This is a genomic window from Acidovorax sp. GW458-11-26-14-TSB4, assembly GCF_059423865.1.
In genome coordinates this window covers 955,550-1,347,958 of sequence record NZ_JBWKYR010000001.1, presented here as the reverse complement: position 1 = coordinate 1,347,958, position 392,409 = coordinate 955,550, and the positions used below count along the sequence as shown (strand labels likewise).

Below are 392,409 nucleotides of genomic sequence, written 5' to 3'. Positions count from 1 at the left end.
TCGCCTTGCGGGTTCGGCTCATCGATGGGTTGAACTGTACGCCGCACGTGTTCAGAGAAAAACCAGCCAGTCGCGAACTGTCTGTTCCAGTTTTGAAAACAATCCGGGCAAGAAAAATGCCGCGCAGGAAACCCTGGGCGGCATGGAACTGGACATGGGAACCGGCTATCCCGGTGCGGGCCCCACCAGTTCGATGGGCAGGCCGTCCGGGTCGGCGATGAAGGTGAACGGGCAGCCCGTGAAGGGGTCCATGCGCACCGGCTCGGCCGCCACGCCATGGGCGGCCAGGGCCTGCAGGCAGGTCTGCAGGTCGCTCACCCGCAGCGCCAGGTGGCGCAGGCCACAGGCCTCGGGGTACGAGCGCCGGGGTGGCGCCTCGGGAAAGGAAAACAGCTCGATCTGCGTGCCGTCGGGCAGGGCCAGGTCAAGCTTGTACGACTGGCGCTCGGCGCGCCAGGTCTCGTGCACCACGGCCAGGCCCAGCACCTCGGTGTAGAAGCGCTTGGAGCGCGCATAGTCCGAGCCGATGAGGGCCACGTGGTGCACACCCGCAAGCGCCAGTGGCGGCGCACCAGCCACCATGCTCAACCGCCCGCGATGTCGAGCGCGCGCGATGCGCCGTAGAGTGCCGGGGTAGCACTCGGATCGATGATCCAGCAAGGGATGGATGCCAGGTAGGGTTGGAAACGCCCCTTGCCCTCGAAGCGCTGGCGGAAGGACGACTGGTCGAACCATTCCCCCAGGCGCGGCACCATGCCGCCGCCGATGTAGACACCGCCGCGTGCACCGAGCGTGAGCGCGAGGTTGCCCGCCACATTGCCCAGAAAGCCGCAGAACAGGTCCAGCGCCTGCAGGGCCAGCGGGTCCTTGGCCCGCAGGGCCGCCTCGGTCACCTGGGCGGCCGAGTTCACCTCGGTCCCGCCGGCTTTGGCCACGGTGCGCACCGCGTGGTAGAGGTCCACCAGGCCCGAGCCCGAGACGGCGCGCTCGGCCGAGACGTGGCCGTAGCGCTGCTGCAGCACCTGCAGCACGTCGAACTCGTGCTGGGTCTGCGCGGCCAGCGTGACGTGGCCACCCTCGCCCGACAACGGCACGCCCGCCGGCGAGTGCGGCGGGAACACCAGGCCCGAGACCCCCAGGCCGGTACCTGCGCCCACGAGGCCGATGGCCTCGCCCGGCACGGCCTGGCCGCCGCCCACTTGGCGCAGCAGGTCGGGCGTGAGCAGGGGTAGCGCGAGGGCCAGCGCCGTGAAGTCGTTGATCACCACCAGCCGAGCAAAGCCGAAGGCCTCGCGCACTGCCTTCTGCGAAAAGCTCCAGCTGTGGTTGGTCATGCGGATGGCATCGCCCGTGACCGGGTTGGCGATACCGAAGGCTGCCTCGTTCGGCGCCTGGATGCCGACCTCGTTCAGGTAGGTGCGGATGGCATCGTCCACCGTGGGGTACTGGGCGCACTGCAGCACGCGCGTGTCGTGCAGGGTGTTATCCCCCGGGTTCTGCCAGGCCAGGCGGATATTGGTGCCGCCGATGTCGGCGAGAAGGCGTGTTGCGGGCATGGGCTGCAAGGGCAATGTGTCCACTGAAAACCAGTGGCAACATCACCCGAAAATGGTGGCTGAACAAAAACGGCGAGGCCGCAGCGAAGTCCGCTTTTTAACCCAGAACGCCCCGGGGTGCCGGGTCAAAGTCCCCATGCGCCAAGGCCAAAGCGCGGGGCTGCGGCAGCAGCCCTCGCACGGGGCTCATGCAATGCGCTGTTCCGTACCGGTATCGAACCAGTGGGCGTGCGCGGGTGCCACGGCCAGGCCCACGCGGTCGCCGGGCTTCACACGGGTCTGCGCGTCGGTGCGCAGCGTCATGTGGCCGGCGGCGGTGTCCACCATCACGTAGGTGTCGGGCCCCGTGGGCTCCACTACGCTGACCTCGCCGCGCCAGGGCGAGCTGTCCTGCAGCACCAGGTGCTCGGGGCGCACGCCCAGCATCACCTCGGGCGCCGCCAGCGGGGCTGCCAGGTCTAGCGACACGCCCTGCACCGAGAACTGCCCGGCCGCCTGGGTGCCGCGCAGCAGGTTCATGGTGGGCGAGCCGATGAAGGTCGCCACATAGGTGTTGGCCGGGCGGTTGTAGATCTCGTCAGGCGTGCCCAGTTGCTGCACCACGCCGCCCTTCATGACGGCGATGCGCGAGCCCAGCGTCATGGCCTCCACCTGGTCGTGCGTCACATACACGCTGGTGATGCCGCTGGCCTGGTGCAGGCGTTTGATCTCGGCGCGCATCTCCACGCGCAGCTTGGCATCGAGGTTGGACAGCGGCTCGTCGAACAGGAACAGCTGCGGCTGGCGCGCCAGCGCTCGGCCCATGGCCACGCGCTGGCGCTGGCCGCCCGACAGCTGGCTGGGCCGGCGGTCCAGCAGGTGGCTGATCTGAAGCATGGCCGCCACTTCGTCGATGCGCTTTTGCCGCTCGGCCTTGGGCATCTTGCGCATTTCCAGCGCAAAGCCGATGTTGTCGGCCACGCTCAGCGTGGGGTACAGCGCATAGCTCTGGAACACCATGGCGATGTCGCGGTCGCGCGGGGGCATGCCCACCACGTTCTTGCCGGCGATGCGGATCTCGCCCTCGGTCGGCTCGTCGAGCCCCGCGATGATGTTGAGCAGCGTGGACTTGCCGCAGCCCGAAGGGCCCACGAGTATCAGGAACTCGCCCGGCGCCACGTGGATGTCGATCTTGCGCAGCACCTCCACGCTCTTGTCGCCCTTGCCGAAACGCTTGTTGATGCCCGCTATGTCCAATGAAGACGCCATGATTCCTTATCCCTTCACCGCGCCGGCCGTCAGCCCGCGCACGAAAAATTTACCCGCCAGCACATAGATCACCATGGTTGGTAGCCCCGCGATGATGGCGGCCGCCATGTCCACGTTGTAGGCCTTCACGCTGCTCGACGTGTTGGCCAGGTTGTTGAGCCCCACCGTCACGGGCTTGGAGTCGGTGCCCGAGAACACCACGCCGAACAGGAAGTCGTTCCAGATGTTGGTGAACTGCCAGATCAGTGTGACCATGATGATGGGCGTGGACAGCGGCAGCACGATGCGCCAGAAGATCTGGAAGAAACTCGCGCCGTCCATGCGCGCCGCGTTCACCAGCTCCTTCGGGATGGCAGCGTAGTAGTTGCGAAAGAACAGCGTGGTGCCGGCCAGGCCCGCCAGGCAGTGCACCATCACCAGGCCCGTGATCGAACTCGACAACCCGAGCCAGCCCAGCACCTGGCTCATGGGCAGCAGCACCACCTGGAAGGGCATGAACACGCCGAACAGCAGCATGCCGAACAGCGCGTCACTGCCGCGAAACTTCCACAGGCTGAGCACATAGCCATTGAGAGCCCCCCAGACAGTGGAGATCAGCACGGCCGGCACCGCCATGGCCACCGAGTTCCAGAAGAAGGGGCGCAGGCCGTTGCAATCCACCCCGGTACATGCGCTGGACCAGGCAGTGCTCCAGGAAGACAGGTTGAGCGATGCGGGCAGCGCCAGCAGTGCGCTGCTGCGGATCTCTTCGGCATCCTTGAATGAAGTGACCAGCATCGCGTACAGCGGCAGCAGAAAGAAGGCGGTGGCCAGGACCAGCACCGCATAGACCAGCAGACGGCCCACGGAAGGGAAAAGGGAGGGCTTAGCGGTCATGGGGTTTGCTGCGCAGTTCGCTGTACAGATAGGGGATCACCAGGGCGGCCACGGTGGCCAGCATCATGGTGGCGCTGGCCGCGCCCAGGCCGATCTGGCCGCGCGAGAACGACATGGTGTACATGAAGGTCGCGGGCACGTCGGTGGCATAGCCGGGCCCGCCGGCCGTGAGCGCCATCACCAAGTCGAAGCTCTTGATCGCCAGGTGCGACAGCACCATCAGCGTGGAGAAGAACACGGGCCGCAGCGCCGGCAGCACGATGCGCCAGTAGATGCGCGGCAGCGAGGCGCCGTCGACCTGGGCGGCCTTGATGATGCTGTCGTCGATGCCGCGCAGGCCGGCCAGGAACAGGGCCATGGCAAAGCCCGCGCTCTGCCAGATGCCGGCGATCACCACGCAGTAGATGGCCATCTCGGTGTCCACGAGCCAGCCGAATTCAAAGTTGGGGAAACCCCAGTCGCGAACCATCTTCTCGATGCCCAGGCCCGGGTTGAGCAGCCACTTCCAGGCCGTGCCCGTGACCACGAAGGACAGCGCCATCGGGTACAGGTAGATCGTGCGCAGCGCGCCCTCGGCGCGGATCTTCTGGTCCAGCAGCACGGCCAGCACCACGCCGATGGCCAGCGAGCCACCCACGTAGCCCACGCCGAAGATGCCCAGGTTCTTGAGGGCCACCCACCAGCGGTCCATCTCCCACAGGCGCTCGTACTGCGCGAGGCCCGCCCATTCGTAGTTGGGCAGCATGCGCGATGCGGACAGGCTGAGCACCCCGTTCCACACCATGAGGCCATAGATGAAGGCAAAGCCCAGCACGAAGGCGGGCGCGACGACCAGCTTGGGCAGCCAGGATTCAAAGGAGTTCTTGGTCGTCGTCATTGCAAAAAGGATATCGGGTGCATACGCTGCCAGCGACACTCAGGGACGGCCAGGCCATCCTTCACGTCAACAAGAAAAACACAAGGAAAAAAGGGGGGCACGCAGGGAGTGCCCCCCAATGAACAAAGTCACCTCTGACTAACTCGCTTTCTCACTCACACTCACTCCCTCTTTACCACCAGATTTCATACTGCACGCCCACCAGCGTGCGCGAAGTCTTGCCATTGGCACCGAAGGTCGCGGCGTTGGCCACGGCGGCGGCCTGGTTCCAATTGGCCTTGGTCACGTACAGACGCAACTCGGGGCGCGACCAGAAGTCCTCGTTCATGGCCAGGGCGGCGGCCAGCGTCACCTTGCTCAGGCGCTGGTCTGGGCCCGTGCCCTTGCGCGTGGTGGTCGACACTTCGGCCAGGGCCTTGAAGTTCCTCGAAAAGGCGTAGGAGCCGCGACCGCCCAGCGAGAAGTCCTTGGTCTCCACATTCGTCAGGTCGGTCTTGTTGGTCTGGTAGCCGATCAAGGCCTGGCCGCCGAAGGGACCGCTTTGCCAGTTGATGGCGTCGGCGATCCGCGTGGAACGGCGGCCAGGGCGCGTGCCGTCGATGGCTTCGAACTCGCCGTCGATGCGCGCATGGCCGCACGAGCCCTGCAGGTACAGGGTGTTGCTCACGCCGGACAGCAGGAAGTCCTTCTGGGTGTGCATCAGCGAGATGCCCGAGCCCGAGCCGCCGTTGACCTGGTTCTTGCCGCCCACCGCGGTCAGCAGCACGCGCAGCTTGCCGTTGGGGTTGGTGTTGATCTCGGACAGGTCGACGTTCAGGCGATGCGCCTTGACGTTGTCAGGCAGGTTGCCGTCGAACTTGTCGCCGCTGAACACGCCCAAGCCGAGCTTCATGCCGCCGATCGGCACGTCGGTCACGCCGGCACCGACGTTGTCGCCATAGTTCAGCAGGAAGTAGTCGACGATGTGCACGTCCTGGATACGCAGGCGGCGCTGGCCGACCCAGAACTTGGCTTCGGGCGAGAACGACAGGCCGCTCATTTCGACATAGGCCTGCTCGGTGCTGATGTCACCGCTGCCCCACTTGGCGGGCATGTAGTTGACCTTCCACTTGACGCCACCGGCCTCGAAGCTGCGGGCGAAGTTGACTTCGATGCCGTTGTCGCCTTCATTGCCCAGGCGGAACTTCTGCAGCTCGCCGCCCAGCGACAGGTTGCCCTTGACGCCGTCGGAGTGGTTGAACACCGGGCCACCCCGCGAGTAACCGTTGAACTCGAAGCCGGCAACGTCCATTGCCAGTGCATTTGTCATCGCGCATGCGGCGGCCAAAGCCACCGCCGTGAGGCGGTTTCTTTTCATCATGATGGGATCCCTCGGTGTTGGTTTACTTGGTCTTCGCGGCGGCGGCGATCTTCTTCACGGCGTCGGCAACGCTCACCTTGTCGTCATTCCAGAACTGGCTGACGGCGTCCTTGATGGCGCCTTCGGTGGCGGGCGCGATGGCCATGCCGTGGGCCACGCTGGGCAGCAGGCTGCCGCTCTTGGCGGTGTCGACGAAGTCCTTGGTCGAGGCCTTGGCACAGTCGTCGAACTTGTCCATCTTCAGGCCCGCGCGCACCGGGATGGAACCCTTGTTCAGGTTGAACACTTCCTGGAACTCCGGGCTCATGATGGAGCTGGCCAGGTCGCTCTGCGCCTTCTGGGCAGCGGCGTCCTTGAGCTTGAACAGGATGAAGGAGTCCACGTTGAAGGTGTAGGACGTGGTGGTGCCCGGTGCGGCAGCGCACATGAAGTCCTTGCCGGGCACCTTGTTGGCGGCCAGGAACTCGCCCTTTGCCCAGTCGCCCATGAGCTGGAAGCCCGCCTTGCCCTGGATCAGCATGGCCGTGGCCAGGTTCCAGTCGCGGCCGGGAGCGCCGGAGTCGGTGTACGACTTGATGCGGCGAAAGGTCTCCAGCGACTTCTTCATGGTGTCGCTGTTGATGGCCTTGTCGTCGAGCTTGACCAGGGCGTCCTGGTAGAACTTGGGACCACCGACACCGAGCACCACCGATTCGAAGGTAGTGAAATCCTGCCAGTTCTGGCCACCGTGGGCCACGGGCACCAGGCCTGCGGCCTTGAGCTTGTCGGCCGCGGCGAAGAATTCGTCCCAGGTCTTGGGCATGGCGGTCACGCCGGCCTTTTTCAAGGCCTCGGAGCTGCCCCACATCCAGTTGACGCGGTGCACATTGACCGGAGCGGCCACGTAGGCGCCCTTGTACTTCATGATGTCGGCAACCACCTTGGGCAGCAGTTCATCCCACTTCTCGGCCTTGGCCAGCGCGTCCATGTTGGCCAGCACGCCTTCGGAGGCCCACTCCTGGATGGCCGGGCCTTTGGTCTGTGCGGCCGAGGGCGGGTTGCCCGAGATCACGCGGCTCTTGAGCACGGTCATGGCGCTGTCGCCACCGCCGCCGGCCACGGCGAAATCACGCCAGGTGTGGCCCTTGCCCTGCATGATCTTCTTGAGCTCGGCCACGGACTTGGCTTCGCCACCCGAAGTCCAGTAGTGCAGAACCTCCACCTCCCCTGCACTGGCTGTTGCCGATGCCGCCACAACCGCCGCGACGGCGGCGACTTTTGTCAACTTCCACATACCCATGTCTCCTCGTTTGTGTGAGTCCGTTTGTGCGCCGGCTGACCCATGCCGGTCAGCGCAGTCGGTACTTTAATTACAATAATTAATGAACATATCAGGGCTTTCCCGGGGTGTGCGTTACACGCCAAAGGAATTCCCCTGTTATCGAATTACGGCCCCGCTCGCGCCTCGGTGCTTTCCCTGCTGTGCGCTGTGCGCGACCTCGGCGAGGGAGGCCCTTTGCTATCCTCTATCCATGGCCACCCTATTGATAGTCGAAGACGATGCCTTGCTGCTGGATGCCTTGACGGGCCAGCTCCAGCAGCTGGATTTCAGCGTGTGCACGGCCTGCAGCGTGGCCGAAGCCACGGCCGTGCTGCAGAACCAGGCGGTGGACGGCATCATCCTCGACCTGGGCCTGCCCGGTGCCGACGGCATGGAACTGCTGACCTGGGCACGCACCCACATTGCCGGCCTGCCGGTGCTGATTCTGACCGCGCGCGACGGCATCGACGACCGGATCCACGGGCTCAACGCCGGGGCCGACGACTACATCACCAAGCCCTTCAACATGCAGGAGCTGCAAGCCCGCCTGCAGGCCATGCTGCGCCGCGCGCGCCTGCCCGCGTTCACGCAGGCCAGCAGCGTAGCGGGCGGGCCCAGCACCGCCATCGGCAGCCTGCAGATCGACCATGGCCAGCGCAGCGCTGTGCTCGGCGGCGAGCCGCTGGAGCTCACGCAGCGCGAATGGGAGCTGCTGGAGCTGCTGGTCAACCGCTGTGGCGAGGTGGTCACGCGCGACGACGTGCTCGCCGCCTGGCGTGCCGGCCCGCCCGAGCCCGGCCAGGCAGCAGCCGCCCCGCTCAACTCCAATGCGCTGGAGGTGTATGTGCACCGCCTGCGCCGCAAGCTCGACACATCGAACCTGGTCATCCGCAACATCCGCGGCTTGGGCTACATGCTGGCCAAGCCGGCCGAGTAGGCCGCTTCCATGCGCCCCATTCCCGGCGTTTCCCTCCAGCGCAAGCTGCTGCTGTGGCTGCTGCTGCCGCAGCTGGTGCTGTGGCTGTCGGGCGGTTTCCTGGCCTGGCGCATCGCGCTGCAGAACGGCGAGAAGGGCATCGACCAGACGCTGACCCAGTCGGTGCGCGCGCTGGCGCGCCAGATCAAGCCCATCGGCGATGGCCTGCTGGTGGACTTTCCCAAGGCTGCGCAGGACATCCTGGAGCAGGACCCGGCCGACCGCGTCACCTACATGGTGTCTTCGCCGCCGGGCCGCTTTCTGCTGGGCAATGCGCAGTTGCCGCCGCCACCGCCCGTGAGCGTGGACGTGGGCGAACCCTTCCTGTACCACACCCGCGTGGACGACCGCCCCGTGCGCGTGGCCCTGCTTGAAGTGGACTATGGCACGCCGCAGGCACGCCAGCGCCTGCGCGTGCAGGTGGCCCAAAGCCTCACGGTGCGCGAGCGCATCGCCCAGGAGCTGCTCGAAAAGATGCTGCTGCCCATGGGCCTGATGGGCCTGGCCCTGAGCGCCGTGGTGTATGCCGGCGTGCTGCGCGGCCTGCAGCCCCTGAAGCGACTGGAAGCGCAGATCGAGAAGGCAGGTGCGCGCAAGCGCAATACGGCCGACCCCTTGCCGCCCATCGAACTGACCTCGGCCCCGCAGGAGGTGCACTCGCTGGCCAGCACCATCAACGCCCTGCTGGAAGCCGTGGCACGTGGCCAGCAGAAGGAAAAGCGTTTTCTCAACGATGCCGCGCACCAGTTGCGCACGCCACTGGCGGGCCTGATCGGCCAGACCGAACTGGCGTTGCACGAGAGCCGCGAGCCGGCCGTGCAGGAGCGGCTGCACAAGGTGCTGTCGGCAGCGCGGCGCAGCGCCCACCTGGTGCACCAGCTGCTGCAGCTGGCGCGCTCGGAGAGCAGCGTGGCCATGCAGACCCTGGACCTGGCAGCCCTCGCACGCGAGGTAGCCCGCGATTGGGCGGCGCGCGCCGTGGCCAGCGGCGTGGACCTGGGCTACGAGGGCGAGGAGCAATTGGCTGTCCAAGGCCACCCGCTGCTGCTGCGCGAGGCGCTCAACAACCTGATCGACAACGCCCTGCACTATGCGGGCCATGGCGCGACCGTGACGGTGCGGGTGGACATTGCGGGTGCCGGCATGGCCACCCTGGCGGTGGAAGACGATGGCCCCGGCGTGCAGCCCGCCCACCTGCGCGACCTGTTCGCCCGCTTCTGGCGCGGCTCGGACAAGCCTGGCGGCTGCGGTCTGGGCCTGTCCATCGTGGAAGAGGTCGCACTGCAGCATGGGGGCCAGACCTTCGCCGAGCCGGTCACGCCGCATGGCCTGCGCGTGGGTCTGAAGGTGCCGCTCAGCACCGCGACACCCCGGACCTAGAAGCGAACGAACGGTTGCGGCTTTATCCACAGCCTGGGTATGGCCCCCGCTCGGCGCAACCGGCGCGCCCCAGGCAAGAACCACCGCGCAAGGGCCGCCCCGCCGCGCTGGAGGTGTCCCCCTTCCCGAATCGCGCAGCGATTCGAGAGAAGGGGTGAAGGCGCGTCAGCGCCTCAGGGGGATGTACCGAATCACGCAGCGAGGATGAGCTTTTCCAGCTTGACGGCGTCCACAGCAAAGCCGCGGATTCCTTCGGCCAGTTTCTCGGTGGCCATGGCGTCTTCGTTGAGCGCATAGCGGAAGCCCGCTTCGTCGTAGTTCACTGCTGGCAGGTCCAGGGACTTGGCGGCCTTCGCATCGAGCGCCGGGGCCAGCGGAGCATCGCTGGCGGCGAGCTGGGCCAGCAGGTCGGGAGCGATGGTGAGCAGGTCGCAGCCGGCCAGCGCGGTGATCTGGCCGGTGTTGCGAAAGCTCGCGCCCATGACTTCGGTGGCAATGCCGAAGTGCTTGTAGTGGTTGTAGATCTGCGCCACGGACTGCACGCCGGGGTCGTTGGCGCCCGAGCGCGCGGCCTCATCCCACTGGGCGCCGGCCTGCTTCTTGTACCAGTCGTAGATGCGGCCCACGAAGGGCGAGATCAGCTGCACCTTGGCCTGGCCGCAGGCCACCGCCTGGCAGAACGAGAACAGCAGGGTGAGGTTGGTGTGGATGCCGCGCTGCTCGAGCTTCTCGGCCGCCTGGATTCCCTCCCAGGTGGCAGCAACCTTGATCAGCACGCGGTCGATGTGGACGCCCTCGGCCTGGTACAGCTCGATGATGCGCTGACCGCGCGTGATCGTGGCCTGGGTATCGAAGCTCAGGCGCGCATCGACCTCGGTGGAAACGCGTCCGGGGATCGTGGCCAGGATCTCGCAGCCGAAACGCACGATCAGGCGGTCGATGATCTCGTCCATGGGGCGGCCACGGAACCGGCTCACCGTGTCCGTGAGCAGCGGCGCGTACTCGGGCTTTTGCACCGCCTTCAGGATCAGCGACGGGTTGGTCGTCGCATCCTGGGGCTGGAACTGGGCCAGTTGCTTGAAGTCACCGGTGTCGGCCACCACGGTGGTGAACTGTTTGAGGGCGTCGAGTTGGTTCATGCCCCCATTATTCCGCATCACCGTGTCGGGGACCGGTACTACCAAGCACCAGTACACAGCGCACCATGCCTGCGCGGCAGACTCCGGGTTGAACCCAAGTTACCAAAATCGATGGAACCCAGTTACCATCAATTCCTTGCACCCGCCGATCCACATCACCACCTTGTGCCCCTGCCGGGTACGCCGCTGACATGCTCGACCGCATCACCGCCTCTCTCTCGTCGCTGGCCCCTGCCGAGCAGCGCGTGGGCAAACTGGTGCTGGCCGACCCGCGCAGCTTCGCCCGCCTGCCGGTGCGCGAGCTGGCCGAGCGCGCCCATGTGAGCAAGCCCACCGTGGTGCGGTTTTGCCGCAGCATGGGCTACGACGGCCTGGCCGACTTCAAGCTCAAGCTCGCGGGCAGCGTGAGCGAGGGTGTGCCCTTCATCCACCGCAGCGTGGACGCCGACGACAAGACCGGCGATGTGCTGGTCAAAGTGGTGGACAACGCCGTGGCCGCCTTTCTGCAGTACCGCAATGCCGCTAGCACCGTGGCGCTGGAGCGAGCGGCCGAAGCCATCGCCGCGACCTGGAAGACCGGGCGGCGCATCGAGTTCTATGGCGTGGGCAATTCGGGCATCGTGGCGCAGGATGCACAGCACAAGTTCTTCCGCCTGGGCGTGACCTCCATCGCCACCAGCGACGGACACATGCAGGTGATGAGCGCCACGCTGCTCGGCCCGGGCGACTGCCTGGTGATCGTCTCCAACTCGGGCCGCACGCGCGACCTGATGGACGCGGCCGACATTGCGCGCAAGAACGGCGCCACCACCATCGCCATCACGGCCAGCGGCTCACCGCTGGCCAGCACCTGCCAGATCCACCTGGCCGCCGACCACCCCGAAGGCTACGATCGCTACAGCCCCATGGTCTCGCGGCTCATGCACCTGCTCATCATCGACGTGCTGGCCACCTGCGTGGCCCTGCGCATCGGCAGCCCGCTGCAGCCCATCCTGCAGCAGATGAAGGAAAACCTGCGCGCCAAGCGCTATGCCTGAACGGGCACCGGTGCCCAGCGCTTGAGCACCAGCGTGGCGTTCACGCCGCCAAACCCGAAGCCATTGACCATGGCGTGCTCCAGCGCCATGGGGCGGCTGGCGCCGGCCACCATGTCCAGGCCTTCGGCCAGTTCGTCGGGATTTTCGAGGTTGCGCGTGGCCGGTACCACCTGGTCGCGCAGGGCCAGGGTGGTGAAGATGGCCGCCACCGCACCCGCCGCGCCCAGCAGGTGGCCCGTGGCCGCCTTGGTCGAGGCAACGGCCACTGATCTGGCCGTGCCGAACACGCGCCGGATGGCGGCCAGCTCGCCCCGGTCGCCCACGTAGGTGGAGGTCGAATGGGCGTTGAGGTGCTGCACCTCGCTGGCGGCCAGGCCGGCCTGGGCCAGCGCCAGTTCCATGGCCCGGCGCGCGCCGTCGCCATCCTCGGGGCCGGCGGTGATGTGGTGCGCATCCGCCGAGGTGCCGTAACCCACGACCTCGGCCAGCGGCGTGGCGCCGCGCGCCAGCGCATGGTCCAGCGATTCGATCACCAGCATGCCGGCGCCCTCGCCCATCACGAAGCCGTCGCGCGCCGCATCGAAGGGGCGCGAAGCCTGATCGGGATGGTCCGAGAAGCCTGTGGACAGTGCCTTCGCGGCGGCAAAGCCGCCCAGGCTCACCCGGTCGATGGTGGCTTCGGTGCCACCGCAGATGGCGATGTCGGCCTCGCCGCATCGGATCATGCGCGCCGCGTCGCCGATGGCCTGTACGCTGGCAGCGCAGGCCGTCACGGGAGCGCCCAGCGGCCCCTTGAAGCCGTGGCGGATCGACACATGGCCAGCGGCGAGGTTGACCAGGAAGGACGGAACGGTGAATGGCGACAGGCGCTGCGGGCCGCGCGTGTCGGTGGTGCGCACGGCCTCGGCAATCGCACCGAAGCCGCCGATGCCCGAAGCGATGACCGTGGCAGTGCGCAACTGGCCCCGCTCATCGGCAGGCGCCCAGCCGGCTTGCGCCAGTGCCTGTTGCGCCGCGCCCAGGGCGAAGGGAATGAAGCGGTCCATCTTGCGCTGGTCCTTGGCGGAAGCAACGCTGTCCGGGCTCCATCCGCCTTCGGGATCATCCTCCAGGCTGGGCACGGCTCCCCCCACCTTCGCGGCCAGGCCCTCCACCACCTCGTCCGGTAGGCGGCGCAGGCCCGATGCACCCGCCAGCAGGCGCTGCCAGGCCAGTTCCACGCCGACACCCAGTGGTGAAACCAGGCCCATGCCCGTGATGACCACGCGCGGGACGCGGGCGGCGCCGTTGTGGGGGAGTGATGGTGCGTTGCGGTTGTCCATGGGAGGGGCGCAGCACAGGCCGCGCATTTATGATGACGGGCGCCATCATAAACAAGTCAGCGCTTAATGCGTACGACCATCATCAAAAAGAGGTTTCCCCCATGAAAGTCTCGAAGGCACAGTCGGCAGAGAACCGCCAGGGCATCCTGGACGCCGCCGCGCGCCTGTACCGCGAGCACGGCCTCACAGGCGTGGGCGTGGCCGACATCACGCGCGATGCAGGCCTGACCCACGGCGGCCTGTACCGCCATTTCGAGAACAAGGACGCCCTGGTGCGCGAAGCCTGTGCGCGCGCCTTCGACTGGACGATCACGCCGCTGGACGGCATGCAGAAGGACATGGGCAGCGGCGAGGCCGGCCTGGCCGCGCGGGTGAGGAGCTACCTCTCGCCCCAGCACCGCGACCACCCCGGCGAGGGCTGCCCTGCCGCAGCGCTGGCGGTGGATGCAGCGCGCGCAGGGGGCGAGCTGTCCGAGGTGTTCGCGCAGGGCATCGAGCGCAACATCGAGCGCTTCGCACGCGTGCTCGAAGGCCTCGACCAGGGCGAACCCAGTGCCGAAGGCAGGGCCCGCGCCATGAACATCCTGGCCACCATGGTCGGCGGCCTGGCACTGGCGCGCGCCACGGCAGCCGGCCGCCCTGCCCTGTCCGACGAGATCCTCGCCACGCTGCGCGAGCATTTGATCGCGGGCTCGAAAGCTCCATGAAAATGCCGGCACAGGGCCGGCATCGGTACAGGGCTCAGGCAAGAGGGCTTGCGCCCCCCTTCCATCAGTTCGGACCCGTGAAGTTGCGGGTGCTGTAGAGCTCGGTCGGCAGGCGCTTGAGCAATGGCAGGCCGGTGGCCGCATCCTTGGGCTGCTTCTCGATGTAGCTGAAGAACACATCGGCATCGAGCACGCCGATGTCAAGGCGGCGCGCGGCGGGCACGGCGGCCAGGGTCTTGTAGCCGTCACCGCCGGTGGCGTTGAAGCTCAGCACGAAGAGCTTGTAGGTCTTGGCGTTGTCCAGCGGACCCCAGGCACCGGTGGTGGGGTTGCGCACCTCGATGTTGGTCACGCGCTGGCCGAAGGCTGCGCGCGCGTTCACGTCGTAGCGCAGGCCACCGGTGTAGGGGTATGGGCCCGACGAACCGCCGGGGCCGTACACGGCTTCAACACCGTCTTCCAGCATGCCCTTGACTTCCGTGCCGGTGATGTTGAGGCGGAACAGCATGTTGCCGAAAGGCAGCACCTGGATCACCTGGGCCGCCGTGGTACGGCCTTCCAGCGGGATACGCACGCCACCACCGCTTTGCAGCGAGATGTCGGCACCGCCGTACTTGAGGTTGGCCTCTTCCAGGTAGGCCTGGGCCACCAGTTGCTGGATGTCGCCGCCGCGCACGCTCACGCTGCCTTCGGCGTTGCAGGCCGCGCTGGAGCGGCTGTAATCCACCGAGCCCACGCCGCCGGGGACGCGGCGCGAGCACAGCTCTTGCGGCGCGAAGGCGACCTGCGTCAGGTTGAAGCCGGCGATCTTGTCCTTGTAGGGCTGCAGCACGGCCGTGGCGGCAGCGGACGGCTGTGTGATGCGCAGGAAGCCGCTGGCGGCCACGCTGGCGCGCAGGGCGGTCTTCTCGGCGTCGGTGGCGGCCTTGCCGGCGATGGTGAAGTTGTCACCGATCAGCACGTGGGGCGTGCCATTGCACTGCGTGACGTTGCCGGAGCCGTCGAAGCTCACCTTGAGCTCGCCGACGACCTGCGAGTACTCCCAGGCCTGCACGGCGCAGACGGTCTTGCCATCCTTGTCGGTCAGGCGCGTGGGGTAGGCACCGCCGGGCGTGCCCACCGCCGTGGTGGTCAGGCCATTGGGGCCGAGCAGGGTGTGCGAGTCGCCGCCCACGACCACATCCACGCCGCTGAGCTTGGGGATGATCTGCTTGTCCAGGTCATAGCCGATGTGGCTCATGACGATGATCTTGTTGATGCCCTGACCGCGCAGGACGTCGATCTCGCGCTGCGCTGCCGTGGCTTCGTCCTCGAAGGTCGTATCGGGGTCGGGGCTGGAGGAGGCCTTGGTCTTCTGGGCGATGGTCAGGCCGATGATGCCGATCTTCTGCCCGCCGCGCTCCACCACGGTGGAAGGGCTCACATAGCCGGGGGCGCGGCTGGGGTTCAGGGCCGAGTTGGCGCCGAACTTCACGTTGGCGCTGAGCACCGGCGTCTTGCAGGTGCCCTTCCTGAGCAGGTCCAGGAAACCCTTGAGGCCGGTGTCGCCCTTGTCGAATTCATGGTTGCCCAGAGTGAAGGCGTCGAAGCACACGGTGTTCATCATCGCGGCGTCGGCCTCGCCATCGGCACCGGCGCGGTTGAAGTACAGCGTGCCGGTGAGCGCATCGCCCGCATGCAGCTTGAGCACATTGGGAGACTGGCCCGCCAGTTCGGCAATCGCCGCCGTCACGCGCGGGAAGCCACCGGCATCCACGGCCACGTCCACCGGCGCAGCACCGCCAGCGGACAGCTTGAGCGTCTTGGACTTTGACTCCAGCGTGGAATGGCTGTCGTTGATATGCAGGATGGTCAGGTCCAGCGGCCCATCGCCGTCCGATCCCCCGCAGGCGGCGAGCACGCCCGCCACTGCCAGCGCCACGCCGCCCAAGCGCATCCAGCGCGCTCCACTCATCATTCCCATGTGTGCTCTCCCAGCCATTGGTCAAAAGCAGCCATGGTGGAAACGCTCCATGACAAAACCGTGAAGCAGGCACAATGGGCCTGCCATCGAAAAGGGCTCCCGAAGGAGCCCTTTCAATGGAGGCGCCGGAACATCCTATTGGATGCGCCCCTCTTCGACAGCGTGGCAGGCGATGCGGATGCCGCCAATGGAGAGCAGCTGCGGGCGCTCGCTGCGGCAGCGGTCGTTCACATGCGGGCAGCGCGGGTTGAAGGCGCAGCCGGGGGGCGGGTTGAGCGGGTTGGGCACCTCGCCCTGCACGGGGGTGCGCGCCTTGCCCGTGTCGTGCATCTTGGGGATGGCATCGAGCAGCATGCGCGTGTACGGGTGGCGCGGGTTGTCGAACAATGCGTGCTTGTCGGCCAACTCCACCAGGCGGCCCAGGTACATCACACCGACCTGGTCGCTCACGTGGCGCACCACGGCCAGGTTGTGCGAGATGAACAGGTAGGTCAGCTGGCGCTGGCGCTGCAGGTCCTTCATGATGTTGAGCACCTGGGCCTGCACCGACACGTCGAGTGCCGAGGTGGGCTCGTCGCACACCAGGAACTCCGGCTCGGTGGCCAGGGCGCGCGCGATCGAGATGCGCTGGCGCTGGCCGCCCGAGAACTGGTGCGGGTACTTGACCATGTCCAGCGGAGACAGGCCCACCGACTGCAGCAGTTCGCCCACGCGCTGCTTGAGCTCGGCCTTGTCGGTGATGAGTCCGTGCTCGCGCAGCGGCTCGCCGATGATGTCCTCGACCAGCCAGCGCGGGTTCAGGCTCGCATAGGGATCCTGGAAGATCATCTGGATGCGCCGGCGCATGGCCTGCGAATCCTTGCCCTTGAAGGCAGCGTGTGCATCCTGGTTGTCAAAGGTCAGGCCACCGCGCGTGGGGTCGTACAGGCCCACCAGCAGGCGCGCCACGGTGCTCTTGCCGCAGCCGGACTCGCCCACCAGGGCCAGGGTCTTGCCCTTTTCGATCTCGAAGCTCACGCCGTCCACCGCATGCAGCAGGGTGCGCGGCTTGCGCTCGATCATGCGGTTGAGCCAGGGGGCAGAGACGTCGAAGGTCTTGGCCAGGTCATGCGCCTGCACCAAGGGTTTGCCGGAAGTTGTTGGCACGGCGCTCATGCGGACACCTCCGCAGGGGCGGTGGCGTGCAGCCAGCAGGCTGCGCGGGTGGAACCCGCGGGCATGAGGTCGGGCCGGTCGACCATGCAGCGGTCGAAGGTCTTGGGGCAGCGCGGGTTGTAGGCGCAGCCCTTGGGGATGGCGTTGAGGCGGGGCATGGCTCCGTCGATCTGGTTCAGGCGTTCACGGTCCACCGCCATGTCGGGGATGGAGGCCATCAGGCCGCTGGTGTAGGGGTGGGAGGGCTTGTTGATGACGTCGTGCACGGGGCCGATCTCGGCCACGCGGCCGGCATACAGCACCGCCACGCGGTCGCAGGTCTCGGCGATCACGCCCATGTCGTGGGTGATCAGCATGACGGCGGCACCGCGCGATTTGCAGATGTTCTTGAGCAGCGTGATGATCTGCGCCTGGATGGAGACGTCGAGCGCCGTCGTCGGCTCGTCGGCCACGATGAGCTTGGGCTCGGCCGCCAGGGCCAGGGCGATCACCACGCGCTGGCGCATGCCGCCCGAGAACTGGTGCGGGTAATGGTCGATGCGCTCTGCCGCCGCCGGGATGCCGGTGTCCTGCAGCAGTGCGATGGCGCGCTGGCGCGCTTCGGCGGCGTTCACCGGCAAATGCGCAAGGATGGTTTCGGTGAGCTGGCGGCCCACCGTGTACAGCGGGTTCAGCGAGGTCAGCGGGTCCTGGAAAATGGCGCCGATGCGCCGCCCGCGGATGTGCCGCATCTGGTCGCTGGTGAGGTTGTCGATGCGCTGGCCCTCCAGCAGGATCTGGCCCGAGGCCACCCGGCCCGGGGGTTCGAGCAGGCCGATGATGGCCGCGCCGGTGAGCGACTTGCCCGCGCCGGACTCTCCCACCACGCCCAGGATCTCGCCGGGCGCGATGGAAAAGGAGATGTCGTCCAGGGCGCGCAGGGTACCGCGGCGGCTCGGAAATTCGACAACGAGGTTTTTGACTTCTAGAAGACTCATGGGAATATCGCTTTTCTTGTTCTTGTTCAACGCAGGCGCGGGTTCAGGGCGTCGCGCAGCCAGTCACCGAGCAGGTTCACGGACAGGGCGATCAGCACCAGCATGGCGCCGGGGAACACGGTGATCCACCATTCGCCGGAGAACAGGTAGTCGTTGCCGATGCGGATCAGCGTGCCCAGCGATGGCGAGGTGGGCGGAGCACCCACGCCCAGGAAGGACAGCGTGGCCTCGGTGATGATGGCGGTGGCAACCTGGATGGTAGCCAGCACCATCACCGGGCCCATCACGTTGGGCAGCACGTGCTTGCGCATGATGCGCAGCGAGGAGACCCCCGTGACGCGGGCGGCCTGCACGTATTCCTTGTTGCGCTCGACCAGTGTGGAGCCGCGCACGGTGCGTGCGTACTGCACCCAGCCGGTGAGCGAGATCGAGATGATGAGCACGCCGAAGGCCAGCGATTCGTGCGCATTGGGGAACAGCGCGCGGCCGACGCCTGCGATCAGCAGCGCCACCAGGATGGCGGGGAAGGACAGCATCACGTCGCACAGGCGCATGAGGACCGCGTCGATCCAGCCGCCGCGAAAGCCGGCCAGCAGGCCGAAGGCCACGCCGACCACCACGGACAGCAGCACCGAGGCGAAGCCCACCACCAGGGAGATGCGGGCGCCATAGATCAGCGCCGAGAGGATGTCGCGCCCCTGGTCATCGGTGCCAAGGGGGTATTTCATGGAGCCTTCCGCGATCCAGGCGGGCGGCAGGCGGGCGTCGCCGAGTTCCAGCGTCGCCAGGTCAAAAGGGTTGTGGGGGGCGACCCATCCTGCAAACAGGGAGCAGAACAGACAAATCAGGGCGATCACCGCCGCCACGATCGCCATGGGCGAGGTGCGGAAGCTGTAGCCAACGTCGCTGTCAAACCAGCGGGCAAGGGTTGTTTTCATTGTGGGAAACCAGTGGGCAGACAGCACGCGCGGCGCGGGTAGCAACCGGCGTGGCTGGTCTGCTGAATGTCCGTCTCTATCTATGTACTCGAAAGGCAGGTGCTTGCTTACTTGATGCTCATCCACTTGAAGGGCATGAAGTTGTCGGCCAGCTGCACCAGCGTGACCTTCTTGCTCACGCCCCAGGCCAGGGCCTGCTGGTGCAGCGGCAGCGTGCCCACGTCGGCGGCATGGATGTCGAAGGCTTCCTTGATCATGGCGTCGCGCTTGGCCTTGTCGGTCTCGGCCTGGATCTTCTTGGTCAGCTCATCCACCTTGGGGTTGCAGTACGAACCCAGGTTGAACTGGCCGGCACCCTTGTCGTCCACACAGGCCACCAGCGCATTGAGGGCGTTGTGCGAGTCGTAGGTGGCAGGCGTCCAGCCCAGCATGTAGAAGCTGGTGTCGCGGCGCAGGATCTTGGGAAAGTAGGTTCCCTTGGTCTCGGCCTGCAGGTTGATCTTGACGTTGATGCGCGAGAGGTTGGCGGCTACGGTCTGGCAGATGCGTCCGTCGTTCACGTAGCGGTCGTTGGGACAGTTCATCGATACTTCGAAGCCATTGGGGTAACCGGCTTCGGCCATCAGCTTCTTGGCGGCTTCGACGTCGTAGGGCAGGCGCTTGGCATCGGGCTGGAAGCCGTTGATGCCGGGGCCCACCAGCAGGGCCGAGGGGTTGGAGGCGCCGCGCATCACGGTGCGCTTGATGCCGTCGATGTCGATGGCCTGGTAGAAGGCCTGGCGCACGCGCTTGTCCTTGAAGGGGTTCTTGCCCTTGACGTTGGAGTACAGCAGTTCGTCGCGCTTCTGGTCCATGCCCAGGAAGATGGTGCGCAGCTCGGGGCCGGTGATGGCGCGCGTGTTGGCGCTGGTGTTGACGCGCTCGATGTCCTGCACCGGCACAGGTTCCATCACGTCCACCTCGCCCGACAGCAGGGCGGCCACGCGGGTGGCGTCGTTGCCGATGGGCGTGAAGACGACTTCGGCGGCATTGCTCTCGATCTTGCCCCAGTAGGTGCCGTTGCGCGTGAACACGGTGCGCACGTTGGGCTGGCGCTCGCGCAGGCGGAAGGGGCCCGTGCCGTTGGCCTTGAACGATGCGGCGTTCTCGATGCCCTTGCGGCGGTCCACCGGTCCCATGGCCTGGTTGGTTTCGCACCACTTCTTGCTCATCATGTACACCAGCGAGACCACGTCGGGCAGGATGGGGAACGGGGTCTTGGTCTCGATCTCGACCGTGTGGTCGTCGATCTTGCGCACTTCCTTGAAGTCGTTGGTGTAGCTCTTCATGTCCGAGCCCTCGACCTGCGTACGGCCGAAGCTGAAGACCACGTCGTCGGCCGTGAAGGGCATGCCGTCATGGAATTGCACGCCCTTGCGCAGCTCGAAGCGCCAGACGGTGGGCGAGGTCTGCTTCCAGCTGGTGGCCAGGGCCGGGGCCAGGCTCAGGTCCTTGTTGCGGCCGACCAGCGGTTCATACACGTTGCCGGTCACGCTCAGCTGCAGCGATTCGTTGAGCGAGTGCGGGTCCATGGACAGCGAATCGCCCTGGTTGGCCACGCGGATGGTCTGCGCACTGGCGACCATGCTGGACGCGGCCAGCGCGGCAAACACGGCCGTCACGGCCAATTTCTTCTGGAAGGTCATGCAGTTCTCCTGGTGGATGAAAAGTGGGTTTTAGGAGGGGTGGGTGAATGCGCCGGATGTCTGGTGCAAAAAGGTGCTCGTTGTGCGCTCAAAGCGTCGGCAGCGGCATGGCCTGCTCGATCAGGCTGGCGTGCAGCGCCGAGCCCAGGGGCAGGATGTCGTCGTTGAAGTCGTAGCGGCTGTTGTGCAGAGCGCTGCCGCTGGCACCGGTGCCCTGGCCTATGCGCAGGTAGGCGCCTGGCTTGTCCTGCAGCATGAAGGAGAAGTCCTCGGCGCCCATGCTGGGTTCCAGGTCACGCACCACATGGTCGGCACCGACCAGCGATTCGGCCACGTTGCCGGCAAAGACCGCCTCATCCTCGGAATTGATGGTGGCGGGATAGATGCGTTCATAGTGCACGGTGGCCGTGGCGCCAAAGCCCAGCGCAATCGCGCTGCACAGCTCCTTGAGGCGCTTTTCGACCATCTCCTGCACCACGGGGTTGAAAGTGCGCACGGTGCCCACCAGCGTGGCCGAGCCCGGCAGCACGCTGAAGGCGCCCAGGTCGCCGGCCTGCATGGCGCACAGGCTGACCACGGCGCCATCGAGCGGGCGCACGTTGCGCGAGACGATGGTCTGCGCCGCGGTGATGATGTGCGCAGCCACCAGCATCACGTCCACCGTCTGGTAGGCGTGCGCGCCATGGCCGCCGCGGCCCGTGATCTCGATGGTGATGCGGTCGGCCGCTGCCATCATGGCACCGGAGTTCAGGCCCACCGTGCCGGGCGCCATCGCCGGCCAGTTGTGCATGGCGAAGATGGACTGCACGGGGAAGCGCTCGAACAGTCCGTCCTCCATCATCACGCGGGCACCGGCAAAGCCCTCTTCGCCGGGCTGGAACACCAGCACCGCCGTGCCGTCGAAATTGCGCGTCTCGGCCAGGTAGCGGGCCGCCCCCACCAGCATGGCCGTGTGGCCATCGTGACCGCAGCCGTGCATCAGGCCCTGCTTGCAGGACTTCCAGGAGAAGTCGTTGTGCTCGGTGAGCGGCAGCGCATCCATGTCGGCGCGCAGGCCCACCATGGAGCCGCTGGCCGTGCTGCGCCCGCGGATCACCGCCACCAGGCCGGTGCGGCCGATGCCGTCGTGGATCTCGTCCACGCCGCACACCTTGAGCGCCTCCTTGACCCGGGCACCGGTATAGACCTCTTCGAAGCCCAGTTCAGGGTGCGCATGCAGGTCGCGGCGCAGCGCCGTGAGCTCTGGGTGGAACTGCGCGATGTGCGCGAAAGCCCGGCCGCCCGCTTTGAGTCGGCTCGCCTGCATCTCAATGCCCCCCGGCCTTGCCCACGCGCAGGCGGGGGTCGACGGCGAAGTACAAGAGGTCGACCACCAGGTTGATGACCACGAAGATCAGCGCGATCAGGCACAGGTAGGCGGCCATCACGGGGATGTCGGCGAAGGTCACGGCCTGGATGAACAAGAGGCCCATGCCCGGCCACTGGAACACGGTTTCGGTGATGATGGCGAAGGCGATCAAGCCGCCAAGCTGCAGGCCGGTGATGGTCATCACGGGCACCAGCGTGTTCTTGAGCGCATGGCCGAAGTGGATGGCGCGGTTGGACAGGCCGCGGGCACGCGCGAACTTGATGTAGTCGGTGCGCAGCACCTCCAGCATCTCGGCGCGCACCAGGCGCATGATCAGTGTGAGCTGGAAGATGGCCAGCGTCACCGCCGGCAGGATGATGTGGTGCCAGCCCTTGGCTTTGAGCAGTCCGGTGCTCCACCAGCCCAGTTGCACCACCTCGCCGCGGCCGAAGCTCGGGAACCAGCCCAGGTGCACGGCAAACACCAGGATCAGCAAAATGCCGATCAGGAAGGTGGGCAGCGAGACGCCCAGCAGCGACAGCGTCATGAACAGCTGGCTGGTGAAGGTGCCGCGCTTCAAGGCTGCATACACGCCCATGGGCACGCCCAGCACCAGGGCCAGCACGGCGGCCACCATGGCCAGCTCCAGCGTGGCAGGAAAACGTTCGGCAATCAGGCGCGAGACCTTGGCGCCCTGGCGCAGGCTCAGGCCGAATTCCCCCTGGGCCGCGTTCACAAGGAAGTGGCCGAACTGCACGAAGAAGGGTTTGTCCAGACCCAGCGCCACGCGCAGTTCACGGATCTGTTCAGGTGTTGCGTCCTGGCCGAGCAGGAAGACCACGGGATCTCCAACGTACTGGAACAGCATGAAGGAGATGAAGGCCACCGTGACCATGACGATCACGGCCTGGATCAGGCGGCGCAAAATAAAGGCAAGCATCGGAGAGTCGAGTGTGTATTCGATGGGACGCCTTGGCCACTTTTGGTGGCGCGGCGCTCATGGGGAATCGGGTCGGAAAAAACCAAGGAGAGCAAGGACCCAGAGGCCCTTGCCCTCCCTCTGCAAGGATAGATCAGTTCACCTTGACCAAACGCATGTCCACGCGGTTGTCGGCACGGTGCACCAGTTCGATGTTCTTCTTCATGGCCCAGGGGATCACCTGGTCGTACAAAGGGATGTGCGAGACGGTGTCGTTGGACAACTGCAACGCTTCGGTCAGCATGCGCGAGCGCACTGGGGCATCGGTCTCGGCCTTGATGCGGTCCACCAGATAGTCCATGCGCTGGTTGCTGTAGCGGCCCACGTTGTAGTTGCCGTCACCGCCCTGGCCCACGCTGCGCACCAGCGATTGCAGGCTGTACAGCGCATCGAAGGTCGGCACGCCCCAGCCCAGCATGTAGATGCTGGCTTCGTAGCGCTGGATCATGGGGAAGTAGGTCACCAGCGGCAGCGTGCGCAGCTTGGCCTTCACGCCGATGCGCGACCACATGGCGGTCACGGCCTGGCAGATGGCTTCGTCGTTGATGTAGCGGTTGTTGGGGCATGCGAAATCGACTTCGAAGCCATCGGGGTAGCCTGCTTCGGCCAGCAGCTTCTTGGCCGCATCCACGCTGTAGGGGAAGCGCTTGCCGACGGCTTCGGTGTAGCCGGCCACCTGGGGGGCCACGAGCGTGCCGGTGGGCTTGCCCAGGCCGCGCAGCGTGACGCGCTCCAGCGAGGCGGTATCGATGGCTTGGTACAGCGCCTTGCGCACCTTGACATCCTTGAGCGGGTTCTTGCCCTTGACGTTGGAGCCGGGCAGTTCGTCGCGGAACTGGTCCATGCCCAGGAAAATGGTCCGGTTCTCGAGACCGTCGATCACCTTCAGGTTGGAGTCCTGGCGCAGGCGGCCCAGGTCCTGTGGAGCCGGGTCGAGCACCATGTCCACCTCACCCGAGAGCAGCGCGGCAATGCGGGTCGCAGCCGACTTGATGGGGGTGTAGACGATCTCCGTCACGTTGCCGTCCATCTTGCCCCACCAGTTGGGGTTGCGCTTGAACACCATCTTCACGTCGGGCTGCCAGGAGTCCAGCGTGTAGGGGCCCGTGCCCATGGCGTTGCGGTGGGCGAAGTTCTCGTCCGTGCCCTTGATGTCCTTGGGCTCCACGGAGCGGTTCTTCTCGGCCCAGGCCTTGCTCATCATGCGCAACTCGGTCATCTGGCGCAGCAGCACGGGGTTGGGCGCCGACAGGATGACGTCGATGGTCTGGGCATCGACCTTGTTGATCTTGGTGATGCCCTGGACATAGGGCGTGAAGTTGGAGGTCTTGGCCATGGCCCGCTGCAGCGAGTACACGGCATCGTCGGCGGTGAAGGCCGAACCATCATGGAACTTGACGCCCTGGCGCAGCGTGAAACGCACCTGCGTGGGGGTCACTTCCTTCCAGGCCGTGGCAAGAACGGGCTCTACCTCGAACGTCTTGCTGTTGTAGTAGACCAGGCTTTCATACACATTGGCATGGATGCCGTTTTGCAATGCGTTGTTTTGGGAATGAATATCCCACGTGGCAATTTCGCCCTGGCTCGCCCATTTGAATGGTTTGGCATTAGCACCCGTGGCCATCAGCATGGCGGCAGCTGCGGCAATCGACAGCAGGCTGAGATTGAGTTTCATGAAACCTCTTCAACAATGTAAAAGTTTTACTATGCAGTAAATAGCGGCCATCGGCCAACGGGAAATCCCTGAATCCCGCCCTCGTGCGAGGGACTATTCCTGCCCTGGTGAGGCAGATGGACATGCAAGTAAAGTGCCAGCACCACGCCAGCCGCCTCTCCCTCGCTCCGCACGGTGGCAAGCCACGTGCAGTCTTGATTGCCCACCTGCGCACCATGGGAGTCCACAGTCCACGGTTGCCCTGCCCTGCACTCCAGCACCGATCCGAACCAATGCCACCCGCCCATGCCGGCGCCCTTCTTCTGGCAAGGATCGCACACCCATTCCTGCCGCCCATACTCCCCAGATACCCGCCGCGCGCCCCTGAAAATATCCGGCTTTTGCAACACATCCCCCCAAAAAAAGGACAAAGCGCGATAAAAATCAAATCCATGGCGAGAATAAAAAAAGCCACCCGAAGGCGGCTTTTTTTGTATTCATCCATTGATGACTGGCATATAGCCAGCCGTCAATATCAGAAGCTGTGACGGATACCCAGGTCGTAACCGCTGGAGTTGCGGTTCACGCCGGTCACCGCGTTGTTCAGAACTTGAGCAGCGCCACTCTTGTTCTTCACGGTAGCTGCTGTAGCGTACACAGCGGTGCGCTTCGACAGGTTGTGCACATAGCCCAGAGCGAACTTGTTGGTGCGTGGGTCAGCACCAGCAGTTTCGATTTCGTACGTAGAGTACGAAACGCGGATTTCGCCAGCGCCGACGGGAACCAGACCACCGATCAGCCAGCCCGTGCCTTCTGGCCCGTTCTTGACGTCATCGCGGCTCACGTGGGCCAGCAGCTTGCCGAAGCCAAAGTCGTATTGACCACCCAGGTTCCAGGACTTGATGTCGCCGGTCAGGTACTTGGTTTGCGAAGCGGCCAGAGCCACATTCACAGGACCATTGGCCCAGCCAGCGCGCAAAGCCAGGCCATTGCCATCCTTCTTGTTGGCAGCATTGCTCAGGTTTTCACCCAGGTAGTATTGCACTTGGCCATAGAAGCCGCCCAGGTTGCCTGGCAGAAAATAGCCGATGGCGTTCGAAGCACGGATGGTGGTTGGGCCACCCAGGCTGGCGTTAACGTTATTCAGCGTAGAGCCATTCAGCGTTTGGGTCGTGCCCACGCCGTTCGTGCCGAACGGATCGAACACGGTCAGGTTCCAGAATTGGGGGGTGTAGTCACGGCCCAGACGCACTTCACCGAAGCCGCCGTTCAGGCTGACCGTCGAACGACGGTTGAACACCAGGCCACCGCTATTGCTAGCGCCAGCAGCTTGGTTGTTGGTGTTGGTCGAACCGCCGCGGCCGTCGTCGTTGGTCAAGCCGGCTTCCAGCCAGAACGAAGCAGACAGGCCACCGCCCAGGTCTTCAACGCCGCGGAAACCCAGACGGCTGCTGTTGTAGCCGGAGTTCGTCAGTTGCGAGCGGTTAGCAACGCTGCCGTTGCCGTAGGCGTAGGTTGCGTCAACCACGCCGAACAGCGTCACGGACGATTGAGCCATTGCAGCGCCGGAAGCAGCCAGCACAGCCAGGGCAATCAGGGATTTTTTCATTGCGAGTTACTCCAAGGTTAAACATAGGGCGCCGGTACGGGGGGTCTAGGGATGCCTTGCACCTGCTCAGTCCCGCCGGTTCCCCGGGCCAACCTCCTGGTGGGGAAGTTGTTCTTATTGCACCAGACCCCGACCTCTTTCGCAAAGGAATTCACCCACAATCGACCCGAAAGGGAGATTTCGTTGCAGTGTTGCAACATTTCAGTGCACCCCGGCAAAATCCATCCCGCACGCACCATCGAAGTGCCTTTCGGCCACTTTCTGGCCTGCGCACACTTGTGTCTATTTGCAACACCTGTTTCCACATTCATTCTCATTCCCAGCCTGCCATGGACGCCTTCTTGACTGCTGCTGACCACGCCCTGCGCACCCTTTTTGCCACACCGCGCGCCTCGGAAGTCTCCCCCGCCACCGGTCATGCGGAGGGCTCCATGACCCCTGAGCAACGGAAATTGGCCGGCTCGCTGATGCGGGTCAACCACGTGGGCGAAGTCTGTGCGCAGGCGCTTTACACCGCCCAGGCGGCGGTCACCCGCGACGACCATCTGCGCGGCCATCTGCTGGAGGCAGCGCGCGAGGAAACCGACCACCTGGCCTGGACCCGGGAACGGCTGGACGCCCTGGGCGCCCGCCCCAGTGTGCTCAACCCCTTGTGGTTTGCCGGTGCCTTTGCCCTGGGCTTGGTGGCGGCCAAGGTCAGCGACCGGGTGAGCCTGGGCTTCGTGGCGGAGACCGAAAATCAGGTGGCGGCCCACCTAGCAGGCCATCTGGACCGACTTCCGGCCGATGACCTGGCCTCCCGCGCCGTGGTCGCGCGCATGAAGGACGACGAGGAGCGCCACGCGGCACAGGCCCTGGCCGAGGGCGCCACGCGCCTGCCGCCGCCGGTCCAGGCGCTGATGCGGGCCGCCGCCAAGGTCATGACGACCACGGCGCATAGGATTTGACTCCCCCTGAGTCGCCTTCGGCGCCATCCCCCTGAGGGAGACGCTCCCGGTGCGGCGCGGCGGCCCTTGCACGGGAGCGCTGGTGTTCGCCGCGCCAGTTTCGAAGGCAGCTGACGGTACGACGCCTGCGCGATGGCAGGGGCTCAGGCCTCGACGATCTCGAAGCCGGTGGTGATTTCGGCCGTCTTGCCCAGCATGATGCTGGCCGAGCAGTACTTTTCGTGGCTCATGGCGATCGCGCGCTCCACAGCGGCGGGGGGAATGCCCTTGCCCGTGACGGTGAATTGCATATGGATCTTGGTGAACACCTTGGGGTCTGTGTCCGCCCGCTCGGAGGTGAGCTTGACGCTGCAGCCGCGCACGTCGTGGCGCCCGCGCTTCAATATCAGCACCACGTCATAGGCGGTGCAGCCGCCCGTACCGGCCAGCACGGTCTCCATGGGCCTGGGCGCCAGATTCTGCCCTCCGTTGGCCGGGTTGGCGCTGTCGGGCGCGCCGTCCATGGTCAGGACGTGGCCGCTGCCGGTTTCTGCCACAAACCCCATTCCCGAGCGGGTTCCGGCGCCGCCGGTCCAGCTGACTGTGCATTCCATGCGTATAACTCCTCAATGTTTCATCGACAAAACGTGGCTTTTTTCACGAAATGGATGGACCACTCCAAAAAAACCGCTGAATTTTGCTGCATCGCAGCATCCTCTGCGCTAATATTCACCCATGCGTTGCCCTTTTATCGAAAAGGGACAGGTTCTGGAAACATCTCCACCACCTCCAACGCGCCGATTGTCTCCTCCATCTCCTCAAAGGATGGATTCAGCCCCGGGCTTTGCGGCCTGGGGCTTTTTTTTGCCCGGAGGAGACACCCGGCCCTGCCCCGACCGCGCGCAGGAAGACGACCCCCTATGATGTGTGCCCCCGCCTGCTCGCGAGCACGGGGGCCTTCCGTCCGTCCCCTGCCGCCATGACCCACGACCTGACCCCCGCCGATTACCTCAAGAAGATCCTCACCGCCCGTGTGTACGACGTGGCGATCGAGTCGGACCTGGAGCCTGCCCGCGACCTGAGCCGGCGCCTGAACAACCGCGTGCTGCTCAAGCGCGAAGACCAGCAGGCCGTGTTCAGCTTCAAGCTCCGGGGCGCCTACAACAAGATGGCGCATCTCACCCCCGGCCAGCTGCAGCGCGGCGTGATCTGCGCCTCGGCTGGCAACCACGCCCAGGGCGTGGCCATGAGCGCGAGCAAGCTCGGCGCCCGCGCCGTGATCGTGATGCCCACCACCACCCCCCAGGTCAAGGTGGATGCGGTGCGCACGCTGGGTGGCGAGGTGGTGCTGCACGGCGAGAGCTATTCCGACGCCTACCAGCACGCGGCTGCGCTGCAGGAAAAGGAAGGCCTGACCTTCGTCCACCCCTTCGACGACCCGGATGTGATCGCCGGCCAGGGCACGATCGCCATGGAAATCCTGCGCCAGCTGCAGCGCCTGGGCAGCAACCGGCTCGATGCCGTGTTCGTGGCCATCGGCGGTGGCGGCCTGGTCAGCGGCGTGGCCAACTACATCAAGGCCGTGCGCCCGGAGATCAAGGTCATCGGTGTGCAGATGAACGACTCGGACGCCATGGCGCAGTCCGTGCGCGCGCACCAGCGCGTGACCCTGCCCGACGTGGGCCTGTTCTCCGACGGCACGGCCGTCAAGCTGGTGGGTGAGGAGACCTTCCGCATCGCCAGCAGCCTGGTGGACGAGTTCATCACGGTGGACACCGATGCCGTGTGCGCAGCCATCAAGGACGTGTTCGTTGACACGCGCAGCATCGTCGAGCCCTCGGGCGCGCTCGCCGTGGCCGCCATCAAGCAATATGTGGAGACGCACCAGACCGAGGGCGAGACCTACGCCGCCATCCTGTGCGGCGCCAACATGAACTTCGACCGGCTGCGCTTCGTCGCCGAGCGCGCCGAAGTCGGCGAGGAACGCGAGGCCTTGCTGGCCGTGACCATCCCCGAAGAGCGCGGCAGCTTCCGTCGTTTCTGTGAGGTGGTGGGCGCCCTGCCCGGCGGCCCGCGCAACGTGACCGAATTCAACTACCGCATCAGCGACTCCGCCGAGGCCCATGTGTTCGTGGGCCTCACGGCCCAGGGCAAGGGCGAATCGCAAAAGCTCGCGCAGATCTTCACGGAGCACGGCTTCGGAGCGCTGGACCTCACGCACGACGAGATGGCCAAGGAGCACCTGCGCCACCTGGTGGGCGGGCACTCCGCGCTGGCGCAGGATGAGCGTCTGCTGCGCTTCGTGTTCCCCGAACGGCCGGGCGCGCTGCTCAAGTTCCTGAGCCTGATGCAGCCGACCTGGAACATCAGCCTGTTCCACTACCGCAACCAGGGCGCGGACTACGGCCGCATCCTGGTGGGCATGCAGGTGCCCCCCGAGGACTCGGCCACGTTCGACGCCTTCCTCTCCACGCTGGGTTATCCCCATGTGGAAGAAACGCTGAACCCGGCCTACCGCCTGTTCCTGCGCGCCAAGTAAGGCCGGCAGGCCCGCACTGCCGCCATGCAAGCCCTGCGCCACTACCTGCTGGCCGTGCAGTTCTTCACCCGCATCCCCGTCACGGGGCGGCTGGCGGACTGGGTGGGCTTCAGCCCCGCCATGCTGCGCGCCAGCGCAGCGCATCTGCCCGGTGTGGGCTGGCTTGCAGCGGCCGCGGCGGCAGGGGTGTATGCCGCCTTGTCCCTGGCCCTGGCCCCCAACCCGCTGGGCCCGGCGGTGGCCGCCGTCTTCTGCACCGTGGCCACGGTGCTGCTCACCGGGGGCTTCCATGAGGACGGACTGGCCGATGTGGCCGATGGCCTGGGCGGCAGCTACGACCGCGAACGGGCGCTGGACATCATGAAGGATTCGCGCGTCGGCGCATTCGGCGCCATGGCGCTGGTGCTGGCCCTGCTGGCCAAGGTCAGCCTGCTGGCCGCGCTCGGTGCGCACGGACTGTCCACGGCGCTGGCGGCCCTGGTGGGGGGGCATGTGCTGTCGCGCCTGTGGCCCCTGTTCATCGTGCGCCGCCTGCCGCATGTGGGCGATACCGCACGCTCCAAGAGCAAACCCCTGGCCGACCAGATCACCGGCGCGGCGCTGGCGGTGGCCGCGGCCTGGTGCGTGGTGCCGCTGGCGCTGGCCTGGTTCTGGAGCTCCACCGCCGTGGCCCTTGCGGCCTGCACGCTGAGTGCGCTGGGAGCGGCCTGGATGGCCCGCTGGTTCGCAAGGCGCCTGCAGGGCTTCACCGGCGACTGCCTGGGCGCCACGCAGCAGATCGGCGAGATCGGCTTCTACCTGGGCGCCGCGCTGGCCCTGGGGCATGGTTGAGCGCCCCGCCGCCATGGTGCAGCTCTGGCTGGTAAGGCATGCGCCGCCCCAGGTGGCGCCGGGCACCTGCTACGGCGTGTTGGACCTGCCTGCCGAAGACGCCCCCACCCTCGCCTGTGCGCAGCGCCTGGCCCAGGCTCTGCCGGGCCCGGCGCTGGTCTGGCACTCGCCACTGCAAAGGTGCGTGCAACTGGCCCGGGCCGTGCAGGCGGCCCGCCCCGACTGGCAGCCCCTGTCCGACACCCGGCTGCGCGAGATGGATTTCGGGGCTTGGGAAGGCCGCGCCTGGAGCAGCCTCGCCAAGGCCGACATCGATGCCTGGACCGCCGGCTTCGCCCACCACCGCCCGGGGGGCGGGGAGCCGCTCGCACACATGCTGGAGCGCGTGGCCCAAGCCCTGCAGGAGACGAGGACGGCGGCGCAGGCCAGCGGCCTGGCCAATGCGGTCTGGCTCACCCATGCGGGTGTGGCGCGCTGTGTGGACTGGCTGCTGCACAAGCAGGGCAAGGTTCCGCTGCAGGCCGACCAATGGCCGCTGCAGGCCCCCGCATGGGGCCGCTGGGCAACCGTGGAGCTGGACTGAAGCTCGCCCGCCATTGGCAAAATGCCAACAACCGGCAGGGTAAGGAGAAGAAAGTAGTGCAAGCGCCGGCATCCACCGGCCACCTCGCGCCGGAGTGTCAGTTCTTGCGCGGCATGTCCAGCGTCAGCATCGCCGGGCCGCCGACATCGGCACCCAGTTGCGCCTGGCGCGGGCCGAGCGCCTGCAACACCATGCCGGAATCCACGACGGTCCCCACTCGGAACGGCTTGGCCGGCTTTCCGTCCACCGCAATCAAGGCCGCACCACCGCCGCTCTGGCGCCCGGCCAGCACGCCGACCAAGGCAAACCGGCTGGCCAGCGAAGCCACCGGCGCGGCCACGGCCACCACCGCGCTGGCGGGCAAGGCACCCAGTGCACGGGCCACCGCCTGGGCGTCGGGCATCGCCGCCATGGACGCCACGGCCGGCACGGTTTGCACGACCGGCCGGTTCGACAGGCGCAGGCCCCAATAGACCACGCTGGCGCCTGCGGCAGCCCACAGCGCCAGAGTCCCCAGGCGCACGCCCCATTTGCTGTATGAATTGGTCACCATGCGGAGATTATGATTCACCTGATACGACCCTAGCGAGACCGCCTGCAGTGAACACCCTCTCTTTCCTCCAGTCTTCCCACCCAGCCCTGCACCGCGCACGCCGCAGCCTGGCACGGGGCTTCACCCTGATCGAACTGATGGTGGTGGTGGTCATCATCGGCGTGCTGGCCGCGCTGATCGTGCCCAACGTGCTCGACCGCGCCGACGACGCGCGCAGCACCGCCGCCAAGACGGACATCACCAACATCATGCAGGCGCTCAAGCTGTACCGGCTGGACAACCAGCGCTACCCCACACCCGAGCAGGGCCTGCAGGCGCTGGTGGCCAAACCCACGTCCGGGCCCATCCCCGGCAACTGGAAGCTGTACCTCGAAAAGCTCAACAATGACCCCTGGGGCCGCCCCTACCAGTACCTGAACCCCGGCATCAAGGGCGAGATCGACGTGATGTCCTTCGGTGCCGATGGTCAGTCCGGCGGCGAAGGCAAGGATGCCGATATCGGCAGCTGGCAATGACCGAAGCCCCCACGGTCGCGCACTGCGTGTCGCTCCCTGCCCCCCGAGGGGGCTGGCCTTGCTTGGGGCGGCCAGGCGCTGCGGCCAGCTGCCCTGAAGGGACACCGTGACCGTTTCAGCCACGCCCCATGGCGACCGTGGGTCGCATCGGGTCAAGTCCACAGCGAAACCGTGACGGTCCTGATCGATCCATGTGCACGATCCGCGCCACATAAGCCAATGAGACACCGTACACGTGGATTCACCATGCTCGAATTGCTGGTGGTCATCAGCATCATGGCGCTGGCGACGGCGGGGATTGCGTTGGCGCTGCGCGACAACGGGCAGACGCAGCTCGAGCGCGAGGCGGCGCGGCTGGCGGCGCTGCTGGATGCGGGGCGGGCGCAGTCGCGGGCCAGCGGGGTGCCGGTGCGCTGGCGCGGCGGGCCGCAGGGCTTCCGCTTCGAAGGGCTGCCGGCCGAGACCTTGCCGCACCAGTGGCTGGCAGAAGGCACCCAGGTGCGCGGCAATGCCATCCTGCTGCTCGGGCCCGAGCCGGTGATCGGCGCACAGCAGGTGCTGCTCACGCACCGGGACCATCCCGACCAGGCACTGCGCGTGGTGACGGACGGCCTGCGCCCGTTCACCGTGGAGTCGCTGCAATGAGGCCCTCCATGCCCAGGAGCCTGCGCGGTTTCACGCTGGTGGAGGTGCTGGTGGCCCTGAGCATCGTGGCCATTGCGCTGATGGCCGGGCTGCAGTCCACCAGTGCCCTCACGCGCAACGCCTTGCGCCAGTCCGACATCGTGCTGGCGCAGCTGTGCGCCGAGAACGAGCTGGTGCGCGTGCGCCTCTCGCGCCAGATGCCCAGCGTCGGCGACAGCACCCAGGCCTGCGAGCAGGCGGGCCGGCGCCTGGATGTGCGCCTGATCGTGCGCCCCACACCCAACCCGAGCTTTCGGCGGGTGGATGCGCAGGTGCTGGACGGCGAGAATTCCGTGCTGCGCATTTCGACCATCGTGGGGCGGTATTGAGCATGGTATCCAGGCTTGTCTCTCCCGTTCCACGCCGCGCCATGCCGCCAGGCGGTGATCGCGCGCCCCTGCCGGCGGCAGCACGCGGCTTCACGCTGATAGAGCTGCTGGTGGCGATCGCACTCATGTCCATCCTGGCCATCATGAGCTGGCGCGGCATTGATGGCATGGTGCGCGCACAGGAGCAGACGCGCCTGCGCGCCGACGGGATGCTGGTGATCCAGTCGGCCCTGTCGCAGTGGGGTGCCGACCTCGATGCCATCCTGCCGCTGGCCAACACCACGCCGATGGACTGGGACGGGCAGGTGCTGCGCATCACGCGCCGCACCACGGCCGTGCCCGATGAGGGCGCGCTGGTGGTGGCCTGGACCCGGCGCGACATGCCGGGCGTGGAGGGCGGCGGCCAGTGGGTGCGCTGGCAGTCCCCGCCGGTGCGCAACCGCAGCCAGTGGCAGGAGGCCTGGCAACTGGCCGCCCAGTGGGCCCGCACGCCCGACGAACAGGCCCGGCGCTACGAGATAGCACTGGTGCCCATCACCAATTGGCAGCTGTTCTATTTCCGCGGCGGCACCTGGTCGAATTCGCTGTCCAGTGCCGACCAGGCCACGGGCAGCCCCGCCGCCGCCATTCCCGACGGGGTGCGGCTACAGATCACGCTGCCACCAGGCCAGGCGCTGACCGGTGCCATCGTGCGCGACTGGATCAACCCGACGCTGGGCGGAGGACGCACCTGATGCACGCGCCATCCTCCATGCGGGCGCAGCGGACGCGCACCCAGCGCGGTGCAGCGCTGCTCGCAGCCATGCTCACCGTGACGCTCGTGGCCACCTTTGCAGCGGCCTCCCTGTGGCAGCAGTGGCGCGCCATCGAGGTCGAGACCGCCGAGCGCGACCGCGTGCAGGCCGCCTGGATCCTGGTGGGCGCATTGGACTGGTCGCGCCTGATCCTGCGCGAGGACGGCCGTGCCGGCGGCGCCGACCACCTGGCCGAACCCTGGGCCGTACCGCTGCAAGAGGCCCGGCTGTCCAGCTTCCTGGCCGCCGAGCGCGGCGCGGCCCAGGTGGACGATGCCAGCACCGACACCACCGATGCCTTTCTCTCGGGCCAGATCACCGATCTTCAGTCGCGCCTGAACATCACCAGCCTGGCCGAGGGCGGGCAGGTGCAAAAAGGTGCGCTGACCCAGTTCACCCGGCTCTTCGAGCGGCTGGGGCTGCCGTCCCAGGAGTTGTCCCTGCTGGTGGAGAACCTGCGCAAGGCCCAGACCCGCACGGGAACCGACGGCAGCGCCCCCCTCATGCCCCAGACGGTGTCGCAGCTGGGCTGGCTGGGGCTGTCGCCTCCGACCGTTGCGGCCCTGTTGCCGCATGTCACCATCCTGCCGGTGCGCACCCCGGTCAATCTCAACACCGCGGGCATCGATGTGGTCTGGGCCGCCATCGACGGACTGGACATGGCCGGCGCCCAGAAGCTGGTGCAGGCCCGCGAATCGAAACATTTCCGCTCCATGGCCGAAGTGGTGGAGGTGCTGGGCCGGGTTTCGTTCGACACCAACGACCTGGCCATCGCCTCGGCCTATTTCGAGGTGCGCGGCCGGCTGCGCATGGACAACACCACCGTGGACGAGCGCTCGCTGGTGCGCAAGCTCGGCCTGGAAGTGACGACGCTGTGGCGGGAACGCGGCGCCTTCGACCGGGATACTGCCGCCCCGGCGCAACAGAGCCTGCGTTGAATGCACGCAGCACAGGAGCCACCGCCTAAAATGATCCGCACTACCCGCCCATGAGCACGCTGATACTTTCCCTGCCGCCCACCCCCCCGGGGCTATCGACCCAGTACGGCTATACGCTGACGGTGGATGGGCACACCGCCCAGCGCCATGCGCTCGCCGAAGCGGCCCTGCTGCCCGAGACCGCGCGCCCGGGCGAGGTCGTGGCCGTGGTACCGATCCAGGCACTGTCCTGGCAAAAGGTACAGTTACCGCCCGGCCTGCCCCTGGGCGCCGGCCAGCAGACGCCGCGCCTGCGCTCGGTGCTCGAAGGCCTGCTCGAAGACCGGCTGCTGGACGACCCGGCCCAACTGCACTTTGCGCTGCAACCGGGCGCCCAGGCCGGCGTGCCGGTATGGGTGGCCGTGTGCGACCGGGCCTGGCTGCGCGCCCACCTGCAGGCCCTGGAAGCCGCCGGCCGGCGCGTGTCCCGCGTGGTGCCCGAGTTCGCGCCCGGCCCCACGGCCAGCGGTGGCCTCGAAGCATCGGCCCTGGGGACCGAGGACGACCCCCAGCTGATCCTGTGCGGCCTGGGTGCCGACCAGGGCATTTCGGTCCTGCCCCTGACACCCGCCACGCTGGCACTGGCCGGCCTGGCCGGCGCCGGTGGCGAGGCCCCAGCCAATCCCCTGCGTGCCGATCCGGCCGTGGCGGAACTGGCCGAACACGCACTGGGCCACCCGGTAAGCCTGCACACGGCCAGCGCCCGGGCCCTGGACGCCGCCCGCAGTGACTGGGACCTGGCCCAGTTCGAACTCTCCAGCAACAGCCGCTCGCGCGCCCTGCGCAAGGCCGGTGGCGCCCTGGGCGCGCTGCTGTACGCCCCCCAGTGGCGCGCAGCGCGCTGGGCCCTGGGCGTGCTGGTGCTGGCGCACCTGGCCGGACTGAATGTCTGGGCCTGGCAGGAGCGCCAGTCCCTGGCCGCCAAGCAGGCCGCCGTGCGCAGCACCTTCACGCAGACCTTTCCGCAGGTACAGGCCGTGGTCGCGCCGCTGGAGCAGATGGAGCGCGAGATGGCACTGCTGCGCCAGGCGTCCGGCAGCTTCTCGCCGCGCGATCTTGAACCCATGATGGCCGCGGCCGGCGGCGCATTGCCCGAGGGCCGCATCCCCACCGGCCTCGAATTCACCACCGGTGAGCTGCGCCTGCGCGGCCTGCCGCTCACCCCCCAAGAGGAACCCGTGCTCACCACCCGACTGCGGGCCGCCGGCTACACCGGCCGGCTGGACGATGGCAGCCTGGTGCTGCGTGCGGAGACCGCCCCATGAGCCGGCTCGCTCCACTGAAGGCCCAATGGCAGGGCATGGCCCCGCGCGAACAGAACTTCGTGCTGGCCGCCAGCGCACTCGTGGGCCTGGCCCTGGTGTGGTGGGTGGCCATTTCGCCGGCCCTGCAGACCTTGCGCGCAGCCCCCAAACGCCATGCCGAACTGGACACGCAGCTGCAGCGCATGCGCAGCCTGCAGGCCGAGGCCCAGCAGTTGCAGGCCATGCCGCGCAACAGCGCCGGCGACGCCACCGGAGCCTTGCGCAACGGCCTGACCCAGCGCATGGGCACGGCCGCCCAGCTCAATGTGGTCGGCGACCGTGCCACCGTGATACTCAAGGCTGCCCCCGCCGATGCCATTGCGCAGTGGCTGGCGCTGGCGCGCAGCAACGCCCGGGCCGTGCCCGTCGAAGCGCGCCTGACCCGCTCGGCAACCCCGGCCGCACCCGTGGCGGCGGCAGGCAACGCCCGCCCTGGCCCGCAAGGCCCCGCCGCGGCGCCGGCCTTGCCGGCGCCGGGTGCGGGCGCCGCGCCCTCGGGTCCACTGATGCCCCCGATTCCCGGGGCCATGCCGGCCGCGGGATCCCCTCCCGCCCTGGGCAACGCGCCCACCGGCTCCACCTCCGGCACCCCGCGCTGGGACGGCACGTTGGTGCTGGCCCTGCCTGCGCGGTGAAGCCCACGAAACGCCCCGTGTCCCCCACCCGCAGCACCCGCTCATCCCATCGCGCCACCGGCGCCGTTCCCCACTCGCCCTGGGGCTGGGCCGTGGGCGGCGCACTGGCTGGCCTGCTGCCGGCACTGCTGGTCTTTGCCCCTGCGCAATGGCTGGCTCGTGGCCTGGCCCAGGCCACGGGCGGGCAGTTGCTGCTGTCGGAAGCGCGCGGCACGGTCTGGAACGGCTCGGCCCAGCTGGTCCTGACCGGCGGCACCGCGAGCCAGGACCGCACGGCCCTGCCCGGGCGCGTGCAGTGGACCTTGCGCCCCACTTTCACCGGTGTGCAGGCACAGATGCAGGCCCCCTGCTGCACCGTGCAACCGCTGCAGGCGCGGCTGGCCCTGGGCCTTTCGCAGTTGCGCGTGACGGTGGGCGACAGCCAGAGCCGCTGGCCCGCCGCCCTGCTTTCGGGCCTGGGCACGCCGTGGAACACGCTGCAGCCGCAAGGCCAGCTGGCGCTGCAGACCCGCGGCCTGCAGGCCGCCTGGCAGGCAGGCCGCATGGTGCTGGAAGGCCAGGTGCAGCTCGATGCGCTGGACATGTCGTCGCGCCTGTCCACGCTGCGCCCCATGGGAAGCTACCGCCTGGCCGTGCAGGGCGGCGAAGTGCCCATCCTCACCTTGAGCACACTGAACGGCCACCTGCAGCTGAGTGGCACCGGCCAGTGGGTGGGCCAGCGCCTGCGCTTCGCCGGCGAGGCCAGTGCGGCGCCCGACCGCGAAGCAGCCCTGACGAATCTTCTGAACATCATCGGACGGCGCAACGGCGCGCGCTCCCTCATCAACGTGGGTTGACCCTATGACGACTTCCGCTTCCTCCTATTCGCCGCATCTGCAATTCGCCGTCACCTCGATCACCCTGGCCGCCATGCTGCTCACCAGCAGCCCTCTGGCCCTGGCGCAGACGGCGGTGGGCACGGGCACCAGCAGCGTGCGCGGCAACGAGCCCGTCACGCTGAACTTCGCCAACGCAGAGATAGAGGCCGTGGCCCGCACCATGGCGACCATCACCGGGCGCAACGTGGTGGTGGACCCGCGTGTGAAGGGCCAGCTCACGCTGATCACCGAGCGCGCCGTACCTCCTTCGGCCGCCTTCCAGCAGTTCCTTGCAGCCCTGCGCCTGCAGGGCTTCACGGTGGTGGAGTCGGCGGGCCTGTACAAGGTGGTGCCCGAGGCCGATGCCAAGCTGCAGGGCGGCAGCGTGGGGGTGAGCGAGTCGGGCTCGGCACGCGGCACGCCCGGCGGCGGGCAGATCGTGACGCAGATCTTCAAGCTCAACTACGAGAACGCGGGCAATCTGGTGCCAGTGCTGCGCCCGCTGATCAGCCCCAACAACACCATCAACGTGAACCCCGGCAACAACTCGCTGGTGATCACCGACTACGCCGACAACCTGCAGCGGCTGGGCCGCATCATCGCAGCGATGGACGTCTCCAACGCCAGCGATGTGGAGATCATCCCGCTGCGCAATGCCCTGGCGGTCGACCTTGCACCCCTGGTGGCACGCCTCATCGATGGCGGCAGCGGCGCCGCACCCGCTGCCGCCCAGGGCCAGGCAGACACCTCGTTCAAGACCACGCTGCTGGCCGAGCCGCGCAGCAATTCGCTGATCCTGCGTGCCGCCAACCCCGCGCGCGTGGCCATGGTGCGTGCGCTCGTGGACAAGCTCGACCAGCCGCCGGTGCCGGGCAGCAGCGCGTCCATGGGCAACATCCATGTGGTCTACCTCAAGAACGCCGATGCCACCAAGCTCGCCACCACCCTGCGCGCGGCCATGGCCAGCATGGGCGGCAATTCGACCGGCGGCGCCAACGCCAGCACGCCAGCGATTTCCAGCGCTCCCTCGTCGCCCTCGCTCTCGGGTGGCGGCAACAGCGGTGGCCTGAGCGGCAGCTCCGGCAGCAACAGCAGCAACAGCCTCGGCGGGCTGGGCAGCAGCTCCGGCATGGGTGCCGGCTCGGGCATGGGCAGCAGCAACAGCAACCAGCCCTCCACTGGCGGCCTGATCCAGGCCGACCCGACCACCAACTCGCTGATCATCACCGCGCCCGAACCGCTGTTCCGACAGTTGCGCGCCGTGATCGACAAGCTCGATGGCCGCCGCGCCCAGGTGCTGGTGGAGAGCCTGATCGTCGAGGTCTCTGCCAGCAAGCTCGCGGAATTCGGCATCCAGTGGCAAGGCGCCCTGGGCAAACAGGGAGACGGCACCGTCGGTGTCATCGGCACCAACTCCACCCAGGGTGGAGGCATCAACATCCTGAACGCTGCCGCCAACGTGGCCGCCGGCAACTACACCGGCCTGCTCCCCACAGGCAACGGGGGCGGTCTGAGCAACGGGCTGAACATCGCGCTGGCGCCGCGCATCAACGGCCAGTACTACCTGGGTGCCTTGGCCAACTTCCTGCAGAACAGCGGTGACGCCAATGTGCTGTCCACCCCCAACCTGATGACGCTGGACAACGAGGAGGCGCGCATCGTGATCGGCAACAACGTGCCCTTCCCGACCGGCTCATACGCGAACACCGGTGGCAGCAACACGGTGAACCCCTTCACCACCGTGGAGCGCAAGGACGTGGGCCTGATGCTCAAGGTGCGCCCGCAGATCAGCGAGAACGGCACGGTGAAGATGGCGATCTACCAGGAAGTCTCCAAGATCAATGAAAACACCCTGAGCGCCGTGAACGGTCCGACCACCAGCAAGCGCTCCATCGAGTCGAATGTGGTGGTGGACGATGGCAGCATCATCGTGCTGGGCGGCCTGCTCGAGGACAGCTATTCGCAGGGCGAGGACAAGGTGCCGGTGATGGGCGATTTGCCGGTGGTGGGCGGCCTGTTCCGCAGCGAGAAGCGCCAGCGCAACAAGACCAACCTGATGGTCTTCCTGCGCCCCGTGGTGGTGCGCGATGCGGCCACCAGCGACGCCCTGATGGTGGACCGATACGACGCGATCCGCGGCCTGCAGCAGGTCACGCAGCCCGCGTCGAGCCTGCCGTTGCGGTCGGTATCGGGCGCCCCCGTGTTGCCGGAGCTGCCCCAGCACCTCGACCCGGCCACGCGTGTGCAACCCGCCGCCACCCCTCCAAGCCCCATGCAGGACCTCACGGCCCCCGGCGCCCCTACGCCCCGCCTGACGCCTTCGGGCGTGCCCATCAGCGAAGCACCCGTGCGCGCTGGAGCCACCCCCGTTGCGGCGGCTGCAGCCGCCGCATCCACCTACTATGTGCGCGCCGGCTTGTTCGGCGACGATGCCGCCTCGCGCGCTGCACTGGACAAGCTGCGCACCTCAGCCCTGCCCATCGCCGAGCAGCCGGTGGAAACCAACCAGGGCCCGCGCACCAGCGTGCGTGTGGGCCCGTACCACAACGAGGCCTCGGCCGAAGCGGCCGCCGCCCTGGTGCGCCAACTGGCCCCGGGCGCCACGGTGACGCGCCAGACGCTCTGAGAATCCCATGCGCCACCCCCTGCCCTACGCATTTGCCCGCACCTCCCAGTTGCTGCTGGAAGACGATGGCCAGCAACTCGTGCTGTGGCACGGCCCTGCGCCCGACGTGACCGCGCTGTCGGAAGTGATGCGCAAGCACAAGGTCCGCCACCTGCAATCGCTGGAGGCGCCAGCCCTGGCCCAGCGCATCAGTGCCGCCTATGCCCAGGGCGAGTCGAGCGCGGCCACCGTGGTGAGCGAGGTCGAATCCGACGCGGACCTGTCCCGCATGATGCAGGATCTGCCCGCCGTAGAGGACCTGCTGGAAACGGCTGACGACGCGCCCATCATCCGCATGCTCAACGCCCTGCTCACGCAGGCCGCGCGCGACGGTGCGAGCGACATCCACATCGAGCCCTACGAACGGCATTCGAGCGTGCGCTTTCGCGTGGATGGCTCGCTGCGCGAAGTGGTGCAGCCCAACCGCGCCCTGCACGCTGCCCTGATCTCGCGCCTGAAGATCATGGCCGACCTCGACATCTCGGAAAAGCGCCTGCCGCAGGACGGGCGCATCAGCCTTCGCCTGGGCACGCGCGCCATCGACGTGCGCGTCTCCACCCTGCCCAGCGCCCACGGCGAGCGCGCCGTGCTGCGCCTGCTGGACAAGAGCGAGAGCAAGCTCAGCCTGGAGGCCGTGGGCATGCAGGGCGAGACGCTGCAGCGCTTCGAGGGCCTGATCGCGCAGCCGCACGGCATCATCCTCGTGACCGGCCCCACGGGCTCGGGCAAGACGACCACGCTGTACGCCGCGCTGGGCCGGCTCGATGCCACGCGCAACAACATCATGACGGTGGAAGACCCCATCGAATACGAGCTACCGGGCGTGGGCCAGACCCAGGTCAACAGCAAGATCGAGCTGACGTTTGCCAAGGCCCTGCGCGCCATCCTGCGCCAGGACCCGGACATCATCATGATCGGCGAAATCCGCGACTTCGAGACCGCGCAGATCGCCATCCAGGCCTCCCTCACCGGCCACCTGGTGCTGGCCACGCTGCACACCAACGATGCGGCCAGCGCCGTCACGCGCCTGACCGACATGGGCGTGGAGCCCTTCCTGCTGTCGTCCTCGCTGCTCGGCGTGCTGGCGCAGCGCCTGGTGCGCAAGTACTGCAGCCACTGCCATGGCGCCGGCTGCGAGCATTGCAGCCAGACCGGCTACACGGGCCGCACCGGCGTGTTCGAGCTCCTGGTGACCAACGATGCCATCCGCGCCCAGATCCACAACCAGGCCGCCGAGGCCGACATCCGTACGGCGGCCCTGGCAGGCGGCATGGCGCTGATGCGCGAGGATGGCGAGCGCCTGATCGCGGCGGGCATCACCAGCCGCGAGGAAGTGCTGCGGGTGACGCGCGACTAGGGCCCCTGGGTGCCGCAAACCAAAGGGCCGCGCAAGCGGCCCTTTTCCATGGCGCAGGCTCTCGCCCCCGATCAGCGAATCTGCAGTGCCGGCCGGTTGCCTGCCGTTACCTTCTTCACCAGGGGTGGATTCATCGGCGCAGGAATTCCGCGCTGTGGTGGCGCCGTGGTGCCCCCCATGCCGGCAGGGCCGCCAGCCGCCTGCACCGCACCCGGCTGCAGCTTGAACTGGCTCACGGCCTGGGTCAGCTGCAGGGCCTGCTCGCGCAGGGATTCTGATGCGGCGGTGGACTGCTCCACCAACGCGGCGTTCTGCTGCGTCATGTTGTCCAGCTGGCTCACCGATTGGCTGATGTGGCCCACGTTGTCGCGCTGCTCGGCCGACGACGCCGTGATCTCGCTGATGATGTCCGAGACGCGGCGCACGCTGCCCACGATCTCGTTCATGGTGGCGCCGGCCTGGCTCACCAGGCGCGAGCCGTCCTCCACGCGTTCCACCGAGGAACCGATCAGGCCCTTGATCTCCTTGGCCGCCGCGGCCGAGCGCTGGGCCAGGTTGCGCACCTCGCTGGCCACCACGGCAAAGCCCCGGCCCTGCTCGCCGGCACGGGCGGCTTCCACGGCGGCATTGAGCGCCAGGATGTTGGTCTGGAAGGCGATGCCATCGATCACGCCCGTGATGTCGGCGATCTTGCGCGAGCTGGTGGTGATCTGGTCCATGGTGGTCACCACCTGGGAGACCACCACGCCGCCGCGCCCGGCCACCTCGGCAGCCGAGGTGGCGAAATCGCTGGCCTGGCGCGAGGACTGGGCACTCTGGCCGATGGTGCTGGTGAGCAGTTCCATCGACGAGGCGGCTTCCTCCAGGTTGGCCGCAGTCTGTTCGGTGCGGTGGCTCAGGTCGTGGTTGCCCGACGCGATCTCGGTGCTGGCCGTGGAGATGTTGCCCGCCGCCTCCTGCACCTGCTGCACCAGGCCGCGCAGCGCATCCTGCATGCGCGCCATGGAGGCCACGAGCTGGCCCACTTCATCCTGCGAGGTCACCTCGACATCGCGGGACAGGTCGCCGCCGGCGATGCGTTCGGCCAGCTCGCTGGCCTGCGCGATCGAGCGGGTGATCGAGCGCACGCTGAAGAAGGTCAGCGGAATGAGCACGGCCAGCGCCAGCACCAGCACGATGCCGATCAGGCCGGACATGGTGGTGGTCAAGCTGTTGACGCCTTCGCGCGCCTCGTCCATCTTGGTGCGTGCCGTCACGGAGAGATCGGACAGCAGCTTGTCCGTGGCCTCCATGTGCTTCTTCAAGCGGTCGGCATAGGCGCCGCCCACGGCACCGTCGATCTGCGCGCGCTCGATCTGCTCGAACACGGGAGAGATGCCGGCTTCATACTCCTTGACCTCGGCCAGGGACTTGTCGATGGCCTCGACAAACGCCGCGTCGCCCGATTGCACCTGGCGCACATCGGCCATGCCCTTGTTCAAGGCAGTGAGCGATTTTTTCCAGCTCTCGCGCAGGGCCGCCACTTCGACGGAGTTGTTGAAGCTGATGATGATGTCCTTTTCGATGCGGCGCAGGTCACCCAAGGTGGTGCGCAACTCGGCCACATCGGTCAAAGTCTGCACCCGCTGGGAGAACAGCTGGTCCAGGGTGCTTCGGGTGCGCTCCAGCGCGAGGTAACCCATGGCACCGATCACGACGAGCAGAACCAGGGAGAAAATCGTGCCGAAGTACAGTCGCGCACGGATCGAAAGACGGCTGAGCAGGTTCATCGCTCTTCCTTACATTTTTTGACAACTACAGCATAGCAACTTTGGTGCCACAGAACCATAGGTACCTGTGGAGCGTGTGTGGGCGCGACTGTATTCGCCCGCACACGCTCTGCCGCAGAGGGTATGTACCGCCTCCAGGGTGGCTAGTAGCCATTCTATGGATGCAGTAGCGTCACTTATTTGACAGGGGTGAGCGGCACGTAGAGCTGCCCGCCGGTGCGCTGGAATTCCGCCGCCTTGTCCTGCATGCCGGTGGACAGCGCCTGCCCTTCCGCCAGCCCCTTGTGGGCCGCGAAGTCGCGCACTTCCTGGGTGATCTTCATGGAGCAGAACTTGGGCCCACACATGGAGCAGAAGTGCGCCACCTTGGCGCTGTCCTTGGGCAGGGTTTCGTCGTGGTATTCCTGGGCCGTCTCGGGGTCCAGGCCCAGGTTGAACTGGTCCTGCCAGCGGAAGTCGAAACGCGCCTGGCTCAGCGCGTCGTCGCGCGTGCGCGCACCCGGGTGGCCCTTGGCCACGTCGGCGGCATGCGCGGCGATCTTGTAGGCAATGATGCCCTGCTTGACGTCGTCGCGGTCAGGCAGGCCCAGGTGCTCCTTGGGCGTCACGTAGCACAGCATGGCCGTGCCCATCCAGCCGATCATGGCCGCCCCGATGGCCGAGGCGATGTGGTCGTACCCCGGCGCGATGTCGATGGTCAGCGGCCCCAGGGTGTAGAACGGCGCCTCGTGGCAGGTCTTTAGCTGCTCGGTCATGTTGGCCTGGATCATGTGCATGGGCACATGCCCGGGGCCTTCGATCATGGTCTGCACATCGTGCTTCCAGGCCACCTGGGTCAGCTCTCCCAGGGTGTGCAGTTCGGCGAACTGGGCTTCGTCGTTGGCATCCGAGGCACAGCCCGGGCGCAGGCCGTCGCCCAGGCTGAAGGACACGTCGTAGGCCTTCATGATGTCGCAGATGTCCTCGAAGTGCTCGTACAGGAAGCTTTCGCGGTGGTGCGCCATGCACCACTTGGCCATGATGGAGCCGCCGCGCGAGACGATGCCCGTTCGCCGCGCCGCAGTGAGGTGGATGTAGGCCAGGCGCACGCCAGCGTGGATGGTGAAATAGTCCACGCCCTGCTCGGCCTGCTCGACCAGCGTGTCGCGGAAGATCGCCCAGGTGAGGTCCTCGGCAACGCCGCCCACTTTCTCCAGCGCCTGGTAGATGGGCACGGTGCCGATGGGCACGGGGCTGTTGCGCACGATCCAGTCGCGCGTGGTGTGGATGTTCTTGCCGGTGGACAGGTCCATCACGTTGTCGGCCCCCCAGCGGATGGCCCAGACCAGCTTTTCAACCTCTTCCTCGATGCTGGAGGTGACGGCCGAATTGCCGATATTGGCGTTGATCTTCACGAGGAAGTTGCGCCCGATGGCCATGGGCTCCACCTCGGGATGGTTGATGTTGGCCGGGATGATGGCGCGCCCGCGCGCCACCTCGTCGCGCACGAACTCGGGCGTGATGACCCGCGGAATGCTGGCGCCCATGGGGTTGCCGGCCAGGCGGCGCTCGCGCCCCGCATCGGCCTGGTACTGCGCCATCCATTCGCGCTTGCCGTTCTCGCGCAGGGCCACGTACTCCATCTCGGGCGTGATGATGCCTTTCCTGGCGTAGTGCATCTGTGTCACGTTGCCGCCGCTGCGCGCGCGCAAGGGCTGGCGCTGCAGGGCTGCGGCCTCGGCGCGCAACTGGGCCAGGCGCACGGCGTCCCCGCTTTTCTGGCCATCGTCCAGCGCCAGGGGCGCACGGCCCTCGTAGGCTTCGGTATCCCCCCGTGCCGCGATCCAGCCGCCGCGCACGCTGGCCAGTCCGCGCCGCACGTCGATGGCAGCGTCCGGGTCGGTATAGGGGCCGGAGGTGTCGTAGACGCTGACCTGCTCGCCGTTGGTCAGCGCGATGTCGCGCACAGGCACGCGCAGTTCGGGGTACCGTTGGCCGGGCAGGTAAGCCTTGCGCGAGGCCGGAAAAGGCTCGCGGGTGGCGGCCAGCAGCTCGGCGAATTCTTCGCGGTCAAGGGGGTCGGGTGCATTCATGGGGCAGGTCTCCAGGTTCCGGTGGCAAAGGGATTTGCTCCGGAATGGACCTGGCGCCCCGCGCACGCACCAAGGCTGGCGCATGGACGGCATGCTCCGCATGGGCAAGCCCAAAAAGGCGTGCGCGCGCAGGCATGAAGGTCGGCTCTTCTTCCGCCGGTATGAACCGGATCAAGTTCGTCGGGTTCGCAGGCCGCCTGACGAATCCATCGTCAGGCCCTTTGCATCTCAGCGCTTTCGCACACCCCGGAGCAGGCGCCAGTATAGCCATGCCGGCTGGAGAAACCCTACAACCGTCCGATCAGCACCACTGCAAAGAAAAACACGGCAGCGATGACCGTCCACTTGAGCACCACCAGGCCCCAGCGCTTGTAGTGCGGCTGGCCCGTGCCCGCATAGAAGGCGAAGGACACGGCGGCTGCCAGCAGCAGCGCCATGACCACCCAGCGAAAGAGCAGCATGGGGTGGTGCGCCGCCCTACCAGGCGCGCGCAGGCTGGACAAAGCCCTGCGGAGCCTGGCGTTCGTCCTGGAAGGTGACCTCTTCCCAGGCGTCGGGCTGGGACAGCAGCTCGCGCAGCAGCAGGTTGTTCATCGCATGGCCCGAGCGGAAGGCGCTGTACGCGGCCAGCAGTGGCCGGCCGATGATGTACAGGTCGCCCATGGCGTCGAGGATCTTGTGCTTGACGAATTCGTCGTCGTAGCGCAATCCGTCGCTGTTGAGCACCTTGTAGTCGTCCATCACGATGGCGTTGTCCAGCCCGCCGCCCAGGGCCAGGCCGTTGGAGCGCATCATCTCCACGTCGCGCGTGAAGCCGAAGGTGCGCGCGCGGGCGATGTCGCGGCTGTAGTTGCCCGAGCCCAGGTCGAACTCCACGCGCTGGCCGGTGGAATCCACCGCCGGGTGGTCGAAATCGATCTCGAAGCTCAGCTTGTAGCCATGGTAGGGGACGAGGCGCGCCCACTTGGCCTGGGCACCGCTGCCCTCGCGAACTTCCACGGGCCGCTTGACGCGGATGAAGCGTTTAGGCGCGTTCTGCAGCTCGATGCCCGCGCTCTGCAGCAGGAACACGAAGGACGAGGACGAACCGTCGAGGATGGGAACCTCTTCGGCCGTGATGTCCACGTACAGGTTGTCGAGCCCCAGGCCGGCGCAGGCCGACATCAGATGCTCCACGGTATGCACCTTGGCGCTGCCGACCCCGATGGTCGAGGCCAGCCGCGTGTCGGTCACCGCATCGGCCCGGATCGGAATGTCCACCGGCTGCGGCAGGTCCACCCGGCGGAACACGATGCCGGTGTCGGGCTGGGCTGGCCGCAGGGTCAGCTCGACCCGCTGGCCACTGTGCAGCCCCACGCCGACGGCGCGGGTCAAGGTCTTGAGGGTGCGTTGCTGGAGCATTCCCACATTGTAAAAGGGCGCGCCCGTCCCTGCTCGCAGCAAGACCATCCAGCCGCCCGGACCCTGTTCATGCTCAAGGCACACGCCAAAGCTTGCCGCAAAGCCCCCGGTAGACATAGGCGCCCGAGGGCGCCTGCGGGCTGGCGTCCTTGCGCTCCAGGCTGACGGCCAGCTCCACCGCCTTGGCGAACACGGTTTCGGCCGGTGCGCCCAGTTGCAGGTGCACGAAGGGCCCCTGCGGCAGCGGTGCCACCGGGCTGGCCTGGCCCGACGCATCCAGCGACCACAGGTACAGCACCTGGTCAGCAGGGACCGGGACTGCCGCCACGCGCTTGATGTCCACCGTGCGGCCCTGCCGCAGGCTGGAAACCACCAGGCCGGGCCGCCCATCGGCCAGGCCCAGCACGCCCACATAGCTTTCTGGCAACTGGGTGGATGCCGGCGTGTCCGGCCCGCCATGCTGCGCCTGCCAGAGCGATGGCAGCATCACCCCGACCAGAAGGCCGAGCGCCAGGGCACCCGCAGGGGCCGGTTGCAGCAGCCGCCTCCACCACGCCATCGGCGCAGCCGGCGCCTGCAGCCCCAGGCGCTGCTCGATGGCGCGCCAGGTGCCGGGCGCGGGCGTCTGGGGTGGCAGGGCCAGCAGCACGGGCGCCATGCGCTCGTTCCAGCGCGCCACGGCCTCGGCCAGGTCGGGGCGGCGTGCGAGCAGCTTTTCGAAGCGCCGGCGGGCACCGCCCTGCAAGGTGCCCAGCGCGTATTCGCCGGCCAACAGGTCCACCAGCCGGGGATGGTGGTGCCACATCATGTGCACGACTCCATGCAATCGCGCAGGCGTGCCAGGCTGCGGCGCATCCAGGCCTTGACCGTGCCCAGGGGCCGGGCCAGGCGCTGGGCCAGCTCGGCATGGGTGAGCCCCTCGTAGTAGGCCAGCAGCACGGCGCTGCGCGGCTCGCTGTCGATCTCGCCGATGCAGCGGCCCAGACGCGACCCATCTTCTTCGGCCAGCAATTGCTCCAGCGGCGAAGCGCCCTCGGCGGCGGCATCATGCACCTGCTCCTGGCCATCGGCATCGCGCCAGTGCAGAGAGGTCTCGGGGCGGCGCTTGCGCAAAGTGTCGATGGCGCGGTTGCGCGTGACCACGCACAGCCATGCCAGGCTCAGGCTCTGGCCTGGCGCGCCGGTCTGCGGGCGGTTCCACAGGTGCACGAACACCTCCTGCAGCACGTCCTCGGCCAGCGCGCGGTCCTGCACCACGCGCACGGCCACCGCCAGCAGCCGGCTGGCCACCAGCTGGTACAGGCGCTGCAGGGCCGAGGCGTCGCGCAAGACCACGCGCGACAGGAGCTGCGCCACCGCCTTCGGCAGCTCGTCGGAGGGCATGGCCGCCGCGCTCATTTCGGCACCGCGAAAAGCTGCACCGGCATGCCCGAGGCCTGGGTGAAGCCGGCCCGGATCTCCTCGAAGGTTCCGACGCGGATGTCCTCGAAATCGCCCCAGCGCAGCGGTGGCGGCAGGTCGCCATAGACCTCGATGGGCGCATGCAGGCAGGCGAACTCGGCCGCCGGGTTGAGCACGAAGCGCCCGTTGCCCGGCAGGCTGCGGGCCTGCCCCGGCACCATGCGCGGGTCGCGCTCGAAGCGGTTGGGGAAGATGCGCTGGATGCGCCGCGTCGCCGGGTCCTGCGAGTAGCAGTACACATAGCCGGGCCGCTGCACCGCGAGGTCCAGGCGGGCGCTGCCCCGCTCTGGCGCAGCCAGCGCCACGGCCAGCGCAGGGATGTCGGGCGCGGGCGGCGGCGCAGCCGCAGCCGCAGCGGCGGCCGCGGCGGGGTCGGTGCCGGCAGGTGCGGCCGCCGCCACGGGCGCCAGCGCCGCGCCGGAGGCACGTGTCGCCGTGTTGCGCGGCAGCGCCTGCAACGGGCCCCGCGGCACCTTGCCCAGAACGAAGGAGCGGAAGAAGCCCTGGTCCATGGCCCCCTGGACCGGCAGGCCCAGGGCCTTGCGGTAGCTTTGCAGCGCGGCGTCGAAGGCGGCGTCGGCCTGGCCGTCGATGGCACCGTCGTAGTAGCGCCGCTCGCGCATGCGCTCCTTGTAGAAGGCGATGCGCTCGCCCTCGTCCATGGACAGGAACCAGTCGGCCAGCTCGCGCTGCACCTCGGCATCGGTATCGGCCGTGCCCAGGCATTGCCAGTACGGTGCGCGCAGCAGCTTGCCCACCAGTTCCACGGCGGCCAGCTCGACCATGTTGCGCGCGGCCTGCGAGGGACCGTCGGCGCGCGAGGTGGTGAACGAGAAGACCACGCCGATGCCGGGATTGACCAGCTGCGCCTGGCCATCGGCCGCGCTGGCATCGCGGCTGGCCAGCACGGTGGTGTTCTTCGAGGACACGCCGGGCAGCAGGGTCATGCTGTCGGTCTCGACCACGGCAGCATCGAGCCCGAGCACCGAGAATTTCGTCTCGCTGCCAAAGCGCACGCCGAACACCGACTGCGCCAGCGTGGCACCGAAGGAGCGGCCGTCCTTGAGCACCGATTCGTCAAGCTGGCTCACCGTGCCGCGGATGTTGTAGGCCGGTACCACGCTGAAGGCGCTGGTGCGCTGGGCCTGGGCCAGCGCCTGCGTGAGGTTCTGCTGGTCGCTGCCGAAGACCGACAGGCGCACGCCGCGCGAGCGCCGCGTCATGTCCGAGACGGCCGACGTGAGCATGTCGCGGGCCGACACGGGCACCTTCTGCGTGGCATCGCGGAACTCCTCCATCATCATGGTGATGTCGCGCGTACCCATGTCGAACATCATCTCGTCCATGCAGCGCAGCGCGGGCGTGAAGTTGGTGATGGTGCGCTGCGCCCGGTCCGAGGGGTTGGCCTGGGAGCGCACCGCATTGAGGGCGGCGCGGTCCGGGGCGCCGGCACAGCCGACGAGGGCCAGCACGGCGGCCACAGCGGCTGCGCGGCGGACCCGGCCGCGCACGGGAGAGTGGTTGGATGTCATGGCGATCTCGGCGAAAGGGATGAACGTGCACAGGACGGCCCGCACCGCGCCCCTGGGTGGGTGCACGGTAAGGGCCGGCTAGGGATGTCAGCGGCCGACAGGGCGCGTGTACGACACGCGCACCCAGCGGTCCTCGTTGCCTGCGGCATCGGTGTCCAGGCTCCAGTCGTTGCCGGGGCCGGCGTGCTCACCGTCGGGCTTGGTGGGGCCTTCGGTCGGGCCCTGGCAGCGGTCTTCACCCCGCTTGATTTCCAGGCGCCAGCCGACTCCGCCCACGTTCTGGCACATGGGCTTGCGCTTTTCGATCTTTTCGCAGCCCAGGCTGTCCTGGCTGCGCCCAGTCACGTCGGTGTAGCCGGCAGGGCAGCTCACGCCGTTGGCGGGGTTCTTGCCAAGGGTGTAGTGCACCGGGTAGCTGGCAGGCCACAGGTGAACCACCTTCTCGGCCACGAACTTGTCGGCGCCCGCGCCATTGACGACACGCTGGTAACGCCCTTCGTCCGGCCCCAGCAGTGCAGCCGGCCCAACAGCCGTGAGGTAGCCCATGATGTCGCCGGGCAGGCCCGACTGGCCCTTGAGCTTGGGCGGACCGGCCACCGGGTTCATGGCCGACGGCACGCTGACCACGTCACCCGTCACGGCGGGCAGGCATTTGTCGGCACCCGCCATCTGGATGGTCACGTAGTTGGGCTTGTTGGCGGGCGGGCAGATCGAGCCGCGCTCGAACACCAGGGTGACGCTGCACTTGAGCACGCCGCCGGTACGGTTGACCTCGGTGTTGGCCGGGCATTCGGCGCGCTCGGGCACATTGCCCGTGGCACGCAGCAGGGACGCCTTGTCGGCCCAGGCGGAGGTGGAGACAGCGGCACCGGCCAGGGTGAGGCAGGCGATGGCGACAGACGAGAATTTCATGATGGTGTCCTGAAGAAAGGAGTGAAGAAGAGGGTGTGAAGAAGGTGTCGGAGGCAGATCGGCCGTCAGGGCTTGGGCACCACGTGCCACACACCGCCCATGCCATCGCCCAGCCGGTCGCCGGCCTTGGCATCGCTGGCGTAGTAGTACAGGGGCTTGCCCTTGAAGCTCCACTGCCGTGCGCCGCTGGCTTCGATCAGGCCGAAGTCGCCTTCGGCCTTGGCGCCAGCCTTGGCAGTGAAAGCAGGCCAGGCAGCAAGGCAGCCACCGCTGCAGTTGCTTTTTCCGGGAGCGTCCTTGTCGAAGGTGTAGACCGTGCGGCCGCTGGCGTCGGCAAGCACGCCCTGCTGGAAGACGGGCTGGGCCTGCGCTGCCAGCGCCGTCAGGCCCAGGAGCAGTGCGGGTGCGAGGTGTCGAATGGGTTGCATGTTGGTTCCTGTCTCGGTGGTTCCGGTTGGGGGCGCCCCATGGCGTCCTGCTTGTGGAACGGGGCGTTCTGCGTTCTGGATGCGGGGTCCGTGAAAATTTTTTGCCCCCGGGGCGGCACGCGCCATGGCATCTGCGGCCCTGGGAAAATCGTAGGTTTCGGGCGCTCCACCCGCACCCCATGAACATGGGAGAGTGGGGCCGAGAACATGGGATGACGCAGGCCACGCGGACGCTAAGATGGAGCAACTCCCACCTCGCAGCCCCTACCCCGCCTTCCATGAGCACACCCCGCTGGCGCGTCGTACTGATCGAGGACGACACCGAGATGCGCAGATTCTTCGAGGGCTGCGTCACCGCCCATCCCGAGCTGGAGCTGGCCGCTTCCTTCGGCATGCTGGCGCCTGCGCGCGCCTGGCTCGACGAGCACCCGGCCGACGTGCTGCTCACCGACCTGGCACTGCCCGACGGCCATGGCCTGGCTTTGCTGCAGCATGTGGTGCGCACGCAGCCGGCCTGCGAGGTGCTGGTGGTCTCGGTCTTCGGCGACGAAGACACTGTGATCGCCTGCGTGGAGGCCGGTGCCGTGGGCTACATCCAGAAGGACTCCACGCCAGCCGATGTGGGCCGGATCATCCTGGGCGTCAAGCACGGCGAATCGCCGATCTCACCGATGATCGCGCGCAAGCTGCTGGCCCGGCTGCGCCAGCACGGTGGGCGCACGCAGCCGCAGCCTGTGGAGCCGTCGCTGCCGGCACTGGAGCTCACCCCGCGCGAGTCGGACGTGCTGGAGCTGATCGCGCGGGGTTACTCCTACGCGGAGATCGCACGCCTGCAGGACATTTCCAAGCACACGGTACAAAGCCACATCAAGAACCTGTACAGCAAGCTGGCCGTGCACTCGCGCGGTGAGGCCGTGTTCGAAGCCAGCCGCATGGGCCTGCTGGACCGCACGCGGCGCAGCCCCTGAGCCCGGGCACGGGAGCCACCGATGCTGCACCTGCTTGCACGCTGCCTCCTGCATGGCCTGCTGCTGTGCTGGCAGGTGCTGCCGGCCCATGCCCAGGGCACCGCCGTGCAGGAGGAGGCTGCGCCGGGCACTCCGGGCGTGCAGGTACTCAGCCAGGTCCAACTGGGCATACGCCTGCGCGGGGATTCCGGCCCGCCTGCGCAGGCCTTGCCTTTCACCCTGCCCCTGCATTGGGATGTGCTGCACCGGCGCAAGGCCGGCTGGGCCACGGCGCGGTTGGCGTTCGACGTTCCGGCGGCCGCCCGCCAGGAGCCCCATGCGCTGCTGATCCCCCGCTTGGGCAATGCCTACCGCGTCACGCTCAACGGCGAGGTGCTGGCCAGCGGCGGCGCGCTGCTCACGCCCAACGATGGCTGGACCGGGCGCAGGCCGCTGTGGCTGCGCCTGCCAGGGCCTTTGCTGCAGGAACACAACGAACTGGCCATCACCATCCGTGCCGACTACCTGCGGCGTGCCGGCATCTCACCCGTGCAGGTAGGGCCCGAGGCGCTGCTCCAGGAGCGCTGGCATGCGCTCGAATGGCAGCGCGTGACGCTGCCCCGGGCGATCTCCCTGTTCAGCCTGGTGGTCGGTGTCTTCTGCCTGCTGCTGTGGTGGCAGCAGCGCCAGGCCCTCTACGCCTACGCCGCACTGTGCGAACTGCTTTGGGCCTGCCGCATCACCGCGACCTGGATGGAGGACATCTTCCTGTCCTGGCCCCACTGGTTCCAGGCCGTGCAGGGCCTGTTCTGGGCCGGCTGCCTGTCGCTGTACTGGCTGGCACGCGCGGTCTGGGGGCCGCGCCCGCGCGCCGAGACCTGGGCGGCCTGGGCCATCTTCGGGCTGTGTCCGCTGGCCGTGCTGCTCGGAGCCGATGCAGTGCTGGGCTGGACCGTGGCCTTGCTGGCGTCCTGGGTGGCGCTGGTGGTGCAACTGGCCCGGCATTGCCGGCCCCCTTGCGACGGCCCCCGGCTGTGGATGCTGCTGGCACTGTGCGTGTGCTGGGTGGCCCTGGTGCGCGACATCACGGCGGCACGCCTGGCGCCCGCCCAGTACATGGACGGAGGATGGACCCTCTGGGCCGCCACACTGGCCGGCCTGGCGGTGCTGGCCATCGTGGGGCAACGCTTCCAGCAAGCGCGCCAACAACTGCTGCAGCTGACCGCATCGCTGGAGCAGCGGGTGCACGAGCGCGAGGAGAAGCTCGCCCGCCAGCACGAGGCGCTGCGCGCACTGGAGCGCACCAGTGCCAAATCGGAGGAGCGTGCACGTATCCTGCGCGACATGCACGATGGTGCTGGCGCCCACCTGATCACCGCCATGCGCCAGCTGGAGGGCGGCGTGGCATCGCAGGCCCAGGTGATGCAGACGCTGCGCGAATCGCTCGACCAGCTGCGCCTGTCGGTCGACGCCATGTCCCTGCCTGCCGGCGACGTGAATGCACTGCTGGCCAGCCTGCGCTTCCGGCTGGAGCAACGCATCCGCGATTCGGGCCTGGAGCTGGTGTGGGATGTGCAATTGCTGCCGTTGTGGTCCGGCTGCAGCGAGGAGGCCATGCGCCACCTGCAGTACATCGTCTTCGAGGCCATTTCCAACGCGCTGCAGCACGCACGCGCGCGTGAACTGCGCCTGTCCGCGCAGTCCGATGCCGACACCATCACCGTCCGGATACAGGACGACGGCGTGGGCCGGCAGGACGGTGCCAGTGGCAACGGACTGCGCACCATGCAGGAGCGTGCCCTGCTGATTGGCGCCCTGCTGACGGTGTGCCGCGGGGAGGGTGCTGGCACCACCGTGCAGGTGGCATTGCCGCTCAAGGTTGCGAGCAGCGCAGCGCCTGCGGCCCCGTCCTCCCCGGCGCCATGAAGAAAGGGGCCGCAGGCCCCTTGGGATAAACAGGCATGCCGGGCCGCAGTGCGTGCGGCCCCACCGCCATCAGTCCGCCTGCTTGCGCAGGAAAGCCGGGATTTCCAGGTCGTCCATGCCGCCCGAAGACAGCGCGTCCACGCGGGCAGCGGCCTGCGTGCGGTTGGTGCGCCAGACGCTGGGCACCGACATGCTGCCGTAGTCGGCCTGCGAGCTGCCGCCGCCGTGGCCGGTCTGGCCGGGAACCGCGCCCATGGCGTTGCCCATCACGCCCGCAGCGCCGGCCACGGGGATCTGGTAGGCCATGTTGTCGGTGCCGGTGCGCAGGCCGCCCTGCACCACCGAGATCGGCTGGCGGCGGGCATTGTGGCGCGACAGGCCGGTGGCGACCACGGTCACGCGGATTTCGTCACCCAGGGTGTCGTCGTAGGCCGCGCCGAAGATCACGTGGGCATCCTTGGAGGCATAGGCGTTGATGGTGTTCATCGCCAGGCGCGACTCGGACAGCTTCAAGCTGCCTTTGCTGGCCGTGACCAGCACCAGCACGCCCTTGGCGCCCGAAAGGTCGATGCCTTCGAGCAGCGGGCAGGCGATGGCCTGCTCGGCCGCGATGCGCGCGCGGTCCGGGCCGCTGGCAGTGGCCGTGCCCATCATGGCCTTGCCGGGCTCGCCCATCACGGTGCGCACGTCTTCGAAGTCGACGTTCACCTGGCCGTACTCGTTGATGATCTCGGCAATGCCGCCCACAGCGTTCTTGAGCACATCGTTGGCGTGCGCGAAGGCTTCGTCCTGGGTGATGTCGTCGCCCAGCACTTCCAGCAGCTTTTCGTTGAGCACGACGATCAGCGAGTCGACGTTGGCTTCGAGTTCGGCCAGGCCGTTGTCGGCGTTGGCCATGCGGCGCCCGCCTTCCCAGTCGAAAGGCTTGGTGACAACGCCCACGGTGAGGATGCCCATCTCCTTGGCGATGCGGGCGATCACGGGCGCAGCACCCGTGCCCGTGCCGCCACCCATGCCGGCGGTGATGAACAGCATGTGCGCGCCGTCGATGGCAGCGCGGATGTCCTCCACGGCGGCTTCGGCTGCATCACGGCCCTTGTCGGGCTTGCTGCCCGCGCCCAGGCCGCTGGCGCCGAGCTGGATCACGCTGTGCGCGGAGCTGCGCGTGAGCGCCTGCGCATCGGTGTTGGCACAGACGAATTCCACGCCCTGCACGCTGCGGGCAATCATGTGTTCGACGGCGTTGCTGCCGCCGCCACCCACGCCGATCACCTTGATCTGCGTGCCCTGGTTGAATGTTTCGGCTTCGATCATTTCGATGGACATGTTGGAGCTCCTGGTTCTGTCTTCGTACGCAATTGCAAAATGGGGTTCGGTGTTGTCTGGTGGCGCGGGCGGCAAGGCGGTCCTGTGCATCGCCATCGCCCGCCGGGCATTCGGGGACCTGCGCGCGCAAATCGGTGGCAGTGGTTCATGGCCATCAGAAGTTCCCCACGATGAAGTCCTTGAACCGACCGAACGCCGTCTTCATGGAGCCGCTCTTTTGCGCCACCTTGAAGCCGCGCAGGCGTGCCAGGCGCGCCTCTTCAAGCAAGCCCATGACGGTGGAGGCACGCGGCTGGGCCACCATGTCCGACAGGGCGCTCGCATACTTGGGAATGCCGCGGCGCACAGGCTTGAGGAAGATGTCTTCCCCGAGTTCGATCATGCCCGGCATGACGGCGCTGCCGCCGGTGAGCACGATGCCCGAGGACAGCACTTCTTCGTAGCCCGACTCGCGGATCACCTGCTGCACCAGCGAGAAGATCTCTTCGACGCGCGGCTCGATCACGCCGGCCAGCGCCTGCTTGCTGAGCATGCGCGGGCTGCGGTCGCCCAGGCCGGGCACTTCCACCTGGCTCTCGGGGTCGGCCAGCAGTTGCTTGGCGTAGCCGCTCTCGACCTTGATGTCTTCGGCGTCCTTCGTTGGCGTGCGCAGCGCCATGGCGATGTCGCTGGTGATAAGGTCGCCGGCGATCGGGATCACCGCCGTGTGGCGGATGGCGCCCCCGGTGAAGATGGCCACGTCGGTCGTGCCCGCGCCGATGTCCACCACCACCACACCGAGTTCGCGCTCGTCGTCGGTCAGCACGGCCTGGCTCGACGCCAGCGGATTGAGCAGCAGTTGCTCGACCTCCAGCCCACAGCGGCGCACGCACTTGATGATGTTCTCGGCCGCGCTCTGGGCACCGGTCACGATGTGGATCTTGGCCTCCAGGCGGATGCCGCTCATGCCGATGGGCTCCTTCACGTCCTGCCCGTCGATCACGAACTCCTGGGGCTCCACCAGCAGCAGGCGCTGGTCGGACGAGATGTTGATGGCCTTGGCCGTCTCCACCACGCGCGCCACATCGGCCGAGGTGACTTCCTTGTCCTTGACGGCCACCATGCCGCTGGAATTGAGGCCGCGGATGTGGCTGCCGGTGATGCCGGTGTACACGCGCTGGATCTTGCAGTCGGCCATCAGCTCAGCCTCTTTCAGAGCCTGCTGGATGCTCTGCACCGTGGCGTCGATGTTGACCACCACGCCGCGCTTCAAGCCATTGCTCGGGGCCACGCCCAGGCCGGCGAGCTTGAGCTCGCCGCCGGGCAGGACTTCGGCAACCACGGCCATGATCTTCGCCGTGCCGATGTCCAGGCCGACCACCACGTCTTTGTATTCTCTTGCCATATTCAGTCACTGCCCTTCGTTGTTCCGCCCTGCCCGCTGCGCCGTATGTACCTTGCCTGCATGCTGCTACCTCCGTGTGGCGGCCGCTGCTGCCGCCTCCGGGCCCGTAGTGGTGGTCACACCCTTGAGCCGCAATGCATAGCCTCCCGCGTGCCGCAGGTCCGCCGACTCGAGCGCATCCACCCGGCGCTTGTACTGGGCCGCCACCTGGGTCAGCGTGCGTGCAAAGCGCTTGGCACGCGCCACCACCTCCGCTGGCGTGCCGCCCCCGAGTTCCACCACCGCCCCGGTGTCCAGCGTCGCGCGCCAGCCACCCCGGCCGGTGAGCGCCAGCTCCTCCACATCCATGCCCAGCGGTTCGAACACCGGCTGCATCAGGCCGTACATCTGCAGTACTTCGCCCGAGGTCCCGCTGGGGCCCTGCAGGCGCGGCAGGCCGTCCTGCTCCACGTCGTCCACGTTCGCCTCGAAAACCTCGCCCTGCGTGTTGACCATGGCCGATCCCGACTCGGGCCCCCAGTACGCCACGGCGTCGTGCTCTTCGAGCACCACATGCAGGCTGCCCGGAAACTCGCGCCGCACTGCGGCCTTGCGCACCCAGGGCACCTGCTCGAAGGCCTCGCGCGCCTTGCGCAGGTCCACCGTGAAGAAGTTGCCCACCAGGTGCGGCGCCACATTGGCGCGCAAGGTGACGGCGTTGTTGTGCACCAGCTCGCCCTGCACCACGATGCGCGCGATCGCAAAACCCGGATAGCGCAGCACCCACCAGGCGCCCGCCGCCAGCACGAGCAGGGCGCAGCCCACGAACAGGACCGATGCGGTCATGTTCATGAGCTTGACGTCCAGCGGTGCGGGCAGCGCGTTGGTGTTCATCAGGTCCCCAGGGTGCTGCCGACAGGCGTGTCCATGGTGGCGGTGGCCAGCACCCCCACGCACAGGTCTTCGTAGCTGATGCCCGACGCGCGCGCCGACATGGGCACGAGCGAATGCCCCGTCATGCCGGGCGAGGTGTTGATCTCCAGCAGGAAGGGCTGGCGGTCGCTGGCGCGGATCATGATGTCCGCACGCGCCCAGCCGCGGCAGCCCAGCGAGCGGAAAGCCGCCACCACCAGGCGCTGGATCTCCCGCTCCTCGGCCTCGGGCAGACCGCTCGGGCAGTGGTACTGCGTGACGTCGGTGAAGTATTTGTTCTGGTAGTCGTAGTTGCCCTCGGGCGCGACGATGCGGATCACTGGGAGCGCGTAGGCGCTGGCGCCCTCGCCCAGGATGGGGCAGGTGGTTTCCTCGCCTTCGATGAACTGCTCGCAAAGCACCTCGGGGTCGTAGCGCGAGGCCAGGGCGTAGGCCTGGGCACACTGCTCGGGCGAGGTGACCTTGGTCAGGCCGATGGTGGAGCCTTCGCGCGAGGGCTTGACGATCATCGGAGCCCCCAGGGCAGCCAGCGCGTCCGTGGTCTCGGCCACGCTGCCCACCAGGCGCCAGTCCGGCGTGGGCAGGCCCTCGGCGCGCCAGATGCGCTTGGTCATGATCTTGTCCACCGCGATGCTGGAGGCCATCACGCCCGGGCCGGTGTAGGGAATGCGCAGCAGCTCCAGTGCGCCCTGCACCGTGCCGTCCTCGCCATGGCGGCCGTGCAGTGCGATGAAGCAGCGTGCATAACCATCGCGGCGCAACTCGCCCAGCTCGTTTTGCGAGGGGTCGAAGGCATGGGCATCCACGCCGCGCGAGCGCAGCGCCTGCAGCACACCGGTGCCGGACATCAGCGACACCTCGCGCTCGGCGGACGCGCCGCCCATCAGCACGGCCACTTTGCCCAGAGCCTTCACATCCACGTTGGAACCCAGTTTCTTCGTCATCGTCATGTCGCGCTCCCCGCCAGCGCCTTGCTATCGGATTGGTTGTTGTTCTGCAGCATCTCCACTACCTTGGCCGGCACGGCCCCGATGGAGCCCGCGCCCATGCACATCACCACGTCGCCATTGCGCGCGTTGTCGGCAATGGCCTGGGGCAGCTCGGCCACGTCGTCCACGAAGACCGGCTCCACGCGTCCGGCCACGCGCAGGGCGCGTGCCAGCGAGCGGCCATCGGCGGCGACCACGGGCGCCTCGCCCGCGGCATAGACCTCGGTGAGCAGCACCGCATCGGCATTGCCGATGACCTTCACGAAATCCTCGAAGCAGTCGCGCGTGCGGCTGTAGCGGTGCGGCTGGAAGGCCAGCACCAGGCGCCGCCCTGGGAAGGCGCCACGCGCCGCGGCCAGCGTGGCCGCCATCTCCACCGGGTGGTGACCGTAGTCATCGATGACGGTGAAGCGGCCACCGTCCTTCGCCGGCAGTTCGCCATAGCTCTGGAAGCGCCGGCCCACGCCCTTGAAGCCGGCCAGCGCACGCTGCACGGCCTCATCGGGGATGTTCAGTTCCACCGCCACGGCGATGGCCGACAACGCATTGAGCACGTTGTGCTCGCCCGCAAGGTTGAGCACGATCTCCAGGTCCGGCAGCGTGACGCCGTTGCGCCGCTGCACGGTGAAGCGCATCTGCCCACCCTCTGCGCGCACATTGACGGCGCGCACCTGGGCGTCTTCGGAAAAGCCATAGCTCGTGATCGGGCAGGTCACGCTCTGCAGGATGTCGCGCACGGCCGGGCTGTCCACGCACAGGATGGCGGTGCCGTAGAAGGGCATGCGGTGCAGGAAATCGACGAAGGCCCCCTTGAGCCGACCGAAGTCGTGCCCGTAGGTCTCCATGTGGTCGGCGTCGATATTCGTCACCACCGCCATCACGGGCAACAGGTTCAGGAACGAGGCGTCGGACTCGTCGGCCTCGACCACGATGTAGTCGCCGCTGCCCAGCTTGGCATTGGCGCCGGCGCTGTTCAGGCGCCCGCCGATCACAAAGGTCGGGTCCAGCCCCGCCTCGGCCAGCACGCTGGTCACCAGGCTGGTGGTGGTGGTCTTGCCGTGCGTGCCGGCAATGGCGATGCCCTGCTTCAGGCGCATCAGCTCGGCCAGCATCAGGGCACGGGGCACCACGGGGATGCGCTTGTCGCGTGCGGCCAGCACCTCGGGGTTGTCGGCCGTGACGGCGGTGGAAGTAACCACCGCATCGGCGCCATCGATGTGCGCGGCCGCATGGCCCAGGCAGGTCTTGATACCCAGGCCCTGCAGGCGGCGCAAGGTGGCGCTGTCGGCCAGGTCCGAGCCGGAAATGCGGTAGCCGAGGTTGAACAGCACCTCGGCGATGCCGCTCATGCCGGCGCCTCCGAGGCCCACGAAATGGATGTGGCGAATGGCGTGCTTCATGGTGTTGCAAGCTCCTCGCAGGCAGTCACCACTTCATGGGTGGCGTTGATTTTTTGCATCTTCTTGGCTTCTGTGGCCCGGCGCAGCAGCTCCGGGCGCTCTGTGTTGCTCAGCACCGCGGCCAGGCCCTGGGCCGTGAGCTCGCGCTGCGGCACCAGCCAGCCGCCCCCGGCGTCCACGAGGAAGCGTGCGTTGGTGGTCTGGTGGTCGTCCACCGCCGAGGGGAAAGGCACGAACAGGGCGGCAGCGCCCACGGCAGCGATTTCGGTCACGGTGCTCGCGCCCGCGCGGCAGACGATGAGGTCGGCCTGCGCAAACGCGGTGGCGGTGTCGTCGATGAAGGGGGTCAGCTCGGCTTCGACCCCGGCGGCGGCATAGTTGGCGCGCAGCGTGTCGATCTGGGTGGCTCCGCTCTGGTGCAGCACCACGGGGCGCTGGGCGGCGGGAATCAGGGCCAGGGCCTGGGGCACGATCTCGTTGAGTGCGCGTGCGCCCAGGCTGCCCCCCACCACCAGCAGGCGCAGCGGTCCGCTGCGGCCGGCAAAGCGTTCGGCCGGATCCGGCTGGCGCGTGAACGGTGCGCGCAACGGGTTGCCCACCCACTGGCCCTTCTTGAACGCGCTGGGGAAGGCGGTGAACACCCGGTCGGCCACGCCCGCCAGCACCTTGTTGGCCATGCCCGCCACCGAGTTCTGCTCATGCAGCACCAGCGGCTTGCCCCACAGCACGCCCATCATGCCGCCTGGGAAGGTGATGTAGCCGCCCAGGCCCACCACCACGTCGGGCTTGACGCGGCGCACCACCTGCAGCGCCTGCCAGAAGGCGCGCAAGAGGCGCAGCGGCAGCAGGGCCAGCGTGATCGGGCCCTTGCCACGCACGCCTGAAAAATCGATGGTCTCCAGCGCAAAGCCCTGCGGTGGCACGATGCGCGACTCCATGCTGCCGGGCGCGCCCAGCCAGTGCACGCGCCAGCCGCGTGCGCGCAGTTCCTCGGCCACGGCCAGGCCGGGGAAGATATGGCCGCCGGTGCCACCGGCCATGATGAGGGCGGTCTTAGGTGCCGTCATACCCAGCCGCGCCTCATCATCAGACGCTGCGCGTCTGGCATTGCTTGCGCAACGCAGTGCTTGTTTTGACGCAACAAACACCTCATACGCGGCCTGCGCGCATGACCGGGCGCTGCGCACCCGGCATTGCTTACGCAATGCGGTGCATTGTTTTGAATCAACAAGCACCTCATACGCGGCCTCCGCGCATGAGGTGCTTGTTTTCATAATCCACCCGCAGCACCACCGCGATCGCCACCAGGTTCATCAGGATGGCCGAGCCCCCGAAGCTCATGAGCGGCAGCGTGAGCCCCTTGGTGGGCAGGGCCCCCAGGTTCACGCCCATGTTGATGAAGGCCTGGAAGCCCAGCCAGATCGCCACGCCCTGGGCCACCAGACCCGCGAACACACGGTCGAGCGCAATCGCCTGGCGGCCTATGTGCATGATGCGGCGCGTCATCCACAGGAACAGCACGATCAGCACGAGCACGCCCATGAGGCCAAACTCCTCGCCGATCACGGCCAGCAGGAAGTCGGTGTGCGCCTCGGGCAGCCAATGGAGCTTTTCCACGCTGCCGCCCAGGCCCACGCCGAAGATCTCGCCGCGGCCGATGGCGATCAGCGAGTGCGACAGTTGGTAGCCCTTGCCCAGCGCATGCTGCTCGCTGAACGGATCGAGGTAGGCGAACACGCGCTCGCGGCGCCAGGGCGAGCTGGCGATCATCAGCGCGAAGGCGCCCACCAGCACGCCCGCGATCAGGAAGAACATGCGGGCGTTGACGCCTCCCAGGAACAGGATGCCCATGGCGATCACGGCCACCACCATGAAGGCGCCCATATCGGGCTCGGCCAGCAGCAGCACGCCGACGATGGCCACGGCAGCGCCCATGGGCAGCACGGCGCGGAAGAAGCGCTCCTTGACCTCCATCTTGCGCACCATGTAGTCGGCGGCATAGATGAGCACGGCGAACTTGGCGATTTCGGAGGGCTGAAAGCCCACCGGCCCGATGGACAGCCAGCGGCGCGCGCCATTGACCACCTTGCCCACGCCCGGGATCAGCACCGCCATCAGCAGCAGCAGCGCCGCCACGAAGAGCCAGGGCGCCGCGCGCTCCCAGAGCTTCATGGGCACCTGGAAGGCCAGCAGCGCCGCGACGAAGCCCACCACCAGGTACATCATGTGCCGAGTGAGGAAATGGGTGGGTGCGTAGTTGGCGAAGCGCGGGTTGTCCGGCATGGCGATGGAGGCCGAATACACCATCACCAGGCCCCAGGCCAGCAGGCCTACCACCACCCACAGCAGGGCCTGGTCGAAGCCCAGCACGCTGGCGGGCGTGGTGGTGGACTGGCGGTACTCGGTGCCGCCGACGCGCACCGGCAGCCCCTCGCCGGCCTTGCCGGTGAGGCGGCCGAGCCAGCCGGCCAGGCGCTGCTGCAGGCCCACGGGGGCGCTGGCGCTGGTTGCAGCCATCACATGCCCTCCAGGGATTGGCCGGCGTCCTGCGCCATGGTCAGCACGGTGTCGCAGAACACACGCGCGCGGTGTTCGTAGCCGGTGAACATGTCGAAGCTGGCGCAGGCAGGCGACATCAGCACCGCGTCGCCCGCGTGTGCACGCTCGCGCGCCTGGTGCACGGCCTCGGGCAGCGTGACCGCATCGAGCAACGCAACCCCGCTGTCCTGCAGCGCAGCGCGGATCAGCGGCGCATCGCGCCCGATCAGCACCACGGCGCGCGCATAGCGCGCCACCGGCGTGGCCAGGGGTGCAAAGTCCTGCCCCTTGCCATCGCCGCCCAGGATCAGCACGATGCGCCGGTCGGCCCCCAGGCCGTTGAGGGCGGCCACGGTGGCGCCCACGTTGGTGCCCTTGCTGTCGTCGAAATACTCCACGCCGTCGATCAAGGCCACGGGCTCCACACGGTGCGGCTCGCCCCGGTACTCGCGCAGGCCGAACAGCATGGCCGACAGCGTGCAGCCGGCCGACGACGCCAGGGCCAGTGCCGCCAGCGCGTTGGAGGCGTTGTGGCGCCCGCGGATGCGCAGCGCGTCGGCTGGCATCAGGCGCTGGATGTGCAGGTCTTCTTCATCCACCACGGCAACCGGCGCGGCCTCGCCCGTTGCTGCGGCCACCGCACGTCGACGGGTGCTGCGCTTGCGGGTTTCGTCGGCTTCGTGCGCGCGCACCAGCCAGGGAATGCTGCCCACGGTCTCGATACCGAAATCCCCGGGGCGCCGGGGCATGTCGATGCCGAAGCTCAGGTGCTCCCGCAGGGGCACTTTCACGGGCTGCTTGCTGCGCGCGCTCGGGGCGGGCTTGCCGGAGGCCAGCTGTGCCGCCTGGGCCGTGGCGGCAGAGGCCGTGCCGAGCATGTCCATGACCGTGGTGTCGTCGCGGTTGAGCACCATCAGGGCCGTGTCGCCGAAGATGCGCGCCTTGGCCGCCGCGTAGGCGCCGATGTCGCCATGCCAGTCCAGGTGGTCCTGGGTGATGTTGAGCACCGTGGCGGCCGTGGGCTCGAAGCCGGTGGCGCCATCGAGCTGGAAGCTGGAGAGCTCCAGCACCCAGACCTCGGGCAGGGTATCGGCGTCGATGTGCCCGGCCAGGGTATCGAGCAGTGTGGGGCCGATGTTGCCGGCCACGGCCACGCTCTTGCCGGCACGCTCCACCAGTTGCCCGGTGAGCGAGGTGACGGTGGTCTTGCCGTTGGTTCCGGTGATGGCCAGCACGGCTGGTGCGTAGCCGTGCGAAGCGCGAAGGTACTGCAGCGCCGCCGCGTACAGCCCGAGCTCGCCACCCGTGGCCAGGCCGATGGCTTGCGCCGCCGCCCACACCGGCGCGATGGTGGCGGGGCTCAGACCAGGGGAACGGTAGACCGCGTGCACGCCGGCACCGCCTTCGACCAGGCTGGCGTCGAACGGTCCGGACACGAAACGCACGCCGGGCAGTTCGTGCCGCAGCACCGCCAACTGGGGCGGGGCCTCGCGCGTGTCCGCCACGGTGACGGTGGCACCGCAGCGCACGCACCAGCGCGCCATGGCCAGGCCGGAGGCGCCCAGGCCCAGCACCAGGAAGTGCTTGCCTTCATAGGGCAGCATGCCCTCGCCCGGGCGGCCCTGGGGCTGCGCCGCCTCGGCCTCGCCATTCGGGTCGTCCACCGGTGCGGCCAGCAGCGGCGAGGGCTCAGGCGTATCGGGGGCGTTCACCTCGGCAAAGATCTGCGCCACGAAGTCCGCGGCGGCCTTGGCGGCAGAGATGGCAGGGGCCACATAGCCATCGGAGGGCGCAGACGGGGTTGCAGCCGTGGGCGCTCCCTGAACGGGATTCTCAAGCACAGGATCAGCCGCCGCGTCTGCCTCGGCGTTCTGTGGCGCCTGTGCAGCCGTCACGTCCCCGGCAGGGAGCTCGCTGTCCACGGGATCGAGCGCCTTGGTTTGCTGCGCCATGGGCTCTGCCGCCTCGGCATCCTCTGCGGGCGGGGTGTGCACGGCCTCGGGCACGCGCACCCTCTCCTCACCGGCCATCTCGGGCAGGTGCTCGCCGGCCAGGGGGCCGTTGGCTTGGGGATCGTGGGGCGTGGTCGTCATGATCAGCGCAGCTTGAGCGTGGACAGCCCGATCAGGCACAGCAGCATGGTGATGATCCAGAAGCGCACGACCACCTGGGTCTCCTTCCAGCCGCTCTTCTCGAAGTGGTGGTGCAAGGGGGCCATCTTGAGCAGGCGGCGGCCTTCGCCATAGCGCTTCTTGGTGTATTTGAACCAGGTCACCTGCAGCATCACCGACAGGGCTTCGACCACGAAGATGCCGCCCATGATGGCCAGCACGATCTCCTGGCGCACGATGACCGCGATGGTGCCCAGCGCAGCGCCCAAGGCCAGCGCGCCCACGTCGCCCATGAACACCTGGGCGGGATGGGCGTTGAACCACAGGAAGGCCAGGCCGGCCCCGGCCATGGCGGCGCAGAAAATCAGCAGCTCACCGGCCCCCGGGATGTTGGGGAAGAACAGGTACTTGGAATAAACCGAGCTGCCGGTGACATAGGCGAACACCCCCAGGGCCGAGCCCACCATCACCACCGGCATGATGGCCAGGCCGTCCAGGCCGTCGGTCAGGTTCACGGCGTTGCTGGACCCCACGATGACCAGGTAGGTCATGACCACGAAGCCGAGCACGCCCAGCGGGTAGCTCACTTCCTTGAAGAAAGGCAGCTGCAGGCCGGCCTTTGGCGGCAGGTCGAGCGCGAAGCCCGACTGCACCCAGGTCATGAACAGCTCGAAGACCTTGGCGTTGGAGCTCTCCGAAATGCTGAACACCAGGTAGACCGCCGCAATCAGGCCGATGACGGACTGCCAGAAGTACTTCTCGCGGGAGCGCATGCCCTCGGGGTCCTTGTTGACCACCTTGCGCCAGTCGTCGACCCAGCCGATGGCACCAAAGCCCAGCGTGACGATGAGCACGATCCACACGAAGCGGTTGGACAGGTCGAACCACAGCAGCGTGGAGATCGCGATCGACAGCAGGATCAGCACGCCGCCCATGGTCGGTGTGCCGCTCTTGGACAGGTGCGACTGCATGGCGTAGCCGCGGATGGGCTGGCCGATCTTGAGCGAGGTGAGCACGCGGATCACCTTGGGGCCGGCGAGCAGGCCGATGAGCAGCGCGGTGAGCGCCGCCATCACCGCGCGGAAGGTGAGGTACTGGAACACGCGGAAGAAGCCGAGCTCGGGCGACAGCCCCTGCAGCCATTGCGACAGGATCAGCAGCATGCGGCACCTCCTTGCAAGAGGCGCCGGCCCTGGCAGGCACTCGTCGTTTCAGTGGATTGCGTCATGGCTTCCCTCGGACTTTCCTTGTTGTTCTTGTTGTGTTGCTGCTTGCGGGGCTGTGGCGGCCGCAATGGCCTCCACCACCCGCTCCATCTTCATGAAGCGCGAACCCTTGACGAGCACGCTGCCCACAGTGGGCAGTGCGGCGCAGACTGCGGACTGCAGTTGCTCCATGCTCTCGAAATGCGTGGCGGCGCCATGGGCGCGCGCCGTGTGTGCGGACAATGTGCCCAGCGCGTACAGCATGGCGATGCCTGCGGTGCGTGCCTGGGCGCCTGCCTCGGTGTGGAACTGCGGACCCTGCTCCCCGACTTCGCCGATGTCGCCCACCACCAGCAGGTGGGGGCCAGGCAGCGCGGCCAGCACCTGGATGGCCGCCTGCAGCGAATCGGGGTTGGAGTTGTAGGTATCGTCCACCACGGTGACCTCGCGCCCGGCATGCTGCACGCTGAAGGCGCGCGAACGGCCCTTGACGGGCGTGAAGGCATCGAGCCCCCGCGCGATGGCGGCCAGCGGCGCGCCGGCAGCCAGCGCGCAGGCCGTGGCGGCCAGGGCATTCGTGACGTTGTGGCGGCCAGCGATCTGCAGGCGGCATTCCAGAGCGCCACCAGGCGTTTGCACCTGCACGGACCAGGCGCCCTGCGTCCATTGCGCCGAAGTGCATGCCACCTCGCCGCCATCGCCGAAAGTCAGGCAGCGGCGCCCGCCTGCGAGTTCGCGCCACAGGAGGGTGAAGGCATCACCGGCCGGGAACACGGCCACGCCATCGGCGGGCAGCGCCGCGAACACGGAGCCGTTCTCGCGTGCCACGGCCTCCACGGTGTGCATGAACTCCATGTGCTCGCGCTGGGCATTGTTCACCAGCGCCACCGTAGGCTGGACCATGGCGGCCAGCACGGCGATCTCGCCGGGGTGGTTCATGCCCATCTCGATCACGGCGGCGCGGTGTGGCTCGCGCAGGCGCAGCAGCATCAGCGGCACGCCGATGTCGTTGTTGAAATTGCCTTGCGTGGCAAAGGCGGCGTCGCCCTGCCAGGCGCGCAGGATCGAGGCGATCATCTGCGTCACCGTGGTCTTGCCATTGCTGCCGGTCACGCCGATCAGCGGCAGGCACAACTGTGCGCGCCAGCCTGTGGCCAGGGCACCCAGCGCGGCCAGGCTGTCGGAGACCTCGATGCCGGGCAGGCCGGTGGTCTCCAGGCCGCCATGGGCCACGGCAGCAGCCGCACCGCCAACGCGGGCCTGGTCCAGGAAGGCATTGGCATCGAAACGCTCGCCCTTGAGCGCCACGAACAGGTCGCCCGACTGCAGTGTGCGGGTATCGGTGTGCACGCGTTGCACGGCCGTATCGCCGTCGCCCACCAGGCGCGCCGCCGGGACGCGCTGCTGGATGAGGGCGTGCGCCTGGCGCAGGTTCATCATCATCGTCATGCCCATGTGCGGGCTCCTCGGGCCTGCAGCGCAGCTTGCGCGTGGGCCATGTCGGAGAACGGCAGGCGCACGCCGGCCGTCTCCTGGGTGTCTTCGTGCCCCTTGCCGGCGATCAACACCACGTCCAGCGCATCGGCCTGGCCGATGGCGGCGGCAATGGCGGCGGCGCGGTCGGGCTCGGGCTGTACCGAAGCGCCCGCAATCGTGCCTTGCAGGATCTGGTGGATGATCACGGCGGGGTCTTCGCTGCGCGGGTTGTCGCTGGTCACGAGCACGCGGTCGGCCTGCTGCTGCGCCACGGCGCCCATCAGCGGGCGTTTGCCGGCATCGCGGTCGCCGCCGCAGCCGAACACGCACCACAAGCGGCCACCGCGCTCGGCCGCCAGCGGGCGCAGGGCGCGCAGCGCCTTGTCCAGGGCATCGGGCGTGTGGGCATAGTCCACGGCCACCAGCGGCTGGCCTGGCGCCACCAGGCGCTGCATGCGGCCCGGCACGGGCTGCAGGCGGCTGCAGGCATCGACCGCATCGGCCAATAGCACGCCCAGGCTGCGCAGCGTGGCCAGCACGCCCAGCAAGTTCAGGATGTTGTACTGGCCGATCACCTGGGTTTGCAGCACGTGCTGCTCGGCGCCTTCGACCACGGTGAAGCGCAGGCCCTGTTCGCCCAGCGTAGCATCGGTGGCGCGCAGGCGCGCATCGGCATCGAGCGCAACGCTCCAAAGGTCCAGGCCCGAAGCTGCCAGCTCGCCATGCAACTGGGCGCCGGCTGGATCGTCCACATTGATGACGGCGGCCTTCAGTTCCTCCCAGCCGAACAGCTCGCGCTTGGCCAGCCAGTAGTCGGCCATGCTGCCGTGGTAGTCCAGGTGGTCCTGCGTGAAGTTGGTGAATACCGCTACACGGATGCGCGTGCCGTCCAGGCGCCGCTCGGCAATGCCGATGGAAGAGGCCTCGATGGCGCAGGCGGAAAGGCCCTCGTCCGCGAACTGTGCGAAGGCGCGCTGCAGGCGCACCGGGTCGGGCGTGGTCATGCCGGTGTAGGTGAGCGCGGGTGGGCGGCCCATGCCCAGGGTGCCGACGATGGCGCAGCCTTTACCGCTGCCTTCACCGGCCAGCAGGTTCAGGGCATCGGCCAGCCACCAGGCGGAGCTGGTCTTGCCGTTGGTGCCGGTCACGGCCAGCACGTCGAGCCGGTCCGTGGGGTGACCGAACCATTCGGCCGCAATCAGGCCCGTGGCCGCCTTGAGGCCCGGCAGCGCCGCGATGTGTTCACCTTCGAAGGCGAAAACCTCCACCCCCGCCTGCTCCACCAGGCATGCCGTGGCACCGCGCACCAGGGCGTCGGCCACATGGGCGCGCCCATCGGTGGCTGCGCCGGGCCAGGCGATGAAACCGTCGCCCGGCGCCACCTGCCGGCTGTCGGTCTGCAGCGTGCCGGTGATGCGGCTGCGCAGCCACTGCACGGCATCGCGCGGGGAGTTCAGCATCGGGGTCACAGGGACTCCTCCACCGGATTGGCCACGATCTGGGGCTTGACGGCCATGTCGGGCTGCACGCCCATCATGCGCAGGGTCTGCTGCACCACCTCGCTGAACACGGGCGCCGCCACGGCACCGCCGTAGAAAACGCCGTTGCTGGGCTCGTCGATCATCACCGCCACGATGATGCGTGGCTTGTCGATGGGCGCCATGCCGGTGAACCAGGCGCGGTACTTGCCCGATGCGTAGTTCTTGCCCACCTGCTTGCGCGCCGTGCCGGACTTGCCGCCCACCGAATAGCCCAGGGTCTGGGCCTTCTGGCCGGTGCCACCCGGGCCGGCCGCCATCTGCAGCATCTTGCGCACCTGGTCGGCCGTGCGTTCGGAGAACACGGGCACACCGATGGCGGGCTCATCGGTCTTGAACATGGTGGCCGGGATCACGCGGCCGCCATTGGCGAACACGGTGTACGAACGCGCCATCTGGAACAGGCTGGCCGACAGGCCATAGCCGTAGGACATGGTGGCCTGCTCCACCGGGCGCCAGGTCTTGTAAGGGCGAAGCTTGCCGCTGACCACACCGGGAAAGCCGATCTGCGGCTTCTGCCCGAAGCCGGCCGCCGAGAAGGTCTCCCACATCTCGCGCGCCGGCATCTGCATGGCGATCTTGGTGGTGCCCACGTTGCTCGACTTCTGGATCACGCCTTCGACCGTGAGCAGGCCGTAGTTGTGCGTGTCCGAGATCGTGGAGCCGGTGATCGTGATGCGACCGGGATTGGTGTCCACCGGTGTCTCGGGGCGCACACGCCCGCTCTCCAGCGCCAGGCCGATGGTGAAGGGCTTCATGGTCGAGCCGGGCTCGAACACGTCGGTCAGTGCGCGGTTGCGCAACTGCTCGCCGGTCAGGTTCTGGCGCTTGTCGGGCACATAGCTCGGGTAGTTGGCCAGGGCCAGCAGCTCACCGGTGTGCGCATCGAGCACCACCACGCTGCCGGCCTTGGCCTTGTGCGCCGTGACCTGGTCGCGCAGCTTCTGGTAGGCGAAGAACTGCACCTTGCTGTCGATGGACAGCTGCATGTCGCGCCCGTCCACGGGCGGCACGGTCTCTCCCACGCCTTCGACCACGCGGCCCAGGCGGTCCTTGATGACGCGACGCGAGCCCGCCTTGCCGGCCAGCTCCTTGTTGAAGGCCAGCTCCATGCCCTCCTGGCCGTGGTCTTCCACGTTGGTGAAACCCACCACGTGGGCCGCAGCCTCGCCCTCGGGGTACTGGCGCTTGTATTCCTTGCGCTGGTAGATGCCCTTGATGCCCAGGGCCGCGATCTGCTGGCCCACGTCCCAGTCGAGCTGGCGCTTGATCCAGACAAAGGTCTTGTCCTCATCGGCCAGCTTGGCGTTGAGCTCGGACAGCGGCATTTCCAGCAGCTTGGCCAGTTGCTTCATCTTGGCCTTGACCTCGGGCTGGTCCTGCTCCACGTCTTCCGGGATGGCCCAGATGCTGGCGGCCGGCACGCTGGAGGCCAGGATCAGGCCATTGCGGTCCAATATCTTGCCGCGGTTGGCCGGCATCTCCAGGGTGCGCGCAAAGCGCACCTCGCCCTGGCGCTGGAAGAACGCGTTGCCGAACACCTGCACATAGGCCGCCCGCGCGCCCAGGCCCAGAAAGCCGAGCGCGATCATGGCCACGATGAACTTGCTGCGCCAGACCGGCGTCTTGCTGGCCAGCAGCGGGCTGGAGGTGTACAGGACGCTGCGGCTCATGGCTGCGCCCCCGAGGCCGCAGCCGGTGCGGCCGAAGGCGAGGTCGCGGCCACGGCAGTCACGCCGGCCGGATCGGACACATACTGGGTGATGGCCGGGGTGGCCGTGCGCATCTGCAGCTGTGCACGCGCGAGTTTTTCCACGCGCAACGGCGTGGCCTGGGCACGCTTTTCCACCTGCAGGCGCTGGTGTTCGGTCTCGAGCCGGCGCGCCTCGGCCGTGGCCCGGTCGAGCTCGGTGAACAGGCGGCGCGACTGGTACTGGGTGTGCACCAGGAACAGCGCACTCGCCAGTACCGCCAGCAGCAGCACCAGGTTCAACCGCGTCATGCAGGCACCTCCGTGCGCTCGGCCACGCGCATGATGGCACTGCGCGCACGCGGGTTGGCGGCCACTTCAGTTGCTCCGGGCTTGATGCGGTCCAGCGCCACGAGCTTCATGGCCTTGGGCGCGGCAAAGGGCGCTCGCCGGTCGTAGACCTCCTTGGAGTGCTGGGCAATGAACTGCTTGACGATGCGGTCTTCGAGCGAATGGAAGCTGATGACCGCCAGGCGGCCACCCGGCTGCAGCACCGAGAGGCTGGCCTCTAGCGCCTGTTGCAGCTCTTCAAGCTCGGCGTTGATGAAAATCCGAAGAGCCTGAAATGTGCGCGTTGCAGGGTTCTGGCCCGGCTCGCGGGTCTTGACCGCGCCAGCCACGAGACTGGCCAGTTCACCGGTGGTTGCAAGAGGGCCCCGCTCTTGGCGCCACGCAACAATCGCCTTTGCAATGGGGCCAGCAAACCGTTCTTCACCGTAGTCACGTATCACCTCCGCAATCTGTTGAACCTCGGCAGTTGCCAACCACTGGGCCACGCTTTCGCCGCGCGTGGTGTCCATGCGCATGTCCAGCGGACCATCGAAACGGAAACTGAAACCCCGCTCGGGGCTGTCGATCTGGGGCGAGCTCACCCCGAGGTCCATCAGCACCCCCGCTGCACTGCCCGCAGGCAGTTCGCCGAGGTGGCGAAATCCTTCGTGCCGAATGGAAAAACGCGCATCGTGGATGCGCGTTGCTTCGGCGATGGCTTCGGGGTCCTTGTCGAATGCCACAAGGCGCCCCTGTGGCCCCAGCCTGAGCAGGATGCGCCGCGAATGCCCGCCGCGCCCGAAGGTGGCGTCCACGAAGGTGCCGGACGGCTCGGGGCCCGCGCCGCCCAGCAGCGCGTCCACCGCTTCTTCGAGCAGGACGGTCGTGTGTTGCAAAGCTTCGGTCACCGCGCGCCCTTAGAAAGAGAAGTCCTTGAAGACGTCCGGCATCTCGCCCTGCATGGCCTTGGCCTCCTGCTCGTCGTAGGTGGCTTTGTCCCACAGCTCGAAGTGGTTGCCCATGCCCAGCAGCATGGTCTCGCGCGAAATGCCGGCGGCTTCGCGCAGCTCGGGGGCGACCAGCACGCGGCCCGTGCCGTCCATCTCCACATCCTGGGCGTTGCCCAGGAAGATGCGCTTCCACCACTGGGCGGACATGGGCAGTTCGGCAATGCGCTCGCGGAACTTCTCCCACTCGGGACGCGGGAACACCATGAGGCAGCCGTGGGGGTGCTTGGTGATGGTGAGTTGCCCGCCTGCCGTAGCCGCCAGGACGTCACGATGCCGGGTCGGCACGGAAAGCCGACCCTTCGCATCGAGACTGAGCGACGAGGCACCTTGGAACACGGACGATTTCCCACTCGGTTGGAATCCACTCGCGCCCTGAATTCAGGCTTCGAGGGCACTTTTCACCACTTAATTGCACTTTTTTGCACTGTAGCAGGAAAAGCACACCGAGCAAGGGGGTGCACAACAAACTTTTGCAATGAAATCAAGGACTTAGGCGTGACTTCAAACAGTCCGTACAAGCAAAAGTCCTTGAGAGATAACCACTTAGCGCGGGCTATGCAAGTGATACCTCAAAGGCGCGATCCAAGGTCACAGGATGTAGCGCGAGAGGTCCTCGTTCCGGCTCAGGGATTGCAGACGCGCATCGACATAGGCTGCATCGATCACCACGGTCTGGCCCGATAGCCGTGCTGCATCGAAGCTGACCTCGTCAAGCAGCCGTTCCATCACCGTGGACAGGCGGCGCGCGCCGATGTTCTCGGTGCGCTCATTGACCTCGAAGGCGATGTGCGCCAGGCGCGTGATGCCCTCGGGCGCGAACTCCAGGGTCACCCCCTCGGTCGCCAGCAGCGCCTGGTACTGCTTGACCAGGGAGGCGTGCGTCTGCACCAGGATGGCCTCGAAATCCTGCACCGACAGCGAACCCAGTTCCACCCGGATCGGGAACCGCCCCTGCAGCTCGGGAATCAGGTCGCTGGGCTTGGCCAGGTGGAAGGCGCCCGAGGCGATGAACAGGATGTGGTCGGTCTTGACCATGCCGTACTTGGTGGACACGGTGGTGCCCTCCACCAGCGGCAGCAGGTCGCGCTGCACGCCCTGGCGCGAGATTTCGGCGCCGCCGCTTTCCTGGCGTGCCGCGACCTTGTCGATCTCGTCGATGAAGACGATGCCGTTCTGCTCGGCATTGGCGATGGCGCGGGTCTTGATCTCTTCCTCGTTGACGAGCTTCGCCGCTTCTTCCTCGATGAGCAGCTTGAGCGCCTCGGCAATCTTGAGCTTGCGCGTGCGCCGCTTGTCCTGGCCCATCTGGCTGAACATGCCGCGCAGTTGCTCGGTCATCTCCTCCATACCCGAGGGACCCATGATCTCCAGCGCCGGCCGGCTTTCGGCCACGTCGATCTCGATTTCCTTGTCGTCGAGCGCGCCCTCGCGCAGCTTCTTGCGGAACACCTGGCGCGCGGTGCTATCAGCAGCAGGGGGCTCACTGCCGGCGGCCGAGCGGGCCACAGGAATCAACACATCCAGGATGCGCTCTTCGGCCGCATCTTCGGCACGCGTACGCACCTTGCGGGTTTCGGCATCGCGCGTCTGCTTCACCGCGATCTCAGCCAGGTCGCGGATGATGGAATCCACGTCCTTGCCCACATAGCCCACCTCGGTGAACTTGGTGGCCTCGACCTTGATGAACGGGGCATCGGCAAGGCGCGCCAGGCGCCGCGCGATCTCGGTCTTGCCCACGCCCGTGGGGCCGATCATGAGGATGTTCTTGGGCGTGATCTCGTGGCGCAGCGTGCCCTGGACCTGCTGGCGGCGCCAGCGGTTGCGCAGCGCGATGGCCACGGCGCGCTTGGCGCCGGCCTGGCCGACGATGTGGTGGTCGAGTTCGGAGACGATTTCTTGGGGGGTCATGGACGACATGGGGATCCGCCTGGTAGCAAGGGAGGGACCGGCCGCCGCAGCACACTGCGGCCGGCGCCATGAAAAGGACGACCCGGAGCCGTTGCGCCGGGCCGGGCACTCAGAGTGTTTCGATGGTGTGGTGCATGTTCGTGTAGATGCACAGCTCACCCGCGATTTCGAGGGATTTCTTGACGATCTCCTGCGCCGGCAGATCGGTGTGATTGAGCAATGCCTTGGCGGCCGAGTGGGCGTAGGCTCCGCCCGAACCGATAGCCACGATGCCCTGCTCGGGCTCCAGCACGTCGCCATTGCCGGTGATGATCAGCGAGGCCTCCAGGTCGGCCACGGCCAGCATGGCTTCGAGGCGGCGCAGCACGCGGTCGGTGCGCCAGTCCTTGGTCAGCTCGATGGCTGCACGCACCAGATGGCCCTGGTGCTTGTCCAGCTTGGACTCGAAGCGCTCGAACAAGGTGAAGGCATCGGCCGTGGCCCCGGCAAAGCCGGCCAGCACCTTGCCATGGTGCAGCTTGCGCACCTTGCGGGCCGAACCCTTGACGACGATATTGCCCAGGGTGACCTGGCCATCGCCGCCGATGGCGACCTGCACGCCGGCAGGGGTCTGGCGGCGCACGCTCAGGATGGTGGTGCCGTGAAACACCGGGTTGTTTTCAGAGGAGTCCATAGCTGCCGCAGATGGGGTCGCCGAGCCTGCTTTCAAGTCAACACGGAGTCCAGGCCACCGCATACGCCCCTTGAAACTGGCGCTGTCTGAGGCCAGCGCTCCTGCGCAAGGGCCGCCCCGCCGTGCTGGGGGTGTCCCCCTCCCGAGTCGTGCAGCGAGTCGAGAGAGAGGGAAGGCGCGAAGCGACTCAGGGGGTGCTTAGTTCTTGCGGGGCAGGACCCAGGCGTGCTCGTTGATGCCGATCACGTTGAAGAAGATGGCCACCAGGCGCTGCAGGTTGTGGAAATGCACTTCGCGGCCCTGGCCCTGCTGCTCTGCCGCCCAGTTGAGGACTGAGCCGGCTGCGGCAAAGTCGACGCGGATCAGCCTGTCGCAGGACACCACGAGCGGCACCCCGGGGCGCATCAGCGCCTGCAGGGGCTCCAGCAGTGGTGTGGCATCGCCATCGATGTGGCCGCTGAGCGATGCCGCAGGTGTGGCATCGGGTGCAGCGGGAGCGGACGCGTCCAGGCCGAAATCCGAGGCCAGCATGTCGCGTTCGGCGGGCGTCGCCGCCTGGCTGCTGCTGGCCGCCGTGGCATCGTCCGAATAGCCCATCTTGGGCGCAATCCAGGAGGGTGGAGAGACTTCGTAGGTCACGCAGTAGTCGAGCGCCACCAGCTCGAACTCGTCCGGCCGGCCCATCAGGCGCAGCGCGGCCATGCGCAGGCGCCACCACTCGGGACCCGACGCCCGGTCGCCCGACTGGGTCATGATCTCCATCAGCGTGGTGAGCCGGTCCACACCCGAGAACACGAACTGGCCCGGCCGGTCGGCCCACTTGGTGAACAGATCGGCCAGCAAGGGCACTGCGGCATCGTCGATGCCCGAGATGCGTGTCCAGGCCAGGCTCCAAGGCGAGGCCGAGCGCTCGATCGAGGCCTGCAGCGCGGCCACGGAAGAGACGGTCAGGCGGGCCGGCGCGTTCCAGCTGAAGTCACGGCGGGCCGCACCCGCCTTGGGCTCCTGTTCCTGCACCAGGCCGAGCTGCTCGGGCATGGAGAACCACAGGGGGGCCGAGCGGCTGAAGCCGGCGGCAAAGTCGATGGCCAGGGTGTCGAAGCGGTCATGCTGTCCCGTAGCGCGGTACAGGTCGAACAGCGTCATCCAGATTTCCAGCTGCTGCGCCGGGTCGTCCTGCTGGTGCTGTGCGAGCACGTCGAGCAAGCCGGACTCCGCCCCTGCGTGATCGCCGTTGGCGAAGCGGATGGCGGCTTCTTCGAGGTCGGGTTCGTGCACGAATTCCTCCGGTTCGGATGCGGTTTCGGGCGTTGGTGGTGTGGTGCTCGGCTCAAACGAGGCCAGTTCGGTGGCCTGTTGCAGCGGCTCTCCCCGCATGGTCGCATCGGTGCCGCCAAACTGGCCGATCGCCATGCTGTCGTCATCAAAAAGAGGCTTGACCGCCGCCGGAGCCGCACTGATGGGCGCCGCCAGGCTGACGGGTGCCGTGGGGGCGAAGGCGCGTGCAGCGGCTTCGTCCTCGCCGCGGAAATCCGCCGGCTGGGTGGGAGCGTCGCCATTGGCCTTGCTCTTCCACCACTGCTGCGACATCTGCGCCTCGATCTCGTCGATCTTCTTGAGCGTCACGGCGCGCTCGTCGGGCGAGGCCATGCTGCTCTGGAAGAACGAAGGGCGTGCGGTGGGATCCTCGGTGCGTTGGCCTTGCAGCACTTCGCGCTGGCGCAGCTTGCGCAACTGATCGAACTCGCGGCGCCGCACGAAATCGTTGCGGCGCTTGCGCTCGATCATCTCCTTGAGCATCTGCTTGCTGTACTGGCTCTCCCGGTCGTCCTGGAGCGAGTCGAGCTCGGTCCAGTTCGTCGTCGGGTTGCGCACAAACCGCACCATCTTGGACAGCAGGCCGCCGGGCGTGGTTTCTTCCTTGCTCATGGGATAGGCGAGAGAGGGGTCGTGCGCAAAGTGCTCAGGCAAGAAGGACTTCAGTCCCCAAACATTTTCTGTTTGAGTTCGCGGCGCTGCTGCGCCTCAAGCGACAGCGTGGCCGTGGGACGGGCGATCAGGCGGCCGACACCGATGGGCTCGCCGGTCTCGTCGCAGTAGCCGTAGTCGCCTGCATCGATGCGGGCGATGGACTGCTCGATCTTCTTGAGCAGCTTGCGCTCGCGGTCGCGCGTGCGCAGCTCCAGAGCGTGCTCTTCCTCGATGGTGGCGCGGTCGGCAGGGTCCGGCACCACCACGGTGTCTTCACGCAGGTGCTCGGTGGTCTCACCGGCACTGTTGTGGATGTCCTGCTTGAGCTGGACCAGCTTCAGGCGAAAGAACGCCATCTGCTTGTCGTTCATGTATTCGCTGTCAGGCATGGCCAGGACTTCCGCGTCGGTCAGTTCCTGGGCCGTCTTGGCTTTCCAGTTGTTGGCCAGCTTGGGGTCTTTTTTGGCAGCAGTGAAAGTGGGATGCACTTGCGCGGTCGTGGGCATGGTCTGTTGGTAGCTGGCTTTGGCAGCGGTGGAAGCCGTTGCCTGTGCCATGGATGGTACGGTCAATTGGGCCAATCGGGAAGAAGGCCGGGTCGTGCGCACGGGTACATGGGATCCCGCCTGCGGGTCAGGGGCGGGGGCGACGGGCACCGGGGCGGCTGTCACCTTGGGAGCAGCCTTGGCAGGAGCCTTTGCAGCAGCTTTGGCTGCCGCTGGGACGGCAGCGCTTTTACCCGCGCTCGGAGCTGCTTTCGCAGCCGCCTTGGATTTGCTGGTTTCGGCTTTCACTTCCTGGTCTCCTCGCAGTACGGGCGGACCCAGGCTGCGCTGGCAGCCAAGGGTGGATGGCAAGCCTTCCGGGGTTTTACCGGGGCGCGATTGTATCGACCTGGGCTGACGCAAACGAAAACGTTGCGGATACGACACATCTTGCCATCCATCTCGCCGAACTTCGAGAGAAATCAGGCCCGGGACATTCTTTGACAATCCGGCCCCGGGCCCGTCAGGCCAGGCTCTGTTCCAGGCCTTGCAGGAGAATGTCCTTGGGCAGGTCGATGCCGATGAAGACCATCTTGCTCAGGCGCTCCTCCCCCTCGGCCCACTGCGGCCCCAAATCACTGCCCATGAGCTGGTGCACGCCCTGGAAGATCACCTTGCGCTCGGTGCCCTTCATGTAGAGCACCCCCTTGTAGCGCAGCATGCGCGGCCCGTAGATATTCACGATGGCGCCCAGGAAGTCTTCGAGCTTGGCCGGATCGAAGGGGCGCGTGGAACGGAAGACGAAGCTCTTGACGTCGTCGTCATGGTGATGGTGGTGGCCGTGGCCGCCATGCTGGTGCGAGGGGTGGTCGCAGTGCTCGCCATGTTCATGGTCATGGTGGTCATGGCCATGGTCGTGGTGGTCGTGCCCGCCCTCTTCCTTGAGGAAGTCGGGGTCGATGTCGAGCTTGGCATTGAGGTTGAAGCCGCGCAGGTCCAGCACCTCCTTGAGCGGCACCTCTCCGAAATGCACCGCCTTGATGGGCGCGCGCGGGTTCATGTGCTTCAAGCGGTGGATCAGCGCGTCGGTCTCCTCGGCGCTCACCAGGTCGGTCTTGGACAGGAAGATCTGGTCGGCAAAGCCCACCTGGCGTCGCGCCTCCTGGCGGTCGTTGAGCTGCTGGGGCGCGTGCTTGGCATCCACCAGCGTGACGATGGAGTCGATCAGGTAGGTCTCGGCGATCTCCTCGTCCATGAAAAAGGTCTGCGCCACGGGGCCGGGGTCGGCCAGGCCCGTGGTCTCGATCACGATGCGGTCGAAGTCGAGCAGGCCTTTGCGCTTCTTGGCAGCCAGCAATTGCAGCGTCTCGCGCAGGTCTTCGCGGATGGTGCAGCAAATGCAGCCATTGCTCATCTGCACGATCTGCTCCTTGGACTCGGTCACCAGGATGTCGTTGTCGATGTTCTCCTCGCCGAACTCGTTTTCGATCACGGCGATCTTCTGACCATGGGCTTCGCTGAGCAGGCGCTTGAGCAGGGTGGTCTTGCCCGAACCCAGGAAGCCGGTGAGGATGGTGGCAGGAATGAGGGACATGGAAGGGCCTATGGTGGGCAGAATGGAAAAACGTGGGGGAGTTTAGCGGCGAAATCAAGGCTGCGCTGTGCGCGAGAAGTGCCCATGCACCCTCCGTTTTGCGGCAGAATCATTGTCATACATGGCTTCTAAGCTATGCATTCTGCAGCATACAAAGCGGATACTGATGTAAGTCTGTTGCGTTAGGATGGCTTGCAGACCGTCCCGTTCCGAAATTGTGCCGCTCCATGGATTACCGACTGGCCGCCACCTTGCTCGACAGCCTGGGCCTCGCCATGTGCGTCTTCGATGCGGATGACCGTTCCGTGCTGTGGAACACCTCCTTCCTGCGCTTCTTCCCGGAACACGATGGCCACCTGCATGCCGGTGAGCACTATGGCGACAACCTGCGCCGCTTTTACCGCGGGCGCCTGTCCCCCGAGGACATGGTGCACATCGACCGCTACATCGCCGACGGCATCCAGCGCAACCGCAACCAGACCCGGCCCTATGTCTTCCAGCACCGGGGCCGCTGGCTGCGGGTGTCGTCGCTGGCGCAACCGGACGGGCACCGCGTGCGGGTCTGGCTCAACCTGTCAACCGCCGAGGCCTGGCAGCACGACGAGCGGCCACCGGACGCGCTGATGCGCGACCTGCAATCACCCGACGCGATGCAGATGCTGGAAGACGTGGGAGACGGCGCGGTACTTCTGGATGCCCAGGAACGCATCCTCTATGCCAACGACCGCTTCATCACCATGTACGGCTTTGCCACCAAGGCCGCAGTGGCCGGCCGGACCTTTGCCGACCTGGTCCTGGACCTGTGGGACGAATCGGGCGTGCCGCGCGCGCAGGCCCGCAGCAACCAGGACCTCAGCGCGGCGCTGTTCGATGGCTCCGTGTTCGCGGGGGCTCCGTTCGAGGTGCCCCTGCCGGGGCAGCGCTGGATGCGGGTCACCATGAACCGCACCATGGGCGGGCAGACCTACGCCTTCCACTCCGACATCAGCCCCTCCAAGCGGCAGGAACTGCGCCTGCTGCAAGCCGAGCGCCACGCCCGGGAGCGCGAGCAGGAGCTGCGCATGCTGACCGACCAGTTGCGCGACGAAACGCACCACGACGCGCTCACCGGCCTGCACAACCGCCGTGCGCTGCAGGCACAGCTGCGGGACCTGGCCAGCAACCCGGGCACGCACGGCCTGCTGTTCATCGACCTCGATGGCTTCAAGTCCGTGAACGACATGGCAGGCCACGCCGCGGGAGACGAGGTGCTGCGCCAGGTGGCAGGACTGCTGCGCGGCTCGGTACGCACGGGCGATACCGTGGTGCGCCTGGGTGGCGACGAGTTCGTGGTCATGCTCGGCCACTGCGACGCCGCGCAGGCCCATGCCGTGGGCACCAAGGTGGTCCAGGCCGTGGGGACCCAGGAATTCAACGCCCATGGGCAGGGTTTTCGCATTGGCGCCAGCGTCGGCGTGCGCATCTTCAGCGGCACGCAGGACATGGAGGGCCTGCTGCGCGACGCGGACATTGCCTGCTATGCCGCCAAGCGCAATGGCCGCGCCCGGGTGGAGATACACCACCGCCCCGCGGACGCTGCCTCATGACTTGCGCATCACCACCAGTCCCTTGAGGTATTCGCCTTCGGGAAACTCCAGCGTCATCGGGTGGTCGGGAGCCCCCGCCAGGCGCTCGACGATGTAGCCATCCACCCCCGCATCGGCACCCGCCGAGGCCACGATCTTGTGGAACAGGTCGGCGCTGATGCCGCCCGAGCACGAGAAGGTGAACAGCACGCCGCCCGGGGTGAGCAACTGCAGTGCCAGGCGGTTGATGTCCTTGTAGGCGCGCGCGGCGCGTTCGGCATGCGCCGCGGTGGGCGCAAACTTGGGCGGGTCCAGGATGATGGCGTCGAAGCGCTGGCCTTCCTTCTGGAACTGGCGCAGCGAGGCATTCACGTCCGCATCGAGAAAACGCGCGCGGTTCACGTCGAAGCCATTGAGCGCCACGTGCGCCCGGGCCCGCTCCAGTGCCGGCCCCGAGGAGTCGATGGAGATCACCTGCCCGCCGCCCGGGCCGCCCGCCGCCTCGGCCGCGCGCATGCCCGCCAGCGCGGCCACGCTGAAGCCACCGGTGTAGCAAAAGCAGTTGAGCACATGCTGGAAGCCCAGGCGGCGCGCGTAATCGGCAAAGCGCTTGCGGCTGTCGCGCTGGTCCAGGTAGAAGCCGGTCTTGTGGCCTTCGGCGATGTTCAGCGTGAGCTGCCACTGGTGCTCATGGATGGTCAGTTCCACGGGCGGCGCCTCGGCGCCGGCCACCGGCCCGCCGCGCAGCCAGCCGGTGGCCGGCTCCAGGCCCTCCAGTGCGCGCACGCTGGCATCCGAGCGCTCGTAGAGCCGGGTCAGGCCGGTCTCGCGCAGCAGGGCATCGGCGATGACGCTCTTCCAGCGCTCGGTCCCAGCGCTGGTGAACTGCGCGACCAGGGTGTCGCCATAGCGGTCCACGATCAGGCCGGGCAGGCCATCGGACTCGCCATGCACCAGGCGCACCCCGTCGCTCTGCACGTCAAAACGTGCACGGGCAATGATGGCGCGTGCGCAGGCGGCAATGAAGAAGGGCGCATCGATGCGCTGCGCCTCGTCGAAGCTCCACACCCGGGCGCGGATGCGCGAGCTCGGGCTGAATGCGGCCCAGGCCAGGAACTGGCCCTCGTGCGATTCGACGCGCACCGTCTCGCCGCTGTCGCCACCGCCCTTGGCGATGGCCGACTCGAAGATCCAGGGGTGGCGGCGCAGGAGCGAGCGCTCCTTGCCAGGGCGAAGGCGAAGGGTTTTCATGACCCCGATTGTCGCGCCGTTGGCGCCGGCCTCTGGATTACAGCTTCTGGCCGAAGCGCTCGAAGCGCGGCATGAAGTAGCGGTCGGTGTCGGCCGATACCAGCACGCCCAGCGCCCGGCCGATCAGCAGGTGGCGCGGCACCAGGCCGATGTAGCGCGAATCGGCGCTGTTGTCCCGGTTGTCGCCCAGCACCAGGTACTCGCCTTCGGGCACAGTCACGGGAGCGAAACTGCTGCGCGCCGTCACGCCATGCAGCCACTGCACCCGCCGCTCGTGGCCCTGGATCTGCTCCGTCAGCCGGGTGGCATCGACAGTGCGGCCCAGGCCCACCGCCTCCTGCAGCGCCTGCGGCGTGCCGTAGCGGGCGGCCTCGCCGTTGATGATGAGCACTTCGTCGCGCATCTCCACCGTGTCGCCGGGCACGGCCACCAGGCGCTTGATGAGGCGCGTGCCGTCGAGCGGCGAAGAGAAGGTCACCACGTCGCCACGCTGCGGCTCGCCCAATTGGGCCAGCACCACGTCGGTGAGCGGAATCTTCACGTTGTAGGCCAGGCGGTTGACGAACACCACGTCGCCCTCGACCAGGTTGGGCCGCATCGATCCCGAGGGAATGGGGTTCCAGTCCGCCACCGCCGTGCGGAACAGGCCGAAGCACATCAACAGCACCAGAAATCCCTTGTTGGCCTTGATCCAGCGTCCCATTGCTCTGCTCCTCCTGTGGTTCCGGGGTCGGGGACAGCGCCATGGCGCTGCCGCCCCTTCGGAGTCAGCCAGCAGCCAAAGGTTCCCTTCCCCTCAGGTATTACCCGTGCGCATGTGCTGCCATACCGGTGCACAATGGACTCGGCAAGAATGTGTGTTCCGCCACCCCTTGGATGTGTGATGACGCAGCCCGCCGCGCCACCGCAGGCGCCTGCGGCCGCTGCCCCCGACCAAACCGATTGCATGGCAGAACTCCGCGCCCTATCGCTGCTGCCCGCGCGCGTGCAGCAATGGCTGACCCCCTACGAGGCGGATGAACCGTTGGCTGCGAGCTTTCGCGCCCAGCAGTTGCAGGCCATGCTGCGCCTGACCCCGCTGGCCATGGCCGTCAACCTCTTCAACGGGTGCTTCATCGCCTGGCGCCTGGCGACAGTACCGTCCTGGCTCTGGGCCTGGATGCTGGCCCTGCTGTTCGTGGCCGCACAGGGGCTGCGCGCCTGGCAGCGTGCGCGCCGGCGCCCTCCGCGCCTGCTGGCGTCGAAGAAGGCCATCCGGCGCGCAGCCCGGCATGCGGGCGCTCTGGGCCTGCTGTGGGGCGCCATACCGGCGGCACTCTTCGCTGCGGCGCCAGCTCCGGACCAGATGATGATCCTGGCGATCAGCTGCGGAATGATCTGCGCGGGCGGATTCGCACTGGTGACGGTGCCCGAGGCCGCCTTGAGCTATGTGCTGCTGCTTGCAGGGGGCTCGGCTGTGGGGCTGGCACGGGCGGCGGACCAGCCAGGCACGGTGACCCTGCTGGTGCTGCTGGTGACCTATGGCCTGGTGGTGATCGCATCGGTGCGCGTGATGGCGCGATCCTACGGTTCACGCCTGGCGGCCGAGGCCGATGCCGCCCACCAGCAGCAGATCGTGGGCCTGCTGCTGCGCGACTTCGAGGAGAACACCAGCGACTTCCTCTGGGAGGTTTCCAGCGAAGGCACGCTGCGCCATTCTTCCAATCGCCTGGACCAGGCCCTGCGCTACAGCCGCCAGGACGACCCCGAGCTGGGCCTGGTGGAGCTGATCGCCCGCACCCACCAGGGCGCCACCCATGGCGTGGACCCGGCCAGCCACCTGCAGGCGCTGCAGGTGGCCCTGCAGGGAGCGCAGCCGTTCCGCGACCTGCTGGTGCCGCTGGTGATCGGCGGCCAGTTGCGCTGGTGGGCGCTCACGGCCAAGCCGATCTGGCACCTGGACCACACGCGGCAGGACTGGCGCGGCGTGGGCGTGGACATCACCCACAAGAAGCATGCCGAGGACGAGATGCACCGCCTGGCGCATTTCGACGTGCTGACCGGGCTGGCCAACCGGCGCCACTTCCAGCACCGCCTGCAGCAGCATTGCGCGCTGGACGGCGCGGGTGCCGGTGCGGCGGCCCTGCTGTGCCTGGACATGGACAACTTCAAGCGCGTGAACGACGCCTACGGCCACGGCAATGGCGACCTGCTGCTCAAGACCGTGGCGCAGCGCATGGCCCAGCAGGTGCGCAGCCGCGACCTGGTGGCCCGGCTGGGCGGCGACGAGTTCGCCATCCTGCTCGACGGCGCCAGCACGCGCGCCGAGGTGCAGCTGTTCTGCGACCGCCTGGTGGGTGCCATCGAGCAGCCCTGCGACCTCTCGGGCCTGGCCATCACACCGCACCTGAGCATCGGCGTCGCCTTCCTGCCGCACGACGGCAGCCACGTGGACGCCCTGCTGCACCATGCCGACCTGGCGCTGTACGAGGCCAAGCAGCGCGGGCGCGGGCAGGTGCAGTTCTTTTCCATCGAGATGGACCAGCGCGCCCACCGGCGCATTGCGCTTGAGGACGGCCTGCGCACCGCCCTGGCCCAGGGCGAGCTGCAACTGGCCTTCCAACCCCAGTGGCATCTGGCCTCGGGCCGCATCGCGGGGCTGGAAGCCCTGTTGCGCTGGAACAGCGCGCGCTTTGGCAGCGTGTCGCCGGTGGAGTTCATCCCGGTGGCCGAGGAAGCGGGCCTGATCCGCGACATCGGCCTGTGGGTGCTTGAGCGTGCCTGCCAGGCCGCGCGCCAGCTGCCGGGCGACCTGGTGATGTCGGTCAACCTGTCGGTGTGCCAATTCGACGATGCGCTGCTGGCCGACAAGATCCTCGCCGTGGTGGAGCGCTGCGGCCTGCCCCCGGGGCGGCTGGAGCTGGAGATCACCGAGTCGGTGTTCCTGCAGGACACCGACGACGTAGTGGCCACGCTGCACCGGCTGCGCCATGCAGGGGTGCGCATCGCGCTGGACGACTTCGGCACCGGCTATTCCTCGCTGGCCTACCTGCGCAGCTTTCCGTTCGACCGGCTCAAGATCGACCGTTCCTTCATCGCCCCCATCGAGGGCAGCCCCGAGTCGGAGGCCATCGTGCATTCGGTGATCGAGCTGGCGCAGGCGCTGCACATGGAGACCACGGCCGAAGGCATCGAGACCGCCGAGCAGGCCCAGTTGCTGCAGAGCCTGGGCTGCGTGACGGGCCAGGGCTTCTACTTTGCCCGGCCGCTGGACCTGGCGGCGGTGACGGCCTTCATCGCCGCCCAGCCGGCGGCCATCTCCTGACCCCTCGCCTCATTCGGCGCCAGGCTTGCGGCGTGCCCTGGGGTGGGCGGCGTCGTACACCTTCGCCAGGTGCTGGAAGTCCAGGCGCGTATAGACCTGGGTGGTGGTGATGTTGGCGTGGCCGAGCAGTTCCTGCACGGCGCGCAGGTCGCCACTGGACTGCAGCAGGTGGCTGGCGAACGAGTGGCGCAGCATGTGCGGATGCACCGGCGTGCTCAGCCCGGCCATCTGGCTGCGCTGGCGCAGGCGCAGCCAGATGGACTGCGCCGTGAGCCGCGCGCCGCGCTGACCGACGAACAGCGCGGCATCCAGGCGCGCCGAGCCCGCGCCACCGAACGGGCTGGCGCGCAACGCCAGCCAGGCCTTGAGCGCCTCGGTGGCGGATTGGCCCACCGGCACACTGCGCCGCTTGCTGCCCTTGCCGAAGACATGGGCCTCGCCCGCCTGCAGGTCGATCCAACCACGGCCCTGGCGCGCGGTGTCGGCACTGGCCACGGCATCGAGCCCCGCGAGTTCGCCAACACGCAGGCCGCAGCCGTAGAGCAGCTCCACCATCGCGGCGTCGCGCGCTTCCAGCCAGGGGTCGGCGCCGGTGTTGTCGAATTCGGCCAGGCGCACGGCATCGTCCACGCCCAGGGCCTTGGGCAGGGGCTTGGGCGCCTTGGGGGCACGCACGTCCTGCACCGGGTTGTGCGGCACCAGGCCCTGGCGCCCGGCCCAGGTGAAAAAGCCGCGCCAGCCGGAGAGGATGAGCGCGATGCCGCGCCCGCTGCGCCCGCCGCTGTGCATCTGCGCGACGAAACGGCGGATGTGCGCCGTCTGCAATTGCAGCAGGGGCACGCCCACGCCGGCGGCGAACTGCGCGAGCTTTTCCAGGTCCAGCGTGTAGAGCGTGAGCGTGCGCCCCGCCAGGCGCTTTTCCACGCGCACATGTTCCAGGTAGCGCTGCACCAGTGGGTCCGGCGCCGGCGTGCCGGACTCAGGGAGGTCAGATGCGGCGGTGGTCACGAGAACTCGTCCGCCGGGCGGCTCAGCGCAGGCGCACCAGCGCCGAGCTGGCCAACTCGGCAATGCGCGAGAGAAAATCGGTGCCCATGGTGGCATCGAAGCGCTGCGGGTCGTGCGAGCCCAGCACCAGCAGGCCGAAGGCCGGCGTGGCGCTGTCGATCGCGCCCTGGCGCAGCGGCAGCAGGGCCAGCGACTGGGCCTGCACGCCGTCCGGCGCATCGAGCCAGCCAGCGGGCTCGAAGCCCAGGTTGGGGCCGCAGAAGGGCATGGTCAGCGACGAGGCGAAGGCCCGCGCGTCCTCGCTTGCGCCCTGGGCGAAATCGGCATCCACATAGGGGCCTGCCACATCCCAGACGCGCACGGTGGCCTGGGGCACGTCGAACAGGGTGCGGATGCCTTCCACCACCGCCTCGGGCAGGTCGAACGGCTCCTTGACCTGCAACAGCGCGCTTGTCCACTGGTGCACCTTGGCCGCAATGCCGGTGTTCTCGCCGCTGTTGCGCACCATGTCCATCACGCGGTGCTCCAGGCCCTTGATCTTCTCGCGCAGCATCTCTGCCTGGCGCTCCTGCAGGCTCACGGCGCGGGCGCCATGGGGGCTGGTGATCTGCACGCTGGCCAGCACCTCGGCATGGCGCTCGAAAAAGCCGGGCGTATTCTCCAGGAAGCGGGCGATGTCGTCTTCGGTGATGGGCGGAATATGGGTGCTGGGGTGGGTCATGCTGCGTCCGGAATGTCGATCTGGCCTTCGAATACGGTGGTGGCCGGGCCGGTCATGAAAAGGGAATCGGTGTCCTTGCCGCTCCAGGCAATGGTCAGGCGCCCGCCGTGCATGTCCACATGCACTTCGCTGTCGAGCAGTCCCAGGCGAATGCCGGCGGCCACGGCCGCGCAGGCGCCCGAGCCGCAGGCCAGGGTCTCGCCCGTGCCGCGCTCGAACACGCGCAGGCGCACATGGCCGCGGTTGACGATCTGCATGAAGCCGGCGTTCACGCGCTCCGGAAAACGCACGTGGCTCTCGATCAGCGGGCCCCAGGACAGCACCGGAGCGGTGTCCACGTTGTCCACCAGTTGCACCGCATGCGGATTGCCCATGGAGACCACGGCCACCGGCACGGTGACGGGGATGCCCTGCACGTCGAACGACAGCGGCCAGGTGCGGCCCTGTCCTTGCGCCGTGGCGGTGAGCGCCGTGGTGTCGAAGGGCACGTGCGGCTCGTCGAGCACGGGCACGCCCATGTCCACGGTGACACGGCCATCGGCATTGAGCTTTGGCGAAAGCACGCCGCTCAGGGTCTGCACGCGGATGGTGTCCTTGTCGGTCAGGCCCTTGTCGCGCACATAGCGCGCGAAGCAGCGCGAGCCATTGCCGCACTGGCCCACCTCACCGCCATCGGCGTTGTGGATCACATATTCGAAATCGATGCCTTCGGCCGGCGAGGGCCGCACGGTGAGGATCTGGTCGGCGCCCACGCCGAAGTGGCGGTCTGCCAGGTAGCGGTACTGGCCGGCCGTGAGGTTCAGCCGCGCACGGGTCTCGTCGAGCACGACGAAGTCGTTGCCCGCCCCCTGCATTTTGGTGAAGTGGATCTTCATGCCCGGATTATCGTCGGTGGCGGGGCCGCCTTGCCAGACGCCATGGCAATGACAATACCCCCATCCGGCACGGGGCGGCCAAGCCGTTTAGGCTTGGGCCCGTTTTTCTTTTCACAGAACGAACCAGGAGAACCCATGGCCGAACTTTCCGATTTCCCCATCACCCGCAAGTGGCCCGCCCAGCACCCGGACCTCATCCAGCTGTACTCGCTGCCCACGCCCAACGGCGTGAAGGCGTCCATCGCGCTGGAGGAACTGGGCCTGCCCTATGAGCCGCACCTGGTGAGCTTCGAGACCAACGACCAGACCTCGCCCGAATTCCTGTCGCTCAACCCCAACAACAAGATCCCTGCCATCCTGGACCCCAACGGCCCGGACGGCAAGCCGTTGGCGCTGTTCGAATCCGGCGCCATCCTGGTCTACCTGGCCAGCAAGACCGGCCAGTTGATGCCAGAGGACGCGGCGGGCCGCTACGAAACCCTGCAATGGGTGATGTGGCAGATGGGCGGTGTCGGCCCTATGTTCGGCCAGCTCGGCTTCTTCCACAAGTTCGCCGGCAAGGACTATGAGGACAAGCGCCCGCGCGACCGCTATGTGGCCGAATCCAAGCGCTTGCTTGGCGTGCTGGACCAGCGCCTGGCCGGCCGCCAGTGGATCATGGGCGACACCTACACCATTGCCGACATCGCCACCCTGCCCTGGGTGCGCAACCTGGTGGGCTTCTATGGCGCGGGCGAACTGGTGGAGTTCGACCAGTTCAAGGAAGTCCAGCGTGTGCTGAAGGCCTTCGTGGCCCGCCCTGCCGTGGACAAAGGCTTGAACATCCCCGCCCGGGGCTAAGCCATCCGCTCCTGGAGAAAGTCCAGGAAGCACGCAATGCGCGCGGCCAGTTGCGTGTTGCGGTAGTAGACCGCGTTGATGGGCTGGCGCACGTCCACCGTGTCGCGCGCCAGCACCTGCACCAAGCCGCCGCTCTCACGGTCGCCAGCGGTCATGAAGTCCGACAGGCACGCCAGCCCCACGCCTTGCAGTGCCAGCTGGCGCAGCGTTTCGCCGCTGGACGCGGTGATGCCGGGCGCGATGGGCCATTCGTCCCCATGCGCGCCGCGCAGCGGCCAGCGGTTGAGCAACTCGGGCTGGTTGAAGCCCAGCAGGGTATGGCCCGCCAGGTCGGCCACGCTTTTGGGCCTGCCCGCGCGCGCCAGGTAGCCGGGGCTGGCCAGCACGCGCAGGCGGCTGGTGCACAGCGGGCGCGCATGCAGGGTCGAGTCCTGCAGCCGGCCGATGCGGATAGCCACGTCCGTGCGCTGCTCCAGCAGGTCGATGTTCATCTCGTCCGTGTTGAGCTCCAGCGTGATCCCCGGATAGGCACTGCGGAACGCGGGCACCAGCGGCACCACGGCGTGCAGCATGAACGGGGTGGCCGCATTCACGCGCAGCCGGCCCGAGGGCTGCTGGCGCCGCGCTGCCATGCTCTCCTCGGCTTCGTCGATGGATGCAAGGATGGCGCGCGTGCGCAGCAAGAAAGCCTGCCCCTCCTCGGTCAGCTCGATGCGGCGCGTGGTGCGGCGCAGCAGGGTGGTGTCGAGCTTCTTCTCCAGCCGCGAGAGGGCCCGGCTGATACCCGAGACAGTCTGAGCCAGCTGGTCGGCGGCGGCTGTGATGGAGCCGCCATCGACCACAGAGACAAAGGCCTGCAACTCTTCGAGGGTGGTTTTCACGGGCTTCTCCGTCCTTGATTATTGATTCACAGTCAATTATCTATCGAACGTAACCATCTTTTTTTGCAAGACTGGAAAGCCCACACTCCTGCCCATTCCCACAGGAGTGTTCCCATGCCCATTGCCTTGCTCGCGCTGACGCTCAGCGCATTCGCCATCGGCACGACCGAGTTCGTGATCGTCGGCCTGCTGCCCACAGTGGCGGCCGACCTGTCCATCAGCATCCCCTCGGCGGGCCTGCTGGTGAGCCTGTATGCACTGGGAGTCGCCGTCGGCGCCCCGGTGCTCACCGCCCTGACCGGCAAGCTGCCGCGCAAGGCACTGCTGCTGTCGCTGATGGCCCTGTTCACCGCCGGCAACCTGCTCGCCTGGCAGGCGCCCAGCTACGAATCGCTGGTGGCCGCACGCATCCTCACCGGCCTGGCACACGGGGTGTTCTTCTCCATCGGCTCGACCATCGCCACCGGCCTGGTGCCCAAGGAGAAGGCCGCCAGCGCCATTGCCGTCATGTTCACCGGCCTCACCGTGGCCCTGGTCACGGGCGTGCCGCTGGGCACCTTCATCGGCCAGCACTTCGGCTGGCGCGAGACCTTTTTGGCCGTCTCGGCCCTGGGGGTGATCGCCTTCATCGGCAGCGCACTCTTCGGGCCGCGCAACATCGCCCACACGCCAACGGCCTCGCTGCTGCAGCAGGCCCGGGTGCTGGCCGAGCCGCGCCTGTTGCTGGTGTATGCCAAGACGGCCATCGGCTACAGCGGCAGCTTCATCCCCTTCACCTTCCTCGCGCCCATCCTCACCGACATCTCGGGCTTCAGCGCCGGCGCAGTGGGCTGGGTGATGCTGGTCTATGGCGTGTCGGTCGCCGTGGGCAACCTCTGGGGCGGTCGGCTGGCCGACCGGCTGGGCCCGATCCCTGCGCTGCGCATCGTGTTCGCACTGCTGGCCGCCGTGCTGCTGTTGTTGCAGTTCACCGCGCCGCACCCCTGGCTGGCGCTGGCGACCGTGCTGCTCTGGGGTGCAGTGGCCTTTGGCAACGTGCCGGGCTTGCAGGTCTATGTGGTCAAGCAGGCGGAGCGCTTCACGCCCCAGGCGGTGGACGTGGCCTCGGGCCTGAACATCGCCGCCTTCAACCTGGGCATTGCCGGCGCCGCCTGGGCCGGTGGCCTGATCGTGACACACCTGGGCCTCATGCACACGCCCTGGATCGGCGCCGTGGTGGTGCTGGGCTCCCTGGCACTGGCGCACTACAGCGGCGTGCTGGACCGCCGCGCCGGCATCCCGGTGCGGGCCGCAGGCCCGGTCCCTGTGGGCCACTGACCCTTTCCCCTTTTTCTTTCCACACACACGGAGACTTTCTTCATGCATTCCTCTTCCATTCGCGCCTTCGGACTGGGCACCTTCCGCCTGCAGGACCAGGTTGCCATCGGCTCGGTGCGCAACGCGCTCGACCTGGGCTACCGCCTCATCGACACCGCCCAGATCTACGGCAACGAGGCGGCCGTCGGCCAGGCCATCGCCGACAGCGGCGTGCCGCGCAGCGAGCTGTTCATCACCACCAAGGTCTGGACCGAGAACCTGGCTGCGGACAAGCTCATCCCCAGCCTCAAGGGCAGCCTCGCCCAGCTGCGCACCGAGCAGGTGGACCTGGCGCTGATCCACTGGCCCTCTCCGGGCGGCGCCGTGCCCGTGGCCGAGTACATGGGCGCCCTGGCCGAAGCCAAGGCTCAGGGCCTGGCCGCGCAGATCGGCGTCTCCAACTTCACCGTGGCGCTGATGCAGCAGGCCATTGCCGCTGTGGGCGCAAGCGCCATCGCCACCAACCAGATCGAACTGCACCCCTACCTGCAGAACCGCACCGTGGCCGACTTTGCCCGGAGCCAGGGCATCCACATCACCTCGTACATGACACTGGCCTACGGCAAGGTGCTGGGCGACCCTGTCATCGAAGCCATCGCCCGTGCCCATGGCGCCACCCCGGCGCAGGTGGCCCTGGCCTGGGCGCTGCAGCAGGGCTACGCGGTGATCCCCTCCTCCACCCGGCGCGCGAACCTCGCCAGCAACCTGAAAGCGCAGCAGTTGCACCTCCACGACGCCGAGATGGCGCAGATCGCTGCACTGGACCGTGGAGGCCGACTGGTAGACCCTGAAGGCCTGGCTCCCGCCTGGGACTGACCGCTCACCTCAGCCGGCCACCACACGCACGAAGGCCGGCACCACGCCCAGGTGGTCGTCGCGCCGCTGCAGCGCATGCACGTCGGCCCTGGGTGCCCTGGCGCCCAGGGGCTTGAACACCACGCGGGGCCCGAACAGCGCCCCCAGGGACGATGGCACCAGCGCCACGCCCAGCCCTGCAGCCACCAGGCTCAGGAGCGCCGCCAGCTCCACCGTGGTCTGCGCCACCCGGGGCGCAAAGCCGGCCTGCACGCAGCACTGCACCATGTGCTCGGCATGGGCCGACGAGTCGCGGCGCAGCATCACGAAGGTCTCGCTGCGCAGGTCTTTCAAGGCCAGCGCCTTGCGCGCGGCCAGCGCGTGGCCCGGTGGCAGGGCCGCCACCACGGGGTCGGGCCACAGCAGGGTGCTGGCCAACTGGTCGTCGTTGACCGCCGTGCGCGAGATGCCCACGTCGATGCGCTTGTCACGCAGCGCCGCCTGCTGCAGCGAGGGCTGCATCTCGTGCAGCACCACGTCCACGCCCGCATGGCTTTGCCGGTAACGCGCCAACGCTGCGGGAAATGGCCCCAGGAAATGCGAGCCCGAGAGCCCCACCTCGATGCGCCCCGCCTGCCCCTGGCCGATGGCCGCCACGCGATGGCGCGCCGTGTCCAGCCGCTCCAGTACCGCGCGCGCGTCGACCAGATAGGCCTGGCCGGCGAGTGTGAGCTCCACGCGCCGGCTGGTGCGCACAAACAACTGGGCGCCCAGCTCCTGCTCCAGCTGAGCGATCTGCAGGCTCAGCGGCGGCTGCGAGACATGCAGGCGCTGCGCGGCGCGCGTGAAACTCAGTTCTTCGGCCAGGGTGATGAAATAACGCAGGTGCCGCAGTTCCATTGATACTTTTCAAGTCTTGATCAAGACCAACAATATATTGGACCGAAGGTTCGCTTGTTTCGACAATACCCCTGACTACAACAACCAGGTGGAGACAAACATGACGATCAAGCACAGCCTTTTGGCTGCCACGCTGGCCCTGTCGGGCATGGCCTTGGCGCAGGACAACTACCCCAGCAAGGCCATCACGCTCACCGTTCCCAACCCGCCCGGCGGGGTGGTGGACACCTCGGCCCGGCTGCTCAACGAGCCCCTGGCGCGCGTGATCGGCCAGCCCGTGGTGATCGACAACAAGGCCGGCGGCAGCGGCAACGTGGCCTATGGCGCCGTGGCCCGCGCCAAGGCCGACGGCTACAACCTGCTGATCTCGTACTCGGCCTACCATGTGGGCAACCCGGCGCTGACCCCCAGCCTGCCCTGGGAGGCCAAAGACTTCGCCCCCGTGGCCCTGCTGACCGTGGCGACCAACGTGATCGCCGCCCACCCCTCGGTGCCGGGCAACAATCTCAAGGAATTCATCGCCTACCTCAAGGCCAACCCGGGCAAGGTCAACTACGCATCGCAGGGCAATGGCTCGCTCTCGCACATCGGCACCGAGATCTTCAAGCAGCAGAGCGGCACCTTCATGACCCACATCCCCTACCGCGGTTCGGGCCCGGCCGTGGCCGACGTGCTGGCGGGGCAGGTGCAGGTGTTCATCACCACGCCGCCGTCCGTGATGCAGCATGTGGTCAGCGGCAAGCTCAAGGCTTTTGCCGTGACCGGCAGCAAGCGCCACCCCGGCCTGCCCAACGTGCCCACGGTGGCCGAGGCCGGCATGCCGGACTTCAAGCTCGAAGCCTGGGTGGGCCTGTTCGCCCCGGCCGCCACGCCGCCCGCCGTGGTCAGCAAGCTCACCGCCGACGTGAAGAAGGCGCTGGAGATGCCCGAAACCCGCCAGCGCGCCGATGCCGCCGGGATCGAACTGCGCTACCTGCCGCCCGAGGCGTTGGGTGATCTGGTGAAGACCGAGACCGCCTACTGGGCCAAGACCATCAAGTCCGCCGGCATCAAGGCCGACTGACCGAACCCTCACCATCCTGACTGCCCCGAAGCCCGGCACCGCCGTGCCGGGTGGGGCCGCGCTTTGCCCATCCATTTCTGAAAGGCCCCCGCCATGCAACGCACCTACCGCATCGGGCAGATCGTGCCCAGCTCCAACACCACCATGGAGACCGAGATCCCCGCCATGCTGCGCGCGCGCGAGCAGATCCTGGCCGAGCGCTTCAGCTTCCACGCCAGCCGCATGCGCATGCAGAAGGTCACCAAGGAAGAACTGGCCGCCATGGACCGCGATTCCGACCGCTGCGCGCTGGAGCTCTCTGATGGAAGGATGGACGTGATGGGTTATGCCTGCCTGGTGGCCATCATGAGCATGGGCCTGGGCTACCACCGCACGTCCGAGAAGCGCCTGCATGAGGTCACCGTGGCCAATGGCAAGCCCGCGCCCGTGGTGTCGAGCGCCGGCGCCCTGGTCGAAGGGCTCAAGGCCATGGGTGCGAAGAAGGTCTCGGTGCTCACGCCCTACATGAAGCCACTGACCCAACTGGTGGTGGACTACATCGAGCACGAGGGCATTGCCGTGCACGACAGCCTGTCGCTGGAAATCGCCGACAACCTGGAGGTGGGCGCGCAGGACCCGGCGGCGCCCGCGCAGTTGGTGGAACGCCTGGACACCCGCGGGGTGGATGTGGTGGTGATCTCTGCCTGCGTGCAGATGCCTTCGCTGGCCTCGGTGCAGGTGGCGCAGGACCGGCTGGGCATTCCCGTCGTTTCGGCGGCCGCGTGCACCACATGGGCCATGCTCAAGCGCCTGGGGCTGGAAACCCGCGTGCCCCAGGCCGGGGCACTGCTGTCAGGAGCCTACTGAGCGCAGCCGGCAGGCGGCGGGGCAAAACCCGATAATGGGTCCATGCCCCGCCCAAGCCAACAACTCCATCCCCACCGCGAACCCGTCCCCACGCGCCTGGCCGCCACCGTGCTGCTGCTGCGCGATGCCGAAGGCGACGGCGCGCTGGAGATCCTGATGACGCGGCGCTCGCCCAACGCAAGCTTTGCGCCGGGGGCCTATGTCTTCCCCGGTGGAGGCATTGATGCACTGGACGCCCAGTCGCACCACGTGGCAGACCGCCGCCCGGCCCAAAGCGATCTGCACCTGACGCAGGCGGTCGCCGCCATCCGCGAGAGCTTCGAGGAGCTGGGCGTGCTGCTGGCGCGCCACGCCGATGGCCGCATGGCCGATGCCGCCGACATCGCAACCCTGGACCGCAGTGCGCCCTTTGCCGCGCAGTGCGAGGCCCGCGGCCTGCGCCTGGCGGCCGACAGCGTCTACCTGCTGGCCTACTGGACGGCCGACCGCGACCTGCCGCGCCGCTTCGAAGTGCCCTTCCTGGCCGCCCGCATGCCCCAGGGCCAGACGCCGGTGGCCGACGAAGCGGAGCAGTTCGAGCCCGTGTGGGTACGACCGACCGATGCGCTGGCGCGGCACGAGGCGGGCCAGTTCTTCATGATCTTCCCGACCATCCGCACGCTGCAGCGGCTGGCCAAGTTCAAGAACACCCAGGCCGTGCTCGACGCCCTGGCCAGCGAGCAACCGCTGTGGGTGAGCTGCCCGCGCGCCGGCCTGCTGGTCGGCAAGGAGGCGCGCTACATGGAAGACGAGATGCCCTTCGGCGAGCTGGCCCTGGTCTGCCCCGACGGCCAGATCGTGCACCCGCTGGACTGGCAGACCGACCATGCCGTGCCCTTGCTCAAAAACGTGCAGCGCCTCACGGCGCCCAACTCGGGCGTGATGACCGGCCCGGGCACCAACAGCTACCTGGTGGGCGACCCGACCACGGGCTTCATCGCCATCGACCCGGGCCCGGCCGACCCCGAGCACCTGGAGAAGCTCTGGCGCACCGCCGGCGGCGACATCCGTGCCATCGTCTGCACGCATTCGCACCCTGACCACTCGCCGGGGGCCGCTCCTCTGCAGGCCCTGTGCGTGCAGGCCGGCCGGCCGGCACCGCCCATCCTGGGCCTGCCCTCGGCGCCCACGGCGCGGGTTGCCAGCGCCTTCACGCCCGAACGCGAACTCGCCCACGGTGAAAGACTCGTGCTCTCGGCCAAGGTGGCCGATGCCGCCACCAATCACACCCTGCGGGTGATCCACACGCCCGGCCATGCCGCCAACCACCTGTGCCTGCTGCTGGAAGAAGACGGCCTGCTGTTCAGCGGCGACCACATCCTGAACGGCAGCACCACGGTGGTCGACCCGCCGGATGGCAACATGGCCGACTACCTAGATTCGCTGGATGCGCTGGATGCGGCCTGCGAGAAGCAGGGCGTGGGCTTCATCCTGCCAGCCCACGGCCATGTGCTGGGCGAGGCGCGCAGCGCCATCGCCCGCCTGAAGGCCCACCGCCTGGCGCGCGAGGCCAAGGTGCTGGCTGCCATGCAGGCCCTGCCCCAGGGCAGCATGGAGGATTGGGTGCGCCATGCCTACGACGATGTGCCGCCGCGCATGTGGCCGGTGGCCCAGCGCTCGCTGCTCGCCCATGTCGAACGTATCCGCGCAATGGAACCGGGGAATGAAAACACCCCACACTGAATGACTGAAAAAAACCCTGAAGCCGGCCATGTGCGCCTGGCCAAGCGCGTGGCCGAGCAGCTCAACTGCTCGCGCAGCACGGCCGAGCAATTCATCGAGGGCGGCTTCGTGAGCGTCGATGGCGCCATCGTCGAGGCCCCCGGCGCACGCGTGGCGCCGCGCCAGAGCGTGACCGTGGACCCGAATGCCAGCCTGCTGGAGTTGACGCCCGTGACCCTGCTGCTGCACAAGCCCGCAGGTTTCGAGGCCGGCCTGGGCGCACCCGGACAGGCCGGCGCCGCACACGGCAGCCGCAGCCAGGGGGCAGCGCCCGCACTGACGCTGCTGTCGTCCGCCTCGCACCTGCCCGAAGACGCCTCGGGCATCCGCGTGCTGCAGCGCCATTTCCGCCAGCTCGAATGCTTCACCCCCTTGCCCACCGAAGCCAGTGGCCTGGTGGTCTACACCCAGGACAAGCGCATTGCGCGCAAGCTGGCCGAGGACATCGAATCGCTGGAGCAGGAGTGCATCGTGGAGGTGGCCGGCGAGATCGCGGCCAATGGCCTGCAGCGCCTGTGCCATGGCCTGTCGTTCAACGGCCGGCCGCTGCCGCCCATCAAGGTGAGCTGGCAGAACGAGACCCGGCTGCGCTTTGCGCTCAAGGGCATTCGCCCCGGGCAGATCCCGGCCATGTGCGAAGCCGTGGGCCTGCGCGTGGTGGCCATCAAGCGCATCCGCATCGGCCGCGTGCCCCTGGCCAAGGTGCCCGAGGGCCAGTGGCGCTACCTGCAGCCCTGGGAGCGATTCTGAGCAGCACTGGCCAGCTATCAAAAGGTGAGCAATCACCGTTTCGAGGGATGGCGCGCCGCCACAAGCCGCTGATACACTGCCCGCCATAACAGGAGGGAGTCCATGGACCATCAGCAAACCGGGGCCGGTGCGGCGCCCGTTTCGACCTTCGCGGCGCAGGACATCGACGCGCATCCGCTCGAGTTCACCGGCAGCGGCGGCGAATACTTCCGCGTGTGGATCGTCAACGTGCTGCTGACCATCCTCACCCTGGGCTTCTATACCCCCTGGGCGCGGCGGCGTACCGCCCAGTACTTCTACGGCCACACGGTGGTGGCCGGCAGCCCGCTCGAATTCACGGCCCAGCAGGGCCGCATGGTCAAGGGCTTCATCATCCTGGTGATGATCAGCATCGCCTACCAGATCGCCGTCAACACCGGGCAGGACACGGCCGTCGGGGTCTTCCTGCTGGCGGGCGCCCTGCTGTCGCCCTTCATCTGGGGCAGCGCCATGCGCTTTCGCCTGGGCTCCACGCGCTGGCGCGGCCTGCGCCTGCAGTTCACTGCCCCCTGGCGCGAGGTCTACAAGGCCAGTTGGCCCGTGTTCGCGATCGCCCTGGTGTGGTTCGGCGTGTTCTTCGGCATCCAGTACTTGGCGCCCGAATCGGCCAGCGCCCTGCAGGAACTGGCGGACGAAAGCAGCGACGCCGACCTGCCCACCATGACGGCCGGCATCTGGGGCCTGCTGGCCATGGGCTTGCTGCTGTCGATCATGTGCGTCATCCGGCTCGAATACAACTACAAGAGCCTGCTGGTGCTGCGCACCCAGGTGGGTGCCGAAACCGGCCGCTGGAAGCCGGTGTACATGGATTTCATCAAGGTCTGGCTGGCCACGGTCGCCGTGTTCCTGCTGTTCGCGATCGGTGTCACCGTGGTGGTGGGCGTGCTGGCCGGCGGGACTGCGGCACTGTTCATCGACGATGCCAAGAACCGCTCGTTCGCCTTGATCATGGTGGCCATCGTGGTGGGCATATTCGGCGGTATCTTCATGCTGCTGCTGACCTCGGCGCCGGCACGCGCCTACCGCGAAGCGCGCATGTTCCAGCTGATGTGGGACAACATCGGCCTGAGCCAGGTGGCGCGCTTCAAGTGCGGGTTGCGTACGCGCAGCTTCGTGCTCCTGCGCATCAAGAACCTGTTCCTGACCCTGCTCACGCTGGGCCTGTACCGCCCGTTTGCGCGCGTGAGCGAGTACCGCATGAAGGCCGAGTCGGTCACCCTGCATGTCAAGGGCGGCGTGGACCAGGTGACAGGCGCCATGGTGCGCCAGCAGCAGCAAGGCGGCATCGGTGATGCCCTGGCCGACGCCGCAGGCCTGGACCTGATCGGCTGATGGGCACGGCAGCCCCTTCCGGGGAACTGGTTCCCGGGCGCTGGTTCGATGGCTTGAGCAGCCAGGCCAAGCCGGTGCTCGTGGGCCTGCAGCCCACACCCAAGGGCCCCTCGCTGGCGCTGCACCCGGTGTCCCAGCCCGGCGCGGCCCCCACCGTGTTCTCCTGGGGCCAGGTCGGCTGGCCCGAAGCCTGGAGTGAACGCCGCCCGCAGCAGCGCGTGGTGGTGGACCTGCGCGACCACGGCAGCCTGGAAATCGATGCCGTGGCCCAATGGCAAGCGGCCTTGGCCGCCGCGGGCGCACGCCCCAGCCTGGCAGAGCGCATGCAGAACCGCTGGCCCGTGCTGCTGGGGGTGACGGCCATCGCCGTCGTCGGGCTGAGTCTGTTCTACCGCTATGGCACGCCCTGGGCTGCCACGGAACTCACGCGCTTCGTTCCCGTTTCCTGGGAAACCAGCGTGGCCAGCAATGTGCTCACGCAGATGGACAAAGGCACGCTCAAGCCCAGCAAGCTGCCCAGGGAGCGCCAGCTTGAGCTGCAGGCGCGATTCAATGAATTGGTGCAGCAGATGCCCACGGGGCTGCAGCGCTATCAGGGCTACCGGCCCACCTACACCCTGTCGTTCCGTTCAGGGATGGGCGCCAACGCCTTTGCCCTGCCCGGTGGCACGGTGGTGATGACCGACGGCCTGGCCAAGGCGGCGGAGAAGCAAGGGCTCAGCGACGACGCCCTGATCGGCGTGCTGGCCCACGAGGTCGGCCATGTAGCCCAGCGCCACACCACGCGCATGATCGTGCAGCAGGGCGTGCTGCAGATGGGCATGGGTTTGGCGCTGGGTGACGTATCGGGCATCGTATCCACCGGCGCCTCGGTGCTCACCGGCCTGGCCTATAGCCGCAACCACGAGCGTGAGGCCGACTGCTTTGCCATCGCCCTCATGGGCCACGCCAAGCTGCCCACGGCGCCCATGGGCAAGCTGCTGCTGGCCATTGCGCAGGATGAGGACGCCGAAGAGAAGGCCGACAAGAAGAACAAAGCCGCCACCTCAGCCAAGGAGGGCGCGAGTGCCCCGACGGAGACCGCCGCGGCGAAGAAGGAACCGGAGACCATGGGCCCCGTGTGGTCCCTGCTGAGCAGCCACCCCGACACCGTGGAGCGCGCCAAGGAACTGGAGCAGGGGCATGCGATGCACTGCCCCAAGCCTGCCTGAAGCACTGGGATGGCCGGAAAGACCGGCCATGGAATTAAGTGTGAAGCGCGCCGATAAGCCGGATTCTGTGCGCCGCGGTTGCCCGCGGCGTGACCGCCATTACTCTGGGCCGGGTGTCGCCACGCCGGCTCGATGCTACCTACCCGCCAGCTCTGCGGAACCACATCAACGCTGGCCTACTTGGTATTGCTGCGCGTAGAGATTGCCCGTTTCACCTCGGGCGCGGAACGCGCCCGAGGTGGCTGTGGGCTTTCCCGGCTTGCGCCGGGAACCGTCTGGCTTGCGCCATCCGCAGCCAGCTTGCGCTGGCGGCCCACAGAACACCCCTGGTGGTCCCGTGTCCGAACTCGTCTCTGTTGCTCTGATCCTCACCTCGCGGTGGGCAGCCGTTAGCTGCTACGCTGTCCTGTGCAGTCCGGACGTTCCTCCAGTGCCTGGTTTCCCAGATTGCACCAGCGGCGGTCTGGCGCGCTTCACAGAGCGATTATCGTTCACCGCGGATGACCGACTCCCAATCCAGGCCAAACCGGGCCAGGTATTTGCGCAGGCGGTCGGCATCATTGACCACCGTGCGCTGCGCGCGCGAGGCCTGGAACAACTGCCGCCCCGCATCGGACAGGGTGCGCGCCTGCCGGCACACGCGCAGCACGGCGGCCAGTTGAAGCTGGTCGAACAGGTCCATGGCCTTGATCTGTGCCTCGTCGAGAAGCGTGTTCAGATCAATGGCATCCCCAACCGCACCACCTCCATCACGTGCGGCCTTTGCCGGTTGCCACAGCCACTGCAGGCGGGCGATCTCCGCCTCCACCAAAGGCAGGCCGATACGGCCACTGTCGGCCAGCGTGGCCAGGCGCGTGGCGCTGGCGGACAGGTCGCGGAAGTTGCCGCTCCACAGCGCATCGGGCGACTGGGCATAGCGCAGGTAGGCAGTGCGCGCCTCGGCCGAGAGGCGCACCGTGCGGCCCAGCTCCGTGCCGGTGCGCGCCAGCAGGTGGTCCAGGTTGGGTTCGATGTCCTCGGGCCGCTGGGCCAGGCCGGGCAGCTGGTAGCTCCAGAGGTTGATGCGCGCGTACAGGTCTTCGCGGAAGCGCCCGGCCGCCACTTCGGTGCGCAGGTCGCGGTTGGTGCCGGCGATCAGCTCGAAATCACTGGCCACCTCGCGGTCGCTGCCCATGGGGTAAAAGCGCTTTTCCTCCACCGCCTTGAGCAGCATGGCCTGCTCGTCCAGACCCAGCTCGCCGATCTCGTCGAGGAACAGCACGCCCTTGTGCGCCGTGCGCAGCAGACCCGCCCGGTCGGCCGCGGCCCCTGTGAAAGCGCCCTTCTTGTGGCCGAACAGGGTGGATGCGGCGCCATCGCCATGCAGGGTGGCGCAGTTGACCTCGACGAACTCGCCCTCCACCTGGTGGCGGGCCTTCTTGAGTTCGTACATGCGCCGCGCCAGGTGCGACTTGCCTGCTCCGGTGGGCCCGGTGAACAGGATGGGCGCACGCGAGCGCACCGCCACGCGCTCCACCTCGTCGATCAGCGCGTTGAAGCGCGCGTTGCGCGTGGCGATGCCGCTCTTGAGGAAGTCCACCGCATCGCGCTGCTCGGCGCCGAAGCGCTGGGCGATGACGTCGTAGCGCGACAGGTCCAGGTCGATCAGCGCATAGCTGCCCGCGTCGCCCATCTGCTGGCGCCTGGGCGGCGAGGTCTGCGCCAGCACACCCGGAATGCGCCGCGACTCCACCAGCAAAAACAGGCAGATCTGCGCCACGTGCGTGCCCGTGGTGATGTGGGTCCAGTACTCCTCGCGCTCGGTGTCGAAGCGGTAGGCCTGCGTCCAGTCGAAGAGCCTGGCATAGACCTCGCCGAAGTCCCAGGGGTCGGCGATCTCCATGGGCACCAGCCGCACCGTGGTCTCGGGCGATGCGGTGGCGATGTCGGTGCGCACCTGGTGCGCCAGCTCCTGGTGGGCGGGGGTGTACAGCAGCTCCATGCGGTGCACCACCATGTCCTCGTGCTGGACCAGCGAGACGGTGGGCCGCCACTTCTCCCACCGGCCCGCGCCCTTGCCGGAGTCGAGCTGGGTACCGATGAAACCGATGACCACCCTGTTTTTGTGCATCTCTAGCTAGCTACAAAAATAGCTTTTATTCTAGCAAACAAGAAACCATCAAGAAACCCAGCACTTACTCTTTTTAAAAAACCTATTTCAAATCAAATACTTGAAAAATTTTTGCGTTTCAGCAGATGGCTGGCACGCAATTCGCAGATACCAAGGCACTCGGCGCAAGCAGCGAACGCTCACAGGCCAGGGTTGGGGCAAATGCCCGCCCTGCCGGTGCCGGGAGTCCGGGGCTTTATTGCCTTTTGGATTCCCCGCATGCCGCACGCTGCGAGCGCCGGGTGACGGCAGGGCTGTGGAAGCCAGCCCGCAAGGGACTGCCGGGTTCGACTCCCGGCCTGCACCACTGGTAGCTCAGTCTGGTAGAGCACCCCTGCAAAGGGACTGTCGCAGGTTCGACTCCTGCCCATTCTTCCGGCCTTCGGGCCGGCTGTTGAAGAAACGGTCGAAAGACCACCCGCCGGACGCGGGGTGAAGGACAGAAGGGTTGCGCCGCAGCCCGAAAGCCATTGCCCCGTCAGCGGTGGCGGTTTGTGCCAGCACCCGGCACGGCCCGCGCCCGTAGCCAGCCCAGGCGAAAGCCCCCTCGGGGCCACCGCCACGGCGCACTGCAGGGCCCGGACCGCGCCCCCTGGGACCACTGCCCCGCTGTAACGGCCCCCATGCAATTCGATGCGGCAACCGCAAGACATTGAACAAGAAAGAACGAGGGTAGACACATGCTGAAGATCCAACGCACCACCGTCAAGAAGAACGAACGCGCCCTGCTGCTGCGCAACGGCGACTTCGACCGCGTCCTGCACAGCGGCACGCACTGGCTGTTTGCCGGCCTGGACCAACTGCGCGTGGAAAGCTTCGCGCTGGAACAACCTGCCTTCACCCACGCCCTGGCTGACTACCTGATGGCGCGCGAGCCCGAAGTGGTGGCTGCGGAATTCGTGCGCGTGGAGCTGGCCGAGAACGAAGTAGGCCTGCGCAGCGAGAACGGTGTGCTGGTGGAGATCCTGCCCCCTGGCACCCGCCGCCTGTACTGGAAGGGCCAGGCGGAGGTGTCCGTGCAGGTGATCGACCTGAACGCCGGACCCGAACTGCCCGCCGCCCTGGTGGCGCGCCTGACGCAGCCCCAGCTGCGCCACCGCACGGTAACCGGCCTGGCCGGCCTGCTGCAGGTGCAGGTGCCCGAGTCGTCCTGCGCGCTGCTGACGGTGGATGGCAAGGTGGAACGCCTGCTGCCCGCTGGCGCCTACGCCTTCTGGAAGTACGGCCGCACCGTGGCGGTGGAGCTGGTGGACCTGCGCCTGCAATCGGTGGAAGTCTCGGGCCAGGACATCATGACCCGCGACAAGGTGGGCCTGCGCATCAACCTGTGCGCGACCTTCCGCTACACCGACGTGCTGCGCGCCTGGAGCCAACTGCAAAAGCCTGCAGAACACCTGTACCGCGAGCTGCAGTTCGCGCTGCGCGCCGCCGTGGGCACCCGCACGCTCGATGAGCTGCTGGAGAACAAGACGGTGATCGACGAGGTGGTGAACGCCCACATGGCCGCCAAGCTTGCGCCCTACGGCATTGCGCTGGAGAGCGCCGGCGTGAAGGACATCGTGCTGCCTGGCGACATGAAGGCCATCCTGACCCAGGTGGTGCAGGCGGAGAAGCAGGCCCAGGCCAACGTGATCCGCCGCCGCGAGGAAACGGCCGCGACGCGCTCACTGCTCAACACCGCCAAGGTGATGGAGGACAACCCTGTCGCCCTGCGCATGAAGGAGCTGGAGACGCTGGAACGCGTGGCTGAGCGCATCGACAAGATCTCGGTGGTGGGCGGCCTGGACCAAGTGCTCAACGGCCTGGTGAAGCTGCGCTGAAGAAAGAGTCAAGAGGAACACGGGCGCGCTGGCACAGAAGGGAGCGCCACTGCCAAAAATGTTGTTATTGCCGGCAGGTCGGGTAACACCGAGTGCAGCGGGAGAGTCGGTGAACGGGCAAGGTTGAGGATGCAGGTGCTGGCTCCGATGACGGGTCTGCCACTGGCGCGCGTTTCCAACCGTTCACTGGGCCAGCGGAGTAAAGCACCCTGGTCGCTGCAAAGATGCGGGTTCGAATCCCGCCGCGTCCACCAGACAGATAGAAAAGAAGAAAGAAGAAAAGAGGAACACCATGAAACAGACCGCGCGCGCAAAGCGCCTGGCAAGGCAGGCTTCGTCGCCAGTGACACCCGAGTCCCTGGGACTCGATGCCACGCTGTACGCCGACGCCATCCGCTACCTCTTCGACCGGCCCGTCCCGGGCAAGAAGGAGCGCGAATGGTACTGGGACATGGACGGGCCCTGCTTCGAAGCCACTGCGCTGCAATGGACGCATATCCAGACCGTGCTGTTCGCCAACGCGGGCACCGACCTGGCGCCCTTCAACGACGAGCAGGTGGGCATGGGCCTGAATTGCGTGATGAGCACCAACGCCGGCGACATCCCGCTGCAGGTGCTAGACCCCTCGGTGCCGCTGGCGGATGCGGTGCGCATGCTGCAGGCCTTCCCCCGGCTGTGGAGCGACTGCATCGGCCCGCGCAGGGCCCGTGTGCACGAGGCCATCGGCACCAGCAGCGGCCGGCTGGGCTTTGTCTGCTACATGTGGTTCGACGTCTGGCCGACCTTCTGGAACGCCAGGCACATCCCCGAATGGCGGGACGCGATGTGGCAGCTGTTCTGCCAGATGCTGAAGGTGCCCTGCCGCGACGTGCAGGTCTCGGCGCTGCACGGCATCGGCCATGAGGGCCGCGCCCTGCTGCGCCCCAGCGAACTGCAGGAGCGGGTGGGGCAATTCATCTGCGGCGTTCCGGCACACGATGAGGAACTGAAGAACTATGCACACGCTGCGGCCCAGGGAATGGTGCAGTAGCAGCGCGCGATGAAGGACCGAACGGCGCGCGGAGCGCCACGGAGAAGATGATGACGACGAAAGTACCTGCAACCGCCACCGACACTGCCCTGCCCCCGGCCCTGCGCACGGCGGTGGACGCTGCCTACGCCGCGTTCCAGCACCACGAGGCCCCCAAGAGCACGCTGGACGTGTGCCTGGCCTGCTGCATGGACGAGGCGCTGGAGCGCGAGATGCGCCGCATGCCCCTGCGCCAGGTGACGACGCGCCACTTCTACGAATACAACAGCTCCGCCAAGAGCAGCGAGCAGCCGCCTGAAGAACTGCTGTACTTCCTGCCCCGCATGCTGGAGCTGCTGGCCCAGGGCGAGGAACTGCACCACTCGACCGAGCTGTACCTGGACCGCCTGGGCAACTGCCCGGCCGATGCCCTGTCGCCCAAGGAGCGTGCCGCCGTGGATGCTTTCGCACTGGCCTTCTTCAACGAAGGCCTGGGGCACACCGGACCCGAACCCAGCCCGTTCAATGGCGCCAACGCCTTCGATATCCTGCTGATGTTCCACAAGGGCGGCGTGAACTTGCAACCGCTGCTGGCGCACTGGCTGGACAACGAGCGCCCGAGCGCCGTGCTGCACTACACCGAGGCGAGCTACTGGGACTTCTGGGGAAAGCACGAGATCCAGAACGCCTTCGCCGAAGACCAGCCGGAATTCCGCGAGGCAATGAAAGCCTGGCTGCTCGACGACGCCAACCGCCAGCGCTTTGCCCAGAAGATCCTGGCGCTCGATAGCAGCGCCATGGAACGACCCGCCCACTGTACCTGCGGCAACTGCATGGGCCCGCGACAGATCCTGGAAGCAGTGTTCGACCTGGTCAGCGGATGAGGCCACGCAACGATAAGAACAAGGAATGGCAAACACCATGGAAACCCAAGCCAAGAAAGACATCAAGATCAAGCAGCCTCCGGTGCTGTTCAGCAAGACGCAGGCGGTCATCGGACAGCTCACGGCGTTGCTCGGCGGCCCGGTCATCAGCTACTGGAACAGCCCGCGCGGTTCGGTGTGCCACTCCGACGTGGTGGCCCTGTACGACATCCTGGGACAACTGGGCCAGCATGAGACGATCTACCTGTTCCTGAAGTCCGATGGCGGCAGCGGCCAGGTGTCGCTGCGCCTCGTGAACCTGCTGCGCCAGCACTGTCAGCGCCTGGTGGCGCTGGTTCCGCTGGAGTGTGCGTCGGCAGCAACGATGATCGCGCTGGGCGCGGACCGCATCCTGATGGGCCCGACGGCCTACCTCACGGCGGTGGACACCTCGCTCAACCATGCGCTGTCGCCGCTGGACCGGGACAACGACCGTGTCAGCGTGAGCCTCAACGAACTGCAGCGCGTGATTCGCCTGTGGCGTGAACAGCAGGGGGACACCATGGACAACGCCTACAAATCGTTGTTCCAGTACGTTCATCCGCTGGTGATCGGCGCAGTGGACCGCGCGGAGTCGCTGTCCATCATGCTGTGCCGCGAGCTGCTGAGTTACCACATCGACCGGGAAGAAACGGCAGAGCTGATCGCCACGACGCTCAACTCCAAGTACCCCTCCCACAGCTACCCCATCCTCATGGATGAGGCGGTGAAGATCGGACTCAAGGCAGAGCGCATGCCCGACGATGTCAATCGCTTGCTGCTGCAGCTCAACGGCTGCTACAGCGAGATGGGCCAGAAGGCGACGACGGACTTCAACGAGTTCCGCGCCCATGGCAACGAGATCGTCAACATCTGGGAAACCGTGGGTGCCCAGGTGTTCTACCAGCAGGACAAGGACTGGTTCTACCGCGCCGAAGAACGGCGGTGGATCACGATGAACGACAACAGCAGTTGGCGCCGCATCGACCGCCATGGCAACAAAATTCGCAAGACGGCCCTGCACGTGGCCTGAGCCCAAAGACAGAGAGAGTGAAGAAGGAAAGTAACATGCCAAAAGACAACTACATCCTCAAGCCCGTGGAAAACGGCGTCCCCATCAAGATGTGGACCCAGGGCGTGCCCGTGGAAGACGAGGCCCAGAAGCAACTGGAGAATGCGGCGCGCCTGCCCATCGTGTTCAAGCACGTGGCGGCCATGCCCGACGTGCACTACGGCATCGGTGCGACGGTGGGCTCGGTGATCCCGACCTTCAAGGCCATCATCCCGGCCGCCGTGGGCGTGGACATCGGCTGCGGCATGATGGCGTGCAAAACCACCCTGCATGCCAACGACCTGCCCGACAACCTGGGCCCGCTGCGCAGCGCGATCGAGAAAGCCGTGCCGCACGGCAGCAACCCGCGCCGCATGGGCCGCGACAAGGGCGCGTGGGAAACCCCGCCCGACGAGACCGATGTGGCCTGGGCCGCGCTCAAGGGCGAATTCGACGCGATCTGCGAGGACTACCCGCGCTTTCGCAACACCAACAACCACAAGCACCTGGGCACGCTGGGCACCGGCAACCACTTCATCGAGGTGTGCCTGGACGAGCAGGGTGGCGTGTGGTTCATGCTGCACTCGGGTTCGCGCGGCGTGGGCAATGCCATCGGCACGCACTTCATCGAGCTGGCCAAGAAGGACGCCGAGCTGCACCAACGCAACCTGCCCGACCAGGACCTGGCCTACTTCGAGGAAGGCGCCAAGTACTTCGGCGACTACGTGCGCGCAGTGGGCTGGGCGCAGAAGTTCGCGCGCGCCAACCGCGAGGTGATGATGCAGCGCGTGATCGCGGCCGCCCGCAAGGTGATCACCAAGCCGTTCGAGGCACATGTGGAGGCGGTGAACTGCCACCACAACTACGTGAGCCGCGAAACGCACTTCGGCGAGGACGTGCTCGTCACCCGCAAGGGTGCTGTGAGCGCCAAGGCCGGCGAGCTGGGCATCATCCCGGGCAGCATGGGCGCCAAGAGCTTCATCGTGCGCGGCAAGGGCAACCCCGAGAGCTTCATGAGCTGCAGCCACGGTGCGGGCCGCAAGATGAGCCGCACCAAGGCAAAGAAGATGTACACCATCGCCGACCAGATCGCCGCCACCGAGGGCGTGGAATGCCGCAAGGACGCCGACGTGATCGACGAGATCCCGATGGCCTACAAGGACATCGACGCCGTGATGGCCGCGCAGCAGGACCTGGTGGAGGTGGTCTATACGCTCAAGCAGGTGGTCTGCGTGAAGGGATAGGCCCCTTTGCACCTCCTCGGCAACCATTGAACGGAGCCGGCGCTGGCCAGACCAGCGCCGGCATCAGCACATGCACAAAGAACAACAACTGGAAGAATTCCTGCAATCGGCCCACCCCATCGATCCCGCCATGCGCGAGAAGATCATGGAGAACCTTTGCTCCATCGAAGCACAGCACCGGGTCACCATCCTTTTCGCCTGCGAGTCGGGCAGCCGGGGCTGGGGCTTTGCCTCGCCCGACAGCGACTACGACGTGCGCTTCCTCTACGTGAACCGCCTGCCCTGGTACCTCACCGTGGCCCCGGGGCGCGACGTGATCGAGGTGCCGATCAGCGGCGACCTCGACATCAACGGCTGGGACCTGCGCAAGGCGCTGGGCCTGATGCGCGAGTCCAACCCCACGCTGCTCGAATGGCTGCGCTCACCCGTGGTCTACCGCGAGGACGGGATCACCATGGAGCGCTTTCGTGCGCTGGCCGAGACCGTGTTCTCCAACGCCAAGGGCTGGCACCACTACGCCTCCATGGCCAGGAAGAACTTCCGCGAGCACCTGCAGGCCGACGAGGTACGTTACAAGAAATACCTTTACGTGCTGCGCCCGCTGCTGGCTGCGCGCTGGATACGCGCGCGCCCTGGTGTGCCGCCCATGCGCTTTGCCGAACTGGCCCAGCACACGCTGGACCCGGTGGCCGACGCCGCGCTGGTCGCCGAGATCAACGCCCTGCTGGAGGTGAAGATGCGCGCTGGCGAAGCCGCCACCAGCCCGCGCTGGCCCGGCATCCACGCCTTCATCGAGGCCGAACTGGCGCGCAACGCCGCAGAGCCAGTGCAGCCTTTGCCCGTGCCGGGCCATGGCGCGCTCGACGCGTTTCTGCACGACACCGTGCTGCGCTTCACCACACCTTCATCGAAGGAGGCGCCATGCTGACGCTCGACGGCTCCCAGGGCGAAGGCGGCGGCCAGATCCTGCGCACCGGCCTGGCGCTGTCCATGGTGACGGGCCGGCCGCTGCGCATCGAGCGCATCCGTGCCGGCCGTGCCAAGCCCGGGTTGATGCGCCAGCACCTGGCCTGCGTGCAGGCCGCGGTGCAGGTCAGCGGCGGGCAAGCCGACGGGGCGGAGCTGGGCTCGCAGTCGCTGCAGTTCACGCCCGGTGCGGTGCGCGCGGGGGACTACACCTTCCGTATCGCCGGGGCCGGCAGTTGCCTGCTGGTGCTGCAGACCGTGCTGCCCGCATTGATGCTGGCCGATGGTGCCAGCCGGGTGCAGTTGGCCGGCGGCACGCACAACCCCATGGCACCGCCGTTCGACTTTCTGCAGCGCGCCTATGCACCGCTGCTGGCGCGCCTGGGCGTGGGGCTGGAACTGGCATTGGAGCGCCGCGGTTTCTACCCGGCCGGCGGCGGACTGCTGCATGCGCAGATCAAGCCGGCCGCGCAGGCTCCGGCTCCGTTCGATTTGATGGAGCGCGGAGCGCCGGTGGCCGCCTGGGCCGAAGCCCTGGCGCCAGGACTGGCGCGCAGCGTGGCCGCACGCGAGCTGGAAGAACTGGGCCGGCGCCTGGGCTGGACGCATGAAGCCGACCAGTTGCGCGCGCCTGGCGTGCGCCAGCACGAAGGGCCCGGCAACGTGCTGCTGGCCACGCTGGACTACGCGCAGGTGACCGAGGTGTTCTGCCAGTTCGGCGAACGCGGAGTATCCGCCGAACTTGTGGCGCGCCGGCTGGCCGAGGAGGTACAGGCCTACGAGCGCAGCACGGCGGCCACTGGCCCCTACCTGGCCGACCAGTGGATGCTGCCCCTGGCCCTGGCCGTGTGGCGCACGGGCCGGGAAGCCCGCTACACGGCCAGCGAGCTCACGGACCATGCGCGCACCAATGCTGCGGTGATCAGCGCCGGCCTGCCGGTGCAAGTGGCGACCGACACCGGGATGGACGGAAACGTCCTCGTCCATATTCGCCCGCAATAGCGAAGCGGGCTCTTGGCACAGCCCTGCCAGGATCGCCTCGGTAGTGGGACACAATGCCGATTGCTTGCATTGTCACCCACCCTTTTCTTGACCAGGAGACGCCATGAAAGTCGACAACATTCTGCAGACCATCGGCAATACGCCGCACGTGCGCATCAACCGCCTGTTCGGCAGCGCAGCCAATGTGTGGGTCAAGGCCGAGCGCGGCAACCCCGGCGGCTCCATCAAGGACCGCATCGCCCTGTCGATGGTGGAAGACGCCGAGCGTTCGGGCGCGCTGCAGCCCGGCGGCACCATCATCGAGCCCACCTCGGGCAACACCGGCATCGGCCTGGCGCTGGTGGCGGCCGTCAAGGGCTACAAGCTTGTCCTCGTGATGCCCGACAGCATGAGCATCGAGCGCCGCCGCCTGATGCTGGCCTACGGCGCCACGTTCGACCTGACCCCGCGCGAGAAGGGCATGAAGGGCGCCATCGCCCGCGCCCAGGAGTTGCTGGCCCAGACGCCCGGCGCCTGGATCCCCCAGCAGTTCGAGAACCCCGCCAACATCGACGTGCACGAGCGCACCACGGCGCAGGAGATCCTCAGGGACTTTCCCGACGGCCTCGACGTGCTCATCACCGGCGTGGGCACGGGCGGCCACATCACCGGCGTGGCGCGTGTGCTCAAGGCAAAGTTCCCGCAGCTCAAGGTGTTCGCGGTGGAGCCCTCTGCCTCGCCCGTGATCTCGGGCGGTGCGCCCGCGCCCCACCCCATTCAGGGCATTGGCGCGGGCTTCGTGCCAAAGAACCTCGACACCAGCCTGCTCGACGGCGTGATCCAGGTGGATGCCGAGCCCGCGCGCGAATATGCACGCCGCAGCGCCCGCGAAGAGGGCATGCTGGTGGGCATCTCCTCGGGCGCCACGCTGGCCGCCATCGCGCAGAAGCTGCCCGAGCTGCCTGCTGGCGCCCGCGTGCTGGGCTTCAACTACGACACCGGCGAGCGCTACCTCTCGGTCGAAGGCTTCCTGCCGGCGTGACCCGTATGGGCAGGCGCTGCACGCGCTGACGGCAAGCCGTCCTACAGAAGCCCTGGCCAGGGGCCGGAACAATCAACGAACGACCCCTGACGGCACTCGCCCGAGGGGGTGCGCACCACTGCGGTGCGGCACCCTTTTCAAATTGTTTCCATGGCGCACACACCCTCCTCCCAGCCCATTGCCTTCAAGGTGTTGACCGTGAATGTGCACAAGGGCTTCACCACCTTCAACCGGCGCTTTATGCTGCACGAGCTGCGCGATGCCGTGCGCCATGTGTCCGCAGACCTCGTGTTCCTGCAGGAGGTGCTGGGCACGCACCACCGCCACGCAGGCCGGGTGGAGAATTTTCCGCAGGAGCCCCACTACGAGTTCCTGGCCGACACCATCTGGACGCAGTTCGCCTATGGCCGCAATGCGGTGTATGACAACGGCCACCATGGCAATGCACTGCTCTCCAAGTTTCCCATCACCCACTACGAGAACCACGACATCTCGGTGAGCGGGCCGGAGCGCCGCGGCATGCTGCACTGCATCCTGCAGCCGCCCAAGCACCACAGCCCGGTGCATGCCATCTGCGTGCACCTGGGCCTGCAGGAGGCGCACCGCCAGCGCCAGCTGCGCGCCGTGTGCGACCTGGTGAACACCTTTGACCCCGAGGAGCCTGTGGTGGTGGCCGGCGACTTCAACGACTGGCGCGGTCGCGCGCACGAAATCCTGCGCGAGCGTGCTGGCCTGCACGAGGTGTTCGTGCAGTCCACGGGGCGTGCGGTGCGCACCTTCCCCGCCTCCATGCCGCTGCTCGCGCTGGACCGCATCTACGTGCGCAATGCCGCCGTGCACGCGCCGCTGCACCTGCCCAAGAAGCCCTGGGACAAGCTTTCGGACCACGCTCCCCTGGCCGCGGAGATTTCGCTGTGAGCCGCGCCGCGCAATCCTCCCGCTGGGTGCCCGGCAACCACTTTGAGCTGCTGGAGAACGGCGAGGACTTCTTTCCCCGCGTGTTCGAGGCTATCGGCGAGGCGCGCCGCGAAGTGATGCTCGAAACCTTCATCCTGTTCGACGACAAGATCGGGCAGGAACTGCATGCCGTGCTGCTGGCGGCCGCGAAACGCGGCGTGCAGGTGCATGTGCTGGTCGATGGCTTTGGCTCGCCCGACCTGTCGGATCGCTTCGTGGGCGAGCTGGTCGAGGCGGGCGTGCACTTTCGCATCTTCGACCCGGGCCGGCGCCTGCTGGGCCAGCGGCTGAACATGCTGCGGCGCATGCACCGCAAGATCGTGGTGGTCGATGGTGAGCATGGCTTCATAGGCGGCATCAACTACTCGGCCGACCATGTGGCCGACTTCGGGCCCGAAGCCAAGCAGGACTATGCCGTGGAGGTGCGTGGGCCCATCGTCGCGCAGATGCACCAGTTCACGCACGAAGCCGTGCTGAGCCCTGCCGAGCGCCGCCGCAGCCGCGCGAAGAATGCGCCTGCGCGCGGCCTGCCCTACGCGGGCACCGCCCATGCCATCTTCGTCACGCGCGACAACCACGACCACACCAACGACATCGAACGGCACTACCGCATCGCCCTGCGCTCGGCGCGCAAGCGGGTGGTGATCGCCAACGCCTATTTCTTCCCCGGCTACCGCTTCATCCGCGAAATGCGGCGCGCGGCGCGCCGTGGGGTGGACGTGCGCCTGATCCTGCAGGGCCAGCCCGACATGCCCATCGTGAAGACGGCCGCCGGCCTGCTCTACGATCACCTGCTGCGCGCCGGTGTGCGCATCTACGAGTACTGTGACAGGCCACTGCACGGCAAGGTGGCATTGGTGGACGATGAATGGTCGACCGTGGGCTCAAGCAACCTCGACCCGCTGAGCCTGTCGCTCAACCTGGAGGCCAACGTCATCATCCGCGACCGCGCCTTCAACGCCACGCTGAATGAGCGCCTGGCGCACCTCATGGAGCATTCGTGCAAGCAGGTCGAACCTACGCCAAAGGGGCGGTGGGAAGGCCTGCGCCTGGTGCGCAGCTACTGCGTTTTCCATCTGATGCGTTGGTTCCCGGCCTGGGCCGGCTGGCTGCCGCGCCACGAGCCCACGATCTCGCTGGTCAAGGCCCAGGCGCAGGCCGAAGCCCTGGCCACGGACAATCCGCAGGCGGCATCGGCCACGTAAGATCGGCTCTCCATGAACGGCAGCGCGCCCGCCACACACCCTCTGCACGGAGCGACGCGGCGCGCCGGCCGCTGGCATGCCTTGCGCTCCAGCCGCTGGTGGCCCTGGGCGGTGACCCTCGCCACGGGCGCCGTGGTGCTGCTGATCGGCGCCCTGCTGCTGCGCCAGGCCCGCAATGTGGACTGGGGCGCCGTGTGGAGCGCATTGGTCGCCATGCCCCTGCCTGTGCTGCTGGGCGCTGCGGCCCTGGCGTTTGCGAGCCATGGCATCTACAGCACCTTCGACCTGTTCGGCCGGGCCTACACAAGGCATGGCCTGCCGGTGGCGCGCACGGTGGGTACCACACTGGTCGCCTACCCCTTCACCCTGAACCTGGGCTCGCTCATCGGCGGGGTCACCGTGCGCTACCGCCTGTACTCGCGCCAGGGCGTCTCGGTGGGCGATATCGGGCAGGTGGTGGCCCTGAGCATCATCACCAACTGGCTGGGTTACTTCGTGCTGGCCGGCGCTGTCTTCTGGCTCTGGACACCGCAGCTGCCCGAGGGCTGGGACATGGCCAGCCACCAGTTGCCCTGGATCGGCAGCGCCATGGCCGCGGTCACGCTGCTGTACCTGGCCGCCTGCGTGCTGCGGCACGGCCGGCCTGTCACGGTGCGCGGGCGCAGCTTTCCCGTTCCGCACTGGCGCACCGGGTTGCTGCAGGTGGTGCTGTCTGCGACCAACTGGATGGTGATGGCCGGCGCCATCTGGCTGCTCACACAGCAGCAGGCCCCTTACGTGGCGGCTCTGGCCACGGTGCTGCTTGGTGCGGTGGCGGGGCTGATCTCGCGCATCCCCGCCGGGCTGGGCGTGCTTGAAGCCGTGGGCACGGCCGTGCTGTCGGCGTACATGCCCGCGCCCCAGGCGCTGGCAGCCATCCTGGCCTACCGCACGCTGTATTTCTTTGCGCCCCTGGCCGTGGCGGCAATTGCCTTCGGCGTGGTCGAGCTGCGCTGGCGCAACAAGGGCCAGCAGCCCTGACGATCCGGGGCAGAAGGCACAATCGATGCCTTCATGCCCTCTTCTTTCGACAATTCCCTGCTGCGCATCGCCGAGCAGCCGGGCCAGGCCCCACTCACGGCCGCGCAGCAATCCTTCAACGCACTGCTGGCCCAGATCGATGCGCAGCGCGCCATCCTGGCCGCATGGAACCAGGCCATCGACGCCTACCACCAGCGTTACGCCAAGGATGTAGCGCCCCTGCTCGACCGCTACTACGCTGCGCATGCCGATCTGGTGCATGCCTTGGTGGACGCATCCACCCGCAAGGGCCTGGGCCGCACGCTGCTGCGCAGCCTGCATGCGGTGATCGCCCGGCTTGCCCGCGATCTGGCCGACAACGTGCGCAACCCGGACACTCGTACGGCCATGCAGGCACTGCACGCCCAATTCGCCGAAGCCTCTTCCACCGAGCCAAAGGAGGAAGCCGACCCAGCCAGCGTGCCAGCAGGCGACGACCTGGAATCCCCCGAGGACATCGTGCGCCGGGTCGAAGAAGAAATGCAGGCCCGCCAGGCCCGCGCCGAGCAGGAGCGCCAGCGCCACCGCGCCAGCCGGGCCCGAAAGCCCAATGCGCGCGAGCGCGAGCAGCAGGCCGCTGCCCAGGAAGCCAGCCAGTCCGTGCGCGCCGTGTACCGCAAGCTGGCCAGCGCCCTGCACCCCGACCGAGAGCCCGACGAGGCCGAGCGCCAGCGCAAGACCGCATTGATGCAGCGCGTGAACCAGGCCTATGCCGCAGCCAGCCTGCTCGACCTGCTGCAACTGCAGCTGGAGGTAGAGCAAATCGACGCGGAACACCTGGTGGCCGTGGGAGACACCCACCTGCAGCGCTACAACCAGGTGCTCACCGATCAACTGGCCGAGCTGCAGCAGGAAGTGGCCACGCTGGAGGCCACCATGCGCGAGCAACTGGGCATCACCTCGCGGCGCAAGCTGCAGCCGGGCCAGCTCATGGCCCAACTGCGCAGCCAGATCCAGGCGCTGGAGCACGACATTCCGCTGCTGCGGCGCGAGTGCGAGGCCCTGGAGGACAACGACTACCTCAAGCAATGGCTCAAGGCGCAGCGCGACGACCTGCTGGACACGGACTGACCGCCCTGGCGAGCGTGAATGGAGCGCCTCCTTTAAAATAGCGGCCCCACGAATTGCCTTAGCCCGATCGACACGGGCCTGCAAGACCATGATCCGCCTTTCCGAACTCAAGCTGCCGCTGGCAGCCGTGCCGGCCGACGCCGCCGAGCACCCGCTGGACGCGCTGCGCGCCCAGGCTGTCCAGATCCTGGGCACCGCCCCCGCCGACATCGCCGCAGTGCACGTGCACAAGCGCAGCTTTGACGCGCGCAAGGCCGACCTGCTGGCGGTCTACATCATCGACCTCACGCTGGCCGACCCGTCGCGCGAAGCGGCCCTGCTGGCCCGGCATGCCGGCCGCCCGCACATCCAGCCCACGCCCGACATGGCCTGGCACCCGGTGGGCCAGGCGAGCGCCGACGTGCCGCTGCGCCCGGTGGTGGTGGGTTTCGGGCCCTGCGGCATCTTCGCCGCGCTGGTGCTGGCGCAGATGGGCTTCAAGCCCATCGTGCTGGAGCGCGGCAAGACCGTGCGCGAGCGCACCAAGGACACCTGGGGCCTGTGGCGCAAGCGCGAGCTGCACGCCGAGAGCAATGTGCAGTTCGGCGAGGGCGGGGCCGGCACCTTCAGCGACGGCAAGCTCTACAGCCAGATCAAGGATCCGCGCCACCTGGGCCGCAAGGTCATGGGCGAGTTCGTCAAGGCCGGCGCGCCCGAGGAAATCCTCTACGTGGCGCACCCGCACATCGGCACCTTCAAGCTGGTGAAGGTGGTGGAAAACCTGCGCGAGCAGATCATCGCCCTGGGCGGCGAGATCCGTTTCGAGCAGCGGGTGACCGACGTGGTCATCGAAGGCACGGGCGAGGGCCGCCACCTGCGCGGCCTCAAGGTGCTGAACCAGGCCACGGGCGAAACGACCGAGTTGCGCACCGACCATGTGGTGATGGCGCTGGGCCACAGCTCGCGCGACACCTTCGCCATGCTGTACGAGCGTGGCGTGGCCATGGAATCCAAGCCGTTTTCCATCGGCTTCCGGGTGGAGCATCCGCAGGGCGTGATCGACCGCGCGCGCTGGGGCCGCCATGCCGGCCACCCGCTGCTGGGCGCGGCCGACTACAAGCTGGTGCACCACGCGGCCAACGGGCGCGCGGTCTACAGTTTCTGCATGTGCCCGGGCGGCACCGTGGTGGCGGCCACCAGCGAGCCCGGCCGCGTGGTCACCAATGGCATGAGCCAGTACTCGCGCGCCGAGCGCAACGCCAACGCCGGCATGGTGGTGGGGATCGACCCCACCGACTACCCGCGCGATGCCGAGGCCTTTGCGCAGCACCTGGGCGCGACCTACGGGGTCGAAACACAGCCTGCCGGGCAGTTTCACCCGCTCGCGGGCATCGTGCTGCAGCGCCAGCTCGAATCGAATGCCTATGTGCTGGGCGGCAGCGACTACAGCGCGCCGGGCCAGTTGGTGGGCGAGTTCGTGGCCGGCCGGCCTTCGACCCAGCTCGGTGATGTGATGCCCTCGTACAAGCCCGGCGTGGCGCTGGGCGACCTGCATGCGGCCCTGCCCGGCTATGCCGTCGAGGCACTGCGCGAGGCCTTTCCCGCCTTTGGCCGCAAGATCAAGGGCTTCGACATGCACGATGCGGTGCTGACGGGCGTGGAGACGCGCACCTCGTCGCCGCTCAAGATCGGCCGCGGCGAGAACCTGCAGAGCCTGAACACCGCCGGCCTGTACCCCGCCGGCGAGGGTGCCAGCTATGCCGGGGGCATCCTGTCTGCTGGCGTGGATGGCATCAAAGTGGGCGAAGCCGTGGCCCGCGCCATGCTGGGCACGGGATGACCGCCATGCGTTTCACCATGCCCACACGCACGCAGTTCGCCGTTGCCGCGCTGGCCATGGCCGGCGTGGTGCTGGCCTCCAACATCCTGGTGCAGTTCCCGATCAACGACTGGCTCACCTGGGGCGCCATCACCTACCCGGCGGCCTTCCTGGTCAGTGAGCTGGTGAACCGCCGCCACGGACCCATCCAGGCGCGGCGCGTAGCCTGGGTGGGGTTCGCCGTGGCCGTGGCCGCATCGCTGGTGCTGGCGCCTGCGCGCATCGCCGTTGCCTCGGGCACGGCCTTCCTGCTGTCGCAGTGGCTGGACATCGGCGTGTTCGACCGCCTGCGCCATGGCAGCTGGTGGCGAGCACCGCTGGTGGCCACGCTGCTCGCCGCCATGCTGGACACAGCGGTGTTCTGGAGCATCGCATTTGCGGGCACCAGCGACCCATGGATCACCTGGGCCCTGGGCGACCTGGCCGTGAAGCTGGCGCTGGGCGTGGCCTTGCTGCTGCCGTTTCGGCTGCTCATGGGCCAGCGCCTGGCGGGCGGCACAAGCGCCTGACCCGCCTTTTCTAGCCACTTATTTACTGCGCTGCAGGAAGTCCACCGCCAGCGCGGCCAGGGTGCGGGCGCCCACGGGCAACTGGTCTTCGTCGATATCGAACAGCGGCGAGTGGTTGGACGGCGCCTTGTTGAAGTCCACGCCCTTCGGTGGCGCGCCCAGGAAGTAGAAGAAGCCCGGCGCCACCTTCTGGAACTCGGAGAAGTCCTCGGAGCCGCTGACCTTGGGGATGATCATGGCCTTGCCGCCCGATGCCAGCTTGAGTGCGGGCAGCGAAGCCTCTGTCAGCGCCGCAGGGTTGGCGGTGACCGGATAGGCCACGGGGCCGAAGCGCACCTTGGCCTTGGCACCGCTTGACGCCGCGATGGATTCGGCCGTGGTGGTGATGCGCTTGAGCGCGTCCTGGCGCATCTCTTCGTCGAAGGTGCGCAGCGTGCCCAGCAGTTCCACGTTGTCGGGAATGATGTTGTAGCGCGTGCCACCGTGGATGGAGCCGATGGTGATCACCGCGGGCTCCTTGCTGATGTTGAGCTGGCGGCTCACCACCGACTGCAGGCCCAGCACCACCTGGCTGGCCGCGACCACCGGATCCACCGCGTTCCAGGGCGACGAGCCGTGGCCCCCGCGCCCTTCGACCTGGATGCTGATGTTGTCCGAGCCGGCCATCAGCGGGCCGCTGCGGTAGCCCACCACGCCGGACGGCAGGTTGGCCGTGACGTGCAGGCCGTAGATGGCCTGCACGTCCTTGAGTGCGCCCTGCTCCACCATGGCCTTGGCACCGAAGCTGGGCACCTTGCCATTGGCGTCTGGCTCCACCGGCGCGCCTTCCTCGGCGGGCTGGAAGATGAACTTGATGGTGCCCGGCAACTGGGCCCGCATGCCGGCCAGTGCCTCGGCCGCGCCCATGAGCATGGCCACGTGGGCATCGTGCCCGCAGGCGTGCATCACCGGCACTTCCTTGCCCAGGTAGTTGGCCTTGACCTTGGAGGCGAAGGGCAGGTTGGTGTTCTCGGGAACGGGCAGCGCATCCATGTCTGCGCGCAAGGCGACCACCTTGCCCGGCAGGCCACCGCGCAGCGTGCCCACCACGCCGGTGCCGCCGACCCCGGTCTGCACCTCCATGCCCAGGCGCTTGAGGTGCTCGGCCACGAGCTTGGCGGTGCGCACTTCCTGGCCCGAGAGTTCGGGGTGCGCGTGGATATCGCGGCGCCAGCTGACCATCTTGCCGGCCACGCTGTTCACGGCGGTGTCGATGGCCTGCAGGCCGGCGGCATCGAGTGCCTGGGCATGGGCAGTGGAAACCAGGGTCAGGCTGCCGGCCACGAGGCTGGCGGCGAAGGCGACGGCTGAGATTTTTTTGTACATGGAGGGCTTGGTTCAGGGGTGAATGAAAACGAACGCCCGTTCATGCTAAGAGCAGCAAGTTGTTTCATGACAAGCGAAAATCGCCATCCACAGAGCCGATACCGCCATGCTTGCTCCCATCTTTTCTGTCGACATTTGCCTGGTGCCCGAGTCCGCCCTGGGCAACGCGCTGCAGTTCATCGACCTGCTGCGCAGCGCCAACCTGTTGGCCCGCCTGCGCCTGGGCCACCACGCGCCGCGCCTTGCCTGGCGGCTGCGCGATGCCGGGGGCCGGCCCCTGCCCGCCCTGCCCGGGCCCTGGGAGGTCTATGGCGACACGGCTGTGGACGGCCCGGCGCAGGCGACCTTCATCCCTTCGTTCCACGCAGCCGACATTCCGGCCATACGCCAGGTGGTCGCGCGTCACCCGGGGCTGGTGCGCCAGATTGGCGTGGCGGTCGACGCCGGGCAGACCGTGCTGACCGTGGGCAGCGGCGCCTGGCTGGTGGCTGCCAGCGGTCGCCTGCAGGGCCGCACGGCCAGCCTGCCCTGGTTTTATATGGCGGGCTTTGCCCGGGACTTTCCCGGCATTGGGTTGGCACCCGACCAGGACTGGACGGACGATGGCCCCTGGATGAGCTGCGCGTTACCCCACGGCCTGTCCCAATTGGCCATTGCCCTGGTGCACCGCGCCTTGGGCAAGGAGCTGGGCGACGCCTGCCACACCGTGCTGGTGCCCGACCACGCCCGCGCCCGGGCGGCCGTGCAGGCCAATGCCCAACAGCACATTCCTGCCACGCGCGACAGCACGCTGGCGCGCGCCATCGCCTGGATGGAGGAGCACCTGGACCAGCCCTATTCGCTGGAACATCTGGCCCAGGTGGCTGCGGTGAGCACGCGCACCCTGTTGCGGCATTTCCGGGCCGAGCTGGCACAGTCGCCGCTCGACTACCTGCATGCCCTGCGCTGCGCGCGCGCCAAGGTGATGCTCGAGGTGACGCTGGAGAGCGTACCCAGTATCGCCGTGGCCTGCGGCTACGCAGACCCCGCCGCGTTTCGTCGCATCTTCGTGCGCCACATGGGCATGCCGCCGGCCGAGTACCGCAAGCGCCATGCACTGCGCGCACCGCGTCGGCGCTGGCGTGTGGACATGGCAGGTGCCTGACTGCCTCAGCGCAATGCGATGCTGCTGGCTGGCAGGCGGAAGGCTTCCACCAGCTCCGCCAGTTGCTGTGCCTGCATGCGCAGGCCCTGGGCCGCGGCGGATGACTCCTCCACCAGGGCCGCGTTCTGCTGCGTCATCTGGTCGAGCTGGGAAACGGCCTCGCCCACCTGGCTCAGGCCCGTGGTCTGCTCGCGCGCGGCCGTGCTGATCTCGCCAATGATGGTGGCCACCTGCTTCACCGAATCGACGATCTCGCCCATGGTGCCGCCTGCCGCGTGCACGAGCTGCGAGCCTTCGTCCACCTGGCGCACGCTGTCGCTGATCAGGCCACCGATCTCCTTGGCGGCCGTGGCCGAGCGCTGCGCCAGGCTGCGCACCTCGCTGGCCACCACGGCAAAGCCGCGGCCCTGTTCGCCAGCGCGCGCCGCTTCCACGGCGGCATTGAGCGCCAGGATGTTGGTCTGGAAGGCAATGCCGTCGATCACGCTGGTGATGTCGGCAATGCGGCGCGAGGACTGGGCGATGCCCTCCATGGTGCCCACCACACGGTCCACCGCCTCCCGGCCGCGTTGGGCCACACCGCTGGCCCCGGTGGCCAGGCTGCTGGCCTGGGCGGCCGCATCGGCGCTGTGGCGCACGGTGGCCAGCAACTCTTCCATGCTGGCGGCGATCTCTTCGAGGTTGGAGGCCGTCTGCTCGGTGCGCGCCGACAGGTCGCTGTTGCCCGCCGCGATCTCGCCGCTGGCATCGGCCACCGAGCTGCTGGCCCCGCGCATGCCCACGACCAGCGACGCCAGGCGCGCCTGCATGCCACCGAGGCGGGCCATCAGGGCTTGCAGCTCATCGCGGTTGCCGGCATCCGCGACAGCGATGTGCGAGGTCAGGTCGCCCTCGGCGATGCGGTCGGTCACACCCGACGCGAGGGCCAGCGGCCGCAGGATGGAGCGCGACAGCAGCCAGGCACACACCAGGCTCAGCAGCAGCCCCACCGCCGAGCCCGCGGCCAGCAGCAGCTTGCCCTGCCGCTCGCTGCGCAGGGCCGCCTCGCGCGCATCGGCCACGCGCTGGCGCTGGTATTCGGCCAATTCGTCCACCGCCTTGGCGTAGGCGTCGGCGGCAGGGCGCAGGCTGCCGGCAATGGCATCCGCGGGCAGGGCCTCGCCCGCCTTGCGGCGCTTGACCAGGTCGTCGCGCACGCCGCGGAACTGGTTGCCCGCCTTGTCGATGGCATCGAAGAGGCGCTGGGATGCAGGATCTTCGGCCAGTTCGTCCAGGCGCTTGCGCACCTCGGCCGAGCGGGCCGAGGTGAGTTTGCGGTCGGCGTCGATGCGCGCGGCGTAGGCGGGGTTGTCGCCCAGTTCCAGCAAAGTCTCGGCGCGCACCGAGCTGAGCACCACGATGGCATGCAGCTCGCGCGCCAGCAAGGCGCGCTCGGAGGAATTGCCGCCCAGGTCATCGGCAATGTCCTGCAGCTCCGCCAGCCGCCAGATGCCTACGGCGGCCGACAGGGACATCACAAGGCAGACGACGCCAAAGGCCAGGGCCAGGCGGAACGCGACACGTGTCTGGGAGAGGAACATGGTGGGAGTCTGTTCGTTCAGTCAAAGATGTTCCCGGCAGCGCACAGCCAGCGACCCGGGTTTTCCCTTATATCGTCAATCCATGGCACCGACTTGAGCCCCATCTGCTCCCGACCATTCCCGTGGCTGGGGAAAAGTCCCGGATTCATCCAGCCGCCTGCTCCCTCATCACCGCCGCACCCGCCGCGGCACGCAGGTCCCTGGACAGTTCAGGGCTGCGGACTGCCCGCGCCAGCACCAGGGACCCGACCAGCTGCGACAAGGTGGACAGGGCCAGCTCCCTGCGTTTATCCGGCCCTGCGGCCTGCATCAGCGGCTCCAGCACCCGCAAGAAATTCTCGACCCCCACCTCGAAGGGGCCCTGCAGCGAAGGACCGGCACGGGCCACATCGCCGGCCAGCGCGGCCATCGCACAGCCATTGGCTAGGCGCTGGCAGTGCAGGTCAGAAAGATAGAAACCCACCAGCGCCTGCAGCGCCGCGGCTGGCGGCTTGGCAGACAGCTCTTCCCAGTAATGGTTGTTGGCCGCAAGTGCGCGCTCACATGCCAGGCTGGCCAGTTCGTCCTTGGACTCGAAATGCCCGTAAAAACCGCCGCGCGTCAGCCCTGCGGCCTGCATCAGCTCGTTCAGGCCGATGCCATCGAAACCTTTTTCGCGGAACAGCTCTCCTGCCACATCCACGATGCGTTCGCGGTTGGCTTCGGCCTGCGCCCTTGTCACTTTCATGGTTGCCTCCTGGTGCTTGACTTATTTTACATGTTGATCGACATTTATATTTATTCATGTCGATTGACATTTAACTAACGGGACTTGCCCATGAAAGCCTTGATCTCCGCTTACGCCCGCACCCCTTTCCACTTCGCTCGCAAGGGCGCGCTGGCCCAGGTGCGGCCCGATACCCTGGCCGCCGCACTCATCAAGGACCTGGTGCAACGCACCGGCATCGACCCGGCCACGCTGGACGACGTGATCGCCGGCTGCGCCTACCCCGAGGGCGCGCAGGGCAACAACATCGCGCGCATCGCATCGCTGCTGGCCGGGCTGCCGCACGAAGTCAGCGGGATGACAGTGAACCGCTTTTGCGGCTCGTCCATGTCGGCAGTGCACATCGCCGCCGCCCAGATCGAGGCCGGGCTGGGCGATGCCTACCTGTGCCTGGGCGTGGAGTCCATGACCATGGTTCCGCAGGGCGGCCTTACCTTCTCGCCCCACCCTGCGCTGTACGAAGAGACCGATGCCTATATCTCCATGGGCGACACGGCCGAGAACGTGGCCGCGCGCTACGGCGTCTCGCGCGCCGACCAGGAGCAACTGGCTTTTGAATCGCACCGCAAGGCGGCGGCCGCGCGCGAGGCCGGCCTGCTGCGCGGCGAGATCGTGCCCATCACCCTGGCGGATGGCCAAGTGGTGGCCGAAGACGGCTGCATCCGCCCCGCTACCTCGCCCGAAGCGCTGGCCGGCCTCAAGCCCGCCTTCCGCGATACAGGCACGGTCACGGCCGGAACCTCGTCGCCGCTGACCGACGGCGCCGCCGCCGTGCTCGTGACCAGCGAGGCCTATGCCGCACGCCACGGCCTCGCGCCACTGGCCCGCATCGTTGCGATGGCCACCGCGGGCGTGGACCCGGCCTTCATGGGCATCGGCCCCATCCCGGCCTCGCGCAAGGCGCTGGCACGTGCCGGCATCACTGCAGCCGACCTGGACGTGGTGGAAATCAACGAAGCCTTTGCCTCCCAGGCGCTGGCCTGCATCCGCGAGCTCGGCCTCAGGCCCGAAACCATCAACCTCGATGGCGGCGGCATGGCCATCGGCCACCCGCTGGGCGCCACCGGCGCGCGCATCACCGGCAAGGCCGCCGCCCTGCTGCAGCGCCAGGGCGGGCGCTACGCGCTGGCCACGCAGTGCATCGGCGGCGGCCAGGGCATCGCCACGGTATTGCAAGCCCTGTGACCACCAATCTCTCTCACCTGCCTTTTCCCTCAAGGACTGCTTTCATGAAACTCCAGAACTCCGTCGTCTTCATCACCGGCGCCAACCGCGGCCTGGGTCTGGCCTTTGCGCAGGCCGCACTCGCCGCGGGTGCCCGCAAGGTCTATGCTGCAGCGCGTGACCCGTCCACCGTCACCCTGCCGGGCGTGACGCCTGTGCAACTGGACGTGACCGATCCCGCCCAGATCGCCGCGGCCGTGGCGGCCTGCCCCGACGTGACCCTGCTGGTGAACAACAGCGGCATCTCGCGCGGGTCGAGCTTCCTGGGCTCGCCCGATGCGATGGCAGCCGCACGTGCCGAGTTCGAGACCAACTTCTTCGGCCCCTGGGCGGTAGCGCAGGCTTTCGCTCCGGTGCTCCAGGCCAACGGCGGCGGCGCCGTGCTCAATGTGCTGTCGGTGCTCAGCTGGCTCACCATCCCGGGCGTGGCCACCTACAGCGCCTCCAAGGCCGCCGCCTGGTCGCTGAGCAACGGCCTGCGCAATGAACTGCGCGCCCAGGGCACCCAGGTGACCAGCCTGCACGTGGCCTACATGGACACCGACATGGCGCGCGGCCTGGATGCCCCCAAGGCCGCCCCACTCGACGTGGCGCGCCTGGCACTGCAGGGCGTGGAAGCGGGCCTGGCCGAAGTGCTGGCGGACGACACCACGCGCCATGTGAAACAGTCGCTGTCCAGCGCTGCACCCGCCTACGCTGGCTGATCCCCAACAAAAAACGCCGCCGGGTTCGCACCCGGCGGCGTTTTCCTTTCTGCCCCAGCAGGCTGCATCAACCTTGGCGGTTTTGCAGCGCGGCGATGCGCTCCTCGATGGGCGGGTGGGTGCTGAACAGCTTGCCGATGCCACCGGCAATGCCCATGGCGGCCACGCTCTTGGGCAGTTCGCCCGGGTGCATGCCGCCCAGGCGGGCCAGGGCGTTGATCATGGGCTGGCGGCGGCCCATCAGCTGGGCGGCACCCGCGTCGGCGCGGAACTCGCGCTGGCGGCTGAACCAGGCCACGATCATGGCGGCCACGAAGCCCAGCACGATGTCGAGCACGATGGTGGTCACGTAGTAGCCGATGCCGGGGCCCGAGCTGTTCTCGTCGTTCTTGCGCAGGAAGCTGTCCACCGCATAGCCGACGACGCGCGAGAGGAACACCACGAAGGTATTCATCACGCCCTGGATCAGCGTCATGGTCACCATGTCGCCGTTGGCGATGTGGGCCACCTCGTGGCCGATCACGGCCTCGACCTCTTCGCGCGTCATGCCCTGCAGGAGGCCGGTGGACACGGCCACCAGCGCCGAGTTCTTGAACGCGCCCGTGGCGAAGGCATTCGGGTCGCCCTCGAAGATGCCGACTTCGGGCATGCCGATCTTCGCCTGGTCGGCGAACTTGCGCACGGTCTCGACGATCCAGCGCTCGTCGGGCGAGCCCGAGCCGTCGATCACGCGCACGCCCGAGGTCCACTTGGCCATGGGCTTGCTGATGAGCAGCGAGATGATGGCGCCGCCAAAGCCCATGATGAGCGCGAAGCCGAGCAGCGCGCCCAAGTTGAGCCCGTTGGCCGTGAGGTAGCGGTTCACGCCCAGCAGGCTGGCAACCACCCCCAGCACGACGACGACGGCCAGGTTGGTCAGTACAAACAAAATAATCCGCTTCATGTTCTGTGCTCTCCGTGGGTAGACAAGGAACTGCGGACTAGATGGGGGGTATCCGGGCGCGATTCAAGCGCCTGTCTCCCTGGGACCGCACGCCGCAGTTTCCCGTCGCGGTATGGTAGGGCGAATCGCCTGAAACGCCCTTATCACACAGTCGCTGACGGGAATTACTGCGCCTTGTCCGACACAGGGCGGTGGGGACGAAACACCTGCGGATCGGCATAGAACTGCGGAACCTCATTGGCAGGCCACCAGCCAGGAGTGCCCAGCACAGGCAGCGGTGTGAAGGGCTTGGCGGCCCAGTGCCCGGGCTCGATCTGCTGGGCCAGCCAAGCGTCGGCATCCGCTACGGAATCCATAGCACACTGAATCCGGTACACATGCGCCACGATGGGCTTGCGCGGCGCCACCAGCTTTTCCAACAGCGCATGGCCGAACAGCAGCAGCCGGGCCTCGCGCCACAGCAGGCGCAGGTCCACGAACAGCCGCATCCATTCGCGCGCTAGCAGCGCCTGCCAGATAGGTTCGGGGGCGTCGAGCAGAGCGCCGTTTTCGTCGAACACGGTGATCGCATCGCGCAGCGGTCCGCGCACCGCGCCAATCCCGTGCGCGGCGATGGCGCCGGCCTGCAGTTCGTTCAAGCGCCGCTTGGCCTGCGGGAAATGCAGCCACACCAGGCCGTTGAAGAAATCGTGCAGATTCTCGCGCGTGGGCACGCGGCGCGTGTCGAAGATGTGCTGCTCGTAGGCCGCGCCTTCGGGCAGGTCATCCTGGGCCACGAACTGCATGGGCGCAGCAGTGCATTGCAGCGCCTGGTACACGGGCGCACCCTGCTCCAGCACCTGCTGCGCCACCGCCTGCCCGGTGGCGCGGTACGGGGCCAGCCAGGCGGCGGTCCAATCAATGGCTTCTAGACCAGGCGCCACGGCAGCGCTTCACCGGCGCGCAAAGGCTTGAGCTCGGCCTCGCCGAAGGCGAAGCTGTCCGGCGGGGTCCAGGATTCGCGGCGCAGCGTGATGGTTCCGGTGTTGCGCGGCAGGCCGTAGAAGTCGGCGCCATTGAAGCTGGCGAAGGCTTCGAGCTTGTCCAAAGCATCCGCGTTGTCGAAGGCCTCGGCATACATCTCCATGGCAGCATGGGCGGTGTAGCAGCCGGCGCAGCCGCTGGCGTGTTCCTTGAGGTGCGCGGGGTGCGGCGCGCTGTCGGTGCCCAGGAAGAACTTGGCGCTGCCGCTGGTGGCGGCCTGCACCAGGGCCACGCGGTGCGTCTCACGCTTGAGCACCGGCAGGCAGTAGTAGTGCGGGCGCACACCGCCAATGAAGATGGCGTTGCGGTTGTACAGCAGATGGTGCGCCGTGATGGTGGCGGCCGTGAAGCGGTCGGATGCATTCACGTAGTCGGCCGCGTCCTTGGTGGTGATGTGCTCGAAGACGATCTTGAGTTCCGGGAAGTCGCGGCGCAGCGGGATCAGCTGCTGCTCGATGAACACTGCCTCGCGGTCGAACAGGTCGATGTCGCTGCTGGTCACTTCACCGTGCACCAGCAGCAGCATGCCGCTCTTTTGCATGGCCTCGAGGGTCTTGTAGGTCTTGCGCAGGTCGGTCACGCCGGCGTCGCTGTTGGTGGTGGCGCCAGCGGGGTAGAGCTTGGCGGCGACCACGCCGGCTTCGCGTGCACGCACGATCTCCTCGGGCGGCAGGTTGTCGGTGAGGTACAGCGTCATCAGCGGTTCGAACTGCACGCCCGCGGGAACGGCGGCCAGGATGCGCTGCTTGTAGGCCAGGGCCTGCTCGGCCGTGGTCACGGGCGGGCGCAGGTTGGGCATGATGATGGCGCGCCCGAACTGGGCGGCCGTGTGCGGCACCACGGTGAAGAGGGGCTCTCCGTCGCGCACGTGCAGGTGCCAGTCGTCGGGGCGGGTGATGGTGAGGGTGTTGGTGGGGGCGGCTGCGGTCATGGCGCTATTGTCCCATTCCCCGCCACCGCCCTCCTTCCCGGCGGGGTCACCCGGCGGTGACGCTGCCCTATTCCCGCTCGATCACCGCCAGCACCTGGCCCTGCAGATTGGCAATGCGCACCTGGTAGCCTTTGCCCGCGCGCACGGACTGCGCCATCACGGCGACCAAGGCGCGCTCCTCGAAGCCGTCGGGCTTGCGCACGCGGTTCTCGAACACCAGCAGCACCGAATCCGCGTGCGTCTCCTGCGCTTCAAAGCCCGACGCCGCGACGAACCGATCCACATCCCGCACCCCCTTGAACAGCTCCTTGGGCAGCAGGAACGGTTGCCCTTGGTGCGTGACCTGGTAGTAGTGCTCGCGCGTCTGCCAGGTGGGCTTTTCGCGCACGTGGTAGACCTTCCAGGGGTGCACGGCGCTTTCGAACAACAAGGTCTTTTCCATGGGTGCAGCCTGGGAGGAGGAGGAAAACGCAGCCATGCCTGCGCACGCGCTGCCCCATGCCAGAACGGAGCGTCGGCGCGGCATGCCGTCAGCCCTGCGGCGCCTTGCTGCGCCACACCTCGAAGCGCCGGGCGATCTTCGGGGCGATGCGGTCGAAGGCCTCCCAGCTGTCGGGCGTCATCGCCTCGTCCGGCTCACGGAAATGGTTGGACGAGCGGAACACGGCCTTCACGTCAGTGACCCAGCGCTCGGAATCTGGCGTGCCGAATCCCCGGTAGTAGTCATCCCAGAAGTCCGATGCACCGGGGGCCAGGTCGTCGGTCCAGACGATGCGCCCACAGGGGCCATGCAGCAACTGCAGCGGCGTGGCGGTGCGCTCGTGCCAGGGCGCGAGCACCGCGGCCGGGTAGCGCACCGGATCGAGCAGCCCATGCAGCGCGCACCAGGTCACGAAGAACGCGTCCTCCACATAAACCAGCGGCTTCGTCTCCTCGTACTCGGCACTGGCTTCCATGAAGTCGCGCTCCGTCGGCAGCCGGGCATCGATGCGCGCAATGCCGTTGCCCTTGGCCGCGCGCTGAAAGGCCAACTCCAGCGTGCCGTTGACCGGTTGCTCCATGAACCGGTCGCCATCCATGGGGCCCGGAAAGTGATCCCACGACATGCCTTCGGGCAGCGGCACCAGCGGCGCGGCTTTCACCGGCAGGATGATGCGCGTGACGTAGGTGTTCCAGATGCGCCCCTCTTTGCGCGGCGGCCAGAAGGCGCGGTGCTTGGGCGCCATCTCGGCGCCGACCTCGATGCCGGTGGCGCGCACCGAGACATAGGTGCGTTCATTGTGCGGCGTGGCGGGCTTGAGCGGCTTGGCGCCCACGGCGGCCAGCCACTGCTGCACCAATGGGTCGTCGATGCGCCTGCCGATGCACGACAGCATCTGGTCCCAGAGATTGCCCTCGGCAGCAGCGGCCGCGCCGGTCGGTGCCGGTGCTGCCCTCACCGGGGCGGGGCCTGGGGCCGAGGCCGAGAGCCGCCCGGCAATCGCATCCTCCATCCAGCCGTCGAAATCGGGCCAGCGCTGCTCGGCTTCGGACAGGATGTCCTCCCCTGTCTCGGGCACCGACAGGCCCTGGTCCGCCAGCCACTGCAGCAGCTCGGGCGCGACCTCGCCGTCATCCTCCGGTGGCTCATCCAGGTTGCCATACAGCGCGAACTCGTCATAGCCCACGCCAAGCAGCCGCAGGAACTGCACGGCATCGCTCGCCAGCACCCGGCCCCCGCCTTCCGAACTGAGGTAGACCACCGGCATGCCGCCCTGCGGTGCGCGCCAGACGGCGAGGGTGGAGCCATCGGGCTCCACGCCGAACACGCCCAGATGCTGCGCCGCCGCCAGTCCGCCGGCATGGCCCTCCTCGCCGAAATAGCGCGCCACGGCACTGGGGGGCTCCGAGTGGAATGCGAACGAGCCACTCACCGTGGCCGTGTGCGGACGCAACGCGGGAAACGCCCGCAGCAGGTCGCGCAGGGCGGCGGGCACCGGCAAATCTGCCGGAAATTCAAAAAGGCTGTCGCTGGCAGGTGAACGCTTGGGCATGGGGAAATCCGTCAAACGGCGGGCCAGCACCACGCAGCGGCGCATGGCCCGGGACATCGGAAATGGGATACCGCGCGAACCTAGCACGGCACATCGGCATTCTTGCCCCATGGCCCTACCCGCCGCCACGAAAAAAGGCGCCCGAAGGCGCCTTGTGTGAAATCCTGCACACCGCACTCCGTTCAGAGCGCAGTGCGCAAGTTCAGAAGGTGTGAATGGACCCGGCGTGTCCGAGCAGGCCGCCACAGCGCGCGATCCAGGCGCAAAGCACAGCCATAGCTCGGGCTACGGCGAGCATTTGCTTTCGATGTGCGCGCGTGTTTTGGCGGGATGAGCGGGCATGGCGGGTTCGTTCACACCTTTTCAGTGTTGCAGGATCTTGTTGAGGAAGTCCTTGGTGCGCGGCTGGCGGGCTTCGGGGTGGTTGAAGAAGTCGTCCTTGGAGCAGTCCTCCAGGATCTTGCCACCCACGTCCATGAAGATCACGCGGTTGCTGACCTTGCGGGCAAAGCCCATTTCGTGGGTCACGCACATCATGGTCATGCCTTCGTTGGCCAGGCCCACCATCACGTCCAGCACTTCGCCGACCATTTCGGGGTCGAGCGCCGAAGTGGGTTCGTCGAACAGCATCACGATGGGGTCCATGCTCAGGGCACGGGCAATCGCCACGCGCTGCTGCTGGCCGCCCGACAGCTGGCCGGGGAACTTGTCCTTGTGGGCGATCAGGCCCACGCGCTCGAGCATCTTCAGGCCGCGCTTCTTGGCATCGTCGGGCGTGCGGCCCAGCACCTTGACCTGGGCAATCGTCAGGTTCTCCGTCACCGACAGGTGGGGAAACAGCTCGAAGTGCTGGAACACCATGCCCACGCGGCTGCGCAGCTTGGGCAGGTTGGTGCTGGGGTCGTGCAGCTTCACGCCGTCCACCGTGATCTCGCCCTTCTGAAAGGGCTCCAGCGCGTTGATGGTCTTGATCAGCGTGGACTTGCCCGAACCCGAAGGTCCGCACACCACCACCACTTCACCCTTGTTGATGACGGCCGAGCACTCGTTGAGCACCTGCACGGGGCCATACCACTTGGATACGTTCTTGAGTTCGATCATTTCTTGTTCCTCAATCCAATCTCTTTTGCATCAGCGAATGATCGCGATCTTCTGGTGCAGGCGTTTGACCATCCAGGACAGCGCATAGCACATCACAAAGTACAGAACCGCTGCCGCCAGGTAGGCCTCGATGGGGCGGCCGAAATTCTTGCCTGCCACTTCAAAGCCCTTGAGCATGTCGTAGGCACCGATGGCGTAGACCAGCGACGTGTCCTGGAACAGGATGATGGTCTGCGTGAGCAGCACCGGCAGCATATTGCGGAACGCCTGGGGCAGCACCACCAGCTTCATGTTCTGGCCATAGGTCATCCCCAGGGCCTGGCCTGCATGGACCTGGCCGCGCGGGATGGACTGGATGCCGGCGCGCATGATTTCGCTGAAGTACGCCGCCTCGAAGGCGATGAAGGTCACCACCGCCGACACTTCCGCACCGATGGGCCGGCCGATGATGGCCGGCACCAGCAGGAAGAACCACAGGATCACCATCACCAGCGGAATGCTGCGCATGCCATTGACGTAGATGGTGGCCGGCACGTCCAGCCACTTCTTGCCCGACAGGCGCATCAGCGCCAGCACAGTCCCGAAGAGCACGCCGCCGATGGTGGCGACCACCGTGAGGATCAGGCTGAAGTACAGCCCCTTCAGCACGAAGTTGGAGATCAGGTCCCAGTTGTAAAAGCCAAAGTCGAGATTCATTTGTCAGTGCCCCCCGCCTGCACCACTGGCCACGACCATTCCGGGAATGCGCGCACGCTTCTCGATGAACGCCATGATGCGGTTGATGGCAAACGCCGAGACGATGTACAGCGCCGTCACGGCCAGGTAGATCTCGATGCCGCGCGAGGTTTCCTCCTGCGCCTGCATGGCGAACATCGTGAGTTCGGCCACCGACACGGCAAACGCCACGGAAGAGTTCTTGAAGATGTTCATCGTCTCGCTGGTCAGCGGCGGGATGATGATGCGAAACGCCATGGGCAACAGCACGTAGCGGTAGGTCTGGAAGGTGGTGAAGCCCACCGCCATACCTGCATAGCGCTGGCCGCGAGGCAGGGTGTTGATGCCCGAACGCACCTGCTCGGCAATCCGCGCCGACGTGAAGAAGCCCAGCGCCAGCACCACCAGTGCAAAGCCGGGAAAGCCCTTCAGGACCGGAAAGAGGCTGGGCAGGACGTGGTACCACAGGAAAATCTGGACCAGCAGCGGAATATTGCGGAACAGCTCCACCCAGGCATTGCCCAGGCGCACGATCATCGGCCGGTCCTGCAAGGTACGCAGCGTGCCGATCACGGAGCCCAATACGAGCGCCAGCACCAGGGCCAGCAACGAAACAGACACCGTCCAGCCCCAGGCCGACAGCATCCAGTCCAAGTAAGTGATGTCGCCGCCTTTGCCAAAGCAGCTTTGCACGACTTCCTTGTCCATGGTGTCCTGGCAGAACACCTGCCAATCCCAACTCATAGGATCACCCCTTTATTTGTCTTGGTATTGCATTGGGCGCAATCCTTTGCGGACCCAACAAAAAAGCCCCTTCAAACCGTGGCGGCCGAAGGGGCGCAAGCATCCCGAAGATTACTTCTTGGCGTAGTCTTCCATCGGCTTGTCGTTCGGAGCAGCCCAGGCAGCCTTGGTGGCGTCGGACATGGGCAGGCCGATCTTGGTGTTGGTTGGAGGCACGGGCTGCATGAACCACTTGTCGTACAGCTTGGCCAGCGAACCATCGGCGATCTGGCGCTTGATGCTGTCGTCCACGGCCTTCTTGAAGGCTGGGTCATCCTTGCGCAGCATGCAGGCGATAGGCTCCACCGACAGCACTTCGCCGACGATCTTGTAGTCGGCAGGGCTCTTGGACTTGGAGATGTTGGCAGCCAGGATCGAGCCATCCATCACGAAGGCGTCGGCACGGCCGGTTTCCAGCATCAGGAAGCTGTCGGCGTGGTCCTTGCCGAAGACTTCCTTGAAGTCGATGCCGCCAGCGCGCTCGTGCTTGCGCAGGGTCTGCACCGAGGTGGTGCCCGTGGTCGTGGCCACGGTCTTGCCGTTCAGGTCCTTGATGGAGGTGATGCCGGAGTTGGCCTTCACCACGGTGCGCACTTCTTCCACGTAGGTGGTCACGGCAAAGGCCACGTCCTTCTGGCGTGCGGCGTTGTTGGTGGTGGAGCCGCACTCCAGGTCCACCGTACCGTTGGTCACCAGGGGGATGCGGTTTTGCGAGGTCACGGGCTGGTACTTGGTTTCCAGCTTGGCCAGGCCCAGTTGCTTCTGGATGTCGGCCAGGATGATTTCACCCATTTCGGTGTGGAAACCGACGTACTTGCCATTGCCCACTGTATAGGACAGACCCGAAGACTCCCGAACACCCAGCGTCACGCTGCCCGAGGCCTTGATTTTGGCCAGGGTGTCGTTGGCTTGGGCGAATGCGCTGCCTGCAGCCAGAGCGGTCACGGCAACCGCGAGCAAATGCTTCTTCATTGGGATCTCCTTGTGTGTGAAGCGAAAAAAGGGGGGGATTTTAGAGATTTACCCGGCCGGATGTACGGGCGGGCAAAAAACCAAAAAGGGAACCACGCAACCAGCGATATTAGTCAGAACGGGACCTGGTCGGTAGGGTATTTCCAGAAGTCCCGCAACAGGTAACTGACCGGGAGGTTCAGAACCGTGTTGCTGGGGGGAATCGGTTTGGCGAACCACTTCTCATAAATGGGATAGATATCCCGGCTGTTGATGAGGCGGCGCATCTCCTCGTCCACCAGCTTCTTGAATTCGGGATCGTTCTTGGGCAGCATGATGGCCAGCGGCTCGGTGGTCATGAACCGGCCCACCACCTTGAGCGCCTTGGGGTCCGGCCGGCCCGCGGCCAGCCCGTACAGCAGCACGTCGTCCATCACGAAGGCATCGGCCTCGCCCTTCTCCACCATCTCCACGGCCTTGGCATGGTCGGGCGCCTCCAGGATGGTGATGCCCATCAGGCGCTCGCGATTGGCCTGGTCGGCCGCCTTGAGCGGCGTCGTGCCCTTGGTGGACACCAGCTTTTTGCCGTTGAGGTCTTCCACCTTGTCGATGGTGCTGCCCGATTTCACGAGCAGGCGGGCGCCGGTGATGAAATGCGGCACCGTGAAGGCCACCTTCTGGCGCCGCTCGGCATTGTTGGTGGTGGAACCGCATTCCATGTCGGCCTTGCCCTGCTCGATCACGGCAATGCGGTTGGCCGGCGTGACGGCCAGGAACTCGACCTGCATGTCCTTCTTGCCGGTCTTCTTCCTGACCACCTCGGCCAGGCGCAGGCACAGGTCCACGGCATAACCGACCGGCTTGCCGCTCTGGGTGTCGATGTAGGAAAACGGCACCGAAGACTCACGGTGCGCAATTACCAGCTTGCCACCGCCGCTGACGCGCTCGAGCACCCCTTGTGCGGACGCCGCGGATGCGCAGCACAGGGCCGCAAAGCCCCATGCCAATCCCCAATGCAGAACTTTCATGCGGTGTCTCGATAAATAGGAAGTGGAATCAGAATTGCAATCTTCGTGCCACCTCGGGCCCAAGAAGAGACTACATCGCTATCGCTGATCCAGCAATGGGGCCGACTGTACGTGTCGTTACCATAAAACTCCAATGCCGTTTGCGCGGACAACTATGCAAACTGTTTATATCCGTATTTACCCTAGGCATGAAAAACCCTGAGACTCATGCGGCCTGCGCCTGCAAGTAGGTCCACAGCGCCTGGGCCGTGCCCTTGGGCGCTTCCTTGCCCGAAGGCTTTTCGCGGTAGGCCCGCACGTCCATGGTCAGCTGCAGGCCTTCCGCATCCGAAGGAGCGGCACTGACCAGCCTGCGCGTGCGCAACTCCTTCTTGACCGCGCTGTGGGGGAGGAAGGCGACTCCATGCCCTTCGAGCGCCATGGCCTTGAGACCCTCGGCCATGTCGGTCTCGTACACCCGGTCCAGGTGGATGGGTGTGCCCGACTCCTTGAGGATCAGCTCCGTCACCCGCCCCAGGTAGGCGCCGGGCGCGTAACCCAGGTAGGGCAGGGGCTGGCCCACGCGGCCCGGCAGCCGGAACAGGGGCTGGCCATCGGCGTCGGCCTTGGAGTACGGTGACAGCACTTCCTGGCCCAGGCTCACCATCTCATAGCGATCAGCGTCGAGCTGGAAAGGCTGCGAGGGGTGGTGGTAGGCGATGAGCAGGTCGCAGCCACCCTCCACCAGGCGCATCACGGCATCGTGCACGTTCAGGGCGATCAATCGGCTCTTGAAGGGACCGAACTTGTCGTGCAGGCTCGACACCCAGGCCGGGAAAAAAGTGAACGCCAGGGTGTGCGGCACCGCGAACTCGATCATGTCCTTGCCCGCACTGGTGTGCGCACGCAACATGGCCCGGGTGTTCTGCAGCGATTGCAGCATCTCCAGCGCCTGGTCGTACAGGGTCTTGCCGGCCGGGGTCAGGCGCGTGGGATAGGAGCTGCGATCCACCAGATCGGTGCCGGCCCAGGCCTCCAGCGCCTGGATGCGCCGCGAGAAGGCAGGCTGCGTCACATGCCGCAACTGGGCAGACCGGCTGAAGCTGCGCGTTTCCGCAAGACTGACGAAATCCTCAAGCCATTTGGTTTCCATAGGAAAGCATTATCGGCGCGGCCCCTGCAGCACGCCCGCCGCCTCATGGAAAGCCTGTACAAGGGTTTATCCATAGCGCACCATTGGTGTGCACACATAGCAACGCACCGCATAATAGGGAAAGCTGCGTCCAAAGCGCGCTGCCGCGTCACGGCCCCGGGTGCACAACACCGGCGGGCAGAGCGACCGGACCCGTCCCGTTTGTTCTCCTGTACCGCCGCTCCGATGTCCTCCACCCCTCCCCAAGGGCCGGTGACCGACGCCTCCGTGCCCGTCGCCGCCCCTGACTCCGACGAACCCCGCTCCCTGCGCATCGAGGACTGGCTCACCGTCATCGTGATGGCAGCTCTGGCCCTGATCACCTTCGCCAACGTGCTGGTGCGCTATTTCACCAGTTCCTCCTTCGCCTGGACGGAGGAGATCTCCGTCTTCCTGATGATCGTGCTGGCGCTGGTGGCAGGTTCGGCCGCCGTGTCGCGCGACCGGCACATCCGCATCGAGTACTACGCCGAAGGCGGCTCGGCCGCCCGCCGCAAGCGCCTGGCGCAACTGGGTGCCATGGCCGTGGCCTTGCTGTTCGGACTCATCACCGTGCTCAGCGTGCGCGTGGTCTGGGACGACTACCGCTTTGGCGAAACCTCGCCCGGCATCGGCGTGCCGCAATGGTGGTATTCCATCTGGCTGCCCATCATCTCGGCGCTGATCGCCGCCCGGGCCGTCGGCCTGCTGTTGCGCCGCAGCCGTGAACCGGCCCAGGCGGACAACACCGCCAAGGATGCCCAGCGATGATTGCCACGCTGCTGTTCGTGGCCTTTCTGGGCCTGATGTTCGTGGGCGTGCCCATCGGCGCCGCCCTCGGCTTGGCTGGCGCTGCCGCCATCGCGCTGGCCAATGCCGACAGCCAGTGGTTCGGCCTCCTGGCCGTGCCGCAGAACTTCTATGCCGGACTGGGCAAGTACCCGCTGCTGGCGATTCCGATGTTCGTGCTGGTCGGCTCCATCTTCGACCGCTCGGGCGTGGCGCTGCGGCTGGTGAACTTCGCCGTGGCCATTGTCGGGCGCGGCCCGGGCATGCTGCCGCTGGTGGCGATTGCCGTGGCCATGTTCCTGGGCGGCATCTCGGGCTCGGGCCCGGCCAACGCCGCGGCCGTGGGCGGCGTGATGATCGCGGCCATGTCGCGCGCGGGCTACCCGCCCTCGTTCTCGGCCAGCGTGGTGGGCGCGGCTGCAGCCACCGACATCCTAATCCCGCCCTCGGTGGCCTTCATCATCTACTCGGTGCTGGTGCCCGGGGCCTCGGTGCCGGCGCTGTTCGCTGCCGGCATGATCCCCGGCATCCTGGCCGGCATTGCGCTGATCGTGCCTGCCGTGTGGATGGCCCGCAGGCACAAGATGGGCGCGCTCGAATCCACCATGCTGCGCCCGCCGTTCTGGAAGAGCCTGCGTGAAGCCCTGTGGGGCCTGGCCGCACCGGTGCTGATCCTGGGCGGCATGCGCGCCGGCTGGTTCACCCCCACCGAGGCGGCCGTGGTGGCCGTGTTCTACGGCCTGTTCGTTGGCATGGTGATTCACCGCACGATCAAGGTGCGCGATCTGTTCCCCATCCTGCGCGAATCGGGCGAGCTCTCGGCCGTGATCCTGATCGTGGTGTCGCTCGCGGGCATCTTTGCCTATTCGCTGTCCACCCTGGGCGTGATCGACCCGGTGGCCAAGGCCATCGTGAACTCGGGCCTGGGCGAATACGGCGTGCTGGCCCTGCTGATCGTGCTGCTGATCACCGTGGGCATGTTCCTCGACGGCATCTCCATCTTCCTGATCTTCGTGCCGCTGCTCCTGCCCATCATGCAGCACTACCAGTGGGACCCGGTCTGGTTCGGCGTGATCCTGACGCTCAAGGTGGCGCTGGGCCAGTTCACCCCGCCGCTGGCCGTGAACCTCATGGTCTCGTGCCGCATTGCCGGCGTGCGCATGGAATCGACCGTGCGCTGGGTCGGCTGGATGCTGTTCGCCATGTTCCTCGTGATGGTGCTGGTGATCGCCTTCCCGCCGCTGGCGCTGTGGCTGCCGGCACGCCTCGGTTACTGATGGGTAGTAACAACCACTACACCGATTTGTCTTTGAAACGCCAAAATTGATCCCAGGAGACTGACAACATGAAACTGCGCACCTTCCTCACGTCCGCCGTGGCCGCCGCCGCGGCACTGGCCTTCACCGCCCCGGACGCACTCGCCCAGACCGCCTACAAGAGCGAATACCGCATGTCCCTGGTGCTGGGCACCGCCTTCCCCTGGGGCAAGGGCGGCGAGCTGTGGGCCAACAAGGTGCGCGAGCGCACGCAGGGCCGCATCAACATCAAGCTCTACCCCGGCGTCTCATTGATCCAGGGCGACCAGACACGCGAGTTCTCGGCGCTGCGCCAGGGCGTGATCGACATGGCCGTGGGCTCCACCATCAACTGGTCGCCCCAGGTCAAGCAGCTCAACCTGTTCTCCCTGCCCTTCCTGATGCCCGACTATGCCGCCGTGGACGCTCTGACCCAGGGCGAGGTGGGCAAGAGCATCTTTGCCACGCTGGACAAGGCCGGCGTGGTGCCGCTCGCCTGGGGCGAGAACGGCTACCGCGAGATCTCCAACTCCAAGAAGGCCATCAAGACGCCCGAGGACTTGAAGGGCCTGAAGATCCGCGTGGTGGGCTCGCCCCTGTTCCTTGACACCTTCACTGCCTTGGGTGCCAACCCCACTCAGATGAGCTGGGCCGACGCCCAGCCCGCCATGGCCAGCGGTGCCGTGGACGGCCAGGAGAACCCGATTGCCGTCTACATGGCGGCCAAGCTGCACACCGTGGCGCAGAAGCACGTGACCATGTGGGGCTATATCAATGACCCGCTGATCTTCGTGGTCAACAAGGACATCTGGAACTCCTGGACGCCGGCCGACCGCGAGATCGTCAAGCAGGCCGCCATCGACGCCGGCAAGGAAGAGATCGCCATCGCGCGCAAAGGCATGGTCGAGGCCGACAAGCCCCTGCTCAAGGACATCGCCGCCAATGGCGTGACCGTGACCCAACTGTCCCCCGCCGAGCGCGAAGCGTTTGTGAAGGCCACGCGCCCTGTGTTCGAGAAGTGGAAGGGCCAGATCGGTGCCGACCTGGTGAACCAGGCCGAAAAGGCGATTGCCGCGCGCAAGCAATAAGCAAATCAGCGCATAAGCACATGCTGGCAACCGATAAGACTCTGTTTGCGCTCTCCCAGGGGTCGCGCAGCGGACTTGGCGGGCGGGGTGCAAGGCGCGGTGCGCAGTTGATATCTCGGCTATCAACAAGCGCCGCAACGCCGCAGACCGCCCGCCAAGGCCACTGCCCGAAGGGTTGGGCCGAAATCGGGCGATTGGACGCCCCGGCTGCTTGCATGGGCATGGGCCCATGCGGCACATCCGAAGCATCCACCCATCCCGATTGCGCCCCAACGCGATCCCCTGCGAGATCATAAGCAGGTTGTCAGGGCGGCCAGCGCGTGGACCCGCTGCCGCACAATCCGAGGCGCTCCCCGTGACAAGGGTGCGCCTTTTTCGTGGGCAAGGGGTGCTGGCCCGATGCTTGCAAGCGCCGCTGCGGTGCAGGGAATGTGCGTCCGCCTGACAAAGTCCCGCCAGCAGGCTCCGGTTTTGCCAACTTTATCGAGCGTTCACATATGCGCCCCACAATGCCTCCAACTCTGACTCACCGTCTCCCATGCCGTTCCTTCTGAATGCCGTCCGTCCGGCTGCCACGGGCTCGCTGACGCCGGCCGCCTCCTTCGCCCGCCCTGCCCGCCCCCTGCCCCGGCCGAGCCCGGCATGGGTGCGAACCTGCCTGGCGGTCCTGTGCATCGGCGGCCTGGTGGCCTGCTCCGGCAAGGACCAGCCCCCCCAGGCCGGTGCGGGCGGCAAGCCCGCGGGCGAGCCGACGGTGGGCGTGGTGGTGCTGGCCACCGAAAGCCAGACGCTGAGCACGGAGCTGCCGGGCCGCACGGCGGCGTTCCAGAACGCCGATATCCGCCCGCAGATCAACGGCATCATCCAGAAGCGGCTGTTCACCGAGGGCGCACTGGTCAAGGCCGGCCAGCCGCTGTACCAGGTGGACCCGGCCACCTACGAGGCCGCCCAGGCCAGCGCGCAGGCCGCGCTCGCCAAGGCTCAGGCCACGGCCCGGACCGCCCAGGTCAATGCCAAGCGCAACGCCGAGCTGGTGGAAATCGACGCCATCAGCCGCCAGGTCTTCGACGAAAGCCAGGCGGCAGTACAGCAGACCCAGGCCGACGTGGGCGTGGCGCAGGCCGCGCTGGATGCGGCGCGCATCAATATGCGCTACACGCGCATCCTGGCGCCCATTTCCGGGCGCATCGGGCTGTCGAGCGTCACCGCCGGTGCCCTGGTCACGGCGAACCAGGCCACGGCACTGGCCACCATCCAGCAGCTCGACCCGATCCAGGTGGACATCACGCAATCCAGCTCGGACCTGCTGCAGTTGCGCAGACAGTGGCAAGAGGGCAAGTTCACGCGCGTGGATTCCAACCAGGCCAAGGTGAAGCTCATTCTGGAAGACGGGTCCACCTACGAAAAGGAAGGCACCTTGCAGTTCACCGGCACCGCCGTGAACCCGACGTCGGGTGCGATCACCCTGCGGGCGACCTTCCCCAACCCTGATCACTTCCTGATGCCCGGCATGTACGTGCGCTCCCAGCTGGCCACCAGCGTCGCACCGCAGGCGCTGCTCCTGCCCCAGGAGGCCGTGATCCGCAACCCCGCCGGCGAGCCCAGCGTGCAGGTGGTGGGCGAGGACAACAAGCTCACCAAGCGCCCGGTGGAACTCGGCCAGGCCGTGGGCAACCGCTGGCTGGTGATCTCGGGCGTCAAGGCCGGGGAAAAGGTGATGGTGGACGGCTTCCAGAAAGCCCGCGTGGGCCAGACGGTCAAGCCCACGGTGGTCAAGCCACGCGACAAGACCGCACCCGCGGCGGCCACGGCCTCTTCGGCCGCAGCCAGTTCCTGAGGCGCGATGCGCGCACCGCCCCGCCCGACCTGCGACCCCACCACCCCTACGCTGATCCATGGCCCAGTTCTTCATCAACCGCCCGGTCTTCGCCTGGGTGCTGTCCATCGTCATCATGCTGGCGGGTGCGATGTCCATCTTCACGCTGCCGCTGGAGCAGTACCCTGACATCGCGCCACCGCGCGTGACCATCAACACCACCTACACGGGTGCCTCGGCGGGCACGGTCGACAACTCGGTGACCCAGGTGATAGAGCAGCAGCTCAAGGGCATCGACAGCCTGCTGTACATGGGATCGACCAGCGACTCGGCCGGCCGCTCGCGCACCACCCTGACCTTCGCCCCCGGCGCCAACATCGACGTGGCCCAGGTGCAGGTGCAGAACAAGCTGCAGGCGGCCATGAACCGCCTGCCCGAGGCCGTCAAGAGCCGCGGCGTGTTCGTGAACAAGGGCGGCCAGGACTTCCTGGTGACCTATGTGTTCACCTCGCCCGACCCGACCGTGACCCAGGTGGCCATTGGTGACTACATCTCCAGCAACGTGGTGGACGTTATCGCCCGGCTGGACGGCGTGGGCGACGTGACCGTGTTCGGCACCTCCTATGCCATGCGCATCTGGATCGACCCGGCGAAGATGGAGAAGTTCGCGCTCATGCCGTCGGACCTGATCACCGCGCTCAATGCCCAGAACGCCCAGGTCTCGGCCGGCCAGCTCGGCCAGCAGCCCGCACCGGCAGGACAGATGCTCAACGCCACGATCACTGCACGCACCAAGCTGCAGACGGTGGAGGAGTTCGAGCGCATCGTCCTGAAGTCCGGCACCGATGGCTCGGTGGTGACAATGGCCGACGTGGCACGCGTGGCGCTGGAGGCGGACAATCTCACGGTCAAGTCGCGCCTGAACGGGCAACCGGGCGCCGGTATCGGCATCGTGCTGGCCGACGGTGCCAACGCCATGGACGTGGCCGACGCCGTGGCGCGCAAGATGAAGGAGCTCGAGCCCTTCTTCCCGGACGGCATCAACGGCGTGGTCAGCTCCGACTCCACGCCCTTTGTGCGCGCCTCCATCGAGGAAGTGGTCAAGACGCTGGCCGAGGCCATGCTGCTTGTGGTGATCGTGATGTTCATCTTCCTGCAGAACTTCCGCGCGACGATGATCCCGGCGATTGCCGTGCCGGTGGTGCTGCTGGGCACCTTCGGCGTGCTCTCGGCCCTGGGCTACTCGATCAACATGCTGACCATGTTCGCCATGGTGCTGGCCATCGGCCTGCTGGTGGACGATGCCATCGTGGTGGTGGAGAACGTGGAGCGCGTGATGAGCGAGGAAGGCCTGCCGCCCAAGGAGGCCACGCGCAAGTCGATGAAGGAAATCACGCCCGCGCTGGTGGGCATCGGCCTCACGCTGTCGGCGGTGTTCATCCCCATGGCGTTCTTCACCGGATCGACCGGCGTGATCTACCGCCAGTTCTCGATCACCATCGTCTCGGCCATGGCGCTGTCGGTGTTCGTGGCGCTGACGCTCACGCCGGCATTGTGCGCAACCCTGCTCAAGCCCATCGAGAAGGGTCACCACGCGGCGCACGACGGCCCGCCGCGGCGCGGCCTGCTGGGCCTGAGCGACCGCTTCTTCGCCTGGTTCAACCGCAGCTTCGACAGCACGGCCAACCGCTACCAGCGCGCCGTGGGCGGGCTGCTCAGGCGCAGCCTGCGCATGGTGGTCATCTACCTGGTGATCCTGCTCGCCGTGGCCTTCCTGTTCAAGAAGCTGCCCACGTCCTTTTTGCCCAATGAGGACCAGGGCTTCGTCTCGGCGACCATCACGCTGCCCTCGGGTGCCACCGACGAGCGCCTGGGTGTGGTTCTCGATGAGATCAAGGACTACTTCCTGGCCAAGCCCGAAGTGTTGCGCGTGAACTCGATTGCCGGCAACAACGGCAACCAGAACTCGGGCAACATGTTCATCCGGCTCAAGCCCTGGGCGGAGCGTCCGCTGCGCAGCCAGTCCGCCGAGATCATCGCGAGCCAGGCCACCAAGGACCTTGCCAAGATCCGCGATGCCCGCATCTTCGTGACCCTGCCGCCCGCCGTGCGCGGCCTGGGGTCGAGCGCGGGCATCAACTTCATGATCAAGGACCTCAACGGGCTGGGGCAGGAAGCTCTCGTCGCCGCCAAGGACCAGCTGATCGAACTGACCCGCCAGAACCCGATCCTGACCAATGTGCGAACCACCAACTTCGACAACACCTCGGAGCTCAAGGTCACCATCGACGACCGCAAGGCCGCCGCCCAGGGGTTGACCACCGCGGACATCAACGGCGTGCTCTCCAGCGCCATGGGCGGCACCTACGTGAACGACTTCGTGCACCAGGGCCGCGTCAAGCGCGTGTATGTGCAGGGCGATGCGCCCTACCGCATGCTGCCGCAGGACATCGGCCACTGGAGCGTGCGCAACCGCAACGGCGAAATGGTGCCCTTCTCGACCTTTGCCACCACGTCGTGGACCAATGGCCCGCCGCAACTCATGCGCTACAACGGCAGCCCTGCACTTGAAATGCAGGCCGAAACGGCGCCCGGCGCGAGCTCGGGCGACGCCATGGTGGCCATCGAGGAAATCATGAAGAAGCTGCCGCCCGGCATCGGCATGGAGTGGACGGGCGCATCGCTGCAGGAGCGCCGCTCGGGCTCGCAGGCCCCCTTGCTCTACGCCGTCTCCATCCTCTTCGTGTTCCTGTGCCTGGCGGCCCTGTACGAAAGCTGGAGCGTGCCCTTCTCGGTGATGCTGGCCGTGCCGCTGGGCGTGATCGGCGCCCTGCTGGCCACCTACACGCGCGGCATGACCAACGACGTGTACTTCCAGGTGGGGCTGCTCACTACCGTGGGGCTGGCGTCCAAGAACGCCATCCTGATCGTGGAGTTCGCGGTACAACTGCAGGAACAGGGCAAGAACCTGTACGACGCCACGGTGGAGGCCGTGCGCATGCGCCTGCGGCCCATCCTCATGACCTCGCTGGCCTTCGGCTTCGGCGTGCTGCCCCTGGCCATCGGCACGGGCGCGGGTGCGGGCGGCCGCCAGGCCATCGGCACGGGCGTGCTGGGCGGCATGGTGGCGTCCACCGTCCTCGGGCTGTTCTTCGTACCCGTGTTCTTCCTGCTGGTGCGTTCGTGGTTCAGCGCGCGCAAGAAGCCGGCCCCGCACCAGCCTGCGGGCGAGGTGGCGGAGGCCCAGGCATGACGACGCCCCGCACGCCCTCTTCGCGCCCGGTTGCCCCTTTTCGCATGCCCAAAGCGCTTTTGACACCCCTGTGCGCCCTGCTGATTCTGGCAGGCTGCACCAACCTGGCCCCCAGCTACGAGCGCCCCGCTGCGCCTGTGCCCGCGGCGCTGGACAATGCCGCCACCCAGCCGGGCGCTGGCGCAGCCGCCTACGTCCCGCTGGGCTGGGATGCCGTGGTGCAGTCCGGGCAGTTGCGCGAGGTCATCACCCTGGCGCTGCAGAACAACCGCGACCTGCGCTCCGCGGCCCTGGCCATCGAGCGCGCCCAGGCACAGTATGGCGTGAGCCGTGCCGACCGCCTGCCCAGCGTGAACGGCACGGCCCAGGGCAACCGCACCCGCACTGCCGCGGACCTGACCACCGCCGGGCGCTCGCAGATCAGCGAGCAGTACAGCGCGCAACTGGGCATCACGAGCTACGAGCTCGACTTCTTCGGCCGCGTGCGCAACCTCAACGAGGCCGCACTGCAGGAGGTGCTGCGCACCACCGACAGCCAGCGCAGCGTGCAGCTGAGCCTGGTGGCCGAGGTCACCAGCGCCTGGCTCAACCTCGCCGCCGACCAGGCGCGCCTGGAGCTGGCCAAGGAAACCCTGCGCTCGCGCGAAGCCTCGTATTCCCTGACAGAGCGCACGCACCGCCTGGGCGGCACCTCGGGCCTGGTGCTGGCACAGAACCAGACCACGGTGGACAGCGCACGCGCCGACGTCGCCGCCTTCACCAGCCAGGTGGCGCGCGACCGCAATGCGCTGCAGTTGCTGGTGGGCTCGCCCGTACCGGCGGCCCTGCTGCCCGTGGTGCAACCCGTGCCCCCGGTGCCAGCCGCTGCCCAGGTACCAGACGAACGGCGCAGCGAGCGCGTGACCCAGGCCGCAGCACCCGCGCCCATGCTGCGTGAAAATGCCCTGCAGCTCCTGGCCGTGCCGGCACAGATCCCCTCGAGCGTGCTGCTGGCACGCCCCGACGTGATGGCCGCCGAGCGCAGCCTGCAGGCCACCTACGCCAATATCGGCGCTGCGCGCGCCGCCTTCTTTCCCAGCATCTCGCTCACGGCCAGCGTGGGCACGGCGAGCACCGAGCTCTCGGGCCTGTTCGGCAGCGGCAACCTGCTGTGGAGCTTCGTGCCGCAGATCCGCCTGCCGATCTTCGATGGCGGCCGCAACCAGGCCAACCTGGAGGTGGCCCAGGCCAATCAGCGCATTGCGCTCACGCAGTACGAAAAGGTCATCCAGACCGCGTTCCGCGAGGCCGCCGACGCCCTGGCCGAGCGCGCCACGCTGACGGACCGCATCACGGCGCAGACCTCGCTGCTGGCCGCCACCGAACGGGTCTATGCCCTGTCGGAAGCGCGCTTCAAGGCCGGTGCCGACAACTACCTCACGGTGCTGGACGCGCAGCGCACGCTGTATGCGGCGCAGCAGACCCTGCTGAGCCTGCAACTGGCCGAGCAGACCAACCGCATCACGCTGTACAAGGTACTCGGCGGGGGCTGACCCCCCGGCGACATGGTTAGTGCCGGCGGGGGCTGAGCCCCCAGACCATCACACGGGCGATACAGGCGCCTCACCCGCCAGGTGCCGGCGCGCGTTCTCGACGAAGCGGTCCACCGAGGCCTGCACGGCTTCGGGCGACCAACCGCCCACGTGGGGTGTGAGCACCACGCTGTCCAGGTCCAGCAATTCGGCCGGTGGCTTCGGCTCGCTCTCGTACACATCCAGTCCCGCACCGGCCAGGCGGCCCGCCCGCAAGGCGCTGGCCAGCGCGGCGGTGTCGATCACACTGCCGCGCGCGATGTTGACCACATAGCCGCGAGGCCCCAGGGCATCCAGCACCGGGGCATTGACCAGGTGCTGTGTGCCCGGGCCGCCGGGCGTGGCCACGACCAGGAAATCGGCCCACTCGGCCAGCGACTTCACATCGCCGAAGTAGCGGTAGGGCACGTCCGTGCGCTCGCTGCGGTTGTGGTAGCCCACCTGCAGGTCGAAACCCAGCGCGCGCTGGGCGATCTTCTTGCCGATGGTGCCCAGGCCGACGATGCCGATGCGCTTGTGCGAAACATTCGGTGGCAGCGGCAGTGACGTGCGCCACACGCCTGCACGGGTGGCAGCATCCAGCTTGGGAATGCCGCGCACGGCGGCGATCAGCAGGCCGAAGGCATGGTCGGCCACGCAGTCGTCGTTGGTGCCGGCGCCATTGGCCACCACGATGCCGCGCGCCTTGGCATGGGCCACCGCGATGTTCTCGTAGCCCGCGCCCAGCGCGCAGACCAGGGTGAGGGCCGGCAGCGCATCGATCTGCGCGGCGGTGAGGCCCACCGAGCCGATGGTGAGCACCACGCGCACGCGGCTGCCGTGCTCGGCGATGGCGGCCTGGTGCTGCGGGGCATCGGGCGCATACACCAGATCAAAGGTTTCCGACAATTGGGCGCAGTGTTCTTCCGACAGGAAAGACAGGGCAAGCAGGACAGGTTTCATGGCAGTGGAATCAAAGGGAAATCAAAAGCGGTTCCGATGGATGGAGGCCGACTTCATGCCGCGCCATCGCTTTGCTGCAGCGCCCACATGCTGGCGTAGCGCCCGCGCTGGGCAAGCAACTCGGCATGCGTGCCGCGTTCGACGATGCGGCCGGCGTCCATGACCAGGATCTCGTGCGCATCGACCACCGTGGACAGGCGGTGCGCGATCAGCAGCGTGGTCTTGTTCTGGGCGGCGCTCTGCAGCTCGGACTGGATGGCGCGCTCGTTGGCCGAGTCGAGCGCCGAGGTGGCCTCGTCGAAGATCAGGATGGGCGGGTTCTTGAGCAGGGTGCGTGCAATCGCCACGCGCTGCTTTTCGCCGCCCGAGAGCTTGAGCCCGCGCTCACCCACCATGGCCCCATAGCCGGCAGGTGTGCTGGCAATGAAGTCGTGGATGCGGGCCGAACGGGCGGCGGCCTCCACCTCGGCCTGGCTGGCGCCGGTGCGGCCATAGGCGATGTTGTAGGCGATGGTGTCGTTGAAGAGCACGGTGTCCTGCGGCACGATGCCGATCGCCTGGCGCACGCTGGCCTGCGTGACCGCGCGGATCTCCTGCCCGGCGATGGTGATGCGTCCCTGCTGGATGTCGTAGAAGCGGTAGAGCAGCCGCGCCAGGGTGGACTTGCCCGAACCCGAGGGCCCGACCACGGCCACCGTCTTGCCCGCCGGGATCTCGAAGCTCACACCCTGCAGGATGGGCCGGCCATTGGGAACGCCGTCGGCACTGCGCGAGGCATCGTAGGCAAAGTGCACGCTCTCGAAGCGCACCGTGGGACGGTCCAGGCCCGTGAGCGGCTGGGCTCCGGGGGCATCGGCCACCTCGCGCTCCTTGTCCATCAGCACGAACATCTTGTCCAGGTCGGTCAGGCTTTGCTTGATCTCGCGGTAGATCACGCCCAGAAAGTTGAGCGGTATGTACAGCTGGATCATGAAGGCGTTGACCATGACCAGGTCGCCCAATGTCATGCGGCCATCGACTACCCCTTGCGTGGCGCGCCAGAGCATGGCCACCAGGCCGATGGCGATGATCAGCTGCTGGCCCGCGTTGAGCATGGACAGCGTGGTCTGGCTCTTGAGGCGCGCGCGGCGCAACCGCTCCAGGCTCTCATCGTAGCGCCGGGCCTCGAAGCCTTCGTTGTTGAAGTACTTGACGGTTTCGTAGTTGAGCAGCGAGTCCACCGCCTTGGTGTGCGCGGCCGAGTCGAACTCGTTGGCCTCGCGCCGGAACTGGGTGCGCCACTCGGTCACCAGTACCGTGAACAGGATGTAGACACCCAGGGCCGCCAGCGTGATCCAGGCAAACCAGGCATCGAACTTGACGGCCAGCACAGTGAGCACCAGCACCACCTCGACCAGGGTGGCGACCACGTTGAACAGGGTGAAGGAGATCAGCGACTCGATGCCGCGCACGCCGCGCTCGATGTCGCGCGTCATGCCGCCGGTCTGCCGCTCCAGGTGGAAGCGCAGGCTCAACGCGTGCAGGTGCTCGAAGGTCTGCAGCGCGATGGAACGCGCCGCACCTTGTGTGGCCTTGGCGAACACCAGTTCGCGCAGCTCACTGAAGATGGAGGTGGACAGGCGCAGCGCGCCATAGGCCAGCAGCAGCCCCACGGGCACCACGAGCAGGGCCGCAGGCTCGCCCAGCTTGACGTCCATGGCATCGACCAGGGTCTTGAGCAGCACGGGCACGCCCACGTTGGCCATTTTGGCGCCCACCATGAAGACGATGGCCGCGACCACGCGCCATTTGTACTGCCACAGGTAGGGCAGCAGGCGGCCGATGGTGGCCCAGTCGGAAGGAGGGGGGGCAGCGGCCAAAGCCGGTGCCTGGGCGGGGCGGGGTTCGCCGACAGGGCGCATGGGGGACAATTCCGGTTGTTGTTTTTACCGACCCGGCTGGCGCCTGGGTGGTTTTTACCGGGGCCGGCTCCGGAGTCCACCCGTGGTGTCCCCCGCATCCGCGCCAGCCCCAACCGAGATTGTGCCCATGTCCGAGAATTTCAGCCCACCCGCCGCCCAATTGCCCACCGACAAGGAACTGGTGCTCAAGGTGATCCCCATGCCCGCGGACACCAATGGCAATGGCGACATCTTCGGCGGCTGGGTCATGGCGCAGGTCGATCTGGCCGGCTCCGTGCTGCCGGCACGCTACATGCAGGGCCGCATGGCCACCGTGGCGGTCAATGAATTCATCTTCAAGCAGCCGGTGCGTGTGGGCGACATCCTGTCGTTCTTCTCGTCGATCACACGCGTGGGCAACACCTCGGTCACCGTGCAGGTGGAGGTGTATGCCGAGCGCTTTGCCGACCAGGGGCGCTATGTCAAGGTGACCGAAGCGCGCCTGACCTATGTGGCCATCGATGACGAAGGCCGTCCACGACCGGTTCCGCGCCCTGCGGGTGAGAGCGCAAAGCCCGGGGCATGAGCCGGGCTCCTTGACGGACCCGCTTGTCCTGGCCTGCGGGCGATCAGGCAGCCACCGCCATTGCCGTGGGCTCGGCGCGCACGGGTTGCGCGGTGCTGCGCAAGGCAGACGACGAATGGCCCGAGCCGATGCCCGATTCGATCTCGCCAGCCAACTGGCCGCCCTCTTCCACCACCAGCTTGCCGTAGCGGATCTTGCCGTTGACCTTGCCGCTGCTGTAGATAACGAGCTTCTGGCGCACGGTGAGCGTGCCATTGAACTCGCCATGGATTTCGGCAATATCGATCTCGGCCGAGCCGCGGAAGGCTCCGTGCTCGGAAATCTGGATCACGCGCGAGTCCATGGTGGCCTCCACCGTGCCCTCGACCACCAGCGTGTCGCAATCGGTGATCTCCACGCCCTTGAGCTTGATGTTGGGCCCCACCGTGAGCTTGCTGCCCGTGGAATCCGCGGCCGCCGAAGGTTTGGCCAGGGCCGGGCTGACCGGCGCCGACGAGGGAGCGGTGGTGGCGGCGGCGGAAGAACTGGTCAGCGGGCTGTTCAGGCCGGTGGAGCTGGAAGGACTGTGGCGGGGCTGAAACGACTCGGGTTCACGCTTGCCAAAGAAGGGGTTTTGCACGGCCATCGGTACTCCTTGAAAAGAGGTTTCATCGTAGGAGTGCACCTACGCGACGGATGCGTGCATTGCGCAAGAACCGTAACCAAACGGTTCACCCGTAGCATGCGCTTGCAATGTTTGCGGGCACTCACATCCAGTGGGTTACATATTTCAAAGGCATGCCTTCTGTCTCGGCCTCGGGTCAGGACACGATGTAGGCCGCCGCCCCCGCGGACATGATCTCTCCGTTCGGCCCCTTGAACTCCATGCGTGTGGTGGCCACGCGCGAGCCCAGGCGCAGCACCTCGGCATGCAGCGTGAAGTGGCTGCCGATGCCGGGGCGCAGGTAGTCGATGCGCAGGTCGATGGTACCGAGCTTGGCAAAGCGGTGCAGGCGCTGCTCGGGCGCTTCGTCCATGTGGCGCCCGCCGATGGCGGCCATCACCGCCAGGCCACCCATGGCATCGAGCCCGGCGCTGATCACGCCGCCATGCACCCGGTTGTAGGCATAGTGGCCCACCAGCTCGGGCTTCATGTCGATGCGCCCTTCCACCCGCTCGGGGTGCAGGCCGGTGATCTTCAGGCCCAGCACCTGGTTGAAGACGATCTTTTCCTCGAAGATGGATTTCAGGCCGGCCACGAATTCGGGCTCGAATTCCTGCGGCACTGCGGTGCTGGTCTTGCTCATGGTGTTCCTGTGCGGTGTCTTCGTGCGCTCTTCAATGGATAGCAGGCCATGCCACCACGGAAAGCGTTCCCGGTCATTTTCAATCAAAACTTTCCGTGCCGCCCCTGGCCCGCGGTGAAGCGCGCTGCGCCCTGGAGCGCTTCGGCCAGGCAGGCGCGTCCGCCCTGCCATTCCTGCAGTAGCGCATCGGCCAATGGCAGGCCCTCCTGGGCGATGGCGCTGGCCCGGTCCGAACGCAATGTGGCCTGTGGAAACGCGGCGATTTCATGCGCCAGTGCCAGGGCAGCCGCCAGCGCCTGGCCGGATGGCACCACGCGGTTGCACAGGCCCATCTGCAGGGCTTCCTGCGCCTCCACCTTGCGGCCCGTGAGGATCAGGTCCAGCGCGCGCGACAGACCCACCAGGCGCGGCAGCCGCACCGTGCCGCCGTCGATCAGCGGCACGCCGAAGCGCCGGCAGTACACGCCGAAGTAGGCGTCCTCTTCCATCACGCGCAGGTCGCACCACAGGGCCAGCTCCATGCCGCCGGCCACGGCGGCACCAGTGACAGCCGCCACCACGGGTTTGGACAGCTGCAGCCGGCTCGGGCCCATGGGACCGGCAGGGTCCGGTGTAGCGGCCGCATAGTCGAGCGCCTCGGCCAAGGCCTCGGGCGACGTGCCCTCGGCCTGCAGCCGCGCGCCCGACTGCAGATCCCAGCCCGCGCAGAAGTGGCCGCCCGCGCCATGGAACACGGCCACGTCGGCCGTGTCGTCACGCTCGAACGCGAGAAAGGCCGCATGCAGCGCACGCGCCGTGGCGGCATCGACCGCGTTGCGCACTTGCGGCCGGCGCAGTGTCACCAGCGTGACACGGCCTTGCTTGTCTACCTCGATGGACATGGACTCCTCCACGCGCCGCATAGGACGCAACCCTTATTGCGCGGCCCTTGGCAAAGGGACAACATGCGCGGTGCCTTGGCGGTGCCCGCACTCAGGGTTAGCCCCGAGTGCAGCAGGGGCTGCGCGCAGGCACCATTATTTATGCAAAGCAATTGCTTTGTATAAATATTCCGGAGGGCCAGTGTGCAATTTGTGCAACTGTTGATCAGCGGAGTCGCCCAGGGGTGCATCTACGGCCTGATCGCGCTCGGCTTCGTGCTCATCTACAAGGCCACGGAAACCGTGAGCTTCGCCCAGGGCGAACTCATGATGCTGGGCGCCTTCTGCGGCCTGGCGCTGATGACGGTGCTCGGCTTTCCCTTCTGGGTGGCGGTGCTGGCCAGCATCGCGGCAATGGGCCTGTTCGGCACCGTGCTCGAACGCGTGGTGATCCGCCCCATCCTGGGACAACCCGCTTTCTCCATCGTCATGCTCACCATCGGCATCGGCTATGTGCTACGCGGCCTGGTGACCATGATCCCCGCCATCGGCACCGAAACGCACACCCTGCCCGTGCCCTACAAGGACCTGGCGTTCAAGCTCGGCGCGCTGGTGCTCAACGCCGAGCAACTGGCCGTGATCGCGGCCACCGGCGTGCTGTGCGCGCTGCTGTTCGCGCTGTTCCGCTACAGCAAGCTGGGCATTGCGATGCAGGCCTCGTCGCAGAACCAGTTGGCGGCCTACTACATGGGCATTCCCGTGCAGCGCCTGAACGGCCTGGCCTGGGGCCTGGCCGCCGCCGTGGCGGCCGTGGCCGGGCTCCTGCTGGCGCCCATCACCTTCGTGCACGCCAACATGGGGCTGATCGGGCTCAAGGCCTTTCCGGCCGCCGTGGTGGGCGGCTTCGGCAGCTTGCCGGGCGCCATCGTGGGCGGCCTGGTGATCGGCATCGTGGAATCGTTCTCGGGCTTTTACCTGCCCGACGGATTCAAGGACACCGCGGCCTACATCGTGGTGCTCATCATGCTGATGGTGCGGCCCAACGGCCTGTTCGGCGAGAAACTCAGAAAGAAAGTCTGACCCATGCGCTTTCTTTTCAAGACCTCCTACGAGCAGGATCTGCGGCTGGCCAAGCACGGCGGGCATGTGTTCTGGTACGGGCTGCTGGGCCTGGCCCTGGTGGTAGCGCCCTGGGTGGCACCCGAGTACTGGCTGGCGCAGCTGACCTTCGTGCTCATCTACGCCATCGTCGGCCTGGGGCTGATGCTGCTGGCGGGCTTCACGGGGCTGTTCTCGCTCGGGCATGCGGCCTTCCTGGGCGTCGGGGCCTACACGCAGGCGGTGCTCACGGGCATGGGCTGGCCGTTCGCGCTGTCGCTGGCCTGCGCGGCGGGCCTGTCCGCCGCGGTGGGGGTGATCGTGGGCCTGCCGGCGCTGCGCGTGAAGGGCATCTACCTGGGCATGGCCACCTTGTCGTTCGGCTTCATCGTCGAGGAAGTGTTCGCGCGCTGGGAATCGGTCACGGGCGGCAACTCGGGCAAGCACCTGGTGCCACCCGAGATCTGGGGTTTCAAGTTCGAATCCACCGAATCGTTCTACTTCCTGTGCTTGGGTGTTGCCGTGGTCAGCACCCTGGCCATCCTGAACCTGCTGCGCTCGCCCACGGGCCGGGCCTTCGTGGCCATCCGCGATTCGGAAATCTCGGCGCAGAGCATGGGCATCCACCTGGCGCGCTACAAGACGCTGTCGTTCTCGCTCTCGGCCGCGCTGGCCGGCATCGGCGGCGCGCTGTATGCACACAAGCTGCAGTTCATCTCGCCCGACCAGTTCAACATCCTGCAGTCCATCGACCTCTTGCTTATGATCGTGATCGGCGGGCTGGGTTCGGTGCACGGGGCCTTCCTGGGCGCGATCTTCCTGATCTCCATGCCGCAGCTCATCTCGCTGGGCAAGGACTGGCTTCCCGCCACCATCGGCCAGGCGCCCGGGCTGCAGGCCGTGGTCTATGGCGCCGTGCTGATCCTGTTCGTGCTGTTCGAACCCATGGGCCTGTACGGTCGCTGGCTCAAGGTGCGCACCTGGCTGCAGTTGTTCCCGTTCTACCGCAAGGGCCTGTTCAAGCGGCAGAAGTCCTTTCAGAAATCGGACAGGCTGAAATGACTGACGACATCCTGCTCAGCGCCCAGAACCTCAGCGTGCGCTTCGGCGGCGTGCTGGCGGTGAACAACGTGGGCTTCGAGGTACGCCGCGGCGAGGTGTTCACCCTGATCGGCCCCAACGGTGCGGGCAAGACAACGGTGTTCAACCTCATCAGCCGCATCTACACCCCCACCACCGGCACCATCGCCTACGCTGGGCCAAACGGCATGCTGCCGCTGACCGACCAGCCGCCGCACAAGGTGGCGGGCCTGGGCATTGCGCGCACCTTCCAGAACATCGAGCTGTTCGAACACGCCAGCGTGCTGCACAACCTCTTGATCGGCCGCCACACGCGGCGCGAGACCGGGCTGTGGGCCGACATGCTGTTCACCCGCCGCGTGCGCGATGCCGAGGTGCGGGCGCGCGAGAAGGCCGAGGAGATCATCGACTTCCTGGACCTGCAGCACTACCGCGACACGCTGGTGGCCGGCCTGCCCTACGGCGTGCGCAAGGTGGTGGAGCTGGCCCGGGCGCTGTGCACCGAACCGCGCCTGCTGCTGCTGGACGAGCCCTCCTCGGGCCTCAACGTGGAGGAGACCGACGACATGGCCTTCTGGATCCAGGACATCCAGCACGAACTGGGCATCACCGTGCTGATGGTGGAGCATGACATGTCGCTGGTGTCCAAGGTGTCCGACCGCGTGCTGGCCATGAACCAGGGCGAGGTGGTGGCCATGGGCACGCCGCGCGAGGTGCAATCGCACCCCGGCGTGATCGAGGCCTATCTGGGCACCATCGACGATGTGAGCAACCTGCGCCGCCCGGCGGGCAGCGCACCGGCAAGGGTGGCACGATGACCGTCATTCCGTTTCCCGGACAACCTGGCACTGGCACCGCAGAGGACACGCCGCTGCTGCGCCTGCAGAACGTGGAAAGCGCCTATGGCCCCATCAAGGCCATCCGCGGCGTGAGCCTGCAGGTGCAGCGTGGCGAGATCGCGGCCGTGCTGGGCAGCAATGGCGCGGGCAAGACCACCATCCTCAAGACCATCTCGGGCATCATCGACCCGCGCCGCGGCTCCATCGAGTTCCAGGGTGCCAACATCACGGCCAACGACCCGGCTGCCATCGTGCGCCGGGGCCTGGTGCACGTGCCCGAGGGGCGCGAGGTGTTCGCGCTGCTCTCGGTGCGCGACAACCTGCTCATGGGCGCCTACACGCGCAGCGATGCCGATGCCGTGGCACGCGACCTGGAGGCGGTGTACGGCTACTTCCCCATCCTCAAGGAGCGCGCGGCGCAGGACGCGGGCCTGCTCTCGGGCGGTCAGCAGCAGATGCTGGCGATCTCGCGCGCGCTCATGGCCGCCCCCGAGCTGATTCTGCTCGACGAGCCCAGCCTGGGCCTGTCGCCCAAGCTCACCAAGGAGATCTTCGAGATCGTGGTGCGCATCAACCGCGAGCGCGGCACCACCATCCTGCTGGTCGAGCAGAACGCCAACATGGCGCTCAACGCGTCCGACTACGGCTATGTGCTGGAAAACGGCCGCATCGTGATGGAGGACAGCTGCGAGCGCCTGCGCGAGAAGGACGACATCAAGGAGTTCTACCTGGGCATGAAGGACGCCGGCGTGCGCGGCGAGCGGCGCTGGAAGAAAAAGAAGAACTGGAGGTGACCGGCATGTCCAACCTATGGGATCTTTCCCACATCCAGCCGGCCGGCACCGATGTGCTCGCGGGCGACACCATGGCCGCGATGTTCTGGAACGGTGTGGCCCGGCGCGGCCCGAACGTGTGGCTGCGCCAGAAGCAGCTCGGCATCTGGAAGAGCTGGACCTGGAACCAGACCGCAGAAGCCGTGCGCGAGATCGCGGGCGGCCTCATGTCCCTGGGCTTTGCGCCCGGGGAATGCGCCTCGGTGCTGTCCAACACCAACATCGAATGGGTGCTGGCCGACCTGGCCGTGCTCAGCTGCGGCGGCGTTTCCAATGGCATCTACCCCACCGACGCGGCCAGCCAGGTGCACTACCTGAGCGAAGACTCGCGCACCACGGTGCTCTTCGTCGAGGACGACGAACAGCTGGACAAGGCGCTGGAGGTGCGCGGCCAGTTGCCGCTGCTGCGCAAGATCGTGGTCTTCGACATGGAAGGCCTGCGCGGCCTGTCCGACCCGCACATCCTGAGCCTGCAGGCCTTGCGCGAACTGGGCCGCGGCTGGAACGCACAGCACCCGGGCGAGCTGGAGCGCCGGGTGCAGGGCTGCCGCCCCGAAGACGTGGCCATCCTGGTCTACACATCGGGCACCACCGGCAAGCCCAAGGGCGCCATGCACACCCATGCCGCGCTGGCCTACACCGTGCGCGGCTACAACACGCTGATCTCGCGCACCGAGGACGACGAGGCCATGTGCTTCCTGCCGCTGTGCCATATTGCCGAGCGCATGGGGGGCGAGTACTTTTCGCTCTATACCGGCTCGCGCCTGAACTTCGTGGAGAACCCCGACACCGTGCCCGAGAACGTGCGCGAGATCGCTCCCACCGTGTTCACCGCCGTTCCGCGCGTGTGGGAGAAGTTCTATTCGGGCGTGATGATCGCGCTCAAGGAATCCACCCGGCTGCAGCAGGCGGCCTATGCCTGGTCCATCGGCGTGGGCACGCGCATTGCCGAGCAGGTGCTGGCCGGGCAGCCCGTGGGCGCCGGGCAGAAGCTGCAGTTCCGCCTGGCGCGCTGGCTGGCGCTGGACAATGTGCGCAAGCTCATCGGCATTCACCGCGCGCGCTTTTTGGTCACCGGCGCGGCGCCCATCTCGCCCGACCTGGTCAAGTGGTACCTGGCCCTGGGCGTGCCCATGCTGGAAGTGTGGGGCATGACCGAGACCTGCGGCGCTGCCACGGGCGTGCCCGCCAGCCGCATCAAGCCCGGCTCCATCGGCCCCGCCGCAGGCTACAACGAGGTGCGCGTGGACCCGGCCACGGGCGAGATCCAGGTGCGCGGCCCCAACGTCTTCAAGGGCTACCTGAACCTGCCCGAGAAGACCGCCGAGACCATCTCCCCCGATGGCTGGCTGCACACCGGCGACGTGGGCGTGATCGACGCCGACGGCTACCTGCGCATCACCGACCGCATGAAGGACATCATCATCACGGCCGGGGGCAAGAACATCACACCGAGCGAGCTGGAGAACGAGCTCAAGTTCAGCCCCTACGTGACCGATGCTGTGGTGATCGGCGACGCCCGCCCCTACCTCACGGTGATCATCATGATCGACCAGGAGAACGTGGAGAAGTACGCACAGGACCACGACGTGCCCTTCTCCAACTACGCCAGCCTGACGCGCGCCACCGAGGTGCAGGCGCTGATCCAGGCCGAGGTGGACCGCGTGAACAAGCGCTTCGCGCGCGTAGAGCAGATCAAGAAGTTCTTTCTGCTCGACACCCAGCTCTCGGCCGAGGACGAGGAGCTGACTCCGACCATGAAGCTCAAGCGCAAGCTGGTGCAGCAGAAGTACGCCGACCGCATCGAGGCCATGTACCGCTGAGCCCATGTTGCGGCGCGCCATGGACCGCTAGGGAAAGTGCTGGTGCTCCACCCGGGGCATCGTTCTATAACGGGATCCGTCCTATCCATACAAGGAGACCTGCCATGAGACTTCTTCACCTTGCCGCACTGACCACCGTGGCCATGGCCGGCGGCGCCGCGCATGCCCAGGCCACGCAGGGCGTGGCCAAGGACACCATCACGCTGGGCTCCATCCAGGACCTGTCGGGGCCGCTGGCGGGCTTCGGCAAGCAGGTGCGCCTTGGCATGATGCTGCGCGTGGACGAGGCCAACGAGCAGGGCGGCGTCAACGGCCGCAAGATCGACCTCAAGGTGGAAGACTCCGGCTACGACCCCAAGAAGGCGGTGCTGGCGGCGCAGAAGCTCGTCAACCAGGACAAGATCTTCATGATGGTGGCGCACATCGGCACCGCGCAGAACCTGGCGGCCATGCCGGTGCAGTTCAGCAAGAACGTGATCAACTTCTTCCCGGTGACGGCGGCGCGCGAGATGTACGAGCCCTTCCACAAGCTCAAGTACTCGTTCGCCGCGACCTACTACGACCAGATCCGCCTTGCTGCGCCCAAGCTCATCAAGGAAAAAGGCGCCAAGAAGATCTGCACCATCTACCAGGACGACGAGTTCGGCCTGGAGGTGATGCGCGGCGGCGAAGCGGCCCTGAAGAGCATGGGCATGGACTTCACCGAGAAGACTTCGTACAAGCGCGGTGCCACCGACTTCTCGTCCCAGGTGGCCAAGATGAAGGCGGCGGACTGCGACTTCGTGGTGCTGGGCACCATCATCCGCGAGACCATCGGCACCATCGGCGAAGCGCGCAAGACGGGCTTCAATCCCACTTTCCTCGGCTCGAGCGCGGCCTATACCGACCTGATCCACAAGCTGGGCGGCAAGCCCATGGACGGCCTGTACGCCACCATGACGGTGCAGCACCCCTACCTGGACGAGGCCTCGCAGCCCATCCGCTTCTGGGCCAACAAGTACAAGACCAAGTTCAATGAAGACCCGACCGTGTTCTCGGTCTACGGCTACGGCGCCATCGACGCCTTCATCCGCGCGGCGCAGAAGGCCGGTACCGGGCTGACCACCGAAAGCTTCATCAAGGCCATGGACACCATGGTGATCCCGCCCGACATGTTCGGCAGCGCGGAAGCGTCCTACGGCCCGCAGAAGCGCCTGGGCAGCGACCTGTCGCGCCTGTCGCAGATCCAGGACGGCAAGTGGAAGGTGGTATCGGACTACGTCAAGTAGGCGGCGTCCGCCTTCGCCTCCAGGCCGCCCCCAATGGGCGGCCTTTTTGTTGGCGCAGGTCCATGGCAGAATTTTGAAAAGCAGATGCTTTGCAAAATTACAGCGGAGATGAACACCATGATCGAACGCACCCTCTTCAACGCCGACCACCAGGCCTTTGCCGAAAGCTTCGCGCGCTTCCTCGACAAAGAGGTCGCCCCCCACCATGCAGCCTGGGAGGAACAGGGCTACGTGGACCGTGCCGTATGGGCCAAGGCCGGCGAGAACGGCTTTCTGTGCATGAGCCTGCCCGAGGAATACGGCGGTGCGGGCGCCGACCGGCTGTATTCGGTGGCCCAGATGGAGGCCATCGCGCACGCGGGTTTCACCGGCCTGGGCTTCGGGCTGCACAGCGAGATCGTGGCGCCCTACGTCCTGCACTACGGCACCGAGGACCAAAAGCGCCGCTACCTGCCGCAACTGGCCAGCGGCGCCATGGTAGGCGCCATCGCCATGAGCGAGCCGGCGGCCGGCAGCGATCTGCAGGGCATCAAGGCCACGGCCGTGAAGAGCGCCGACGGATCGCACTATGTGCTCAACGGCAGCAAGACCTTCATCACCAACGGCTGGCATGCGGACCTGGTGATCGTGGTGGCCAAGACCGACCCGGCGGCCGGTGCCAAGGGCACCAGCCTGCTGCTGGTAGAGCGCGGCATGCCGGGCTTCGAAAAGGGCCAGCGCCTCAAGAAACTGGGCATGAAGGCGCAGGACACCTCCGAGCTGTTCTTCACCGATGTGAAGGTGCCGGCCGAGAACCTGCTCGGCGGCGCGGCCATGGAAGGGCGAGGCTTCATCTGCCTGATGGAGCAACTGCCCTGGGAACGCATGCAGATCGCCATCAGCGCCGTGGCCGCCGCCCAGGCAGCCATCGACTGGACGGTGGACTACGTCAAGCAGCGCAAGGTCTTCGGCCAGCCCGTGGCCAGCTACCAGAACACCCGCTACACCCTGGCCGAGCTGCAGACCGAGGTGCAGGTGGCGCGCGTGTTCGTGGACAAGTGCTGCGAGCTGGTCGCGGCCGACCGGCTTGACACGGCCACCGCCAGCATGGCCAAGTACTGGACCACCGACCTGCAGTGCAAGGTGATGGACGAATGCCTGCAGCTGCACGGTGGCTACGGCTACATGTGGGAGTACCCCATCACCCGCGCCTATGCCGATGCCCGGGTGCAGCGCATCTACGGCGGCACCAACGAGATCATGAAGGAAGTGATCACCCGCGCCATGGGGCTGGGCAAGTAGCCCTCTCTACAACAGCCAGGTTTCGCGGATTTCTTCGGGGCTGAGCTTGCGCGGCGCAGGCGCCGCTCCGCGCACCTGCAGCCAGTCGCGCACGCCATCGCGGCCGCTGAGCCCGCGCACCAGCAGCACCCCGGCCGCGATGCCGCGCACGGCCGCTGCGCTGCGGCTGGGCGCCATCAGCGCGGACACGGCCAGCCCCGCGCCGGCGGCCAGCGCCAAGTGGTGCTCAAGGAAAAAGCCGGAGCGCGCGTCGTCGTATTCGATGGCGTCGCGTGCCAGGCGCTGCAGGGATTCGGAAAGGGTTTTTGCCATGGTCTGGATGTCGGTGAAAGCCTGTTGTTCGCAGGTTACAGGATAGCGTGCTGCGCGCGCGGTTCCCTGCAGGCCGGTTCCTACAAACACCGCTTACCAAATCCCACGTGCTGTTACAGGGCGCCCCCCTAAATTGGAAGTCAGGCGGCCTGCGCGTGCGGGCGCCAAGAACGGTGTCCTTACCCCGGGAGACTTCCATGAGACATGCACGGCGCAGCAACAGCACTTCCCACTGGCTCATTGCCGCTGTCGGCGGCGCCCTCTTCGGCGTCGTGTGCGGCATCGCGCGGGCGCAGGCCCCGGCAGATGCGCCCCTGCCCTCATCGAGGTCGTTCCTGCCCTTCACCCAGGCCGGTTACGTCGGCCTGTCGGGCGGGCGTTCCCGGTACGACCTGTATTCGGGGCCGTCCGGGCTGGCTTACGACGACAGCGACACCGCCTGGAAGCTCAGCACCGGCGGGTACTTTCACCGCAACTTCGGCGTGGAGCTGGGCTACCTGGATTTTGGCCGCTCGTACCGGCTGGACGGCAGGACCAAGGCCCAGGGCGTCAACCTGAGCCTGGTCGGTCGTGCCCCCATCGGCGATCGCCTGGAGCTGTTTGCCAAGGCCGGCACCACTTACAGCCGCACCGTGACCTCCGCCCAGCCGGTCTATGGACTGCGCACCGGCAGGGACAGCGGCATGGGCCTGTCCTTCGGCGTGGGCGCCAGCTGGGGCTTCACGCCCAATATCGCTGCCGTACTGGAGTGGGAGCGCCACCGCCTGCACTTCGCGGACGATACGGCCCCTGCCGACATGGCCACCGTGGGCGTGCGCTACCGGTTCTGAGGCACAACGAACGGCGCCGCCGGCCCCCGGCAGCGCCAGCAGCATGGTGCCGAGACAACTTCGGCAACCGTCTACCTCCCCGCCCTATTGCATGCGACCTGGCTGCTCGTAGTGCTCGTCCCAGCGCAACGCAAGGCCATGGGACGCGACGGGTTCACGCCAGACGAAATACAGCGTCGCCAGCACGATGAGGGCCGCCATACCCATGAACGGCCCCAACAGCCAGGCGACACCCAGTACCGCGAGCAGGCATACGGCGATGTAGCGGATCCCCTCCTTGTCCAAGGCCCCATACCCGGCCTGCGGCGGTTGCGGCGCGCAATGGTGGCGGGTCGGCGGATCTGCTTCGCGAGGCTGGGTGCTGCTGCTCATGGTTCACCTGGATGGAAGAGACGATGGACAAGGTGCTGGGAGATGAGTCTCGAAGTCCTGGCGCGGGACCGCCGTCAGCCAAACCATCCAGCCCCTGCCGTCCTGTTCCTACAGCCGGGGTGGAAAACGGCTCCTCTGTGTCACCATTTATACAAAGCAGATGCTCTGCATAAAGCCGTACCGCCCTATACTGCGGCGACCAACTGGAGACACGCCATGACACAAGCCTATGTGTTCGATGCCATCCGCACGCCGCGGGGCAAAGGCAAGAAGGACGGCAGCCTGCACGAAGTCAAGCCCATCAGCCTGCTCACCGGCCTGCTGGCCGAGCTGCAGCGCCGCCACCGCTTCGACACCGCCGCCGTGGACGACATCGTCATGGGCATCGTCTCGCCGGTGGGCGAGCAGGGTTCGGTGCTGCCCAAGGTGGCGGCGCTCAAGGCCGGCTGGGACTTCCGCGCCTCGGGCGTGCAGGTCAACCGCTTCTGCGCCTCGGGCCTGGAGGCGGTCAATCTGGCCGCGCAAAAGGTGCGCTCCGGCTGGGAGGATCTGGTGGTGGCCGGCGGCGTGGAGAGCATGAGCCGCGTGCCCATCGGCTCGGACGGCGGCGCCTGGGCGCAAGACCCGGACACCAACTCGGCCACCCTGTTCGTGCCCCAGGGCATCGGTGCGGACCTGATTGCCACGCTCGATGGCTTCACGCGCTCCGACGTCGACGCCTATGCCGTCGAATCGCAGCGCCGCGCCACTGCTGCGCGTGCGGCCGGGTACTTCAAGCAGTCGGTGGTGCCGGTGCAGGATTTCCTGGGCCTGCCTATCCTGGAGGAAGACGAGTTCATCAAGCCGCAGACCACGCTCGAAGGCCTGGCCGCGCTCAAGCCCTCGTTCGAGCAGCTGGGCGGCATGGGCTTCGACGCCGTGGCGCTGCAGCGCTACCCTGAGGTGGAGCGCATCCACCATGTGCACCACGCGGGCAATGCTTCGGGCATCGTCGATGGCGCGGCGGCCGTGCTGATCGGCAACGAGGCCGCCGCCGCGGCCCATGGCCTCACCCCCCGCGCGCGCATCGTGGCCACGGCGCTCAGCGGCGCCGACCCGACCATCATGCTCACCGGACCGGTGCCCGCCGCGCGCAAGGCGCTGGCCAAGGCAGGCATGGACATGGCCCAGATCGACCTGTTCGAGGTCAACGAGGCCTTTGCCGCCGTGCCCATGCGCTTCATGCGCGAGCTGGGCGTGCCGCACGAGAAGGTCAACGTCAACGGCGGCGCCATCGCCATGGGCCACCCGCTGGGCGCCACGGGCGCCATGATTTTGGGCACGTTGATCGACGAGCTGCACCGCCGGCAGCTGCGTTACGGCCTGGCGACCTTGTGCGTGGGCGGCGGCATGGGCATTGCCACCATCGTCGAACGTGTCTAGGAAGGACCCCACCATGCAGACCATCCGCTACGAACTCCTCGATGCCGCCGACGGCAAGGTGGCCCTCATCACCTTCGACGAACCCGACTCCAGCGTCAACACCATGTGCCGCCAGTGGCAGGCCGACCTGGGCGAGGCCACGGCCCGCGTCGTGGCCGACCGCGCTCAACTCAAAGGCGTGGTGCTGGCATCGGCCAAGACCAGCTTCTTCGCAGGGGCCGACCTCAAGGCCACCATGCGCCTCACACCGGCCGATGCGCCCACGGCCTTCGGCGAGATCGAGCGCATGAAGAAGCATTTCCGCACGCTGGATACCCTGGGCATCCCGGTGGTCAGCTGCCTCAATGGCGCAGCGCTGGGCGGCGGCTGGGAGGTGGCGCTGGTCGGGCATTACCGCATCGCAGTGGACAACCCGCGCATCCAGTTCGGCCTGCCCGAGGTGACCCTTGGCCTGATGCCCGGCGCCACCGGCATCACCAAGATGACGCGCCTGCTGGGGCTGATGGGCGCCCAGCCCTACCTGCTCGAAGGCCAGCTGTTCAATCCGCGCGAGGCGTTGGAACTGCAGTTGGTGCACGAACTGGTGGCCACGCCCGAGCAACTGTTGCCCGCCGCGCTGGCGCGCATCGCCACCCACCCGCACTCGGTACAGCCCTGGGACGACAAGAACCACAGGATGCCCGGCGGCACGCCCACCAACCCCAAGGTGGCCGGCGCACTGAGCGTGGCGCCCGCCATGCTCAAGAAGACCACGCGCGGCCGCTACCCTGCCCCCGAGGCGATTCTGGCCACCATGGTCGAAGGTGCCCTCGTCGATTACGACACGGCGCTGCGCATCGAAAGCCGCTACCTGGCCCGCCTGATGACCGGCCCCGTGGCGCGCAACATGATCAACACGTTCTTCTTCGACATGAATGCGATCAAGAGCGGCCAGTCGCGCCCCGGCAATGCCCCACGCTACAAGCCGCAGAAGGTCGGCATCCTGGGTGCCGGAATGATGGGCGCGGGGATTGCCTGGGCCCAGGCCAGCCGGGGCATTGCCACGGTGCTCAAGGATGTCACGCAAGAGAAAGCCGATGCCGGCAAGGCCTACAGCGCCAAGCTCTCGCAGGCGCGCGTGGACAAGGGCCGCATGGAAGCTGCTGCGCAGCAGGCGCTGCTCGACAGGATCAAGGCGACCGCCGATGCCGCCGACCTTGCTGGCTGCGACCTGGTGATCGAGGCCGTGTTCGAGAACCGCGAACTCAAGGCCAAGGTGACGCAGGAGGCTGAGCCCCAACTCGCCGAGGGGGGCTTCTTCGCCAGCAACACCTCCACCCTGCCCATCAGCGGCCTGGCCCAGGCCAGCAGCCGGCCCGCAAAATTCGTCGGCATCCACTTCTTCAGCCCGGTGGACAAGATGAAGCTGGTGGAGATCATCCGCGGCAAGGCCACGGACGACGAGACCGTGGCGCGCGCGTTTGACTATGTGCAGACCCTGGGCAAGGTGCCCATCGTGGTCAACGACTCGCGCGGCTTCTATACCAGCCGCACCTTCGGCACCTATGTCATGGAAGGCGCAGCCCTGCTCGGCGAAGGCGTGCCCGCCGCCTTGATCGAGAACGCGGCCATGCAGGCCGGCATGCCCGTGGGGCCCCTGGCCGTGCTCGACGAGACGGCGCTGACCCTGAGCGTGCATGTGCTCGACCAGACCCGCGCCGACTATGCGGCCGAGGGGCGTACGTACCTCGCCACGCCTGGCGAGCTGCTGGTGGAGCGCATGGTCAAGGAACTGAAACGCCCGGGACGGGCAGGCGGGGGCGGGTTCTACGACTACCCTGCGGGTGGCAGGAAGCACCTGTGGCCGCAGCTGTCGTCGCTGTTCGGGCGCCCTGCAGATACGTCAAGCGCCCTGAGCGTGCAGGAGATCCAGGACCGATTGCTGTACCGGCAGGCGGTGGAGACGGCGCGCTGCCTGGCGGAGGGGGTGCTCACGAGCGTGCACGATGCGAACATCGGGTCGATCTTCGGGATCGGGTTTCCGGCTTGGACTGGGGGGGCGATGCAGTTCATTTATGGAACAGGAGTGGAGGCGTTCCTTGCGCGGGCAGATGAATTGGCGCAGAGGTTTGGGACGGGGTTTGCTTTGGATGCTGCAGTGCGTGATGCGATCGCGAGATTTCAACCTCGGTATTGACGCTCAATACCCAAGCGAACAATTTGCCTGATTGGTGGGCGGGAGCCGGGATGTGCGCCCGGCGGCGCACCTTCTTTCTTTTGCGTCGCCAAAAGAAAGAAGGCAAAGAAAAGGCGACCCCGCTGCCCGTGTCCCTTCGCTTCGCTACGGGCAACCTGCGATGCTCGGTCCTGGGGTGCACCGCGGAACTCGCTGCGTTCCCCCTGCGGGTGAACTCCGCTCAAACATCCGCGGTGAGTCAGACAACGATGCGCGTGTCCTTCGGCACGCGCTCACCCCAGGCCCTGCGCTTCTCGGCACGGTCAGAAGGGGGTGGGAGCGGGCTCCACACGGGCCATTGCTTCGCTCGGCCTGTGGTCCTTCGCTGCGCTCGGCTCGCCAGGGCGGCTAAGCCGCCCGTCGGCAGCGCGCAGCGCGTAACCGACACCCGGCGCAGCTGCGAAGCAGCAGCCGTGGGGTACCCGCTCCCCACCCCTTCTGGCTGCGCCGAGAAGCGCAGGAGCTGGGGTGGGCGTGTGTGCCGCAGGACACACACGCTTCGTCGTCTGACTCGTTGATGCTGTTTGAGTGGAGTTCGAAGAACGAAGCGAGTTCATCGACGCCCACCCCAGATCCGAGCATCGCAGGTTGCCCGCAGCGAAGCGAAGGGACGCAGACTGGGGGTCGCCTTTTCTTGGCCCACCTTCTTTTGGCGACGCAAAAGAAGGTGGGTGCGCCGCCGGGCGCACATCCCGGCTCCCGCCCTTCAACAAAGAAGAGAAGCAACCACCATCAAAAATCAAACTTTGCTGAAATCAGGCTTGCGCTTCTCCATGAACGCCGAAAACGCCTCGCGCGCAGCCGGCTCCCGCAGCATGCGCCCAAAGCTCGCCCCCTCCTCGCCCATGCGCTCCAGCACCGGCTGCGTCTGCCCCTTCTTCATCAAGCGCTTGGTCTCGATCAACGCAGACAAGGGCTTCGCGGCCAGCTTCTTCGCCTGCGCCTGCGCCACGCCGTTGCACTCGGTGGGCGGCACCACGCGGTTCACCAGACCCACTTCCAAAGCGGCCTCGGCCATGAAGGGCTCGCCCAGCAGCAGGGCCTCGGCCGCGCGGTGGTAGCCCATCATCTGCGGCACCAGCAGGCTGGACGCTGCCTCGGGGCACAGGCCCAGGTTCACGAAGGGCATGGAGAACGCTGCGTTGTCGCCCGCGTAGACCAGGTCGCAATGGAACAGCATGGTCGTGCCGATGCCCACGGCCGGACCGCAGACGGACGCGATGATGGGCTTGGGAAACGCGGCGATGCCGTGCAGAAAGCGGAACACCGGCGAATCCTGCGTGGCCGGCGGTTGCTGCAGAAAATCGCCGATATCGTTGCCGGCGCTGAAGATCGCCACATCGCCCTGGAACACCACCACGCGCACGGCAGCGTCCGCCTCGGCGGCCACCAATGCATCGGCCATGGCGGCGTACATGGTGGTGGTGATGGAATTCTTCTTGTCCACCCGGTTGAAGGTGATGGTGGTGATACCGGCCTCGGTATGGACCAGGATGTCTTGGGTGGTGGCGTCGGTCATGGTGATTGGATGTGGGTGGATTGGATGGCCTGCGAATGGCAGGCAGTCAATGTCGAGGACAACGGGCGAGGATAACCAGCACCCGCGCCGCCGCAGGGTTCATTCCTTGTAGTAGACGATCTGGTGGCTCGTGGCCAGCATGGTGCCGGCCTCGTTCCACAACTGGGCGGTCTGGTCGAAAAAGCCGTTGCGGAATTCCTGGCCGCGTGCCTGGCCCAGCAGGTGGCCGATGCCGGTGGCTTTCAGTTGCTCGGCGCTGGCATGGAAGTACACGGTGATGGAGACCGTGCCGGCGGGCACGCGGCGTGCGCGACGCAACCAGACCCGTGGGTAGAACACGTCGGCAAGGGCCGCGAGCGACAGGAAATCCAGCGGCCGTGGCGGTGCATCGCGCATCCACAGCTGCGTGGTGCTGTGGTCGCCACTGCCGTCCCAGGTGTTGGGGATGGGGCCTTTCAGCGGGCGCATTTCATAGCGGTTGATCCACTCCACCCCCTGCCGGGAGATGGGCTCCAGGTCAGCGGCCGGCGTCACCTCGGGCATGGGCAGATCGCCCACGCTCCAGGTCTCGCGGCGCACCGCCGTCACCGCCGTGCCGGTGGTGGTGACCACGGGTGCGCCTTCGGCATCGGCCTGCAGGATGGACAGCGTCCAATGCTGGGTGGAGCGGTTGGTGCGCACCGGCACGGCCTGGATGGTGAACGTGCCCTCCACCAGGGCCCCCGCATAGTTGACCGTGAGCGACAGCGGGTCGCCCAGCCGGTTCGGGTGCAGCAGGATGGCCTGCAGCAGGGTGGCCGCCGTGGCACCGCCGAACGGGCCGACCATGTTCCAGTAGCCCGGGTGGGTCTTGCCCTGGTACTGGCCGGGCGCACCGGCCACGGGCTCCAGTTGCAGGGCTTCGTCCAGGGGGTGGGAAGCTGTCGCAGAAGTCTTCGTCATGGCGTGGAGTGTGCCGCGGGTCGGCCGTCTAAGCCGTCATGCCGGTGACTGTCGCAGTCCTGTCACCCTGGCCCAGCCCGGCAAGCGCCTCCACAGCCCGTGGCCACAGGCTCTGCTGGAACTGGTCCCGGAAAAAGCCGAAATGCCCGATGCGGCGCACCTGCACGTCGGCCGGGGTGATGCGCTCCACGCGGCGCTCGGTGTTGGCGTACAGGTTCACCAGGTTGTGCGTGCCGCGCAGGGTCATGAGCTCGTCGTCGCTCATCGACAGCGCCAGCACCGGAAAGCGCACCGCGCCATAGCTTTGCGCCGCCGCCGCACCCTCGGCGCCCACGCTGTAGGTGGGGGAGAGGCACCAGCGGCGCCACTGCAGGATCACACCGGCAGGCAGGTCCCCCACCTTCTTGAGCTTGCGTCCGGGAAAGTAACCGCACAGCCGTGTCGCCAGCGGCACCAGCACCCACCAGAAATACGGCACCATGCGTTTGAGCCGGGGCGCGTTGTCACGCCAGTACCCGCTGCCCGCGGCAATGCTCAGCAGCCCATCGACCTGCGCCGGATTGCGCAGGAGCCCTGGCAGTTGCGCCCCCAGGCTGTGACCCAGCAGGTACAGCGGCTGCGCCGGCAACGCGGCCTTGGCGCTCGTGATGACGGCCTCGTAGTCCCGCGCCCAGTCGAACAGATCCGCCTTCACGGCCCGCATCGGCCCCTGCAGCGAATCCCCGTGCCCGCGGTAATCGAACGTCGTGACCCGAAACCCCTGCTGCGCCAGCCAGCGCGCAAACGCCTCGTAGAACGCCTGCCGCACCCCCATGGCCCCGCCGATGACGACACTGGCGCGCGCAGCGCCAGCCCCGCCTTCGGGCTCGTACACGCGCAGCGCCAGTTGGACACCATCTACCTGCAAAGTCTGCTTATCCATGTTCGTCTCCTGTAAAAGCCGATCTGTGCCGGTTAGATGGAAAACACGTCAACTCTTTGGGCTTCAATACCCCGCCCTCAAGGGCGTAGCGAGCGGGATGAGCTGCTAGGCGGACGGAGCACAGGAACCGGAACGTACTTCCTGTACGTGAGGATTCCGAGCACCGCCCAACGACGCAGATCGCCCGCTCGATAGCCTTACACAGCCTCGAAGATGCCGGCGGCTCCCTGGCCCATGCCTACACACATCGTGACCATGCCGTACTTGAGCTTGTTGCGCTTGAGCGCATGCACCACCGTGGCAGAACGGATGGCACCCGTGGCACCCAGCGGATGCCCCAGCGCAATCGCGCCGCCCATGGGGTTGACCTTGGAAGGATCCATCCCCAGCGTGTTCATCACCGCCAGCGACTGCGCAGCAAAGGCTTCGTTCAGCTCGAACCAGTCGATGTCCTGCTGGTTCAGGCCCGCATAGCGCAGGGCCGCGGGGATCGCCTCGATGGGGCCGATGCCCATGATGTGCGGGGGCACACCCTTGGATGCATAGCTCACGAAGCGCGCCAGCGGCGTCAGGCCGAAGCGCTTGACGGCGGCCTCGCTGGCCAGGATCAGCGCGCCCGCGCCATCGCTGGTCTGCGAGCTGTTGCCGGCGGTGACGGAGCCGCGCGCGGCGAACACCGTCTTGAGCTTGGCCAGGCCTTCGAGCGTGGTGTCGGGGCGGGCGCCCTCGTCCAGGCTCACGGTGCGGCTCTTGGCGATCGATTCGCCGGTTTCCAGGTTGGCCGTGCGGTCGGTCACCTCGATGGAGGTGATCTCGTCGGCGAAGTAGCCGGCCTGCTGGGCGGCCAGGGCCTTCTGGTGCGATTGCAGGGCGAACTGGTCCTGCGCCTCACGGCTGACTTTCCACTGCTGCGCCACCTTCTCGGCGGTGAGGCCCATGCCGTAGGCAATGCCTACATCGCCTTCGCGCTCGAAGATCGAGGGCGACAGCGAGGGCGAGTTGCCCATCATGGGCACCATGCTCATGCTTTCCACGCCGGCGGCGATCATCACGTCGGCTTCGCCCACGCGGATGCGGTCGGCCGCCATCTGCACGGCCGACAGGCCCGATGCGCAGAAGCGGTTGACGGTGATACCGCCCACGCTGGTGGGCAGGCCGGCCAGCACGGCGCCGATGCGCGCCACGTTCAGGCCCTGCTGGGCTTCGGGAATCGCGCAGCCGCAGATGATGTCCTCGATGGCCTTGGGATCGAGGCCGGGCGCTGCGGCCAGCGCGGCCTTGAGCGTGGTCGCCAGCAGGTCGTCGGGCCGGGTGTTGCGGAAGAAGCCGCGGTGCGAGCGCCCGATGGGCGTGCGCGTGGCAGCAACGATGTAGGCTTCCTGGACTTGTTTGGCCATGGTGGTGAACTCCTTCAATTCTTGGCGGGGCGACTGGCTGGAACCCAGGCCCACGTAAATGCACATTCGACCGGCTCGATGCCAGCCTCATCGGTCACGCTGACGGTGACCTGAACCTCGCCCTTGTCGCTGGCCTGCATGGCCGCGCGCTGCTCGGCGCTGAGCACGGCCACGGCCTTGAGGCCGCCCGTGGCGCGCTTGCGAAAGGCCATGCTGAACTCCTTGGCCAGCGGCGTGCAGTCGTCGCGCACGTTCATGCCCACGACCATGCCGGTGGCCGTTTCGGCCAGCAGGTTCATGGCCGAGGCATGCACGCCGCCGATGTGGTTCTGCACGCGTCGCTCGTTGGCCAGGTGCACCTCGACCCGCTCGGGCGTGAGCGACACGAACTTCACACCGGCCGTGCCCGTGAAGGGCACGGCGCGGCGCAGGATGATGTTCTGCACGAAGCCGCGCATGAAGGCCGGGGCTTCGTCCAGCCGCATCAGCGAGCGCTGCAGCTTGTTCGGCGGGCGGGTGGTTTCGCTCATGGTGGACAGCAAAGGCTCTGTCAGTTGCGCACCGGCTTGCCGGTAGACAGCATGCCCAGGATGCGCTCCTGCGTCTTGGGGTGCTCGATAAGGGCGCAGAACGCCTTGCGCTCCAGCGTCATCAGGTACTCCTCGCTCACCAGGGTGCCGGCATCCACGTCACCGCCACAAACCACCTCGGCGATCAGGCCGGCGATGTGGAAGTCGTGTTGGCTGATGAAGCCGCCGTCGCGCATGTTGACCAGCGAGCCCTTGATGGTTGCGATGCCGCTGCGCCCAGCCACCGGGAACAGACGCTTGGCCGGCGCACGCCAGCCGCCCTTGGCCAGGGACTTGGCTTCGTTGATGGCCACGTAGAGCAGTTCGTCCTTGTGCGGCACGATCACGTCGCTCTCCATCACGTAGCCGAGCTTGCGCGATTCGAGTGCGCTGGTGCCCACCTTGGCCATCGCAGCCGCCGTGAAGCCTTCGGTCAGGAAGGGCAGGATGTCCTTGCCCGTGGAGGTGGCGGCGTTCTCGGCTGCGCGGCGCGCGATGTAGGTCAGGCCGCCGGCACCGGGCACCAGGCCCACGCCGACTTCCACCAGGCCGATGTAGCTTTCCATGTGCACCACGCGGCGCGCCGAGTGCACGGCCAGCTCGCAGCCGCCGCCCAGGGCCAGGCCGCGCACGGCGGCCACCACCGGCACGTTGGCGTAGCGGATGCGCAGCATGGTGTTCTGCAGTTCGGCCTCGGCCCCTTCGATGGCGCTCACGCCGGCCACCATGAAGGCGGGCAGCATGGCCTGCAGGTCGGCACCGGCGCTGAAGGGCTCGTCGCCCGACCAGATCACCATGCCCTCGTAGTCCTTCTCGGCCAGGTCCACGGCCAGCGTGAGGCCTTCGGCCACGTCGGGGCTGATGGCGTGCATCTTGGTCTTGATGCTGGCGATCACGACGCCGGAGCCGGGCGCACGGTCCGCGCCCTCCAGCGTCCATACGCGGATGGAGTCGTCCTCGTGCAGCGTGGTGCCGGCGGTGGTGAATTCGGGCAGCGACGTCTCGCCCAGCAGCTTCTCGGGGAAGTGCTGGCGCTCGTACACCGGCAGCGCGCGGCGTGCGATGAACTTCTGAGCCGATGCGCTCCATGAGCCCTGGGCGGTGTGCACGCCACCGGCCTCGGCCACGGGGCCCTTGAACACCCACTCGGGCAGCGGTGCCTTGGACAGGGCCTTGCCGGCGTCGATGTCCTCCTGGATCATCTTCGCCACGTCGAGCCAGCCGGCTTCCTGCCAGAGCTCGAAGGGGCCTTGCTTCATGCCGAAGCCCCAGCGCATGGCCTGGTCCACGTCACGCGCGTTGTCGGCAATGGTGCCCAGGTGCACGGCGGCATAGTGAAAGCTGTTGCGCAGGATGGCCCAGAGGAAGCGGCCTTGCGCGCCTTCGGCGTTGCGCAGCAGGCGCAGGCGCTCGGCGGCGGGCTTCTTGAGCATGCGGCCGTACACCTCGTCGGCCTTCTGGCCGCCGGGCACGTACTCTTCGCTCTCCAGGTCGAAGCGCAGCACTTCGCGGCCGACCTTCTTGTAGAAGCCAGCCTTGGCCTTCTGACCCAGATTGCCGAGTTCCAGCAGCTTCTTGAGCACGGCGGGCGTGCCGAAGCTGGCGTAGAACGGATCGCTCTTCTCGTCGAGGTTGTCCTGCAGCGTCTTGATGACGTGGGCCATGGTGTCGAGGCCCACCACGTCGGCGGTGCGGAAAGTGCCGCTCGATGCGCGGCCGAGCTTCTTGCCTGTGAGGTCGTCCACCACGTCGAAGGAGAGGCCGAAGTTCTCGACTTCCTTCATGGTGGCCAGCATGCCGGCAATGCCCACGCGGTTGGCCACGAAGTTGGGCGTGTCGTGCGCACGCACCACACCCTTGCCCAGGCCGCTGGTGACAAAAGCCTCGAGCTGGTCGAGCACCTCGGGCGAAGTGGTGGGCGTGTTGATCAGCTCCACCAGCACCATGTAGCGCGGCGGGTTGAAGAAGTGGATGCCGCAAAAGCGCGGCTTGATGCTCTCGGGCAGCGCCTCGGACAGCTTGGTGATCGAAAGGCCCGAGGTGTTCGACGCCACGATGGCGTGTGGTGCGACGAAGGGCGCGATCTTCTTGTACAGGTCGAGCTTCCAGTCCATGCGCTCGGCGATGGCCTCGATGATGAGGTCGCAGTCGCGCAGCTGCTCCAGGTGCTCTTCGTAGTTGGCCTGGCCGATCAGGGCGGCGTCGTCCGCCACGCCCAGGGGCGAAGGCTTGAGCTTCTTGAGGCCTTCCACGGCCTTGGTGACGATGCCGTTCTTCGGGCCTTCCTTGGCCGGCAGGTCGAACAGCACCACGGGCACCTTGACGTTGACCAGGTGCGCCGCGATCTGCGCACCCATCACGCCCGCGCCGAGAACGGCGACTTTCTTCACTTGGAATCTTGACATCGGTATTTCTCCAGAAGAACGACGGCGGCGCAGCGCCCTGCCCTCGTTGTTGCCTGCACCGGGCGTGGCCGGTGCAGGCGGTTGTCTTGTTACTGCACCCGCACCCAGGTCTGCGTGCGGCCGAAGGGGCCGATGGAGCCGCGCACCTCCAGCTTCTTGCCACCCTCGATGGGCGTCATGCGCAGGGTATAGTTGCGGCCGTTCTCAGGGTCGAGGATCTTGCCGCCTTCCCACACGTCCTTGCCTTCGGCTTTCTTGGCACCGCGGATCAGCTCCAACCCCACCAGCGGCTTGCCCTTGCGGTCATCGCTGCATTCGCCGCACACCTCGTCGGGCTTGGCGTCCTTGGCCAGGCGCTTTTCGAGCACGCCGTTCAGGGCACCGCCACCCGCATCGCGGATGCGGATCTCGGCCTTGGCTTCGCCGGTCTTGTCGTCGATGTTGCGCCACAGGCCTTCGGGCGTCATCTGCGCCCAGGCCGGTGCCGCGGCGGCGGCAAGCAAAAGAACGACTGCGGTGGTTGCTGCTTTGACCATGGTGGTGGCTGCTCCGTGGCTGAAGGTTCGGGATCCGCTGGCGGGGTGCCGATCAGGCCAGGGCCAGATCGGTGTCCATCAGCACCTTGCTGCCGGCACGGGCCGTGCGCATCAGCGTCGCCGTCTCGGGGAAGAGCTTGGCGAAGTAGAAGCGCGCGGTCTGCAGCTTGGCCTGGTAGAACGGGTCGGTGTTGCCGGCAGCAATCTCGCGCAGGGCCACCTGGGCCATGCGGGCGAACAGGTAGCCGAACACCAGGTGGCCGGCCACGCGCAGGTAGTCGACGGCGGCGGCGCCCACTTCGTCAGGGTTCTGCAGGCCCTTGAAACCGATCTCGGTGGTGAACTTGGTCATCTGGTCGGCCAGGTAGGCGACCGGGTTGATGAACTCGGCCATCTTCTCGTTCACGCCTTCTTCTTCCACCAGCTTGGCCACCAGCTTGCCGAACTTCTTGAGCGAAGCGCCGTTGTTGCCCAGGATCTTGCGGCCCAGCAGGTCCAGCGACTGCACGGTGTTCGTGCCTTCGTAGATCATGTTGATGCGGTTGTCGCGCACGTACTGCTCCATGCCCCATTCCTTGATGAAGCCATGGCCGCCGAAGACCTGCATGCACGCGTTTGTGGCGATGTGGCCGTTGTCGGTGATGAAGGCCTTGACGATGGGAGTCAGCAGGGCCACGAGTTCTTCGGAGTCCTTGCGAACCTTTTCGTCGGCGTGGCCGTGGGCCTTGTCCAGCAGCAGTGTGCAGAAGATCTGCAGCGCGCGGCCGCCTTCGGCGTAGGCCTTGGCCGTGAGCAGCATCTTGCGCACGTCGGGGTGCACGATGATGGGGTCGGCTTCCTTGTCCTTGGCCTTGGTGCCAGACAGGCTGCGCATCTGGATGCGGTCCTTGGCGTAGGCCAGGGCGTTCTGGTAGGCCACTTCGGTCAGGCCCAGGGACTGGTTGCCCACGCCCAGGCGCGCGGCGTTCATCATCACGAACATGGCGGCCAGGCCCTTGTGCGGCTGGCCCACCAGGGTGCCGACGGCGCCGTCGATGGCGATCTGCGCCGTCGCGTTGCCGTGGATGCCCATCTTGTGCTCCAGGCCCGTGCAGTAGATGGGGTTGCGCTCGCCCAGGGAGCCGTCGGCCTGGATGTTGAACTTGGGCACGACGAACAGGCTGATGCCCTTGCTGCCCTTGGGTGCGTCAGGCAGGCGTGCCAGCACCAGGTGGACGATGTTGGCCGCCATGTCGTGCTCGCCGGCCGAGATGAAGATCTTGTTGCCGGTGATCTTGTAGGTGCCGTCGCCCAGGGGCTCGGCCTTGGTGCGCAGCAGGCCCAGGTCGGTACCGCAGTGGGGTTCGGTCAGGCACATGGTGCCGGTCCACTCGCCGCTGGTGAGCTTGGGCAGGTACAGTGCCTTCTGCTCTTCGGTGCCATGCGCATGCAGGGCTTCGTAGGCACCGTGCGACAGGCCGGGGTACATGGTCCAGGCCTGGTTGGCCGAGTTCATCATCTCGTACAGGCACTGGTTGAGCACGAAGGGCAGGCCCTGGCCGCCGTAGGCGGGGTCGCAGGAGAGCGCCGCCCAGCCACCTTCGACGTACTTGGCGTAGGCGTCCTTGAAGCCCGTAGGGGTCTTCACTTCATGGGTCGCCTTGTCCAGCACGCAGCCTTCGGTGTCGCCGCTGATGTTGAGAGGGAAGGTGACCTCGGCCGCGAACTTGCCAGCCTCTTCGATCACGGCATTGATGGTGTCCACATCCACCTCGGCATGGGCCGGCAGGGCCTTGAGTTCATCGCTGACCTTGAGCACTTCGTGCATGACGAATTGCATGTCGCGCAGGGGCGGCGTATAGCTGGGCATGGGGTTACTCCTTGGGGATGGTGGTTTGGTTGGAAACTTTGCGGCGTGCAGCAGCGGGTGCGGCTGGTGCCACCGGGGTGCCTGGTGCGCTGTAGCGCGCCAGGATGTTCTGGAAGCCCGTGACGGAGCGCGCCATGGAGCCGGGGGTGCGCAGGAAGCGCGCCTCGTAGTGCAGTGCGAGGATCAGGCCGTGGATCTCGAAGAGCATCTGGTCGGCATTGGTGTCGGCCAGCAACTCGCCGCACTCCTTGCATTGCTCGATGGCGCGGCGCATGGCGGACAGCCAGGTGAGGACCGAGCTGGCCAGCGCGTCGCGCACAGGGCCGTTGCGGTCATCGAACTCGACCGCGCCGCTGATGTAGATGCAGCCCGAGTCGATTTCGATCGAGGTGCGCTTCATCCAGTTGTCGAACAGCGCGCTCAGGCGTGCCACGCCGCGCGGGGCCGCCATGGCGGGATAGAAGACCTCCTGCTCGAAGCGGGTGTGGTATTCGCGGATCACGGAGATCTGCAGTTCCTCGCGCGAGCCGAAATGGGCGAACACACCCGACTTGCTCATGCCCGTGACGTCGGCGAGGGCCCCGATGGACAGGCCTTCGAGCCCGATGTGCGTGGCCAGGCCCAGCGCCGCCTCGACGATGACCGCCTTGGTCTGCTGGCCTTTTTGCAGGGCGCGGCCGGTGCCGCTGCGCGCGCGCGGTATGCGGGTGACCGGGGTAGAGTCGGAGGTGGCGGGCATGCGTGCAAATAAAAACGAACGTTCGTACTATTCTGCAGCAAATTTGCCCTGCCACCAAAGGCCTCTCCAAAAATAGGGAGACCGTACCAAAACTTTGTTGCACGGCGGCGACCCGCGGTGCGTGGGCCCGGCCGCCCATGGCGCAAGGGAGCCGGCAGACCGGCCCTAACCCGGGGGCAAAGCCGCTCTCAGAGCATCAAGGCCAGGCTGGCGTCCAGGTGCTCGCTGGGCATGCGGCGAAAGCCCGAGCGCGCATAGCGCTGCAGGCGCCCCAGTGCAAACGCCGTGAGCACGCTGGCGGCCACCTGGGCGTCCACGGTCGGAGTGGCCGAGTCCGGGTTGGCCGGTCGCAGGCACTGGCGCAGCGTGGACTCGATGCGGTCGAAGAACTGGTTCATGCGCTGCTGCAGGCGCTCGTGCTCGAACACCAGGGCATCGCCGACCATCACGCGCACCATGCCGGGATTGCGCTCGCCGAACTGCAGCAGCACGGCGACGATGCGGGCGGCCTGGCGTCGGCCCACGTCCGCGGGCTGGTCCGGATCGGGGACCTCGCGGCCCGTGATCTGCTGCACCAGGGCGAAAACGGACTGTTCGATGAAGTCAATCAGCCCCTCGAACATCTGCGCCTTGCTGGCGAAGTGGCGGTAGAGCGCTGCCTCGCTCACCGACAGGCGCGATGCCAGGGCCGCCGTGGTGATGCGTTCGGCCCCCGGCTGCTCCAGCATCGTGGCCAGCATCTGCAGGATCTGCACCCGGCGCTCTCCGGGCTTGGGCCGCTTGCGTGCTGTGGAAGATTCCTCGGCATCGGCAGTGCTGGCTGGCTCGGTGGGCTGTGAAAGATCGGACATGCGCAAAGATGGTGTGAAGGCACGCAGGCCCCGCAAGGGCCCCGGCGCCCGGAGGCCCGTGGTTCCTGCCTCGGCGGCCGGTCTGCCGCAAACGGCAGGCCTCCGTCCAGCGGCAGGGCGTAAATCATGTGTGGAAATGATTCTCGCACAGCCCCCGGGGGTGGCTAGGCAAGCAGGTGGCGCTACAGCGGAAACACCACAGTCACCATCAGGCCGCGGCCCTGCGCTCCCGTACCCAAGGTCAACGAAGCGCGGTGCACGCGCGCGATCTCGTCGGCAATCGCCAGGCCCAGGCCCGTGCCCTCCCCCACCGTGCCCGGCACCCGGTAAAAGCGCTGCATCACCCGGGTGCGCTCGGCATCGGGCACCCCGGGGCCATCGTCTTCGACCTGCAGGAACACGCGCGGCGGCCCGCTCTTGCCCTGGCGCATACCGCAGCGGATGGTGACGATGCCCGAGGGCGGGGTGTATTTGATGGCGTTGTCCACCAGGTTGGACAACAGCTCGCGCAGCAGCCAGCCGTGGCCCGTGACGTGCACGGGCTGCACCTCGATCCCCAGATCCAGCCCTTTACCGGTCGCAGGGTCGAGAAAGGTCTCGAGCAGGGTCTCGCACAGGTCCTTGAGGTCCACGCGCTGCGGCTGCTGGGCATCGAGGCTGCGCGCATCGGCGCGCGACAGTGCGAGCAGCTGGTGCGCCAACTGCGACGTGCGGCGGGTGGCATTGCGCAGCTTCTCGATCTGGTCCACGCCCAGCACGATGGCGCCCTGCGTGCGCCCATCGGTAGACACGGGGCCCTTCTTGTCCGGGCCGGGCTGCGACTGCCGCTGCGGTGCCGCCGCCTTGGCCATCATGGCCCAGGCCTCAACCTGGGCCTGCAGGCCCGCCAGGGGCGTGCGCAGCTGGTGCGCCGCGTCGGCGACAAAGCGGCGCTGCCCTTCGGCCTGGGCGTTGACCAGGGCGAACAGGCGGTTGAGCGAATGCACCAGGGGGCGTACCTCGGAGGGTGAGGCGGCCTCGTCGATGGGGCTCAGATCGCGCGGTGAGCGGTGCTCCACGGCCTCGGCCAGGTCCACCAGCGGCTTGAAGGCCTGGCGCACGGCCCAGTGGATGGCCAGCGCGGCCGCCGCCACCAGCACCAGGTTGGGCAGCAGCACCCGCAGCAGGAGCTGTTGCGCCCACTGCTGGCGCGGATCCGATCCATCGGCCAGGGCCACCACCATCTCGCCCGCGCCCGTGCGACCCTTTTGCACCGCCACCCGGTAGGTCACGCCACCGTACTCCACACTGTGGAATTCAGGGGCTTGGGTGGTGGGCACGGCGCTGTGCACCCAGTCGTCGCCCAGCAGCAGCTTGCCCGAAGGGTCGCGCACGCTGTAGCCCGAAAAGCCGGCGTTCTGCCGCAGAAAATCCTCCAGCGGCGGCGCCAGCAGCAGCAAGGGCGGATCGTTGTCGCTGATGGCTGGGGCGAGCACCGAGTCGGACAGTGCCGGAAGCAGGCGCAGCAGGCGCTGGTCGTGCTGGCCGGCCGCCTCGTCGGCCGAGCGGTAGTCCAGCCAGACGCCGATGGTGGCCAGCACGCACAGGGGCAACACCAGCAGCAGCAGCAGCCGATTGCGCAGATCGGACGTCATGGCACGCAGTCCGGGCCGTCGCGCAGGAGGGATCCGGGGTTCCATGGTCGGGGCCGCGAGGAGGAAAATGAGGAAGGTTTCAGCCCGCCTGGAGTTCCAGCCGGTAACCAAACCCCCGGATCGAGCGCAAGGCCACGCCATGCGGCTCCAGCTTGCCGCGCAGGCGCGAGACATACACCTCGACCGCGTTGGGGGTGATCTCCTTGTCCCAGCCGGTGAGGGCCTGCAGCAGCTTGTCCTTGCTGGCGGGCTTGGGCGCGTTGATGAGCAGGTACTCGAGCACCGTCCATTCGCGCGGGCCCAGCTCGATCACCTGTTCGCTGCCGTCGGCGCGAACGCTGGCGCGCCGGCCGGCGGTATCGAGCTCCAGCGGCCCGAAGCTGAGCACGGCCGTGGTGGCGGCCTGCGAGCGGCGCAGCAGAGCGCGCAGGCGGGCCAGCAACTCGGGCAGCTCGAAGGGCTTGACCATGTAGTCGTCGGCCCCCAGGTCCAGGCCCTGCACCCGGTCGTGCAGGGCGTCGCGCGCCGTCAGGATCAGCACCGGCATCGAGGGGCTGGCCATGTCCGGGCGGCGCAGGCGCCGCGTGAGTTCGAGCCCATCCATCGCGGGCAGGCCGATGTCGATGATGGCGGCATCGAAGGATTCGACGCGAAGCACCTCTTCGGCGCGCTCGCCGCTGCCGACCCAATCGACTGCGTAGCCGGCATCGGACAGCCCCAGCTTGATGCCGCTGGCCACCATCACGTCGTCTTCGACCAGCAGCAGTCTCATTCCATCACCAGATTCAGTGGCTGCGGATCATCGTGCCGTAGGCCTGATCGGTCAGTATCTCAAGCAGCATGGCATGCGGCACGCGGCCGTCGATGATGTGCACCGCATGCACGCCGGCCTTGGCGGCGTCCAGCGCGCCGGCGATCTTGGGCAGCATGCCGCCCGAGATGGTGCCGTCGGCGAACAGCGCGTCGATCTCGCGCGCCGACAGATCGGTGAGCAGCTTGCCCTGCTTGTCCAGCACGCCGGGGGTGTTGGTCAGGAGCATCAGCTTCTCGGCCTGGAGCACGGTGGCCAGCTTGCTGGCGACCACGTCGGCATTGATGTTGTAGCTCTCGTTGTTCTCGCCGAAGCCGATGGGGCTGATGACGGGGATGAAGGCATCGTCCTGCAGCGCCTTGACCACGCTCGGGTCGATGGAAAGGATATCCCCCACCTGGCCCACGTCGTGCTCGACGCTCGGGTCCTTGGAATCCACCAGCTTGAGCTTCTGCGCCCGGATCATGCCGCCATCGCGCCCGGTCAGGCCCACGGCCTTGCCGCCGGCCTGGTTGATCAGGCCCACGATGTCCTGCTGCACTTCGCCCGCGAGCACCCACTCCACCACTTCCATGGTTTCGGCGTCGGTCACGCGCATGCCCTGCACGAACTCGCCCTTCTTGCCCAGGCGGTTCAGGGCGGTCTCGATCTGCGGGCCACCGCCGTGCACCACCACGGGGTTCATGCCCACGAGCTTGAGCAGCACCACGTCTTCGGCAAAGTCGGCCTGCAGGGCCGGGTCCGTCATGGCGTTGCCGCCGTACTTGATGACCATGGTCTTGCCATGGAACTTGCGGATATAGGGCAGCGCCTGGGCCAGAATTTCAGCCTTGTCGCGGGGCGCAATCGAGAGAAGATCGGTCATGGGGCGTGCCATCTGTTGAAAACGAGGATGCGCAAATTGTGCCGCATTCGCGGGCCGGTCCTGCAAGCAGTACCCGTGCATTCCGTTATCCATTGCACGGCCCACTGTTCACGCCCGCAAAAACTGGCGCACCCCATACCAGTGCTCCCGCGCAAGGGCCGCCCCGCCGCGCTGGGAGCGTTCCCCTCCCGACTCGCACAGCGAGTCGAGAGCGGTGGAAGGCGCGAAGCGACTCAGGGGGTGTTTACCGGCGCAGCCAGTCAGGCACCTTGAACCGCACGATGGCCAGGTAGGCCACCACGTAGCTGATGACGAACAGCCAGCAAAAGCCCATCAGCACCAGGGTGTTGTTCCAGAACAGGATGGCCGGTACCACAGTGAGCAGGGTGAAGCCCCAGAGGTAGGGCGAGGTGCGGTTGTTGCGCATGAGCACGCGGCGCGACTCATCGTCGTGGAACACGCCGCGCACGATGCGCCGGTAGATCAGTTGGTGAAAATGCAGCGCATCCGCCACCCCGGGCGAGACGCCGCGCACGGCCTTGCGGTAGATCGAGAACACGGTCTCCCAGACCGGGTAGATCAAGAGCAGCATGGGGAACCAGGGAGAGACATCGGCATTGCGCTGTACCAGGGAGATACTGGCCAGGGCAATGACGACGCCCCACACATAGGCTCCGCCATCGCCGGCAAACAGCATGCCCCTCGGGTAATTCCAGACCAGGAAGCCCCCGGTGGCCGCCGCCGTGGTCACGAGCAGGGCTGCTAGTGAGCGGTCACCCACCTGCAATGCCACGTGCGCGAGGGCCAGGCAGACGATGATGGCGACCATGCCGGCCAGGCCGTTGTAGCCATCGATGATGTTGAAGGCGTGGGGCAGGCCGGCCACGGCCAGTACCACGATGGCCAGGCCCAGCCAGGGGCAGGCCGACAACAGCATGTCGAACCAGGGCAGGCCGAAGCGGGGGATGGACAGATCCAGAAGAAAGATGGCCAGGAGCCCCGAGGCGCCGGTCAGGGCCAGGCGGTAGCGCACGGCCAGCCGCTGGGTCATGTCCTCGGCAATGCCGCCCAGCACCGCTGGCAGCAGCACCAGCAGCCAGCTGCCGACCCACCACCCCAGTTTGAGGGACCCCGGATCGCCCAGGAACGACTGCAGGATGCCCAGGCCCCAGGCACTCGCCAGGCCCAGCAGCAGAGCCGCGCCACCCAGGCGCGGTACATCCCCCATGTGAAAGCGTTGCGGCATGCCGTTTCCATAGGCGGATGCATGTCCCCGCACCCAGCGTACGACGAACCCTGCAGCCATCGCCGCCACCAGAAAACCCACCACAGACAACCAGATCATGAGGCGCCAATCGTAACTGCAGGGCCTGTGTCGGCAAGTAACCTCATGTACCCCTGCGTGCGGCTGGTCACACAAACGGCACCAATACACGCCAATGCAAATGCATCCCGATTGCATTGCCGCAGTCGGCCAGTCACCCTCTCTGCGCCAGCAGAAGCCGCTGCGGAACCGCAGAGGACGGTGGTTCGCGCCTGGCTCAAAGGGCCAGCCAGGTGTTGATCTCCGACACGCTGGCCGCGCGCTCGTCGCCCGCCAGGGACTGCAGGCGCAGGCGCGAAGCCACGTACAGGTAGCGGGCCTGGGCCAGATCGCGCAGCGCCGTGGTCTTTTGCTGCTCTGCGTTCAGCACGTCCAGCGTGGTACGGGCACCGGCCTTGAACGACATCTGGTTGGACAGCACGGCCTGCTCGGCCGAGCGTACGGCCTGTTCCAGCGCGCTGATGCGCACCACTCCCTCGGTCATGCCGCGGAACTCGCGGTGCACGCGCACGCTGAGATCCAGGCGCGCGGCCTCCAGCAGCTCACGCGCCCGCTCGGCACTAGCGACGGCCTGGCGCACTGTGGAATTGACATAGCCACCGGCGTAGATGGGAATGGTCAGTTGCAGACCGATGGACTTGTTGTCATAACGCGAATTGACGTTGGTGACGCTGTCGCTGCTGTTGCGCGACCACTGCGCGACCGCATCGAGCGTAGGCTTGTGCCCCGCTTTGGCCTTGTCGATCTCGAAATTTGCTGCCTCCAGCCGGGCGCGCAGGGCCTTGATGTCCGGGCTCGCCTGCTCGGCACGGGAAATCCAGTCGTCCAGCAGGTTGGGCATGGGTGCGCCTGGCTTGAAACGCGCCAGGTCCAGCCGCGCCAGGGTTCCCACCGGCTGCCCGGTGATGGTCTCCAGCTTGCGGCGGGTGAACTCCACGTTCTGCTGGACTTCCAGCTCCTGGGCATAGGTCATGTCCAGCCGGGCCTGCGCTTCGTCGATGTCGGTGCGTGTGCCGCTACCGGCCGAAAAGCTCTTCTTGGCGGCGTCGAGCTGGGTGGTGTAGGTGCTTTTCTGCGCGCCGATGAGCCCCAGTTGCTCCTCGGCCAACAAGGCCTCGAAGTAGGCTTCGCCCACGCGCACCACAAGGCCCTGCTCCGCGCTTTCCAGCGTGGCGTCCGCGTCCTGCACCACCGCCTCGGCCTGCTTGACCAGCGCGCCAATGAAGGGCCGGTATATCGGCTGGCGAATCGTCAGCGCCTGGTTGCCGCTGTAGTAGCGGTTGATGGTCGTGGAGGGCTCACCGAGAAAATTCTGCGTCCTGCTCGTGAGGTCGTTGTAATTGCGGCCCGCGCTGAGGGACACATTGGGCAGGCGCTGCGCCTGCGCCTGCGGCAGTTGCTCGCGGTTGGCATCGGCCGTTGCGCGCGAGGAGCGGATGGTCGCATCGTTGGCCACGGCCGCTTCATAGGCCTGGCGCAGGTCGATGGACCATGCCGGCGCTCCCACCAGCAGCCCGGCCACCGCGGCGGCCAGGCAGCCCAGGCGTGCGACCGGCCGGTGCCGGGCAGGGCCCGCAGCAGGCAGGAGGGGATGTCGTTGCGATGTCATGGCTTCACTCCTCGGTCATGGATGCCGCCAAGCGCTTGGTCAGCGGGTGCAGCAGGTAGGTCAGCATCGAGCGCTCGCCGGTCTTGAAGATCACTTCCACCGGCATGCCGGGCTGCAACTGGCGCTTGCCCAGCTTCTTGATGCCTTCGGGGGTCACCTGGATGCGTGCCAGGTAGTAGCTGACATTGGTCTGTGGCTCGGTGAGCAAGTCCCCGGAGATAGACACCACCTTCCCGTCCACCACCAGTTGGGGGGAATGGGCAAAGGAGGAGAAGCGCACGTCCACCGGCAATTCGGAGTGCACGCGATCGATAAGGTGCGGCGCCACATGCGCCTCCAGCAGCAGGGACGCATCCCTGGGCACGATGTCCATGAGCTTCTGTCCGGGAGAGATCACGCCACCCACGGTCTGGATGGCCAAGCCCACCACCTGGCCGGCTGCCGGCGCCTTGATCTCGGTGCGCCCCAGGTCGTCGGTGACGGCATGGAGCTTTTCGTTGTCCGACAGCACCTCGCGGCTCACCTCCGCCAGCTGGGTTTCCACTTCCTTGCGGTACTCCTGCTGGCGCGACAGGGCACGCTGGCGTAATTCACCGATAGCCCGGCGGCCCCGGATCGTGTTGCCCACCAGGTCGGCGATCGCGGTGCTGGAGTCGGCGACCATGCGCTCCATCTCCAACTGGCGATTGCGCGGCGCATAGCCTTCCTTGACCAGGCCACGCAGGTTACCCAGCTCTTCATTGAGCAGCGACAACTGGCTCTTGCGGCTGGCAAGCATGCCGTCATAGGCCTGCAGCAGGCCCTCCTGGCCCTGGATGCTTTCCTCGATGGATTGCAGGTCGGAGCGCAGCAGGCTGCGCCGGGTCTGGAACAGCTGCTCCTGGTTCTGCATTTGCTGGCGAATCAGCGGATCCGAGGCCGCGGCCTGGAGGTCGGCATGGAAGCTGATGCTGGGCAGATTGCCCTGCTCCGCCAGCAAACGCCCCTGCATGGCGCGCAGCCCCAGGTAGCGCTGGCGCACGGATTCATAGTTGGCACGTGCCACAGCCGAATCCAGGCGGATCAGCAACTGGCCTTCCTTGACCTCGTCGCCTTCGCGCACCAGCACTTCCTTGACGATGCCGCCGCTCAGGTGCTGCACCGCCTTGCGTTTGGTGTCGATGGCGACGATACCTGCGGCCGGAACGCCTTCGTCCAAAGGTGCGAAGGCAGCCCACAGCAAGAAGCCGCCAAAACCGATGGCCAGCGCCCACAGGCCCAGCCGGCCCGGCCGGGCCGAGCCGGCAGGCGAACGCATGGCCGCCTCGATGGCATCGAGCGAGGCTTCCGGCTTTTTATTCAAAGGAAACAATGATTTGACCATGTCAGTACCCGACAGAAAGAGGGTTCAATAAAACAGCGAGTGGCACCCGGGCGCGCACTCAGGCAGGTGTTGGTTGCAGTCCGCCCGTGGCGGCGGCAGGCGGCGGCGTTTGTGCGGCAGCCTGTGCACGCAGGGCATTCAGAATGGCATCGCGCGGCCCGTCCGCCTGGACCTCACCGTCCTGCAGAATCAGCAGGCGATCGGCAACCGCCAGAATCCCGGGCCTGTGCGTCACCAGGAACACGGTGCAGCCCCTGGCTTTGAGCTGCAGCACGCTTTGCACCAAGGCGGTTTCACCCACGTCATCCAGGTTGGCATTCGGCTCGTCCAACACCACCAGCACCGGATCGCCATAGACGGCCCGGGCCAGGCCCACACGCTGGCGCTGACCGCCTGAGAGCAGATTTCCCGCCTCGCCGATGGGCGTGTCATAGCCCTTGGGAAAACGCAGAATCATTTCGTGCAGGCCGGTGCTGCGCGCTGCGGCAATGACCTTCTCGGGATCGACCTCGCCGAAGCGGGCGATGTTCTCGGCAATCGTGCCTTCGAACAGCTCGATGTCCTGCGGCAGGTAGCCCAGATGGGGACCTAGTTCGTGGCGGTCCCAGCCATCGATGGGCAACCCGTCCAGCAGCACCTCGCCGGACACATTCGGCCAGATCCCCATGAGGCAACGTGCCAACGTGGATTTTCCCGAGCCCGAGGGGCCAAGGACCACCGTCACCGTGCCGGCCTGTACCGAAGTGCTCACACCCTTGAGGATAGGCAGGGGACGGCCCGGAGCAGTTGCAACAAGGTCGCGCACCGTGATTGCGCCCTTCGGAGCCACGCGGGACAAGGCCGGGTCGCGCTCGGGGTGGGTCTCCAGCAGCGATTCCAGGCGCCCGAAAGCCCCCCTCGCGCCGATGAAGCCGCGCCATGTTCCCACCAGCATGTCGATGGGCGCCAGCGCACGGCTCATCAGCACGTTGGCAGCAATCATGCCCCCGGGGGACAACTGGCCATCGATCACCAGCAGTGCGCCCAGGCCCAGCGCCAGAGACTGCTGACTGTAGCGGATGAATTTGCTCCAGGCGCTGATCTTGTGGGAAAGGGCCTGCGCATGGCCGTGCAGATCCAGGCCCTTGTCATGCCGCGCCTTCCAATGGGGCCGCAGGTTGTGCACCATGCCCATCGACTCCAGCACTTCAGCATTGCGCAGCTTGCTCTGCAGGTAGGTGCCCGATTCTGCAACGGCCCTGGATGCGGCCTCCGATGGCGCCACCGTGTGGCGATGGCCGAACCATGCCAGGGCACCCTGGATGGCGGCGAAGACCAGCGCCGCATAGCCCAGCACAGGGTGCAGGAAGAACAGCACGGCCAGGTAGATGGGCGCCCAGGGAATGTCGAAGAACGCCAGAATGCCATTGCCCGTGAGGAACTGGCGGATCTGGATGAGGTCGCTGAATGCGCGGGCCACCGAGGCACCGGACTGGCCCAGGCGCGACTCGAAGCTGGCATTGAACACGCGCGTGCCAAGGAGCCCGTCGAGCCGCACCCCCGCATGCACCAGCACGCGCGAACGCATCCATTCGGCAAAGGCCATCACAAGGAACAGAAACAGCGTGATCAGCGACATCGCGATCAGCGTCAGGTCACTGCGGCTGGACATCACGCGGTCGAAAATCTGCAGCATGTACATCGTAGGCGCCAGCATGAGCACGTTGGCCACCATGCTGAAGATGCCGACCACGATGAACTCCCTGCGGAAGGACCACAGGACCTCAGCCAGCTCGCTGCGGTGGAAAAAACCCGTCTTCTTCATGAATGTGAACTCGCGTGGGTATCAGGGTGCAGCCAGTGCGGATGCAGCTGGGCCGGGTTGTGGTGCCGGAGCCTGGGCCCCGGGCTGGGCCTGCTGTGCGGCCTTTTGCAGCGCTGCCAGCACTTCGTCGCGCGGGCCGAAGACCTGCTGGGTGCCATCGCGCAGCACCAGCAGCTTGTCCACCACAGCCAGTACACTCATGCGGTGGGTCATGATGACAAAGGTGGTACCGCGTGCCTTGGCCCCTTCGATCGCCAGGTTCAGAGCAGCATCGCCTTGCTCATCCAGGCTGGAGTTCGGTTCGTCGAGCACGACGAAGACCGGGTTACCATACAGCGCCCGCGCCAGCCCTACGCGCTGGCGTTGGCCACCCGACAGCCTGGCACCGTCCTGCCCGACCGGGTTGTCATACCCGTGCGGCAGGGAAAGAATGAATTCGTGCAGGCCCACGGCACGGGCAGCGGCCTCCACCTTGTCCATGTCCACATCGCCAAACCGGGCGATGTTCTCGGCCAGCGTGCCCTCGAACAGTTCCACGCCCTGGGGCAGATACCCCATGTAGGGACCCAGCTCTGCCTTGCTCCAGGCATGCACATCGGCACCGTCAAGCCGCACCTTGCCACCGGCGGCGGGCCACAGCCCGACCAGCAAGCGGGCCAGAGTGGTCTTGCCCGAAGCAGAGGGCCCCACCACGGCGAGCGCCTCTCCAGGGACCAGCGAAAAGCCAACCCCACGCAGGATGTGGCCAGGGGAGTTGGGGGCCGATGCAATCAGTTGCTCGACCTGCAGCAGGCCGCGCGGGGCGGGCAGTGCCATACCCTGCATCGGTGCCGGCAGGGCGGTCAGCAACTGGTCCAGCCGCATCCATGCATCCCGCGCGTGGACCACCGTTTGCCACTGCGCCACCACCTGCACCAGCGGGGCGAGCATGCGGCCCCCGAGAATGGAGGCAACGATCATCATCCCTGCACCGCCATTGAGCTCATTGCGCAACAGCAGCCAGCAGCCCATCCCCAGCAGCAGCGAACCCAGGACGTTCTGCACCAGCTTGGAGATGGCCTGGAAGCCGCCGGCACGCTCGGAGGCCAGGGCCTGCAACCGCAGGAATTCCTGCTGCTTGCCAAGCCAGCGCTTGTGCGTGTCACGCAGCATGCCCATGGATTCGATCACCTCGGCATTGCGCAAGGCGCCGTCGGCGTACTGCTGGGCAGCAATAGCGCTGCCATTGGCCTGCATCAACGGGGGTTTGGTAGCGCGCTCGTTGAACCACGCCACCGCCACCTGCACCACCCCGAACACCAGCGAAGTCCAGCCCAGCACGGGACTGATCATGAACAGCAGCACCATCATCACCAGTGCGATGGGCGTCTCCATCGCGGCCAGCAGGGCGGGCGAATACAGGAAGTCCCGCACGGAGCGGAAGTCATTGAGCGGCTGCTGCGAACCACCCGGCAAACGGCGCAGGCTCGCGTCAAAGATCACGCCGAAAACCCGGTTGCTCAGCGAATGGTCGAACTCGACGCTCGCAGCGCGCATCACCTCGCTTCGCGCCCACTCCAGCACCTCCATCAACACGTAGGCGCCCAGCACGATCAAGGTCAGCATCACCAAGGTCGTATGGTTGCGCGTGTTCACCACGCGGTCATACACCTCCAGCATGTAGCCCGACGGCGCCAGGATGAGAAGGCTGGAAAACACACTGAACCAGCCAGCGCGGACGAAGTAGGGCTGCAAGGACGATATGGCCTGGCGCAGTTCAGAGGGAGGGGCGTTGGGTTTCATACTGTCTCTCGGACCATGATGTATTCGGGAATTTCGCCGTCATGCGCGGGCATGTCCGGGCGCGCGTCCTTTCCCTCGGGCTCATCACCCAACAGGAACGACAACTCGTAGATGCCATCCGCACGCCTGGACAGCACAATCTCGCGCAGCTTCTTCTCATGGAAGCTCGCCTCGTCTTCTAGGCGCAGCGCGAGTTCAAAGCGCATGCGCCCATCGAGGGTGAACATGGACAGCTGCCCCGCCTTGACACTCAGCGTATGGCGGTCGAAGTACACCGGGCAGGTGTCGGCGAACTGCAGCAAGGGCAGCGGCTTGTCACCCAGGCGCGAAAGATTGAAGGGGCTGGCAGGGTGCTGAAAGACCAGGCGCCCTGTGCGGGACACGGAGTAGATGGCATTGCACACCATCTGCGAGCCCATCTCGGGAAACTGTTGCCGCAACGGCCGGTAGGTCAGGTGGTGCAGGGCCACCCTGTTCCACACCCGGGTCTGCTGCACGACGGGCGCAATGGCATTGCAGACCTTGGAAAAACCTGTCTGCAATGCGCGCAGCCGCTCCACCTGCTCGGGTGTAGCGTTCAGCGGTATGCGCAGGAAGGAATTCATATAGGAAGCGGAGTGTAGCAGTTCCTATATGAATTTTTCTATCGCAAACCAAGGCTTCCGACCCGCCGGAGTGACTTGCGTCACAGGGAACAGAAGGCGCGACCCGGATACCGGCTACGTGGCCCGGGGAAGAGCCGATGCCGAAGCACCTGGCGCCCGGCGTGGTCAGGCGTAGTCCAGCCCCCGCGAGCTCAGCCCTACGAGGTCGATATGGGCCGCATTGATGTCCAGATTGGCAACCGCCACCGTGAGCGAGGCATTGGTATAGGCACCCGACCGCACCAAACCGGCCAGCAACTGCACCGTGGCGGCATCGGCCGGCGACCCGACCACATTGCCGAACAGCAACGCCGCCACCTGCTCCGGCGTCGCCGAGGCGCCCAGCATGGCGTTCAGGCCCAGTTGCGCCAGTTGCAATTGCGATGCGCCCGAGTCGACCACGCCCAGCACCGCGCCCACCAGCTCCCGGCTGGCCAGCCCGGCCGGGCCGACCAGCGCCCCCAGCAGGCGCGCTGTCGTGCCGGCAGCCCCATCCAGGTCCAGCGCTACGGAGCGGTCCGAAAAACGCACGCGCTCGATCTGCAGCAAGGTGTCGGTACCGTCCCGTCCTGCCGTGCCATCGGCCAGTTGCCAGCCGCCGTCCTTGCGGGTCAGCGAGTAGCCGCCCCGGGCGCCATGCGCCACCAGGGTGTCCAGTCCGCCTGCGCCATTGAAGGTCTCATTGGCCTGGGTGCTGGTGAACACGTCCGGCCCGGCGGTGCCGCTGGGTTGGCTGGAGAAATTCAGCGTCGGCCCGTTCGTGGAATTCATGCCCCAGGTGCCGCCCAGTCCATCGCGCCCGTAGATCCAGTCCAGGGCCAGCAGGTCAAAGGCCTGGAAGGTGGTCTTGTAGGGGCCGGCCCGCGTGTACGACATGACGGTGTTGTTGGTATTGTCCTGCGCCGACGGAAGTGGCCGGGAGGAGTCGAACGGGTGCGCCAGTCCCAGCGCATGCCCCACTTCATGCAGCAGCACCTCGTACCCAGCACCACCCGCCGTAGGCTGGTTGTTGATGCCGGCATGCTCCACGTTGTCCAGGTACACCACCGATTCTGCATTGAGCTGGGTCAGGGTCTGGCTGCCGTTGTAGCTGTAGTTGTAGAAGGTGGAGGCCAGTCCGGCCGTCGATGCGCCCGGAATGTTCGTGGCCACGAAATGCAGATCGGCTTGGGCGGAACTGCCCACCTCGGCGAAGGTGATGCCCGTGACGGCCGCCGCATGCTGCAGTATCTGCCGCGTTGCCTGCTGCTGCGCCGCATTGAATGCCGTGATCGGACGCCCTGCATCCGAAGCCGCCACGCTTCCAGGGCTGGCATCGAAGGTGTAGTAAAGCACTTTGCGGCCATCGGGAAAGAAGTTCCACGGTGATGGCTTGTCCAGCAGGGCATCGGCCTGCGGATTACCGGAATACACGATGCGCTGGAGGTCGGAAACGGTGGCCATGGGCGGGCTTTCTAGCGAAAGGCCATATGCCGGATACCGCCCCGGCCCACCGCAAGGCAAGCCCCAAGCCGGGGAGGGACCGCGACATCTGACCGTAGGACAGGACGTCGCCTCACTCTACACCGGCGCCCCCACACGGACGATATGGAAAACCAATGGGCACCATTGCGTGGTGAGCGGCCCCTATCGCCAAAGCCTGGAACGCCACCAAGGAAAACGCCGCCGGGCCACGGTGCGGGCCGGGGCGGCGTGGGCGCAGCTTATGGAGCCTGGTTTATTGGCCTGCCGGCTTCTCGGCAGGCGCCTGACCTTGCGTCTTCGCGGCCTGGCGGAAGATGTTCTCCAGGTCGGCGCGCACTTTTTGAGGATCAAGTCCCGAGGACGGGGGCGTGGGGGTTTGGTTCGGTGTGTTGTTCATGCGCCCACGTTATCACCGCCACCCCGGCCTTGTCGCATTAACCCTGCAATGTCTCTGTTAAACAGGGGCTGCGCCCAGAAATGCTGGCCGCAAGGATTGGAGCATTTTGATCGGCCCAATGCCTTGCAGGAAGAGGCTCTCTTGCTCCCAAAACAGAAGCAAAAAGCGCTATCGCCGCCCTGCGGAACGGAACATACAGTCACCCCTTATACGATTGCGACGCAATGCGAGGCCCATTTACCCCGGCAATCCGGCCGGCCTGTCCCCTCATGGCCTACAGTGCAGGGCGGCCTCCCCCTATGGGTAACAATGGAGCGCCCTCCCCCGACCATCTCTTGGACATCCCGATTGCCTAGGCCCCTGACGCTTTCCATCGCCTCTCTCGTGTTGGCCATTGGCGCAGTGTTTGCGCTTTACGGAAACAGCCTGCAGCTGTGGTGGTGCTGTGACGATCCGGCCATCCTGCTGCATGCCCAGCGCTATGCACCGCTGGAGTACTTCACCGTGCCATCCGCGTGGAGGGCCCTGATACCCTTCAGCCTCACCCCCTGGCTCTCGCTCGCCTATGACCTGGACATGGCCCTGTTCGGCTACGAGCCCCGGGGGTTTTTCGTCCACCACCTGCTGACGCTGGCCGGATGCGCCTGGTTGCTGCACCGCATTGCCGCCCGCTGGGCGGGAGATGCCGCGGCGCTTGCAGCACCAGCCATTTTCCTGGTGGGCGTGCCAGTGGCCCAGGCGGCACAACTGCTCATGGTGCGGCAGTACCTGGAAGGCCTGCTGCTCTTCTTACTGGCCATCTGGTGGGCCGTGCGCGCCCTGGACGGCGGCCCCCGCCCGCTGCGCTGGCTGGCGGCCCTTGCCTTTGCCGCGGCCATCACGGCCAAGGAGGTTTTCGTCCCCCTGGGCTTCATTCCCTTGCTGCTGCCGATAGGCCGTTTCCGGCAGCGCCTGGCGGTGGCCTGGCCCTGGCTGCTCGCCATGGCACTGTACGTTCCCTGGCGGGGCTACATGCTGGGCACGCTGGTGGGCGGATACACGCCCGCAGCGGATTTCCCTGGAACCCTCCTCACCGATGCTGCGACGGCCTTCGCCATCGTTCCGGCCATGCTCTGGAGCGCCCCGTTGGTCGCACTTGCGGGCCTGGCGGTGCTGGCGGCGGCTGCCGCATGGCGGCATGGAAAGCCCCCGGGCGGGCTGCTTCTGTCCTGGGCCGTGTTGCTGCCGCTCTGGCTGTTTGCTCCGCTGCTGCCCCTGGTGCGCTTTCCAGGCCTGTCGGAGCGGTACTTCATCATCCCCTGGGCTGCGCTCTCCCTAGGCTGCGCCCTGGCGTTGGCGCACGCATGGCACGGCCGCCCCCGGTGGGTGCAGGCCGCGCTCCTGGCCGCCGTGCTGGCCGTGGTCGTGCCCGCCTGGCTGCAGTCCCGCCCTGTGGCTCAAGCCGCGTTGCCCGGCAACACCTTGTTCCGGGCCATTGGCAGCGCCTATCTGGAGCGTGATGCCCCCACTGCCATCTGGGGGGATCCAGCGGTGCCCGCCTGGTTTGTGCAGGGCCTGGAGCACCTGCGCCCGGCCATGGGGCGGACCGCCCCCCCTCCTTTATCGGTGGCCGACGAGTCGGACCTGGCAGCCTATGCGCAGGCCCCGTTCCCCCAGCCGGTCCTGCGCTACAACAACCAACAGCAAGGCATGGAGGACATCCACGCCGAGATCCCCGCCATGGTGCAGCGCTGGCGCGAGCGCCTGGCTCCCACGGAATTGTCCGTGGACGTTGGCTATGACGCCTACCGCCAGGCCTTGGAATGGAAGCTGGCTGCGCCGGCGGGCACCAGCTTTGCCGTGCTGTCCAATGGAACTGCGACGGCCGTGCCGGGCCAGGGCCAGCTCCGCATGGACAAGCAGCCGCATGGTTGCTTTCGCGTCCGCGTGACGCACGCGGATGGCCAGCTGTCCTACTCTCCTGTGCTGACATGGCCTGCCGCATCCGGCCCCGCGCACACTGCACCTGCACAGGGTGCTGCGGTTGCCCGCACGCGCTGGGCCGGACCTGGAGATCTTTTCAAGGACGCGCCAACAGCACCGTGCGCAGCGCTTACCGGCCGCTCCTCTCCTGCAGCCTGACGCGCCGCAGCAGCTTACTTCACCAGGTTGATGAACAACGCCGGGCTTTCCGACAGGCCCAGGCCTGAGCCTTCCACGATAGGCACCTGGCGGGCCACGCTGCCGGACGATACGCCCTGCGCCACCGCGTTGACCGGTGCCACGCTCACCGCGCCGTTGGACAGCACCGTCAGCTCATACACCGTCCAGACGTTGTTCGTGCCCGTGTAGGGACCCGCAGGAGGCGTGAAGGTGTAGGACTGGCCGTTGGACAGCTCGAGCCGCACATTGGCATTCGACGTACCCAGACTGCCCGCTCCCGCATAGTGGTGCACCGAGTAGCGGTAGACACCGGGGCGCAGCGTGGTCGCGGTAGTTCCCGTACTCGCCGTAGGCGGGCAGGTCACGGTTTCCGGGCCGTAGGACGAGGTGTCATCCACCTCCAGCGCGCACATGTCTCCACCGGTCTTGGCACCGTGGTACACATGCCAGCGTGCGGCATCGCCTGCCGAGGGGCCCGTCATGTGCGCATCCAGGTCGCGCGGATTCTCAACCCAGGTCAGGATGGTGCGGAACTGGCCAGCGGCCAGGCCGCCCAGGCCACCGCTCGCCGGCGACAGGGCCACCGCTACCTGGTTGGTGGCCGAGCAGCTGAGCAGCACGGTCTGGCTGGCAGAGGCGTAGTTGGCTGCAGTCGCGGCCACGGTGAAAAAGCCCTGCGCCAGGCCGCTGAAAGAAGCCACTCCCTGTGCGTTGGTGGTGGCCGTGCGCGTGCCCAGCGTCACCGATGCATTAGCCAGCGGCTGGTTGGCGCCGCGCAGCGCATCGAACACCGTCACCTGAGCCGCCGCGCACGGCACCGCGCCAGCCCCGCCAGTCTGCTGCAGACCTACTGGCACCAGGTGCAGGGTGACAGGGTCAAAGCGGAACAGGACGTTGTAGTTGGACTCCACCAGGGTCGTGGTGCCCGGCTGCTGCGGATTGGCCACCGGCACCTGAAGGCGCAGGTTTTCCAACAGCACATCCGTCTTGTTGACGCCCGCGCCGCGGGTGCCGGAAAAATCGATGACCTGCGCCTGCACTCCAAGCACCAGGATTGCCGACGTGGCGATGACGGCGCCGCGCGCCCAGCGGCCCATGCCGTATGTGTTCATGAAACCTGCCCCTCATTGAATGGAACGCGAAGCGTGCGGGATGCCATGGCATGCCCCAGGTGGCACCATGGCAAAACCACCTTCAGGCGCATTTTGGCAGCACGGCCGCATCCACGCGGCAGGTGCACCGGACATTCGGAACAAATTTGTATTGGCCCTCGCGCTGCAGCGGGGATGCAGCAGGCCGAGGATGCAGCGTGTTATTTTCACAAAGCAAACGCTTGCTAAAAATAAAGTGTTTTGCTATCGTGCAGCGCATGGAAACCCCTGCTGCCCGGCGCAAGCGTCCCCTCCCCGTTCCACTGGATCCTGCATCCTCTCCTGCGCCTGTCGCTGCCCGCACCCGCAAGACCCTGGTCGCCGCCTCCGAGGAGCCGCGGCGCCCCCGCGGCCGCCCGCGCAAGACGGCCGAAGAAGTCGATGACGGCAATCGCCGCCGCAAGCTCATGGATGGGGCGGCCAAACTGTTTCTGACCAAAGGCTTTGCGGCCACCACCACGCGCGACATCGCGGCGGCCGCGGGCATGCACAGCGGCTCGCCCTTCTACCATTTCGAAAGCAAGGGGGCCCTGCTCCACGCCGTCATGAACGAAGGCATGGTCATGGCCTTGCAAAGCCAGCAGCAGGCGCTGGCCGCCCTTCCCCCCACGGCCACAGCGCGGGAACAGCTGCGCGTGCTGATCCGCCACCACTTCGAAATCCTGTTGGGCCCGCGCAGCGGTTTCATCCCGGTGATGCTGTACGAATGGCGCTCGCTGACGCCCGCCCAGCGCAAGGGCATCAGCCGCGTCAAGGATGCCTACGAGGCCGCCTGGATGCCCACGCTCGAAGCCCTGGCCCGCCAGGGCGCCCTGCAGGCCGCACCGGGCGTGGCGCGACTGTTCCTCTTTGGCGCCCTCAACTGGGCTGTGCAGTGGTTTGCCCCCAAGGGAGGCAAATCGCTGGACGAGCTGACCGGTGAGGCGCTGGCACTGTTCATAAGGGAGGCCTGAGCCATGTACCAGAGCGTGTTCGCACCGGGGCTCTTTACGGGGCAGGTGGTGATCGTCACCGGCGGCGGATCGGGCATAGGCCGCTGCACGGCGCACGAACTGGCCCGGCTGGGTGCGCAGGTGGTGCTGGTCGGGCGCAAGGCCGACAAGCTGCAGGCGGTGCAGGCCGAAATCAACGCCGACGGCGGGCAAGCCTCCTGGCACGCCTGCGACATCCGCTCCGAAGAGGCCGTGGGCATCGTCGTGCAACAGGTTCTGGCCGAGCACGGCCGCATCGATGCGCTGGTGAACAATGCGGGCGGCCAGTTCATGGCACCGCTCTCCACCATCTCCGCCAAGGGCTGGGAGGCGGTGCTCAACACCAACCTGACCGGCGGCTTTTTGATGGCGCGCGAGTGCCACCGGCAGTGGATGGCATCGCACGGTGGCAGCATCGTCAACATCGTGGCCGACATGTGGGGCTCCATGCCGGGCATGGGGCACAGCGGCGCGGCGCGTGCCGGCATGGTCAGCCTCACCGAGACCGCCGCCCTGGAATGGGCAGGCAGCGGCGTGCGCGTGAATGCCGTGGCACCGGGCTACATCGCGTCGAGCGGCATGGACAACTACCCGCCCGCCGCCGCCGACATGCTGCGCGCCATGCGCCATACCGTGCCGCAGGGGCGCTTCGGGACCGAGGCCGAGGTTTCGGCGGCCATCGTCTTTCTGTTGAGCCCCGCCGCCAGCTTCGTCAACGGCAGCACCGTGCGCGTGGACGGCGCCCGCCCCCAGGCGCGCCTGGGCTGGCCCATGCAGGTGCCCGACACCGCCACGCAAAATAGGCTGGCCGTGCGGCCTTTCGAAGGCTTTCACCGTGCCCAGGTGCCACGCGTGTTTGCCGAGCAAATGCCTTCGGAGGGCGCACCTTGACGGCCTTTTCCTCGCGCTTCAACCCCTCCACACCCGACGCGCAGCGCCGCCGCAGCGCCCAGCTGGCGCGGCTCGAAGCCCTGCGCGCGCTGGAAGACCGTGCCGCCATGGCATCGGCGCGCTCACAGCCACAATTCGACAAGCGCGGCCAGTTGCTGCCGCGCCAGCGCGTGGCGCTGCTGCTCGATGCCGGCACACCCTGGCTGCCGCTGGCCACGCTGGCAGGCTACCTGCAGGACAGCAAGGACCCCGCCAAGTCCGTCCCCGGCGGCGGCATCGTGGCCGGTATCGGCGTGGTGTCGGGCGTGCGCTGCATGGTGGTGGCCAGCGACTCGGGCATCGAGGCCGGGGCCATCCAGCCCATGGGCCTCGAGAAGATCCTGCGTGTGCAGGAGATCGCGCTGCAGAATCGCCTGCCCTTCGTGCACCTGGTCGAGAGCGCGGGCGCCAACCTCATGCGCTACCGGGTGGAGGGCTTCGTGCACGGGGGCAGCCTGTTCCGCAACCTGGCGCGGCTGTCGGCCGCGGGCATCCCCGTCATCACCGTGCAACATGGCTCGGGCACGGCGGGCGGCGCCTACATGCCCGGCCTGTCAGACGTAGTCATCATGGTGCAGGGACGCTCGCGCGCCTTTTTGGCCGGGCCGCCGCTGCTCAAGGCCGCCACGGGCGAGATCGCCACCGAGGAGGAACTGGGCGGTGCCGAGATGCACACCAGCATCTCGGGCCTGGGCGAGTACCTGGCGCAAGATGACCGCGAAGCCATAGGCATGGCGCGCGCCATTGTGGCAGCCTCGGGCTGGGAGAACCCGTCCGCCCCCGCGCAAGTACCGGCTCCCGCTCTCGATTCCGAAGACCTGCTGGCCCTGATGCCCGACGACCTGCGCCAGCCCGTGGACATGCGCGAGGTGATAGCGCGCATCGCCGATGGCTCCGAGCTGCTGGAATTCAAGGCCCGCTACGGCATGGCCACCGTGTGCGCCCAGGCGCGCATCGACGGCCGCCCCGTGGGCTTCATCACCAACAACGGCCCCATCGACGTGGCCGGCGCCAACAAGGCCGCGCATTTCATCCAGTGGATGTGCCAGCTCGGCCACCCCATCGTCTACCTGCAGAACACCACCGGCTACATGGTGGGCAAGGACAGCGAGCAGGGCGGCATGATCAAGCATGGCAGCAAGATGATCCAGGCGGTATCGAACGCCACCGTGCCGCAGATCACCATCCAGTGCGGCGCGAGCTTTGGCGCGGGCAACTACGGCATGTGCGGGCGTGGCTATGCGCCGCGCTTCCTGTTCAGCTGGCCCGGCGCCAAGACGGCCGTGATGGGCGGCGAGCAGGCCGCGCGCACCATGCAGATCGTGACCGAAGCGGCGCTGGCGCGCAAAGGCATCACGCCCGACCCGGCCGAGTCGCAGGCCCAGTTCGACAAGATCGTGGCCATGTTCGAAGCGCAGGCCGACGCCTTCTATACCAGCGGCCTGCTGCTGGACGACGGCGTGATCGACCCGCGCGACACGCGCGCCGTGTTGGCACTGTGCCTGGCCACCTGCGCCGACGCACAGACGCGCAAGGTGCACCCCATGCAGTTCGGGGTGGCACGGATGTAGACAGCAGGCTATTTCTTCCTCTTGCACTGGTCCACACAAAAACCAACGGAGACACACCATGCAGTTCACGCACGAGCACCGCGAGATCCAGAAGACCCTCAAGCGCTTCATCGACGAGGAGATCAACCCCCATGTGGACGAGTGGGAGGCAGCCGAGATCTTCCCTGCGCACGAGGTCTTCAAGAAGATGGGGCAACTGGGCCTGCTGGGCCTGTGCAAGCCCGAGGAATACGGGGGCTCGGGCCTGGACTATTCCTACTCCGTGGCCATGGCCGAGACCCTGGGCCACGTGCACTGCGGCGGCGTGCCCATGGCCATCGGCGTGCAGACGGACATGTGCACGCCGGCGCTGGCGCGCCATGGCAGCGAGGAGCTCAAGCGCGACTTCCTGGCCCCGGCGATTGCGGGCGACACGGTAGGCTGCATCGGCGTGAGCGAGCCGGCGGCGGGCAGCGACGTGTCGGGCATCAAGACCACGGCGCGCAAGGACGGCGACGACTACGTGATCACCGGCCAGAAGATGTGGATCACCAACAGCCTGCAGGCCGACTGGATGTGCATGCTGGTGAACACCGGCGAAGGCCCGGTGCACCGCAACAAGAGCCTGGTGATGGTGCCCCTGCGCGACGGCCCCGGCGGCCAGCTCACCAAGGGCGTGGAGGTGGCGCAGAAGATCCGCAAGATCGGCATGCACAGCAGCGACACCGGCCTGCTCTACTTCGACGAAGTGCGCGTGCCGCAACGCTACCGCATCGGTGCCGAAGGCCAGGGCTTCATCTACCAGATGCAGCAGTTCCAGGAGGAACGGCTGTGGTGCGCCTCGAGCACCCTGGAATCGCTGACCAACTGCATCGCCTGGACCATCGAATGGGCACAGGAGCGCAAGCTCTTCGGCGGTGCGCTGGCCGACCAGCAGTGGGTGCAGTTCAAGCTGGCCGAACTGAAGACCGAGGTGGAAGCCCTGCGCGCACTGACCTACCGCGCCTGCGAGCTCTATGTGGGCGGGCAGGACGTGCTGGAGCTTGCCTCCATGGCCAAGCTCAAGGCCGGGCGCCTGAACCGCGAGGTGCCCGACACCTGCCTGCAGTTCTGGGGCGGCATGGGCTTCACGCTGGAGAACAAGGTCTCGCGCATGTTCCGCGATGGGCGCCTGGCCTCCATCGGCGGCGGGGCCGACGAGGTAATGCTGGGCATCCTCGCCAAGACCATGGGCATCGCCAAGCGGCCCACCGCCCACTGAACCAGGACACAGCATGCCCGACGCCCTGCTGATCGACCGCGCGCCGCTGGGCAGCGGACTTGTCGTAGAGACCTGGACCTTGAACGACCCGGCCAGCCGCAACGCGCTAACCGATGCCATGGTGGACGCCCTGCTGAACGCCTGCACCCGCGCGCGCAACGACGGTGCTTTGCGTGGCGTGGTGCTGCGCGGCGCAGGCGGGCACTTCTGTGCGGGCGGCAGCCTGGGCGGCTTTGCCAAGGCCATCGGCCAGCCGCTCGCTGCAGGCATGCCCGACCCGCTGGTGCCGCTGAACCGGCGCTTCGGCACGCTGCTGCAGGCGCTGTGCGGCCTGCCCCAGTGGCTGGTGATCGCGGTGGAGGGCGCGGCCATGGGCGGCGGCCTGGGCCTGGCCTGCTGCGGCGATCTGGTGCTGGCCGACGCGGGCGCCCAGTTCGGCGCACCCGAGGTCACGCTGGGCCTGGTGCCCGCACAGATCGCCCCCTTCGTGGTGCGGCGGCTCGGGCCGGCGGCGGCACGGCGCTGGCTGCTGTCGGGGGCGCGCAGCGGGGCGGCTGCAGCACACCAGGCAGGGCTGGTGGACGAGGTGGTCGATGGCGCGATGGATGAAGCCGTGCAGGCCGCCGTGCAGCGCCTGGCCCACGCTGCGCCCCAGGCCATTGCGGCCACCAAGCACCTGCTGGCGCAGGTGCAAGGCACCCTGCCGCTGCCGGCCCTGCTCGACGATGCAGCCCACCTGTTTGCCCATGCCCTGCGCGGACCAGAGGCGCCGCAGGGCCTTGCCGCCTTCACGGCCCGCAAGGCACCGCCCTGGAGTGCTTCGGCATGAAAAAGATACTGATTGCCAATCGCGGAGAGATCGCCAGGCGCATCGTGCACACGGCACACGCCATGGGCATTGCCACCGTGGCCGTGTACTCCGATCCCGACACACAGGCTCTGCATGTGCGTGAGGCCACCCAGGCGGTGGCCCTGGGCGGCAGCGCCAGTGCCGACAGCTACCTGCGCATCGACAAGCTGCTGGCGGCAGCACGCGCCGCAGGCGCCGATGCCGTGCACCCGGGCTATGGCTTCCTGAGCGAAAACGCCGATTTCGCGCAGGCCGTGGTGGATGCCGGCCTCACCTGGATCGGCCCGCCCCCTGCTGCTATTCGCACATTGGGCAGCAAGGCCGGCGCCAAGGCGCTGGCCCATGCCCAGGGCGTGCCCTGCTTGCCCGGCTATGCGGGCAGCGACCAGGGCGGTGAACGCTTTGCCAGCGAAGCGGCCCGCATCGGCTACCCGCTGATGGTGAAAGCCGTGGCTGGCGGCGGCGGGCGCGGTATGCGGTTGGTGATGGAGGCAACGCAACTGCCCGCTGCCCTGGCCAGCGCCCGGTCGGAAGCGCTGGCCGGCTTCGGCAATGGCGATCTGCTGATCGAGCGTGCCCTGCTCAGCCCGCGCCATGTGGAAGTACAGGTCTTTGCCGACGCGCATGGCCACTGCATCCACCTGGGTGAGCGCGACTGCTCCGTGCAGCGCCGGCACCAGAAGCTCATCGAGGAGTCACCCAGTCCCGCCGTCGACACCGCCTTGCGTGAGCGCATGGGCACCTGCGCTGTGGCGCTGGCCCAGGCGGCAGGGTATGTGGGCGCGGGCACGGTGGAATTCCTGCTCGACGGGGACGACGAGGGCGATTTCTACCTGATGGAGATGAACACCCGCCTGCAAGTGGAACACCCCGTGACCGAGGCGCTCACCGGTCTGGACCTGGTGGAGTGGCAGATCCGCGTGGCACGCGGCGAGCCCCTGCCCCTGAAGCAGGACCAAGTGGCCTTGCAGGGCCATGCCATCGAAGTGCGGCTGTGCGCGGAAGACGCACACTTCACTCCGCACACGGGACAGGTGCTGCACTTCAAGGCGCCACAGGCGACTGCGTTCCAGCGCGCGCCGCTGGGCGGCCTGCGCTTTGACCATGCACTCGAAGAAGGCGCGGAGGTCACGCCCCACTACGACGCCATGCTGGGCAAACTCATCGTGCATGCCGCCACGCGCGGCGAGGCCATCGATGCGCTGGTGCGCGCACTGGGGGAAACCGCGTTGCTCGGGCTGCCAAGCAACCGCGCCTTGCTGGCAGCCTGCCTGGACCACCCGCAGTTTCGCGCCGGCCAGGCGCGCGTGCCCTTTCTGGCCGCTGAAGGCGATGCCCTGCGCACGGCCCTGCGCCAGCAACAACAGGCCGCCCTGCTGCCCGGCGCCATGGCGGCCCTGTTCCCGCCCCGCGCCACCACCCTGCCCTGCAGCTTTGCGCGCCCCATGCGGCTGCGCCACCAGGGCGATGTGCTGCCGATGGCCGTGCGTGAGTTGGGCCGAGGGCATCTGCACGTGGAGCAGAGGGATGCAGGTGAGCCCACCACCCTTCAGATGACCCCTTTGCCCGATGGCCGGGTGCAATGCGCCCTCGATGGGGTGGCGCACACGGTGCGCACGGCAGCGGTGGGGCCGCAGCGCTGGCACTGGCAAGCCGGCGGGGTGGATGGCTGGGTTGAAGACGCCTCGTGGGAGCCAGCACCACGTGCCGGCACGGCCGGCGGTGCCAGCGAGCTGCGTGCTCCTTTCAACGGCCGCGTGGTGGCGGTGCCCGTGTCTGCTGGCGAGGCCTTGCAGGCAGGCGCCACGGTGGTGGTGCTCGAATCCATGAAGCTGGAACACAGCCTCGCCAGCCCTGCCGCAGCCACCGTGGCCGAACTGCTGGTGGCGCCGGGCCAGCAGGTGGCACCAGGCCAGGTGCTGGCGCGCTTTGCAACGCAGGAGGCTTGAAACCATGCTGGCCCCCTTTGATGACGACCTGCGCGCCGACCGTGCCGCGCTGACCGATACAGTCACGCGCTTTGCCCGCACCGAGATCGCACCGCATGTGGACGCCTGGGATGCCGCGGGCGAATTCCCCCGCACGCTGTACCGCCGCGCCGGCGAGCTGGGCCTGCTGGGCCTGGGCTACCCCGAGCAGTACGGCGGCACACCCGCCAGCTATGCGCTGCGCCTGCCGCTGTGGCAGGCCCTGTGCCGCCATGGCACCAGCGGTGGCGTGCTGGCCAGCCTGCTGTCGCACAACATCGGCCTGCCGCCGGTGCTGGCGCATGGCAGCGATGCGGTGCGTGACGAGGTGATCCCGCCCGTGCTGGCGGGCGAGCGCATTGCCGCCCTGGCGATCACCGAGCCCGGCGGCGGCTCCGACGTGGCGCAACTGGCCACCACCGCGCGGCGCGAGGGCGATGACTACGTGGTCAATGGCGAAAAGGTGTTCATCACCTCGGGCATGCGTGCCGACTGGATTACCTTGGCCGTGCGCACGGGCGAGGCCGGCAGCCGGGGCAGTGGCGGCATTTCCATGCTGCTGGTTCCCGGCCACAGTGCCGGCCTGTCGCGCAGCGCGTTGTCCAAGATGGGCTGGCTGTGCTCCGACACCGCGCACCTGCGCTTTGACAACGTGCGCGTGCCCGCGCGCTACCTGCTGGGGGCCGAGGGCGATGGCTTTCGCACCATCATGGCCAACTTCAATGGCGAGCGCTTTGGCTTGGCCGCCTCCGCCTTGGGCTTCGCCGAAGCCTGTTACGACGAAGCCCTGGCCTGGGCGCGCCAGCGCAAGACCTTTGGCGCGCCACTGGTGGGCCACCAGGTCATACGCCACAAGCTGGTGGACATGCAGATGCGCATGCACTCCACCGCCGCATGGCTCGAATCGGTGGCCGCGCAGGCCGATGCCGGCCACAGCGGCCCCGAATGGGTGGCCCAGGTCTGCCTGCTCAAGAACCACGCCACGCAGACCATGCAGTTCTGCGCCGACCAGGCCGTGCAGATCCTGGGCGGCATGGGCTATATGCGCGGCACCGTGAGCGAACGCATCTACCGCGAGGTCAAGGTCATGATGATCGGCGGCGGCGCCGAAGAGATCATGAAGGACCTGGCGGCGCGGCAGCTTGGCATCTAGGAGACGAGACGCAATGAGCAACAGCAACGACAAAGCCATCATCACCTGCGCCATCACCGGCGTGCTGACCGACCCCACGCAGCACCATGTGCCCGTGACGCCCGAGCAACTGGCGCGCGAGGCGCGCCGCGCGGTGGACGCCGGCACCGCCGTGGTGCACGTGCACTTTCGCCAGCAGGAGCCGGGCAAGGGCCACCTGCCCTCGTGGGACCCGCAGGTGGCGCGCGACTGCGTTCAGGCCATGCGCGAAGAATGCCCCGGCCTCATCATCAACCAGACCACCGGCGTGGTGGGCCCGCACTACCAGGGCCCGCTCGACTGCCTGCGCGCCACCCGGCCCGAGATGGCGGCCTGCAACGCCGGCTCGCTCAACTACCTCAAGGTGCGCAGCAACGGCACCTGGGCCTGGCCGCCCATGCTGTTCGACAACCAGCCCGCCAAGGTCAAGGACTTCATCGACGTGATGCTGGAAACCGGTACCCTGCCCGAGTTCGAATGCTTCGACGTGGGCATCGTGCGCTGCGTGGAGATGTATGTGCAGACGGGCATGTACACCGAGCGCCTGCCCGAATACAACTTTGTGATGGGCGTCGAATCGGGCATGCCGGCCGACCCGGACCTGCTGCCCATTTTGCTCAAGCTCAAGATCAAGGATGCACCGTGGCAGGCCACCGTGATCGGCCGCCAGGAGATCTGGCCCGTGCACCAGCGCGTGGCCGAACTGGGCGGCCACCTGCGCACCGGGCTCGAAGATACCTTCTACCTGCCCGATGGCAGCAAGGCCACATCGAATGGGCCGCTGATTGCACAGTTGGCCCAGGTCGCGCGCGACGCAGGGCGCAGCGTGGCCTCACCGCAGGAGGCGCGGGAGTTGCTGGGCTTGCAAACATACACCGCTTGATGATGGTGCTGCTGGGCGGCCAGCAGCCCGTCAGCGACAGCCTCTTCAGGCCAGCAAAGCCCCGGCGTCCACGCCCACCAACTGCACCGCTGCGCTGGCGTCGACCGGCTGGTGGTGCTCCACTGCGGAGCTCCAGCCCGCCGCACCTGCCGATGCCCCCTTGGGCGAGGGGCTGCCGTGGGCCGAGTTGGTCGAGTACACATAGGCTTCCGCGACCTCCTTGGACCATGCCTCGGCCGCTGCGTTGTAAACGGCCAGCTCACCGCCGGCCTTTTCCAGGCCCAGCAATGCGTAGCCCAATTGGAAGGCCACGATACCCACATTTTCCTTGCCCACGGCGTCCAGGTACGAGACCAGCGCGCCTTGCAGGCCAATGTCTTGCGGCAGCCCCAGGTTGGCCGTGATCTGCAACGCCAGGGCACCCGTCGTCAGGTGCTGGTAGCCAGCGCCGAACTGGAAGGCATAGGCTTCCCAGCTTTGCGGGGTAGCGCCGGCAGCCAACCTCTGCTGGTGGAAAACCGCATTCGAGGGGGACTGGTCGTTCAACGCGCGGTTCAGAATGCTGACTTCGAGGTCGGCAGAGAGGACGATGGCCACAAACACAGCTCCAATGATGGTGAAACATGCAGAGCATAGAGCCTACACGCCAGGGCTCACAAGAAAACATTGCATGGCGCGCAGCGACCGCCCGAGGGCACCATTGCCTCTTAGCGCCCCTGCCCCCGGCTCTGGCTGCCGGCCCCTCTGCTGTCGAGCCGCCCGCTATCCCGCTAATCCGCCCAGAATGGCTGCAGTGCCCACTGCCACACCACGCGTACCCGGAGGGGTGGCACTGCGCCGGTCAAACGCGGGGCCGCTGAACGACTGCGTAGACGCGAACTTTCCGGCCGTGGCCACCCGCACCACCGCGCCGGCCGCTGCGGGCTCCTGCACGATGCCCAGGATGGATGCCGCCTGAGGAATGCTCACATGCACCGTTGCAGCCCCGGTGGATGGCTGACCACACACCACGCTGGCCAGCATGCCATTGGACAGCACCTCAGTCCACGCATACGACAAGGGGTATGAGCTGGATGTACTCAAGGTGAGGGTGTTTTCAACGGCCGACAGGTCGGCGGTCCAACTGCTCAGCACGACGGTGAACCCGCTGCCTACCAAGTGCGACACCATGACCGGCCCATTGCCCGCACGGTCGATCAGCATGAACGGTGCAAACCCGGCCACCACCGACTGCCGCAGACTGGTCCCGGCATTGTCGTACTCGTACACCTGCCCTCCCACCGCCAGCCAGAAGCCGCCAAACTGGCGGGGGCAGATGCACACGGTATTGGGCATGCCTGCGGCCCCCGTGGCAGCCAGCACCGTAGTGAGAAAATTGCCTGCAGCGTCGTACAGGCGCACGGCCGCCGAGGTGCTGCTGGACGGGTCGACAAAGGCCAGGTTGCCATTGCCCAGCTCCATGGCATTGCGCTCTGCTGGGGTCGCATTGCGGTTGAAAGTCGTTACAGCCAACGTTGTCAATGCCCCTTGCAAAGCCCCCGCTGCATTGAAGCGTGCAAACTTGTAGGCAGTCGCCACCGCACTGCGGAAATAGTGCACCACAAAGCCCCCTGCAGCCAAAGGCAGCACGCCCACGCAACTGGGGTTGGCACCGGCCTCCACCAGCACCTCGCTGCCCTGCTGCACGCCCGATGCATTGAAGCGCTTGAACGCCAGGTCGTTCGACCCGCTCTTGGCATAGGTCACCACGACTTCGCCACTGGCCAGGGTCGCCACGTTCCAGCTTTGGTTGTCATTGTTGGGAAGCGTTGCCAGGGTGGATTCAGACACCACCATGGCACCCGTCGCCGCGGAATGGATCGTCAGCTTGAGGCTCACGCTTTCCACCCAGATGACGGCAATGCCGTCGCCGCCAGCCCGTGCCAGACGGGTACCCACCACTCCGCTAACGGTGGTTACAGTGATTCGCGAGGACAGCGACACGCGCATCGGACTATAGATACGCAGATTAGCGCCTATGTCAGACTGGGAGCCGTTGCCACTGTAGACCACCGCAAAACTGCCACTGTCCAACGCGAGAACCGAGCGAAAGACCTGCGCACTGAAGATATTGCGCCCCCAGGCACTCCCGCTGCTCTCCACTGCGGCTGTGGGGACCAGTGCGCTGACACCAGCCCCTGCATTCTGGAGCGCCAGGGGTACGCCATCGGCAGCTCTCCGCACCAGCCCCCCTGCTCCCAGCTTGGCATAGTCCCCCGCAGCCAGCGCCGTTTCGGCCACCGCCAATACGGCCTGGTTCTGCGCGTCCGTGCCCGGTACCAGATGACGTCCCATGGTGTGATTCCCTTTCCGGGCCCTTGCCTGCCCATTTGTCCGGGCACCTCGCCCGTGGCAGCAATGTCCGTGGGATGCGCAGAACCGGGAAGGTGCCGCATATATGCAAGCCCTGCTCCGGCCTCGGTGGGCTACTCGCCTTGCTCAGAGCCAAGAGCCGCTCGCGGGATTGCCGACCTCCTTGGTCCCGTCGCCATGGCTGGCAAAGCGGTGCCTGGACGACGCTCTCAAGAGAAAGGCTTGCCGGTATGTCCTGTGCGTGCCCCTGGAGGGCGGGGCGATGGAGTGCGGCGGGATGCCGGCCAGCCGCATGCACTGCGTGCACGGCAGGGCTCCAGTGCGCCACCGCCACGCCGCGCGGCACCTAAAGGCACGCATCGGCTGCCAGCGGAGCCGGGCGTGTCGCCCGCGTGCCGCCCGCGTGCCGCCCCCTCGGGACTCAGGCCACCATCAAGGCCTTCAGAATCGGCAATTGCTTCTGGGCAAACACGGTGGCCTGGGACAGCAGCTCCGCCAGGTTTTCCTCGGGCGTTTCAAGCGCCTTGCCGTCCTTGATGAGCTTTTGCCCTTGCGCCTGCAGCAGGGCCCAGACTGCGGGCACCCAGTCCGCAGGCTGCTTCTTGCCCTGGGCCAATGCCACCAGGAACAACTGGGGAAAGCGTGCCACCGCCACGGCGCCACCGCTCACCGGGCTGGCTAGGTAGCCCACTTCATGGCTGCCGCGCGCTTTTTGCATGAGGTGGGCGTTGAGCTTGTCCGTGTGCTTGCGCGCCTTGGCGATCAGGGCGTCGTCCTGCACGGCCATGAGGTGGCCGGCACCGCTGAGCACCAGCACAGCCTGCAGTACCTGGACAAAGGGAATCCCCTTGTCCTTGACCGCCTGCTCGATCTGCGCAAGTGTGCGCGGCTTGTGGTCGCCGAGAAAATCCAGGATGGGGGTGTAGACCACCTCGCTCATTTCAGCGGATCCCAACATGCCCGTGACCTTCAGCGATACATCGGGCCGGTGCGTGACCAACACCACCCTCTGGGCCCGCAATGCCTCGCTTTGCTCCAACGGACTGAGCTTGCGCGCCCCCTTCACCCAGTAGTCGCGCCGGAACTGCTGGTTGGCGATGAAGTCTCGCGCGGTTTCGCGGAGGGTGACATCATTCGTGCTGTTGAGGAGTGCCTGCTGCTGGGGCAGCAGGTTGAGCGGATCCACATGGTCCAGGACATGGGCCGAGCAGGCAAACTGCAATTTCGTCGGTTCCAGCCACTTCGCCAGGGTGGCAAAGTGCATGGGCTCCCAGTCGCGGTTGAAGTACTCGTGCGCCACATAGTGGCGGTTCTGCTCCTTGACCTTCTTGAAACGCTCGGGCACACCAGGGTTGGCCCGGGCATAGCCGGGGTTGGCTTCCAGCAGTTGGTCGGCGAATTCGAAGGCACCGTCGATGCGCCCCACGATGCCCTGCCCCTCGGAGCCCTGCACCTGGGCATGAAGTGTGAGCAGATGGCGCATGGGCGCAAATGCCGCCCAGCCCGGCAAGGTGTTGTAGCTGATGTACAGCACCCCCCCCACCTTGAGGCGGGTGCGGATGAACTCCACGATCAGGGCGCGGTTCTCGTCACTGATCCAGCTCCAGATACCGTGCAGGCCGATGTAGTCGAACTGCGGAAGGTCCGTGCGCGCCGAAAACTCGGCGAAGGATTCGTCGGTCAGCTGGGCACCGGCCCCCGCAGCGGCTGCCAGCTCTTGGGCAAACCCGGCCTGCGCAGGATTGAAGTCGTTGCCATGCCATTGCACCAGGGAGGCGGCGGCATGCATGTTGGCGCTCAGGCCCTGGCCAAAACCCAGTTCACAGGCGGCGCCCACCTCGGGAAAGGCCAGGCCCTGGTTCAGGAAGGCCAGGCGCAGCCGCAAGGGATTGAGTTCGGAGTAATAGCCGTAGGTGTATCCAATGTCGGCCACATAGCCGGCGGTCCATTCAGACATGCAGAGCAACTCCTTGTTTGAGGTTGCACATTTTGACATGGCGATGCCTCCGCCCGGCCCCCTTCGCGCGCTGTTGGCCGGCGTGGTCACCCGCACGATTGCGCGAGCATGCCGGCATAGGCCGCCTCCACGGCACGCGCAAAGCCCGGCTCGTCCATGAGGGGGCTTTGCTCCATCTGTGCTCGCAGGCCAGCCCGCAGGGCGGCGAGTGCCGGCAGGTCGGCCGCCAGGGCCACCGCCTTGTCCACATACTCCTCGACGCTGGTCGCCACCCATTCGGGATGGCCGGCCCCATGCAGGATGGCTGCGCCCAGGCGCCCGACGCCGGGGCGCTGGCTGAGCGTGACGTAGGGAACCCCCATGTACAGCGACTCCAGGAGGGTGGTGCCGCTGTTGTGCGGAAAGCAATCGAGTGAAATGTCCGCCTGCCTGAGCAGGTCCCAGGGCGGACTGTGGAACCCGCATTCGATGCGCTCGCAAGCCACTCCCAGCGCGGCGAATTTCGCCTGGATGCGCCCGGCAAAATCGGCATCCAGCATGTTCTTGCTGTCGAGCACCAGGCGCGCACCGGGCAAGCGGCCCAGGATGCGCGCCCAGGCCGCCAGCAGCCCGTCATTGAAACGGATGGCCCGGCTCAAGGAGACGAAGGTCACATGGCCTTTGGCGAGTGCAGGCAGGCTGCCGGCCTCGCCCATCCCGGGGGCGGGCCGGTATGCAAGGTAAGGCCGCTCCAGCCGCCAGGGCTTTTCGGCGAAGAAGGGGGCATCCTGCCGGGGCAATACCTGCGCATCGGACAGGTAGAAATCGATGGTGCTGAGCCCCGAGGTGGAGCCAAAGCCCATCCAGCTCACGGACACCGGGGCCGGCCTGAGCGCAAACACATCCAGGCGATTGCCCGCGGTGTGGCCCGACAGATCCACCAGCACATCCACCCCGGCATCGCGCACCAGGGCGGCCACCTCCGGCGCGGTCATTCCCTTGGTGAAATGCCACTGTTCCACCATGCCGCGGTAAGGCGGCCACACGGCGTCCGGGCCCGCCATGCCCGCAAACGCCGATACCTTGAAACGAGTCCGGTCGTGGTGGGCCAGCAGGGGCATCAAAAAGTGCCGGACCGCATGCGGCGTGAAGTCCGCAGAGACATAGCCGACATGGATGCGGGACCCAACAGAACCGGACCCGGCAATAGAGGCCTGCAGTACGCCCTCGTGCACGCCGGGTTGGAACCGCGCCTGGAAGGCCTGGTACTCCGCAAAAATATCCTCGGCGGTCTTGTCGGGATGGTTGTTGAGCACGAAGAACCACTTGCTCCAGATCTGCCGGTCCTGGGGTCGCAGTGCCAGCGCCTGCCGGAACAAGGCCTCGCTGGGTGCATGCGTACCCAGCGCGGCATGGGCCGAGCCCAGCTCCGCCAGCGCATCCGCGTAATGGGGGTGGCTGCGCGGGGCATTTTGCAGGGCCTGCTCTAGGCGGGCAATCGCCTCCGAGAGGGCCTGCGCTTCGCGGTATAGCACGGCCAGGCTCAGCAGCGCGCCGAAGTGGTGGCCGTCGAGCTGCAGCGCGGCCTGGAAGGCCGCCGTGGCTTCGGCGCCCCGGCCCTGCTCACGCAGCACATTGCCCAAATGGACCCATGCGTTGGCATTGCGCCCCTCTAGTGCCAGCTTGCGGCGGATCAGGGCCTCGGCCTGCGCCAGTTGCCCCAGGTTTTGGTGGGCCAGCGCCAGGTTGTTCAGCACCATGGCGTCATCGGCATCAAACTCCAGCGCCTGGGCCAGCACCTGCTGGGCCTGGCGCCATTTGCGCTGCGTGATCAGACTCACCCCCAGGGCGGACAAGGTGTCGCGCTGGCTGTGGCCCAGCTCCAACGCATGCGCCAGTGCGGGCTCGGCTTGGTCACCCTGCCCCAGGGCCAGCAGGGTGATGCCTTGGTTGAACCAGGCCTGGCCCAGGCCGGGGTGCAATGTGGTCGCGCGTGCAAAAGCCGCATGGGCCTCGGCGAAGCGTTGCAGTTGGTAGAGCACGTCGCCAAGCTTGTTGCAGAGCATGGCCAGCTGTGCCGGATGGTGCGCTGAGATACCGGGGGCGGATTCGGCCAACAGCAGCAAGGCCTGCTGAAAGGCGGCCAGCGCCCCCTCCTGGTCGGCCAGCTGCAACAGACTGTCCCCCAGGAGTACGTGCATTTGCGCATCGCCCGGATGGTGGCGGCATCCGTCCTGTGCCCACTGGCGTGCCAGCGCAGCCTGGCCCAAGGCCAGCGCACTGCGCGCGGCCCAGAACAGTGCAGCGGCGTCGCGTGGATTGCCTGCCAACCCTTGCCGGGCCATGGCCAGGCAGGCAGCAAAGTCCCGGGAGGCGTGAAGTTCGCTCAGAGCCCGGGGATTCGATGGTTCATTCGGCATAGGTAGGAAAGGCCCGGTGCAAGCCATGCAAAAACGCCGCCATGGTAAACCGAGGCCTCGGCCTTTCGTCTGCGGCCAAAGGCTCTGGTCCAAGCCCCTGCCGAACGATGCAGCGCGAGCAGCGGATATTCCGGTCAATTGCCAATGCCAAGTGCCCGGAACAGAAATCCAGACAAAAAAAGGCCGCCCGAAGGCGGCCTTTTGGGCACCGGGAAGCAAACCCCGGTAACGATGCGCTGGGATTAGGCAGCGAACGTGATCGTGGCAGGAGCCGTCACACCGGTCAGCTGGATCAGCACGTCGCCAGCGTCCAGGCCAGCAGTTGCGTTGTTCACGAAGATGTAGCTGTTGCCACCCAGCACGAAACTGACGGCCTGGTTTGCGCCGATCTGTGTAGCGATCGTCGTGGTCGTGCCAGCGCCGGCAGGCAGGGCCGTGTCGGTCAGGTCGGAGATGATGTTCAGCAGGTCGCCGGTGGCAGCCAGGTTTTCAGCAACCGTGCCGGTCAGCTTGGTCACGTTGGCAACCGTCGTGTAGTCAGCGCTCTTCAGAACCAGCGTGTCGCCAGCAGCGAAGTCGGTCACCTTGACAGCAGCAGCGATCAGCTTGGCAGCGGTCGTCAGATCGGTGGCGGTCAGGCTACCGGTCGTGGCGGCCTTCGTGCCCACGTCCAGGGTCAGCACGTCAGCGCCAGCACCCAAGGTGATGGAGTGAGCCTTGTTGGCCGTCAGGGAGATCGTGTCAGCACCGGTGCCGCCGTCGATCGTCACGGCCTTGGTAGCGCCCGTGGCAATGATGGTGTCAGCAGCCGTACCGCCCTTGATGGACAGTGCGTTCACAGCGCCGGTGGCGGTGATCGTGGCAGCAGCGGTCAGGGCCGAAGCGTCGATGGCCTTCAGCGAAGCTGCAGCTGGGCCCGAAGCGGTCAGGGTCAGGCCCTTGTCGCCGGTCACGGTCAGCGTTTCCAGGGTGTTGCCCACGATGGTCGTGGTGTTGGCCTTCACGGTGCTTTGCAGGTTCAGCGTTTCGATGGAGTCCACTTGCACGTTGCCGCCGGTGGAGCCGCTCAGAACCACGGTGGCAGCGTCAGCGGTGCCGGTGGCCTTGGCGAATTCAACGATGGTGTCGGTGGCGGTGTCCTTCACGCCGATCGTGGTGCCCAGGGCAGCGTTCTTCACGGTCAGGGCAGCGGTGGAACCTTCGTTCCAGAATTGCTGGATGCCAGTCACGTTCTTCAGGTCGAAGTTCCAGGCGGTGCCGGTCTTGATGAAGAAGTTTTCGACGTTGGTCACGGTAGGAGCGTAGCCGGTGGCGTCGATTTCAGCGCGCAGCGTGTCGGTGCCAGCGCCGCCGTCGATCACGTCGCCGCCCTTCAGGGTACCAGCGGTCGTGGCAACGATGGTGTCGTTGTTGGCCGTGGTCTTGAACTTGGCTTCAGCAGCTTGGGGCGACAGGAAGTCGTCCGAAGTCGTCAGGGCCAGGGTCACGCCGGTCACGGCGCCGTCATCGGTACCGATAGGCGAAGCGCTGGTGTTGGCGGGGTTGGCCGAGTAGGTGTACGAAGCGGTGACTTCGTTGTTCCACTTCACAGCGAATGGAGCGAAAGCAGCTTGGTCGCCGGTGGCGTTTTCCAGGCCGGACAGGATGTCAGCAAGTTGCAGAGCAACGATACCCACGTTGGCCTTGCCCACGGAAACCAGGTAGTCCTTGACGGCGGCTTGCAGGCCGGTGTTAGGCAGCACGCCCAGGTTGCCCAGGATCTTTGCAGCCAGAGCGTCTTCGGTCAGGCTGGTGAAGCCGGCGCCGAACGACAGAGCAAACGCATTGGTACCGACCGAAGTGGCTTGCGACACTTGGTTGTTGTACACAGCGTTGGCTGGGGATTGGTCGTTGAACGCGCGGTTCAGCGAGGTAACAACCGAGTCGATACCGAAAATTTGCTTAGGCATTTGAAACTTCCTATTAACAGTTGAAAAATGAAAACAAGTTGCTAAAGCAAGGCCAGCCCGTCTAGTGCACCACGCTTGTCTGCCGTGCGTGCCAGTTCAGCCCCATCTTTACAAGTTTGCTCTGGCATTATCACACGCACTTTTAAAAAAATGCCAGTGATTCAAGAGCAATGCCTAGCCAACTTGGGATGAAGTGTAGCAACCAACCCACCGGTGGGGGCGTGATGCGGATCACAAGTACCGCGCGCTTGCCGGTGATGTCTGCCTGCTGCTCCCGATGTTGCAGCAAGCCAACAGCCCACAGTGGCTTGTGGCTACCACTGGCCCCGAATGGCAATGTAAGGCCCGCTGCTGCGGATGGCGAACAAGGGCAGGTTGGCGGTCTGCCTGAAGCCTTCGAAGCCCAGCACGGCCACGGCGCCGGGTGCGAGGCCGGTCAGCGGATGCTGGTATTCGGCGCGCATGGACAGGCGGGTGGTGTTGCGCACACGCCCGTTGTCCAGAATGGCGCTGTAGGCGGTGGTGTCCCGGTTGTGGCCCAGTTCCGCGTCCAAGTACCAGCGCGGGCCGAGGTGGGCGGCGGCGCGCAGGCTGTACTGCTGCTGGCGGCCACCGGGGCGGGTGGCATCGGTGGGCATGTCCACACCGGCCCGCAGGCCGATCTGCCACTGGCTGAAGGCAAGGCCTGCGCCGTCCGCCAGCACCTGCTGGGGCTGCGCGTTGCAGCTCCACTGCCAGGCCAGGCCCGCATAGCGGCCCGAGAGCACCGGGTTGCTATAGAGATTGCGCAATTGCACTTCTGCGCCCACGCGGGTGTTGCAGATTGACGACAAGCCCTGCGTACTGGGCAGGCCGGTGCCGTTGGCGGGCATGTATTTGTCCTGCAGTTGCAGGCCCGAGCCCAGGTGCAAACTTGAGTAACGTGTGCCACCGCGTGTATGGAGGCTGGCCATGGCGGCCCCCATATAGTGCTGCAGCAGGGTGGTGTTGCCGCCGGAGCCGATTTCTCCCGCCAGGCGCGAATATTCGCCAGCGAGCTCGGCCTGGGTGGTCCCGGTCTGGGGGGCCTGGGGGGCGGAGCGGGCCAGCACGGCGGCCGCCACCTCCACGCGCTGGCCATCGGCCCACTGGCGCGCCAGGTCCATGCGCACGTCGGCCCGGGTGTAGGTACCGGGGCGGGGAAGACTGGCTTCTTCCACCGGCAAGGTGATGTTGCCGGTGGGCAGTGTCAGCGTCAGGCTGGTGATGCCGGGGGCGCCTGCGAGGTTGCTGTCGCGCCCCTGCCGCAGCCCGGCGTGGCGGCGCCATTGCCAGCCGGTATTGGCACGGCCCGCCGCAGCATAGCGCTGCTGGGCCTGGGCCAGGCTGGCGCGCAAGGTGTCGGGCAGGTCGGGGCGTGCCAGCCACTGGCCCAGCAGCTGGGTCGCACTGAGCAGGTCGCCCACGCCGGCCAGGGCCACGGCGTAGTCGAGCCCGGCCTGGATCTGGTCGGGCGCGAGCATGAGCGAACGCTCCAGGTGCTCGGCTGCTTCGTCGTAACGGCCTTCCTTGTTGAGCAAGGCCCCCAGTTGCGCCAGCCACTCAGGCACGCGCTGGCAGGTGATGACATAAGGGGTCAGGCGGTCGGCAGGGGTGCCATCGGGCACCGGGACGCACACGGCAGCCACTGCAGCCTGTGCGGCACTGGGATCGGCGCCGGCCGGTGGCACCTGGGGCACGTTGAAAGCGGAAGCGGTCTCCTGCACAGGGGCGGACAGGGGGGGCAGGCGCTTTTCAGGCTCAGTTGTGCGGGGCGCCTGGGCCTGGACGGCCGTGGCAGCGGACATGGCGATGGCAAGCGTCCACACCGTGCGGGGCCATGGGCCCGGGGGTGCGGATGCTGCGCGGGATTCGGCAGAGAAACGGTAGTGCCGCCTACGCTGTGCCATGGGTTGTGGGTTGGGCTGCCTGGCTGTCCCCCGGTGCAGGCGGGTGCTCGGCCGCCAGGGTGTCCAGGGGCACAGCATATATGTGGTGGGGTACGCGCAGGCCCTCGAGCAGGAAGGTGCCCATGGACTGCAGGTGCTGCGGCTCCACGGAGCCTGCGCCGCCTCCTGCACGCGCGCTCACGGTGAATTGCCCGCCCAGTTGCGCCGCCATGCCCTCGCCGACCAGGATGGGGTGCGCAAGGTCTACCGTCAGATCGACCAGGCGGCTGGCGATGGTGATGGTACGGCCCATGACCGTATGGGTGCGGCGGCTGGCCAGCCCGAAGGATCCCACCATGGCAGGGCCTGTCTCCAGGCCCAGGCCCAGGCTCAGGGGCTCCAGGCCGGCGGGCGCCGGGTCGGGCAGCAGCTTGAGGGATTCCGCGAGCAGATCGAGCGCAGCCGCAACGGCCTGCCGTGAGTGCACCTGTGCATGCTGGTCATCGGCCGCCGAAGGCAGGGGAACGTCATCCGCGCCATTCCACACGGCAACGACGGCGTCGCCCTGGAAAGATTCGATGACCCCGCCGTGCACCTGCACGATGCGGCTGGCGGCGGAGAAGAAGGCATGCAGCACGGCCGCGGCCTCTTCGGGCGGACGTGCCTCGCAGTAGGCGGAGAAATTGCGGATGTCCGCCAGCAGCACGCTGACCTGCCGTGTGCTGGCGCGGATGGCGCTGGAGGGTGGCTGCAGCGCCAGGGCAGCCGCCACAGGCGCCGGCAGGTAGCTGGCCAGATGCTGGTAGAGGCGGTCCCGCTCGCTGCGGCTGCGCGCGTGCTCGATGGTGCCGGCAAACACCCCGGCCAGCAGCACGAAGAGCGCTGGCAGCAGCCACCCCACCCACACGTCGACCAGCCACAGGGCCAGGGCATGGGCCAGCACCAGCGCCAGCGCATAGGCCAGGGCCGCCAGGGGCAGCAGGTACACCGGCATGCGCAACATGGGCGACGGTGAGAGCGCCTGGGCACCACGCTCGGAGCCGCCGCGCCCGCTGGCCGCAGCCCCTGCCAGCCGCACCAGCAGCCACAGCAGCAGGGCACCCAGCGCAGCGGCCGCCGCCTGCAGCGGCAACGCAGCGCGCGGGGTATAGGGCGTGTGCCCATCCACCAGGGCACTCAGGATCTGGGCATGCGCCAACAGCCCGGCGCTGGAGCCGCTGTAAGGCGTGGCAATGGTGTCGTTCATGCCAAAGGCACTGGCACCCACCAGCACCCAGGCACCGGCCATGATGTCGGTCGGAACCCGGCCGGCCAGCACGTCGGCGGCAGGAATGCTCACGAAGCTGTCGGGATGCAGGCGCCATGCGACACGCATGTTGCCGCGTTCGTCCAGCGGGAGCGCAGGCAGTGCCTGGCCGGCGCTGCCCAGGGTCCAGGGCGCATCCCACCATCCGCCGCGCTGCAGCAGCAGGCTGGTCTCGGAGGTGGCCCGCAGTAGCGAGGCAATGGCCAGCGAGGGATAGGATTTGCCCTGCCAGCAGATGATGGCAGGCTGGTGGCGCACCACGCCGTCGTCGGCGATGCGGGGGCTGATGTGGCCAGTGCGCCCGAGCGGCATGTCGCCCAGCGCTGCCAGCGCGGGAAAGTTGGACAGATGCCCCAGTGCTTCCGAAAAAGGCGCCGGGCAGCTGGCCCAGTCGAGCGCTCCCGAAGGCTGGCCCACGCGCGGGGCGGCCTGCTCGCTGAGCTGGGGCAGACCGGTGCCGGGACCCGACGCGCCCAGTGCGAAGACCTGGGCCAGGACCGGCCGGTGCTCGGTCACGGCGGCGAGCAGCGCGGCGTCGTCGTCGCGCGGGTCGGTGAAGACCACATCGAGGATCTGCTCGCGCGCGCCCAGCTGGGCGATCTGCTCGATCAGGCGCGCCTGGGTGCTGCGCGGCCAGGGCCAGGGGCCGATTTCGGCGAGTGATTTTTCATCGATGTCGACAACGAGGACGCGGCGCTCCTCGGTTTTCTGGGAGCCCAGGCGCCAGACCCAGTCACCCGCGCGCTCTTCGACCGCCTGCAGCGCAGGGCCAAAAAGCAGCGACAGCAGCAGGCTGACAATGGCAGCGGCTGCCAGACCTGCCAGCAGAGCCCGGTGTCGTCCTACCGGACGTCTGTCCGCTGGCGGCTGGCGTGGCGTCAATCAGCGCCCCCAGAGGGTTACGCCGCTGAGCGAACCTTGGGGCAGGCTTTTCTCGAACCCATAGGCGGCTTCGGTGCCGCTCGCATTCAGGCCGCCGATGACGTTGGCATTGGCTGCGGTGGGCACGAAATTCCCCGTCGCGCTCACATTGCCTGTGGCCTGGATGTTTTGCGTGCCCACGCTCTTGCTGGCCATGTACAGCGAGGTCTGGAACAGCGAGCGACCGAAGTCCACCTGCAAGGCCCCGCTCTGCACCGCCACTGCTTCGATGGCGGTCTGGGCGTCCTTGTAGAACTGTGCACTGGCGTTGGCCAGGCGGAAATTGACGACGCCTTCCTGGGGCAGCTTGCCTTGCGCATCCGGCTGTTGGAAAAGCACGTTGGAGACGTTGCCCACCACACGGTTCCAGCCCGACTTGAGCGCGGTTTCGTAGTCCACCACGAAGCTGTCGCCCTCGACACGCGCGGTCCAGGACTGGCGCGCCCACGCCAGCTGCGTCACCTGGGGCGGCTGCACAGGGATGGTGGGCTCGACCACGGCAGGCGGCGGAGCCGGCGCTGGAGGTGGGGGCGCTGGAGGCGGTGATGGTGGTGGTGGCGCCACCGTCACGGGGGGCTCAGGCGGTGGCGGCGGAGCCACCGGTGCGACCGGAGGGGTGTAGACGGCGACTTCGACCGCCTTTTGCTCACTGGTGAGCGACTTGACGGGGGTGGGCTCGGCGCGCAGATCGTCCAGCGCCGGGGCTTGCGGCTTCTCGGTGCGTGCCGCCGTGATCTCCATCGCGCGCGCATTGCGCGCCACAGTGTCGGTGGCCACCAGCAAGGGAGTGGCATCGCGCCGGCTGTACTCGAGGATCTGGCCCTTCATGTCGTCCGACAGCAGCTTTTCGTGGCCGCTGATGCAGGGGCCGACGCTGGCGCCGCAGCCATTGTTGGCCAGCGGCGTGAGCGTGATGGCACCGGTGTACACCGATGCAGCCGTGCGCTCCATATCGGAGCGTACGACAAAGTCCGTGCCCTTGACGCCGATGGCGGCCACAGGGGTGTTCAGACGGAAACGCTCGCGCGCCGCCTCGCCCCAGCTGCCGGTGATGGAGCGCACCACGCCTTCGTCCAGGCGGAACTTGATGGCGCCCAGCTGCGGCTGCTGGGCGGAATGGCTGTAGCTCTCGATGTGCAGGCGGCTGGCCGGCCGCACGCTCAGGCGCCCGCCGTCCACGAAGCGCAGGTGCACATGGCCACCGGCCTTGGTCTCGATGCGATCGCCAACGCGCACGGCGGCGCCGCGGTCGAGCGCACGGCTGCTGCCGTCTTCCTGGAGAATGGAGGCGGCACCGATGACAAACGTGGCTTCACCCACGACCGCGCCCAAAGGTTGCCCGGGCGTAGAGGCAAGCGCAATGCCCCCCATTCCCATCAAGGGGAATGCGAGGCAGGCGGCAATGGGGTGCAATCGGTGGTTCATGGTGTGCCTTTCGGACAGCAGAGAATGCCTGGCGGCGCCAAAACGGGGCGCAGGCCAGGAGATAGCTCTAGTCTCTATTTTCGCTCATGTCTGTTTCACAGTGTGTGAGCACGGTCACACACCACTTGCCGCAGCGCTGGCAATATGCTGGGAGCGTTGCCAGTGGTGTAATGCCGCAATGCGCTGCCCGGCGCAGGCCGGCAAACATTCCATGGGTGCATGGCACGGTCCGACCCCGGATCTGCATCTCCTGGCGCCCGCTGGGCGCCGTTTTCAGCGGCTTCGTATTATCGGCTCAAGCCGCGTTTTTCCCTATCTATGCCCGTTTCCGTTCAGTTGTTGAGCCAGTTTCCTTTGCTGCAGCCATTGGCGCGCGAAGCCCTGGAACCACTGTCGGCACGCATGGCGCTGCGCTCGTTTGCCCGCCGGGCCATGGTGATGGGCAAGGAAAACCCGACCCAGGAACTGGGTTTTCTGGTGGAAGGACGGCTGCAGGGGGTCGATTTCACGGTGGACGGCCGCAGTGTGGGCATGTACTTCGTGGATCCCGGGGACTATTTCGGCGAATTGGCACTGGTGGATGGCAAACCCCCTTCGGAGTTCGTCATTGCTGCCGTGAAGTCCACAGTGGCATTTCTCGATGGCGCTGCCGCGCGCGAGCTGATCCTGGGCCACCCTGCGCTGGCACAGGCGGTGATGGCGCGGCTGGCGCAAAGGGTGCGCACAGTGATGGCACAACGCACGCTGTTGAGCCTTCCCAACCCCTTCCAGCGCCTTTGCGTATTGCTTTTACAATTGCCCCAGCGCCCGGTCGACGGGGTGGTCGAAGTGGCCCAGGCCCCCACCCACCAGGAACTGGCCATCATGATCAATGCCAGCCGGGAGACCGTGACGCGCGCATTCCAGGTGTTGTTTCTGCACAAGGTCCTGGTGCGCGAGGGCAACATCCTCAAGCTGATGCAGCCCGAACTGATGCGCGATATTGCCGAAGGGCGCGCAGACCCCCCCAAAGCCTGACGTTGCCCGCAGGCTGCCCTTCCCCCTGTTTTACGGTTACTGCCTTGAGATTCCTGCTGTCGTATCTATGGCCTTGGCGCCATATGCCCCTGGTGCTGCAACTGGCGCGCCGCGAAGTGCATGCCCGCTACCGCCAGTCGTGGCTGGGCATGGTGTGGGTGGTGCTCACCCCGCTGCTGATGCTGGGGGTGTACACGCTGGTGTTTCGCCACGTCATGCGCGTGCGCTGGCATGGCGTGGATGAAGGCAACATGGCTTTTGCCCTGCGCATCTATGCAGGCCTCGCAGTCTTCGGGTTCTTCGCGGAATGCGTGAACCGCGCGCCCAATCTGGTGTTGGAACAGCCCCACCTGGTCAAGAAAGTGGTATTTCCGCTGGAGATCATGCCCTGGGTGAATGCAGCCAGCGCATCGGTGGGATTGGCGGTGTCCGCGTTGCTGCTGGTGGGCTTGGCCCTGCTCAGCGGCCACGGGCTCTCGCCCACCATGCTGGCCCTGCCGCTGGTGTGGCTACCGTTGTTGCCCCTGGTGCTGGGCCTGGGCTGGTTCCTGGCCGGAGTGGGCACCTATGTGCGCGACGTAGGACAGTTGCTGGGCATGGTGGTGGCTGCACTCATGTTCCTGAGCCCCATCTTCTTTCCGGTCGAGGCATTGCCCGAAGCCATACGCCCGTGGCTGCTGCTCAACCCGCTCGCCTGGGTGATGACCGGTACGCGCGAGGTGCTGCTTGCGGGCCGCTGGCCTGACTGGCAGGCCCTGGCGGTGCTGCTGGCGGCCTGCACCGCCGTCGCCGCAGCCGGTGCGGCGTTTTTCCACAAAGTGCGCACGGGGTTCTCCGATGTCGTTTGATACCCCTGTGGACAACCCCCATGCCCTGGCCATCGAGGCACGCGCTGTGGGCAAGCGTTTCTCGCTGTTCCAGCAGCCCAGCGACCGGCTCAAGCAATTGCTCTGGGGCCGCTACAAGCAATACAGCCGCGACTTCTGGGCGCTGCAGGATGTGAGCTTCGACATCCGCCGCGGCGAGGTGGTAGGGCTGGTGGGCCGCAACGGCGCTGGCAAGTCCACCCTGCTGCAGATGGTCTGCGGCACGCTGGCGCCCACCACGGGCACGCTGGCGGTGCGCGGGCGCGTGGCTGCCCTGCTGGAGCTGGGTGCGGGCTTCAGCCCCGATTTCAGCGGGCTCGAAAACGTCTACATGAACGCTGCCATCCTGGGCATGGGGCGCGCGCAGGTGGACGAGCGCCTGGACAGCATCCTGGCGTTCGCGGACATCGGCCAGTTCATCCACCAACCGGTCAAGACCTATTCGAGCGGCATGTTCGTGCGCTTGGCGTTTGCCGTGGCCACGAGTGTGGAGCCCGACATCCTGGTGATCGACGAGGCACTGTCCGTGGGCGATGGCGCTTTCGCGCGCAAATCGTTCGACCGCATCATGGACATGAAGGACCGGGGCGCCACCATCCTGTTCTGCTCCCACTCCATGTACCACGTGCAGGCTCTGTGCTCGCGTGCGCTGTGGCTGGAAGGCGGCCGCATGCGCATGTGGGACGAGGCGCCCAAGGTCACCGCAGCCTACGAGACCTCGCTGGTGATGGAAGATGCCCCGAGCCGCGAAGGCGCGCAAGGAGCGGCTGCCATCGCAGTGCCGGCCGCCGCGTCGGCGGCAGACGATTTCGAGGCCGATTCCATCGCGCACGGCGCCAAAGTGCGCAAGGCGCCCGACGGCACCGCCGTGATCACCGACATCAAGGCCTTGGCCGATGGCGTGGCAGGGCGTGAGCTGGCCATCCACTCCGGACGCACGACACTGGAATTGCGCATGCAGTTCGACAGCGACCCCGCCCTCCCCTGCCCCTCGATGGCCATCGGCATCGCCCATGCCAACGGCACGGTGGTGACCAGCGCCGGCAGCGCCAATGATGGCGTGGAGCTGCAAAGGGATGCAACGGGCACAGGCGTGGGCGTGCTCACCCTGACGCACCTGCCTTTATTGCAGGGGGACTACACGGTCTCGGTGATACTGGCCTGCGAGCGCGGCCTGCACCCTTATGAGATCGTGGAGCGCGCCATCACGCTGCGCGTGGTGCAGACCGGGCTGGAGCAAGGCCTGGTGAGCCTGCCCCACCACTGGGACAGCAAGGTCGGCCGGTGAGCACGCGGTCCTGGCACGCCGTTGAGCTGGGCGCCGCCCAGATGGAGGAGATCCGCGCCCTGTTCGCGCAGGTGTTCGGCCACCCCATGAGCGAGGCGCTGTGGCGCTGGAAATACGATGGCGGGCGCGGCCGCGCCACCGGGACCCGGGGCGACGATGGCAGCCTGCTGGCCCACTATGGCGGCACGGCCCGCACACTGATCTGCACGGGCGAGGCGGTGCAGGCCGTGCAACTGGGCGACGTGATGGTCAAGACCGAGGCGCGCGGCATCCTTTCACGCCAGGGGCCGTTCGCCACCGCCACCCAGGCTTTCCTGCAAGACCACATCGGCACGCCGACGGGCTTTGCGCTGGGCTTCGGATTTCCCAACGCACGCCATACGCGCCTGGGCGAGAAGCTGGGCATGTACACCCCGGTGGGAGAAATTCTCGAACTGCGCTGGAAGCTTTCCTCCTGTGCCACGCCTTTCTGGAAGCGCCCCTGGGTCACAGCCCCCATCGACTGGGGCATGGCCGGCACGGATGCGCGGCTCAATGCCCTGTGGCAGGCGCTGCGCGCCAGCGCCCGGGAGTTTGTCCTGCCCCAGCGGGATGCGCACTGGTGGCGCCACCGGTTTGCCAACCACCCCGATGGGGCTTACCGGTGCTGGTGGGTGCGCGGCCGCTATGCACGGCGCATTCTGGGGGCCGTGGTGCTGCGCCCCGCAAAGGACGCTGGCGGCGACTGGGAGCTGCTCGATTGGCTGGGCGCCATAGAGCACATGCCAGTGCTGATGGCCGCAGCCCGGGAGCTGGCCGCCCAAGGCGGCGCCAGCGTGCTGACCAGCTGGATCAGCCAGCCCCTGGTGCGCCGGCTGCAGGACCTGGCGGCCCCTGTGGACGGCATCCGCGCCACCGAGCAGACCGCCTGCCCGCACTGCGTGACGCAACGCATGTCGGCCGCCGTACCAACGGGCATCGGCGGCCAGCCGTGGTGGCTTACCGGGGGGGATACAGATTTTCGCTAAGCTTGACGTCTGGAGCCTGACCGACGGCCTGCGCCCCGCGATGGCGCTCCAGCGCTGATTTTCACGATGATGGACATGGACCCCGCAGTGGTCCGTGCCCCACCTACTTACCAAGTTTTATGCACAGCGTTCACGAAGTTTCAGATTTTTACGCCCAGAACCGCGACTACTGGATCGCCATGGGCAGCAAGGCCAGCGCACCGCCCACCGTGATGCTCAACTTCGGCTACTGGCCCCAGGGGGTGGACCATCTTTACGAGGCCCAGCAGTCGCTGGTGCAGCGCATCATTGCCTCGATTCCCAAGGACGGCGCCCAGGGTGTCGAAGTGGGCTGCGGCATCGGCGGGATCAGCATCAACGTGCTCAAGCAACTGCCGCACGCGCGCATGACCGGAGTCGACATCGCCGAGGGCCAGCTGGCGCTAGCGCAGGCCAATGCCAGGGCCCATGGGGTGCAGGACCGCTTCCAGGCACAGCAGGGCAACTCCATGGCCCTGCCCCTGCAGGACAACGCTTTCGACTTCGGGCTGTGCATCGAATCCTCGTTCCACTACGACAACAAGCCCTCGTTCTTCGGCGAGATCTTCCGCACGCTGCGGCCGGGAGGCCGCGCCGTGGTGGCAGACATCACCTGTTCGCGCGTGGAGGGCGTGCGCTTTCGCCAGGGCAACTACTTCGAGAGCGCGGCGACCTACCACGGACTCATCCGCGATGCCGGCTTTGAGCTGGTCTCGACCGAGGACATTGGCCCAGAGGTGTATGGCCCGCTGTACCAGCACGTGCATGAATTCAATGCTGGCCAACCCAACAAGCGCAGCCGCATTTCCAAGTACTGGTCGCTGGTGCTGAACAACTACCGCGAGCTCGCCCAGGACGGGGCCATGGGGTACCACATCTTCGTGTTGAAGAAGCCGGAAGCCCCGGCGCCAGGCCATTGAAGCAGTTTCCACGCTGGCTCTCGCGGGGGGTGGCACGGCTGGACTACGGCCTGGTGCTGCCCCTGCTGGCGCGGCTGCCACGCTGGCTCGCCCGCCCGCTGTGGCTGCTGCGCGGGTGCATCAACTATGCAATGGACTGGGACTGGCGCACCCTGTCGCTGGGCCACGGCTATGTGCGCGAAGCCACGCAGCACGCCATGGCGCAATTGCGCCTGCAAGCCCCGGAAGGCTCTCTGCCTCAGCGGCTGACCCTGCGGCGTTTTCTGTGCATGTCGCGCGAGGAGGTCGAGGCCGTTCGGTTGAACCGCCTGGACCGCAAGACCATCCAGGCCCGGATCACCGGCCTGGAGCCGCTGCTCAAGGCACGTGACAGCCAGCAGGGTGTGGTGCTCCTGACCGCGCATTTCGACAGTCTCTATGTGGGGCTGGCAGCGCTGGCCGAAGCGGGCCTTACCGTCAATCTCATGGCCACCCGGCTCACTGACGACGCCATGGTGCCGCCCGCCATCAGCCGGCACTTTGCCACCAAGGCCGTGGCCTTGAACCGGCTGCTGGCCCCCGGGCGGGTAATGCATTTCGAGGACAGCCTGCGTGTTTTCGTGAGTGCGCTGCGGCGCGGTGAAATCGTGGTCATCGCCTGCGATGGCCCTTCGACATCGCAGGATCGGTCGCAACCGGTGGATTTTCTGGGTGCACGCCGCCTGATGGCGTCGGGCCCGCAGTTTCTGGCCAAGGCCGGCCACGCGCCACTGGCGCTCTATACATGCCAGGAAGGGCCGAGTGGGCATTTCACGGTGGAGGTCACCGAACCCGTCACCCTCGACAATGGCGGATTGCAACAGGCCTATGCGGCGCTTGAGCGCCATCTGCTGTCCCACCCGTGGCAATGGTGGGCCGCCGACCTGTACCGCACCTATGTGCCCGCCGAGACCTCCAGTGCATGATGGCGGCCGGCTGTGCCGCTCCAAGGATGGTTGACCGTGTCTGATTTTCTGTTTGTCAGTGCCGTGAGCAGCTTCGATACCGTGCGCGAACGCTTGTTGGCATCGCCCTGCCTGGCTGCCGGCAGGCGGCCGCTGGTGCTGCGCTGGAATGCTGCGTCCGCGGCCCAGGTGTTCAACGCCGTGATGGATTCCCGGCCGGAACAGCAATGGGTGGTGTGGGTGCACCAGGACGTGGTCCTGCCCGAAGGTTGGGACACCTTGTTCGCCCAGGCCATCGCGCAGGCCGAACAGCGGCTGGGGCGCCTGGCCATCGTCGGCACTTACGGCGTGACCGGCGCAGGGGCCGCCGCGGTCCATGCGGGCCATGTGCTGGACCGGGGCCAGGTGCTGCGCGGCGCGGCACCGCTGCCTTGCCTGGTGGACAGCCTGGACGAACTGCTGGTGGCCGTGCGCAGCGACAGCGGCCTGCGCATGGACCAGGCGCTGGGCTGGGACTTCTACGCCACCGACCTGGTGCTGCAGGCCCAGGCGGCGGGTCTGCAGGCCGCCGCCGTGGATGCGTTTTGCGAGCACTGGTCCAACACCCCGCAGCAGCCCCCCCTGCCCCGACCCACGGCGCAGCGCATCGCGCGCAGCGGGGCAGCGTTCGAGGCCAAGTGGGAACAGAAATTTCCCCTGACGACGACCTGCGTTGCCATCCACCAGCGTGGGGATGTGCGCACGCTGGCGCAATCGATGCTTGCGGCCGATGCGCAGCCCCTGGACCAGGACGCGCCATGACAGCCATCGCACTGGTCATCGTTTCCACGGCATCAAGCCCGTTGTCGTCGGAAGAATTCCGCTACGGCTGGGACCAGTTGCACCGCGCGCTACCGCCACCCACCATGTGGCAGGAGACGCCCGAACCGGCCAGTCCGCAGGCCTGGCGCCAGGCCCTGGACCAGGCACTGGCCGCAGCGCCGCTGAACGGGACTGCCCGCGTGCTGCTGCTGCGCCATGGCCATGTCATGGTCGGTCCCGACGTGCTGGAGCGGCTGGGCAGGGCGCTGGACGGCGTGCCGGGAGATGCGCCTACGGCGGTGCATGCGTTCGACCCGGGCTTTCCCCCGTCCCTGGCCCCTGACTACTGCACCGTGCGCGGCATGGAGCGCTACCTGGAACAACTGGGCGCGCGCGATCTCCCCCCTCTTGCGGACAGCGGCCAGCACGCACCGCTGGTGACGCTGACCACCGTGGCCGCCGTGCGCGCCGGCACCGTGCGCAACCAGGCCCGGTGGATACCCGGTGCTTTCGTGCACGACTTCGCCAGCTACCACCAGGCGCGGCGCGAGGACATGCTGCCCCTGCTGCCTGCCGGCGTGGCCCGCGTGCTGGACGTCGGTGGCGGAGAAGGCGGCTTTCTTCAGGCGGTCAAGGAGCAGCGCGGCTGCGAGACCCACCTGGCCGAGTATTCGGAAGAAGCCTGCCGCACCGCGCGCGCCCAGGTGGACCATGTGTGGCAAGGCGACTTTCTCACCCAGCCCTTTGCCGGTTTGGCGGGCCATGGCGAGGGCGCATTCGATTGCATCAGCTTTCTGGATGTGCTGGAGCATGCCAACGACCCAGGTGCCTGGCTGGCCCGGGCCCGCAGCCTGCTGGCCCCGGGTGGCTCGGTTCTCCTCTCCATCCCCAACGTGGGCCACTGGGGCGTGTTGGCCGATCTGATCGAAGGGCGTTGGGACTACTGCCCACTGGGTATCCACTGCGTGACCCATGTGCGCTTCTTCACCTGGAAGACCCTGCAGGACCTGCTCGCCAGCGCCGGCTTCCAGGTCGAGCACCTGGAGCGCGTGCGGGTTCCAGCGCCTGAGGACTGGGCCCGGCACTGGGGGCAGAGTCCGCGCCTGAAGGCCGATGCGGCGAGTTGGGACACCTATGCATTCCTGGTCCGCGCCATTCCGCGCAAGGACGGCCCATGGGCCTGAGCTGCTGCGTGATTTTGGTGAACTACCGGGGCGCGGCCGAGATTGCGGCGGCGGTACAGTCCGTGCTGGCCGACGCGCCTGGAACCGAAGTGCGTGTGGTCGACAACAGCGATGACGATGGCGAGTGGACCCTGCTGCAGTCCTTGCTTCCGCCGGCGGTGCACTGCCACCGCGCCGAGGGCAACATCGGCTTTGGTCGGGGCTGCAACCTGGCGGTGCGGGCCTCGTCCGCCGACTGCTTCTTCCTGGTGAATCCTGATGTGCGTCTGGTCCGGGGTTGCACGACGGCATTGACCGAGGCGCTGACCAGGGATGCGTCACTGGGGGCTGCCGCCCCCCGGCAGTTCCTGGACGCGGCCCTGCAATGGCAGTTGCCACCCAGTTGGCTGCCAACGGCGGTACGCGCGTGGGCCACCGAGCGGGCCCGCAGAGAGCCAGGCATCCGGCGCCGGATCCGCCAGGCCACGGGTGCCGAAGCCCTGCGCCACTGGCAGGCCCGCCATGTGCCGCTGCGAGCGCGCGCGTTGTCCGGCGGGGCCGTCATGGTGCACCGCCGGTCCCTGGACACAAGCGGTGACCTGTTCGACCCGCGGTTCTTCATGTATTTCGAGGATTCCGACCTCTGCATGCGCTTGCGTCGCCAGGGCTGGGGCATGGCCATGATCCCCCAGGCACAGGCCGTGCATGCCTGGTGCAATGCGCCCCACAAGCAAGGCTTGATGGAAACAGGCGCTGCTGTCTATTTCGACAAGCACTATGCCGATGACCGCTGGCTCCACAAGGCCCGGCTGTTGCAACAAACCCCGCCCGGTCCGATGGGAGATCCCCATCAGGCGGGCACACGGACCCATGGCGGAATCGAACTGGCCGTGCCACAGTCGCTGCAGGCAGGCTGGGTGCTGGAGCTCAGCCCCGATCCTTTGCTGCAGATCTGTATCGGGCATCTGGGAACCGGGGCCCAGGCCCAGGCCTCCTACCAGACTCTGGCGCATTTCGGGGCGGGCACTGTGTTCGCGCGCCTGCGCAGCAGCCGCCTTGGCGAAGGTGACCACGGGAGTGAGGTGCTGGCCACCTTCGAACCGCCGCATGCCAGTTCGCAGGAGGCAAACACGGGCACAGCCGCTTGAAGGCAGAAGCCCGGGAGACAGGATGGCAGACACATCCTGTAGCGCAATGGCCTCCCGCCACTCTGCGAAAATCCTGACCATGGCAGGGAGGGGTACGCCGCAAGGCCGCCTGCTACCCCGTGGTCGCGCCCCATGCGCGCGCCCGCGGCCCGACACAAGGCGGGTTGCAGCGCCACTTTTCTTCGCCGGGCTTGCCCGGCAATTCGATTTCTTGGAGTGAGTACATGCCTACTCTTGGTTTCCTTTCCGCTTCGGCCAGCAAACAGTTGCCATCTCCGTTGGCGCTCGCACTGGCCGCAGCAGGCATCGCTCTGAGCGGGCAGGCCCTGGCACAGGCCCCCCAGGGCGCGGCACCCGCCGCACCTGGGCCCGCTGCGCGGCCTGCCACAGCGCTTCCGGCCGCTGCGCCTTCGGTGGCAGCACCAACAGCCGCCCCTGTCCACATGGGCGCAGCCAACCCCTTCGATGCCCAGCGCAAGGCGTGGCCAGACCGCGTCCCGCCCGTCCCACCGCCACCGCCGCCACCGCCGCCCGCGGTAGTCACCGACCAGGATCTGCAGTTGTACGGCGTGGTGATTGCAGGCAGCGTGAAGATGGCCAATGTGCGCCTGGGTCCGCGCTTCGCCAGCGCGGCCACGGAGGGGCGCCCGTTTTCGACCTTCCGTGAGGGGCAGGCGCTGGGCGAATTCACCTTGGCGCAGGTCCACCCCACCCACGTGGTGCTGTCGGCGCCCGGCGGACAGCAGAGCATCTACTTCACGAAGAAAACGGACAGGGCCGCGGGCCCGGGCGCTCCAGCCCCCGTGGCCCAGAGCCAGGCACCTGTGCAAGGTGCCACGCCCGTGGTGCAGGCGCCCGCCGGAGATCCGACGGCACAGACAACAGCCGCCGCGGCGGTTGCGCCGCCCGCAGGCGCCAACGTCGCGCAAGCCGCGGCCCAGCAGCAGCAAGCGGCTGCCGCTGCTGCGCCAGCCGCAAATTCACCAAACGCTGCCAACACGGTGTTCAACAGCCTGTCCGAGGCATTGAATGCAGCCCGCAACAATGCCAGCATGCAGCAGAACCAGGGTGCCAACCCGTTCCAGGTTCCGAGCGCCCCCCGGCAGTAAATGGCTGCTGCCCGCCGCAGCGAGGAGAAATGGGGAGGCGACCCCACTCCCCAGTGGGCTGGCTTGGTCACTCATCTCGTCGGAATGCAAAAAGGCCCCAAAAGGGCCTTTTTGACGTCAGCAACGCACTACTGGTGGGTACTTACCAGATCTTGCCTTTGTTGACGAAGGATCCATTGCTGTTCTTGAAACCGAAGTAGATTTCGATGCCGAAAGCACGCAGTTCTTCGGCCGTCAGATCCATCGTCGGGGTGAACTTCAGGGCTCCCGCATTGGGGATCTGGCTGGAATATGCAACGGTTTCGGGGCTGGGCAGCACCAACTGGGCCCAGGAGTCCATCTTGCGGAAGAACCACACATCGGTCGTGAAGAACAGGCCATTGGCAGGAATGCGCGCTGCGATCCACACACTGGTCCTGTCGCTGGCAGCGACGTCTGCAGTCGTTTGCGTCAGCGTGATATCCAGCTTCAGGGGCTGCCCCGCCGTGGACACCACGTTCGTGGTCACGGACCCAGGCGTCGTCGGCGTGGTAGGGGTCGTTGGCGTCGTCGGGGTCGTTGGCGTCGTGGGCGTAGTGGGAGTCGTAGGCGTGGTGGGCGTCGTCGGGGTCGTTGGCGACGCGGCATCCACAGGATCCGGGAAGGGGCTGGTGGTCCACGAAATGGTGGCATAGCCGGCCGCGTACTTGGGCATGTCCACGTCGATGGCGCCCTGGTAGTCGAACAGCGCTGCGCCGCTCAGCTGGCGCACGTAAAGCCACTTGCCCTGGTCGGTGCTGCCACGGTTGGCATCGAGCTGGCCGCCCACGAAGCGCAGGGTGCCGCCACCGTCGTGCACGACGAAATGGTCGACGTCTTCCTTGATCAGGCGCGAGAATGAGGTGTCGATGCGCTCACCGGTCTGCGCGTTCTGGTACTCGGCGCCACTCAGGGGGGCGACGCGGGTCGGCTCCTTGCCGTAGCGCAGCACGAAGGCCGACTGGGTGCCCTGGGGTGCATAGCCGGAAAACAGGAACGAGCGCGCGCCTGCTGGAATGAAGATCTTGAATTCCTGGTTCTGCATCTGGAAGCCAGTGAATTCAGGCAGGGACAGGGAGCCTCCGCCAGGGAAGGCGCAGCCGCCGGTGCCAAAACCGATAGCACAGCCCGTCACGCCGGTGGGAGCGTACTGCTCCTTGAAGCCGACCTTGGTGTCAAAGGTGTAGTTGAACGAGCCGGCTGGCGGAGGCAGCGCGATCTTGTGCGCCGTCTGGTGCATCGAAACGAAGTTCGCAGCTTGGGCGAACGTACCCATCGCAGCCAAAAAAATAACAATTAGATACCGCATTGCATCCACCCAAAAAAAAAAGGCCGCGAGCTCTCGCCGGCGGCCTTTTTTACTAAAGTCGCAACTTCTTAGTTAGAAGGAGCGTAGTGCCACGTGACTTCTGGGCCAATCGTGTTGATGTAGGTAACAACGCCAGGGCCGCCCGACTTGCCCAGGTTCACGGAAGGAGCCGTGGTCTGGCCAACGGAAACCGTTGGGTTGGCGTAACGAACGTTAGCCCAGCCAGCGGTGAACGTGCCCACGCTGATTTGGCTGCCGAAAGCCAGCCAGTCGTGTTCGAACACATCGGTCACGCCAGCAGCTGGCAGAGGCGAGATGTTGAACGTAGGACCGGTGATGGTGTTTTCGCTGTAGTCGAACACGTCAGCAGCGATAGCCACCTTGCGTTGGAAGGGGTACTGGCCGCTGATGACGTTACGGTACGTCAGCTTCGTTGGGAACGTGAAGGACACCAGCGAAGACGAGTTGGCGCTCACGGTGTAAGGCACCACGAACGAGGTCTTCCACAGTGCGTCTTCGATGTCAGCAACGGTAGCTTGCGAACGTGGAGCGCCCAGGCTGGAGTCAACACCGATGTTTTGCTTGATGCGGTTGTTGTAGTCAGCCAGTGCCAGGGTAGGCAGCGAAGCGTTTTGGCCGTTCAGCGAGTTGGAGATGGTCAGGAAACCAGCCAGCACGTTAGGCGTGTTGGTGTCGGCAACCACTGCAGGAGCTGCGTCGAAAGCGGCCTTGATGGCAGCCTTGGCCACGCCAGGACGGTTAGGAGCGATGTCGAATGCTTGCGATTCGATGATCGTGATGTAACCGATGTTGGTCAGAGGAGCACGGCCTTCGCCGCCACCGCTCACGATCACTGCTGGGGTAGCAGCGGAAGCGAACGTGTTGGAGTTAGGCAGCAGGATCGAATCGTCGCTGGAGGTCACCACCGAACGGGTCGTTTGGCCGTTAGCAGCAGCAGCTTGGCTGGCCAGGGTACCAACCCACACGTCGCCAGGCGACAGGTAGATCAAGAAGTCCAGACGTTCTTCAGAGCGCTCATTGTCGTGAATCACGACCTTGGCCACCACGGATTGCGTCAGGCTCGTGTTGATAACCTTCAACTCACTTTGCCATCCCCCACCGATGAAATAGGAGGGAGCAACCAGCAAATCACCCAGGCCAGCGTGATTCACGGTCACAGCGTTTGCAGCACCAGCAGCGAGCATGGCGCCCATTGCTACAGCAAGAAGTTTCTTCTTCATCACAGATTTCTCCATAAAAATTAAAAAAAGCACCTGAGCAAGCCCACACTCATAGCTTTACAAGTTTACACCAGATACTTCAACAATCCGCCCCGCGTACACAAACTAGACAAGCGGACTCTATGGACTGTTGATTCGCATCCTACACAATCGCCCCCCAATTTGCGCGGGGGTGCGTAGATAAAATGTGTTTGGTGTCACAAGTAGGGGGATGGATGTTGCACCCTTGCAACATCCGCCAGCCATCCTTTTTGCATGCTGAAGCGGCGGCATTGCCGGCCTGCTCTCCACGAAATTGGGCGCCGTGGGCGCATGCCGAAATCCGGGCCCCATGACGGCCAGTTGCCTGAAAGCAACGTCACCCCGGTCAGCGCGACTTGAGGATCCCATCCATGTTGATGTGCTTCCACTGCCCATCGGCGTCAAGCCAGGCATCGGTCATGCGGAAATTGTTGTCCGGCTTCTTGCCGGTGGGGTCGACCAGCGTGACCTCGATTTGAAGAAGCACATTCTTGCCGTCCTGGTCGACCTGGTGCACCTTGAGCGACGTCAGGGACCATGCCTTGGCGTAGTAGTCGCCATAGAACTGCGAATTGGTCCGCTTGGGGTCGATCCCGTGCTCCAGATCGTAGCGCAGCGCCCAGTTGCGATCCACATGGGCTTGCCAATAGCTCTTGAAATTGGTAAGCACACCGAGCTGCGCCATCTTGGCTTCCAGCGCAGGCGATTCGAAAGCCAGGTTGAGTGGCTTGGACTCCTTTGGCGCTGGGGCGGGCGCTGCAGCAGCGCTCCCTGCCGGCTGCGAGGTTGCGCAGCCAGCCAGCCAAGGCAACACCGCGACCATGGCGGCGGCGAGCGTGATCTTTTGTGCAAAATTCTTCATGTGTGTCTCGAGATAGTGTGAAGGTTCAGCGAATCACGGTGGAGCGATCCGCAGGGGATGAGGGCTCTTGCACTGTGTGAAAAAGCACCAATGGGATATGGGCAAGCTGCTGATAGTTCACATCGATGATGCCGCCCGCACCATTTCGGCGCAATGCATCGGTCATCAGCAGGACAAACGGAGCCGAGGCCGCCAAAGAACTGCCCGCCTGCGGCACCGGCGCACTCAGGCAGCGCATGGGCGGCATCACGTCATCGCGCCCCAGGGTGGCGTCATGGTCTGCCATGATGGCCTCTGTGCCAGGACGCGCCAGCGACAGGGTGAACATCTCCTCAAGGGCATTGAAGGACAAGGTGGTGCCCTCCTGCAGCATGAGCCGGTAGCGCCCGCGCCAATCCCATGCCTTTTCGTCCTTGCCCACCAGCACGACGCGCTTGTCGAGCCGGCAGAAGTCGGCCATCGCCTTGCGGACTGCGGGCGACTGGTCGGGGTGTCCCAGCAAGATCATTTCCCAGCCCGTATGGCTCTGGCGCACCAGTGAGAAAAATGCGGTGGTGAGTGCCTCTTCGTCAAACGGCTGCAGCACCACAGAGACAAAGGGCTGCTGCGCTGCGACGGCGGGCACCACGTCCGCTTCCTGGAGAGGGGCGACCTTCCGGCTTTCTTCCGCCCTTGCAGCAGCCGCAGCCCGACGGCTGCGGGCGATGCCACGCAGGAATTTCCAGACAGGCCCCGGAAGCACCGCCCGTGCGACATCCTTGGCACAGGCAACCAAGCGGACCTGGAGACTGGGTACCGGGGGTTCAGGCGCGTCCGGGTCGGGGATCTCCCGGTAATACTGCGCCATGTAGCGTGCCAGGTCGTTCGCCAGCAGCCGCTGCTCCTGCGCCGCAGCCAGTTCCTCACGCAGGTGCTCCAGATCAAGCCGCGTGGCCGAGAGCTTGCGGTCCAGATCCGTGGCCACGACAGGCGGCGCCCCCGCCACAGATGGCGTGGACACGGAGGACAGGGTCTTGGAAGGGTTGATCGCCCGGATGGACACCCCCGCGGCCAGCGTGCGCAGGTGGTGTTCGGGCAGCGCGCCGAGTGCATCCATGATGGCTGCGTCCTGCGGCATGGCGGCACCCGTCCCAGAGCGGTGCAAGGCGTCGACCACGTCGCCCAACGGCGTGGTGCGCAGCAGTGCGGCCGCGTCGGCGGGCAGGCGGTCGAGGTAGACGCCCAGGAACCAGCTCAACGACCAGCGCGGGTGCTGGTGGGGCTCCACCCCGCTCCAGCGCAGGTCGAACTCGCGAAACCACTCGCGCAGGCCGGTCTCGGTGGCGTTGTAGAAATGGTGCGGGTAGCCGTGCTCGGGTTGCAGGAACGCGGTGTCGATCTTGACCACGCCACCCGGCTTGAGCACGCGGCGAATTTCTTCGACCGCGGCCTGCGGGTACTGCAGATGCTCGAACACCGCCTGGCTGATCACCGCGCCAAAGCTGTTGTCCCGGAAGGGCAGCCGGTCCGCCGACCCTACCACATCCGTCATCGGGTAGCGGAAGATGTCGATCTGGACCACGTTGTCCCAGCGCTGCAGCTTGCCGCCTGCCCCCAGGTCCAGAACCCATTCGCCCCGGTGCTCCTCGATGATCCGGAGCGACTCCTGGCTGTAGGGGTGGCGGGAGACGGGATCGTCCACCGACGCCTCGCCCGTTCCGGCTTCCTCGATGGTTTCCGGAAGCAGCACCGGCACCCCATTGCGCAGAGGGTATGCCGTGCTGCAGTCCGCGCACACCACCTGGCTCGGGTGCGGGTTCAGTCTGGCGCCGCAACGCGGGCAGGCCAACAGCGGCAAAAGGGAGTCAAGTCGGCTCATAGGTCGGATACGGAGGAGAGGAACGGTGCATGGAGCAATGGCGGCAGCAGGTACCCATCAGGCGACGCGCGGAGGCCACGCCAGCGAGAAATCCTCGGCGAAGATGGTCAGGTTCGGGTTGTAGCAGGGATCGTTGGCCAGTAGCGCGGGCCAGCGGGTCTGCAGGATCTTCACTTCGGAGTTGAAGCGCTTTTGCTTCTCCGGCGTGTCCTCGTAGCCGCGCGAGACGGATTCGTGGTGGATCAGCTCGGCATAGGGCGTCCAGTGGTTGCGGTAGCCCGCCTCGCGCACGCGCAGGCAGAAGTCCACGTCGTTGAACGCCACGGCCAGGGTTTCATCGAGGCCGTTCACCTGTTCGTAGATCGACTTGCGCAGCAGCAGGCAGGCGGCGGTCACGGCCACGAAGTCCTGCGCCAGCACGGCCCGCCCCATGTAGCCATGCTGGCCCCGGGCCAGCAGCTTGTGCGCATGGCCGGCCACGCCGCAGACCAGCACCACGCCCGCGTGCTGGATGCGCCCGTCGGGATACCAAAGCCGGGCGCCCACGCAGCCCACGCCAGGCTCCAGGGCTGGGCCCACCATCTCGTCGAGCCACTCGGGGTGGGTAGCCTCGATGTCGTTGTTCATCAGCAGCACGAACTCGCCGCGCGTGGCTTCGTGCACCGCCCGGTTGTTGATGGCCGAGAAGTTGAACGGCCCGTCGTCGCGCAGTACGCGGATCTGGCCCGACGCCGTGCGCTCGGCCAGCAATTGCAGCGAAGCGGCCTCATCGCTGCCGTTGTCCATCACGATGACCTCGTAATTGGGGTATCGGGTCTGGACCAGGCTGTCCAGGCACTGGCGCAGGATCTTCTCGCCGTTGCGCGTGGGGATGACGATGCTCACCAGCGGCGGATTGGCGGGGATGCTCCAACGCACGCGGTACATGCCGGAGGCTTCGGGCGCCTCCAGCACCTCGCCCTGCAGGCTGCGGCGCTGCAGGTGCTCCCGCAGGGCGCGTCGGCCGGCCTCGAAGGCATAGCTCTTGTTGCCGTGGCCCGAGGCCGTGCTGCCGGTTGCGGTGCGCCAGTGGTACAGAATCTGCGGCACGTGGAGCACGGCAGCCGCGTCCACGCTGTCGACCGCTCGCAGCGCCAGGTCGTAGTCCTGGGCCCCCTCGAAGCCCACGCGCGGACCGCCGAGCTGGCGCATGAATTCGGCCTCATAGACCGCAAAGTGGCACATGTAGTTGTGCGAGCGCAGCAGGCCCAGGTTGAAGTCGGGCTTGAAGTAGGGGTCGAAGCGCCGGCCGTCCTGGTCGATCTTGTCCTCGTCGGAGTACAGCACCTTGCCCTGCGGGTTCTGCACGAAGGCCTGCATGGCCCGCAGCAGCGCGTGCGGCGTGAGCTCGTCGTCATGGTCCAGCAGCGCGATGTACTGGCCCTTGGCCAGGCCGATGGCCGTGTTGGTCGCGGCGGAGATGTGCTGGTTCTTGGTGTGGAAGGCCAGACGGATGCGCGAGTCCTCGGCGGCCGCAGCCTCCAGCAGCTCGCGCGTGCCGGCCTTGGTCGAAGCATCGTCGCAGATGCACAGCTCCCAGTGCGGGTAGACCTGGCTCTTCACCGAGGCGATGGCGCGTCCCACATCCCGCGGGTCGGGGTTGTAGACCGGCATGATGATGGACACCAGCGGCCGGCGCGGCAGCTCGCCCACCTGCGCCACCAGGCGCGAGAGCTTCACGGGGTCCATGGTGTCGTACTGCGCCACCCAGTCGGCATAGGTGCGTGCTCCGGTCCCGGGTGCCGCGTCCGGAGCGGCGGGCGCTCCAGGGTCCACGGGTTCCAGTTCATGCCCGGAGCCGTGCAGCATGCGCCGCAGGCGCTGGCGCACGCCCTGCATGCCCTCTGCGCGCAGCACCGACACCGTGCGCTTGGCCAGGTGCGACAACCCCGTCCCACGCCCCCGCGCCACCGAGTAGGCCGCGAGCACGCTGCGGGCATAGCGCGGCAGCCGCACCACCAGGCGCAGCGGCCGGGTGATCTTCCAGGAGCGCGAAGCGGTCACCAGGCGCAACTGGTGCTGCGTGGCGTCCAGCATGGTCTGCAGGTTGTGCGCATGGTTGCGCGCCAGCGCGATTTCCGCCCCCAGCGCCGCGGTCGTCGACTGCAGGGCTCCGATCTGCGTCTGTGCCTCGGTGTACAGGGCTGCTACGTTCGCACCGTGCTGGGTCGCCAGATCACGCTCGCGCACCACGGCTTCACGGTCGTGCACCACCGCATGCAGCTGGGCAACGAAGCCGTCGCGCTCCTGCTGCACCAGATCGCGCGCGGCACAGGCCAGCTCGTGCGCCTCGCCCAGATGGTGCGCATCCTGGCGTGCCTTGTCAGCCGCCTGCTGCGCATCCAGCGCGCGCTGCTGCTGCTCCACCAGTTCCTGCGTCAGGCGCGCCCGCTCGTCGGCCAGACGCGTCACGTCCTTGGCGCGCTCCGCCAGCTTGGACAGCAGGCTGCGCCGCGAGAGCGCGCGCGTCACCAGCTCCTCGAAGGTCTGCTGGGACTGCAGCACCTGCCATTTGGCATAGAGCTGGGCCGTGGCATCGGCCGCACGCTGGCGGTCGGCCTGCACGCCCTCGCCCGCCCCGGCGTGGATGCGGTAGGCGGCCGAAACACCGGGCACGAACTGGAACGGCGTGCGGCTTTCCACCTGCAGCCAGAAATCCCAGTCCTCGTACAGATCGAAGCGTTCGTCGAAAGCGGCACCGCCGGCCTGCACCAGGCTGCGGTGGAAAAGCACCGAGTGGATGGGCATGAAGTTGCCGTAGCGCAACTCGCCCGAGGCATAAGGGAACTGGAAGATCTCGCCCACGGGTTCGCTCTGGGCGTCGACACATTCCACCGCCGTGTGCACCGCCTTCACCGTGGTGCTCTGGCGCACTGCCAGCACCAGCTTGGCGATATGGTCCGGGTAGAACCAGTCGTCGTCGTCCAGGAAGATGAGGTATTCGCCCTTCGCGGCAGCCATGCCGGCATTGGCTGCGAGCGCGCGGTTGAGCTTTCGGCCCTGCGAGACCAGGCTCACGGGCACCGGGCCGCCGGCCCACTGCGTACCAGGCAGGCCGTCGCCGGCGGCATCCACCAGCACGATGTCCAGGTGTGGGTAGGTCTGCAGCGCCACGGATCCGAGGGCCTTGGCCAGCGTGGGCCGGCCCATGGTGCGCACGATCACCGTGACCAATGGCATGTCCTGCGGGAGCACGGCCACGCCGCGGCCCAGCAGGCGCTGCTTTTCGCCTTCGATCAGCAGCGGGCCGCCGGCGCGCAGCTCGGCCGATGTGTAGCTCTCGAAGGCTTCGGCATAGTCCGACGCGGGGAACAGCGTGAGCGCGCGAAAACGGTTGAGCGCCGAGATGAAGCTCGCATACGGCAGCTTCTTCTCCTGGCTGACAAAGACCTGCATGGCCTGCTGCTTGAGCGCCCACAAGGGCGTGATGTCCAGCAGCCGGTTCGGCCGGAGCGGGGCGCTCACCTCGTACAGGTGCAGGCCCACGCCCTCCAGCCGGCGCACGGCCTCGATGGCACACAGTGCCGTGGCGCGGTGGTCAGGGTGCAGTTCCCAGGGCGACGGGGCGTACACCACATCGGCACCCGTGTCGCCGATTGCCTGCATGATCCTGTCGACCAGCGCCTCGCCATAGGTGATTTCGCGGTCCGGCAGGCCCCAGCACCGGGGCGGCGGCAGGCCCAGAACGCGGGCCGCCTCGGTACTTTCGTCCAGGCGGGTGTCTGCATACCCGCCCGGGCCGGCTTCTTCTTCGCCATGCCCACCGGCGGTCAGCAGGACGGTGTGCACGCGGTGCCCCGCCTGCACATGCCCGGCGATGGCCCCGCCGCAGCCGAAGACTTCGTCGTCGGGATGGGGCGCCAGTACGAGCACGCCTCCTGGGGCGGGAGGTACGGGTGAGGCGTGGTAGGGAATGATCTCAGCCTCGCTAGGGTGCATGTTGTGCATTCAGATCAGGAAAGGAACGTGGGGACGGTCTGTGGCGCATGGAAACCGGCGTGCATCCGCAAAAAAGGTGCAGGCACGACAAAAGCCAGGCCCTCGCTGGCGACGGCCCCTCGGTGAGGCTGACCATTGCCAATGAAAAGGACCGCGGTGAATGCCAGGGCAGAGACCAGGTCTGTGGGATTTATTGCCCGAGGCCCGCCGCAGCGGCCCTCAGAGCGGGTCTGCAATTCTATATTCTGTCGTATGCAGCCAAGATCGTGCGCCTACCCAGGCAACAGCAACGGATTGTTGCACCAGGAAGGGCAGTCACATCCAAAATATTGCGCATCGGTGCGGCACCGGTCACACCAGGGCGGCATCTGTCACGCCCCGGTGTTACCCGCCCGGGCGCTGCCAGAGCCCGTGCACCCCTCCCCGGACCATGGCAAGCAGGCGCGCCCATCGCCGGTCGGGCAGCAGGGGCTGCAGCAGCAGCTTGCGCGCCAGCGGGACCAACAGCTGGCGCCGCCAGCCCCGGGGCACTTCCCGCGAGCGCAGCAGCCACAGCGTATTGCGAACCTGGAAATAGATGCGCTGGGGTGGGTGCGCCAGCACCTGGCGTCCCAGCACCGTCGCTCCCGCCTTTCCGATGGTGTGCTCAAGCACCAGCGCCCCGGTTTGCATGACCGACCAGCCCCGGTGGCGGGCCCGCCAGCACCACTCGGTATCGACCATATCCACGAACCAGTCTCCCTTGAAAGGCCCCACGGCAGACAGGGCCGCCACCGGGTACAGGCAACCGGAGGTGATGGCGTGGTCCACCTCCAGCGTCTGCCGCGCCGGCCAGGGATCCGCCGACAGCACCAGGTGCAGTTGCGGGTCCACGCGCCGGACGGGCAAGGTCCGCCCCGTGACCTCATCCCGAATGGCCGGCCCGAGCGCTGCCCAGCGGCAAACGGCATCCCCCGCGTGCGACCAGATATCCAAAAGCCCGGTCACGTACCCCGCAGGGGGCAGAGAGTCCTGGTCGAAAGTCAGCAGGAAATCGTAGGGGCCCTCCAGCGCCCGCTGGCGTGCCAGGTTCAGCGCCGCGCCCACCCCCAGGTTGCCGGGTGCCGAATACCAGTGCACGCCCGGCATGTCCGACCAGGGCGCCGCGGTGGGGTCGATCGACTGGCCGTTGTCGATGACCAGCACATCCGCCACCTCTGGCTGCAGGCGGGCAACCAGGGCCTGCAGCCGGCGGTTGTCCGGATGGTAGGCCACCACGCAGGCCAGGACGCGTGGCATCATGCAGCGCCCCCCGAGCGGCACAGGGCCTCATACGCATCGGCGATGGCGTCCCAGCGGTAGCGCTCTGCCAGCGTCGGCCGGGGAACCCATGCGTGCTCCCGCAGGCTCTGCAGTTGCGCCATGAGCGCGGGCACGTCGGCGAAATAGCCGCCTTGGTTGTCCAGCGTATGGCGGTTGAAGCTGCAATCAAAGGCCAGCAGCGGCCGCTGGTACGGCAGCATTTCCACCAGCGAGGGATTGGTTCCTCCCACGCTGTGCCCATGCAGGTAGACATGGCAGCCGGCGCGCAGGGCCGCCAGCGCCTGCGGGTCGAACAGGGAATCGATGAAGCGCACGCGCGGCTCGCCCTGGTAGCGCGCCAGCAGTTCGCGCCCGAGCGGCGTCGCGCTGAAGTTGCCCACCAGCACATACAGCGGCAGAGGCGACGCCAGGAAGGCCTGGAGCATCTCGGCGATGTGGTTCTCGGGCTCGATGCGCGCCACCGTCAACAGGTAGCCGCCGGGTGCCAGGCCAAAGCGCTCCTGAAGCAATGCACGCGCCCGGTCCGCAGGCAACTGCAGCACATGGTCGCAGCCGTAGGCGATGACGCTGCTGGCGCGGCCATACCGGGCCTGCACCATGTCGGCGATGCCCTGGTTGTCGCTGACCACCACGTGCGCATGGCGCACGGCCAGGGCCTCGCTGCGCCCGAGGAACCAGCGCTTGAAGCCGGTCCACTTGTCGCGCCGGGTTTCCAGCCCGTCCACGTTCACGATGATGCGCCGCGGGCCGGCCAGGCGGCGCAGCAGGGGCAGGAAGATGCCGCCCGACACGCCCATCATCAGCATGGCATCCACCCGGCGCCAGCAGACCAGGAAGTTGAGCAGGTCATAGGGCACCGACCACAGGCCGTTGGCGCGCAACGGCAGGTAGCGGTGGGCCAGGCGCGGCCCGTCCACCGCCCGTGCGGTGCGGCCCACCGAGGAACCGAAGACCAGCGTGGCATGCCCTCGGCGCGCCAGCCGGGGCGCGAGCTGCTCGACGCAGGTCTCGAACCCGCCATAACGTGCCGGCAAGCCGTCGGTGCCGATGACCGCGATGCGCAGCGGCCCCTGGACGGAATCGCTCATGGCCGGCTGCCCTGGGGCGCCGGGCGCAACGCCTGCAGCAGCAGGAAAAGCCCCATGGCCCGGCGCCGCGGCGTGGGTCCCGACACCACCGCATGCCAGGCCAGTTGCAGCGCCACCCGGGCCCGGCTGCGCCCGGCCCAGGGTTGCGCAAGCCAGCCGGGCACCTGGGCCGCCGGAGCGGCTGCCGGCAGTGCGCCACCCGGCTGCGCGCGCGCCCAGGCCATGGCCTGGACCAGCACGCGCTCGGCCAGCCGCATGCCGCGCCGCAACTGCTCGCCCAGCGAGCGCTGGCGCGATGCGCCCAGCAGGTTGGCGCCATGCTGGCGGTACAGCGACAGGCCTTGCGGCACATAGGCCAGGCACTGCATGCGCTGGGCCACCAGGGCCACGGCCCAGTCGTGCATCACGTAGGCCTCCTGCTCGGGCAGCCGGGCCAGTTGCGCGAGCAGGTCCCCCGAGAGCAGCAGCGTGTGCCCGACCACAGGGTTGGTCACCAGCAGGCGCCGGGGGTCGAGATCGCGTGGCACGGCGTACGGGTTGCCGGTGTAGAAGCTGGGCTGCAAGGGCGCAAGCGCTTCGTCCACCACCTGCACGTCGTGGAACAGCGCCCAGGGCCGGGTGCGGGCGGCAGCCGCCTCCAGCATGGCAGCCACCTTGCCGGGCAGCCAGACATCGTCCTGGTCCGCCAGGAAAATACCGTCCGCCGCATCGACATGCGGCGCCAGGTGGCCGATGGCACGGAAAAAGGACATCGCAGGCCCGGGGGCATCGCCCTGCCAGTGCAGCTCAAGCGGAGCGCCCGGCTGGGACGCCAGCTGCTCCAGCACGGCCCGCGTACCGTCGTGCGAGGCATGGTCGAAGACGTGGATCACATCCACGCCGGGGACCTGGCTGCGGATCGAGGCAATCTGCTCGGCAATGAAGCGTGCCCCGTTGTGGCTGCACAGGAGCACATGCAGGGTCATGCCGGGGGCCTCGGGGCGTGCACGCCAGGGCCGCCGTCAGCGGGCCGCGAAGACTTCTGCATTCTCCAGGGCCAGGCCCTGCTGGTCCTTGGCCGACAGCAAGGGGTTGGCGCCGATGTCGGGCCACGCGATGCCGATGCTCGGATCGTTCCAGATGATGCAACGCTCGTGCGCGGGAGCGTAGTAGTCGGTGGTCTTGTACAGGAACTCCGCCGTCTCGCTGAGCACCAGGAAGCCGTGCGCAAAGCCTGGCGGCACCCACAGCTGGCGGTGGTTGTCTTCGCTCAGTTCCTCGCCCACCCACTGGCCGAAGGTGGGAGAACCCTTGCGGATGTCCACCGCCACGTCGAACACGGCACCGCGCACCACGCGCACCAGCTTGCCCTGGGGCTGCTGGACCTGGTAGTGCAGGCCGCGCAGCACGCCGCGGGCGCTGCGGCTGTGGTTGTCCTGCACGAAATCGTGGTCGGTACCGGTCGCCTCGTTGAAGGCGCGCTGGTTGAAGCTTTCGAAGAAGAAGCCGCGCGCATCGCCGAACACCTTGGGTTCGATCAGCACGACATCGGGAATGGCCAGACGGGTTGCTTGCATGGGAAAACGGCGGTTCAGTAAATTTTTTCTTTGAGGATGCGCATCAGGTACTGGCCGTACCCGTTCTTGGTGAGCGGCTGGGCCAGGCGCTCCAGCTGCGCGCTGTCGATCCACTGGCAGCGCCACGCGATCTCTTCGGGGCACGCGATCTTCAGGCCCTGGCGATGCTCCAGCGTGGCGATGAACTGGCCGGCTTCGAGCAGGCTCTCGTGCGTGCCGGTGTCGAGCCAGGCATAGCCCCGGCCCATGATCTCCACATTGAGCTGGCCACGCTCCAGGTACAGGCGGTTGAGGTCGGTGATCTCGTACTCACCGCGGGCCGAGGGCTTGAGGCCCTTGGCCAGTTCCACCACCTGGTTGTCGTAGAAGTACAGGCCGGTCACCGCATAGCTCGACTTGGGGACCTTGGGCTTTTCCTCCAGCGACAGCACCTTGCCGTTGGCATCGAATTCGGCCACGCCATAGCGTTCGGGGTCGTGCACGTGGTAGGCGAACACGGTGGCGCCGTCGTTGCGCTGGGCCGCGCTGCCCAGCAGGTCGTGGAAATCGTGCCCGTGGAAGATGTTGTCACCCAGCACCAGCGCGCTCGGTGCGCCGGCCAGGAAGGATTCGCCGATCACGAAGGCCTGCGCCAGGCCATCGGGGCTGGCCTGCACCGCGTACTGCAGGTTGATGCCCCACTGGCTGCCATCACCCAGCAGCTGCTCGAAGCGCGGCGTGTCCTGCGGGGTGCTGATCACCAGGATGTCACGGATGCCCGCGAGCATCAGCGTGCTCAGCGGGTAGTAGATCATGGGCTTGTCGTACACCGGCAGCAATTGCTTGCTGATGGCCAGGGTGGCCGGGTGCAGCCGGGTGCCGGAACCTCCGGCGAGGATGATGCCTTTGCGTGCCGTCATGGGGTTGGTATTTCTCAGAGGATCTCGGTGAGCATGCGTGCCACGCCTGCCTGCCAGTGCGGCAGGGTCAGGCCGAAGGTGCTGCGCAGCTTGCTGGTGTCCAGGCGCGAATTGTGCGGGCGTACGGCCGGCGTGGGGAAGGCGCTGGTCGGTACGGGCGCGACTTCCCTGGCGACGATCTTTTCACCCACCGGGTGCTTCGCCGCCGTGGCCAGCACGAATTTCGCGTACTCGTTCCAGTTGGTTTCGCCAGCGGCAACCAGGTGGTACAGGCCCGCGTCCTCGGGGTGCTTTTGCAGGTGGCGGATGGCGTGGGCCGTCACGTCGGCCAGCAGATCGGCACCGGTCGGGGCGCCCCACTGGTCGTCGATCACCGTGAGGCGCTCGCGTTCCTGCGCCAGGCGCAGCATGGTCTTGGCGAAATTGCCGCCGCGTGCGGCATAGACCCAGCTGGTGCGCAGGATCAGGTGCTTTGCGCCGGACTGGGCAATCAATTGCTCGCCTTCGAGCTTGGTACGGCCATACACGCTCAAGGGGCCCGGCGTATCGGCCTCCACCCAGGGGCGGCTGCCGCTGCCGTCGAAGACATAGTCGGTGCTGTAGTGCACCAGCCAGGCGCCGATTTGGACGGCTTCCTGAGCAATGGCGCCAGGCGTGGTGGCGTTCAGCGTGCGTGCAAAGTCGACCTCGCTCTCGGCCTTGTCCACGGCGGTGTGGGCGGCGGCATTGACGATGACGTCGGGACGCAAGGTGCGCACCGTCTCGGCCACGCCAGCGGGGTTGGAGAAGTCACCGCAATGCTCGGTGCTGTCGAAGTCCAGCGCCGTGACCGTGCCCAGCACGGACAGGCTGCGCTGCAGCTCCCAGCCGACCTGGCCGCCTTTTCCGAAGAGCAGGATGTTCATGCGCTGGCGTCCGCAACGGCGGCGGGCTCCTGCGCGTACTGGGTCTGCACCCAGTCACGGTAGGCACCGGTCTGCACGCTGGCCACCCAGTCGGCATGCTCCAGGTACCACTGCACGGTCTTGCGGATGCCGGTGTCGAAGGTCTCGGCGGGCTTCCAGCCCAGCTCGCGCTCGATCTTGCGCGCGTCGATGGCGTAGCGGCGGTCGTGGCCGGGACGGTCCTTCACGTAGGTGATCTGCGCCTTGTAGCTCTGGCCATCGGCGCGCGGGCGCAGCTCGTCGAGCAGGCCACAGACCATGTTCACGATCTCGATGTTGGGCTTCTCGTTCCAGCCGCCCACGTTGTAGGTCTCGCCGGGAGCGCCGGCCTCCAGCACGCGGCGAATGGCACTGCAGTGGTCCTTCACATACAGCCAGTCGCGCACCTGCATGCCGTCGCCATACACCGGCAGGTTCTTGCCGGCCAGGGCGTTGACGATCATCAGCGGGATCAGCTTCTCGGGGAAGTGGTAGGGCCCGTAGTTGTTGCTGCAGTTGGTGGTGAGCACCGGCAGGCCGTAGGTGTGGTGCCAGGCGCGCACCAGGTGGTCGCTGGCCGCCTTGCTGGCGCTGTACGGGCTGTTGGGCTCGAAGCCGCGCGTCTCGGCGAAGGCCGGGTCGGTCGGGGCGAGCGAGCCATACACCTCGTCGGTGGACACGTGCAGGAAGCGGAAGGCCGCGCGCTCGCCCTCGGGCAGCGCGCTCCAGTAGGCGCGCACTGCCTCCAGCAGGCGGAACGAGCCGACGATGTTGGTCTGGATGAAATCCTCGGGACCATGGATGGAGCGGTCCACATGCGATTCGGCCGCAAAGTTGACCACCGCACGCGGCTTGTGCTCGGCCAGCAGGCGCGCGATCAGGGCGGTATCGCCGATGTCGCCCTGCACGAAGACATGGCGGGCATCGCCCTTGACGCCGTCCAGGTTGTGCAGGTTGCCCGCGTAGGTGAGCTTGTCGAGGTTGACGACGGGCTCGCTGGAGGCAGCAAGCCAGTCAAGAACGAAGTTGGCGCCGATGAAACCCGCGCCGCCGGTAACCAGAATCATAGGGTGGGCTGTGTGAAATGCCTTGTTCGGCAGAACCCGCGATTATCCCACCCCGCCCGGTTACCCGGTAACAGAGTTCAACACGGGCCCGCCGAGGCTGTTGGAAGGACCATCAGAAATGGATGCCACGCATCATCTGCTGCAGCGCCACCGCTTCGGCGGAGAGCTGGGGCTTGGCATCCTTGGCGCCCTTGGCAGCGGTGGAATCCGGGAACATGCGAAAGCTCGTGTTCATGGTGATCTGCGCCACGCGTGGCACCAGCGCGTGCAGGATCTGCCCGGTGATGCCTAGGCGGGTGGCGATGCGCACCGGTTTGAAGATGCAGGCCTGGGCGATCATGTCGGCCGCTTCCTCGGGGCTCAGGGTGGGCACGTTGTTGTAGATCTTGGTCGGCGCGATCATGGGCGTGCGCACCAGCGGCATGTTGATGGTGGTGAAGGTGATGCCCTGGTCGGCGAACTCGCTTGAGGCGCAGCGCGTCCAGGCGTCCAGGGCCGCCTTGCTGGCCACGTAGGCCGAAAAGCGCGGCGCGTTGGTCAGCACCCCGATGGAACTGATGTTCACCACATGCCCCTTGCGCTTGGCCACCATGCCGGGCAAAAAGCCCATGGTCACGCGCAGGCAGCCGAAGTAGTTGAGCTGCATGGTGCGCTCGTAGTCGTGGAAGCGGTCGTAGCTCGACTCGATGGCGCGGCGGATGGAGCGGCCCGCATTGTTGATGAGAAAGTCCACCCCGCCGTGCTTGTCGATCAGCAACTGCACGAAGCGGTCGCAGTCGGCCATGTCGGCGATGTCTGCGGCATAGGCGATGAACTCGTAGCCCTTGGCCCGGGCTTCGGCGCAGGCCTCATCGAGCTTGTCCTGGTCACGCCCGCAGATGACCGTGGTGGCCCCGGCCTCGGCGAACTTGTGTGCCGTCGCCAGGCCGATGCCCGAGGAGCCACCCGTGACCAGCACCACCTTGCCCGCCACCGTGCCCTTGAGGCTGCGGTCGATGAACAGCTCGGGGTCGAGGTTGCGCTCCCAGTAGTCCCACAGGCGCCAGGCGTAGTCCTTGAGGTTGGGGCAGGTCACGCCCGAGCCCTTGAGCGCCGCCAGGGTCTCGCGGCAATCGAAGCGCGTGGGGTAGTTCACGAAGGTCAGCATGTCCTCGGGCAGGCCCAGGTCCTTCAAGACGGCATTGCGAACGCGGCGCACGGGGGCCACGGCCATCAGGCTCTTTTTCACGCTCTTGGGGATGAAGCCCAGCAGCGCGGCGTTGATGAACAGGTTCATGCGCGGCGCGTGGGCTGCGCGGCTGAAGATGTCCAGCACGTCGCCCACGCGGTAGCCGACCGGATCCACCAGATGGAAGCATTTCTTGGCAATGGACTGCTGGTGGCTGATGACGTTGAGCGCATTGACCACGAAGTCCACCGGCACGATGTTCACGCGCCCGCCCTCCAGGCCCACGGTGGGCATCCAGGGCGGCAGCAGCTGGCGCAGGCGCTGGATCAGCTTGAAGAAATAGTAGGGGCCGTCGATCTTGTCCATCTCGCCGGTCGTGCTGTCGCCCACCACCATGGCCGGGCGGTACACCGTCCAGGGCACCTTGCAGTCCTGGCGCACGATCTTCTCGCTCTCGTGCTTGGTCTGGAAGTACGGGTGGTCCAGGCCCTCGGCCTCCTCGAACATGTCCTCGCGGAACACACCTTCGTACAGTCCGGCCGCGGCGATGGAAGAGACGTGGTGGAAGTGCCCGGCGTCGATCGCCCGGGCCAGGTCCACCGTGTTGCGCGTGCCCTCTATGTTCACGGCCACCTGGGTTTCCTCATCGGCCCCGAGGTCGTAGACCGCGGCCAGGTGGTAGAAGTGGTCGATCTGGCCTTTGAGTTTTTTCACGTCCTCGGAGGCCACGCCGAGCTTCTTGGCCGTGAGGTCGCCGAACACCGGCACCGCCCGCGCCGCCGACACACCCCAGTAGCTGCGCAGGTCGGCCACCTTGTCCGCGCTTTCCTGCCGGATCAGGAAGTGCACCACGGCCCCCTTGCGCTCCAGCAGCTTCTTCACAAGCCGCTTGCCAATGAACCCCGTAGCTCCCGTCACGAAATACTGCATGAAAAACTCCTGTGAGATTGCTTCATTCTTGCGCAAGCGCGCGGGCGGCCGATTCAGCACAAACCCGTGCAGCCTTAGACGCCGCGCTCTACGTTTTTAGGAGCGCGCGCCTACACCTGGCCTGCCACGCGGCGTACAGTTCGGCCATGCGCCAAAGCCACCCGGCACTGGCAACTCCAACCACCCACCCCATACCGGAGGCCCCATGGTCAAGAAACTGCAGAAACTCAGCGCCGACAACAAGAAGAGCAACGCCCAACTGTCGAGCACCGTGAAGGACTCGGCCCAGCAGATCTGGCTGGCGGGCCTGGGTGCCTTTTCCAAGGCCCAGGAAGAAGGCGGCAAGGTGTTCGAATCCCTGGTCAAGGAAGGCCTGTCCATCCAGCGCAAGACCCAGGCCGTGGCCGAAGAGAAGATCTCCGAAGCGACCAGCCGCGTGACCACCATGGCCAGCGACATCGGCTCCAAGGCCCAGGGCCAGTGGGACAAGCTCGAAAACATCTTCGAAGACCGCGTGGCCAAGGCCCTGTCAAAGCTGGGCGTGCCCTCGGCGCGTGACCTGGAAGCCCTGACGGCGCGTGTGGACGCCCTGACCAAGGGTACCGGCAAGACCGCCTCGGCCAGGGCACCTGCCAAGGCCGCAGCGAAGACCGCCGCCCCAGCGAAGAAGGCCGCCGCCAAGAAGGCTGCCGCCCCCCGCAAGGCCGCCGCCAAGCCTGCAGCCAAGGCCGCTCCCGCCAAGAAGGCTGCCGCCCCAGCGAAGAAGGCCAGCGCCAAGGCCGCTGCACCTGCCCCGGCACCTGCAGCTTCCAACTGATCCCCAGCCAATGGGCCGCCCCGACCGGCCCGTTGCGCCAACGGCTGACACGCCCTGTGCGTGCCAGCCGTTTTTCGTTGGGAAGCAGCTGCCGAAACACGTTCTAAGGACATGCCAATATTGATGCAATGCAGCATCTGCGGCTCGGTTAGAGTAGCCACCAGAGACATCCCAACACCGATCCCAAACGACGCGAAGAGGGCCCGCACACATGGTGAAGAAAGCGCCGCGACGCACCGCAGAACGCATTCTCGAAGTCACGCTGGACCTGTTCAACCGGTTCGGCGAGCCCAACGTCTCCACCACCCTGATTTCGGCCGAGCTGCGCATCAGCCCCGGCAACCTGTATTACCACTACCCGGCCAAGGACGAGCTGATCAATGCACTGTTCGACCGCTATGAACAGTCGCTGACCGAGCTGCTGGCCGCCGCCGATGGCGTGCGCAACGTGGAGGACGCCTGGTTCTTCATGCACACGCTGTTCGAGCTGATCTGGCAGTACCGCTTCCTGTACCGCGACCTCAACGACCTGCTGTCCAAGAACCGGCGCCTGGAGACGCATTTCCAGGCCATCCTCAAGAACAAGACGCGCGCCGTGCGTGCCATGCTCGACGGCATGGGCCGCTCCGACGCACTGCACATCGACACGCGCGAACTGGAGGCCACCGCCACCAGCATGGTGGTGGTGCTGACCTACTGGCTGAGCTTCGAGTACGTGCGCGACCCGCGCCGCGCCCTGGAGCCCGAGAGCGCCCAGGTGGCCCTGCTGCGCGGCGCTCACCATGTACTCAACCTGCTGATGCCCTACCTGGAAAGCGGCCAGCGCGCGCACCTGCTGGAACTCGTCGGCCCCTATGCCACCCCACCGGGCTGAGCCCCAGGATGCCCTCTCCCCTACACCCGACCCCAAGAACCACAGGAGACACACCATGGCCAAATGGACCCCTTTCCCCCATGCGGGTGACTACAGCTTCGATGCCACGAGCGTCAAGAAGCACTGGGCCCGGCTGCACACCGGAGACGCCGAGCCCTGCCCCAAGGACGCGGCCGTGCTGCAGGCCTGGGCGCTGTTCCACAGCGGCGATTTCGAGAAGGCCACCGCCGCCGGCCTGGCCGCGGGCGGCCCCGGCATCACGGTGGCCAACAAGGCCACGGCCATCTACGCCAACTACCTGGAGCAAAAGGAGAAGACCCGCCTGGACCTGTTCACCCAGGTGGCCGAGCGCGCCGAGGCCCAGGCCGGCGAAGACCCGAACAATGCCAACGCCTGGTACTGGCATGCCTATGCCCTGGGCCGCTACAGCCAGGGCATCAGCGTGGCCAAGGCCCTGGCCCAGGGCCTGGGCGGCAAGGTCAAGGAGTCACTGGAAAAGTCCATCGCCCTGGCCCCCAAGCATGCCGATGCACGCATTGCGCTGGGTGCTTTCCATGCCGAGGTGATCGACAAGGTGGGCTCGCTGATCGGCGGCATGACCTATGGCGCCAAGAAGGACACGGGACTCAAGCTGTTCCAGGAGGCGCTGAAGCTCAACCCCGGCTCGGCCATCGCCATGGTGGAATACGCCAATGCGCTGGTGATGCTCGAAGGCGACAAGAAGATGAAGGAAGCGACCCAGTTGTACGAAAAGGCCGCCGCCTGCGAGTCTGCCGATGCGATGGAGCGCCTGGACGTGGAGATGGCGCGCGCCGAACTGGAGGATTGATGGAGCCGCTGAGTGCCTGCCAGGCGCTCAGCCGGCAAAGCGCCGTGAGGCGATTTCCAGCAGGCCATCGAAGATCAGGTTGTCCACCAGCTCGAAGGGGCGCGTCATGCTCGGCGCCATCTTCCAGCCGGCGCCGCCGGTCATGATGCAGGCCGGCTCCTCACCGCAATGCTGGATGACGTGCTGCACCATGCGCTCCACAGCGCCTGCGATGGCGTAGGTGCCGCCGCTGGTCAGCGCATCGCTGGTGTTGGTGGGGAACATGCGCACATCGCCCGTGGGCACGTGCAGGCCCGCTGTGCCTGTTTCCAGCGCACGCAGCATGATGCCGTGGCCCGGCAGGATGAGCCCGCCCATGAAGCGGCCGTGCGCGTCGATGCACTCCACCGTGACCGCCGTGCCCACCATCACCACCACCAGCGGCCGCGCCGGGCCGTGGGCCAGCACGTGGTGGCGCGCACCGATCATGGCCACCCAACGGTCGGAGCCCAGGCGCGAGGGGTGGTCGTAGCCGTTGACCAGCCCGGCCTCCTCGCCCGAGGACACCACCCACTGCGGCGGTACGTCCCACAGCTCCATCTGCTCCTGCACGCGGCGCTTGGCGGCATCGCCCGCCACCACGCAGCCCAGCATGCGCTGCGGTATCGGCAGGTCGGCCCAGCTGCCTTCGGCGAGCTTCTCGATGTGGTCCAGGAATTCGGCGCCGTGGGCCAGCAGCGTGGCTCCGGGGCGGTGGGCGTCGTACAACGCCCATTTGAGACGGGTGTTGCCGACGTCGATGGCCAGGAAAGTCATGCGGCGGATTATCCCGAGTTTTGGCGCCGCGCACCTGCCGTGCCCCATTGCCGATGCCGCCCACCCCGTCGCACCGGGGACAGCCCCGCCACGCCAATGTGAAAAATCGTGTCGCGCGACCGTCTTACACCATGGCGTCGCACTTTGCCGCTACAGTGGCTTTTCCTGTTTTGTGCAACCTTAGGAGATACGACATGGGTCTTTTCAGTTTCATCAAGGAAGCCGGTGAAAAGCTGTTCGGCGGCAAGGACGCGCAGGCCGCCACGGCTGCTGCGCCATCGCAGGACGAGCTCAACGCCACGGCCGCCAAGGCCATCGAGACCTACATCGGCACGCAGAACCTGGGCGCGACCAACCTGCAGGTGGCCTTCGATGGCAGCCAGGGCAAGGTCACCGTCAAGGGCGACGCGCCCACGCAGGCGGCCAAGGAGAAGGTCACCCTGTGCTGCGGCAACGTGGCCAGCGTCACCAGCGTCGAGAACCTGATGAACGTGACCAACCCGGAGCCCGAGGCCCAGTACCATGACGTGGTGCGCGGCGACACGCTCTCGGCCATTGCCAAGAAGTTCTACGGTGATGCCAACAAGTACCCCCAGATCTTCGAGGCCAACAAGCCCATGCTCACCCACCCCGACAAGATCTACCCGGGCCAGAAGCTGCGCATTCCACCGCTCTGAGCGCACAGCGCTTCCCAACGAACAAGCGGGCCGCAGGGCCCGCTTTTTTCATGGCGCCGGATCAACCCTGCCGCCAAGGCAGGCCTCGGAAGCGCCAGCCGCCCTTGCGGCCCCGGTGGGCCTGGCCATCGGCGTCGCCCTCGAAGCCTTCGAGGATGTTGTAGGCCGTGATGCCCAGCTCGGTTGCACGCTTGGCCGCCGCCACCGAGCGCACGCCGCTGCGGCACAGCAGCACCACACGCCCGCCTTCGGGCACGGCCAGGCGGATCTGGGCATCGAAATCGGGGTTCATGGCCATGCCGGGCCACTGCTTCCAGGCCACGGGCACGGCGCCAGGCACCTGGCCCACCCACTCGCGCTCGGCATCGCTGCGCACGTCGACCAACACGGCCTGGCCCTCCTGCACCCACTGCCAGGCCAGCGCGGGCGATACGTCTCCGGCATAGCCTGCGGCCTCGCGCGGGGCCTGCAGCGCGGCGCCATCGGCATCCTGGCGCTGGCCCGAATGCTGGTTGGCCGGCACGGCCTCGTCCATTCGGCGCGGGCGCGGCAGGTTGAGTGACTCCATCAGCGCGACGAACTCGGTCTCGCTGCGACCGGCCACACGCACATTGCCGGCCTTTTCGGCGGCTATGCTGCTGTGGCTGCGGCCCTGGTAGTCGTGGCCGGGCCAGACGGTGGTGTCGCCCGGCAATGAGAACAGCACACCGGTGATACTGCGGTACAGCGTGGCGGCATCGCCCGACTGGAAGTCCGTGCGGCCACAGCCGTTGATGAGCAGCGCATCGCCCGTGAACACATGGTCGCGCCAGCGGTAGGACATGCTGCCCGCCGTGTGGCCGGGCGTATGCAGGGCCTCCAGCCTTTCGCCGCCAAAGTCCAGGGTGTCGCCGTGCGCGAGCTGCACGACCGCAGTGCCGATGTCGCAGTCTGCCGGTACCGCCGTCTGAGCACCCGTGTGCTCAGCCAGCCGCGCGGCACTGGTGATGTGGTCGGCGTGGGTGTGCGTCTCCACCGTCCAGCGCAGCGTGAGGCCCAGGGACTGCAGCGCGGCCAGGTCGCGGTCGAGCTGCTCGTCCACCGGGTCGATGATGACGGCCTGGCGCGTGGCCGGATCGTGCAGCACGTAGGTGTAGGTGCTGGAGGCGGGGTCGAAGAGCTGCAGGGGGATCATGGCGGGCTGGATGAGACGTTGTTGGCGCCCATTGTGCCGCGCCCGGCGCTGCGCGGCGTCAATCCCATAGAGGCGCTGGCTCGTCCCGCAAATGGTTGCGCAAGGCAGCGTAGTCAGGCACCACGGTGGCCACCGTGTCCCAGAAGCGCGGGCTGTGGTCCATCACGCGCAGGTGGGCCAGCTCGTGCGCCACCACGTAGTCGATGACCGCAGGCCGGTAGTGCAGCAGGCGCCAGTTCAGTCGGATGGAGCCGTCGGCCTTGGCGCTGCCCCAGCGCGTCTGCGCGCTCGACAGGCGCAGGCTGGTCCAGCGCACGCCCAGCAGCGGCGCAAAGTGCTCCAGGCGCTCGGTGAAATGGCGCTTGGCATCGCGCATCAGCCAGGCCTGCACGGCGTCACGGATCTGAGCGGGCCCGGCGCTGTGCGGCAGGCCGATGTGCAGGTGCTGCGCGGGCGGCGCATCCTGCCCGTCGGCGAGCGCCATCGGCTTGAGCTGGCCGCCCCGGCCGCTGAAGCCGTGCGCCGGGTCGAGCACCACGGTGATGGGCCGGCCCATGTAAGGCACCACGGCGCCGTCGGCCCAGACGATGCGCCCGCCCTCCATGCGCTGCTGGCGCTCGCGCGCCTCGCCCAGCTTGCGCAGGATCCAGTCGGACTTTTCGCGCAGTGCCGCATCGATGGCCGCCAGCGTGACCCAGCTGGGCGCACGCACCGACAGGCCATCGGGGCCCACGCTGAAGCCGATGGTGCGCCGGCGGGCACGCTGCAGGGCGTAGGCCACCACGGCCTCGCCCAGCAGCAGTTCACGTTTGGCTTCGGGGTGGCGGAACTCGGCGGGCGACAGGAGCGAGGGCAAGGCCACTGCGGGCGGCCCCGTGGGCCGGGATGGCGGTGCAGCAGGCGTCTTGGCCGCTGGCGGCGGCTCGGCCGATGCGGGACCGGGCGCGGCGCTGGACGGCGGAGCGTCGAAGAAATCCAGCGCCATTTGCACAAGTCGCTGCACCATGGGGAGGCCCTTGTCCGGTCAGCGGGCCGCAGGGTAGGCCTCGGGGTCCAGGCGGTGCATCTCGGCCTCGATCCATTCCTCGACCTCGCGCATGAGTTCCTCCGGCTCGCGCCCGGCGCTGAGAATGGGCTTGCCGATGGACACGTCCACCACGCCCGGGCGCTTGACGAAGGCCCTGCGCCCCCACACCTTGGCCGACGTCACGGCAATCGGTACCACCGGGGCCCCGGTCTCGACCGCCAGGCGCGTGCCGCCGGTCTTGTAGGTGCCTTTCTGGCCGCGCTCGATGCGGGTGCCTTCGGGGAACATGATGATCCAGATGCCCTTGGCCAGCAGCTTCTTGCCCTGTTCCACCACCTTATTGAAGGCCTGGGCGCGCTGGCTGCGGTCGATGTGGATCATGTCCAGCCGGCCGATGGCCCAGCCGAAGAAGGGCACGTAGAGCAGCTCCTTCTTGAACACGTAGGCCAGCGGGTGCGGCATGATCGTGGGCATCAGAAAGGTCTCGTAGGTCGACTGGTGCTTGACCAGCAGGATCGCCCCGGCGTTCTCGCCCTGGGGCAGGTTTTCCATGCCCGTGATCCGGGTGCGGATGTCCAGCAACACGCGCGCCCCGCTGATGCACAGCGACAGCCAGGCGGCCGCAATGCGGTACAGCGGCAGGCCGCGCACCCCAAACAGCGTGCCCAGCATGATGAGCAGCGCATAGGGCATGACGGTGGTCGCCATCCAGATCAGGTGGATGATGGAACGGATCAGGGCCATGGTGTGAGGGTCTTGCGGCGCCCACCGCAGTGCGGCGCCCGGTGGACATGGGGGTGGTGTTGCGAAGGGTCAGACCGCCATCAGGGGAGCCGCCGGCAGCAACTGCTCGACAAACGCCGCCAGGCTGGCATGCACCTGCGTGCCCGGGGGATAGCCGGGCGGCAGCGCCTGCCCCGGCACCAGGCCGGCGGCGCTGCCAGTGCATACCAGGTGCAGCTGCGCGCCCAGCGCGGCGCCCGCCTGCAGGTGCGCCTGGCAACTGCCCACCACCTGCACCTCGTGGCGCTCCACGCCGTAGCGGTCTCGGATCTGTTCGAGCAGGCCCGGGCCGGGCTTGCGGCAGGCACAGTCCTCATCGGGCGCATGGGGGCAGTAGAACACGGCGTCGATGCGCCCGCCCACGGCCGACAGCTGCTTGTGCATCTTGGTGTGGATGGCGTTGAGCGCCACCACGTCGAACAGGCCGCGCCCCAGGCCCGGCTGGTTGGTGGCCAGCGCCACGTGCCAGCCGGCGTGGTTCAGGCGTGCGATGGCTTCGAGCGCGCCCGGAACGGCCGTCCACTCCTCGGGCGAGGTGACGAAATCCTCGCCCAGCGGATTCAAGGTGCCGTCGCGGTCCAGGATGGCGAGTTTCATGGGAATCCCCTTGTGACAGCCACCAGCCTAGCAGGTCACGCGGCCAGGCGGGAGAGGTCGGCTACCCGGTTCATGGCGTCGTGCAGGCTCTTGAGCAGGCCCTGGCGGTTCAGGCGCAGGTCCATCTCCTCAGCATTCACCATCACGTCGTCGAAGAACGCATCCACCGGGGCGCGCAGCACGGCCAGGGTCTGCAGCGATGCGGTGTAGTCGCCCGCGTCGAACTGGGCATTGGCTTCGGGCACGAAGCGCTGCAGCGCGGCATACAGGTCCTGCTCGGCCTTTTCCCTGAGCAGGTCAGGGTTGACGTGGGCGTCCACTTCGCCTGCCTTCTTGAGGATGTTGGCCACGCGTTTGTTGGCAGCGGCCAGGGCCGGGCTTTCGGGCAGCGCGGCGAAGGCGCGCACGGCGGCAAGCTGTTTCTCGACCAGGGCCAGGCGCTGCGGACGCAGGGCCAGCACGGCATCGACCTCCTGGGCGCTGTAGCCCTGTTCGCGCAGGCTGCCGGCCAGGCGGTCGTAGATGAAGTCGGCCAAGGCGGCCGATGCATCGGTGATCTTGTCGGCGAAGGCGGGCACGGCGCCGGCCAGCAGGGCGTTCAGGTCCAGCGGCAGGTCCTTCTCGACCAGCATGCGGATCACGCCCAGCGCATGGCGGCGCAGCGCGAACGGGTCGCGATCACCCGTGGGCAGGTTGCCGATGCCGAACATGCCGACCAGGGTTTCGAGCTTGTCGGCCAGCGCCACCACCACGCCAGCGCTGTTGCGCGGCAGGGTGTCGCCCGCGAAGCGGGGCTTGTAGTGGTCTTCGATGGCATCGGCCACCACCTCGCCCAGGCCGTCGTTGAGCGCGTAGTAGCGGCCCATGGTGCCCTGCAGCTCGGGGAACTCGCCGACCATGTCGGTCACCAGGTCGGTCTTGGCCAGCAGTGCGGCCTGGTCGGCCTGCTGCACCAGCGTGGCGTCGCCCAGCTGCTCGGCGATGGCCTTGGCGATGGCGCGCACGCGCTCCACGCGCTCGCCCTGGGTGCCGAGCTTGTTGTGGTAAACCACCTTGGACAGGCCATCCACGCGCGAGGCCAGGGTCTTCTTGCGGTCCTGGTCGAAGAAGAACTTGGCATCGGCCAGGCGCGGGCGCACCACGCGCTCGTTGCCGCCGATCACGAAGCCCGCATCCGCCGGGCTGATGTTGCTCACCACCAGGAACTGGTGGGTCAGCTTGCCCGCAGCGTCCAGCAGCGGGAAGTACTTCTGGTTGGCCTTCATCGTGAGGATCAGGCACTCCTGCGGCACATCGAGGAATTCCTTCTCGAAGGCGCAGGTCAGCACGTTGGGGCGCTCGACCAGGGCGGTCACTTCGTCGAGCAGGGCGTCGTCCTCGATGGGGCGGGCGCCGTTGCCGACCTGGGCGGCAGCCGCGGCCAGCTGGCGCGCGATCTCGGCCTTGCGCCCCTCGAACGAGGCGATCACGGCGCCATCGCTCTGCAGCGTGGCGGCGTAGCTGTCGGCGTCCTTGAGCACCACCGGCGAGACGGCCGCCTCGAAGCGGTGGCCCTGCGTGCTGTTGCCGGCCGTGAGGCCCAGCGCCTTCACAGGCACCACGGTGCTGCCGTGCAGCGCCACCAGGCCGTGTGCGGGGCGCACGAAGTTCACGCTGGTCCAGCCGGGCAGCTCGCAGTCGGATTCGAGCTGGTAGCTCATCACCTTGGGGATTGGCAGCTTGGCCAGGGATTCCAGCAGGGCCTTCTGCAGGCCCTCTTGCAGCGTGGCGCCCGGCACCACGCTGTCATAGAACAGGGCCTCGGCCTTGCCATCGGGGGCGCGCTTGAGCGCGGCCACGGCGGCGGCGGGGTTGGACACGTCCGCGCCCAGGGCCTGCAGCTTCTTGAGCAGGGCGGGCGTGGCGTTGCCCGCGGCGTCCAGGCCCACGGTCACGGGCATGAGCTTTTGCTGCACAGCCTTGTCGGCGGCCTTGGCGGCCACGGCAGTCACATGGGCGGCCAGGCGGCGTGGCGAGGCGAAGGCGGTCACGGTGGAGGCCGGCGTGGCCAGGCCCAGGGCCTTGAGCTGCTCGGCCAGCACGCCGGCGAAGGCGTCGCCCAGCTTCTTGAGCGCCTTGGGGGGCAGCTCTTCCACGAACAGTTCGACCAGGAGGTTTTGCGTTGTCGTCGTCATTTGTCAGGGGCTCCGGCGGTGGCTCAGGCGGCTTTCTTGGGCAGTTGCTCGACCCAGGCGCGGGGCGCCATGGGGAAGCCCAGGCGCTCGCGGCTCTCGTAGTAGCTTTGCGCCACGGCACGTGCGAGGTTGCGGATGCGGCCGATGTAGGCGGCGCGCTCGGTTACGCTGATGGCGCCACGCGCATCCAGCAGGTTGAAGCTGTGGGCCGCCTTGAGCACCTGCTCGTAGGCCGGCAGGGCCAGTTGCTGCTCCATCAGGTGCTTGGCTTGCTTTTCGTGCGCGTTGAAGGCGGTGAACAGGAAGTCCGCGTCGCTGTGCTCGAAGTTGTAGGTGGATTGCTCCACCTCGTTCTGCTTGTAGACGTCGCCATAGCTCAGCTTGGAGCCGTCGGCACCCTCGGTCCAGGTCAGGTTGTAGACGTTGTCCACGCCCTGCAGGTACATGGCCAGGCGCTCCAGGCCATAGGTGATCTCGCCCGTGGCGGGCTTGCAGTCGATGCCGCCCACTTGCTGGAAGTAGGTGAACTGCGTCACCTCCATGCCGTTGAGCCAGACTTCCCAACCCAGGCCCCAGGCGCCCAGGGTGGGGTTCTCCCAATCGTCCTCGACGAAGCGGATGTCGTTCTTCTTGAGGTCGAAGCCCAGGGCTTCGAGCGAGCCCAGGTACAGCTCCAGGATGTTGGCGGGCGCAGGCTTCAGGACCACCTGGAACTGGTAGTAATGCTGCAGGCGGTTGGGGTTTTCGCCGTAGCGGCCATCCTTGGGGCGGCGGCTGGGCTGCACGTAGGCGGCCTTCCAGGGCTCGGGGCCGATGGCGCGCAGGAAGGTGGCGGTGTGCGAGGTGCCGGCACCCACTTCCATGTCGTAGGGCTGCAGGAGTGCGCAACCCTGCGCGTCCCAGTAGGACTGCAACTTCAGGATGATTTGCTGGAATGTCAACATGGCGTCTGTGGCGCTGGCGGACCAGGGCCGGGCATAAGGGGGATAGGGGGAAGAAGGCCGTTGCGCAGGGGTAGGCACCGCGAACGCGAACCGGTGATTTTACGGCGCTGCGGCACGCCCTCACCCGCAGGGCTCCAGAAGGGCTGGCCAAGGGCCCCAAACGCCCCCCGGAATGTACAAAGGCCGGGGCCCTTGTGGAGCCCCGGCCTTTCCAACCGATTGCGCAAGCTGTCTGCCGGTGCGCAGCGGTGGCCATCCCTCGGGACGGCCGGTCGGCGCACGCGTGGTGCGCCAAGTCAAAAATCAATACTCCCAGAAAATGCGCTGCAGCTCTTTGCTGTCGTTCGTCTTCGTCAGTGCGACCATGGCCAGGATGCGGGCCTTCTGCGGGCGCAGGTCATGGGCCACGACCCAGTCGTACTTGTCGTCGGGCTGTTCTGCGTTGCGCAGCACGAAGCCGTCGGGCACTCGGGCCGAGCGCACCACCTGCACGCCCTGGGCACGCAGCGCCTGCAGGGCAGGCACGGCCTGGGCAGCGACCGAGCCGTTGCCGGTTCCGGCGTGGACCAGCGCCTTGACGCCAGCCTTGCCATAGGCTTCGATGCCGGTGCTGTTCATGTTGCCGTAGCCATACACGATGTCGACCGCGGGCAGGGCCTGGATTTCGTCGATGTTGAATTCGGATGCCGTGGTGTGGCGCTTGACCGGGGCGCGGAACCAGTAGTTCTTGCCCTCCACCACCATGCCCAGCGGGCCCCATTGGCTCTTGAAGGCCTCGGTCTTGATGTTGATGGTCTTGCTCACGTCGCGGCCGCTCTGGATCTCGTCGTTCATGGTGACGAGCACGCCCTTGCCGCCCGCGTCCTTGCTGGCGGCCACGCTCACGGCGTCGTACAGGTTCAGCGCACCATCGGCCGACAGGGCCGTGCCGGGGCGCATGGAGCCCACCACCACGATGGGCTTGGCGGTGCGCACCACCAGGTTCAGGAAGTAAGCGGTCTCTTCCAGCGTGTCGGTACCGTGGGTGACGACGATGCCGTCCACGTCGGACTGTTTGGCCAGGGCCGAGACGCGCTTGCCGAGCTGGAGCAAGTGGTCGTTGGTGAAGCTTTCCGAGGCGATCTGGAAGACCTGCTCGCCCGACACGCGGGCGACGCTGGCCAGCTCGGGCAGGCCGGCCAGCAATTTGTCGACAGGCACCTTGGCCGCAGCGTACGTGGCGCTGTTGGCGGCCGAGGCGCCCGCGCCCGCAATGGTGCCGCCGGTGGCCAGCACCACGACATGGGGACGGGCGGCCTGGGCCATGGCAACGGCCGACGCGGCCGACAGCAGCAGGCCGGCAAGCCAGCGGTGCATGGGATGGGAAATGCGCATGACAGGAATCTCCAAACAGTTGTTTTGACGAGGGCTACCGCGGCTTGTGCTGTCGCCCTCACCCGCTCGTTGGCGGTGCCGGATCGTATGAGAGACTTGCGCACACTCACAGGGAATAATCAGCCCTTCCTTGTGAATTTCACTCACACCCATGAACCTGCGCCAACTCGAGGTTTTCCAGGCCGTGCTGCAGACCGGCAACATGAGCGCCGCCGCGCGACTGCTCTGCATCACGCCCTCCGCCGTGAGCAAGGCCGTCGCCCACACCGAATTGCAGCTGGGCTACCGGCTGTTCGTGCGCACGCCGGCGGGCCTCACGTCCACGCCCGAAGCACAGGTGCTCGCGGCCGAGTCCACCGGCATCCACCGCCAGCTCGACGCCCTGCGCCGCACAGCGCGCAACCTGGGCACCAGCGACACAGGCGATGTGCGCCTGGCCGCCATTCCGTCCATCACGCATGAGTTTTTGCCCTTGGTGCTGCAGGAGCACGCGCTGCACTACCCGCAGGTGGGCGTGGAGGTGCGCACCATCCACCAGGACCAGATGACGCAGGCCCTGCTCACGCGCAGCGTGGACTTCTGCCTGGGCTTCTACAAGCACCCGCACCCGCAGGTGCGCAGCGAGCTGCTGGTCAGCGGCCGCATGTACCTGGCCGTGGCGCAGTCGGTGTGGACGCGCGCCCCGCGCGCCGTGACACCGGCCGCCCGCCTGGCCCAGGTGCCGGTGATCCGGCTCGTGGGCGATGACCCCATGCGCCAGTCCATCGACGAGATCGCCCAGCGCCTGGGCACGCCCGCAGGGCCCGGCCTGCAGGTGCAGACCTCGCGCCTGGCGCTGGACCTGGTGCGCCGCGGCATGGGCTGGACGGTGGTGGACTTCCTCACCGCGACCCAGCTCGACCCAGAGGCCATGGTGGCGGTGGAGCTGCACGAACTGCCGCCCATGTCGCTGTACAGCTACCACGCACGCGCCCTGCCCCCGGGCCTGCCCGCCACGCGCATGCTGGCCATGCTGCCGGGGCTGCTGCACCGGGCCCTCTCCGCACGAACGGCATGAAAAAACCCGCCATCCCTTGCAGGATGGCGGGTTGGTCTGAAGACCGCATGGGTCAGTTATCCCAGCGGCGCAGCACCAGGCTGGCGTTGGTACCGCCGAACCCGAAGCTGTTGGACAGCGCGGTGCGGATCGGCGCGTCACGCGTCTCGCGCACCAGGGGCATGCCCTCGGCGGCGGGCTCCAGCGTCTCGATGTTGGCCGAGCCGGCGATGAAGCCCTGGCGCAGCATCAGCAGGCAGTAGATGGCTTCCTGCACGCCGGTGGCGCCCAGCGAGTGGCCGGTGAGCGACTTGGTGGACGAGAACGGTGGAATCGCGTTGCCGAAGACTTCGCGGATGGCGCGCAGTTCGGGCACGTCGCCCACGGGCGTGGAAGTGCCGTGGGTGTTGATGTAGTCGATGGGGCCGTCCACCGTGGCGATGGCCTGGCGCATGCAGGCGATGGCGCCATCGCCCGAGGGGGCGACCATGTCGGCGCCATCCGAGGTGGCGCCGAAGCCGACGATTTCGCCCAGGATGGTGGCACCGCGCGCCTGCGCATGCTCCAGGCTTTCGAGCACCACGGCGCCACCGCCGCCCGACAGGACGAAACCGTCCCGGTGGGCGTCGTAGGCGCGCGATGCCTTCTCGGGCGTGGCGTTGTAGGCGCTGGACATGGCGCCCATGGCGTCGAACAGCAGGCCCATGCCCCAGCTGACTTCCTCGCCACCGCCGGCGAACATCACGTCCTGCATGCCCCAAGCGATCTGCTGGGCGGCCGCGCCGATGCAGTGGGCCGAGGTGCTGCAGGCCGAGGTGATGGAGTAGTTGATGCCCTTGATGCCGAAGTTGGTCGACAGGCAGGCGGACACGGTGGAGCTCATGCAGCGCGTGACCTGGTAGGGCCCGACGCGGCGGATGCCCTTGCTGCGCAGGATGTCGGCCGCCTCGATCTGGTTGGCGGGCGAACCGCCGCCCGAGCCCATGATGAGGCCGGTGCGCGGATGCGAGACTTGCTCGGGCGTCAGGCCCGCTTCGGCAATGGCGTTGGCCAGGGAGATGTGCGCATAGGCCGCGGCATCGCCCATGAAGCGCAATTGCTTGCGGTCGATCCGCTCTTCGAGGTTGATCTGCGGCACGCCCGCCACCTGGCTGCGCATGCCCAGTTCGGTGAACTGCGGCATGGCGCGGATGCCGGGACGGCTTTCGCGCAGGGATTGGGTGACGGTGGCATTGTCATTGCCAATGCACGAGACGATGCCCGTGCCCGTGATGACGACGCGTTTCATGCGGCCTCCCCAGCGGCTGCGCCTGCTTCCTCGCGCTTGAACAGGCCCACGCGCAGGTCGCTGGCCACGTAGATTTCCTTGCCGTCGGCATACAGGCGGGCATCGCCGATGGCCATGACCAGCTTGCGCTTGATCACGCGCTTGATGTCGATCTCGTAGGTGACGAGCTTGACGTCCGGGCCCACCTCGCCGGTGAACTTGACTTCGCCCGCGCCCAGGGCACGGCCCTTGCCGGGCAGGCGCAGCCAGGTAAGGTAAAAGCCGATCAGCTGCCACATGGCATCGAGCCCCAGGCAGCCGGGCATGACCGGGTCGCCCTGGAAGTGGCAGGCAAAGAACCAGAGGTCGGGACGCACGTCCAGTTCGGCGCGGATCTTTCCCAGCCCGTGCTCGCCACCATCGCTGTCGATGTGCGTGATGCGGTCGAACATCAGCATGGGCGGCAGCGGCAAACGCCCGCTGTCTGCGTCGAACAGCTTGCCCTCGCCCGAGGCGATCAGTTGTTCGTAGGAAAAGGAATCTGCCATTTTCAGTCGTGCTCCAGAACAGCGGCCACACCGCTTCAAATCATCGTTGTATGCAACACAAGCCCCCGCTTGCGGGCTCTATTATCAAGCCACGCGAGGCCTGCGCCGCGCATTGGCCTGCCAGGGCACTGGGGCACCCCTGCCGCAGCTGACCAGGATCAAGCGCAGCACCGGTCAGAAACCACCGCTGGCGGAGCGCCCGCCCCGGGCCCGCCGGCCCGCCCCGAAGGCTGCCACCAGCACGATGGTGGCAGCCAGCCCGGCCAAGGGCACCAAGCCCCAACGCGACACCCACCAGGCGTAGGGCGTGATGAACCATCCCTGCTGCGCATCCACCCCACGGCCCTGCACCGAGCCAAGCAGCACCCCACGGGTGTGGCGCGCCAACTGGTGAGTGACCACGCCCCGGTGGTCGATGATTGCCGTCGCGCCGGTGTTGGTGGCGCGCACCATCGGGCGCTCGAACTCGAGCGCGCGCATGCGGCTGATGTGCAGGTGCTGGTCGATGGCCACGGTGTTGCCGAACCAGCCGATGTTGCTGAAATTGACGAACACCGTGGGAGCGCCAGCCGGGTCGGCAAAGCGCGCACCCAGCTCCTCGCCAAACAGATCCTCGTAGCAGATGTTGGGGGCGATGCGCTGCCCGGCAAAGACAAAAGGTGCCTGGTCCAGGCCACCCCGGTTGAAATCCCCCAGGGGGATGTTCATCATCTGCGTGAACCACTTGAAGAAGGGCGGGATGAACTCGCCAAACGGCACCAGGTGGTGCTTGTCATAGCGGTAGGGCGCGGTCAGGCCGGCCCGCGCACCCAGCACCGAATTGGTATAGCCCTCGCGCTCGTCCCCCATGGGAATGCCCAGCAGCACGGCTTGCGAGCCGCTGGTGTAGCGCCGGGCGATGCCTTCGAGGTAGCCCGGTATCAACTGCTGCGGCAGCAAGGGAATGGCGGTCTCCGGCGCCACGACCAGGGAGGCGCTGGCCTGCTCCAACTGCTCCCGGTACCACTGCAGCGCCAGCGGCACACCCGAGCCGGGCTGGAATTTCTCGTCCTGCGGAATATTGCCCTGCAGCAGCGCCAGTTGCAGCGGCGCGGGCACGCGCGCCGCGGGAGTGTGGCATAGCTCCACGGCACAGTGGCGGTCCACGGCGGCCAGGCCCAGCAAGGCCAGCCCCCCCGCCACCAGGGCCCATGCACGCGGGCTGCGCAGGTCGCTGGTGCGCACCTGCACCAGCAGCATGGCGATCAAGGCAGTGACAAAGCACAGGCCGTAGACGCCGACGTAGCGCGCCAGCGCTGCCAACGGGCCGTCCACATGGGCATAGCCGCCCGCCCCCCAGGGAAACCCCGTCCAGAGCCAGCCGCGCGCCATCTCGGCCAGCATCCAGAGGGCCGCGAACAGCAGCGCCGCCCCGGCGCGGTGCACCAACGCCAACCCGCAGAAGACGCCGAGCGCCAGCGCGTAGTAGCTGGCCAGAAACGCCGCCAGCCCGAGGATGGCGGCCACCGTGAGCGGTGCCGCCAGCCCGCCGTAGGTGTGCATGGAGATGTAGAGCCACCAGAACGTGCCGCACAGCCAGGCCGTGGCAAACACCAGGCCCAGCAGCGCCCCGCGGCGCCAGGTGGGGGCGCCTGCGCGCGCCTGCCAGGCCAGCACGGCCAGCGATGCGATCTGCAGCCACCACTGGGGATGCCCATTCCAGGGCAAGGCCAGCGAGGCCGCCTGCGCGAGCCCTGCCAGCACGGCAATGAACAATGCCCAGGCCAGCCCGGGGCCCCGCGTTCGGAGAGCCAGCCCCATCAATTGCCAGCCTGGCTCTCGTCGATCCGCGACACTTTGAACCAGCGCACGGCGCCGCCCTTGGTGTGCAGCACCACGAAATGCAGCCCACCCAGCTCCACCTGTTCACCCCGCTTGGGCACATGGCCCATCTCGTGGGCGATCAGGCCGCCAATGGTGTCGAATGCTTCCTCGCGGTCGCTGCCCTGCAGCGTGACTCCGAAAGACTCGTCCACACGCTCGATGGGGGTGTCGCCACTCACGCGGTAGGTTCGGTCGGCCAGGGCGAAGATGTCGCCCGCGTCCTCGGGGATGTCGAACTCGTCCTCGATCTCGCCCACGATCTGCTCGAGCACGTCTTCGATGGTGATGAGCCCCGCCACACGGCCGAATTCGTCGATCACGATGGCCAGGTGGTTGCGGTTGCCACGGAACTCGCGCAGCAGGTCATTGAGGCCCTTGCTCTCGGGCACGAACACGGCCGGCCGCAGCAGCGCGCGGATGTTGAGCTCGGGCGCCCGCTGCAGCTTGAGCAGGTCCTTGGCCATGAGGATGCCGATGATGTTCTCGCGCTCGCCGTGGTACACCGGAAAGCGCGAATGCGCCGTGTTGATGACCAAGTACAGGAGCTCGTCGAACGGCGCGTCGATGTTGACGAGGTCCATGCGGGGCGCGGCCACCATCACGTCGCCCGCCGTCATGTCGGCCATGCGGATCACACGCTCGAGCATCACGCGCGAATCGGCGCCAATGACGTCGTTGTCTTCGGCCTCGGCCAGCGTTTCGATCAGCTCTTCGGTCGAGTCCGGTCCAGGGTGGATGAACTCGGCGACTTTCTGCAGGAAGGTGCGCTTGTCTTCCTTTTCGGGCAATCGCCCGGGGTGCGGGTCAGACACTGTCTTAGAGTGCAGGACGTGCGGTAGTGAAACAGGCCCCTAGGATAGCGGATTGTTGTGACAGGGCCTGTCGTCCAGGGCGCACAAGCCCTCGGCACGCCTGCCTTACAGCAGCGCCGAGGGCCTATTCGGCCGACTGGTGGCGCGCGCGCTGCACACCGCTGCGCACTTCCTGCACGCCCGCCAGGAAGTCCCAGAACTGCTTGGCCTGGCGCTTGAGCTGGTAGTCCACCTCGGCGAACTGCTGCTCGACCAGTTCGGCCATGCGGGTGTCGAGGCTGGCCGGTGCGATCTGCAGGTAGGCCTCGGACTCCGAGCCATCGCGGCGCACCTGCGCACCGGCATTGCGGGCGATCTTGAGCATGGCGGTGTTTTCCGACAGCGCGTGGATGAACACCATGTTCACCCCTTCGTTGCGGGCATGCATCACGGCCCGCTCGAACAGGCGCGCGCCGAAGCCTCGGCCGCGGGCCTGCTTGAGTACGGACACGCCGAACTCGGCGCAATGCTTGTATTCGGGGTGCTCGGAAAAGGCCAGGTGCGCCATGGCGATGAGTTCCAGGCGGCGGTTGTAGATGCCGAAGATCTCGTCGCGGTTGAAGTCGAGCTGGTCCGCATAGCGGCGGATCTGCTCGTCGTTGGCGGCGTAGCCGAAGCGCAGGTAGCGGTCGGCAGGCTCCAGCTGCAACAGGTGGGCCGTGATGCGCTCGCGGTACGAAGGCCCGAGCGAACGGATGGGAACCATCAGTGGTGCCGACATGCTGCCCTCACTCTCATGGGGACGCCCCGTGACCGGGCGCAGCATTCCCCGGCCTGCGTCCCAGGATGCCTTGAGCCAGTCTTTGGTAGCGAACATGGCTCCAAATATAAGGGTTTTCCCTAGGAATTTCCAGTGGTTTTTGCTGCGGCGCAGCAAAATAGTGAGGCACGTCGAATTCCTTCAAGAAGTCGGTTGAAATGTTGCTCAGCCTACGTCAGACGCTCTCCATTCCATAGCAAGGCAGCGGACATACCGGGTACGCGCCAGCCGCCATGGGCCGACATCCTGGCAGCGCCACGTTATGCCTGTCGCGCACGGGATGCAAGAGCAACATCCCCTGGCCGGGCGGGGCTGCCCGCTGCCGGCCCTCCATGGTTCAAGGCACCTTGCGGATGGGCGGGCCCTCGGCCTGCGATGTGTATGCCGACAGCACGGGCACGGGCGTGGGTGCCGTGGCGGGCACGCTGCACGCCACAGGCACACCCGGGGCCGCATCCCCGGAGCTGCCGCGCGCCTTCTCCAGCACGGCTGCACGATCCACCGACAGTGCGACGGAATCGCCCAGGTGCAGCACCGCGCGCTCCAGTCCCTGGGTTTCCGACAGATCCAGCTGCCCGGCGCGTGCATCCACCCTCAGCGAGCGCATTCGGGCCGCATTCACTTCCAGCGCTGCCGTGCCCCGGCGGGTGCGTTGCGCGCACTGGGCCACATCCTCGGCAACTCCGGGCACCTTCCAGGCGCCACAGGGCCGGCACTGTGTGGACCACAGGTCGAGGTGCGTGACCGTGCCACGAACGGCGATCGCCTGCCCCACCACCTCCAGCCGCTCCACGGGGGCCTGGGCTTCGATGCGGGCCCGGGTGAGTGCCAGATGCCTGAACCGGGCAGGCAGCACGATCTCGTCCATCCACACCGAGGATTTTCCGTGCCGCCTGGGTTGCGCTGCGCCGAGCTCCCGGACTTGGGTCCAGCGCAGTACCAGCGTGTCGCCTTCGCGGGCCGCAGTGAGCCCCGGGAACTTTCCGGGCAGTGTCTCCGGCTCATCGCCATCGCCCCGGCGCAACTGCACGATGATCCGCACCTCGGGCACATCGTCGAGCACAACGCGCACCGACATCTTCGAGGCATTGTCGCCCGCCTCCTCCAGCCTCAGCCCGGTGACTCCCTCCAGCGACTGGGCCTCGACGGTGTAAGCGACGGCGGTAGGCCCGGGCCTCTGGAAACGGTCCATGCCGCTCGTGATCAACAGCGCCCAGAACAACGCCAGCGTCGCCACGAAGAGCCAGCGCCCGAGCCGGTGCGGAGCACGCCGCCGGTTGGTGGTGGAGCTCACAGCAGCTCCTTTTCCTGCAGGTGCAGGTAGGCCTGCAGCCACAGCAAGGCGGGCAGGCCGATCCACAGCAGCGCATTGAGGGCATGGATGCCCGCGTCCAGCGATGCAAAGCGGCGCGACGACCACCATGCAAACAGCACGTCCCCTTGCGCACCCGCCATGGAGGCCACCAGCGCGGTGGATACGAACAGCGCAAAGCCCAGGGCAAGGGTCTTGAGCAGGGAGGCCCGCCCGAAGTAGAGCGAACCCGCCACGGCAAAGGCCTGCAGGGTCCAGACAGCGATCAGCAAGCCTGTTTGCTGGGCGGCCGGCATGGCTTGCCGCGCGGCCATCTTCGCCAGTGGCATGAAGAGCGCATAGTCCTCGGGCTTGAAGGCCTGGGGCTCCAGCGCAGAGCGCACCGCGATGGCGGCCTGCTGCACCGGCCAGGAAATCGCCAGGAACAGCAGGCTGTAGGCCAGCGGGTAGGCGATGGCCACGACCACGACGCACAGCGCCCATTTCTCGAACACCGATGCAGGCCGCATCAGTGCCAGCAAGGCCGACTCGCGCTGCGCCATGGCGCTGAAGTAGCGACCGGCAAACACGAAGCCCGTGAGGAACAGCCCGCCAAAGTACAGCGCCGCCTGCATACTGGTCTGGAAGGCCGCAAAGCCTGACACCCCCAGCATGAACAACAGCAGCGCGATGTAGAGCAGGCTGCAGACCAGCAGGTGCCCCAGGTACGTAGACCTTTGCTCTGCCCAATGGGCCCGGGCCAGGCGCCGCCACCGCGGCCAGGAGAAGGTCGTCGATTCGGGCCCGCGTACAGAAATGAATTCCATGCTCATGCTGGTTCCTGCGCCACGGCGTCCTGCTGCCATGGCGCCAACGCCGCCAGCATGCTGTCGCGGTTGAGGCTCATTGCCTTGTAGAGCAGCTCCAGTTGCACGGTGTGCTCCACCGCGGTGGGGGCGTCACCCCCCGAACGCAGCGCCACATAGGCGATCTGTTGGCCAATGCGCTCCTGGTAGAGCAGGCCCTCCTGTGCCGGCAGGTCCGCCGCGCTGTTGGCCACACCGGTGCGCAGCACCCCGGCCAGATCGGCCATGCGCGCCGACAGCGCCAGCTGCCCCTGGTCGATGAACCAGATGTGGCTCAGCACGCTTTCAAGGTCATGTGCCTGGTGGGTGCTGATAAGCACGGCGCGCTCGGCATGCTCGGGCCGCTGCACCAGTCGGCGGAACTGGCCCCGGCCCACGATATCCAGGCCGTTCGTGGGTTCGTCCATGAGCAGCAGCGGCGTGCCCGTGGCCAGGGCGAAGGCGATCGCCGCCTTTTTCTTCTGCCCCAGGCTCATGGCCTCGAAGCGGCTGGCGGTGGGCACTTCGAGTTCGTCCAGGTACGCCCCGAACAGGGCCTTGGAAAAGCGCGGGTAGAAGACGCCCTGCGTGTCCGCCAGCTGCGCCGTCGTGAGGTTGGGCAGGTGGAACTCCTCGGGCACGATGCAGATGCTCGCCAGGAAGTCCGCCGCCCGCTGGCGCGGCACATGGCCCATCACCTGCATGCGGCCGGCCCAGGGGGTGAGCAGCCCGCAGAGGAGCTTGAGCAGGGTGGATTTGCCACTGCCGTTGCGCCCGAAGAGGCCGTAGATGCCGGGTTGGCGCACCTGGGCCGAAAAGCCCTGGTAAAGCGCGTCGCGGCCATAGCCGAAATGCAGGTCGTCGATGGCGATCATGGGTGGCAGTCCGGCCTTTCCTGCGCGCAGGCGGAGCGCCACGGCGCGCGCATTGTCACACGGGCACTGCGGTCGTCGCCTTCACGCGGTCGAGCACGAAGCTGGTCTTGCAGTCCTGCACGCTGGGGTGCTTGAGCAGGGTGTCCATGATGAAGCGGCTGTAGTGCGCCATGTCGGCAACCACCACGCGCAGGAGGTAGTCCATCTCGCCCGTGAGCGAGGCGCATTCGACCACCTCGGGCCAGGTCTGCACACTGGCGCGGAACACGTCCATGGGGTTGCGCTTGTGGCTTTCGGTGTGCTTTTCCAGGCGCACGTTGAGGTAGGCCGTGAGGCCCAGGCCCACGGCTTCGGGCGGCACCAGGGCGACATAGCGGGCGATCACGCCAGCGTCTTCCAGCCGCTTGACCCGGCGCAGCACGGCGCTGGGCGAGAGCCCCACCTGCTCGCCGATCACGTCGTAGGTCTCGCGGCCGTTTTCCTGCAACCGGCGCAGGATGGCCCGATCCAGCTTGTCAAGTGCGTTGAAAGCAGTCATTGCGCAGGATTTTACGAAAAATGAAGCCGCCGCGATGGCCCTTCATCAAACTCGGGTATGTCCCGATAGTGACACAGGGGCCTGCCAAAGAACAATGAATACCGCAAAAAAGAACGACCGTTCTTTTTTGCGTAAACCAAAAATATCCATCAACGGAGACAAGCACATGACCGGTTTCTTTGGCCGCCTTCTGCGGCGATTGGCGCTCGCCGCTACCGCTTCGACACTGCTGCTCGGGGCCAGTGCCCATGCACAGGCCGGGTACACGCAGACGCGTTACCCCATCGTGCTGGTGCACGGGCTGTTCGGGTTTGATTCAGCGCTGGGCGTGGACTATTTCTACGGCATCCCTGACGCGCTGCGCCAGGGCGGTGCCAAGGTCTACGTCGCCCAGGTCTCGGCGGCCAACAGCACCGAGGTGCGCGGCGAGCAATTGCTGACCCAGGTCAAGAACATCCTGGCCATCACGGGAGCAGCCAAGGTGAACCTGGTGGGCCACTCGCACGGCGGCCCCACGGCACGCTATGTGGCCGGGGTGGCCCCGGGCAAGGTGGCCTCGGTGACCTCGGTGGGCGGTGTGAACCGCGGCTCACGCGTGGCCGACATCATGCGCGGCGTGGCGCCCGCGGGTTCGGTCTCCGAAACCATCGCCAATGGCGCCGCCACTGCCCTGGTGGCCTTGATCAACCTGACTTCGGGCGGCACCGGCCTGCCGCAGATGCCCACGGCAGCACTCGACTCGCTCACCACCAATGGATCGGCCGCCTTCAACCGGCGCTTCCCGCAGGGGGTGCCGACCTCCGGCTGCGGCAACGGAGCGGAGCTGGTCAACGGCGTGCGCTACTACTCCTGGACCGGCACCAAGACGCTGACCAATGTGCTCGACGCCAGCGACGCCCTGCTCGGCGTGCTGGGCCTGGTGTTCGGCGAAGCCAACGACGGCCTGGTATCGGCCTGCTCCTCGCGGCTGGGCACGCACCTGGGTGACCACCGCCAGAACCACCTCGATGAGGTGAACCAGCTGGTGGGCCTGCGCGACTGGTTCTCGACCGATCCGGTCACGCTGTACCGCCAGCAGGCCAACCGACTCAAGGCCGCCGGCCTGTAATTTTTGCGATGATCGCTGCCATGGACCGCCTTCCCCGCCCTGCCGTGACTGTCGCCATCGCCCTGGTTCTGCTGGTCGCGGCCGTGCTCGGGTGGCGCGCCTGGCGGACCGCGGCGGGCCAGGGCACCGGTCCTGGCGCCAGCGCGGCTGCGCCTGCGGCAGCTGCGGCGGTGCCCGCGGGCAGTGCAGCATCGGCAACGCTCTCACCCGCGTCCGCGGCGCTTGCCGCTGCCTCGCAGGCGGCCGCAGGGGCCGACCCCCTGCTGGTGCCCGGCCTGCGCAATACGCTGGAAGCCATGCTCTTCGAGGCCGGCGAAGCCAGCGACCCCGATGCGCTCAAGCAACGCCTGGCGCAGTTGGTGGGCCAGCATTTCCCGGCCGCGCTGGCCACCCGCGCCCTGGCCCTGGCCGAGCGCTATGTGGACTACCGCGTGGCGCTGGGGGCCTTGTCGGCCCCCCGTGACCCCAGCGATCCGCGTGCCTTGCGCGACGCCATGGAGGCACGCCAGAAAGTGCGCCAGCAGTACTTCCAGGGCGAAGAGTACGACGCCCTGTTTGCGCAGGAAGCCGAACTCGACCGCTACACCCTGGCACGGCTGGAGATCGCGCGCAATCCCCAGCTCTCGCCGCAGCAGCGCAGCGATGCGCTGCGCGCTGCCGAATCCGAGCTCGCCCCCGAGCGCCGCGCCGAGCGCACAGCGGCCACAGCCCACCTGGACGCCGCGGCACAGACTGCGGCCTTCAATGCACAGGGTGTGGGCGACGTCCAGCGCCATATGGCGCGCAGCGCACAGTTCGGGGAGCAGGCGGCCCATGCACTGGCCCAGCTCGACCGCGAAGACCAGCATTGGCAGAGCCGGCTCGAGGAACTCAGCCACACCCGTGCGCAGCATGGCGAAGCGGCTGCGCAGGCCCTGCGCCAACAGCTGTTCACGACCGAAGAACTGCAGCGTGTGGACGCGGCCCTGGCGCTGCGCGCCCTGCAAGCAGGCGCTTCTGCGCGCTGAACCAGGACGGCGGCCAGGCACCCGCAGAGACGGTGGTTTGACCGTTCGGACAGTAACAAAGGGTAAACCCTGTACGGGTGCATATACTGCGCGATCCTGGAACTCTTGAGGATCCCGATGTCGCTCCGTAGCATCTTGTTCAGCGCGGCCCTGGCCAGCATGGCCACCGCCGCACTGGCCCAGACCCCTTCCGCCCCGATGACCATCGTGGTGCCCTACCCTGCGGGCGGCCCGCTGGACACCTCGGCCCGCATCATCGCGGAAGGCGCGGCTGCGCAGCTGGGTGCCATCAAGGTCGAAAACAAGCCCGGCGCCGGCGGTGGAACCGGTGCCGATCTGGTGGCCAAGTCCCCTGCCGGCAGCAACCAACTGCTGATGGGAGCCGTGGCCACCCATGCGGTGAACCCCTGGCTGTACAAGAACTTCCCGTACAACCCGATCAAGGACTTCAAGCCCATCTCGCTCGTGGCCCGCACGCCCAACGTGCTGGTCGTGAATGCCGAGCAGGCCACCAAGCTGGGCATCAAGACCACCCCGGACCTGGTGCAGTACCTCAAGAAGAACCCCGACCAGGCCAAGTACGGCTCGGGCGGCAACGGCAGCATCGGCCACATCTCGGCCGAGATGTTCAAGTCGCTCACCAATACCAGGATGGGCCACACGCCCTTCCAGGGATCCAACCCGGCCCTGGCGGCGCTGCAGTCGGGCCAGGTGCTGCTGGTGTTCGACAACCTCGCATCGGCACTGCCGCACATCCGCTCGGGCAAGCTGCACGCGCTGGGCGTAACCACCCTGAGCCGCAACGAGGCATTGCCCCAGGTGCCCAGCATCAATGATTCGGTGCAGGGCTTCAACGTGTCGACCTGGTTCGGGCTGTTCGCCCCGGTATCGCTGCCGCAGGTGGACGCCCAGCGCTATGCCGCGGCGTTCACGGCCGCCATGCAATCGCCTGCCGGCAAGGAAAAGTTCAAGCAGATGGGCATCACGCCCGAAGAACTCACGCTCGATGGCTTCGCGCAGTTCGTGCGCTCTGAGAACAGCAAGTACGAATTCCTGATCCGCGCCGCCAAGATCAAGATCGAGTAGGCACCGGTGGGCTCAGCCCCTGCCGATCTCGGCCAGGCAGGCGCTGATGACCTCGGGGAGAAGCGCCATCTCCACGTGCGCCGGGCCATCGAGGAAACGGTTGTCCGCACCCGCCAGGGTCGCGGTGCTGGCCGGGAAGACGATGTTGTCGCAGTTGGAGTACCAGCACACGAAGCGCTGGGCACGCCCCTGCGGCTCCACGCTCAGCAGCCCCTTCACCCAATCGCCCGCCAGGCTCATCTGGCGGCCGTTGACGGCACGGCTGAAGCGCCCGAGCCAGGTGCCGCCATGCGGCGTACCCAGGGTCAGGATGCGGTGCACGCGCGCATCGGCCGCATGCGCGCGCAGCCAGGCACGTGCCGCCAGGCCGCCCATGCTGTGGCAGAGCAGCACCGGCGCCATGCCGGTGGCGGCCGTCACCCGCAGCACGGCGTCTTCGATGATCGCGGCATAGTCATCGATGGAGCCCATCACCGGCTCCAAGTTCACCGCCACATGGGCATGGCCTTGAGCGCGCAGCGGCCCATGCCAGGGCAGCCACAGCCCCCGGTTGCACATGAAGCCATGCACCAGCACCACGCCGCGGCGCCCCGTGGCCTGAGCCGGCAGCCAGTCCCCCACGGCCTGGTGGCGAAACGGCTGGCGCCAGCAGAACACCACCAAGGCCACCCAGACCTCGGCCCACCAGGCGCGCACCACCTGTGCAACGCGTGCGCGGGGCGCGCCATCGCCCCGGTTGAGGTGGTGCATGAGCACGAACTCGACGGCCATCACCAGCCAGAACAGGGCCAGTGGCAGCAACGCGCCGGCCAGCGCCCGAGCGGGGGATTGCGGCCACTGCCAGACCAGCCAGGCGGTCTCGGCCAGTGCCAGAATCAAGAGGAGGATTTTTTGCCAGCGCGCAATCATGGTTTGCAGTGGAGTTGTTTCCGGTCAACGGCGGCTGTTCAAGAGCATTTTGAACAGGGTCTAATGGCATGCCTGCATTGTGCGGCCACACGAGAGGGACCTATGGACGCGGCCCAGACCATCCGCGACAGCATTGCCGATGTCAACGCCCTGCGCCTGCACCGCACGGGGGACGCGCCCCTGGGGGTCGCCGTGGCGACCATCAAGACCCTGCAGGCGCGCCGCTTTGCGGGCACCTATGCGGACCTGATGACTTCGCCCGTGTTCGGCCCCGCAGCGCGCTTTTTTCTGGAAGAACTCTACAGCGACCGCGACTACACGGCGCGCGACCAGCAGTTCGGCCGCATCGCCGGCACGCTGCAGACCATGTTCCCGCGCCCCGTGGTGGACACGGCCGTGGCCCTGGCCGTGCTGCACGCCCAGACCGAGAACCTGGACCAGGACATGGGCCGCGCCTGGCTGCAGACCGACAAGGCCGAACCCGAGGCCATGCGCTACACCAGCGCCTGGCGCGCCGTGGGCCAGCGCGCCGGGCGCCAGCAACAGCTGGCGCGCGTGCTGGCCATGGGCCGCGACCTGGCGCGCCTGACCCGGGCACCCGGCCTGCGCACCATGCTGCGCATGATGCGCGGGCCGGCCACGGCGGCCGGCATGGGCGCGCTGCAGCAATTCCTCGAAGCCGGGTTCGACACCTTCGGCCAGCTGGCACGCCAGCGCGGTGCGGTCCAAGAGTTCCTGGCCACCATCGAGCAACGCGAGCAAGCCCTGATGAGCCTGCTGTTCGACGGCGATGCTGTCACCTCGGGGACCGAACTGGCCCGCACCCTAGGACAAGCCCGGTAGCCGCCTTCCTGCCTGCACTTCCACAATCTGTGCCCATCTATCTACTGGTGAGCACAAGGAAAGCGCATGGAAAAGATCTGGCTCAAGAGCTACCCACCGGGCGTCCCGCATGACGTGAAGCCCGAGCAATACCGCTCTGTGGCCCATATGCTGGAAGAATCCTTCCGCAAGAATGCATCGAGCCCGTTCTCGGTCTGCATGGACCAGTGGATGTCGTACGGCGAGCTCGATCGCCTGTCCGGCGCCCTGGGCGCCTATCTGCAGGGCCTGGGCCTGGAGCCCGGGGCGCGCGTGGCCATCATGCTGCCCAATGTGCCCCAGTTCGGCGTGACCATGGCCGCCGTGCTGCGCGCAGGCTACACCTGTGTGAACGTGAACCCGCTGTATACGGCACGCGAACTGCAGCACCAGTTGAAAGACTCGGGCGCCACGGCCATCGTGATCCTGGAGAATTTCGCACACACGCTGGCCGAGGTGATCGACAACACGGCCGTGCAGCATGTGGTCATGGCCTCCATGGGCGACCTGCTGGGCTTCTGGTTCGGCCACTGGATCACCTTCGCCGTGCGCCACCTGGCCAAGATGGTGCCGGCCTACGAGCTGCCGCTGACCAACGGCCGCAAGGTCGTGCCGTTCAAGAAGGCACTGGCCCTGGGCGAGCGCCGCACGCTGGCCCCCAGCCAGGCCACGCTCGACTCCATTGCCTTCCTGCAGTACACGGGTGGCACCACCGGCCTGTCCAAGGGCGCGGTGCTGACGCACCGCTGCATCGTGGCCGCCACGCTGCAGGCCGAGGCCTGGTTCACGCCCGCTCTCTCCAAGGTGGGCGATCTCAGCAAGGCCAACAGCATCGCCGCCCTGCCGCTGTACCATATCTTCGCGCTCACACTGTGCCTCTTGGCCATCCGCCAGGGCTCCAGCCTCACGCTGATCCCGAACCCGCGCGACATCCCCAAGTTCGTGGCCGAGCTCAAGAAGCGCCCCTTCCACATGCTGCCGGCCGTGAACACCCTGTTCAACGCCCTGCTGCAGAACCCGCAGTTCCGAGCGCTCGACTTCTCGCACCTGTGCGTGTCGCAGGCCGGGGGCATGGCCGCCTCCGAAGGCACAGCCAAGCAATGGCAGAAGGTCACGGGCAACACCATGATCGAGGGCTGGGGCATGAGCGAGACCTGCGCCATTGGCACCAACAACCCGGTGACCAACACCGAGTTCAGCGGCACCATCGGCCTGCCTTTGCCGGGCATCGACATCGCCATCAAGGACGATGCGGGCAACAGCCTGGCCCAGGGCGAATCGGGCGAGATCTGCATCCGCGGCCCCAACGTCATGACCGGCTACTACAACCAGCCCGAAGAAAATGCCAAGGCCTTCACTGCCGATGGCTTCATGCGCACGGGCGACATCGGCATCATGGACGAGCGCGGCTACACCCGCATCATCGACCGCAAGAAGGACATGATCCTGGTCAGCGGCTTCAACGTCTTCCCCAACGAGCTGGAACAGGTCGTCTCGCTGTGCCCCGGCGTGGTGGAGTGCGCGGCCATCGGCATTCCGGACGAAAAGCAGGGCGAGGCGATCAAGATCTTCGTGATCAAGAGCGACCCGGCCCTGAGCGAGGAGGACGTGGCCCGCTTCTGCCAGGAAAACCTCACCGGCTACAAGCGCCCCAAGTACATCGAGTTCCGCGATGAACTGCCCAAGAGCAATGTGGGCAAGATTTTGCGCCGGGAGTTGCGCTCGCCCACGGCCTGAACACGGCGCGGGCCACACCACTTTCGAGGGCGCTTCGGCGCCCTTTTTTTGCGTGCCGCGGCCACACCGTACGCCATTTTCATTGACCTCAAGGGCTCTTCGACGGGAGAGCATTGCGGGTTAACACCAATTAGCAAACGTTTGCGCAAACGATTGCTAACGTTATGATCGCGCTGCGACACCGCACTGGCCGGGCACGCCGCCAGGGCTTCGCGCCGTTGCGCGCGGCTTCTCGGTGGCCGTGCCATGCCCACCATTCCAACAGGAGACACCATGCAGTTCACCCGCCGTTCCGTCCAGACCGCCGCCGCCATTGCCGTGCTCGGCGGCATGCTTGCCAGCCCCGTGTGGGCGCAGGACAAGCCCAAGATCGCCCTGGTCATGAAATCGCTGGCCAACGAGTTCTTCCGCACCATGGAAGACGGCGCCAAGGCGCACCAGAAGGCCCACGCCAGCGAATACACGCTGGTGGCCAACGGCATCAAGAACGAGACCGATACGGCGGCCCAGATCAAGATGATCGAGCAGGCCGTGGCGCAGAAGGTCAGCGCCATCGTGCTCGCGCCGGCCGACTCCAAGGCCCTGGTACCGGCCGTCAAGGCCGCCGTGGACAAGGGCATCATCGTGGTCAACATCGACAACCGCCTGGACGGCGATGCGCTGAAGGAAAAGAACCTCACCGTGCCCTTCGTCGGCCCCGACAACCGCGCCGGTGCGAAGCTGGTGGGTGACCATCTGGCCAAGTCGCTCAAGTCGGGCGACAAGGTGGGCATCATCGAGGGCGTGTCCACCACCTTCAATGCGCAGCAACGCACCCTGGGCTACAAGGATGCCATGCAGGCCGCCGGCATCAACGTGGTGGGCGTGCAGTCGGGCCAGTGGGAGATCGAGAAGGGCAACACCGTGGCTGCCGGCATGCTGCGCGAGCACCCCGACCTCACGGCCCTGCTGGCCGGCAATGACAGCATGGCGCTGGGCGTGGTGGCCGCCGTCAAGGCCGCGGGCAAGACCGGCAAGGTGCAGGTGGTGGGCTATGACAACATCGGCGCGATCAAGCCCATGCTGGCCGATGGCCGTGTGCTGGCCACCGCCGACCAGTACGCCGCCAAGCAGGCCGTGTTCGGTATCGAGCTGGCCCAGAAGGCCATTGCCGCCAAGACGCCCCAGGCCCAGTTGCCCGCCGAGGTGAAGACCGAGGTGGTGCTGATTACCAAGGGCAGCAAGTAACCTCTGCCCATGACCCGGCCGCTCTCCCCGCCCCCAGCCGCCCCGCTGCTGTCGATCGACGCAGTGGGCAAGGACTACACCGCCACCGTGCTCGAAGGCGTGACACTGGCACTCAACGCCGGTGAGGTGCTGGCGCTCACGGGGGAGAACGGGGCGGGCAAGAGCACGCTGTCCAAGATCGTCTGCGGGCTGGAGCAGGCCACGCGCGGCGGCATGCGCCTGGCCGGTGAGACCTATGCCCCCGCCTCGCGCCGCGAGGCCGAGCGCCTGGGCGTGCGCATGGTGATGCAGGAGCTGGGCCTGGTGCCCACGCTCACCGTGGCCGAGAACCTGCTCATGGGCCGGCTGCCGCACCGCGCCGGCTGGCTGCGGCGGGATGCGCTGCACACCGCCGCACGCGCGCAACTGGCCAAGATCGGCCTGGAGCACATCGACCCGGCCACCCCGGTGTCGCGCCTGGGCATCGGCCAGCAGCAGATGGTGGAGATCGCGCGCAACCTGCAGGACGACACGCGCATCCTGGTGCTCGACGAGCCCACCGCCATGCTCACGCCGCGCGAGACCAATTACCTGTTCGAGCAGATCGCGCGCCTGACGGCGCGCGGTGTGGCCATCGTCTACGTATCGCACCGCCTGGAAGAATTGCGCCGTATTGCCGACCGCGTGGCCGTGCTGCGCGACGGCCGCCTGGTGGATGCGCGCCCCATGGCCGGCCTGAGCGAGGACGACCTGGTGCAGCGCATGGTGGGCCGCTCCGTGAGCGACCTGGAGCACCGCCCGCGCCGCAAGGCCGGCCCGGTGGTGATGAGCGCCCAGGGCATGGGCCGCGGCACGGCCGTGCAGGACGTGAGCCTGGAGCTGCGCGCGGGCGAGGTGTTCGGCGTGGCAGGCCTGGTGGGCTCGGGCCGCACCGAGCTTGTGCGCCTGCTGTTCGGCGCGGACCGCGCCGACCGGGGCAGTGTCACGCTGCACTCCGGTCCAGACACCGACCCGCGCGTGCTGCCGCGCGGCTTTGCCTCACCGATGCAGGCCATCGCGGCCGGAGTGGGCCTGGTCACCGAAGACCGCAAGTCCCAGGGCCTGCTGCTGGCCCAGTCCATCCGCGTCAACGCCACGCTGTCCGACCTGTCCGCGATCTCGCGCGCGGGCTGGCTGCAGCGCGCCAAGGAAAACCGCCTGGTGCAGGGCTTCGTCCAGACGCTGGGCATCCGCTGCCGCAGCCCCGAGCAGCCCGTGGGGACGCTGTCGGGCGGCAACCAGCAGAAGGTGGTGTTCGCGCGCTGGCTGCACCGCGAAGGCCGGGTGCTGCTGCTCGACGAACCCACGCGCGGCGTGGACGTGGGCGCACGCGCCGAGCTCTACGGCGAGCTTGACCGCATGGCCGCCAACGGTCGCGCCTTGCTCATGGTGTCGTCCGACCTGCGCGAGCTGATGGCCATGGCCGACCGCATCGGCGTGATGAGCGCCGGCCGCCTGGTGGCCGTGTTCGAGCGCGGCCAGTGGTCCGAGCAGTCGCTGCTGGCAGCGGCATTTTCCGAGCCGGGCGGCCGTGACGCCCCTGGGCATTCCCCCTCTTCTTCTCCTGCCACCGCATGAACGCCCCCGCATCCCCTGCCACCGTCGTGGCGCCCCGCCCCACGCCCGCCTGGCGCAGCCAACTGGGCACCTACCTCGGGCTGCTGGCCGTGCTGGCGGGCATGGTGGCACTGTTCTCCACGCTTTCCGAGTATTTCTGGAGCGCCGAGACCTTCATCACCATCGCCAACGAGATCCCGGCGCTGGCCGTGATGGCTGTGGGCATGACCTTCGTGCTCATCATCGCAGGCATCGATCTGTCGGTGGGCTCGGTGATGGCGCTCTCCGCCGCCACCTCGGCCGCGGCCATCGTGCAGTGGAAATGGAGCGTGCCGGCCGCCGCGCTGCTGGCGCTGGCCACAGGGCTCATTTGCGGGACTGTCACCGGTGCCGTGTCGGTGGCCTGGCGGCTGCCGACCTTCATCGTCTCGCTGGGCATGCTCGAAGCCGTGCGCGGCGGCGCCTATGTGGTGACGGACTCACGCACGCAGTATGTGGGCGATGCCATCTCGTGGCTGGCCGCGCCGGTGCTCGGCGGCATCTCGGTGGCCTTTCTGATCGCGCTGGTGCTGGTGGTGGTGGCGCAGTTGGTGCTCACACGCACGGTGTTCGGCCGCAGCGTGGTGGGCATCGGCACCAACGAAGAGGCGATGCGCCTGGCGGGCGTGGACCCGCGGCCCGTGCGCGTCATCGTATTCGCCGTGACCGGCCTGCTGGCAGGCCTGGCCGGGCTGATGCAGTCGGCCCGGCTGGAGGCGGCCGACCCCAATGCCGGCACCGGCATGGAGCTGCAGGTGATCGCAGCCGTGGTGATCGGCGGCACCAGCCTGATGGGCGGTCGCGGCTCGGTGGTGAACACCGCTTTCGGTGTGCTGATCATCGCCGTGCTGGAAGCCGGCCTGGCCCAGGTGGGTGCCAGCGAGCCCAGCAAGCGCATCATCACGGGCGTAGTGATCGTCGCCGCGGTCATCGTGGACACCCTGCGCCAGCGCCGCGCAGCCGCGGCATGATCCCCTTGTATCCGAACCTTTCCTGATTTCCTGCATGGCTACCATCAAAGACGTCGCGCGGCACGCCGACGTATCGGTCACCACGGTGTCCCACGTGGTCAACGGCACGCGCCACGTGAGCGCCGAAGGCCGTGCGCGCGTGGAAAAAGCCATCCGCGAGCTGGGCTATGTGCCCAGCGCCATTGCACGCAGCTTGAAGAGCAACAACACACGCACGCTGGGCATGTTGATCCCCAACAGCTCCAACCCCTACTTCGCCGAGATCGTGCATGCGGTGGAGGACCGCTGCTTCGGCGCGGGCTACAACCTCATCCTGTGCAACACCAATGACGAGGCGCACCGCCAGGGCAGCTACCTGCAGGTGCTGGCCGAGCGGCGTATCGACGGGCTGATCGTGGTTTCCACCGGCCACGACGCCACCCTGCCCACGCAACTGGCGGGCCTGTCCATCCCCACCGTGCTGGTGGACCGCGAGATCGAGCTGGCCGAGCAGCAGCCCTGCGACCTGGTGGAAACCGCCCACATGCAGGGCGGCCTGCTGGCCACGCGCCACCTGCTGTCGCTGGGGCACCGGCGCATCGCCTGCATCGGCGGGCCGGAGGGCATTGCGCCCAGCGAGCAGCGCATCGCCGGCTGGCGCAGCGCGCTGGCCGATGCCGGCTGCGGCACAGGCGAAGGCCTGCTGTGGCATGGCCACTTCACCAGCCAGGGCGGCTATGAAGCCATGCATGCCGTGCTGCGTGCGCAGCAGCCCCCCACCGCCGTCTTCGTCTGCAACGACCTGATGGCCATGGGCGCACTGTGCGCCGCCCACGAACGCGACCTGCGCGTGCCCGAGGCGCTGTCCATCGTGGGCTTCGACGACATCGAGCTCACCGCCTTCACCAGCCCGCCGCTGACCACCGTGGCCCAGCCCAAGCAGCGCATCGGCGCGCTGGCGGTGGACATGCTGCTCGAACGCATCGATGGCAAGCGCCAGGATGCGCGCAAGGTCATGCTGCAGCCCGAACTGCGCGTACGTGCCTCCACGGCACCGGCCCTGCCATGACGGGCGCAGTGAAGCACGCCCCCCCCACCATCGCCGTGGTGGGCAGCCTCAACATGGACCTGGTGCTGCAGGTGGCCCAGGCCCCCGGGCCCGGCGAGACCGTGCTGGCCCAGGCACTGCACCTGGTGCCCGGTGGCAAGGGCGGCAACCAGGCCGTGGCCTGCGCGCGCCAGGGTGCGCAGGTGCATCTGTTCGGCCGTGTGGGCGACGATGCCTATGGCCGCACGCTGCGCGCCGGCCTCGCGCAAGACGGCATCGACCACAGCGGGGTGCAGGCCGCCCCGGCCGAAACCACGGGCGTGGCCGCCATCACCGTGGAGGCCAGCGGGCAGAACCGCATCGTCGTGGTGCCGGGTGCCAATGGCCGCTTCGCACTCGACACCCGGGCACTCGCACCTGTGCTGGCCCATGCCAGCAGCCTGGTGCTGCAGTTCGAGACCCCCCTGCCCCAAGTGCTGGCTGCCGCACAGCAGGCGTTTGCCACCGGCTGCCCGGTGCTGCTCAACCCTTCGCCCATCCAGCCCCTGCCCGCAGGCCTGTGGCCGCTGGTGCACACCCTGGTGGTCAACGAGGTGGAGGCTGCGGCCCTGGCCGGCACGGCCGTGGAGACCGTAGCGGACGCCGCCGTAGCCGCTCAGGCGCTGCGCGGCCTGGGCCCGGCCCAGGTGGTGGTGACCTTGGGCGCCGCGGGTGCCGTGGCCGCCGACACCCTGGGCAGCACGCACCACCCTGGCCTGCAGGTGAAGGTGGTTGACACCACCGCCGCAGGCGACACCTTCCTGGGCGCACTGGCCGTGGCCCTGGCCCAGGGCGAGCCCCTGAATGCCGCCGTGCGCGAAGGCATCCGCGCCGCCGCGCTGTGTGTGACGCAGGCCGGCGCGCAGCCCTCCATCCCGACCCGGGCCGCCGTGGCGGCCAGCCCCTTGCCACCCGACTGGATCCCCCTGTGAAACGCACCCCCCTGCTGCACGCCGAACTCTCCCACGCCATTGCCAGCCTGGGCCATGGCGACATGCTGGTGATCGGCGACGTGGGCCTGCCCATTCCGCCCGGCCCGCGCCGCATCGACCTGGCGCTCACACCCGGGATCCCGGCCGTGGCCGACGTGCTGCAGGCGGTGCTTGCGGAGATGCAGGTCGAGCGCGCCCTGATCGCCACCGAAGCCGTGGAGCGCGCCGCGGGCGCCCTGCCCGGCTGGTGCACCTTGCCCGTGGTGCCCGAGGCGCTGCCGCACGAAGACTTCAAGCGCCTGTGCCGTGAGGCCCGCGTGATGGTGCGAACTGGGGAGTGCACACCGTATGCGAACGTGATCCTCTGCGCCGGTGTGACGTTTTGATGGCAGTCACGTTCTGATGCACTCCAACTGCCTACGCACGGGTTTTGGATAACCCGGCGGAGGTTTGCACTGGGTTAGGCTGGCAGATCGCAGCAGCGGGGCCACCGCTGCGCCAAGCCATCTGCCAGCCCATCCCGATGTCCACGCCTGCTTCTTCCACGCCCTTTCTCCCCTCCGGAATCGCCGTGCTGGAACGCGGCTGGCTGTCGGCCAACAACATCGTGTTCGTCGGACACTACGACACTGCCGTGGTCGATACCGGCTACTGCAGCCATGCCGATCAGACGGTGGCGCTGGTGCAGGCGGCCCTGGGCGGCAGGCCCCTGGACCGTGTGCTCAACACCCATCTGCACAGCGACCACTGCGGCGGCAATGCCGCGCTGCAAAAGGCCTGGCCGCGCGTGCTCACCGCCATACCGCCCGGCCAGGCCTGCCATGTGCGCCAGTGGGATCCCTATGCCCTGAGCTACACGCCCACCGGCCAGCAGTGCCCGCCGTTCCGTGCCGATACGCTGCTGGACCCCGGCTCCTGCGTGCTGCTGGGCGACCGCACCTGGCAGGTGCATGCCGCGCCGGGGCACGACACGCATTCCATCGTGCTGTTCGAGCCGCGCGATGCCATCCTGATCTCGGCCGATGCGCTGTGGGAAAACGGCTTCGGCGTGGTCTTCCCAGAGCTGGAGGGCGAGGACGCCTTTGCCCAGGTGGGCGCCACGCTGGACCTGATCGAGCGCCTGGCGCCACGCACGGTGATCCCGGGCCACGGGCCGGTGTTCTCCGATGCCCCGCGTGCCATTGAAGGTGCGCGCCGCCGGCTCGACGGCTTTGTGCGCAACCCGCACAAGCATGCGCTGTACGCCGCCAAGGTGCTGCTCAAGTACAAGCTGCTCGAATGGCAGCAGATCAGCCTGGCCGACCTCACGGCCTGGACCCAGGCCACGCCCTACTTCGGCATGCTGCACCAGCGCCACTTTGCCGACCAGGAAGAAAGCAGCTGGCTGCAGGGCCTGATGGAGGACCTGGTGCGCTCCGGCGCTGCGGTTCGCCGGGGCGAACTGCTGCACAACGCCTGAGGGCCACGCCGCCTTTTCGGGCACCCGGATCTCTTTCGGGTGGATGGTGGATCCGCCTGTTGCCGTGATGCGACATTCCATGCGGTTTTTTGGGGCGAATCCGCTGGCATTGCAGCGAGATGCAATCGCCTTTAAATGATAGTAGTTATCATTTAACGTTCCTTGCACGCTGGGCCACCAGCCGCGAGATTCCAGCCAGCCAAACGGCAGGCACCCGCGCCTGCCGCGGCGTGCCGTGTTGTCCCAGTAGCCAGCCAAGTTCCGTTCTCTCACTCACACGGTCCTTCCATGGCGCACAACACTACATACATCAAGAGCCGCAAACACCCCGCCGCGGGCGCGCGCGTCACCCCCGTCGGCATGGCCGCTGCGGCTGCCCTCGTGGCACTGGGCATGCCGGCGCAGGCACAGACCGCCTCCAGCGGCACCCTTCCGGAGGTGAAGGTCGAATCGGCGGGCGATGCAGGCTACAAGGCCGGCACGGTCTCCTCGCCCAAGTTCACCCAGCCGCTGCTGGACACGCCCCAGACCATCTCGGTCGTCAAGGAACAGGTGCTGCGCGAGCAGGCCGCCTCGACCCTGACCGAGGCCCTGCGCAACACCCCTGGCGCCAGCACCTTCTTCCTGGGCGAGAACGGCAACACCAGCACCGGCGATGCGATCTACATGCGCGGCTTCGACAGCTCCAGCAGCATCTTCGTGGACGGCGTGCGCGACCTGGGTGCCGTCTCGCGCGACGTGTTCAACATCCAGCAGGTCGAAGTGGTCAAGGGCCCGGCCGGCACCGACAACGGCCGCACCGCCCCCACCGGCGCCATCAACCTGGTGAGCAAGCAGCCCACGCTGGAAAACAGCTTCGCCGCCTCGCTGGGCGCGGGCAGCGCCTCTTACAAGCGCGGCACGGTGGACTGGAACAAGGCCCTGGAAGCCTACCCCGGCGCCGCCTTCCGCCTGAACGTGATGACCGAGGACTCCGGCGTCGCCGGCCGCGACCTGGTCAAGAACAAGCGCTGGGGCGTGGCGCCCTCGCTGGCCCTGGGCCTGAACTCGCCCACCCGCGTGTTCCTGAACTACCTGCACGTCAAGCAGGACAACATGCCCGATGGCGGCGTGCCCACCATCGGCCTGCCCGGCTACACCTCGCCGGATGCGCTGGCCCTGGCCAACCGCCGCCCCTTCCTGAACACCGCGGCGCGTGTGAATTCGAGCAACTTCTACGGCACCACCTCGGACTATGCGGACGTGGACATGGACATGGTCACGGCGCGCATCGAGCACGACTTCGCCTCGGGCATGAAGCTGCGCAACACCACGCGCTTTGGCCGCACGCACAACGACTACCGGCTGACGGCCTTCATGGGTGGCGGCTTCCCCGCCACCGGCGCGCTCACCGCCGCGTCGGCCCTGCTGGCCACGCCCAACCCGAATGACCCGTCCACCTGGACCGTGACACGCAATCTGCCGACCAACGTCAACCAGGTCAACAAGATCGCCGTCAACCAGACCAGCCTGACCGCCACGGTGAGCACCGGCTCGGTGCAGCATGACCTGGCCGCCGGGCTGGAGCTGTCGCGCGAAGAGCAGACCAACCTGGGCTACTACGGCCAGGGCTTTGCCAGCGTGAACACCACGTACGCGCCAGCCGGTTCGCTGCCCGCAGCCAACCTGTACAACCCCAACCCGAATGTGGCGGGCTTCAACCGCATCGCCAACGGCGCCTGGTCCAAGGGCGTGACCAACACCGTGGCGGCCTACCTGTTCGACACCGCCAAGCTGACGCCGCAATGGCAGGTCACGGGCGGCCTGCGCGTGGACCGCTTCAAGACCGACTTCGACGCCGTGACGCAGGGCGCGCTGCCGGCCGGCGTGCTCACACCCTCGTCGATCAGCCTGTCGGACACCCTGATCGGCGCCAAGGTCGGCGTGGTCTACAAGCCTGCCAGCAACGGCAGCGTGTATGCGCTGTACGCCACCTCGGCACAGCCCCCGGGCGGCGCCAACAACCAGCTGAGCGCAGCGGCGAACAACGCTGCCAACCCCAAGTTCGATCCGCAGAAGGCCAAGACCATCGAAGTAGGCACCAAGTGGGACGTGCTGGGCGGCCGCCTGGCACTGGCCGGTGCGGTGTACCGCACTGATGTCTCCAACGACATCGAAACCGACCCCACCAACTCCGCCAACTTCGTACAGACCGGCAAGAAGCGCGTGCAGGGACTGGAGCTGACCGCCATCGGCGCCATCACCAACGACTGGTCGCTGAGCGCGGGCTACACCACCATGGACACCAAGGTCCTGAGCGGCACGCCCAAGACGGCCGACGGCAGTACCGCCCTGGCCTACACGCCCAAGAATGCCTTTTCGCTGTGGACCACCTACCGCCTGCCCTTCGGCGTGACGCTGGGCGGCGGTGCGCGCTACGCCGGCAAACTGCTGCGCGGCACCGATGGCGCAGTGGGCACCCCGGCCTACACCGAGGCCTACTGGGTCTTCGATGCCATGGCCTCCTACCGCATCAACAAGAACCTGGACGTCCAGCTCAACGTGTACAACCTGGCCGACAAGGACTACGTTGCCGCCATCAACAAGAGCGGCTACCGCTACACGCCGGGCATCCCCCGCTCGGCACGCCTGACGGCCAACTTCACGTTCTGATCGAGCGCAAAGTGACGGCCTGAGAACTGTCTACCATGCGAAGGCCCCGGCAAGCCCGGGGCCTTCCCGTTTCAGAAAGACCACTGCCATGATGCTGCACATCCCCAACGTCCTCACGCCCGCGCAGGTGCGCGCCATGCGCACGGCCATGGATGCCGCCGACTGGGTGGACGGCCGGGCCACCGTGGGCGCACAGGGCGCACAGGTCAAGCACAACCGGCAACTGCCCGAACATTCCCCCGTAGCGCTGGAGCAGGGGCGCACCGTGCTGCAGGCACTGGCCGCACACCCCCTGTACTTCGCCGCGGCGCTGCCGCTGCGCACCGTGCCGCCGCTGTTCAACCGCTATGCGGGCGGCGAGACCTATGGCCTGCACGTTGATGGCGCCATGCGTCCCCTGCCCCACGGGGGTGCCTTGCGCACCGATCTGTCGTGCACGCTGTTCCTGTGCGAACCAGAAGACTACGAGGGCGGGGAGCTGGTGGTGGTGGACACCTATGGCACGCACGAGGCCAAGCTGCCCGCGGGCGACCTGATCCTGTATCCCTCGACCAGCCTGCACCGTGTGGAGCCGGTCACGCGCGGCGAGCGCGTGTGCTCCTTCTTCTGGGTGCAGAGCATGGTGCGCGACGATGCGCGCCGCGCCATGCTGTTCGAGCTGGACCAGACCATCCAGAAGCTGCGCGTGCGCCTGGGCGAGACCGAGGAGACCGTGGCCCTCACGGGCCAGTACCACAATCTTTTGCGGATGTGGTCGGAGGTCTGAAGCACAACGGCCCCGATGGGGCCGTTGTGCTTTTCAGGGGAGGTCCTTGTTCACTTCGGGCGCCGAGGCGTCGCGCGGGCCGATGGTGCCCAGCCGGCCCTTGAGCGACTGGGGCTGGCCCGTGAGCATCGCCGCGTAGTTGGTGGTGTTGGCCAGTACCTTCTTCACGTAGTCTCGGGTTTCGCCGAAGGGCACGTTCTCGGCCCAGATGGCGGCGTCCAGCACCGGGCCATTGCGCCAGTTGCGGGGCCGGCCGGGGCCAGCGTTGTAGGCAGCAGCGGCCATGGGCATGGAACCGGCGAAGTCGTCGAGCGCAAGCTTGAGGTAGGCGGTACCGATGGCGATGTTGGTGTCGCGGTCGTTGATCTGGTCGGCCGTGAAGTTGTTCATGCCGATCTTCTTGGCGGTCCAGCGTGCGGTGGCGGGCATCACCTGCATCAGGCCCGAGGCACCCACGTGCGAGCGTGCGTCCATGATGAAGCGGCTTTCCTGGCGGATCAGGCCATAGACGTAAGCTGGGTCCAGCCCGATGCTGTTGGCGCGCTCGACCACTGCGTTGCGGAAGGGCGTGGGAAAGCGCTGGTTGGTCTCTATCACGCTGCGGGTGCGCTCGCTGGTGTTGATGCAGCGGTCCCAGACCTCGCGCGCGCAGGCAAAGTCGGCAGCGGCCAGCAGCTCGCGGTCAGCCATGCCGCCGGGGATGTGCAGGTTGGTGGCGTAATTCCACTCGCGCACGCCCTCGGAGCGCAGGCCCAGGAAGATGGCATACAGGCCGCGGTTCAGGCCCGGGTTGGCGCGGGCTGCGGCCTTTTCCTCAGGCGTGAGCGGTGCGGGCGCGGGCGGCATGGTGATGCGCTGGCCCAGTTCCTCCGTCGCCAGTTGTTCGTAGAAACCGCGCGTGCTGGCAATGCCTTCGAGCAGCTTGCGCGCCTCGGCACGCTCACCGTCACTGGGCTTGCCGGCCAGCAGGGCGCGGGCCTTCCAGTACACCCAGGTGCTGTCCTGGCGGCCCTCTTCGCTCATGGCGTCGATGGCCTTGCCCACCACCTTCCACTGGCCTGCACGCAAGGCGGCGCGCACCTTCCAGCCCAGAATGTCGTCGTTGAGATCGGCATCCCGGGTGATGTTGGAAAAGGCCCGGTTGGCGTCGGACGACAGTTTCTGCGCCTGTTGCTTGCCGATCACGCCCCAGACCCAGTTGCGCTCTTCGGGCGAGAGGTGCACACCCCACTTGCCCTCCAGTTGGGCGGCCGCATTGTCAGGGTCGCCCGAGGCAAGCTTGATCAGCGCCAGCGTCACCAGTTCCTGGCGCACCTGGCCCCGGGCCGTGGCACGGCTCGTCAGGTACTTGGTGGGCGCATCCATCAGCTCCTTGACCTGGGCGACGGCGTCGGGCGCCACGATCTCCACCGCATTGCGTGCCACGCGGGGCCGGTTGGCGTCCACCGCGAAGCGGGCCTTGCGCCAGACGTCCAGGGCGCTGAGCTTCTTGTTGGCGTACAGCTGGCTGGCAGCGTGGGTGCAGCCATCGTCGGCATCGCGCAGGGCGTACCAGTTGCGCTTGATGTCTTCGGCGGCGCCAGGCTGGGGACTGCCCTTGATATCGTCGATCAGCAGGGCGTAGCAGCGCACCTCGCGGTCGTCGGACATGCGGTAGCTCGGGTGCTGCTCGGCGAACTGGGCCCAGTCGCGCCGCTGGCCCAACAGCAGCAGCCAGTCGTTGCGCAGGCGGTCCTCCTGGTAGCTGCCGGCATAGCGCTGCATGAAGGACTGGATTTCCGAGGGCGAGGCCTCGGCCAGACGCAGCCTGAGCTCCCAGTAGGCGGCCCAGGGTTCCAGCACGTGGCCGCGCGCGGCGGGCAACAATTGCTCCAATTTCTTGCGGTCGCCGCGCTTGAACGCCTGCTGCATCTCCAGCAGGGTATCGTCGGCCTTGGTTTGCGCCTGGACCAGGGGCGCGGTGGTGGCCAGCACGGCACTGACCAGCAGCGGTGTCAAAATCTGAAGCAATTGCATGGGGGAATTATCTGATGGACAAAGCAGCCCTGCGGCGCGCATTGATAGAAGAACGCCTGAATCTGCCAGATCGCCTACACCGGGCCGATCTGTTACAGCAAGTGATGCGCATCTGGCTGGTGAACCGGCCCGACACGGTGATCGGCGCCTACTGGCCCATCAAGGGCGAGTTCGATCCCCTGCCGGCCCTGCACCGCTGGAAGGAAGACGGCGAACTGCTCGATGAACCGCAGCTGCGCCGCATCGGCCTGCCCGTGGTCAACAAGCAGCACAAGACCCTGACCTTCCACGCCTGGTACCCGGGCTGCCCCATGGAAGAGGACGCCTACGGCATCCCCAAGCCCAAGGACACCGAACTCATCGTACCCACACTGCTGTTCGTGCCCTGCGTGGGTTATGCAGCGGGCGGCTACCGGCTGGGCTATGGCGGCGGCTTCTACGACCGCACGCTGGCCACACTGCAGCCCAAGCCCTTCACGGTGGGATTGGGATTCACCAACGGCTTTCTGGAAGAGTTCGAGCCGGAATCCTGGGATGCGCCGCTCGACGCGATCCTGAACGACAACGGGGTGGTCTGGCCGGTATAAGAACGTGTTCACGGCCTTTCCCCCTGATTCCCCTTCGGCGCCTTCCCCCTGAGGGGGACGCCACCAGTGGCCTGGCAGAGCCAGTTCCACGGTGGCCTGGCATGGGTGCGCGCCAGTTTTCATGGCCAGTGACGAATCGGCACCCGGAAAGGCTCAGCCGGCCTGCAGCTCCGAGGCGAAGGCGTAGCAGTCACCGCCTTCGGGACGGCGCTTGCAGGCGTACATGGCGCTGTCGGCGGCGCGCAGCAGTTCGGCGAGGGTGCGGCCATCCGCAGGGTGGCAGGCGATACCCAGGCTCATGCCGACGACCAGGGAGCGGCCTTCGAAGACCAGGGGCTCGGCGGCGCTGGCGGCCATGCGCCGGGCCATGGCGGCGATCATGTCGCGCGAGGGGCTGCCCGCGATCAGCACCGCGAATTCATCCCCACCCAGGCGGGCCACCAGGTCGCCGGCGCGCAACTGGGTGCGCAGGCGGCGCACCATGGCCACCAGCACCGCGTCGCCCGCTGCGTGGCCGTAGGTGTCGTTGACGCCCTTGAAGCCGTCCAGGTCCAGCAGCAGCAGCGCGAAGGGCTGGCCGGCGCGCACGGCGGCCTCGCCATGGCTGGTGAGGCCCGCACGGTTCGCGGCCCCGGTGAGCGCATCCGTGCCCAGGGCTTCCACCAGCTCCTGGGTGCGCACGGTCAGCGCTTCCTCGGACTTGCGCAGCAGGCGCACCCGGGAGGCCATGGCCGCCGCGAAGACGATGGATTCGGCCACCAGCACGGTCTGCGTCATGTCCATCTGCTGCGGCGTCCAGGCCACCCAGCCCCAGCTGGCCACGACGATGGCGCAGATTCCCAAGAGCAGGATGGCCACCCCCAGGCTGTAGAGCACGGCCGGCCAGTAGCGCCGCCGCATGGCCATCACGGCACCGACCGTGAGCACCAGGGTGGACACCATCACGGAAGCCTGCACCAGGCGGAACAGCCACAGCGGGTGCTCACCCAGCAGCCCATAGACAGCCGCCGCCGCCAATGCAGCCACCATGGCCAGCACCACCTTGTCCACGCGCGGCGCATAGTCGGCCAGCCGCAGCAGGCTGCGCCCGAACATCAGCTTGGAGATGGCCCACAGCGGCGGAGCCATGCTGTAGAAGAAGCCCGCCGCCGCCGGCCAGTGGGCAAACGGGTAGCGCAGCGTGTGCCCGTTGAAGCCGGCCAACGCCAGCAGTGCGCCGATGCAGGACACCAGGTACCAGGCATAGATGCTCTCGCGGAACACCAGCAGCATCACGGTGCTGAAGATCGCCAGGCCCATCAACAAGCCGTAGCAGACGCCGTCGAACATGCGCTTGTCCTGTGTGCCCTGCAGGTACTCCGCCAGATCCCATACCCGGGCCGCGTAGAAGCGCGCGAAGGTCGATTCGACTCGGAAGTACACCGTGTAGACCTGGTCGTCGGGCAGGTTGAAGCGCCAGGCCATCTGTTCGGAATCCGCCGGGCGCGTGGCCCAGGGGTGGCGCATTCCGGTGACCACCGGCGGTGCCAATGCCTGGCCCTGGGCGTTGTAGGGGCCGTAAAAGCGCAATTCGTGCGTGGAAACGGTGGGCACCAGCAGCAGGAACTCGCGCAGTGCATCGGCCGGGTCGGCCAGCTGCAGGCGCACCCGGAACCAGAGCACCCGGTCCGATTCGGCGCCCTTCAAGGGATTGTCGGGGTAGGCGAAACGGGCCTCGTTCTCCGGTGTGCGCACCTGCTCGATGCCCAGCGCGCGGCCCTGGTCCTCGAACATGCCCATGAAAGGAACGATCAGCATGCCGCCCGGCTTTGCGGAAATGAGGGCGGGCACATCGCGCTCCACGGCCGTCTGGGCGGCCGCAGGCAGCATGACCATCAGTGTCAGCAGGCTCCACCAGACCCTGCAAAAGTACAGAAAGGACAACGAGCGCATCACCACAACGATCACCAGGGATCGATAGAGAAAAACTAACTACGAACAGGGGATTGTGCCGCAGCCATCCATTTCACGCTGTGCAAACCGGCTTCGATGCGCGACACGCATCAAAGCCCTGCCCATCGGTCATTGGCACAAGCTGCCAGCGGGCGTTAGCATGGAAAGTCTTGCCCGGCTATTCCACCATTCCAAGACGACGATCCATGCCAAAGCTCTATATCGGTAACAAGAATTACTCCTCGTGGTCCATGCGCCCCTGGGTGCTGCTGCGCCAGGCCGGCATCGCATTCGACGAAGTCCGTGTGCGCTTCGACAGCTTCGACGCCGACTCCGAATTCAAGCGGGCGATCGGCCCGGTAAGCCCCACAGGCAAGGTACCGGTGCTGGTGAATGGGGACCTGGTGGTCTGGGACACCCTGGCGATTGCGGAATACATCGCCGAGACCCACCCCGACAAACAGCTCTGGCCCGCAGATGCCAAGGCCCGCGCCCGAGCCCGCAGCGTCTGTGCCGAGATGCACAGCGGCTTCACCGCCCTGCGCGGCAACTGCCCCATGAACATCGAGGCCGACCTGGCCGAGACCGGCGCCCTGATCTGGCGCGACAAGGCCGGCGTGCGTGCCGACGTGCAGCGCCTGGTGGAGATGTGGAGCGCCCTGCTCGTGGAACATGGCGGCCCGTTGCTGTTCGGCCAATTCACCATTGCCGACGCGTATTTCGCCCCCGTATGCATGCGCCTGCACAGCTACGGCCTGCCCGTGCCCCCGCAGATCGCGGCCTATGTGCAGCGCGTGCGCGCCCTGCCCGGCGTGAAGGCCTGGATCGACGACGCCCTGGCGGAGAAGGATTTCCTCGACTTCGAGGAACCCTACCGCCTGCGCCACGTTTGAGGAGAAGCGCATGGCGGTCACCATCTACCTGCGCTACGTGCTCAACACATCCAAGCTCAAGGAATTCGAGCACTACGGCAAGCTGTGGATCCCCCTGGTCGAGAAATTCGGCGGCCAGCACCACGGCTATTTCATGCCCAGCGAGGGCGCGAACAACATCGCGCTGGCACTGTTCACCTTCGAGAGCCTGGCGACCTACGAGGTCTACCGCCAGCGCTCCATGGACGATGCCGAATGCCAGGCTGCTTTCCGCTATGCGGAAGAAACGGGCTGCATCCTCAGCTACGAGCGCAGCTTCTTCCGGCCGGTGTTCTCCTAACGAAACTGCTTGCGCAGCAGCGCCCGATGCCGCGCGATGTGCGCCAGCTGGGCTTCGGCGACGATGCCACCCAGGTCCTCGCCGTCCCCATTGAGCACCGCATTGGCATGGCGCATGGCGCGCGCCACCACCTCGTCTTCGCTCACCCCCTGCTGCGCCGCCAGGTCCAGCGCAACGCGCTTCATGGCGCGCTGCGACAGCATCCACATGGCGCCAAAGGAGTCCCAGGCGGCCGCCGTATCCTTGAACTTGTCTCGGTCGGCCAGGATTTCGTTGAGCGGCTTGGCCAGGATCTCCTGCAAGGACTCCAGTTGGGCCTGCATCGCCTCGAACTGCGCTTCGCGCTGCAGGGCCTCGGCCGCAGCATTGGCGGCAGCATCGGGGGCCGCAGGCACCGGCACACTGCCATCGGGGTTGAGCTGCGCGATGGTGAGGGAGGAGGAGATGGACATGGCGATGACCGTGGGCTGGTGAGGGGCGCACTATACGGCGTCTACAGCGGCGTTACCCGCAGCTCACCTACACTGCCACCATGCAAATCTACATGGTAGGGGGCGCAGTGCGCGACGCGCTGCTCGGGCGCCCCGTGAATGACCACGACTGGGTGGTGGTGGGCGCCACGCCCGAGCAGATGCTCGCGGCGGGCTACCTGGCCGTGGGCCGTGATTTCCCCGTCTTCCTGCACCCTGAGACGCGCGAAGAGTACGCGCTGGCGCGCACCGAGCGCAAGAGCGGGCGCGGCTACCGCGGCTTCGTGGTGGAGACCTCGCCCGAGGTGACGCTCGAAGAAGACCTGTCTCGGCGCGACCTGACCATCAATGCCATCGCCCGGAGCCCCCAAGCTCCGGACACCCTGGTCGACCCCTATGGCGGGCAGAAGGATCTGCAGGCGCGCGTCCTGCGCCATGTGACCGAGGCCTTCCGCGAAGACCCGGTGCGCATCCTGCGGCTGGCACGCTTTGCCGCGCGCTTCACCGACTTCACCGTGGCGCCCGAAACGATGGCGCTGATGCGCCAGATGGTGGCCGAGGGCGAGGTGGACCACCTGGTGCCCGAGCGCGTATGGCAGGAGTTGGCGCGCGGGCTGATGGAGGCCAAACCCTCGCGCATGTTCGAGGTGCTGCGCGATTGCGGGGCCTTGCAGGTATTGCTGCCCGAGGTGGCGCGCCTGTGGGGTGTGCCCCAGCGTGCCGAACACCACCCCGAGGTCGACACCGGCATCCACCTGATGATGGTGCTGGACATGGCGGCGCGCCTGGACGCCCCGCTCACCGTGCGCTTTGCCTGCCTGGCCCACGACCTGGGCAAGGGCACGACGCCGGCCGACGTGCTGCCGCGTCACATCGACCATGAACGGCGCAGCGCCGAACTGCTGCAGGGCGTGGCCGAGCGCCTGCGCGTGCCCGTGGACTGCCGCGAGATCGCCGACGTGGTGGCGCGTGAGCACGGCAACATCCACCGCAGCGGCGACCTGGCTGCAGCCCCGCTGGTGCGCCTGCTGGAGCGCTGCGACGCGCTGCGCAAGCCCGGCCGCATGCCCGATATCCTGCTGGCCTGCGAGTGCGACGCGCGTGGCCGGCTGGGCATGGAAGACAAGGCCTACCCCCAGCGCCCGCGCCTGCTGGCCGTGCTGGCGGCCGCACAGTCCGTGGTCACGCGCGAGATCGCGGCCAAGGCAGCTGCCAAGGGACTGGCCGGCCCGCAGGTCGGCGACCTGATCCACCAGGCCCGGGTTCAGGCAGTTGCCCAATGGCTCGCCGCCAACCCGTCCTGAGCGCTGGAACTACCAGCGCAGCAGGCGCGGCCCCAGCACCGCCCCCAACGCCGTGGGCAGGGCCATGCCGGCCAGGTACCACACGGCGATGAAGGGGGAGGCCATCTCGGGGCAGTGCAAGGCGTAGACCAGGGCGCCCAGCGCCCCCGACAACAGGCCGGCACCGGCGCCGGCCCAGGCCAGGCGGGTGGGGGCAGCGCCCTTCAGGGCCCAGAAGCTGGCGATGAAGGCCGGCACCGACAGCAGCGCGATGTTGAACGGGCAACTGCGCCAGGTGCTGCCCAGCACCAGCGCCATGCGCTCGGCCGGCTCCGCCTGGGACAATGCCCCCGCAGCCATGCCCCACAGCACCAGCGGCGGCACCGCCACCAGTGCTGCCATGCGGCCCACCGCCATGCCCGGGCGCGCCATGCGGCGCAGCAGTGCCACGCCTGCGGAGGCCAATGCGGCAGCAAACACCAGCTTGGTCCAGAACATCGGCAGCCCCATGGTCTGCACCAGGTCGTGGCGCACCCCGAATACCGCAGCCATGAGCACGGCCGCCCCGGCGATGCCTGCCAGCGATGCCACGGCAAAGCGGCGCTCGATGTCCCGCGCCGGTACCGGGCCGGCATCGGTGGCCAGCAGTTGGATCAATTCATCGGTTTTCATGCCATTCCCCTGATCTTGGCGGCCAGGGCCTTGAGCCCCCGGTGCACGCCGATTTTGACTGCCGACTCCGACAGCCCCGTGAGTTGCGCCGTCTCCACCACCGACAGCCCTTCGAGCTTCACATGCACGATGGGCAGGCGCTGGCGGTCCGGCAGCGTCTGCAGCAACTGGCCCAGGTCGCGCCGCGCCTGGGCTGCATCGCCATCGCTGGTCGAGAACATCTCGTTGGCATCGTCCAGCGGATCGTTGAGGCCTTCCTTCACCCGGTGCGAGCGCAGCCAGTCGATGAGCTTGTAGCGCGCAATCGCATGCGCCCATGCCGTCACCGGCATGTCGGGCCGGTAGGTATGGCGCTGGTTGTGCACCGCCAGCAGCGTCTCCTGCACCAGGTCCTCCACCTCGTCGGGCCGCTGCGCCAGCCGGCGGCGCAAAAAGGCGCGCAGGTGGGCACTCAGCTCCTTGAGGAAGCGCTGGTAGGCCGCTGCATCGGCGTCCAGCCCCAACAACAGCAAACCGCGCAGCCTTTCTTCGATGTCCATGCTCTCTCCCTGACAGGTATTCGCAACCACGGGCCGCCCGGTTACAGCGTGGCAGAAAAATTTGTTGTGCTCTTTTTTGTGGCCGGTGTAACCCGCCCGCCTGCCACCGCGAATTACAACGCAGATCGGCCGCCACGGTGCGCACCGCACAAGCACTCCGGTCTGCATGTTCGTACCAACACTTTTCTACTTTTCGGAGAACCCGCCATGACTTCACGCACCCTCAGCCTCGGCGCCCTGGCGCTTGCAGCCCTTGCATCCGGCGCAGCCATTGCACAGACCAAGCCCGCCACGGATGCCGCAGCCAAGCCTGCCATGGAGAAATGCTACGGCGTGTCCATGGCCGGCAAGAACGATTGCGCCGCGGGCGCCGGCACCACCTGTGCCGGCACCTCGAAGGTGGACTACCAGGCCAATGCCTGGAAGTTCGTGCCCGCCGGCACCTGCGCGTCGATCAAGACGCCCAAGGGCATGGGCTCGCTCACGCCCATGAAGAGCTGATCCAGCGCACTTGCCCAGCACCATGCCAACGCATCCCACCGCGGGCCTGGGGCTCAAGCCCCAGCACTACACCGAGGCTGTGCAATGCACCGACCCCGGCCTGTGGTGGGAGGTTCACCCCGAGAATTACCTGGCCGACGGCGGCCCGCGCCTGGCCTGGCTCGAAGCCATCCGTGCGCGGCATCCGGTGGCCCTGCACGGGGTGTCGCTGTCGCTGGCGGCCGATGCGCCGCCCGATGAAGGCCACCTCGCACGGCTGGCGGCACTGGCCCGGCGCATCGAGCCGGTCATCGTCTCCGAGCACCTGGCCTGGTCCACCTGGCGCGGCCACTACCTGCCCGACCTGCTGCCATTTCCGCGCACCCATGCGGCGCTGGCACGCATTGCTGCCAACATCGCGCGCACGCAGGACGTGCTGCAGCGCCCCATCGCCATCGAAAACCCCACGCACTACCTGCACATCGAGGGCCATGACTGGTCCGAGACCGATTTCCTGACCGAGCTGGTGCAGCGCACCGGCTGCCGCCTGCTGCTGGACGTGAACAATGTGCATGTGAGCGCCCACAACCTGGGCAACCACGCCGAGGACTACCTCGATGCCTTTCCCCTGCATGCCGTGGCCGAGATCCACCTGGCCGGCCACCAGGCCGACCCGTCGCTGGGCAACGCCCTGCTGATCGACAGCCACGATGCACCCGTGGCCGATGCTGTCTGGCGGCTCTACCAGCGCGTGATCGCAGCCACCGGCCCGCTGCCGACCCTGATCGAGCGCGACGACCAGTTGCCGGCGTTCGAGGTACTGCTGGCCGAGCGCAACCGCGCCCATCGGGCTCTGACCGAGGCCCTGCCATGCAATTGAGTACATTCCAGGACGGCTTGGCCGATGCGCTTTTGCCCGGCACCGGCGGCCCCATGCAGGCCGCAGCATGGCTTTCGGCCCTGCAGTCGCAACCCGGCTTCGCCGTGTACCGCAACACCGTGCGCAAGGCCTGCATCGATGCGTTGCAGGCCAACTACCCCACCGTCTGCGCGCTGGTCGGCGAAGACTGGTTCCGTGCGGCGGCAGACCGGTTTGTTCAGGAGAACCCGCCGGAAGACTCCCGGCTCATGGCCTATGGCCAGGGCCTGGCGGATTTTTTGCGCAGCTTCGGGCCGGCCGCCGGCCTGCCCTACCTGCCTGCGGTGGCCCACCTGGACCGCTGCTGGACCGAAAGCCATCTGGCGGCCGACGCGCCCGCGCTCGACGCAGCCTGGCTGGCCTCGCAGCCGCCCGAAGCCCTGGCCAGCCTTTGCCTGGCGCCGCACCCTGCCGCGCGCTGGGCCTGGAGCGAGGAACACCCGGCCAGCACACTGTGGCAGCGCCAGCGCGGCCAAGCCCCCATGGAGGCCGAGCTGGCCTGGGAGGGCGATGGCGCCCTGCTCACCCGCCCCGAGGGTGCTGTGCAATGGGCCTTGCTGTCGCGCGCGGGCGTCGCCTTTCTGGACGCCTGTACCGCCGGCCTGCCGCTGGAGCTTGCCGCAACCCAGGCGCTGCAGGCCGAGCCCGGAGCCGACCTCACCGCACTGATGGCGCAGTTGCTGCAGGCCGGCGCCCTGTGCGCCCCATCCCACCTTGCCGAGAACACACCATGAACAGCACTCCGTATCCCGAGACCACACCCACGGCGCCCGCCACCGGACCCCGGCATTGGTTGGGCCGGCTGGCCGATGGCATGGCCTGGCTCACGCCGCACAGCCTGCTGGCGCTGGTCAATCGCCTGGGCATTGCCGCCATCTTCTTCCTGTCGGCACGCACCAAGGTCGAGGGCTGGTTCACCATCTCCGACAGCGCCTACCTGCTGTTCCGCGAGGAATACAAGCTGCCCTTGCTGCCGCCCGATCTGGCCGCGCAGATGGCCACGGTGGCCGAGCATGTGTTCCCGGTGCTGCTGGTGCTGGGGTTGTGCACGCGGTTGTCGGCCCTGGCACTGCTGGGCATGACACTGGTGATCCAGGTCTTCGTCTACCCCGATGCCTGGCCGACCCACCTGTCGTGGGCCGGCCTGCTGTTGTACCTGGCTGGGCGTGGGGCGGGCAATCTGTCACTGGACCGGCTCTTCGGAATCCGCTGAGCCGAAAGCGGGGTCAGCCCACGCTGCGAACCCAGCGGGCGATGTCACTCGCGTTCATGGCACCCGAGACGCGTGCTGCCTCTTGGCCGTCCTTGAACATGATCATGGTCGGGATGCTGCGAATGCCGAAGCGGCCCGCAATCGCCTGGTGGGCCTCGGTGTCGAGCTTGGCCAGTTGCACCTGCGGCTCCAGGTCGCGCGCGGCCTGTGCGAAGGCCGGCGCCATCTGCAGGCACGGGCCGCACCAGGGGGCCCAGAAGTCCACCACCACCGGCAGGTGGCTGCGGCCCACATGCTTATCAAAGGAACTACCGTCGAGCGCCACCGGCGCGCCCGCAAACAAGGGCTGATGGCAGCTGCCGCAATCGGGGGCGCTGCCGAAGTCCGCTCGCTTGACACGGTTCGTGGTGTGGCAGTGAGGGCAGACGATGTGGGGGGATGCTTCTTCGTTCACGCAAAAAATCTCCATGGGTGTGCTGAGCGTGCGCTTTTGGCAGGGCGGTTGCCTGTAAGACAAACGCCATTTTCATCTTGTGACAATGGGGGTGGGGGGCTACCTTTGCAAGCCCCTTCACCCCTGCACCCCAGTCCTGGCGCGGGTTTTGCCGCACTGTGCCGTGTCTGCGGGGCCGGGCAGCGGCATCCGCGCGCGCTGGTGCGCCCACCGGTCGTCTGCTAAGGTGCGGACACATGCAGCTGCTCCCTTCTTTGACAACAGCCCATGCGCTCTTTCTGGATTTTGACGGCACTCTCACCGAGATGGCGCCCCGGCCCGAGGCCGTGCGCATCTCCTCGGGCCTCGTTCCCACCCTCGCGGCCTTGAGCACGCAGCTCGATGGTGCGCTCGCCATCGTGACGGGCCGGCGCGAGAGCGACATCGACCATTTCCTCGATCCCCTGCGCCTGCCGCTGGCCAGCGAGCACGGCTCGCAGTACCGGCTGGCCGACGGATCGCGCCCGGCCATCGCCCCGCCCAACCTGGAGCCCGTGCTTCAGGCGGCCACGCAACTGGCGGTGCAGTACGCCGGCCTGCTGGTGGAGCCCAAGCGCGCCAGCGTGGCCCTGCACTACCGGCTGGCGCCGCACCTGGAGGACCTGTGCCGCGACACCATGCTGGCGGCGTTGCGCAAGGTGCACGGCCTGGACCTCATGGAAGGCAAGTTCGTCTTCGAGGCCAAGCCCAAGGGCGTGGACAAGGGCCAGGCCATCACCGATTTCATGACCCAGCTGCCCTTCGCCGGCCGCACACCCGTCTTCGCGGGAGATGACGTGACCGACGAAGCCGGCTTTGCGGCCGTGCATGCGCTGGGCGGCTGGGGCATCAAAGTGGGCGAAGGCCCGACGCAGGCACACCACCGCTGCATGACGCCGGCCGCATTGCGTGGCTGGCTGTCTGCGGCAAGAACCTCCCTGGAGCGCGCACGATGACCACCACGACCGACAAGAACGACAACGCAGCCGCCGCCCCGCAGCAAGGCTCGCTCAACCTGGGCATGATCGGCAATTGCGCCATCAGCGCCCTGATCGACAGCCAGGCGCGCATGGTCTGGTGCTGCCTGCCACGCTTCGATGGCGATCCGGTCTTCAACGCCCTGCTGCAGCCGGGCGACGAGGGCAGCCATTTCGCCATCGAGATCGAGGACATGGCCTCGGCGCACCAGTGGTACGAGCCCAATACCGCGATCCTGCGCACGCAGTTGTTCGACAAGGCGGGCCATGGCGTGGAAATCACCGACTTCGCGCCCCGCTTCTTCAGCCGCTCGCGCTTTTTCCGCCCCATGACGCTGGTGCGCCGGGTGCGCCCCATCCAGGGCTCGCCGCGCGTTCGCGTGGCACTGAAGGTGAAGTACGACTGGGGCCAGAGCGAGCCGCAGGTCACGCGCGGCAGCAACCACATCCGCTATGTGGGCGGCAGCATGGCGCTGCGCCTGTCCACCGATGCGCCGGTGTCGCACGTGCTCTCGGGCCAGCCCTTCGTGCTGACACGCGAGCACAACTTCATCCTCGGCGCCGACGAAAGCCTGCTCGACGGCATTGCCGACACGGCGCGCCTGTTCGAGCAGGAGACCACCGCCTATTGGCGCGGCTGGAGCCGGGCCCTGGCCGTGCCGCTGGAGTGGCAGGACGCGGTGATCCGCGCGGCCATCACGCTCAAGTTGTCGCTGTACGAGGACACGGGCGCCATCGTCGCGGCCATGACCACCAGCATCCCCGAATCGGCCCACAGCGGGCGCAACTGGGACTACCGTTTCTGCTGGCTGCGCGACGCCTTTTTCGTGGTGCGCGCGCTCAACAGCATCTCTGAGGTGGGCACCATGGAGGACTACCTGCGCTGGCTGAGCAATGTGGTGGTGGATGCGGGCAGCGGCCACATCCAGCCGCTGTACGGCATCGGACTGGAGCGGGAACTGCCCGAATCCATGATGCCCCAGCTGGCCGGCTACCGCGGCATGGGCCCGGTGCGTGTGGGCAACCAGGCGGCCGAGCATTTCCAGCACGACGTGTACGGCAACATCGTACTGGGCGCGGCCCAGGCCTTCCACGACCACCGGCTGCTGCACCGTGCCGGGCTGGGCGAGTTCACCCGGCTCGAGCAGGTGGGCGAGAACGCGGTGCGCGTCTACGGCCAGCCCGATGCCGGCATGTGGGAACTGCGCACGCGGGCGCGGGTGCACACCTCCTCGGCCCTCATGAGCTGGGCGGCCTGCGACCGGCTGGCCAAGATCGCCACCGCCCTCGGCCTGCCCGACCGCGCCGAGTACTGGCACGGCCATGCCCGGCGCATGCAGGAGGAGATCATCGCCAAGTCGTGGAGCGAATCGCGCCAGGCCTTTGCCGAGAGCTTTGGCGGCAACGAGCTCGATGCCAGCGTGCTGCTGATGGCCGAGGTCGGCCTGATCGACCCCAAGGACCCGCGCTTCGTGAGCACGGTGGAGGCCATGGAAAAGAGCCTGTGCGATGGCCCCTACATGCGCCGCTACGAGGCGGCCGACGACTTCGGCAAGCCCGAGACGGCCTTCAACATCTGCACCTTCTGGCGCATCGACGCACTGGCACGCATCGGCCGCAAGGACGAGGCGCGCGCCATCTTCGAGACCATGCTGGCGGCGCGCAACCCGCTGGGCCTGCTGTCCGAAGACACCCACCCCGAGACCCAGGAGATGTGGGGCAACTTCCCTCAGACCTACTCGATGGTGGGCGTGATCAACGCTGCCGTGCGCTTGTCTGCGCGATGGGACAGCGTGATTTGAGCACCGGTCGCGGTCCTGTCCCACAGACTGCGCCACCATCCGCGGGGATGATGGCCGGATGAGTCGACTTGTTGTGATATCCAACCGCCTTGCCGACCCGCGCAAGGCGGCTGCAGGTGGCCTTGCGGTTGCGTTGGGCGAGGCCCTCAACCAGACCGGAGGGCTGTGGTTTGGCTGGAGTGGTACCGTGGTCGAGGGCGGCACGCCCGGCGAAGGCGAGCTGCACACCCGCCACGCCGGCCCCGTGACTCTGGCCACCGTGGACCTGTGCCGCGAAGACCATGATGCCTACTACCAGGGCTACAGCAACAGCGTGCTGTGGCCGGTGTTCCACTACCGGCTGGACCTGGCCGACTTCAACGCCAGCTACATCGCGGGCTACCGGCGGGTGAACCAGATGTTCGCGCGCAAGCTGCTGCCGCTGTTGCGCGAAGACGACATCATCTGGGTGCACGACTACCACCTGATCCCGCTGGCTGCCGAGCTGCGCGCCATGGGCTGCCGCCAGCGCATCGGCTTCTTCCTGCACATCCCCATGCCGCCGCCGCTGATCATGGCGGCCATCCCACAGCACGAATGGTTGATGCGCTCGCTGTTCGCCTACGACCTGGTAGGCCTGCAGAGCGAGGCCGACGTCTCGCACTTCACGCGCTATGTGCGCAACGAGGGCAGTGCCGAGGAAGTGGGCGCCCAGCGCCTGCGCGCCTTTGGCGGCACGGTGCAGGTGCAGGCCTTTCCCATCGGCATCGATGTGGACGAGTTCACCCGCCTCGCCCAGGCGCCCGATGCCGTGGAAACCTACGAGAACATGCGCGACGAGTATTCGCGCCGCCGGCTGCTGCTGGGCATCGACCGGCTCGACTATTCCAAAGGCATACCGCACCGCGTGCGCGCCTACCGCGAGCTGCTGGACCGCTACCCCGAGAACCGCAACAGCGCCACGATGATCATGATCGCCTCGCCCTCGCGCGACGACGTGCATGCCTACTCGGACCTGCGCCAGGAGCTCGAAGGCCTGTGCGGATCGGTCAACGGCGACTACGGCGAACTCGACTGGATGCCCGTGCGCTACATCCACCGCACGGTGGCACGCAAGCGGGTGCCCGGCCTGTGCCGCGCCGCGGCCGTGGGCCTGGTCACGCCGTTGCGCGACGGCATGAACCTGGTGGCCAAGGAATACGTGGTGGCGCAAGACCCCGAAGACCCGGGCGTGCTGGTGCTTTCGCGCTTTGCGGGCGCGGCCGAGCAGTTGAAGGAAGCGCTGCTCGTGAACCCCTACGACACCCAGGGCACGGCCGACAGCATCCAGCACGCGCTGCAGATGCCGCTGGCCGAGCGCCAGGCGCGGCACGGCAAGCTCATGGCGCGCATCCGCGAGCACGATGTGCACTGGTGGCGCAAGGCCTTCCTGCAAGCCTTGCAGGAGGCCGGGGACTGACAGCCCTCAAATAAACTTGGCGATCAGGCTGGCTACAAAGCTCAGCAGCAAGGTGGATGCGAGCGGAATGTCCCACTCGCGCCCCCTCCATCGAAAGCGCAGATCGCCCGGCAGCTTGCCGAAACCGATGCGGCGCAGCATGGGCGAGAGCCAGCTGATGAACATCAGCGCAAGAAAGACGACGAGAAACCAGCGGAGCATGCCCCGAGTGTAGGCGCCTACCTGGAAACGCCCCAGCGGCGGACGGTGAGCCTTTCGAGCGTATGGAAGCCCAGGCTCTCGACCGCCAGACCGATCAGGATAACCAGCACCAGCCCCGCGAACACCTTGTCGGTGTAGAGCTCGTTGCGGTTCTGGAAGATGTACCAGCCCAGGCCGCCCTTGCCCGACGATGCGCCGAACACCAGCTCGGCCGCGATCAGCGTGCGCCAGGCAAAGGCCCAGCCGATCTTCAGGCCCGACAGGATGGAGGGCAGCGCGGCCGGCACCAGGATCTGCAGCACGTAGCGGATACCGGTGAGGCCATAGTTTCGGCCGGCCATGCGCAACGTCTCGGGCACGGACTGGAATCCCGCGTAGGTGTTGAGCGCCAGCGGCCACAGCACCGAATGGACCAGCACGAACACCAAGCTGCCCTGCCCCAGGCCGAACCACAGCAGCGCCAGCGGCAGCAGTGCAATGGCCGGCAGCGGGTTGAACATGGAGGTCAGCGTGGACAGCAGGTCGCGCCCGAACTGCGTGGACACGGCCAGCGTGGTGAGCAGGAACGCCCCCAGGATGCCCGCGAAGTAGCCCTTGAGCAGCACCGACAGCGAGATCGCCGTCTTGGCGATCAGCTCGCCCGAGGCCAGGCCCTCCACCAGCGCCTTGGCGGTCTGCAGAAAGGTGGGCAGCAGCAGGTCGTTGTCCTGCCAGCGCGCCACCACCTCCCACAGCACGGCCAGCACCGCCAGGATCACGAGCTTGCGCATCCAGGCTTGCTGCCAGATGCGCGCCCCCAGCGGCAGCGGCTGCACGGGCGCGATGCCGCCCAGCGGCTCCAGGCTGCGCTCGAACTCGGGGCGCACGGGAGGGGTCAGCAGGGAGGGGGCGCTCATACGGAGATCTGGAAAGGCAGCGAACCTGCGGGCCGCTGGGGGAGGATGAGCGGCACACCACCCTGGCGGCCGGGCGCCAGGGTCTCGGCATCGGCCTGCACGGACCCCGGCACGGCCGCCGCACCGGGTTCATCGAACAGCAGCCGGTGGATGCGCTGGGCCGTGGCCTGGAAGTCGGCCCCGCCCAGGCTGTGCAGCCCGAACTGGTGGCTGTTGAGCTCGGCGCGCAGCCGCCCCGGGTGTGGCGAGAGGATGGCGATGCGGTTGCCCACCACCAGCGCCTCTTCAATGGAGTGGGTGACGAAGATCAGCGTGAAGCGGAACTCGTCCCACAGCGAGAGCAGTTCTTCCTGCATGCGCCGGCGTGTGAGGGCGTCGAGTGCTGCAAAAGGCTCGTCCATCAACAGCACCTGGGGCTGCATGGCCAGCGCGCGGGCAATCGCCACGCGCTGCTTCATGCCGCCCGAGAGCTGGTGCGGGTGCGCGTCGGCGAACTTGGACAGCCCCACCTTGTCGATGTAGAGCGCCGCGCGTTCGGCCGCCTCCTTGCGGCCCACGCTGCGCGAGGCCAGCAGCGGGAACATCACGTTCTCGCGCACCGTTTTCCACGGCGGCAGCTGATCGAACTCCTGGAACACCACCACCCGGTCGGGCCCGGGCCGCGTGACGGCGCGGCCGTCGAGCAGGATCTGCCCCTCGCTGGGTGCGATGAAGCCGGCAATGGACTTGAGCAGGGTGGACTTGCCGCAGCCCGAGGCGCCCAGCAGCACGAAGCGGTCGCCCGCATGCACGTCGAAGCCCACGCGGTGCGTGGCACGCACCACGCGCTCACGCGTGCGGTAGTCGATGCTCACGCCCTGCACCTGCAGCAGCGCTGCGCAAGAATTGGCGGGAACGGCCGCATTGCCCTCGGTCAGGCCTTGGACCTGCGCCTCTTGTTCCAGCGCCGCACGCTCGCTCTGCAGCGGCGGCGAGAAGGGGCCCAGCCGGATGGTGTGCTCGCTCATGCCCGCATGGCCCTTCAGTTGCCCGACGCGGTGTGCGCGTCGTCGAAGAAGTAGTCCTTGAGCGCGGTGGGCTGGTTCTTGATGGCGCCCACGCGGTGCAGGAACTGGCCCATGCCCAGCGTGTTCTCGGGGCGCACCTTGAACTGCACCTCGGGGTTCTGGATGATCTTGAGCAGCAGCGCGCGGTCGGTATTGCCGCCTGCCACCTTGAGGTAGATGTCGGCCGCTTTCTCGGGGTTGGCGGCGACGAACTTGGCCGCCTCGTCGAGCGCGTCGACGAAGGCCTTGTAGGTCTTGGGGCTCTCGTTGCGGAATTTCTCGGTGGCGTAGAGCACGGTGGCCGAGGCGGGGCCGCCCAGCACGTCGTACGAGTTGAGCACGATCTTCGCCTTGGGGTTGCCGGCCAGCTCCTGCTCCTGGAAGGGCGGGTTGCCGAAGTGGCCTGTGATCTCGGTGCCGCCCTTGATGATGGCCGCCGCCGCATCGGGGTGCGGCAGTGCCACCTGGAGCTTGTCCAGGCGGTTGAACTCCTTGTCGCCCCAGAGCTTGGCCGAAGCCATCTGCAGCACGCGCGACTGCACCGAGACCCCTACGGCCGGCAGCGCGATGCGGTCCTTGTCGGTGAAGTCGGCAATGGTCTTCACCGCCGGGTTGTTGCTCACCAGGTAGTAGGGAAAGTTGCCCAGCGACGCCACGCCCTTGACGTTCTGGCGGCCCTTGGTGCGGTCCCACAGCGTGAACAGCGGGCCCACGCCGGCACCGGCGATGTCGATATTGCCCGACAGCAGCGCGTCGTTGACGGCGGAGCCGCCCGACAGCTGCAGGAACTCCACCTTGATGTCCACACCCGCGGCCTTGCCGTGCTTTTCGATCAGCTTCTGTTCCTGCGCCACATTGAGCAGCAGGTACACGACGCCGAACTGCTGCGCAATGCGCAGCTGGCCTTCGGCCGCATGGGCCGTGGCGCTCAGCCCGCCGGCCAGCAGCCCGGCGGTGGCCAGGGCGGCGATGGTCTTGCGCACGATGCGGCGGCGGGTGGTCTGGAACATGGTCATGGGTACTGTGCAGTCAAAGATGGAAAACAAGGGATGGCGTCAGCGGCGAATCAGAAGGGCAAGTCGCCCTCGATGGTGGTCCGGTACAGCTTCCGACGCTCGCTGTCCGGCGTGCCGGCCGCCAGATGGGTCACCGAGCGGTTGTCCCAGAACACCAGGTCGTGCGGCTGCCACTGGTGGCGGTAGGTGAACTCGGGGCGCACGCTGGCGGCGAACAGTTGGGCCAGCAGGGCCTGGCTTTCGTCTTCAGGCAGACCCACGATGCGCGTGGTGAAGTGCTCGCTCACGAACAGCGCCTTGCGGCCCGTCTCGGGGTGGGTGCGCACCACGGGGTGGATGGAGGGCGCCACCTCGTCGATCTGCGCCTGGGTGAGCTTCGGGCGCCAGGGGCTGCGCGCGCGCAGTTCCTCGTACTTGGCCAGGTAGCTGTGCTCGGCCTTGAGCGACGCGATGCGGACCTTCAGATCTTCGGGCAGCGCATCGTAGGCAGCGTGCTGGTCGGCGAACAGGGTGTCGCCCCCCTCGCCCGGCAGCTCCTGCGCGTGCAGCAGCGAGCCCAGGCTGGGCTTGTCCTTGTACGACAGGTCCGAATGCCAGTAGTGGCCGGCATCGCCCAGGCCGATGGGCTGGCCGGCGGCATCCTTGACGTTGGAGACGATCAGGATCTCGGGGTGGCCCGCCAGCTGGAAATTCTTGAGCACATGGATCTGCAGCGGCCCGAAGCGGCGGCTGAAATCGACATGCTGCTGCGGCGTGATGCGCTGGTCGCGAAACACCAGCACATGGTGGTCCAGGTGCGCGCGGTGGATGCGCGCGAAATCCTCCCGGCCCAGCGGGCGCGACAGGTCCAGGCCCAGCACCTCGGCCCCCAGGGGACCGGCTGCGCCCTCGATGGAGCGGATCACCAGACCTTGCGGTGGTGCGTCGGCCTGGCTGGCGAACGAAGAGGCGGATGCAGATGAAAGAACGGCCGACATGGGGAACCTCGTGGGAATCTGGGCCTGTGTGCCCTGAAGTCAGCACTCTAGGTGCCTGGCTTTATTCTGAGAACGAATGTTTTTTCAGTTGTTAACAACCAAATCAGCTAAGACTGGATCACCTGTCCGATGGCACATCCCTTGCAATGGCATGCATCATTGCCAAAGGCCACCCCATTCACAACCGATGCCTGCGACCTACCACCACACCATCCAGGGCCACCGCTGGCAGTTCGGCGACCTGCGCGAAGTGATGGCCAAAGCCACGCCCGCGCGCTCGGGCGATGCGCTGGCCGGCATCGCGGCCGGCTCGGCGGTGGAGCGCATGGCCGCGCGCATGTGCCTGGCCGACGTGCCGCTGGCGCGTTTCCTGAACGAAGCACTGGTGCCCTACGAGAGCGACGAGGTCACCCGCCTGATCATCGACACGCACGATGCCGCAGCCTTTGCACCCATCGCGCACCTGACGGTGGGCGGGCTGCGCGACTGGCTGCTGGCGGCCGATACGGCCGCGCTCACCGCCGTGGCCCCCGGCCTCACGCCCGAGATGGTGGCCGCCGTGAGCAAGCTCATGCGCAACCAGGACCTGGTGGCCGTGGCGCGCCGGTGCCGCGTGGTCACGCGCTTTCGCAACACCATCGGCCTGCCGGGCCACCTGGCCGTGCGCCTGCAGCCCAACCACCCGACCGACGACCTGCGCGGCATCGCGGCCTCCATGGTCGACGGCCTGCTTTACGGCGCGGGCGACGCGGTGATCGGCATCAACCCGGCCACGGACAGCATTGCCGCCCTCACCGGGCTGGTGCACATGCTCGATGGCGTGGTCTCCACGCTGCAGATCCCCACGCAATCGTGCGTGCTCACGCATGTGACCAACACCGTGCAGATGATCGAACAGGGCGCGCCGGTGGACCTGGTGTTCCAGTCCATTGCCGGCACCGAGAAGGCCAATGCGGGCTTCGGCATCCACCTCGCGCTGCTGCGCGAGGCGCGCGAGGCCGCCCTGTCCCTCAAGCGCGGCACGCTGGGCGACAACGTGATGTACTTCGAGACGGGCCAGGGCAGCGCGCTGTCGGCCAACGCCCACCACGGCGTGGACCAGCAGACCTGCGAGGCGCGCGCCTACGGCGTGGCACGCGCGTTCTCGCCGCTGCTCACCAACACGGTGGTGGGCTTCATCGGGCCCGAGTACCTGTACGACGGCAAGCAGATCATCCGCGCTGGACTGGAAGACCATTTCTGCGGCAAGCTGCTCGGTGTGCCGCTGGGCTGCGACGTCTGCTACACCAACCATGCCGAGGCCGATTCGGACGACATGGACACGCTGATGACGCTGCTGGGCGTGGCGGGACTGACCTTCATCATGGGCGTGCCCGGGGCCGACGACATCATGCTCAACTACCAGAGCACCTCGTTCCACGACGCGCTCTACCTGCGCGAAGTGCTGGGCCTGCAACGCGCCCCCGAGTTCGACGCCTGGCTGCAGCGCATGCACCTGGCTGACGATGCGGGTCGGCTGCTGCCCGCCGCGCAGCAGCAGGCCGCCATTGCCCGGCTGCGGCAGATAGGCATGCGCGCATGAACCACCCCGCCCCCGCTACCGGCCCGCTGCCCGACCCCTGGGGCGACCTGCGCGCCCACACGGCCGCGCGGCTGGCACTGGGGCGCTCAGGCACGGCCATCCCCACGCGCGAACTGCTCGACTTCGGCCTGGCCCATGCCCAGGCGCGCGATGCCGTGCACCTGCCGCTCGATGCCGATGCGCTGGCCACAAAACTGGCCGCCCTGGGCTGCACCACGCTGCGCGTGGCCAGTGCCGCGCCCGACCGCGCCACCTACCTGCTGCGCCCCGACCTGGGCCGGCGCCTGGACGCAGCCGACGCGCGGCGGCTCGGCGATGCACCACAGACAGGCTGCGATCTGCTGCTGGTCGTGGCCGATGGCCTCTCGGCGCTGGCCATCGAGCGCAACGCCATGCCCCTGGTGCAGGCCATCGTGCAAGGCACCCCGCAGGGCTGGCACATGGGGCCCGTGGCCATCGCCACCCAGGCGCGCGTGGCGCTGGGCGACGAGGTGGGCGCGCTGCTGGGCGCGCGCATGGTGGCCGTGCTGATCGGCGAGCGCCCGGGCCTGAGCTCGCCCGACAGCCTGGGCATCTACCTCACCTGGCAGCCCCAGGTGGGCCGCAGCGATGCACAGCGCAACTGCATCTCCAACGTGCGCACCGAAGGCCTGGCGCCGGCGGCTGCGGCGGCGCGCCTGTGGTGGCTGTGCGAGGAAGCCAGGCGCCTGGGCCTTACCGGCATCGGCCTCAAGGACCGCAGCGATGCAGTCACTCTGGAGGCCGTTCCCTCCGGAGGCCAGTTGGCCGGTCGCTGACGCGCGCGCGCCTTCCTACCAACTTTCGCTGCTTTCGATATTGCCGAATGTTTCGGCAGCTTGGATATCGGTTTTCCTTGGTTCGCAGACTGTCGCTGCGTCCGCAGAATCCGGCGCTCCCCCCCACTGCTGGAGCCTGCCCGTGAGCGCGACCTCGTCCCCTTCCAATATCGATACCTCCTTCGGCAACCTGCGCATCCGCCGCGTGGCCGGCAGCCTGGGCGGCGAAGTCCTGGATTTCAAGCTCTCGGGTGAACTCGATGGCGCCACCGTCGCCGACCTCACCGCCGCCCTGGTGCAGCACAAGGTGCTGTTCTTCCGCGGCCAGGCGCACCTGGATGACGCCAGCCACCAGGCCTTTGGCGCCTTGCTGGGCAAGACGGTGGCCCACCCTACCGTGCCCTCGCCCACGGGCACGCGCATCTTCGAGCTCGACGCCTCCAAGGGCGGCGGGCGTGCCGATTCGTGGCACACCGACGTGACCTTTCTCGATGCCTTCCCCAAGTACGGCATCCTGCGCGGCGTGAAGATCCCGGCTTATGGCGGCGACACGGTGTGGGCCAACACGGCGGCTGCCTATGCGCGCCTGCCCGAAGACCTCAAGCGCCTGGCCGACGGCCTGTGGGCCTTGCACAGCAACGACTACGACTACGGCGCCGAACGCGTGGTGGTCGAGGAAGAGCGCCTGAACCACCACCGCAAAGTCTTCGTCTCGGCCGTGTACGAGGCCGAGCACCCTGTCGTGCATGTGCACCCGGTATCGGGTGAGCGCGCGCTGCTGCTGGGCCACTTCGTCAAGAAGATCGCAGGTTTCTCCAGCACCGAATCGGCGCGCCTCTTCGAGATTTTGCAGAACCGCGTGATCCGCCTGGAGAACACCGTCCGCTGGCAGTGGCAGCAGGACGACGTGGCCATCTGGGACAACCGCGCCACCCAGCATTTCGCGATCAACGACTACGGCAACCAGGCCCGCCTGGTGCGCCGCGTCACCGTACATGGCGACCCAGCCGTGGCCGTGGACGGCCGCAGGAGCCGCACGCGCACGCGCCCCGAAGCCACCAACGACGCACAGATCGACACACTGATCACCGCTACAGCCTGACGCCACGGAAGCAATGCCATGACCCAACGACGCCAATTGCTCCAGGCCGCATCGGCCCTGGGCGCCACAGCCCTGCTGCCCGGCTTTGCCCATGCCCAGAGCGGTGCCAAGAAATTCCAGGGCGTGACCCTGAACGTCTCGACCTTCAGCGCGGCCTACCCCAAGCTGCTGCAGCAGTACCTGCCCGAGTTCGAGGCGCTCACGGGCGCCAAGGTGAACTTTGACTCCCCGTCGTTCCCGGTCTACAACCAGCGTGCCGACCTGGAGCTGTCCACCAAGGGCTCGGCGTACGACGTGGTCAACGTGACCTTCATCTACTCGAGCCGCTGGATCAACTCGGGCTGGCTCACCCCGCTCGACGACTTCATCAAGAACCCCAACTTCACCCCCGCCGACTGGGACGTGAACGACTTCCTGCCCGGCGCCCGCGCGCCCGAGACCGGCAAGGACGGCAAGCTCTACGGCATCCCCTGGACGGCGGAGGCGCTGCTGTCCGCCTCGTCGCGCTTCGACCTGGTGCAGCAGGCGGGCCTGGCCTACCCCGACACCACGGACGACCTGGTCAAGGTGCTGCGCGCCGTGAACAAGAAGGAGCGCGTGGCGGGCTTCGTATCCGACAGCCACTACGGCTGGACCTTCGTGCCCTACCTGCACGCCTTTGGGGGCGACGTGTTCCGCAAGGCGCCCGACGACCTGTACCCCACGCTCGACACGCCCGAGGCGATTGCCGCGGCCGAGTACTACGCCAGCCTGCTGCGCGAATTCGGGCCCGATGGTGCCATCACCTATACGCCCGACCAGGTGACCCAGGCGCTCAAGCTCGGCCGCGTGAATTTCACCGATGCGGGCCAGCTGCACCTGGCACAACTCGGTGACGCAGCCACCAGCAAGACCATCAAGACGCTGAAGTTCGGCCAGGTGCCCAAGGGCCCGGCCGGGCGCTTCCCGGGCACGGCCGTGCATGGCCTTGGCATTCCGACAGGCTCGAAGAACAAGGAGGCCGCCTGGGCCTTCATCCAGTGGGCGCTGTCCAAGCAGACCACGCGCAAGGCGGTGCTGGCGGGCTACGGTTCGCCCGCGCGCCGCTCGGACATCGACTCCAAGGAGTTCCGCGCCAAGCAGGTCATCAACGGCAACGACCTGGCGCAGCTGGCGCTCGACTCGATCGAGCTGGCCTCCAAGACCGGGCACATGAAGTACCGCACCGTGTCGGTCTACCCGCAGGTGGACCAGCAGCTCAACAAGGCGATCGCGCTGATCGCGTCGGGCCAGGCCAGCGCCAAGCAGGCGCTGCAGCAGGCCCAGGCGCAGTCGATCACCGAGCTCAAGCGCGCCGGGCAGAACCTGTGAGGGGCGGCCGTGAGCACCCTGGCCACACCCACCGGCGTGGGCTGGGAGGCCGCGCGCCGGCGCGCCTTCCTCTGGGGCCTGCTGCCCTCGCTGGCGGTGCTGCTGCTCATCACGCTTGCGCCGGCCACGGCGCTGCTGGTGGCCAGCTTCACGCCGCTGAGCCTGACGGATGCGGCCGCCACCTTCCACTTCAAGGACCCGCTGTTCAACTACCGCCACCTGCTGGAGGACGAGCGCTTTTTGCGCTCCATCGCCACGCAGCTCAAGCTGTCGGCCTCCAGCGTGGTGCTGCAGCTGGCGGTGGGCCTGGGCCTGGCGCTGCTGCTCAACGGGCGCTCGAAGCTGCTGGGCGCTACGCGCACGGTGTTCCTGATCCCCATGGTGCTGCCGCCCATCGTGGTGGCGCTGATCTGGAAGATCATGTACACGCCCGACGTGAGTCCCCTGCACCGCGCGCTGGAGGCCGTGGGCCTGCCCGTGCGCTCGCTCATCGCCAACCCGGACACGGCCCTGTGGGCCATCTCCATCGCCGATACCTGGCAGTGGTTTCCGTTCACCATGCTGATGGTGCTGGCCACCTTGCAGATGGTGCCCGACGAACCGCTGGAAGCCGCCAGCCTGGACGGTGCCAACCGCTGGCAGCTGTTCATCTACATCGTGTTTCCCTACATCCGGCCGGTGCTGGTGGTGTGCGGGCTGTTCCGGCTGATCGACAGCTTCAAGGCCTTTCCGCTGATCTATGTGCTGACCGACGGCGGCCCGGGCACGGTGACCGAAGTGACCAACTACTACGGCTTCATCCAGGCCTTCAACTTTTCCTACTGGGGCTATGCCAGCGCCATCGCGATGGTGATCCTCGCGGGCGTGTTCGCGCTCAGCTGGCTGGTGGGCCGACTGGGATGGAACGACCATGACCACAAGCGCTGACGCCACCCTGCCCCTGCTGGCACCACCCACTGCTGCCGCCTTGCCGCTGCCCGCCACGCGACGCGCCAGCTGGCTGCGCCGCCATGCGCGCGGCCTGGTGGCCATCGTCCTGTTGCTGGTGGTGATGTTCCCCTTCCTGTGGCTGGTGCAACTGGCCTTCAAGCCCGGGGCGGAGATCTTCGAGGACAGCCTGCTCTTCGTGCCCACGCTGGAAGGCTTTCGCAGCCTGCTGCAGGGCAACTTCCTCAAGTCGTTCTGGAACAGCCTGGCGGTGAGCACCCTGTCCACCGGCCTGTCGCTGCTGATCGGCGTGCCCGCCGCCTATGCGCTCACGCGCTGGCAATTCAAGTGGCGGCGCCATGTGGCGCTGTGGATCCTGGTGACGCGCATGGCACCGCCCATCGCCTTCACCATCCCGTTCTTCCTGGCCTACCGCTGGCTGGGCCTGCAGGACACCATCGCTGGCCTGGCCATCGTCTACCTCACGTTCAACCTGGCCATCGTGATCTGGCTCATGCAGACCTTCTTCGAGGCCGTGCCCACGGCCCTCGAAGAGGCCGCCTACATCGACGGCTGCGGCGTGTGGCAGGCCTTTTGGCGCATCACGCTGCCGCTGGCCTCGCCCGGGCTGGCGGCCACGGCCGTGCTGTGCTTCATCTTCTCGTGGAACGATTTCTTCTACGCCCTCATCCTCACGCGCACCAACGCCGTCACCGCGCCCGTGGCCATCGTCAACTTCCTGCAGTACGAAGGCTGGGAGTGGACCAAGATCGCCGCCAGCGGCACGCTGGTGATGTTCCCCGTGGTGATCTTCACGGTGCTGGTGCGCACCTACCTCGTCCGCGGCCTGACGGCTGGCGGCGTCAAGGACTGACCAACATGGCCGCCCTCTCCCTCCACCAGATCGTCAAGCACTACGGCGCCACGCCCGTGATCCACGGCGTGGACATTGCCATCCAGGACGGCGAATTCGTCGCCCTGGTCGGCCCCTCCGGATGCGGCAAGTCCACGCTGCTGCGCGCCATCGCGGGGCTCGAAGCCATCACCAGTGGCGAGATCCGCCTGGGCGGGCGGGTGATCGACGACGTGGCGCCCAAGGACCGCAACATCGCCATGGTGTTCCAGAACTACGCGCTCTACCCGCACATGACGGTGGCACAGAACCTGGGCTTCTCGCTCAAGCTGCAGGGCGAGGACAAGGCGCAGATCCGGCGCCGGGTGGGTGAGGTGGCGGCCATCCTGGGCCTGGAACAACTGCTGGACCGCACGCCGCGCCAGCTTTCGGGCGGGCAGCGCCAGCGCGTGGCCATGGGTCGCGCCATCGTACGCCAGCCTGACGCCTTTCTGTTCGACGAGCCCCTGTCCAACCTCGACGCCAAATTGCGCGTGCAGGTGCGCACCGAGATCAAGGCCCTGCACCAGCGCCTGCGCACCACCACGGTCTACGTCACGCACGACCAGGTGGAGGCCATGACGCTGGCTGATCGCATCGTGGTGCTCAAGGAGGGCGTGGTCGAGCAGGTGGGCGCGCCACTCGAGTTGTACGACCGGCCAGCCAACGCCTTTGTGGCGGGCTTCATCGGCTCGCCGGCCATGAACTTCATTCCCGGCCGGCTGCACCTGGACGGCGCGGCGCGCGTGGTGACCGACGATGGCCTGCACCTGCCCCTGGCCCAGCCCCCGCAAGGGCGCCACGGCGACAGCGTGCTCTACGGCGCACGCCCCGAGCATTTTGCGCTGGAGACCAGTGGCGGCGGACTGGCTGCGCAGGTCAGGGTGGTAGAGCCCACCGGCTCGGAAACCCAGGTCGCCGTGCGGCTGGCGGGTGGGCATGACATCCTGGCGGCCTTTCGCGACCGCATCGATGTGCGGCCAGGCGATGCGCTGTGGCTGCAGCCCGTGGCCGCGCAAGCGCACCTTTTCGACGCCGCCAGCGGGGCCCGCCTGAACTGATCCGGCGCCTCAGAGGCGGTGCGAGCGATCGCCCTGGGCAAAGCCCATGGGCTCCCAGGCATCCCCTACGCCCAGGGCGATGACCTTGAACAGCTCGCCCATCTCGTGCTCCATGATGAGCTTGGCGGCGGTGGCGCGCGAAAGCGGCGGCAGCTCCACCAGGCGCTGGGCCAGCCCGCAGTTGATGAGGAAGTGCGCCTGCGTGGTATAGCCCAGCACGCTCATGCCCGCGTCCTGCGCGGCCAGCGCCATGGCCGTGAAATTGACGTGGGCGGTGATGTCCTTGCGGCCCACGTCCACCAGCGGGTCGCCATCGGCCAGGTGGCCCTGGTGGCACATCACCGTGCCCATGTGGCGCTGGGGGTGGTAGTACTCGCTCTCGCCAAAGCCGTAGTCCAGCAGGAACACCGCGCCGCGCGCGAGGTGCTCGGCCAGGGTGCGGACGAAGCCCTCGCCCTGCGTGTGGATCTCGGTCAGGTAGTCCTGAGGGCCCTCCACCTCCACCGGCGGGCGCAGGTCCGTGGCCTGGTCGGCCCAGGTGAAGGCGCCTTCATGCAGTGCCACACCGCGCTCGTGCCATACGCCCCCGTGCTGGCCACCATGGCGCGCCAGCAATTGCACGGGCATGGCATCGAGCACTTCGTTGCCGACCACCACGCCCTCGAAACGCTCGGGCAGCGCATCCACCCACTGCACCTTGTGCGCGTGTGGCGCCAGCAGCGCCTGCTGGCGCGCGCGCAGGCTACCCGACAGGTCGACGATGGTGTAGCGCTGCACGCGGTCGCCCAGGGCGTCGAGCAGTTGCAGCGCCAGCGCGCCGGAGCCGGCGCCGAACTCCCAGACCTCGCTGGTACCGGTTTGCTCGAACGCCTCGGCCACCTGCACGGCCAGGGTCTGGCCGAACAGGGGCGTGAGCTCGGGCGCGGTCACGAAGTCGCTGCCCGACCCGGGCAGCAGGCCGAACTTGGCCGAATCGTTGGCGTAATAGCCCAGGCCCGGCGTGTACAGGGCCAGGGCCATGAACTGGTCGAAACCGATCCAGCCGCCCGCGGCGGTGATGGCGTCGGCGATATGCGCCTGCAAGGCGGTCGTTAAACTGTCGGGTGTTTTCTTCGTCGTCACGGCCCGCATTGTCCCTCATGCCCCCTTCCCCCCGCCCCCGTACGGTGCTCGTCACCGGTGCCGCCAAGCGCCTGGGCCGCAGCATTGCGCTGGCGCTGGCGGCCGGCGGCTGGCAGGTGGCCGTGCACTACCGCAGTTCCGAAGAGGATGCCATCGCCACGGCGGCCGAGTGCGCGCGCCTGTCCTCGAACCCCAGCGCGCATTTCGATGGTGATTTCGACGACGAGGCCGCCGTGCGCGCCCTGGTGCCGCGCGTGGTGGAACGCTTCGGCACGCTCGATGCCGTGGTCAACAACGCCTCGCTGTTCGAGCACGACAACGCCGCCACACTGGGCTTTGCCAGCCTGGAAAAGCACCTGCGCAGCAACGCCGGCGCCCCGGTGCTGCTGGCCCAGGCCCTGCACGAACACCTGCAGGCGCGCGCCGCCGCGGGCGAGGCCGATGCCCAGGGCGCCGTGGTCAACCTGCTCGACCAGAAGCTCTGGAACCAAAACCCCGACTTCATGAGCTACACGCTGTCCAAGGCGGCGCTGGAAGCGGCCGGCACCATGCTGGCCCTGGCGCTGGCGCCGCGCGTACGGGTGGTGGGCGTGGCCCCGGGCCTCACGCTCACGAGCCACATGCTCAGCGACGAGAAATTTGCCCAATTGCACAGCCTGAGTCCGCTGGGCCGCTCGTCCACGCCCGAGGACGTGGCAGCCACCGTGCGCTTTGCGCTGGAGAACCGCTCCCTCACCGGCACCACGCTGATGGTGGACGGCGGCCAGCACCTGATGAAGTTCGAGCGCGATTTTTCGCTGATGTGAGCGGGCCCGCGCCCGCACAGGACAAACTCCATGACGACCACCCACGCCACCGGCACCCAGATCCTCACGCTCACCGGCCTGCGCTTCGACGCCAACCTGGGCATCCTCTCGCACGAGAAGACCGATCCCCAGCCCATCCAGGTGGACGCCGAGCTGAGCCTGGGCGCCCAGCCGCTGTCGCCGCGCGACGACGACATCCTGCACGTGCTGGACTACCGCAAGGTGCGCCAGATCATCATCGACGAATGCCGCGCCGAGCACGTGAACTTGCTCGAGAGCCTGATCGGCAAGCTCGCCAACCGCCTGATGCAGCTGCCCGGCGTGCTGGGCGTGCGCGTGAAGATTGCCAAGCTGGAGATCTTCGACGATTGTGAAGTGGCGATTCGCATAGAAACCGGGCAGTGGTGAGCGGCTACCACGGCTGAAGACAGGGGAAGAAAAAAGGGCTGTGGTAGCTGACCACGGCCCTTTCACCTCCGGCCGGAAAACCCAGGCTATCTCAATGAAGCCTGGAGCCCTTGGGCAGCCTCTTGGCCAGCCATTCGTGCACATCCGCACGCACGTTGCGCCCGTCGAGCAGGAAGGACTCGTAGCGGCTGGGCACGTAGGGCAGGTACAGCAGGCGCATGCCGGCCTCTTCGGGCAGGCGGTCGGCCTTGTAGCCATTGCAGCCGGCACACGCCGCCACCAGGTTGGTCCACGAGGTGGCACCGCCGCGCGACTGCGGAACGATGTGCTCGCACTGCAGCGCCTCTTCGCCAAACACACCGCCGCAGTAGGCGCAGGTGTGGCGGTCACGGCGCAGCAGGCGGCGCTTGGTGAGCCCCGGCACCACGTCAAAGAGGTTGATCCGGGAGACGCCGCGTAGCGCGATGATGGGCGCAATCTCCAGCACCGACTGGCGACCCGTTGCCGCATTGTGCCCGCCACGCAATGTGGCCAGGGCTTCGAGGCCGGCATCCCAGGCCACAGCGCCGCTGGCGTAGTGCACGGCGGCCTGCTCCAGCGGCATCCACGACTGCGGCGTGCCGTGCAGGTCCAGCTGCAGCACGCGCGGCGTGGGTGACTGGTGCTTTCGGGTGGAGGTTTCGGGTTCGGTGCGGGGCATGGTGCTTCCTTTCTTGCTTTCTTGGCAATGCAGGGCGCAGCCGCCCAGCCAAGCGCACGCCCCGGTTCAACAACAACCGTCAGTCAATGGCAAAAACGGGCGTTCATCGGCAATCGATGGACGCCCTGGTGAATGCAGTGGGGCAGGCTGCGGGCGCACGAGCGCGCACGCCGCTACCACTCGCCGACCTCGCGCACGCGCTGGTCGAGGTCCATGTGCTCCAGCCTGCGGGTGGCAGGAACAGCACGGACGGCCGCACGGGGCAAACGGGCACGCACGGATGCCAGGCGGGCCAGCCAGCCAGCGAGGCCGGAACGGCGCCGTGAGGCACCGGGGGAAAAGGAATGCTGGATGGCCATGGTGGTCTCCTGAAGGGTGATGGGATGGATGGAACGAAGTGGGTGGGTTGATGAAAAGGGGCAGACCGGGGAGGGATCGAACCTCCGAATGGCGGAATCAAAATCCGCTGCCTTACCACTTGGCGACCGGTCAACAAAAGGGGAAAAAGGAAAGGTGAGGGAGCCGCAGACAGGAGTCGAACCTGCAATCCCCGATCAAAAAATCAGGCGCCCCATCCGACAGGGCTGCTACGGCATGCCTGGCCATGGCCAGGAAAGAAAAAGATTGGCACGCGCGGAAGGAGTCGAACCCTCAACCGTCGGATTTGGAGGCCGGTGCTCTGCCAGTTGAGCTACACGCGTAGAAAACGAAGAACGAAATACCAGGCGCTCCTGCCGGAGCGCATCTCCATTTCGGTTGTGTCTTCACGCGACCACAGTTCCAATGAAACCGCGCATGCACGTCGCTGCACTGGGTGATCAATCCCAGCACATCCCGCCGGGCCGCGCATGCGGCCGGGTCCGGCGGTGAAAGCAAAGGCACACCCGAAATGGAGAGAGGCTTGGGGGTGCGTCGCACGCCGGCCTCTCTGCCTTCGATGGGCAGGCCAGCCATGGCTCCGGTGGAGCGTGGCCGCCTGCAGCAAACTTTTAAGGAACGGGGGTCCCCGGTGGGTCGATGCCCTGGGGGCAGCGCAAGCGCTGCGAAAAAGGTGAAAAGGAAAAAGAAGCGGCAATGAAAAAGGCCCGGAACCACTGGTTGCCGGGCCTCTGCTGGAGAGATCGGGAGGGAGAACGCTCTGGGGGCTACTGCCCTGCGTTGCAACCTCCGCCCGGTGGTGGAGCGGTATCCTCGAAACCATTGCCCAGCCACTGCGGCTGGTTGCCATTGCCCTGCAAATACGCACTGAATGCCATGCGCTGCTGCGACGCCAGTCGTTTGGCCAGGGAGGGCATGGACGCCCGATGGACATGGAACAGCGACGACCCGCGCACGGCCACGGCGCCCTGGCAGGGGCGGCGGAGGATGGCGGTGCGGGCGGCGTTCACGGTGGGCTTTCGGCGAAGAGTGGTTCGGTGGTGTGTTAGGGGTGAGGACACGGAGTCCTGATGGATGGGTAATGTAAATAGTCTTTACGACATGGTCAACACCCGGCACAATCTTCTTTCGCGTTTGTTGTTTTTTCCGTTGTGACCCAGCCTTCTCCCACCATCGTCCGCCGCACCAATGTGCTGGCGTTGCACCGTCTTTTTCTCGAACAGCAGATCGCCGCCGGCAAACCCGCCAAGGGCCTGGACCAGGCGTTTGCCGCCTCGCTCGAGATCTCGCCCAGCATGTGGAGCCAGATCAAGAGTTCCCGCCCCATCGGCAACACGCTGGCACGCCAGATCGAGCGCCACGCGCGGGTGGACACCGGCTGGCTCGACACGGAGCACGCGGCGGAGCATCCAGACCCTGCAGAAGAGCGCTTCCTGGCTCTGGCGCGGGAGGCATGGCGCGCCGCCAACGCCAAAGGCAAGCGCGAGCTGCGGCTATGGCTGGCCGAGCGGGTGGCGCCCCCGGCCGACCCGGCCGCGCCCCGGGATGCCGAGCCATCGGCCGCGGAAAACTAGCGCCTCGGCCCCACAGAAACCGGCCTGGAGAGCCCACCCCAGCCCATGGAGGGGCCGTTTCACCGACAATTGGGGGCTATCGACAGCTTTTTTGGCCCGCGCGCGCCCAATCCGGGCGCCCGGCGGGCACCGCTTTCACCAGATCCCCGAGAGTCCCCCTTCCATGAGCGCAGTGATCAACGAAACCACCCAGGCCGGCTGGACCGCCGAGCCCCCCGAACTGGCAGCCGCCGATGTGGCGGCGGCCTCGGGCCCTGCGCGCCTGAAGATCGAGCGCGAGGCCCATAAGCTCGAAAAGCGCCTGTGCCGCGAGGTGGGCAAGGCGATTGTCGACTTCAACATGATCGAAGAAGGCGACAAGGTCATGGTCTGCATGTCCGGCGGCAAGGACAGCTATGCCCTCCTGGACATCCTGATCAAGCTCAAGGCGCGCGCCCCCATCCATTTCGACCTGGTGGCCGTGAACCTGGACCAGAAGCAGCCCGGCTTTCCCGAGCATGTGCTGCCCGAATACCTGGCCAGCACCGGCGTGCCCTTCCACATCGAGAACGAGGACACCTACAGCATCGTCAAGCGCCTGATCCCCGAGGGCAAGACCACCTGCAGCCTGTGCAGCCGCCTGCGCCGGGGCATCCTGTACCGCGTGGCCGACGAGCTGGGCTGCACCAAGATCGCGCTGGGCCACCACCGCGACGACATTTTGCAGACCCTGCTGCTCAACATGTTCTTCGGCGGCAAGATGAAGAGCATGCCGCCCAAGCTGGTAAGCGACGACGGCCGCCACGTGGTGATCCGCCCCCTGGCCTACGTGGCCGAGAAGGACACCACGCGCTGGGCCGCGCAGCGCAATTTCCCCATCATCCCCTGCAACCTGTGCGGCAGCCAGGAGAGCCTGCAGCGCAAACAGGTGGGCGAGATGCTGCGCGAGTGGGAAAAGAAATTCCCCGGCCGCGTGGAGAACATGTTCAACGCGCTGCAGAACGTGGTGCCCTCGCACCTGCTCGATGGCAGCCAGTACGACTTCAAGAATGCACGCGCCACCGGCGTGGCCAATGAGGACGGCGACAAGGCCTTCGACAAGGAAGAGTTTTCGGCACCGAGCCCCTCGTTGCCCGGCGTGCAGGTGGTGCAGCTGTCGTGAACCTCGGCGCAGGATCGCACTCCAAGATGGTCACATCTAGGGAGATTGCCATGACCCGTCGCTGGATTCCTGCCCTGCTGCTCAGCGCCGCAGCGGCCACCCTGGCCGGCTGCAGCACCACCCGCGTGGTGGAAGGCCAGGTGCAGAGCTTTTCCACCCTGGCGGCCGTGCCCAGCCCGGCCACCTACCGCATCGACCGCCTGCCCTCGCAGCAGACCCCGGGCTTCGACGCCATTGCCGCACTGGCCGAACAGTCGCTGGCCCGCGCCGGGCTGCAGCGCGACGATGCAGCGCCCAAGCTGCTGGTGCAGGTGGGCGTGCAGGCGGGCACGGTGCCGCGCTATGACCCCTACTGGCCCTATGGCCCCCATGGCTTCTACGGCCCCTACCGCGGCTACGACGGCTGGGGCTATGGCGGCTGGTATGGCCGCGGCTGGGGTGTGGGTGGCCTGTGGCGCATGGGCGAGCCCACGCCGCTGCACCGCCGCGCCGTGAGCCTGGTGATGCGCGACGCCACCACGCAGGCCACGGTGTACGAGACCTCGGCCGTGCACGAGGACGTGTGGGTCGCCGATCCCGCCGTGTTCGGCATCCTGCTCGATGCGGCCCTGTCCGGCTTCCCTCAACCGCCCGCCGGCCCGCGCCAGGTGCGCATTCCCTTCGCGCCACCACCCTGATCCCACCTGAATGCAAGCCACCCGCATCATTGCCGTACGCCATGGCGAAACCGCCTGGAACGTCGACACCCGCATCCAGGGCCACCTGGACATTCCCCTGAACGAGACCGGCCAGTGGCAGGCACAGCAGTTGGCACAGGCCCTGGCGGGCGAGTCCATCGACGCCATCTACGCCAGCGACCTGCAACGCGCCTATGCCACTGCCCAGGCCGTGGCCGACGCCACGGGCGCGCCCATTACGCCCGAGACCGGCCTGCGCGAGCGCAGCTTCGGCCATTTCCAGGGCCGCACATTCGCCGAGATCGAGGCCGAGCTGCCCGAAGACGCGCGGCGCTGGCGCAAGCGTGACCCCGATTACGTACCCGAAGGCGGCGAATCGCTGGTGATGCTGCGCGAGCGCATCGAGCGCACGGTGTTCGCGCTGGCCGAAAAGCACCCCGGCGAGCAGGTGCTGATGGTGGCGCATGGCGGCGTGCTCGACGTGCTGTACCGCCTGGCCACGCGCCAGGAGATCCAGGCACCGCGCACCTGGCAGCTGTCCAACGCGGCCATCAACCGCCTGCTCTGGACGCCCGACGGCCTCACGCTGGTCGGCTGGGCCGATACCCAACACCTGGACGACGCGGCCCGCGATGAAAGCATTACCTGAAGCCTTGCGCGCCAGCATCGGCGCGCGGGTGGACTTGATCGACACCCCTGCCCTGGTGGTGGACCTGGACGCCATGGAGCGCAATATCCAGCGCATGGCCGAGTTCGCGCGCAAGCACCGGGTGCGCTGGCGCCCGCACGCCAAGATGCACAAGAGCGCCGAACTGGCCCTCTTGATGCAGCAGGCCGGCGCTCAGGGCGTATGCGTGCAGAAGGTGGCCGAGGCCGAGGCCCTGGCCGCCGGGGGCGTGAACGACATCTACATCAGCAACCAGGTGATCGCCGGTCCCAAGCTGCTGCGCACAGCGCGGCTGGCGGCCCAGTTGTCGGCCCGCGGCGGGCGCCTGGCGATTGCAGTGGACAGCCCCGAAGGCATCGAGCGCCTTGCCGAGGCCATGGCCCTGGCGGGCAGCGAGGCCGGCATCGACGTGTTCGTGGAGATCGACGTCGGCCAGGGCCGCTGCGGCGTGCCGCCGGGTGACGAGGCCGTGCCACTGGCCCAGGCCATCGTGCGCCACAGCGCCCGCCTGCGTTTCGCAGGCATCCAGGCCTACCATGGCCGCGCCCAGCACCTGCCGGGCACGGCCGAGCGGCGCGAGGCCATTGCCGGTGTGGTACGCGCGGCAGCCTACACCCGCCACCGCATAGAGGCTGCCGGCATACCCGTGCCGCTCATCACCGGCTCGGGCACGGGCACCCTGGTGCACGAGGCGGCCAGCGGGGTCTATGGCGAACTGCAGGCAGGCTCTTTCCTGTTCATGGATGCCGACTATGCGCGCAACGAACGCGAGCCGGCCCAGCCGAGCTTCGAGCACGCGCTGTTCATCAAGACGCAGGTGATCTCCGTGCGCGACGCCCATGCGGTGTGCGACGCGGGGCACAAGAGCCATGCCATCGACTCGGGCCTGCCCCTGGTGGCCATGCTGCCGCCCGAGCGCGCGCTGCGCTACGGCAACGGCGGCGACGAGCATGGGCTGCTCTACACCGAAAGCCCCAAGGCCCGCCTGCCGGCCCTGGGCCGCATGCTGTGGCTGATTCCGGGCCACTGCGATCCCACGGTGAACCTGCACGACCACCTGATCGGCGTGCGCGGAGGCCTCACGCTGGGCACGGTGGAGCGCATCATCAGGGTTGATGCCAGAGGCGCACTGACCTGATTGGGGCAAGAATCGGCGAAACATCCGCGATCGCCCTTCAATGAGCCCCAACCAGATCATCGTTCTTGCCACCCCGGTCTTCTTTGCGCTGATCGCCATAGAACTGGCGGTGGGCTACAAGCGCCAGCGCATCACCTACCGGCTGCCCGATGCCATCAGCAGCATCAGCCTGGGCATGCTGAGCCAGACCAGCGCAGTGTTCACACGGCTGCTGCGCATAGGCATCTACACGGCCGTGTTCGAGCATGTGGCCCTGTGGCGCAACGATGCCTTCTGGCTGAGTGTGCCGGGCTGGCTACTGGCCCTGGTGTTCTACGACTTCTGTTACTACTGGCTGCACCGCATGGGCCACGAGTCGGCCGTGCTCTGGGCCGCGCACGCGGTGCACCACCAGAGCCAGGATTACAACCTCTCGACCGCGCTGCGCCAGACCAGCTCGGGCGCCCTGCTGGGCTGGTTGTTCTACGTGCCCATGGCGCTGGCCGGCGTGCCGCCGCTGGTCTTCGCCATCGTGGCGCTGGTCGACCTGCTCTACCAGTTCTGGGTGCACACCGAGCAGGTGGGGCGCCTGGGGTGGTTCGACCGCTGGTTCTGCAGCCCCAGCAACCACCGCGTGCACCATGCCGTGAACGACATCTATCTGGACAAGAACTACGGCGGCATCCTGATCCTCTGGGACCGCCTGTTCGGCACCTTCAAGGACGAGGACGACCGGGAGAAATGCGTGTACGGCACGCGCGGCCTGCTCAACAGCTGGGACCCGCTGTGGGCCAATGCCCAGGTGTACGCCAGCCTGGCACACGACAGCTGGCATGCGCGCAACTGGCTCGACAAGCTCCGGGTCTGGATCAAACCGCCAGGCTGGCGCCCGGCCGACGTGGCCGAGCGCTTTCCCAAGCCGGCTTTCGACATCGGCAACATGCCGCTGTACCACCCGCCCATGTCGCGCGCACTGCAGTGGTTTGCCGGCGTGCAGTTCGCGCTGATGCTGGCGGGCGTGGCGGCCTTTCTCTGGCAGGCCGACTCCGCCCCTCTGGTCGACAACGTGGTCTGGTTCACCACCCTGCTGGCCGCACAATGGGCCCTGGGCGCGGCGGTGCAGGGGCGCATCGGCATGGGGATGGCGCTCATGATCGAATCGGCGGCCCTCGCCACAGCCACCAGCGTGCTCGGGCTGCAGGAATGGCACTGGCTGTTCAAGCCGCTGACCATGGTGGTTGCCATTGCCGTGGTCGTGGGCCACCTGCGCGAGACAGATGCGGGAAGACGCATCGGCGGCACCGAGGGCCGCTGGCTCATCGCCGCGCTGGCCGGCTCCCTGGCTGGCGATGTGTTCCTGATGTTCAGCGGCTTCTTCATCCCCGGGCTGGTGGGCTTTCTGCTCGCCCACCTCTGCTACATCGTGCTGTTCCGCCAGGGAGTGCCCTGGTTCGCGCGGCGCGGCGCACTGGTGGCCACGCTGGCCATCGGCGTGGGCATGTATGCCTTCCTTTGGCTCGGGGGGCTGCCGGCAGCCCTGCGCGGGCCTGTGGCGGCCTATGTGCTGGTGATCGCCCTCATGGCCGCCCAGGCCATTGGCCGGGCCACTGTGCTCGGTGGACGCGGCGCCTGGCTGGTGGCCATCGGCGCAGGCTTCTTCATGCTCAGCGATGCCACGCTGGCCACCAACCGCTTCGTGCAGCCCCTGCCGCTGGCCCAGCTTTGGGTGCTGGCCACCTACTACATCGCGCAGGTGCTGATCGTGGCGGGCATGCTGGACCAGGCCCCGCCCCAGCGCTTCGTGCCGGTCAGCGGGGAAGGTTCTGCTGCGAGCGCTGCAGTGCCGCCTGCGGGATATGCAACGCCCCGGCCATGACCAGGGCGCCCAGGGCCAGCAGGAACCAGGCACTCAACAGCCAGAGAAAGGTGTCGGCATTGCGCTGGCCCGGGTGCGACTGCAGGTTCAGCGCCGCCACCTCCTCGACCACTCCGGCCAGCCCGCGCCCAGCCACATAGTGGTAGGCCGCACCGCCGAGCGCCCACAGGCCGATGGCCAGCAGCGCCACGCCGATGCAGGCCAGGCCGGCACGTGGCCGCTTGCCTGCGCCGAAGAACCACAGCCCGAGCGCCACGCCCAGCGCCGCCGTGCCCAGCCACCAGGCCTGCAAGCCATCGCCCGCCACGGGCAGCACCCATGGCCAAACCCAGGGCAGCGGGGCCAGCAGCCATTCGGACCGCGGCGCCAGACCCGGCCAGATGCCCAGTGAACCCCACATGCCCGGCGTGCTCAGCAGCCACAGCAACAGGCTGATGCCGGCCAGCGCCCCCGCAGCCAGGTAGGCCCGCAGGCGCCAGCGCGCGCAGCGAAGGGGTCCCCAGGACGGCAGGTGGCGCCCGGCCAGGTAGGTAGCCCAGGCAGCAGCCAGGCACCAGACGCTGGCAGCACCCCACACGGCCACCCATCCGGGCAGGTCCTCGAAGCCCTCGAACAGGAACAGCGCAAGTTGGCCATAGACCACCCCGCCCAGGCCATGCAGCAGCATGGTGCCCACGACCAAGGCAAGGCCGCAGGAGTTGAGGAGGCGCTGCTCGGGCGCCAGGGCGTCCCACTCGGTCTTCCAGGCCGGCGACCAGTTCACGCCCGTGCCACGGCGCACGGTCCGGGCCTTGGCGCTTTCGCGCAGCTGCTTGCGGCGTTTGCTGGAGCGGGCCATGGGCGAGCAGCTCCTGTGGCTTTCAGCTCTCGAACAGGTCCTGCCCACCGGTCTTGGGCGGCGTCACCCCCAGGTGGCGGTAGGCGGCCAGCGTGGCCACGCGACCGCGTGTGGTGCGCTGCAAGAAGCCCTGCTGGATCAGGTAGGGCTCGATCACGTCCTCGATGGTGCCTGCCTCCTCGCCGATGCTCGCGGCGATGTTGTCCAGCCCCACGGGACCGCCGTCGAAGCGGTGCACCACGGCTTCGAGCAGCTTGCGGTCCATCACGTCAAAGCCCTGCGGGTCCACATCGAGCATGGCCAGGGCGCGGTTGGCGATCTCCTTGGTGATGCGGCCATCGCCCTTGACGTCGGCATAGTCGCGCACCCGGCGCAGAAGGCGGTTGGCGATGCGCGGCGTGCCGCGCGAACGGCGCGCGATCTCGAAGCCGCCCGCCTCGTCCATCGGGGCATTGAGCAGCCCGGCACTGCGCTGCACGATGCGGGCCAGCTCCTCGGCGGTGTAGAACTCCAGCCGCGCGACGATGCCGAAGCGGTCGCGCAGCGGGTTGGTGAGCATGCCAGCGCGCGTGGTGGCCCCCACCAGGGTGAAGGGCTGCAGGTCGAGCTTGATGCTGCGTGCCGCCGGGCCTTCGCCGATCATGATGTCGATCTGGTAGTCCTCGAGCGCGGGATAGAGGATTTCCTCGACCACGGGCGAGAGGCGGTGGATCTCGTCGATGAAGAGAACGTCGTTCCTCTCCAGGTTGGTCAGCAGCGCGGCCAGATCCTTGGGCTTTTCGAGCACGGGGCCGCTGGTCTGGCGCAGGTTCACCCCGAGTTCGGCCGCGATGATGTGGCTCAGCGTGGTCTTGCCCAGGCCGGGCGGGCCGAACAGCAACACGTGGTCCAGCGCCTCCTCGCGCTTGCGCGCCGCGCCGATGAAGATCTCCAGCTGCTCGCGCGCCTTGGCCTGGCCCACGTACTCCTGCAGCAGCTTGGGGCGCAGGGCGCGCTCGATGGCCTCTTCCTGCGGGGAAGCGGGCGCGGCGGACACCACGCGCTTGGGCGGCGGTACGGGGGCGAAGTCGTCGGTCTGGATGGTCACGGTGGTTCTATCGGAATCTGATTCACGCGGGAGCATGAAGATCGGAACTATATAACCCGGGAGGAACCCCAGGGTTAAAGTAAGTGCGTGCGGCGCCGATAGATGAAGAAGCCCATGAAAAAGACGATGCCTGCGCCCACCCGCCTGCCCCGGCCACTGCTGCTGCAACTGCTGGCCGCTCTGGCCGCCTGCGGCGCCACCGCTCTGACCGCGACCGCGCAGACCGCGGCGCCTGCGCCCTCGCGGGCCGCCAGCGGCACCATCCGCATCGAGAACCCGCAGGACAAGGCCACCCTGGCCACCCGGATCGACGAGGCCATCCAGCGCGCCAAGGCCAGGAATGCGGCCCCCACCCCGCCGGGCGCACGCCGGCGGGCCGAGCCCATCCCCAGCGTGGAGGTGCGCATATCCGCCGAGCGCCCGCGCCAGCCGGCCAAGGCCGCAGCCCCCCCACCGGTTCCACCCCGGCCAGCCGTGCAGGACCCCGGCGCCAGCCGCCGCTACATCCAGACACGGGCGGCCGAGCTGGCCGCCGCTGCACCGCCTGCGCCCCCGCCACCGCCCGCCGACCCGCGCACGGTGCGCTGGGACCATGGCAGCGGCGACAGGGGCCCCGGCGCCTGGGGCAGTCTGCACCCGGACTTTGCGGCCTGCAGCCGGGGCACGCGGCAATCGCCGGTCCACATCACGGCCCCGGACGTGGCGACCGGCCCGGCCGACCCCTTGCCCTTCGGCCACCAGTTCTTCGGTGGCACGGTGTGGAACACAGGGCATGGCCTGGAGCTGGAGGTGGAGGGCGCCAGCATCCTGCCGCTGCGCGGTGCCCCCTGGCGCCTGGTGCGCCTGCAGTTCCGCCACCCCGCGGAGGAGCGTGTGCACCTGCAGAACCACCCCATGGCCACCGAGCTGGTGTACCAGGGCCCGAGCGGCCAGATGGCCGTGGTGAGCGTGCCCATGCAGCTGGGCAGCCCCAATGCCTTCATCTCCCGCATCTGGATGCACATGCCGCTGGACGCGCAGGACCGCGTGCGCCTGCCGCAGCCGGAGCTCTCGCTGGGCGAGCTGCTGCCGCAGGACCGGCGCTACTACCAGTACGCGGGCTCCCTGAGCACCCCGCCCTGTACCGAGGGCGTACTGCGCATCGTGATGAAGACCCCGGTGAACGTGGGCCTGGAGCAGCTGCGCCTGCTGCAGCGTGTGTCGCAACCCAATGCGCGCCCGGTCCAGGCGATGAACGGCCGCCTGGTCCGTGAAGCCCAGTGAATCGTCTGTCTACTTGGCCAGCGACTTGAGCGCCAGCTTGATGCCATCGCTCACGCCCACTTCGGCCGGCAGTGCCTTGAGCGCGGCCGCCGCCTCCTTGTCGTTGTAGCCCAGGGCCAGCAAGGCCTGCAGGATGTCGGCCTGCGCGTCGCTGGCGGCATGGGTGCGTGCGCCGCCCACGTCGGCGCCCAGCTTGCCCTTGAGCTCCAGCAGCAGGCGCTCGGCGGTCTTCTTGCCGATGCCGGGCACCTTGACCAGGCGCCCCGCCTCCTGCAGCGTGATGGCCTGGGCCAGATCACCCACGCCCATGCCGCTCAGGATGGACAGCGCCGTGCGCGGGCCCACGCCCGAGATCTTGATCAGCTCGCGAAAGGCCTGGCGCTCCTCGGCCGTGCCAAAGCCATACAGCAGTTGCGCATCCTCGCGCACGATGAACTGCGTGAGCAGGCTCACGCGCTCCCCCACGGAGGGCAGGTTGTAGAAGGTGCTCATGGGCACATTCACCTCGTAGCCCACCCCGTGGCAGTCCAAAAGCACCTCGGGGGGATTCTTCTCCAGCAGGGTGCCGGTCAATTTGCCTATCATTGATGTCCTTTGCCGGCGCCGGCGTGACCGGCCATGCCGTCACTTCTTGCGTCTTTCCATTGCCTGACGGGAATTATCAGCGTGATCCTGCGCCATACCTTCACTCCCCACAACAACACCCGGCTCACACACCTGTGCGGGCCAGCCGATGCGCATCTGCGCACCATCGAGGTGGCGCTGCAGGTGAGCATTGCGCACCGGCACGAGCAATTCAAGGTCGACGGCCCCAAGGCCAAGGCCACCCAGGCCATGGAGCTGCTGCAGGCGCTGTACGAAATGGCCGAGCGGCCCATCCCCGAGGACCATATCCAGCTCATGCTGGCGGGCGACAGCGAACTGCTGGAGGCGCCGGACGGTGCCATCGTGCTCAATACGCGCCGGGCCGACCTGCGCGGGCGCACGCCCACGCAGAACCTGTACCTGCAGAACATCGCCACGCACGACATCACCTTCGGCATCGGCCCGGCAGGCACGGGCAAGACCTACCTGGCCGTGGCCTGCGCGGTGGACGCGCTGGAGCGCAGCACCGTGCAGCGCATTGTGCTGACCCGCCCGGCGGTGGAGGCGGGCGAGCGCCTGGGCTTTCTGCCCGGCGACCTGGCGCAGAAGGTCGACCCCTACCTGCGCCCGCTGTACGACGCGCTCTACGAGCTGATGGGCAGCGACAAAGTGCAAAAGGCCTTCGAGCGCAACGCCATCGAGATCGCGCCTCTGGCCTTCATGCGCGGGCGCACGCTCAACAACGCGTTCGTGATCCTGGACGAAGCCCAGAACACCACGCCCGAGCAGATGAAGATGTTCCTCACGCGCATCGGCTTCGGCGCGCGCGCCGTGGTCACGGGGGACGTGAGCCAGATCGACCTGCCCAAGGGCGCGATGAGCGGCCTGGTCGATGCCGAACGCGTGCTCAAGCGCGTCAAGGGCATCGCCGTGACCCACTTCACCAGCGCCGACGTGGTGCGCCACCCGCTGGTGGCGCGCATCGTCGATGCCTACGACGCCTCGACCACGCGCCGCACCGCGGCCTCCACGCGCACGCGCGGCGAGTGAGCAAAGGAAGCCCGCCATGCCATTGAACCAATTGTCCCTGTCGTTGCAGTTCGGCCGTTTCGACGGCGCCGCTGCCCACCGCGCCGTGCTGCCGCGCCACAAGGTCACGCGCTGGATACGCCACGCCCTGGCCACCGACGCCGAGATCACCGTGCGCATCGTGGACGCCGCGGAAGGCCGCCAGCTCAACAAAGACTACCGCCACAAGGACTATGCGACCAATGTGCTGACCTTCGACTACATGCAGGAGCCCGTGGTCACGGCCGACCTGGTGCTGTGCGCGCCGGTGATCGAGCGCGAGGCGAAGGAGCAGAACAAGAGCCTGGAAGAGCACTACGCCCACATGCTGGTGCACGGCGCACTGCACGCCCAGGGCTGGGACCATGAGACCAGCGCGACCGATGCCGACGAGATGGAGGCCTACGAAACGGCCATCCTGCAGGAGCTGGGCTTTGCCGACCCGTACGATGCCAAGCCGGTGGCGCCCCAGGCGGCGAAAGCACGCAAGCGCTAGGAAGCGGCCGGAACCACCTCATCGACCGGTAGCCACCACGACAGCGCACGAGGCTTGTCGCCCCACTCGACCGTGAAGTAATTGCCTCCGCCATTGGCGGGCTGGTCCCAACGCCGTGAGATCGGGTGGCCAGCCAGATGGCAGTACAGCAAGGCCCCCACGGCACCGTGCGAGACGATGGCCACATCACCGGCCGTTGCATCCGCTGCGGCAATCGACGCCACGGCATCGGCGATGCGTGCCTGGGCATCAACCGCAGTCTCCCAGCCGCGCACCGACTCTCCTGGTTGCGCGAAGAACGCATCGGCCACTGTCTCGAACTCCGCCAGCGGAAGGTAGCCCGTGGACGATCGGTCGTTCTCGCCGAGCGCGGGCACCTGCGTGAACCCCAGCCCGCAGTGCGCCGCGAGGATGGCGGCCCCATCGATGGCTTTTTGCTCGGTGCTGCTGTAGATGGAGGACAGGTTGGCCACCCAGGGCTGTGCGAGCGCTGCCGCCATGCGTGCCCTGCCGCGCGGCGACAGGGGCCAGCGCGTGATGGGGACCTGGGGGCTGATGGCCACATCGGGGTGGCTGATGAAGTACAGGATTCGCATGGTGTGCATGGCCAGAGAACCACGTTGTAACGCAAAACACCTTTGACTTGGCAGGCGTTCCACCGCAGGTCGTGCGGCCCGTTCCCACCCTAAGATGCGCGCCACGCCTGCCTCGCGGGCGCCCTCTTCCATTCCCCCCGCTTTCGCTGGTACCCATGGCCGATATTCTCCTGCTGCTTGCCGCCGCCTTCGTGGCGGGTGCCCTCAATGCCGTTGCGGGAGGGGGCAGCTTCCTGACCCTGCCGGCCCTGGTGTTCACGGGCGTGCCGCCGGTGGTGGCCAATGCCACGGGCACGGTGGCGCTGCTGCCGGGCTATCTGGCCGGGGCCTGGGGCTTTCGCGAAGACACGGCCCCGCCGCCGGGCCTGTCGATGCGGCTGCTGGTGGCGCTGTCCCTGGCCGGCGGCGCCGCCGGCGCGGCCCTGCTGCTGGTAACGCCCGAGGCCACTTTCCGCCGCGTGGTGCCCTGGCTGCTGCTGGCCGCCACCGCGCTGTTCGCCTTCGGCCCCTGGCTGCGGCAGCGCCTGGCAGGCGGCGCCCCCTCCCCCTTCAAGGCGGTCGCGGGCCTGCTGGCCGTGGCCGCCTACGGCGGCTACTTCAACGGCGGGCTGGGCATTTTGCTGCTGGCCTTGTTCGGCTTGCTGGGGCAGACGAGCCTGCATGCCATGAACGGGCTCAAGAATGGGGTCTCGGCCCTGCTCACCGCCATTGCCGTGGCCATCTACGCGGCCGGCGGCGTAGTGCAGTGGCCCCAGGCCCTGGTGATGATGCTGGCCGCCACGGCCGGGGGCTATGGCGGGGCGCGCGTGGCACGGCACATTCCCGCACAGTGGCTGCGCGGCGGCATCGTGGCGACGGGGCTGGTGATGGCAGGTGTGTTCTTCTGGCGGCAATGAACACGGGGCACCGGCAGGGCACCAGTGCCTTAAGCTCAAAGGGCTTTTCCCCACGTACCCATGCTGCTGCGCATCCTCTCCATCCTGTTCCCGCTGTTCGCCATTGCCACCCTGGGCTATGCCGTCGGGCGGCGCCTGAAACCCGATCTGACGACCGCCAACAACCTCAACCTGTCGGTGTTCGCGCCGGCCCTGGTGTTCGGCGCCATCGCCAGCAAGGATTTCCGTGTCCAGGACCACCTGGGACTTCTGGCGGCCACGCTGCTGCTGATGGTCGGCACCGGCGTGGTGGGATGGCTCGTGGCGCGTGCACTGCGTTGGGACCCGAAGACGCTGGTACCACCGATGATGTTCAACAACTGCGGCAACCTGGGCCTGCCGCTGGCGGTGCTGGCCTTTGGCCAGGACGCGCTGGCACCTGCGGTAGCGATGTTCATCGTCTCCAACGCACTGCAGTTCTCCTTCGGCATCTGGCTGCTGGACCACCAGGCACGGCTGCGCACGGTGTGGGCGTCTCCCCCCAACCTCGCGGCCATCGCGGGGCTGGTGGTGGGCCTGGCGGGCTGGGAACTGTGGCCGCCGCTGCTCACGGCCATCCGCATGGTGGGCGACATCTCCATCCCGCTGATGCTGTTTGCGCTGGGAGTACGCATGGCGGATTCGCGCATCCACTCCATCGGCTTCGGCATCTTCGGCGCGGTGCTGCGGCCCGTGGCTGGCATGGCCATCGCCTGGGCCGTGGGCTGGGGCATGGGCCTGCCAACGCGCGAGCAGGGCCTGCTGCTGGTGTTCGGCGCCCTGCCCCCGGCGGTGATCAACTTCATCCTCGCCGAACGCTACCGCCAGGAGCCTGACAAGGTGGCGTCGATGGTGCTGATCGGCAACCTCGGCGCCCTGGTGTTCCTGCCCATTGCACTGGCATTCACGCTGCAGTAACGGCAGGGTTTCAGGCACGGAACGCAGACCTGCACACGACGGGCGCTCCTTGCCCCTCAACTCTCCGGGGGCACTGTCATGAAGGCGCAACGCGCGGCGCCGACATTTGAATCAAATTGTTACATTGGTTCAGCCGCCAGTCCATCCCCATGACCGTCCGCCTGCGCATCATCCTGCTCATTGCCCTCACCTTCCTGGCGCTGTGCGCTATCGGCGGCTTTGCGCTGTACCAGTCGTCCCGCGGCGCACAGCAGGTCAAGGCGGTGACCGAAGGGGTGGTACCCAGCACCATCCAGTCGGTGGAACTGATGGGCCAGCTCAAGGACGTGCACATTGCCACCCTGGGCATGGTGTCGGCGCCCGACGAAGCCAGTGCCAAGACCATGCACGAGGCCCTGGCCTCGCGCAAGGCCGACCTGCAGAAGGCCCTGGCGGACCAGATGCGCCAGGCCGACAGCGACGCCCAGCGCGGCCTGATCAAGGAAGCCGAGATGAGCCTGGAAAACTATTTCCAGGCCATCGACGACACGGCCAAGTTCAAGCTCGCTGGCCAGCAGGAAGCCGCCGAGGCCACCATGGCCGCCACCGTGGACCAGTACCTGCGCGAGCAGGGCCAGATGATCGAGGCCGTGCAGGTGGAAAAGCGCCGCGGCAAGGACGAGGCCATTGCAGCCCTGAACGCCAACCTGACGCAGACCACGACGACGCTGACCGCGATCACCATCGTGGCGGTTCTGGTGATGGTGGGCATCGGCTTCATCCTGTACCGCCAGATCGTCAAGCCCATCGGAGAGATGGAGCACAAGATGACCGAGATCGCCACCAGCCAGGATTTCTCGCACCGGGTGCCCGTGGCGCGCATGGATGAAATCGGCCGCTCGCTCACGGCCTTCAACCTCATGGTGGAGAAGATCCAGGAGAGCACCGAGCTGGTGCGCCGCAAGACGGCCGACATCCAGGTCATGCTGCACACCATTCCCCAGGGCATCATGACGCTGCAGGCCGGCGGCACGATCCACCCCGAGTACTCGGACCATCTGGCCAGCATTGTCGGGACCCGCAACATCGCCGGTCGCAGCGTGGGCGACGTGCTGCTCAACCACACCGATCTGGGGGCCGACGCCATGTCCCAGGCCACCACCGCCATCGACGCCTGCATCGGCGAAGACGAAATGAACTTCGAGTTCAACGCCCACCTGCTGCCCGGCGAGGTGAGCGCACGCTTTGCCGACGGCAAGGCCAAGGTACTGGACCTCACCTGGTCGCCCATCGCCTCGGCCGATGGCACCATCGAGCGCCTGATGCTGTGCGTGCGTGACGTGACCGAGCTGCGCGAGCTGGCCCGCGCCGCCCAGGCGCAGAAGCAGGAGCTGGCGATGATCGGCGAGGTGCTGGCCGTGCAGCAGGAAAAATTCCACGACTTCGTGGACGGCTCGGCCTCCTTCGTGCTGCACAACCAGCGCCTGCTGGACGGCGCAGCCACCGACGCTGCGGCCCGTGCAGCGGCCGTGGCCGAGTTGTTCCGCAACATGCACACCATCAAGGGCAACGCCCGCACCTATGGCCTGCTGCAGCTGGCCGACGCGGCGCATGCGGCCGAGCAGCGCTACGACGCCCTGCGCCAGGACCTCTCCGGCTGGGACCACGCGGCCCTGCAGACCGAGCTTGAGGCCGTGCGCCAGTCGCTGGACGCCTACGTGCAGATCAACGATACCAAGCTGGGCCGCAAGGGCCCAGGACGCCGCGGCAGCGTGGAGAAGTACCTGATGGTGCCGCGCGAGCGCATCGACGAGCTGCTGCACGCGGCGGACCATGCCATCCACAGCGGCAATGCCCATGCCACGCGGGCCATGCTGGAGCAGGTGCAGCATGCCCTGCAGCTGCTGGGCACCAGCACCCTGCACGACATGCTCGACACGGTGGTGGCTTCGCTGCCCGATCTGGCGCGGGAACTGGGCAAGGAGGCGCCCCAGGTTGCCATTGAAGACGGCGGCATGGCGCTGCGCACCCAGATGGCCGACGTGCTGCGCAATACCTTCATGCACCTGCTGCGCAATTCGCTCGACCACGGCATCGAGGCCCCCCAGGAGCGCACCGCGCAGGGCAAAGCCGCGCAGGGCCGCATCGAGATCGCCATGCAGCGTGCCGGCGAGAAGATCACGCTGCGGCTGTCCGACGACGGACGCGGCCTGAACCTGGTGCGCATTCGCGACAAGGCGGTGGAATCGGGCCTGGTCGCGGCGGACAGCCGCCTGACTCCGACCGAGACCGCGCAGCTCATCTTCGCACCAGGGTTCTCCACGGCCAGCGAGGTCACGGCCATCTCGGGACGTGGCGTCGGCATGGACGCGGTGAAGGCCTTCATCGAATCCGCGGGCGGCAGCATCGCGCTGGAGCTTCAGGATTCTGCGGCCAAGCCCGCAGGCCACGCACCATTTCAGACGGTGATCCACCTGCCCGCGCAGTACGCAGTGGCGCGCCATGCCCAGCCGGCGCGCCAGGAGGAAGCAGTGCAATGATGGAAGTATTGATGTTCCTGTGCGGCGCCGCCCTGGGCGCCGGGGCCGCCTGGTGGCTGTTGCAGCGCAGGCAGCGCCGGGCCGCCATGCAGACCGGGGAAGCGGGCAAGAACGTGCACTGGGAGATGGAGGACGAGAACGCGCGGCTCCACGCGATGGTGGAGCAGCTCAGCGCTTCGCTGCGCCAGACCGAAGCCAGCATGCAGGAGGCCATCGGCCAGTGGGAAGAGGAGCAGCGCGCGATCGAGCACAGCGCCGGCCAGCAGGCGCAGGCCGTGGTGCAGGGCGCCATGGGCCACAGCCAGACGCTGGCCAAGGCCCTGGCCGAACTGCAGGGCATCAGCAAGACCTTCGAGCGCTGGCATGCCGACATGAGCAAGCTGGTGGCGCACAACAAGGACATGCACGAGAAGAACGACGAGTTCGCCCGCATCGTGCGCCAGATGGTGATCGTGGCGCTGAACGCCTCCATCGAGGCGGCGCGCGCGGGCGGTGCCGGCCGCGGCTTTGCCGTGGTGGCCAACGAGATGCGCACCTTGTCGGTCAACGCCGAGGCCCTGTCCAAGCACTACCGCGACAACCTGTACAAGAACGACCTGATAGCCACCACCACCTTCCAGGACATGCAGGCCGGCGGCAAGATGATCATCAACGCGTCGATGGGCCTGGAGCTGACCAACCGCAAGATCCAGGCGGCACTGTGCGCCTGAACCCGACCCCATGACCGTGAGCCAACGCGCCAGGGACAGCCTGGACCGCATGATGATGGAAGGCCTGCGCCAGAGCATGGGGCAGCACCAGCCAGAGATCCGCACCGTGCCGGCGGTTGCGCAGGGTTCGCTGACGCACATGGCGGTGCTGTCGATCGCCTCCTACTCGTTTCGCATCATCACGGCGCTGCACTTCGCCCCCGATGCGCGCACGCGGGAATGGATTGCATGCGTGATCGGTCAGAACGTGAGCGACCTGGGCCAGCAGCAGTTCATTGACGCCATCTGCGAGATCGGCAACATGTGCTGCGGCGCCATGAACCGCGAGCTCGGTGCCTTCTACGACTGCCTGGGCCTGTCCACCCCCCAGATCCTGGACATCCGCAGCCTGCCCCACATGGCCCAGATCGGCACCGACCACCTGCAGCACTTCGAGATCGACATGCCCGATGGCAGTCCCCTGTACGCCACCCTGTGCGCCCGCGCCTATACCCCCATGGACTTCCACTGGAAAGCGCCCGAGGTGCAGGAGGTCGCGGGCGAACTGGAATTCTTCTGACCTCTTTTTTTGCAAGGAAAACCCATGGCCAACATCCTCGTCGTCGACGACTCCAGCACCGTGCGCAACGAAGTCGGCGGCTTCCTGGGCAAGAACGGCTTTGACATCGCTTTCGCGGTGGACGGCCGCGACGGCCTGACCAAGCTGCAGCAGGATTCGCGCATCAAACTCGTGGTCTGCGACGTGAACATGCCCAACATGGACGGCCTGACCATGGCCGAGAAGGTGCGCAGCGAGCTCAAGAACAGCGGTGTCAACATCGTGATGCTGACCACGGAGAACTCGCCCGCGATGAAGGAACGCGGCAAGGCCGCCGGCATCCGCGGCTGGATCGTCAAGCCGTTCAACGGCCCGGCCGTGCTGGGCTCGTTCCAGAAACTGGTGGGAGCCTGATCCCGCCTACTGCGCTGGCGCCGCTGGCGCAATGCGCAGCGGTATGGTGATCGGCCCGTCGTTGACAAGGTGCACCTGCATCTCCGTCGCGAAACGGCCCGTGGCCACCACGGGATGCAGGGCACGTGCCTGCTGCACCACGTGGTCGAACAGGCGCCGGCCCTCGTCCGGGGCAGCCGCCTGGGTGAAGCTCGGGCGGTTGCCACCCGTGGTATCGGCGGCCAGCGTGAACTGGCTCACCAGCAGCAGGCCGCCGGCCACGTCCTGCAGGCTGCGGTTCATCTTGCCGGCGTCGTCGCCGAAGATGCGCAGCTTGAGCAGCTTGGCCAGCAACTTGTCGGCCACTGCCTCGGTATCGCCGCGCTCGGCACATACCAGCACCAGAAGGCCTTGGCCGATGGCGCCCACAGTCTGGCCTTCCACGTCCACGCGCGCCTCGCGCACGCGCTGAATCACACTGATCACTTCGTCACATCCTCGGGTTCGGGTTCATGGAAAAGGGCCTCCACGTCGTTGGGCAGCAGCTCGATGGTGGCGCGCAGGCCGGGCACGGCCGCCACCAGCGCCCGCTCCACCTGGCCGCGCAGCCGGGCGGCCTGGGCCAGGGTCCAGTTGCCAGGCACGTGCAGGTGCAGGCCGGCGAACTGGCGCTGGCCGGCGCGCCGCGTGGAAACATGGTCGAAGCGCACCGCCCCCGGCGCCTGGGCCTGGGCGAAGCGCTGCAGCGTGGCTTCGATGGCGGCCTGCACCTCGGGCTCGGCCGCCTCGTCCATCAGGCCCTGCGATGAGCGCCAGACCAGCGACACACCCTCCTTGAGGATATTGAGCGCCACGGCGATGGCCGCCATGGCATCGAGCCAGAGCCAGCCCGTGAGCGTGGCCCCCACAATACCCACGAGCACGCCGGCCGAGGTCCAGACGTCGGTGAAGAGATGGCGCGCATCGGCCTCCAGCGCAATCGACTGGTGCACGCGCGATGAACGCAGCATGAGCCAGGCCAGCACCCCGTTGAGCACCGAGCTGGCCACCGACAGCACCAGGCCCCAGCCCAGCTGCTCGATGGGCTGGGGGGCGAACAGCCGGTGCCCCGCCGCCCAGAGAATGCCCAGCGAGACCCCGACGATGAGGATGCCCTCGAAGCCCGAGGAGAAATATTCGGCCTTGTGGTGCCCGTAGGGATGGTTCTCGTCCGCAGGCAGTTGGGCGATGGTGACCATGGCCAGGGCGAACACGGCACTGGCCAGGTTGACGAAAGACTCCATGGCGTCCGACAGCAGGCCAACCGAGCCGGTCACGTACCAGGCGGCCGTCTTGAGCGCGATGGTGACCAGCGCCACGGCCACCGACGCCCACAGCAGATTGCGGGGCGTGAACCAGGGGTGGAGCGAAGGGGCTGGGGTGGGCATGGCTGACAGGATTACACCAGACCGCCAGCGTGCCAGAATCCGCCCCATGACCAAGGCATGGCGTCATCGCCTCGCAGGATTGCTGTTGTGGGCCCTCGTGGCGGCCGCCGGTGCCGGCTGGCTGGCGCATGCGCGCGTAGAACAGCTGCGCGCGGCCTTCGATACGGACGCACGCATCGTGCACCGGCTGCTCAGCCAGCGCGTGGTGCAGCACGATGCCGTGATGGCCACGCTGGCGCTGCTGCAGCCACCAGTGCCCGGTGCCGTTGCCGACACGGTGGCGGCCTCGACCCTGCCGCGCCTGCCCTCGGTCTACCCCCAGATCCTGGCTGTGCTGCAGCGCCCGGCCGGCGCTGCCTGGCCCGCAGCACAAAAGGCCGCGCTCGATGCCGCCGAGGCGTCTTCGCGCCGATCCGGCCGCGCCGAGATGGCCCTGGCCGACCTGGCGGCCGGCCGCTACCACCTGGTACTGGCGGGCACGCCGGCCAGCTATGCGCTGCAGATCGACCTGGCGGCCACCGTGCCCTTGGAGGAATGGCCCATGAACCCGGTGACCAGCCCGGTGCGCGTGGCGCTGGAACGGGCCGGCCAGTCCTTCGTGGTGCAGCCGGGGCGCCGCCTGGACCGCATGGGCTGGCACTTCAGCGTGCACAAGCTGCTGGCGTCGCCCAGCCAGCCCCTGGACGTGGTGGCCGAGCGCACCGTGACGCCGGCCGAACTGCCGTGGTGGGCCATGCTCGGTTGGTGCGCGCTCACGGCAACCCTCTGGGCCGGCGCGCTGGCCTGGTGGCGCCAGCGCGTGGCACGCCAGCGCGCCGAGGAACTGCTGCGCCTGGGCCAGGTGGCCCGGCTCAATACCCTGGGCGAGCTGGCCGCCGGCATGGCGCATGAGCTCAACCAACCCCTTACGGCCCTGCTGGCCAGCACCCAGGCCGCCAAGCGCCTGCTGGGCGAGTCGCCACCGGACCTGGACACCGCTTTCGAAGCCATGGCCCGCGCCGTGGAGCAGGCGCGCCGCGCCTCGGCCGTGGTGGGCCGGCTGCGCCGCCTGGTGGAGCGGCCCGACCTGGCCGGCCAGGTCCAGCCCCTGGCACTGCCCGTGGCGGTGGGCGACGTGCTGCGCCTGGTGGAGCCCGAGCTGCAGCAGCGCGGCGTGGTGCTGGACGTGCAGGCCGAACACGAACTTCCCGCCGTGCTGGCCGAACCGGTGGCCCTGCAGCAGATCGTGCACAACCTGGTGATGAACGCGCTGCAGGCCATGGAGCAGGTTGCGCAGGCAGAGCGCCGGCTGGAGCTGCACATGGGCAACCAGGACAGCGGCCAGGTGGCCCTGACCGTGCGCGACCATGGCCCGGGCATACCGGCCGAGGCGCGCGACCGCCTGTTCGAGCCTTTCTACACCACGCGCGAAGGCGGCCTGGGCCTGGGCCTCACACTCTGCGAAAGCCTGGCCCAGGCCATGGGTGCGCAGCTGTGGCTGGCACCCGCGGCTGGCCGCGGCGCTGCCTTCGTGCTGGTGCTGCCGGTGGCGACCCATGCGCCCGCGCCAGTGCATCCGGCCGCCCCGCTGCCCACCCCTGTGCTTCCATGACTGACCACGCCACGCCCCTGTCCCCTCTGATCCATCTGGTGGACGACGATGCCGCCGTGCGCGAGGGCCTGTCCCTGCTGATCGGCACCGTGGGCCTGCGCGTGCAGGCCTGGGCCGATCCGCTGGCCTTTGCCGCCGGCTTCGACCGCGCCAGCATCGGTGCCATCGTGCTCGATGTGCGCATGCCGGGCACCAGTGGACTGGCCCTGCTGGAGCAGTTGCTGGCGCAGGGCGTGGACCAGCCGGTGGTGATGCTGACCGGCCATGGCACGGTGGACATGTGCCGGCGCGCCTTCAAGGCCGGGGCTGCCGAGTTCCTTGAAAAGCCGGTGGACGACGAAGTGCTGCTCGAAGCGCTGCAGAACGCCGTACGCCAGCATGTGCGCTCGCGCGAGCGCCACCAGGCCGACCAGCAGGCGCGCGAGCGCCACGCCCAGCTCTCCGCACGCGAACGCGAGGTGCTGGGCCTGATCGTCGAGGGCCTGACCAACAAGGAGATCGGCCGCGCGCTCGAACTCTCGCCGCGCACGGTGGAAACCCACCGCGCCAACCTGTTCGCCAAGCTCGGCACCGAGTCGCTGGCGCAGCTGATACGGCGCTACGCCGCGCTGGTGGACAACTACGCTCCGTAGTTCTACGGAGGCGCGCGCGTAGCCGCACGAATGGTGCCGGCGGCCGGCATTTTTTACAGTTCTCCCACGGCCCGACACCCTGCCAGGCCGGCCTTACAAACCACCGGAGAACACCATGCAACGCCACATCAATACCGCCGCCATCGCCCTCGCTTTCGTCGCCACCGCTGCCAGCGCCGAAGGCGTGCGCACCGAAAAGAACATCTCGCTGGACCTGGCCACGCAGATCGCCGCCCAGACCGTGGCCACCTGCACCGCCAATGGCTACGCCGTGACCGCCACCGTGGTGGACCGCGCCGGCACCGTGCGCGCCGTTTACCGCGCCGACAACGCCGGCCCGCACACGCTGGAAGCCAGCCGCCTGAAGGCCTACACCTCGGCCTCGGCCAAGAACACGACACTGGCCATGATGGAAGGTGCCCAAAAGAACCCTGCAGCCGCCAACCTGGTCAACATCCCCGGCTACCTGCTGCTGGGCGGTGGCGTGCCCGTAAAGGTGGGCAACGAAGTCATCGGCGCCGTGGGCGTGGGTGGCGCACCTGGCGGTCACCTGGACGAGCAATGCGCCCAGGCCGGCATCGCCAAGGTGGCGGACCTGCTGAAGTAACCCGGCTCCGGAAAGGACGCACCATGGCCCGCCGCACCGCCCCTTCTCTCGCAAGCACGGCGCGTGCGCTGTGCGCCATCGCCCTGGCCTTCGCCGCGCTGCAACCGGCGCACGCCCAGGTGCCGCCCAGCCCGGGCGAGATCGCCGCCTACCAGGGCCTGCACGCCGCTGCGGCCCAGGGCGACAGTGCCACGCTGCGGCGACTGCTGGCAGGTGCGGGTGCCGCCCAGGTCAATGCCCGCGATGCCCATGGCCGCACGCCCCTGCACGTGGCGACCTTTGCGCGCCAGCGCGAGGCCGTCCGCCTGCTGGCCAAGGCCGGCGCCGGGCTGGACCTGCTGGAAAACGACCGCTACGACGCGGTGACCATTGCCGCCGTGGCCGACGACGAAGACACCCTGGCCCTGCTGCTGTCGCTCGGCGCCAGCGCCAAGCAGGTGACCAGCCGCTACGACGGCACCGCCCTGATCGCCGCAGCCCACCTGGGCCACGACGGCGTGGTGCGGCAGCTGATCGCGGCTGGCGCACCGCTGGACCATGTGAACAACCTGCACTGGACGGCGCTGATCGAGTCCATCGTGCTCGGCGATGGCGGTCCACGCCACCAGGCCACGCTCAAGGCCCTGGTCAAGGCCGGCGCCAGCAAGGCGCTGACCGACCGGCAGGGCAACACGCCGCTGCAACTGGCACGCCAGCGGGGCTACGATGCCATGGTGCAGATGCTCAGCCGCTGACTCAGTCCGTGACCAGCCGGGCCTTGACGGTCTTGCCCTTGACCCGGCCATTGTTGAGGCGGTCAGCTGCTTGCCGGGCGATGGACCGGTCCACCGCCACGTAGGTGGAAAACTCGTTGACGTTGATCTTGCCGATCTGCTCGCGGGTGTAGCCCATCTCGCCAGTGAGCGCACCCAGCACGTCGCCGGCGCGGATCTTCTCCTTGCGCCCGCCGATGATCTGGATCGTGGCCATGGGCGGCACCAGCACCCCGCTGCCCGTGGGCGTGAGTTCGGCCAGCGGGTACCAGCGCGATTCGCGGCCCTGCAGTTGCTCGATCTTGCCCACACTGCCCATCTCGTCCATGCTGGCCAGGTTGAGCGCCAGGCCCTCGGCATCGCCGCGGCCGGTGCGGCCGATGCGGTGGATGTGGACCTCGGGGTCGGGCGTCACGTCCACGTTGACCACCGCCGCCAGGTTGGCGATATCCAGGCCACGCGCGGCCACGTCGGTGGCGACGAGCACCGAGCAGCTGCGGTTGGCGAACTGCACCAGCACCTGGTCGCGCTCGCGCTGCTCGAGTTCGCCATAGAGCGCCAGGGCGCTGAAGCCCTGGGCCTGCAGCACGGCCACGAGGTCGCGGCACTGCTGCTTGGTGTTGCAAAAGGCCAGCGACGACTCGGGCCGGAAGTGGTTGAGGATCTGCGATACGGCGTGCAGGCGCTCGGAATTCTTCACCTCGTACCAGCGCTGCTCGATCTTGCCCTCGGCGTGCTGGGCCTGCACCGTGATCTGCACCGGCGCCTTCATGAACTGCTGGCTCAGCTTGGCGATGCCCTCGGGGTAGGTGGCCGAGAACAGCAGGGTCTGGCGCTCCTTGGGGCACTGGCGCGCCACGGTGGCGATGTCGTCGAAGAAGCCCATGTCCAGCATGCGGTCGGCCTCGTCGAGCACCAGGGTGTTGAGTGCCTCCACCGACAGGTTCTGGCGCGCGAGGTGGTCCATCACGCGGCCGGGGGTGCCGACGACGATGTGGGCACCGTGCTCCAGGCTCACGGTCTGCCCGCGCAGCGGCACGCCGCCGCACAGGGTCACGACCTTGATGTTCTCTTCGGCCCGCGCCAGGCGGCGGATCTCGGTCGTCACCTGGTCGGCCAGCTCGCGCGTGGGGCACAGTACCAGCGCCTGCACGGCGAAGCGGCGCGGATTGAGGTTGGCCAGCAGGGCCAGCGCAAAGGCCGCCGTCTTGCCGCTGCCGGTGCTGGCCTGGGCGATCAGGTCCTTGCCCAGCAGGGCGGGTGGCAGGCTGGCCGCCTGGATGGGGGTCATCTGCGTGTAGCCCAGCTGCTGCAGATTGGCCAGCGTGGCGGGGCTGAGGGCCAGCGCGCTGAAATCAGCGGCGGCTTGGTTTTCTTTGGAGGTCATGGCCCCGATTATCCGGGGCAGGCTACAAAAGGGCCATTTGCCGTCGGCATAGGTGCAACTACCTTACGCCACTGTCAGGTGGATCGGCTATAACGAATGCAGTGCACGAACCGGATGGGACATGCCAGAAACGATCAACGCAGCCAGCACCGCTGAGCAGGGCCGCTCCAGCGACCTGCTGCTGCGCCTGATCGCAGACTCCGTGCCCGCGCTGATGGCCTATTTCGACCTGCCCGGCCTGCGCTGCCTGTTCGCCAACCAGGGCTATGCGGCCTACAACGGCCATTCCACCGAGTCCATCCTGGGCCTCACGGTGCAGGAGGCCATTGGCGACAAGGCCTGGCAGGCCATACAGCCCCATGTGGAGCGCTCCAGCCGGGGCGAGCATGTCAAGTACGCGCGCGAGCAGATCTTGCCGAACGGCGAAGCGCGCATGATCGAAGTCAATCTCATTCCGCACTTCGATGGCGCGCAGAAGGACCGCCAGCTGGGCTCCTTCGTGCTGATCACCGACATCACCGAACGCTGGCGTGCCGAGCGCTCGGTGCGCGAGAGCGAAGAGCGCATGCGCAAGTTCACCGAGGCGACGGACGAGGCCATCGTGTTCCACCGCGACGGCCTGATCTCCGACGGCAACGAAGCGCTGTACCGGCTCACCGGCTATGCGCTGCACGAGGTGGTGGGCCTGTCCATCTTCAACTTCATCAGCCCAGAATGGCGCGCAGTGGCGCTCGACTACACGCGCAGCGGCCGCGAGGACCCCTACGAGGTCACCATACGCCACAAGGATGGCCACGCCATTCCGGTGGAGGTGGTGGGCAAGACCATGCCCTTCCACCATGCGGACTACCGCATCGTGGTGGTGCGCGACATCACGGCACGCAAGCAGGCGCAGGAGCGCGAGGCCTTCAATGCCCTGCACGACTCGCTCACGCAGCTTCCCAACCGCCGCCACCTGATGGACCAGTTGGCCCAGGCGCTGACGCGCCACCGCCAGGGACAGGTGGCGGTGCTGTTCGTGAACCTGGACCATTTCAAGACCGTGAACGACTCGCTCGGCCACCACGCCGGCGACCAGCTGCTGCGCGAAGTGGCCGACCGGCTGCGCCACTGCGTGGGAGAAGCCGACATCGTGGCCCGCCTGGGCAGCGATGAGTTCGTGCTGGTGCTCACCAGCATCCATGCGCCCGACGATGCGGCCCAGGTCGCCGACGCCGTGCTCCAGGCCATGCGCACGGTCTTCACGGTGGGCCACCTGCCGCTGACCATGTCGCCGTCCATCGGCATCAGCCTGTTCCCGAGCGACGGATCCACCGGCGACGCGCTGCTGCGCTGCGCCGACGCGGCCATGCAGCAGGCCAAGGACAGCGGCCGTGGCAACCGCCAGTTCTACCAGCCGGGCATGGACCTGCGCGCCATGGAGGTGCTGCAGCAGGAACGCCTGCTGCGCGAAGCCATTGCCGACAGCGCCTTCGTGCTGTACTACCAGCCCCAGATCTGCCTGAAGGACGGCGCGCTCAAGGGCTTCGAGGCCCTGGTGCGCTGGCGCCACCCGGTGCGCGGCCTGGTCGGGCCCAGCGAGTTCATCGCCTTTGCCGAATCACGCGGCCTCATCACACCGATCGGCCGCTGGGTGCTGCACGAGGCCTGCCGCCAGCTCAAGGCCTGGCAGGACGAGGGCCTGGCCCTGGTCCCTGTGGCCGTGAACCTGTCGCCGCTGGAGTTCCGCCAGCGCGACGTGGCCGGCGAGATCGCAGCCGCCCTCACGGCCACGGGCCTGGCGCCGCAGTACCTGGAGATCGAGCTGACCGAGTCGGTGCTGATGCACCAGACCGGCCAGGTGCTCGACACGCTGCAGGCCTTGAAGGACCTGGGCGTGGGCATCTCCATCGACGACTTCGGCACCGGCTATTCCTCGCTGGCCTACCTCAAGCGCTACCCCATCGACAAGCTCAAGATCGACCGGTCCTTCGTGATGGACACGCCGGACAGCGCCGATGACGTGGCCATCGTCACCGCCATCGTGCAGATGGGCCGCAGCCTGCAGCTCAGGACCGTGGCCGAAGGGGTGGAGACTGCCGAGCAGATGGCGTTGCTGCGCAGCCTGGACTGCGACCTGGTCCAGGGGCACCTGGTCTCCGAGCCCATGGAGGCAGCGGCCGTTCGCCAGTGGCTGCTGGGCCAAGGCGCGCAGATGGCCGCCTGAGCGCGCTGCAAGGGCCCGATGCAGGCGGTTTCCGATGATTTTCTGAGGCCCAGGCAGCGGCTGTCATCCCGCCACCCCGCCGCATGTGGACAATAGGGCCATGCCCCTGATTCCTGACTTCATCGCCCCTACCCGCCATACCGACCCTGCCGAGGCCCTGGCCCAGGTGCAGCGCATCTACCAGCAGCAGATCGGCCACCTGCGCGAGGCCATGCACCAGTTCGTGTCCGGCGATACGCCGGCAGGGCATGTGCGCGCCTTCTACCCCTTCGTGCGCATCCACACCACCACGGTCGCACGGGCGGACACCAAGCTGGCCTATGGCTTCGTGGAAGGACCCGGCCGCTACGAGACCACGCTCACCCGCCCGGACCTGTTTGCCCGGTACTACGCCGAGCAGCTCCGCCTGCTGCGCAAGAGCCACAACGTGGAACTGGAAGTGGGCACCAGCGCCCAGCCCATCCCGATCCACTTCTCGTTCGCCGAGCACGACCACATCGAGGGCACGCTGACGCAGGAGCGCCGCATGCTGATGCGCGACGTGTTCGACCTGCCCGACCTGGCCGCCATGGACGACGGCATCGCCAACGGCACCTGGGCGCCGCGCCAGGGCGAGGCCCAGCCGCTGTCGCTGTTTACCGCGCCGCGCGTGGACTACTCGCTGCACCGGCTGCGCCATTACACGGGCACGGCGCCCGAGTGGTTCCAGAACTTCGTGCTGTTCACCAACTACCAGTTCTACATCGACGAGTTCGTGCGCCTGGGCCATGCCGAGATGGCCAAGCCCGACAGCGAATACGTGGCCTTCATCGAACCCGGCAACGTGATCACGCGCCGCACCGGGCTGCCGGCCGCCGAGGCCGATGCCCTGGGCGTGGCCCCGCCGCGCCTGCCGCAGATGCCGGCCTACCACCTGGTGCGCCAGGACCGCAGCGGCATCACCATGGTCAACATCGGCGTGGGCCCGGCCAATGCCAAGACCATCACCGACCACATCGCTGTGCTGCGCCCGCACGCCTGGATGATGCTGGGCCACTGCGCCGGCCTGCGCAACAGCCAGCAGCTGGGCGACTACGTGCTGGCCCACGCCTATGTGCGCGAAGACCACGTGCTCGACGAGGAACTGCCGCTGTGGGTACCCATCCCGGCGCTGGCCGAGATCCAGGTGGCGCTGGAGCAGGCCGTGGCCGACGTGACCCAGATCGCCGAGGCGGACCTGAAGCGCATCATGCGCACCGGCACCGTGGCCAGCACCGACAACCGCAACTGGGAGCTGCTGCCCGACAACATGCCCCAGCGCCGCTTCAGCCAGAGCCGCGCCGTGGCGCTGGACATGGAAAGCGCCACCATCGCGGCCAACGGGTTTCGCTTCCGCGTGCCCTATGGCACCCTGCTGTGCGTGAGCGACAAACCCTTGCACGGCGAGATCAAGCTGCCCGGCATGGCCAACCACTTCTACCGCGAGCGCGTGGACCAGCACCTGCGCATCGGCATGCGCGCCATCGAGATCCTGCGCGAAGGGGGCATCCACCGCCTGCACAGCCGCAAGCTGCGCAGCTTTGCCGAGGTGGCGTTCCAGTAAATCCCGCCCCTGCCGCGGGCTGCGCCCCTCCATGCCACTGGACTTTCTGACACTGATGGCGGTGATGGCCGCCAACCTGTTCATGATCTCGGCCGCCCTGCCGCTGATCATGGGCCCCGGCGTGAGCCCGGCTGCCCGCTACGTACAGGCCAGCATGCTGCTGCAGGCCACGGCCTGGGCCGCCATCATCGCGGCCGGTTCCTGGTGGGACCAGGCCCTGTCCACCGTGTCGGTGGCCTGCAATGCGCTGGCGCAGTGGATGCTGTACCGTGCCCTGCGCGAATGGCTGGGCGAACGACCTTTGAGGCGCTTGCTGCTGGTGCTGGTGGTGATCACCCCGCTGGGCTACACGCTCGCATTTGGCGACTATGCCTGGCGCGTGGGCTGGGCCAACCTGCTGATGGCCGCCATCCTGCTCATCGTGGCACGCGCCACGCTCTATCCTGCGCACTATGCGGACCCGCGCTGGCGGCGCCTGCTGATGGCCTGCCTGGTCACATCGGCCGCCTTCACGCTGGCGCGCGGCCTGCTCGGCGCCTTCACGGACCAGTATCCCAGCTTTCGCACACCCCACCCTGTCAACCTGGCCGCTGCCGTGGCCACCAACGCGAGCCTGGTGCTGGGCACCGTGGCCGTGCTGGTGGCCTGGCGCGCCGAAGCCGAGCAGAAGCTGCGCGCGCTGGCCATGACGGACGGGCTCACGGGCGTGCTCAACCGGCGCGGCTTCAACAGGCAGGCCGAGAGCATGCTTGCCCACGCCTGGCGCCACCACCTGCCGCTCACGGCGCTGGTGCTGGACCTGGACTACTTCAAGCAGATCAACGACACCCATGGCCACGAGACCGGCGACCGCGCCCTGAAGCTGTTTGCCCGCCTGCTCGAGGAAACCTGCCGCACCGGGGACCTGGTCGGGCGCCTGGGGGGCGAGGAATTCGGTGTGCTGCTGCTGCACAACAGCGCGCCGGCGGGCATTGCCTTCGACCGCCGCCTGCGCACGCGCCTGCGGGATGCCAGCGCCGCCGAACTGGGCTTCGCGCTCGACTACAGCGCCGGCATGGCCGTGCTGCTGCCGGCGGAAACCCACCTGCCCGACCTGATGGCGCGGGCCGATGCCGCGCTCTACCTTGCCAAGGCCCAGGGAAGGGGCCGCATGGTCGAGGCCTGAGCGCACCCCGGATCCCGGTATCGCACACAATCGGTGCATGAGCGATCTATTCGAAGTGCGCGAGCTGCGCAAAAGCTATGGCGACGCCACGGTGGTCAACGACGTCTCGTTCACCATTGCCCCGGGCGAATGCCTGGGCGTGATCGGCCCCAATGGCGCGGGCAAGACCACCACCATCCGCATGTGCCTGGGCCTGACCAGCCCCGACGGCGGCAGCGTGCGCTTTTACCCCAGCGCTGGCGCCGCGCCCCTGCACATGCCGCACGACGCCCTGGCCATCAAGGAGCAGATCGGTGTGGTCACGCAGTTCGACACGCTGGACCCGGACTTCACCTGCGCCGAGAACCTGCGCGTGTTCGGCCGCTACTTCGGCATCAAGGGTCCGGCCATGGATGAACGCGTGCCGCGCCTGCTGGAGTTCGCGGCCCTGATGCACAAGGCGGATGCCAAGCCGGGCGAGCTCTCGGGCGGCATGAAACGGCGCCTGAGCCTGGCACGCGCCCTGGTCAATGACCCGCGCCTCTTGCTGCTGGACGAACCGACCACGGGCCTGGACCCGCAGGCCCGCCACCTGATGTGGGAGCGCCTGCAACTGCTGCTGCAGCAGGGCAAGTCCATCCTGCTGACGACCCACTTCATGGACGAGGCCGAACGCCTGTGCTCGCGCCTCCTGGTGCTGGACCATGGCCGCAAGATCGCCGAAGGCCGCCCGCGCGAGCTGATCGCCCAGCACCTGGAGCCCGATGTGGTGGAAGTCTTCGGCCTGGGCGCCGTGGCCCTGGCCGAAGATGCCGCGCTGCGCACCCTGGCGGCACGCGTGGAGGTCAGTGGCGAAACCGTGTTCTTCTACACCCAGAACGCCCAGCCGCTGCTGCAGGCGCTGGGCGCGCACCCGCACCTGCGCACCCTGCACCGGCCGGCGAACCTGGAAGATCTGTTCCTCAAGCTCACCGGGCGACAGATCCGGGAGGATGGCTGAGACCGATCAGGCCTTGCGCGGCTTCACCTTGCTCGCCGCGAGCTTGGCGTTGTCGCGTGCGGTGTGCACATCCTCCGCGCGCGCCAGGGCCACGCCCATGCGGCGCTTGGTGAAGCTCTCGGGCTTGCCGAACAGGCGCAGGTCGGTGTTCGGCACGCGCAGGGCCTCGTCCACACCGTCGAAGACGATGCCCACGGCGTCCACCCCGCCGTAGATGACGGCGCTGGCGCCGGGGTTGCGCAGGCTGGTGTCCACCGGCAGGCCCAGGATGGCGCGGGCGTGCAGCTCGAACTCGCTCTGGTTCTGGGTGCACAAGGTCACCAGACCGGTGTCGTGCGGGCGTGGGCTCACCTCGCTGAACCACACGTCCTGGCCCTTGACGAACAATTCCACGCCGAAAAGGCCCTGGCCGCCCAGGTTGTCGGTCACGGCCTTGGCGATCTGGCGCGATTTTTCGAGCGCGGCCGGGTGCATGGGGTGGGGCTGCCAGCTTTCCACATAGTCGCCGCTGACCTGCACGTGGCCGATGGGGTCGCAGAAGTGGGTTTCGATCTGGCCATCGGTGCCCACGGCACGCACCGTGAGCTGGGTGATCTCGTAGTCGAAGTCGATGAAGCCCTCGACGATCACGCGGCCGTGGCTCACGCGGCCGCCGGCCATGGCGTAGTCCCAGGCCTTCTTCACGTCGTCCGGGCCGTCGATCTTGCTCTGGCCCTTGCCCGAGCTGCTCATCACCGGCTTGACGATGCAGGGGTAGCCAATGCCGGCGTCGATGGCGGCCTGCAGCTCTTCGAGCGAGTTGCAGAATTTGTAGGGGCTGGTGGGCAGGCCCAGGGTCTCGGCGGCCAGCACGCGGATGCCTTCGCGGTCCATGGTCAGGCGGGTGGCGCGGGCCGTGGGAATCACACGCACGGTGCCGGCGGCTTCCAGCTCTTCGAGCATGGGGGTGGCGATGGCCTCGATCTCGGGCACCACCAGGTGCGGCTTCTCGGCTTCGATCAGGGCCTTGAGCTGGACCGGGTCGCTCATGGTGATGGTGCGGCTGTGGTGGGCCACCTGCTGGCCGGGCGCGTTCTCGTAGCGGTCCACGGCAATGGTTTCCACGCCCAGGCGCTGCAGCGCGATCAGCACCTCCTTGCCCAGCTCGCCCGAGCCCAGGAGCATGACTTTGGTGGCATGGGGGGACAAAGGGGTTCCGAAGGTGGTCATGGGGGTGCTTTCGACAGAAGGTGAATGGGGGAGGGCCGCCGGGCGGCCCGTGGGTGCCGACTTTAATGCACCCGGAGGCTGCCCGCGTGGCGCAGAACTTGCAACACCGGGGCATGACCGCCCCGCCCGCCCCCGGCAACCCGCGCAGCCAGCCCGACTGGCACGCCCAGGAGCTGCTGCTGATGCGCGAGGTGATGCGCCTGATCGGCCGCAGCCTGGCGCCCGGCCTGGTGCTGCGCGAAATGCTGCACCTGATGAGCGAGCTGCTGGGCCTGAACCGCGGACGCATCGTGCTGGTGGACGACACCGGGGCTGGAGCGCCCCGCACGGCCTCGATCCAGCACGCCTATGGATTGACCCAGGCCGAGGTGCAGCGCGGCCGCTACGCCTGGGGCGAAGGCATCACCGGGCGGGTGCTGGCCTCGGGCCAGCCGGCCATCGTGCAGGACATCGATGCCGAGCCCCTGTTCCTGGCGCGCGCTGTGCAGCGCAGCCACTTGCCGCCCGAGACGGTGGCCTTCATCGCCCTGCCCATCGAGCTCCACCACGCGCCCATCGGGGTGCTGGCCTGCCACCGCATACGCAGCCGCCAGCGCCACCTGAACGACGACCTGGCTGTGCTGCGCGTGCTGGCCACGCTGGTGGGCCAGCTGCTGCAGCTCGAAGCCCTGGTGGCCGAGCAGACGCGCCAGCTGGAGGCTCGCAACGCCGTGCTGGCCAATGCGCTCAATACCAAGAGCGCGCGCTACGGGCTGATCGGCAATTCCCCCCCGCTGCTGCAGGCGCTGGGCGAACTGGAGCGCGTCTCGCAGACCCAGGCCACGGTGCTGTTGCTGGGTGAATCGGGCACGGGCAAGGAGCTGTTCGCGCGCGCCGTGCACCTGGCCAGCGGCCGGCGCGACCGGCCCTTCATCAAGGTCAACTGCTCGGCGATACCGGATGCGCTGTTCGAGTCGGAGCTGTTCGGTTACGAGCGCGGCGCCTTCACAGGCGCCAGCACCGCGCGCGCGGGCTGGTTCGAGCAGGCCGACAGCGGCACCATCTTCCTCGACGAGATCGGCGAGCTGCCGCTGGCCATGCAATCGAAGCTGCTGCGCACCCTGCAGGAAGGCACGCTGGTGCGCCTGGGCGGGCAGCGCGAGGTCAAGGTCAACGTGCGCCTGGTGGCCGCCACCAACCGCGACCTGGCGCGCGAGGTGGAGGCCGGGCGGTTCCGCCAGGACCTGTACTACCGGCTCAACGTGATTCCGATCCGCCTGCCCTCGCTGGCCGAGCGGCGCGAGGACATCCGCCCGCTGGCGCTGCACTTCGTGAGCCGCGCCAACCAGGCCCACCAGCGCAACGTGAACCTGGCCCCCGACGCCCTGGCGCGCCTGGAAGCCCAGCCCTGGCCCGGCAACATCCGCGAGCTGGGCAATGTGATCGAGCGTCTGGTGCTGCTGGCCGAGGACACGCTGGTGACCGGCGAGGAGCTGGACCGCTTCCTGCCCAATGTTACCGCCGCCTCCCCGCCACCAGCAGCGGCGGCGCCCCAGCCCTTGACAGAGCTGCCGCTGGTACGGGACTACGCCCCCGCCCACTCCCACAGCGCGCAGGCGTTGCAAGCCGCCCTGGCGGACCACCACGGCAACCAGTCGCGCGCAGCCCAAAGCCTGGGACTGACCCTGCGCCAGTTCAGCTACCGGCTGCGCAAGGCGGGCCTGCGCTGAAAGATACCGCTGTCGACAAATTGTCGACACAGTGTCCACAGTCGAAGAGTCGCCAGCGGCACGGCACCGGCCCAAGAGCTTGCAATTGCTATCCAATAAATAGCATCAAAACCATGCGTGGCTGTCACTTCAAACGATTCATCCAAAAATCAGCGCTCTTGGCACACCTGTTGCGGTAAGGGACACAGGCCATCCTGCCCACCACCGCACCGAAAGGTTTCCCATGAGCACCGATTCCGACGCCGTCCTGATCTCGCCCATCCAGCTGCAGGCCCTGCAGGCCGCAGAGCCCGTCGTGCTGATCGACACCCGCGACGCCGACACCTATGCCCTGGGCCACATCCCGGGCGCGGTGAACCTGCGCGAAACCTTCACCTATCTGGCCACCTCCAGCCCCGAAGGCCTGCAGGAACTCAAGGACACCTTTGCCGCGCACCTGGGGGCCATCGGCCTGTCGGGCGCCGAGACGGCCGTGTTCTATGAAGACGCACTGAACAGCGGCTATGGCCAGTCCTGCCGCGGCTACTACCTGCTGACTTGGCTGGGCTACCCCAAGGTCAAGGTGCTGAACGGCGGCTACTCGGCCTGGAAGGCGGCCGAGCTGCCCGTCTCCACCGAGGCCGTGGTGCCCACCCCCGCGATCTTCCCGACCACCCTGGCCACGGCCGACGTGATGCTGACCAAGGACGACGTGGCCGATGCCCTGGGCACCGATACCGTGCTGCTGGACGTGCGCGACGTGGACGAGTGGATCGGCGAAAGCTCCAGCCCCTACGGCCGCGACTTCGCACCGCGCAAGGGCCGCCTGCCGGGTGCCAAGTGGGTGGAGTGGTACCGCTTCATGAAGCCCTCGCCCCAGGGCCCGGTGTTCAAGTCGCCCGACGAGGTGCGCGCCGAATGCGCCACCGCCGGCATCGCGCCGAGCGACACGGTGTACCTGTACTGCTTCAAGGGCGCCCGCGCCTCCAACACCTTCCTGGCGCTCAAGCAGGCCGGCTTTGCCGACGTGCGCATGTACTTCGGCTCCTGGAACGAGTGGTCGCGCGACGACAAGCTGCCCATCGAAAGCGGCTTGCCCCTGCTGCGCGCGGCCAAAAAGCCGGCCTTGGCCCTGGCTGCCTGAGCTTTCTGCGGGGCAGGTCGCCCCGCCCACCCATTCTTTTCACCCTCTCAAGGAAAACCATGTCTACCGATCTGCTGGAACCCACCGCGCCCGTCACCACCGTCCACACCGCCCTGCGCCCCATCGACCGCGACGGCCTGATGGCCTTTGCGGAGAAGGGCCGCAACAACCCAGCCAGCCGCGGCACCAACAAGGTCCACACGGTGATGGAAGGCCAGTACCGCTCGCTGAGCACCGTGGGCAATCACACGCCCGTGGTCGTGGACGAGCCGCTGCACCTGTTCGGCCAGGACACGGCTCCCGCCCCCGGCGAGATCGTGCTTTCGGGCCTGGGCGGCTGCCTGGCCGTGGGCATCACCGCTGTGGCCACCTGGAAACAGGTCAAGCTCAGCAGGATCGAGGTCTTCATGGAAGGCGACATCGGCAACCCCGCCGCCTGGGGCGCCGGTGGCGCGCTGCAGAAGCTGCCGCCCGAGATGGGCTTCCAGGCGATCCGCGTGAAGGTGCTGGTCGAAGGCGATGCGCCGCGCGAAGTACTCGACGAGATCGTGCAGCACGCCAATTTCTACTCGCCCGTGGCCAATAGCATGCGCAACCCGATCCCCTTCGAAATCAGCCTGATGGACTGACCTCTTTCCCGCGTCGCCAAGGACTCCGCCCCATGAAACCCGCCGACCTCCCTCCCCAACTCCACCTGGAAGGCGCCCTGCAGGGCGACGCCCTGATCGCCGCCGTACGGGCCATTGCCCAGGGCCCGTTGGCCGCGCAGGCCGAGGCCATCGACCGCGTGGGCTACTACCCGCGCGCCGAGTTGCAGCAACTGGGTGCCGTGGGCGCCATGGGCGTGCACCTGGACAGCACGGCGGGCCCGGCGGACTACGGCCTGGCCATCCGCGCCATGGCCGAGGTCTCGCGCGTGTGCGGCGCCACCGGATTCATGCTGTGGTGCCAGGCAGTGTGCGGGCTGTACCTGCAGCAGTCGGGCAACCCGGCCCTGGTGGGTGAGGTGCTGCAGCGCCATGCCAGCGGCGCGGGCCTGGGCGGCACGGCCCTCTCCAACCCCATGAAGAGCTACGCCCAGATCGAGAGCCTGCTGCTCAAGGCCACGCCGGTGGAAGGCGGCTACCTGGTGAACGGCACCCTGCCCTGGGTCAGCAACCTGGGGCCGGACCACTACTGCGGCGCCGTGGCCGCCATCGCCCAACCCAAGGGGGCTGCGCCGCGCGAACTGATGTTCCTGCTGCGCTGCGACGCACCGGGTGTGGAGATGCGCGAATGCCCGAGCTTCTCGGGCATGGAGGGCACGGGCACCTATGCGCTGCGGCTCAAGGACCATTTCGTGGGCGCGGAGCACACCATCGCCGACCCGACAAAGCCCTATATCGCGCGCATCCGCGCCGCCTTCGTCATGCTGCAGTGCGGCATGGCCGTGGGCATCACCCAGGGCGCCATCGACTCGATGTGGGCGGTGGAGGCGCAGCTCGGCCACGTCAACCAGTTCCTTGAAGACCGGCCCGACGCTCTGCAGGCCGAGCTCGACGCGCTGAGCGCGCGTGTGATGCGGCTGGCCGAGACGCCCTTCGACACCCGCACCGAATTCTTCATCGACGTGCTGGACGCGCGCGCCCATGGCGCCGAACTGTGCCTGCGCGCCGCCCAGTCGGCCCTCATGCACCAGGGCGCGCGTGGCTACCTGATGAGCTCCGACGTGCAGCGCCGCGTGCGCGAATCGCACTTCGTGGCCATCGTCACACCGGCCATCAAGCATCTGCGCAAGGAGATCGCGCGCCTGTCCACCGAGGAGATGCCGGCATGAGCGCCGCCACCATCACCCACTCCACGCTGGCAGACGACCCCTGGCTGCAGTACATCTGCCACGCCTGCGGCTACATCTACGACGAGGAGCAGGGCGACCCCGATGGCGGCCTGCCGCCCGGCACCCGCTTCGCCGACATCCCCGACGGCTGGGCCTGCCCGCTGTGCGGTGTGACCAAGAACGATTTCGCGCCCTATGTACCGCCCAGCATGGAAGCGCTCCGGGCCCAGGCCAAAGCCCAGGGCAGCGCTGCGCCCGCAACGCGGCGCCAGGCCGACGCCGGCGTGCTCATCGTGGGCGCCGGCCGTGCGGGCTGGCAGATGGCCGAGGCCCTGCGCGCACTGGATGCCCAGTGCTCCATCACCCTGGTGACCGACTGCAGCGGCGACCGGTACGACAAGCCACAGCTGTCGGTCGCCATGGCAAAGCACCTGCCACCCGAGCGCCTGGTGCGCGAGACGGGCGCGGCGGCCGCCACCCGGCTGAATCTGCGGCTGCTGGCGCACACCCATGCCGTGCGCGTGGAGCCTGCAGCCACCGGCAGCGGCGGCACGCTGCGCACTACGCGCGGCCCACTGCGCTACCAGCACCTGGTGCTGGCCCACGGCGCGCGGGCCGCCCTGCCCCCCGGGTTGCCGGCAGCGCTGTGCTGGCGCATCAACCACCTGCAAGCCTACCAGCGCCTGCGCGCCGCACTGGGCCATACACCGCGCCGCGTGCTCATCGTGGGGGCTGGCCTCATCGGCTGCGAGCTGGCCAACGACCTGGCACTGGGCGGCCACGGCATCACCCTGCTGGACACCGAAGCACTGCCCCTGGCACGCTGCGCCGGTGAATCCCGGGCCCGCGAACTGCTGGCCGCGTGGGGCAAGCTCCCGATCCAGTTCGTCGGCGGTGTGAGGGTGGCATCCCTCGACACCCTGCCGGCACCCACGCCCGATGGCGCCCTGCAACTGACCACCGCAGATGGCCACCAGTTCACCGCCGACCAGGTGATCGTGGCCGCCGGCCTGCAGACGCCCACGCGCCTGGCGCACAGCGCCGGCCTTGCCTGGGACGGCGGCATCGCCGTTACGCCAGCCCAGCTGCAGACCAGCGTGCCGGGCATCCATGCCCTGGGCGACTGCATCACCATCGCCGGGCAGGCCAGCCGCTTCATCGAGCCCATCGCCCGGCAGGCATGCACCATCGCGGCGGCGATTGCGGGGACGGGCGATGTGCCGTATGAGCCCCGACCCGCCTCCATCCGGGTCAAGACCAGCTCCTGGCCCATGAGCCTCTGATCGGTGGCCCCCGGGGCAAGCAAAAAATATTTCAATTATTTTTTTCTTGCCTGCATCCAAACGGCATCTTCGTGGGTAGTACCTGCAGCAGCCCATTTTTGCTGCTGTCCATTCAACCCATTTGAAGAAGAGGAACGCCATGACGACCACCCAGCCAACGATCTCCCGCATCATCCCCCTGGCCGGCGCCATCGCCGCCGCGGCCCTGCTGACGGCCTGCGGCTCGATGATGGGCTCCGGCAGCGGGCCCATGTTTTCGCAGGACAGCCTGCCCGACGCCGTCAAGGTGCCCGGCGGCAACAAGGTCGCCATGGAAACCGTGGGCGTGGGTGAGATCACCTACGAATGCCGCGACAAGGCCAATGCCCCCGGCCAGATGGAATGGTTCTTCGTGGGCCCCAAGGCCGTGCTCAACGACCGCGGCGGCAAACAGGTGGGCACCTACTACGGCCCGCCCGCCACCTGGGAATCGAAGGACGGCTCCAAGCTGACCGCCACCCAGGTCGCCGTGGCCCCGGCCGGCGCCGGCAATATTCCCTACCAGCTGGTGAAGGCCAACCCCGCGATGGGTTCGGGCGCCATGACCGGCGTGACCTATATCCAGCGCGTGGCACTCAAGGGCGGCGCGGCACCCGCTGCCGCCTGCAGCGCCAGCAACAAGGGCGAGCGCCAGATCGTGAAGTACCAGGCCGACTACATCTTCTGGAAGGCAGCGTAAGACGCCGCCTGCCATTGCGGGCGTGTGCGCAATCCCTTGGAGCACAGGGGATTGCGCGTGGATACAGGGGCTTGTCGGCTACGATGCACCCACGCTCTGGGCCCGCGCGCTGCGCGCTGCCCAGCCACCAAACCGACCGTGCCGAGCCCCTCGCAACCTGTGCCTGACACCCCTGGCGATTTTGACTACGAAGCGGCGCTGGCCGGCTGCGCTGCCGGCGACCGCCAGGCCATGCGCCGGCTGTACGAGCACGAAGGCCCGCGCATGCTGGGCGTGGCGCTGCGCATCGTGCGCCAGCGCGCGCTGGCCGAGGACATCGTTCACGACGCCTGCGTGAACATCTGGAGCCGGGCCACGGGCTACGACGCATCGCGCGGCAGCGCGCGCGGCTGGATCTACAGCGTGGTGCGCCACCTGGCGCTCAACGCCGTGCGCAACGCCCGCCGCCATGTGGACGTCGATGAACAAACCACTGAAGCCCTGGAGGCCGACATGTCCGTGCAGGCCTTCCATGACGCCGCCAGCAGCTTCGAGCTGAACACCAACCTGGGCCGCCTGCAGCACTGCCTGGAGGCGCTGGAGCCGGCACGCCGCGACTGCGTTCTGCACGCCTATGTGGAGGGCTGCTCGCATGGCGAGATCGCCGAACGCCTGGGCGCGCCCCTGGGTACCGTGAAGGCCTGGATACGGCGCAGCCTGACTTCGCTGCGGGAGTGCATGGCATGAGCATGCCCTTTCCCGAACAGCCGCACGACGACCTGCAGGTGCTGGCCGGCGAGTACGTGCTGGGCACGCTGCCCGCAGCCGAACGCCTGGCCGTGTCGCAGCGCCTGGCCACCGAGCCCGCACTGCAACAGGCCGTGAACGACTGGGAGGAGCGCTTGCTGCCCCTGACCCAGTTGGCCGAGCCCGTGCCGCTGCCCGAGCGCCTGGTTTCACGCATCGAGGCATCGCTGCAAGGCCCGCGCCAGCAGACCAGGCCTGCGGCAGTGTCCGCGCGCCGCAGCTCCGGCGGCTGGTGGAATCACCTGGGCCTTTGGCGCGCCCTCGCGGGTTCCGGCTTCGCCATGGCCGCCGTGCTGGCGGCCGTGCTCGTCACCCGCGTGGCTCCCGTGGCCGCGCCGCCGAAGTTCATGGTGGTGCTGGTGGCCCCCCAGGACAAGGCGCCCGGCTGGGTGGTGCAGGCCAGTTCGCCGCAGCAGATCAGCCTGATACCGCTGGGCGTGGCCGAGGTGCCGGCCGACAAGGCGCTGGAGTTCTGGACCAAGGCCGACGACTGGAATGGACCCGTCTCCCTGGGCCTGGTCAAGCCTGGCCAGCCGCTGCAGGTGCAGCTCGACAAGCTGCCGCCGCTGCAGCCCAACCAGCTCTTCGAGCTGACCCTGGAGCCGCCCACGGGCTCGCCCATCGGCAAGCCCACGGGCCCCATCCAGTTCATCGGGCGGGCGGTCAAGGTGCTCTGACCTTGACCAGCAGGCTCAGGCGTTTTTCAGTACTGCTTGTAGGGCAAAAATTTGCCCGAGAGCACCACATTCACGCGGTCGCCCTTGGGATCGGCCTCGCGCGTGATGTCCATGCTGAAGTCGATGGCGCTCATGATGCCGTCGCCGAACTCCTCGTGGATCAGCTCCTTGATGGTGGTGCCGTAGACGCTGACGATCTCGTACCAGCGGTAGATCAGCGGGTCGGTGGGCACGGGCGTGGGCAGCGAGCCCTTGTAGGGCACGATCTGCAGCCACTTCTGCTCCTCGGCCGTGAGGCCGAAGATCTTGCCCAGCACCTTGGCCTGTTCGGCCGATGCGGTCATCTGGCCCAGGCACAGGGCCGTGGTCCATTCCTTGGACTGGCCGACCTTCTTGGCAATGGCATCCCATTGCAGGCCCTTGGCGACCTTGGTGCTGATGATCTTCTCGGTGACGTCGTTGCGGTTCATGGTGATGGCTCCTTCGGTTGGATGGTTTTGAAACAGCGGGACAAAGAAATTCAGGGTGCAGCCGTCCCTGCCACCCAAGGGGCGGCACGGCGGGGCTGGCGGCCGGATGCGGTCAGTGGGCTTTCGCCCGGGTGACGAGAAAGTCCACGATGTGGTTGCGCAGCGCGTAGTAGCCGTCCAGGTGGTGCAGGCTGCTGCGCGTGCGTTCGCGCGGCAGCGGGTTGACCACCACCTCGGCGATGCCACCCGGGTGGTAGCCCGCGGGCGACTCGTTGCCATTGCTCATGAGCAAGATGCGGTCGGACAGCAGGATGGCCTCGTCCACGTCGTGGGTGATCATGAACACCGTCTGCTGCGTCTGGCGCACGATGGCCATGAGCTCGTCCTGGATGGTGCCGCGCGTGAGCGCATCGAGCGCGCCGAAGGGCTCGTCGAGCAGCAGCATCTTGGGCTGGATGGAGAACGCGCGCGCAATCCCCACGCGCTGCTTCATGCCGCCCGACAGCTGCGAGGGCTTCTTGTCGATGGCGGGCATGAGGCCCACCAGGGCGACGAATTTCTCCACATGCGCATCGACCTGGGCGGCCTTCCAGTCAGGCCATCGCGACTTGACCGCGAAGGCGATGTTCTGGCGTACCGTGAGCCAGGGCATGAGCGCATGGCTCTGGAACACCACGCCCCGGTCTAGGCTCGGGCCTGCGACCTCGCGCCCGTCCATGATGACGGTGCCCGAGGTGGCGGTGTCGAGCCCCGCCAGCACGTTGAGAATGGTGGTCTTGCCGCAGCCCGAGTGGCCGATGATGCAGACGAACTCGCCCTTATCGAGCGTGAACGACACGTCGGCGAACACCGGCTTGGCGGGCACGAAGGCCTTGCTGAGTCGGTCGATCTGGAGGAAGCCGGGAGTCACGGAAGATGCCTTTCGTTGCGGAGCGTCAGGGGCTGAGGCGGCGGGGCGCTGGGCGATGTCACTCCACATAGGTCACCACCTTCTGCAACTGGCCGAAGAACAGGTCGAGCAGCATGCCGACCACGCCGATCACCAGGATGGCGAAGATCACGTTGGTGAGCGACAGGTTGTTCCACTCGTTCCACACGAAGTAGCCGATGCCCGTGCCGCCCACCAGCATCTCGGCGGCCACGATCACCAGCCAGGCGATGCCCATGCTGATGCGCATGCCCGTGAGGATGGTCGGCGCCGCCGCCGGCAGGATCACCAGGAAGGCCTTGCGCAGCGGGTTGACCTGCAGCGTGGCCGAGACATTGAGCCATTCGCGCTTGACCGAGGCCACACCGAAGGCCGTGTTCACCAGCATGGGCCAGACCGAGCAGATGAAGATCACGAAGATGCCCGAGATCGACGAGTCCTTGATGGTGTAGAGCGCCAGCGGCATCCACGCCAGCGGGCTGATCGGCTTGAGCACCTGGATGAAGGGATCGAAGGCGCGGCGCAGCAGTGGCGACATGCCGATGACGAAGCCCAGCGGAATCGCCACCAGGCAGGCCAGGCCGAAGCCCAGCGCCACGCGGCCCAGCGAATGCGCGAGCTGGATGGCGATGCCCTTGTCGTTGGGTCCGTTGTCGTAGAACGGGTTGGACACATGGCCCCAGACCGTGGTGCCCATCTCGGCCAGGGAAGGAAAGCCGCTGGCCTTGGTGCCGGCGCCCAGGTCCTTGCCCATCATCTTGGCGTACTCGATCTGCTCGGGCGTCATGCCCGCCGTGCTGTTGGCGGCCCCGGACGAAGCCGTGGCCGCATACCAGATGCCGAGCACCACCAGGAAGATCAGCACGGACAGCAGGCCCGCGCGCAGGTTGAGGTTCTTGGACGGAGACATGTCAGCCTGCCTTGCGGATGGGGAAGCTTTTCGCGTAATCGGCCGCCTTGGCGGCATCGAACTCGCGGCCCATGATGGTGAACTTGGGGTAGGCGCCCTCAGGCACCTTCTGGTCCAGGGCCTTCATCTGCTTCTTGGCGTCGGTGATGAGGAAAACCTTCTCGGCGATCTGCTTGTAGTCCACGTCGCCCTTGACGTAGCCCCAGCGCTGCATCTGCGTGAGCATCCACACGGCCATGCTCTGCCAGGGCATGGGGTCGAAGTCGGCGCGGTCGGGCACGTTCTGGATCTTGCCCAGGCCGTCGGCGAACTTGCCGGTGAGCACCTGGTTGAGCACGGCCTCGGGCTGGTTCAGGTAGGCCTGGGGCGCGATCACCTTGGCAATCAGCTCGCGGTTCTTGGGGTCGCGCGCCATCGCGGCCGAGGTGAGCACCGCGCGGTACAGCGCGGCAAAGGTGTTGGGGTTCTTCTGGATGAACTCGGTGCTGGTGCCGAAGGCGCAGCAAGGGTGGCCGTTCCACAGGTCCTTGGTGAGCAGGTGGATGAAGCCGACTTCCTCGAACACGGCACGTTGGTTGAACGGATCGGGGCCCAGGAAGCCATCGATGTTGCCCGCGCGCAGGTTGGCCACCATCTCGGCCGGGGGCACCACGCGCAGCTGCACGTCGGTGTCCGGGTTGAGCCCGGCCTCGGCCAGGTAGTAGCGCAGCAGGAAGTTGTGCATGCTGTACTCGAAGGGAATCGCGAACTTGAAGCCCTTCCAGTTCTTCGGGTCGCGGTTGTCCTTGTGCTTCAGGCTGAGCGTGATGGCCTGGCCGTTCACGTTCTGGATGGTGGCCACGTTCATCGGCGTGGCGTTGGAGCCCAGGCCCATGGAGATCGCCAGCGGCATGGGCGAGAGGAAGTGCGTGGCGTCGTACTCCTTGTTGATCATCTTGTCCCGGATCAGCGCCCAGCCGGCCGTCTTGGTCACCTCCACATTCAGGCCCTGCTTGCTGTAGAAGCCCAGCGGGTGGGCCATGATCAGCGGCGTGGCGCAGGTGATCGGGATGAAGCCGATCTTGAGATTGGTCTTCTCCAGCGCACCCTTCTCCTGCGCCATGGCCTGCATGCTGGCCACGGGCAGCACGCTCGCGATGGCCGCCATGGCCGTGCCCTTGCCCACGGCCTTGATGAAGCGGCGGCGCACGGCGTCTTGCGGGAACAGGGCCTTGACCAGGGTGGCCTCGATGAATTCGTTGCTGTAGGCCTCGAACTCGCTCGTGAGGCTGCGCTGGCGCAGGGTGGCGGCTGCGGCGTCGGCCGACACCTCGGCATGGTGGTCCGCCGCCGTGTGGTCGCGGCCGCAGCTGCACTTGAGCATCAACGGGCGGTCGGCATCGAAAGGCGAGAAGAATTCAGACATGGCACACCTCGGTGAAGTTGATGCCAGCCGCTACGCAAGGCACGGGCCAGTTGCGGGCCCAAGCGGCCTGTCGTCATGAATTCGTGGGTGCGGTGTCTACACCGTGTAGGGGCAGCACTACAAATCGGGCCTGCGAGGCCCCGAAATCACTCGGCGGGCGTGCCGCGCGCCAGCAATGCCAGCTCCACGTCGTTGCGCGCGCCGGTCTTTTCGAGGATGCGGGCGCGGTAGGTGCTCACGGTGTTGGGCGCAAGCTTGAGCTGCGCACCAATTTCGCTCACGCTCTGCCCCGCAGTGAGCAGGCGGAACACCTGGTGCTCCCGGAACGATAGCGCGTCCACCCCGGCCGGCAAGCCCTGCTGGGCTGATCGCACCACGCCGGTGCGCTCCACCGCACCGGCCAGCGCCTGGGCCGTGGCCTCCGTAAGGTAGCGGCCGCCCGCTGCCACCTTGCGCACCGCGGCCACCATGTCGTCGGGGTCGGCACTCTTGTGCAGGTAGCCGGACGCGCCCATCTGGATGCAGCGCACCGCGTACTGGCGCTCCGGGTAGGTGCTGAGCATGAGCACGGGCAGCTCGGGCCAGCGCCGACGGACCGCCTGCAGGGCCTCCAGTCCGTCGAGCCCGGGCATGGCAATGTCCAGCAGCACCACGTCCAGCCCGGCCTGCCCGCCCAGGGCTTCGGCCCGGGCCAGCACCTCGGTGCCGTCGATGGCTTCGGCCACCACGGCGATCTCTGGCTTGCCATTGGCCGGGTCGGCCAGCACCTGCTTGAGGCCTTCGCGCACGATGCGGTGGTCGTCGCCCAGCAGCACGCGGATGGGGCGGCTCATGGCACCGGCTCCCAGGGCACTTCCAGCAGCACGCAGGAGCCGGCGCCGGACGCGCTGGTGATGGCCAGGCGCCCGCCGAGCTGGCGCGCGCGTTCGCGCATGCCCATCACACCATAGGCGGTGGGCGATTCCAGCGCCTGGGGCGCCGCGCCCACGCCGTCGTCCTGCACGCGCATCTGCAGCCAGCCCTCGCGCAGGCCGATGTCCACCGCCAGAGAACCGGCGCGCGCATGCCGGCCGACGTTGCTCAGGATTTCCTGGAAGATGCGGAAAACCGCCATGGCCGCAGCCTTCGGCAGGTCGCCCGGCGGCGGCACGCAGCGCCAGTCGAGCGCGATCTCGGCCGATTGGGCGAATTCCTGCGCCTGCCATTCCAGCGCCGCCCACAGGCCCTGGTGGTCCAGGATGCTGGGGCGCAGGTCGGTGATGATGCGGCCCACGTTGTCCACCGCAGTCTCGATCAGGCGGCTCATGTTCTGGCACTTGCAGCGCATCTGCTGGCGCATGTCGCCCGCGGCCTCGGGGGTGCGCTCGCCCTGCTCGCCCAGGCGCTTGTGCAGCCAGTTGACGTCCATCTTGAGGGCCACGAGCAGGCTGCCCAGCTCGTCGTGCACCTCGCGTGCGATGCGCGTGCGCTCGTCCTCGCGCACCTGTTCGGAATAGGCGGACAGCTCGCGCAACTGCTCCAGCGCCTCGGTCAGCTCGCGCGTGCGCGCGGCCACGCGGCGCTCCAGCCCGTCATTGGCGCGCGCCAGGGCGTCGTGCGCCTGCTGCAGGTCCTCGGCGGCGCGCTTGCGACCGGTGATGTCGGCGAAGGCGATCACGGCCCCGCACACCGCGCCCTGCTCGACGATGGGGTGGCTCGAATATTCGACGGCAAAGCTGCGGCCATCGGCGCGCCAGAAGACTTCGTTGTCCAGGCGGCAGGGCATGCCGCGGCGGAAGGCGTTGAAGATCGGGCAGTCGGCTTCGGCGTATACGCTGCCGTCGGCATGCGTGTGGTGGGTCAGCGCATGCATGTTGCGCCCAAGCAACGCATCGGCCGGCAAGCCGATCATGCGGGCCCCTGCTTCGTTGATGTAGCGGCAGTTGCCCGCCAGATCGATGCCGAACACGCCCTCGTCGGTCGAATCCAGCAAAAGGCGCAGACGCTGCTCCCAGGGCACGTCGGCCCCGGGATCGGGCGGCGGCGTGGCGGCGTTGTGGCTTGTCTCCATGGCACGGCCGGGCAAGCAATGCCCATGCCTGAGCGCCGGCTCCGTTCTCGCAGAGCGCGCCGGGGTGGGCGGCTGCCTTGCTGCGCCGCCCGGGGAAATCGAGACCGGATGGGAACCGGACTGGCACACGCCTGCGGCAGCCACTAACATGCTGCCTGCCGCAACGAGGAGAACATCCTGTGACACCCGCCGAGATCGACGACCCCTTCCTGCAACGCCTGTGCGACGTGATGCAGCGCATTGCCCAGCAAGGTGACCTGCGCGCCATCGGCCCGCTCATGGACATGACCGGCGAGCGCCCCGAGGAAAGCGTGCAGGCGCGCCTGGCCGAAGCCTTCGCGCACATGGTGGTCAAGCTGGAGGCACGCGAGTTCGAGCTCGAGTGCCGCATTTCCGATCTGGACCAGACCCGCCGGGAACTGGAAGCCGCCAACCTGGACCCGCTCACCGGCCTGCCCAACCGCATGATCGCGCGCGACCGGCTGCGCCAGGCGCTCACCGACGCCAACACGCGCCACGGCCTGCTCACAGTGCTGTTCCTCGACCTGGACAAGTTCAAGCATGTCAACGACACCATGGGGCATGCCGCAGGCGACGAGCTGCTGTGCCTGGTGACGCAGCGCCTGCGCGGCTGCCTGCGCGAGGGCGACACCCTGGCCCGCCTGGGCGGTGACGAGTTCCTGTGCGTCCTGCCCGGCGCCAGCCCGGACGATGCGCAGCGTGTGGCCAACCGCATGGTGGCGGCGCTGACCGACCGCTTCCAGCTCGCCGTCGGCGGCGCGGACATCGGCACCAGCATCGGCCTGTCGCATTTCCCGGACCATGGGCGCGGCGTGGATGAGCTCATCGCCCATGCCGACGCCGGACTGTACGAAGCCAAGCGCAACGGCCGCAACCGCTGGTGCTACGCGCCGGCGGCCTGACCATGGCAAGCACGGCCCCGGGCGGCATGGCCCCGCCCACCCCCTCCCCTTGGCGCCCACCCGTGCTGTCGGCACGCTGGTGGCCGGTGTTCCTGCGCAACATGCTGGTCTGGCGCAAGCTGGCCATCCCCAGCTTGGTGGGCAACATCGCCGAGCCGCTGATGTGGCTGGTGGCGTTTGGCTACGGCATGGGCACGCTGGTGGGACAGGTGCCCGTGGCCACGGCCGATGGCGGCAGCATCCATGTGCCCTACCTCCTGTTCCTGGCCAGTGGCTCGATCTGCATGAGCGCAATGAACGCGGCGAGCTTCGAAGCGCTGTACTCGGCCTTCTCGCGCATGCATGTGCAAAAGACCTGGGACGGCATCATGAACGCCCCCGTGCGCCTTGACGATGTGGTGCTGGCCGAGATGCTCTGGGCCGCATTCAAGGCCTTGTTCACCGTGACCGCCATCCTGGGGGTGATGCTGGCGCTGGGCATCAGCCACAGCCCCAAGCTGCTGGTGGCCTGGGCGGTGCTGCTGGGCGTGGGCATCATGTTCTCGAGCATCGCGCTGATCTTCAACGCGCTGGCCAAGGGCTACGATTTCTTCACCTACTACTTCACGCTGGTGCTCACGCCCATGATGTTCCTCTCGGGCGTGTTCTTCCCGCGCGAGCAACTTCCACCCATCGTGCGCGCCATCTCCGACTGTCTGCCGCTGACCAATGCCGTCGAACTGGTGCGCCCGCTGTTCATGGACCAGTGGCCCGCCCACCCCTGGCGCCACGGCCTGGTGCTGGTGGTGACCACGGTGGTGGCGTTCTGGGTGGCCATGGCGCTAACCCGCAAGCGCTTTCGCAGCTGAAGCGGCTTCAGTAGGGTGGTGCGGTCTCGGCCGACAGGTCCAGGCTGCGCATCAGCTTGATCCACTCGTAGGGCGTGAGGTGGGGCTTGGTGCTGGCGAGCACCGCCTCGAACACCGGTGCAGGGGCATGCGCGCGCATGTCGGCCAGCAGGGCCGTGCGCTCGGGCGGGGACATGAAGGGCACGAGCCAGCGCAGGATGGCCATCATCTCCTCGGGCGGGATGGAGGCCACGAGCGCGTTGTGCACATCCACCAGTTCCTCGTCGCTGTAGTGCGCCCACAGCACGCTGTTGTGCGAGGTTTCCTCGGCATGCATGTGCTCGAAGTTGTGGGCGATGAACAGCGCCAGCTGGCGGTACAGCGCCTGGGTGGCCATGGGCCGCGCTGCGGGCGCACAGCCCAGCAGCTGCGTGACGCCAGCGGCCAGGGCCGTGATGGCGGCTTCGTGTTCGCCATGCTCGCCTTCGAGCATGCGGGCGGCACCCGGGGCGCGCGCCTCGATGGCCGTGTGCACGAAGGTGTTCTCGTGCTGCAGGTGCGAGCGGCACAGGTCCAGCAGGTCCATCACGCGCTCGCAGTGGCTGGCGAACTCTTCGTCATCCGCCACGTCCATGCGGCCAAGGGCCAGCAGGGTGTGCGCCATCACGGCGCGCAGGGCCTTGTGGATGCCGGCATACATGTCCATGCGCGGCGCGCCGGCTTGTGCCAAGGGATCGGAGTGGGCCGAGATCAGGGCCGAGATTTCGCGGGGGTCGATGTTCATCGCAGTGTTCTTCTTTCAAGTTGCCACACCGCCTCTCGCGGTGTTCGGCCAGATGCACCATGCATCTGCAGCCGACGAAAGAAGTCTAGGAAAGCGCGGCGTTTTCGCCTGTGAACAACTTCCGCTTTCAGCGCCCTGCCGCAGGCCGCGGCGTGACATTCCTCACGCTGCGGCGCGCAACATGTCCACGGCCTTCTCGGCGATCATCACCGTGGGCGCGTTGGTGTTGCCGCTCACGATGCGCGGCATGATGGACGCGTCCACCACGCGCAGGCCGGCGAGGCCGTGCACGCGCAATTGCGCATCCACCACGTCGAGCGGGCCCGGGCCCATGCGGCAGGTGCCCACCGGGTGGTAGATGGTGTCCGCGTACTGGCGGATGAACTGCTCGATCTGCGCCGGGGTCTGCGCGCCGGCCGACGCCGGCAGCTCGCGCGCACCGAAGCGCGCGAGCGCGGGCTGGGCCAGGATCTCGCGCAGGCGCTGGAAGCCGCGCACCATGCGCTGCATGTCGTCGGCATCGGCGAGGAAGCGCGGGTCCACCAGCGGCAGGGCCATGGGGTCCCTGGTGGCCAGCGACACCGAGCCCCGGCTGCGCGGCTGCAGCAGGCACACGTGGGCTGAGTAGCCATGGCCCAACACGGTCTTGCGGCCGTGGTCCACGAGCTTGCCGATCACAAAGTGCAGCTGTAGGTCGGGTGCGGCCTCGGCCGGGTCGCTCTTGATGAAGCCCCCGGCCTCGGCGAAATTGGTGGTCAGCATGCCGGTGCGGCTGCGGCGCCACTCCAGCACGCCGCGCAACTGGGCCAGCATTCCAGAAGGCGAGATGCCGAACAGGTCCTTGAGCGCCGGGGCGTTGAGCACCTGCACCACATCAGGATGGTCGTGCAGGTGCTGGCCCACGCCCGGCAGGTCATGCAGCACCGCAATGCCATGGCGCTGCAGGTGCTCGCCCGGGCCCACGCCCGACAGCATGAGCAGTTGCGGCGAGAGCAAGGCACCCGCGCTGAGCAGCACCTCGCGGCTGGCGCGCACCTCGTGCAGCGCGCCGCCCTGGCGGTACTCCACGCCCACGGCGCGCTTGCCCTCGAACAGGATGCGTGTCGCGTGTGCGCCGGTGACCACCTGCAGGTTGCTGCGCGACAGGTGCGGCGTGAGGTAGCCCTTGGCCGCGCTGTGGCGCTCGCCATTCCTGTGGGTCACCTGGTACATGCCCACGCCTTCTTGCGTGGCGCCATTGAAGTCGCTGTTGTGCGGGTGGCCGGCCTGCACGCCGGCCTCGGTGAAGAACTGGCTGAAGCGGTTGGGCGAGCGCAGGTCGGCCACGTTCAGCGGACCGCCCTGGCCATGCCAGGCGTCAGCACCGCGCTCGTTGTTTTCCGCCTTGAGGAAGTAGGGCTTGACGTCCTCCCAGCCCCAGCCGGGGTTACCCTGCGCGGCCCAATGGTCGTAGTCGGCATGCTGGCCACGGATATAGACCATGGCATTGATCGAGCTCGAACCGCCCAGCACCTTGCCGCGCGGCTGGTAGCCCTGGCGGCCGTTGAGCGCCGTCTGCGGCACGGTGTTCTGGCCCCAGCCATTGAGCTCGAACTTGGCCATCACGGCCAGGCCTGCCGGGCAGTGGATCAGAACGCTCTTGTCGGCAGGGCCTGCTTCGAGCAGGCACACGCGCACGGCGGGGTCTTCGGTGAGCCGGCCGGCCAGGACGGAACCGGCCGAACCGCCCCCGATCACGATGTAGTCGAACATGGTTTCTTGTCTCCAGGCCCGCGCGGATGCTTGGCGGCGCGGGCTGCAACGGACCATAACCGAACGGGCGTGCGATTCGGCTTACCATGGCGACCATCCGTTTCACTTTGAAGAGAGCTCTCTATATGACGATTCAAACCGTTGGCATCATCGGCGCAGGCACCATGGGCAACGGCATTGCGCAGGCCTGCGCGGTGTCGGGCATCGACGTGGTGATGGTGGACATCTCCGATGCGGCAGTGCAAAAAGGCCTGGCCACCGTGGCCGGCAGCCTGGACCGGTTGATCAAGAAGGACAAGATCACGGCGGCCGACAAGGATGCGGCCCTGGCGCGCATCAAAGCCTCCACCAGCTACGACGACCTCAAGGCGGCCCAACTGGTGATCGAGGCCGCCACCGAGAACTACGAGCTCAAGCTCAAGATCCTCAAGCAGGTGGATGCGCTGGTGGCGCCCGAGGTGCTGATCGCCTCCAACACCTCGTCGATTTCCATCACCAAGCTGGCCGCTGCCACTTCGCGCGCGGACCGCTTCATCGGCATGCACTTCTTCAACCCCGTGCCCATGATGGCGCTGGTGGAGATCATCCGCGGCCTGCAGACCAGCGATGCCACGCACGACGCCGTGAAGGCCCTGGCCGAGGCCCTGGGCAAGAGCCCCATCACCGTGAAGAACGCGCCCGGCTTCGTGGTCAACCGCATCCTGGTGCCCATGATCAATGAGGCCTTCTTCGTGCTGGCCGAAGGCCTGGCCACGCCCGAGGACATTGACGCGGGCATGAAGCTCGGGTGCAACCAGCCCATCGGCCCGCTGGCCCTGGCAGACATGATCGGACTGGACGTGTGCCTGGCCGTGATGGACGTGTACCTCACCGAGTTCGGCGACAGCAAGTACCGCCCCTGCCCGCTGCTCAAGGAAATGGTGGCCGCCGGCCGCCTGGGCCGCAAGACCGGCCAGGGCGTTTACACCTACTGACCAGCCCCGTGTGCTGTCCCTCTCGGGACGGCGCATGGATTCCATTGGGTTTTCAATCGTGGGCAAGGAGACCTCAGCGCCCATGACCAACGACATCACCCCCACCACGCCCCCGGCCGAAGGCTGCATCGACACCCAGGTGCTCGGCCATGTGCTGCTGATCGGCATCAACCGTCCGGCCAAGCGCAATGGCTGGACGCCGCCCATGTTCCGCCAGCTCGCCGAGGCCTACACCCGCCTCGACGATGACCCGGACCTGCGCGTTGGCGTGCTGCACGCCTTTGGCGACCACTTCACCGCCGGGCTGGACCTGCCGGCCGTCAGCGCCTACATGCAGCGCGGCGAGAAGGCCATTCCCGAGGGCCTGGTGGAGCCCCACGACTATGGCCTGCCCGGCTACCGGCGCCGCACCAAGCCCATGGTGGTGGCGGTCAAGGGCATCTGCTTCACGGTGGGCATCGAGTTGATGCTGGGCGCCGACATCGTGGTCGCGGCCGACGACTGCCGCTTCTCGCAGATGGAGGTGCAGCGCGGCATCATGGCCACGGGCGGTGCCACGCTGCGAATGGCCGAGCGCGCCGGCACCGGCAACGCCTTGCTGCACCTGCTCACGGCCGACGAGTTCGGCAGCGCCGAGGCGCTGCGCCTGAACTTCGTGCAGACGGTGGTGCCCGCTGCCCAGGTGCTCGGCGAGGCCCTGGCCATCGCCCAGCGCATCGAGGCCCAGGCCCCGCTGGCGGTGGTCGCTACCCGGCTCAACGTGCTCAAGGCCATCGAGCAGGGCCAGGCCGCCGCCGTGGCCGAATTCATTCCGGTGCAGAAACAACTGGCCAACAGCGAGGACGCAGCTGAGGGCGTGCGCGCCTTTGTCGAGAAGCGCCCTGCCCGCTTCACGGGCCGCTGACAGTCCCCGCCCAGCCGCCGCCACGCCACGCCCTGTTGCCAAAGGGCACTTGCACACGCACGCGCGCCGTGCGTGAATAGCATTTTCGATCCGGGCCGTCAGCGCCCCTCCACAGAACCCATAGCCGCAACAAAAGATTACACAATTCAATTGCGCACAATTTAAATACGGCGCACAATTCACCCCATGGCACGCAGCAACCCCACCACCCACACCCCCAGCCCAGCCCTGCTGCGCCTGGACAACCAGGTGTGCTTCGCGCTGTACTCCGCCTCGCTGGCGATGACCAAGCTGTACAAACCGCTGCTGGAGACCGTGGGCCTGACCTACCCCCAGTACCTGGTGATGCTGGTGCTGTGGGAGCAGGACGGCGTGACGGTGTCCGAACTCGGCGAGCGCCTGTTCCTTGACTCCGGCACCCTGACACCGTTGCTCAAGCGCCTGGAAACCTCGGGCCTGATCGCCCGCATCCGCGATGCGCAGGACGAGCGCCGCGTGCGCATCAGCCTCACGGCCCCGGGCCGGGCGTTGCGCGACAAGGCCGAGGCCATTCCGCCCTGCGTGCTCGAAGCCAGCCAGTGCACCGTGCCCGAACTGACTGCTCTGACCGGGCAGCTCAGAACCTTTCGCGACCGGATCCAGCCGCCGCGCTGAATCCATTTCTTTTCGTTCCCACCCCGTCCGCATTCAGGACATTCATTCACCCACTGCAAAGGAAGACACCATGACGCAACTCGAAAAAGTCCTCTACACCGCCAAGGCCCACGTCACCGGTGGCCGCGATGGCGCCGCCAAGACCGACGACGGCCGGCTGGATGTCAAGCTGTCCTCGCCCGGCACGTCCGGCACCGGCACCAACCCCGAGCAGTTGTTCGCCTCGGGCTACGCTGCCTGCTTCATCGGCGCCATGAAGGCCGTCGGCGGCAAGATCGGCATCCCAGTGCCACAGGACGTGTCCATCGACGCAGAAGTCGACCTGGGCCCCATCCCGAACGCCTACGGCATCGCCGCCCGCCTGAAGGTCAGCCTGCCCGGCCTGGACACCGCCACGGCCCAGAAGCTGGTGGACGCAGCCCACCAGGTCTGCCCCTACTCCAACGCCACGCGCGGCAACATCGACGTGACCATCACGCTGGCGTAAGCAATGGGCCGGCTGCTGCTACCCCGCATCGCAGTGGCCTTGGTGGCCATCGAGCACGCCTACATCCTGGTGCTGGAGATGTTCTTCTGGAACAAGCCCCTGGGCCTGAAGACCTTCAACCTGACCCAGGAGTTCGCCGATGCCACCGTGACGCTGGCCGCCAACCAGGGCCTGTACAACGGCTTCCTGTCGGCTGGGCTGTTCTTTGGCCTCATCACCAGCAACCGGCTGTTCAAGATCTTCTTTCTGGCCTGCGTGATCGTGGCCGGTGTGTACGGCGGCGCCACGGCGGTGCCCAAGATCTTCTACACCCAGGCCCTGCCCGCCATCATTGCGCTGGCCCTGGTGCTGGCACTGGACAAGCCTTCGGCCCGCAACGCCTGATCTGCCCATTGCCATTCAAAAAGCCCACTGGCGCACGCTGGTGGGCTTTTTGCTGGGCAGGTGTCGCGCAGGTGCTCCAGCGTGCTTGAGTGCCGCTGCGGATTCGTTTAGCGTGCGGCCATGAGCACAACCACCCTCCTCGTGCGCCAGGACGCCCTGGCCCATACCGCCCTGCGCACCACGCAGGATGTTCCGCTGGCCGATGGCCAGGTGCGCGTGCGCGTGGAGCGCTTTGCGCTCACGGCCAACAACATCACCTATGCGGCCATGGGCGGCATGCTGGAGTACTGGCAGTTCTTCCCGTCGGACGAGACGGGCTGGGGCATCGTGCCCGTGTGGGGTTTTGGCACGGTGGTGCAGTCCCTGCACCCCGGCGTGGCCGTGGGCGAGCGGCTCTATGGCTACTGGCCCATGTCCACCCACGCCGTGCTCACCCCCGCGCGGCTGACCGAAACCGGTTTCTACGACGGCGCGGACCACCGCGCTAAGCTGCATGCCGTGTACAACCAGTACGTGCGCACCAACACCGACCCGTTCTACACGCCGGACACCGAAGACGTGCAGGCCCTGCTGCGCCCGCTGTTCGTCACCTCGTGGCTGATCGACGATTTCCTGGCCGACCAGCAGTTTTTCGGCGCCCGGCGCCTGCTGCTGTCCAGCGCATCGAGCAAGACGGCCTACGGCACGGCCTTCCAGCTCGCGCAGCGCGACGGCCTGGAGGTGATCGGGCTGACCTCGCCCGGCAACGTGGCTTTCTGCGAAAGCCTGGGCTGCTACGACCGCGTGGTGGCCTATGACCAGCTGGAGACCATCGACGCGGCCACGCCCTGCGTCTACATCGACTTTGCGGGCAGCGTGGCAGTGCGCGAAGCCGTCCACCAGCGCTTTTCCGCCCTGGCCTATAGCTGCGCCGTGGGTGCCAGCCATGTCAACGACCTGGGTGGTGCCGGCCAGTTGCCCGGCCCGCGACCGACCATGTTCTTCGCCCCCGCGCAAATCAAGAAGCGCCGCGACGACTGGGGCGCCCAGGTGCTCAACGAGCGGTTGGTGGCTGCCTGGCAGGCCTTTGCCATAGCGGTGCAGGCGCCGCCCACGCCCTGGCTGCAGGTGCAACAGCACCAGGGACCGGATGCCGTGCAGGCGCTGTTTGCCGCCGTGCTGGCGGGCGGTGGCGATCCGCGCCAAGGCCACATGGCCGGCCTCTGATCGCTGTACAGGGGACAATCGGGGCATGAACCGACTGCCCCCGAACGACACGCCTGCCGACGCCCCCGATCAGCACCCCTATGCGCGCCTCACCCCCGACCAGGTGCTGGACGCACTGGCCAGCGTGGGTCTGTACGGCGACGGCCGGCTCATGGCCCTGTCGTCCTATGAGAACCGGGTCTACCAGGTCTCGCTGGAAGACGGCCAGCGCGTGGTGGCCAAGTTCTACCGCCCCAGCCGCTGGACCGATGCGCAGATCCTTGAGGAGCATGCCTTTGCCGCCGAGTTGATGGGGGCCGAGGTGCCCGCCGTGGGACCAATGGTGCTCCATGGCGGCACCCTGCACGCGCACGAAGGCTTTGCCTTTTCCGTGAGTCCCTGGCGCGGCGGGCGCGGGCCCGAGCTCGACGACTTCGATGTGCTCGAATGGATTGGCCGCTTTCTCGCGCGCATCCACACCGTGGGCGCAGCCCGGCCCTTTGTGCACCGGCCGGCGCTGGACCTGCAGGGCTTTGGCACGGCATCGCGCGACTGGCTGCTGGGCCACGACATGATCCCACTCGACATGCAATCGGCCTGGCAGGAGCAGTGCGACAAGGCGCTCGCCCTGGTTGCCGCCAGCGGACTGGCAGATGCCCGCCCCATCCGACTGCATGGTGACTGCCACCCCGGCAACATCCTCTGGACCCCCACCGACCTGCCCGGGGGGGGCCCGCACTTCGTGGACCTGGACGACGCGCGCATGGGCCCCGCGGTGCAGGATCTGTGGATGCTGCTGTCGGGCGATCGCAGCCAGCGCACCCTGCAACTGAGCACCCTGCTGGACGGCTACGAGCAGTTCCGCAGCTTCGACCGGCGCGAGCTGGCACTGATCGAGCCGCTGCGCACGCTGCGCCTCATCCACTACAGCGCCTGGCTGGCGCGCCGCTGGGAAGATCCGATCTTTCCGGTGAATTTCCCCTGGTTCGGCAGCAGCGACTACTGGCGTGGCCAGGTGGACATGCTGATCGAGCAGTGCGAGGCCATGCAAGAGGAACCGCTCTATGCCTGACCCGGGCAGGGACGCGGCCCAGGAGACAAGGCGCGGTCCCGCTTTGTAACCATCGGGCGCTTGGGATGGGGATTTGACTCGTATATGCTTGTCGGCATATCCGCTACCGCACCCCGGCTCTCACCATGAAAGACGTTTTCAGGAACCTGCTCAACATCCGCCAGCAGCGCCGCCCTGCGCCCGTGGGCAGTATTCCCGCCGTGGGCACGGCCATCATCCGCGGCGACATCAAGATGAATGTCACCGACCCCATCTCGCGTGACCTGTGGAACTGGATGGTGCTCTCGGGCTGGCGCAATGTGCCGGTCAAGAACGACCGGCGCCAGTACACGGAACTGCCGGACGGCCTGCTCAAGCTGCTGATCGAGGCGGAGCCGACACAACGCGATGCGGTTCACGCGCGCATCATGGCCAAGGCAAAAGACGAGTGATTGCCTGCGCGCGGTGCGCGCCGGGAAAGAACACCTGAACGCCCTGGCCGGAGGCCAGCCAGGGCGGGCTCGCTATCAGGCCAGCAGAGCGTTCACGCGCTTGACGTAGGCCGCAGGGTCGGCCGGCAGGCCCCCTTCGGCGAGCAGTGCCTGGTCGAACAGGATGTGCGCCAGGTCATGGAAGTGCACACTGCCTTCGAGCTTCTTGACTAGGGCATGCTCGGCATTCACCTCCAGCACGGGCTTGGACTCGGGCGCCGGCTGGCCGGCCTGCTTGAGCATGCGGGCCAGCTGGGTGCTCATGCCATCGTCCTGAACCACCAGGCAGGCCGGTGAATCGACCAGGCGCGTGGTCACGCGCACATCCTCGGCCTTGTCCTTGAGAGCTTCCTTGAGCTTGGCCAGCAGGGGCTTGAAGGCCTCTGCGGCCTCTTCGGCGGCCTTCTTCTCGGCCTCGTCCTGCAGCTTGCCCAGGTCCACGGCGCCCTTGGCAACGCTTTGCAGCGGCGTGCCGTCGAAGTCGTGCAGGTAGTTCAGCGCCCACTCGTCCACGCGGTCGGTCATGAGCAGCACCTCGATGCCCTTTTTCTTGAAGACTTCGAGCTGCGGGCTGTTCTTGGCGGCGGCCAGGGTATCGGCGGTGATGTAGTAGATGGCCTCCTGGCCTTCCTTCATGCGCGCCTTGTAGTCGGCAAAGCTGACCGTGGCCGTGTCGCTGGTGGTGCTGGCAAAGCGCAGCAGCTTGGCCAGGCGCTCGCGGTTGCCGAAGTCCTCGCCCAGGCCCTCCTTGAGCACCGAGCCGAACTCGGCATAGAACGCGGTGTACTTGCCTTCCTTGGCCTTGTCGTCGGCATCGACCACATCGGTCACGCCATCGTCGCCAGCGGCGGCTGCGTGCGTGTCGTGCTTGGCCAGGTCTTCCAGCATGGACAGCACGCGCTTGGTCGAGCCTTCACGGATGGAGCGCACGTCGCGGCTTTCCTGCAGCAGCTCGCGGCTCACGTTGAGCGGCAGGTCGGCCGAGTCGATCACACCCTTGACGAAGCGCAGGTAGGTGGGCATCAGCGCCTCGGCGTCGTCCATGATGAACACGCGCTTGACGTAGAGCTTCACGCCGGCCTTCTTGTCGCGGTTCCACAGGTCGAACGGCGCCTTGGCAGGGATGTACAGCAGCTGCGTGTACTCGGTGTTGCCTTCGACGCGGTTGTGCGCCCAGGTCAGCGGGGCCTCGTGGTCGTGGCTGATGGCCTTGTAGAACTCCTGGTACTGCTCTTCGCTGATGTCCTTCTTGGGACGCGTCCACAGGGCGCTGGCCTTGTTGATGGTCTCCCACTCGCCGGTCTTGGCCATGCCACCGGGCTGGCGGCCGCCGTTTTCGTCCGACGGGTTGATCAGTTCTCCGTCTTTCCACTCTTCCTTTTCCATCAGGATGGGCAGGCTGATATGGTCCGAGTACTTGGCAATGACGGACTTGAGCTTCCAGGCGTTGAGATACTCCTCGGCCTCTTCGCGCAGGTGCAGGATGATGCTGGTGCCGCGCGCTGCGCGGGTGATGGCCTCGACCTCGAAGTCGCCCGTGCCGCCGCTGGTCCAGCGCACGCCTTCTTCGGCCGGCACACCGGCACGGCGCGACTCCACGGTGATCTTGTCGGCCACGATGAAGCCGGAGTAGAAGCCCACGCCGAACTGGCCGATGAGCTGGGCATCGGCCTTCTGGTCGCCCGAGAGCTTGCCCATGAAGTCCTTGGTGCCGCTCTTGGCGATGGTGCCCAGGTGGTCGATGGCTTCCTGCGCCGTCATGCCGATGCCGTTGTCCGTGATGGTCAGCGTCTTGGCGGCCTGGTCGAAGGACACACGCACTTCGAGGTTGGGTGCGTCTTCGTACAGGGCATTGTTGTTCAGCGCCTCGAAGCGCAGCTTGTCACAGGCGTCCGAGGCATTGGAGATCAGCTCGCGCAGGAAGATTTCCTGGTTGGAGTACAGCGAATGGGTCACCAGGTGCAGAAGCTGGGCCACTTCGGCCTGGAAGGACAGGGTTTGTTTGTTGCTCATGGTCTCTGGATTGGGCTTTCGTACAGTCTGGGGAACGTTTAAAGCACGTTCGCGCGTGCTCAATTCGGGTCATGTCTTCCGATTTCAAGGGGCCCACGGCAAGTGCGTTGCTGCGGCATGCTTCGCGGCGCCCTCGGCACCGCGTGCAGCTTACCGAGCATTGTTGACAATTGGCGCGACTTTGGCGCTGGTTCGCGCCATTTTGCCGCCATAAGATCCGGCCATGGCTGCGGCGGGGCTCACCTTCGGCGGCTGCGGCAGTGCCGTGCTGGCGGCGGCTTTGCCACCAATGGCTATGGCGAACATTCCCCCGATGGCTACGGCCTGCTGACCGAGGTGGTGCTCACCGCGGTTTTCCTCATCGTGATCCTGGGCGCCACCTCGCGCCGGGCGGCCGAGGGCGCGGGCGGGCTGGCCATCGGCCTGTGCCTCACGCTGATCTACCTGGTTTCGATCCCTGTGACCAATACCTCGGTCAATCCGGCGCGCAGCACCGGCCTGGCCCTGTTGAGGCCGGAGTACGCACTCACCGAGCTGTGGGCCTTCTGGGCCGCCCCCCTGGCCGGCGCGCTGCTCGGCGGCGCTTTGTACCGGGTGCTGTTCGGCGAAGACTGAGCAGGAACTCAGCGGTCCAGCGTGATGCGCTGGATCAGCGCCTGCAGGATGGTGTCGGCCTTGTCGTTGGCCACCTGGCAAGTGCCTGCGGCGGCATGGCCGCCACCGCCGAACTCCAGCATCAGGTTGCCCACGTGGGTCTGGCTGCTGCGGTCCAGGATGGACTTGCCGGTGGCCAGCACCGTGTTCTGCTTCTGCAACCCCCACATCATGTGGATGGAGATGTTGGCCGTGGGGAACAGTGCATAGATCATGAAGCGGTTGGTCGCCCAGATGGTCTCCTCGTCGCGCAGGTCCAGCACCACCAGGTTGCCGATCTTGATGGCGCAGCGCAGCAGCTGCTCCTTGGCCTTGGGGGCGTGCTCGCGGTAGAGCGCCACGCGTTCCTGCACGTCGGGCAGCGCCAGGATCTCTTCGATGCTGTGGTCGCGGCAGTACTTGATGAGGTCCATCATCAGCGCGTAGTTGCTGATGCGGAACTCGCGGAAACGGCCCAGGCCGGTGCGCGAGTCCATGAGGTAGTTGAGCAGCACCCAGCCCTCGGGGTTGAGGATGTCCTCGCGCGAGTACTGGGCCGAGTCGGCCTGGTCCACCGCCGCCATCATCTCGTCGGTGATGCGCGGGAAGGCCGCCTTGCCGCCGTAGTGGTTGTAGACCACGCGCGCCGCCGAGGGCGCATGTGCCTCGATGATGTGGTTGCTGTCGCGCCGCCCCGAGTTGCGGATGGTTTCGGACTCGTGGTGGTCGAACACCAGGTGGGCACCGGGCACGTAGGGCAGGTTGGTGGTGATGTCCCGTTCGGTGATGGGTACCTTGCCGTCCTGCATGTCCTTGGGGTGCACGAAAGTGATCTCGTCGATCAGGTCCAGCTCGTTGAGCAGCACGGCACATACCAGGCCGTCGAAGTCGCTGCGGGTCACGAGGCGGTATTTCTTTTTGTCACTCACTGTGTTTCTCCTTGTTACATGCGGCGCCAATGGCACGATGGTAGCAATGCCCGCGCCCCGGTTGGCGTAGCGGCGCAAATAAAGGCGACAGCCGGCACCCCGGCTCAGCCTGCCGGCTCCAGCCAGCGCACCAATTGTCGGGCCACACGCGCATCGGCCAGCAGTTGCAAATGCCCGGCCCGGTGCACGACACACTGTTGGGCTCGTGCGAATTCCAGCCGCCTCGCAGGGTCATCATGCCAGCCCAGGGCACTGTGCAGCGGCACCAGGCCATCGCCGACCAGCCGTTCGGCCACCGGGCTGCGCTGCGCGGCCAGCGTTGCTGCCACGGTACAGCACAACACCCCTTGCGGCAATGGCACGTGGGTGCGCGTGTCCGGGCTCTTGCGGAAGCGGTCGCGGCCCTGCCAGTCGGCATCCAGCACATGGCCATGGCGCAGGTCGGTGATGCCGGCGCTGCGCAGCCGCGTCAGCCGGGCAAAGGGGCGCGAGTACGGGGTGCTGCCCAGCAGCCGGTCGACCCAGTGGCCGGCACGCTCCAGCGGCGCGCCATGGTGCGGCGTGCCCAGGCACACCAGGTGCCGCAGCAGGCCGCGCCAGGGCAAGCCCGCCTGCTCTGCCTGCTGGCAGGCACTGCGCGCAACCAGCCCGCCCATGCTGTGGCCCACGATGCTCAGCTGCGTGACCGGCACCGGCCAGGCCGCCACCAGTGCCTGCAGTTGCCGCGCCAGCTCGGCACCGTTGGTGGAGGTGTGCCGCCCGGTGTTGTAGCGCAGGTACACAGGCGTGCAGCCCAGCGCCTGCGCCAGATGGGCGCCATGGTCATGGCCCTCGTGCGCCCATTGCAGGTCGTTCATGCACAGGCCATGCACCAGCACCAGCAGGTGGCCCGAAGCCCTTCCCACCACACCCAGGGCCGGTGGGTCCAGCGGGCGGCCCTGCTGGTAAAAGCCCATGGCGGTGGACAGCGGGTTGCCGTCCTCGGCCAGGCGGTCGCCCATCACGCCATTGAGTGCCGCCAGCACGGCCAGGCGCTCGCGCGGTACTTCCTGTGCCGCCTCCGGCGCGGCAATGAAGGGCTCGAGCCGCAACAAGGCGGCCTGCAGGCCCGCATCGACCAGGCGCGTGATGCCCCGCACACTGCCATAGACCATGCCGGTCAGGCCGCGCGTGCGGCCCGGCGTGGCGCCGCCCGGCAGGCCCATGGTGCCCAGCACGGATTGGTGCACCCCTTCGGCCACGCGGCTGATGCTGGCCGTGGCCTGGGCGGCCAGGCGGGCCGCGCCGCGCAGGTCGGAGGGGCGCAGCTGGCGCAGGGCACGCGCGGGAGAGGGTTTGGATGGCATGGCAGGCTCCGGTCAATGAAAGGTGGCAGGAGCCGCGCATGACTCAGAGGCTGGGAATTTTTTGGCCGTGGCCGTGGGGCGCGTCAAAACGCCTCGGATCCAGGCGCAAAGCGCAGCCATGGCTCGGGCTATGGCGAGCATTTGCAACGACGAGCCGGGGTGTTTTGGCGTGCAAGGCGGGCATGGGCGAAAGGTTCTCAGCCTCTCAGAACTGTTCGTGCGGCAAAAGGTAGCGCCACTGGCCCACCGGCAGGTTGCCCAGCGTCACCCGGCCGATGCGGATGCGCTTGAGCCCCACCACCTTGAGGCCCACCAGCTCGCACATGCGGCGGATCTGGCGCTTCTTGCCCTCGGTGAGCACGAAGCGCAGCTGTTCAGGGTTCTGCCACTCCACCTTGGCGCGTTTGAGCGGCTGGCCGTCGAGCTCCAGGCCATGGCACAGGCGCGCCAGCTGCGCGGCCGGGAACGCGGCCTGTACGTCGGTGGCGATCTCGCCGTACTGCACGCGCACCAGGTACTCCTTGTCCACCGTGGAGTCCTCGCCGATCAACTGGCGCGCCACGCGCCCGTCCTGGGTGAGGACCAGCAGGCCCACCGAGTCGATATCCAGCCGGCCGGCCGGTGCCAGGCCGCGCAGTTGCGGCGGCGAAAAGCGCATGCGGCCCGGGTCGTCGCGCCAGTGGGTGCGGGGGTTGATCAGCGCCACAGCCGGCGTGTGGCCGTCCTCGGCCTGCCCGCTCACATAGCCCATGGGCTTGTGCAGCAGGATGGTGACCTGCTGCTCCTGCTGACCCTGGGCGCGATTGTCCACCTCGATGCGGTCGGTAGGCAGCACCTGCAGGCCCATGGGCGCCACCTCCCCATTGACCTTGACCCAGCCGTGGGCGATCCAGTCGTCGGCCTCGCGGCGCGAACACAGGCCGAGCTCGGCCATGCGCTTGTTCAGGCGCGCGCTGCCATCGGCCGCCGCCGGGCGCTTGACCGGCACCGGCGCGCGCGCAGGTGCAGCACCCGGGCCCGGTGGCCGGCCGCCTGCACCCTGCGCGGCGCTACGGGGAGCGGCCGGCGGCGCGGCATCCGCACGCCAGACGTTGCCGCGCGCTGGCGGCTTGGCGGGCCGTGCCGCGGGGCGGAGAGGCGGTTCGGCCTTGCCCTGCAGGGCGGCCAGGGCGCGTTGCGTGGCGGTGGAGGGGGTGGCTGGCGCCGCAGGCGCGGCCGGGCGGCGCAGCACGGCGCGCCGGGGCGGGCCCTCGGGCTCGGCGGGCGGGGCGGCAGGGGTACGGGAAGAAGGCATTGCCCGTATTTTCACCCCTGCGCAGCCACTTTGGGGGCGCAACCGCTCAACAACGGCGCGCCAGGACCCTCATGGGGCGGCTGCCGCGAGTTGGCGCGCCTGCCACGCCAGGAAATCCTCGGCACCCAGCGGCCGGCTGATGTGGTAGCCCTGCGCCTCGTCGCAGGACAGGGCCCGCAGCCGGTCCAGGACGGCCAGGGTCTCCACCCCTTCGGCCACCACCGTGAGGCCCAGGTTGTGGGCCAGGTCGATGGTGGAGCGCACGATCATCGCATCGTCCTCGCCGGACTCCATGCCCATCACGAAGGACTTGTCGATCTTGAGTTCGTCCACCGGCAGGCGCTTGAGGTAGGCCAGTGACGAGTACCCGGTGCCGAAGTCGTCGATGGACAGCTTGAAGCCCTGTTCGGACAGCCGGTTGAGCATGGCCTCGGCACGCTGGGGGTCGTCCATGATGGCGCTTTCGGTGATCTCCAGGCAGAAGGCGCTGGCCTGCACTCCATGGCGGGCCAGGATGGTGCCCAGGCGCGTGCTGAGCTCGGGGTCCAGCAGGTCGCGCGTGGACAGGTTGACCGAGATGCGCAGAGGCATGTCTGCCGTGCGCGGATCGGCCAGCAGGCGCGCCACCTCCTCGAACATCCACAGCGTGAGCTGGCGCACAAAGCCCGTCTGTTCGGCAAACGGGATGAAGTCCATGGGCGGCACCAGGCCGCGCTGGGGGTGCTGCCAACGCACCAGGGCCTCGGCAGCCAGGCCGCCCTGCCCGTGCAGCGGCACCTTGGGCTGCAGGTAAAGGCGCAACTCGTTGTGCTCCACGGCGTGGCGCAGCTCGGTCAGCAGCGACAGGGTTTGGGTGCTGGCCGAATCGAACGACGCATCGTAGCGCAGCGCGCCGCTGAGCTTGCGCTTGGCAGCGTACATGGCGATCTCGGAATGGCTGAGCAGCGTGTCGGCATCTTCTGCATCGGCGGGCCAGCAGGCGAATCCCATGCCGGCGCTCAGGTCCACGGTCTGGTCCTCGAAGGCCAGCGGCTCCTCGAAGGACTGCGCGATGCGCTGGGCCATGGCCTGGGCCCCCTTGGCGTCGGTGCGCAGCAGCAGCATGGCGAACTCGTTGCCCCCGAGCCGGGCCACCATGTCGCTGTCACCCGTCACCTGCTCCTTGAGGCGTTCGGCCACGGCCTGCAGCAGGCGGTCGCCGAAGGCATAGCCGAGCACGTCGTTCACGTGCTTGAAGCGGTCCAGGTCGAGCGTGAGCACCGTCAGGGGACGCAGGGCGTCCCCCACCTGGGCGTCGATGGCATGCACCACGGCTTCGCGAAAGCGCTCCCGGTTGGGCAGGCCGGTGAGCCGGTCCCAGTAGGCCAGGCGGCGGATCTCGGCCTGCTGGCTGCCGATATCGAGACGCATGCGGTCGAAGGAGCGGGCCAGGTTGCCGATCTCGTCCTTGCGGTCCGTGTGGCCCAGGGGAACCCCATACTCGCCGCGCGACAGGCGTTGCGTGGCCGCCAGCAGGGAGCGCAGCGGCGTGGTCAGGCGCTGGGCCACCAGACCGGTGCCGGCCGCGAACAGCAGCACGCCCGCGATGGTGATGATGGCCAGCAGCACCTGCAACCGCTGGTATGGCGCCACGACCTCGTCCACCGAGCGCAGCAGCAGCGTCTTCACCCCGATGCCGGCGTTGCCCAAGGGGACCTCGCGCACCAGCAGTGTCCCTTCGTCGGTCCTGAGTTCCGCCAGCGGCAGGCCCTGGTGGTGCAGGCGGACCAGCGCCGGTGCCGACAGCGTGGCCACGGGCACCGATACGCTGCCATCGGCCGCCAGGACCACCACGGCCACCTGCACCGACAGCAGCCGCCGCATTTCCTCGGCCAGCGGCTGGTCGATGGGAAAGCCCATCAGCACCCAGCCGATGACCAGCGGCGCGCGCATGGGCACCATCACGAACTGGTAGGGCACGCCGGCCATCACCGCAACCTGGCTGCTCTGAGGCTGGGCCGCCAGCGGCGGCACCACCTGGCGCAGCGTGGCGGGAAACTCCACCATGTCGTCCGACAGGCTGGCGGCGCGCAACTGCAGATCGGTGCCCAGCAGCGCCGTCACCGCAGCGCCGATGCGGCTGCCATGGTTCTCCAGCACTGACTGGATGGTCTCCGCGTCGTCGGAATTGATGGCTGAACGAAAGCCGTAGTCGGCCGCCAGCAGGGCAGAGCCCTGGCGCAGCTTGTCCGCGTTCTGGTCCAGCAGGCGCAGCCAGACGTTCTCGTCGGTATCGAGGGCCCGGGCGATCTGGCTGCGCGCGTTGCGCTCGATGGTGGCGCGCACCACCGCAAAGCCGGCGGCCTGCACGATGAGCAGCAAAAGCAGCGAGATGCCCACCAGCCTCAGGATCAGGCTGCGCCGCAGCAGGGACAGGTTCAAGGCTGCAGCCCCGCCATGCGCACCGAGGTACTGGCAGTGCCCGTGGCCGGCACGGTCAGGGCCTGCTCCAGGGCCGGGGCGCCCACCGGCAGCCGGTTGTGCCAGGCCCGGAGCTTATAGGTACCCGCCGGCACATTGTCGATCTGCGCCTTGCCGGTCGCGGGCGAACTGGCGTAGTAGGGCGTTTCCACCACCAGGATCCAGCCGGCCATCTGGTCATGGATGTTGCAGCCCAGCACTACCACGCCGGCCTGGTCGAAAAGCACCGGCTTGCTGGGTGTCCCAGTATAGAGCTTGAGCTCGAACTTCTTGGCCGGAGAGAAGGAATAGACATGGTGGCGCACCGTGTCGCGGTTGGGGAACAGCACCTCCGTTCCCACCGGGATCACCATGGCCACCGGCACGAACTGGCGCTTTTCCTGCGCCATCTCCACGCCCGCCTGGGGCTTGACCAGGCGCCTGGCCTCGGCCGACTCGAGAAACACCACGGCATCGGCCAGGGGCTTGCCCGCCGCGTCGGTCAGGTCCACCTGCACGGAGGCGGCCTGCGCCAAGCCCGCCATGGCTGCCATCCCGCCCGCCAGCACCAGTGCGTGCCGCAGCAGCCGTTGTGCCAGGACGGGCTGCGCGCTCATGGTTCTATGGCCATGCCCGCCAATGCCGCACCATTACCGACCACGCCCAGCAGGACGGCGCGGCCGGAGGCGAGGTCCACCTTGTACAGGCGGGAGCGCGGATCGGCGGAGGTGCGCGCGGTCAGCAAGGCCACGTTGCCCACGTCGGAGATATCGAAGGAAGCGTCTGACAGCGGCCCCAGGCCGAGGGACCCCACGGTGCGCAGTTGGCCGGTGTTGGGCGAAACCACGGGCGTGGCGCCTTCCTGCGAGCCCTGCATCACCAGCACGCCCTGGGCGCGGTCGATGGCGTAGTTGGTGGTGATCTTGCTGTCCTGCGGGTTGTAGGTGTAGCCGGCAGCCACCACGTCGGGAGCGCGGCCGGCATTCACGTCGCCCGCCACGTAGTGCAGCGCCGGATCGGGCTGCACGCCCGGCTGCGCGGCGTCGCCATCGACCAGGGCGCCCGTATCGGGATGCAGCCGCAGGTTGAGCCCGGAGGACGACACCACGCGGATACGGTCTGCCGCCGGGTTGAAGTCGAAGCCGAAGGCGGCCCCCGTGAGCGATACCGCGGCCGGCGCGGTGCCCACCGCCGTCAGGGCCCCGCTGGAAATATCCAGCGTGTACAGGCGCCCCGCCTGCGACAGGGCGTACAGCACGCCCTTGGCCACGCGGAAATCCAGACCGATCAGGCGCTCGCCAGCGGCCAGGCCCGTCACGCGCCGGCGCTCCAGGATGGTGTCGGGCCGGCGTGCGTCGAACACGATGAGCTCATGGTCTGCCGTCACGGCCACAAGGCGCTCGCGGTGCTCCGAGGCATCGGGCGTCGGGCCGCTGGCGCAAGCGGCCAGGCCCAGCAACACCAGCGTGCCCAGAATGCCGCGCAGGCGGCGGGAAGTGTTGAAGACGCTCATGGAAGACCTTTGCTGAAACTGTAACGGGTTTATACCCGATCAGGCTTTGGCATGCTGCATTAGAGTGACCATACCTCGGTGCCAATTACATCAAAAACGATAGCATCATCCCCATGCGATATATGTAACAGGAGGGGTTTCACGGCATGCCGAGGGGCATGCACCCCACGCTCCCGAGGCGTTTGTCCGCCGGACCGGAGCGCGCGCCCAATTTGTAACAACGGCATGTCTGCTGCGCATAGGGCCATCCGCAAGCCTCATAACACTTTGTGACATTTGTCCCTACACTGTGTGCGCCCACACGCGCCACGAGCGTTGCCAGGCTTATAGCCGGTCTGGGCACCGTTATTGCTTCGTGCCATTCCATCGAATTCACAACAGCCAAGGACCTCCATGCCGGCCGCCTCGTCCCTCAAATCTCTGTCGATCTCCAGCCGCCTGGGCCTGGGCTTCGGCTGCCTGCTGGTACTGCTGATGGCGGTGGCTGCGGTGGGCCAGCTCTCCGTAGGCAAGCTGCATGAACACCTGCTGCAGGTCACCGGCACCGGGACCACCAAGACCCGGCTGGTCAATGAAATGCTGGACAGCGTGAGCGCCATCGGCATCCAGAGCCGCTCTGCCGCCATGCTCAACGAGATCGATCCCAAGCAGGCGCGCGACCAGATCAAGAACGCCGAAAAATCCATGCAGGGCTATGCGCGCCAGGAGGCCAGCCTGTCAGACCTGCTCAAGGCCGACGGCACTACGGACGCCGAGCGCAAGTTGCTGGCCGAAGTGCAGGACCTGGGCCGCAAGACCCGTCCCGAGCTGGATGCTGCCATGAAGGCCGCCGACGATGGCGATACCGTCAGCGCCACGCTGAACCTCATGACCAAGGTCGCGCCGCTGGAAGCTGCCTGGCGCGGCAAGCTGGCCGAGTTGATCGAATTGCAGAACACCCTGAACAGCCAGGCCACCGCCTCGGCAGAGGTGACCCAGAGCCGCGCCCGTTGGACCGGCGGCATCCTGGTGCTGCTGGCCATCGGCCTGGGGGCTCTCATCGCCTGGCGCATCACCAACAGCATCACGGCCCCCATCGGCCGCGCGGTGGTGGTGGCCGAGCGCATTGCGCGCGGCGATCTCACCTCGCAGGTGGAAGTGCGCATCCACGACGAGACCGGCCGCCTGCTCGAAGCCATTGCCGCCATGCAGGACCGCCTGCGCAGCCTGGTGGGGGACATCGGCGGCACGGCGGAATCCATCCTCGTGGCCAGCTCCGAAGTGGCCTCGGGCAACCTCGACCTGAGCCAGCGCACCGAGCAGACCTCGCACAACCTGCAAGGCGCCGCCAATGCCCTGGCCGACCTGACGGGCACCGTGTCGCAAAGCGCCGACGCCGCGCGCCAGGCCAACCAGCTGGCCTCCTCGGCATCGGATGCGGCCACGCGCGGCGGCGAAGTGGTCTCGCAGGTGGTGCGCACCATGGACACCATCAGCGGCAGCTCGCGCAAGATCGCCGACATCACCAGCGTGATCGACGGCATCGCCTTCCAGACCAACATCCTGGCCCTCAACGCGGCGGTCGAGGCCGCCCGTGCGGGCGAGCAGGGCCGCGGCTTTGCCGTGGTGGCCAGCGAGGTGCGTGGCCTGGCCGGCCGCGCCGCCCAGGCCGCGCGCGAGATCAAGACCCTGATCAGCGCCAGCGTCGAGCATGTGCAGGAGGGAAGCACCCTCGTGAACCATGCGGGCAAGACCATCGAGGAACTGGTGACCTCCGTGCGCCGCGTCTCGGACATCATGGGCGAGATCACTGCCGCCACGCAGGAGCAGAGCCAGCGCATCGGTGAGGTCAGCCAGTCCGTGGGTGCGCTCGAAGAGATGACGCAGCAGAACGCCGCCCTGGTGGAGGAAGGCGCCGCCGCCGCCGACAGCCTCAAGGAACAGGCCGGCCGCCTCACCCAGATGGTGCACACCTTCCGCCTGCGCCGCGACCGTACCGACGACCGCGAATGGCAGGGCTCGCCCGAAGCCGTGGCGGCAGTCCCCACACCCGCCCCCATGGTGGGCCAGCGCAAGGCAGGCGTTCCCGCCCTGCCGCGCGGCTGACAGCCGCAGCTACGCAGTGTCGGCAGCGGCGGCGCGCGGCTCCGCCAGCCGCTGGAAGATGCTGGACTGCAACGCCGCAAGGTCCAGCACGCGCAGGCCGCCGTATTCCACGCGGATGGCGCCCTGCCCTTCCAGCGCCGCCAACGCCTCGTTCACGCGCTGGCGCGACAGTCCCACCAGGTAGGCCAGTTCCTGCTGCGTGATGCGCAGCACCTCGCCCACACCGGGGTAGAGCACGGGGTTGAACAGCGAGGCCAGGCTGCGCGCCACGCGCACGTCAGGGTTGTTCAGCCGGTCGATCTCGCGCGCCGCGATGAACTGGCCCAGGCGCTCGTTGAGCTGGTTCATCACGAAGCGGTTGAAGCCGATGGAATGGTCCAGCAGCCAGTGGAAGGTGTCGATCGGCAGGCCCGCAACGATGCTCTTGCGCAGCGCCTGGATGTTGTAGCGGTAGGGCTCGCGCTTCATGGCCGTGCCTTCACCGAACCAGCCGCCGGGCGGCACTCCGGTGTAGGTCATGGTCTGGCCCTGCGCGTTGTCGCTGCTCATCTTGAGCAGGCCCTCCACCACGCCGAACCAGTAGGTCACGGGCCGGCCCACGCGGCACACGTAGTCGCCAGGCGCCGCATCGCCCACCAGCAGCGCTGCCTCGGCACGCTCGCGTTCGGCCGGCTGCAATTGCGTCAGCCAGGGAATATTGGCCAGCTCGGCCTGCGTGGGCAGGCGCCGGCGCTGGTGCAGTGAGAGATCCTGGTTCATGGAACTCGACGGCGGAATGCGTGAGGGAATACCACGATCCGAATTGTCGCCGCAACGATAGATTTTCACCAATCGGCTGCCGATGATGGCCTTCCGAGGGGACCTGGGCCCCCATTCCAAGAGTACGGAGACATCACGACATGACGACAGGCGGTACCCACCCCTCCAAGCCGGCACTGCGCCGGCGCACCCTGCTGGCTGGCGCCATCGCCTTGCCCCTGGTACATGCAGGCAGCAGCCGTGCCCTGGCCCAGGACGCGCCGATCCGCATCGGCCAGTCCACGGCCCTCACCGGCCCCCTGGGTGACCTGGGTTCCGCCATGCACCAGGGCGCCAAGGCGGCCTTCGCAGGCATCAATGCCAAGGGCGGCATCCATGGCCGCAACATCGAGCTGACCACACTGGACGATGCCTACGAGGTGCCCAAGGCCCTGGCCAATGTGGACCGCTTCCTGGCCGACCCTGGCAACTTCGCCCTTTTCAACTGCATGGGCACGCCCATGATCGAGGCCATGCTGCCCAAGGTGGTGGACAGTGGCGTGCCGTTCTTCGCACCGTTCACCGGCGCCCTGCTGAGCCGCACGAAGAACGCACGCAGCGTGTTCAACATCCGCGCCAGCTACGCCGACGAGGCCGAAAAGCTGGTGCAGCACCTGTCCACCATCGGCATCCAGCGCATCGGCATCGTCTACCAGAACAACGCCTTCGGCAAAGAGGTGTTCAGCGCCGCCCAGCAGTCCATGGGCAAGCTCAAGCTGCCTGCCGCCGTCAACGTGACGGTGGAGAGCAATGCCTCGGACGCAGGCGCCGCGGCCGCCAGGCTGGCTGGCACCGACCTGGAGGCCATCGTCATCGGCCTGGCGGGCAAGCCCACGCTGGAGTTCGTGAAGGCGTTCCGCGCACTCAAGCGCGGCGTGACGCTGTACGCGCTGTCGGTCATGGGCACGCCTGCCACGGTGAAGGCGCTCGGCGCCGACGCCACGGGCATGGCCATCTCGCAGGTGGTGCCCCTGCCATCCAACGTGGTGATGCCGGTGGTGCGCGACTTCCAGACCGCCTGGAAGGCCTCCGGCGCCACGGCCGAGGCCTCGCACCTGGCGCTGGAGGGCTACCTGAACGCCCGGGTGTTTGCCGAGGCGCTGCAGCGCGCCGGCCGCAACCCCACGCGCGCGGCCTTCATCGACGCCACCTGGAATCTCAAGAAGTGGGACCTGGGCGGCTTCGAGATCAACGCCAGCACGCCGGACCGCAATGCCTCGCGTTTTGTCGAACTCACGCTGATCGGGCGTGACGGGCGCTTCCTGCGCTGAACCAAAAGCCGGCTACTGCGGCGCCACGGCGTAGCGGTAGCCGCGGAACGACCAGACCGTGCGGCCCTGCTCGATGCGTTCGAGCTTGAGCCCGGGTGCAGCCTGGTCGCCCTCCTGCAGCACCTGCCCATTGACGATGGCCATGCGGTGCGCGGGGTTGCTGGAGTAGGTGGCACCCGTGACCTGCAACACCGGCAATTGCTCGCGCACGGAAGGCGGCAGGTCGTTCTGGGCGAACACCGGGCCATTGGGCGGCGCTGCGGGAGCGGCTGCCGCTGCGGAATTGGCAGCAGCAGCGGGAGCGGCATCACGCCGCACGGGCTCCGCTTCGCGGACAGGCTTTTCGCGCGCGGGCTCGGCCACGCGCTTGGGCACCACAGGCCGCTGCTCAACGGCTGACGGGACCAGAGGCTGGCTTGGCGCCGGAGCAGGGGCTGGCACAGGCGTTGGAGCCGCCGTGACCGCAGGCGCGGGGGACGGCGCCGCCACGACCGGAGGCGCCACGGGGGCCTGTGCGGGGAGCGGCGCAGGGACCTGCGCGGGGGAAAGGGACGGCGCAACGGCAACGGTCGCGTTACCGGCAGGGGCGCCCGCCGGCCGTTGCATGGCCCACCAGGTGCCGCCTGCCGCCAGTGCGGCAACCGCCACCACCGCCGTGCCGATCAGCAGGAGATTGGCCGAGCCGGTTCGCTCTGCAGGTACCCCGGCAGCCGGCATGGCCTGGGTGTGGATGCCCGGCACGGCGCCCCGGCCCCGCTCGGCTTCAGCGCGCCGCAGCGCATCAAGGATGTAGGACATGGGAATCAGGCTCCGGTGCGCAGGCGCGGTTCTTTCACGCCAGCGGCGCGGTTGAGCAGCATGAGGGTCAGGGGGCCGGCTCGGCCATCGGGCGTCACGCCCTGGGCCAGCTGGAAGCGGTGGATGCGCGACTGCCGCAGCGCTGGCGTCATGGGCCGGCTGCTCGGTCCCAGGCCGCCAGCGGCCTTGGAGGCCAGGCGCGCATCGAGCCACGCCGCGCCCGCCGGGTTCTCGGTGATCTCGCCCTTGTCGGGCATGCCGGGCGGCGCGCGCCACAGCGTAGCCATGTCGCCGCGCCATACCTGGGCCAGGTCGGTCACCGGCACGTGCAGGGTGCGCCCCCCGCTCTCCAGGACGGCGACCTCCTCGTCCAGGCTGCGCAGCAGGGCAAAGACGGCGTTGTCACCCTCTGAGGGGAACAACGTGAGCAGCACCGGCCGGTCGATCTGGCGGATCAGGTTCAAGCCCGCGCGGCGGTTGCGGTAGCAGCGCAGCCCATCGCGCGGCAGCGTGGTGCAGGCATCGGCGCCTTCCGGCAAGGTGGCGCCCCAGGCCGACGCCAGCGCCTGCCAGCCCGAGGCATCGCTGGGCGCCTGTGCCAGCAGGAACTGCTGCAGGCCGGACACCGGGGCCGGTGCGGCAAGCGCCGGCGAGGAGGCTGCCGAAGACGCGGCGGATGCAGCCACGGCCGGTGCAGAGGCGACAACCGCTGGCGGCCTGGCAGCGGGCGCCGACGCAGCGCGCTGTGGGGCGGCCTTGGCAGGGCTGCCCGCAGCACTGCTCGCCTGCACGGCGCCTGCCTGCGGTTGCGACGGGCGCAGGCCCAGGGCCCACCCGGCCGCAGCCACCAGGGCCGCGCCCGCCAAGACCCCGGCTCCGGCCAGCGCCCAGCGGGGCAGACCCACCAGGCCGGACTTTGCCCCGGCGCCCGCAGGCACCGGGGCGCCGAATACCTCACGCGCTGCGCGCTCGACAATGGCCGTGCTCACCTCGCGCACACCAGCCGCATAGGCGCCGAGCAGTGCCCGGTCGCACAGCAGGTTGATGCGCCGCGGTATGCCGCGCGACAGCGCATGCACGCGCCTCTGGGCCCGGCGGCTGAAAGGCACGGGACCGTGCAGGCCGGCCACGGCCATGCGGTGCGCAATGTACTGTTGCGTCTCCTGCGCGCTCAGCGCATCGAGGTGAAAGCGCGCGATCACGCGTTGCGCAAGCTGCTCCAGCGAGGGCCGCGCCACCATGCTGCGCAGCTCGGGCTGGCCGATCAGGATGATCTGCAGCAGCTTGCGCTCGGCCGTCTCCAGGTTGGTCAGCAGGCGCAGTTGCTCGAGCACGTCGGCTTCGAGGTTCTGCGCTTCGTCGATGATGAGCACGTTGTTGCGGCCGCTCGCATGCGCTGCCAGCAGCGAGGCATTGAGCGGGTCGATGCAGTCCTTGACCGTCTCCAGCCCGGGTACGGCAGGCTTGTGCGGCACGCCGAACTCGTCGCAGATCGAGCGCAGCAGCTCGCCCACGGTGAGCTTGGGGTTGAAGATGTAGGCGACGTTGCAGTTCTCGGGGATCTGCTCCAGGAAGCAGCGGCACACCGTGGTCTTGCCGGCCCCCACCTCACCCGTGAGCAGCACGAAACCACCGCCCGCATCCAGCCCATAGAGCAGATGGGCCAGCGCCTCCCGGTGCCGCTCGCTCATGAACAGGTAACGAGGGTCAGGGGCGATGGAAAACGGCGGGTGCTGGAGACCGAAGAACGGGGCGTACATCCCGTGAGGATACCGCCCCACCGTGAAGCGTTCCGCAAACCCGGCGCGCGCCACCCCACGCAACCGTTTCAGGGCGGTTCAGGGTTTCACCCAAGGAGTAGTTTCCCGTAGATTGTCGTCGGCAAGACAAGACGACGTCAAAGTCAGTCCTAGCATTCATCCCGTACGCAGCCACAAGGCCGCGCTCCCGGCTGTCACCGGGCGGACACCTTTTACCTTTAGGAACCGGAATGAAGACCACCTTCCCGCAACTGCTGCTCAAGCATGCCGCCGAGCGCCCCACGGCCGCGGCCCTGCGCGAAAAGGAATATGGCATCTGGCAAGCCCACAGCTGGGCCGACCTGGCACAGTTGGTGGAGCATGTGGCGGCCGGCCTGCACCAGGCGGGTCTTACGCGCGGCGAGCACATGGTGGTGATCGGTGCCAACCGCCCTCGCCTTTACGCCACCATGCTGGCCGCGCAGTCGCTGGGCGCCATTCCGGTGCCGCTGTACCAGGACGCCGTGGGTGCCGAATGCATCTTCCCGCTCAACAACGCCGAAGTGCGCTTTTGCCTGGTGGAAGACCAGGAACAGGTGGACAAGCTGCTCGAGATCCGCGCGCAATGCCCGCTGATCGCCCGCATCTTCTTCGACGACCCGCGCGGCCTGCGCAACTACCAGGAAGAGGGCCTGTCGTCGCTGGATGCGCTGATCGAATCCGGCAAGGCCTTCGCCGCCCAGCATCCAGAGTGGTTCCGCAACGAGGTCGCCAAGGCGCAGCCCACGGACGTGGCCGCCATGTTCTTCACCTCGGGCACCACCGGCAACCCCAAGGGCGTGGTGCACACGCACAGCACCCTGCTGGACCGCGCCTCGGCCGGTGCCGAGTTCGACAAGCTCACCGGCAACGAAGAAGTGCTGGCCTACCTGCCCCCGGCCTGGATCGGCCAGAACATCTTCAGCTACTCGCAATGGCTGGCCTGCGGCTACGTGGTGAACTGCCCGGAGTCGGCCAGCACCGTGACCATCGACTTGAAGGAAGTGGGCCCGACCTACTACTTCGCGCCACCGCGCATCTTCGAAGGCCTGCTCACCAGCGTGATGATCCGCATGGAAGACGCCGGCACCTTGAAGCGCAAGATGTTCCAGGCCTGCATGGCCGTGGCCCAGCGCGTGGGCCCGGCGCTCATGGACGGCCAGCCCGTGGGCGCACTCGACCGCATCAAGTACGCCCTCGGCAACCTGCTGGTCTACGGCCCGCTGCGCAACAACCTCGGGTTCTCGCGCGTGCGGGTGGCTTACACGGCCGGCGAGGCCATCGGCCCGGATCTGTTCACCTTCTACCGCTCCATCGGCATCAATCTGAAGCAGCTCTACGGCTCCACCGAGACCGCCGTGTTCGTCTGCCTGCAGCCCGACAACCAGGCGCGCGCCGACACCGTGGGCGTGCCCATCCGCGGCGTGGAGATCAAGGTCGCCGACAACGGCGAGATCCTCGTCAAATCCGCCGGCCTGCTCAAGGAGTACTACAAGAACCCCACGGCCACGGCCGAGGTGCTCACGGCCGATGGCTGGTACCACACCAGCGACGCCGGCTTTCTCGACGCGCATGGACACCTGAAGATCATCGACCGCGTGAAGGACGTGGGCCGCATCAAGGGGGGTGCCAACGATGGCGCCATGTTCGCACCCAAGTACGTGGAGAACAAGCTCAAGTTCTTCCCGCACATCAAGGAGGTGGTCGCCCTGGGCGATGGCCGCGAGAAGGTCTGCGTGATGGTCAACATCGACTTCGACGCCGTGGGCAACTGGGCCGAGCGCCGCAACCTGCCCTATGCCGGCTACACCGATCTGGCGCAAAAGCCCGAAGTGTACGAACTGATCCGCGAGTGCGTGGAGAAGGTCAATGCCGACCTGGCCAATGACGCCCTGCTCGCAGGCAGCCAGGTCAGCCGCTTTCTCGTACTGCACAAGGAACTCGATGCCGACGACGGCGAGCTCACGCGCACCAACAAGGTCCGCCGCGGCTTCATCGCCGAGAAGTACGGCGTGCTGGTGGAGGCGCTGTATGCCGGCCGCACCGAGCAGTTCATCGAGACCCAGGTCAAGTTCGAGGACGGCCGCACCGGCAGCGTGAGCGCCACGCTCAAGCTGTCGGACACAAAGACCTTCACCCCTGTCAAGGCCGCCGCATGAAGCCCACGCTCTACCCGCCCGACAAGCAACAGCAGCCCACCATGAACCCAAAGAAGATCGGCGACGTCATCCTGGACGTCAAGAATATCAGCCTGCGGTTCGGCGGCGTGAAGGCGCTCACCGACATCTCGTTCAACGTCAAGGAGCACGAAATCCGCGCCATCATCGGACCCAACGGCGCCGGCAAGAGCTCCATGCTCAACTGCATCAACGGCGTGTACACGCCGTCCGAGGGCTCGATCACCTTCCGCGGCAAGACCTTCTCGCACATGAACTCGCGCCAGGTGGCCGAGATGGGCGTGGCACGCACCTTCCAGAACCTGGCGCTGTTCAAGGGCATGAGCGTGATCGACAACATCATGACCGGCCGCAACCTCAAGATCAAAAGCAACCTGCTGCTGCAGGCCCTGCGCATCGGCCCGGCCGAGCGCGAGGAGATCCGCCACCGCGAGTTCGTCGAGCACATCATCGACTTCCTGGAAATCCAGGCCTACCGCAAGACCCCCGTGGGCCAATTGCCCTACGGCCTGCAAAAGCGCGTGGACCTGGGCCGCGCCCTGGCCATGGAGCCGCAGGTGCTGCTGCTCGACGAGCCCATGGCCGGCATGAACGTCGAGGAAAAGCAGGACATGTGCCGCTTCGTGCTGGACGTGAACGACGAATTCGGCACCACCATCGTGCTCATCGAGCACGACATGGGCGTGGTGATGGACATCTCCGACCGCGTGGTGGTGCTCGACTACGGCAAGAAGATCGGCGACGGCACGCCCGACGAGGTGCGCAGCAACCCCGACGTGATCAGTGCCTACCTGGGCACCTCGCACTGATCGACCAGGAGAACAACAACCATGGCATTCTTTCTCGAAACACTGATCGGCGGCCTCATGGCCGGCATGCTGTACTCGCTGGTGGCACTGGGCTTCGTGCTGATCTACAAGGCCTCGGGCGTCTTCAACTTCGCTCAGGGTGCGATGGTGCTGTTCGCGGCCCTGGCCATGGCGCGCTTTGCCGAATGGATCCCCAAGTGGACCGGCATCGCGAGCCCCGTGGTGGCCACGGTGGCGGCCTTCATCATCGCTGGCACCATCATGTTCGTGGTCGCCTGGCTGATCGAGAAGATGGTGCTGCGCCACCTCGTGAACCAGGAAGGCGCCACGCTGCTCATGGCGACGCTCGGAATCACCTATTTCCTCGAAGGCCTGGGCCAGACGATCTTCGGCAGCGACATCTACAAAATCGACGTGGGCATGCCCAAGGACCCCGTGTTCCTGCTCGAATCCATGTTCCAGGGCGGCATCCTGGTCAACAAGGAGGACGTGATCGCCGCCGGCATCGCCGCCGCGCTGGTGGTGCTGCTCAGCGTGTTCTTCCAGAAGACCTCCACCGGCCGCGCCCTGCGCGCCGTGGCCGACGACCACCAGGCCGCCCAGTCCATCGGCATCCCGCTCAACCGCATCTGGGTGATCGTCTGGTGCGTGGCCGGCGTGGTCGCCCTGGTGGCCGGAATGATCTGGGGCTCCAAGCTCGGCGTGCAGTTCTCGCTGACCACCGTGGCGCTGCGTGCCCTGCCGGTGGTCATCCTGGGTGGCCTGACCTCGGTGCCCGGCGCCATCATCGGCGGGCTGATCATCGGCGTGGGCGAGAAGCTCTCCGAGGTCTACCTGGGGCCCTATGTGGGCGGAGGCATCGAGATCTGGTTTGCATACGTGCTGGCGCTGGTGTTTCTTCTGTTCAGACCGCAAGGTTTGTTCGGAGAGAAGATCATTGATCGCGTTTGACCGGCCATAACAACAACCAGCACAGGAGACCTTCATGCTCTA

General features: G+C 67.3%; 350 protein-coding genes, 3 tRNA genes, 1 other RNA gene, 3 pseudogenes and 1 riboswitch (1 of these 358 running past the window's edge). Of the genes and pseudogenes, 172 read left to right on the top strand and 185 right to left on the bottom strand.

The features are described 5' to 3' along the window. Positions 1–165 precede the first annotated feature (165 nt). The 7 genes from gloA2 to AC07X5_RS06360 form a co-directional block, all read right to left on the bottom strand. Positions 166–582 carry an SMU1112c/YaeR family gloxylase I-like metalloprotein gene (gloA2, locus tag AC07X5_RS06390; RefSeq protein WP_494769438.1) on the bottom strand — a complete coding sequence of 139 codons (417 nt, stop codon included), beginning with the start codon at positions 580–582 and terminating at the stop codon, positions 166–168. Positions 583–584: 2 nt separating this feature from the next. After that, positions 585–1,556, bottom strand: a complete 972-nt coding sequence (locus AC07X5_RS06385) for a glucokinase (RefSeq protein ID WP_494769437.1) — start codon at positions 1,554–1,556, stop codon at positions 585–587. A gap of 186 nt (positions 1,557–1,742) precedes the next feature. Continuing rightward, positions 1,743–2,804 (bottom strand): ABC transporter ATP-binding protein, encoded by a 1,062-nt coding sequence (locus AC07X5_RS06380; protein ID WP_494769436.1) that lies wholly within the window; start codon positions 2,802–2,804, stop codon positions 1,743–1,745. A 6-nt stretch (positions 2,805–2,810) separates the two neighbouring features. After that, complete coding sequence (locus tag AC07X5_RS06375) at positions 2,811–3,680, bottom strand: carbohydrate ABC transporter permease (RefSeq protein ID WP_494769435.1); 870 nt, start codon at positions 3,678–3,680, stop codon at positions 2,811–2,813. Further along, the gene (locus AC07X5_RS06370) at positions 3,670–4,557 is read right to left on the bottom strand and encodes a carbohydrate ABC transporter permease (RefSeq protein WP_409956529.1); all 888 of its coding nucleotides are present in this window, start codon (positions 4,555–4,557) and stop codon (positions 3,670–3,672) included. Before AC07X5_RS06370 ends, AC07X5_RS06375 begins: the two co-directional genes overlap by 11 nt. Before the next feature lie 172 nt (positions 4,558–4,729). Continuing rightward, positions 4,730–5,917, bottom strand: a complete 1,188-nt coding sequence (locus AC07X5_RS06365; protein WP_494769434.1) for a carbohydrate porin — start codon at positions 5,915–5,917, stop codon at positions 4,730–4,732. Between the two features lie 22 nt (positions 5,918–5,939). Beyond that, complete coding sequence (locus tag AC07X5_RS06360; protein WP_494769433.1) at positions 5,940–7,190, bottom strand: ABC transporter substrate-binding protein; 1,251 nt, start codon at positions 7,188–7,190, stop codon at positions 5,940–5,942. A gap of 238 nt (positions 7,191–7,428) precedes the next feature. Here AC07X5_RS06360 and AC07X5_RS06355 point away from each other — a divergent pair, with 238 nt between their 5' ends. Continuing rightward, positions 7,429–8,154: a response regulator transcription factor gene (locus tag AC07X5_RS06355; protein ID WP_409964275.1), complete on the top strand. Its 726-nt coding sequence runs from the start codon at positions 7,429–7,431 to the stop codon at positions 8,152–8,154. Between the two features lie 9 nt (positions 8,155–8,163). Next, positions 8,164–9,573 (top strand): sensor histidine kinase, encoded by a 1,410-nt coding sequence (locus AC07X5_RS06350; RefSeq protein WP_494769432.1) that lies wholly within the window; start codon positions 8,164–8,166, stop codon positions 9,571–9,573. A 191-nt stretch (positions 9,574–9,764) separates the two neighbouring features. Here the strand turns inward: AC07X5_RS06350 and tal are convergent, their stop codons facing one another. Further along, entirely contained in the window at positions 9,765–10,712 is a 948-nt protein-coding gene (tal, locus tag AC07X5_RS06345; protein WP_494769431.1) for a transaldolase, read from the bottom strand. Between the two features lie 191 nt (positions 10,713–10,903). Between tal and AC07X5_RS06340 the strand changes: the two genes are divergently transcribed. Next, positions 10,904–11,749 (top strand): MurR/RpiR family transcriptional regulator, encoded by an 846-nt coding sequence (locus AC07X5_RS06340; protein WP_108016385.1) that lies wholly within the window; start codon positions 10,904–10,906, stop codon positions 11,747–11,749. On the opposite strand, the gene fabF is transcribed toward AC07X5_RS06340, so the two are convergent. Beyond that, positions 11,740–13,071 carry a beta-ketoacyl-ACP synthase II gene (gene fabF / locus AC07X5_RS06335; RefSeq protein WP_494769430.1) on the bottom strand — a complete coding sequence of 444 codons (1,332 nt, stop codon included), beginning with the start codon at positions 13,069–13,071 and terminating at the stop codon, positions 11,740–11,742. The genes AC07X5_RS06340 and fabF overlap by 10 nt on opposite strands. 101 nt (positions 13,072–13,172) lie before the next feature. On the opposite strand from fabF, the gene AC07X5_RS06330 reads away from it, so the two are divergent. After that, a complete protein-coding gene (locus AC07X5_RS06330; protein WP_494769429.1) occupies positions 13,173–13,778 on the top strand; it encodes a TetR/AcrR family transcriptional regulator in 606 nt (201 codons plus the stop codon). A gap of 64 nt (positions 13,779–13,842) precedes the next feature. On the opposite strand, the gene AC07X5_RS06325 is transcribed toward AC07X5_RS06330, so the two are convergent. From AC07X5_RS06325 to AC07X5_RS06285, 9 genes are all read right to left on the bottom strand, one after another. Then, positions 13,843–15,735, bottom strand: a complete 1,893-nt coding sequence (locus tag AC07X5_RS06325; RefSeq protein ID WP_494769478.1) for a bifunctional metallophosphatase/5'-nucleotidase — start codon at positions 15,733–15,735, stop codon at positions 13,843–13,845. A 141-nt stretch (positions 15,736–15,876) separates the two neighbouring features. Further along, the gene (locus AC07X5_RS06320; RefSeq protein WP_409964270.1) at positions 15,877–16,896 is read right to left on the bottom strand and encodes an ABC transporter ATP-binding protein; all 1,020 of its coding nucleotides are present in this window, start codon (positions 16,894–16,896) and stop codon (positions 15,877–15,879) included. Continuing rightward, entirely contained in the window at positions 16,893–17,873 is a 981-nt protein-coding gene (locus AC07X5_RS06315) for an ABC transporter ATP-binding protein (RefSeq protein ID WP_494769428.1), read from the bottom strand. The genes AC07X5_RS06320 and AC07X5_RS06315 overlap by 4 nt, the downstream gene beginning before the upstream one ends. A 26-nt stretch (positions 17,874–17,899) precedes the next feature. Beyond that, positions 17,900–18,811, bottom strand: a complete 912-nt coding sequence (locus tag AC07X5_RS06310; RefSeq protein WP_007856606.1) for an ABC transporter permease — start codon at positions 18,809–18,811, stop codon at positions 17,900–17,902. Positions 18,812–18,918: 107 nt separating this feature from the next. Continuing rightward, positions 18,919–20,496, bottom strand: coding sequence for an ABC transporter substrate-binding protein (locus tag AC07X5_RS06305; RefSeq protein WP_494769427.1), 1,578 nt, complete (start codon positions 20,494–20,496; stop codon positions 18,919–18,921). Between the two features lie 88 nt (positions 20,497–20,584). Continuing rightward, the gene (locus AC07X5_RS06300) at positions 20,585–21,802 is read right to left on the bottom strand and encodes a M20 aminoacylase family protein (RefSeq protein ID WP_409961138.1); all 1,218 of its coding nucleotides are present in this window, start codon (positions 21,800–21,802) and stop codon (positions 20,585–20,587) included. A gap of 1 nt (position 21,803) precedes the next feature. After that, positions 21,804–22,784 carry an ABC transporter permease gene (locus AC07X5_RS06295; RefSeq protein WP_184859566.1) on the bottom strand — a complete coding sequence of 327 codons (981 nt, stop codon included), beginning with the start codon at positions 22,782–22,784 and terminating at the stop codon, positions 21,804–21,806. A gap of 133 nt (positions 22,785–22,917) precedes the next feature. Beyond that, the gene (locus AC07X5_RS06290; protein ID WP_409961136.1) at positions 22,918–24,498 is read right to left on the bottom strand and encodes an ABC transporter substrate-binding protein; all 1,581 of its coding nucleotides are present in this window, start codon (positions 24,496–24,498) and stop codon (positions 22,918–22,920) included. 514 nt (positions 24,499–25,012) lie between these two features. Then, positions 25,013–26,086, bottom strand: a complete 1,074-nt coding sequence (locus AC07X5_RS06285; protein WP_494769426.1) for a porin — start codon at positions 26,084–26,086, stop codon at positions 25,013–25,015. A 329-nt stretch (positions 26,087–26,415) separates the two neighbouring features. Here AC07X5_RS06285 and coq7 point away from each other — a divergent pair, with 329 nt between their 5' ends. Further along, a complete protein-coding gene (gene coq7, locus AC07X5_RS06280; protein WP_409955119.1) occupies positions 26,416–27,033 on the top strand; it encodes a 2-polyprenyl-3-methyl-6-methoxy-1,4-benzoquinone monooxygenase in 618 nt (205 codons plus the stop codon). A 143-nt stretch (positions 27,034–27,176) separates the two neighbouring features. Here the strand turns inward: coq7 and AC07X5_RS06275 are convergent, their stop codons facing one another. Then, the gene (locus AC07X5_RS06275) at positions 27,177–27,626 is read right to left on the bottom strand and encodes an OsmC family protein (RefSeq protein ID WP_409955117.1); all 450 of its coding nucleotides are present in this window, start codon (positions 27,624–27,626) and stop codon (positions 27,177–27,179) included. A 365-nt stretch (positions 27,627–27,991) separates the two neighbouring features. On the opposite strand from AC07X5_RS06275, the gene ilvA reads away from it, so the two are divergent. From ilvA to AC07X5_RS06260, 3 genes are read left to right on the top strand one after another with little or no spacing between them, the layout of a single operon-like run. Further along, positions 27,992–29,551 carry a threonine ammonia-lyase, biosynthetic gene (gene ilvA, locus AC07X5_RS06270; protein ID WP_494769425.1) on the top strand — a complete coding sequence of 520 codons (1,560 nt, stop codon included), beginning with the start codon at positions 27,992–27,994 and terminating at the stop codon, positions 29,549–29,551. A 24-nt stretch (positions 29,552–29,575) separates the two neighbouring features. After that, on the top strand, positions 29,576–30,382 hold the full coding sequence (locus tag AC07X5_RS06265) for an adenosylcobinamide-GDP ribazoletransferase (RefSeq protein WP_494769424.1): 807 nt from the start codon (positions 29,576–29,578) through the stop codon (positions 30,380–30,382). Next, positions 30,375–30,965, top strand: a complete 591-nt coding sequence (locus AC07X5_RS06260) for a histidine phosphatase family protein (protein WP_494769423.1) — start codon at positions 30,375–30,377, stop codon at positions 30,963–30,965. The genes AC07X5_RS06265 and AC07X5_RS06260 overlap by 8 nt, the downstream gene beginning before the upstream one ends. Before the next feature lie 97 nt (positions 30,966–31,062). Here AC07X5_RS06260 and AC07X5_RS06255 read toward each other — a convergent pair whose 3' ends face one another. Further along, complete coding sequence (locus AC07X5_RS06255; RefSeq protein ID WP_494769422.1) at positions 31,063–31,518, bottom strand: type II secretion system protein N; 456 nt, start codon at positions 31,516–31,518, stop codon at positions 31,063–31,065. A 137-nt stretch (positions 31,519–31,655) separates the two neighbouring features. Here AC07X5_RS06255 and gspG point away from each other — a divergent pair, with 137 nt between their 5' ends. The 10 genes from gspG to AC07X5_RS06205 all read left to right on the top strand — a co-directional run bounded on the left by gspG (position 31,656) and on the right by AC07X5_RS06205 (position 41,635). Beyond that, the gene (gene gspG / locus AC07X5_RS06250; protein ID WP_494769477.1) at positions 31,656–32,033 is read left to right on the top strand and encodes a type II secretion system major pseudopilin GspG; all 378 of its coding nucleotides are present in this window, start codon (positions 31,656–31,658) and stop codon (positions 32,031–32,033) included. Between the two features lie 219 nt (positions 32,034–32,252). Further along, positions 32,253–32,678, top strand: coding sequence for a prepilin-type N-terminal cleavage/methylation domain-containing protein (locus AC07X5_RS06245; RefSeq protein ID WP_494769421.1), 426 nt, complete (start codon positions 32,253–32,255; stop codon positions 32,676–32,678). 8 nt (positions 32,679–32,686) lie between these two features. Next, positions 32,687–33,046, top strand: coding sequence for a type II secretion system minor pseudopilin GspI (gene gspI, locus AC07X5_RS06240; protein ID WP_494769420.1), 360 nt, complete (start codon positions 32,687–32,689; stop codon positions 33,044–33,046). Between the two features lie 41 nt (positions 33,047–33,087). Next, complete coding sequence (locus AC07X5_RS06235; RefSeq protein ID WP_494769476.1) at positions 33,088–33,780, top strand: prepilin-type N-terminal cleavage/methylation domain-containing protein; 693 nt, start codon at positions 33,088–33,090, stop codon at positions 33,778–33,780. After that, on the top strand, positions 33,780–34,778 hold the full coding sequence (gspK, locus tag AC07X5_RS06230) for a type II secretion system minor pseudopilin GspK (protein WP_494769419.1): 999 nt from the start codon (positions 33,780–33,782) through the stop codon (positions 34,776–34,778). Before AC07X5_RS06235 ends, gspK begins: the two co-directional genes overlap by 1 nt. Before the next feature lie 50 nt (positions 34,779–34,828). After that, on the top strand, positions 34,829–36,082 hold the full coding sequence (gene gspL, locus AC07X5_RS06225; protein WP_494769418.1) for a type II secretion system protein GspL: 1,254 nt from the start codon (positions 34,829–34,831) through the stop codon (positions 36,080–36,082). After that, a complete protein-coding gene (locus AC07X5_RS06220; protein ID WP_409957860.1) occupies positions 36,079–36,756 on the top strand; it encodes a type II secretion system protein M in 678 nt (225 codons plus the stop codon). Before gspL ends, AC07X5_RS06220 begins: the two co-directional genes overlap by 4 nt. Before the next feature lie 17 nt (positions 36,757–36,773). Continuing rightward, entirely contained in the window at positions 36,774–37,592 is an 819-nt protein-coding gene (gene gspN / locus AC07X5_RS06215; RefSeq protein ID WP_494769417.1) for a type II secretion system protein N, read from the top strand. A gap of 4 nt (positions 37,593–37,596) precedes the next feature. Next, positions 37,597–40,239, top strand: coding sequence for a type II secretion system secretin GspD (gene gspD / locus AC07X5_RS06210; RefSeq protein WP_494769416.1), 2,643 nt, complete (start codon positions 37,597–37,599; stop codon positions 40,237–40,239). A gap of 7 nt (positions 40,240–40,246) precedes the next feature. Continuing rightward, positions 40,247–41,635 carry a GspE/PulE family protein gene (locus tag AC07X5_RS06205; protein WP_494769415.1) on the top strand — a complete coding sequence of 463 codons (1,389 nt, stop codon included), beginning with the start codon at positions 40,247–40,249 and terminating at the stop codon, positions 41,633–41,635. Between the two features lie 71 nt (positions 41,636–41,706). Here AC07X5_RS06205 and AC07X5_RS06200 read toward each other — a convergent pair whose 3' ends face one another. The 9 genes from AC07X5_RS06200 to AC07X5_RS06160 form a co-directional block, all read right to left on the bottom strand. Further along, positions 41,707–43,404 (bottom strand): methyl-accepting chemotaxis protein, encoded by a 1,698-nt coding sequence (locus AC07X5_RS06200; RefSeq protein ID WP_494769414.1) that lies wholly within the window; start codon positions 43,402–43,404, stop codon positions 41,707–41,709. Between the two features lie 176 nt (positions 43,405–43,580). Beyond that, a complete protein-coding gene (gene thiC / locus AC07X5_RS06195) occupies positions 43,581–45,476 on the bottom strand; it encodes a phosphomethylpyrimidine synthase ThiC (protein WP_494769413.1) in 1,896 nt (631 codons plus the stop codon). A gap of 131 nt (positions 45,477–45,607) precedes the next feature. After that, positions 45,608–45,735, bottom strand: a riboswitch (TPP riboswitch). A 28-nt stretch (positions 45,736–45,763) separates the two neighbouring features. Beyond that, positions 45,764–45,937 (bottom strand): hypothetical protein, encoded by a 174-nt coding sequence (locus tag AC07X5_RS06190; RefSeq protein WP_409957866.1) that lies wholly within the window; start codon positions 45,935–45,937, stop codon positions 45,764–45,766. 16 nt (positions 45,938–45,953) lie between these two features. Next, positions 45,954–46,877 carry a UDP-3-O-acyl-N-acetylglucosamine deacetylase gene (gene lpxC / locus AC07X5_RS06185; RefSeq protein ID WP_494769412.1) on the bottom strand — a complete coding sequence of 308 codons (924 nt, stop codon included), beginning with the start codon at positions 46,875–46,877 and terminating at the stop codon, positions 45,954–45,956. 73 nt (positions 46,878–46,950) lie between these two features. Then, entirely contained in the window at positions 46,951–47,685 is a 735-nt protein-coding gene (locus tag AC07X5_RS06180) for an anti-sigma factor (RefSeq protein WP_494769411.1), read from the bottom strand. Further along, positions 47,682–48,260, bottom strand: a complete 579-nt coding sequence (locus tag AC07X5_RS06175; protein ID WP_494769410.1) for a sigma-70 family RNA polymerase sigma factor — start codon at positions 48,258–48,260, stop codon at positions 47,682–47,684. The genes AC07X5_RS06180 and AC07X5_RS06175 overlap by 4 nt, the downstream gene beginning before the upstream one ends. 11 nt (positions 48,261–48,271) lie before the next feature. Beyond that, positions 48,272–49,870, bottom strand: a complete 1,599-nt coding sequence (locus AC07X5_RS06170; protein ID WP_494769409.1) for a DUF4384 domain-containing protein — start codon at positions 49,868–49,870, stop codon at positions 48,272–48,274. 87 nt (positions 49,871–49,957) lie between these two features. Then, a complete protein-coding gene (locus AC07X5_RS06165; protein WP_494769408.1) occupies positions 49,958–50,782 on the bottom strand; it encodes a hypothetical protein in 825 nt (274 codons plus the stop codon). A 65-nt stretch (positions 50,783–50,847) separates the two neighbouring features. After that, positions 50,848–51,210, bottom strand: a complete 363-nt coding sequence (locus AC07X5_RS06160) for a COG4315 family predicted lipoprotein (RefSeq protein WP_494769407.1) — start codon at positions 51,208–51,210, stop codon at positions 50,848–50,850. A gap of 278 nt (positions 51,211–51,488) precedes the next feature. Here AC07X5_RS06160 and AC07X5_RS06155 point away from each other — a divergent pair, with 278 nt between their 5' ends. Together AC07X5_RS06155 and AC07X5_RS06150 are read left to right on the top strand one after the other, a co-directional pair. After that, positions 51,489–52,178, top strand: a complete 690-nt coding sequence (locus AC07X5_RS06155) for a response regulator (RefSeq protein ID WP_409957873.1) — start codon at positions 51,489–51,491, stop codon at positions 52,176–52,178. Between the two features lie 21 nt (positions 52,179–52,199). Further along, the gene (locus AC07X5_RS06150) at positions 52,200–54,083 is read left to right on the top strand and encodes a sensor histidine kinase (protein WP_494769406.1); all 1,884 of its coding nucleotides are present in this window, start codon (positions 52,200–52,202) and stop codon (positions 54,081–54,083) included. Between the two features lie 69 nt (positions 54,084–54,152). On the opposite strand, the gene ftsZ is transcribed toward AC07X5_RS06150, so the two are convergent. From ftsZ to AC07X5_RS06050, 20 genes are all read right to left on the bottom strand, one after another. After that, positions 54,153–55,409 (bottom strand): cell division protein FtsZ, encoded by a 1,257-nt coding sequence (ftsZ, locus tag AC07X5_RS06145; RefSeq protein WP_409957875.1) that lies wholly within the window; start codon positions 55,407–55,409, stop codon positions 54,153–54,155. A gap of 154 nt (positions 55,410–55,563) precedes the next feature. Continuing rightward, positions 55,564–56,793: a cell division protein FtsA gene (gene ftsA / locus AC07X5_RS06140; RefSeq protein ID WP_184859518.1), complete on the bottom strand. Its 1,230-nt coding sequence runs from the start codon at positions 56,791–56,793 to the stop codon at positions 55,564–55,566. A gap of 66 nt (positions 56,794–56,859) precedes the next feature. After that, positions 56,860–57,666, bottom strand: coding sequence for a cell division protein FtsQ/DivIB (locus tag AC07X5_RS06135; RefSeq protein ID WP_494769405.1), 807 nt, complete (start codon positions 57,664–57,666; stop codon positions 56,860–56,862). Next, positions 57,666–58,655: a D-alanine--D-alanine ligase gene (locus AC07X5_RS06130; protein WP_494769404.1), complete on the bottom strand. Its 990-nt coding sequence runs from the start codon at positions 58,653–58,655 to the stop codon at positions 57,666–57,668. The genes AC07X5_RS06135 and AC07X5_RS06130 overlap by 1 nt, the downstream gene beginning before the upstream one ends. Beyond that, positions 58,652–60,094, bottom strand: coding sequence for a UDP-N-acetylmuramate--L-alanine ligase (gene murC / locus AC07X5_RS06125; protein ID WP_494769403.1), 1,443 nt, complete (start codon positions 60,092–60,094; stop codon positions 58,652–58,654). The genes AC07X5_RS06130 and murC overlap by 4 nt, the downstream gene beginning before the upstream one ends. Continuing rightward, entirely contained in the window at positions 60,091–61,161 is a 1,071-nt protein-coding gene (gene murG / locus AC07X5_RS06120) for an undecaprenyldiphospho-muramoylpentapeptide beta-N-acetylglucosaminyltransferase (protein WP_494769402.1), read from the bottom strand. Before murG ends, murC begins: the two co-directional genes overlap by 4 nt. A gap of 169 nt (positions 61,162–61,330) precedes the next feature. Beyond that, positions 61,331–62,611: a putative lipid II flippase FtsW gene (gene ftsW / locus AC07X5_RS06115; protein WP_494769401.1), complete on the bottom strand. Its 1,281-nt coding sequence runs from the start codon at positions 62,609–62,611 to the stop codon at positions 61,331–61,333. Further along, positions 62,611–64,584: a Mur ligase family protein gene (locus AC07X5_RS06110; RefSeq protein ID WP_494769475.1), complete on the bottom strand. Its 1,974-nt coding sequence runs from the start codon at positions 64,582–64,584 to the stop codon at positions 62,611–62,613. Before AC07X5_RS06110 ends, ftsW begins: the two co-directional genes overlap by 1 nt. A gap of 143 nt (positions 64,585–64,727) precedes the next feature. Continuing rightward, positions 64,728–65,906: a phospho-N-acetylmuramoyl-pentapeptide-transferase gene (gene mraY / locus AC07X5_RS06105; protein WP_494769400.1), complete on the bottom strand. Its 1,179-nt coding sequence runs from the start codon at positions 65,904–65,906 to the stop codon at positions 64,728–64,730. Positions 65,907–65,954: 48 nt separating this feature from the next. Further along, a complete protein-coding gene (locus AC07X5_RS06100) occupies positions 65,955–67,403 on the bottom strand; it encodes a UDP-N-acetylmuramoyl-tripeptide--D-alanyl-D-alanine ligase (protein WP_494769399.1) in 1,449 nt (482 codons plus the stop codon). Continuing rightward, the gene (locus AC07X5_RS06095) at positions 67,394–68,884 is read right to left on the bottom strand and encodes a UDP-N-acetylmuramoyl-L-alanyl-D-glutamate--2,6-diaminopimelate ligase (protein ID WP_494769474.1); all 1,491 of its coding nucleotides are present in this window, start codon (positions 68,882–68,884) and stop codon (positions 67,394–67,396) included. The genes AC07X5_RS06100 and AC07X5_RS06095 overlap by 10 nt, the downstream gene beginning before the upstream one ends. A 5-nt stretch (positions 68,885–68,889) precedes the next feature. Beyond that, positions 68,890–70,635, bottom strand: a complete 1,746-nt coding sequence (locus AC07X5_RS06090; protein WP_494769398.1) for a peptidoglycan D,D-transpeptidase FtsI family protein — start codon at positions 70,633–70,635, stop codon at positions 68,890–68,892. Beyond that, positions 70,632–70,964 (bottom strand): cell division protein FtsL, encoded by a 333-nt coding sequence (ftsL, locus tag AC07X5_RS06085; RefSeq protein WP_409958635.1) that lies wholly within the window; start codon positions 70,962–70,964, stop codon positions 70,632–70,634. Before ftsL ends, AC07X5_RS06090 begins: the two co-directional genes overlap by 4 nt. Continuing rightward, on the bottom strand, positions 70,961–71,890 hold the full coding sequence (gene rsmH / locus AC07X5_RS06080) for a 16S rRNA (cytosine(1402)-N(4))-methyltransferase RsmH (protein WP_409958633.1): 930 nt from the start codon (positions 71,888–71,890) through the stop codon (positions 70,961–70,963). The genes ftsL and rsmH overlap by 4 nt, the downstream gene beginning before the upstream one ends. A 9-nt stretch (positions 71,891–71,899) precedes the next feature. Beyond that, positions 71,900–72,328, bottom strand: coding sequence for a division/cell wall cluster transcriptional repressor MraZ (gene mraZ, locus AC07X5_RS06075; protein ID WP_409958631.1), 429 nt, complete (start codon positions 72,326–72,328; stop codon positions 71,900–71,902). A gap of 252 nt (positions 72,329–72,580) precedes the next feature. Next, the gene (gene hslU / locus AC07X5_RS06070; protein ID WP_494769397.1) at positions 72,581–73,909 is read right to left on the bottom strand and encodes an ATP-dependent protease ATPase subunit HslU; all 1,329 of its coding nucleotides are present in this window, start codon (positions 73,907–73,909) and stop codon (positions 72,581–72,583) included. Between the two features lie 100 nt (positions 73,910–74,009). Next, positions 74,010–74,573 carry an ATP-dependent protease subunit HslV gene (gene hslV / locus AC07X5_RS06065; protein ID WP_494769396.1) on the bottom strand — a complete coding sequence of 188 codons (564 nt, stop codon included), beginning with the start codon at positions 74,571–74,573 and terminating at the stop codon, positions 74,010–74,012. A gap of 198 nt (positions 74,574–74,771) precedes the next feature. After that, entirely contained in the window at positions 74,772–76,502 is a 1,731-nt protein-coding gene (locus tag AC07X5_RS06060) for an STAS domain-containing protein (protein ID WP_494769395.1), read from the bottom strand. Between the two features lie 50 nt (positions 76,503–76,552). Then, positions 76,553–77,338, bottom strand: coding sequence for an RNA polymerase-binding protein DksA (gene dksA / locus AC07X5_RS06055; protein WP_409958649.1), 786 nt, complete (start codon positions 77,336–77,338; stop codon positions 76,553–76,555). Positions 77,339–77,552: 214 nt separating this feature from the next. Beyond that, a complete protein-coding gene (locus AC07X5_RS06050; RefSeq protein ID WP_409958623.1) occupies positions 77,553–78,623 on the bottom strand; it encodes a CobW family GTP-binding protein in 1,071 nt (356 codons plus the stop codon). A gap of 227 nt (positions 78,624–78,850) precedes the next feature. Between AC07X5_RS06050 and AC07X5_RS06045 the strand changes: the two genes are divergently transcribed. Next, a complete protein-coding gene (locus AC07X5_RS06045; protein ID WP_494769394.1) occupies positions 78,851–80,209 on the top strand; it encodes a sensor domain-containing diguanylate cyclase in 1,359 nt (452 codons plus the stop codon). On the opposite strand, the gene AC07X5_RS06040 is transcribed toward AC07X5_RS06045, so the two are convergent. Together AC07X5_RS06040 and lepB are read right to left on the bottom strand one after the other, a co-directional pair. Then, positions 80,204–81,439: a class I SAM-dependent rRNA methyltransferase gene (locus AC07X5_RS06040; protein WP_494769393.1), complete on the bottom strand. Its 1,236-nt coding sequence runs from the start codon at positions 81,437–81,439 to the stop codon at positions 80,204–80,206. The two genes, AC07X5_RS06045 and AC07X5_RS06040, sit on opposite strands and share 6 nt — an antisense overlap. 37 nt (positions 81,440–81,476) lie before the next feature. Further along, a complete protein-coding gene (lepB, locus tag AC07X5_RS06035) occupies positions 81,477–82,142 on the bottom strand; it encodes a signal peptidase I (RefSeq protein ID WP_494769392.1) in 666 nt (221 codons plus the stop codon). 243 nt (positions 82,143–82,385) lie between these two features. Here lepB and AC07X5_RS06030 point away from each other — a divergent pair, with 243 nt between their 5' ends. Continuing rightward, entirely contained in the window at positions 82,386–84,743 is a 2,358-nt protein-coding gene (locus AC07X5_RS06030; RefSeq protein WP_494769391.1) for a putative bifunctional diguanylate cyclase/phosphodiesterase, read from the top strand. A gap of 9 nt (positions 84,744–84,752) precedes the next feature. Here AC07X5_RS06030 and AC07X5_RS06025 read toward each other — a convergent pair whose 3' ends face one another. From AC07X5_RS06025 to dapF, 3 genes are read right to left on the bottom strand one after another with little or no spacing between them, the layout of a single operon-like run. After that, on the bottom strand, positions 84,753–85,751 hold the full coding sequence (locus AC07X5_RS06025) for a tyrosine recombinase XerC (protein WP_494769390.1): 999 nt from the start codon (positions 85,749–85,751) through the stop codon (positions 84,753–84,755). Positions 85,752–85,773: 22 nt separating this feature from the next. Next, positions 85,774–86,472, bottom strand: a complete 699-nt coding sequence (locus AC07X5_RS06020; protein WP_494769389.1) for a DUF484 family protein — start codon at positions 86,470–86,472, stop codon at positions 85,774–85,776. Further along, the gene (gene dapF / locus AC07X5_RS06015; RefSeq protein ID WP_494769388.1) at positions 86,469–87,347 is read right to left on the bottom strand and encodes a diaminopimelate epimerase; all 879 of its coding nucleotides are present in this window, start codon (positions 87,345–87,347) and stop codon (positions 86,469–86,471) included. Before dapF ends, AC07X5_RS06020 begins: the two co-directional genes overlap by 4 nt. Positions 87,348–87,482: 135 nt before the next feature. Here dapF and AC07X5_RS06010 point away from each other — a divergent pair, with 135 nt between their 5' ends. Next, on the top strand, positions 87,483–88,187 hold the full coding sequence (locus tag AC07X5_RS06010) for a glutathione S-transferase N-terminal domain-containing protein (RefSeq protein ID WP_494769387.1): 705 nt from the start codon (positions 87,483–87,485) through the stop codon (positions 88,185–88,187). On the opposite strand, the gene AC07X5_RS06005 is transcribed toward AC07X5_RS06010, so the two are convergent. Next, entirely contained in the window at positions 88,184–89,068 is an 885-nt protein-coding gene (locus AC07X5_RS06005; protein WP_409958605.1) for a LysR substrate-binding domain-containing protein, read from the bottom strand. The two genes, AC07X5_RS06010 and AC07X5_RS06005, sit on opposite strands and share 4 nt — an antisense overlap. Positions 89,069–89,182: 114 nt before the next feature. On the opposite strand from AC07X5_RS06005, the gene AC07X5_RS06000 reads away from it, so the two are divergent. Together AC07X5_RS06000 and dkgB are read left to right on the top strand one after the other, a co-directional pair. Beyond that, the gene (locus AC07X5_RS06000) at positions 89,183–90,385 is read left to right on the top strand and encodes an MFS transporter (protein WP_494769386.1); all 1,203 of its coding nucleotides are present in this window, start codon (positions 89,183–89,185) and stop codon (positions 90,383–90,385) included. Between the two features lie 42 nt (positions 90,386–90,427). After that, complete coding sequence (gene dkgB, locus AC07X5_RS05995; protein ID WP_494769385.1) at positions 90,428–91,240, top strand: 2,5-didehydrogluconate reductase DkgB; 813 nt, start codon at positions 90,428–90,430, stop codon at positions 91,238–91,240. 9 nt (positions 91,241–91,249) lie between these two features. Here the strand turns inward: dkgB and AC07X5_RS05990 are convergent, their stop codons facing one another. Further along, positions 91,250–92,119: a LysR substrate-binding domain-containing protein gene (locus AC07X5_RS05990; RefSeq protein ID WP_494769384.1), complete on the bottom strand. Its 870-nt coding sequence runs from the start codon at positions 92,117–92,119 to the stop codon at positions 91,250–91,252. 100 nt (positions 92,120–92,219) lie between these two features. Between AC07X5_RS05990 and AC07X5_RS05985 the strand changes: the two genes are divergently transcribed. From AC07X5_RS05985 to AC07X5_RS05960, 6 genes are all read left to right on the top strand, one after another. Beyond that, a complete protein-coding gene (locus tag AC07X5_RS05985; protein WP_494769383.1) occupies positions 92,220–93,182 on the top strand; it encodes a Bug family tripartite tricarboxylate transporter substrate binding protein in 963 nt (320 codons plus the stop codon). A 93-nt stretch (positions 93,183–93,275) separates the two neighbouring features. Beyond that, on the top strand, positions 93,276–94,028 hold the full coding sequence (locus AC07X5_RS05980; protein WP_494769382.1) for a maleate cis-trans isomerase family protein: 753 nt from the start codon (positions 93,276–93,278) through the stop codon (positions 94,026–94,028). A gap of 42 nt (positions 94,029–94,070) precedes the next feature. After that, a complete protein-coding gene (locus AC07X5_RS05975; protein WP_494769381.1) occupies positions 94,071–95,750 on the top strand; it encodes an MBL fold metallo-hydrolase in 1,680 nt (559 codons plus the stop codon). After that, entirely contained in the window at positions 95,751–96,539 is a 789-nt protein-coding gene (locus AC07X5_RS05970; RefSeq protein ID WP_494769380.1) for an rRNA pseudouridine synthase, read from the top strand. Positions 96,540–96,641: 102 nt separating this feature from the next. Next, on the top strand, positions 96,642–97,910 hold the full coding sequence (locus AC07X5_RS05965) for a YjgN family protein (RefSeq protein WP_494769379.1): 1,269 nt from the start codon (positions 96,642–96,644) through the stop codon (positions 97,908–97,910). Continuing rightward, positions 97,910–99,121 (top strand): M48 family metallopeptidase, encoded by a 1,212-nt coding sequence (locus tag AC07X5_RS05960; RefSeq protein WP_494769378.1) that lies wholly within the window; start codon positions 97,910–97,912, stop codon positions 99,119–99,121. Before AC07X5_RS05965 ends, AC07X5_RS05960 begins: the two co-directional genes overlap by 1 nt. Before the next feature lie 38 nt (positions 99,122–99,159). Here AC07X5_RS05960 and rnpB read toward each other — a convergent pair. Continuing rightward, positions 99,160–99,596: RNase P RNA component class A (gene rnpB, locus AC07X5_RS05955), an RNA gene on the bottom strand. Positions 99,597–99,605: 9 nt separating this feature from the next. Beyond that, on the bottom strand, positions 99,606–101,231 hold the full coding sequence (gene rtcR / locus AC07X5_RS05950; RefSeq protein ID WP_494769377.1) for an RNA repair transcriptional activator RtcR: 1,626 nt from the start codon (positions 101,229–101,231) through the stop codon (positions 99,606–99,608). A gap of 719 nt (positions 101,232–101,950) precedes the next feature. Here rtcR and AC07X5_RS05945 point away from each other — a divergent pair. The 14 genes from AC07X5_RS05945 (at position 101,951) to AC07X5_RS05880 (ending at position 116,944) form a co-directional block, all read left to right on the top strand. Further along, positions 101,951–103,090 carry a slipin family protein gene (locus AC07X5_RS05945; RefSeq protein ID WP_494769376.1) on the top strand — a complete coding sequence of 380 codons (1,140 nt, stop codon included), beginning with the start codon at positions 101,951–101,953 and terminating at the stop codon, positions 103,088–103,090. A gap of 292 nt (positions 103,091–103,382) precedes the next feature. Further along, positions 103,383–104,120 (top strand): hypothetical protein, encoded by a 738-nt coding sequence (locus AC07X5_RS05940; RefSeq protein ID WP_494769375.1) that lies wholly within the window; start codon positions 103,383–103,385, stop codon positions 104,118–104,120. Positions 104,121–104,170: 50 nt separating this feature from the next. Continuing rightward, entirely contained in the window at positions 104,171–104,983 is an 813-nt protein-coding gene (locus AC07X5_RS05935) for a hypothetical protein (protein ID WP_494769374.1), read from the top strand. A gap of 37 nt (positions 104,984–105,020) precedes the next feature. Next, positions 105,021–106,034 (top strand): SDH family Clp fold serine proteinase, encoded by a 1,014-nt coding sequence (locus AC07X5_RS05930; protein WP_409962938.1) that lies wholly within the window; start codon positions 105,021–105,023, stop codon positions 106,032–106,034. A 35-nt stretch (positions 106,035–106,069) separates the two neighbouring features. Beyond that, the gene (locus AC07X5_RS05925) at positions 106,070–107,296 is read left to right on the top strand and encodes an RtcB family protein (RefSeq protein WP_409962936.1); all 1,227 of its coding nucleotides are present in this window, start codon (positions 106,070–106,072) and stop codon (positions 107,294–107,296) included. A 70-nt stretch (positions 107,297–107,366) separates the two neighbouring features. Beyond that, positions 107,367–108,224, top strand: a complete 858-nt coding sequence (locus AC07X5_RS05920) for a nucleotidyltransferase domain-containing protein (protein ID WP_494769373.1) — start codon at positions 107,367–107,369, stop codon at positions 108,222–108,224. Next, the gene (gene rtcA / locus AC07X5_RS05915; RefSeq protein WP_494769372.1) at positions 108,218–109,264 is read left to right on the top strand and encodes an RNA 3'-terminal phosphate cyclase; all 1,047 of its coding nucleotides are present in this window, start codon (positions 108,218–108,220) and stop codon (positions 109,262–109,264) included. Before AC07X5_RS05920 ends, rtcA begins: the two co-directional genes overlap by 7 nt. A gap of 103 nt (positions 109,265–109,367) precedes the next feature. Beyond that, entirely contained in the window at positions 109,368–110,285 is a 918-nt protein-coding gene (cysK, locus tag AC07X5_RS05910; RefSeq protein WP_494769371.1) for a cysteine synthase A, read from the top strand. Positions 110,286–110,435: 150 nt separating this feature from the next. Then, entirely contained in the window at positions 110,436–111,203 is a 768-nt protein-coding gene (locus AC07X5_RS05905) for an endonuclease/exonuclease/phosphatase family protein (RefSeq protein WP_409962929.1), read from the top strand. Beyond that, positions 111,200–112,447 (top strand): cardiolipin synthase ClsB, encoded by a 1,248-nt coding sequence (gene clsB, locus AC07X5_RS05900; RefSeq protein ID WP_494769370.1) that lies wholly within the window; start codon positions 111,200–111,202, stop codon positions 112,445–112,447. The genes AC07X5_RS05905 and clsB overlap by 4 nt, the downstream gene beginning before the upstream one ends. A gap of 12 nt (positions 112,448–112,459) precedes the next feature. Continuing rightward, positions 112,460–113,467, top strand: a complete 1,008-nt coding sequence (locus tag AC07X5_RS05895; RefSeq protein WP_494769369.1) for a lysylphosphatidylglycerol synthase transmembrane domain-containing protein — start codon at positions 112,460–112,462, stop codon at positions 113,465–113,467. 33 nt (positions 113,468–113,500) lie between these two features. Next, positions 113,501–114,577, top strand: a complete 1,077-nt coding sequence (locus AC07X5_RS05890) for a J domain-containing protein (protein WP_494769368.1) — start codon at positions 113,501–113,503, stop codon at positions 114,575–114,577. An 88-nt stretch (positions 114,578–114,665) separates the two neighbouring features. Beyond that, the gene (locus AC07X5_RS05885; protein ID WP_494769367.1) at positions 114,666–116,396 is read left to right on the top strand and encodes an NAD(P)/FAD-dependent oxidoreductase; all 1,731 of its coding nucleotides are present in this window, start codon (positions 114,666–114,668) and stop codon (positions 116,394–116,396) included. A gap of 5 nt (positions 116,397–116,401) precedes the next feature. Next, complete coding sequence (locus tag AC07X5_RS05880) at positions 116,402–116,944, top strand: VUT family protein (RefSeq protein WP_409962956.1); 543 nt, start codon at positions 116,402–116,404, stop codon at positions 116,942–116,944. An 18-nt stretch (positions 116,945–116,962) separates the two neighbouring features. Here the strand turns inward: AC07X5_RS05880 and AC07X5_RS05875 are convergent, their stop codons facing one another. Then, positions 116,963–118,309, bottom strand: coding sequence for an amidohydrolase (locus AC07X5_RS05875; protein ID WP_494769366.1), 1,347 nt, complete (start codon positions 118,307–118,309; stop codon positions 116,963–116,965). 106 nt (positions 118,310–118,415) lie between these two features. On the opposite strand from AC07X5_RS05875, the gene AC07X5_RS05870 reads away from it, so the two are divergent. Continuing rightward, positions 118,416–119,453, top strand: a complete 1,038-nt coding sequence (locus AC07X5_RS05870) for a GlxA family transcriptional regulator (protein ID WP_494769365.1) — start codon at positions 118,416–118,418, stop codon at positions 119,451–119,453. A gap of 5 nt (positions 119,454–119,458) precedes the next feature. On the opposite strand, the gene AC07X5_RS05865 is transcribed toward AC07X5_RS05870, so the two are convergent. Together AC07X5_RS05865 and AC07X5_RS05860 are read right to left on the bottom strand one after the other, a co-directional pair. Further along, complete coding sequence (locus AC07X5_RS05865; RefSeq protein WP_494769364.1) at positions 119,459–121,033, bottom strand: methyl-accepting chemotaxis protein; 1,575 nt, start codon at positions 121,031–121,033, stop codon at positions 119,459–119,461. 145 nt (positions 121,034–121,178) lie between these two features. Continuing rightward, positions 121,179–121,760: a TetR/AcrR family transcriptional regulator gene (locus tag AC07X5_RS05860; RefSeq protein WP_494769363.1), complete on the bottom strand. Its 582-nt coding sequence runs from the start codon at positions 121,758–121,760 to the stop codon at positions 121,179–121,181. Positions 121,761–121,850: 90 nt separating this feature from the next. Here AC07X5_RS05860 and AC07X5_RS05855 point away from each other — a divergent pair, with 90 nt between their 5' ends. Together AC07X5_RS05855 and AC07X5_RS05850 are read left to right on the top strand one after the other, a co-directional pair. Beyond that, positions 121,851–122,984 (top strand): thiolase family protein, encoded by a 1,134-nt coding sequence (locus tag AC07X5_RS05855; protein WP_494769362.1) that lies wholly within the window; start codon positions 121,851–121,853, stop codon positions 122,982–122,984. 44 nt (positions 122,985–123,028) lie between these two features. Further along, entirely contained in the window at positions 123,029–123,727 is a 699-nt protein-coding gene (locus AC07X5_RS05850) for an SDR family oxidoreductase (protein ID WP_409962909.1), read from the top strand. Positions 123,728–123,794: 67 nt separating this feature from the next. On the opposite strand, the gene htpX is transcribed toward AC07X5_RS05850, so the two are convergent. The 11 genes from htpX to AC07X5_RS05795 all read right to left on the bottom strand — a co-directional run bounded on the left by htpX (position 123,795) and on the right by AC07X5_RS05795 (position 134,366). Continuing rightward, positions 123,795–124,670 (bottom strand): protease HtpX, encoded by an 876-nt coding sequence (gene htpX, locus AC07X5_RS05845; protein ID WP_494769361.1) that lies wholly within the window; start codon positions 124,668–124,670, stop codon positions 123,795–123,797. Between the two features lie 164 nt (positions 124,671–124,834). Beyond that, positions 124,835–125,593: a DUF3025 domain-containing protein gene (locus AC07X5_RS05840; RefSeq protein ID WP_494769360.1), complete on the bottom strand. Its 759-nt coding sequence runs from the start codon at positions 125,591–125,593 to the stop codon at positions 124,835–124,837. Then, entirely contained in the window at positions 125,578–126,624 is a 1,047-nt protein-coding gene (gene pyrC / locus AC07X5_RS05835) for a dihydroorotase (protein ID WP_494769359.1), read from the bottom strand. Before pyrC ends, AC07X5_RS05840 begins: the two co-directional genes overlap by 16 nt. Before the next feature lie 67 nt (positions 126,625–126,691). Then, positions 126,692–127,066 (bottom strand): hypothetical protein, encoded by a 375-nt coding sequence (locus AC07X5_RS05830; RefSeq protein ID WP_494769358.1) that lies wholly within the window; start codon positions 127,064–127,066, stop codon positions 126,692–126,694. A gap of 88 nt (positions 127,067–127,154) precedes the next feature. Continuing rightward, positions 127,155–128,657, bottom strand: coding sequence for a hypothetical protein (locus AC07X5_RS05825; RefSeq protein ID WP_494769357.1), 1,503 nt, complete (start codon positions 128,655–128,657; stop codon positions 127,155–127,157). Positions 128,658–129,020: 363 nt separating this feature from the next. After that, the gene (locus AC07X5_RS05820) at positions 129,021–129,758 is read right to left on the bottom strand and encodes an amino acid ABC transporter ATP-binding protein (RefSeq protein ID WP_494769356.1); all 738 of its coding nucleotides are present in this window, start codon (positions 129,756–129,758) and stop codon (positions 129,021–129,023) included. Between the two features lie 30 nt (positions 129,759–129,788). After that, the gene (locus tag AC07X5_RS05815) at positions 129,789–130,454 is read right to left on the bottom strand and encodes an amino acid ABC transporter permease (RefSeq protein ID WP_409960801.1); all 666 of its coding nucleotides are present in this window, start codon (positions 130,452–130,454) and stop codon (positions 129,789–129,791) included. Between the two features lie 3 nt (positions 130,455–130,457). After that, a complete protein-coding gene (locus AC07X5_RS05810; protein WP_494769355.1) occupies positions 130,458–131,216 on the bottom strand; it encodes an amino acid ABC transporter permease in 759 nt (252 codons plus the stop codon). 111 nt (positions 131,217–131,327) lie between these two features. Then, positions 131,328–132,227: an amino acid ABC transporter substrate-binding protein gene (locus AC07X5_RS05805; protein ID WP_409957465.1), complete on the bottom strand. Its 900-nt coding sequence runs from the start codon at positions 132,225–132,227 to the stop codon at positions 131,328–131,330. 113 nt (positions 132,228–132,340) lie between these two features. After that, the gene (locus tag AC07X5_RS05800; protein ID WP_409957466.1) at positions 132,341–133,234 is read right to left on the bottom strand and encodes an amino acid ABC transporter substrate-binding protein; all 894 of its coding nucleotides are present in this window, start codon (positions 133,232–133,234) and stop codon (positions 132,341–132,343) included. 205 nt (positions 133,235–133,439) lie between these two features. Then, positions 133,440–134,366, bottom strand: coding sequence for a LysR family transcriptional regulator (locus tag AC07X5_RS05795; protein WP_409957467.1), 927 nt, complete (start codon positions 134,364–134,366; stop codon positions 133,440–133,442). A gap of 225 nt (positions 134,367–134,591) precedes the next feature. Between AC07X5_RS05795 and AC07X5_RS05790 the strand changes: the two genes are divergently transcribed. From AC07X5_RS05790 to AC07X5_RS05765, 6 genes are all read left to right on the top strand, one after another. Next, the gene (locus tag AC07X5_RS05790; protein WP_494769354.1) at positions 134,592–135,155 is read left to right on the top strand and encodes a TRAP transporter small permease; all 564 of its coding nucleotides are present in this window, start codon (positions 134,592–134,594) and stop codon (positions 135,153–135,155) included. Continuing rightward, the gene (locus AC07X5_RS05785; RefSeq protein ID WP_494769353.1) at positions 135,152–136,450 is read left to right on the top strand and encodes a TRAP transporter large permease; all 1,299 of its coding nucleotides are present in this window, start codon (positions 135,152–135,154) and stop codon (positions 136,448–136,450) included. Before AC07X5_RS05790 ends, AC07X5_RS05785 begins: the two co-directional genes overlap by 4 nt. 68 nt (positions 136,451–136,518) lie before the next feature. Continuing rightward, the gene (locus AC07X5_RS05780) at positions 136,519–137,556 is read left to right on the top strand and encodes a DctP family TRAP transporter solute-binding subunit (RefSeq protein ID WP_409957470.1); all 1,038 of its coding nucleotides are present in this window, start codon (positions 136,519–136,521) and stop codon (positions 137,554–137,556) included. 538 nt (positions 137,557–138,094) lie between these two features. Next, on the top strand, positions 138,095–139,393 hold the full coding sequence (locus tag AC07X5_RS05775; RefSeq protein WP_494769352.1) for an efflux RND transporter periplasmic adaptor subunit: 1,299 nt from the start codon (positions 138,095–138,097) through the stop codon (positions 139,391–139,393). Positions 139,394–139,451: 58 nt separating this feature from the next. After that, positions 139,452–142,625, top strand: a complete 3,174-nt coding sequence (locus AC07X5_RS05770; protein WP_494769351.1) for an efflux RND transporter permease subunit — start codon at positions 139,452–139,454, stop codon at positions 142,623–142,625. A gap of 44 nt (positions 142,626–142,669) precedes the next feature. Continuing rightward, entirely contained in the window at positions 142,670–144,157 is a 1,488-nt protein-coding gene (locus AC07X5_RS05765; protein WP_494769350.1) for a TolC family protein, read from the top strand. Between the two features lie 48 nt (positions 144,158–144,205). On the opposite strand, the gene AC07X5_RS05760 is transcribed toward AC07X5_RS05765, so the two are convergent. Continuing rightward, positions 144,206–145,138 (bottom strand): 2-hydroxyacid dehydrogenase, encoded by a 933-nt coding sequence (locus AC07X5_RS05760; RefSeq protein ID WP_494769349.1) that lies wholly within the window; start codon positions 145,136–145,138, stop codon positions 144,206–144,208. A gap of 53 nt (positions 145,139–145,191) precedes the next feature. Further along, positions 145,192–147,039: an ABCB family ABC transporter ATP-binding protein/permease gene (locus tag AC07X5_RS05755; RefSeq protein ID WP_494769348.1), complete on the bottom strand. Its 1,848-nt coding sequence runs from the start codon at positions 147,037–147,039 to the stop codon at positions 145,192–145,194. A 127-nt stretch (positions 147,040–147,166) separates the two neighbouring features. Here AC07X5_RS05755 and AC07X5_RS05750 point away from each other — a divergent pair, with 127 nt between their 5' ends. Next, complete coding sequence (locus AC07X5_RS05750; RefSeq protein ID WP_494769347.1) at positions 147,167–147,604, top strand: acyl-CoA thioesterase; 438 nt, start codon at positions 147,167–147,169, stop codon at positions 147,602–147,604. A 43-nt stretch (positions 147,605–147,647) separates the two neighbouring features. Here the strand turns inward: AC07X5_RS05750 and AC07X5_RS05745 are convergent, their stop codons facing one another. The 3 genes from AC07X5_RS05745 to AC07X5_RS05735 form a co-directional block, all read right to left on the bottom strand. Further along, a complete protein-coding gene (locus tag AC07X5_RS05745; protein WP_494769346.1) occupies positions 147,648–148,229 on the bottom strand; it encodes a bactofilin family protein in 582 nt (193 codons plus the stop codon). 175 nt (positions 148,230–148,404) lie between these two features. Next, positions 148,405–148,890, bottom strand: coding sequence for a thioesterase family protein (locus tag AC07X5_RS05740; protein ID WP_409957478.1), 486 nt, complete (start codon positions 148,888–148,890; stop codon positions 148,405–148,407). 83 nt (positions 148,891–148,973) lie between these two features. Further along, positions 148,974–149,771 (bottom strand): crotonase/enoyl-CoA hydratase family protein, encoded by a 798-nt coding sequence (locus AC07X5_RS05735; RefSeq protein ID WP_494769345.1) that lies wholly within the window; start codon positions 149,769–149,771, stop codon positions 148,974–148,976. 183 nt (positions 149,772–149,954) lie between these two features. On the opposite strand from AC07X5_RS05735, the gene AC07X5_RS05730 reads away from it, so the two are divergent. The 7 genes from AC07X5_RS05730 (at position 149,955) to AC07X5_RS05700 (ending at position 157,972) form a co-directional block, all read left to right on the top strand. Next, complete coding sequence (locus AC07X5_RS05730) at positions 149,955–150,830, top strand: branched-chain amino acid ABC transporter permease (RefSeq protein WP_494769344.1); 876 nt, start codon at positions 149,955–149,957, stop codon at positions 150,828–150,830. A gap of 3 nt (positions 150,831–150,833) precedes the next feature. Beyond that, entirely contained in the window at positions 150,834–151,910 is a 1,077-nt protein-coding gene (locus tag AC07X5_RS05725) for a branched-chain amino acid ABC transporter permease (protein ID WP_409957481.1), read from the top strand. Next, positions 151,907–152,746, top strand: a complete 840-nt coding sequence (locus tag AC07X5_RS05720) for an ABC transporter ATP-binding protein (protein ID WP_409957482.1) — start codon at positions 151,907–151,909, stop codon at positions 152,744–152,746. The genes AC07X5_RS05725 and AC07X5_RS05720 overlap by 4 nt, the downstream gene beginning before the upstream one ends. Beyond that, positions 152,743–153,561, top strand: coding sequence for an ABC transporter ATP-binding protein (locus AC07X5_RS05715; RefSeq protein ID WP_494769343.1), 819 nt, complete (start codon positions 152,743–152,745; stop codon positions 153,559–153,561). Before AC07X5_RS05720 ends, AC07X5_RS05715 begins: the two co-directional genes overlap by 4 nt. Positions 153,562–153,566: 5 nt before the next feature. Further along, positions 153,567–155,423 carry an AMP-dependent synthetase/ligase gene (locus AC07X5_RS05710; protein ID WP_494769342.1) on the top strand — a complete coding sequence of 619 codons (1,857 nt, stop codon included), beginning with the start codon at positions 153,567–153,569 and terminating at the stop codon, positions 155,421–155,423. Positions 155,424–155,527: 104 nt separating this feature from the next. After that, positions 155,528–156,691, top strand: a complete 1,164-nt coding sequence (locus AC07X5_RS05705; RefSeq protein WP_494769341.1) for an ABC transporter substrate-binding protein — start codon at positions 155,528–155,530, stop codon at positions 156,689–156,691. A gap of 117 nt (positions 156,692–156,808) precedes the next feature. Continuing rightward, positions 156,809–157,972 carry an acyl-CoA dehydrogenase family protein gene (locus AC07X5_RS05700; RefSeq protein ID WP_494769340.1) on the top strand — a complete coding sequence of 388 codons (1,164 nt, stop codon included), beginning with the start codon at positions 156,809–156,811 and terminating at the stop codon, positions 157,970–157,972. Positions 157,973–157,978: 6 nt separating this feature from the next. On the opposite strand, the gene AC07X5_RS05695 is transcribed toward AC07X5_RS05700, so the two are convergent. Beyond that, positions 157,979–158,284: a hypothetical protein gene (locus AC07X5_RS05695; RefSeq protein ID WP_409961214.1), complete on the bottom strand. Its 306-nt coding sequence runs from the start codon at positions 158,282–158,284 to the stop codon at positions 157,979–157,981. A gap of 197 nt (positions 158,285–158,481) precedes the next feature. Here AC07X5_RS05695 and AC07X5_RS05690 point away from each other — a divergent pair, with 197 nt between their 5' ends. After that, positions 158,482–159,114 (top strand): outer membrane beta-barrel protein, encoded by a 633-nt coding sequence (locus AC07X5_RS05690; RefSeq protein ID WP_494769339.1) that lies wholly within the window; start codon positions 158,482–158,484, stop codon positions 159,112–159,114. A gap of 84 nt (positions 159,115–159,198) precedes the next feature. Here the strand turns inward: AC07X5_RS05690 and AC07X5_RS05685 are convergent, their stop codons facing one another. Then, positions 159,199–159,486: a hypothetical protein gene (locus AC07X5_RS05685; RefSeq protein ID WP_494769338.1), complete on the bottom strand. Its 288-nt coding sequence runs from the start codon at positions 159,484–159,486 to the stop codon at positions 159,199–159,201. Between the two features lie 216 nt (positions 159,487–159,702). Here AC07X5_RS05685 and AC07X5_RS05680 point away from each other — a divergent pair, with 216 nt between their 5' ends. Together AC07X5_RS05680 and AC07X5_RS05675 are read left to right on the top strand one after the other, a co-directional pair. Then, positions 159,703–160,908, top strand: coding sequence for an acetyl-CoA C-acetyltransferase (locus AC07X5_RS05680; RefSeq protein ID WP_494769337.1), 1,206 nt, complete (start codon positions 159,703–159,705; stop codon positions 160,906–160,908). 13 nt (positions 160,909–160,921) lie between these two features. Continuing rightward, positions 160,922–163,084, top strand: a complete 2,163-nt coding sequence (locus AC07X5_RS05675; RefSeq protein ID WP_494769336.1) for a 3-hydroxyacyl-CoA dehydrogenase NAD-binding domain-containing protein — start codon at positions 160,922–160,924, stop codon at positions 163,082–163,084. Positions 163,085–163,862: 778 nt separating this feature from the next. Here the strand turns inward: AC07X5_RS05675 and AC07X5_RS05670 are convergent. From AC07X5_RS05670 to AC07X5_RS05575, 20 genes are all read right to left on the bottom strand, one after another. Then, on the bottom strand, positions 163,863–164,642 hold the full coding sequence (locus tag AC07X5_RS05670) for an enoyl-CoA hydratase (RefSeq protein ID WP_494769335.1): 780 nt from the start codon (positions 164,640–164,642) through the stop codon (positions 163,863–163,865). 99 nt (positions 164,643–164,741) lie between these two features. Next, positions 164,742–165,584 carry an acyl-CoA thioesterase gene (locus AC07X5_RS05665; protein WP_494769334.1) on the bottom strand — a complete coding sequence of 281 codons (843 nt, stop codon included), beginning with the start codon at positions 165,582–165,584 and terminating at the stop codon, positions 164,742–164,744. A 28-nt stretch (positions 165,585–165,612) separates the two neighbouring features. Next, entirely contained in the window at positions 165,613–166,506 is an 894-nt protein-coding gene (locus AC07X5_RS05660; protein ID WP_494769333.1) for an alpha/beta hydrolase family protein, read from the bottom strand. A 197-nt stretch (positions 166,507–166,703) separates the two neighbouring features. After that, the gene (locus AC07X5_RS05655) at positions 166,704–167,903 is read right to left on the bottom strand and encodes an acetyl-CoA C-acyltransferase (protein WP_494769332.1); all 1,200 of its coding nucleotides are present in this window, start codon (positions 167,901–167,903) and stop codon (positions 166,704–166,706) included. A gap of 14 nt (positions 167,904–167,917) precedes the next feature. After that, entirely contained in the window at positions 167,918–168,433 is a 516-nt protein-coding gene (locus AC07X5_RS05650) for a DUF4442 domain-containing protein (protein ID WP_409958283.1), read from the bottom strand. A 20-nt stretch (positions 168,434–168,453) separates the two neighbouring features. Continuing rightward, positions 168,454–170,877: a 3-hydroxyacyl-CoA dehydrogenase/enoyl-CoA hydratase family protein gene (locus AC07X5_RS05645; protein WP_494769331.1), complete on the bottom strand. Its 2,424-nt coding sequence runs from the start codon at positions 170,875–170,877 to the stop codon at positions 168,454–168,456. An 89-nt stretch (positions 170,878–170,966) separates the two neighbouring features. Next, positions 170,967–171,413, bottom strand: coding sequence for a DUF2147 domain-containing protein (locus tag AC07X5_RS05640; protein WP_409958287.1), 447 nt, complete (start codon positions 171,411–171,413; stop codon positions 170,967–170,969). A gap of 52 nt (positions 171,414–171,465) precedes the next feature. Next, positions 171,466–173,262 (bottom strand): acyl-CoA dehydrogenase C-terminal domain-containing protein, encoded by a 1,797-nt coding sequence (locus AC07X5_RS05635; RefSeq protein WP_494769330.1) that lies wholly within the window; start codon positions 173,260–173,262, stop codon positions 171,466–171,468. Between the two features lie 4 nt (positions 173,263–173,266). Continuing rightward, on the bottom strand, positions 173,267–174,001 hold the full coding sequence (locus AC07X5_RS05630) for a TetR/AcrR family transcriptional regulator (RefSeq protein WP_409958291.1): 735 nt from the start codon (positions 173,999–174,001) through the stop codon (positions 173,267–173,269). A gap of 188 nt (positions 174,002–174,189) precedes the next feature. Continuing rightward, positions 174,190–174,852, bottom strand: a complete 663-nt coding sequence (slmA, locus tag AC07X5_RS05625; protein WP_494769329.1) for a nucleoid occlusion factor SlmA — start codon at positions 174,850–174,852, stop codon at positions 174,190–174,192. 182 nt (positions 174,853–175,034) lie between these two features. Further along, a complete protein-coding gene (locus AC07X5_RS05620) occupies positions 175,035–176,486 on the bottom strand; it encodes a sensor histidine kinase (protein ID WP_409958295.1) in 1,452 nt (483 codons plus the stop codon). Between the two features lie 79 nt (positions 176,487–176,565). Next, positions 176,566–177,258: a response regulator transcription factor gene (locus AC07X5_RS05615; RefSeq protein ID WP_184858658.1), complete on the bottom strand. Its 693-nt coding sequence runs from the start codon at positions 177,256–177,258 to the stop codon at positions 176,566–176,568. 13 nt (positions 177,259–177,271) lie between these two features. After that, positions 177,272–178,162: an acetylglutamate kinase gene (gene argB / locus AC07X5_RS05610; RefSeq protein WP_409958297.1), complete on the bottom strand. Its 891-nt coding sequence runs from the start codon at positions 178,160–178,162 to the stop codon at positions 177,272–177,274. Positions 178,163–178,406: 244 nt separating this feature from the next. Continuing rightward, positions 178,407–179,507, bottom strand: a complete 1,101-nt coding sequence (locus AC07X5_RS05605) for an MraY family glycosyltransferase (protein ID WP_409958298.1) — start codon at positions 179,505–179,507, stop codon at positions 178,407–178,409. A 196-nt stretch (positions 179,508–179,703) separates the two neighbouring features. Continuing rightward, positions 179,704–181,095, bottom strand: a complete 1,392-nt coding sequence (locus tag AC07X5_RS05600) for a TolC family outer membrane protein (protein WP_409958300.1) — start codon at positions 181,093–181,095, stop codon at positions 179,704–179,706. Between the two features lie 4 nt (positions 181,096–181,099). Then, positions 181,100–182,458 carry an HlyD family type I secretion periplasmic adaptor subunit gene (locus AC07X5_RS05595; RefSeq protein WP_494769328.1) on the bottom strand — a complete coding sequence of 453 codons (1,359 nt, stop codon included), beginning with the start codon at positions 182,456–182,458 and terminating at the stop codon, positions 181,100–181,102. Positions 182,459–182,516: 58 nt separating this feature from the next. After that, the gene (locus AC07X5_RS05590) at positions 182,517–184,262 is read right to left on the bottom strand and encodes a type I secretion system permease/ATPase (protein WP_494769327.1); all 1,746 of its coding nucleotides are present in this window, start codon (positions 184,260–184,262) and stop codon (positions 182,517–182,519) included. Between the two features lie 21 nt (positions 184,263–184,283). Then, complete coding sequence (locus AC07X5_RS05585) at positions 184,284–186,044, bottom strand: type I secretion system permease/ATPase (protein WP_494769326.1); 1,761 nt, start codon at positions 186,042–186,044, stop codon at positions 184,284–184,286. Further along, positions 186,041–186,649, bottom strand: a complete 609-nt coding sequence (locus tag AC07X5_RS05580; protein ID WP_494769325.1) for a hypothetical protein — start codon at positions 186,647–186,649, stop codon at positions 186,041–186,043. Before AC07X5_RS05580 ends, AC07X5_RS05585 begins: the two co-directional genes overlap by 4 nt. Positions 186,650–186,814: 165 nt before the next feature. Beyond that, positions 186,815–188,131, bottom strand: coding sequence for a M12 family metallo-peptidase (locus tag AC07X5_RS05575; protein ID WP_494769324.1), 1,317 nt, complete (start codon positions 188,129–188,131; stop codon positions 186,815–186,817). A gap of 802 nt (positions 188,132–188,933) precedes the next feature. On the opposite strand from AC07X5_RS05575, the gene AC07X5_RS05570 reads away from it, so the two are divergent. After that, a complete protein-coding gene (locus AC07X5_RS05570; protein WP_494769323.1) occupies positions 188,934–190,670 on the top strand; it encodes a hypothetical protein in 1,737 nt (578 codons plus the stop codon). 14 nt (positions 190,671–190,684) lie between these two features. Here the strand turns inward: AC07X5_RS05570 and AC07X5_RS05565 are convergent, their stop codons facing one another. Next, the gene (locus tag AC07X5_RS05565) at positions 190,685–191,803 is read right to left on the bottom strand and encodes a carboxypeptidase regulatory-like domain-containing protein (protein WP_494769322.1); all 1,119 of its coding nucleotides are present in this window, start codon (positions 191,801–191,803) and stop codon (positions 190,685–190,687) included. Between the two features lie 257 nt (positions 191,804–192,060). On the opposite strand from AC07X5_RS05565, the gene AC07X5_RS05560 reads away from it, so the two are divergent. The 8 genes from AC07X5_RS05560 to AC07X5_RS05525 are packed head-to-tail and all read left to right on the top strand — an operon-like array spanning position 192,061 to position 201,425. Then, positions 192,061–192,795 carry a TetR-type transcription factor C-terminal domain-containing protein gene (locus tag AC07X5_RS05560; protein WP_409958316.1) on the top strand — a complete coding sequence of 245 codons (735 nt, stop codon included), beginning with the start codon at positions 192,061–192,063 and terminating at the stop codon, positions 192,793–192,795. A 3-nt stretch (positions 192,796–192,798) separates the two neighbouring features. Beyond that, positions 192,799–193,704: an SDR family oxidoreductase gene (locus tag AC07X5_RS05555; protein WP_494769321.1), complete on the top strand. Its 906-nt coding sequence runs from the start codon at positions 192,799–192,801 to the stop codon at positions 193,702–193,704. Then, positions 193,701–195,314 (top strand): acyl-CoA carboxylase subunit beta, encoded by a 1,614-nt coding sequence (locus AC07X5_RS05550; RefSeq protein ID WP_494769320.1) that lies wholly within the window; start codon positions 193,701–193,703, stop codon positions 195,312–195,314. The genes AC07X5_RS05555 and AC07X5_RS05550 overlap by 4 nt, the downstream gene beginning before the upstream one ends. 58 nt (positions 195,315–195,372) lie before the next feature. Next, the gene (locus AC07X5_RS05545) at positions 195,373–196,554 is read left to right on the top strand and encodes an acyl-CoA dehydrogenase family protein (protein WP_494769319.1); all 1,182 of its coding nucleotides are present in this window, start codon (positions 195,373–195,375) and stop codon (positions 196,552–196,554) included. 13 nt (positions 196,555–196,567) lie between these two features. Continuing rightward, on the top strand, positions 196,568–197,383 hold the full coding sequence (locus AC07X5_RS05540; RefSeq protein WP_494769318.1) for an enoyl-CoA hydratase/isomerase family protein: 816 nt from the start codon (positions 196,568–196,570) through the stop codon (positions 197,381–197,383). After that, positions 197,380–199,353, top strand: coding sequence for an acetyl/propionyl/methylcrotonyl-CoA carboxylase subunit alpha (locus AC07X5_RS05535; protein ID WP_494769317.1), 1,974 nt, complete (start codon positions 197,380–197,382; stop codon positions 199,351–199,353). The genes AC07X5_RS05540 and AC07X5_RS05535 overlap by 4 nt, the downstream gene beginning before the upstream one ends. 4 nt (positions 199,354–199,357) lie before the next feature. Further along, positions 199,358–200,524, top strand: a complete 1,167-nt coding sequence (locus AC07X5_RS05530) for an acyl-CoA dehydrogenase family protein (RefSeq protein ID WP_494769316.1) — start codon at positions 199,358–199,360, stop codon at positions 200,522–200,524. 13 nt (positions 200,525–200,537) lie between these two features. Beyond that, positions 200,538–201,425 (top strand): beta-keto acid cleavage family enzyme, encoded by an 888-nt coding sequence (locus tag AC07X5_RS05525; protein ID WP_494769315.1) that lies wholly within the window; start codon positions 200,538–200,540, stop codon positions 201,423–201,425. 45 nt (positions 201,426–201,470) lie between these two features. Here the strand turns inward: AC07X5_RS05525 and AC07X5_RS05520 are convergent, their stop codons facing one another. The 8 genes from AC07X5_RS05520 to AC07X5_RS05485 form a co-directional block, all read right to left on the bottom strand. Continuing rightward, positions 201,471–202,022, bottom strand: coding sequence for a hypothetical protein (locus AC07X5_RS05520; protein ID WP_494769314.1), 552 nt, complete (start codon positions 202,020–202,022; stop codon positions 201,471–201,473). A 165-nt stretch (positions 202,023–202,187) separates the two neighbouring features. After that, on the bottom strand, positions 202,188–203,759 hold the full coding sequence (locus tag AC07X5_RS05515) for a hypothetical protein (RefSeq protein WP_494769313.1): 1,572 nt from the start codon (positions 203,757–203,759) through the stop codon (positions 202,188–202,190). A gap of 439 nt (positions 203,760–204,198) precedes the next feature. Further along, on the bottom strand, positions 204,199–205,734 hold the full coding sequence (locus AC07X5_RS05510; RefSeq protein ID WP_494769312.1) for a methyltransferase regulatory domain-containing protein: 1,536 nt from the start codon (positions 205,732–205,734) through the stop codon (positions 204,199–204,201). A gap of 86 nt (positions 205,735–205,820) precedes the next feature. Next, positions 205,821–207,914: an O-linked N-acetylglucosamine transferase, SPINDLY family protein gene (locus tag AC07X5_RS05505; protein ID WP_494769311.1), complete on the bottom strand. Its 2,094-nt coding sequence runs from the start codon at positions 207,912–207,914 to the stop codon at positions 205,821–205,823. A 461-nt stretch (positions 207,915–208,375) separates the two neighbouring features. Beyond that, positions 208,376–210,082 (bottom strand): bluetail domain-containing putative surface protein, encoded by a 1,707-nt coding sequence (locus AC07X5_RS05500; RefSeq protein ID WP_494769310.1) that lies wholly within the window; start codon positions 210,080–210,082, stop codon positions 208,376–208,378. A gap of 314 nt (positions 210,083–210,396) precedes the next feature. Next, positions 210,397–211,908, bottom strand: a complete 1,512-nt coding sequence (locus AC07X5_RS05495) for a tetratricopeptide repeat protein (protein WP_494769309.1) — start codon at positions 211,906–211,908, stop codon at positions 210,397–210,399. Between the two features lie 88 nt (positions 211,909–211,996). Continuing rightward, the gene (locus tag AC07X5_RS05490) at positions 211,997–214,177 is read right to left on the bottom strand and encodes a CHASE2 domain-containing protein (RefSeq protein ID WP_494769308.1); all 2,181 of its coding nucleotides are present in this window, start codon (positions 214,175–214,177) and stop codon (positions 211,997–211,999) included. Further along, complete coding sequence (locus AC07X5_RS05485) at positions 214,178–215,641, bottom strand: FecR family protein (RefSeq protein ID WP_494769307.1); 1,464 nt, start codon at positions 215,639–215,641, stop codon at positions 214,178–214,180. 318 nt (positions 215,642–215,959) lie between these two features. Between AC07X5_RS05485 and AC07X5_RS05480 the strand changes: the two genes are divergently transcribed. The 10 genes from AC07X5_RS05480 to AC07X5_RS05435 all read left to right on the top strand — a co-directional run bounded on the left by AC07X5_RS05480 (position 215,960) and on the right by AC07X5_RS05435 (position 225,901). Beyond that, positions 215,960–216,658, top strand: coding sequence for a Crp/Fnr family transcriptional regulator (locus tag AC07X5_RS05480; protein ID WP_409958344.1), 699 nt, complete (start codon positions 215,960–215,962; stop codon positions 216,656–216,658). 83 nt (positions 216,659–216,741) lie between these two features. Beyond that, entirely contained in the window at positions 216,742–217,506 is a 765-nt protein-coding gene (locus tag AC07X5_RS05475; RefSeq protein WP_494769306.1) for an ABC transporter permease, read from the top strand. Then, positions 217,496–218,812 carry an ABC transporter ATP-binding protein gene (locus tag AC07X5_RS05470; RefSeq protein ID WP_494769305.1) on the top strand — a complete coding sequence of 439 codons (1,317 nt, stop codon included), beginning with the start codon at positions 217,496–217,498 and terminating at the stop codon, positions 218,810–218,812. The genes AC07X5_RS05475 and AC07X5_RS05470 overlap by 11 nt, the downstream gene beginning before the upstream one ends. Then, positions 218,809–219,819 carry a GNAT family N-acetyltransferase gene (locus tag AC07X5_RS05465; RefSeq protein ID WP_494769304.1) on the top strand — a complete coding sequence of 337 codons (1,011 nt, stop codon included), beginning with the start codon at positions 218,809–218,811 and terminating at the stop codon, positions 219,817–219,819. The genes AC07X5_RS05470 and AC07X5_RS05465 overlap by 4 nt, the downstream gene beginning before the upstream one ends. 119 nt (positions 219,820–219,938) lie before the next feature. Then, positions 219,939–220,757: a class I SAM-dependent methyltransferase gene (locus tag AC07X5_RS05460; protein ID WP_494769303.1), complete on the top strand. Its 819-nt coding sequence runs from the start codon at positions 219,939–219,941 to the stop codon at positions 220,755–220,757. 53 nt (positions 220,758–220,810) lie between these two features. After that, a complete protein-coding gene (locus tag AC07X5_RS05455) occupies positions 220,811–221,701 on the top strand; it encodes a lysophospholipid acyltransferase family protein (protein WP_494769302.1) in 891 nt (296 codons plus the stop codon). 36 nt (positions 221,702–221,737) lie between these two features. Next, positions 221,738–222,481 carry a hypothetical protein gene (locus AC07X5_RS05450; RefSeq protein WP_494769301.1) on the top strand — a complete coding sequence of 248 codons (744 nt, stop codon included), beginning with the start codon at positions 221,738–221,740 and terminating at the stop codon, positions 222,479–222,481. Further along, positions 222,478–223,665 (top strand): class I SAM-dependent methyltransferase, encoded by a 1,188-nt coding sequence (locus AC07X5_RS05445; protein ID WP_494769300.1) that lies wholly within the window; start codon positions 222,478–222,480, stop codon positions 223,663–223,665. Before AC07X5_RS05450 ends, AC07X5_RS05445 begins: the two co-directional genes overlap by 4 nt. After that, a complete protein-coding gene (locus tag AC07X5_RS05440) occupies positions 223,656–224,792 on the top strand; it encodes a glycosyltransferase family 2 protein (protein ID WP_494769299.1) in 1,137 nt (378 codons plus the stop codon). Before AC07X5_RS05445 ends, AC07X5_RS05440 begins: the two co-directional genes overlap by 10 nt. 443 nt (positions 224,793–225,235) lie before the next feature. Beyond that, positions 225,236–225,901 carry a hypothetical protein gene (locus AC07X5_RS05435; RefSeq protein ID WP_494769298.1) on the top strand — a complete coding sequence of 222 codons (666 nt, stop codon included), beginning with the start codon at positions 225,236–225,238 and terminating at the stop codon, positions 225,899–225,901. A 142-nt stretch (positions 225,902–226,043) separates the two neighbouring features. Here AC07X5_RS05435 and AC07X5_RS05430 read toward each other — a convergent pair whose 3' ends face one another. From AC07X5_RS05430 to AC07X5_RS05365, 14 genes and pseudogenes are all read right to left on the bottom strand, one after another. After that, positions 226,044–227,159 carry a hypothetical protein gene (locus AC07X5_RS05430; protein ID WP_494769297.1) on the bottom strand — a complete coding sequence of 372 codons (1,116 nt, stop codon included), beginning with the start codon at positions 227,157–227,159 and terminating at the stop codon, positions 226,044–226,046. 137 nt (positions 227,160–227,296) lie between these two features. Beyond that, positions 227,297–228,469 carry a hypothetical protein gene (locus tag AC07X5_RS05425; protein WP_409955665.1) on the bottom strand — a complete coding sequence of 391 codons (1,173 nt, stop codon included), beginning with the start codon at positions 228,467–228,469 and terminating at the stop codon, positions 227,297–227,299. Positions 228,470–228,836: 367 nt separating this feature from the next. Then, positions 228,837–229,352, bottom strand: a complete 516-nt coding sequence (locus AC07X5_RS05420) for a hypothetical protein (RefSeq protein ID WP_409955667.1) — start codon at positions 229,350–229,352, stop codon at positions 228,837–228,839. Between the two features lie 25 nt (positions 229,353–229,377). Beyond that, on the bottom strand, positions 229,378–231,087 hold the full coding sequence (locus AC07X5_RS05415) for a class I SAM-dependent methyltransferase (protein WP_494769473.1): 1,710 nt from the start codon (positions 231,085–231,087) through the stop codon (positions 229,378–229,380). A gap of 12 nt (positions 231,088–231,099) precedes the next feature. Beyond that, a pseudogene (locus AC07X5_RS05410) lies at positions 231,100–231,210 on the bottom strand (hypothetical protein); the annotation flags it as partial. Positions 231,211–231,267: 57 nt separating this feature from the next. Beyond that, on the bottom strand, positions 231,268–235,188 hold the full coding sequence (locus tag AC07X5_RS05405; protein ID WP_494769296.1) for a glycosyltransferase: 3,921 nt from the start codon (positions 235,186–235,188) through the stop codon (positions 231,268–231,270). A gap of 384 nt (positions 235,189–235,572) precedes the next feature. Next, entirely contained in the window at positions 235,573–236,469 is an 897-nt protein-coding gene (locus AC07X5_RS05400; protein ID WP_409955672.1) for a glycosyltransferase family 2 protein, read from the bottom strand. Further along, the gene (locus AC07X5_RS05395) at positions 236,466–237,578 is read right to left on the bottom strand and encodes a DUF1972 domain-containing protein (protein ID WP_494769295.1); all 1,113 of its coding nucleotides are present in this window, start codon (positions 237,576–237,578) and stop codon (positions 236,466–236,468) included. The genes AC07X5_RS05400 and AC07X5_RS05395 overlap by 4 nt, the downstream gene beginning before the upstream one ends. Then, complete coding sequence (locus AC07X5_RS05390) at positions 237,575–238,543, bottom strand: glycosyltransferase family protein (RefSeq protein WP_494769294.1); 969 nt, start codon at positions 238,541–238,543, stop codon at positions 237,575–237,577. The genes AC07X5_RS05395 and AC07X5_RS05390 overlap by 4 nt, the downstream gene beginning before the upstream one ends. Before the next feature lie 36 nt (positions 238,544–238,579). After that, a complete protein-coding gene (gene rfbC / locus AC07X5_RS05385; RefSeq protein WP_409955678.1) occupies positions 238,580–239,134 on the bottom strand; it encodes a dTDP-4-dehydrorhamnose 3,5-epimerase in 555 nt (184 codons plus the stop codon). Between the two features lie 14 nt (positions 239,135–239,148). Beyond that, complete coding sequence (gene rfbA / locus AC07X5_RS05380; protein WP_494769293.1) at positions 239,149–240,033, bottom strand: glucose-1-phosphate thymidylyltransferase RfbA; 885 nt, start codon at positions 240,031–240,033, stop codon at positions 239,149–239,151. A 14-nt stretch (positions 240,034–240,047) separates the two neighbouring features. Continuing rightward, the gene (rfbD, locus tag AC07X5_RS05375) at positions 240,048–240,938 is read right to left on the bottom strand and encodes a dTDP-4-dehydrorhamnose reductase (RefSeq protein WP_494769292.1); all 891 of its coding nucleotides are present in this window, start codon (positions 240,936–240,938) and stop codon (positions 240,048–240,050) included. Then, entirely contained in the window at positions 240,935–242,023 is a 1,089-nt protein-coding gene (gene rfbB / locus AC07X5_RS05370; RefSeq protein WP_494769291.1) for a dTDP-glucose 4,6-dehydratase, read from the bottom strand. The genes rfbD and rfbB overlap by 4 nt, the downstream gene beginning before the upstream one ends. Positions 242,024–242,135: 112 nt before the next feature. Further along, positions 242,136–244,121 carry an SDR family oxidoreductase gene (locus tag AC07X5_RS05365; RefSeq protein ID WP_494769290.1) on the bottom strand — a complete coding sequence of 662 codons (1,986 nt, stop codon included), beginning with the start codon at positions 244,119–244,121 and terminating at the stop codon, positions 242,136–242,138. Between the two features lie 205 nt (positions 244,122–244,326). On the opposite strand from AC07X5_RS05365, the gene AC07X5_RS05360 reads away from it, so the two are divergent. The 3 genes from AC07X5_RS05360 (at position 244,327) to AC07X5_RS05350 (ending at position 246,641) form a co-directional block, all read left to right on the top strand. Beyond that, positions 244,327–244,938: a phasin family protein gene (locus tag AC07X5_RS05360; protein ID WP_409955687.1), complete on the top strand. Its 612-nt coding sequence runs from the start codon at positions 244,327–244,329 to the stop codon at positions 244,936–244,938. 211 nt (positions 244,939–245,149) lie between these two features. Further along, the gene (locus tag AC07X5_RS05355) at positions 245,150–245,812 is read left to right on the top strand and encodes a TetR/AcrR family transcriptional regulator (RefSeq protein ID WP_409955689.1); all 663 of its coding nucleotides are present in this window, start codon (positions 245,150–245,152) and stop codon (positions 245,810–245,812) included. Positions 245,813–245,867: 55 nt separating this feature from the next. Next, positions 245,868–246,641, top strand: coding sequence for a tetratricopeptide repeat protein (locus tag AC07X5_RS05350; protein ID WP_409955691.1), 774 nt, complete (start codon positions 245,868–245,870; stop codon positions 246,639–246,641). 27 nt (positions 246,642–246,668) lie between these two features. On the opposite strand, the gene AC07X5_RS05345 is transcribed toward AC07X5_RS05350, so the two are convergent. Then, positions 246,669–247,436, bottom strand: coding sequence for a type III pantothenate kinase (locus AC07X5_RS05345; protein WP_409955693.1), 768 nt, complete (start codon positions 247,434–247,436; stop codon positions 246,669–246,671). Positions 247,437–247,630: 194 nt separating this feature from the next. Between AC07X5_RS05345 and lysM the strand changes: the two genes are divergently transcribed. Further along, positions 247,631–248,113: a peptidoglycan-binding protein LysM gene (lysM, locus tag AC07X5_RS05340; protein ID WP_494769289.1), complete on the top strand. Its 483-nt coding sequence runs from the start codon at positions 247,631–247,633 to the stop codon at positions 248,111–248,113. A gap of 61 nt (positions 248,114–248,174) precedes the next feature. On the opposite strand, the gene AC07X5_RS05335 is transcribed toward lysM, so the two are convergent. The 8 genes and pseudogenes from AC07X5_RS05335 to AC07X5_RS05300 form a co-directional block, all read right to left on the bottom strand. Beyond that, positions 248,175–248,585 (bottom strand): rhodanese-like domain-containing protein, encoded by a 411-nt coding sequence (locus AC07X5_RS05335; RefSeq protein WP_494769472.1) that lies wholly within the window; start codon positions 248,583–248,585, stop codon positions 248,175–248,177. 201 nt (positions 248,586–248,786) lie between these two features. Then, positions 248,787–249,287: pseudogene (locus tag AC07X5_RS05330) on the bottom strand (MBL fold metallo-hydrolase); the annotation flags it as partial. 58 nt (positions 249,288–249,345) lie between these two features. Then, positions 249,346–250,290 (bottom strand): M48 family metallopeptidase, encoded by a 945-nt coding sequence (locus tag AC07X5_RS05325; RefSeq protein ID WP_494769471.1) that lies wholly within the window; start codon positions 250,288–250,290, stop codon positions 249,346–249,348. Between the two features lie 21 nt (positions 250,291–250,311). After that, on the bottom strand, positions 250,312–251,058 hold the full coding sequence (locus AC07X5_RS05320; protein ID WP_494769288.1) for a lysophospholipid acyltransferase family protein: 747 nt from the start codon (positions 251,056–251,058) through the stop codon (positions 250,312–250,314). 69 nt (positions 251,059–251,127) lie between these two features. Further along, positions 251,128–251,694: a D-glycero-beta-D-manno-heptose 1,7-bisphosphate 7-phosphatase gene (gmhB, locus tag AC07X5_RS05315; protein WP_409955697.1), complete on the bottom strand. Its 567-nt coding sequence runs from the start codon at positions 251,692–251,694 to the stop codon at positions 251,128–251,130. 35 nt (positions 251,695–251,729) lie between these two features. Beyond that, positions 251,730–253,868 (bottom strand): glycine--tRNA ligase subunit beta, encoded by a 2,139-nt coding sequence (gene glyS, locus AC07X5_RS05310; RefSeq protein ID WP_494769287.1) that lies wholly within the window; start codon positions 253,866–253,868, stop codon positions 251,730–251,732. Between the two features lie 23 nt (positions 253,869–253,891). Next, on the bottom strand, positions 253,892–254,812 hold the full coding sequence (gene glyQ, locus AC07X5_RS05305; protein ID WP_494769286.1) for a glycine--tRNA ligase subunit alpha: 921 nt from the start codon (positions 254,810–254,812) through the stop codon (positions 253,892–253,894). A gap of 303 nt (positions 254,813–255,115) precedes the next feature. Beyond that, positions 255,116–256,186 (bottom strand): type II asparaginase, encoded by a 1,071-nt coding sequence (locus tag AC07X5_RS05300; protein ID WP_494769285.1) that lies wholly within the window; start codon positions 256,184–256,186, stop codon positions 255,116–255,118. Positions 256,187–256,337: 151 nt separating this feature from the next. Between AC07X5_RS05300 and AC07X5_RS05295 the strand changes: the two genes are divergently transcribed. Continuing rightward, positions 256,338–257,243, top strand: coding sequence for a LysR family transcriptional regulator (locus AC07X5_RS05295; RefSeq protein ID WP_494769284.1), 906 nt, complete (start codon positions 256,338–256,340; stop codon positions 257,241–257,243). 52 nt (positions 257,244–257,295) lie between these two features. Here the strand turns inward: AC07X5_RS05295 and fabB are convergent, their stop codons facing one another. The 9 genes from fabB to AC07X5_RS05250 form a co-directional block, all read right to left on the bottom strand. Then, positions 257,296–258,510, bottom strand: coding sequence for a beta-ketoacyl-ACP synthase I (fabB, locus tag AC07X5_RS05290; protein ID WP_409955707.1), 1,215 nt, complete (start codon positions 258,508–258,510; stop codon positions 257,296–257,298). Beyond that, a complete protein-coding gene (gene fabA, locus AC07X5_RS05285) occupies positions 258,507–259,037 on the bottom strand; it encodes a 3-hydroxyacyl-[acyl-carrier-protein] dehydratase FabA (RefSeq protein WP_184858783.1) in 531 nt (176 codons plus the stop codon). Before fabA ends, fabB begins: the two co-directional genes overlap by 4 nt. 174 nt (positions 259,038–259,211) lie before the next feature. Further along, complete coding sequence (gene lnt, locus AC07X5_RS05280; RefSeq protein WP_494769283.1) at positions 259,212–260,837, bottom strand: apolipoprotein N-acyltransferase; 1,626 nt, start codon at positions 260,835–260,837, stop codon at positions 259,212–259,214. Beyond that, positions 260,837–261,712 (bottom strand): CorC family transporter, encoded by an 876-nt coding sequence (locus AC07X5_RS05275; RefSeq protein WP_409955710.1) that lies wholly within the window; start codon positions 261,710–261,712, stop codon positions 260,837–260,839. Before AC07X5_RS05275 ends, lnt begins: the two co-directional genes overlap by 1 nt. A 124-nt stretch (positions 261,713–261,836) precedes the next feature. Then, the gene (locus AC07X5_RS05270; RefSeq protein ID WP_494769282.1) at positions 261,837–262,568 is read right to left on the bottom strand and encodes a GNAT family N-acetyltransferase; all 732 of its coding nucleotides are present in this window, start codon (positions 262,566–262,568) and stop codon (positions 261,837–261,839) included. Positions 262,569–262,848: 280 nt separating this feature from the next. Next, the gene (locus AC07X5_RS05265) at positions 262,849–263,805 is read right to left on the bottom strand and encodes a hypothetical protein (protein WP_494769281.1); all 957 of its coding nucleotides are present in this window, start codon (positions 263,803–263,805) and stop codon (positions 262,849–262,851) included. Further along, entirely contained in the window at positions 263,802–264,635 is an 834-nt protein-coding gene (locus AC07X5_RS05260) for a hypothetical protein (protein WP_494769280.1), read from the bottom strand. The genes AC07X5_RS05265 and AC07X5_RS05260 overlap by 4 nt, the downstream gene beginning before the upstream one ends. Continuing rightward, positions 264,632–265,522 carry an ATP-binding cassette domain-containing protein gene (locus AC07X5_RS05255; protein WP_494769279.1) on the bottom strand — a complete coding sequence of 297 codons (891 nt, stop codon included), beginning with the start codon at positions 265,520–265,522 and terminating at the stop codon, positions 264,632–264,634. Before AC07X5_RS05255 ends, AC07X5_RS05260 begins: the two co-directional genes overlap by 4 nt. A gap of 55 nt (positions 265,523–265,577) precedes the next feature. Beyond that, positions 265,578–266,060: an Lrp/AsnC family transcriptional regulator gene (locus tag AC07X5_RS05250; protein WP_145694738.1), complete on the bottom strand. Its 483-nt coding sequence runs from the start codon at positions 266,058–266,060 to the stop codon at positions 265,578–265,580. A 166-nt stretch (positions 266,061–266,226) separates the two neighbouring features. Between AC07X5_RS05250 and AC07X5_RS05245 the strand changes: the two genes are divergently transcribed. From AC07X5_RS05245 to AC07X5_RS05235, 3 genes are all read left to right on the top strand, one after another. Next, positions 266,227–267,168, top strand: coding sequence for an esterase/lipase family protein (locus AC07X5_RS05245; RefSeq protein ID WP_494769278.1), 942 nt, complete (start codon positions 266,227–266,229; stop codon positions 267,166–267,168). Positions 267,169–267,188: 20 nt separating this feature from the next. Continuing rightward, the gene (locus AC07X5_RS05240) at positions 267,189–268,175 is read left to right on the top strand and encodes a lipase secretion chaperone (RefSeq protein ID WP_494769277.1); all 987 of its coding nucleotides are present in this window, start codon (positions 267,189–267,191) and stop codon (positions 268,173–268,175) included. Between the two features lie 117 nt (positions 268,176–268,292). Further along, positions 268,293–269,261 carry a Bug family tripartite tricarboxylate transporter substrate binding protein gene (locus AC07X5_RS05235; RefSeq protein WP_494769276.1) on the top strand — a complete coding sequence of 323 codons (969 nt, stop codon included), beginning with the start codon at positions 268,293–268,295 and terminating at the stop codon, positions 269,259–269,261. A 12-nt stretch (positions 269,262–269,273) separates the two neighbouring features. Here AC07X5_RS05235 and AC07X5_RS05230 read toward each other — a convergent pair whose 3' ends face one another. Then, on the bottom strand, positions 269,274–270,170 hold the full coding sequence (locus AC07X5_RS05230; protein ID WP_494769275.1) for an esterase/lipase family protein: 897 nt from the start codon (positions 270,168–270,170) through the stop codon (positions 269,274–269,276). A 102-nt stretch (positions 270,171–270,272) separates the two neighbouring features. Between AC07X5_RS05230 and AC07X5_RS05225 the strand changes: the two genes are divergently transcribed. From AC07X5_RS05225 to AC07X5_RS05175, 11 genes are all read left to right on the top strand, one after another. After that, on the top strand, positions 270,273–271,013 hold the full coding sequence (locus AC07X5_RS05225) for an FFLEELY motif protein (protein ID WP_494769274.1): 741 nt from the start codon (positions 270,273–270,275) through the stop codon (positions 271,011–271,013). Between the two features lie 66 nt (positions 271,014–271,079). Further along, positions 271,080–272,768 (top strand): AMP-binding protein, encoded by a 1,689-nt coding sequence (locus tag AC07X5_RS05220; protein WP_494769273.1) that lies wholly within the window; start codon positions 271,080–271,082, stop codon positions 272,766–272,768. Positions 272,769–273,041: 273 nt separating this feature from the next. After that, the gene (locus AC07X5_RS05215; RefSeq protein WP_409957709.1) at positions 273,042–273,995 is read left to right on the top strand and encodes a sugar ABC transporter substrate-binding protein; all 954 of its coding nucleotides are present in this window, start codon (positions 273,042–273,044) and stop codon (positions 273,993–273,995) included. A 9-nt stretch (positions 273,996–274,004) separates the two neighbouring features. Next, complete coding sequence (locus tag AC07X5_RS05210; RefSeq protein WP_494769272.1) at positions 274,005–275,591, top strand: sugar ABC transporter ATP-binding protein; 1,587 nt, start codon at positions 274,005–274,007, stop codon at positions 275,589–275,591. Next, positions 275,588–276,580 (top strand): ABC transporter permease, encoded by a 993-nt coding sequence (locus AC07X5_RS05205; protein ID WP_494769271.1) that lies wholly within the window; start codon positions 275,588–275,590, stop codon positions 276,578–276,580. Before AC07X5_RS05210 ends, AC07X5_RS05205 begins: the two co-directional genes overlap by 4 nt. Before the next feature lie 34 nt (positions 276,581–276,614). Further along, complete coding sequence (locus AC07X5_RS05200; protein ID WP_409957712.1) at positions 276,615–277,628, top strand: LacI family DNA-binding transcriptional regulator; 1,014 nt, start codon at positions 276,615–276,617, stop codon at positions 277,626–277,628. Beyond that, positions 277,625–278,578 (top strand): ribokinase, encoded by a 954-nt coding sequence (rbsK, locus tag AC07X5_RS05195; protein WP_494769270.1) that lies wholly within the window; start codon positions 277,625–277,627, stop codon positions 278,576–278,578. Before AC07X5_RS05200 ends, rbsK begins: the two co-directional genes overlap by 4 nt. Continuing rightward, complete coding sequence (rbsD, locus tag AC07X5_RS05190) at positions 278,575–278,964, top strand: D-ribose pyranase (protein WP_494769269.1); 390 nt, start codon at positions 278,575–278,577, stop codon at positions 278,962–278,964. The genes rbsK and rbsD overlap by 4 nt, the downstream gene beginning before the upstream one ends. A 137-nt stretch (positions 278,965–279,101) precedes the next feature. Then, a complete protein-coding gene (locus AC07X5_RS05185) occupies positions 279,102–280,037 on the top strand; it encodes an MBL fold metallo-hydrolase (protein ID WP_494769268.1) in 936 nt (311 codons plus the stop codon). A gap of 288 nt (positions 280,038–280,325) precedes the next feature. Continuing rightward, positions 280,326–282,689 carry a catecholate siderophore receptor Fiu gene (locus tag AC07X5_RS05180; RefSeq protein WP_494769267.1) on the top strand — a complete coding sequence of 788 codons (2,364 nt, stop codon included), beginning with the start codon at positions 280,326–280,328 and terminating at the stop codon, positions 282,687–282,689. A gap of 88 nt (positions 282,690–282,777) precedes the next feature. Next, positions 282,778–283,455: a Fe2+-dependent dioxygenase gene (locus AC07X5_RS05175; RefSeq protein ID WP_494769266.1), complete on the top strand. Its 678-nt coding sequence runs from the start codon at positions 282,778–282,780 to the stop codon at positions 283,453–283,455. Positions 283,456–283,488: 33 nt separating this feature from the next. Here AC07X5_RS05175 and AC07X5_RS05170 read toward each other — a convergent pair whose 3' ends face one another. After that, entirely contained in the window at positions 283,489–285,471 is a 1,983-nt protein-coding gene (locus tag AC07X5_RS05170; protein WP_494769265.1) for a lytic transglycosylase domain-containing protein, read from the bottom strand. Positions 285,472–285,485: 14 nt separating this feature from the next. On the opposite strand from AC07X5_RS05170, the gene AC07X5_RS05165 reads away from it, so the two are divergent. Beyond that, positions 285,486–286,058, top strand: coding sequence for a 5-formyltetrahydrofolate cyclo-ligase (locus AC07X5_RS05165; protein WP_184858842.1), 573 nt, complete (start codon positions 285,486–285,488; stop codon positions 286,056–286,058). Positions 286,059–286,211: 153 nt separating this feature from the next. On the opposite strand, the gene AC07X5_RS05160 is transcribed toward AC07X5_RS05165, so the two are convergent. After that, positions 286,212–288,005 (bottom strand): sensor domain-containing diguanylate cyclase, encoded by a 1,794-nt coding sequence (locus tag AC07X5_RS05160; RefSeq protein ID WP_494769264.1) that lies wholly within the window; start codon positions 288,003–288,005, stop codon positions 286,212–286,214. Positions 288,006–288,196: 191 nt separating this feature from the next. Here AC07X5_RS05160 and AC07X5_RS05155 point away from each other — a divergent pair, with 191 nt between their 5' ends. Both AC07X5_RS05155 and AC07X5_RS05150 read left to right on the top strand, forming a co-directional pair. Then, positions 288,197–288,883 (top strand): glutathione S-transferase family protein, encoded by a 687-nt coding sequence (locus AC07X5_RS05155; RefSeq protein ID WP_494769263.1) that lies wholly within the window; start codon positions 288,197–288,199, stop codon positions 288,881–288,883. A 10-nt stretch (positions 288,884–288,893) separates the two neighbouring features. Then, positions 288,894–289,202, top strand: a complete 309-nt coding sequence (locus tag AC07X5_RS05150) for an NIPSNAP family protein (RefSeq protein WP_494769262.1) — start codon at positions 288,894–288,896, stop codon at positions 289,200–289,202. Here the strand turns inward: AC07X5_RS05150 and AC07X5_RS05145 are convergent. After that, positions 289,199–289,654 carry a hypothetical protein gene (locus AC07X5_RS05145; RefSeq protein ID WP_494769261.1) on the bottom strand — a complete coding sequence of 152 codons (456 nt, stop codon included), beginning with the start codon at positions 289,652–289,654 and terminating at the stop codon, positions 289,199–289,201. The two genes, AC07X5_RS05150 and AC07X5_RS05145, sit on opposite strands and share 4 nt — an antisense overlap. An 80-nt stretch (positions 289,655–289,734) precedes the next feature. On the opposite strand from AC07X5_RS05145, the gene AC07X5_RS05140 reads away from it, so the two are divergent. After that, positions 289,735–290,976 carry a multifunctional CCA addition/repair protein gene (locus tag AC07X5_RS05140; RefSeq protein WP_494769260.1) on the top strand — a complete coding sequence of 414 codons (1,242 nt, stop codon included), beginning with the start codon at positions 289,735–289,737 and terminating at the stop codon, positions 290,974–290,976. 9 nt (positions 290,977–290,985) lie between these two features. Here AC07X5_RS05140 and AC07X5_RS05135 read toward each other — a convergent pair whose 3' ends face one another. Next, complete coding sequence (locus AC07X5_RS05135; protein ID WP_494769259.1) at positions 290,986–291,627, bottom strand: DUF1109 domain-containing protein; 642 nt, start codon at positions 291,625–291,627, stop codon at positions 290,986–290,988. After that, positions 291,624–292,166 (bottom strand): sigma-70 family RNA polymerase sigma factor, encoded by a 543-nt coding sequence (locus AC07X5_RS05130; protein ID WP_409957851.1) that lies wholly within the window; start codon positions 292,164–292,166, stop codon positions 291,624–291,626. The genes AC07X5_RS05135 and AC07X5_RS05130 overlap by 4 nt, the downstream gene beginning before the upstream one ends. A 207-nt stretch (positions 292,167–292,373) precedes the next feature. Between AC07X5_RS05130 and AC07X5_RS05125 the strand changes: the two genes are divergently transcribed. The 4 genes from AC07X5_RS05125 to AC07X5_RS05110 are packed head-to-tail and all read left to right on the top strand — an operon-like array spanning position 292,374 to position 294,778. Continuing rightward, positions 292,374–292,667, top strand: coding sequence for a BufA1 family periplasmic bufferin-type metallophore (locus tag AC07X5_RS05125; RefSeq protein WP_409957850.1), 294 nt, complete (start codon positions 292,374–292,376; stop codon positions 292,665–292,667). A 22-nt stretch (positions 292,668–292,689) separates the two neighbouring features. Continuing rightward, entirely contained in the window at positions 292,690–293,526 is an 837-nt protein-coding gene (gene bufB, locus AC07X5_RS05120) for an MNIO family bufferin maturase (protein WP_494608362.1), read from the top strand. Continuing rightward, positions 293,517–294,299 (top strand): HvfC/BufC family peptide modification chaperone, encoded by a 783-nt coding sequence (locus AC07X5_RS05115; RefSeq protein WP_409957848.1) that lies wholly within the window; start codon positions 293,517–293,519, stop codon positions 294,297–294,299. The genes bufB and AC07X5_RS05115 overlap by 10 nt, the downstream gene beginning before the upstream one ends. Continuing rightward, positions 294,296–294,778: a DoxX family protein gene (locus AC07X5_RS05110; RefSeq protein ID WP_409957847.1), complete on the top strand. Its 483-nt coding sequence runs from the start codon at positions 294,296–294,298 to the stop codon at positions 294,776–294,778. Before AC07X5_RS05115 ends, AC07X5_RS05110 begins: the two co-directional genes overlap by 4 nt. A 13-nt stretch (positions 294,779–294,791) precedes the next feature. On the opposite strand, the gene trxC is transcribed toward AC07X5_RS05110, so the two are convergent. Next, the gene (gene trxC / locus AC07X5_RS05105) at positions 294,792–295,232 is read right to left on the bottom strand and encodes a thioredoxin TrxC (RefSeq protein ID WP_494769258.1); all 441 of its coding nucleotides are present in this window, start codon (positions 295,230–295,232) and stop codon (positions 294,792–294,794) included. Between the two features lie 236 nt (positions 295,233–295,468). Between trxC and otsB the strand changes: the two genes are divergently transcribed. Genes otsB through otsA form a run of 3 tightly spaced genes read left to right on the top strand, consistent with a single transcriptional unit; the run spans position 295,469 to position 299,467 of the window. After that, entirely contained in the window at positions 295,469–296,206 is a 738-nt protein-coding gene (gene otsB, locus AC07X5_RS05100) for a trehalose-phosphatase (protein WP_494769257.1), read from the top strand. Next, positions 296,203–298,029, top strand: a complete 1,827-nt coding sequence (locus AC07X5_RS05095) for a glycoside hydrolase family 15 protein (RefSeq protein WP_409962487.1) — start codon at positions 296,203–296,205, stop codon at positions 298,027–298,029. The genes otsB and AC07X5_RS05095 overlap by 4 nt, the downstream gene beginning before the upstream one ends. Before the next feature lie 58 nt (positions 298,030–298,087). After that, complete coding sequence (gene otsA, locus AC07X5_RS05090; protein ID WP_409962485.1) at positions 298,088–299,467, top strand: alpha,alpha-trehalose-phosphate synthase (UDP-forming); 1,380 nt, start codon at positions 298,088–298,090, stop codon at positions 299,465–299,467. 6 nt (positions 299,468–299,473) lie between these two features. Here the strand turns inward: otsA and AC07X5_RS05085 are convergent, their stop codons facing one another. Genes AC07X5_RS05085 through AC07X5_RS05065 form a run of 5 tightly spaced genes read right to left on the bottom strand, consistent with a single transcriptional unit; the run spans position 299,474 to position 303,603 of the window. Continuing rightward, positions 299,474–299,668 (bottom strand): DUF2905 domain-containing protein, encoded by a 195-nt coding sequence (locus AC07X5_RS05085; RefSeq protein ID WP_184858876.1) that lies wholly within the window; start codon positions 299,666–299,668, stop codon positions 299,474–299,476. A 17-nt stretch (positions 299,669–299,685) separates the two neighbouring features. Next, the gene (locus AC07X5_RS05080; protein WP_494769256.1) at positions 299,686–300,564 is read right to left on the bottom strand and encodes an ABC transporter permease; all 879 of its coding nucleotides are present in this window, start codon (positions 300,562–300,564) and stop codon (positions 299,686–299,688) included. Then, the gene (locus tag AC07X5_RS05075) at positions 300,561–301,571 is read right to left on the bottom strand and encodes an ABC transporter ATP-binding protein (RefSeq protein WP_494769255.1); all 1,011 of its coding nucleotides are present in this window, start codon (positions 301,569–301,571) and stop codon (positions 300,561–300,563) included. The genes AC07X5_RS05080 and AC07X5_RS05075 overlap by 4 nt, the downstream gene beginning before the upstream one ends. Before the next feature lie 14 nt (positions 301,572–301,585). Continuing rightward, entirely contained in the window at positions 301,586–302,620 is a 1,035-nt protein-coding gene (locus AC07X5_RS05070; protein WP_494769470.1) for an ABC transporter substrate-binding protein, read from the bottom strand. A gap of 56 nt (positions 302,621–302,676) precedes the next feature. Beyond that, positions 302,677–303,603, bottom strand: a complete 927-nt coding sequence (locus AC07X5_RS05065) for a TauD/TfdA dioxygenase family protein (protein ID WP_494769254.1) — start codon at positions 303,601–303,603, stop codon at positions 302,677–302,679. Positions 303,604–303,790: 187 nt separating this feature from the next. Between AC07X5_RS05065 and AC07X5_RS05060 the strand changes: the two genes are divergently transcribed. The 7 genes from AC07X5_RS05060 to AC07X5_RS05030 all read left to right on the top strand — a co-directional run bounded on the left by AC07X5_RS05060 (position 303,791) and on the right by AC07X5_RS05030 (position 311,314). Next, positions 303,791–305,185 carry an ethanolamine ammonia-lyase subunit EutB gene (locus AC07X5_RS05060; RefSeq protein ID WP_494769253.1) on the top strand — a complete coding sequence of 465 codons (1,395 nt, stop codon included), beginning with the start codon at positions 303,791–303,793 and terminating at the stop codon, positions 305,183–305,185. Then, complete coding sequence (gene eutC, locus AC07X5_RS05055) at positions 305,182–305,982, top strand: ethanolamine ammonia-lyase subunit EutC (RefSeq protein ID WP_494769252.1); 801 nt, start codon at positions 305,182–305,184, stop codon at positions 305,980–305,982. Before AC07X5_RS05060 ends, eutC begins: the two co-directional genes overlap by 4 nt. A 142-nt stretch (positions 305,983–306,124) precedes the next feature. Then, a complete protein-coding gene (locus AC07X5_RS05050; RefSeq protein WP_409962473.1) occupies positions 306,125–307,084 on the top strand; it encodes a TauD/TfdA dioxygenase family protein in 960 nt (319 codons plus the stop codon). 18 nt (positions 307,085–307,102) lie between these two features. After that, complete coding sequence (locus AC07X5_RS05045) at positions 307,103–308,434, top strand: ABC transporter substrate-binding protein (protein ID WP_494769251.1); 1,332 nt, start codon at positions 307,103–307,105, stop codon at positions 308,432–308,434. A 9-nt stretch (positions 308,435–308,443) separates the two neighbouring features. Beyond that, positions 308,444–309,361, top strand: a complete 918-nt coding sequence (locus AC07X5_RS05040) for a carbohydrate ABC transporter permease (protein ID WP_494769250.1) — start codon at positions 308,444–308,446, stop codon at positions 309,359–309,361. Next, the gene (locus tag AC07X5_RS05035) at positions 309,345–310,235 is read left to right on the top strand and encodes a carbohydrate ABC transporter permease (RefSeq protein WP_494769249.1); all 891 of its coding nucleotides are present in this window, start codon (positions 309,345–309,347) and stop codon (positions 310,233–310,235) included. The genes AC07X5_RS05040 and AC07X5_RS05035 overlap by 17 nt, the downstream gene beginning before the upstream one ends. Before the next feature lie 5 nt (positions 310,236–310,240). After that, positions 310,241–311,314, top strand: coding sequence for an ABC transporter ATP-binding protein (locus tag AC07X5_RS05030; protein ID WP_494769248.1), 1,074 nt, complete (start codon positions 310,241–310,243; stop codon positions 311,312–311,314). A gap of 9 nt (positions 311,315–311,323) precedes the next feature. On the opposite strand, the gene AC07X5_RS05025 is transcribed toward AC07X5_RS05030, so the two are convergent. After that, positions 311,324–312,445 carry a class I SAM-dependent methyltransferase gene (locus tag AC07X5_RS05025; RefSeq protein WP_494769247.1) on the bottom strand — a complete coding sequence of 374 codons (1,122 nt, stop codon included), beginning with the start codon at positions 312,443–312,445 and terminating at the stop codon, positions 311,324–311,326. 8 nt (positions 312,446–312,453) lie between these two features. On the opposite strand from AC07X5_RS05025, the gene AC07X5_RS05020 reads away from it, so the two are divergent. Next, a complete protein-coding gene (locus AC07X5_RS05020) occupies positions 312,454–313,242 on the top strand; it encodes an SDR family oxidoreductase (protein ID WP_494769246.1) in 789 nt (262 codons plus the stop codon). A gap of 30 nt (positions 313,243–313,272) precedes the next feature. Then, the gene (locus AC07X5_RS05015) at positions 313,273–313,650 is read left to right on the top strand and encodes a dihydroneopterin aldolase (protein WP_409962460.1); all 378 of its coding nucleotides are present in this window, start codon (positions 313,273–313,275) and stop codon (positions 313,648–313,650) included. A gap of 91 nt (positions 313,651–313,741) precedes the next feature. On the opposite strand, the gene AC07X5_RS05010 is transcribed toward AC07X5_RS05015, so the two are convergent. From AC07X5_RS05010 to AC07X5_RS04985, 6 genes are all read right to left on the bottom strand, one after another. Then, positions 313,742–314,350 carry an HNH endonuclease gene (locus AC07X5_RS05010; protein WP_409962458.1) on the bottom strand — a complete coding sequence of 203 codons (609 nt, stop codon included), beginning with the start codon at positions 314,348–314,350 and terminating at the stop codon, positions 313,742–313,744. 173 nt (positions 314,351–314,523) lie between these two features. After that, positions 314,524–314,709, bottom strand: coding sequence for a short-chain dehydrogenase (locus AC07X5_RS05005; RefSeq protein ID WP_409962456.1), 186 nt, complete (start codon positions 314,707–314,709; stop codon positions 314,524–314,526). Between the two features lie 61 nt (positions 314,710–314,770). Beyond that, positions 314,771–314,841 (bottom strand) — tRNA-Gln (locus AC07X5_RS05000). Between the two features lie 29 nt (positions 314,842–314,870). Beyond that, positions 314,871–314,944 (bottom strand) — tRNA-Lys (locus AC07X5_RS04995). A 31-nt stretch (positions 314,945–314,975) separates the two neighbouring features. Continuing rightward, a tRNA-Trp gene (locus tag AC07X5_RS04990) sits at positions 314,976–315,051 on the bottom strand. Positions 315,052–315,495: 444 nt separating this feature from the next. Then, positions 315,496–315,738 (bottom strand): hypothetical protein, encoded by a 243-nt coding sequence (locus AC07X5_RS04985; RefSeq protein WP_409962454.1) that lies wholly within the window; start codon positions 315,736–315,738, stop codon positions 315,496–315,498. A 141-nt stretch (positions 315,739–315,879) separates the two neighbouring features. On the opposite strand from AC07X5_RS04985, the gene AC07X5_RS04980 reads away from it, so the two are divergent. The 6 genes from AC07X5_RS04980 (at position 315,880) to AC07X5_RS04955 (ending at position 321,780) form a co-directional block, all read left to right on the top strand. Next, positions 315,880–316,302: a hypothetical protein gene (locus tag AC07X5_RS04980; protein ID WP_494769245.1), complete on the top strand. Its 423-nt coding sequence runs from the start codon at positions 315,880–315,882 to the stop codon at positions 316,300–316,302. Between the two features lie 163 nt (positions 316,303–316,465). Further along, a complete protein-coding gene (gene ttcA / locus AC07X5_RS04975; protein WP_494769244.1) occupies positions 316,466–317,443 on the top strand; it encodes a tRNA 2-thiocytidine(32) synthetase TtcA in 978 nt (325 codons plus the stop codon). A gap of 50 nt (positions 317,444–317,493) precedes the next feature. Then, positions 317,494–318,120 carry a DUF4136 domain-containing protein gene (locus AC07X5_RS04970; RefSeq protein ID WP_494769243.1) on the top strand — a complete coding sequence of 209 codons (627 nt, stop codon included), beginning with the start codon at positions 317,494–317,496 and terminating at the stop codon, positions 318,118–318,120. 10 nt (positions 318,121–318,130) lie between these two features. Continuing rightward, the gene (locus tag AC07X5_RS04965; RefSeq protein WP_494769242.1) at positions 318,131–318,769 is read left to right on the top strand and encodes a histidine phosphatase family protein; all 639 of its coding nucleotides are present in this window, start codon (positions 318,131–318,133) and stop codon (positions 318,767–318,769) included. Next, a complete protein-coding gene (locus tag AC07X5_RS04960; RefSeq protein ID WP_494769241.1) occupies positions 318,753–319,925 on the top strand; it encodes a DSD1 family PLP-dependent enzyme in 1,173 nt (390 codons plus the stop codon). The genes AC07X5_RS04965 and AC07X5_RS04960 overlap by 17 nt, the downstream gene beginning before the upstream one ends. A 40-nt stretch (positions 319,926–319,965) precedes the next feature. Then, positions 319,966–321,780, top strand: coding sequence for a lysoplasmalogenase family protein (locus AC07X5_RS04955; protein ID WP_494769240.1), 1,815 nt, complete (start codon positions 319,966–319,968; stop codon positions 321,778–321,780). Here AC07X5_RS04955 and AC07X5_RS04950 read toward each other — a convergent pair. Both AC07X5_RS04950 and ruvB read right to left on the bottom strand, forming a co-directional pair. Further along, positions 321,713–322,618 (bottom strand): hypothetical protein, encoded by a 906-nt coding sequence (locus AC07X5_RS04950; protein ID WP_494769239.1) that lies wholly within the window; start codon positions 322,616–322,618, stop codon positions 321,713–321,715. The two genes, AC07X5_RS04955 and AC07X5_RS04950, sit on opposite strands and share 68 nt — an antisense overlap. A 22-nt stretch (positions 322,619–322,640) precedes the next feature. Then, a complete protein-coding gene (gene ruvB / locus AC07X5_RS04945) occupies positions 322,641–323,705 on the bottom strand; it encodes a Holliday junction branch migration DNA helicase RuvB (RefSeq protein ID WP_494769238.1) in 1,065 nt (354 codons plus the stop codon). Between the two features lie 114 nt (positions 323,706–323,819). Here ruvB and AC07X5_RS04940 point away from each other — a divergent pair, with 114 nt between their 5' ends. Further along, complete coding sequence (locus tag AC07X5_RS04940; RefSeq protein WP_409962436.1) at positions 323,820–324,968, top strand: carbonic anhydrase family protein; 1,149 nt, start codon at positions 323,820–323,822, stop codon at positions 324,966–324,968. 9 nt (positions 324,969–324,977) lie between these two features. Here AC07X5_RS04940 and ruvA read toward each other — a convergent pair whose 3' ends face one another. Continuing rightward, the gene (gene ruvA / locus AC07X5_RS04935; protein WP_494769237.1) at positions 324,978–325,553 is read right to left on the bottom strand and encodes a Holliday junction branch migration protein RuvA; all 576 of its coding nucleotides are present in this window, start codon (positions 325,551–325,553) and stop codon (positions 324,978–324,980) included. A gap of 81 nt (positions 325,554–325,634) precedes the next feature. Here ruvA and AC07X5_RS04930 point away from each other — a divergent pair, with 81 nt between their 5' ends. Together AC07X5_RS04930 and ybeY are read left to right on the top strand one after the other, a co-directional pair. Beyond that, complete coding sequence (locus AC07X5_RS04930; protein ID WP_494769236.1) at positions 325,635–326,603, top strand: PhoH family protein; 969 nt, start codon at positions 325,635–325,637, stop codon at positions 326,601–326,603. Between the two features lie 16 nt (positions 326,604–326,619). Next, complete coding sequence (ybeY, locus tag AC07X5_RS04925; protein ID WP_494769235.1) at positions 326,620–327,117, top strand: rRNA maturation RNase YbeY; 498 nt, start codon at positions 326,620–326,622, stop codon at positions 327,115–327,117. On the opposite strand, the gene AC07X5_RS04920 is transcribed toward ybeY, so the two are convergent. Then, positions 327,114–327,722 (bottom strand): histidine phosphatase family protein, encoded by a 609-nt coding sequence (locus AC07X5_RS04920; protein ID WP_494769234.1) that lies wholly within the window; start codon positions 327,720–327,722, stop codon positions 327,114–327,116. The two genes, ybeY and AC07X5_RS04920, sit on opposite strands and share 4 nt — an antisense overlap. Before the next feature lie 146 nt (positions 327,723–327,868). Here AC07X5_RS04920 and AC07X5_RS04915 point away from each other — a divergent pair, with 146 nt between their 5' ends. The 6 genes from AC07X5_RS04915 (at position 327,869) to AC07X5_RS04890 (ending at position 333,726) form a co-directional block, all read left to right on the top strand. After that, positions 327,869–328,609, top strand: a complete 741-nt coding sequence (locus AC07X5_RS04915; RefSeq protein ID WP_494769233.1) for a sulfite exporter TauE/SafE family protein — start codon at positions 327,869–327,871, stop codon at positions 328,607–328,609. Positions 328,610–328,669: 60 nt separating this feature from the next. Beyond that, entirely contained in the window at positions 328,670–329,545 is an 876-nt protein-coding gene (locus AC07X5_RS04910; RefSeq protein WP_409962424.1) for an AEC family transporter, read from the top strand. A gap of 149 nt (positions 329,546–329,694) precedes the next feature. Further along, positions 329,695–332,064 (top strand): ATP-binding protein, encoded by a 2,370-nt coding sequence (locus AC07X5_RS04905; RefSeq protein ID WP_494769232.1) that lies wholly within the window; start codon positions 329,695–329,697, stop codon positions 332,062–332,064. Further along, on the top strand, positions 332,061–332,774 hold the full coding sequence (locus AC07X5_RS04900) for a methyl-accepting chemotaxis protein (RefSeq protein WP_494769231.1): 714 nt from the start codon (positions 332,061–332,063) through the stop codon (positions 332,772–332,774). The genes AC07X5_RS04905 and AC07X5_RS04900 overlap by 4 nt, the downstream gene beginning before the upstream one ends. A 10-nt stretch (positions 332,775–332,784) precedes the next feature. Continuing rightward, a complete protein-coding gene (locus AC07X5_RS04895; RefSeq protein ID WP_494769230.1) occupies positions 332,785–333,333 on the top strand; it encodes a hypothetical protein in 549 nt (182 codons plus the stop codon). Between the two features lie 24 nt (positions 333,334–333,357). Beyond that, the gene (locus AC07X5_RS04890) at positions 333,358–333,726 is read left to right on the top strand and encodes a response regulator (protein ID WP_409959706.1); all 369 of its coding nucleotides are present in this window, start codon (positions 333,358–333,360) and stop codon (positions 333,724–333,726) included. A 6-nt stretch (positions 333,727–333,732) separates the two neighbouring features. Here the strand turns inward: AC07X5_RS04890 and dtd are convergent, their stop codons facing one another. Continuing rightward, complete coding sequence (gene dtd / locus AC07X5_RS04885) at positions 333,733–334,191, bottom strand: D-aminoacyl-tRNA deacylase (protein WP_494769229.1); 459 nt, start codon at positions 334,189–334,191, stop codon at positions 333,733–333,735. After that, positions 334,188–335,132 (bottom strand): cation diffusion facilitator family transporter, encoded by a 945-nt coding sequence (locus AC07X5_RS04880; protein ID WP_494769228.1) that lies wholly within the window; start codon positions 335,130–335,132, stop codon positions 334,188–334,190. The genes dtd and AC07X5_RS04880 overlap by 4 nt, the downstream gene beginning before the upstream one ends. Positions 335,133–335,178: 46 nt before the next feature. On the opposite strand from AC07X5_RS04880, the gene AC07X5_RS04875 reads away from it, so the two are divergent. From AC07X5_RS04875 to AC07X5_RS04860, 4 genes are all read left to right on the top strand, one after another. Continuing rightward, on the top strand, positions 335,179–336,723 hold the full coding sequence (locus AC07X5_RS04875; RefSeq protein WP_494769227.1) for a sensor histidine kinase: 1,545 nt from the start codon (positions 335,179–335,181) through the stop codon (positions 336,721–336,723). After that, a complete protein-coding gene (locus AC07X5_RS04870) occupies positions 336,720–337,355 on the top strand; it encodes a response regulator transcription factor (RefSeq protein WP_494769226.1) in 636 nt (211 codons plus the stop codon). The genes AC07X5_RS04875 and AC07X5_RS04870 overlap by 4 nt, the downstream gene beginning before the upstream one ends. Before the next feature lie 115 nt (positions 337,356–337,470). After that, positions 337,471–337,962 (top strand): GlcG/HbpS family heme-binding protein, encoded by a 492-nt coding sequence (locus tag AC07X5_RS04865; RefSeq protein WP_409955542.1) that lies wholly within the window; start codon positions 337,471–337,473, stop codon positions 337,960–337,962. Positions 337,963–337,985: 23 nt separating this feature from the next. Beyond that, positions 337,986–338,696: an ankyrin repeat domain-containing protein gene (locus AC07X5_RS04860; protein ID WP_409955544.1), complete on the top strand. Its 711-nt coding sequence runs from the start codon at positions 337,986–337,988 to the stop codon at positions 338,694–338,696. Between the two features lies 1 nt (position 338,697). On the opposite strand, the gene dbpA is transcribed toward AC07X5_RS04860, so the two are convergent. Then, a complete protein-coding gene (gene dbpA / locus AC07X5_RS04855; RefSeq protein ID WP_494769225.1) occupies positions 338,698–340,101 on the bottom strand; it encodes an ATP-dependent RNA helicase DbpA in 1,404 nt (467 codons plus the stop codon). A gap of 121 nt (positions 340,102–340,222) precedes the next feature. Here dbpA and AC07X5_RS04850 point away from each other — a divergent pair, with 121 nt between their 5' ends. The 5 genes and pseudogenes from AC07X5_RS04850 (at position 340,223) to AC07X5_RS04830 (ending at position 346,033) form a co-directional block, all read left to right on the top strand. Further along, a complete protein-coding gene (locus AC07X5_RS04850; protein WP_494769224.1) occupies positions 340,223–342,307 on the top strand; it encodes a putative bifunctional diguanylate cyclase/phosphodiesterase in 2,085 nt (694 codons plus the stop codon). 100 nt (positions 342,308–342,407) lie between these two features. Further along, entirely contained in the window at positions 342,408–343,889 is a 1,482-nt protein-coding gene (locus AC07X5_RS04845; RefSeq protein ID WP_494769223.1) for an AMP nucleosidase, read from the top strand. Between the two features lie 31 nt (positions 343,890–343,920). After that, positions 343,921–345,054 (top strand): GGDEF domain-containing protein, encoded by a 1,134-nt coding sequence (locus AC07X5_RS04840; protein WP_409955550.1) that lies wholly within the window; start codon positions 343,921–343,923, stop codon positions 345,052–345,054. Positions 345,055–345,160: 106 nt separating this feature from the next. Further along, a pseudogene (locus AC07X5_RS04835) lies at positions 345,161–345,676 on the top strand (ATP-binding cassette domain-containing protein); the annotation flags it as partial. 15 nt (positions 345,677–345,691) lie between these two features. After that, positions 345,692–346,033, top strand: coding sequence for an ATP-binding cassette domain-containing protein (locus tag AC07X5_RS04830; RefSeq protein ID WP_494769469.1), 342 nt, complete (start codon positions 345,692–345,694; stop codon positions 346,031–346,033). Between the two features lie 6 nt (positions 346,034–346,039). On the opposite strand, the gene purT is transcribed toward AC07X5_RS04830, so the two are convergent. Beyond that, complete coding sequence (purT, locus tag AC07X5_RS04825; RefSeq protein WP_494769222.1) at positions 346,040–347,242, bottom strand: formate-dependent phosphoribosylglycinamide formyltransferase; 1,203 nt, start codon at positions 347,240–347,242, stop codon at positions 346,040–346,042. A 113-nt stretch (positions 347,243–347,355) separates the two neighbouring features. On the opposite strand from purT, the gene AC07X5_RS04820 reads away from it, so the two are divergent. The 8 genes from AC07X5_RS04820 (at position 347,356) to AC07X5_RS04785 (ending at position 355,354) form a co-directional block, all read left to right on the top strand. Further along, a complete protein-coding gene (locus AC07X5_RS04820; protein WP_494769221.1) occupies positions 347,356–348,951 on the top strand; it encodes a sigma-54 interaction domain-containing protein in 1,596 nt (531 codons plus the stop codon). Between the two features lie 223 nt (positions 348,952–349,174). Continuing rightward, complete coding sequence (locus tag AC07X5_RS04815) at positions 349,175–350,074, top strand: sulfurtransferase (protein WP_409955556.1); 900 nt, start codon at positions 349,175–349,177, stop codon at positions 350,072–350,074. Positions 350,075–350,133: 59 nt separating this feature from the next. Then, positions 350,134–350,703 carry an OsmC family protein gene (locus tag AC07X5_RS04810; protein ID WP_409955557.1) on the top strand — a complete coding sequence of 190 codons (570 nt, stop codon included), beginning with the start codon at positions 350,134–350,136 and terminating at the stop codon, positions 350,701–350,703. A gap of 32 nt (positions 350,704–350,735) precedes the next feature. After that, a complete protein-coding gene (locus AC07X5_RS04805; RefSeq protein WP_494769220.1) occupies positions 350,736–351,890 on the top strand; it encodes an acyl-CoA dehydrogenase family protein in 1,155 nt (384 codons plus the stop codon). Beyond that, positions 351,887–353,173, top strand: coding sequence for an FAD-dependent oxidoreductase (locus tag AC07X5_RS04800; protein WP_494769219.1), 1,287 nt, complete (start codon positions 351,887–351,889; stop codon positions 353,171–353,173). Before AC07X5_RS04805 ends, AC07X5_RS04800 begins: the two co-directional genes overlap by 4 nt. Positions 353,174–353,312: 139 nt before the next feature. Then, the gene (locus AC07X5_RS04795) at positions 353,313–353,891 is read left to right on the top strand and encodes a DUF3455 domain-containing protein (protein WP_494769218.1); all 579 of its coding nucleotides are present in this window, start codon (positions 353,313–353,315) and stop codon (positions 353,889–353,891) included. Between the two features lie 159 nt (positions 353,892–354,050). Continuing rightward, the gene (locus tag AC07X5_RS04790) at positions 354,051–354,617 is read left to right on the top strand and encodes a sigma-70 family RNA polymerase sigma factor (RefSeq protein WP_494769217.1); all 567 of its coding nucleotides are present in this window, start codon (positions 354,051–354,053) and stop codon (positions 354,615–354,617) included. Next, on the top strand, positions 354,614–355,354 hold the full coding sequence (locus tag AC07X5_RS04785) for an anti-sigma factor (RefSeq protein WP_494769216.1): 741 nt from the start codon (positions 354,614–354,616) through the stop codon (positions 355,352–355,354). Before AC07X5_RS04790 ends, AC07X5_RS04785 begins: the two co-directional genes overlap by 4 nt. 26 nt (positions 355,355–355,380) lie before the next feature. On the opposite strand, the gene cynS is transcribed toward AC07X5_RS04785, so the two are convergent. The 6 genes from cynS to AC07X5_RS04755 all read right to left on the bottom strand — a co-directional run bounded on the left by cynS (position 355,381) and on the right by AC07X5_RS04755 (position 361,117). Next, a complete protein-coding gene (gene cynS, locus AC07X5_RS04780) occupies positions 355,381–355,824 on the bottom strand; it encodes a cyanase (RefSeq protein ID WP_494769215.1) in 444 nt (147 codons plus the stop codon). A 112-nt stretch (positions 355,825–355,936) separates the two neighbouring features. Further along, complete coding sequence (locus AC07X5_RS04775; protein ID WP_409959012.1) at positions 355,937–356,803, bottom strand: ABC transporter ATP-binding protein; 867 nt, start codon at positions 356,801–356,803, stop codon at positions 355,937–355,939. Next, positions 356,793–357,662 carry a nitrate ABC transporter permease gene (ntrB, locus tag AC07X5_RS04770; RefSeq protein WP_409959014.1) on the bottom strand — a complete coding sequence of 290 codons (870 nt, stop codon included), beginning with the start codon at positions 357,660–357,662 and terminating at the stop codon, positions 356,793–356,795. The genes AC07X5_RS04775 and ntrB overlap by 11 nt, the downstream gene beginning before the upstream one ends. A 1-nt stretch (position 357,663) precedes the next feature. Continuing rightward, positions 357,664–359,067 carry a CmpA/NrtA family ABC transporter substrate-binding protein gene (locus tag AC07X5_RS04765; RefSeq protein WP_494769214.1) on the bottom strand — a complete coding sequence of 468 codons (1,404 nt, stop codon included), beginning with the start codon at positions 359,065–359,067 and terminating at the stop codon, positions 357,664–357,666. 146 nt (positions 359,068–359,213) lie between these two features. Next, positions 359,214–359,900 (bottom strand): response regulator, encoded by a 687-nt coding sequence (locus AC07X5_RS04760; protein WP_409959018.1) that lies wholly within the window; start codon positions 359,898–359,900, stop codon positions 359,214–359,216. Next, positions 359,897–361,117: a sensor histidine kinase gene (locus AC07X5_RS04755; RefSeq protein WP_494769213.1), complete on the bottom strand. Its 1,221-nt coding sequence runs from the start codon at positions 361,115–361,117 to the stop codon at positions 359,897–359,899. The genes AC07X5_RS04760 and AC07X5_RS04755 overlap by 4 nt, the downstream gene beginning before the upstream one ends. 179 nt (positions 361,118–361,296) lie before the next feature. On the opposite strand from AC07X5_RS04755, the gene AC07X5_RS04750 reads away from it, so the two are divergent. After that, complete coding sequence (locus AC07X5_RS04750) at positions 361,297–362,040, top strand: diguanylate cyclase domain-containing protein (RefSeq protein ID WP_409959022.1); 744 nt, start codon at positions 361,297–361,299, stop codon at positions 362,038–362,040. Between the two features lie 26 nt (positions 362,041–362,066). Beyond that, positions 362,067–362,888, top strand: coding sequence for an ABC transporter permease (locus AC07X5_RS04745; RefSeq protein ID WP_494769468.1), 822 nt, complete (start codon positions 362,067–362,069; stop codon positions 362,886–362,888). 7 nt (positions 362,889–362,895) lie between these two features. On the opposite strand, the gene AC07X5_RS04740 is transcribed toward AC07X5_RS04745, so the two are convergent. Together AC07X5_RS04740 and AC07X5_RS04735 are read right to left on the bottom strand one after the other, a co-directional pair. Then, positions 362,896–363,651: a hemerythrin domain-containing protein gene (locus AC07X5_RS04740; protein ID WP_409959024.1), complete on the bottom strand. Its 756-nt coding sequence runs from the start codon at positions 363,649–363,651 to the stop codon at positions 362,896–362,898. A gap of 162 nt (positions 363,652–363,813) precedes the next feature. After that, on the bottom strand, positions 363,814–365,403 hold the full coding sequence (locus AC07X5_RS04735; RefSeq protein WP_494769212.1) for a GMC family oxidoreductase: 1,590 nt from the start codon (positions 365,401–365,403) through the stop codon (positions 363,814–363,816). 125 nt (positions 365,404–365,528) lie between these two features. Between AC07X5_RS04735 and AC07X5_RS04730 the strand changes: the two genes are divergently transcribed. The 8 genes from AC07X5_RS04730 (at position 365,529) to AC07X5_RS04695 (ending at position 371,494) form a co-directional block, all read left to right on the top strand. Next, the gene (locus AC07X5_RS04730) at positions 365,529–366,377 is read left to right on the top strand and encodes a 3-hydroxybutyryl-CoA dehydrogenase (RefSeq protein ID WP_409960265.1); all 849 of its coding nucleotides are present in this window, start codon (positions 365,529–365,531) and stop codon (positions 366,375–366,377) included. 82 nt (positions 366,378–366,459) lie between these two features. Next, the gene (locus AC07X5_RS04725; protein WP_494769211.1) at positions 366,460–367,281 is read left to right on the top strand and encodes a crotonase/enoyl-CoA hydratase family protein; all 822 of its coding nucleotides are present in this window, start codon (positions 366,460–366,462) and stop codon (positions 367,279–367,281) included. A 186-nt stretch (positions 367,282–367,467) separates the two neighbouring features. After that, positions 367,468–367,935: a MarR family winged helix-turn-helix transcriptional regulator gene (locus AC07X5_RS04720; RefSeq protein WP_409960267.1), complete on the top strand. Its 468-nt coding sequence runs from the start codon at positions 367,468–367,470 to the stop codon at positions 367,933–367,935. A 70-nt stretch (positions 367,936–368,005) separates the two neighbouring features. Continuing rightward, a complete protein-coding gene (locus AC07X5_RS04715; RefSeq protein WP_494769210.1) occupies positions 368,006–368,422 on the top strand; it encodes an organic hydroperoxide resistance protein in 417 nt (138 codons plus the stop codon). Positions 368,423–368,425: 3 nt separating this feature from the next. Beyond that, positions 368,426–368,806 (top strand): DUF1304 domain-containing protein, encoded by a 381-nt coding sequence (locus tag AC07X5_RS04710; RefSeq protein ID WP_494769209.1) that lies wholly within the window; start codon positions 368,426–368,428, stop codon positions 368,804–368,806. A gap of 120 nt (positions 368,807–368,926) precedes the next feature. Further along, positions 368,927–370,012: a DUF2855 family protein gene (locus tag AC07X5_RS04705; RefSeq protein WP_494769208.1), complete on the top strand. Its 1,086-nt coding sequence runs from the start codon at positions 368,927–368,929 to the stop codon at positions 370,010–370,012. Positions 370,013–370,037: 25 nt separating this feature from the next. Beyond that, a complete protein-coding gene (locus tag AC07X5_RS04700) occupies positions 370,038–371,063 on the top strand; it encodes a serine/threonine protein kinase (protein ID WP_494769207.1) in 1,026 nt (341 codons plus the stop codon). A 125-nt stretch (positions 371,064–371,188) separates the two neighbouring features. Continuing rightward, positions 371,189–371,494: a hypothetical protein gene (locus AC07X5_RS04695; protein ID WP_494769206.1), complete on the top strand. Its 306-nt coding sequence runs from the start codon at positions 371,189–371,191 to the stop codon at positions 371,492–371,494. A gap of 75 nt (positions 371,495–371,569) precedes the next feature. Here AC07X5_RS04695 and htpG read toward each other — a convergent pair whose 3' ends face one another. Next, positions 371,570–373,546 carry a molecular chaperone HtpG gene (gene htpG / locus AC07X5_RS04690; RefSeq protein WP_494769205.1) on the bottom strand — a complete coding sequence of 659 codons (1,977 nt, stop codon included), beginning with the start codon at positions 373,544–373,546 and terminating at the stop codon, positions 371,570–371,572. A 117-nt stretch (positions 373,547–373,663) separates the two neighbouring features. Between htpG and AC07X5_RS04685 the strand changes: the two genes are divergently transcribed. Then, positions 373,664–374,161, top strand: a complete 498-nt coding sequence (locus tag AC07X5_RS04685; protein WP_494769204.1) for an aquaporin — start codon at positions 373,664–373,666, stop codon at positions 374,159–374,161. Between the two features lie 8 nt (positions 374,162–374,169). Here the strand turns inward: AC07X5_RS04685 and AC07X5_RS04680 are convergent, their stop codons facing one another. The 6 genes from AC07X5_RS04680 to AC07X5_RS04655 all read right to left on the bottom strand — a co-directional run bounded on the left by AC07X5_RS04680 (position 374,170) and on the right by AC07X5_RS04655 (position 381,700). After that, on the bottom strand, positions 374,170–375,108 hold the full coding sequence (locus AC07X5_RS04680; protein ID WP_409960272.1) for an exopolyphosphatase: 939 nt from the start codon (positions 375,106–375,108) through the stop codon (positions 374,170–374,172). 104 nt (positions 375,109–375,212) lie between these two features. After that, entirely contained in the window at positions 375,213–376,454 is a 1,242-nt protein-coding gene (locus AC07X5_RS04675; protein ID WP_494769203.1) for a lipase family alpha/beta hydrolase, read from the bottom strand. 205 nt (positions 376,455–376,659) lie between these two features. Then, positions 376,660–377,388 carry a pseudouridine synthase gene (locus AC07X5_RS04670; RefSeq protein ID WP_494769467.1) on the bottom strand — a complete coding sequence of 243 codons (729 nt, stop codon included), beginning with the start codon at positions 377,386–377,388 and terminating at the stop codon, positions 376,660–376,662. Positions 377,389–377,817: 429 nt separating this feature from the next. Beyond that, entirely contained in the window at positions 377,818–380,169 is a 2,352-nt protein-coding gene (locus AC07X5_RS04665; RefSeq protein WP_494769202.1) for a putative bifunctional diguanylate cyclase/phosphodiesterase, read from the bottom strand. Continuing rightward, positions 380,166–380,804 carry a methylamine utilization protein gene (locus tag AC07X5_RS04660; protein WP_494769201.1) on the bottom strand — a complete coding sequence of 213 codons (639 nt, stop codon included), beginning with the start codon at positions 380,802–380,804 and terminating at the stop codon, positions 380,166–380,168. Before AC07X5_RS04660 ends, AC07X5_RS04665 begins: the two co-directional genes overlap by 4 nt. Next, positions 380,801–381,700: a DUF4394 domain-containing protein gene (locus AC07X5_RS04655; protein ID WP_494769200.1), complete on the bottom strand. Its 900-nt coding sequence runs from the start codon at positions 381,698–381,700 to the stop codon at positions 380,801–380,803. Before AC07X5_RS04655 ends, AC07X5_RS04660 begins: the two co-directional genes overlap by 4 nt. 393 nt (positions 381,701–382,093) lie before the next feature. On the opposite strand from AC07X5_RS04655, the gene AC07X5_RS04650 reads away from it, so the two are divergent. Next, positions 382,094–383,785, top strand: a complete 1,692-nt coding sequence (locus tag AC07X5_RS04650) for a methyl-accepting chemotaxis protein (protein ID WP_494769199.1) — start codon at positions 382,094–382,096, stop codon at positions 383,783–383,785. Between the two features lie 9 nt (positions 383,786–383,794). On the opposite strand, the gene AC07X5_RS04645 is transcribed toward AC07X5_RS04650, so the two are convergent. Beyond that, positions 383,795–384,544 carry a Crp/Fnr family transcriptional regulator gene (locus AC07X5_RS04645; RefSeq protein ID WP_494769198.1) on the bottom strand — a complete coding sequence of 250 codons (750 nt, stop codon included), beginning with the start codon at positions 384,542–384,544 and terminating at the stop codon, positions 383,795–383,797. A gap of 140 nt (positions 384,545–384,684) precedes the next feature. Here AC07X5_RS04645 and AC07X5_RS04640 point away from each other — a divergent pair, with 140 nt between their 5' ends. Then, positions 384,685–385,854 carry an ABC transporter substrate-binding protein gene (locus AC07X5_RS04640; protein WP_494769197.1) on the top strand — a complete coding sequence of 390 codons (1,170 nt, stop codon included), beginning with the start codon at positions 384,685–384,687 and terminating at the stop codon, positions 385,852–385,854. A gap of 12 nt (positions 385,855–385,866) precedes the next feature. Here the strand turns inward: AC07X5_RS04640 and AC07X5_RS04635 are convergent, their stop codons facing one another. Beyond that, entirely contained in the window at positions 385,867–386,652 is a 786-nt protein-coding gene (locus AC07X5_RS04635; protein ID WP_494769196.1) for a general secretion pathway protein GspB, read from the bottom strand. Between the two features lie 5 nt (positions 386,653–386,657). Continuing rightward, positions 386,658–388,412: an ExeA family protein gene (locus AC07X5_RS04630; RefSeq protein ID WP_494769195.1), complete on the bottom strand. Its 1,755-nt coding sequence runs from the start codon at positions 388,410–388,412 to the stop codon at positions 386,658–386,660. 230 nt (positions 388,413–388,642) lie between these two features. Between AC07X5_RS04630 and AC07X5_RS04625 the strand changes: the two genes are divergently transcribed. The 4 genes in view from AC07X5_RS04625 to AC07X5_RS04610 are tightly spaced (at most 41 nt apart) and all read left to right on the top strand, a layout consistent with a single transcriptional unit that may run on beyond the window. Then, positions 388,643–390,589 (top strand): AMP-dependent synthetase/ligase, encoded by a 1,947-nt coding sequence (locus AC07X5_RS04625; protein ID WP_494769194.1) that lies wholly within the window; start codon positions 388,643–388,645, stop codon positions 390,587–390,589. Between the two features lie 41 nt (positions 390,590–390,630). After that, positions 390,631–391,416, top strand: coding sequence for an ABC transporter ATP-binding protein (locus AC07X5_RS04620; protein ID WP_494769466.1), 786 nt, complete (start codon positions 390,631–390,633; stop codon positions 391,414–391,416). A gap of 21 nt (positions 391,417–391,437) precedes the next feature. Then, positions 391,438–392,367: a branched-chain amino acid ABC transporter permease gene (locus AC07X5_RS04615; protein ID WP_409960283.1), complete on the top strand. Its 930-nt coding sequence runs from the start codon at positions 391,438–391,440 to the stop codon at positions 392,365–392,367. Between the two features lie 34 nt (positions 392,368–392,401). Then, positions 392,402–392,409 carry the 5' end (the start) of a branched-chain amino acid ABC transporter permease gene (locus tag AC07X5_RS04610; protein WP_409960284.1) on the top strand. 1,069 nt of this gene lie beyond the right edge of the window, so the window shows 8 of its 1,077 coding nt (coding positions 1–8); it begins with the start codon at positions 392,402–392,404; its stop codon lies beyond the right edge, outside the window.

Excerpts from the sequence above, each read along its gene's own strand:
- AC07X5_RS05600 (WP_409958300.1), bottom strand. The coding sequence starts at position 181,095 with ATGACATCGCAACGACATCCCCTCCTGCCTGCTGCGGGCCCTGCCCGG.
- AC07X5_RS05235 (WP_494769276.1), top strand. The coding sequence starts at position 268,293 with ATGTCGCTCCGTAGCATCTTGTTCAGCGCGGCCCTGGCCAGCATGGCC.
- AC07X5_RS04785 (WP_494769216.1), top strand. The coding sequence starts at position 354,614 with ATGAGCATGCCCTTTCCCGAACAGCCGCACGACGACCTGCAGGTGCTG.
- ftsW (WP_494769401.1), bottom strand. The coding sequence starts at position 62,611 with ATGGCTGCAACCAGCGCCAGCGCCCCCGTGGGCCTGCAGCAGCGCCTG.
- AC07X5_RS05485 (WP_494769307.1), bottom strand. The coding sequence starts at position 215,641 with ATGAACCACCGATTGCACCCCATTGCCGCCTGCCTCGCATTCCCCTTG.
- AC07X5_RS05925 (WP_409962936.1), top strand. The coding sequence starts at position 106,070 with ATGCCAAAAGACAACTACATCCTCAAGCCCGTGGAAAACGGCGTCCCC.
- AC07X5_RS06090 (WP_494769398.1), bottom strand. The coding sequence starts at position 70,635 with ATGAGCCGCAGCGTCCTGTACACCTCCAGCCCGCTGCTGGCCAGCAAG.
- AC07X5_RS05810 (WP_494769355.1), bottom strand. The coding sequence starts at position 131,216 with ATGAGTTGGGATTGGCAGGTGTTCTGCCAGGACACCATGGACAAGGAA.
- AC07X5_RS05460 (WP_494769303.1), top strand. The coding sequence starts at position 219,939 with ATGCACAGCGTTCACGAAGTTTCAGATTTTTACGCCCAGAACCGCGAC.
- cynS (WP_494769215.1), bottom strand. The coding sequence starts at position 355,824 with ATGAACCGCAACGACGTCACCGAGAAGATCATCAGCACCAAGGTCGCC.
- AC07X5_RS04660 (WP_494769201.1), bottom strand. The coding sequence starts at position 380,804 with ATGAGCGCGCAGCCCGTCCTGGCACAACGGCTGCTGCGGCACGCACTG.
- AC07X5_RS04970 (WP_494769243.1), top strand. The coding sequence starts at position 317,494 with ATGACCCGTCGCTGGATTCCTGCCCTGCTGCTCAGCGCCGCAGCGGCC.
- AC07X5_RS06040 (WP_494769393.1), bottom strand. The coding sequence starts at position 81,439 with ATGAAAACCCTTCGCCTTCGCCCTGGCAAGGAGCGCTCGCTCCTGCGC.
- pyrC (WP_494769359.1), bottom strand. The coding sequence starts at position 126,624 with ATGACCGCAGCCGCCCCCACCAACACCCTCACCATCACCCGCCCCGAC.
- AC07X5_RS05890 (WP_494769368.1), top strand. The coding sequence starts at position 113,501 with ATGCCCTCTTCTTTCGACAATTCCCTGCTGCGCATCGCCGAGCAGCCG.
- AC07X5_RS05605 (WP_409958298.1), bottom strand. The coding sequence starts at position 179,507 with ATGATCTGGTTGTCTGTGGTGGGTTTTCTGGTGGCGGCGATGGCTGCA.
- AC07X5_RS06255 (WP_494769422.1), bottom strand. The coding sequence starts at position 31,518 with ATGGTGACCAATTCATACAGCAAATGGGGCGTGCGCCTGGGGACTCTG.
- AC07X5_RS05015 (WP_409962460.1), top strand. The coding sequence starts at position 313,273 with ATGACGACCACCCACGCCACCGGCACCCAGATCCTCACGCTCACCGGC.
- AC07X5_RS05645 (WP_494769331.1), bottom strand. The coding sequence starts at position 170,877 with ATGTCAAGATTCCAAGTGAAGAAAGTCGCCGTTCTCGGCGCGGGCGTG.
- AC07X5_RS04910 (WP_409962424.1), top strand. The coding sequence starts at position 328,670 with ATGCTGCTGCGCATCCTCTCCATCCTGTTCCCGCTGTTCGCCATTGCC.
- coq7 (WP_409955119.1), top strand. The coding sequence starts at position 26,416 with ATGGACGCCTTCTTGACTGCTGCTGACCACGCCCTGCGCACCCTTTTT.
- AC07X5_RS05700 (WP_494769340.1), top strand. The coding sequence starts at position 156,809 with ATGATCGAACGCACCCTCTTCAACGCCGACCACCAGGCCTTTGCCGAA.
- ruvA (WP_494769237.1), bottom strand. The coding sequence starts at position 325,553 with ATGATAGGCAAATTGACCGGCACCCTGCTGGAGAAGAATCCCCCCGAG.
- AC07X5_RS05795 (WP_409957467.1), bottom strand. The coding sequence starts at position 134,366 with ATGGAAACCAAATGGCTTGAGGATTTCGTCAGTCTTGCGGAAACGCGC.
- AC07X5_RS06300 (WP_409961138.1), bottom strand. The coding sequence starts at position 21,802 with ATGCAGGCGAGCCGACTCAAAGCGGGCGGCCGGGCTTTCGCGCACATC.
- AC07X5_RS04715 (WP_494769210.1), top strand. The coding sequence starts at position 368,006 with ATGACGCAACTCGAAAAAGTCCTCTACACCGCCAAGGCCCACGTCACC.
- AC07X5_RS04625 (WP_494769194.1), top strand. The coding sequence starts at position 388,643 with ATGAAGACCACCTTCCCGCAACTGCTGCTCAAGCATGCCGCCGAGCGC.
- AC07X5_RS06110 (WP_494769475.1), bottom strand. The coding sequence starts at position 64,584 with ATGGCGCAGCAAACCAAGGCGCTCGATCCCGTGGACAGCGAGCTCCCT.
- AC07X5_RS06315 (WP_494769428.1), bottom strand. The coding sequence starts at position 17,873 with ATGAGTCTTCTAGAAGTCAAAAACCTCGTTGTCGAATTTCCGAGCCGC.
- AC07X5_RS05725 (WP_409957481.1), top strand. The coding sequence starts at position 150,834 with ATGCGCTTTCTTTTCAAGACCTCCTACGAGCAGGATCTGCGGCTGGCC.
- AC07X5_RS04695 (WP_494769206.1), top strand. The coding sequence starts at position 371,189 with ATGAAAGACGTTTTCAGGAACCTGCTCAACATCCGCCAGCAGCGCCGC.
- htpX (WP_494769361.1), bottom strand. The coding sequence starts at position 124,670 with ATGAAGCGGATTATTTTGTTTGTACTGACCAACCTGGCCGTCGTCGTC.
- AC07X5_RS06020 (WP_494769389.1), bottom strand. The coding sequence starts at position 86,472 with ATGACCCACCCCAGCACCCATATTCCGCCCATCACCGAAGACGACATC.
- AC07X5_RS04630 (WP_494769195.1), bottom strand. The coding sequence starts at position 388,412 with ATGTACGCCCCGTTCTTCGGTCTCCAGCACCCGCCGTTTTCCATCGCC.
- gloA2 (WP_494769438.1), bottom strand. The coding sequence starts at position 582 with ATGGTGGCTGGTGCGCCGCCACTGGCGCTTGCGGGTGTGCACCACGTG.
- AC07X5_RS04965 (WP_494769242.1), top strand. The coding sequence starts at position 318,131 with ATGCAAGCCACCCGCATCATTGCCGTACGCCATGGCGAAACCGCCTGG.
- gmhB (WP_409955697.1), bottom strand. The coding sequence starts at position 251,694 with ATGAAACTCGCCATCCTGGACCGCGACGGCACCTTGAATCCGCTGGGC.
- AC07X5_RS04805 (WP_494769220.1), top strand. The coding sequence starts at position 350,736 with ATGAAACCCGCCGACCTCCCTCCCCAACTCCACCTGGAAGGCGCCCTG.
- AC07X5_RS04765 (WP_494769214.1), bottom strand. The coding sequence starts at position 359,067 with ATGTCTGAATTCTTCTCGCCTTTCGATGCCGACCGCCCGTTGATGCTC.
- dkgB (WP_494769385.1), top strand. The coding sequence starts at position 90,428 with ATGCATTCCTCTTCCATTCGCGCCTTCGGACTGGGCACCTTCCGCCTG.
- AC07X5_RS05395 (WP_494769295.1), bottom strand. The coding sequence starts at position 237,578 with ATGAGCGATTCCGTCCAGGGGCCGCTGCGCATCGCGGTCATCGGCACC.
- AC07X5_RS04745 (WP_494769468.1), top strand. The coding sequence starts at position 362,067 with ATGGCCCCGCCCACCCCCTCCCCTTGGCGCCCACCCGTGCTGTCGGCA.
- dapF (WP_494769388.1), bottom strand. The coding sequence starts at position 87,347 with ATGAAGATCCACTTCACCAAAATGCAGGGGGCGGGCAACGACTTCGTC.
- rtcA (WP_494769372.1), top strand. The coding sequence starts at position 108,218 with ATGCTGACGCTCGACGGCTCCCAGGGCGAAGGCGGCGGCCAGATCCTG.
- AC07X5_RS05430 (WP_494769297.1), bottom strand. The coding sequence starts at position 227,159 with ATGCACCAGACGGCGCACAAGATCGCGCTGCCTCCGCCAGCCGGCTCG.
- AC07X5_RS05870 (WP_494769365.1), top strand. The coding sequence starts at position 118,416 with ATGCTTGCTCCCATCTTTTCTGTCGACATTTGCCTGGTGCCCGAGTCC.
- AC07X5_RS05200 (WP_409957712.1), top strand. The coding sequence starts at position 276,615 with ATGGCTACCATCAAAGACGTCGCGCGGCACGCCGACGTATCGGTCACC.
- AC07X5_RS05205 (WP_494769271.1), top strand. The coding sequence starts at position 275,588 with ATGAACGCCCCCGCATCCCCTGCCACCGTCGTGGCGCCCCGCCCCACG.
- ttcA (WP_494769244.1), top strand. The coding sequence starts at position 316,466 with ATGAGCGCAGTGATCAACGAAACCACCCAGGCCGGCTGGACCGCCGAG.
- AC07X5_RS04800 (WP_494769219.1), top strand. The coding sequence starts at position 351,887 with ATGAGCGCCGCCACCATCACCCACTCCACGCTGGCAGACGACCCCTGG.
- rbsK (WP_494769270.1), top strand. The coding sequence starts at position 277,625 with ATGACGGGCGCAGTGAAGCACGCCCCCCCCACCATCGCCGTGGTGGGC.
- AC07X5_RS04860 (WP_409955544.1), top strand. The coding sequence starts at position 337,986 with ATGGCCCGCCGCACCGCCCCTTCTCTCGCAAGCACGGCGCGTGCGCTG.
- AC07X5_RS05440 (WP_494769299.1), top strand. The coding sequence starts at position 223,656 with ATGGGCCTGAGCTGCTGCGTGATTTTGGTGAACTACCGGGGCGCGGCC.
- AC07X5_RS05650 (WP_409958283.1), bottom strand. The coding sequence starts at position 168,433 with ATGAGCGAAACCACCCGCCCGCCGAACAAGCTGCAGCGCTCGCTGATG.
- gspG (WP_494769477.1), top strand. The coding sequence starts at position 31,656 with ATGGTGGTGGTGGTCATCATCGGCGTGCTGGCCGCGCTGATCGTGCCC.
- AC07X5_RS05975 (WP_494769381.1), top strand. The coding sequence starts at position 94,071 with ATGCCCCGCCCAAGCCAACAACTCCATCCCCACCGCGAACCCGTCCCC.
- AC07X5_RS06050 (WP_409958623.1), bottom strand. The coding sequence starts at position 78,623 with ATGTCCCTCATTCCTGCCACCATCCTCACCGGCTTCCTGGGTTCGGGC.
- AC07X5_RS05850 (WP_409962909.1), top strand. The coding sequence starts at position 123,029 with ATGAAACTCCAGAACTCCGTCGTCTTCATCACCGGCGCCAACCGCGGC.
- AC07X5_RS05300 (WP_494769285.1), bottom strand. The coding sequence starts at position 256,186 with ATGCGCATTTCCCATCCCATGCACCGCTGGCTTGCCGGCCTGCTGCTG.
- AC07X5_RS05350 (WP_409955691.1), top strand. The coding sequence starts at position 245,868 with ATGGCCAAATGGACCCCTTTCCCCCATGCGGGTGACTACAGCTTCGAT.
- AC07X5_RS05480 (WP_409958344.1), top strand. The coding sequence starts at position 215,960 with ATGCCCGTTTCCGTTCAGTTGTTGAGCCAGTTTCCTTTGCTGCAGCCA.
- AC07X5_RS05075 (WP_494769255.1), bottom strand. The coding sequence starts at position 301,571 with ATGAGCGAGCACACCATCCGGCTGGGCCCCTTCTCGCCGCCGCTGCAG.
- ilvA (WP_494769425.1), top strand. The coding sequence starts at position 27,992 with ATGACCCACGACCTGACCCCCGCCGATTACCTCAAGAAGATCCTCACC.
- AC07X5_RS05060 (WP_494769253.1), top strand. The coding sequence starts at position 303,791 with ATGCCTGCGACCTACCACCACACCATCCAGGGCCACCGCTGGCAGTTC.
- AC07X5_RS05580 (WP_494769325.1), bottom strand. The coding sequence starts at position 186,649 with ATGAATTCCTTCCTGCGCATACCGCTGAACGCTACACCCGAGCAGGTG.
- AC07X5_RS05590 (WP_494769327.1), bottom strand. The coding sequence starts at position 184,262 with ATGAAGAAGACGGGTTTTTTCCACCGCAGCGAGCTGGCTGAGGTCCTG.
- AC07X5_RS05965 (WP_494769379.1), top strand. The coding sequence starts at position 96,642 with ATGGACCATCAGCAAACCGGGGCCGGTGCGGCGCCCGTTTCGACCTTC.
- AC07X5_RS05345 (WP_409955693.1), bottom strand. The coding sequence starts at position 247,436 with ATGACTTTCCTGGCCATCGACGTCGGCAACACCCGTCTCAAATGGGCG.
- rfbA (WP_494769293.1), bottom strand. The coding sequence starts at position 240,033 with ATGACGGCACGCAAAGGCATCATCCTCGCCGGAGGTTCCGGCACCCGG.
- lnt (WP_494769283.1), bottom strand. The coding sequence starts at position 260,837 with ATGGGGCTGGCTCTCCGAACGCGGGGCCCCGGGCTGGCCTGGGCATTG.
- AC07X5_RS06155 (WP_409957873.1), top strand. The coding sequence starts at position 51,489 with ATGAGCACACCCCGCTGGCGCGTCGTACTGATCGAGGACGACACCGAG.
- AC07X5_RS05620 (WP_409958295.1), bottom strand. The coding sequence starts at position 176,486 with ATGACGTCCGATCTGCGCAATCGGCTGCTGCTGCTGCTGGTGTTGCCC.
- AC07X5_RS05125 (WP_409957850.1), top strand. The coding sequence starts at position 292,374 with ATGACTTCACGCACCCTCAGCCTCGGCGCCCTGGCGCTTGCAGCCCTT.
- AC07X5_RS05165 (WP_184858842.1), top strand. The coding sequence starts at position 285,486 with ATGGACAAAGCAGCCCTGCGGCGCGCATTGATAGAAGAACGCCTGAAT.
- AC07X5_RS06010 (WP_494769387.1), top strand. The coding sequence starts at position 87,483 with ATGGCCGAACTTTCCGATTTCCCCATCACCCGCAAGTGGCCCGCCCAG.
- AC07X5_RS05980 (WP_494769382.1), top strand. The coding sequence starts at position 93,276 with ATGCAACGCACCTACCGCATCGGGCAGATCGTGCCCAGCTCCAACACC.
- AC07X5_RS05445 (WP_494769300.1), top strand. The coding sequence starts at position 222,478 with ATGACAGCCATCGCACTGGTCATCGTTTCCACGGCATCAAGCCCGTTG.
- AC07X5_RS06000 (WP_494769386.1), top strand. The coding sequence starts at position 89,183 with ATGCCCATTGCCTTGCTCGCGCTGACGCTCAGCGCATTCGCCATCGGC.
- AC07X5_RS04880 (WP_494769228.1), bottom strand. The coding sequence starts at position 335,132 with ATGCCCACCCCAGCCCCTTCGCTCCACCCCTGGTTCACGCCCCGCAAT.
- AC07X5_RS05860 (WP_494769363.1), bottom strand. The coding sequence starts at position 121,760 with ATGAAAGTGACAAGGGCGCAGGCCGAAGCCAACCGCGAACGCATCGTG.
- AC07X5_RS05825 (WP_494769357.1), bottom strand. The coding sequence starts at position 128,657 with ATGCCCAAGCGTTCACCTGCCAGCGACAGCCTTTTTGAATTTCCGGCA.
- AC07X5_RS04655 (WP_494769200.1), bottom strand. The coding sequence starts at position 381,700 with ATGAGCGTCTTCAACACTTCCCGCCGCCTGCGCGGCATTCTGGGCACG.
- AC07X5_RS04810 (WP_409955557.1), top strand. The coding sequence starts at position 350,134 with ATGTCTACCGATCTGCTGGAACCCACCGCGCCCGTCACCACCGTCCAC.
- AC07X5_RS06285 (WP_494769426.1), bottom strand. The coding sequence starts at position 26,086 with ATGAAAAAATCCCTGATTGCCCTGGCTGTGCTGGCTGCTTCCGGCGCT.
- AC07X5_RS05630 (WP_409958291.1), bottom strand. The coding sequence starts at position 174,001 with ATGCCCGCCACCTCCGACTCTACCCCGGTCACCCGCATACCGCGCGCG.
- lysM (WP_494769289.1), top strand. The coding sequence starts at position 247,631 with ATGGGTCTTTTCAGTTTCATCAAGGAAGCCGGTGAAAAGCTGTTCGGC.
- otsB (WP_494769257.1), top strand. The coding sequence starts at position 295,469 with ATGCAGCTGCTCCCTTCTTTGACAACAGCCCATGCGCTCTTTCTGGAT.
- gspL (WP_494769418.1), top strand. The coding sequence starts at position 34,829 with ATGAGCACGCTGATACTTTCCCTGCCGCCCACCCCCCCGGGGCTATCG.
- AC07X5_RS05010 (WP_409962458.1), bottom strand. The coding sequence starts at position 314,350 with ATGCCCCGCACCGAACCCGAAACCTCCACCCGAAAGCACCAGTCACCC.
- AC07X5_RS05565 (WP_494769322.1), bottom strand. The coding sequence starts at position 191,803 with ATGAACACATACGGCATGGGCCGCTGGGCGCGCGGCGCCGTCATCGCC.
- AC07X5_RS05020 (WP_494769246.1), top strand. The coding sequence starts at position 312,454 with ATGCCCCCTTCCCCCCGCCCCCGTACGGTGCTCGTCACCGGTGCCGCC.
- AC07X5_RS05930 (WP_409962938.1), top strand. The coding sequence starts at position 105,021 with ATGGAAACCCAAGCCAAGAAAGACATCAAGATCAAGCAGCCTCCGGTG.
- AC07X5_RS04845 (WP_494769223.1), top strand. The coding sequence starts at position 342,408 with ATGCCCCTGATTCCTGACTTCATCGCCCCTACCCGCCATACCGACCCT.
- AC07X5_RS05655 (WP_494769332.1), bottom strand. The coding sequence starts at position 167,903 with ATGGCCAAACAAGTCCAGGAAGCCTACATCGTTGCTGCCACGCGCACG.
- AC07X5_RS04740 (WP_409959024.1), bottom strand. The coding sequence starts at position 363,651 with ATGAACATCGACCCCCGCGAAATCTCGGCCCTGATCTCGGCCCACTCC.
- AC07X5_RS04875 (WP_494769227.1), top strand. The coding sequence starts at position 335,179 with ATGACCAAGGCATGGCGTCATCGCCTCGCAGGATTGCTGTTGTGGGCC.
- gspD (WP_494769416.1), top strand. The coding sequence starts at position 37,597 with ATGACGACTTCCGCTTCCTCCTATTCGCCGCATCTGCAATTCGCCGTC.
- AC07X5_RS05185 (WP_494769268.1), top strand. The coding sequence starts at position 279,102 with ATGTCCACGCCTGCTTCTTCCACGCCCTTTCTCCCCTCCGGAATCGCC.
- fabF (WP_494769430.1), bottom strand. The coding sequence starts at position 13,071 with ATGGACAACCGCAACGCACCATCACTCCCCCACAACGGCGCCGCCCGC.
- AC07X5_RS05670 (WP_494769335.1), bottom strand. The coding sequence starts at position 164,642 with ATGACCGACGCCACCACCCAAGACATCCTGGTCCATACCGAGGCCGGT.
- AC07X5_RS05770 (WP_494769351.1), top strand. The coding sequence starts at position 139,452 with ATGGCCCAGTTCTTCATCAACCGCCCGGTCTTCGCCTGGGTGCTGTCC.
- glyS (WP_494769287.1), bottom strand. The coding sequence starts at position 253,868 with ATGACGACGACAACGCAAAACCTCCTGGTCGAACTGTTCGTGGAAGAG.
- AC07X5_RS05115 (WP_409957848.1), top strand. The coding sequence starts at position 293,517 with ATGCAATTGAGTACATTCCAGGACGGCTTGGCCGATGCGCTTTTGCCC.
- AC07X5_RS06175 (WP_494769410.1), bottom strand. The coding sequence starts at position 48,260 with ATGCCCTCCGACGAGCTGCCGAAGGCGGTGGCGCAGCTCCTGTCGCGC.
- AC07X5_RS04915 (WP_494769233.1), top strand. The coding sequence starts at position 327,869 with ATGGCCGATATTCTCCTGCTGCTTGCCGCCGCCTTCGTGGCGGGTGCC.
- AC07X5_RS04920 (WP_494769234.1), bottom strand. The coding sequence starts at position 327,722 with ATGCACACCATGCGAATCCTGTACTTCATCAGCCACCCCGATGTGGCC.
- glyQ (WP_494769286.1), bottom strand. The coding sequence starts at position 254,812 with ATGTTGACATTCCAGCAAATCATCCTGAAGTTGCAGTCCTACTGGGAC.
- AC07X5_RS04950 (WP_494769239.1), bottom strand. The coding sequence starts at position 322,618 with ATGGCCCGCTCCAGCAAACGCCGCAAGCAGCTGCGCGAAAGCGCCAAG.
- AC07X5_RS05785 (WP_494769353.1), top strand. The coding sequence starts at position 135,152 with ATGATTGCCACGCTGCTGTTCGTGGCCTTTCTGGGCCTGATGTTCGTG.
- AC07X5_RS05685 (WP_494769338.1), bottom strand. The coding sequence starts at position 159,486 with ATGAGCAGCAGCACCCAGCCTCGCGAAGCAGATCCGCCGACCCGCCAC.
- AC07X5_RS05065 (WP_494769254.1), bottom strand. The coding sequence starts at position 303,603 with ATGTCGGCCGTTCTTTCATCTGCATCCGCCTCTTCGTTCGCCAGCCAG.
- AC07X5_RS06370 (WP_409956529.1), bottom strand. The coding sequence starts at position 4,557 with ATGACGACGACCAAGAACTCCTTTGAATCCTGGCTGCCCAAGCTGGTC.
- AC07X5_RS05045 (WP_494769251.1), top strand. The coding sequence starts at position 307,103 with ATGACCCAACGACGCCAATTGCTCCAGGCCGCATCGGCCCTGGGCGCC.
- AC07X5_RS04840 (WP_409955550.1), top strand. The coding sequence starts at position 343,921 with ATGCCACTGGACTTTCTGACACTGATGGCGGTGATGGCCGCCAACCTG.
- AC07X5_RS06290 (WP_409961136.1), bottom strand. The coding sequence starts at position 24,498 with ATGAAACTCAATCTCAGCCTGCTGTCGATTGCCGCAGCTGCCGCCATG.
- AC07X5_RS05775 (WP_494769352.1), top strand. The coding sequence starts at position 138,095 with ATGCCGTTCCTTCTGAATGCCGTCCGTCCGGCTGCCACGGGCTCGCTG.
- AC07X5_RS05530 (WP_494769316.1), top strand. The coding sequence starts at position 199,358 with ATGCTGGCCCCCTTTGATGACGACCTGCGCGCCGACCGTGCCGCGCTG.
- AC07X5_RS04720 (WP_409960267.1), top strand. The coding sequence starts at position 367,468 with ATGGCACGCAGCAACCCCACCACCCACACCCCCAGCCCAGCCCTGCTG.
- AC07X5_RS05970 (WP_494769380.1), top strand. The coding sequence starts at position 95,751 with ATGACTGAAAAAAACCCTGAAGCCGGCCATGTGCGCCTGGCCAAGCGC.
- ybeY (WP_494769235.1), top strand. The coding sequence starts at position 326,620 with ATGCCATTGAACCAATTGTCCCTGTCGTTGCAGTTCGGCCGTTTCGAC.
- AC07X5_RS05365 (WP_494769290.1), bottom strand. The coding sequence starts at position 244,121 with ATGCAGTATTTCGTGACGGGAGCTACGGGGTTCATTGGCAAGCGGCTT.
- AC07X5_RS04905 (WP_494769232.1), top strand. The coding sequence starts at position 329,695 with ATGACCGTCCGCCTGCGCATCATCCTGCTCATTGCCCTCACCTTCCTG.
- ftsA (WP_184859518.1), bottom strand. The coding sequence starts at position 56,793 with ATGGCAAGAGAATACAAAGACGTGGTGGTCGGCCTGGACATCGGCACG.
- AC07X5_RS05135 (WP_494769259.1), bottom strand. The coding sequence starts at position 291,627 with ATGAAAACCGATGAATTGATCCAACTGCTGGCCACCGATGCCGGCCCG.
- argB (WP_409958297.1), bottom strand. The coding sequence starts at position 178,162 with ATGACCGATCTTCTCTCGATTGCGCCCCGCGACAAGGCTGAAATTCTG.
- AC07X5_RS05085 (WP_184858876.1), bottom strand. The coding sequence starts at position 299,668 with ATGCTCCGCTGGTTTCTCGTCGTCTTTCTTGCGCTGATGTTCATCAGC.
- AC07X5_RS05270 (WP_494769282.1), bottom strand. The coding sequence starts at position 262,568 with ATGTTCGCTACCAAAGACTGGCTCAAGGCATCCTGGGACGCAGGCCGG.
- AC07X5_RS05180 (WP_494769267.1), top strand. The coding sequence starts at position 280,326 with ATGGCGCACAACACTACATACATCAAGAGCCGCAAACACCCCGCCGCG.
- AC07X5_RS06220 (WP_409957860.1), top strand. The coding sequence starts at position 36,079 with ATGAGCCGGCTCGCTCCACTGAAGGCCCAATGGCAGGGCATGGCCCCG.
- lepB (WP_494769392.1), bottom strand. The coding sequence starts at position 82,142 with ATGGGACGCTGGATCAAGGCCAACAAGGGATTTCTGGTGCTGTTGATG.
- rfbB (WP_494769291.1), bottom strand. The coding sequence starts at position 242,023 with ATGATTCTGGTTACCGGCGGCGCGGGTTTCATCGGCGCCAACTTCGTT.
- AC07X5_RS06060 (WP_494769395.1), bottom strand. The coding sequence starts at position 76,502 with ATGAGCAAGGAAGAAACCACGCCCGGCGGCCTGCTGTCCAAGATGGTG.
- AC07X5_RS04865 (WP_409955542.1), top strand. The coding sequence starts at position 337,471 with ATGCAACGCCACATCAATACCGCCGCCATCGCCCTCGCTTTCGTCGCC.
- AC07X5_RS05760 (WP_494769349.1), bottom strand. The coding sequence starts at position 145,138 with ATGAAACCTGTCCTGCTTGCCCTGTCTTTCCTGTCGGAAGAACACTGC.
- AC07X5_RS06275 (WP_409955117.1), bottom strand. The coding sequence starts at position 27,626 with ATGGAATGCACAGTCAGCTGGACCGGCGGCGCCGGAACCCGCTCGGGA.
- slmA (WP_494769329.1), bottom strand. The coding sequence starts at position 174,852 with ATGTCCGATCTTTCACAGCCCACCGAGCCAGCCAGCACTGCCGATGCC.
- AC07X5_RS05260 (WP_494769280.1), bottom strand. The coding sequence starts at position 264,635 with ATGAGCATGGAATTCATTTCTGTACGCGGGCCCGAATCGACGACCTTC.
- AC07X5_RS05215 (WP_409957709.1), top strand. The coding sequence starts at position 273,042 with ATGCAGTTCACCCGCCGTTCCGTCCAGACCGCCGCCGCCATTGCCGTG.
- AC07X5_RS05155 (WP_494769263.1), top strand. The coding sequence starts at position 288,197 with ATGCCAAAGCTCTATATCGGTAACAAGAATTACTCCTCGTGGTCCATG.
- AC07X5_RS05405 (WP_494769296.1), bottom strand. The coding sequence starts at position 235,188 with ATGCACCCTAGCGAGGCTGAGATCATTCCCTACCACGCCTCACCCGTA.
- AC07X5_RS05895 (WP_494769369.1), top strand. The coding sequence starts at position 112,460 with ATGAACGGCAGCGCGCCCGCCACACACCCTCTGCACGGAGCGACGCGG.
- AC07X5_RS04615 (WP_409960283.1), top strand. The coding sequence starts at position 391,438 with ATGGCATTCTTTCTCGAAACACTGATCGGCGGCCTCATGGCCGGCATG.
- mraY (WP_494769400.1), bottom strand. The coding sequence starts at position 65,906 with ATGCTGCTGATCCTGTCGCAATGGCTGCAGGGGCTGTCGCCCGAGCTC.
- AC07X5_RS05435 (WP_494769298.1), top strand. The coding sequence starts at position 225,236 with ATGGGCGCAGCCAACCCCTTCGATGCCCAGCGCAAGGCGTGGCCAGAC.
- AC07X5_RS06180 (WP_494769411.1), bottom strand. The coding sequence starts at position 47,685 with ATGATGTGGCACCACCATCCCCGGCTGGTGGACCTGTTGGCCGGCGAA.
- murG (WP_494769402.1), bottom strand. The coding sequence starts at position 61,161 with ATGACGGCACCTAAGACCGCCCTCATCATGGCCGGTGGCACCGGCGGC.
- AC07X5_RS04775 (WP_409959012.1), bottom strand. The coding sequence starts at position 356,803 with ATGTGGAGTGACATCGCCCAGCGCCCCGCCGCCTCAGCCCCTGACGCT.
- AC07X5_RS04635 (WP_494769196.1), bottom strand. The coding sequence starts at position 386,652 with ATGTCCTACATCCTTGATGCGCTGCGGCGCGCTGAAGCCGAGCGGGGC.
- AC07X5_RS05475 (WP_494769306.1), top strand. The coding sequence starts at position 216,742 with ATGCCCCTGGTGCTGCAACTGGCGCGCCGCGAAGTGCATGCCCGCTAC.
- AC07X5_RS05780 (WP_409957470.1), top strand. The coding sequence starts at position 136,519 with ATGAAACTGCGCACCTTCCTCACGTCCGCCGTGGCCGCCGCCGCGGCA.
- AC07X5_RS05070 (WP_494769470.1), bottom strand. The coding sequence starts at position 302,620 with ATGTTCCAGACCACCCGCCGCCGCATCGTGCGCAAGACCATCGCCGCC.
- AC07X5_RS05820 (WP_494769356.1), bottom strand. The coding sequence starts at position 129,758 with ATGATCGAACTCAAGAACGTATCCAAGTGGTATGGCCCCGTGCAGGTG.
- AC07X5_RS06160 (WP_494769407.1), bottom strand. The coding sequence starts at position 51,210 with ATGCAACCCATTCGACACCTCGCACCCGCACTGCTCCTGGGCCTGACG.
- AC07X5_RS04645 (WP_494769198.1), bottom strand. The coding sequence starts at position 384,544 with ATGAACCAGGATCTCTCACTGCACCAGCGCCGGCGCCTGCCCACGCAG.
- eutC (WP_494769252.1), top strand. The coding sequence starts at position 305,182 with ATGAACCACCCCGCCCCCGCTACCGGCCCGCTGCCCGACCCCTGGGGC.
- AC07X5_RS05990 (WP_494769384.1), bottom strand. The coding sequence starts at position 92,119 with ATGGAACTGCGGCACCTGCGTTATTTCATCACCCTGGCCGAAGAACTG.
- AC07X5_RS05815 (WP_409960801.1), bottom strand. The coding sequence starts at position 130,454 with ATGAATCTCGACTTTGGCTTTTACAACTGGGACCTGATCTCCAACTTC.
- AC07X5_RS04700 (WP_494769207.1), top strand. The coding sequence starts at position 370,038 with ATGAACCGACTGCCCCCGAACGACACGCCTGCCGACGCCCCCGATCAG.
- AC07X5_RS04900 (WP_494769231.1), top strand. The coding sequence starts at position 332,061 with ATGATGGAAGTATTGATGTTCCTGTGCGGCGCCGCCCTGGGCGCCGGG.
- AC07X5_RS06100 (WP_494769399.1), bottom strand. The coding sequence starts at position 67,403 with ATGGGCATGACGATGATGATGAACCTGCGCCAGGCGCACGCCCTCATC.
- AC07X5_RS05640 (WP_409958287.1), bottom strand. The coding sequence starts at position 171,413 with ATGGTCAAAGCAGCAACCACCGCAGTCGTTCTTTTGCTTGCCGCCGCC.
- AC07X5_RS05080 (WP_494769256.1), bottom strand. The coding sequence starts at position 300,564 with ATGAGCGCCCCCTCCCTGCTGACCCCTCCCGTGCGCCCCGAGTTCGAG.
- AC07X5_RS04760 (WP_409959018.1), bottom strand. The coding sequence starts at position 359,900 with ATGAGCCGCCCCATCCGCGTGCTGCTGGGCGACGACCACCGCATCGTG.
- AC07X5_RS05420 (WP_409955667.1), bottom strand. The coding sequence starts at position 229,352 with ATGAAGAATTTTGCACAAAAGATCACGCTCGCCGCCGCCATGGTCGCG.
- AC07X5_RS04670 (WP_494769467.1), bottom strand. The coding sequence starts at position 377,388 with ATGGCCGAGCTCGGCCTGTGTTCGCGCCGCGAGGCCGACGACTGGATC.
- AC07X5_RS05495 (WP_494769309.1), bottom strand. The coding sequence starts at position 211,908 with ATGTCCGCTGCCACGGCCGTCCAGGCCCAGGCGCCCCGCACAACTGAG.
- AC07X5_RS04960 (WP_494769241.1), top strand. The coding sequence starts at position 318,753 with ATGAAAGCATTACCTGAAGCCTTGCGCGCCAGCATCGGCGCGCGGGTG.
- AC07X5_RS06170 (WP_494769409.1), bottom strand. The coding sequence starts at position 49,870 with ATGACATCCAACCACTCTCCCGTGCGCGGCCGGGTCCGCCGCGCAGCC.
- AC07X5_RS05500 (WP_494769310.1), bottom strand. The coding sequence starts at position 210,082 with ATGCCTAAGCAAATTTTCGGTATCGACTCGGTTGTTACCTCGCTGAAC.
- AC07X5_RS05540 (WP_494769318.1), top strand. The coding sequence starts at position 196,568 with ATGCCCGACGCCCTGCTGATCGACCGCGCGCCGCTGGGCAGCGGACTT.
- AC07X5_RS05225 (WP_494769274.1), top strand. The coding sequence starts at position 270,273 with ATGGACGCGGCCCAGACCATCCGCGACAGCATTGCCGATGTCAACGCC.
- AC07X5_RS05400 (WP_409955672.1), bottom strand. The coding sequence starts at position 236,469 with ATGATGCCACGCGTCCTGGCCTGCGTGGTGGCCTACCATCCGGACAAC.
- AC07X5_RS05095 (WP_409962487.1), top strand. The coding sequence starts at position 296,203 with ATGACCACCACGACCGACAAGAACGACAACGCAGCCGCCGCCCCGCAG.
- AC07X5_RS05145 (WP_494769261.1), bottom strand. The coding sequence starts at position 289,654 with ATGTCCATCTCCTCCTCCCTCACCATCGCGCAGCTCAACCCCGATGGC.
- AC07X5_RS06200 (WP_494769414.1), bottom strand. The coding sequence starts at position 43,404 with ATGAACCTGCTCAGCCGTCTTTCGATCCGTGCGCGACTGTACTTCGGC.
- AC07X5_RS04820 (WP_494769221.1), top strand. The coding sequence starts at position 347,356 with ATGACCGCCCCGCCCGCCCCCGGCAACCCGCGCAGCCAGCCCGACTGG.
- AC07X5_RS05255 (WP_494769279.1), bottom strand. The coding sequence starts at position 265,522 with ATGATCGCCATCGACGACCTGCATTTCGGCTATGGCCGCGACGCGCTT.
- AC07X5_RS05805 (WP_409957465.1), bottom strand. The coding sequence starts at position 132,227 with ATGAAGAAGCATTTGCTCGCGGTTGCCGTGACCGCTCTGGCTGCAGGC.
- AC07X5_RS05170 (WP_494769265.1), bottom strand. The coding sequence starts at position 285,471 with ATGCAATTGCTTCAGATTTTGACACCGCTGCTGGTCAGTGCCGTGCTG.
- AC07X5_RS06330 (WP_494769429.1), top strand. The coding sequence starts at position 13,173 with ATGAAAGTCTCGAAGGCACAGTCGGCAGAGAACCGCCAGGGCATCCTG.
- AC07X5_RS06260 (WP_494769423.1), top strand. The coding sequence starts at position 30,375 with ATGGTTGAGCGCCCCGCCGCCATGGTGCAGCTCTGGCTGGTAAGGCAT.
- AC07X5_RS05005 (WP_409962456.1), bottom strand. The coding sequence starts at position 314,709 with ATGGCCATCCAGCATTCCTTTTCCCCCGGTGCCTCACGGCGCCGTTCC.
- AC07X5_RS04890 (WP_409959706.1), top strand. The coding sequence starts at position 333,358 with ATGGCCAACATCCTCGTCGTCGACGACTCCAGCACCGTGCGCAACGAA.
- AC07X5_RS05510 (WP_494769312.1), bottom strand. The coding sequence starts at position 205,734 with ATGTCTGAATGGACCGCCGGCTATGTGGCCGACATTGGATACACCTAC.
- AC07X5_RS05960 (WP_494769378.1), top strand. The coding sequence starts at position 97,910 with ATGGGCACGGCAGCCCCTTCCGGGGAACTGGTTCCCGGGCGCTGGTTC.
- AC07X5_RS05880 (WP_409962956.1), top strand. The coding sequence starts at position 116,402 with ATGCGTTTCACCATGCCCACACGCACGCAGTTCGCCGTTGCCGCGCTG.
- AC07X5_RS05905 (WP_409962929.1), top strand. The coding sequence starts at position 110,436 with ATGGCGCACACACCCTCCTCCCAGCCCATTGCCTTCAAGGTGTTGACC.
- AC07X5_RS06265 (WP_494769424.1), top strand. The coding sequence starts at position 29,576 with ATGCAAGCCCTGCGCCACTACCTGCTGGCCGTGCAGTTCTTCACCCGC.
- AC07X5_RS05230 (WP_494769275.1), bottom strand. The coding sequence starts at position 270,170 with ATGATTGCGCGCTGGCAAAAAATCCTCCTCTTGATTCTGGCACTGGCC.
- AC07X5_RS05245 (WP_494769278.1), top strand. The coding sequence starts at position 266,227 with ATGACCGGTTTCTTTGGCCGCCTTCTGCGGCGATTGGCGCTCGCCGCT.
- AC07X5_RS05360 (WP_409955687.1), top strand. The coding sequence starts at position 244,327 with ATGGTCAAGAAACTGCAGAAACTCAGCGCCGACAACAAGAAGAGCAAC.
- AC07X5_RS04620 (WP_494769466.1), top strand. The coding sequence starts at position 390,631 with ATGAACCCAAAGAAGATCGGCGACGTCATCCTGGACGTCAAGAATATC.
- AC07X5_RS06295 (WP_184859566.1), bottom strand. The coding sequence starts at position 22,784 with ATGCTTGCCTTTATTTTGCGCCGCCTGATCCAGGCCGTGATCGTCATG.
- AC07X5_RS05715 (WP_494769343.1), top strand. The coding sequence starts at position 152,743 with ATGACCGTCATTCCGTTTCCCGGACAACCTGGCACTGGCACCGCAGAG.
- AC07X5_RS04675 (WP_494769203.1), bottom strand. The coding sequence starts at position 376,454 with ATGCCATCCAAACCCTCTCCCGCGCGTGCCCTGCGCCAGCTGCGCCCC.
- AC07X5_RS06245 (WP_494769421.1), top strand. The coding sequence starts at position 32,253 with ATGAGACACCGTACACGTGGATTCACCATGCTCGAATTGCTGGTGGTC.
- AC07X5_RS06305 (WP_494769427.1), bottom strand. The coding sequence starts at position 20,496 with ATGACCTTCCAGAAGAAATTGGCCGTGACGGCCGTGTTTGCCGCGCTG.
- AC07X5_RS06030 (WP_494769391.1), top strand. The coding sequence starts at position 82,386 with ATGGCAGAACTCCGCGCCCTATCGCTGCTGCCCGCGCGCGTGCAGCAA.
- AC07X5_RS04710 (WP_494769209.1), top strand. The coding sequence starts at position 368,426 with ATGGGCCGGCTGCTGCTACCCCGCATCGCAGTGGCCTTGGTGGCCATC.
- AC07X5_RS06130 (WP_494769404.1), bottom strand. The coding sequence starts at position 58,655 with ATGACGATGACGAAGAAACTGGGTTCCAACGTGGATGTGAAGGCTCTG.
- AC07X5_RS06205 (WP_494769415.1), top strand. The coding sequence starts at position 40,247 with ATGCGCCACCCCCTGCCCTACGCATTTGCCCGCACCTCCCAGTTGCTG.
- AC07X5_RS05675 (WP_494769336.1), top strand. The coding sequence starts at position 160,922 with ATGCAGACCATCCGCTACGAACTCCTCGATGCCGCCGACGGCAAGGTG.
- murC (WP_494769403.1), bottom strand. The coding sequence starts at position 60,094 with ATGAAGCACGCCATTCGCCACATCCATTTCGTGGGCCTCGGAGGCGCC.
- AC07X5_RS05130 (WP_409957851.1), bottom strand. The coding sequence starts at position 292,166 with ATGGACATCGAAGAAAGGCTGCGCGGTTTGCTGTTGTTGGGGCTGGAC.
- AC07X5_RS06350 (WP_494769432.1), top strand. The coding sequence starts at position 8,164 with ATGCGCCCCATTCCCGGCGTTTCCCTCCAGCGCAAGCTGCTGCTGTGG.
- AC07X5_RS05240 (WP_494769277.1), top strand. The coding sequence starts at position 267,189 with ATGGACCGCCTTCCCCGCCCTGCCGTGACTGTCGCCATCGCCCTGGTT.
- AC07X5_RS05875 (WP_494769366.1), bottom strand. The coding sequence starts at position 118,309 with ATGTACAAAAAAATCTCAGCCGTCGCCTTCGCCGCCAGCCTCGTGGCC.
- AC07X5_RS05755 (WP_494769348.1), bottom strand. The coding sequence starts at position 147,039 with ATGCGCCCTGTCGGCGAACCCCGCCCCGCCCAGGCACCGGCTTTGGCC.
- AC07X5_RS05595 (WP_494769328.1), bottom strand. The coding sequence starts at position 182,458 with ATGGTCAAATCATTGTTTCCTTTGAATAAAAAGCCGGAAGCCTCGCTC.
- thiC (WP_494769413.1), bottom strand. The coding sequence starts at position 45,476 with ATGAATGCACCCGACCCCCTTGACCGCGAAGAATTCGCCGAGCTGCTG.
- AC07X5_RS05575 (WP_494769324.1), bottom strand. The coding sequence starts at position 188,131 with ATGGCCACCGTTTCCGACCTCCAGCGCATCGTGTATTCCGGTAATCCG.
- AC07X5_RS06190 (WP_409957866.1), bottom strand. The coding sequence starts at position 45,937 with ATGCTGCTCTTTCGCTGGGTGGTCATGGCGCTGCTGCTGGCAGCCGCC.
- AC07X5_RS04640 (WP_494769197.1), top strand. The coding sequence starts at position 384,685 with ATGACGACAGGCGGTACCCACCCCTCCAAGCCGGCACTGCGCCGGCGC.
- AC07X5_RS05545 (WP_494769319.1), top strand. The coding sequence starts at position 195,373 with ATGCAGTTCACGCACGAGCACCGCGAGATCCAGAAGACCCTCAAGCGC.
- AC07X5_RS06045 (WP_494769394.1), top strand. The coding sequence starts at position 78,851 with ATGGATTACCGACTGGCCGCCACCTTGCTCGACAGCCTGGGCCTCGCC.
- AC07X5_RS05425 (WP_409955665.1), bottom strand. The coding sequence starts at position 228,469 with ATGAAGAAGAAACTTCTTGCTGTAGCAATGGGCGCCATGCTCGCTGCT.
- AC07X5_RS06380 (WP_494769436.1), bottom strand. The coding sequence starts at position 2,804 with ATGGCGTCTTCATTGGACATAGCGGGCATCAACAAGCGTTTCGGCAAG.
- AC07X5_RS05705 (WP_494769341.1), top strand. The coding sequence starts at position 155,528 with ATGAGACTTCTTCACCTTGCCGCACTGACCACCGTGGCCATGGCCGGC.
- AC07X5_RS06385 (WP_494769437.1), bottom strand. The coding sequence starts at position 1,556 with ATGCCCGCAACACGCCTTCTCGCCGACATCGGCGGCACCAATATCCGC.
- AC07X5_RS05830 (WP_494769358.1), bottom strand. The coding sequence starts at position 127,066 with ATGGAAAAGACCTTGTTGTTCGAAAGCGCCGTGCACCCCTGGAAGGTC.
- AC07X5_RS04795 (WP_494769218.1), top strand. The coding sequence starts at position 353,313 with ATGACGACCACCCAGCCAACGATCTCCCGCATCATCCCCCTGGCCGGC.
- AC07X5_RS05535 (WP_494769317.1), top strand. The coding sequence starts at position 197,380 with ATGAAAAAGATACTGATTGCCAATCGCGGAGAGATCGCCAGGCGCATC.
- hslU (WP_494769397.1), bottom strand. The coding sequence starts at position 73,909 with ATGTCGTCCATGACCCCCCAAGAAATCGTCTCCGAACTCGACCACCAC.
- AC07X5_RS05690 (WP_494769339.1), top strand. The coding sequence starts at position 158,482 with ATGAGACATGCACGGCGCAGCAACAGCACTTCCCACTGGCTCATTGCC.
- AC07X5_RS04870 (WP_494769226.1), top strand. The coding sequence starts at position 336,720 with ATGACTGACCACGCCACGCCCCTGTCCCCTCTGATCCATCTGGTGGAC.
- AC07X5_RS04650 (WP_494769199.1), top strand. The coding sequence starts at position 382,094 with ATGCCGGCCGCCTCGTCCCTCAAATCTCTGTCGATCTCCAGCCGCCTG.
- AC07X5_RS05765 (WP_494769350.1), top strand. The coding sequence starts at position 142,670 with ATGCCCAAAGCGCTTTTGACACCCCTGTGCGCCCTGCTGATTCTGGCA.
- cysK (WP_494769371.1), top strand. The coding sequence starts at position 109,368 with ATGAAAGTCGACAACATTCTGCAGACCATCGGCAATACGCCGCACGTG.
- AC07X5_RS05110 (WP_409957847.1), top strand. The coding sequence starts at position 294,296 with ATGAACAGCACTCCGTATCCCGAGACCACACCCACGGCGCCCGCCACC.
- AC07X5_RS05720 (WP_409957482.1), top strand. The coding sequence starts at position 151,907 with ATGACTGACGACATCCTGCTCAGCGCCCAGAACCTCAGCGTGCGCTTC.
- AC07X5_RS04735 (WP_494769212.1), bottom strand. The coding sequence starts at position 365,403 with ATGTTCGACTACATCGTGATCGGGGGCGGTTCGGCCGGTTCCGTCCTG.
- AC07X5_RS05320 (WP_494769288.1), bottom strand. The coding sequence starts at position 251,058 with ATGGCCCTGATCCGTTCCATCATCCACCTGATCTGGATGGCGACCACC.
- AC07X5_RS06365 (WP_494769434.1), bottom strand. The coding sequence starts at position 5,917 with ATGATGAAAAGAAACCGCCTCACGGCGGTGGCTTTGGCCGCCGCATGC.
- AC07X5_RS04955 (WP_494769240.1), top strand. The coding sequence starts at position 319,966 with ATGAGCCCCAACCAGATCATCGTTCTTGCCACCCCGGTCTTCTTTGCG.
- AC07X5_RS04850 (WP_494769224.1), top strand. The coding sequence starts at position 340,223 with ATGCCAGAAACGATCAACGCAGCCAGCACCGCTGAGCAGGGCCGCTCC.
- rfbC (WP_409955678.1), bottom strand. The coding sequence starts at position 239,134 with ATGCAAGCAACCCGTCTGGCCATTCCCGATGTCGTGCTGATCGAACCC.
- AC07X5_RS05665 (WP_494769334.1), bottom strand. The coding sequence starts at position 165,584 with ATGACGAAGACTTCTGCGACAGCTTCCCACCCCCTGGACGAAGCCCTG.
- AC07X5_RS06150 (WP_494769406.1), top strand. The coding sequence starts at position 52,200 with ATGCTGCACCTGCTTGCACGCTGCCTCCTGCATGGCCTGCTGCTGTGC.
- AC07X5_RS05945 (WP_494769376.1), top strand. The coding sequence starts at position 101,951 with ATGCTGAAGATCCAACGCACCACCGTCAAGAAGAACGAACGCGCCCTG.
- AC07X5_RS05660 (WP_494769333.1), bottom strand. The coding sequence starts at position 166,506 with ATGGATAAGCAGACTTTGCAGGTAGATGGTGTCCAACTGGCGCTGCGC.
- AC07X5_RS04830 (WP_494769469.1), top strand. The coding sequence starts at position 345,692 with ATGGACGAGGCCGAACGCCTGTGCTCGCGCCTCCTGGTGCTGGACCAT.
- AC07X5_RS05140 (WP_494769260.1), top strand. The coding sequence starts at position 289,735 with ATGCAAATCTACATGGTAGGGGGCGCAGTGCGCGACGCGCTGCTCGGG.
- AC07X5_RS06325 (WP_494769478.1), bottom strand. The coding sequence starts at position 15,735 with ATGATGAGTGGAGCGCGCTGGATGCGCTTGGGCGGCGTGGCGCTGGCA.
- AC07X5_RS05505 (WP_494769311.1), bottom strand. The coding sequence starts at position 207,914 with ATGCACGTACTCCTGGGGGACAGTCTGTTGCAGCTGGCCGACCAGGAG.
- rtcR (WP_494769377.1), bottom strand. The coding sequence starts at position 101,231 with ATGCACAAAAACAGGGTGGTCATCGGTTTCATCGGTACCCAGCTCGAC.
- AC07X5_RS04940 (WP_409962436.1), top strand. The coding sequence starts at position 323,820 with ATGAAAAAGACGATGCCTGCGCCCACCCGCCTGCCCCGGCCACTGCTG.
- AC07X5_RS05585 (WP_494769326.1), bottom strand. The coding sequence starts at position 186,044 with ATGAAACCCAACGCCCCTCCCTCTGAACTGCGCCAGGCCATATCGTCC.
- AC07X5_RS05515 (WP_494769313.1), bottom strand. The coding sequence starts at position 203,759 with ATGGGACGTCATCTGGTACCGGGCACGGACGCGCAGAACCAGGCCGTA.
- AC07X5_RS05985 (WP_494769383.1), top strand. The coding sequence starts at position 92,220 with ATGACGATCAAGCACAGCCTTTTGGCTGCCACGCTGGCCCTGTCGGGC.
- AC07X5_RS05920 (WP_494769373.1), top strand. The coding sequence starts at position 107,367 with ATGCACAAAGAACAACAACTGGAAGAATTCCTGCAATCGGCCCACCCC.
- AC07X5_RS05555 (WP_494769321.1), top strand. The coding sequence starts at position 192,799 with ATGTACCAGAGCGTGTTCGCACCGGGGCTCTTTACGGGGCAGGTGGTG.
- AC07X5_RS05680 (WP_494769337.1), top strand. The coding sequence starts at position 159,703 with ATGACACAAGCCTATGTGTTCGATGCCATCCGCACGCCGCGGGGCAAA.
- AC07X5_RS06320 (WP_409964270.1), bottom strand. The coding sequence starts at position 16,896 with ATGAGCGCCGTGCCAACAACTTCCGGCAAACCCTTGGTGCAGGCGCAT.
- gspK (WP_494769419.1), top strand. The coding sequence starts at position 33,780 with ATGCACGCGCCATCCTCCATGCGGGCGCAGCGGACGCGCACCCAGCGC.
- bufB (WP_494608362.1), top strand. The coding sequence starts at position 292,690 with ATGCCAACGCATCCCACCGCGGGCCTGGGGCTCAAGCCCCAGCACTAC.
- AC07X5_RS06095 (WP_494769474.1), bottom strand. The coding sequence starts at position 68,884 with ATGCTGAACTCCCCGCGCGATGCCGTGCAGTGGCTGCGCAGCCGCATC.
- AC07X5_RS05865 (WP_494769364.1), bottom strand. The coding sequence starts at position 121,033 with ATGTTCCTCTCCCAGACACGTGTCGCGTTCCGCCTGGCCCTGGCCTTT.
- AC07X5_RS05735 (WP_494769345.1), bottom strand. The coding sequence starts at position 149,771 with ATGTCCATCGAGGTAGACAAGCAAGGCCGTGTCACGCTGGTGACACTG.
- AC07X5_RS05855 (WP_494769362.1), top strand. The coding sequence starts at position 121,851 with ATGAAAGCCTTGATCTCCGCTTACGCCCGCACCCCTTTCCACTTCGCT.
- rfbD (WP_494769292.1), bottom strand. The coding sequence starts at position 240,938 with ATGAACATCCTGCTCTTCGGAAAAGGCGGCCAGGTCGGCTGGGAGCTG.
- AC07X5_RS05390 (WP_494769294.1), bottom strand. The coding sequence starts at position 238,543 with ATGACCCTGCATGTGCTCCTGTGCAGCCACAACGGGGCACGCTTCATT.
- AC07X5_RS04755 (WP_494769213.1), bottom strand. The coding sequence starts at position 361,117 with ATGGAGACAAGCCACAACGCCGCCACGCCGCCGCCCGATCCCGGGGCC.
- AC07X5_RS06375 (WP_494769435.1), bottom strand. The coding sequence starts at position 3,680 with ATGACCGCTAAGCCCTCCCTTTTCCCTTCCGTGGGCCGTCTGCTGGTC.
- htpG (WP_494769205.1), bottom strand. The coding sequence starts at position 373,546 with ATGAGCAACAAACAAACCCTGTCCTTCCAGGCCGAAGTGGCCCAGCTT.
- AC07X5_RS05745 (WP_494769346.1), bottom strand. The coding sequence starts at position 148,229 with ATGGCCGTGCAAAACCCCTTCTTTGGCAAGCGTGAACCCGAGTCGTTT.
- AC07X5_RS05635 (WP_494769330.1), bottom strand. The coding sequence starts at position 173,262 with ATGCCCAGCTATACGCCGCCCCTGCGCGACATGCAATTCGTCATGCAC.
- AC07X5_RS05940 (WP_494769375.1), top strand. The coding sequence starts at position 103,383 with ATGAAACAGACCGCGCGCGCAAAGCGCCTGGCAAGGCAGGCTTCGTCG.
- AC07X5_RS05030 (WP_494769248.1), top strand. The coding sequence starts at position 310,241 with ATGGCCGCCCTCTCCCTCCACCAGATCGTCAAGCACTACGGCGCCACG.
- AC07X5_RS04685 (WP_494769204.1), top strand. The coding sequence starts at position 373,664 with ATGCTTCGCGGCGCCCTCGGCACCGCGTGCAGCTTACCGAGCATTGTT.
- dbpA (WP_494769225.1), bottom strand. The coding sequence starts at position 340,101 with ATGACCTCCAAAGAAAACCAAGCCGCCGCTGATTTCAGCGCGCTGGCC.
- AC07X5_RS05025 (WP_494769247.1), bottom strand. The coding sequence starts at position 312,445 with ATGCGGGCCGTGACGACGAAGAAAACACCCGACAGTTTAACGACCGCC.
- gspI (WP_494769420.1), top strand. The coding sequence starts at position 32,687 with ATGCCCAGGAGCCTGCGCGGTTTCACGCTGGTGGAGGTGCTGGTGGCC.
- AC07X5_RS06235 (WP_494769476.1), top strand. The coding sequence starts at position 33,088 with ATGCCGCCAGGCGGTGATCGCGCGCCCCTGCCGGCGGCAGCACGCGGC.
- AC07X5_RS05210 (WP_494769272.1), top strand. The coding sequence starts at position 274,005 with ATGACCCGGCCGCTCTCCCCGCCCCCAGCCGCCCCGCTGCTGTCGATC.
- ftsZ (WP_409957875.1), bottom strand. The coding sequence starts at position 55,409 with ATGTCCATCGAAATGATCGAAGCCGAAACATTCAACCAGGGCACGCAG.
- AC07X5_RS05470 (WP_494769305.1), top strand. The coding sequence starts at position 217,496 with ATGTCGTTTGATACCCCTGTGGACAACCCCCATGCCCTGGCCATCGAG.
- ntrB (WP_409959014.1), bottom strand. The coding sequence starts at position 357,662 with ATGTCTCCGTCCAAGAACCTCAACCTGCGCGCGGGCCTGCTGTCCGTG.
- AC07X5_RS05800 (WP_409957466.1), bottom strand. The coding sequence starts at position 133,234 with ATGAAAGTTCTGCATTGGGGATTGGCATGGGGCTTTGCGGCCCTGTGC.
- AC07X5_RS04815 (WP_409955556.1), top strand. The coding sequence starts at position 349,175 with ATGAGCACCGATTCCGACGCCGTCCTGATCTCGCCCATCCAGCTGCAG.
- AC07X5_RS06135 (WP_494769405.1), bottom strand. The coding sequence starts at position 57,666 with ATGAACACCAACGCGCTGCCCGCACCGCTGGACGTCAAGCTCATGAAC.
- AC07X5_RS05250 (WP_145694738.1), bottom strand. The coding sequence starts at position 266,060 with ATGACTGCTTTCAACGCACTTGACAAGCTGGATCGGGCCATCCTGCGC.
- AC07X5_RS06165 (WP_494769408.1), bottom strand. The coding sequence starts at position 50,782 with ATGAAATTCTCGTCTGTCGCCATCGCCTGCCTCACCCTGGCCGGTGCC.
- hslV (WP_494769396.1), bottom strand. The coding sequence starts at position 74,573 with ATGGACTCCTCTGAAAACAACCCGGTGTTTCACGGCACCACCATCCTG.
- otsA (WP_409962485.1), top strand. The coding sequence starts at position 298,088 with ATGAGTCGACTTGTTGTGATATCCAACCGCCTTGCCGACCCGCGCAAG.
- AC07X5_RS05615 (WP_184858658.1), bottom strand. The coding sequence starts at position 177,258 with ATGAGACTGCTGCTGGTCGAAGACGACGTGATGGTGGCCAGCGGCATC.
- AC07X5_RS05525 (WP_494769315.1), top strand. The coding sequence starts at position 200,538 with ATGAGCAACAGCAACGACAAAGCCATCATCACCTGCGCCATCACCGGC.
- AC07X5_RS05885 (WP_494769367.1), top strand. The coding sequence starts at position 114,666 with ATGATCCGCCTTTCCGAACTCAAGCTGCCGCTGGCAGCCGTGCCGGCC.
- AC07X5_RS06310 (WP_007856606.1), bottom strand. The coding sequence starts at position 18,811 with ATGAAAACAACCCTTGCCCGCTGGTTTGACAGCGACGTTGGCTACAGC.
- tal (WP_494769431.1), bottom strand. The coding sequence starts at position 10,712 with ATGAACCAACTCGACGCCCTCAAACAGTTCACCACCGTGGTGGCCGAC.
- AC07X5_RS05035 (WP_494769249.1), top strand. The coding sequence starts at position 309,345 with ATGACCACAAGCGCTGACGCCACCCTGCCCCTGCTGGCACCACCCACT.
- AC07X5_RS06355 (WP_409964275.1), top strand. The coding sequence starts at position 7,429 with ATGGCCACCCTATTGATAGTCGAAGACGATGCCTTGCTGCTGGATGCC.
- AC07X5_RS05740 (WP_409957478.1), bottom strand. The coding sequence starts at position 148,890 with ATGAGCAAGACCAGCACCGCAGTGCCGCAGGAATTCGAGCCCGAATTC.
- AC07X5_RS05220 (WP_494769273.1), top strand. The coding sequence starts at position 271,080 with ATGGAAAAGATCTGGCTCAAGAGCTACCCACCGGGCGTCCCGCATGAC.
- AC07X5_RS05695 (WP_409961214.1), bottom strand. The coding sequence starts at position 158,284 with ATGGCAAAAACCCTTTCCGAATCCCTGCAGCGCCTGGCACGCGACGCC.
- lpxC (WP_494769412.1), bottom strand. The coding sequence starts at position 46,877 with ATGCTCCAGCAACGCACCCTCAAGACCTTGACCCGCGCCGTCGGCGTG.
- AC07X5_RS04895 (WP_494769230.1), top strand. The coding sequence starts at position 332,785 with ATGACCGTGAGCCAACGCGCCAGGGACAGCCTGGACCGCATGATGATG.
- fabB (WP_409955707.1), bottom strand. The coding sequence starts at position 258,510 with ATGAAACGCGTCGTCATCACGGGCACGGGCATCGTCTCGTGCATTGGC.
- AC07X5_RS05295 (WP_494769284.1), top strand. The coding sequence starts at position 256,338 with ATGAACCTGCGCCAACTCGAGGTTTTCCAGGCCGTGCTGCAGACCGGC.
- AC07X5_RS05935 (WP_494769374.1), top strand. The coding sequence starts at position 104,171 with ATGACGACGAAAGTACCTGCAACCGCCACCGACACTGCCCTGCCCCCG.
- AC07X5_RS06340 (WP_108016385.1), top strand. The coding sequence starts at position 10,904 with ATGCTCGACCGCATCACCGCCTCTCTCTCGTCGCTGGCCCCTGCCGAG.
- fabA (WP_184858783.1), bottom strand. The coding sequence starts at position 259,037 with ATGGCAGATTCCTTTTCCTACGAACAACTGATCGCCTCGGGCGAGGGC.
- AC07X5_RS05150 (WP_494769262.1), top strand. The coding sequence starts at position 288,894 with ATGGCGGTCACCATCTACCTGCGCTACGTGCTCAACACATCCAAGCTC.
- AC07X5_RS04705 (WP_494769208.1), top strand. The coding sequence starts at position 368,927 with ATGAGCACAACCACCCTCCTCGTGCGCCAGGACGCCCTGGCCCATACC.
- AC07X5_RS06360 (WP_494769433.1), bottom strand. The coding sequence starts at position 7,190 with ATGTGGAAGTTGACAAAAGTCGCCGCCGTCGCGGCGGTTGTGGCGGCA.
- AC07X5_RS05355 (WP_409955689.1), top strand. The coding sequence starts at position 245,150 with ATGGTGAAGAAAGCGCCGCGACGCACCGCAGAACGCATTCTCGAAGTC.
- AC07X5_RS05175 (WP_494769266.1), top strand. The coding sequence starts at position 282,778 with ATGATGCTGCACATCCCCAACGTCCTCACGCCCGCGCAGGTGCGCGCC.
- purT (WP_494769222.1), bottom strand. The coding sequence starts at position 347,242 with ATGACCACCTTCGGAACCCCTTTGTCCCCCCATGCCACCAAAGTCATG.
- ftsL (WP_409958635.1), bottom strand. The coding sequence starts at position 70,964 with ATGACGCGGTTGAACCTGGTGCTGCTGCTGGCGGTACTGGCGAGTGCG.
- AC07X5_RS04730 (WP_409960265.1), top strand. The coding sequence starts at position 365,529 with ATGACGATTCAAACCGTTGGCATCATCGGCGCAGGCACCATGGGCAAC.
- AC07X5_RS05790 (WP_494769354.1), top strand. The coding sequence starts at position 134,592 with ATGTCCTCCACCCCTCCCCAAGGGCCGGTGACCGACGCCTCCGTGCCC.
- AC07X5_RS05710 (WP_494769342.1), top strand. The coding sequence starts at position 153,567 with ATGTCCAACCTATGGGATCTTTCCCACATCCAGCCGGCCGGCACCGAT.
- AC07X5_RS05750 (WP_494769347.1), top strand. The coding sequence starts at position 147,167 with ATGTCCGAGAATTTCAGCCCACCCGCCGCCCAATTGCCCACCGACAAG.
- AC07X5_RS05560 (WP_409958316.1), top strand. The coding sequence starts at position 192,061 with ATGGAAACCCCTGCTGCCCGGCGCAAGCGTCCCCTCCCCGTTCCACTG.
- AC07X5_RS04725 (WP_494769211.1), top strand. The coding sequence starts at position 366,460 with ATGACCAACGACATCACCCCCACCACGCCCCCGGCCGAAGGCTGCATC.